This window comes from Enterobacter cloacae complex sp. SHL001 (assembly GCF_049236825.1).
GTDB classification, from domain to species: Bacteria; Pseudomonadota; Gammaproteobacteria; order Enterobacterales; family Enterobacteriaceae; genus Enterobacter; species Enterobacter hormaechei_C.
In genome coordinates this window covers 343,879-805,251 of record NZ_JBMKIP010000002.1, presented here as the reverse complement: position 1 = coordinate 805,251, position 461,373 = coordinate 343,879, and the positions used below count along the sequence as shown (strand labels likewise).

Here is a 461,373-nt window from a genome sequence, read left to right as displayed (position 1 = left end):
CGCAGAGCGGGCTGGAGTACAACGGGCACACGCTGACGTCGCTGTTCGCCCAGCGACGTAATCTGCTCAACCCGGCTTTCTGGACGCTGCTGAAGGAGATCGTGCGCTTTAACCGGCTGGCGAAACAGACGCTCCGGGGCGAAGTCGATGGTTCCGCCACGCTGGAAACGTTCCTGCGCCAGCACCGTTTTACGCCCTTTTTTGCGCGCCACTACATCCTGCCCATGGGGGCGGCTATCTGGTCGTCGTCGCTACAGGAGATGAAACGCTTTCCGCTGCCGCTCTTTTTACGCTTTTTTGAAAACCACGGTCTGCTGGACATTACCCATCGTCCGCAGTGGTACGTGGTGCCAGGCGGCTCCAGGGAGTATATCCGCGCGATGCTGGATACGCTCGGCGATCGCCTGACGCTGCACCTTAACGCGCCGGTGCAGCAGGTTATTCGCCACGATCGTGGGGTTGATATTGCGCGTGAGGGCGTAACAGACACTTTTGATCAGGTGATCTTCGCCTGCCACTCCGCTCAGGCGCTGGCGATGCTCGCCAGCCCAACGCAGGCTGAACGCGAGGTGCTGGGGGATATCGGCTGGCAGCGTAACGAGGTGGTGCTTCACCGCGATCCGCGCTGGCTGCCGGTGCGCGAACGCGCGTGGGCGAGCTGGAACTACCGCCTCAGCGAGCAGGATCGGGCCAGCGCCTGCGTCACCTACAACATGAATATCTTGCAGGGACTGCCGCCGGGTAGCCCGCTGTTTTGCGTCACCCTCAACCCGGAAACGCCGGTGGAGGAACGGTTTGTGCTGCGCCGCTTTGTCTATGAGCATCCGCTTTTTAACCCGCAAAGCTGGCAAGCTCAGGCCCGCCGCGGCGAAATAAACGGTCGCCAGCGGAGCTGGTTCTGCGGCGCGTACTGGTACAACGGCTTCCACGAAGATGGCGTGCGCAGTGCGCTGGACGTGGTCAACGCTATCGCGACCGGGGAGGGCAACTGAGATGAACAGCTGCCTTTACCACGGTACATTGCGCCATCGTCGGCTTGCGCCGAAAGCGCACCACTTTACCTACAGCGTGTTTATGGCCTGGCTCGATCTGGATGAGCTGGACGCGCTGCCCTCTGTCGGCGTGCGTCGTAACCGCGTTGCGCCCGCGGCATTTTATGATGCGGATTACCCGCTGGGCACGCCGCTCAAAGCGCGTGTCCTTGAGCGTCTGGAAAATCTGACCGGCGAACGTCCGGCGGGGCGGGTCATGCTTCTGACTCAGCTGCGCTATTTCGGTTTTCATTTCAACCCGGTCAATTTCTACTACTGCTATGACGGGGAAGACACCCTGCGCTGGGTTCTCGCCGAAGTCCGTAACACGCCGTGGAATGAACGACATTACTACGCGGTAGCGGGGCGGGACGCCCCGCCGACGGAGAAAGCGTTTCACGTCTCGCCCTTTAATCCGATGGATATGATCTACCACTGGCGCTTCAACAGCCCGGACAGCACGCTGCGCATGCATATCGAAAACCATCAGGAGACGAAGGTGTTTGATGCCACCCTTACGCTGCGCCGGGTCCCGCTGACGCGCACGGCGCTGCGTTCGCTGCTGGCGCGGATCCCGTTGATGACCCTCAAAACCGTTTTCGCCATTTACTGGCAGGCGCTCAGGCTGTGGCTGAAGCGCGTACCGCTGCATAACCATCCCCTCAGCAGGAGTGAACGCTCATGACCAATCCCGTCTTTGCGCTTGAACCCGATATCCCGCGCAACGTCCGCGTCGCGCGATGGTTGCTCTTCCGCCTGCTGAATGGCCTGCACGGTGGCTCGCTGACGCTGCTTGAAGGCGCGCAGACGTTCCAGTTCGGCGACGCTTCCGCCGCGCTTCACGCTGAGGTGCAGGTACTTGCTCCGGGCGTCTACTGGCGCATTTTAACCGGGGGCAGCCTCGCCGCGGCACAAGCGTGGATGGATGGCGACTGGGAGACGCCCCACCTGACGCCGCTGCTGGAGCTGATTGCGCGCAATAGCCAAATCCTCGGAAAGCTGGAAAAAGGGTTTCGCCTGCTCGGGAAACCGGTGGAGCGGCTGCGGCACTGGATGCGGCGCAACTCCCGCGCGCAGGCGCGGGAAAATATTGCCGCCCATTACGATCTGGGCAACGCCTTTTACGCCCATTTCCTTGATGAACATCTCCTGTACTCCAGCGCGCTGTTTAGCGGGGACGAGCAGGATCTGACCGCGGCTCAGCAGGCGAAAATGGCGAGGCTGTGTGACCAGCTGGCGCTCACGGCAAACGATCATCTGCTGGAGATTGGCACCGGCTGGGGGGCGATGGCGGAATATGCCGCCCGTCATTACGGCTGCCGGGTGACCACCACCACGCTGTCGCAGGAGCAGTACCACTGGGCCACCGCGCGCATCGCCCGGGCAGGGTTGCAGGATCGCGTTGAGGTGCTGCTCTGCGACTACCGCGATCTGACCGGGGTCTACGACAAGCTGGTGTCGGTTGAGATGATTGAGGCCGTCGGTCAACGCTACCTGCCAACATTTTTCCGCACCTGCCAGGCGCGTCTGCGTCCAGGCGGGCGGATGGCGATTCAGGCCATCACCATTCAGGATCAACGCTATCGCGACTACAGCAAAAGCGTCGATTTTATTCAGCGCTACATCTTCCCCGGCGGCTTTTTGCCCAGCATCACCGCCATGAATGAACTCATGACCCGCCATACCGATTTTGTGGTGCGTAACCTCTTCGATATGGGGCCGGACTACGCCCGCACGCTGGCGCACTGGCGTCAGCGGTTCGTTCACGCCTGGCAGGAGATTGAAAAGCTCGGGTTTGATGACCGTTTCCGCCGGATGTGGCTGTACTACCTCGGCTACTGTGAAGCCGGGTTTAATGCCCGCACCATCAGCGTGGTGCAGCTGACTGCGGAACGCGTATGAAGCGCTACGGGCAGGTATTTCTGTTGGCCATCGGGTTTGATCTCTACTGGACGCGCTCTGGGCGCTGACGGGGCTGATTGCGTTCACGGGCGCGTCCCTGATGCCGCTATGGATGGTGGCGCTGTGGCTAATGTTTGCCACCGTCTGGACGCAACTGACCCGCACGACCACCTTGCCGGGCTGGTTGCTGACGGTACTGGCGACCCTGGGCGGGCCGGTGGCCTACCTGATCGGCGAGCGTCTGGGGGCCGTTTACCGTTTATACCTCTCAGCTTCTGACGCCCGACGGCAGCTATACAGGGTTAGACGGCGATAATGCGCTGATTATCACCTATGCCCGGGACATCGATGGTGACGACCTGGTTGAGGCGACCGGCGACCAGTGTCAGGCGCAGGGCATTTTGCAGCAGGAGCCGCAGAGTGAAGCCTGGCTGAGCGAGTATCCTGAACTGCGTCAGCAGTTAATCGGAGGACCACAATGAAACGTTTCCTGTTAATGGCGCTTGCCCTGACGATGCTGGTGGCCGGATGTAGCACCGAGGTGACAGAGTATCGTCAGCAGCAGCCACGGCTTGATATTTTTACTTACTTCCAGGGGAAAACCGAGGCGTGGGGGATGGTGCAGGATCGCAGCGGTAAGCAGATCCGTCGTTTTCACGTCGAGATCGCCGGGGATGTTATCGGCGATACGCTGGCCCTGAATGAACATTTTGTCTACGATGACGGCGAGAAGCAGCAGCGCGTCTGGCATATCCGCCGCGTTGGGCAGAATCGCTATGAAGGCACGGCGGGTGACATAGAAGGTGTCGCGACAGGCCAGGCGGCGGGCAATGCCCTTAACTGGCGCTACAGCATGAACGTGAAGGCGGACGGTAAAACCTGGCTGCTGCACTTTGATGACTGGATGTATTTGCAGGACAGCACCCGTCTGTTTAATAAAACCGAGATGAAGAAATTTGGCGTCACCGTCGCCACGGTGACGCTGTTCTTTACCCGCAAAGAGGGCGGTTAATCCTCTTCGGGCTGAGGTTTACTGCTTGAGTAGATGAAGAAGAGCGCAATACTCAGGCAGACGACGGCCCCGAAACGGCTCACTGAAAACGGAATGGCTTCATTGTTCAGCCAGCCAAAGTTATCAATCAGCATGCTCATGGCCAGCTGGCCCAGGATAACCGCTACCGTGGCAACGGCGGTCCCGATGCGCTGCACTGCGAGCACCATAATCACGATATAGGGCACGCCGCAGAGGGCCCCCAGAAGCTGCCATTTGGGTACATCCATCAGGCTGACCGCCTGTTTCGGCGCAAAAAAGAAGATCAGCAGGGCGGTCACCAGCGCGCCGACGGAAAACGTCAGAAACGCGCTTTTAAATACCCCCACGCTGCTGCCTAATTGCCCGTTAATGGCAGCCTGAATGCTCAGCGTTGCGCCGCCAATCACCGCCAGAATAATCATAATTACTGTCATAACGTTACCCCTGCGCCACGAGAATGAGCGCGGCGATGATAAATCCCAGCGCAATAATGCGTTTTGTATCGATCCTGCGGTGCGGCGTACCCAGCAGGCCATAGTGGTCAATAATCAGGCTTTTAAAAACCTGGCCTGCCAGAATGCCGATCATCGTCATGGCAATGCCGATCGCAGGCGTGGCAATGGTGAGAATGATGACGTAAACCGGGCCGAGCACGCCGCCCAACAGGTGCCATGAAGTCTGCGCAAAAAATGAGGGACTGTTGCGCGGGCTGAAAAACAGCATCAGCAGAAACGTCAGCCCCGTTCCCACGCTGAATATGCTGAACGCCGCCCACAGGTCGCCCACCTCTGCGCCCAGCGGCCCCAGCAGCCCGGCTTCCACGGACAGCCCCATGCCGCCGGCAATCACCAGTAAAATTAAAATAATGTGCATAACGCTTTTTCTCCTTTTTCCAGGCGGAGAAGATTACGTCTGAACATCATTGAGAAAAATGCCATAATGCAGGAAACACCTTTGCAGGAAATGCATTAATGATGGGTGCCGGACATATCAGCATTCGCGCGCTGCTGATCTTCATCGACGTTTATGAAACGCAGAATTTTTCCGTGGTGGCGAGGCGGGAAGGGATTTCTGCGTCGCAGGTCTCACGCGTGATCCACCAGCTTGAGGACGCCCTCGGGCAACAGCTTTTCTACCGCAACACGCGGGCGATTATGCCCACAGAGAGCGGGCATCTTTTTGTGCGCTATGCCCGGGCGATGGCCGGGAATATGGAGGACGCGCGACGCGAGCTGGATGAACGCGCCCGCGAGCCGTCGGGCACGCTGCGTATCAATGGCCCGGTCTTTTTCGGACAAAGGCACATCGCACCGGGCCTGCCGGGGCTTCTGGCGCGTTACCCTCGTCTCTCCATTGAACTGACCCTCACCGACGATTTTATCGATCCGCACCGTGATGCCGCGGACGTTATCTTCCGCATCGGCGCGCTGACGGACTCCTCGTTTCACGCCCGGGTGTTCGGGCAGCAGTTCTATCATCTGGCGGCCTCGCCGGACTATCTGCAAAAACATGGCGCGCCCGAGGGGCCGGACGATCTCAGCCGTCACCACTGTCTGGTTTACCGCGGCTCGTCCGGGCCTAACCGCTGGCTGATCCGGCAGCCGGGCGAGGCGTGGGTTCACTATCCCATTGTACCGCTGATGACTTCCAATAACGCGGAAACGCTCCTGATTGCGGCGCTGGGCGGCATGGGCGTTGTGCTTTTCCCGGACTGGATGGTGAGCGAACGGCTCAAAAGCGGTGAGCTGGTGGCGCTGCTGCCGGAAATGGAGTGTTCAATTAATACGGAGCCACTGACGATTGCGGCGATTTACCCGAACGCGCGTCATCCGCCCCTGAACGTCAGGGCGGTGATTGATTACTATATTGAGCGGTTCGGTACGCCACTGTACTGGCAAACCTGAAGGTTAGCGGGCAAGCTCGCGACGGATAATGTCAGCCCCGGCGCTTAACGCCCTCAGCTTACCGTTGGCGACCTGGCGGGAAAGGGGGGCCATACCGCAGTTGGTGGACGGATAGAGCTTGTCTGCATCAACAAACTGCAACGCCTTGCGCAGCGTATCGGCCACCTCTTCCGGCGTTTCGATGGTCTGGGTGGCGACGTCAATTGCCCCGACCATCACTTTTTTACCGCGGATAAGCTCCAGCAGATCCATCGGCACGCGCGAGTTGTGGCACTCCAGCGAGATGATATCGATCTTCGAGGTCTGTAACTTTGGAAATGCCTCTTCATACTGGCGCCACTCGGAGCCGAGCGTCTTTTTCCAGTCCGTATTGGCTTTGATGCCGTACCCGTAACAGATATGTACCGCGGTTTCGCATTTCAGCCCTTCAATGGCGCGCTCCAGTGCGGCGATACCCCAGTCATTCACCTCGTCGAAAAAGACGTTAAAGGCAGGTTCGTCGAACTGAATAATGTCGACGCCGGCCGCTTCCAGCTCGCGGGCCTCCTGATTGAGAATTTTAGCGAACTCCCAGGCCAGCTTTTCGCGGCTTTTATAGTGGGCATCGTATAGCGTGTCGATCATGGTCATCGGGCCGGGCAGCGCCCACTTGATCGGCTTGTCAGTCAGCTGGCGCAGGTATTTCGCGTCGTCAACAAACACCGGCTTCTGGCGCGCCACCGCGTCTACCACGGTCGGCACGCTCGCATCGTAACGGTTACGGATGCGTACCGTCTGACGGTTCTCAAAATCCACGCCGCTGAGATGTTCAATAAAGGTGGTGACAAAATGCTGGCGGGTTTGTTCCCCGTCGCTGACGATATCAATCCCGGCGCGAATCTGTTCATCCAGAGACAAACGCAGCGCATCCTGTTTCCCTGCCAGTAATTCCTCGTCCTGGAGTTTCCACGGCGACCAGAGCGTTTCCGGCTGCGCAAGCCAGGTGGGTTTCGGCAGGCTGCCAGCCGTTGATGTCGGGAGCAATGTTTTCATAAAAGAACCTTTTATCCGTATTAAATTAAAGCGTGAAGTGTTGAGACCACTGCTCAAGAAGGGTTTTATAGGGTTTGATAAACCGCTCTTCGGTATATTTACCCTGTTCAATGGCCAGCCGGCTGCGCTCTTCACGGTCATAGACGATTTTGGTTAATGAGTGATCCTGCTGATTCAGGTCGGGCTGATAGCACTGTCCCGCAGCGGAATTGGCATTGTAAATTTCTGGTCGATAGATCTTCTGGAACGTCTCCATGGTGCTGATGGTGCCGATCAGTTCCAGATTGGTGTAATCACGCAGTAAATCGCCGGTGAAGAAGAAGGCAAAAGGCGCGACACTGTTTTCCGGCATGAAATAGCGAACCTTCAGGCCCATCTTCGCGAAGTACTGTTCCGTTAGCGACTCGCCGTCCGGCTGGTACTCATAGCCCAGCACCGGGTGGTGGTTACCGGTACGACGATAGGTGTCTTTGCTGGAGACGCTCAGGCAGATCACCGGCGCTTTTTTAAAGTTCGCCTGATATTCCGCAGAATGAACGAAGCTTTTAAAGATATTGCCGTGCAGCTCGCCAAAATTCTCGGGGAGAGAGAAACGGGCCCGGTCTTTATTATGCTCCAGCAGCAGGACGCTGAAATCATAGTCACGAACATACGATGAGAAGTTATTTCCGACGATGCCTTCGATGCGCTCGTGGGTTTTTTTATCCACGATCGTCGTTTGCAGAATTTCGATGGCCGGGAAAGTAAAATCGCCGCCGATATTCATATCGACTGAAATAATCTCCAGCTCGACGGCATAGCGGTCAGCTTTCGGGTTATCCCAGCTCGCCAGCGCGTTAAAGCGGTTGTTGATCATCACCAGCGTATTGCGCAGGTTCTCCTGACGCTTCTCGCCACGCGCCAGGTTGGCGAAGTTGGTGGTGGTACGCGTGTTTTCTGACGGGTTATAATTTTCATCAAAGCAACTGCGCTTAAGGGTAAATGTGAAAGCCTGACTCATTTGGTTATGCATCCTAAGTTCATGTTGCCGGAACGTTATCAATGCATAATTTATGCCTGAGCCACTGGCGCAGGGGAAGTGACTTAATTTCACTGCAACATGAGGGTTCTTCATGAACTGCGCGATTCAGGTATAATCCCCCGACATTTCCAACCGGTTTAAACGAACATGACAAAACTCACCCTACAAGAGCAGATGCTGAAAGCGGGCTTAGTCAGCAGTAAAAAGATGGCGAAGGTCCAGCGCACGGCGAAAAAATCCCGCGTCCAGGCTCGCGAGGCGAGAGAGGCTGTTGAAGAGAACAAGAAAGCCCAGCTGGAGCGTGATAAGCAGCTGAGCGAACAGCAAAAACAGGCGGTGCTGGCAAAAGAGTTCAGGGCGCAGGTGAAGCAGCTGATTGAGATGAACCGCATCACCGTGGCGAAGGGCAATATTACCTTTAACTTTACCGACGGCAACCTTATCAAAAAAATCGAGGTCGATAAGCAGACGCAAACCCAGCTGATCAACGGCCGTCTGGCGATTGCCCGACTGGTGATTAACGCGAATGGCGACTGTGATTACGCGATTATCCCGGCGGTAGTGGCGGATAAAATTGCCCAGCGCGATGCGGACAGCATTGTGCTAAACAGCGCCCTGAGTCAGGAAGAGCAGGACGAAGACGATCCGTACGCAGACTTCAAAATCCCTGACGATTTAATGTGGTAATCCCCGCTCAGAACGGCGCGGCGTGACGGGCGTTTATCGTTTCGCCGCTCAGCGGATGAATAAAATTCAGAGCGCTTGCATGCAGCATCAGCCGGGGCGTTTCTTCCGCCCCCGGCCATTCCAGACCACCATACAGATCGCACCCCAGAATAGGGTGGCCTAACTGCTGGCAGTGAATGCGCAGCTGGTGGGTGCGCCCGGTCTCCGGGGTAAGCTCAACCCGCGTCAGCGGCATTATCGTATCCTGGTAAATACGTTCCACCACCCGATAGCGCGAGCGAGCGGGCTTACCGGTGCGGGCACAGATCGTCATCAGCGGAAACAGCGCCGGATCTTTGGCAATCGGCGCATCCACGGTCCCTTCGTCCTGTTCCACATGTCCGCACAACAGGGCGGTGTAAACCTTGTTCACGGCGCGCTGACTGAACTGGTGGCAAAGCGCGGCGTTGATCGCTTTGTTACGCGCAATGACCATCAGACCCGAAGTGCCAAAATCAAGACGATGCACCAGCGTGCAGCCGGGAAAGGTTTGAACAAGACGGTGGTGGACGGAATCGAGGTTTTGCGGATTTTTCCCCGACAGGCTGAGCAGACCGGAAGGTTTATTGATCAGCAACAGATGCTCGTCCTGCCAGAGGATCTCAATGTCGTCGTGACAGGGTGGTGCAATAAACGTATCGATAATGACAGACATCAGGCCGCCGGGCTGGAGAGTGGGTGCGGATGATAACGAAATACGGGGGAAAAGAAAAACCCTCCCACCGGGCGGTGAGAGGGGGAAAACTTAGGCAGCGACCAGGCTGTCGATAGCGGCTTTCGCGTCGGTCTGCGCTTTGGTGGCCACTTCCGGGCCGTAAGCGATACCTTCAGCGAACACGAAGTTCACGTCGGTAATGCCGATGAAGCCCAGGAACAGCGTCAGGTACGGTGCGACCAGGTCGGTAGGGGTATCTTTGTGAATACCGCCGCGGCTGGTCAGTACAACCGCACGCTTGCCTTTCACCAGACCTTCCGGGCCGTTCTCGGTGTAACGGAAGGTTACGCCAGCACGCGCCACCAGGTCGAAGTAGTTCTTCAGCTGGGTAGGAATGTTGAAGTTGTACATTGGGGCGTTGATCACGATAACGTCGTGCGCCTGCAACTCAGCAATCAGCTCGTCGGAGAGCGCCAGGGCTTCCTGCTGACGCGGGGTAAGAGGCGCATCGCTCGGACGCAGCGCGCCAACCAGCTCGCCGTCCAGCACAGGAATTGGGTTTGCCGCCAGGTCACGCACGGTGATTTCATCCGCGCTGTGCTGTTCACGCCACTGTTCAACGAAATAGTCAGACAGCTGACCAGACTGTGAATACCCTGCCAGAATACTGGATTTCAACACTAATACTTTGCTCATGGGAAATTCCTGTTTTGTATTTGATTGAGGGGGTTGCCCCGTTGCTTGTTGACACTTTATTCACAATCCTGCCACAGGGATAGCGCAATATATCGAAGCCTATGTTCGAATTTTTTGAATAAGGCGCGAAAAGCGCTGATGTGGTACTCTATACCAATCATTAAAAAGAGATTTTATCCGGCAGTGCACTGCCCGTTAACGCTATGACAGAACACCAAAAATTGACCTTCCCGATGCTGATGCAAAAGCTTGATTCGCTGATGCTGCGCGATAAACAGCGGTTTGCGCGCCGTCTGCACGGCGTTAAGAAGGTTAAAAATCCTGATGCACAACAGGCCATTTACCAGGAGATGGCCAACGAGATTGAACAGGCGGCAGGGAAAGTTGTGCTGCGTGAAGCCGCACGTCCGGAGATTACCTATCCGGAAAATCTGCCCGTCAGCCAGAAGAAACAGGACATTCTTGAGGCCGTACGCGACCACCAGGTGGTGATCGTCGCGGGGGAAACCGGTTCAGGTAAAACCACTCAGCTGCCGAAAATCTGCATGGAGCTGGGCCGCGGGGTGAAAGGGTTGATCGGTCACACCCAGCCGCGTCGTCTGGCGGCGCGCACCGTGGCGAACCGTATTGCGGAAGAGCTGCAAACGGAGCCGGGTGGCTGCATCGGCTACAAGGTGCGATTCAGCGACCACGTCAGCGATAACACCATGGTTAAGCTGATGACCGACGGTATCCTGCTGGCGGAAATCCAGCAGGATCGTCTGCTGATGCAGTACGACACCATCATCATCGATGAAGCGCACGAGCGCAGCCTGAACATCGACTTCCTGCTCGGCTACCTCAAAGAGCTGCTGCCCCGGCGTCCGGATCTGAAAATCATCATCACCTCCGCGACCATCGACCCGGAGCGCTTCTCAAAACATTTCAACAATGCGCCGATTATCGAGGTGTCAGGACGCACGTATCCGGTGGAAGTGCGCTATCGCCCGATTGTGGAAGAGGCGGACGATACCGAGCGCGACCAGCTTCAGGCCATCTTTGATGCCGTCGACGAGCTGGGCAACGAGAGTTCTGGCGACATTCTGATCTTCATGAGCGGCGAGCGCGAGATCCGCGATACCGCCGATGCGCTCAGCAAGCGCGATCTGCGCCATACCGAGATCCTGCCGCTGTACGCGCGCCTGTCGAACAGCGAGCAGAACCGCGTGTTCCAGCCGCACAGCGGGCGCCGCATCGTGCTGGCGACCAACGTGGCCGAAACTTCGCTGACCGTACCGGGCATTAAATACGTGATCGACCCGGGTACGGCGCGCATCAGCCGCTACAGCTACCGCACCAAAGTTCAGCGCCTGCCGATTGAGCCGGTTTCGCAGGCGTCGGCTAATCAGCGTAAGGGCCGCTGCGGCCGCGTGTCGGAAGGGATCTGTATTCGTCTCTATTCGGAAGACGATTTCCTGTCGCGCCCGGAGTTTACCGATCCGGAGATCCTGCGGACCAACCTGGCATCCGTTATCCTGCAAATGACCGCGCTGGGGCTGGGCGATATCGCCGCCTTCCCGTTTGTGGAAGCGCCGGATAAGCGCAATATTCAGGACGGGGTGCGGCTGCTGGAAGAGCTGGGGGCCATCACCACCGACGAACAGGCGACGGCCTACAAGCTAACGCCATTGGGCCGCCAGCTTAGCCAGTTGCCGGTCGACCCGCGTCTGGCGCGCATGGTGCTGGAGGCGCAAAAACACGGCTGCGTGCGCGAGGCGATGATCATCACCTCGGCGCTCTCCATTCAGGATCCGCGCGAGCGTCCGATGGATAAGCAGCAGGCGTCGGATGAAAAACACCGTCGCTTCCACGATAAAGAGTCCGATTTCCTCGCCTTTGTGAACCTGTGGAACTACCTTGGCGAGCAGCAAAAAGCGCTCTCCTCGAACCAGTTCCGCCGTCAGTGCCGGGTGGATTTCCTCAATTATCTGCGCGTACGCGAGTGGCAGGATATCTACACCCAGCTGCGCCAGGTGGTGAAAGAGCTGGGTATACCGGTGAACAGTGAACCGGCGGAGTACCGCGAAATTCATATCGCCATGTTGACTGGCCTGCTGTCTCATATCGGGATGAAGGATGCGGATAAGCAGGAATATACCGGCGCACGCAACGCGCGTTTCTCCATCTTCCCGGGCTCCGGTTTGTTTAAGAAGCCGCCGAAGTGGACCATGGTCGCCGAGCTGGTGGAAACCAGCCGTCTGTGGGGGCGTATCGCCGCGCGTATCGATCCGGAGTGGGTTGAGCCAGTGGCGCAGCACCTGCTGAAACGCTCATACAGCGAGCCGCACTGGGAGCGCGGGCAGGGCGCGGTGATGGCGACGGAAAAAGTCACCGTCTACGGCCTGCCGGTGGTGGCCGCGCGTAAGGTTAACTACAGCCAGATCGATCCGGCGTTGAGTCGCGAGCTGTTTATCCGCCACGCGCTGGTGGAAGGCGACTGGCAGACGCGTCATGCCTTCTTCCGCGAAAACCTGAAGCTGCGCGCCGAGGTGGAAGAGCTTGAGCACAAGTCCCGCCGTCGCGACATTCTGGTGGACGACGAGACGCTGTTTGAGTTTTACGATCAGCGCATCAGTCACGATGTGATCTCGGCGCGCCATTTCGACAGCTGGTGGAAGAAAGCCAGCAAAGAGGCCCCGGACCTGCTCAACTTTGAAAAGAGCATGCTGATCAAAGAGGGCGCGGAGTCGGTCAGCAAGCTCGATTATCCGAACTTCTGGCATCAGGGCAACCTCAAGCTGCGTCTGACCTATCAGTTTGAGCCGGGCGCGGATGCCGATGGTGTGACGGTGCACATTCCGCTGCCGCTGTTAAACCAGGTGGAAGAGAGCGGGTTTGAGTGGCAGATCCCCGGCCTGCGCCGCGAGCTGGTCATTGCGTTAATCAAATCCCTGCCTAAACCGGTGCGGCGTAACTTTGTGCCGGCGCCGAACTACGCCGAAGCGTTTTTAGGCCGCGTCACACCGCTGGAGCTGCCGCTGCTGGACGCCCTGGAGCGTGAGTTCCGCCGCATGACCGGAACCACCATCGACCGCGACAACTGGAACTGGGATCAGGTGCCCGATCACCTGAAAATCACATTCCGCGTGGTGGACGATAAAAACAAAAAGCTGCTCGAAGGCCGTTCTCTGACGGAGCTGAAAGAGGCGCTGAAATGTAAAGTCCAGGAGACGCTCTCTGCGGTGGCCGATGACGGCATTGAGCAGAGCGGGCTGCACATCTGGAGCTTTGGTCAGCTCCCGGAAAGCTACGAGCAGAAGCGCGGGAACTACAAGGTGAAAGCCTGGCCCGCGCTGGTGGATGAGCGCGACAGCGTGGCGATTAAGCTCTTTGACAATCCGCAGGAGCAACAGCAGATGATGTGGCGCGGGCTGCGTCGACTGCTTCTGCTTAACATCCCGTCGCCGATTAAGTATCTGCACGAGAAGCTGCCGAACAAAGCCAAGCTGGGACTCTACTTTAACCCGTACGGTAAGGTGCTGGACCTGATCGACGACTGCATCTCCTGCGGTGTGGATAAGCTGATCCACGAGGCCGGCGGTCCGGTCTGGACGGAAGAGGGCTTTGCTCAGCTTCATGAAAAGGTGCGCGCGGAGCTGAACGACACCGTGGTCGAGATTGCCAAACAGGTCGAGCAGATCCTTACCGCCGTGTTCAATATCAACAAGCGCCTGAAGGGGCGGGTGGATATGACCATGGCCCTGGGGCTGTCGGACGTCAAGGCGCAGATGGCGGGGCTGGTGTATCGCGGCTTTGTCACCGGCAATGGCTTTAAGCGTCTGGGCGATACGCTGCGTTATTTGCAGGCGATAGAGAAGCGTCTGGAGAAAATGGCGGTCGATCCGCATCGCGATCGTGCGCAGATGCTGAAAGTCGAAAACGTGCAGCAGGCGTGGCAGCAGTGGCTCAACAAACTGCCGCCGGCGCGTCGCGATGACGACGACGTGCGGGAGATCCGCTGGATGATCGAGGAGCTGCGCGTCAGCTTCTTCGCTCAGCAGCTGGGAACGCCGTATCCCATTTCGGATAAGCGTATCTTGCAGGCGATGGAGCAGATTTCCGGCTAAAACCGTTGCCCGGTGGCGCTGCGCTTACCGGGCCTACGGGAGAACATGTAGAGCACGTAGGCCGGGTAAGGCGTAGCCGCCACCCGGCTTTTTATCATTTCTCCGGGTATAACCCTTGCCCGGTGGCGCTGCGCTTACCGGGCCTACGGGAGAATATGTAGAACATGTAGGCCGGGTAAGGCGTAGCCGCCACCCGGCTTTTTATCGTTTCTCCGGGTATAATCCTTGCCCGGTGGCGCTGCGCTTACCGGGCCTACGGGAGAATATGTAGAGCATGTAGGCCGGGTAAGGCGTAGCCGCCACCCGGCTTTTTATCATTTCTCCGGGTATAACCCTTGCCCGGTGGCGCTGCGCTTACCGGGCCTACGGGAGAGCATGTAGAGCACGTAGGCCGGGTAAGGCGTAGCCGCCACCCGGCATGTCTTCAGGCACTGACCCAACCGCCGCCCAGCGCTTTATACAAATCAATTTGCGCCAGCAGCAGGTTGTTTTTCACCTGTACCACGCTGGTCTGCACCGAGAACAGCGTGCGCTGCGCATCGAGCTCATCCAGATAAGAAGAGTATCCGTTGCGGTAGCGGTTTTGCGCAATCCGCAGCGTCTCCTGCGCGACCGTCTGCTGTGCCAGCAGCTCGGTAAGCTGTTCCTGATAGCGGGTGATGGCATCAAGGCTGTCATTCACCTCAGCAAACGCGTTACGCACGGTTTTTTCGTAGCTATACAGCGCCTGATTCCGCTGGGACTGAGAGATATCTACCTGCGCATTCAGCGCCTGACGGTTCAGCAGCGGCGCAAGAATACTGCCGCCCACGCTCCAGAGCTGTAGCGGGTTATCCAGCAATCCCGACAGCGTGCGATCCTGCACCGATCCCGTGGCCGTGAGGTTGATCGACGGCAGCAGGCTGGCGCGCGATGCCGCCAGCGTCGCGTCCGCCGCAATCAGCTGACGTTCAGCCTGGACGATATCCGGGCGCCGGTTCAGTAGCGTCGACGGCAGCTGGGAGGGCAGTTTCAGCGGCGTCAGGGCATCAAAGCTTTCACCGCGCGCAACGTCACCCGGGTTGCTGCCCAGCAGCAGGCTAAGCGCATTTTCCTGCTGCGCAATCTGGTGCTGAAGCAGTGGAACCTGGGCGCGGGTGGCGCGCAGCTCAGAATCCGATTGCATCAGCTCAAGGCGAGAGCTGTATCCCGTCTCAAATTGTCGCTTGGCGAGGTTGAACGCCTCTTCACGCGACTTCAGCGTGGACCGGGTAACGCGCAGCTGTTCGTCCAGCGACAGCAGGGTGACGTACCCGGAGGCCACCGAGGATGCGACGGTAAGATCAGCCGCCGCAGCCGCCGCCTTTTGTGCCTCCAGCGACGCTTCAGCGGCACGGGAGGTGCTGCGGTTTACGCCCCAGATATCCACGTCGTAGCTGGCGGTCAGGCTGCCTTTGTACAACGTACCGTATACCGGAAGCCCCGTGGCGGCGGACTGCGAGCGCGCGCGCGTCCCGGTCACGCCCGCGTCAAGCGACGGGGACAGGCTGCCGTCAGCAGCGTACACCCGGGCCTGGTACTCGTTAATCCGCTCGCGGGCAATCAGCACGTCGCTGTTATTCTTCAGCGCCTGATCCACATAGCGATTCAGATTGCTGTCGTGAAAATTTCGCCACCAGAGCTGCTCTGTCGGGCTGGCTGGCCCCGACGTCGCGCGCCACTGGGCCGGTATGTGCAGGGACGATTTGGCGGGCTCAACGTCTACCGACTGGCATCCCGCCAGGATAGTCATTATCAGCAGGCCGGCTATCGGGCGAAGCGTCATTGTTTCGCCTCCCGCGTGTCGATGGTCACCTGCACCGACATGCCAGGACGCAGCAGCCGGTACGCCTCCGGCTCACCGAGTACCTCAATGCGTACCGGGATGCGCTGGGCGATTTTAACAAAGTTGCCCGTGGCGTTGTCCGGGGTGATAGCGCTGAACTCGACCCCTGTGGCCGGGGATATGCTCTCCACGCGGCCCTGATAGGCTTTATCGTTTAAGGCATCGACGGTAAATTTCACCGGCTGTCCGACGCGTAAATTCGCCAGCTGCGTCTCTTTGATATTGGCGATCACCCAGTGCTGCGGCGGGACCAGCGTGGTAAGGTGCGTCCCGGCGGTGACGTACGCCCCCAGACGCACTGCAATCTGCCCGAGCTGACCGTCACGCGGCGCGACAATGCGGGTGTTTTGCAGATCGATCTGCGCCAGCTCCAGCGCGGCTTTCGCGTTCTCAACGTCCGCTTCCAGCGAACCGCGATTGACGATGACCGTTTGTAAATCCTGACGCGACATCTCAAGCGTTGCTTTCGCCTGGTCGATATCGGCGCTCCCCTGGGCGGCACTGGCCAGCGCCGAATCGCGCTCGCGAATGGAGAGGGAGCCGTCCGCGGTCAGCTCTTTCACGCGTTTCAAATCCGCCTGGGTTTTCAGACTTTGGGCACGGGCGTTTTTCAGCGCCGCCTCGTTTTTGGCAATCACCGCTTCCGCGCTTTTGCGCTGTTGCAGGTTGTTATTCAGGGCTGCAATTTTCATTGCCAGCTGCGCCTCGGCCTGATGGACGCGCTGGCGATAGATGCGGTCATCTATCTGCAACAGCAGCTCGCCTTTTTTAACCTGCGCGAAATCCTGAACATGGACCTCGGTAATGTAGCCGTTTACCTGGGGACTGATGAACGTTGTCTGGCCGCGCACGTAGGCGTTATCGGTAAACTGGGCATGACGCGTGAACGGGGGCAGCTGCCAGGCATAAAGGATCACCAGTACCCCGACAATACCGATAGCCGCGGCGGTGAAAATGGAAACGACGCGCACATTTTTGCGGGTGTTGGCCTGCTCTTTGGCGGCATCCTGCTGACTCATAACTTCTCCTGAAAAATAGTCATTACTTGTTGCCAGTGGCGTTCTTAAGGGCCATACGGGCGGTGATGCGCAGACGCAGCAAGCGCCATAAAATCCAGACCAGCGTGGCAGTGGCAATGCTCGCCGTCAGGAGATAAGTATCGTTGTAAGCCAGAATGTTTGCCTCAAGCGTCGTCACCGACTGAAGCTGAGTTATGGCCTGGGTTCCCAGCAGGGAACTGTCGCCTACCAGGCTTTTGTACATCTGGGTGTAAAGCTGTATGCGTTCGTTCACCAGCGGGTTAAGGGTGGTGAGCTGGTCAGCCAGCAGGCTGGAATGGTACTTCTCGCGCCAGGTCTGGAAGGTGCCGAGGATCGCGGAACCCAGCAGGCCCCCAAGGTTCTGACTCATGCCAAACATCACGGAAAAGCTGACCAGATTGCGCGGATCGGCGATCACCCCGCCAATGGCGGCCAGCATCGCAGGCGCAAGGAAGAACGCGCTGCCGAAGCCCAGCAGGAACTGGCTGAATATAAGCTGATCCGGCCGGGTCAGGTTGTTGGACTGGCTGTCCAGCAGCGAGGCAACGATCATCAGCGCCAGCGAGGTGATAATCGGCCAGGCCAGTTTAGTGGGCTTAATCGTCAGACAGCTGGTGACGATACCGCAGACGATCCCGGCGAAAATAGCCCACGCCAGATGGGTCATCTGTTCATTCTGTAAGCCTACATATTGCAGCCAGCCGATGACGCCCGTGTTCTGCTCCGCCAGTACGATGCGAATCAGCAGCATGATCAGCCCCAGGCGTACGATGCTGCCGCTGGAGAGCCAACGGGTATTAAGCAGCGGGTTGTTGCGGTTATGTTCAAACACGATCGCGGAGACAATCAGCACCAGCGAGAGAGCCAGCGCCCAGCCGATCCACGGCGCTTCAAACCACCAGTCCAGACGCCCTAACGACAGAACCGCGCACAGCAGCGCCATGCCGGGCGCAAGCAAAAAGAAGGTGATGAAATCTTTCTTCTCGAAGACTTTGCGCCGATCGCCCGGCGGCAGCTTGAGCACCATCACGCAGGCCAGGGAGATCAGGGCCAGACCCAGCTCGAAGAAGTACAGCCCGCGCCACTCATCAAGCTGTAACAGCTCGGTGGAGAACAGCCGCGCCAGCGGGATCGCCAGCGACGACCCGGTTATGCCGATGGTCAGCGCCTTCAGTCGGTGCTTCGCGGGCCAGGCCTGTATCTGGTAATAAATGCCGAGCGAGCTGAGCGCGGCGGCGACCATCCCGTGTGCCGCCCGTACCATCAGCGCCGAGCTGAGATCGTTCACAAACAGGTGGAAAAAGGTGACCAGCACATACAGCACCAGGAAGCCTTCCGTAAAGGCGCGCAAACCGTACTGCTGGCGAAACTTTACCAGCAGCAGGTTGATGGAGACGTTGGTCATGACATAGACGGCAGGCAACCAGGCGATTTCAGTCGACCAGGCGCCAAAGGTGCCTTGCAGATTTTGCAGATTGGCGGTGACGACCGCGTTACCCAGCGCCCCGGTCAGACACACCAGCAGGCCGACCACGCCATAGGCGATTCGTTTCGACGTCGGATGTTCCGGGGTGGAAGGGGAACCCAACAGGGCGGGTTTCTCGTGTGGCTGCCACTCGCGAGGAGCATAAGGGTCGCGTTGGGGCAGGCGCATAACGGGGTTTACCTTTCAAAAAGTTGAATTGTGAGCGGGCTAATGATTCTAAGGCTGACGCAAATCATAATTCAAGTGAATACGATTTTCTCATGTTAATCAAATGTGAGTGCTTTTTGAGCACATCCCGGCCCGTTTTTTCAGCATTCATGCCATAGCATGACGCGAAGAAAGGGGGATAATCGAAGGCTCTGTATGCTGTAAGGAGGTAACGATGACAATGGCACTTTTTCCCTGTCTGCCTGGCACAACCCTCGACGCCGTGAATACCGTTGGGGCGTGGCTTGCTCAGGACGACTATCAGGACAACCAGCCCGTTGATCTGGTGATTCTGGCGGGTAATGCGGTGATCCCCGCGATTGATGCTGCCTGTAAAATCGCGGCTGAACAGGGTGTTCCTCTGATCATCAGCGGCGGGATCGGTCACTCGACGACCTTCCTCTACGCCGCGATTGCGAAACACCCCCGCTATAACAGGATACCCACCACCGGACGTGCTGAGGCGGCTATTCTGGCCGACATCGCCCGTGAATTCTGGAACATTCCGGCCGAGCATCTTCACGTTGAGGATCAGTCGACCAACTGTGGCGAAAACGCCCGCTTCAGCCGGGCGTTGATGAAACAATCCGGACTGAACGCCGCCCGGGTGCTGGTGGTGCAGGACCCGACAATGCAGCGTCGCACAATGGCTACGTTTGCCCGCGTTTGCCGCGACGAGGCCGCATCGCCCGCATGGGTGAGTCATCCCGGCCTGACGCCCGTGCTGCAAAACAGCGACGACGGTCTGGTGTTTAGCGGCCCGGTCGAGGGGTTATGGCCGGTAGAGCGCTACTTGTCGCTGGTGCTGGGTGAATTTCCGCGACTCAGGGACGACATCAACGGCTACGGTCCGGCGGGACGTGATTTCATTGCCCATGTCGATATCCCTGCCGACGTGGACGCCGCGTGGCAGATCTTGCGAAACGACGTCATTCTCACCGACGCGCTGGTGAGCCGTTCCCTGCTGTGATGCTCTGCCCGTTTGCGCTATCTTTTACGCAAACGGGCATCCTGTGTTGCCGATTTGTGATTTTGGAAACGGGCTGACCCGTTTCTTTTATGAGATATCTCACAAAAACAGACTCATAGAGTAGGCAATTGCCCCGGTAATTATAGTTTTTAACATTAAGTTTACTTGTTAAAAACAGTGTGATTACAGGAGCAGGTTATGACAGTACCCGTACAACATCCTATGTATATTGATGGACAGTTTGTTGCCTGGCAGGGTGATGCATGGATTGACGTGATCAATCCGGCCACGGAAGAGGTCATTTCCCGTATTCCCGACGGCAGCGCCGAGGACGCCCGCAAGGCCATTGACGCGGCAGATCGCGCGCAGGCTGGCTGGGAGGCGCTGCCTGCTATTGAACGCGCCAGCTGGCTACGCAAAATTTCCGCCGGGATCCGCGAGCGCGTCAGTGAAATCAGCGCGCTGATTGTGGCCGAAGGCGGCAAGATCCAGCAGCTGGCGGAAGTGGAAGTGAACTTTACCGCTGACTATATCGACTATATGGCCGAGTGGGCGCGCCGTTATGAAGGGGAAATCATTCAGAGCGACCGTCCGGGCGAAAATATTCTGGTGTTTAAGCGTGCCCTGGGCGTCACCACCGGCATTCTGCCGTGGAACTTCCCCTTCTTCCTGATTGCCCGTAAGCTCGCTCCCGCGCTGCTCACCGGTAACACCATCGTTATCAAGCCGAGCGAATTTACCCCAAACAACGCCATTGCGTTTGCCAAAATCGTCGATGAGATTGGCCTGCCGAAAGGCGTCTTTAACCTGGTGCTGGGCCGGGGTGAAACCGTCGGACAGGAGCTGGCCGGGAACCCGAAAGTGGCGATGGTCAGCATGACCGGCAGCGTCGGGGCAGGTGAAAAGATCATGGCTGCGGCGGCGAAAAACATCACCAAAGTGGGGCTGGAGCTGGGCGGTAAAGCCCCGGCCATCGTGATGGACGATGCCGACCTCGAGCTGGCCGTGAAGGCCATTGTGGATTCACGCGTCATCAATACCGGACAGGTGTGTAACTGTGCGGAACGTGTCTATGTCCAGAAGGGGATCTACGACCGCTTTGTGAATCGTCTGGGCGAGGCAATGAAAGCCGTCCAGTTTGGCAATCCGGCTGAGCGAACGGATATTGCCATGGGGCCGCTGATCAACGCCGCCGCGCTGGAGCGCGTGGAGCAGAAGGTGGCGCGCGCGGTGCAGGAGGGGGCTAAAGTGGTCCTTGGCGGTAAAGCGGCAGAAGGCAAAGGGTATTTTTATCCCCCAACGCTGCTGCTGGACGTACGTCAGGATATGGCCATCATGCACGAAGAGACCTTTGGCCCGGTGCTGCCAGTGGTGGCATTCGACACCCTGGAAGAGGCCCTGAACATGGCCAACGACAGCGACTACGGTTTAACCTCGTCTGTTTATACGCAGGACCTGAACGTCGCCATGAAAGCCATTAAGGGTCTGAAGTTCGGCGAGACCTACATTAACCGTGAAAACTTTGAAGCGATGCAGGGCTTCCATGCAGGCTGGCGTAAATCCGGTATCGGCGGGGCGGATGGCAAACACGGTCTGAATGAGTATTTGCAGACGCAGGTGGTCTATTTGCAGTCGTAATCAGGAGCCCCCTCCATGCGAGGGGGTTCACATTTTCAGGAAAGGTGGTTATGTTGGCGCGATAATGATTCTTTATCGGGAAACAACATGCGCACAAAATATACGGGTCTGCAAATCAGCATTCACTGGCTGGTTTTTCTGTTAGTCATTATGGCCTATTGCGCCATGGAGTTCAGAGGGTGGTTCCCAAGAACCGATCGTCCGCTTATTAATATGATCCACGTTTCCTGCGGGATCAGCATCCTGGTGCTGATGGTGGCGCGCCTGCTTATCCGCCTCAAATTCCCGGCTCCGCCTATTCAACCGAAACCAAAAGCGATGATCACCGGGCTGTCCCATCTCGGGCATCTGGTAATCTACCTGCTGTTCATTGCGCTGCCGCTGATCGGTATGGTGATGATGTATAACCGGGGAAATGACTGGTTTGCGTTTGGCCTGACGATGCCGCATGCGGCGGAGGGGAATTTTGACCTGGTGGATACCCTAAAGGAGTGGCACGTAACGCTGGCGAATCTGGGGTACTTCGTGATTGGTTTGCACGCCTTTGCCGCGCTGATGCATCACTACTTCTGGAAGGACAACACGCTGCTGCGCATGATGCCGAAAAAGCGCCAGTAACCGATAATGCCCTGCGAACCCGCAGGGCATTTTTTTGCGGCTTATTGCAGTTGCGCGCGCTCCTGCGCCGTTAAGTCCAGTTCCTGAGTTGAACCCGTTTCCGAAGATTTTACCGCCGCTTCCAGCACCGCCATCACCGCCAGGGCTTCCACCGGATGGACCGGGTTGTCAATCTTGCCGTTCAGGGCATTGCGCACGTTTATATAGTACTGCCGCTGGTCGCCTTTTGGCGCAGGTATAGCGCTGGCTTCACCCTGGGCATTAAACAGCACCATAGCGTCGCTGTCTTCACCCCAGCTTTCGCTACCCGGAACGACGCCTGCCAGCAGCTGGGCTTCCTGCTGATCGATGTGCGCTTTCACCACGCTGGCCTTATCGCCGTGGACGGTAAAGCGGGCAACGCCACCCGCCACCAGCATGCTGCAATGGAGGACCACTTTGTGTTCCGGATAATTCAGCACCACGTGCGCCCAGTCGTTAATCTCCGCGCCGTCACGCAGGGTGGCGATGTTGCCCTGTACCGACTGCGGCAGACCAAAAAGCTGTAGCGTCTGGTCAATCATATGCGGGCCTAAGTCGAACCACAGGCCGCTGCCGGGCACGTTTTGCTCTCTCCAGCGCACGCGAACCTCCGGACGGAAACGATCGATATGCGACTCAAAATGTTTCACCTTACCGATACGGCCTTGCTCAATCACCTGCTTAATGCCGAGAAAATCGCTATCCCAGCGGCGGTTATGGAAGACCGAGAGCAGGCGCTGTTTTTCTTGCGCAAGCGCAATCAGATCTCGCGCTTCCTGCATATCAAGCGTAAACGGCTTATCCACTACCACATGCTTGCCGGCATTGAGCGCCAGGGTGGCCAGCGGCGCATGGGTCGCGTTAGGGGAGGCGATAACCACCAGGTCGATATCCGGGTGCTGAATGGCCTCTTCCGGCGTGGCAACAACGAGGACGTCCGGCAGATCGCGTTTCACTTTCTCTTCATCCCGGGATGAGACCACCGCCAGCTTCAGGCCTTCGACGGACTGGATCAGCGGGGCATGGAACGTCTTACCTACAAAACCATACCCGATCAGCGCAATATTCATTGTCTTCACTTTATTCATGACCTTCTCCACGTTAATGCGCGCCAACGGTAACCTGCAAGGCGCTATGGTCCCCGAGCTCTGCCCAGGGACGATCTAAAAACAGTTGATGAATCTCGGATAACCCTGACACCAGGTACGGTTCGCACTGGTTGAGTTTTAGATGGTCGGCGACTACCCAGTGCGCCTGGCTTGCGGCCAGCATGGCACGCTTCACTTCGGCATCCGCCTCCTGACTGGCGCTCAATCCGAGTTCGGCATGGATGGCGCATGCGCCAAGGATGGCAATATCCGCCCGGTAGCGAGAGAGCAGGGAAAGGGTGGCGCTTCCGGCAAACAGGCGTTGTTTCTGATCCCACTTTCCACCGAGCAGGATCAGGTCAATATCTTCCCGATCGCTAACCTGCTGGGCGATATCAAGAGAAGGGGTGATGATGGTCAGCGGCCCCTGAATGAAAGAGGCAACGGCCAGCAGTGTGCTTCCGGCGTCCAGAAAAAGCGTCGAGCCCGCAGGCACGCATTGCGCAACCTGTTTACCCAGCCGCTGCTTAATTTCAGGGAGCAAGCTATTCCTGCTTACACGGGTCATCGTCGAGAGATTCAGCGCGATGGCGCCGCCATGGTTTTTTTGTGCCAGTCCCTGTTTTTCCAGGTCGGTCAGATCGCGACGGATGGTGTCCGCCGAAACCTGCAATCGCTCTGCCAGCTCGGTAATGCTGGCCTGGCCTTGCTCAGTAATGATATCAAGCACATATTTCTGTCTGGCGGTTTTATGCATGGGGCAGTATCCTGCAAAATGTCGCAATAAATCGCAGTTTACAGCATTTTGCAGGAAAGGGAATCGCGACAGGTGTGGGATGTTATCCAAAAACAGTTTAATGATGTGATTATTGATATCGCATTAATCAGTCATCAAAAACATGTATGTATCTTTTAGGTATGTTGTTATCGCTATGTTTTACTTGAAAATTTGGCTTAAGCTGCCGGATTATTGGCTCTAACCAGAATGTTTAACTAATTTGTAATTATAAATTAGTGCATATATCTATTAGTTTTTGTTTTTAAAGTAAAATAATTCAATTTTATTCGGTGTATTACTTAAGTTGACATTTCTTTGAAAATCTTTGTGTCTGATTCGGGGTGAAATTAACGCAAAAATGTACACCGGGGCATTTTAGAATTTTCTTTATATTACAGGGGGTTTATTTGTTTCATCTGAAAGGCCTTTTATAACGTTTTGTCCAGAAACCCCATCTTTTTTCTTATTTGTAACACCGCATTAACATTGCGGGTGTGGTTGCTCATATCACATTTTGTTATGCTGCGAATCAATAAATATTTAAGTAAATTCTTAAAAGAAAAAAAGAGATTGAACGGCTCTCATCTCAATTGAAATGGGCTTGGGGAACTATTACCCAAATTAATCGAGAAGAGGTGAGGGATTTCTGAAGAATTATTTGTACCTCTTCCTGGGTATTTATTTGGCTATCACCTGGAGTCGGGGGATATTATGAAGATGAAATGCAATAACAGGTTGCTCAGATTATCTGTCTCCCTGACCTTAATTTCGCTGGTGGTGACTGCGGCTAATGCAAATAACGGCCAGGCGGGGATATCTCCCGTTGCGGCAATGACGATGAAAGAAAGTATTCTTTTCGCTCTCGATCGCGACCCCTCGGTGAGCCAGCAGGCAGCGCAACTGGGGATCGGCCAGGCACAAATAGACGAAGCGCGCAGTGGCTGGATGCCACAAATAGCCCTGAACGGGAGTACGGGTCACAGCCAGACCACCGATTCAAGCGGCTCGTTGCGAAATTCCGCAGCCTGGGGCCTGAGCCTGACGCAGCTGGTGTACGATTTTGGCAAGACCAATAACAGCATCAGCCAGTCTTCAGCTCAGCGTGACAGCTATCGCTACCAGCTGATGAGCACGATGTCTGCCGTCGCGGAAAAAACGGCCCTCAGCTATGTGGAAGTAAAACGCTACAGCGATCTGTTGCAGGCGGCAAAAGAGAACGTGCAGGCGCTTAAAAACGTTGAGCAGCTGGCAAAACTCCGCGCCGATGCTGGCGTAAGCTCCACCTCTGATGAGCTTCAGACCCGCACCCGTATCGCCGGGATGCAGGCGACGGTAGAGCAGTATAATGCGTCTCTGAACAGCGCCCGCGCGCGGCTGGCGGTATTAACTGGCATACAGGCTGAACGCTATTCACCGGTTCCGGGAGGTCTGGCCGTGGAGCCGGATTCTCTCAATCGGATTGATTATTCACTGATCCCAACGGTGATGGCCGCGCAGAACATGGAGCGTTCAGCCCAGTACGGCGTAGAAACCGCCAGGTCTCAGCACTGGCCGACCTTAAGCCTGAAAGGGGGCCGCACCCGCTATGAGTCTGATAATCGCGCGTACTGGGATGATCAGATCCAGCTCAATATTGACGCACCGCTTTATCAGGGCGGCGCGGTCTCGGCGCGCGTCCGTCAGGCCGAGGGCGCAAGGGCAATGGCATCGTCCCAGGTCGATCAGGCCCGTTTTGATGTCCTGCAAAAAGCCTCCGTCGCACAGGCCGACTGGACCGGGGCGCGTGGACGAATGGAAGCCGGGAAGCGTCAGCTGGAAAATGCGTTGCGCGCCCGCGATGTCTACAAAAATGAATATACCCTGAGCAAGCGCAGCATTAACGATCTGCTCAGCGTGGAGCAGGATGTCTGGTCTGCCACCTCAGCGAAAATAATGGCTGAATACGATGGCTGGAGTGCGGCGATTAATTACGCCTCTGCGGTGGATAATCTCTTGCCGCTTATCGGAATAGAGAAAAACGCTGCCGCGAAATTACCTGATTTAAGTTAAAAAAAGGCGCGCCTTTCTGCGCGAAATAAGTCAGACAATAATGGGTGATTTTTCCCAAGGATAGCTACATCCCTCTGGTGGACATATCCACAGGAATACGCGCACCTGCAAGGAGAAGAATATGAGTACCGCAAAAGTTGTTGATGTCATCATTCGCAAAACGGCTGAGAAGACGAAATTAACCGGAGAGGGGAATCTCTCGGTCTCTATTTCCTCACCGAGCGTGATTGAAATTCAGGGTTCTGCTCAGGACGTGGTGCGTTATGTCCGCCAGGGGAATGACCTCCTCATTTATATGAAAGATGGCAGCGTGATCCGCTGCAATAATTATTTTGTCGAAGACACGGAAACCCATAATCATTCCGAGCTGGTATTTAACGATAACCAGGAGCTGACGCATATTTCATTTGCCGATGCCGGGGAAGCATCAGGCGTTGCCGCCACCGAATTAACCGCCCAAGCTGCACCCATTAGCAGCATTGAACCTTTCCTGGAGCAGGGAAGCGTCTTAAGCGATGCGCCGTGGGGCTGGATTGCCGGTGCGGCGTTAGGGGGCGGTGCGATCGGCGCACTGCTGGCTCATGGCGGCGATGGCGAAACCAAAACCAGGGTTATTGATAATACAAAAGAAGTCGAAAGCGCCACGCCGACATTTTTGCTGACGGACAACGCGGGTGACAAGCAGGGCGTGCTGAGTGCAAAAGAGGTCACGGATGACAACACCCCCACCTTTAGCGGTACCGGGCAGCCGGGCGCGACCATTCAGGTTAAAGACGGCAACGGCAGCACCATCGCCAGCACCATGGTTGCGAAGGACGGCACCTGGACGGTAACACTCCCGACCCAGGCGGACGGGGAACATACCTGGTCCGTCGTACAGATCGACGGCAGTAAAACGACCTCTGCGGGCAGTATTACCGTAACCGTTTCTACAGCGGATACCAGCGTGACGCTCGCCACCACAGCGGGCGATAACGTGATCAACGCCAGCGAGCAGTCCGCTGGCTTTACGCTGTCCGGCACCAGCAAAAACCTGGCGCAGGGAACGGCGCTTACCGTCACGCTCAACGGTAAAACCTATACCGCAGAAGTGGGGGCAAACGGCGCATGGAGCGTGAAGGTGCCTGCTGCCGACGCACAGGCGCTGGGCGATGGTACCTGGACGGTCAACGTCAGCGGTAAAGACGCGGCGGGCAACACCGTGTCCGGCAGCCAGACGATTGGCGTCGATACCGCCTCGCCAGTGATCTCTGTCGACACGATCGCCCAGGACAACATCATCAACGCGGCTGAACATAATCAGCCGCTGACGCTGACCGGGAAAACCGATGCGGAAGCGGGCCAGATTGTGACGGTCACGCTGAACGGCAAAAATCACACGGCGACCGTGGGCAGCGACGGCAGCTGGTCCGTTACGCTTCCGGCCAGTGAAGTACAGGCGCTGGCTAACGGCGAGCACACCCTGACGGTAAACGTCAGCGACAAAGCGGGTAACGGGTCTTCCGTCACCGCCGATTTCACGGTCGATACCGCAGCTCCAGTGGTCACTATCAACACCGTCGCGGGCGACGACATTCTGAACACCAGCGAGCAGGGGCAGGCGCAGATTATTTCCGGCCAGGCGAACGGCGCGGCGGAGGGCGACGTTGTCACCGTGACCGTTGGCGGCAAGACCTTTACCGGTGCCGTCCAGGCGGACGGCAGCTGGAGCGTCGGCGTGCCTGCCTCCGTCATTGGCGCGCTGGGGGAAGGTAGCCACAGCATTTCGGTCTCCGTGACCGATGCGGCGGGCAACACCGGCAGCGCGACGCACGGCATTACGCTGAGCGGCAACCCGCCGGAATTTACCCTTGACCCCATCAGCCAGGATAACGTCCTGAATGCGCAGGAGGCCATGCAGCCCCTGAGCCTGAGCGGGACCAGTAATCTGCCGAACGGCAGCGCTGTCACCGTGACGCTGAACAACGTTAACTATCAGGCCACCGTTGAGAACGGTCGCTGGTCCGTTCAGGTGCCGGTTTCCGACGTGCTGGATCTGGCGAATACCCTTTACACCGTCAGCGTCAGCGGCACCGACAGCGTGGGTAACAGCGGCTCCGCCGAGGCGAATCTGCTGGTAGACACCGTGCTGCCGCAGGTGATCGTCAACACCTTTGCCGGGGATAACCTGGTCAATAACGCCGAAGCGGCGGTTGACCAAACCCTCAGTGGACGCGTCACCGGCGCGGCGGCGGGCGATACCGTCTCTGTCACCGTGGGCGGCAAGAGCTACACCGCGACGGTTGGCAGCGACCTCAAATGGAGCGTGACGATCCCATCGGCCGACCTCCAGGCGTTTGGCGACGGCGATTTAACCTTCAGCGCCTCTGTCACCAATGCGCACGGCAATACCGGCACCGGCGAACGTGATATCAACATCAACGCCGAACTGCCGGGCCTGCGCGTGAACACGATCTCTGGCGATGACGTGATTAACGCCATCGAGCAGCAGCAGGATCTGGCCGTAACCGGCTCCAGCACTCATCTGGCCGAAGGCACACAGATCACCGTTACCATCAATAATGTCGAATACGTCACCACGGTTAACGCCAGCGGCAACTGGCAGATTGGCGTGCCGGCGGCGGACCTTCAGGCATGGACGGCGGGAGGCATGACCGTCAGCGTCAGCGCGGAAGATGCCTGGGGCAACACCGTGGCGGCTGAACACCCGATCGAGCTTGACCTGAATGCGGTGGCCGTCACCATCGATACCGTAACCACTGACGATATGCTCAACGCGGCGGAAAAAGGCGCGGATGTCACGCTTTCTGGTCAGACGCAGGGCGTGCAGGCCGGGCAGACCGTGGTGGTGAAATTCGCGGATCAAACCTTTACGGCACAGGTGCAGCAGGACGGCTCCTGGCGCCTGACCGTTCCGGCGAGCGCGATGGAAACGCTGATCGACGGGCGTGCGCAGGTGAGCGTCAGCGTGACTAACGTCAACGGCAACAGCGCGGACGCCTCACGCGTGGTGATCGTCGATACGCAGCCGCCAGCCATTACGCTTGATAACCTGACCGACGACAACATCATTAATGCGGCAGAAGCGCAGCAGGATCTGGTGCTCAGCGGCAGCACAACCGCTGAAGCGGGCCAGACGGTCACCGTGACGCTGAACGGTAAATCTTACCAGACCACGGTACAGGCGGACGGTCGCTGGCAGCTGAACGTGCCTGCCGCCGACGTAGGCGCGCTGACCGATGGCAATGTCACCGTGACGGCCACCGTCAGTGACGTGGCGGGCAACAGCAGCAGCGCGGACCGCGTTGGGCTGGTGGATGCCACCGTGCCGCAGGTAACCATCAACGATTTCGTCACCGACACCAACACCGTTAACCAGCTGGCCCATGCTCAGGCGCAGATCCTGAGCGGCTCCGTCACCGGCGCGGCGGCGGGCGATTTGGTCACCATCACCATCAATAACGTGGACTACACCACCGTGGTGGATGCGGCAGGCAACTGGAGCCTCGGCCTGCCTGCGTCCGTCGTTCAGGGGCTGACGGACGGCACCTGGACCATTAACGTCTCCGTGACCGACCAATCCGGCAACACCGGCAGCAGTTCAGTGGATGTGGTGGTCAATACTGTGACGCCCGTTATCGGTATTAACACGCTGGCCGCGGATGACGTGATCAATGCGGCAGAGAAGGGCGAAGATCTGCTGCTTTCCGGTACCAGCAACCAGCCGGAAGGAACCACCATCACCGTTAATCTGAACGGTATCAACTACACCGCCACCACCGACGCCAGCGGCAACTGGAGCGTTACCGTCCCCGCCTCTGCGGTGAGCGCGCTGGGTGAAGCCAATTACACCGTGACGGCGAGCGTCACCGATAATGTGGGCAACAGCGCCGCTGCCACGCACGATGTGCTGGTGGACAGCTCGCTGCCGGTGGTCACCATCAACACCCTCGCGGGCGACAATATCGTCAACGCGGCGGAAGTGGCCGCAGGGCAAACCCTGACCGGAAAGGTTTCTAACGCGGCATCGGGCGATACCGTCACGATTATCCTCGGCGGGCAGACATACACGGCCACCGTACAGGACGATCTCACCTGGAGCCTGCCGTTAACCCAGAGTCAGTTAACCGCGCTCGGCAACGGCGACCTGACCGTATCGGCCAGCGTGACGAACGCGCACGGCAATACCGGATCGTCTTCCCTGGATGTCACCATTGACGCCCAGCTGCCCGGCCTGCGCATTGATACCGTCGCCGGTGACGACGTCATTAACGTTATTGAACACGCGCAGAACCTGGTTATCTCCGGCACCAGCACCGACCTGGCGGCGGGTAGCACCGTCACCGTGACCATCAACGGCAAGAGTTATTCCGCCTCGGTACTGGCGGATGGCACCTGGCAGGCTGCGGTTCCGGCTGCCGATGTCTCCCGGTGGGCGGACGGGTCGCTCACCATCAGCGCCAGCGCGCAGGATACCTCCGGCAACCCGGTGAATATCGGTACCGTTGTGGATGTCGATCTCGCCCCGGTGGCGATAAGCATCAACAGCGTGACGGACGACAACGTGCTTAACGCGGCAGAAAAAGGCCAGGATCTGGTGCTGTCCGGCTCCTCCTCGAACGTTGAAGCGGGCCAGACCGTTACCATTATCTTTGCGGGTAAAACCTGGACCACGACGGTCGATGCCAACGGCGACTGGACCTGCACCGTACCGGCTGCCGATCTGAGCGGCCTGAAGGACGGCGACGCCAGCGTACAGGTCAGCGTCACCAACGTGAACGGCAACGCGGCCTCTTCCTCGCAGGCATTCAGCGTCGATACCGCCGCGCCAGCGGTCACCATCAACACCATCAGCGGCGACAACATGCTGAATGCGGCAGAGGCGGCGCAGGATCTGACCCTGAGCGGGACGTCTACTGCCGAAGCAGGCCAGACGGTCACCGTGACCTTCAACGGCAATCAGTACACCGCCCAGGTGCAGGCGAACGGCAGCTGGACGCTGGACGTTCCGGCGGCGGATCTGGCGGGGATCGCCGACGGCAGCGCGGCGGTCACGGTGACCGTGTCCGATAAAGCGGGCAACCCGGCCAGCGCGGGGGCGTCCGTGCTGGTCGACACTACCGTGCCGCAGATTATCTTCAACATTGTGGCGGGCGACGACATTGTTAATATTGCCGAGCACGGCCAGGCGCTGATTGTCACCGGCAAGGTGACGGGCGCGCAGGCGGGCGATGTGATTACCCTGACCCTGAACGGGAAAGACTACACCGCGATGCTGGATGCGTCCGGCAACTGGAGCGTGGGCGTTCCGGCGACGGACGTGGGCGCGCTGGCTAACGGCGATCAGACGATCTCCGCGACACTCACCGATAAAGCGGGCAACAGCACCAGCGCGACGCACGCGTTTGACGTCTCCCTGACCGCGCCGGTGATTGCCATCAATACCCTGGCGGTTGACGACGTGATCAACGCGACCGAAAAAGGCCAGGACCTGTTGATCTCCGGCACCAGCAACCAGCCGGACGGGACCCGCATCACCGTAACCCTGAACGGTATCAGTTACGCCGCCACCACCGATGCCAGCGGTAACTGGAGCGTCACCGTTCCGGCGGCAAACGTCTCGGTACTGGGCGAAGCGAGCTACAGCGTGACGGCCAGCGTGACCGATACCGCGGGTAATAGCGCGAATACCAGCCATAGCGTGCTGGTCGACAGTGCGCTGCCGCAGGTCACCATTAATGCGGTTGCCACCGACGACGTGATTAACGCGGCGGAAGTGGCTTCCGGACAAACCCTGAGCGGGAAAGTGAGCGGCGCGGCGAGCGGTGACACTGTCACGATCGGTATCGGGGGCAACACCTATACCGCGACGGTTCAGGACGACCTGAGCTGGTCGGTTAACGTGGCGTCTGACGTCTTAACCGCTATCGGTAACGGCGATCTCACCGTAACAGCGAGCGTGACCAATGGCCACGGCAACACCGGCACCGGCGAACGCGACATCACGATTGATGCCAGCCTGCCGGGCCTGCGCGTGGATACCGTAGCAGGCGACGATGTGATCAACAGCATCGAACATGGTCAAAACCTGATTATCACCGGCTCCAGCGACGGGCTGGCGAGCGGATCGGCGCTGACGGTCACCGTCAACGGCAAAACCTACGCGGCAACCGTGCTGGCGGACGGCACCTGGACGGCGGCTATTCCGGCGGCGGACGTCGGCGCGCTGAGCGCAGGCACAATCAGCGTGACCGTTGACGGCCAGAGCGCGGCGGGTAACCCGGTTTCCATCAGCCACGACGTGAAAGTGGATCTGGCGGCAGTCGCCATCAGCATTAATCCGATTGCCTCTGACGACGTAATCAACGCGGCTGAGAAAGGCGCGGACCTGGTGCTGTCTGGCTCGACCACCAACGTGGAAGAAAACCAGACCGTTACCATCACCTTCGGCGGCAAGTTGTACACCGCGACGGTGGATGCCAGCGGCAACTGGACGGCGACCGTACCGTCTGCCGATTTGGGCGGACTCAAAGACGGCGACGCCAGCGTGCAGGTCAGCGTCACCAACGTGAACGGCAACAGCGCCTCGGCGGGCCGCGAATACAACGTGGACGCCACCGCGCCGACGGTGTCCATCGAGATCGTCAGCGACAACAACATCATCAACGCGGCCGAAGCGCAGCAGGATCTGGTCGTTAACGGTGTCTCCAACGCCGAAGCGGGCCAGACCGTGACCGTGACGCTGAACGGCGTGGACTACACCACCACCGTACAGGCGAACGGCAGCTGGAGCGTCACCGTACCGTCTGCGGATATCGGCGCGATTACCGACGGCGATTACACCATCACGGCAGCCGTCGCGGATAAGGCGGGTAACCCGGCCTCGGCGGACCGCGATGTGCTGGTGGATACCACGGTGCCACAGCTGACCATTAACACCGTTTCCGACGACGACGTGATCAACAGCGCCGAGCACGCGCAGGCGCTGATTGTCACCGGTTCCGTGACCGGTGCGGCGGCGGGCGACGTGGTGACCGTCACCATCAATAACAAAGATTACACCGCGACCCTGGACACTTCCGGCAGGTGGAGCGTGGGCGTGCCTGCGGCGGACGTGAGTGCCCTGGCCGCCGGGGATTACACCATCACCGCGGCGCTGACCGATAAAGCCGGAAACAGCAACAGCACAACGCACGAGGTTGAAGTCAACCTCACCGCGCCGGTGCTGACCATTGACACCGTGTCCGGTGACGATGTGATCAACAGCAGCGAGAAAACGCAGGATCTGACCATCACAGGTACGGCTTCCGGGCTGGCAGCGGGCGCGGTGGTCACCGTGATGCTCAACGGCAAAGCGTACAGCGCCACGGTGGACACCAATGGCCAATGGACCACAACCGTTCCGGCGAGCGAGGTGGGGCAACTGGGTGAAGCGCTTTACACCGTGTCGGCCTCCGCGACGGACAGCGTCGGCAACAGCTCCAGCACCTCGCACACCGTGAACGTGGAATCCGTGCTGCCTGGCGTCATCATCAACACCGTGGCGGGCGACGACGTGATCAACGCAGCGGAGCTGGCAACCGGCCAGACCATTAGCGGCACAGTGGTGAATGCCGAAGCGGGCAACACCGTGACTGTGTCTGTTGGCGGCCACAGCTACACCGCAACGGTACAGGACAATCTCACCTGGTCCGTCAGCGTACCGGATTCTGTGCTCACCGCGCTGGGCAATGGCGATCTGACCGTGACCGCCAGCGTCACGAACGGCGTGGGCAACAGCGGCAGCGGCGAGCGCGATATCACTATCGATGCGAATCTGCCGGGCCTGCGCGTGGACACCGTAGCGGGCGATGACGTGATTAACAGCATCGAACACGGGCAGAATCTGATTATCACGGGTTCAAGCGACGGCCTGACGGCGGGCACAGCGCTGACCGTCACCGTAAACGGTAAAACCTATCCGGCTACCGTGCTGGCAGACGGCACCTGGAGCGCGGCGATCCCTTCTGCGGACGTGAGTGCCCTTGCCGCAGGCACGGTCACCGTGAACGTTGAAGGCCAGAGCAGCGCGGGCAATCCGGTGACTATCAACCATGATGTGACGGTGGATCTGGCAAACGTCGCCATCAGCATTGACGCCATCGCTTCCGATGACGTGATCAACGCCGCCGAGAGGGGGGCGGATCTGGTGCTCTCCGGCACCACCTCGAACGTCGAAGAAAACCAGATCGTCACCATCACCTTCGGCGGCAAGAACTACACCGCCACGGTGGACGCTGAGGGTAAATGGACCGCCACGGTGCCGACTGCGGATCTGACCGGTCTGAAAGACGGCGACGCCAGCGTGCAGGTAAGCGTCACCAACGTGAACGGCAACAGCGCGTCTGCGGGACGCGAGTACAGCGTGGATGCTACCGCGCCGTCCGTGACCATCAACACGATTGCCACCGACGATATCCTGAACGCCTCAGAAGCGCAGTCCGACCTGGCAATCTCTGGCACCAGCACCGCCGAAGCAGGCCAGACGGTGACCGTATCGCTGAACGGCAAAGATTACACCACAACCGTCAGCGCGAACGGCAGCTGGACGCTGAACGTGCCGGCAGCTGACCTTGCAGGATTAACCGACGGCAGCGTCACCGTGACCGCGGCCGTCAGCGACAAGGCGGGTAACCCGGCGTCGGTGGACCACACCCTGACGGTGGACGTCACCGTTCCGGCAGTGACCATCCACACCGTGGCAGGCGACGACGTGATTAACGTGGCTGAACACAATCAGGCGCAGATTATCAGCGGCTCCGCCACCGGCGCGGCGGCGGGCGATAAGGTCACCGTCACGATCGGCGGCCAGACTTATACCACCGTGCTGGATGCGGCGGGTAACTGGAGCGTGGGCGTTCCGGCCAGCGTCATTTCCGGCCTCAGCGACGGCAGCGTGACCGTCACTGCGTCAGTCACCGACGCGGCGGGCAATACCGGCAGCGGCACGCATAATGTGACCGTCGATACCGGTCTGCCGTCGGTCAGCTTCAACGCCATCAGCGATGACAACGTCCTGAACGCCGTTGAAAAAGGCCAGGATCTGAGCGTCAGCGGCACCAGCGCCAACCTGGCGGAAGGCACCGTGGTTACCGTGACCCTGAACGGTAAAAACTACACGGCGACAACTGCGGCAGACGGCACCTGGAGCCTGACCGTTCCGGCAGCGGATCTGGCCGGTCTCGGTCAGGCCAGTTACATCCTGAACGCGACGGCCACCAACGGCGTTGGCAACAGCGTGAGCAGTTCTGCGAACCTGCTTGTCGACACCGCGCTGCCAACCGTTACCATCAACACCGTGGCGGGGGACAACGTCATCAACGCGGCGGAAGTGGCGGCAGGCCAGACACTGAGCGGCACCGTGGCGAATGCCGAAGCGGGCAACACCGTGACCGTGACTATCGGCGGCCACAGCTACACCGCAACGGTGCAGAATAATCTGTCCTGGTCCGTCAACGTGCCGTCTGACGTGCTGACCGCACTCGGCAACGGCAGCCTGAGCGTGACGGCGACCGTCACCAACGGCCACGGCAACACCGGCACCGGCGAACGCGAGATCGCTATCGACGCTAACCTGCCGGGCCTGCGCGTGAATACCGTGGCGGGTGACGACGTGGTCAACACCATCGAGCACGCGCAGAACCTGATTGTTTCAGGCTCCAGCGACGGGCTGGCGCCGGGCACGGCGCTGACGGTTACCGTCAACGGTAAAGATTACGCGGCAACGGTACTGGCAGACGGCACCTGGAGCGCGGCGATCCCGTCCACCGACGTGAGCGCGTGGCCGGAAGGCACCGTGAAAATCAGCGTTACCGGTGACAGCGCGGCGGGTAATCCGATCACCATCAGCCACGACGTGACCGTGGATCTGGCTACCGTTGCCATCAGCATCAATGCGCTTGCCACCGACGACGTGATTAACGCGGCGGAGAAGGGCGCGGATCTGGTGCTGTCCGGTGCGACCACCAACGTGGAAGCCGGGCAGACCGTGACCATCAGTCTGAACGGCAGGATCTACACCACCACCGTGGACGACAGCGGCAACTGGACTTACACCGTGCCGTCAGCGGATCTGGCTGGCCTGAAGGATGGCGACGCCAGCGTGCAGGTGAGCGTCACCAACGTGAACGGCAACAGCGCCTCGGCGGGCCGTGAGTACAGCGTGGATGCTACCGCGCCGTCCGTGACCATCAACACGATTGCCACCGACGATATCCTGAACGCCACGGAAGCTCAGTCAGACCTGGCAATCTCCGGCACCAGTACCGCCGAAGCAGGCCAGACGCTGACCGTATCGCTGAACGGCAAAGATTACACCACAACCGTCAGCGCGAACGGCAGCTGGACGCTGAACGTTCCGGCGGCGGATCTGGCAGGATTAACCGACGGCAGCGTGACGGTCACCGCCTCAGTCAGCGACAAGGCGGGTAACCCGGCGTCGGTTGACCACACCCTGACGGTGGACGTCACCGTACCTGCGGTGACCATCCACACCGTTGCAGGTGACGATGTGATTAACGTGGCTGAACACAATCAGGCGCAAATTATCAGCGGCTCCGCGACCGGCGCGGCGGCGGGCGACACCGTCACCGTCACCATCGGCGGCCAGTCGTACACCACCGTGCTGGATGCGGCGGGTAACTGGAGCGTGGGCGTTCCGGCGAATGTGATTTCAGGCCTCAGCGACGGCAGCGTGACCGTCACTGCGTCAGTCACCGACGCGGCGGGCAATACCGGCAGCGGCACGCATAATGTGACCGTCGATACCGGTCTGCCGTCGGTCAGCTTCAACGCCATCAGCGATGACAACGTCCTGAACGCGGTAGAAAAAGGGCAGGATCTGAGCGTCAACGGCACCAGCGCCAACCTGGCGGAAGGCACCGTGGTGACCGTGACCCTTAACGGTAAAAACTACGCGGCCACGACGGCGTCGGACGGTACCTGGAGCCTGACCGTTCCGGCAGCGGATCTGGCGGGTCTGGGCGAAGCGAACTATACCCTGAGCGCCGCCGCCACCAACGGCGTGGGCAATAGCGTCAGCAATACGGCGAACCTGCTGGTCGACACCGCGCTGCCGACCGTCACCATCAACACCGTGGCGGGCGACAACGTCATCAACGCGGCGGAAGTGGCCGCAGGCCAGACCATCAGCGGCAAAGTGGCGAACGCGGAAGCGGGCAACACGGTAACCGTGACTATCGGCGGCAACAGCTACACCGCAACGGTGCAGAGCGATCTCACATGGTCCGTGAACGTGCCGGAAACGGTCCTCACCGCGCTGGGCAACGGCGAGTTGACCGTGTCGGCGACCGTCACCAACGGCCACGGTAACACCGGCGCGGGCGAGCGCGAAATCGTTATAGACGCCAGCCTGCCGGGCCTGCGCGTGGATACCGTCGCGGGCGACGATGTGATTAACAGCATCGAGCATGGACAGAACCTGATTGTCACCGGCTCCAGCGACGGACTGGCGGCAGGCACTACGCTCACCGTGACCGTCAATGGCAAAACCTATGCGGCCTCCGTGCTGGCAGACGGTACCTGGAGCGCGGCGATCCCGGCAGCAGACGTCGGGGCCCTGGCTGCGGGCACGGTTACCGTGACCGTTGCAGGCCAGAGCGCGGCGGGCAATCCGGTCTCTATCAGCCACGACGTCACCGTCGATCTGGCAGCCGTGGCGATCAGCATTGATGCCATCGCCACCGACGACGTGATTAACGCGGCGGAGAAAGGTGCGGATCTGGTGCTTTCCGGCAGCACCTCCAATGTGGAAGAGAACCAGACCGTGACCATCACCTTTGGCGGCAAGTCTTACACCGCCAAAGTCGATGCCGACGGCAACTGGACGGCCACCGTGCCTTCCTCGGATCTTGCGGGTCTGAAAGACGGCGACGCCAGCGTGCAGGTGAGCGTGACCAATGTGAACGGCAACAGCGTGTCTGCGGGCCGGGAGTACAGCGTCGATGCCACGGCGCCAACCGTGACCATTGACACGGTAGCCGGCGACAACGTGATCAACGGCAGCGAAGCGGCTGCGGGCGTGGCCATTTCCGGCACCACCACGGCTGAAGTCGGTCAGACGGTAACCGTTAACCTCGGTGGAAACAGCTATACCGCACAGGTTCAGCAGGGCGGCGTCTGGAGCATTAACGTGCCGGCCGCCGATCTGTCCACTCTGGCGGATAACGGCTACACCGTGCAGGTGAGCGTGAGTGACGCCGCGGGTAACCCGGGCAGCGCGGGCAAAGCGATTACGCTCGATACCACGCCGCCGACCGTCAGCTTTAACGTCGTGGCGGGCGATGACGTCATCAACAGCGTTGAGCACGGGCAGGCGCAGGTCGTCAGCGGCACCGCAACCGGCGCCAGCGTCGGCGATAAGCTGGTCATCACGATAGGTTCGAACCAGTACACCACCACCGTTGACGCCAGTGGCAAATGGAGCGTGGGCGTTCCTGCCAGCGACATTTCTGCCCTGACCGACGGCACCGTGACCCTCAGCGCGACAATCACCGACAGCGCGGGCAACAGCAGCACCCAGACCCATGACGTGGTGGTAAATACCGCATCGGTCGCGCTGACCGTCAACACCCTCAGCGGCGATGACGTGATCAATGCGGCAGAAGCGGGGGCGTCGCTGGTCATCAACGGCTCCAGCGCGCAGTTCGCCAGCGGTACGCAGGTCACTATCACCCTGAATGGTAAGAGCTATACGGCCACTATCCAGAGCGATGGCTCCTGGACAACCACCGTACCGGCCGCCGACGTGGGCACCCTGGCCGACGGCGCGAGCTACCAGGTTTCTGTTTCGGCGCAGGACAGCGCCGGGAACAGCGCCTCGGCGACGCACACCATCAGCGTGGACACCACCGCGCCGGTGATTAGCGTGAACACGTTGTCGGGCGACGATGTGCTGAATGCGGCGGAAGCCCAGCAGCCGCTCACCGTACACGGCTCTTCCAGCGCGGAAGCAGGCCAGACGGTGACCGTCACGCTGGGCGGGAAAACCTACACTGCGCTTGTGGCAAACGACGGCACCTGGACGCTCGACGTCCCGGCCGCCGATCTTGCCAACCTGAGCGAAGGCGCGCTGACGGTCACCGCGTCGGTGAACGACAAGGCGGGTAATAACGGCCAGACGACGCATACCTTAACGGTCGATACCGTCGCGCCAGCCGTGACCATCAGCACCGTGGCCGATGACGATATCGTCAACAACGCCGAGCAGCTGGCGGGACAGACCATCAGCGGGACCACCACCGCGGAGCAGGGCCAGACGGTGACCGTCTCCTTCAACGGCCACAGCTATCAGGCGACCGTGGCGGCGAATGGCTCCTGGTCCGTCTTCGTGCCGGGACGCGACTTCCTCGGACTGAGCGACGGGGATTACACCATTACGGCTACGGTGAGCGATAAGGCAGGTAACCCGGGCAGCGCAACGCACGACGTGACGCTGAACGGTGACGTGCCGACCATCGCCATTAACACCTTTGCGCAGGATGATATCGTCAACGCCGCCGAGCACGGCACGCCGCTGGTTATCAGCGGCACCACCGATGCGCCAACGGGCCAGACGGTGACCATTACGCTTAACGGTAAAACCTACACGGCTACCGTTCAAAATGACGGCACCTGGAGCTATACGGTCGGCAGCGCAGACGTGACCGCGCTGGCGGACGGCGGTTCGTACGTGATTAACGCGCAGGTGAGCAACGCCATCGGCAACAGCGCCAGCGATAACCATACCGTTACCGTGGATCTCACCGCACCGTCGATGGGGATCAGCATTGATTCCCTGCAAAACGATACCGGCCTCAGCGCGAATGACTTCATCACCAACGACAGCCAGGTGGTGGTGAATGGTTCCCTGACCGCGCAGCTCGGCAATAACGAGAAGGCGCAGATCAGCCTTGACGGCGGTACCACCTGGATTGACCTGACCGTCACCGGCACCACCTGGCGCTACACCGATGGCCGTACCCTGACCGACGGTACGTACCAGTACCAGGTGCGCGTGATCGACAATGCAGGCAACGTTGGGGCAACGGACAGCCAGGACGTGGTAATCGATCTGACGAAGCCTGCGGCGGCGACTATTACCGTGGATTCCGTCTCGCAGGATACCGGCCTGTCCGACAGCGACTTTATTACCAGCGACAACCAGATCAGCCTGAAAGGGACGCTCGGCGCGGCCCTGGGCAGCGGCGACCACGCTCAGATCAGCCTCGACGGTGGCGCAACCTGGACTGACGTGAGCGTCAGCGGCCTGAGCTGGACCTACGTTGACGGCCGCACGCTGGCCGACGGAGACTACAACTATCAGCTGCGGGTGATTGACGACGCGGGGAATATCAGCGCCACTACCAGCCAGGTGGTGACCATTGATACCGTCGCGCCGGACGCCAGCAAAACGATCGCTATCGACAGCATCAGCGACGATACCGGCCTGAGCAGCAGCGACTTTATCACCAATGATACCTCCCTGACACTGCACGGCTCGCTCGGCGCAACGCTGGCCGACGGCGAATATGCCCAGATCAGCATCGACGGCGGGGTCACCTGGCAGAACGTGATCGTCACTGGCAACAGCTGGTACTACGTGGACGGCCGCACGCTGGGTAACCAGACCTATGACTACTACGTTCGCGTAGTGGATGCGGCAGGCAACGTAGGTGCCAGCGCTCATCAGCAGGTGACGGTCGATACGGTCGCGCCGGATGCGGCGATTACGGTGACCGTGGATAACATCACCGTCGATACCGGCTTCGACAATAACGACTTCCTGACCAGTTCGACCTCGTACACGCTCAACGGGACGCTCGGGGCCGAACTCGGGGCGGGTGAATATGTGCAGGTGAGCATGGATGGCGGCACCACCTGGGTTTACGCCACGGTAAGCGGCACCCGGTGGAGTTATAACGACACCCGCACCCTGGCCGACGGCGACTACCGCTATCAGGTGCGGGTTGTCGATCAGGCGGGCAACGTTGGGGCCACCACCACGCAGGACGTGACGGTGGATACCCAGGCGCCGCAGTACGGCATCACCATTGACAGCATCAGCGAAGATACCGGGCAGTCCGGGAGTGATTTCATCACCATGGACACCTCGCTGACGATCAACGGCTCGTTGGGCAGCGCGCTGGCCAGCGACGAGCGCGTACAGATCAGCCTCGACGGCGGTAATACCTGGATTGACACTACCGTCACTAACCAGCGCTGGAGCTATACGGATAGCCGCGATCTGGCAGACGGGGATTACACCTACCAGGTGCGGATCATCGACCAGGCGGGCAACGTCGGCTCAACCTCTTCGCAGGTGGTAACGGTTGATACCACGCCGCCTGACACGGTGGGAACGGTGGTCAGCTATACCGACGGGGAAGGTGAACGTACAGGCACGTACGGAGCATCAGTCGCGACGGACGATACCTCGCCGCTGATCAACGGTACGCTTAACCGCGCTCCGGAAGATGGCGAAATCGTGCAGCTTTACCGGGACGGGATCTTGCTGGGTCAGGTCACGATGAACGGCAGCGCAAGCTGGTCCTATCAGGACAACGGCCTGCTCGACGGGAATCACACCTACATTCTGCGCGTCACCGACAAAGCCGGTAACTACACGGAATCGGATGGCTTTGTGCTGAACGTCGATACCAGCATCCCGACCACCACCGCGGCGATAACTGCCCAGACCACCTCGGATACCACGCCGATTGTCAGCGGTACGGTTTCCGCAGACCTGGTGAACGGTGAATATCTGGTGGTGACGGTGAACGGGAAAACCTACACCTCCCAGACCGGCGGTGCGGTGGTCGTCGACCCGGATCACAATACCTGGTATCTACAGATCCCGGACAGCGATGCCCTGAGTGTGGCGAGTTACGACGTAACCGCGCAGGTGAAGAGTAGCGCGGGCAACGGTAACACCACCGGTACTGCAACCGGTAGCCTGGTGATCGATACCACCTCGGTGAATACCGACTGGGCGACCACTGCGGGGAACAGCAACAACTCAACCATGACTCTCGGCATGAACAGCAGCGGGCTGTGGAATATCATTGCTAATGGACAGTCTTATTCCAGCAGCGATGATTCAACCTATGCCGGGAATACGTTAACTAACACCCGTAGCTACTATGTGGTGAGCCAGACGGCAGCTGACTTTGACCGTAACGGCACCCAGGATATTTTCGCAACTGAGAATACCTACGCGGGCTCTACGCAAGTGATGTGGACCTACGATGGCAGCAGCTACACCGCCAGCCAGCTGGCGATGGGAACCACCATCTGGTACGGCGGCGTAATTGCCTACGACAAAACCGGCGATGGCTATCTTGATCTGGCGTACGGCGATGCCGGTATGGACTCCCTGACCTACCTGGTGAATACCAACGGCGTTCTGTCGCCGGACGGCACCGGCGGGGAAGGTGGATTCTACGGCCAGTTCGATTCCGGGCGTGAAATCTCCGGCGTCGACCTGAACAACGACGGTACCGTGGACATCGTGCAGCACACCAACCGCAGCGGGGCGTACTCGCTCACCGTGATTAACAACAACGGGAACGGTACGCTTTCCATTGGCCAGAACCTGACCAACGTGTTTGTGGCCAACGCCTCGAATACCACCACGGCGGCCTCCATGACGTGGGCGGACTTTAACGGCGATGGCTACATGGATCTGTACCTCGGCAGCAGCTACAACAACAACGGCGGGGTGATTTACTACAACGACGGTACCGGGCAGCTTTCCACGACCAAAAGCGCGGTGGAAGCCTCTAACGCCACGGCGGGCTATCTGTCGGTGGCGGTAGACTGGAACGGTGACGGGCAGATGGACATCATCAAGCTCAGCACCTACGGCAGCTCACAGACGGCGACCCTGTTCACCAACAACGGCTACGGCTCAACCTGGACTTCAAGCCAGCTGGCTTCTGGGCTGGCCAACGTCACCGGCGTCGCCGCGGTGGACTACAACTGGGACGGTGCGCAGGATCTGCTGGTGTCTCAGCAGAACGGTAAGGTGGTGCTGGTGCAGAACAATGCGGAGATCGCTGACGGTACCGCGATGCATCTGCACATTGTCGATAGCGAAGGCATCAACGTGTACTACGGCAATACGGTCAATCTGTATAACGCTGCGGGCGTGCTGGTGGCCTCGCAGATCATCAACGCTCAGTCCGGCATTGGCTCGAACGATACCTCTGCGCTGGTGAGTTTCTACGGGCTGGATCCGAACGAAACCTACTCGGCGGAGATCGTGAAGATCACCAACGGCGTCTCAGATAACGTCACCTGGACCGGCCTGGACGCGGGCAACGGCAAAGAGGGTTATGTTCTCACCGCCGAAGCGGCCACCGGCGGCCACAGCGGAACCATTACCGGTACCGGGTATAACGACACCTTTATCGCAGAGGATGGGACCTATACCTATAACGGCTCCGGCGGCTGGAATACCCATTCCGACTACGACACCTGGAGCAATTCCGGCGGCATGGACGTGGTGGATTATCGTAATGCCACCTCTGGGATAACCGTTGATTTGCGCCTCTCAACGGCGCAGGACACCGGATTCGGTACCACGCGGTTGTTGAATATTGAAGGGATTAACGGCTCCGACTATGACGACGTGATCACCGGCAACAGCGGTGATAACCAGTTCGAAGGCCGGGGCGGGAACGACACCTTCAACATCGGCAGCGGCGGTCACGATACGTTGCTCTATAAGCTGATCAACGCGTCTGACGCGACGGGCGGCAACGGTAGCGATGTGGTGAACGGCTTTACCGTCGGCACCTGGGAAGGGACGGCGGATACGGACCGTATCGATCTGCGCGACCTGCTTTCCGACAGCGGCTATACCGGCACCGGCTCGGCGAGCTACGTGAACGGCGTGGCGACGCTGGACAGCAGCGCGGGCAACATCGCCGACTACATCCGCGTTGTGCAAAACGGCAGCAACACCGAGATCCAGGTTGACCTGGACGGGACGGGCGGTCAGTTCACGCCCACCACGCTGGTAACGCTGAACGGCGTGCAGACGGATCTGGCGACGCTGTTGGCCAATCACCAACTGTTAATTGCGTAAAACAACGCCGCGGGGAGCGATCCTCGCGGCCTTTTGCGTTTCTTTACACGAATAGCCATAACCCTATATTTCACAAGATTATTTTGCGGGCTCGTTTAGACAGTGTTCGATTTCTAATCATCCCGGAAAGGTATCATTTCAGTGCGAAATCATCGCCCTGAACAGGACGTAGCATTATGAAGACACATCCACAGTACGAACCCTGGTTGCAGGGCATGCTCATCATCGCGAAATATTATCGGCTGGATTTTTCGGCGGAGCATGTTCGGGTCACGATTAACCATGAAAGCCAGTCTCCACGCCAGCTGGTGCTGGAGGAGATGGCGCGCCAGCTTGGGCTGGGGATGCGTTGGGTGGCGGCGGGAGCCGTAGCGCTCGATCCGTGGCGTTTACCGCTGCTGGCGGAGTTCACCGGCGGGCAAATTGCGGTCATCAACCGTATGGACAACGAAGGGAACGTCAGCGTGCAGTTTAGCGGCGACGGGGGCCTGGAGACGACGCTGACGCGCGACGAACTCGGTTCGCGGTTAAAGGGGCTGATGGTGCTGCGTCCCCTGGAGTCCACGCCGGATGCGCGCGTGGATGATTACATCAAACCCTATGAGAAAAACTGGTTCTGGCAGCTGGCGCTGAAAGACTGGCGTCGTTACAGCGACATAATGCTGGTGGCGCTGGTCGCCAACGTGCTGGCGCTCTCCGGCATGGTCTTTTCCATGCAGGTGTATGACAGGGTGGTGCCGTCCCAGTCGGAGGCCACGCTGTGGGTGCTGTTTGGCGGTGTGATGATCGCCATCGTGTTTGAATTCATCATGCGCATGCTGCGGGTGCATATTTCGGACGTGGTAGGGAAACGCGCCGACCTGCGTATTTCCGAGCGCGTGTTTGCCCACGCCCTGAGGATTAAAAACGGCGCACGGTCGAAATCGACCGGGTCGTTTATCGCCCAGATCCGCGAGCTGGAGTCGGTGCGGGAGCTGATCACTTCCACCACCATTGCCGCTATCTCCGATCTGCCGTTCTTCCTGCTGTTCGTCTTCATTCTGTGGATGATTGGCGGCCCGCTGGTGCTGGTGGTGCTGCTGGCCGTACCGCTGCTGCTCATTCCCGGCCTGCTGGTGCAGCGCCCGCTGGGAAAACTCTCCAGCGAAGGGATGCGTGAATCGGCGATTCGTAACGCCACGCTGGTGGAAGCGGTGCAGGGGCTTGAGGACATCAAGCTAATGCGCGCCGAGCAGAGGTTCCAGAACCAGTGGAATAACACCAATGACGTTGCCGCGAGCGTCGGCATGAAGCAGCGCTGGCTGACGGGGCTGCTGCTGACCTGGACTCAGGAGGTGCAGTCTATCGTCTACGCCGTGGTGCTGCTGGTGGGGTGTTATCTGGTTATCAGCGGCGACATGACCACCGGTGCGCTGGTGGGCACCTCGATTCTGGCGTCCCGGACCATTGCGCCCCTGTCGCAGATTTCCGGCGTGCTCTCCCGCTGGCAGTCGGCAAAGGTGGCCCGCAAGGGGCTGGATGACCTGATGCAGCGCCCGATTGACGATCCCCTGCACGGCAAAAAAGTGCATAAAGCCCATCTGCGCGGTGATTATCGGCTGGACGACGTCGGGTTTTATTACGACGAAGAAGAGAAGCTTACCGTGCTGAATATCAGCAAACTGCGCATTCGCGCCGGGGAGCGCGTGGCGGTGCTCGGGCGGAATGGTTCGGGGAAAAGCACCTTGCTGCATCTGCTGGCGGGAATGCAGGAGCCACAGCAGGGCAGCATTTTGCTGGACGATATTGCTCTCAATCATCTTGACCCGGCCGACGTGCGCCGCGACATGCAGTTGCTCAGCCAGCAGGCGCGGCTGTTCTTCGGCTCCGTACGCGACAACATCCTGATGGGTAATCCGCTGGCGACAGACGAGGAAATCCATCAGGCGCTGGTCAACAGCGGCGCGCTGGAGTTTGTGCGCAAGCAGAAAATGGGGCTGAACACCATCATCAATGAGGGCGGGACGGGGCTTTCCGGCGGGCAACGTCAGGCGCTGCTGCTGGCGCGCGCGCTGATCACCTCGCCGAATATTCTGCTGCTGGATGAACCCACCGCCTGGCTGGATGAGGTCAGCGAGAAGCAGTTTATCCAGCATCTGCACCAGTGGCTCGGTAAGCGCCGGACGCTGGTGGTGGCGACGCATCGTCTGCCGATTCTGGACCTGGTTGACCGCATCATCGTCCTGGAAAACGGCAAAGTGGTGATGGATGGCCCTCGTGATGCCATTTTACGCCAGCACGGAATGGCCCCGCAGCAGGCGCCGCAGCGCACGGTTAAACTGAAAACGGAGGGCGTGGCATGAATGATATCTCCCGCTTTAACAGCCGGCTCAAGGAGCCGCGCCTGCCGCGTTCGTCGCTGGTGGCATGGTCGCTGTTTGCCCTGCTGGTGGTCTTTATTACCTGGGCCAGCCTGTTCCAGCTGGATGAGGTCACGACGGGTAGCGGCAAGGTGATCCCGTCCTCCCACGAGCAGGTGATCCAGTCCCTGGAAGGGGGGATTATCCACAGTCTGATGGTGCGCGAGGGCGATATCGTCGAGCGTGGTCAACAGCTTGCCCAACTGGACCGGACGAAAACCGAGTCCAGCGTGCTGGAGAGCGAGTCTCGATTAAACGCTGCGATGGCGACGGCCGCGCGTCTGAATGCTGAGGTGAACGACACCGGGCTGACATTCCCGGCAGAGCTGGATGACGACGTTGAGTTGGTCAAACAGGAAACGGCGCTTTATCAGTCACGTCGCGAAAGCCTTGAAAAAGGGCTGGCGGGTTTACGCCAGGGAGCAGATCTCGTGCAGCGTGAACTGGCATTAACGCGCCCGCTGGTGACGCAGGGGGCGGCCAGTAAGGTCGAAGTCTTACGCCTTGAACGTCAAAAAAATGAGCTGGAGAGCAAAATCACCGAAATGAAAAACCAGTACTACGTTCGCGCCCGCGAAGAACTGGCAAAAGCGAACGCGGAAATGGAAGCGCAGCGCTCCGTCATGAAAGGGCGCGAAGATTCACTCACCCGCTTAACGTTTAATGCACCGGTGCGTGGCATCGTGAAGGACATTGACGTGACGACGGTGGGCGGGGTGATCCCGCCGAACGGCAAACTGATGAGCCTGGTACCGCTTGATGACCAGATGGTGATAGAAGCGAAAATCTCGCCGCGCGATGTCGCGTTTATCCATCCCGGGCAAAAAGCGCTGGTGAAAATCACCGCCTATGATTACTCCATCTACGGCGGGCTGGAAGGGGAGGTGACGATGATTTCCCCGGATACCCTTCAGGACGAGGTGAAACGGGATGTTTATTATTATCGCGTTTATATCCGTACGGACAGTAACCATCTGACCAACAGGCAGGGCAAGGAATTCCCGGTGTTCCCGGGCATGATAGCCACGGTTGATATCAAAACCGGCAGTAAATCCGTCATTGATTATCTGCTGAAACCATTGAATAAGGCAAAAGAGGCGCTGCGCGAGCGATAAAAAAGGCGTTCAGCAAACCGAACGCCCGTCAGATCAGAGTGTAGGCGTCATGTTGACAACATGGCGTCGTTCTTTTGGTACCACATTGATGTAATGTGTGACATACGCAAAATATAATCCGGCATAATTTTCGACAAGCTCGATAAAGGCCGGATAAATCGACATCCGGCCATCGCCGCGATCTTTAAGATAACCTGCCTCCTGCGCCGATTTGATAATCCGTTTAACATGAATACGCGAAACGAAAAATTCTTTTGCCAGCGTGCTGGCTGAATACGCTATTATGGCACCATGTGCTGTTTTGTTTTTGATGGCCTGCAAATAGAGATAGAGCATAATCATTCGGCCACCATCCTTATCAATAAATAAACCCACCTCCGGAAGCACTTTCCTGAATGTTAATCCGCGGAAAAGGTACTCTGCGGCGCGCCGGAAAAAGTTGTGCCTCAGAATATCATTGTCCAGAAGGTTAGCATTTATATTGAATGTCGGAAAAAGAATGCTAACAGGCGTAAACGCCCCGGACATATAGCGTTTCAGCTCATCCAGTCCTTTTTCCGTTGGTGCGATTTTTGTTTTTCGGCGATCTTCGGTACAGCGCCAGGTCTTAATTCGCCCGGTGGTCTTAAGTATGGTGATGATCGCGATAACACTGTTAGGGCTGGCGATATTATAGCGGGTACACAGTGCCTTTATCTCTGAAACTGACTCAGCCTGATTACCAAAAACAAAACAACACATGGACAGTATTATGTTGAAGCGTGATTCCTGAAGCATCGTTTTATAGAACAAGGGTTGTTTTTTATAAATGGCATCATTGATTCTGTAGTGCTCTGTTATAGCTTCACCAAATCGCGGGTTGTTTTTAATAACATCCCTTCGATGTAGCAAAGCCCTGGATGAAATGTGATTATCCATAGCATTTTCTCTTTTTGTCTGGGCCGATAAGATGAAGTGTCTGGTCTTCTTTTTCGGAATTTTCATTATACCTTGTGAAGTGCATATTTACTGTCGTTATATGAAAAGAAAGTAATATTTATGCTGCATATGGATGAGTGGGTTGATTAACGCAAAGATGTTCCCGTGCATAACATTGATAACGGTTTATTAACCAAATGGGGTGCGGTAAAATTATTCAATGCGACAAAGAATATTGGCTTTAATCACATTTGGGAATGATATTTACATTCTCAGGAGCAGGTTATGTCTCAAAACTTACCTTTTATGCAAGGTACTTGCTACAAGCAACGATTCGTTATTTCAGCCTGCGGTTTCACCTTCGAGGGGTATAGCCTGCTTCTGAAGTCTCGTGGCGTAAACGCCACGCGGCTCCATTTTGAAGAGGATGAAGTTTGCTCAGGTGATGTGCAAAAAATGATGCAAAATCAACAACCTGAAGTTTCTGTTTTTCTTGGTCGCGACGTGACTGCCTTTCTTGAAAGCCTGAAACGGTTGGTCTCGGTTCTGAATGCACTGCCGGTTATTTGTAGCGTGACCCTGTATGGTGCAATACCAGAAAGGTGGCTTTATGCCACGCTGAAAAGTCTCGTTAATAATACCAGATCGTTGTCGAGGATCAGGGTGGCGAATATTTCAGAGGTAATGAATTGTGTAGAGAATATTTCTGAAGTACATGCCGATTCGTCACGTTTATTGCGTGAAGGACCTGAGAAAGAAGGTAAGGAAAGCCTGCATGGTTTATCAAAACGTGAATTAACCGTATTGCTGAATTTTTATCGAGGTATTTCGATAAAAGAGCAGTCGGCGAGGTTAGGTTTGTCAGATAAAACCATTTATACTCATCGTAAAGTGGGGTTGGGTAAATTATATCTTATCAGAGTGTGGTTTAGCGATGCACGTGTCTTAAGGGATGAGGTCTGTGCAGTAAAGAACAAAGCGCAGGGGTTTTCGGAAGCAGAAATAAATATATTGCAGGCGTTACATAAGCGGGAAATCTTTGCGGCTTATCAAATTATTACCGATGGCGATAAAAAAGGAGTGGGCTTTGAAATTCTGCTGCGCTGGCATAAAAACGGTCAGGTCCTGAAACCAGGCCAATTTCTGGATGGGATAAAAAATGGCGAAATTTGGCTCAAGCTGACGGCGTTAGTCATTCACGCGGCCGTGTCAGGTATCAACAGATACAATGGGAAATATTATTTTTCGGTTAATATTCCTCCTCAACTGGCTGCCGGGAACGCGCTGCCGGGAATGGCGAAAAAAGCCGTTGAAATGTTACTGAAGCCGCAGTGGGCCGGGAAACTTGTCTTTGAATTAGCTGAAACCATTGATGTAACAAAGGATCCAAATATTCCTGTCACTCTCCAGCGTTTACGCGCCGAGGGGTGTCGGCTGTTTCTGGATGATTGCTTTTCCAGACATTACGCTATGTTACCCATCCGACAGATTAATTTTGATGGACTGAAGCTTGACCGCGATATAGTTGAGCACTTTGTTGCTAACGACAATGACAATAGCATTATTAAAGCGATACAGATATACAGCGACATGACGGGAAGGGAATGCGTTGCGGAAGGCGTCGATAGCGAAGAAAAATTTGAAAAACTTGTCGCATTAGGGGTTAAGCGCTTCCAGGGATATTATCTTTCCCGGGCGGTTAAAGAAGAAGAGCTGGATCGAATGGTACGGCTATTTAGTTAATGGCTTCACTATGCTGGTGGTACGACAGACTTAACTCTTCGACCACCAGCAAAACAGTCACTCACCAGGCAATAATCTGTTATCAGATATCATCGCGCGTAAAACCGACAACAATTTCAAGCGTGTTTCGAATGACATCGCAGGCTTCGGGCTCCTCGGTAATTTCGAGGGCGTGAATCAGTTGCAGGATAATCTCTTTATTTGAGAGATTGTCACCGGTCAGCATAATACAGCGTATTGCCGATCCCAACACTTCAACCTCACCACTGAGATGCTTTCCAGCATTAAGAAAATGTTCCGCCAGTCCTTTATCGTGCAGGGCTTCAAAATTATACGTTTGCTGCATAATCGCTTTACTCATGGTGGTCACCGTTTCGGTTAAAATTAGTGTTTCTTGTCTGGGGTCAGAAGCGTGTTGTGAGTAAAGAGAGAGCGCATGCGCCCAATATCATAATCGCCCATCACTCTTCCCCGGTCGTGCGATACGCCGGTTACACGCTGGCGTACTTCATCTTCAGCGGCAATCAATGCATTTTTGCGTTCATCATTTGATTCAACGTTAGCCATCGCCCGCAGGCGACCAGCAAGAGACGCAAAGGTAATAGGTCCGTTCTCTTTCAGTATGGATAATACGGCCTCACCGATAAGGTCATCCTTAAGTCGTTCAAATTTAGTTCTATGCATAGCTTCAATCTCACTCTGCTACACGCAGGAGGCTGTAGCATGGGGTTAGTCATCGCATTCAGGAGCTCTATTCTCACTCAGCATGACTAACTTAGTAAGTTAAAAAAACAGTGTTCAGGTTAACGCTCGAAGAAGAGGGCTATCAGACCGTTATAGTGCGCTTTCTCAACGTCAGACGTTGACTCTTCAATTCTGCGCAACAGCTTTGTACAGATTGTCATTCTGCTCAGTTGTACATTTTCTTTGATGATCTCACTGACGATAGCACCAAGGGTTTCCTGCTGTGTTGGGACGTTATCCTTGTTAAAATACAAGGTGATAGCGCTTTCTGCTGTAGAGGGAGCATGGTTGCGACGCATAATTTTCCACCGTTAACAAACAATTTTGTAACATCAGTGGCATTGAATTTATACTATTCGATCAAATCTGTACATTAAAATTGTACAACTTTTCACGTGGATCGTGTTTTTGTCAGGAAAACTATCAACTATAGGGGGGGAAAGAGCAGGAAAGAGGGGAAAAGGAAAGGCCCCGAAGGGCCTGAAATTATTTACGTCCCAGCAGAAGTCCCAGAACGATACCTACCGCACCCGCAGCGATTAAGCCCGTTAAGGGATTGTTTCTGACGGCTTCAGTGACATCCGAGACGGCATCACTGGCCTGGGCAGCATATTTTTTCGCTGCACCTTTCACCTGGTGTTTAGGGGAATCAACGAATTCACCAAACTGCTGCTGCGCAGAGCCGGATAATTCATCAAGTTTGTTTTTGGCTTTATCGCCAGCGTACTGTGCATTTTTATCAGTGTCGAAATCAGACATTCCAGCCTCCTTTTGTTGGTAGTCTAAGGATAGACGCTGATTGCAGGAGTGAGCGAGAATTCGCTGAAATCGACGGCAGATTGCCCCTTTTTAGGACATGTCTTTCTTACATGACCACCATAAAGTCCAAAAAATGTCGTTCTCTACGCAGCGCGAAGAGACTGTTTCTGCCGTGCGTGAGTGCGAAAGGTAACGTAATAGCCAAGGGATGCGGCCAGGCACAGCATATAGCCGAATGATTCCGAACCTTCCTCCACGGCGTTTTTCACGACACGCATATAGCCATGCTCCAGGATGTCGTGCCACAGCACCTGCATTCCAAAGAGGCGGGAGAAGACCAGTACAGCCAGCAGGCCGCTCAACAGAATGCCGTACCAGGGGGATTGGGTATATTTTGCCAGCTGTTCCAGGGTAGCGCGAAAATGCATAACGGGGCGAATTAACGCCAGCAGAGCGGTAATCAACGCGAACCACACCCAACTCCCATGAGAAATGAGATCAAAAAGCGCGTCCAGTTCACGAATTAGCATTGTCAGGAAAAATCCGCCCACCAGAATATTACAGTAACGCATGGATTCGTCCATTTTCGCCAGACGAAAATGGAGAAAGACAATAGTCGCTAATACCGTTTCCTGCATAATTTCGGTCAGTGATAATTCCGGAATATCATGGCCGACAAACCGCATATCAACCCAAAGACACAGTACGATAAGTGCGCAAGCGGCCGCTGCGCCAACGAAGAATAAAAAGCTCTTTAGTACAATCATTAACACCACCATTTTGTTTGTAGCGAATATGTTAGGTGACGAGAATGTTATTTCTGTTCACATTGTGCCATATAAGTGCGGATTTTTAACATTTTGAGCTAAATAGGGTTGGTCACGACGAGACGAAAGCGTAAATATCGTCAGCCTCGTCTGTGCTGTTTAGGCGGGCGCTGTCATTACGGAGGGTGCCTTCAGGCAACGGGATGTCAGGGTATTGAGGGACCAGCGAGAGGTGGAAAACACAGCTGCGGAACTATCTTGTCGATGTTTTTTTAAGAACGAACTCTGATAGAGAAAGCGTTCAGTTCCACAAAAAATGCTGTTTCTCCACCTTGGCAATTATTTTTCTTCTTTGTACTCACCTTTTGATTTCAGTTTATCTCTAACAAGGTTGGCGCAACTGGTTGCATTCTGTAAACTCTGATCGTTTACAATAGAGGACCGAGATTTTAAAACTTCGTTGTAAGCATCTTTAACTTTCGGACTGACTGTTGCAGCATAACTATCTGGCGGGAAGTCACCCAAAGGTTCTTTGTCACCGCTTAAGGCCTTAGCGCAAGCATTATTAATTTGGTCATCAATGCTTAATTGATTTGCGTTAGCAGATAACGAAAAAGCTAAAACCAAAGAGGCGAGAACAATTCTTTTCATACTTAGTCATTCCTTAATGATGAAGCGTTGTGATCCGAATTCAATTTGTAAAACCCAATTGTGATAGTAATATTTATCAAAGTGTATAGAAATTCTATTAGATAAACCGGATCCGAACCAGTTTCAGCAATGTTTTCTGTCCGAACATGCTGTATCCGACTTATTTTGTTTACTACAGGCTACATGTTATCAAAGATAAATATATCCAACATGTATTAGTCTATTCTTTTTCGTATTCTTATGACACCTACATTCTTTAGTGGGGGGTAGTGTGCTTGCACAAGTCTTTAAAAGTAGGATTTTTAAGGGAGAATGACGTTGTATGACTTCATTTGTACCACACTTGCATTACGCTTAATAACAAGAACAACCAACACGTTAATTTTAAAGGGACAGTGCATGTCTGCCATGGATTTATCCAATCTACTTTTCGCTCATGACGCACCTGATTGCCCACTTCTGGTATATCAGCGAGTCAACAATATTAACTCCAGACGCTGATTTTTCACATTACCTACGGCTCTACTTAAAACCCACACTAAACTTCATGTTTACATAAAATCGTATTAACAGATACAATACCCCCCTATAGTATCAGGAGGGCGTATGCCGCATTCACCCGAAGATAAAAAACGTATTATGACCCGCGTCCGCCGCATTCGGGGCCAGGTTGATGCCCTTGAACGCGCCCTGGAATCGGGCGATCCCTGTCTCGCCATTTTGCAGCAAATTGCCGCCGTGCGCGGCGCTGCCAATGGTCTGATGGGGGAAATGGTCGAAATTCACCTCAAAGATGAGCTGGTGACGGGGGAGACCACCCCGGATCAGCGGGCAGTGCGGATGGCGGAAGTCGGCCATTTACTGCGCTCTTATCTAAAATAAACCCACACACCTCACAACAAGGGAAAGACATCATGAAATCTCGCGCAGCTGTCGCGTTCGGCCCAGGCCAGCCGCTGAAAATCGTTGAAATTGATGTTGCTCCGCCGAAGAAAGGCGAAGTGCTGATCAAAATTACCCACACCGGCGTTTGCCATACCGATGCGTTTACCCTGTCCGGTGACGATCCGGAAGGCGTATTCCCGGCGGTGCTCGGCCACGAAGGGGGCGGTGTGGTGGTGGAAGTGGGTGAAGGCGTCGCCAGCCTGAAGCCCGGCGACCATGTGATCCCGCTCTACACCGCAGAGTGCGGCGAGTGTAAGTTCTGCAAATCCGGCAAAACTAACCTCTGCCAGGCCGTGCGCGCCACGCAGGGCAAAGGACTTATGCCGGACGGCACCACCCGTTTCTCCTATAACGGCGAGCCCATTTATCACTACATGGGTACCAGCACCTTCAGCGAATACACGGTGTGCGCCGAGATCTCACTGGCGAAAGTGAATCCGCAGGCCCCGCTGGATAAAGTCTGTCTGCTCGGCTGCGGTGTCACCACCGGTATCGGCGCGGTCCATAACACGGCGAAAGTGAAAGAGGGGGACACCGTGGCGGTGTTCGGCCTGGGCGGGATCGGTCTGGCGGTTATCCAGGGCGCGGTACAGGCGAAAGCTGGGCGTATCATTGCTGTGGATACCAACCCGGAGAAATTTAAGCTCGCAGGTGAGATGGGGGCGACCGACTTCATCAACCCGAAAGACTACGACAAACCGGTTCAGGACGTGATCGTGGAGCTGACCGATGGCGGCGTGGACTTTAGCTTCGAATGTATCGGCAACGTCAACGTAATGCGCTCAGCGCTGGAGTGCTGCCACAAAGGCTGGGGCGAGAGCATCATTATCGGTGTGGCCGGCGCGGGTCAGGAGATCAAAACCCGTCCCTTCCAGCTGGTGACAGGGCGCGTATGGCGCGGGTCAGCATTTGGCGGCGTGAAAGGCCGTACTCAGCTGCCGGGCATGGTTGAAGATGCGATGGTCGGTAAAATTCAGCTTGATCCGTTCATTACGCACCGCCTGCCGCTGGAGCAGATCAACGAAGCCTTCGATCTGATGCACGAAGGAAAATCCATTCGCACCGTTATCCATTTCGGCGACAACTGATTATTCTGCCAGCGGTTTTTTCCGCTGGCATTTCTTCCCTGATCTTCTCTAAAGTGTGACCTGTCCGGCGCTTTTAGACGTAATTTAATTCCCTGGCGTGCCGATGACTCTTTTACAGGCGTGTTATTACGCATCTTACCTATAAGAGAGTCGACGGTCATGGACAACACAACATCGATGCAGGCGCAGCCTAAGCTGAGTTTCTTGCATCACATCCGGCTGGTTCCGCTGTTTTCCTCCATTCTCGGTGGCATTATTCTCCTGTTTGCATTGAGCTCAGGTCTGGCAGGCTATTTCCTGCTCCAGGCCGATAACGATCAGCAGGATGTCACGGCAGAAATCCAGGTGCGCACCGGTCTGTCAAACAGTTCCAACCATTTACGCACCGCCCGTATCAACATGATCCACGCGGGTGCGGCCAGCCGTATCGCGGAGATGGAGGCGATGAAACAAAACATCGCTGAGGCTGAGATCCGCATCAGGCAGTCGCAGGATGGATTTGCCGCCTATATGAAGCGCACCGTTCGTACCCCGGCTGATGAAGCGCTTGATGGCGATCTGAAAGCCCGCTATGACGCCTACATCGCCGGTATGCAGCCGATGCTGAAATATGCCAAAAACGGCATGTTTGAAGCCATTATTAACCACGAAAATGAGACCGCGCGTCCGCTGGACGATGCCTATAACGCGGTGCTGCTGAAGGCGATAAAAATCCGCACCGAACGCGCCAACGCGCTGACGGCACAGGCTCACACCCGCACCCGGCTGGGGCTGATGTTTATGTTCGGCGCGTTTGGCCTGGCGCTGGCGCTGGCGGTGATCACCTTTGTGGTGCTGCGCCGTACGGTGATAAACCCGCTCCAGCGAGCCGCTACGCGTATCGAAAATATCGCAAAAGGCGATTTGACCATGCCGGACGAACCGACCGGACGCAGCGAAATTGGCCGCCTGACGCGCGATCTGCAAACGATGCAGCACGCGCTGGTGACAACCGTGGGCACCGTGCGGCAAGGGGCGGAGGAGATCTACCGTGGAACCAGCGAGATCTCCGCGGGTAACACCGATCTCTCTTCCCGTACCGAGCAGCAGGCGGCGGCGATTGAACAGACGGCGGCCAGCATGGAGCAGCTCACCGCGACGGTGAAACAGAACGCCGATAACGCGCATCATGCGAGTAAACTGGCAGAAGATGCCTCCGGTAAGGCCAGCCGCGGGGGGCAGATGGTCTCCGGCGTGGTGAAAACCATGGGTAATATTTCCACCAGCTCGAAGAAGATCTCTGAAATTACCGCCGTGATTAACAGTATCGCGTTCCAGACCAATATTCTGGCGCTCAACGCGGCGGTCGAGGCGGCGCGTGCGGGTGAACAGGGACGCGGCTTTGCGGTCGTGGCGAGTGAAGTCCGCACCCTGGCAAGCCGCAGCGCGAATGCGGCGAAAGAGATAGAAAGCCTGATTAATGAATCTGTGTCGCTTATCGATCAGGGTTCCGGGGAAGTGGTTGCGGCGGGCAATACCATGAATGAGATCGTCGAGGCGGTTAAACGCGTCACCGATATTATGCTGGAGATTGCAGCGGCGTCCGATGAGCAGAGCCGCGGCATTGTTCAGGTGAGCCAGGCGATTTCCGAGATGGACAAGGTGACGCAGCAGAATGCCTCGCTGGTGGAAGAAGCTTCTGCGGCGGCGGCCTCGCTGGAAGAGCAGGGCGCACGTCTGACGGAGGCCGTTGGCGCGTTTCGTCTCATCGGGGCAGGGACTGGACGGACTACAGCCCCTGCAACCGCAGCGAAATCCGCGTCTTTAACCCCGGCGGCGGCCGTCTCCGGTGATAACTGGGAAACATTCTGAGTAAGACAGACCCGCCCTCGCGGCGGGTTCTGCGTTTAGGGTCAGAGAGGCATTGATTTACGAATGGCGCTTAACAGCGTTTGGGCGCCTTCAGAGAGCGGGGCATCTACCCGCGTCAGGATCCCAATCGGTTCTCCCGCGCCGGGCGATGTTACCGGCAGCGCCGTAAGCACACCGCGTCGCAGATCGTCCTTCACCGCGCCGGACGGCACAAACCACACGTAGTCGTAATCCACCGTAAGCTGGCGCGACAGCGACGCCGAAAGCGTTTCAATACACCCGGAAGGCAGCGTGCAGCCCTGCATTTGCAGCAACGCCTCCGCATTCTGACGCGGAACGGTTCCTGTTGGTGAGACCACCACCGGCCACTCCATCACGCGGCTCAGGGTCACGGTGTCCTGCAACAGGGGATGATTCGGACGCACGACCAGCTTCAGCGATTCCAGGAACAGCAGCTCGTAATTCAGGCCGCTCATCAGTTCCGGATCGGACATCCGCCCAATGCCCAGATCCAGCTCGCCTGACTTCAGGCCCGCCAGCAGCATGGTATTATTCATGGTCGCGACCTGAAGCGTGGCGTGCTTTTGCTGACGGTGGAACTGGCCGATCGCCGCAGGCAGTATACCCAGCGCCGCCGTTGGCAGCGCGCCCACGCGCACGATGTCGCTGGCCGACTCCTCTTTACGGTTGAGCGCCTGACCGGCGGTATTGAGGGCATCGAGAACTTTAACGGCATGCGTCAGGAACTGTTCACCCACGAGAGTAAGCTGAGCGCCCAGACGGCCGCGATCGAACAGGCGGGTTCCGGTAAGCTGTTCCAGTTCGTTCAGCGTTTTGGATAGTGCAGGCTGACTGAGGTTAAGGGTTTCAGCCGCTCGCCCCAGCGTTCCCTGTTGAGCGACGGCCACAAAAGTATGCAAATGGCGCAAGCGTATGCGCTGACTGAACAGACCATTTTTTTCCATAGGCGATGTTAAAAACAGAGCGACGCGGGTGACAAGTTAAGATGTTTGAATTTGATAACCTGATAGCAAAATATTTTTAACATTTGATCTATTTGAGTTACAACCGTTTTTCGAAAATGCCCACGCTTTGACCACTGGTCTGCCTGGATCACAATTCGTAAATTCTTCCCAACGAAAGGAACGGGCTTCTCTACACTCCAGGTAGTATTCACTGGAGGCATGACATCATGGCGAACACCATCACGGCTGATGATATTCGGGAACACTTTTCGCAGGCTATGTCGGCGATGTACCAGCAGGAAGTTCCGCAGTACGGCACCTTGCTGGAACTGGTGGCGGACGTTAACCTGGCGGTTCTGGAAAATAACCCACTTTTACATGAACAACTGGCAAACGCAGACGAACTGGCGCGCCTGAATGTTGAACGTCACGGTGCGATCCGCGTTGGCACCGCGCAGGAGCTTTCCACCCTGCGCCGGATCTTCGCCATTATGGGCATGTACCCGGTCAGCTATTACGATCTCTCCCAGGCGGGCGTGCCCGTCCACTCGACGGCGTTTCGTCCGACAGACGATGCGGCGCTCTGCCGTAATCCGTTTCGCATTTTTACCTCGTTGCTGCGCCTGGAGTTGATTGAAAACGTTGCGCTGCGCGAAAGGGCGGCGGAGATCCTCTCCCGGCGCAACATCTTTACGCCGCGCTGCCTGGAACTGATCGACCTGCATGATGCGCAGGGACACTTTACTGAGGCACAGGCGCGCGAATTTGTGCAGGAAGCCCTGGAAACCTTCCGCTGGCATCGCCATGCGACGGTCGATCAGGAAACCTATCTGGCGCTGAGCAACGAACATCGCCTGATTGCCGACGTGGTCTGTTTCCCGGGGTGCCATATCAACCATCTCACGCCGCGCACGCTGGATATCGACCGGGTGCAGGAGCTAATGCCGAAGTACGGCATTGAGCCGAAAATTCTGATTGAAGGCCCGCCGCGCCGCGAGGTGCCGATCCTCCTGCGCCAGACCAGCTTTAAGGCGCTGGAGGAGCCGGTGCTTTTCGCGGGAGAACACAAGGGCACCCATACCGCGCGTTTCGGTGAGATTGAGCAGCGCGGCGTGGCCCTTACGCCGAAAGGGCGCGAGCTGTACGACAGTCTGTTAAATCAGGCCGGGACCGGCAAAGACAACCTGACCCACCAGCTTCACCTGCGCGAGATCTTCAGCGCCTTCCCGGACAGTGAAATGTTCCTGCGCCGTCAGCGGCTGGCTTATTTCCGCTACCGTCTGACCCCGACAGGTGAGGCGCATCGCCACGCATTTCGTCCCGGGGACGATCCGCAGCCGCTGATCGAACGGGGCTGGGTTGTGGCACAGCCCATCACCTACGAGGATTTTCTGCCCGTCAGTGCGGCGGGGATCTTCCAGTCGAATCTTGGCAATGAAACGCAGGCGCGCAGCCACGGCAATGCCAGCCGCAATGCCTTCGAAGCCGCGCTCGGCTGTGCGGTGTACGACGAGTTTTCGCTTTACGAGGAGGCGGAAGCGCGCAGCAAACAGCGTTGCGGTTTGCTCTGAAACCGTTACTCTGCAAGGGTGTGATGGAAAAAGAAGGTTGGTATGGAAAATCCCTCCGCCCCTGTGGTTGAAACGCGCCAGGGCGCACTGATTGGTTTTACTGAAGGCGATACCCACGTGTGGTGCGGCATTCCCTATGCAGCACCGCCCGTAGGCCAGTGGCGCTGGCGCTCCCCGCGTCCTCCCGCGCGCTGGGATGGCGTACGTCCGGCGACGGCGTTCTCCGCCTCCAGCTGGCAGAGCAGCGAAAGCTGTCAGGAGCTGGGTGGCGGCGATCCCGGCCAGTTCTCTGAAGACTGCCTGTACCTTAACGTCTGGTCGCCAGTCGCACGCGCCGATCCGCTTCCGGTGATGGTCTGGCTGCACGGCGGAGGATTTACCCTCGGCGCTGGCGGGCTGCCTCCGTATAACGGCAGGGCGCTGGCGAAGCGCGGCACGGTGGTGGTGACGATCAATTACCGTCTCGGACACCTCGGCTTTTTTGCCCATCCGGCGCTGGAGGGGGAAGAAGAGCGCGTGGTGCATAACTTTGCGCTGCTCGATCAGATCCAGGCCCTGGAATGGGTGCGCGATAACATCGCCGCGTTCGGCGGCGATCCTGAGAACATCACCGTATTTGGCGAGTCGGCCGGCGCGCGCAGCGTGCTGTCGCTGATGGCCTCTCCGCTTGCGCGAGGACTGTTCCATAAAGCCATTGTGCAAAGCGGGTACACGCTGCCGGACACGCCACGCGAGCAGGCCATGCATAAAGGCGAAGCGATTGCCGCCCATTTCGGCCTGCAAAATGCCACCGCTGAACAGCTTCGCGCGATCCCGCCTGAGGCGTTCTGGCCGCTGACCTCGCCGCTGAATATCGCCCCTGCGCCCATCGTGGGGGATTGCGTTTTGCCTGAGGCCATGCTCGACGTTTTCTTCGCGGCCCGCCAGCATCCTGTACCGGTGATGATTGGGTCAAACAGCGACGAAGCCAGCGTGATGTCGGTGTTCGGGGTCGATCTGGCCGGGCAGATCCAGAAGCTTCGCCGCGAGCGGCGCTTTGGCCTGGGGCTGATTAAGCTGCTTTATCCTGGCGTGAAGGGCGATGAGGAACTTGGCAGGCAGGTATGCCGCGACATGGCCTTCACCACCATGGGATACGTGGTGATGCAGGCGCAGCAGCGGGCGGGCGGCCTGTGCTGGCGATACTGGTTTGATTATGTGGCCGAAGCGGAGCACGCGACGTACATCAACGGCGCCTGGCACGGCAACGAAGTGCCCTACGTGTTCGATACCCTTGGACAGGTGGAACCCTCGCGGCAGTATGTAAATGAACGCGATCTGGCCTTCGCCGCTCAGGTGGCGGACTACTGGGTGAGCTTCGCCCGGGATGCGGGGGCACGCGATAGTCTGGCAGGGCCCACGCGCTGGCCCGCCTGCCGGAAAGGGCGGGACGTGCTGTTACGTATTGGTGTGAATAAACATGCAGGTTTTCGGCTTGAAAACCGCTTCATGCGTGCCCGAATGAGCCTCTTCAAACGGGTGATGAAACACCACGTCAGCCTCGACTGAGCAAACAGGCGCGAAACGCATCCAGCCCGTTTTCCGGGCCGGGTGCGTCGCGTAATACCAGCCGGTAGCTCGCCCCCGTCTTTATGCTTGTGTCAAAAGGCCGCATCAGCCGTCCGGCGCGCACGTCCTCCTCCACCAGCGTTTCATCCGCGATGGCGATGCCCAGCCCCTGAATGGCGGCGGTAATGGCCAGATCCATGGTTTCGAAGTGTTGATTTTTGAGCATAGCTGGCGGCGGACCCGGCTGTTTCGCCAGCCACAGCGTCCAGTCCGTTTTGTCCCGCGTGGGGTGAAGGAAGGTGAGAGTTTCCAGCGCAGAACCGGCCCGTACCGGGCTCATCACCGGGGTTAAGGCCTCTTCGAACAGCAGATCGCCGGCGCTCATGTGTGTCCCAAACACAATCGCCGCGTCACAGGATTCGGTTTTGAAATTGACGTTATGATCGGTGGTGGTGGTCAGCGCAATCTGGAGTTCCGGCTGTTCGCGCTCCACCTGTAGCAGCCGCGGCACCAGCCAGCGCATCGCGCAGGTAGGCGCTTTCAGACGAATAACGGTCTGGTGCGTTCGTGCCTGTTCAGCAACGTTCAGCAGGTGCTCAAACGCAGATTGCAGCTCCGGCAGCAGGGCGCTTCCCTGAGAGGAGAGACGCAGGCCGCGCGCATGGCGCTCGAACAGCGGGAAGCCGAACCAGCTTTCCAGCGAAGCGATTTTGCGGCTTACCGCCCCCTGCGTCAGACAAAGCTCCCTGGCGGCATGGGTTAGATTCAGGTGACGCGCGGTCACGATAAATGTCTCTACGGCATTGAGCGGAAATGATCGACGCGACATATCTCACCTTAGCTATGCGTTTTTGTCATGGCTATTATGACAACAATTCGATTGTCCCGGCAATGAAGTTGTTGTTTGAATAGTTATGCATTCACCACGAGAAGGGACAGAGGATGACTTTGAAAACGCCGGTGCAGACACGATCCAAATTGCCCGATGTGGGAACCACCATTTTTACCGTTATCGGCCAGCTTTCAGCCCGGCATAACGCCATCAACCTTTCTCAGGGTGCGCCGAATTTTTCCTGCGACCCAAAACTTATCACCGGCGTGACCCGCGCCATGGAGGCAGGGCATAACCAGTACGCCTCCATGACCGGGCTGCAACCGCTCAGGGAGCGCATTGCGGACAAAATTGCCACGCTCTATGGCACACGCTATGACCCCGCGAGTGAGGTGCTGGTGACCGCCAGCGCCAGCGAAGGGCTTTACTCAGCCATCAGCGGGCTGGTTCATCCTGGGGATGAGGTGATCTATTTCGAGCCCTCCTTTGACAGCTATGCGCCGATTGTGCGTCTGCAAGGGGCGACGCCGATCGCCATTAAGCTGACGGTACCGGATTTTGCCGTGAACTGGGATGAAGTACGGGCGGCTATTACCCCGCGCACGCGGATGATCATCGTCAATACGCCGCACAACCCGAGCGGGCAGGTGTTTTCAGCCGCCGATCTGCACCAGCTGGCAGCGCTGACGCGCCACACCGACATCATCATTTTGTCTGACGAAGTGTACGAGCACGTCGTTTTTGATGGCGAACCGCACCACGGAATGGCGACGCACCCGCAGCTGGCGGAGCGCAGCGTGATTATTTCTTCTTTCGGAAAAACCTATCACGTCACCGGCTGGCGCGTGGGTTATTGTGTGGCACCCGCGGAGCTGATGGATGAGATATGTAAAGTCCATCAATTTTTAATGTTCTCGGCCGATACGCCGATGCAGTACGCGTTTGCCGAACACATGACCGATCCGCAAACCTGGCTGTCGCTGGCGGCGTTTTATCAGCGCAAGCGCGATCTGCTGCAAAGTTTGCTCGCCGACTCACCGTTCAGGCTGCTACCAAGTGCCGGTTCGTTCTTCCTGCTGGCGGATTACAGCGGCTTTAGCGACGAGCGCGACAGCGAGATGGTGAAAAGGCTGATTGTCGAGTACGGGGTTGCCACCATTCCGCTGTCGGCGTTTTATGCCGATGGCACGGACAATAAGTTAATCCGTCTCTCTTTTGCGAAAGATGAGGCGACGTTACGGGCAGGTGCCCAGGCCCTTTGTCAGGTTACACCACGTTAAGGAATTTGAGATGAAATTACGCGCGTTAGTTGTCGGCATGGGACTGTTGTGTTCATTCTCGTCGTTTGCCGCTACCGAGTTGCGATACGGGCTGGAAGCGGAATATCCGCCGTTTGAAAGCCGCAATGCGTCAGGGGAGCTGGAAGGGTTTGACGTAGAGCTGGGAAATGCCATCTGTAAAGCCGCCGCGCTGAAGTGCAGCTGGGTTGAAACCTCGTTTGATGCGTTGATCCCCGGTCTGGTGGCGAAAAAGTTCGACGCCATAAACTCGGCGATGAACATTACCGAACAGCGTCGCAAAAGCATTGATTTCACCCAGCCCATCTATCGCATTCCCTCCCAACTGGTGGGCAAAGCCGGTTCTGCGGTAGAGGCTACCCCCGAAGGGCTGAAGGGCAAAACCATCGGCGTTCTTCAGGGTTCAATTCAGGAAACTTACGCCAAAGAGCACTGGGAAAAGCACGGTGTCACCGTGGTGTCTTATAAAGATCAGAATATGGCCTGGGGAGATCTGCTGAATGGCCGCATCGATGCCTCGCTGGTCATGTCAGCGGCCGGGCAGGCAGGTTTCCTCAGTAAGCCGCAGGGTAAAGGGTTTGGCTTTATCGGCAAACCGGTGTCGGACGACACCATCCTCGGCAGTGGGATCGGCTTTGGGCTGCGTAAGGGGGATGAGGCCACCAAAAAGCAGCTTGATGCCGCAATTGATAAAGTACGTGCCGATGGCACGATCGCTAAACTGGCTGATAAGTACTTCCCGGGTATCGATGTCAGCGTAAAATAACCGCCTCGTTGGTCCCGGCTGTTGATGTCCAGCCGGGACTCTTTTATACATAACTTTACCCCTTTTTCAGGCCGTTCTGGTCGACAGAAAATATTTCTCGGTTTGTTCAGATAATCACCCGCCAACAATTGGATTCTTAACCGTTTTTGTTTAGGCTGTGCGTTCTTTCTTGCCGTCATTTCGCTGCGCGCGAAACTCATTCACACGACCATAAGGACGTTTTCTCAGGCATGAATCGCAGACGTTTTCTCAAAGGTTCCCTGGCAATGGCTGCCCTGAGCGGCACTTCTGGCCTTGCTTCTCTGTTTTCCCAGGCGGCGTATGCTGCTGACTCCGACATTGCCGACGGTCAGAGCCGTCGCTTTGACTTCTCTGTTCTGCAATCCATGGCGCACGATCTGGCGAAAACCGCGTGGGGCGGTGCGCCGCGTCCGCTGCCGGAAACGCTGGCCACCATGACGCCGCAGGCGTACAACGCCATCCGTTACGATGAGAAGCAGTCGTTGTGGAATAACATTGAAGGCCGTCAGCTGGACGCCCAGTTCTTCCATATGGGGATGGGGTTCCGCCGCCGCGTGCGCATGTTCTCGCTGGATCAAAGCACCTCTCAGGCGCGTGAGATCCACTTCCGACCTGAGCTGTTCAGCTACGGCGATACGGGCGTGGATACCCGCCAGCTTGAAGGGCAGAGCGACCTCGGCTTCGCCGGATTCCGCGTCTTTAAAGCGCCGGAGCTGGCGCGACGCGATATCGTTTCGTTCCTGGGCGCGAGCTACTTCCGCGCGGTGGATGATACCTACCAGTACGGCCTCTCCGCGCGCGGTCTGGCGGTGGATACCTTTACCGACACCCCGGAAGAGTTCCCGGATTTCACCTCCTTCTGGTTTGAAACCGTGAAGCCGGGTGATACCACCTTTACCGTCTATGCGCTGCTGGACAGCCCGAGCATTACCGGTGCCTATAAGTTTGTGATCCACTGTGAGAAGAGCCAGGTGATCATGGACGTCGAAAACCATCTCTATGCGCGCAAAGACATCAAGCAGCTCGGCATCTCGCCAATGACCAGCATGTTTAGCTGCGGCAACAACGAACGCCGCATGTGCGACACCATTCATCCGCAGATCCACGATTCAGACCGCCTGGCGATGTGGCGCGGTAACGGGGAGTGGATCTGCCGGCCGCTGAACAACCCGCAAAAGCTGCAATTTAACGCCTACCTGGATAAAAACCCGAAGGGCTTTGGTTTGTTGCAGCTTGACCGTGACTTCTCTCATTACCAGGACGTCATGGGCTGGTATAACAAGCGACCAAGCCTGTGGGTCGAGCCGCGCAACAACTGGGGGAAAGGTTCCATTGCCCTGATGGAGATCCCGACAACCGGCGAGACGCTCGATAACGTGGTCTGCTTCTGGCAGCCAGAGAAACCGGTGCAGGCGGGTGATGAGCTGGACTTCAAATACCGTCTCTACTGGAGCGCGCAGCCGCCGGTGCGTTCGCCGCTGGCAAACGTCTACGCCACCCGTACCGGTATGGGCGGCTTCCCGGAGGGCTGGGCGCCGGGTGAAAATTACCCGAAAGTGTGGGCCCGTCGCTTTGCCATTGATTTCGTCGGGGGCGATCTGAAGGCCGCCGCACCGAAGGGCATTGAGCCGGTGATCACCCTGTCCAGCGGTGAAGCGAAGCAGGTGGAGATCCTCTACGTCGAGCCGTTCGACGGATATCGCATTCTGTTTGACTGGTATCCAACCTCTGACTCCACCGAGCCGGTGGATATGCGCCTGTTCCTGCGCTGTCAGGGCGATGCCATCAGCGAGACCTGGCTGTATCAGTACTTCCCGCCCGCGCCGGACAAACGTAACTACGTTGACGACCGGATCATGCGCTAGTCCTTATGGGTTTGTGCCGGGTGGCGATCCGGCCTGCTCCGGACGCATTTGTAGGCCGGGTAAGCGTTAGCGCCACCCGGCAATTAAGAGGCACTATGTCTTCAGAAATCATCCCCGTAACCCAGGAAATCGAGCTTCGCGCCGTCGAAGAGCGCTATACCACCGATCTGCATAACCTCGTAATCAAAAACAAAACCTGGCTGCAAACCGCCTTTGACTGGGCGCAGCATGTCGGCAGCGAAGAGGACACGCGCCGCAACGTGCAGAGCAACCAGATGTTGCACCAGCGCGGTTACGCCAAAATGTTCCTGATTTTTATGAATGACGAATTGGTGGGCGTGCTCTCCTTCAACGCGATCGAGCCTGCGAATAAGGCCGGGTATATCGGCTACTGGCTTGACGAGGCGCATCAGGGGCAGGGTATTCTTTCTCAGGCGCTCCAGGCGTTTATGCGCTATTACGTTGAGCGCGGCGAGATCCGCCGTTTTGTGATCAAGTGTCGCGTGGATAACCAGAGCAGTAACCGGGTGGCGCAGCGCAACGGTTTCACGCTGGAAGGTTGTTTGCGGGAAGCGGAAATGCTCAACGGTCGCTACGATGACGTGAACCTGTACGCCAGAATCTTCCCGCTATAGCGCCCCCAGCAGCGGCGTCCGGGTGATCCGCGTGTCGCCGTTGATCACTTTGGCTCCCCGGACGTGAATGCTTTCACCCTCCAGCGCCTCGATAACCGCATCGTCCGTTATTTCCACCTGATGCTCAATCAGGACATCGCCGCTGATACGCGCCCGCCCCTGAATGACCACTTTGTCATCAATCAGGATCGGCCCGCCGCGTAACCACGCCTCGCCGCCTATTAATACGTGGTGTTTAATGACGCAGTTGCCTTGGACGAGGGCGTTTTCCGCGACCTGTGAACTGTACCGCACGGTCGGGATGGCATCATCCTCCAGACCGGCCAGCAGACGGGCGTTGCCGTACACTTTGGCGCAGTCGCACACCCAGACGTTATTCAGCGCGTTGCCCTCAATAATGGCGCGATCGAACACCTCGGCGCGGTGCTCAACAAAGGCCCAGGTCACCATGGCATCGCCGTAGATTTGCGCCTGATGCACAATACGCGACTGGCTGACCGTGGCTCTGTCATAGATTTGCAGGATCTGCTCACGGTCGGGTGTCAGCCCTTTGGCTGCAATCACCAGGCTGTTATGCAGCACCCGCGCGTCACCCGCGATACGGCATTCCCCGCGTACGGTGGAGTGCTGAATGGTGACGTTGTCACTTATTGCCGCCCCGTGACTCACCTCTGCCGCGTCAAGCCAGCCGTTGCCGCCAACGTGTGCGCGGTGGCTTACGATGCAGGGTTGGGTGAGGCGGGCGTTACCGGATATCCTGGCCCCGGCAAACACCACGCTGTTTTCATCGTAAACCCAGCAATCCCCGTCCTGGGCGAGCGCGTGTTCATCCTCAACCCAACCGCCTTTAGTCCCGCTGGTCACATCGTTAAAATCCTTCACGGCAATAATTTGTCTGAGAGGCGTTGTGCACGGCGTTGATCCGTCCTGCCAGCGCCAGAGACGCGTTTCATTGCTAAGCCGATATTTTGTCATCGTGTTATCCCTGAAAAGCCTTTCAATAAACGTAGCAAAGTTTTGGTTTTTCGAAGTGCTGGCGTCCGCTCAGGAAACCCCTTAAAATGGCATTTAAAATACATTTTAAACTTTAAAAAAAATGCATAACCAAAACCAACGCGTTCTTAACTTGCCCGCCGGGTATTTCGGTATGGTCCTCGGGACCATAGGCATGGGGTTCGCCTGGCGTTACGCCGGCACCATCTGGCCGGTGACGCGCTGGCCGGGCGAGATCCTGGTGGCGCTGGCGGTGGGGATCTGGTTCCTTCTAGGCGTGGCGTTTCTTACCCGTGCGGTACGGTTTCCACATAGCGTGCTGGCCGAGATGCGGCATCCGGTAATGAGCAGTTTTGTCAGCCTGTTTCCTGCCACAACGCTGCTGGTGGCCATCGGCTTTGTGCCGTGGTATCGCCCGCTGGCGCTGGGGTTGTTTAGCGTGGGCGTGGTGATCCAGCTTGGGTATGCCGCCTGGCAAAGCGCCGGGCTGTGGCGCGGCAAGCATCCGGAAGAAGCCACGACGCCGGGACTGTATCTGCCGACGGTAGCGAACAATTTTATCAGCGCGATGGCCTGCGGTGCGCTAGGCTTCCACGACGCGGGGCTGGTGTTCCTTGGTGCCGGGGTCTTTTCCTGGCTGAGCCTGGAGCCGGTCATTTTGCAACGCCTGCGCAGCGCGGGCGAACTGCCCGCTGCCCTTCGTACCTCGCTCGGTATCCAGCTTGCGCCTGCCCTGGTGGCCTGTAGCGCCTGGTTTAGCGTCAACGGCGGCGAAGCGGACACCTTCGCCAAAATGCTTTTCGGCTATGGCCTGTTGCAACTCCTGTTTATGCTGCGTCTGATGCCGTGGTATCTGTCGCAGCCGTTCAACGCGTCGTTCTGGAGCTTCTCGTTCGGGGTGTCGGCGCTGGCGACCACCGGTTTACATCTGGGGCAGAGCAGTCCGTCAGGGTTCTTTCATGCCCTCGCGGTTCCCCTGTTTATTTTCACCAACGTCATCATCGCGATGCTGCTGGTCCGTACTTTTATCTTGCTGATGCAAGGCAAACTTCTGGTGCGCGCTGATAAGGCACTGCTTATGCAATCTGAGGAAAAATAATGACTGTCGATGAAAACTACTTTACTGAGAAATATGGGCTGACCCGCACGCACTCAGAGGTGCTGCTCAGCGCGGACATTGTTAAGCCCGGTAAAACGCTCGATCTGGGTTGCGGAAATGGCCGCAACAGCCTCTACCTCGCGGCTAACGGCTATGACGTGACGGCGTGGGATAAAAACCCGATGAGCATCGATAACATCGAGCGCATTAAGGCGGCGGAAGGAATCGCGAATCTGGAAACGGCGATTAAGGATCTGAACAACCTGACCTTTGACGGCGAATACGACTTTATTCTTTCCACCGTCGTGTTGATGTTCCTCGAAGCGAATACCATCCCTGGTCTTATCGCCAATATGCAGCGTTGCACCAGACCAGGCGGCTATAACCTGATCGTTGCTGCCATGGATACGGAGGATTATCCGTGCACAGTCGGCTTCCCGTTTGCCTTCAAAACCGGTGAACTGAGCAACTACTACGAAGGCTGGGAGCTGATCAAGTACAACGAAGAGGTAGGGGAACTCCACCGTACCGATGCCAACGGGAACCGTATCAAGCTGCGCTTCGCTACCATGCTCGCACGCAAGCCCGCTTAACGCGCGGCCAGCAGACAGAGTTGCAGGGCCGTGCGACAGGAGGCCTCGAACGACGACAGCGGTAAAAACTCAAACTTCGAGTGGAAGTTATGGGCGCCGGTGAAGAAGTTCGGGGTGAGCAGGCCTTTGGCTGACAGGGCCGCTCCATCCGTGCCACCGCGCATGGGGATCGGTTTTGGGGTGATGCCGAGCGATTCCATCGCCTCGAACATCAGGTCGATCGCGCGGCGGTCTTCGCCAATCGCATTGCTGATATTGCTGTAGGTATCCTCAATGCGGTATTCCACGTTTGCCGTGGGATGCTGCGCGGCTATTTGCGCCGCCACATCGGCAATGTGCTGCTTGCGGGCGGCGAAACCATCTTTGTCAAAATCACGAATATTGGCTTTCAGTATCGCTTCGTTCTGCCCGGCCTGGATGCCGTTAAACCAGATATAACCTTCGCGCCCCTCGGTGCATTCCGGGGTTTGCCGGCGATCGAAATGGCTGATGAAATCCGTTGCCATCAGCAGCGGATTGACCAGCACCCCTTTGGCGGACATCGGGTGAGCCGTGACGCCGGTAAAGCGAATTTCAGCCGCCGCCGCGTTAAAGTTCTCGTAAACAATCTCCCCCAGCTCGCAGCAGTCGATGGTCCAGGCAAAATCGACGTCGAAGCGCTTCAAATCCAGCGCTTTCGCGCCACACAGGCCAATCTCTTCATCGGGCACAAACGCCACCACAATATCGCCATGCTTATGTTCAGCGGTGAGGTTTTCCAGCACCGTCATGACCACGGTGACGGCCGCTTTATTATCTGCGCCTAATACGCTGGTTCCGTCGCTGAAAATAATCTCCTCATCAGGATAAGCCAGAATTTCCGGGTGCTCATTTACGCGCAGCCAAATATCTTTCTCTTTATTCAGGCAGAGATCATCCCCCGTAAACGTTAATATTTGTGGATGAATATCCGGGGATAAACCGACGTCGACGGTGTCGATATGGGTAATAAAACCAATCCGCGGCGCGCCGGGAACATTGCCTTTTTTCACGGCGGTAACGGTGGCGAACTCATCTATCACAATATCATCTAACCCCAGCGTTTTCAGCTCCTTCGCCAGCTCCCGCGCCATGTCGTGCTGACCCGGGGTGGAGGGCAGGGTTTTGACTTTCGGGTCGCTCTGGCTGGTGATGGCGAGATAGCGGAAAAAGCGTTGGGTTAATTGTCTGGAGAGTTCTGAGCCCATAGTGTTTCCTTCTGTATTTATTTTTCATGTGTTTGCGCCATCACTTTAATGTTATTTATGAAATGGCAAAAGAAGTAATTAGCCGTCGAATTAAAAAGACAGGAATAAATGATGAAAAGCACATTCACAATGATAACGCTGGCGCTTGCTGCGCTGACGGTCAGTTCCACCGTCGCGGCAAAAACGCTGGTGTATTGCTCCGAAGGATCGCCGGAAAATTTCAATCCTCAGCTCTATACGTCGGGGACCAGCGTGGACGCCAGCGCCGTACCGGTTTATAACCGTCTGGTCGATTTCAAACCGGGCACTACCGAACTGGTGCCGAGCCTGGCGGAAAGCTGGGAGGTAAGCGACGATGGCAAGATCTATACCTTCCACCTGCGCAAGGGGGTGAAATTCCACAGTAATAAGCTGTTCACGCCGACGCGCGACTTCAACGCGGACGACGTGATTTTCTCGTTTATGCGCCAGAAGGATGTGAATCATCCCTACCATAACGTCTCCAACGGCAGTTATTCCAACTTCGAAAGTCTGGAGTTCGGCAGTCTGATTACCGCCATTGATAAAGTTGACGATCGCACCGTGCGCTTCACCCTGGCGCATCCGGAAGCGCCGTTTGTCGCTGATCTGGCGTGGTACTTTGCCTCCATTCTGTCGGCGGAGTATGCCGATGCCATGCTGAAAGCGGGCACGCCAGAAAAGGTCGATATGCAGCCGATTGGCACCGGGCCGTTTAAGCTGGCGCAATATCAGAAGGATTCCCGCATCCTCTTCACCGCTTTCCCTGACTACTGGCAGGGAAAATCGAAGCTGGATCGTCTGGTGTTCACCATCACGCCGGACGCCTCGGTGCGTTTTGCCAAAGTCGAGAAGAATGAGTGCCAGGTGATGCCGTTCCCGAATCCGGCGGACCTGCCGCGTATGAAGGCTAACAAAGACATCAACCTGATGAGCAAGGCCGGTCTGAATACCGGTTTCCTGGCGTTTAACACGCAAAAGCCGCCGCTGGATAACGTAAAAGTGCGCCAGGCGCTGGCGATGGCGATTAACAAACCGGCCATCATTGAGGCGGTGTTCCACGGCACCGGCACGGCGGCGAAAAACCTGCTGCCGCCTGGCGTCTGGAGTGCCGACAGCGAGCTGAAAGACTATGATTACGATCCAGAAAAAGCGAAAGCGCTGCTAAAGGAGGCGGGATTTGCCAACGGCGTAAGCATCGATCTGTGGGCCATGCCCGTGCAGCGGCCGTATAACCCGAACGCGAAGCGTATGGCGGAGATGATCCAGGCGGACTGGGCGAAAGTGGGCGTGCAGACCAAAATCGTGACCTACGAATGGGGCGAATACCTGAAGCGCGTGAAGGGCGGGGAGCATCAGGCCGCACTGATGGGCTGGACAACGGCGACGGGCGATCCGGATAACTTCTTCGGCCCGCTGTTTACCTGTACGTCCGCCAACGGCGGGTCGAACTCGGCCAAATGGTGCTATAAGCCGTTTGATAACCTGATTGCCGAAGCTAAATCGATAACCGATCGCGAAAAACGCGTGGCGCTGTACAAGCAGGCGCAGCAGATGATGCACGATCAAATGCCGGCGGTAATGATTGCCCACTCGACGATTTTTGAGCCAGTCCGTAAAGAGGTCACGGGCTATGAAATCGATCCCTTCGGCAAGCACCTGTTCTGGCAAGTGGACCTGAAGGAGTAATTTTTCACTGCCCGGTTTCGGTCGGGCAGTTTTTTCGCTATTTGTGCTGTCTTCGTCATTTTTTGCCACAACACATCGCCCGGTTTTTTGTTATAACTTCAAGTGCATACTTGCAGATAACATGGAATACCATCATGCGTACTCACACTTTTTTTAAAGTTGCAGTGCTTTCTGGTCTGTTGGCCCTTTCCGGCTGTGCGTCAAAAGTCGCAGCCCCCGATCAATATTCAGGCTTTTTAAAAGATTACTCCGGCTTGCAGGAGATGAAATCTGCAACCGGGAAGCCAACCCTGCGTTGGGTTGACCCGTCCTATAATGAGGCGAATTACGACAGCATTATCTGGACCCCGATAACCTATTATCCGACGCCAAAACCGACCACTCAACTTGGGCAAAAAACGCTTGATGAGCTGTTGAATTATACCAATACCAAACTGAAAACCGCGATTGGCCAGCGTAAGCCGATTGTGACGACGCCGGGCAAACATAGCCTGATCTTCCGCGGCGCCATTACGGGTGTGAGCTCAGACAAAGAAGGTTTGCAGTTCTATGAAGTGGTGCCTGTCGCGCTGCTGGTTGCGGGTACGCAGATGGCAACGGGCCATCGTACCATGGATACGCATCTGTTCTTCGAAGGTGAGCTGATCGACGCGGCCACGAACAAACCGGTGGTTAAAGTTGTTCGTAAAGGTGAAGGGAAAGAGCTGGCGAACGAGAATACGCCGATGGGCTTCGGCACCCTGAAGCAGGTTGTGGATGATATGGCGACGGATGCCACCATGTTTGATGTTCATCAGACAGCAAATTAATAAAAAATGGCCTGCATTTTCGCAGGCCGTTTTTTTATGCTGTCCGCAGGCGGCGGAACCAGGTTTCCGGCTTCGTAAACATCACCATATTCCCGCCCAGTATCAACAGCAGGCCGACGATCCCGTTGAGATGCCACACGTAACCCTCGTACACCGTTGAAATCGACAGCGCCACCAGCGGGAACAGCAGCGTGCTGTACGCGGCTTTACCGGGACCAATGCGGCCTACCAGCGTAAAGTAGGCGCCGAAGGCAATCACCGAGCCAAACAGCGCAAGATAGAGCAGCGCCCCCATATAGCTCACCGTCCATTCCGGCATAAAGCTATCGCCCCTGAAGAGCGCGATAAAGCCCATCACGACGGTGCCGTACAGCATCGCCCAGGCGTTGGTGGTCATGGTTTCCAGCCCGTTTCGCTGATGACGCATGCTGATCATATTCCCCAGCGAGAAGCCGTAGGTGCCGAGGGCGGAAAGCCCGATGCCCGTAAGCAACGACGCGCTCCAGCCGCTGGCGAGCAGATCGTTCCAGAAAAGGGTAATGATCCCGATAAGCCCCAGCGCTGCCGCCGTCCAGAAGCGTGCGGGTGGGCGCTGGCCGAAGAAGATAAAGCTGTTGATGGCGTTATACAGTACGGCCATCGAGAAAATCACCGACTCAAGGCCGGTATTGATATGGGCGGCGGCGGTGTAAAAGCACCAGAAGTTGAAACAGAAAACGCAGCAGCCCTGAAGCATGCAGTAGAGATGATCCCGCAGCGCTAGCCTGCGCAGGCGGCGAAGGGCGACCAGGATGATCATCATCGTGGCGCTGGCCACGGCGAAGCGCCAGAAAATGGAGACCGGCGCTGCAACCGGCCCCTGTTGTAAAAAAATGGCGATCCAGGTCGTGCCCCAGATAACAACGACCAGCCCATAGAGTAATGCGTTCATGGTGTCTCTCTTCTCATACCGCGAAAAACGACAGTGTGGCGAAAGAAGGGAGGGCCGTCTTTCATCGCCTTGCGCCGGACTTGCAAATTCTTGCGCTTTTTTCTCGCACAATGGCTGGTAACAGGCTGCAACACTTCTTAGACTGACAGTCTGATTAATCACCTGTTTACGGCCATGTCTCTCGTTTACGACACCTTTGAAACGTTACGCCAACAAAATGCAGTGCTGCGGGAAACCGTCGCGCTCAATACTGGCATTCAACTGGCGGCGTGGTACAACAAGCACGACACGATCACGGTGAAAAGCAACCATCACACCCTTAGCCTGTACGTGGCGGATGGCTATGAAAGCTATCAAAAAACGCCGGGTGGCTGGAAAAATGGCGGCGGGCCGGACCGTTTTTGTCTGATGCCGGAAGAGAGCGAATCCACGTGGGATATTCGTGACGACCTGTCGTTTGTGCACCTCTACTGCACCGATGAACACCTGCGGGACGTGGGGGAGAAAATCTGGGATAAACGACCGCTATCGCTGACGCTGGAGGAAAAAATCTTCGGCAGCGATCCGAAAATCACCGCCCTTTATCGCCAGTTTTTGCTCGGCTGCGACTGGCAGCAAAACGCCAATCAGCTCACCCTGAGCACCGCGTCGACCTTATTGCTGACGCATTTGGTCCAGCACTACTCCAGCGTACAGTGGAAGCTGCCGGTAGTGACCGGCGGGTTATCACCGTTTGTACTGCGCAACGTGCTGGCCTTTATCGAGGAAAACCTTGCACAACCCTTAACCCTGGCGGAACTGGCGGGCCAGGCCGCACTCAGTGAGTATCACTTTGCGCGGATGTTCCGCCAGTCGATGGGGCTGGCGCCACATCAGTACGTTATGCAGCGCCGCATGGAGAAGGCCAAAGCGCTGGTACAGCACACGACCACGCCGCTCACCGACATCGCGCTGGCCTGTGGATTTAACTCCGCCAGCCATTTCAGTAACCGTTTTCGCAGCATGACCGGCATTACGCCGTCACAGCTACGCGCGGCGAAGGCGTGAGAAGACGGCGTAACAGATCCCTCCCAGCACCAGCCCCCAGAAGGCGGAGCCAATTCCCAGGAGCGTGACGCCGCTGGCGGTCATCAGGAAGGTAACGATCGCCGCGTCGCGTTCTGCTTCATGGTTCAGTGCCTGATACAAACTCCCGCTGATAGTGCCGAGCAGGGCCAGCCCGGCCAGCGTCTGGATGCCGCTCAGCGGCAGTGCGGCCATCAGACCGGAAATCGACCCGCCGAACACCCCCGCCAGCAGATAAAACCCGCCTGCCGCCGCCGCGGCCAGCCAGCGTTTACTGGCATCCGGATGGGCGTCCGGGCTCTGGCAGATGGCGGCAGTGATGGCGGCGATGCATATAGAATAAACGCCGAAGGGGGACAACAGCAGTGCCAGCCCGCCGGTGGCAACGATCAGCGGTGAGACCGCCAGCGGATAGCCCGATGCCTGCATGGTGGCGAAGCCGGGCGCATTCTGCGACGCCATGGTCACCAGGAAGAAGGGTAAGCCGATGCTGAGCAGGCTGGTGATGGTGAACGCAGGGGCAATGAATTCCGGCATGATGACTGATAACGTCATCCTGTTCGTGACAACGTCACCTCCGGCCCATGCCACGAACACGCCCACCAGCAGCGTGGCGACAATGGCGTACCGGGGCGCTACGGCTTTGGTCACCAGCCAGGCGGCCAGCATACTGCCGCAAAGAAAAATGTGTCCCTCAAGATTGCTGAATGCCTTCAGGCCAAACTGTAACAGCACGCCCGCCAGCATAGCGGCGGCAAGCGAGTGCGGGATTAGTTTCATCAACCGGGCAAACAGGCCAGTGACGCCGCACAGCAGAATCAGCGCATTCGCGAATATAAATACCCCGATGGTTTCCGCCAGCGTCACGCCTTGCAGGCTGGTGGCGAGCAGCGCCGCGCCGGGAGTCGACCAGGCGGTCAGCACGGGGGCTTTATACCACCACGACAATGCCAGCGTGCTGATCCCCATCCCGAGCCCCAGCGCGGTCATCCATCCGGCAATTTGCTGTGTACTGGCGCCAGCCGCAGCAGCCGCCTGCCAGATAATGGCGGCAGAGCTGGCATAGCCCACCAGAACGGCAACAAAACCGGCCAGCACGGCAGGAAAGAGAGAGGCAGTCGATCGCATGGATACTCCGTTGTGCGTTATAACGTCCAGGATAAGGTATCACTGTGCGCTATAGCGTACAAGTGGTATGCTTTGCCGCAACGGGAGGAACTATGGATATCACTCAACACCTGGCAACCACACTGAAAGCGCTGCGTCAGGCGCGGGGCTGGAGCCTGTCGAAACTGGCGGAAGAGACGGGCGTGTCGAAAGCGATGCTTGGGCAAATCGAACGCAATGAGTCCAGCCCGACGGTCTCTACTTTGTGGAAAATCGCCACCGGGCTGAACGTACCTTTTTCGGCGTTTATCACTCCAGAAAGCGAACCGCAGGCGGTGTTCGATCCGCAGCAGCAGGCGATGGTGGTGAAACCGCTTTTCCCCTGGGATGAACAGCTTAAGTTCGACCATTTCTCCATCACCCTGTCGCCCGGCGCGCTGAGTGAGTCCACGCCGCACGTAGCCGGGGTGATCGAGCACGTGGTGGTGATAAGCGGTGAGCTGGACATGCAGATTGACGGTGTCTGGCGCACGCTATACGCTGATTCCGGCGTGCGTTTTGCCGGCGATAAACCGCACGCGTACCGCAACAGCAGCGCCCGGACGGTGCATTTTCACTCTCTGATCCATTATCCCCGCTAAAGCGTCGCAAAACGGTTTCACTGGCACAGACTTCTGACTACAATAGCCGCCATTTTGACCATAACGGATAACGACGAAGTATGCGCCTGCACTCCCATCATCTTGAACTGCTAAGCCCGGCCCGCGACGCCGCCATTGCCCGTGAAGCCATTCTTCACGGAGCAGATGCCGTCTACATTGGCGGCCCTGGCTTCGGTGCCCGTCATAACGCCAGCAACAGCCTGCGCGACATTGCCGAGCTGGTCCCGTTCGCCCACCGTTTCGGGGCGAAGGTGTTCGTGACCCTGAACACCATTCTTCATGATGATGAGCTTGAGCCCGCGCAGCGTCTTATTACCGATCTCTACCAGACCGGCGTTGACGCCCTGATCGTTCAGGATATGGGCGTTCTGGAACTGGATATCCCGCCGATTGAGCTGCATGCCAGCACCCAGTGCGATATCCGCACCGTTGAGAAGGCGAAGTTTCTTTCGGACGTCGGGTTTACGCAGATTGTTCTGGCGCGCGAGCTGAACCTGAACCAGATCCGCGATATCCACCAGGCGACCGACGCGACCATTGAATTCTTTATCCACGGTGCGCTGTGTGTGGCGTATTCCGGGCAGTGTAATATCTCTCACGCCCAGACGGGGCGCAGCGCTAACCGGGGCGACTGCTCTCAGGCCTGCCGTCTGCCTTATACCCTGAAAGACGATCAGGGCCGCGTGGTGGCATTCGAAAAACACCTGCTGTCGATGAAAGATAACGATCAGACGGCCAACCTCGGCGCGCTGATCGATGCCGGTGTACGCTCCTTCAAAATTGAAGGGCGCTACAAGGACATGAGCTACGTGAAAAATATCACCGCCCATTATCGTCAGATGCTGGATGCCATCATCGACGATCGCGGTGACCTGGCGCGCGCGTCCGCCGGTCGTACAGAGCATTTCTTTATTCCGTCGACGGACAAGACCTTCCACCGCGGCAGCACGGACTATTTCGTGAATGCCCGTAAAGGGGATATTGGCGCGTTCGATTCACCGAAGTTTATCGGTTTACCGGTGGGTGAAGTGCTGAAAGTGGCGAAAGATCATCTTGACGTTCAGGTTACAGAGCCGCTGGCGAACGGCGATGGTCTCAACGTGATGATCAAACGTGAAGTAGTGGGTTTCCGCGCCAATACGGTGGAGAAAACCGGCGAAAATCGCTATCGCGTCTGGCCGAACGAAATGCCTGCCGATCTCTACAAAGCCCGTCCTAATGCGGCGCTTAACCGTAACCTGGATCACAACTGGCAGCAGGCCTTGCTCAAGACCTCCAGCGAGCGCCGCATTGCGGTGGATATCGCGCTGGGGGGCTGGGAAGAGCAGCTGATCCTGACCATGACCTGCGAAGACGGTATCAGCGTGACGCATACGCTCGACGGCCTGTTCGAGGTGGCGAACAATGCGGAGAAAGCGCTTAGCAACCTCAAGGATGGCGTGGCGAAGCTGGGGCAGACCATTTATTACGCGCGCAATATTGAGGTGAATCTGCCGGACGCGCTGTTCGTTCCGAACAGCCTGCTGAACCAGTTCCGCCGTGAAACGGCAGAGATGCTGGATGAAGCACGGCTGGCAAACTATCCGCGCGGCAGCCGTAAGGCCGAAACGGTGCCTGCGCCGGTCTACCCGGACACGCATCTCTCGTTCCTCGCGAACGTTTACAACCACAAAGCGCGTGCGTTTTACCATCGTCACGGCGTGCAGCTGATTGACGCCGCGTATGAAGCGCATGAAGAGAAGGGCGATGTGCCGGTGATGATCACCAAACACTGCCTGCGGTTTGCCTTTAACCTTTGTCCGAAACAGGCGAAAGGCAATATTAAAAGCTGGAAAGCGACGCCGATGCAGCTGGTGAATGGCGATGAAGTGCTGACGCTGAAGTTTGACTGCCGTCCGTGTGAAATGCACGTTATCGGCAAGATGAAGAATCACATCTTCAAAATGCCGCCGCCGGGAAGCATTGTGGCCTCCGTCAGCCCTGACGATTTGATGAAGACCCTGCCGAAGCGTAAAGGCAGCTAACCCGCAGAGTGGGTATCCGGTTTGCGCGATTTCTGCCAGGCATGGTGCTCGCGCAACCCCTCCGCAGACTCCTCAGCCGCGCTGCGTAACTCGTCGCTGTCAGCTTCATGACGAAGCTGATGGTCGGCGTTTTTCACATACACAAATTCATGCCCTTTGTGCTCCGCCATAATCTGCCCTGAGAACAGGGCGCTAATCACCAGCAGTAGCGAAAATTCTTTTCTGAACATCCTTTATCCCCTGAAAATACGCTACGGTCATCGTAGGGATAATTTCATAGAGTAATTATTCGACTGTTTAAATTTGAGAAAATAGACTGTCAAAAATTGTGGTCGCAATAAAACTCACTTAAGACTATTCTTAAAAGCAATATCGCCGTTGTAAACTCCCATTTCTGGTATGCAAAGAGAAGCTAGATTTATTGGGAAATCATTTACAATAAGATTTTTCTGGCTAAGGATTGGATCGAATAAATGAAAAAAATAATCGTGCTATCACTTCTGGGCGTAGTGGTTGCGGTGGGTGCTGCGGCCAGCATCTATTCAAATGAAGAACCAGAATATATTCAGTCAGCAAAAAGCCGTGTCGGATCGTATTTAACCAGCGATTACGGCCGTGTCGAATGTAATAGCACCCAGGTAAGTGAAGATCGCTGGGAGCTGGGCTGTACCAATAAGGCGAGGGGCAAAACCTTCCAGTTCGCCGTTTACCCATCCGAGCAGGCGCCGTATGGGGTCTCTCGTGCGTTTTATCTCGAAGCGATTAATGATGATGCCCGCCAGAGTGCAGAGCAGGGGCTGATGCGTTATCTGCAAATTAATACCAAAGCGGGTTAATCGATTCGTTTATGCTTCGTTGAGGCTCACAGTGGTAGATTGCAGATGATCCACATCCCGGTATGGAATACCGGAGCGTAGATACCAAAATACAAATCTATCCATGCAAGCATTTACCGCCAGATTATGGCGGTTTTTTTTTGCCCGTTTATCGTACCGGCTGTGAAAATTGTTTGCGATATTGCGCGGGCGAAAGCGCAAATTGCTGCCGGAAGTGGTGGCGCAGCGTGCCGCTTTGTCCAAAACCGGTTTGTTCCGCAATATTGTCGATGCTGAGCCGACTGTTTTCGAGGTAATCTTTTGCCCGCTGCAATCGTGCAGTTAATAACCAGCGCGCGGGCGTTGTTCCGGTCGCGTCCTGGAAACGGCGCAGAAAGGTGCGCTGACTCATACCCACCCGCAGGGCCAGCGATTCGACGGTATGGGAAACGGCCAGATGCTGGTGAAGATAATCAAACAGCTGGCCCAGGCGCTGGCTCTCCCGCAACTGAGCCACCGGTCGGCTAAGCTGCTGGGTTTGCGAGCCGTCCCGATGGGGCGGGATCACCAGCCGACGCGCCACGCGGTTTGCCGCTTCAATACCGTAATTCCGGCGCACCACGTGCAGGCACAGATCAATCCCCGCGGCGCTGCCTGCGGAAGTGAGAATATCGCCTTCGTCCTGGTACAGCACATCCTCAACCACGGTGATAGCGGGATAGCGTGCTTTCAGAGCTTGCGTGTAGCGCCAGTGGGTGGTTGCCTTCCGCCCGTCAAGCAGGCCTGAGGCTGCCAGAACGAAAACGCCAGAACAGATTGAGAGTAGCTGGCAGCCGCGGGCATGCGCCGCACGGAGCGCCTGGCAGAGCGCGTCGGGTACGGGTTCGTCCAGCCCTCGCCAGCCGGGTACGACAACCAGATCCGCCGTCTCCAGCAGACGCAGATCGCCATCGGCCAGAATACGGATCCCGCCCGTTGCCCGGAGCTCACCCTCATCCACGCTCGCCACGGCGAACTGATACCAGTCCTCGCCCATCTCCGGGCGCGGCAAGCCAAAGATCTCTACCGCCACGCCAAACTCAAAGGTACATAAACCGTCATATGCCAGCACGACCGCGCGCGGCGAGGGATGTCTTAAATTTGTCATCTTTTTGCTGTTTTCTGGCATAGGCGGACGCATTCATGGGCTGAATTAAGGGATAAAGTAGTGTTAACACAAACACCACAAATGAGGAAGATTCATGAGCTATGTTACTGAATTTCCGGCTGCTGAGCCGCAGGAAGCCGTGGGGCATTTCCTGCGTCGTCTGAGCGTCGAGACGGACTGCGCCGATGTCCATCACGCGGTATCCAGCGGTGACCAGGACTTTGTTCTGCTGCACGTTGTCGGAAAACCTGAACATTTTGCCCGGCGGCATCTGCCCGGCGCGCTGCATTTACCCTGGAGCCAGATCACCGCCGAGCGGATGAAAGCGTGGCCAGAGGGCACGCTGTTTGTCGTCTATTGTGCAGGCCCGCACTGCAACGGGGCGGACAGGGCGGCGCTAAAGCTGGCGCGTCTGGGTCTGCCGGTCAAGATTATGCTCGGGGGCATCACCGGCTGGGAAGATGAGCGGTTCGCGTTTGCAGGATCTTCATCACCCGCCCTGTGAACATGAATTTATTTCAACACAGATGAAATTTTCTCGTTTGTCGGCGGCGAGCCGGTATGACATCTTTTCAGGACGTTTAGACATCCAGAAGTCTAAAGATTCAAGAGATGAATTATCACTGTGGGCAATTAACGCCGACAGACAGAGGAGATTTCCATGCAGCGACACCACGCCCCGTACCGCGCCGATGTAGTCGGCAGTTTTTTACGCCCGGATTCTGTTAAACAGGCCCGTCTGCAATTTGCCAGCGGTGAGATCGATGCCGGTCAGCTTCGCGCGGTTGAGGACGAGGCCATTCGCCATGTTGTCGAGCAGCAGTGCGCCTGCGGTCTGCATGTGGTAACGGACGGTGAATTCCGCCGCGCCTGGTGGCACTTTGACTTCTTTGACGGGCTACAGGGCGTAGAGCGTTATGATTCGCAGCAGGGCATTCAGTTCAACGGGGTGCAGACCAAAGCCCATGGCGTGCGCGTTACGGGCAAACTGGGCTTCGGCGATCATCCTATGCTGGAAGATTTCCGCTACCTCAAAAGCATCAGCGGTAACGCACAGCCGAAGATGACCATTCCGAGCCCGAGCGTGCTGCACTTCCGCGGTGGCCGCAAGGATATTGATGCCACGGTATACCCGGATCTGAAAGATTACTTTGACGATCTGGCGACCACCTGGCACGATGCCATTCGGGCCTTTTACGATGCAGGCTGCCGCTATCTGCAACTGGATGACACCGTCTGGGCCTACCTTTGTTCAGAAGACCAGCGCCGGCAGATCCGCGAGCGCGGTGATGATGCAGACGAACTTGCCCGAACCTATGCCCGGGTGCTGAATAAGGCGCTGGAGGGCAAACCGGACGATCTGACCATCGGGCTACACGTCTGCCGCGGCAACTTCCGCTCAACCTGGATTTCCGAAGGCGGCTATGAGCCGGTGGCGGAGGTGCTGTTCGGTACGGTGAACGTCGACGCGTTCTTCCTGGAGTACGACAACGACCGTAGCGGCGACTTTGCGCCACTGCGTTTTGTGCGCCCGGGTAAACAGCAGGTGGTTCTGGGGCTAATCACCACCAAGCACGGTGAACTGGAGAACCCGGAAGGGGTGAAAGCGCGTCTGGAAGAGGCCGCGCGCTACGTGGCGAAAGAGCAGATTTGCCTCAGCCCACAGTGCGGATTTGCCTCCACGGAAGAGGGTAACAGCCTGAGCGAAGCCCAGCAGTGGGATAAAGTTCGCCTGGTGACGCAAATCGCCAGCGACGTCTGGTAACATCGTTCACAGCGCTGCATTATTACAGTGCAGCGCTGTACCATTCTGAGTCGTTTCCCGTAGATCCTCTCTTCGAACCCGTTTAAATCCTGCCTCTGCAACCTGGCACCCTTTTTGCTCTCCTGAAACTGACGTTACTTTTTCTGCGTCCGGGCGGTAACGGACGTCTTCGCACAGCTTTCTTTTTCAGGAGTGAAAATATGCACCGTCGTACCTTTATAAAAGCGTTCGCCTTGTCCGCCTCCGTGGTCGCCATGGGGGTCAGTTTTGGCGTCCAGGCCGCAGAGACCATTAAAGTCGGGATCATGCACTCACTCTCCGGCACGATGGCCATTTCAGAAACGCCCCTGAAAGATGTCGCCCTGATGACCATCGACGAAATCAACGCTAAAGGCGGCGTGCTCGGGAAAAAGCTGGAGCCGGTGGTGGTTGACCCGGCATCCAACTGGCCGCTGTTTGCAGAAAAGGCCCGCCAGCTTCTGAGCCAGGATAAGGTCGCCGTGGTGTTTGGCTGCTGGACCTCCGTATCGCGTAAATCAGTTCTGCCGGTTTTTGAGGAGCTGAACGGTTTGCTGTTCTATCCGGTGCAGTATGAAGGTGAAGAGATGTCACCTAACGTCTTCTATACCGGCGCGGCGCCAAACCAGCAGGCGATCCCGGCGGTGGAGTACCTGATGAGCGAGGACGGCGGCAGCGCGAAACGCTTCTTCCTGCTGGGAACGGACTACGTTTACCCGCGCACCACGAACAAGATCCTGCGCGCCTTCCTGCACTCGAAAGGCGTGGAAGATAAAGATATTGAAGAGGTCTACACCCCGTTTGGTCATAGCGATTACCAGACCATCGTCGCCAGTATCAAGAAATTCTCCGCGGGCGGTAAAACGGCGGTGGTCTCAACCATCAACGGTGATTCCAACGTGCCTTTCTATAAAGAGCTGGCGAACCAGGGGCTGAAAGCCACGGACGTGCCGGTGGTGGCGTTCTCGGTGGGCGAGGAAGAACTGCGCGGCATTGATACCAAACCGCTGGTGGGTAACCTGGCGGCGTGGAACTACTTTGAATCCGTCGATAACCCGACCAACCAGACCTTTGTCGCGGCCTACAAAGCCTACGCGAAAGCCCATAAGCTGCCGAATGCCGATACCGTCGTCACCAACGATCCGATGGAAGCGACCTATGTCGGCCTGCATATGTGGGCGCAGGCGGTTGAAAAAGCGGGGACAACCGACGTGGACAAAGTGCGCGCGGCAATGGCGGGCCAGTCGTTCAACGCGCCGTCCGGCTTTACGCTGACCATGGATGCCACCAACCACCACCTGCATAAGCCCGTCATGATTGGTGAAATCGAAGGCAACGGCCAGTTCAATGTCGTCTGGCAAACCGAACAGCCGGTACGCGCTCAGCCGTGGAGCCCGTTTATCGCCGGGAATGACAAAAAACCTGACCAGCCGATGAAAACCGCCAGCAACTAAGCCACCACCAGGGAGAGACGTCATGAACGCCATGCGCATAATTATTGCGATTGTGTGGCTTACCGTACTGCTGCCAGGGATGGTGCAGGCATCGGATGCCGATGATTTCGTTGCCGCTAGCCGCAGCCAGCAGACCGCCATGCTGACCCGCTGGGCAGCCACGCCGGAACCTGCACGTTTGCCGCTGCTTAAAGCGCTGCAACAGGAGAACCTCTACACCGACAGCCAGAAGAAGGCTTTTACCCGCATCGACGGCGAAATGGTTGCCCTGGGCGCGGCAAAGAGCGCCGAAGGAACGACCAAAGCCGTGCGGCTGACCAACCGGCTGCGCGTGTTAACCGTCACGGCGCTGGCGACGCATCAGCTTGTCAGTGACAGTGTCACCGAAAGGCGTCATGCCGCGCGGCAACTTCAGCGTGACGCCCAACCGGATATGCTCGGGTTTCTGCAACAGCGGGCTAACCGCGAAACGGATGACGTCACCCGACAGTCACTGAGGCTGGCGCTGGCAAATCTTCAGCTGGCGAGTTCGCAGGCGGAAACGCGCCTCAACGCGGTTGAACTGTTGGGACAGTCTGACGATCCGGATGTTCAGGCCACGCTGACGCCGTTCACCCGGGCGCAAACCGAGCCGGACGCACGGGTACGTGCCGCCGCCGCTGAGAGCCTGGACCGTATTCAGCACCGGCTGATGTGGGGCGAACTGCTGGGGCAGGCCATCATGGGCCTGTCGTTGGGATCGGTACTCTTGCTGGCCGCGCTCGGGCTGGCTATCACCTATGGTCTGCTGGGGGTGATTAACATGGCCCACGGCGAAATGCTGATGCTCGGGGCGTATGCCACCTGGATGGTGCAGCAGGTGATGGCGCAGTGGATGCCTCAGTGGCTGGCGCTTTATCCGGTGGTGGCGCTGCCGGTGGCGTTTTGCCTGACGGCAGGTATCGGGATGGTGCTGGAGCGCACGGTGATCCGCCATCTGTATGGCCGCCCGCTGGAAACCCTGCTCGCCACCTGGGGGATCAGCCTGATGCTTATCCAACTGGTGCGCATGACCTTTGGCGCCCAGAACCTTGAGGTCGCAAACCCGGCCTGGCTGTCCGGCGGGGTGCAGGTTTTCGCCAACCTGACGCTACCGTGGAACCGCATTGTGGTGCTCGGGTTTGTGCTGATGGTGCTGTTCTTCACCTGGCTCATTCTGAATAAAACGCGTCTGGGGCTGAACGTGCGGGCGGTGACGCAAAACCGCAGCATGGCGGCCTGCTGCGGCGTCCCCACTGGACGGGTAGATATGCTGGCGTTTGGCCTCGGGTCCGGCATTGCCGGGCTGGGCGGCGTGGCATTGTCCCAATTGGGGAACGTGGGACCGGAGCTGGGCCAGGGATACATCATTGATTCGTTCCTGGTGGTGGTGCTCGGCGGCGTCGGCCAACTGGCCGGTAGCGTCGCGGCGGCCTTTGGTCTGGGGATCTTCAATAAAATTCTTGAACCGCAGATGGGCGCCGTGCTGGGCAAAATCCTGATTCTGGTGGCGATCATTCTGTTTATTCAGAAACGTCCGCAGGGGTTATTCGCACTTAAAGGGAGGGTGACAGACTGATGAGCCAGCCATTGACCTTAACACTGGCGCGCAGGGCACCGCGCTCCACGCAAATCTTCGGCAGTCTGCTGGTTGCGGCGCTGCTGGTGCTGCCTTTTCTCGCGCTGTTGCCCGCAACGCATCCGCTGGCCGTTTCTACGTGGATGTTGACGCTCATCGGCAAGATCCTCTGCTACGCAGTTGTCGCCGTGGCCCTCGATCTGGTCTGGGGCTATGCCGGTATGCTCTCACTGGGGCACGGCATATTCTTCGCCCTGGGCGGCTATGCGATGGGCATGTACCTGATGCGCCAGGCGGCCGGGGACGGGCTGCCCGCGTTTATGTCGTTTCTCTCGTGGAGCGAGCTGCCCTGGTTCTGGTGGGGAACGCAGCATTTTGCATGGGCTCTGGTGTTAATTGTGACGATCCCCGGCCTGCTGGCGCTGGTCTTCGGCTGGTTTGCTTTTCGCTCGAAGATCAAAGGGGTCTATTTCTCCATCATGACCCAGGCGCTGACCTACGCGGGCATGCTGCTGTTCTTTCGCAACGAAACCGGCTTTGGCGGCAATAACGGCTTTACCGGCTTTACCACGCTGCTCGGGTTTTCCGTCACGGCGACCACCACGCGGATCGTGCTGTTTCTCGCAACGGTCGTGCTGCTGCTTCTGGCCCTGGGCACAGGCTACGCGCTGGCGAAGAGTAAATTTGGCCGCATTTTAACGGCGGTGCGCGATGCGGAAAACCGTCTCACGTTCTGCGGCTACGATCCGCGCGGTTTCAAGCTGCTGGTCTGGACGCTTTCCGCCGTGCTGTGTGGCCTGGCGGGAGCGCTGTACGTTCCGCAGGTGGGCATTATCAACCCGGGTGAAATGTCGCCGACCAACTCGATTGAAGCGGCCATCTGGGTAGCGCTGGGTGGACGCGGCACTCTGGTGGGCCCGGTGATTGGCGCGGCGCTGGTCAACGGTGCGAAGAGCTTTTTCACCGTGGCGATGCCGGAGTACTGGCAGCTGTTTCTGGGGCTGATTTTCATCGCCGTGACGCTGTTTTTACCGCGCGGCGTGTTCGGTCTGTTTCGTAAGGGAGAGAATTAATGCAGCCCTCTGAAGGACTCTTTACCCGCCAGCTACCGGGCGACCGTTACCGCGAGCAGACCGATCCGGTGTTGCAGCTCGAGGCCATTAACGTCAGTTTCGACGGTTTTCAGGCGTTGACCGATCTCTCGCTGAACATCGGCGTCGGAGAATTGCGCTGCATCATTGGCCCTAATGGCGCCGGTAAAACCACGCTGATGGACGTGATTACCGGCAAAACCCGGCCAAAAAGCGGGAAAGCTATTTACGATCAGTCCATCGATCTGACTGCCCTGGAACCGGCGGCCATCGCCCGTCAGGGCATTGGCCGTAAGTTCCAGAAGCCGACCGTGTTTGAAGCGCTGACCGTAGGGGAAAACCTCGAAATCGCCATGAAAGCCGACAGGGCCGTCTGGGCGAGCCTGCGGGCCACGCTCAGCGGCGAGCAGCGCGACCGCATTGATGAGATGCTGGTTTTGCTGCGGCTTGGCAGCGAGCGCGATCGCCGTGCCGGGCTGCTTTCCCACGGACAGAAGCAGTTTCTGGAGATCGGCATGCTGCTGGTGCAGGACCCGCACCTGTTACTGCTGGACGAACCCGCTGCCGGTATGACTGACGCAGAGACGGAATACACTGCCGAGCTGTTCCGCACCCTGGCAGGCAAGCATTCGCTGATGGTGGTTGAGCACGATATGGGCTTCGTCGAGACCATCGCCGACCACGTCACGGTGCTGCATCAGGGGCGGGTACTGGCGGAAGGTTCGCTTCGCGAGGTACAGGCCAATGAACAGGTAATTGACGTCTATCTGGGACGTTAAGGAGAGGTGATGTTACAGGTTAGCGAACTGAATCAGTACTACGGCGGAAGTCATATTCTGCGCGGGGTGAGCTTTGAGGCGGTCGTCGGGGAAGTTACCTGCCTGCTGGGGCGCAACGGGGTGGGCAAAACCACGCTGCTGAGGTGCCTGATGGGGCTGATCCCGGTGAAAGGCGGGGAGGTGGTCTGGCAGGGAAAGAGCATCACTCACAGTAAACCGCACCAGCGGGTGCAGTCCGGCGTGGCCTATGTTCCGCAGGGGCGGGAGATTTTTCCGCGTCTGACCGTAGAAGAAAACCTGCTGATGGGGCTGTCACGCTTCTCCGCGGGAAACGCAAGGAGCGTACCGGAGGAGATTTGGCAGCTTTTCCCGGTGCTGAAGGAGATGAAGCACCGACGCGGAGGCGATCTTTCCGGTGGTCAGCAGCAGCAGCTGGCGATAGGTCGCGCGCTGGCGAGCCGTCCACGGTTACTGATTCTGGATGAACCCACGGAAGGTATTCAGCCGTCGGTGATTAAAGAGATTGGGCAGGTGATCCGCAGCCTGGCGAACCGGGGGGATATGGCCATCCTGCTGGTGGAGCAGTTTTATGATTTTGCGGCAGAGCTGGCCGACAGCTATCTGGTGATGTCGCGCGGCAGCATCGTCCAGCAGGGGCGCGGGGAGAACATGGAGCAGGAGGGCGTTCGCGGGCTGGTTGCGATCTGAAATGTTATAATATAACATCCTCATTCTTATGAAACGGAATGAGGATTTTGCTGTGGCTGCACAACTTGCAAAAATTGCGCTGACTCTGGGAACGCTGCTGGTAAGCGGCTCGCTTTTTGCCCATTCGCACGGTCATCAGATGACAGAGGCGGAACAGAAGGCGGCAAACGGCGTCTTTGAGGATAAAGACGTCAGGGACAGGAAGCTGTCTGACTGGGACGGGACCTGGCAGTCCGTTTATCCGTTCCTGCTTGATGGTTCGCTGGATCCGGTTTTCGAAAAGAAAGCGCAGAAGGGAGAAAAATCCGCTGCCGAGGTGAAGGCCTACTACCGTAAGGGGTACGCGACGGACGTGGACGCCATCGGCATTGAAAACAACGTGATGGAATTCCACCGAGGCAAAACGGTGAGCAGCTGCCGCTACGACTACAGCGGCTACAAAATTCTGACCTATGCGTCGGGGAAAAAAGGCGTGCGCTACCTGTTTGAATGCAAGGATAACGCGAGCCAGGCGCCTAAGTTTGTGCAGTTCAGCGACCATATCATCGGGCCGAAAGCCTCTTCACACTTCCATATCTTTATGGGCAACACCTCCCACGAGGCGCTGCTGAAAGAGATGGATAACTGGCCGACCTACTACCCGAATGAGATGTACAAAGAGCAGGTAGTGGAGGAGATGTTGCACCACTAGGGTGTTGGTTTTGCCGGGTGACGGCTTCGCCTTACCCGGCTTACGATTAGGGTTTTGTCGGTCGGGTAAGCGCAGCGCCACCCGACACGCTATCTTCACTTTTCACGCGCATCCCGCGCAATATCATCAGCCAGGCCGCAATGATGGCGGCCATCATAATGATAAATAATGACCAGTGCGGCAGATGGGTCAGGATGAGCCCGGTGATCATCGGGTTCGCCGCCGCGCCGAGCCAGCCTAGCGCCTGGGCGGAGAAATAGCTCGCCTTCATGCCCGGCGGGGCGATATTGTCGATCAGCATGTATTCACCCGGTGCATAAATAATTTCACCCAGGGTGAAAATCGCCGCCGCGATCCCCCAGTAAATCAGGTTCTCGCCGGAAAGCATAAACCCGCCCAGCCCGAGGATGAAAAAAAGCGTCGCGGCGGTCATTAACGGACGAATATTGCTGGCGGTGATCTTACGTCCAAGCGCGTATTGCAGGGTGACGACCACCGCCGCGTTGACAGGCAGCACAACTGCCACCACCTTTTCTGCGAAATCACTGTCCGCATGTGCGGCGAGGACATACTGGGAAATGCAGGTGGCGAACGATCCACCCACATACGACGCCAGCAGGCCGGAGAGCGTGTACCAGAACAGCGCCCGGTCTTTCAGCAGCACCGAGGGCTGCCACGGCATTTTCTCCTCAGGGCTGTCTGAGGCTATGCTTTTCTGCACAAAGAAATGGATAAACCCGAGCGGCAGTGCGGCGCAGAAGGCGGCCAGCCAGAACGGCAGTTGCAGGCTGTACATCACCAGCAGGGTGCCGATCGGCGGCCCGATCGTCCAGCCAATGTTCAGGAAACTGTAGTTGAGTGAGAAAACGCGCGCCTTTTCGCTGGAGGTCAGCACGTCGGCAAACCATGCTTTCAGCACCGTTGAGAAGACGGAATAGGCGCAGTTAATCAGGGCAAAGAACAGCACCACCAGCATCACGTTATTCACCAGCGGAATCGCCACAAACCCGGCGATAAAGGCCACGATGGCGATCAGCATATAGCGTTTTTTGTCGAACTTATCCGCCAGGATGCCAAACCCCAGGCTAAACACCACGCCGATGGTCAACGCCACGGTAAGGGCATAGCCAATATTCTCCACGCTCATATCGTACACGCGTGTGAGATATATGGTCATAAAGGGCAGCGTTGCCCCGCGGCCAATTGTTAATAACAATGACGATGCCAGCAGCGCTGCGGTTGAGCGCCTGATTGATGGTTTCATTTTCCTGCCCGACAAATGCTTATGCTTTTTTTGTTGTGTTATTACAGGATTATCATGGGATCGGCAGCTTGTATAGCACCCAATTTATCCGCAGGTGCTTCTCTCCAGTACCAGAATTAATGATCTTCTCGCGGGGCTATTTTTTCTGTTACCTTGAAGTGTTTACAAAATTTTAATAATTCAGGGGCGGAAAATGACGCGGAAAGACGGGCTGTTAGCGTTGCTGGTTGTCGTGGTGTGGGGACTCAATTTTGTGGTCATCAAAATGGGGTTGCACAACATGCCTCCACTGATGCTGGCGGGGCTGCGCTTCCTGCTGGTGGCCTTCCCGGCGCTGCTGTTCGTTGCCCGCCCGAAAATTCCCCTTAAGCTGCTGCTGGGCTACGGCCTTACTATCAGCTTTGGTCAGTTTGCGTTTCTTTTTTGCGCCATCAAATTCGGTATGCCTGCGGGCCTGGCTTCGCTGGTGCTTCAGGTGCAGGCGTTCTTTACCATCATTCTCGGCGCGTTTGTCTTCGGCGAACGCTTGCAGGGCAAGCAGCTGGCGGGCATTAGCCTTGCGGTCTTTGGCGTGCTGGTGCTGATTGAAGGCAGCCTCAACGGTCAGCATGTCGCGCTGCTAGGCTTTATGCTCACCCTGGCGGCGGGGCTGAGCTGGGCGTGCGGCAATATCTTTAACAAACTGATAATGCAGCACGAGACGCGTCCGCCGGTCTTATCGCTGGTGGTCTGGAGCGCATTGATCCCAATCGTGCCGTTTATGGCCGCGTCGTTTATTCTGGATGGTCCGCAGGCGATGTTGAAAAGCCTGGTGGAGATCGACCTGACGACGATTTTGTCGCTGATCTACCTGGCGTTAGTCGCCTCAATCATTGGCTATGGTATCTGGGGATCGCTGCTCGGACGCTATGAAACCTGGCGTGTGGCGCCATTATCGCTGCTGGTACCGGTGGTCGGGCTTGCCAGCGCCGCACTGTTGCTGGATGAAACGCTCAGCGTGCTGCAACTGTGTGGCGCAGGGCTGATTATGGCCGGGCTGTATATCAACGTCTTTGGCTTGCGGGTGCGTCGGGCAACGCAGGTGCGGGGTTAAGGCAGAAAAAAAGCCCCGCATTAGCGGGGCAAAAACGAATTACAGGTCGTGGTTGTAATACGGCACGCCTAATTCGTCGGATTTGTCGCTGCCAGCGCCCATGTGATTGAAGTCCCAGGGCGACTGGTTTTGCGTGGACGGCATAATCATGGTGTCACGATTATTTTGCTGCCCCGCATTGGGGGTTTGCTCCGCGAAGCTCTGGCCGGAAACCAGCACCAGCAAGGTGAGGGCGGCGGAGGCGATAAATTTCATGATTTCCTCGGTTACGTCTTAACAGGCGATGATTAACTGCAATGTTTTAGCGGATACAGATAACGGGATTCACCCGGCATACTGGTAATACGGTACTTATGAGGCGGCACGTCAAAGTAGTTCTTGAACGTACGCGTCAGGGTCTGTTGCGATTCAAATCCGTAGCGTTCCGCCAGATAGAGGATCGGCTCATTGCTTTCTTTCAGTTTTTGGGCAATCTCCGTCAGCTTGCGGCTGCGAATATATTGTCCTAATGAATGGCCGGTCTCTTTTTTAAACATCCGTTGCAGGTGCCATTTTGAGTAACCTGAACGCTCAGACACTTTCTCAAGAGAGAGTGGAGATTCCAGGTTATCTTCGATCCAGTCCAAAATGCTATGAATGGTGATAGCGTCAGTATTGCGTCTGGACATCGTCATACCTCTTTTTCTGTTTACGGCAGGATTTTCTTGAGTAAGAGCTCAAGCGTTGCCACTTCATCTGCCGATAAGTTTTTTGTCAGTTCCTGGTGCAGTGTTTGTCCTACTAATTGATGACATTGCTCACACATGGCCGCGCCATCGCTGGTCAGTTTCACCAGTACGCCACGTTTGTCATTCGGGTTAGGGCTTCGTTCTATCCATCCTTTACAGACGAGACGATCCAGCATGCGGGTTAACGCACCCAGATCGACAGAGAGCACCTTTTTCAGCTCAACCGGCGTGATACACACTTCGCAGCGAATGGAACACAGCACTTTGAACTGTGTTGCGGTGATATCCAGCGGTGACAGATAGTCATTGAGCAGGCGATCTTTTTTCTGGTTAACCATATGAATAAGACGACCCAGTGGGATTATGTCGTTAAAGAGGTCACTGGTGCTTTTCACAATGGTTGCCCTGGCAAGTAGTTTAGTCACGGCAGATATTATTGCTCAGGCAAGTATAAGTCAACTGAATGAATCGGCCGATGCCACGAAATGCTAAAACGCTTCAGGAACTTATTCTGTACGCTTTTAAATCATACAAATAATCTGGGGTTATGAATTACGCGAGACAATTATGGTTACGCTGTCGGATGGCTCCGGACGAGGATTTGCCCCTATAATTGCGATGTTGAATAAGGATAAGGACTGCGGTGCGTTATGTTGGATTTGATTAAAGCAGTGGGGCTTGGACTGGTGGTGTTGCTGCCGCTGGCGAACCCGTTAACGACGGTGGCGCTTTTTCTGGGGCTGGCGGGGAACATGAACAGCGCAGAGCGCAATCAGCAGTCGATGATGGCCTCTGTCTATGTCTTTGCCATAATGATGGTGGCTTATTACGCCGGGCAACTGGTGATGAATACCTTTGGTATTTCGATTCCCGGTCTGCGTATTGCTGGCGGGCTGATTGTGGCCTTTATTGGTTTCCGGATGCTGTTCCCGGCGCACAAAGCGCACGAATCCCCGGAAGCCAAAAGCAAATCGGAGGAGCTTGAAAGCGAACCGAGCGCCAACATCGCGTTTGTGCCGTTAGCCATGCCGAGCACGGCGGGGCCGGGGACGATTGCGATGATCATCAGTTCCGCCTCAACGGTGCGTGATGGGACGACATTCCCGCACTGGGTTATCACCGTTGCGCCGCCGATCATTTTTGCGCTTATCGCTATTATCGTCTGGGGGTCATTGCGCAGCTCCGGGGCGATTATGCGCTGGGTGGGTAAGGGGGGGATTGAAGCTATCTCCCGACTGATGGGTTTTCTGCTGGTCTGTATGGGCGTGCAGTTTATTATTAACGGCGTGCTGGAGATTGTTAAGACGTATCATTGAGAACGTTGCCGGGTGGCGGCTTCGCCTTACCCGGCCTACTCGCAATGGATATAATTCTTATGAATATAAAGCGATGCGTCTTCTGCAACCACTCCTCTGGCAACGAGAATCGGTATCTATGATTGTCAGACCAAAATGACAGATGAAAGATTCCGTTATCTTGGCGGTGATGAAGAACACGGATATTAATGCTTCGTAGGCCGGGTAAGGCGAAGCCGCCACCCGGCATAACAAACGTCAACCGTGGCTGGACTGTTCTTCCATCGCGACCGGCCATTTACGGAAGATAAGCACCGACCAGATCAGCGCGATCAGCGCCGGAATCGCCCCGAGATAACCAATGGCCGACATCGATACATGCAGGCTGATCTGATTTCCCACCAGCGCACCGGCTCCAATCCCCAGATTAAAAATCCCGGAGAAGAGCGACATCGCTACGTCCGTGGCGTCCGGGGCCAGGGCCAGCACTTTGACCTGCATTCCCAGACCAATAATCATGATTGCCACGCCCCAGAACAGACTGAGGATCGCCAGATGACTCTCGCTGCCTGCCGCAGGCATCAGTAACAGCAGGCATGCCAGCAGCAGACCAATCGCACTGCTTACCAGCGCAGACGCGTGCTTATTGCCCAGCTTCCCAAACAGGATGCTGCCGATAATCCCCGCGCCGCCCAGGATCAGCAGCAGAACGGTGGCAAAGTTAGCGCTAAAGCCCGCCACAACCTGAACAAACGGCTCAATATAGCTGTAGGCCGTGTAATGGGCGGTCACCACAATCACGGTCAGCAGATAGATGCTCATCAGCGCCGGTCGACGCATCAGCAGCGGCAGACTTTTCAGCGAGCCGGAGTGTTCGCTGGGCAGTTTTGGCAGCAGTTTGATCAGACACACCAGGGTGATCAGCGCCCCCATGCCGATGGCAAAGAAGGTGGTGCGCCAGCCGAAGTATTGTCCCACAATGCGCCCGATCGGCAGGCCTAACACCATCGCCAGCGCCGTTCCGGTGGCAATCAGGCTCAGCGCCTGGGCGCGTTTTCCCGCCGGAGCCAGACGAATGGCGAGGGACGCGGTGATCGACCAGAAAACGGCATGGGCAAACGCGATGCCGACGCGGCTGATGACCAGCACGGTAAAGTTCCATGCCATAAATGACAGCACATGGCTGGCAATGAACACCACAAACAGCCCAATCAGCAGCTTACGACGTTCCATCTGGCTGGTCAGCAGCATAAACGGCAGCGACATCAGCGCCACCACCCATGCATAGATGGTCAGCATAATGCCAACCTGTGCCGTTTCCATATCGAAGCTGGCGGCGATGTCGGACAACAGCCCAACCGGAACAAATTCCGTGGTGTTGAAAATAAACGCGGCGATGGCGAGCGTGACCACGCGTAGCCACGCGACTCTGCGGGAAACCGTGTGTGTTGTCATAGGGATATCTGGGATTCGTTGCCTGAAAGATGAGGAGACGATCTTAAAGCCTTAAACGGTGAAAACTCAACCGTTATGTGATGTGAATCACAAAATATACCTTCATGCAGCGGTAGCGAACGGGGTTGTTTTCATCGAAGATAAAGAACAACACAACAAAAACAGGCGGTAACACGATGCAGGAGATTGATTTTTATCTGGTAGATGCCTTCAGCGCGTCCTCCTTTGGCGGCAACCCGGCGGTGGTGTGCCCGCTCGACGCATGGCTACCGGATGAGACGTTACTGCGGATGGCACAACAGCATAACCAGTCAGAAACCGCGTTTTTTGTGTGTACCAAAGGGGGGATCGAGTTGCGCTGGTTCACCACGCTCACCGAGGTTAATCTCTGTGGTCACGCGACGCTTGCCGCGGCGTATGTACTTTTTCACGAACTGGATTATCCGGACTCACGCCTTCATTTTGACACCGCCTCTGGTCGCCTGACCGTCAGTCGTGAAGGTGACTGGATGACGCTGGACTTCCCGGCCTGCCCGACGCAGGCACAGACGCCGCCACCGGAGATGCTCACCGCACTCGGTATCAGCCACTACGTCGAGGCGCGCAAAGGCCGCGCCTGGGTGCTAGTACTGGAAAGCCGCGAGCAGGTTGAAGCCCTTAATCCGGATTTCTCAGCCATGACGCCGGGCGAGCATAAAGTAGCCGTCACTGCCCGGGACGAGGGGGAATACGACTTTGTCAGCCGTTTCTTCTCGCCAGGCGTGGCCGTGCCGGAAGATCCTGTCACCGGCTCCGCGCACACCATGCTGATCCCGTACTGGAGTGAACGGCTTGGCAAAACACAGATGTTTGCCCGCCAGGTTTCTGCCCGTGGTGGCGACGTACGCTGCGAACTCAAGGGCGACCGCGTGCGGATGGGCGGGCAGGCGGCACTGTATCTGAAGGGCACAGTATTTCTGCGCTGAACAAATCTAAGAGGAACCACGATGCAGGAAATTGATTTTTATCTGGTAGATGCCTTCAGCGACAGGGCGTTCGGCGGCAATGCGGCGGCGGTGTGTCCGCTGGAAGCGTGGCTGCCGGATGAGACGCTGCTGAAGATGGCGAAGCAGCATAATCAGTCAGAGACGGCGTTCTTTGTCCGAACGGATAACGGGTTTGAACTGCGCTGGTTTACCACGCAGGATGAAATTAACCTCTGCGGCCACGCAACCCTCGCGGCTTCTCACGTTATTTTCGAATACCTGGATTATCCGCATACGGAAATCACCTTCACCACGCGCTTTGTCGGCGATCTGACGGTACAACGCAGCGGCGACTGGCTGACGCTTAATTTCCCGGCGTGGTCAACCGAGGTTGTCGATACTCCACCTGCAGTGCTGTTCAGCGCGCTGGGCATTAACGCAGCAGACGAGGTGCGTGTGGGGCGTGACTACATGGTGGTGCTCGACAGCCAGCGGCAGGTGGAAGCGCTGACGCCGGATATTGCGGCCATGCTCCCGCTCGGGAAAATGGTCTGCGTTACGGCGCCGGGGGATGAGTATGATTTCGTCAGCCGCTTCTTCTGCCCGGGGGAAGGGGTGCCGGAAGATCCGGTGACGGGATCAGCTCACAGCATGCTGATCCCGTACTGGAGCGAAAAGCTTGGTAAAACGCAGATGTCGGCCCGCCAGGTCTCCTTGCGCGGTGGGGATCTGCGCTGCGAGCTGAAAGGCGACCGCGTGCTGATTGGCGGGCAGGCCACGCTGTATATGAAGGGAAAAATTTTCCTTCGACTCCAGGACTACGTTCATCATTAACAACTGGGCGCTGGTGGCTGACGCTCGTTCAACAGCGCGATAAACGCCTCAAGCTGGCGGGTCATCGCCCCGCGTCGCCACACCAGCCAGGTGGTGAGCCAGCGCCAGTTTTCCGCCAGCGGCCACGCCGCCACCTGATGATGGCCCGGCATGCTCTCCAGCATGGAGCGGGGCATCAGCGCAATGCCTGCCCCGGCAATCACGCAGGCGAGCATCCCGTGATAGGACTCCATCTCATGGATCCTTCCCGGCGTGACGCGGTCGGCATGGAACCAGCTCTCCAGATGACGCCGGTAAGAACAGTTGGCGCGAAAGGCATACACGTCGCTGCCGCTCACCTGCGTGGCTTTTGATACTTCTGCGTGACCCGCAGGGGTGACCAGCATCATCTCTTCCCGGTAAACCGGCATCCCTTCCAGTTCCGGGTGCGAGAGCGGCCCGTCGACAAAGGCGGCGCTGAGCGTCCCCTCAAGCACGCCGTCAATCATCGTACCGGAAGGTCCGGTGGACAACGCAAACTGAATGCGCGGATAGCGCTGGTTAAACCGCGCCAGACTTTCCGGAATGCGCACGGCGGCGGTACTTTCCAGCGCGCCGAGCGAGAATAATCCCTGCGGTTCATCCCCGGCGACGACCATTCGCGCTTCGTCAACCAGCGCCAGGATCTGCTTGCTGTAGCGCAAAAAATTGTGCCCGGCGGGGGAAAGCCGCAGGCGCTGATTCTCGCGAATAAACAGTTCCACGCCGAGATCCGCTTCTAGCTGTCGGATGCGGGTGGTGAGGTTTGACGGCACCCGGTGTACCTTCTGCGCCGCCTGGGTAATGCTGCCGGTCAGTGCGACGGCGTTAAACATCTCAAGCTGAGTTAAGTCCATACCATTCTCGATTCGTGAATAAGGTGGTGAGTATTATTCATTTTTAAGAAATAGCAGAGTAGGCCACAATCAATCAACTGTTATTACGTGGAGAACATCATGACCTATTCATCTGCTACCCATGCCCACTCTGTCAACCCGGCTACCGGCGAAACGCTGGCTGCTTACCCGTGGGCAACGTCCGGTGACGTTGAGCGTGCCATTGCGCAGGCGGATACCGGTTTTCGTCAGTGGCGACGCGAAAGCGTGGCGCACCGGGCGCAAAAACTTCGCGATCTGGGTGCGGCGCTGCGTAGTCGTGCGGAAGAGATGGCGCAGACTATCTCCCGGGAGATGGGCAAGCCCATTATGCAGGCGCGTGCGGAGGTGGCTAAGTCCGCCAGTCTTTGCGACTGGTACGCTGAACACGGCCCGGCGATGCTGCACCCGGAATCTACCCAGGTCGAAAATGCGGTGATTGAGTACCGTCCGCTTGGGCCCGTTCTGGCGGTGATGCCGTGGAACTTCCCGCTCTGGCAGGTGCTGCGCGGTGCGGTGCCGATCCTGCTGGCAGGGAACAGCTATCTGCTTAAACATGCGCCTAATGTGCTCGGCTCGGCGGAGCTGATCGGGAAGGTATTCGCGGATGCCGGTTTCCCGGAGGGGGTCTTTGGCTGGGTGAACGCGACGAATGACGGCGTCAGCCAGGCGATTAACGATCGTCGTATCGCGGCGGTGACCGTAACCGGCAGCGTTCGGGCTGGTGCGGCAATTGGCGCGCAGGCGGGCGCGGCGTTGAAGAAATGTGTGCTGGAGCTGGGCGGCTCCGATCCGTTTATCGTTCTGAACGATGCCGATCTGGATCTGGCCGTCAACGCGGCGGTGGCCGGACGTTATCAGAATACCGGGCAGGTTTGTGCGGCGGCAAAACGCTTTATTGTGGAAGCGGGCGTGGCGGACGCCTTTACCCAACGCTTTGTTGACGCGGTCAAGGCGCTGAAGATGGGCGCACCGGATGAGGAAGATAACTATATTGGCCCGATGGCGCGATTTGATCTTCGCGATGAACTGCATCAGCAGGTGCAGGCTACGCTGGCGGAAGGGGCGACCCTGCTGCTGGGCGGAGAGAAGATGTCCGGGACCGGTAACTATTATGCCCCAACCGTACTCGGCGGCGTCACCCCACAGATGACGGCCTTTCGTCAGGAGCTGTTTGGTCCGGTGGCGGCAATTACCATCGCGAACGATGCGGCGCACGCATTGCAGCTGGCTAACGACAGCGATTTTGGCTTATCGGCGACGGTCTTTACCGAGAACGATGCGCTGGCTGAAACCTTTGCGCGCGAGCTGGAGTGCGGCGGGATCTTTATCAACGGCTACAGCGCCAGTGATGCGCGCGTCGCGTTTGGCGGGGTGAAGAAGAGCGGCTTCGGGCGAGAGCTTTCTCATTTCGGTCTGCATGAGTTCTGTAATGTGCAGACGGTGTGGAAGGATCGCGTCTAGTCTTGTTGCCGGGTAAGGCCAGGCCGCTACCCGGCAATTCACGTTTCCTGTCATTTTTGCGTAATGGTTCTGTCATTTTCGTTTCGTAGACTCGCTCGCGTCTAACGTATTGTTACAGAAGAAAATTATGAACCTAACGCAAATTTTTAGTCGTCTTGCGCCGCGCTTTATCCCTCGTCAGTTTGGCCTGCTGACCGGCATCTTTTGTATCATTGGCCTTTTCTCCGCCCTGCAACTCTCTTCCTCCTTCCTGCTCACCGCCTCCCTGAATGAAGCCCAGCGTAACGAACAGCGCAATCAGCTGGCCTGGCAGCAGCAGAGCAGGCTGGATCAGGCCCGTATTTCTCTGCTGGCGGCCAGCGATCTGCTCAACCGCTCCGGCGTGTACTTTATGCAGGACAAGGAGACCGGCTCGGAAGGGAGCTGGCATAGCCTGATGGACGAGGCGCAAAAATCCCTGGCGGCGTCACAGCAGGCATGGCAGGCCTGGCTCGCGCTTAATCCGCCGAAAGACGAGGGGTTGGTTAACAGCTATCAGCTGTTTTTCGACGCCATCCGGGAGCAGGCGGAGGGGCTGGTGAAAACCAACAGCATCGACCTCTTTTTCGCCGTACCCGCCCAGGCGTTTCAGACCGATTTTAATGACAATTTCGCACGCTATCAGCAACGGAGTGAGAAGCAGACGATACAGGGGCGTCAGTCGCTCATGGAACAACTCTCAGGTCTGCAACGGCTGTTCCTGTTTGCGCCGCTGGTGCTACTGGCCATTGCCATAGCCGTCTGGTTCGGAATGGCGAAGTGGGTGATATCCCCGCTACGCCGTCTGATTATCCAGATTAACCAGCTTGCGGCAGGGGATTTGTCAGGCACGCCGCCTGACGTTGTGCGCTTTAACCGTGAAATCAGCCAGCTCAGCGGCAGTATTAGCGCCATGCAGCGCGGGCTCCAGCAACTGGTGACACAGGTCAGCGAGGCCACTACCTCCATGGTTGAAAATATCGGATCGCTTGCGCAGGGGAATCAGAAGCTTTATCAGCAGTCTACGCGACAGGCCAAAGAGCTGGAGGAGGTGACCGCCCACATCGCCGATCTCGAAACCCACGTTGAGGGGAACACGGGTTATGCTAAACTCGCCCGCTCGCGCGCGGATGAAGCCCGACAGGCTGCCGCTGGTGGGGAGCAAATGATGTCAGCGGTGAATGGCTCGATGCAGACGATCGTCGACCGATCCTCAGAGATGCGCGGGATCGTCGCGATGATCGACAGCGTGGCGTTTCAGACCAACATTCTCGCCCTCAATGCTGCCATTGAAGCCGCCCATGCAGGAGAGCAGGGGCGCGGATTTGCGGTGGTTGCCCGGGAAGTGGGGCTGTTGGCCAGAAAAAGCAGTCACTCTACGCAAACCATCCAGGCGCTAATTAACCACTCGCTACAGGGCATTGAAGAAGGTTCTCAGGTGGTAAACCGTCTGGAAGAGAATTTGCAACAGGTCACCGGGCTGGTGGCGAATCTGAGCAGCCTGCTGAATGATATTTCGCTGGCCACCCTGAATCAGGGGGACAGCATTCATCAGATGACCCGTCAGCTTCAGGCGCTGAATCAGGTATCGCGTCGGACAGATGTGCTGGTTAGCGAAGCGTCAAATGCCTCTGAGCGCCTGCATCAGCAGTCCGATCTTTTGTTGCAGGCCGTCTCGCGTTTTCGTCTCCCTGCCTGACGTGACGTATCAGCCTCTGTTATACTCGCAGCCCGTTTTAGCCTGAGGGCAAGGAGCAAAGTGTGGCTGCGGTCATCCATAATGAGATGCTGGACGAGATTCTGGCGCAGGTTCGTCCGTTACTGGGGCAGGGTAAGGTTGCCGATTACATTCCCGCGCTGGCTTCGATCAGCGGTAATAAGCTCGGTATCGCCATTTGTACTGTCGACGGTCAGCGTTTTCAGGCGGGAGACGCGCTTGAGCGCTTTTCGATTCAGTCGATCTCAAAAGTGCTTAGCCTCGTTGCCGCCATGCGCCAGTATGACGAGCAGGAGATCTGGCAGCGGGTGGGCAAAGATCCGTCCGGTCAGCCGTTCAACTCCCTTCTCCAGCTGGAAATCGAACAGGGTAAGCCGCGTAACCCGTTTATTAACGCCGGGGCGCTGGTGGTGTGCGATATGCTGCAAAGCCGGCTGAGCGCGCCGCGCCAGCGGATGCTCCAGATTGTGCGGCAGCTTTCCGGCGTGCAGGACATCGCCTACGATCCGGTGGTAGCGCGCTCTGAGTTTGAACACTCTGCACGTAACGCCGCCATCGCCTGGCTGATGAAGTCCTTCGGCAACTTTCATAATGACGTCGCCACGGTGCTGCAAAACTATTTTCATTACTGCGCGCTGAAGATGAACTGCGTCGAACTGGCGCAGACTTTTCTGTTTCTGGCGCATCAGGGCCATGCCCCGCATCTGGGCGAGGACGTTGTCTCCCCGATGCAGGCCCGGCAGATCAACGCCTTAATGGCAACCAGCGGGATGTATCAGAATGCCGGGGAGTTTGCCTGGCGCGTGGGGCTGCCGGCTAAATCCGGCGTTGGCGGTGGGGTCGTGGCGATTGTCCCTCACGAGATGGCGATTGCCGTCTGGAGCCCGGAACTGGACGAGACCGGAAATTCACTGGCGGGCGTGGCGGCGCTGGAACAGCTGACCAAACGCCTTGGACGGTCCGTATACTGATGTCCACGTTAGATCCTCTGTTCGCGCGCCTGGCTCGCTCCACGTTCCGTTCACGATTTCATTTAGGGACGAAAGAGCGGCAATACTGCTGGGATAAGGGCGCGGAGACTATCGATAAGCATGCCGCCGATTTTGTCGCCGCGCGGCTGGCGCCTGCACACCCGGTGAATGACGGTAAGCAGACGCCGATGCGCGGCCATCCGGTTTTTATCGCCCAGCATGCCACGGCAACCTGCTGTCGGGGCTGTCTGGCTAAGTGGCACGCTATCCCGCAGGGCGTGCCGCTGAGTGCGCAGCAACAACAGTATATCGTCAACGTAATCCATCATTGGCTGGTCATAGAGGTAAATCGTGCCTCCTGAACTGACAATGTCTCTGTTTAAGCTACGCTTTTACTAATGCTCAGCGTCAGGAGACGTTATGAAGGCACCTCAAATTCCCGTGAATGAAGCGGAGCGTATGAATGCTCTGCGCGAGTCCGGTCTGCTTGAGATCGACAATTACCCCGCGTTTGATCGTCTTACGCGGCTGGCAACACGCTTTTTCAGGGTGCCGCTGGCGATGATTACGCTGGTGGATGACCACGCCGCGATCGTGAAGTCTGCCGACGGCCAGGTACCTGCCACCCAGCCTCGCGATCTCTCGTTTTGTGGTCATACGATCCTGGGTGACGCGCCGCTGGTGGTGAGTGACACGCTGCGGGACGAACGCTTTGCGGACAACCCGCAGGTGGCGGGAGAGCCTGGCGTGCGCTTTTATGCCGGTTACCCGCTGCGTTTACGTGACGGGGCGTGCGTAGGCTCGTTGTGTCTCATTGATTACGCACCGCGTGAGTTTTCGGCGGCGGATTCCGCCGTACTGGCCGATCTCAGCGCACTGGCAGAGGATGAGTTTGCAGCCGTTAGCGCGGCCACAACCGATGAACTCACGGGGCTGTTTAACCGTCGCGGGTTTAACCAGTTTGCGCAGTTTGCACTGTCGGTTTCGCAGCGTCGGGCAGAACCCTTAACCCTTGGCTGGCTGGATCTGGACCATTTCAAAACCATTAACGATCGCTTCGGACATCAGGAGGGGGACAAAGCTCTGAAAGCGATGGCCGCCCTGATGCGTTCCTCCTTCCGCGAGGCCGATCTGCTGGTACGTTTCGGGGGAGATGAGTTCGCGGTGCTGTTTGCGGATACCGATGAGCCTGGCGCCTGGATCGCCATGCAGTATCTCGTGGAACAAACGGAAAAGTATAACGCGCGTCAGCTGCATCCCTGGTCGTTACAGTTCTCCTGGGGGCTGAGCGAGTTCGATCATCACCGCAACGATATGCAGGCATGGCTAAAACACGCGGATGCGCAAATGTACGCCATGAAGCGGCAACACCACGGCGAGAAATGACATAACGAAATCCTATGTCATCACTTATTGCGTTACAAAAATGTTAATAGCAAAGTGGAGAGATTCAACCTAAGGACGCACAATGAACTCTCCCATGCTGATTAAACCTCTCTCCCGGCAGGACATCCTCACCCACATCGATGCCCTGAACGATATTCTCGTCAACTGTGTCAACGGAGGCGCCTCCGTCAGCTTTATGCTGCCTTTTTCTGCCGGGAAAGCCCAAACCTTCTGGGCCGGCGTCGCAGACAGCGTCGGGCGCGACGAGCGTACCGTCCTGGGCTGTTTTGATGCGGAGCAGGGGCTGGTTGGCACGGTCCAGCTGATCACCGATCAGCCTGAAAACCAGCCGCACCGTGCAGATGTCGCGAAACTGCTGGTTCATGAGAACGCGCGCCGTAAAGGGGCGGCAATGGCGCTGATGGAAGCCCTGGAGGCGGTTGCACGTGAAAAAGCGCTTACGGTACTGGTGCTTGATACTTCAACCGGCAGCGGCGCGGAGACGTTTTACCAGAGAGCAGGCTGGCAAAAGGCGGGGGAGATCCCACGCTACGCCCTGATGCCGAACGGGGACATGACGGCGACCTCGGTGTTCTATAAATTTCTGTGATTATTTTTCACCATCGCATCCTGAGTTGATCCAGACAGGGGTTATGGTCCTGAAGTTTTGATAAGTTATCACACCAATCTTATCAGGCTGTATGACTAATCATAAAGGACCTCCATTGTGAACACACTCAACCGTCGTGATTTCCCCGGTGCGCGCTATCCTGAACGTATCATCCAGTTTGGCGAAGGTAACTTCCTGCGCGCGTTCGTTGACTGGCAAATCGACCTCTTAAACGAGCATACCAATCTCAATGCCGGTGTGGTGATTGTGCGGCCGATCCAGAGCGATTTTCCGCCGTCCCTGAGCACCCAGGATGGTCTGTATACAACGATTATTCGCGGTCTGAATGAGCAGGGGGAAGCGGTAAGCGATGCGCGTCTTATTCGTTCCGTGAATCGTGAAATCAGCGTCTACAGCCAGTACGATGAATTTCTGAAGCTCGCCCATAACCCGGACATGCGGTTTGTCTTCTCCAATACCACGGAGGCGGGGATCAGCTATCACGCGGGGGATAAGTTTGACGATGCGCCAGCTGTCAGCTATCCGGCCAAACTGACGCGTCTGCTGTTCGAGCGCTTTACCCACTTTAACGGGGCAGCGGATAAAGGCTGGATTATCATTCCTTGCGAACTCATCGACTACAACGGCGATGCCCTGCGTGAACTGGTGCTGCGCTATGCACAGGAGTGGGCGCTGCCGGCGGCATTCATTGCGTGGCTGAATGATGCTAACACTTTCTGTTCGACGCTGGTTGACCGCATTGTTACCGGCTATCCGCGTGATGAGGTGGCAGAGCTGGAAGCCGGGCTGGGCTATCACGACAGCTTCCTCGACACGGCGGAACATTTCTATCTGTTTGTTATTCAGGGGCCGAAATCACTTGCAGCTGAACTGCGCCTGGATAAATACCCACTCAACGTCCTGATTGTTGACGATATCAAACCGTATAAAGAGCGTAAGGTGGCGATCCTCAACGGCGCGCACACGGCGCTGGTTCCGGTCGCTTTTCAGGCCGGCCTGGATACGGTAGGGGAAGCCATGAACGACGCGGAAATTTGCGCGTTCATAGAGAAGGCTATTTATGAGGAGATTATTCCGGTCCTTGATCTGCCGCGCGACGAGCTGCACTCCTTCGCCAGTGCCGTAACGGGGCGTTTCCGTAATCCGTACATTAAGCATCAGCTGCTGTCGATTGCCCTGAACGGGATGACCAAGTACCGCACCCGCATTCTGCCGCAACTGCTGGCAGGGCAGAAGGCGACCGGCAAACTGCCAGCACGCCTGACCTTTGCCCTGGCGGCGCTGATTGCGTTCTACCGCGCCGAACGCAACGGTGAGCCTTATCCGGTGCAGGACGATGCGCACTGGCTTGAACGTTACCAGCAGTTGTGGACGCAACATCACGACAAACAGGTCACTACCCGTGAGCTGGTATCGTCGGTGTTAAGCGTGAGCGAGCACTGGGAGCAGAATCTGACTCAGGTGAACGGACTGGTAGAACAGGTTGCGCAGGATCTGGATGCGATTTTAAGCAAAGGCATGCGCGATGCGGTGAAACCGCTCTGCTAATCATGATGCCCGGCGTTTGCCGGGTTTTTACAGACCCTATTTAGTTACAACATACTATGTGCTCTTTTTTAAAAAGCACATGCAGCACCGTGCGCGTAAAGCTTTGCAGGTCAGAAAATGCAATGAGTTATTAACATGCTTGCAACCGTGAGGGTGATCACGTTTAATAGCCGCGCTCTTTACTTTTCTGAAGCTGATTATGATTGTTCGTCCTCAACAGCACTGGCTGCAACTGATTTTTGTCTGGCATGGTTCGGTACTTCCCAAAATTTATACCCGACTGCTGCTTAACTTCCTGCTTTCCATCGCCGTGATTGTCATGCTGCCGTGGTATACCTCGCTGGGCATTCGGTTTACCGTCGCGCCGTTCAGCATTCTGGGTGTGGCTATTGCCATCTTCCTGGGATTCCGTAATAACGCCTGTTATTCCCGCTACGTTGAGGCACGTCTGCTTTGGGGGCAGTTGATGATAGCGGCGCGCTCGCTGTTTCGCGAGGTAAAAAACACCTTACCGGATGATAAACATCTCGGCGAGTTTGTTCGCCTGCAAATCGCCTTTGCTAACTGTCTACGTATGACCCTGCGCAGAGAAACCAATGCCGATCAGCTGTCTCGCTATCTGGCGCCTGACGATTTACGCAACGTGATGGGCGCCAACTCACCGGCGAACCGTATCCTGCTGATCATGGGGGAATGGCTGGCCGTGCGGCGGCGTAGCGGGCAGCTTTCAGACATCCTGTTTCACAGCCTCAACAACCGCCTGAATGACATGTCCATCGTGCTGGCTGGCTGTGAGCGTATCGCCAATACGCCAGTCCCGTTTGCCTATACGCTGATCCTGCACCGGACGGTGTATCTGTTCTGCATCATGCTGCCGTTTGCGCTGGTTGTGGATCTGCATTACATGACGCCCTTTGTCTCTGCGCTGATTTCGTACACTTTTATCTCGCTGGACACGCTGGCGGAAGAGCTGGAAGATCCGTTTGGGACAGAAGATAACGATCTGCCGCTGGACGCCATCTGCAACATGATGGAGCGCGATCTGTTGCAGATGAACGATGAAGAGAACATCCCTGAAAGACTGATGCCGGATAAGCATTATCAGCTGACCTGACGGGCATTCCACTCATCGCGGGTGATTTCCCACAGCTCCGAATCCAGCAGGCCGCTGACATAGGCTTTCTTCTCCGTCCTGATGAGCCGCATGCCGCTGCTGTCTGAAATACGTCGGGAGCGGCTGTTGGCCGCCGCTTTCGGCGCGCGTAACACCGGTTTATTGAGCGTATTGAACCAGTAATCCGTGGCCGCAATACTCGCCTCGCGCATATATCCCTGGCCCTGAAATTCCGGTGCGAGCCAGAAGCCCCGGTTGTTGTCCTCCACGTCATACAGGCAAATCAACCCCATCAGTTCGTCAGGCGCTTCGCGACGGCGAATCGTCCAGAACCACGCAATCCCTTTGGCCATATCGGGTAGTGCAACGTTGTTAACATAATTTTCTGCACCGTTTTCCGGGTAGGGCCAGGGGACTGAAGCCACCATATAGCGGACAATTTCCCAGCGCGGATAGCGTTGCTGGATCTGGACGGCATCGGCGGCAACAAGGGGTTTAAGTAATAAGCGTTCTGTCGTAAGCGTGGGTATCGTCATCCGGTGATCTCCATATTTGAGCGTTATCATTTGTTTGGGTTCTGATATTTCATCAATATCACATTCCAGTTGGTCGTGCTTTTGTTATTCAGATTTATCCATAAAGGAGTATGTAATGCCAAGAAAAGCCAGCCCGAAGAAGCCGAAACACTCTGGCACGTCCGTAACGAAGCGATGCGCCATGGCTGTAAAATCTGTTACGACGCAGAAGTGATTGCGCGCTGGACGTCAGAAAAGATGCCTGAATCCAGGTCGATTTCGTGTTATAGGCCTGCCCATGCAGGAGCTGAACTGCTCCCAAATGGAGCTACGGTTTACGAAGTTCAATAGCTTATTTACATTTACTTACATAAATACACTTTCTTTACATTAAGTAATGTAAGATATTTTTTTAGCACAAAATGCAAAACTAAATTAAATGGAGATGATTTATGTCGAATATAAGAGCATTAAGCCTTAATGAGATAGCATTAGTAAGTGGCGGCAATGGAAGCGGTAATTATGAAGGTGCCGGTAGTCGTAACACCAGCTCTAAACCTGGTAATTCAAAAGGAAACAATGGCTCTATTTACAAGGGCGTTGACTCATGCGGCGCAGGAATCATCGGTGGTCTAATCGCCGGCTCTCCTGGGGGGCCTGTGGGTATGACCGCTGGGGTAATTGGTGGAGCTATAGCTGGTCAGAGCACAAAAGATAGTTTTTCAGATCGTGGTAGTAAAGATAAAAGTAATAATTACAACGGCCCCGGACAATGCCGTTGGTAAGTAATTTGAGTTGTGTGTGATAATAATTTAAAAGCTCATTATAACTGAATGTTATTCTAGGTGTTTCGATATTTAATGATTATTCGAAGTAGTCATGATGAGTTATTATTTTTGATAAAGTTAATGTAATCGCAAGTATCGGGTTAAGCATGAAACAATTTTTAAATTTCCTAATTTACTTATTTTTTTTCATTATCGCATTTACCCTTTTGAAATACGCTGAAGTTCTTGAGTTTGACGAAGTATCACGGCCAGGGATTATATCAAGGTTTCTTATTGCGTTGATTGTATTAATAGCAGTAACTCGATGGGGCGTTAACTTGATGAATAGGTTTAAAAGTAAATAAAGTACACTCCGATAAAAATTGTTGTGTTGCAGAATGGAATCATTACAAATGTTCACTGAAGTTAAAGTGCATGATATCAAAAAATGATTACGATATCATAGCCATATTTGTTGATTCTTATATAAAATATGAATTAATAATAGGTTGAACATGATAATCTTTAGGCATGTCTATCCATTCATTTATAGTAAGAAAAACGTAATTGTTCTTTTTATTGCGTCTGTTATCTCAATAATAATTACGTTATCGCCATCCATAACCCTCCGCTATCTTACTCTCGATGTGTCATTTTTCTTATTGTTTATTGCGGAATTTTCAATTGCATTTTTCTTGTATATTTTTTACTTAAGGAAGTTGGATGGTTTTAAATTACGCCCAAGTAGAGATTTAACTTCAATAAAATTTTCTATTGTTGTGTTGTTTGTCATTTTGCTGGTTCAGTATAATGTTTATCTTTACAGGGATAATTTATATCATTATGGACCCTCCCATATTAGTTTTATAGCATTTATAATAGCCACCTTCGTAGTCCCATATTATGAGGAGATTATATACAGGGGCTGTATCTTCGGTGTTTTCCACTCAATTTTTAATAAAAAGTATATTATCCCATGTATATTGACTTCATTGTCTTTTTGTCTGATGCATGGACAGTATTATAACATTTTAGATCAATCCATTCTTTTTTTTGGTGTCAATATTGCTCTTAATAGTTAGAATAAGAAGCAGAGGGCTTTTTTATCCTATTATAATTCATTCGTGCATGAATGCTTTTGTTTTGTCGTTAAATTTTTGAAGGGTATTTGGGATATGAATATCTTCAGGGAAGAGGCTTTAAATCATCAAGCAGATTCTGATTATGGTGAGATTGTCTTACCTGCGTCATTCAGTTTATCAGTAAGCGCACTCACAACGTTATTCATATTTCTGTGCCTGATACTCTTTATTCTTTATGGTAGCTATACACATAAGGCTCACCTTTCCGGAATCGTTATGCCCTCATCCGGGCTGGTAAAAATCACTCCTCAATATGCTGGCTACGTAACCAAATTGACCGCCTCAGAAGGTCAACACATTATTGCCGGTGAGACTCTTTATCATATCAGCGGTGAACATTTCAACGAACAGGGGGCAGGTACACTCGCTGCTATAAGACTTTCCCTACAAACTCAGTTTACAATGCTGACTTCTCAACAGACCCTGGAATTGCGTGACAACAGTCAGCAGCAGCATGCCATACAACAGCGAATAGTTTCCCTGAAACCTCAGGTTAAAAGTGCAGAAAAGCGTCTGTCACTTGCCGTGCATCAGGCTGCGCTGGCCGTGTCTGTTATGGAGCGCTATAAGAAACTTGCTGATACGCATTACGTATCAGATATCGAATACCAGCAGAAGCAGATTGACGTTTCAACGTCACAGCAAAACGTTGAGGATCAGCGTCAGGGGCTTCTGCAACTGCACACCGCGATGGAGGCTGCTAAAGACGACCTTGACCATCTCATCGTTCAGGGTGAAAGCCGGAAGGCTGAAATGGACAGGCAGTTGCAGGTGATCAGGCAACAGCAGGACGAACTGGCAGGTAAGGAAAATTTCACGCTGACTTCACCGGTATCCGGAACCGTTGCTGCCGTGCTGGTCAGACAGGGACAGTCTGTCAGGGCATCTGAACCTGTCATGACCCTCATTCCCGACAATGCTCGTTTGCAGATAGAACTCTATGCTACCAGTCAGAATGCTGGCTTTATTCAGGCGGGGCAGCGTGTTGCCCTGCGGTTCTCTGCCTTCCCCTATCAGAAGTTTGGTGTGCAGTACGGGACTATCCGTGAAATAAGCCATACAACGCTGACATCTTCTGATTTACTCTCCGTATCTCCTGTGACCTGGAAGGAGAATGAAGGTCATTACCGCGTCATCGTTGAACCTGAAAATACTTTTATTCTGGCTTATGGGAAACAGGAAGCCCTGCGCCCCGGCATGGTTCTTGAGGGGGATGTCAGCCTGGATACCCGCAATTTGTGGGAGTGGCTGACTGAGCCGCTCTGGAGCCTGAAAGGAAAGCTGTGATGGATACACTTAAATGGACCGGGAGAAAACAGCTTCCTCTCACCCGACAGACAGAGTCAGCGGAATGTGGTCTGGCATGCCTGGTCATGATGGCCTGCTGGCATGGTCTGCAAACAGACTTACCCACACTGCGCGAACGTTTCAGTATCAGCTCACAAGGGATGACCCTGCAGAGACTGACTGAATGTGCGGCCGGTATCGGATTATCCAGCCGGGCAGTTCGGCTGGAGCTTGAGGACCTAAGATCCCTTTCTCTCCCGTGTATTCTCCACTGGAACATGAATCATTTTGTTGTGCTACATAAAGTTCGCGGAAGCAGGCTGGTTATTCATGATCCGGAAAAGGGAAAAGTAACGCTCTCCCTACAGGATGCTGGAAAACATTTCACCGGCGTCGCGCTGGAGCTGATGCCAGCCAGTGATTTTACCGCTCGGGATGAAAGGAAAAAAATCCATCTGCGCCAACTGACAGGTAAAACACCAGGTCTGTTGTCGGCAATGTCGCGAATTATCGTTTTTGCCGTGGCACTCGAAATCCTGACACTGGGAAGCCCGCTTCTCAACCAGCTGGTGATTGATGAAGTCCTGGTGGCTGCCGACCAGAGTTTGTTGACCGTCATTATTATTGCGCTTCTGCTGATGTCACTGACCCAGATGCTGCTGTCACTGGCCCGCCAGTGGGCGAGTATTACACTGTCCGTCAATTTTAACATGCAGTGGACAGCACGGGTTTTCCATCATCTGGTCCATCTTCCTCTGGCCTGGTTTGATGCACGCAGTAAGGGGAGTATTAATGCTCGTTTTGAGGCGGTAGATACCATCCAGCAGGCGCTGACTACGCAAGTGCTGGAAGGTATTCTGGATGTGTTGCTCGTGGTGACTGCGCTTTGCATGATGCTGCTGTACAGTCCTGAAATGACATTGATCGCCGTACTTGCAGCCATTTTCTATGGTGTGTTGAGGGCACTGTGGTATCCGTCCCTTCGACAGTCGGCAGAAGATGCCTGGGATGCAGGTGCCAAGGAGTCCGGGCATTTTCTTGAAACACTCAACGGGATCCTCAGCCTGAGAATTAACGGTGTGACGGCACATCGTGAGGCCGCCTGGCTGAATCTCAACGTTGCCCGCAGAAATACGCAGTTGCGTCAGAGCCGTCTGCTGATGTGCTATGACATTGCTCACACTCTTACCGGCAGCGTGGTATCAGCAATCATTTTGTGGAAAGGCGCCGGGGAGGTATTGAATGGAACCTTCACCGTCGGCATGCTGGTTGCTTATTTATCCTATCAGACGCGTTTTTCTTCCAGTATCAGTAGCATGACTGATAAGTTTTTTTCCTGGCGTATGCTCGATGTTTACAACGAACGACTGGCTGATATTGTACTGACCACGACAGAAGGCCTTCAGCAACAGCCTTTTCGTGAGCATAACAACGCTTCGCACATTCCTTCTGTATCCCGCAGGGAGATGGATGAATATGCTCATGCTCCTCTAGTACTTGAGCACATCATCTCCAGCCACAAGGGAGGGGAAAATCCGATAATCGGCGGGGTGTCGCTGACACTCAATCCCGGAGAAGTCGTTGCCATTACAGGTAAATCCGGATGCGGGAAAACGACACTGGTGAAGCTTATCCTTGGGATCCACATCCCTGATGAGGGCAGGATCAGGGCATTTGGCATATTGCATACGCATCCGGATTATTTTCAGGTTCGTCAGCGTATCGGTACCGTACTGCAGGATGACCATCTTTTCAAAGGTTCTGTAGCAGATAACATTATTTTTTTCAGTGATGACCGAAATTATGAACGAATGATCCAGTGCGCAAGACTAGCACTTATCGACAGCGATGTTATGGCAATGCCGATGGGGTATCAGACGCTGATTGGTGAAACCGGCGGAGGGCTTTCCGGAGGACAAAAACAACGCATTCTGCTGGCAAGGGCGTTGTACAAGAAACCGGGATTCCTGTTACTGGATGAAGCGACCAGCCACCTTGATGTTGAGAGTGAAATCCGGATAAGCCAGACCTTACGTCAACTGGGGCTTCCTGTTCTGCTGATAGCCCATCGCCCGGAAACCATAGCCTCTGCAGACCGGGTTTTGTATCTGGCAGACGGCTACTTAACGGAGCTGAATCTCCAGCATACAGTCAATAATGACGAGTCTGTTTGTGAATATACTAATGACGTGATGGCAAAAAATTAACCTTAACGTACATAATTTTCGATATCCAAACTTACCCCTATCTGGAAGATCTATTTGTTGACGCTGCCGAACGTGGCGCAGGGGCGGGTAAAGCGCTTATCGACGCCCTGATCGATGAGGGTAAGCGGGAAGGGTGGTCAAAACTCTACTGGGTAACCCGCATGCACAATCCGGCGCGTAAGCTGTATGACCACTATGGTGAAGCCGACGATTACGTCCGGTACCGAATCACCCCTTAACCGGGTTTGTATCACACTGTATCTGCGTCTGTGATACATACACAGGTATGCAATAAAGCCGCATCCGCACACATCTCCTATACAAACGCATGGTGATATATCTCCGTCAACTGAACTCACCCGGAGATAACATCATGTTTAATAAACTCGCATACTCAGCCGTCGCCCTGACCGTTTCACTTGGCACCGTGATGTCCTGTCAGGCAGAAGCGACGGGTAAGGATTACGCGTCGGCTTTTAACCAGGTTAAACAGATTAACGCTGGCGATTTGAACGTCGGTTACGTCGATATCGGGCCAAAAGAGGGGCAACCGGTGATCCTGCTGCATGGCTGGCCGTACGACATTCACAGCTACGCTGAAGTGGCCCCCGCGCTGGCCGCGAAAGGGTATCGTGTCATTGTGCCGTCCCTGCGCGGGTACGGCACCACGCGCTTTATTTCTGATAAAACACCGCGAAACGGCCAGCCTTCGGCGATGGCGAAAGATATCGTTAATCTGATGGACGCCCTGAACATCAAACAGGCGGTGTTTGCCGGTCAGACCTATCTGCGTGAACGCGCGCAGATTCTGGCGTCCATTTCTCACGATCTCCAGACGCCCATCACGCGCATGAAGCTGCGGATCGAAATGGCGGATCAGCCCGAACTCCGCGATAAGCTGCTGAGCGACCTGGATAATATGTCGCGCCTGGTACGGGAGGGGATTGCCTATGCCCGGTCATCAGAATCTCTGGAAGAGACCACGCTGAAGCTGGAGCTGAATGCGTGGGTTAACAGCATCGCCAGTGATTATCAGGACATTGGTAAAAACGTGCAGTTTCATGCACGCAATGCGCGTCTGCCGATCGTCACTCGTCCCCAGGCATTGCGCAGGGTAATGACCAATCTGCTCGATAATGCGCTGAAGTTTGGCGAGAGCGCGGTAATAGAGATTGATGAAAATGAAAGGCAGGTAGCGATCCGCATTATGGATAACGGCCCTGGCATCCCGGAGGCAGAACTGGAGGCGGTGTTACAGCCGTTCTACCGGGTTGAAACGTCGCGCAACCGGGAAACGGGCGGCACCGGGTTAGGACTCGCCATTGCCGCGCAGCTCACCGCCCAGCTTGACGGGAAATTGCATCTTGCAAACCGGGCAGAGGGAGGGCTGGCCGTAAGCGTGATCCTTCCGCGCGGTTAATTGTACGCCTGTGTATCTGCACCCCGCGCCGATACGCAGGCAGACAAAATCCAGCTTTTCAAACACGGCCTGAACACATTCGTACGATGAAATGACCTCACTGCATCTTCGCAGCAACCGTATCGTGAGGTCGTTATGTTTATGATAATCGCTTTTTTAGGCGGCATGATTAGTCTGCTCAGTCCGTGCACGCTTCCCGTCATTCCTCTGCTGTTCGCCGGCTTTCAGGGGCAGCGCAAACACATTCTGGCGCTTCTGGCGGGAATGATTGTGATGTTCATGTTGGTGGCGATGGTAGTAACGGTTGCCAGCGAGTGGATCGCTGACGCCACCGTTATCGGTCGCTGGATTGCGCTGCTGGTACTGAGCATTGCCGCCCTGGCCCTGATCTTCCCGCAGTTCGCTCAGCGCATTGCCCGCCCGGCGGTCAGCGCGGGAAACGTTCTCAACACCCACAGCATGCAGCGACGCGGCCTGGTTTCGGCTTTTCTGGCAGGGCTGGCCGTTGGGCTGCTGTGGTCCCCCTGTGCCGGACCGATTCTCGGGGCGATCTTCAGCATTAATATTGCGGGCCACTCGGCCATCGCAACCGGAGCGCTGTTAGCCGCTTACGGCAGTGGGTGCGCGTTGATGCTGGGGCTGCTTGTCGCGGGGGGCCGTAAGCTGATAACCCCTCTGAGGGCCAAATCCGCATTGATGGCGCGTTTGCGTCAGGGAGCGGGAGTGATGATGTTAGCCGCCGTTGCGTTCAACGCCAGCGGGATGACCTCAGCCCTGAAAGGCGCCAACGGTGTTGCCGACCAGCTGGAAAATGCCCTGTTGAGCCTTGCGCAACCAACCTCCACGCAGGTGAAACTGCAACCGGTCGCTGACGCGACGCCGGGCAGCCAGCTACCGTCATTAAGCGGCGGTACGGGTTGGGTAAACGGTGACCCTGTCACGTCTGAGGCCTTGCGCGGGAAAGTTGTGCTTATCGATATCTGGACCTGGGACTGTATCAACTGCCAGCATACCCTTCCGCATGTGCGTGACTGGGCGAAGAAATATCAGTCTGAAGGTCTGGTGGTGATTGGTGTCCACACCCCGGAATACCCCTGGGAAAAGCCGTTATCATCGGTGAAAAACGCGGTCAACAAATGGCAATTGCCGTACCGCGTAGTGACGGATAATAACTACAAAATCTGGAGCGCGTTCGGAAATCAGTACTGGCCCGCACATTACTATTTCGATGCGAAAGGGCAACTGCGTTACACCGCGTTTGGCGAGGGGAGCTATGACAAGCAGGAGGCCGTGATTCAGCAGTTGCTCAAGGAAGCGCGTTCCTGATCCGGCTTACGGAACCCGCTGAGCCACCAAAAACAGGCGCGGAAAAGCCAGCAGTATCTGCCCGTTCTCCTGGAGCGGATACTGCTCTTCCAGCAGCTCAAGATAGCGTTTCAGATAGTTCTTCTGCTCGCTTTCGTTGATTTCCTGTAACCACGGGCGTAACCCTGTAGCGCTGACCCAGTCAATAATCGCCTGATGAGAGCTCATCTGATGGAAGTAAGTGGTGCGCCAGATATCCACGTCGCATCCCGCTTCCGTCAGAATATCGTAGTAGGCATGGATACCCGGCAATGGCTCGCGGCCACGATCGGGGTAGCCCTGTTCCCAGGCAACTTCACGCATCAGGGCGTGCGTCGGCTCAAGCCAGTTGTCAGGCATTTGCACCGCCAGCACGCCGTTTAACTGGAGCAGCGAAACCAGGTGTGGCAGAAGGTGGTAATGGTCCGGGATCCATTGCAGTGAGGCATTGGCGTAGATCAGGCTGAGAGGCTGGTCAGGTTTGTAGTGCCGGATGTCCGCCTCAACAAAGTGGCAGTCTGGCAGGGCCTGTCGGGCTTCCTCCAGCATGGCCGGGGAATTATCCACGCCGGCGATCTGCGCAGAAGGCCAGCGCTGTTTCAGCAGCGCGGTGCTGTTGCCTGGCCCGCAGCCCAAATCCACGCCAGAGGTTATGTCAGCAAGCGGCACCCGGGCGAGTAACTCAGCGGCGGGACGTGTGCGTTCTGCGCTGTACTGTAGATAAAGAGAGGGATCCCAGTCGGCCATTTTCGCATCTCCATGTTGAGGTGTTCAGCAAGAATAGCACAGGCAAATACCTGCGCCGGGGCAGGTATCTGGCTAATGGTGAGATTATAAAATGCCTTTGAGGGCCAGGTGATAGAGCAGCATGATGGTTTTTCCGTCGACAATCTGCCCATTTTCAATGCCCCGAAGCGCGTCGTCCAGCGTCATTTCCAGTACGTCGATATCTTCTCCCTCTGCTTTAACGCCGCCGCCCGCGCTGGTCCGATCCTGCGGATGATATTCCGCCAGATAGAAGTAGAGTTTCTCGGTAACCGAGCCCGGGCTCATATAGGCCTCAAAAATTTTCTCTACGCGCGTCACCTTATACCCGGTTTCTTCTTCCGCTTCGGCCTTAATCCGGCTTTCCGGGTCAAGGTTATCGAGCAACCCGGCGGCCGCCTCAATGAGATCCTCTTCGTGACCATTTATAAACACCGGGAAACGGAACTGACGCGTCAGAATGACGGTTTTGCTGTCGCGATTATAGAGCAGGATCGTCGCGCCATTCCCCCGGTCATACACTTCACGCTCTTGTCGCTGCCAGTCGCCATCGCTGCGCTGGAGGTCAAAAGTGTATTTTTTCAGGTTATACCAGTTGTCGGACAACGTTTCGCTGTTGATAATGCGTATATCTGCACGTTTTGATTGCACGTTTGGCTCTCCTCTCGTAGAGTAAGCATCATAAACAGCACTATCGTGCAAATACAAGGCATATCGTGCAACAACAGGAATAATTCATGCTCACAAGCCAGCGTAAACAGTTGATTCTGGAAAAACTGGAGGCGGAAGGTCAGGTCCAGTCTACTGCGCTCAGCCTCTTTTTCTCGGTGTCTGAGGACACTATCCGCCGGGATTTACGTGAACTGGCGGCAGAAGGGCGTTTGCAGCGTGTTCACGGCGGCGCACTGCCAGCATCGTCAGCGATTGCGCCTTTTGCCGAGCGTCAGTCCGTTAAAATGGATGCAAAAAAACGCGTGGCACGGCGAGGCGCGCAGCTCATTTCACCGGGGCAGGTGGTGATCATTGATGGCGGGACGACCACCTCCGAACTTATTACGTTCTTACCACCCGATTTACGGATAACCGTGGTGACGCACAGCCCGGGTATCGCTTTGGGGCTGGTCGACCATCCATGCATAGAGGTGATCCTGATTGGTGGTCGTTTGTATAAACACTCCATCGTCACGGTCGGCGCGGCCGCTATTGAAGGCATCAATAATATTCATGCGGATCTGTTCTTCATGGGGGTCACCGGCGTCCATCCTGAGGCCGGGCTGACCACCGGAGATTACGAAGAAGCGTGCATCAAACGTGCATTTTCCGGTAGAGCGGCGGAAACGGTGGTATTGGCCTCACCGGAAAAGATCAACACGGCCTCGGCGTTTGTGATTGGCGACCTGTCGCTGGTGAATACGCTGGTTGTTGAAAACACAACGGATGAACGCTGGGTGAGCGCTCTGAAAGAAAAGGGCGTTGCGGTGATCGCAAGCCAGTAAATATCTGCTTTTTTGCCAGCCTGACCGCGTGGCTGTCAAACAGACAAAGGTTATCCTTCACGCGGATTTCTAGACTAAGGCTTTCATCTGTTTAAGGACAAGCCATGAAAGCGGTCTCCATTCTGACGTGCGGCGCGGACCCAACCGCGCAACGCCTGTCAACGTCTGCCATTCAGCAGGCCATAAATAGGGCTCAACAGAACGATGTCATTGTTATTCCGCAAGGCCGTTTTCTGACCGGAGCACTGTTCCTGAAAAGCGGTGTTTCGCTTCGCCTGGACGCTGGCGCACAGCTCGTTGGAAGCCAGGATCTGGCTGATTATCCGTTGATAAACACCCGGGTGGCGGGCATTGATATGCGCTGGCCGGCAGGCATTATTAATATCATCGATTGTGAAAACGTCAGTATTACCGGTACAGGCACGATAGACGGGCAGGGTGTTATCTGGTGGCGACGCTTCTGGGGCGATGACGAGCGCAGCGGCATGGTCGGCGATTACAGCGCCAGAGGATTGCGCTGGGTGGTTGATTACGACTGTCAGCGCCCGCGCAATATTCTGGTCTTTGAAAGCCAGAGCATTCTGCTGCGTGATTTTACCAGTCGGGAGTCCGGATTCTGGAACGTGCACCTTTGTTATTCGCGCCATATCACGGTTGAGGGCGTGAAAATCAGCAATTCTGCGGGGCCGAGCACCGACGGGATTGATATCGATTCCTGTGAACAGGTGCGGGTTGAACGCTGCATTGTTTCCTGTAATGACGACAATATCTGCATAAAATCAGGACGAGGACGCGAAGCGGCGCAAAAAGCACGTACAGCACGGGATATAGTGATTCGCGGTTGTACGCTGAATAAGGGGTCCGGGATCACGCTGGGGAGCGAAACCTCAGGCGGCATTGAACGCGTCCTGATAGAAGATAACGCGTTTAACGGTACGGGCGTCGGGTTTCGCATTAAGTCGGCCCGCAACCGGGGCGGATTTATCCGTGATATCACCGTCCAAAATTTACATCTTACGGACGTACGTTTCCCGGTGCTGATCCAGCTGAACTGGTTTCCGCAGTACAGCTATGGCGACCGGGGAAATTTATCTGATAAACCAGAACACTGGCGCAAGCTGGCTGAAGGTGTTGAGGACGAAGCCGGCCTTACTGCGGTCAGCGGACTGACGATTAAAAATATGTCGGCGCATCGCTCAGACAACAAATATTTCTCGCGTGCATTTTTCATTGAGGGGTATCCGGAGCGTCCTGTGATCGGGTTAACGCTGGACGGAATTTTGATTGACGCGTCAGAGTTCGGGAAAATTTCCGGTGTGGATGGGTTGCGCTTTAAGGATGTGCAGGTGACTGCCGTGGAGAACACGCAAGACCGTAACGACAGTTATGAGCGTTGATGTATTGCACGGTGAAGGCGTTAACGTTACTGTTAGAGAGCTACAAGCAAAGAAATCAGGGGCTTACCGTGAAGAAAGAGATAAAAACACTGGAATCGAGACAGATTTATCGTAACCGCTGGATGTCGCTAAAGGAAGACCGGATTCTGAGAGCCAATGGGAGCGAGGGGCTTTATTCCGTCATTGAAAAAGATGATTTCGTGGTCATCATTCCGGTTGAGAATGATGAAATCTATCTGGTTGAACAATACCGATACCCTCTGGGCCAGAGAACCACAGAACTCCCTCAGGGAAGTTGGGAATGTTCTCGCGACGCTGCACCTGAAGACGTTGCCAGAGGCGAGCTTAAAGAAGAAACCGGGTTAAGCGCCGGGAAAATGGAGTACGTCGGTTATCAAAAGCTCGCACAGGGTTATTCAGCCCAGGGTTATCATATTTACCTTGCCACGGAGCTGACATTTACCGGCCAGCAACTGGAGGAGGAAGAATACGGCCTGACGGTGAAAAAAATTAAAATTAGTGCCTTTGCTCAATTAATACGTGACGGCAAAATCACTGACGCCACCTCAGTTACAGCATTCCTGCTGGCGAGAACAAAAAATATGTTCTCTTAATCATAACGTTTTAGATTAATATTGAGTCTCCACATCATTGTCAAAGCCAAGTTCAGATGCCCGGGGCAGCGCAAAGCTCAAATATTTGATCTGTGCCAGGAGCGGACGTTAATGTCAATATTCTCAGGCGGAGGCACACCAGAAATGGCTGCCTCCTGATAAAATGGTGTTATTGTTTGGATGTTATTTTTCATATCCGTATAAATTAATCCTACCTGACAAGTACTCACCTAAATATACTTCACTGATTTTACTGAAGCCTTTCTTTGTAACTTCAGTTTCTAACCATTCACTGTCTTTATTAAGGATTTCTAGCAGGTCATGGTTGGCCAAACCGTCCACTATAATTGGATAGCGTATATTTTCATCGCCACTTTGTATGATGGTTAATTGCCCATTTTGTTCGAGAACGACGCGTTTTAGTTGTTCTATCTCATAAATTCCATTTGCTCTTAATTTGAACATTAGATCATTTGCAGAAACACCATTCCGTAAACACTCCTTAACATTAACACTGCCATTGTGTACTAAGGTAATCGGTTTCCCATCAATTATCCTTTTAATTAATCGATTGTTTTCCTTCAGGAATTTAAGAGCGAAGACCAAAAGAGTCCATATGATTAGTACCAGAATAAATTGAAGAACCGATATAGATTCGTTGTAAATTACGCCCCCTATAATTCCCCCCAGCACATAGTTTTGAACCTGGTCCATTGCAGATGAGGGGGCCAGATTTCCTTTTCCCATAAGATTTATTTGAACAATTAAACACAGTATCCCCAGGCCCAACTTTATTATGATAGGTAAATAAATTATCATTTCCACACCTCAGTTTGTTATGATTTCTATTTCTGGGTTTACTAACGAAACCTCTACTAAATTGTATGTTTTTTGATCCGGGCTCAAATTGACGCGATAAAAAACATCACTAATTTTAACGATAATGCCATCAGAGAGTTGTACGGAACTGGAAAATATAGCATTTACATTCACATCTTTTTTTTGTGATAGGAGCCTAACAAAATTAACCATTTGCGAGGATTGGGAATGTATATTTTGACTATCAGTATAATCAGCATACTGAACACCAGAAATGAAGAGCAAAAACAAGAAAACTATGATTGTTAAGTCACGATATTTGGTTTGCAGGCGATGACGCATATACAGGCTAAAAACAACGATCAAGATAAATAAAGTACTAAATATAACTATGTATTTTAAATAGTCATTGATATTAGACTGCATTTGTAGATAATCTATGCTATAAAATTTCATATAAGTTCAATCCCTAACCCCTCAAAACCACATTTTATTATAGTAAAACATTTCCATTTATTAGTTATCAGCTGAAATTGATCATTATCCTTAAGCCAACTATGTTGACTTGCTTGTTATGACTCAAGGCATCTCAATGTTAGTAGCATTCAGAACTTCCGTTCTTCGCTCATGTCGGGCATTAATCATTCTTCCATACAGGTCACTCACTACCGGAAAAAGAATTCAGAGTATAAATAATCTTCTAACGTTTGTCCTGAACCAGCTTAATAAACTAAGGAATCTGCCCGAGGCGCTTGTTGTCCACGATAGCAGCCTAATCAATTTCCTGAATACGATTATAAGTGGAGTAGGGAAGGATGACTCCGTTTAGCCTGAGTTCTTTCCGGCCATCCGGGTAATGCCAGACCTCAATGTACTTCCCAATATTTTGACAGGTGAACATCGTGCAGTTCTTCGTGTTCCTCGCTGGCAGCGTAGGCCCAAAGTCAGTATAGCGTTCGCGGATAATATTGAATGCGTACCGGGCAAGACCATCCGGTAGTTGATTATTGCCGGGTTTCCCGCGACGACGGCCAGCCATACCCAGTGGGCCAGATTCATTGTAACGCAACAGAAGGCGTTCTGAAATATCAAGGCGCTGCGCGGCCATCAGTGTGGTCAGAGGCTGGACGACAACGTCCTGAATGATTTTGAGTCGGTTAACTTTGTCCATAGTGAAAAACTCCGCTGCGTGTGCCGTCATCAGAATCCCTCGATGGTGAATCTATGTGATGTACACTTAACTTATCCTTATCCCAGAACGGACATTACAATTTTGCTGTTACAACCTTAGTACGTATAATGTATATTATGTTAAATGAGATATTATGAAGCCTATCCCTCGTCAGATAAGCCCATCGCATCCTACCCCCTCCCTTTGCCTCTACTGAGGAAGCCGGAGAAACAGTGTCCGTTCCTGAGTCTGCGATGCTTTGAAACCATGGTGGATATAAAACGCTTTGGCTTCCTCAGTGAGTGCATGAACCATGATCGCTCGCACCCCGATATTCTCAGCTACCCGATAACAGCGTAAAACCGCATCGTGGAGTAAATCGGCTCCCAACCCGTTTCCACGTAACGAGACATCCACAGCCAGACGGGCAAGTATAATCACGGGAATGGGATCCGGCATGTTACGCCGCAGATTCCCCGTCGCTAGCGTATGGTTAACACTGCCGGTAGCCAGCGAGTAAAATCCCGCGACCTGCTTCGTGCCCGTTTTACAAACGACAAACGTTCGGGCTGCGCCGAGCGCCTGGTTTTTCAGACCTCTTTGTTTTAGCCATTCGTCAAGCACGGCCTCTCCGCTGACGAACTCCGCCAGTTGATGGACGCTGGATAAGGGCTCTGGTGCTGTTACACGTCCCACTGCGGTTTCCTTGCCAGCAGTTTTTCTATGGCAGGATCGTCCGCGACCGGGGCATCGAGCATGTCAATGAACTCTGCGTACTGTTCATCGTTAAAATTGAATACACGTCGATCGAGGATCACATTCTCGGCTGCCTGACAGGCCATCTCCAGAATGAAGTCCGTGCGTGATTTATGGAGGATCTCTGCGGCGGCATCGATAAGCGCCCGCTGGGATTCTTTGGCTCTGAGATTGAGTTGAACATCTGATTTCATAGGTATACCTCTTGTATAGCAATTGCTTTACAAGCATAGCATAAGCGCTGTGTATAGCAATCGCTATACAGAACCCTTAATCATGTCTGACCTCTCCACACCGCATATCGCAAGAATTTGCTCTCTCAGCCAACGGTGACCAGGGTCGCGTTCCATTCTTGGGTGCCACATCTGCGATACCGTAATACGACGGCTTTTGAACGGCAGCTCGAAAACGTGTACCTGGTCCGTTACCTGCTGATTGAGTAAATAGAGCGCGGGTATCATGGTGATAAGATCCGATTCCAGCGCCACGGACAGCGCCGTCGGAAATCCCGGTACGACGCTCGCGATTTTACGTTTTGTCCCCAGCTCGGCCAGCGCATCGTCAACGGAACCGTGCAACGCGCCCTCGGGTGACGCTACCACATGGCCCCAGGCGACATAATCCTTCACGCTTATTTTTGCCTGCTTAGCCAGCGGGTGCCCCTTACGCACGACGCCCACAAACCGATCCTCAAACAACCGTTGCAGCCGTATTTCAGGCCCCATATTGCTCTGGACGCCAATCTCCAGATCAACCAGCCCTTCCCGAAGATAGCGCGACGTTTTTTCCGGCTTAGGCGCGAAGCGTATACAGACGTCCGGCGCGGCGTCGGCCACAGCCGCTATAAGCGCAGGCCCAAACGCCACCACAAAACCATCGTTTGCCCTGATGGTAAAAAGACGCGCCAGACTTTGCGCACTGAATGTTTCAGTTGAGGACTGCAATACCGCCCTCGCCTCGTGCACTGCACGTCTGGCGCGATCCCGGGTCGCTTCGGCCCACGGGGTCAGTACCATGCTACGCCCGGCGCGCACCAGGATCGGGTCGCCTGTAACGTCGCGTAACCTGCTTAATGTCCGGCTCATGGCCGAGGTGCTGAGGTTCAGCCGACGGGCGGCACCTGCGACACTCGCTTCGCTCAGCAATATGTCGAGTGCAATCAGTAAATTAAAATCAGGATCGGTCATAGCGCTCATTCCTGTTCATTCAGATAAGGCGTTTCGTGCAACGATAAAGTGCAAATGGTGCGCCTTCCGCCCTGTAAAAGCCATCTTTATAGTTTTGTCATCCATACACTCTTCTCAGAGGACAACATGATGACGCTCTTTTCCAGTCAACCCGGCGACGAAGGACTTCCCGGCCCGGCGCGCGCACGGGTGATGGCCGCAATTATGACCACCACCTTAATGGGCGTGTTTGATGGCACCATGATCAACATTGCCCTGCCCTCCATGGCTCAGGAGATGCAGGTACCTGCCAGTATTGCCGTCTGGTTCGCCAACGGGTATCTGCTGGCGGCTGCGATGACGCTGGCGATATTCGCGGCGCTTGCGGCCCGCCTGGGTTATCGCCCCGTATTTCTGGCAGGTCTGACGACCTTTACCCTGACATCACTGGGTTGCGCGCTGGCGAATACACCCGAAGTGCTTATCGGTATGCGCGTGCTTCAGGGGATCGGCGGCGCGGCGACGCTGAGTATTGCCCCCGCAATCCTGCGGTCCGTATTTCCCGGGCGATTGCTTGGCCGCATTCTGGGGTTGCACGCCCTGCTCATCGCCTCCAGCTCCGCTATCGGGCCGGTATTGGGCGGGACGATCCTTCACACCCTGAGCTGGCAATGGCTGTTTGCGATAAACGTTGTTCCCGGCACCCTCGCCTTACAGCTGGCGGTCAAAGCGCTGCCGCGGGATGCGGTTCGAAAGCAAGCGCCTTTCGACACCCCGGGCGCGATATTGTCGGCGCTGCTGTTGGGGTCGACGATCATGGCGGCGAACAGCCTCCAGGACTATCATCCCGGTAGCCTTTGCTGGACAATGCTCGCTGCGCTGAGCGGCATGGCGTTTATCTGGCAGATCCGCCGCGCGGATAACCCCTTACTGCCGCCGATGATGTTTAAAAATGAACGTTTTACCCTCGCGGCCTTCACGTCGATGATTGCTTTTGTCAGCCAGGGGATCACCTTTATTGCGCTGCCCTTCCTGTTTCAGAGCGAATACGGCTACAGCCCGGTGTTGTCTGCCCTGCTGTTTACGCCGTGGCCGCTAGGGATCGTACTGATTGCGCCGCATGCAGGCCGGTGGGCAGACACGATTTCAGCCCCGGCGATATCCACCCTGGGGCTGATGATTTTTGTCGTCGGTTTGATCCTGCTGGCAACATTACCCGACCGCCCTTCAGTGTGGGATATCTGCCTGCGGAGTCTGGTGTGCGGAGTGGGGTTTGGCTGCTTTCAGAGTCCCAATAACCGGGAAATGCTCTCCAACGTTATTCGTGAGCATGCGAGCTATGCATCCGGTGTTTTATCCATTATGCGCACGTTCGGGCAGTGTCTGGGCGCCGCCGCCGTGGCCGTTCTGCTGGCCGCAGATGAAAGGTCAATTCATGTTGCGCTGTGGGTCGCCGCCGCAGCTTCTGCGGTAGCGGTCGTCGTCAGCGCGAGCCGGTTGCGTAAAATCACTCATCCTGCGGAAACAGGATGAGCACGAAAATATAACTAAGCGCTACTCCAGCGCCAGCAGCGCAAAACTCGCCAGCCAGTGGCCGCCGCTGTAGTGACTGCCGACAACATGTTCCACGCTTGCCGAGAGATGGCGCGCAACGGCATCCTGTAACGCCTGTTGCGCCGGGTGGTTTTCCGGCAAAGCGCGGGCAATGTGCTTCATACACCACGCGCGGCTGAGGTTAAGCCCGTCCAGATGTGCGATTTTTGGGTCGGTGCGGTCGCTTACCTCAGCCGGGTTCATCAGCGCTGAAACGGCACCCACTTCAGGCAGAAACGCATCGAACCAGGCCGGGAAATTCTCTACCACCTTACTCATCAGTAACGCCTCGGTCAGCGCCCCGGAGATATACTCGTCGCCGCCCGGCTCATAATGCGCCGGATATTGCGTGTCCGTATGATAAAAGCGCGTCGCCGCGTCCAGGATCGCCTGTTCAAGCCCGTCATCCGTCACCGCCCGGGCATAATCCAGCCCCAGCGCGAGCGCAAACGCCGTGTTGTAATGTGTTCCGACGCGGATGGGATAGGTGAGCTTGCTGAGGTAATCCACCAGCCGCTGGCGAATATCCCGCGTTAACGGTTGCAGCGTCTGGTACCAGCGCTCCGCCTGTGGCAGTGACGACTGTTTCAGCTCCTGCGCCAGCGCCAGCAGCCAGCCGTAGCCATAAGGCCGCTCAAACGACGCGCGGAACGGCGCGGTAAAATAGGCCAGCTCCTTCGCCACCTTCTCGTCGATCAGGTGTTCTTCGAACAGAGTGATGATCTCTTCCCGGCACGGCAGTTCGGGCCAGAGACGCAGGCAGCGCAGCAGCAGCCAGTAGCCGTGCACCGCAGAGTGCCAGTCAAAACAGCCGTAAAAGATCGGGTGCAGCTCGCGAGGCGGCAGAACGTCGCCGTCATCGTTGAGCAGATGCATAATGTGGTTCGGGTATTCCTGACGTAAATAGGTCAACGGCATTCTGGCGAAGGCGTCAGCCTGATGTTGCGTTAATTCCATTGCAGCTCCTTAGCGAAACACGAGGAAATACATTAAGAACACGTTCACCACCAGCAGGGTTAACGCGGTCGGGATCTGGATCTTGATAACCTGATATTTGTCTTTTAGCTCCAGCAGCGCGGCGGGCACAATGTTGAAGTTGGCGGCCATCGGCGTCATCAGCGTGCCGCAATAGCCTGCGTACATACCGATAGCCAGCAGCGGCGCCGGGTTACCGTGATGGACGTTAATCAGGAATGGCAGAGCGATACCGGCGCTTAACACCGGGAAGGCTGCGAAGGCATTACCCATGATCATAGTAAACAGCGCCATCCCCACGCAGTAAATGACCACCAGCATGAAGCGGCTGTCTGGGTTCACAAACAGGCTGACCACCTTTTGTACCGATTCGCCGGTATTCGCCACCACAAACACCCCGCCGAGCATGGCCAGCATCTGCGGCAGGATCACCGCCCAGCCAATGGTATCGACCAGACGACGAGACTGACGAACCGCATGCAGCGGCGTACCTTTTGTCAGCCACCAGCCGGTGAGGATAGCCGCCACGCAGGCCACGCACAGCGCCGCCAGCGTAAGCTGTTTCTGATCGAGCAGATAAACGCCGCCAGTCGACACGCCTTTCAGAAACAGCGTCCCGATGACCGTTACCACGGGGATCATCAGTGCCGGTAAAAACAGCCAGTTTTTCAGCCGGTTCGACGAGGCAACACGCTCCTCCTCGGTGGACATTTTATAATGCCCCTTCCCGACCAGCCCGAAACCGGCCAGCAGCGCAATCACGATAACGGCGCCGCCAATAATGCGATACGCCAGCGACTTACCCAGCTCCTGCACCATCAGATCGCCAAACAGGAATATCCCGCCGAACAGAAACCAGAACAGCGCCGTGGTATAGCGTTTCGGGTTAGCGCGGTCGCGAAGGGTCATCACAACCAGCAGCATCACGACGAAGCCGATCAGGTAATACACGCGGTTAATGGTGATGAGGGTCATCATGGTGCGATCTCCTGCGTACCCTGCTCTGCTTTCCAGGCCATCACGTCGCGACGAATGCTGGCGTCGAGGCGCAGCAGACGCGTCATATGGATGATCAGTGCCGCAATAGCGGTCGGAATGGCCCACAGGCCGATATGCAGCGGTTCGATCCCCTCGATCCCGTTCTCTTTCAGGAACGCATCAATCAGCAGTACCGCGCCAAAGGCGATAAAGATATCTTCCCCAAAGAAAACCGCGATATTGTCACACGCGGCGGCATGGGCTTTGATTTTGTCGCGGATAGTCTGCGGCAGTTCGCCGTATTCATTCAGGGCCGCCCCTTCCGCCATCGGCGCCAGCAGCGGACGCACCGTTTGCGCGTGGCCGCCAAGGGACATCAGGCCCAGCGCAGCCGTCCCTTCGCGGGCGACAAAGTAGAGCATCAGGATACGCGCCGAGGTGGCGCTGGCGATCTTCGCGACCCAGGCCTGGGCGCGCTCTTTCAGCCCGTAATACTCCAGCAGGCCAATCACAGGCAGGATCAGAATGAAGGTGGCAAGCGATCGGCTATTCACGAACTTTTCGCCAAAGGTTTCCAGCAGCATACCGAAATCCATGCCAACCAGCAGGCCCGTCGCCAGCCCCGCCACCACGACAACCAGCAGCGGGTTGAAACGCAGTGCAAAACCAATAACCACCACCGGAATCCCGATAAGTGGCAACAGTGTAGAACTGTCCATAAACGTTACCCTATCCAAAGTGAGCGTTGCGCGCCGACGGCTATTTTTTATACTTCGCAGCAGAGCGAAGCCGGTGCATTACGGCGCGCGATGTTGTGTTTTGCGTCAGGCTCCACAGAACCTGCACTAAAAAGCTATATCTGAACGTCAAAAACATGTAAACAATTTATCAATAAAATGTTCTTATTTTATCGACGGGTTTACATTTCGGGGGAAGGATCGTTATGACAGTAAACAAAAAGACGACAGCGTTAAACCACGACGATATTGCGGACGGGCGAATCGTCTCCTCCCGTCATCTCGTCTCAGAGCGGTGTGCTGAATTATCAGAGCTGGAATATGCGCTGATCATGACCAGCAATGCGTTTAACAAATGGATGGTGCGCTGCATGACCGCTGCGGGTGAACCGGATATGGGGGCCTTTGACGTTTCGCTTCTGCACCACGTGAATCACCGCAACCGCAAGAAAAAGCTGGCCGACATCTGCTTTGTGCTGAACGTGGAAGATACCCACGTGGTGACGTATGCGCTGAAAAAGCTGGTCAAGGCGGGATATGTCACCAGCGAGAAAGCCGGAAAAGAGCTTTTTTTCTCCACCACGGAGGAGGGAAAAGCGCTGTGCATGAAGTACCGGGAGGTGCGGGAGGCCTGCCTGATCAACATTCATGCGGAAAGCGGCATTCCGGGTGCATCAATTGGCGAGACCGCGCAGTTACTCCGCGCGATCTCCTCCCTGTATGATACCGCCGCACGCGCGGCGGCCTCGCTTTAAGGACGGCGGAAAAGCGTCATACTCCGCCCGGCCAGTTCATAATCGACGGATTCCGTGATGATTTCCCCTGTGGGGGCCTCATCCGCCGTCGAAAGCTCCAGCACCCAGCCCCCTTCGCCAAACTGCGGGATCTGGAATGGAACCGTGCCTTCAAACGGGTTAAACAGCATCAGCACGTCGTGCCAGACGCCCTCTTCCTGCTTAAGATCCGGGCGGCTGATGGCAAGACCAAGGGTGGAACCCTCGTCCCATTGTTCCGACTGCTGCGGTCCGCCGCCGGCGTTAAACCAGCGGATCTCCAGCCCGTCGCGCCAGTTCTCACGTCGCAGCAGCGGCTGCGTCGCGCGCAGGGCAATCAACCGACGGGTAAAGTCGCGCAGCTTCTCGTCGTTTTCAGAGAGCCCTTTCCAGTTTACCCAGGAGATCTCGCTGTCCTGACAGTAGCCGTTATTATTGCCCTTTTGCGTCCGGCCAAACTCATCCCCTGCCAGCAGCATCGGCGTACCGTGCGAGAAGAAGAGCGTGGTGAGGAAGTTGCGCTTTTGCCGCTCGCGGGTGGCGATGATATCCGGGTTCTCCGTCGGCCCTTCTTCGCCGTAGTTATACGATCGGTTATCGTTATGTCCGTCGTTATTATCTTCCCCGTTATCGGCGTTATGTTTCTCGTTGTACGACACCAGGTCGTTCAGCGTGAAGCCGTCATGCGCGGTAATAAAATTGACGCTGGCCCACGGACGACGCCCGCGCAGATCGTACAAATCACCGGACCCTAACAGACGGGCGGCAAAATCGTTAGAGACGTTATCCCCCTTCCAGTATTCACGTACCGTATCGCGGTATTTGTCGTTCCACTCACCCCAGCCTGGCGGGAAGCCTCCCACCTGATACCCGCCCGGGCCGATATCCCACGGCTCACCGATGAGCTTCAGCTTCGACAGCACCGGATCCTGGGTCACGGCATCGAAGAAGCCGCCGCGCGGATCGAACCCCTCCGGCTCACGTCCGAGAATGGTCCCGAGGTCAAAGCGGAAACCGTCAATCTGCATCGATTCTGCCCAGTAACGCAGGGAGTCCATGACCATCTGCAATACGCGCGGGTGGGAAGTATTAACGGTGTTCCCGGTGCCGGTGTCGTTGATGTAATACCGGTGCTGATCCGGCATGGTGCGGTAATAACAGAAGTTATCAATTCCCTTAAACGACAGGGTTGGCCCCAGCTCGTTGCCCTCCGCCGTGTGGTTATAGACCACGTCGAGGATCACCTCGATGCCCGCGTCATGATAGGCACGCACCATGTCGCGGAAACCCTGGATCCCCGCAGGGCCGTAATAGCGTGACGCTGGCGCAAAGAAACCGAGCGAGTTATAGCCCCAGAAGTTTTTCAGACCGCGATCGAGCAGGTGCTGATCGTCAGGGAACCAGTGAACCGGCAGCAGCTCGACCGAGGTAATCCCGAGGCTTTTGATGTACTGCACCGACGCTTTATGCCCCATCCCCTCAAACGTACCGCGCAGTTCAGGCGGAATAGCCGGGTTAAGCTGGGTAAAGCCTTTTACGTGGCTCTCATAAACCACGGTATGCGGCCACGGGATATCGGGTCGGCGGGAGTCTTGCCAGTCGACGGCATTGGGGTCGATGACCTTACATTTGGGCGTAAACGGCGCGCTGTCTCGCGTATCAAAGCTGAGATCCAGCTCTTCGTGTCCCAGCTCATAACCGAAGTGGGCATCGTTCCACTCAATGTCACCCACCAGTTCACGGGCATAGGGGTCAATAAGCAGCTTATTGGGGTTGAACCGGTGACCGTTCTCCGGATCGTAAGGGCCATATACACGGTAGCCATACAGCACCCCCGGTTTCAGATCCGGCACATAGCCGTGCCAGACCTCATGGGTATATTCCGGCAGTTCCAGGCGGGTGATTTCTGTTTTTCCCGATGGGTCAAACAGACACAGCTCCACCCGCTCCGCATGGGCGGAAAACAGGGCGAAATTCACTCCTTTCCCGTCATAATATGCGCCCAACTGTTGGCCATGACCGGCCCGAATTTCAAACGTTGTATCCTTTGGCATTTTTGTTCTCCTCGATTATTCGCAGGTAAGCAGAACCAACAAACATCCCTTTTCAGACGTTAAATCCAGCGTCTCTGGCAGAAGGCGACGCTCACCGGTAAACAGATCCCGGTAGTGCTTCCCGGCCAGCTCCTGGGGTATGGCCACCGTAGTATTGGCCCACAGCATCGCATTGTCGGTGACGTCAAACACCAGACGCGGCACGGCGACGATCAGCGCCTCGTCATCTTTTATGCGGGCATAAACGATCAGATTCTCTTCCCGCTCGCCGGTCACCTTCAGCGGCAGCCAGTCGCCGTAGCGGAAAAGCGCGGGGTAATGCGGCCGCAGCCGTAACAGCGTGGCGGTGACGTACTGCTTCACGCTGCCGTCTCGCCAGCGTTGCGCATCGTTAAAAATGGTTCCATCCGCTACGCTGAGGTTTTCCGCCAGCGCGGTGAAATCCGGTTCGCGGCGGTTATCCGGGTCGACCAGGCTGAAGTTAAGCCCTTCGCTGCCCTGGTAGATGTCCGGTACGCCTGGCGCAGTCAGCTTGATCACCGTCTGGCTCAGGCTGTTCATTAACCCCGCCCGAATAAACGGCTGGAGTGCGGCACTGAAATCGCGCAGGAACAGGGTGTTGTCCGGGGAAAGCAGATGGCGCACGTAGTCCAGCACCACGCTCTCGTACCCTTCGTTGCTGTCGATCCAGTCGGTACGCTGCTTGGCCTCGCGCAGGGCTTTCTCAATAAAGCCGAGGAAACGCTCTTCCAGTGACTTAAGACCATCACGATCGTCTGGCGACAGCGTGGCTGGCCAGACGCCCGCCAGCGCCTGGAAGATCATCCAGGTGTCGGCGGCGTTCGGCGCGGTGCCGTCGTTGAGGAATCGGACCTGCGTCTGGTTCATCTGCCGCCAGCGCGCCAGGTTTTCTCCCCACAGATCTGGCGCTTCCGTCAGCGTGTATAGTCGCGCTCGCGCATCCTCGCCGCGTTTGGTGTCGTGGGTGGAGGTTCCCAGCAGCGCATCGGGCTGGCGGGCAAGACGAATGCGCATCTCCTGATGAAAACGGGAAAGTGAAAATGCGCGCGGCGTCGGGTCAGCGCCGACTTCGTTCAGGGCCAGCTCCAGGTTATGGCGGAAGAACAGCGTATCCTCTACCGATTTCGCCATCAGCGGCCCGGTCAGTTGCTGAAAACGGGTGCGGAAAAGCGAGGCCAGCGCGTGGTCATCCTCCGGCAGATCGCCGGTAAGAATACGCACGATCAGGCTGAGCGCGGGTTCAGAGCTGTCGACGCTGGCGACCACGCGGCTGAGCAGCGCCACATCCGGTGGCGTCAGCCCCTCTCCGGTGCCGTAGGTGCGATACACCGGAAACGCGATAAGCAGCTCGCGCAGGGCATGGCGGATATCCTCATGCTCCACTTGGGCGCCGTTATGCCCGGCCAGCTCGCTGGCTATTTTGAGCAGCGTGGTAAATTCACCTTCAAAATTACGATCGGTCATCAGCCCTTTGGCTTTGCGAAGTTCCGCCTGCCTGTCCATGGTCGTACCCAGCGTCTCGTCGTAGAGCGTCTCCAGTCGCGAGAGGTTGGTATCATCCACCAGCACTTCCGCCAGCGAGGCAATAAACTCATAGCCCGTAGTACCCGAGACCGGCCACTCCGGAGGAAGCTGTTCCCCTTTGGCGAGGATCTTCTCTACCGTGATGTAGCAATCCGGTCCGGTCGCCGCACGCAGGCGCTGCAAATAGCCCAGCGGATCGGCAAGCCCGTCCACATGGTCAATGCGCAGGCCGTCGACAACCCCGGCGTGAACAAGCTCAAGGATCAGGCGGTGCGTGTCTGCGAAGACCGCCTCATCCTCTACCCGCACGCCGACCAGCCCGGTGATTTCAAAAAAGCGCCGCCATGAAAGCTGTTTCGGCGCTTCCCGCCAGGACATCAGCCGCCAGCTTTGCGCCTCGTGGATCTCAGCGATGCTCTTGCCTTCGGCATACGTGCCGGGATTAAGCGGATAGGCGGTATCATAGTAAACCAGCGCTGCGCTGTTGGTGACACTGTCACGTTTTAAGGTGATAGCCCCCCGCTCCAGCTCGGCTTCAAAGGTGTCGCCAAGAAACGGCAACGTCAGCGGTCGGGACCAGTCGATATCAAAATATGCCGCATAGCGGCTCTGCCTGCCTTGTTCTATAACATCGCGCCACCAGCGGTTTTCCAGCGAGGTCGACATATGGTTAGGAACGATATCCAGAATCAGCCCCATCCCCGCCTGCTTCAGCGCTGCCGCCATGCGGTCAAACCCTTCCCGCCCGCCAATCGCCGGGTCGATTTCGTTGGGGTCGGTCACGTCATAGCCGTGGGTGGAATCCGTGGTTGCGGTGAAAACAGGCGACGCGTAAAGATGGCTAATTCCAAGGTCTTTCATATACGGAATCAGGTCCACCACGCGATCGAAGGTCATGCCGTTGCGAAACTGAATTCGGTAAGTAGAGGAAGGGATCATAGCGCTGCTTCTCCATCAGCTAAGCGAACAACAATGCTGTTTGGCGGCAGGTTATCGACTGCCTCCGGCCAGCTAAAGATCGTTTTTCCGGGCAGGTTCGGTAAGGCGAGCGGCTTTTTGCCGATATTCAGCGCCAGCGACAGCGTACCGGATGGGAAACGCCAGCTCACGGCAACCATGCCGAGCGCCGTTTGCAGGACGTTACCCTCCACGGCGCCCCGCTGTTTCAGTAGCGGGACGATAAAGCGCTGACGCAGCGCAATCAGTTCGCGCGTAGCGTGCAGCCACGCCCTGCCTTCCTCCGTGTCTGCCTTGTTCCAGTCAAGCTTCGACCGCATAAAGGTATTTACGTCATTGGGGTCCGGTACGGTTTCATCGTGCCCGGCATGGCCGGTAAACTCTTTCGCGCGCCCTTCCCGCACGGCTTTCGCCAGGTCGCCGTGGAAGTCGGTGAAAAAGAGGAACGGATGCGTTTCGCCATACTCCTCGCCCATAAACAGCAGCGGAATATGAGGCGACATAAGCAGCGCCGCAAACAGCACACGCGTTTTATCCGCGCCTGCCAGAGAGATAAGCCTCTCCCCCTGGGCACGGTTGCCGACCTGGTCGTGATTCTGAATAAAATCGACAAAAAACTGCGGAGGTTGCTCGCGACACTCTACCCCGCGCGATTTTCCGGTCTGAAGCGAGATTTCCCCCTGGTAGACAAAGCCCTCTGCCAGCGCCCGCGCCAGTTTTTTCTCCGGCTCAAAGGCAAAATCCTGATAATAGGCGTGTGATTCCCCGGTCGCGAAGACATGCGCGGCGTTGTGAAAATCATCATTCCATTCGGCGGTGAAAAGCGGCGTCTGACCATGCTCATCGCGCGGATGCAGGAAAATCACGTTGCGACTGTCTTCGGTGGTCAGATGGATATGCCGATCCGGAAATGCGTCGCGGATCCGTTGCGCTATCTCGGGAAGAATATGGGTCTCAGCGTCGTCATGGATCTGGTCGATGGCGTCGAAGCGCAGACCGTCAAGATGATACTCCGAGAGCCAGAATAACGGCGCCTCGGCGATGTATTGCCGGACGGCCTCAACCTCATAGGCAATACCGTTGCCCCACGGGGTCATACGATCCCGATGGAAAAACGCTGGCGAGAGCAACGGCAGGTAATTACCTTCCGGGCCAAAGTGGTTGAGTACGATATCCAGCACCACGGAAAGCCCGAGCGCGTGGGCGGCATCAATGAAGGCATGAAAATCATCCGGTGTGCCATAAGCCGAGTGCGGGGCATACAGCAGTACGCCGTCATACCCCCATCCGCGCGCGCCCCCGAACTGGGACACGGGCATCACTTCCAGTTGCGTAATACCCAGCCCGGCCAGATAAGGCAGTTTGTCGATGGCCGCCCTGAAGGTTCCTTCCCCGGTGAAGGTGCCGATATGCAGCTCGTAGATCACCGTCTCTTCCCACGATCGTCCTTGCCATTCCCGCTGAGTGGGCAGGCTGCGACGCGGGTCGATCACCACCGACGGGCCGTTGACGTCAGCCTGCTGCGCGCGTGAGGCCGGATCCGGCACCGCCATTCCATCCTGTAAAACAAACTGATAAGTCGTACCGTGCATGACGCCGGGCACGTCAATCTGAAACCAGCCGTCGCCCACCGCCGCCATGGGAATGTCGGTATCGGTTAAACGTAATGTGAGATCTTTCTGCCCTTCTGCCCAGACGCGAAAACGTACAACGTCATCGGAAATAAACTCAGCACCCCAGTGCCTGCGACATGTTCTGAATTCCATTCATTGTCCTCGAATGACCACCTTTTACGCGGAACGAAATACAAGCTTAGACCAGGATCTACAGAGTGTTATGCCAGCAGGGGATGCCGCTTCGTCTATTATCTATTTATAACTCCCACTTAAGGAATACTATGCATATTCGAAAAGGATTAAGTACAGACCTCGCCCGCCTTGAATGTTGTGATTTTTCTTTCAAGGTTGATGAGATTGCCAGAGAGCCATTTCTCAATGGTGATTTGCATATCGAGGCGCTGACCGAACCTTATCTTAAAACCTATGAGCTTGATCTCCAGACACTGGAAAATCATTGCGTTAATCCGGATTCAATATTTCTTATCGCCGAAACGGATGACGGTGAAATCGCCGGTTTTATTACCGCGTCCTGCAACTGGAATAAATTTATTTCGGTGGATTACATTGCCGTGGAGCGTTCAAAACGCCGTACGGGCGCGGCGCACAAGCTGATGTCCGCCACCCACGTCTGGGCGCGAAGCCTCAATGCGCCCGGGTTACGGCTGGAGACGCAGAACGTTAATGTTTCTGCCTGTCAGTTCTATCGTCACTATGGGTTTATTCTCGGCGGTTACGATCGCTACCTTTACAACGCCCTGCCGGAAAAAGATGAGGTGGCCCTTTTCTGGTATTACATGCTGGCTTGAGAAAATATTTTATATCCGCTACCAGAAGATAGATTTGTCTGAATTTGTCAATTTTGCCCGCTTACGTTTAATTAACGACTAATCTTTGAATTCACTATTAAGGAGGCCGGTATGTCTACAGGAAATAATCACACGCTGCATTACCCTCGTCCACCGTTTGCTGAACAACCGCAAAGGGCCCCCGGGCTGGCATCGGAAATGAAGCCAATACCGGATCACGGTGAAACAAGTTATATCGGATCAGGCAAACTGGCAGGAAAAAAAGCGCTGATTACCGGCGGTGATTCCGGAATTGGTCGCGCAGTAGCGATCGCCTATGCCCGTGAAGGTGCAGATGTGGCTATTGGCTATCTCCCGGAAGAGGAGTCCGATGCGGCATCGGTCATTGCGCTGATTCGGGCCGAAGGCCGTAAAGCGGTCGCCATTCCCGGCGACATTCGCGTGGAGTCGTTCTGCGATACGCTGGTAGAAAAAGCCGTCGCAGAACTGGGTGGCCTGGATATCCTGGTGAACAACGCCGGACGCCAGCAGTACTGCGAATCGATCGACGATCTCACCACGGCAGATTTCGACGCGACGTTTAAAACCAACGTCTATGCCCCCTTCTGGATCACTAAAGCTGCGCTGCGCCATTTGCAGGAAGGCGCCGTGATCATCAACACCACTTCCGTTCAGGCGTTTAAACCGAGCGCGATCCTGGTGGACTATGCGCAGACCAAAGCCTGTAACGTGGCCTTTACCAAGTCTCTGGCTCAGCAGCTGGGGCCGCGTGGCATTCGGGTGAATGCCGTCGCGCCAGGTCCATACTGGACGCCTCTTCAGTCCAGCGGCGGTCAGCCGCAGTCCAAAGTTCAGAAATTCGGGGAAGATACGCCCCTGGGCCGACCGGGCCAGCCGGTTGAAATCGCACCGCTGTATGTGCTTTTTGCCTCAGATACCTGCTCATACGCCTCCGGACAAGTATGGTGCTCTGACGGCGGTACCGGCGTGCTGTAAAGCATCCTCTCAGACCTATCCATTTCATGGATAGGTCACATTCACTTCCCTGCTGTTCTCAAAAATCTCAGTTGAACTATGATGAACTTACTATTGAGGAGCCCATCATGTTTACTGTGAAAAAACTTGCGTTATCAACCCTGTTGACCGGTTCGGTTTTATTCTTTCCCGCGATCCACGCGGTGGCCAGCGTTCCGCAGCATGTGGTGAAACAGCAGGCCGGCGGCTACAGCGTTCAGGTTGGCGATACGATTGTCACCGCCTTTACGGACGGCAGCGTGCCGCAGGACCTGCACGCCTTACTGCGCCGGACGACGGCGGAAAATACCGATGCGTTACTGGCCAAAAACTTCCAGGCCAATCCGGTGGAAGCATCGATTAACGCGTTCTATATCGCTATGCCCGGCCACAAAATTCTGGTGGATACCGGCTCCGGTCAGCTCTTTGGCCCCGGCAAAGGCGGGCGGCTGATTGAAAGCCTGGCGACGCAGGGCATCAGGCCGCAGGACATCACCGATATCCTGATCACCCACGCGCACTCCGATCATGCAGGCGGCCTGGTCAAAGACGGTCAGCGCGTATTTACCCGTGCACAGGTGTATGTCGGCAAACCGGATATCGATTTCTTCTTTAACGACGAGAACCAGAAAAAATCTGGCTATGACCAGAACTACTTCGACGTCGCGCACAAGACCTTAAAGCCCTATCTGGATGGCGGGAAAGTGAAGACTTTCTCCGGGACGGAACAGCTTCTGCCGGGCATCAGCGGTACGGTTCACCCGGGCCACACCCCAGGGTCCGCGTTCTACACGCTGGAGAGCAAAGGTGAAAAAATTACCTTTGTCGGCGACATCATTCACGTTGCCGCGGTTCAGTTCCCACAGCCCAACGTGACGATTGCTTACGATGAGGATCAGGACGGAGCCGCCCGGGTACGCAACGCAGCGTTCGCTGAGTTTGTGAAAAACAAAGATCTGATTGCGGCGCCACATCTGCCTTTCCCCGGGATCGGGTATGTGAAGAAAGGTGAGCGGGAAGGCTACGCGTGGGTTCCGGTGACCTATACCAACCGGGACGCGCAATAAGAGAGTCTCTGCGTCCCAGGCTAAATATGTCAGCCTGGGACCGCTATCTCACGCCCAGGGCCCCGCGGCCGGGTATTAACCAGCCGGCGAAATCTGTTCGGCCCTGCGCTCAACCTGTCAGACAGCCAGCCATTTTTTTGCGTTCGCTTTCATATTCGCTTCTAGTTCACTGTCACGCGTGGCAAATACGCGGCCGAGGGGAAAACCGCTTTGTTCCAGCAGATAAGCTAGCGCGGCATATTCCCGCGGATAGTTGGCAGCAATTTTTGAATCAATCTCAACCGGGCCCAGCGGAAAGGTGAAAATACCCATGTCGTAGATGCTCTGACGATGGAACAGCTTCCATACGCCCTCTCTCTTTTCTGCCAGATCGTAGAAACGATTGTGGCATTCGCATCCAATATTAAGTTTTATATTTTCAGCGATGATCATCGCATTGGTTTCAAGAATCGCTTTGTCGCCGCGGTCGTTAAAAGTGACGACGGGCGAGCCAATCATATGTTTTGTGCGCAAATCTGAAGCGCCCATACGCATGGAACCCTCGACAAAATCGCTCGCGAGCCCTTCGAACCACGTAATTTCGATTGTGCCGTCCGGATGAAAAAGATTACGCAGCTGCTCCCATTCGCCCAGGTCGCGGTGCATCCAGCCATTCATGAGGTCGTTAAGATCCTGACGGTCTTGCAGTTGGTGAGTTTGCATTGTTTGGTTCCTGTTTGAGTTGATGCGTTCAGTTTGGCCGTGAAGCGGTTTATACTCAAATATATATATTTTACTAAACAATCATTTTTAATGATGAGTCAGGGTGGCAATGGAACTCCGGCACTTACGCTATTTTTTGGCTGTTGCAGAAGAAGAGCATTTTGGACGCGCGGCTGAGCGACTCCATATTGTTCAGCCTGCGCTTAGCATGCAGATTAAAGCCCTTGAAACCGAGTTAGGCGGTCCGCTGTTTATCCGCACCAGCCGTCGTGTGGAACTTACTGAGGCCGGATCGCTTCTTCTCAGCGAAGCCAGACTGATGCTGGAACAGATGGAACACACGCGTCTGGCAGTCCAGCGTGCGATACGGGGAGAGACAGGGCGTGTACGGGTCGGTTTTGCCGGGAACGCCATTTTTAGTGGCAAAATGATTACCGATGTACGTCGCTTCCGTAAAACCCATCCGGATGCAGAAGTCACCATTCAGGAAATCGCTCCCCAGAAACAGGTAGCTGCGATCCTCGCAGGGCATATTGATGTCGGTTATACACCGGATAACAGTACGACAGCCGATCCGCAGATCAGGGTGCAGAAAACCGGAAACTGGGAGATGATAATCGCAATGTGTGACGATCATCCCTTAGCCATCCATCCGCACCTCTCCGTTGAAATGCTCGCCGGTCATCCCCTGGTCCTGTACGACGCGCATGACGCCAATGAAAATCTGACTGTGCTGCTGGCGCAGCAGCTCGGGGATGGTTTTTGCGTGGCACATCGTTCAAACAGTACGCTAAGCGTTCTGGCATTTGCCGCAGCCGGGCTCGGTCTGGCGCTGGTTCCCGCCCCCCTGCAACAGGTGCAAATACCCGGACTGATTTACCGCAACCTGAATGCTCAGGCGCTGACCGCAAATCTGGTCATGATCAGCCGCATGCAGGAGCCAGGTAATGCAGTGACTGCTTTTCTGGCAATGGCTAACCTTCCCTGTTGAACAACGGCAGCAAGCTATGACGCACAATAAGATGCCCTCCTCCGATATGGATATGGACCTGATCCTGACGCTGGATGCGTTACTCAGGGATCAGAATATCACCCATGCGGCCGCGCGGCTGGGCATCAGCCAGCCGGCGATGTCTGCCCGCCTTGCGCGCCTGCGCGTCCTGTTCGATGAGCCGCTGTTTATCCCTTCCCCACACGGACGTGGGGTGTTACCTACGCCGCGCGCCGAGGGGTTAAGGCCGCAGGTCGCGACGGTTTTGCAGGGTATATCGGCGATGCTTGAACCCACCACGTTCAACGCGCATAACAGCACCCGCACCTTTGTGATTGCCCTGCACGAGAACCCGGCGCTGATGCTGGGGGCAGAGTTGCAGAATCAGATTAGCAGCGCAGCACCAGGCATCCGCCTGCGTTTTGCGCTCCCGGAAACCCCGCTGCTGCCAGCGCAGATGGAAAATGGCGATGTGGATATTTATGTCGGCGTTAACGCGGGGGCGCACGATGCATGGGTCAGACGCAAGCTGTTTGACGATGAATATGCCACCGCCCAGCGTAAAGGCCATCCGCGCGGTACGGGGCCGATGGATCTGGAAAGCTATTGCAGCCTTTCCCACCTGGTGGTTTCATCCGAGGGCGACCCGTTCGCGGGCTTTGTCGATCAGCATCTGGCGGGGCTTGGCCACCAGCGTAACGTGGTGATGTCGACGCAAAGCTATGCGATGGCGCCTGCGATTGTTGCCGGTACCGATTTGCTCTGCACCCTACCCAGACGCATGTTGCTACGGTTCACGCAAACGCTTGATATTTTTCCGCCGCCGCTGGATCTCCCTCCGATCGTCATCGGTATGTACTGGCACCCGAAAAACAGCCAGGATCCGGCTAACCGCTGGCTGCAAGAACAGCTTCTTCAGGCCGCCGGACGTCAGGTATGATCGAGGATGCTCATCAATTTTTTCAGGACCTCAGAGCGAATAATCCGGTGGCAAACCAGCGTCAGCTCGCTCTCCCGGAGTCGGTCAAGAATATCCACAAAGACGACGTTTTGTACGCATATCGCCTTCGCTGAAGCCGGCAGCATGGCGATGCCAAACCCTGCCGAGACGAGACTTATCACCGTGGGGACATCGGTGGCATTTTGCACAACGTCAGGCTGTATGCCCGCGCTGTGGCAGGCATCATAGAAATATTGCTCCAGCCCCATCCCCTCCGGGTCGCGCAGGGCGATCCACTTCTCCTCTTTCACCGACGCAAGCGTCAGCGCGGCGGAGCCCGCCAGGCTATGTTGACGAGGTAAGGCCAGCACGGCCTTTTCCGTTGTAAATGGACGGCTTTGCAGATCGTCAGGCAATAGCGGTAACGGGGCACGAATAATGGCCACATCCAGCTGGTTGCTTTGCACGCCGGTATAAAGGGTTTGCACGTTACCCGTCATCATGGAAAGGCTGATGGCGGGCCATTTCTCATGTAAAAGCCGTAGCGCGGCGGGTAGCTTACTGTCGAATATCGCACTTGAAACACATCCGAGATTCAGCACGCCCTGTTCCCCTCTGGCCGTCTGTCTGGCATCCAGAATCGCCTGATCGGTCATTAAAATCGCGACTCTGGCTTTACTGAGAAATGCCTCACCGGCTGGCGTCAGCGTCAGGCGACGATTCGCCCGGCTAAAGAGCAAGACCCCAAGACGATCTTCAAGCGTTTTTATCTGCTGGCTCAGCGCTGGCTGCGCCATGTTAAGGCGCTCCGCCGCCCGATGCATGTGAAGCTCTTCCGCCACCACGATGAAATTGCGCATCAGTCGAAACTGCATACCATGCCTTTATTATTGATAATAAAATTCATATTAAAATAGCATAAATGATGCAATTGATAGCCCTCTTCGTCCGGTTAAGAATGGAAGCCTTCATCCGAGGAGGGAAATATGAAAAACCACATCAACGATCTCAGAAGTGCTATCGAACTGCTCAAACGCCATGAAGGTCAATACCTTGAAACCAGCCATCCGGTCGATCCTGACGCGGAGCTGGCGGGTGTGTACCGGCATATTGGTGCTGGCGGCACGGTAAAACGTCCGACGCGCATTGGCCCGGCGATGATGTTTAACGCTATTAAGGGATATCCCGACTCCCGTATTCTGGTCGGAATGCACGCCAGCCGCGAGCGGGCGGCGCTCCTGTTGGGCTGCGAGCCCTCTGAACTGGCAAAACATGTCGGCCAGGCCGTGAAAAACCCGATTGCTCCCGTTGTGGTTCCGGCGGCACAGGCGCCGTGTCAGGAACAGGTATTTTATGCCGACGATCCGGACTTCGATCTGCGTAAATTACTTCCGGCACCGACCAACACGCCGATAGATGCCGGTCCGTTCTTCTGTCTGGGGCTGGTGCTGGCAAGCGATCCGGAAGATGCCTCACTGACCGATGTCACTATTCACCGTCTCTGCGTGCAGGAGCGCGATGAGCTCTCCATGTTTCTTGCCGCGGGCCGCCATATTGAAGTGTTCCGTAAGAAAGCCGAGGAGGCGGGCAAACCGTTGCCGGTCACGATCAATATGGGTCTCGATCCCGCTATCTATATTGGCGCCTGTTTCGAAGCCCCTACCACGCCCTTCGGCTACAACGAGTTGGGGGTCGCCGGCGCGTTACGTCAGACCCCCGTAGAGCTGGTGCAGGGTGTGGCCGTAAATGAAAAAGCGATAGCGCGTGCGGAAATTATCATCGAAGGCGAACTGCTGCCGGGCGTGCGTGTAGAAGAAGATCAGCATACCCACACCGGGCACGCGATGCCGGAATTTCCCGGCTACTGTGGGGAGGCTAACCCCTCCTTACCGGTAATCAAAGTGAAGGCCGTCACGATGCGTCATCAGGCGATCCTGCAAACCCTGGTAGGACCGGGCGAGGAGCACACCACGCTGGCCGGTTTGCCAACGGAGGCCAGCATCCGTAATGCGGTGGAAGAAGCCATCCCCGGTTTTCTGCAAAACGTCTATGCGCATACCGCTGGCGGCGGCAAGTTTCTTGGCGTATTGCAGGTGAAAAAACGCCAGCCCTCTGACGAAGGGCGTCAGGGTCAGGCGGCACTCATTGCGTTAGCCACCTATTCCGAGCTTAAAAACATTATTCTCGTCGACGAAGATGTGGATATTTTCGACAGCGACGACATCCTGTGGGCGATGACCACCCGTATGCAGGGCGATGTCAGCATCACCCATCTGCCGGGGATCCGCGGACACCAGCTCGATCCGTCTCAGGCCCCGGACTACAGCCCCTCCATTCGTGGCAACGGGATCACCTGCAAAACGATTTTCGACTGTACGGTGCCCTGGGCGCTTAAGTCCCGCTTTGAGCGTGCGCCCTTTATGGAGGTAGACCCGACGCCATGGGCGCCTGAACTGTTTAAAAAATAGCGTTAACCGGAAAATCTTCTTCACTCTTCACGGGTGAAGAACCTCACGCTGAAATTGCCGCGTCCCCTGCTTTCTTGTAACCTTTGAGCGTTTATCACATCCCCATAAAAAATGAGACTACCGGACGCCTATGACAGCACATATTTCCAACGATCCTTTGCATGGCGTAACGCTCGAAATGCAGGTTAACGCGCTGGTTGCGCGATATGGCTGGAATGAACTGGGCAACCGAATCAAAATCAACTGTTTTCGCAAGGACCCGAGTGTTAAATCGAGTCTGAAGTTCCTGCGCCGCACCCCATGGGCGCGGGCGGAAGTTGAAGCCCTCTACCTCGACTCACTTCACGATGACGGTAACGGGGAACAGGACGAACCGGCGTTTAATCCCTGGACGGATAGCCGGACACCCAGGAGCTAACACGCAAATGATGCGACACGTAAAACGGACTGGCGCGCTGCTTGGCTGCGCGCTTTTACTGGTAAGTTGCACTTCCAAACCACCCAAATCACTCGTTACCCCGCTGCCGCAGGCGAAACCTCTACAGCAGACTAACGAACCCATGCGCGGGATCTGGCTGGCGACCGTCTCCCGTCTCGACTGGCCTCCCGTGTCATCGGTGAATGGCCGTAGCGCGGACCAGCGTATCGCCCAGCAACAGCGGGCGCTGACGGACAAGCTCGATAAGCTGAAAAAACTTGGGATCAACACCGTCTTCTTTCAGGTAAAACCGGACAGTACGGCGCTGTGGGCCTCTAAAATACTGCCCTGGTCAGATACCCTGACGGGGACTATCGGGGAAGATCCCGGTTACGATCCGCTTCAGTTTATGCTGGATAAAGCGCACAAGCGCGGGATGAAGGTTCATGCCTGGTTTAACCCGTACCGCGTTTCCACCAACACGAAGCCGTCGACCATCGCCGCGCTTAACCGCACCTCGTCGCTTCATCCTTCCAGCGTGTACGTCCAGCATCCGGAGTGGATCCGCACCTCGGGGGATCGTTTTGTTCTCGACCCGGGCATTCCCGACGTGCGGGACTGGATAACCCAGGTGGTGATGGAAGTGGTAAATCACTACCCTGTCGACGGCGTTCAGTTCGATGACTATTTTTACACCGAGACGCCGGGGTCCACCCTGAATGATGCCTGGACCTTCAGGCGCTATGGCGAAGGTTTTGCGTCAAAAGCGGACTGGCGTCGACACAATACGCAGCAGTTGATTGTGCAGGTTTCAAGGGCGATCAAGCAGGCTAAACCTGAGGTCGAATTTGGCGTTAGCCCGGCGGGGGTCTGGCGCAATCGCTCCTTCGACCCGGCAGGCTCGGACACGCGCGGTGCCGCAGCCTATGATGAATCCTACGCTGACACGCGCAAATGGGTACAGCAGGGTTTACTGGATTACATTGCGCCGCAGATCTACTGGCCCTTCGCCCGCGACGCGGCACGTTACGATGTGCTGACAAAATGGTGGGCTGACGTGGTGAAACCGACCCATACCCGCCTGTATATCGGGATCGCGTTCTACAAAGTGGGCGCGCCTTCCAGAAACGAACCGGACTGGACGGTGAACGGCGGCGTACCGGAGCTGAAAAAACAGCTCGACCTCAACGATTCACTGCCAGACGTTAAGGGCACCATCCTGTTCCGTGAAGACTATCTTAACCAGCCGCAGACGCAGGAGGCGGTAAATTACCTCCGGGGACGCTGGGGTAATTGACTGAAAAAAGGCAGAAACGTTCTGTTTCTGCCTTTCTTTTACGGCTTCGGCCCGAACATCGCCTCAAGCTGTTTTGCGTCTGGCATACCCACGACCTGTTGCAGTTCGTTTTGCTCATTCAGGTAATAAATAGCCGGTGTGGCATTCGCGCCGAGACTGTCCATTAGCGTCTGGTGATTTTGCAGGATCTCAACGGTTTCCCGGGAAGCCGCAGCTTCAGGTTTCGGCAGCTTTTTCCCGCCGGACAGCTCGTACGTTTTCCAGGCCGACACCGGATCTTTCGCATTCAGGATCGCGGAGGCGTTACGCCCGCTGTTCGGGTTAAGAAATGCAACCAGCAGCGTATTGAGCTGAACCTTGCCAGCCTTCACCCACGGCTGCGCTTCAGCCCAGAACTGCTTGCAGTACGGGCAGAACGGGTCGGCAAAGACGAAGACTTTGCGCGGGGCACTCTCCGCGCCCTCTTTCAGGGGATGCGCCGCATTGAGCTTTTTCCACATCTCGCGGCCCATCGGGGCGTAGATCTCTTTCTGGAAAAAGGCCTCGCTGAGGTTGGTTCCCTTCTCATCATAAAGATAACCAGACACGACGTGCTTTCCGTCAGGGGTCAGAAAGAGCGTCACGCCCATGTCCTGATATTTCCCCAGCCACGCTGGCGCGCCGCCGGGGGCGTCAATTTTCTTGATGATTTTGATGTCCTGCTGTTCACTGAAGTGCTTCACCACATCCGGAAGCGACTCCTCTGCCCTGACCAGCCCTGAAACCATCAGAGCAGAGAGTAACAGCACCTTTTTCTTTGCTAACCGTTGAAGCATAACGACCCCTTTAAAATATTGTTTTTCAGAGTGGTCGAAGTTTATTGTCCTGTCAACGCTTCATAAATATCCTTGAGGCGACTACGCAAAAATCGCACGGCTTTGTGTTTGCGGGATAATAACGCCTGCACACTGTCGCCTGTTTCCTCTGCCAGCATCTTCATGCTGTAGCCCTCAAATTCCGTTTTTTCAAACACCTCGCGCTGAGGTGGCGGCAGTTCCGACAGGGCTTGCCCCAACTCTTCCCATAGCAGCATGTTGAGATACTCTTCCTCCGGCGTTTGCGGTACGCCGAATAACGTTTCTGCAATCTCCTGCTCCGGAAAGTCCTCGTCATCTGCTGTCAGGTACCCCGGCAGTGAAACCTCGTGCTTTTTTCGCGCCCGGTCGATCATCTCATTTCGTGCGGCGCGAAACAGCCAGGCGGCGACGTTCTCGACCGGTTGTTCCACTTTCATCAACTGCCAGGTCACTTCCTGAAGAATATCATCGACATCATCACGAACCGCAGTCCGTCCGCGAATGAAGGCTTTTAGCCGCGCGCGGCAGGCATTGAGTGCCGAGATCAGTAATGATTCCCCCGCCTCACCGGCTTTCATATCGCTCACTCGGCTTCCGGCGCTTTTGCACCGTTATCATCTCGCTTTTCATCCCGGCCATCGTGCCACCGGCAATGACCGTGGCGCCCAAATCCCGCCCGACGCTGCTGAATGAAGGCCTCACGTTGTTCGGGGCTCATATTCATCCATTGTTCGTGCATACGGCGGTGCGCACCGAACATGCCCGGACGGAAACCCAGCCCACCGAAAAGAATGCGGCTCAGCAGCAGGATCCCCAGCGCCTGCCAGAAGCCAATGGCTTTAACCCCCAGGATGGCCGGGAGCAACGCGTTCCACAGGGACATGACCAGCAGGCCAAGCACCACGAACAGGACTGCGCCAATTACGATGCCCTTACCCATACGATGGCGGCCCAAACCACGCCCGTGACCTTTTCCGTGCATATCAAAATTTCTCATGTGTACCTCGTTTATGTTGAATGATTATGGTCTCTGATGAGGTAGACGGATGAGGAACAGAAATATTGCCGGGGAAAGATAAAATTTATGTCATAGCGGCTTTGTACGGATAACAGTAATGGCTGAAGGAGATTGTGCAGCGGCTACATCGTTTTAACAGGAGGAAAAAGGCCGCGAAAGCGGCCATTTCAACGATTATTGAAGTAATTTAATTAATTCTTCCATCGGAATCTTTTTCCTGTGGACTTCATCGTGACAGACGTTACATAGAGTTATCAGGTTAGTAAGTGTATTCTCACCACCATGGGCATGGTGTTCTATATGATGCAACTCAAGGAACGTCCTGGGGTCATTAGCCGTTTTTTTGCTATGCGACCAATGGCAGTTCCTACATGAATGGTTATCTCTCTCTAGAACACTTACACGAACGGGATCAGGAATTTTCCGATCATGAACTTCCGCCTGCCGGTCCTCTTCGAGTAGATAAGCTCCAACCTCTAACTCTGGACGACCAGAGTTTTTAGTAGCAATAGGCCAACCATCTTCTGTTCTTAATTCACGGGTTCTGCGAGCCCATTCTTTACTATCATTTGCAAGATAACGCAGCTCTTCACCGGTAACAGGACGGCCTACATTTTTTCTAAGATAGGAAAGGATTTTATCTTTCGTTGAGATTTTGCTGCGGCGAAGAACGTTTGCTTCATTCCAACGAAGCGCAGCTTCTCTATCCTGATCCGTTGCCACCAAAGCATAAACGTCGGTTTTGAGGCACTTTATAGATGTGATCTGGAGTTCTTGTAGGGTGATTTCCTCCTGTTCGATCATCTCTTTAACTGTCGTTCCACTTAAAACTGACCAGCCAAACTGAACTCGCAACTCACGGATTCTGCGAGCATATTCACTTATACCTGCGACAACCATTAATTCATCACCGTGAATGATGGTTTTGGGGTATTTCAGCAAATATGCCAAGATGCGATCTCGTGCAGAATTGCAATTTTCCTCATTCAATAGAGAACTGCCTAAATCGCGTAACAAGTGGTTTGCTGGAACGAGTGAAAGTACCTGTTCTCTTAGGGAGTTCTCTAGCAACTTATGCTCAAAATCAGCAATTAGTGCTAAAAGTTGTTTACGCAGCGTTTCCGGTTCGCTCTTCTTCGATCTTCTCGCCATCTTTGATTCTGCATTCCATTAGATTAATAACATATGATGCAATTTTTTGAGCAAAAACAGGTGGAACAGCATTACCAATCTGGCGAGCAATTTCTGTTTTCGTGCCCTCAAAAACAAAACTATCCGGAAAACTCATTAAACGCGCAGCTTCACGGTGCGTGATTGGACGGTGTTCTTCTGGGTGGAGATAGCGTCCTTTTTCCGGCTTAAAAAATTCTGTTCGAATAGTTACAGAAGGACGATCCCACCACAGACGGCCAAATAGGTCTGTACCGCCAGATGTTTTCTTTATCCAGCATGCAGGGGTAATATCAGGTCTGTTTTTTTGTAAGTCAAATCTGTTACCTCCTACCGGAACGGCACGGTAGCGCTCTTGCGATAGCGCGGTCGGATTTCTACCAAAATGAAGATCTAATGGAGGTTTCACATCCCGAATTTCTGTGCCTACTGGCTTAGGAAGATCACTGATGAAATCTTTTACCGTTAACCAGGCAGGGAGAACACCCGGTTTTTCCGGATTTTGATGAGACGGTGAAGGTGGGAACGTAGGAATTGTGTCGAGATTAAATCGTTGTTTCTTGATCCCAATGGCAATAGCACGCTTACGGGTCTGGGGAACGCCATAATCAGCAGTATTAAGCACGCAAGGATTCAGCAAAACAAACCCTATACTCTCTGCTCGAGCACAGATATCAGCGAACTCATCGCTCGACAGTAACCCTGGTACGTTTTCCATAACAAATACTGAAGCTGATGACCTTTCAATGATATCCATATAAGGCTCCCATAGTGCACGACGATGGTCGCCTTCGCGGTTTTTATTTAACAAGCTGAACCCCTGGCATGGAGGCCCACCGATGACAATGTCGGCCATTGGGATCGGGTTGTCAGCGATCCATTCGTCTATGTTCGCAACAATCCCATGATTACCAAAGTTTGCGTTATAAGTCTTTATCGCAGCTTTGTCGTTATCAATTGCTAGAATGCTTTCGAAATGAGTGCCATTTGCATCTTTCATGAAGCCGCAGGACAACCCACCAGCACCACAAAACAAATCGATGACCTTTAATTTATTGATTATACTCATTAAAACACATTCCCAATTTTGCCATGGTTTACTATCTTCGAGTGTATCATAAGACATGGCTGTTTTTATGTACAGTATACGATTATATCCTCACATTCGCCCAGCATGGCACTAATGAGAACACGAGACGGCTTGTCCAGAGCCTAAGGTTATTTCTCAACCTTTGGGCGAGCCCATTCACAACTGGAAGATGTACCCTCATCAATCGTACATTTATGATATGTTCAAATTATTCTCGCTTATTTCATTGAATTTAATGAAAAGTGATTAAGCCCGATTTACCGTACAACACCTTTTCGCCCGCACTTTATGATTAATGTAGTCAACTTCATCAAAATGCAGAAGATCTTGGATCATACGAAAATTGCACAAGCGATGGTCTTTGCACACTTCGCTCCTCAATACATGCAGGACGCGATTTCGCTTAACCCGTTTCAGGGTGCTAATGGTGGTAAGAGTATCCACAATGTGCCCACATTAGTCGCTTAATATGGTTTTTGACTGCCAGTAATAATGCGTGAAGCCTTGTCTGGCGCGGGCTTCCAGTTACACCAGACATTAAAAAGGCTCCCTCAGGAGCCTCTCTGAACATCACGCCGTAGCAGGCAAACTAAAGCTCGAGATACTCTGGGACAGCTGCTGCGCCTGCTCCTCCAGCGAGGCCGCAGCGGCGGCGGATTGCTGCACCAGCGCCGCGTTCTGCTGGGTCACACCGTCCATCTCCGTTACGGCCTGCCCAACCTGACCAATCCCGCGGCTCTGCTCTTCTGAGGCAACCGAAATCTGTTCCATCAGCGTATGCACTTTATTCACAGAACTGATAATAGAATCAATCACCTCTCCCGAACGATTCACCAGTTGTGCACCGTTTTTCACGCTGGAAACAGACTGGGCGATAAGGCTTTCGATATCTTTCGCCGCCACCGCGCTTTTTTGTGCCAGGGTGCGCACTTCACTTGCTACCACGGCAAATCCTCGCCCCTGCGCGCCAGCACGCGCCGCTTCAACGGCCGCGTTTAGCGCCAGAATATTAGTCTGGAAAGCAATGCTGTTGATGACGCTGGTGATGTCCTCAATACGCTTCGAATTGGACGCGATAGTATTCATCGTTTCGATGACTTCACGGGTTACCGCTTCACCGGTATGGGCATTTTTCACGGCATCCTGCACCAGCTTACCGGCCTGGAAAACGTTGTCGGTGTTATTCGCCACCGTCGCGCTCAGCTCTTCCATGCTGGCGGCCGTCTGGGTCAGGGCCGAAGCCTGTTGCTCGGTACGGGAGGCCAGGTCGATATTGCCGGAGGCAATTTCCTGCGCCGCATGCGTCACAGTGTGGCTGGCATCGCGCACCTGAGAAATGGTGGAGAGCAGCGCCTGGCGCATCTGCTCCATCGAGGACATCAGGTGATCGATTTCATTCCCGGAATCACGCTTGATCGGTACCGGTACGTCCAGCTTCCCGGCCGCAATCTGGCGACAGTGCTCGCGCGCCAGGTTCACCGGCGCAAAGACCACGCGTTTCATCAGCAGGCTGACGGCGAAGATCACCACCACGAACAGCACCGCAATGCAGGCGATAATAACCAGACCCGACACGAAATTATGGCTCGCATCCTCGTTCAGCGTTTTGGCGTACTTCTGGTGAACGGAGAGAACCTGATCGAGCACAATTTCATATTGGCGATCGAGTCGAGACACCACGGGAATAAGAGCGTTGAACCGCGACACATCGTGAGCGGCGGCAGCGGCGATGAGAGGCGCCAGTCCCTGGTTACGGTAGTTTTGCCACGCCTCCTGGTAGGCAGTGACCAGCGGGGCTTCGTCCGGCAAACGCGGCGAGGCCATAAACGCCGAAAATGCACTATCGGCTTTGGTCAGCGCCTCTTTAACCGAGGCCAGTTTCGCAGACGGGTCGGTAGCGTCCCCCGCTTCCACCATTTTCACATACTCCATAACCCTGACCCGCAGGGTTCGGCTGTGGTTAATGGGATCAATAATGGACAGAACCACCTGAATTTCTTTGTTCACATTATCCAGCGAAGTATTACTTTTAATGATGAGCCCAACGCTGGTGATAGTGCTGGCCACAAAGAAGAAAAGCAGGGAAAACAGGATAATCAGGGATGATTTTTTCAACGACATAACACACCTCAGGGATATAATTTCCCTTTGGTTATCGGCTGAATCCAATCTTTAATTAATTAAAGTTATTGATGTCACCCTCAGACGTTACCCTGTCACTCTACGGCCTTGTATCGCCGTTGCAGGGTGGCATCCAGCTTACGCTGGATCGGCTCCGGCGTTTCCCCTTCAATCAGTTTGCCAATCAGATCAAAGCAGTGCCAGGCGAGCTGGCGGTTATCCTGACGAACGGTATCGACAGGAATGGTCAGAGAATCATAGAGATAGTGATCGTCAAAGCTGGCCAAACGCATATCGCTTTGCAGCAGATTATGTTGCCCCATATAGCGCAACACCCCTTCCAGCAGACCGCAGGCGGCGGTAAAAAGGGCTTTTGGCGGGCGGCCCAGGCGTGCGCAAAGCTCGGCAAACATTTCGTAGCCGGAGCTCGGATGGTAATTACCATGAATGATCCACTCCGGACGTAACTCGACGCCAGCGTCACGCAGCCCCTGCTTAAACCCTTCAAGACGGTCACGCGTCGGGGAAAGCCGCGGCTGACCGCCGAGGAAGTAGAACTCATCCGGATGCTGGCGCGCGATGTCGGCCACCAGTGTGGCGGTTGGGGTAATTGAATCGGTGAGAACCAGCGGCAGAGAACTGTCGTTCATATGGCGGTCAAAGAGCACAACGGGCAACTGTTCGCTCAGCTTTTGATAGTCCGCGTCGTTGAGCATGCTGGAGGCGACAATCAGCCCGTCCACCTGGCGGGCCACCATGTTATTGACCACCACCGTCTCCTGGCCCGGATTTTCATCGCTACAGGAGATCAGCAGCTGAACACCCGCCTCGCGGCAGAGGGTCTCCAGCTCATGAGAAAAAACGGCAAACCCGTAGTTGGTGATTTCCGGCACCACCAGACCAATGGTGTGGCTGCGGTTGTCCCGCAGCGAACGGGCGTGAATGCTGGGCTGATAATGATGTTCTTTGGCAATCGCCAGCACACGCTCGCGTGTCTCCTCCGCCACCCGAAGCTCTTTGCTGCGGCCGTTCAGAACCAGGCTGGCGGTGGCTTTTGATACCCCCGCGAGCTCCGCGATATCTTTAATGGTGACGCGTTTTGTTTTTCTCACAACGACTTAGATCCGGCTGCCAAAACCTCTATTCTATCATGCAGCTGCGCAGCGACCAGTAGCGTAATGTGATATCGGACGCACCTTCGAAGCGTACCTGGGCCGGATGGTCAGGAAAATAGCGGCTGCTCATGACGCCTTCACCGTGATTGATGAAAATTTCGACGCTGGAACAGTCGCACAGCACGCGTAAATGATGAACATTGCCCTGCCAGTAGCGGGTCAGCGTGTCTGTGGTTTTCAGACTGGCGCGTTCCAGACGGATCCCCTCATCATCCACAATCAGCCGCAACGCGCCGGCAAAATCCACGTTCACGCTCGATGCGCTCAGTTCGAACTCAAGACGCGCTCCCGCCAGCACCGGGGCATCGCTGGCGCGTCCCTGCCAGTGATGTTCATCCTCGCGCAGCGTTTCCAGCTCACGAACCGGGGTTTGCCAGAGCTTACCGTCGCGGTAGCGCAGTTCGCGAGGACAGGTCATCTGGTGGATCCAGCCGTGCGCCCGCGTAGGCTGGAGCATCTCTTCGCCGTCCGGCACGCCCATCCAGCCGATGAGGATGCGGCGGCCATCTTCTGCCACCGTGGTTTGCGGCGCGTAAAATTCGAAACCGGCGTCAAGCTCATGCAGCCCGCCGTGCGCAAATGCAGGCGTTTGATAATCAAATGCCCCACTCATCCAGACGGCCGGATAAGTGTTGAGATAGCGATGCGGTTCGCGCGCCAGCCCCTGCGGGCAGCAGATCAAGACGTGTGTGCCATCAAGCTCAAACAGATCCGGGCACTCCCACATATAGCCCGCGTCCGTGAGTCCGTTGACGCCGTGACCGGCGATTTCGCCGCAGGACGCCCAGGTGTGTAAATCGGCTGACGTAAACAGCAGCACCTTGCCGCGCTGCTGTCGATCCTGCGCGCCGAGCACCATGTACCACAGCCCGTCATGCCACCATACTTTCGGATCGCGGACGTGCCCGGTGTACCCGTCCGGCAGGGGCAACACCGGTCCCTGTTTGGCAAACGTGCCATCGTCATTTTGCACCGCCAGACACTGCCAGGCGGTGCGGCCGCCATCGTCAAACTTAACGTTGCCGGTATAGCACAGGGTCAGCACGCCGTTGTTATCCACGGCACTGCCGGAGTAACAGCCATTGCGGTCATACTCTTCGTCAGGCATCAGCGCCATTGGCTCGTGCTGCCAGTGCACCAGATCTGCTGAGCTCCAGTGCCCCCAACACTTGTAGCGATGATCGCAGCCCAGCGGGTTCCACTGATAAAACAGATGGTAGCGCCCGGCAAACCAGATAAACCCGTTCGGATCGTTCATCAGCCCTGTCACCGGTGCGGGATGCCACTGCGGATAGTGGCTGTCCGCCAGCGCACGCGGCTGGCCTTGCATAACGGCCTGCAACACGGCAGGCCAGCGGGAAGATAAGGTCATTATTCAGAGTCCGTTTTATATTTCAGCAGCAGAGAGACGGTGAACGCCACGCCAAAGGCAATCACCATGCCGATTATATAGTTGAGCAGCGAGCTGGCCTGGACAATCGCCATGCCGGGAAGCGCCGTCAGGCCAACGGCGGTCATGTAGACATGCACCGACACCACCCAGGCACCGCCCGCCGCACCACCGATCAGCGCCGCGATAAACGGCTTCACAAAACGCAGGTTGATGCCAAAAATTGCCGCTTCGGTGATGCCCAGCATCGCGGAAAACGCCGACGGTAAGGTAATGGCTTTGATTTTGGCATCGCGGGTTTTGAACCACACCGCCAGACACGCCCCGCCCTGCGCCACGTTCGCCATCGCCCAGATCGGCAGCAGGAAGTTAACGCCAATCGACGGATTACCCAGCAGCCCGGCCTCAATGGCGTGGAAGCTGTGGTGAATGCCGGTAATGACAATCACCGAATAGAGCCCACCAAACAGCAGCCCGGCCAGCCAGCCCGCGTGGGCAATCAGAGTGCTAAGAATGAAGGAGATTCCGTCGCCCAGCGCGCGTCCCGCCGGGCCAATAATCAACAGCGCAATGAAGCCGGAGATAATGACGGTCAGGAACGGCGTCAGGATCAGATCTAACGCATCCGGGATCGCCCGGCGCAGCTGTTTTTCCACAATGCTCATAAACCACACCGCCAGCAGCACCGGGAAGACGGTTCCCTGATAGCCAATCATGGCGATTTCAAGACCGAAGAAGTTCATGGTGTGGAAGCCGGACGCTACGCCCCAGGCGTTGGTCAGCGCCGGATGAGTCAGGATGCCGCCGAGCGTTGCCCCCAGATACGGGTTGCCGCCAAACTCCCGCGCGGCGGTGAAGCCAATCAGGATCGGCAGAATAATAAACGCCGCCGAGCTGCACATATCCAGCATGATATAGAGCGCGTTATCCGGATTAACCCAGCCGTAGGTTTTAACCATCCCCAGCAGGCCCATCAGCAGACCCGAGGCCACGATCGCCGGGATAATCGGCACGAAGATGTTGGAGAGCAGACGCGCGATACGCTGGAACGGGTTCAGCTTGCGGGCCGCAATATCCGCCGCTTCCGATTTACTGGACTCGCTAATCCCTGCCGCCTGAATAAACGCGGCGTAAACCTTATTCACCACCCCGGTGCCGAAGATCACCTGCATCTGCCCGGCGTTTCGAAAACAGCCTTTCACGCCTTCAACCTTGCCGATAGCCTGCTGGTCGGCAAGCGCATCATCGACCAGCACCAGACGAAGGCGCGTGGCGCAATGTGCCGCGCTGGCAATGTTCTCTTTGCCACCGAGCAGCGGAATAAGCTCGCGCGCAATATGATTAAAATCCATAGATACCTCTTCCTGACCTCTTTTTATGGTGTTCGAAACGCCCCCGCGATGCGGGAGCGTGAAGGGTTAAAACCAGGTTTCCATCTGCACCCCAAAGTTCCATTCCCCGCCCGCGTTGAAGCCGCTGCTGCCAAAGGCGTCATCGCTGGCGTAGTTATCCAGCTTGCTGCTCCAGTCCATCCAGGTGGCGAACAGGCGCAGCTCCGGACGGCTGAAGAAATCGCCAATTTTGCCCGCCTTTAACGTCGGGGCGAAGGTCAGCTTGTAGAAGCTACCGTTAACCGCATTGCGATCCTTGTAGCCTTCCGGGCTTAAATCCATGTACTGATAGCTGCCTTCGAACGCGAGGGCGAAATTCTGGGTCACCTCTTTGATCAGACGCGTATTGAGCGTGACCCACTCATAGCTGTCGCCCTTCACGTAGCGGTCCTTACTGCTTTGCGCCAGCACGGCGGGCGCAATGTGCCAGCCACCGCCCAGCGGCGTGACACCGTAACTTGCAAAACGCCAGGTATCGGCTTCTGACAGCAGCGCGCCGTCTGAACCAATGCTTTTCACCTCGGCGCCCAGACCGTGGCCGTAAAGCAGAGCCGTTTTGGCGGAACCTTCCCGCAGGCCGTAGAAGCTCTCGTTATGCAGACCAACCAGCGCATGTACCCCGTTATTGGCCGCGTCGGTTTTAATCGGATCGCCGTTGCTGTCCTTACGGTCGTCATTATCTTTTGCCCGTAAGCCGCTGACCATCATCTGCACCGGCCCGGCGAAGTGATTCATGCTGAGGATGTAGTTCTGAACGTTGTTGTCGATCTCCTCTTCGCTGCCGAAGTTACGGCCATAAAGGGAGAAGTTACTGCGCAGCGTATCGTTCCACTTCACGTCGTAGACGCCGCCGCCGGTCCCGGCGAGAAACACCACGTCGGAATCCAGCCAGTGAATGTCGAAGTTGTCGCGGTCAAAACGCTTACCCGCCCAGAAGGTACTGCCCTTCAGCGCACCGGTAAAGTCTGGCAAATTGCCCAGCTCGGCAAAGGCCTGACGAATGTTCAGGTCGCTGCTGTCTGCCGACCAGTCGTTATAGGTTTTCTGACCGTCGGCCAGCATCGCCTTAAAGCGCGTCGTCGCACCATTCTCCATCGTCTGTTTGTGCTCAACATTCAGCTCAACGTAGGTATCCGCTTCGTTCCCCAGACGCCCGATGGCCCCGCCAGTTTCCCCGGCGGGCGTCAGATAAGGGCCGCTTTTGCTGCTGGAGGCCGCGTCGTTCATCAGCAGGCCGGAACGGGCGTAACCGTGAAATTCAAAACCGCCTGTCCGGTCGGCTTTTTCTTCCAGCACCGTGGTACGTTGCGCCACCGCCTGTGTGGAGGTTTGCGCTTCCTGCTGCGCAGCCACCAGCTGCTGTGTTTTCTGTTCCGCTGCCGTGGCGCGCTTTTCAGCAACCTGCGCGCGGGTTTCCGCCTCCTGCAAACGCTGCTCCAGCGCCGCCAGGCGCGCTTCGATACGTGTCATATCAGTCTGGGCAAAAACAGAGGTACTCCCGGCCAGCATGCCTATCATCACGGCAAGTCTGCGTTTTTTATACATTTTGTCGCATCCCTAATAACTATCGGTGAAAGTGCTAAATTGCTAAACCGGTTTAGGCTGATGATACTAAACCGTTGAATTTTGGATCGGCAACGTTTTTTGCTAAACCGTTTTAGTAAGTGTGATCGAGACGACAATTCAGGCCGCCGACCGGAGGCCTGGAGAGGTGAATTACAGTTCGTGATGATAAGGCAGCGCGGTCATTGCCCCTTTTGCGGTTGTCGCCAGCGCCCCACAGCGCTGCGCCAGCGTGATGACCTCTGAAAGACGGGCCTGGCCATCACGAGCCAGACCGAACAGCAGCCCGGCGACGAAAGCATCCCCCGCGCCGGTGGCATCAATGCATTCCACGGGTGATGCAGGATAGTGCGTCAACGCGCCTTTCTGCCAGGCGGTTACGCCCTCTTTTCCCTGCGTCACCAGCACCAGCCTGGCCGGACAGGTGCGCATCAGCGCCGCCAGCCCCTCATGGACCTGCGCATTTCCGGTTAAGAACGCCAGCTCTTCCACCGAGATTTTCACCACATCTGCACAGGCTAATGCCCGCTCAAGACACTGACGCAGCTCGACTTCATCGTGCCAGAGATCGGCGCGGATATTGGGGTCAAAGCTGACAAATCCCCCCGCCATTCTGATAGCGGACATCGCCTGAAACGTCGCGGAACGGCTGGGTTCGGCGCTGAGCGCGATAGAGCAGACGTGCAGCCACTCCCCGGCGCGGAATGGCGGGAGATCGGCAGAGTCGAGGAATAAATCAGCGCTCGGGCGAACCATAAAGGTAAAGGAACGTTCACCGTCGTTATCGAGATCCACCACCACCGTGGAGGTGCGATGCTGCGGGTCCAGGCGCAGCCATTCTGTATTAACCTGCTCATCCGCAAGCGTTTTTTGCATAAAACGCCCGAAGGGGTCGTCGCCCACCCGGCCTATAAAGGCGCTTCTGCCTCCCAGACGCGCTACCCCTACCGCAACGTTGGCCGGTGCGCCGCCAGGACATTGCAGCAGTTTGCCCTCTCCGTCGGGCAACAGATCCACCACGGCATCGCCAAGTACCCAGATCGTCTCCATATCACCTTCTTAGCTAAATCATGTTAAACCGGTTTAGCTATTTAAGCACAGGCAGGGTGTCGGGGAAATATGGCGAGGGAAAATTTGCTTAACCCACCCGATGGGGCCAGTGGATATCACCTACGCCATTGAGCTGCGGGCGGGCGAACAAAAAGCCCTGGAAGCGGCGAATACCGGCGGATTCAAGCCAGCACCACTCTTCTATCTTCTCAATGCCTTCTGCGACCAGCGTAATCTCCAGATCGGTGCAGCAGCTGATTATCGACTTCACAATCGCCTGCTTGGGCCCGCTCAGGTGGATATCGCTGACGATCTCTCTGTCGATTTTGAGCTTATCCGGTTGAAACCGGGTGAGCAGTGAAAGACCAGCATAGCCGGAACCAAAATCATCTATCGCCAGCCCAACCCCTTCCGCGCGCAGCTGTTTAATGGCGCTGTTAAACTGGTTAAAGCCGGAAATCATCTCGCTCTCAGTGACTTCAATGACCACCTGCTCAGGCTGTAGATTGTACTTTTTGATCTGCGTTACCAGGAACTCTACCGCGCCCGGCACGTTAACCAGCGACATTGGCAGCAGGTTAACCGCCAGTTTGTGGCTGCCGATGCCGAGCTTTTGCGCCAGCGCAAAGGTCCAGGCTTTGGTTTGCAGGTCGACTTCGTAAATCTGTTCACGATCGAGACTACGGAAGAAATGCTCCGGGCTGCCGCCGTCGTTTCCGCGTATAAGCGCTTCGAGAGAACTGATTTTGCCTTCGGACGGCTCGACAATGGGTTGCAGCGCAAACTGGCAGGGCTGTCCCGCCAGCAGACCTAACCCTTTACCAAACGGCGCGCGCTCTCGCGAAAGCGTCCATTTATCAGGCTCATAGTCCGAAGCGGGTGGGATAGCGGTTTTGCCGGTGATAAAGGTCTGAATAAATTTGAAGACCCGATCCTCAGAAGTCAGATAGCTTTCCAGCTTGCTGTAATGCAGAACCGACGCCAGAACCGCTTTCGGGGTCTGAACGTCCAGGTCAAACAGCAGCATTCCCACGTCTTCGAAACGTCTGCGCGGGCCGTAATCGCGCATCAGCTCCACCACGCCGGTATGCCGGTCATCCGCACGGATGGTGTTAAAAAGCGCGACGACGCGCTGTTCCGTGCCTTCGAGAATTTGCAGAACGTCACGTCCACGGGAGAGAAGAATGCCTGAGATGCCCTGCTCCGTATTACGGATCCTGGCCTGTTCAACCAGCGCGCTTAACGCTGCGGAGGTGCAGGTTAAGCTCAGCTGGCTTCGATAAATAAGAGTTGTCAGCACAGAAACGGGGTCCGGTATGGGGTATATGCCTGAACGGTACTGTTTAACACAGTTCCCCGGTGTGACCTAATCTATTCCACGTCGGGCTTAATTCTCCCCGATACGGCTATCGATCCGCGTCTGCATATAATCGTAGAACGGATTCGACGTCACCCGCATCAGCGCATCTTTGCCGACGCTCAGAACCGATGTTTCTCCCCACAGGGCTATCGTCCCCAGGCTGATACCGTAGTGGTTTTTCACCTCAGGATGGCGGCCATACAGATCGTCATCAGGCGGGAACGGAATAGCAACATGCGACAGGGAATAAACCTCCTGCGGATACGCGACCGACAGCGGCATCACCGTTTCCCGGGTGCTACCCGCTGGCGTCGTCTTTGCCACCATATCAAACCTGTCGGGGCTGGCATTGGTCACAATTGTGACACTGTAACGCCTTTTTGACCCGGGCAGCAGGTCAGCCACCGCCGTCCAGGATGATGGCCTGAACAGTGGACGAAAACTCCCGGCCTGGTTGATATCAAAAACTACCAGTTCGCTGCCGTTTGCCGGAAGCTGGTCAAACAGCCCGCTAACCACGGCGCGGGTACTGACCGTTGAATCCATGACCGACTGAAACGCCAGTACCGGCGGAAGCTGCGCCAGTTTGTGATCATGAACATCGCGGTTTATCTGCTCATGCAGCGCCTGGGTAAGCAGCCAGGACTGACGTGCTGCATTCACCGGGAACGAATTATATTTATAAGGATTATATTCCGGCGAAATGTTGAGCCACGCGGCTTTGGCAAACGCCGGTAACATAGCCGGTAGCCCGGCGAATCCGGCAAAGCGCGCAAACGCCGTGACGCCAATCATCGGTGAGAGCAAAACGATCTGCTGAGGTTTACGCAGTTCAGGCGCATCAAGAGCGTCGAGGGCGTATTTCATCGCCAGCGCCCCGCCGTTGGAGTAGCCCACCAGATGCAGGGGGAGATCGTTCCCCGTCAGGCGTGTCGCTTCACGAACCGCAAGGCGCGATGCGGCCAGCCACGCCTCCCAGTCAACGTCTGTCAGGGCACCCGGCGCCGTGCCGTGTCCGGGCAAACGAGGCACTACGGCCACAAAGCCGTGCTGTTGATAATTCTCTGCCAGATGCCTGACGCTGTAGGGCGAGTCCGTCAGACCGTGCAGCAATACCACCGCCCCGCGCGGCTTTCCGGCAGGCATCAGCACGAATGACCGGTTTGCATCCGGGGAAAAGTGTCCTGGCCACACCAGGCTCTGGCGGTAATAACGGTTCAGCGGCGTGCGCTCTGCGGGTGTGACATTCGCCGTCACCTCAGCGTCGAGAGCGGTGAAGATGGCGTTTTCCCGCGCGACATACGCTGCGAAGGTCGCGTTATCCATCTCCTGCACGGACATTTCGTCAGCCCGCCAGGTGTGCCAGTGATGCAAGGCCGGCCCCTGCTGCGAAAGATAAACCCGCACCGCCAGCAGCACGAGCACAATGATCCCGATGACCATCGCTATTTTTTTTGCGAGAGCCATCAGGCGCACGCTGACCCGCCAGGGCAAATTCGCCATGTGAGGCTCCCTCCCTTATCCACAGAGCGTTCATCTTACCAAAAAATGTGAAGAGGCTGACGTATTCACCAAATAGATACCGCTCAGGCCGGACACTGCACCAAAAGTGAACTACGCTGCACAAATGTTGAGCATCTGTTAAACAAATATTGCATTAACTTTGCTGCACAGCGCGTTTTCGCCGCAATGTGAACATGGCACGCGTCCTGCATTGTTAATCCGGTAACAGAAACCCGGCCTTTGACAGCCAGTTAACAGCGAGGCGGTATGACGACCAAACCTGAGGTGTTGAGCCGTATCGAAGCGACCTTTAGCCAGCTCACCCCGAGCGAAAAACGGGTGGCAAGCTGGATGCTGGCGCACGTCGGGCAGATCCCCTTTGAAACGGCAGAGAGCGTGGCGCTGGCCACGGCAACCAGCGGGATCACCGTCGGACGCTTTCTGCGCAAGCTGGGCTATCGCAACCTGGACGACGCCAAAAAAAGCCTGCGCAATCCCCACCAGCCCTGGGGCATTAACGAGCGTCTCGACTCCTGGAAGCAGCAACAGCCGCTGTCGGATCGCCTTCAGCACTCCCTGTCGCTGGAGGTGGACGCCATTGCCCATGTCTACCAGCTGGCGCAAAGCGAAACGTTCAGGCAGGTGGTCCAGCAACTTACCCATGCCGACGCCGTCTTCGTGCTGGGGATCCAGTCCACGCGCGGGATCGCCAATGCGTTCTTCAGCCATCTTGAGTATCTGCGCCCGCGGGTGAGCTATTCCGAAGGGCTCTCCGGTAGCTGGGTGGAGTCGCTTAACTCCGGCTTTTCTAACCCGTATATCGTGCTGACGGATACCCGCGCCTACTCCGCCATTGCCCGCCAGTACTGCCGCGTGGCGAGCGAAAAAGGCCTGGCGATGGCGCTGATCACCGATATCTGGTGCCCGTGGGCGCGGGATTACCCGATTGATTTGCTCCAGGTGAAGACCGATACCGGCCATTTCTGGGATTCGCTGGCACCGGTGAGCTGTCTCTTCAACCTGCTGCTGTCGGGCGTTGTGGAGGCGCTGGGCGATGCGCTGCCGGAACGTCTGGCAATCAACCGACAACTACAGCAAGAGTTTGGTCAATTTGAACGCTAAAGGAGCGGAGCTATGCCTGAAGAGAGTCAACTGATTGATGTGGCGAAAACCTTTCCCACGCTGCATATCGATCTGAAATACGCGACCGCCGATAACATCACTGGCCGCCCGATCTACCAGCACGCCGCGTGCCTGTTGCATACGGATGCCGCCACCGCGCTGGCGAAAGCGATCAGCATCGCCGCGCTGGCCGGTCTGAAGCTGGTGGTTTACGACGCCTACCGCCCCCAGCAGGCGCAGTCGCAACTCTGGGATGCCTGCCCCAATCCGGAATACGTGGTGGATGTCGCAATTGGCTCTAACCACAGCCGGGGCACCGCCATTGACGTCACGCTGATGGATGAACACGACAACGTGCTGGATATGGGCGCCGGGTTTGACGAAATGCACGACCGTTCTCATGCCTGGCACCCTTCCGTTCCGCCCGAGGCGCAGCGAAATCGTCTGCTCCTGAACGCCGTGATGTACGGCGGCGGTTTTGTGGGCATCAGCAGCGAGTGGTGGCATTTCGAACTGCCGAACGCCGCCAGCTACCCGCTGTTAGATGACCAGTTCGCCTGTTATCCGACCACATACTCACTCTAATTCTGGAGCCCGGCCATGAAAACTACGCTGCTTACAACCCTGATTGCCGCTACGCTCGCCCTGAGCGCCCCTCTCGCGCTGGCGGCGGTGCCAAAAGATATGCTGGTGATTGGGAAAGCTGCCGATCCGCAAACGCTGGATCCGGCGGTCACTATCGATAACAACGACTGGACGGTGACCTACCCCTCGTACCAGCGTCTGGTGAAATACAAGCCTGGCACCACGGAGGTGGAAGGCGATCTGTCGACGGGCTGGAAGGCGTCTGACGACCAGAAAGAGTGGACGTTCACCCTGGCAGATAATGCAAAATTTTCGGACGGCACGCCGGTGACCGCCGAAGCGGTCAAGCTGTCGTTTGAACGTCTGCTGAAAATTAATCAGGGACCTTCCGAAGCGTTCCCGAAAGATTTGAAAGTGGACGCGGTGGATGAGCATACGGTGAAATTCACCCTCAGCCAGCCGTTCGCCCCGTTCCTCTACACGCTGGCCAATGACGGCGCGTCGATCGTCAACCCGGCGGTCCTGAAAGCCAATGCCGCCGACGACGCGCGCGGTTTCCTGGCGCAAAACACCGCGGGTTCCGGACCGTTTATGCTGAAAAGCTGGCGGAAAGGTCAGCAGCTGGTGATGGTGCCCAACCCACACTGGCCGGGTGAAAAGCCGCACTTCAAGCGCGTCTCGGTGAAGATTATCGGTGAAAGCGCCTCGCGTCGCCTGCAACTTTCCCGTGGCGATCTGGATATCGCCGACGCCCTGCCGGTGGATCAGCTTGCCGCTCTGAAGCAGGAAGGCAAAGTGGCCGTGGCGGAATACCCGTCCCTGCGGGTGACCTACCTCTATCTGAACAACAGTAAGCCTCCGATGAATCAGGTGGATTTGCGCCGCGCGGTCTCCTGGGCCACCGATTATCAGGGGATGGTGAAAGGCATTCTCAGCGGGAACGGCAAGCAGATGCGCGGCCCGATCCCGGAGGGCATGTGGGGCTTCGATACGAACGCCATGCAGTACAGCTTTGACGAGGCTAAGGCCAAAGCGGCGCTGGAGAAAGTCAACGATAAACCGGCCAGCCTGACGTTCCTCTACTCCGATAACGACCCGAACTGGGAGCCTATCGCCCTCTCCACGCAGGCGAGCCTGGGCAAGCTGGGGATTAACGTCAAGCTCGAGAAACTGGCGAACGCCACCATGCGCGACCGCGTCGGCAAAGGTGATTATGACATTGCGATTGGTAACTGGAGCCCGGACTTCGCTGACCCGTACATGTTCATGAACTACTGGTTCGAATCGGACAAAAAAGGGCTGCCGGGTAACCGCTCATTCTATGAGAACAAAGAGGTCGATGCATTGTTGCAGGCGGCACTGAAAACCACCGATCAGGCGGAACGCACCAAAGATTACCAGCAGGCGCAGAAAGTGGTGATTGACGAGGCGGCTTACGTTTATCTGTTCCAGAAGAACTACCAGCTGGCGATGAACAAAGAGGTCAAAGGCTTCACCTTTAATCCGATGCTTGAGCAGGTCTTTAACATCGCCACCATGAGTAAGTAACGGCCCACGCCGGGGGGAAGTGTATGACGTTCTGGAGCATCGTGCGCCAGCGCTGCTGGGGGTTAATCCTGGTGGTGGCCGGTGTCTGTATTATTACTTTTATTATTTCACACCTGATCCCCGGCGATCCGGCCCGCCTGCTGGCCGGTGACCGCGCCAGCGATGAAATCGTGCAGGGCATCCGCCAGCAGCTGGGGCTGGATCAACCACTCTATATTCAGTTTGGCCGCTATGTAGAGGCGCTGGCGCACGGCGATCTGGGCACCTCCATTCGCACCGGTCGCCCCGTTGCGGAAGATTTGAAAGCCTTTTTCCCCGCCACGCTGGAGCTGGCCTTCTGCTCTTTGCTGCTGGCGCTGGTGATTGGCGTACCGCTGGGCATTTTATCGGCGGTGTACCGTAACCGCTGGCTGGATCACCTGGTGCGACTGATGGCGATGACGGGCATCTCGACGCCTGCCTTCTGGCTGGGACTGGGGGTAATCGTTCTGTTCTACGGGCAACTGCAAATTCTGCCCGGCGGCGGCAGGCTGGACGACTGGCTCGATCCGCCTGCCCACGTTACCGGCTTTTATCTGCTGGACGCCCTGCTGGAAGGCAACGGCGAGGTGTTTTTCAACGCCCTACAGCACCTGATTCTACCCTCCCTGACCCTGGCCTTTGTGCATCTGGGTATTGTGGCGCGTCAGGTGCGTTCCGCGATGCTGGAGCAGCTGAGCGAGGATTATATTCGTACCGCCCGCGCGAGCGGGTTGCCGGGCTGGTACATCGTGCTGCGATACGCCTTACCCAACGCCATGATCCCCTCCATTACCGTGCTCGGGCTGGCGCTGGGCGATCTGCTGTATGGGGCAGTCCTTACCGAAACCGTGTTTGCCTGGCCGGGAATGGGAGCCTGGGTGGTGACCTCCATTCAGGCGCTGGACTTCCCTGCCGTCATGGGCTTCGCGGTCGTGGTATCGCTGGCCTATGTCTTCGTCAATCTGGTGGTGGATCTGCTGTATCTGTGGATCGACCCGCGAATCGGGCGCGGAGGTGCCGAATGATGTTAACTCAGGAAACGCCCGTCCCCGTCAGCACCGCCAAACAGCGCATCAACTGGGCAAAGCTGTTCTGGATGTTACGCAAAAGCCCGCTCACGCTGATCGGCGGGGTGATTATGATCGTGATGCTGCTGATGATGGTGGTCTCGCCGTGGATAGTCCCGCACGATCCGAACGCGCTGGATCTGACCGCGCGATTGCAGGCGCCATCAGCCCAGCACTGGTTTGGCACCGATGAGGTGGGCCGGGATCTGTTCAGCCGCGTGCTGGTGGGCAGCCAGCAGTCCATCACGGCGGGGCTGGCGGTGGTGGTGATTGCGGGCGGCATCGGTTCTCTGCTCGGCTGTTTGTCCGGCGTACTCGGCGGACGCGGCGACGCCATCATTATGCGTATCATGGACATTATGCTCTCCATCCCCTCGCTGGTGCTGACGATGGCGCTGGCCGCCGCGCTCGGCCCAAGCCTGTTTAACGCGATGCTGGCGATTGCGATTGTACGCATTCCGTTTTACGTGCGGCTGGCACGCGGGCAAACGCTGGTGGTGCGCCAGTTCACCTACGTGCAGGCCGCCCGCACCTTTGGCGCGTCGCGCTGGCACCTGATCAGCTGGCATATCCTGCGTAACGCCCTGCCGCCGCTGATCGTACAGGCGTCGCTGGATATCGGCAGCGCCATTCTGATGGCCGCCACGCTGGGCTTTATTGGATTAGGCGCGCAGCAACCCACCGCCGAATGGGGCGCGATGGTGGCCGTGGGGCGTAACTACGTGCTTGACCAGTGGTGGTACTGCGCGTTTCCGGGGGCGGCAATTCTGATCACGGCAGTTGGGTTTAATCTGTTTGGCGATGGTCTTCGCGACCTGCTGGATCCCAAATCAGGAGGGAAGCAGTCATGAGTGATTCCGTATTATCAATTGAAGATTTGCACCTGAGCTTCCCCATTTTTCGCGGTGACGTCCACGCGCTCAACCACGTTTCGCTGGAGATTGGCCGGGGTGAAATTGTCGGCGTGGTGGGCGAATCCGGCTCGGGAAAATCGGTCACCGCGATGCTGGCGATGCGCCTGCTGCCGGAAGGCAGTTACCATGTTCACCATGGCCGGGTCACGCTGCTCGGGGAAGATGTCCTGAATGCGTCGGAAAAACAGCTTCGTCAGTGGCGCGGCGCCAGGGTGGCGATGATTTTTCAGGAACCGATGACGGCGCTCAACCCCACGCGCCGGATTGGCAGGCAGATGGTGGAGGTGATCCGCCAGCATCAGTCGCTTTCCCGTCGCGACGCGCAGCAGAAGGCGATCGCCCTGCTGGGCGAGATGCAAATCCCGGATGCGGCGCAGGTGATGGATCGCTATCCGTTTGAGCTTTCTGGCGGCATGCGCCAGCGGGTGATGATCGCCCTTGCCTTCTCCTGCGAGCCGGAGCTGATCATTGCCGATGAGCCGACCACCGCGCTGGACGTGACCGTTCAGCGTCAGGTGCTGCGTCTGCTGAAACACAAAGCGCGCGCCAGCGGGACGTCGGTGCTGTTTATCAGTCACGATATGGCGGTGGTATCGCAGCTTTGTGACCGGATGTACGTTATGTACGCGGGCAGCGTGATCGAAAGCGGCATCACGCAGACTTTGATCCACCATCCTGTACACCCCTATTCGATTGGCCTGCTGCGGTGTGCCCCGGAAAATGGTGAACCGCGCGAGATCCTTCCGGCCATTCCCGGCACGGTGCCTAACCTCAGCCACCTCCCGCGCGGATGTGCTTTTCGCGAGCGCTGTTTTGCTGCCGGAGCGAAATGCAGCGAAACGCCGCGCTTAATTTCCACGGGCGCAGAAGGCCAGCAGGCTGCCTGCTGGTACCCACAACAGGAGACACGCCATGTCTGAGGTACTGCTGGGACTGGATAGCGTGCATGTGAATTTTCCTGCGCGCAAAAACTGGCTGGGGCGTGTGACGGAGCAGGTACACGCCCTCAACGGCATGGATCTCCGGATCCATCGCGGCGAAACGCTGGGCGTTGTGGGGGAATCTGGTTGCGGAAAGAGCACGCTGGCGCAGCTGCTGATGGGCATGCTCAAACCGAGTACCGGTGCCTGTCAGCGCGCGAATGCGGCAGGTGGTATGCAGATGGTATTTCAGGACCCACTCTCGTCCCTCGATCCGCGTTTACCCGTCTGGCGCATCATCACCGAGCCGGTGTGGATACAGCAACGCCGCAGCGAACGGGAGCGTCGTCAGCTGGCTGAGACGCTGGCGCAGCAGGTGGGCATTCGGGCGGAATATCTTGACCGCCTGCCGCATGCGTTTTCGGGTGGACAGCGCCAGCGCATCGCTATTGCCCGGGCGCTCTCTTCGGATCCGGACATCATCGTGCTGGATGAACCCACCAGCGCGCTGGATATTTCCGTCCAGGCGCAGATCCTCAATTTGCTGGTTGCCCTGCAACAGCAGCGAAATCTGACCTACGTGCTGATCTCGCACAACGTCTCGGTGGTCCGGCACATGAGCGACCGGGTGGCGGTAATGTATCTGGGGCAGATCGTGGAGCTGGGTCCGGCGGACCAGGTGCTGGGCAAGCCACGGCATCCGTATACGCAGCTGCTGCTTGACTCCGTTCCCCGTACCGGAGAACCGCTGGACGAAGATCTGGCATTACGCAAAACCGATCTCCCCGGTAATCGCCGCCTGCCCGATGGCTGCTACTTCCGCGACCGCTGCCCGCTGGCAGCTGAAGGATGCGAACGGCCGCAGCCGCTTCAGCCCGCAGCCGGAGACCGAAGCGTACGCTGCTGGCGTAACCGCTAGATTTGCGCCATCCCGCCATCGACAAACAGCTCCGTGGCGTTTATAAAGCTGGCGGCATCGGACGCCAGAAACGCCACGGCTTTTCCGACTTCGCCCGGCGCGCCCAGGCGACCCAGCGGCACCTGGGCCGCCAGCGCATCGTATAATCCCTGACGCTGTTCTTCGGGAACCAGATCGCCAAGACCGGGCGTTTTCACGGGGCCAGGGCTGACGACGTTGACGCGTATCCCGCGGCCCTGTAAGTCCAGCGCCCAGGAGCGGGCAAAGTTACGCACGGCGGCTTTACTGGCGCTGTAGACGCTAAAATTCGCCGTCCCCTTAATTGAAACCGTCGATCCGGTGAGGATAATGGATGAACCAGAGGAGAGCAGCGGCAGCGCTTTCTGGACGGTAAACAGCACGCCGCGCACGTTGGTGGCAAAAATCCGGTCAAACTGCTCCTCGGTGATGGCGCCCAGCGGCAGCATGTCGCCGCCCCCGGCGTTGGCGAACAGAATATCGAGTTGTCCCTCTTCTTTAGCAATCTGCGCGTAAACCGCATCCAGATCGGCCATTCTGGAGACGTCCGCGCGGATAGCTACCGCCGCGGCGCCAATGTCTGCCCGCGCAGCATCCAGTTCGGCCTGACGACGTCCGGTGATATAGACCTTCGCTCCCTGCGCCGCCAGCTCCTGTGCCGTTGCGAGACCAATACCGGTGCTGCCGCCGGTCACCAGAGCGATTTTTCCTGCAAGCGTTGTATTCATACTCATAACCTTCTGTTGTGATGTAAAAGAGGAGCGTTTGCCCGCGTCAGGCAGACTTTAGATCTTGCGGGATTCGTGATAAACGGGCAAAAATGAAAATGAATTTTCACAGCAGGAAATAATCAGAGGAGATCTGTGTGGATCAGCTAATGGCAATGCGCGCCTTTACGCGGGTGGTTGAATCCGGAAGCTTTACCCGAGCGGCAGACTCCCTGAACATGCCGATAGCTACGCTGAGTAAGCTGGTAAAATCACTTGAAGCGCACCTGGAAACACGGCTGCTGCATCGTACTACGCGCCGGGTGGTCACGACGGCAGAAGGCATGGAATACTACGAGAAAGCGCTGCGGGTATTAATCGATATAGAGGACATTGATACCGCCTTTCGCGCATCGTGCTGCACGCCTAAAGGCCATTTGCGTATCGACGTGGGGGGGTCAACCGCCCGGGACGTGTTGATCCCCCTGCTGCCGGATTTTTTTCAGCGCTACCCGGACCTGCGCATCAACCTGGGGGTAGCCGACCGTCCGGTAGACTTAATCAGTGGAAACGTAGACTGCGTGATCCGCGGCGGCCCGCTGGATGACTCTTCGCTTATCGCCCGGCATATCGGTGACGCCCGGATGATAGCCTGCGCGACGCCGGGCTATCTTAAGACTCACGGCATCCCTGCCTATCCGCAGGAGCTGCGCAACGGCCATAAGCTGATTAGCTACCTTTCCCCCGTTACCGGACGCGCATTCCCGTTTCGGTTCCTCGATCGGGGTGAACCGCTGGAGATCAGCGTTCCGCACCATCTTGGAGTCAATGAAAGCAACGCACACCTGGCCGCGGCGCTGGCGGGTTTAGGGATTATTCAGACGTTTGGCTATGCTGCGAGAACGCATCTGGAAACGGGCGCGCTGGTAGAGGTCCTGAGCGACTGGCGTCCTAAGGCGTATCCTTTTCACGTAGTCTATCCACAGAGTCGGCATTTAACACATCGCCTGAGAGTGTTTATTGCGTGGCTTGCCGAGGTCTTCCCTGCGGCGGTGAAAGGTTAGCCGGGCATTTGCCCGGCCAGATATCAGTTCAGTTTGTAATCCAGCGTGATTTCGGCTTTCAACAGCTGCGACACCGGACAACCCGCCTTCGCTTTCTGAATAATGCCGTCAAACTGCTGCGGATCGATACCCGGGACCGTCACCTTGCTTTGCAGCGCCACTTTGCTGATGGCAAAACCACTGTCGGTTTTATCCAGCGAGACATCCGCCGTGGTATCGATGGAATCGGCGGTATAACCCGCTTCGCCCAACATTAGCGACAGGGCCATAGAGAAACAGGCCGCGTGCGCTGCGCCAATCAGCTCTTCCGGGTTGGTCCCTTTTTCGCCCTCGAAGCGGGTGTTAAAGCCGTAAGGTTGCTGGTTTAGGACGCCACTTTCTGTTGAGACCGTCCCTTTGCCGCGTTTGATGTCGCCAGACCAGTGTGCTGAACCGTGCTTATGAATCGTCATTCTTGCTCTCCTTTTGGCTTACAAAGGGATAAGTATAGGACGCATAATCCATTTTGCAGGGAAGACAGATTAGTCCGAGCGCGTGGCAAGGTGGTTTGCCAGCGCGTCGAGGAACACACGCTGCGCCGCAGGCTGATAGTCTCGCGACTGATAAATACCAAAAATACCGATCGGTTTTGGCGTAAAGGCGCTGAGCACCGGCACCAGGCTGCCCTGCCTTAGCGCCGCGTCGGCCTCGCGCTCGGGCAGCATGGCAATACCACAGTGGTTTATCGCCGCCTCCATCAGCAGTGACGAGATGCTGGCGCTGAGATTGCCGCCGACCGCCGTCGTGATCGGCTCCCCTTCGGGCGTCAAAAAACGCCACGACTGACCGGCAAAAAAGCTGTAATGCAGGCAGTTGTGCCGTGCTAAGTCCTCCAGCTGCTCTGGAACGCCCCGGCTGGCAAGGTAGTGCGGCGAAGCGCAAAGTACGGACCGACACTCTCCCAGTCGGCGGGCGATCATGCCCGGTTCGGGGTTATCGGTGATGCGGATCGCCACGTCAATTCGCTCGCCCACCAGGCTTACCGGATGGTTATTAACATCCAGCTCAATGCGCAGCTGAGGGTAACGCTGCAACAGATCGGGCAGCACCGGAGCGATAATCTGCATCGCAGTGAAATGCGCGCAGGCGACGCGAAGCGTGCCTGAGGGTAAATCCTTCACTGACTGATCTTCAATTTCCTGAGAAATTTGCGAGAGCGTACGCGTCTTTTGCAGGACCTTCTCTCCCGCCGCCGTCAGCGTCAGCTTGCGGGTGGAGCGGTTCACCAGCCGCGCCCCGGCCCACTTCTCCATCTGCTCCAGATAACGGCTCACCATCGGACGGGAGATCCCCAGCGCCCGCGCCGCCGCGCTTAAACTCCCCAGCTCACAGATGCGGTTGTACACCTGGGCAGCAATAACGCGATCCATTTTGACCTCCATTTGCTCGATTTATGAAACTAAGCATCTCCTGTTTCAGGAATTCTGGCAAATGAAGAGATCCGTATAATAGAGACTTTCCTGAAGAACAGAGAGATGACCATGACCATCGCCCGCCTTGCTTTGCTGACAACCCTTTTCACTCCGGCCGTCTTTGCCGCGCCGTTGACCGTTGATACGTACAACCCGCAGGAAAAAGGCATTTTTGCCGTTTCTTCCACCCTGGTGTCTGGCCCGAAAGAGGCGGTACTGTTTGACGCCCAGTTCAGCGTGAAAGATGGCGAAGCGCTGGTAGAAAAAATTCGCCACAGCGGTAAAACGCTGAACAAAATCGTGATCACTTCCGGCGATCCGGATTTCTATTTCGGCCTGCAACCGCTGGTGAAAGCCTTCCCTAATGCCAAAGTTGTCGCCACGCAACAGGTGGTGGACCATATCAAGGCCACAAAAGACGCGAAGCTCGCCTTCTGGGGGCCACAGATGAAAGACGGCGCGCCGACGCAGCTCTACGTGCCGCAAGTGCTTGCCTCAACCACCTTTATGATTGACGGTGAGAGAGTGAATATTGAAGAGCCTGAGAGCTATGCGGCGTATGTCTGGATCCCATCCGCAAAAACCATCCTCGGCGGCACGGGCGTCTCATGGGGCATTCACGTCTGGACGGCAGATACCCAAACGCCGGAAAGCCGCAAACACTGGCAGCAGACGCTGGATAGCATGGCAGCCCTTAAGCCCGAACACGTTATTCCTGGCCACTACCTGGGGACACCGCCAGCAGGTACCGGCGCTATCGACTTTACCCGTCGCTATCTACAGCAGTTTGAACAGGCCCTCACGGCAGATAAAGCGTCAACCGGCGTCATCAACACAATGAAAAAACAGTGGCCGAATCTGGCGGAAGCCAGTTCGCTGGAACTGAGTGCCAAAGTGAATACCGGCGAAATGAAGTGGTAATAGCCTGATTATCTCCTGCTATATTTAAATTTTTTATAGCAGGAGTTAACTATGCCATCTTCAGTAAGGGGCATCGACCATATCGGTATTACGGTGCCCGACATTGAAAAAGCCACCCTATTTTTTGAACGCGCTTTCGACGCCCAGGTTTTATATCATTCTGTCGATGCGCAAACCGATAATATTGATCAGCCCGCCCAGCAGCACACCTTAAAATTATTTCCCGGCACAAAAATTCACGCCATTCGCATGCTCGTCATGCCCCACGGACCCGGCATAGAACTTTTCGAAATGCATGGCCCTGAACAGGGAATGCCCGCCCGCGCCAGCGACTTTGGCCTCCAGCATTTTGCTGTTTATGTTGATGATTTTGATAAGGCGATAGCCGCTTTCACCGCTGCTGGCGGGGAGATGTTTACCGCGCCAAAGCCGCTCACGTTTCCGGATGAGCAAGGTGAAGGTAATGCTTTCTGCTATGGGCAAACCCCCTGGGGCAGCATTGTAGAATTGATTTCCTGGCCAACGCCCATGCCTTATGAAAAAACGACAAATTTACGCCGCTGGAAACCCTGAATTTTATTTCTGTGCTACGGGAGATGATATTTTTATTTCCAGGACGAATCTGAACCACAACGGCGAAAATATTTGCCAATCTGAATGCGAATTACGATTTTGCACGCCGTAACATTAAACAGACAACGACACGGAGGCAGCATGTTTACTTATTACCCGGCACATACCACAGCAGCACAACCCGAACTCGTTAACGCGATTGCGCAGGGTCTTCAGGCGGAGCTCGGTGTTGTTACCGAAGATGACATTTTGATGGAACTGACCAGGTGGGTGGAAGCCACAGACAATGACATCCTCAGTGACATCTACCAGCAAACCATCAACTATGTCGTTAGCGGGCAAAATGCACCTTTGTAAAAACCTGCTAAGCTGGATCTGCAACCTAAGGGGTTACATTTCGTTTGCGTGAGCAAACTTGTCCTTAAAACTATCAACGGGATTGAGGAGTTAATATGAAATCGAACCGTCAGGCACGCCACATTCTGGGACTGAACTACAAGCTCTCTAACCAGCGCAAAGTGGTTATTGAAGAGGGGAGCGAAACGCAAGTGACCCACGCCACCGGCAGGAAACGTCAGGCAGGCAAGTAAGTTCCAGTACGAAATCCACAACACCATCGGTTACCCCGGTGGTGTTTTTGTTTATGTGTTGCGGTAATTAATATTTAGCTCCTTTATAATACCCCCCGACCGCACCCCGTAGCACAGGCCAGAAAGATGACAAACAGCAGTGTCAGGGACGGATCTTCTTAAAAAGAGTGAGTGACATGGACAACAAACTGAAAAAACATCGTTCCCTTTATATTCCTTACGCCGGTCCGGTTTTACTGGAGTTTCCCCTTCTGAACAAAGGCAGCGCCTTTAGCATGGAAGAGCGCAGCAGCTTTAACCTGCTGGGTCTGCTGCCTGAAGTGGTTGAAACCATTGAAGAACAGGCGGAACGCGCCTGGATCCAGTATCAGGGCTTTAAAACCGAAATCGATAAGCACATCTACCTGCGTAATATCCAGGACACCAACGAAACCCTCTTCTACCGCCTGGTGCAGAACCATCTCGAAGAGATGATGCCCGTCATTTATACCCCAACCGTCGGCGCGGCGTGTGAACGCTTCTCAGAGATCTACCGTCGTTCCCGCGGCGTGTTCATCTCCTATCAGAACCGTCACAACATGGACGACATTCTGCAAAACGTGCCTAATCACAACATCAAGGTGATCGTGGTAACCGATGGCGAACGTATTCTGGGCCTTGGCGACCAGGGCATTGGTGGGATGGGGATCCCCATCGGTAAGCTCTCGCTGTATACCGCCTGCGGCGGGATCAGCCCGGCCTACACCCTGCCGGTTGTGCTGGACGTGGGGACCAACAACCAGCAACTGCTGAACGATCCGCTGTACATGGGCTGGCGTCACCCGCGCATTACCGACGACGAGTACTATCAGTTTGTTGATGATTTCATCCAGGCCGTGAAGCACCGCTGGCCGGACGTGCTGTTACAGTTCGAAGACTTCGCACAGAAAAACGCCATGCCGCTGCTGAACCGCTACCGCGATGAGATCTGCTCGTTCAACGATGACATTCAGGGCACTGCGGCAGTGACCGTGGGGACGCTGATTGCCGCGAGCCGTGCGGCAGGCAGCCAGCTCAGCTATCAGAAAATTGTCTTCCTGGGTGCAGGCTCCGCGGGCTGCGGCATCGCCGAGCAAATTATTGCCCAGACCCAGCGCGAAGGCTTAAGCGAAGAGCTGGCTCGCTCCCGCGTCTTTATGGTGGACCGTTTTGGCCTGCTGACCGACGGTATGCCAAACCTGCTCCCGTTCCAGACCAAACTGGTGCAGAAGCGTGAAAACCTGAAAAACTGGGATACGGATAACGAAGTGCTCTCGCTTCTTGACGTGGTGCGCAACGTGAAGCCGGACATTCTGATCGGCGTATCCGGGCAGACCGGCCTCTTCACGGAAGAGATTATTCGCGAGATGCACAAGCACTGCGAACGCCCTATCGTGATGCCGCTGTCTAACCCGACTTCACGCGTGGAGGCAACGCCGCAGGATATCATCGCCTGGACAGAAGGTAAGGCACTGGTCGCGACCGGCAGCCCGTTTGATCCGGTGCTGTGGAAGGACAAACTCTATCCCATCGCACAGTGCAATAACTCCTATATCTTCCCGGGTATTGGTCTGGGGGTTATCGCCTCCGGTGCGTCACGCATCACCGACGAAATGCTGATGTCCGCGAGCGAAACGCTGGCAGGTCACTCACCGCTGGTGAATAACGGTGAAGGCCTGGTACTGCCGGAGCTGAAAGACATTCATAAAGTGTCCCGCGCAATTGCCTTCGCGGTAGGCAAAATGGCGCAGCAGCAAGGCGTCGCGGTGAAAACCTCTGCCGATGCGTTGCAGCAGGCGATTGACGATAACTTCTGGATGCCAGAATACCGTAGCTATCGTCGTACTTCTATTTAAGCATTGCCCCTCACCCAGCCCTCTCCCCAAAGGGGAGAGGGCTGGGTGAGGGGAATATACGGCACCTCCCACTAGCCAAACCCATTTTCCCCCGCTACACTCCCTTCATCCATTAACCTACTGAATATATAAGGAGGCCAATTATGCTGTACTGTGAAATTTTCAATGTTTCACATACATTTGGTGATCGCACCAGCTCAAGCGTTATCGGTATCGTGCTGCGATAACTTCCGCTTGAGCGAAGACACCAACCCCTGAAATCCCTTCTCTCGGGCTTACTGAGTTATCGTCAGCGATGTTTGACGAGGCATAAACATGCCTGTAACTCCTGGGTAAGCAACAATGAGCACTTTACTCACTGCACATTCTTTACGCGTTGATACGGCGTTCGGTACGCTCTTCGACTCTCTCTCCTTTACGTTGAAAAAAGGCGATCGCATCGGCCTGCTGGGTGATAACGGCTGCGGAAAAAGTACGCTGCTGAAAATCCTCGACGGGACGCAGTCCCCTGCTGCCGGAACCGTTTCACTGGCGGGGCATTGCCTGCTGGCGCGCGTGGAACAACATCTGCCGGAGGCCCTTTATCCCCTGACCATGCTGGATGCGGTGCTGGCGCAGCTGCCGATCGGTGAGCGCGACAGTTTGCGCTGGAAAGCCGAGTCGCTGCTGGCCGGAATGGGCTTCACGACGCAGGAAACGGCGTTAACCTCCGCCACGCTGAGCGGCGGCCAGCATACGCGGTTGCTGCTGGCACGAGCGTTGATAAGCGATCCGGATCTGCTGCTTTTGGACGAACCGAGCAACCACCTTGACCTGCCGACCCTGCTGTGGCTGGAGCAGTTTCTACAAAACTGGTCCGGCAGCTTTGTGCTGGTCTCACACGACAGGCAACTGCTGGACGCGGTAACCAACGGCAGCTGGATCCTGCGCGATAAAACGCTGCACGCCTTTGCCCTTCCCTGCACTGCCGCCCGTCTGGCGCTCGACGCAAAAGACGAAAGCGATGCGTTGCGCCATAAGGCAGAGCAAAAAGAGATCGACCGCGTCACGGCCAGCGCACGGCGTCTCGCGACCTGGGGCAAGGTCTATGACAACGAAGATCTCTCCCGTAGGGCTAAGCAGATGGAAAAACAGGTCGAACGCCTGAAAGAGACCCAGACGGAACTGACGGCGGGAAGCCCGTGGACCTTAACCCTGCGCGGGGACGCGCTTCGCGCCGACCGCCTGCTGGAAATGACTCACCTCGGCGTACCCCCGGCGCCGGGTCTGCCAGACCTGTTTACTCTCGACAGCGCGCGGCTGAAGAGCGGCGATCGCGTGGCGATTGTGGGTCGTAACGGCTGCGGAAAATCGTCGCTGCTGAAGCTTATCTGGCGACATTTTCGCGACGAGATCGCGGACGAGCGGCTTAAGCGTCATCCGCGCGTCTCACCCGGCTACTACGACCAGACGCTGCACCAGTTGCCAGATGATGCGGCGCTGCTTGATGCGCTGGAGCCTTTCGCGCCAGATCCGCAGACCCGTAAAATGGCGCTCATCAGTGCCGGGTTCCCGTGGGCGCGTCACGGGCAAAAAGTCAGTACGCTGAGCGGCGGGGAACGTTCGCGCCTGCTGTTCATCGGCCTGACGCTTGCCCGTTATAGCCTGCTGATGCTGGATGAACCGACCAACCACCTGGACATGGAAGGCAAAGAGGCGCTGGCGGAAACGCTGCAACAGTTTGAAGGCGGAGTGCTGCTGGTGAGCCACGATCGTCAGTTAATTAGCCAGAGCTGTAACCGCTTCTGGCTGATTGAGGACGGCAGGCTGAGCGAATGGCACGATGCGGAGGCGGTGTTTGAGCGCCTGCGTGAGGACACCGCTCCGGTTGTACCTGAGGCATCGAATAACGCATTGAAGGCACCCTCTTCAGCGTCTGACGATCTGCTCGAACGCCTGGTTGCCCTGGAAACGCTGCTGGAAGAAGATTTGGCGCGCAAGCCAAAACATCAAAAACCGCAGTTACAGGCGCAATGGCGAAAAGAGATTGAGGTAATAGAAGCGCAACTGTAAATCTGAGCCCGGCGGTGGCGTCGCCGGGCCAGTGTTTTTCACCCCAATTTATGAGGGGTACAGCCTTTTCTTAATCCGAAAATGCATCAAATAATGACATTATGTTGCGGTTACCTTGCATTACAGCGCCAAAGTATTAATCCTTAATGGGTAATCAGACCTGCTATGCAGATACTCATCATGAAAGGAGAAACACATGAAGGCTGCTGTTGTCACTCAGGATCATCAGGTTAATGTCACAGAAAAAACCTTACGCGCGCTCAAACATGGTGAAGCGCTGCTGAAGATGGAGTGCTGTGGCGTTTGCCATACCGATCTCCATGTTAAGAATGGCGATTTTGGCGACAAAACCGGGGTGATCCTCGGCCACGAAGGGATTGGTATCGTCAAAGAGATTGGTCCTGGCGTCACGTCGCTAAAAGTAGGCGATCGTGCAAGCGTGGCGTGGTTCTTCGAAGGCTGTGGCCACTGTGAATATTGTAATACCGGCAACGAAACGCTGTGCCGTGACGTGAAAAACGCGGGTTACTCCGTTGACGGCGGCATGGCGGAAGAGTGCATCGTAACCGCGGATTACGCGGTTAAAGTTCCGGACGGACTGGACTCTGCGGCGGCCAGCAGCATCACCTGCGCCGGGGTCACCACCTACAAAGCGGTAAAAGTCTCTGACATCAAACCCGGCCAGTGGATTGCGATCTATGGCCTGGGCGGTCTGGGCAACCTCGCGCTGCAATACGCCAAAAATGTCTTCAATGCGAAAGTTATCGCCATTGACGTGAATGACGAGCAGTTGAAGCTCGCTGCCAGCATGGGCGCAGACTTAACCGTGAACTCCCGCAGTGAAGATGCGGCAAAAGTGATTCAGGAGAAAACCGGCGGTGCACATGCGGCGGTGGTGACGGCGGTAGCGAAAGCGGCCTTCAACTCTGCCGTTGACGCAGTTCGCGCCGGTGGCCGCGTGGTGGCTGTTGGCCTGCCGCCGGAAGCGATGAGCCTGGATATTCCACGTCTGGTCCTGGATGGGATTCAGGTAGTGGGTTCCCTGGTGGGTACCCGTCAGGATCTGCTCGAAGCCTTCCAGTTTGCGGCTGAAGGTAAGGTGAAACCGAAAGTTACAATGCGCCCACTGGAAGATATCAACGCCATCTTCAAAGAGATGGAACAGGGCCAGATCCGTGGCCGTATGGTGATTGATTTACGTTCTTAACCGCGGTGGCCGGGTAGCGGCTCTGCCCTGCCCGGCTTTTCACGTGGACGAACGGCGATCGGAAATCCATTCCTGAACCTCGATCTGGAACGTGTCCGGCGCTTTTCGATACATCTTCCGCGCCAGATCCAGGATGGTATGGCGCCCTAACTCCTCTTCCATCCGCTGCTGCGCGCTGTCCATGACCGAGCGCACCCCACACGGGCCGTCACAGACCCAGGCAGGTGGCGTTTCATCAAACACCGCCAGGCGCTGACGCACTTCCCGACACTCAAACATATTCTTCTCGCCGTCGATGGCATGCGCCACGTCCAGCACGCTGATCAGCTCGGCCGGACGCGCCAGCCGGAAGCCTCCCCCTTTACCCTCGGTGCTGATAACCAGCCCCGCGCGTGATAAACGGGTGAAGATTTTTCCAAGATAGTCGTACGGCACGCCCTGCAAGGCCGCCATCTCCCGGACGCTCATCTCACGTTCATTGCCTTTTGCATCCACCATACACATCAGGCTATGAATGCCATATTCCACACCAGAACTGTAAAACGCCATGGCTCACTCCGGGTCATTGTTCGCTGCATTATAACGATTTTTAACTCAGAAAGAAGTTGTCGCAGTTAACTCCGACAAGTATAGTGGCAGTTATGTCAGACATACAGCCTGACGCACTAAAGGATCGAGTATGAAAAAGCAGATTTTAATTGTGGGTAGTGGGTTTTCCGGTATGTGGGCTGCGGTCAGCGCCGCGCGCCTTTCTGCTCTGGCGGGTAACAATAGCCTCAGCATTGCCGTGCTGGCCCCTGTTGCGGAACTGCGCGTTCGCCCACGCTTTTATGAAGAGAACGTGTCGACGATGGTCGCGCCGCTGACCGAACTGTTTGCTGAGCTGGGCATCGCCTTTATTGCGGGCGAAGTACAACGTATTGATACCTCGTCTAAAACCGTTTTATATCGCGATTCAAACGGCGCGATTGCTGACGTCGCCTGGGAACGTCTGATCCTCGCAACCGGTAGCCAGACTAAACGCCCTCCTGTTGCCGGTCTGGCTGAATACGCCTTTGATATCGACCAACTCGACTCCGCCAGATTATTCGAGCAGCATCTTGATTCGCTGGTTTCGCGCCCCTCCACCCCGGAGCGTAATACCGTGGTCGTGTGTGGCGGCGGCTTTACCGGCATCGAACTGGCAACGGAACTCCCTGCCCGACTCCGTACTCGCTTCTCCGCTGATACAAAGACTAAAGTAATCGTAGTTGAAAGAGGTGCAACCATCGGCGGGCGTTACAGCGAGGCGCTGAGAAACACAATTGAAGAAGCAAGCAACGCGCTGGGCGTTGAATGGCGTTTAAACAGTGAAATTGAAGCCATCGATGCCAGCGGCGTAACGCTGAAAAACGGAGAGCGCATTGCCAGCGCCACTGTAGTGTGGACGGCAGGGGTAGAAGCTAACCCTCTCAGCCTGCAAATTGACGGGGAACGCGATACTCAGGGACGGCTGATCGTCAACGACACGTTGCAGGTTCCTGCGCATCCTGAGGTTTACGCGACGGGTGATATGGCGCACGCCAAAACGGACGATGCGGGCAACACGGCGCTGATGACCTGCCAGCACGCGATCCAGCTTGGGAAATTCGCCGGACACAACGCGGCGGCCAGCCTGTTAAATCTGGAGCCGTACCCTTACCGTCAGGTGAACTACGTCACCTGTCTGGATTTGGGTGGCTGGGGCGCGGTGTACACCGAGGGCTGGGAACAGCGCGTTAAATCCGTGCGTGAGGAAGGCAAAAAGATCAAAGTCGCCATCACCAACGAACTGATTTATCCCCCAGCAGCAGACAAAGCGGTTGCCTTTGCCGCCGCTGATCCGCTGGCGAAATTTGTTTAGTCCACTCCTGCGCCCGCGACCAGCGGGCAATGTGTGGGATCAGGCCAGCGCACCTGCGTTGGCCTGACGCTTTTTGGCACATAAATAACCATACATCAGCAGAGAGGTCATCGCAGAGAAGGATAAAATCGCGGCCGGCAGCGTGACATAACTCCAGCCAAAGCCGAGCGTAATCATCATTCCACCGAAATAGGCGCCAATTGCGCTGCCGAGGTTAAACGCCATTTGCCCGCCTGCGGCCCCCAGCATCTCGCCGCCTTTCGCATTTTGCAGCAGCAGAATTTGCAGCGGCGCAGAGAGCGCAAACAGCCCGGCGCAGCAGACAAATCCCATTACCAGTGAAGCTGTTTTAAGCTCGCCAAAGGCAAACAACGCCAGCAGCGAAGCCACAATCACCAGGTCGGTGGTGGCAGCAATGCGCAGCGGGCTAAAGCGTGACGACAGCTTGCCGCTGAAGACATTTCCCAGCACCATGCCCAGCCCCATCAGCATCATGATCGCGGTCATGACGCCCTCAGAAAAGCCTGACACGTTGACCATAAACGGCTTCACGAAGCTAAACCAGGCAAACACCCCGGCATTGCCAAACATCGTAGCGGCAAAAATCAGCCACGGTTCCGGTTTCTTCAGGAAGTGGAATTGTTCTGCCAGCCGGGTGGTTGTCGTGTCGTGAATGTCAGGCACCCACAGCAGAACAGACAGGATCACCAGCGCGTCAAAGACCGCAATCAAAAAGAAGGTGTAACGCCAGTTAAATTCATGTCCCAGCCACGTCCCGAGCGGCACGCCAAGCAGGTTGGCAACGGTCATCCCGGCAATCATCCCGGCCACAGCGACCGTCACTTTACCCGGCGGCGCGATTTTTGACAGGATTATCGCCCCCACTCCGAAAATCGCGCCATGCGGGAAACCAGAGATTAAGCGCCCCGCCGCCAGCCCCACGTATGAGTCAGAGAAGGTAAAGAGCGCGTTACCGGCGACGCACATCGCCACCAGAAACAGCAGCGTTGTTTTCAGCGAAAATTTGCTGGAGAACAGCGCCACAATCGGCGCGCCGATCACCACGCCAAAAGCGTAAAACGAAATCATATTTCCGGCGGAGGGAATCGAAATGCCCGTATCATGAGCCAGCTCGGTCAGCACGCCCATAATGCCAAACTCAGCCATCCCCAGGCCAAAGGTACCCAGTGCTAACGAAAAAATTGTCTTTTTCATACCGCGACCACTGTTAAAAAATATGCAGCGTGCATTATTGATTAAACTTGTATGGTGAACCAGTTCAAATCAGATTTCTGACACATTAATCCATTCATTCAGGCCGATTACACTCTTAGTACGGCCTCGATCCCGCGACCGGATGCAAAGGGAGACCCACCATGGTCAGTAAGAAGAAAACCCGTGTTGTTAATGATGTCGTTAAAAACGCGCCGCTCAAAACCAAAGCGTACGAGCAAGAGCTTCGCCGCCTCCATGTTGAACTGGTTAAGCTCCAGCAATGGGTGGTCGCTAAAGGGTTAAAGGTCTGTATTGTTTTTGAAGGGCGAGACGGCGCAGGTAAAGGCGGCGCTATCAAAGCCATCACCGAACGCGTCAGCCCTCGGGTGTTTCGCGTTGTTGCGTTACCGGCCCCCACCGATAAAGAGAAAAGTCAGCTCTATTTTCAGCGTTACGTTCCCCATCTGCCCTCTGCCGGGGAAATCGTTATTTTTGACCGCAGCTGGTACAACCGTGCGGGCGTGGAAAGAGTCATGGGTTTCTGTACCGAAGAGCAGGCCGAAAAATTTCTTGATGGAACGCCGGTAATGGAAAAAGCGATGGTCGATGCCGGGATCATATTGTTGAAATACTGGCTTGAAGTAACGCCAAAAGAGCAGGAGCGCCGCCTGCGCGATCGCATTAATGATGGTCGCAAGATCTGGAAGCTGTCTCCAATGGACATTAAATCTTTCAATCTGTGGGATGAATATACCCTCGCCCGCGACGCGATGTTTAAAGCGACCGACACCGCCTGGGCGCCGTGGTTTGTGGCGCGCTCAGAAGATAAAAAAAGGGTGCGGCTGAATATTATTTCGCATCTGCTTTCCCAGATCCCCTATAAAGAAATTCACGTAGACAAGGTGGATTTACCGAAACGCAAGATCGGCAAAGTGAAGCCTACAAAATATCCCTTCCGGTATATTGCAGAGCAATTTTGATATTACTGGAAGACGGCTCGCATAATGTAGATTACCAGGGGAAACAGTATTGTTTTTTGTTGGCTGCGGTTGATAATGACCGCACCAACAAAGGAGAAACCGATGAAACGCACGGCAGAATCGACCCCTTCCAGACCTAAAGCAGCAACAAAGCCTACAACACATGCTAAGCCAGGCTCGACACCATCACATCAGCTATCAGAAGCGGATCGTGCATTTATACGAGCAATGAATGAGTTTGTGGAGAAACATGGAACTATCACTGATGATGAGTTTTTCAGGGTGCTTTAATGCTGAGACAATTTAATGTTTATCGTAATACGTCTGCGGCAACGCGGGACCAGCTTCCTTATTATATGCTTATCCAGGATGATTATTATGACGATCTCCCCACTCGCGTCATTGTACCCCTCGCGAGAAATAACAGGCTACCGCTATGGCAGAGCCAGCTGGCTCCAGGAATAAATATTGAATTTGAAACCTTTCTGATTTATTCGCCAATGATAACCAATATTAATAACCAGAAAATTAATCCAAAAGACTTTGTTTGTAATTTACGTAACGCTCGTCAGGATGTTATAGCAGCAATTGATCGCTTATTGACTAACACATGACGCCAGCCTGCCAGGCAGTTATTCCTGCCCGCGCAAGTGCAGCGCCGCCGGACAATGCCGACGGCGCGAGGTTTACTTCAACCCTTCCGAACTCTCTTTTTGCGCTTCAAGACGCTCGACGTCCCGATACCAGCGCGGATGGTGTTTTTGCGCCCAGCGGCGGCTCACCTTCCCTTCAATCATGCCTTTAATCGATCCTTTCACCCAGAAGGCCATATACATATGGATCAGGATGGCGTGGATCAGAATAATGGCCGAGGTCGCGTGGATCAGCAGTGCGTAGCGCACCACCTGGATCGGGAAATATTGGGCAAAATACGGACGCCAGATAATCACTCCGGTCACCAGCAGCACGAAAATCATGCTCATGATGGTCCAGAACATCATCTTCTGCCCGGCGTTGTATTTGCCCACCTTCGCGACTTTATGCTCGTTGCCTTTCAGAACCTCAACAATCCCTTTAATCCAGGGAATATCCTGCTTGTCAGGGATGTTGTGATGAACGAAACGCACGAACATAAACATCAGCACCACGAAAATCAGCACGCCGAAGAACGGATGCAGAATGCGTCCCATCTGCGGTGTCCCGAAGGTTTCCGTGAGCCACTGTAGCGTCGGGAAGAAGAACGAAATGCCGGATACTGCCACCAGGAAGAAGCAGATGACCACCGTCCAGTGACAGGCGCGATCGACAAATTTTGTGCGCACTATCATTTTCGACTTATTCATGATGCTCCTCCTCGTCGTCATCCACCTCTTTATTCGGCCCGATACCGATGTAGTGATAAATCAGCCCGGCAAAGGTGGCGATAAAGCCCGCCGCTGAGAGCGGCTTAAGCGCCCCTTTCCAGAGGTTGATCGAGGTATCGATCGCCGGATCTTTCGGCAGATTGTGATACAGCTCCGGCTGGTCATTGTGGTGCAGAACATACATGACGTGCGTACCGCCCACGCCCTGCGGGTTATAAATCCCGGCCTTGTCATAGCCGCGCGCTTTGAGCTTATCCACCCGCTGCTGCGCCACTTCCAGCATCTCTTTTTTGGTGCCGAAGTGGATCGCCCCGGTAGGACAGGTCTTCACGCAGGCAGGCTCCTGGCCGACGCTGACGCGATCGACGCACAGCGTGCATTTATAAACCCGGTTATCCTCTTTATTGAGGCGCGGGATATTAAACGGACAACCTGCAATACAGTAACCGCAGCCGATGCAGTTATCCTGCTGGAAGTCGACGATCCCGTTGGCGTACTGAATGATTGCCCCGGCAGACGGGCATGCCTTCAGGCAGCCCGGATCTTCACAGTGCATACAGCCGTCTTTACGGATCAGCCACTCCAGCTTGCCATTCTGGTCGGTTTCGCTAAAGCGCATCACCGTCCAGGACTTGGCGCTCAGATCAGCAGGATTGTCATAGACACCAACGCAGTGCCCCACCTCGTCGCGAATATCGTTCCACTCCGAGCAGGCCACCTGGCAGGCCTTACAGCCCACGCAGGAGGAGACATCGATCAGCTTGGCGACTTCTGCCTTGTAATCCCGCGCACGAGGCGCGGGCGTTATCGGGTTGGTCGCGGAGCGTTTAATAATGTCTTGTGTTTCCATCGCCATTTAATCGCTCCTTACGCTTTCTCGATGTTGACCAGAAACGCTTTATACTCCGGCGTTTGCGAGTTGGAATCGCCGACGTTTGGCGTCAGGGTATTGGCGATGTAGCCCTTCTGCGCTACCCCTTCAAAGCCCCAGTGCAGCGGTATACCGACGGTTTCCACCTGCTGGCCATGCACGTTCAGCGTTTGCAGACGACGGGTGACCACCGCCACCGCGCGAATAAAGCCGCGCTTGCTGCTGACCTTCACGCGATCGCCATTGGCAATGCCTTTCGCCTTCGCCAGGGTTTCGCTTATCTCCACAAACTGTTCCGGCTGCGCGATGGCGTTAAGCCGCGCGTGCTTGGTCCAGGTATGGAAATGCTCGGTCAGGCGGTAGGTGGTGCCGACATACGGGAACTTGTCCTTTTTACCTAAACGCAGCACGTCGTCTTCATAGATGCGTACCACCGGACTGGAGACCACATTCGGGTGCAGCGGGTTAGTGCCGAGCGGCGTTTCCATCGGCTCGTAGTGTTCCGGGAACGGCCCTTCCGCCAGTTTGTCGATAGCAAACAGACGTCCCAGCCCTTCCGGCTGCATGATAAACGGCCCGGTGTTGCTGCCCGGCGCGGCGGTGTTGAAGTCCGGGATATCGTTCCCCGTCCACTTCGTGCCGTTCCACTCGATCAGCATGCGTTTCGGATCCCACGGCTTACCGTTCACGTCTGCGGAGGCACGGTTGTACAGTACGCGGCGGTTTAACGGCCACGCCCATGCCCAGCCCAGGGTATTGCCCAGGCCTGACGGATCGGCGTTATCGCGATTGGCCATCTGGTTACCCTGCTCCGTCCAGCTGCCGGTGTAGATCCAGCAGGAAGAGGCCGTGGTACCGTCGTCACGCAACAGCGCGAAGCTATTGAGCAGCTGTCCTTTCTTCGCCACCAGATTACCGTTGGCATCGTACAGGTCGGCCAGCGCCACGCCGTTGTTCTCTTTTGCCACCTCTTCGGACTCAGGATGATCCGGCTGCTTGTAGTTCCAGCTCATATTCAGCAGCGGCTCAGCGCCTTTGCCGCCTTCGGCGCGGTACATCTCGCGCAGACGATGGTAAATCCCGGCCAGAATTTCGCCGTCATTACGCGCTTCGCCGGGCGCATCCTGACCTTTCCAGTGCCACTGTAGCCAGCGGCCAGAGTTGGCAATTGAACCGTCCTCTTCCGCAAAGCAGGTCGACGGCAGGCGGAACACCTCGGTCTGAATCGCTGCCGGATCGACATCGTTTGATTCACCGTGGTTCTGCCAGAACGTAGACGTTTCGGTGACCAGCGGATCGATAACCACCATGTACTTCAGCTTGCTCAGGCTGCGAACGACTTTGTTTTTATCCGGGAATGACGCCACCGGGTTAAAGCCCTGGCAGATGTAACCCGTGACGTCGCCCTTATCCATCATGTTGAAATACTTGATGACATCGTAAGCCTGGTCCCATTTCGGCAACCACTCAAAGCCCCAGTCATTCTCTTTCTGCGCCGCGTCGCCGTAGAACGATTTCATCAGACTGACGGCAAACTTCGGATAGTTACTCCAGTAGTTCACCTGGTCCGGACGCGTCGCTTTTGGCGTGTTGGCGTCAAGCCAGCTTTGCCAGTCGGTCTGCTTCTCGGACGGCAGGGTCAGGTAACCCGGCAGGCTGGTCGACAGCAGGCCGAGGTCGGTTAAGCCCTGAATGTTAGAGTGCCCGCGCAGGGCGTTCACGCCGCCACCGGCCATCCCCATGTTGCCGAGCAGCAGCTGGATCATCGCCATGGTACGGATGTTCTGCGCGCCCACGGTATGCTGCGTCCAGCCCAGCGCGTACAGGAATGTAGTGGTTCTGTCGGCGGCACTGGTGGAAGCCAGCACTTCACATACTTTCAGGAAGTCCGCTTTCGGCGTACCGCAGATGTTTTCCACCACGTCCGGCGTATAGCGGGAAACGTGCTGTTTCAGCAAGTTCCACACGCAGCGCGGATCGCTCAGGGTCTCATCGCGTTTCGCGTAGCCGTTTTCGTCGAACTGATAGTTCCAGGACGATTTATCGTACTGACGTTTCCCGGCGTCATAGCCGCTGAAGAGGCCATCTTCGAAGGCGAAATCTTCCCGTACCAGCAGGCCGGCATTGGTGTAATGCTTAACGTATTCCGCGTTAATCTTATTGTTTTCGATCAGGTACAACAGCACGCCGGACAGGAACGTGATGTCCGTACCGGAGCGGATCGGCGCATAGATATCAGCCACCGATGCCGTACGCGTAAAGCGTGGGTCGACGACGATCAGCGTCGCATCGTTGTTGTTTTTTGCTTCCATCGCCCAGCGGAATCCCACCGGATGGGCTTCAGCGGCGTTACCGCCCATTACCACCACGACGTTAGCGTTTTTGATATCAACCCAGTGGTTGGTCATCGCACCGCGACCAAATGTTGGAGCAAGACTTGCTACCGTTGGTCCGTGTCAGACGCGCGCCTGGTTATCAACCGCCAGCATGCCGAGGGAGCGCACAAATTTTTGCGTCAGCATGCCGGTCTCATTACTTGCCGCAGAGGCACACAGCATCCCGGTGGAGGTCCAGCGGTTTACCGTGATGCCCTGCTCGTTCTTCTCAATAAAGTTGGCGTCGCGATCCGCTTTCATCAGTTTTGCAATTCGGGAGAAGGCTTCGTCCCAGGAGATACGCTGCCATTTGTCAGAGCCCGGCGCACGATATTCCGGGTAGCGCAGACGGTTTTCACTGTGGACGTAGTCCAGCAGCCCCGCCCCTTTCGGGCAAAGCGCCCCGCGGCTCACCGGATGGTCCGGGTCCCCTTCAATATGATAAATCGCTTCTTTGGCGTTCTTTGCGCCATCACCCAGGCTATACATTAATAGCCCACAACCCACGGAGCAGTATGTGCAGGTGTTACGGATCTCTTTCGCGCGCAGCAGTTTATAGTTGCGTGCCTGAGCCAGCGCCATTTTGGGAGCGAATCCCAGCATTGCGGCTGTTGTTCCGGCCATACCGCCCGCGCAGATTTTAAAAAATTGTCTGCGGCTGACGTCCATTGCTGTCCTCGTTATCTGATAAGACTTCGCGCCGCAAACTAACAGCAAAGCCCCTGTTTTTTTTGCGTCAAATCAAGGTCGCCAGACTTCGCCCCCTTAATAGTCACTGCCGGTACGATTTGCTAATCCTTTCGGGTTAACAGGCTCTTTGAAAATTCGCCAGGTGTAGCAAATAGATGCTATAAGTTTTCCCTTTGATTTTTAGAAGACTGGCAGGGTAATGGACAGAAAAAGAGCAACGCTGACAGGCCTGGCGGCCATATTGTTGTGGAGCACCATGGTGGGTCTCATCCGCAGCGTCAGTGAAGGACTGGGCCCGGTGGGCGGCGCGGCGATGATTTACACCGTCAGCGGGTTGTTGTGTCTGGTGACGGTGGGTTTTCCCGATCTTCGGCGTTTTTCCACGCGCTATCTCATTGCGGGCAGCATCCTGTTTGTCAGCTATGAGATGTGCCTGGCCCTGTCGCTGGGGTATGCCGCGACGCGCTCACAGGCGATTGAAGTCGGTATGGTCAATTATCTGTGGCCAAGCCTGACGATTGCGTTCGCGATTTTGTTCAACGGGCAAAAAACCACCCTGTGGGTGATCCCTGGGCTTCTCATCTCGCTGTTGGGTGTGTGCTGGGTTTTAGGTGGCGAAAACGGTCTGCAACTGAATGACATCATGCAGAACGTCGTTTCCAGTCCGCTAAGTTATGGGCTGGCGTTTGCTGGCGCTTTTATCTGGGCCGCCTACTGCACCGTCACCAGCAAGTATGCCAAAGGGCAAAATGGCATTACCCTTTTCGTCCTGCTGACCGCCCTGAGCCTGTGGGTCAAATATGCCGTCAGCGATCAGCCCGAAATGGTGTTCAGCGTCCCGGTTGTGGTGAAGCTATTGATGTGTGGGGTTGCGCTTGGCTTTGGCTACGCCGCCTGGAATATCGGTATTCTTCACGGTAACGTCACGGTGCTTGCGGCTGTCTCTTATTTCACGCCAGTTCTTTCCGCCGCACTGGCGGCTATTCTGTTGAGTTCTCCGCTTTCACTCTCATTCTGGCAAGGGGCATTGATGGTGTGCGCCGGATCGTTATTGTGCTGGTATGCCACCCGCAAATAGCATTTTTATTTTTGCCGGGTACCGAATATGCCCGGCAAAATATTAACAATATTTTAATATGTGATCACACCCTCGAATATAATTCGTAACATTAGAGAGTAATTAAATTTCTGTATAGAGTGCTGTCAGAAAGCCAGAGTTGTTGTGGAAATTGACATAAACTGACAACGCAGGTAATTAATTCAGCGCCAATATTCCCGCGCTATATAGCACAAAGTGCAATAGTTTATTTCTGAATATTTCTCTTAAAAAACAGGTTCTGGTTTCCCGAGAAATTTATAATCAACTGTTTTAAAAAAGGTTATCCTGCCACATGCTTTGACATTCCCTGCCAAAACCTTTTAATCCCACCAAAAAACTAAAACGTCCGACAACTATTCACAGCCATATTATCTTGATTAGTTAATAATCACTTTATGTCTATATATTAACCTGATTGGCCGATTTAAGGGCAATTTATCCGATCAGGATCACACTAATTGAAATTATCTTTAATATTTTGAAACTTATTATTGAAAGCAGTCTACGGAATTTTAAAAATAGTCTGCCATTGACGATAAGCCTCGTTTAAAAATCGCTCAGGTGGCTTAGGAAATACCTAAATAAAATTATAAGGATTATTTAAGATGAAACTTAAATTAGTTGCAGTGGCAGTGACTTCCATGTTGGCAGCTGGCGTTGTTAACGCGGCTGAAGTTTTTAACAAAGACGGTAACAAACTGGATCTGTACGGCAAAGTTACTGGTCTGCACTATTTTTCTGATGATGCTGGTAGCGACGGCGACAAAACGTATGTTCGTCTGGGCTTCAAAGGTGAAACTCAGATCAACGATCAGCTGACCGGATACGGCCAGTGGGAATATGAGTTCAAGGGCAATCGCTCTGAAGCTCAAGGTTCCGACGGCAACAAAACCCGTCTGGCGTACGCTGGTCTGAAATTCGATGAATTCGGTTCCTTCGACTACGGTCGTAACTACGGTGTGGCTTATGACATCGGCGCGTGGACTGACGTTCTGCCAGAGTTCGGTGGCGATACCTGGACGCAGACTGACGGCTTCATGACCGGCCGTACCACTGGCGTTGCAACCTACCGTAACACCGACTTCTTTGGTCTGGTTGACGGCCTGAACGTGGCTGCTCAGTACCAGGGTAAAAACGACCGTGACGATATCACCGAATCCAACGGTGACGGCTGGGGTCTGTCTTCTACCTATGAATTCGACGGCTTCGGTGTGGGTGCGACCTACGCGAAATCTGACCGTACCGACCGTCAGGTTCGTGCTGCAAGCAACCTGAACGCCGGTGGCGAAAACGCAGAAGTCTGGGCTGCTGGCCTGAAGTACGATGCGAACAACATCTACCTGGCAACCACCTACTCTGAAACCCGCAACATGACGGCGTTCGGTAACGGTCACGTTGCCAACAAAGCGCAGAACTTCGAAGTTGTGGCTCAGTACCAGTTCGACTTCGGTCTGCGTCCGTCCATCGCTTACCTGAAATCCAAAGGTAAAGACATCGGTTCTTATGGCGACCAGGACCTGGTTGAATACGTTGACGTTGGCGCGAGCTACTACTTCAACAAAAACATGTCCACCTATGTTGATTACAAAATCAACCTCGTGGATGACAGCCAGTTCACCAAAGATGCCAAAGTGGCTACCGACAACATCGTAGCTGTAGGTCTGACCTACCAGTTCTAAGATCTGTTAGTTCAAAAGGCCAGCCCTCGCGGCTGGCCTTTTTTATTACTGCTGCCCTCCGACCTTCGCCAGACTAAACCAGATCCCGACCGCCAGAATCAGCAGCATGCCTCCCGCACTGCCCAGGGCCACGCTGTGCGAGGTGATGAACGCGGTTTTCGCCGCCGTCATCACCGGCTCGGCCAGCGACGGCGTCAGCTCCTGCGCCACCTTCATCGCTTCACCGATGGACGACGAGGCTTTATCGGTCAGCGACGCGCTCAGCCCCTGCGGCAGTACAATAGACGCCGAAAAGCTGCGGGTTAACAGCAGACCGAAAATGGCGATCCCCAGACCAGCACCCAGCTCGTAGGACATGGTTTCGATCGCGCCTGCGGCGGCCGCTTTCTCTTTCGGCGCGGCAGCCATGATCGCTGACGTCGATGCCAGCAGTGCGCTGGCGGCACTGAAGCCCAGCAGCACCATCAGGCTCCACGCCTGCCACTGTTGGGTGCTGAAATCGAGCGTCGACAGGCCGATAAAACTGACCGCGCTAAGCCCCATGCCTCCGGCCGCGACAATGCGCAGCCCCAGACGTCCGACCAGCACACCCGCGATCGGCCCGCTAAATCCGCTCGCCACCATCACCGGCAGCATAAATATCCCTGCTTCAAACGGCGTAAAACCATGCACGAACTGCAACTCCTGCGCCATCAGCAGTTCAAAGCCCACCAGCGCAATCATGGCGGTCATCGCCATGACCACGCCGCTTAAAATAATGCGATGGCAAAACAGGCGCATGTCGATCATCGGCACGCGCGCGCGTAGCTGGATACGGACGAAGATAAACAGCATTACCGCTCCGGTAAGCAGCGTACAGGCCACCATCCACGGCGACAGCACCCCTTTCAGGGCGGTTTTGGCGCTATAGACCAGCAGTAAAATCGCCACAATCAGCATAATGGCATGGCTGATATTGAGCGGCTGTTCGGGCCGCCCCTGCTGAGCAGGCACCAGGCGCGCAGCAAGCGAAACCACGATCAGCACGATCGGCACGTTAATCAGGAACACCGACCCCCAGTAAAAGTGCTCCAGCAGCATGCCGCCAATCAGCGGGCCAAACGCCGCGCCACCCGACCCAACGGCAGCCCAGACGCCGAGGGCGATATTACGGTGCCGCACGTCAATAAACAGGGTGCGGATCCCTGCAAGCGTAGCCGGAATGATCATCGCCGCGCCAATCGCCAGCGACGCGCGGGCGGCAATCAGCCAGCCCGCGGACGGCGCAAAAGCCGCCGCTAACGATGACAGGCCAAACAGCACGCTGCCGATCATCAGCAGGCGCTTAAAACCTATGCGATCGCCCAGCGCGCCCATCGGCAGCACCATTCCCGCCATCACCAGCGAGTAAATATCAATAATCCACAGCAATTCGTTGCCGCTGGCACCCAGCGTCATGCTCAATGTTGGCGCCGCCACGTGCAGCACCGTCGCGTCAATCGCCACCGGGATATACACCAGCACGATAATCACTAACGCTAACCACTGACGAAACATAAATTTCCTTTTCAGTTAAAAACTGGACACATGTCCAGAATGCGATCCTACGTAAAGTTGAACACTTGTCCAGCTCTTTGTTACACTCGTTTCGTTGCCATTGAGAGTGAGAAATTATGCGTTATCTGAGCAAGGACGAGCGGCGGGAAGAGATCCTCCAGGCCGCGATGCGCGTGGCGCTGACCGAAGGATTCGCTGCGATGACAGTGCGCCGCATCGCCACCGAAGCGGGCGTCGCCACCGGGCAGGTGCATCACCACTTTGCGTCGGCGGGCGAGCTTAAGTCGCTGGCGTTTGTCCGGCTGATCCGCGATTTGCTGGATGCTGAAATCGTTGGCGAAAACGCCGGCTGGCGTGAGCGCCTGCATGCCATGCTCGGCAGCGATGACGGCGGGTTTGAGCCCTACATTCGACTGTGGCGGGAGGCGCAAATTCTCGCCAGCCGGGATAGCGATATCAAAGGCGCCTACGTTTTGACCATGGAGATGTGGCACCAGGAAACGGTCGCGATTATCCGCGCCGGGGCGGAGGCCAACGCCTTTACGCTTGCAGACCAGCCGGAAAATATCGCCTGGCGTTTAATTGGTCTGGTATGTGGCCTGGATGGCATATACGTATTAAATATGCCTGAAATGGACGACGCGGCATTTAATAAGCATCTGGATAAGCTTATTTCCCTCGAATTGTTTTAATACTCCCATCGGGGTATTAATTTCCGCAAATAGTTACAATTAGTAACACATAAAGCGAACCCTGATTCCCATTCCAAACTCAGGGATTCGCTTTTTTATCTATCCTTTCAGATGTATCCCATAACATCCAAAAATTTCTACAAACTGCCGAAAGGTATCTTTCTGTTTTCACTTCTTTTTTCTCTCCATTTGGGTAAGCAAGAGGGTGATATGTCACATCAAAGCGAGAAGAGTAATCAGCATCTGTTGAGTAACTGGAAACCGGAAAACGCGCAATTTTGGGAGAATAAAGGGAAACATATCGCACGTAGAAACCTGTGGATTTCCGTGGCGTGTTTGCTTCTCGCGTTTTGTGTATGGATGTTGTTTAGCGCTATTGCGGTAAATCTTAATAAGGTCGGATTTAATTTCAGCACCGATCAGCTTTTTATGCTAACGGCATTACCTTCTCTTTCCGGCGCGATATTGCGTGTCCCCTACTCTTTTATGGTGCCGATATTTGGCGGACGTTACTGGACCGTGTTAAGTACCATTATCCTGGTCGTACCCTGTGTCTGGCTTGGGATCGCCATCCAGAATACCGCTACGCCTTACTGGGTCTTTATCATCATCGCACTGCTGTGCGGTTTTGCCGGGGCCAACTTCGCTTCCAGCATGGGAAACATCAGTTTCTTCTTCCCGAAAGCCAGACAGGGCAGCGCGCTGGGCATTAACGGCGGGCTGGGTAACCTGGGCGTGAGCGTGATGCAGCTGGTTGCGCCGCTGGTGATTTTCCTGCCGATGTTTACCTTTCTCGGCGTTCACGGCGTCCCCCAGGAGGATGGCTCGACGATGTGGCTGGCGAACGCGGCGTGGATCTGGGCCCCGCTGCTGATTCTTGCTACCCTTGCGGCGTTTTTTGGCATGAACGACATCGCCAGCTCGAAAGCGTCCATTGCCAGCCAGCTTCCGGTGCTTAAGCGCTTTCACCTCTGGCTGCTGAGCCTGCTTTATCTGGCAACCTTCGGCTCGTTTATCGGTTTCTCGGCAGGCTTTGCTATGCTGTCGAAAACCCAGTTTCCGGACGTAAATATCCTCCACCTCGCCTTCTTTGGCCCGCTGATCGGCGCTCTGGCGCGTTCGGCTGGCGGAATGATTTCAGACAGGCTGGGCGGCGTACAGGTGACGCTGATCAACTTCGTCTTTATGGCCATCTTTAGCGCCCTGATTTTCCTGACGCTCCCCGGGTCTGGTTCAGGCAGTTTTATCGCCTTCTATCTGGTCTTTATGGGCCTGTTCCTCACCGCAGGCCTGGGCAGCGGCTCGACCTTCCAGATGATCGCGATTATCTTTCGCCAAATCACCCTCGACCGCGTGAAAAAACAGGGCGGGAGCGACGAACAGGCACAGCATGAAGCGGTGACCGAAACGGCTGCCGCGCTGGGCTTTATCTCTGCCATCGGTGCGGTAGGCGGGTTCTTTATTCCCAAAGCCTTTGGCACATCCCTGGCGATGACCGGTTCCCCGGTGGGCGCCATGAAAGTCTTCCTCGTGTTTTACATCGTCTGCGTGCTCGTCACCTGGCTGGTGTACGGCCGCAAATCCTCACAAAAATAATAACTACCTCTTCGCCGGAGCGTGATGTCTCACCCTCCGGCCATGCTATCGAAGCAGGAGAAATGTCATGAGCAAACTGTTGGACCGCTTCCGTTACTTCAAAACAAAAGGCGACAGTTTCGCCGATGGGCACGGGCAGGTGTACCACACCAACCGCGACTGGGAGGACAGCTACCGTCAGCGCTGGCAGTTCGATAAAATTGTGCGATCCACCCACGGCGTTAACTGCACCGGCTCCTGTAGCTGGAAGATTTATGTCAAAAATGGCCTGGTGACCTGGGAAACCCAGCAGACCGACTACCCGCGCACCCGCCCTGACCTGCCTAACCACGAACCGCGCGGCTGCCCGCGTGGCGCAAGCTACTCCTGGTATCTCTACAGCGCCAACCGTCTCAAGTACCCGCTGGTACGCCGCAGGCTGATCGAACTCTGGCGAGAGGCGCTGGCGCAGCATACCGATCCGGTGCTGGCCTGGGATGCCATTCAAAACGATCCGCAGAAAGCGCAGAGCTACAGAAAAGCGCGCGGAAAAGGCGGTTTTATCCGCTCAAACTGGAAAGAGCTTAACCAGCTGATTGCTGCCGCCAACGTCTGGACCATCAAAAACTACGGCCCGGATCGGGTAGCCGGTTTTTCCCCCATCCCGGCCATGTCGATGGTCTCTTATGCCGCCGGTACGCGCTATCTCTCCCTGCTCGGCGGCACCTGCCTGAGCTTCTATGACTGGTACTGCGATCTGCCTCCGGCGTCGCCGATGACCTGGGGCGAACAGACCGACGTGCCGGAATCGGCGGACTGGTACAACTCCAGCTATATCATTGCCTGGGGCTCGAACGTGCCGCAGACGCGCACCCCGGACGCCCACTTCTTTACCGAAGTGCGTTATAAGGGCACCAAGACCGTCGCCATTACGCCGGACTTCTCGGAGGTGGCGAAGCTCAGCGACCAGTGGCTGGCCCCCAAACAGGGTACCGACAGCGCCCTTGCCATGGCGATGGGCCATGTGATCCTTAAAGAGTTCCACCTCGATAACCCGAGCGAGTACTTCCTCAACTATTGCCGCCGCTACACCGACATGCCGATGCTGGTCCTGCTGGATGAACAGGCTGACGGTCGCGTGGTGCCGGGCCGCATGCTGCGCGCGTCGGATCTGGCCGACGGGCTGGGTGAAACCAATAATCCGGAGTGGAAAACCATCGCCTTTGACGTGGCCGGAAATCTGGTGGCGCCGAATGGTTCCATCGGCTTCCGCTGGGGTGAAAAAGGCAAATGGAACCTGGAGTCGCTGGCAGCAGGACAGGAAACCGAGCTGACGCTTTCCCTGCTCATCACCCACGACAGCGTGGCAGACGTGGCCTTCCCTTACTTCGGGGGCAACGAGAACCCGCATTTCCGCAGCGTGAAGCAGGAGCCGGTGCTGACGCGCCGAGTACCGAGTAAAACCCTGACGCTGGCCGACGGCAGCCAGAGACGCGTGGTGAGCGTGTACGATCTGGTGCTGGCAAACTACGGCCTCGATCGCGGTCTGGAAGACAGTAACGCGGCGACAAACTACGCCGAGATAAAAGCCTACACCCCGGCCTGGGGCGAACAAATTACCGGCGTCCCCGCTTATCTGATAGAAAAAATCGCCCGTGAATTTGCCGACACGGCGCACAAAACTCACGGTCGTTCGATGATCATTCTCGGGGCCGGTGTGAACCACTGGTACCACATGGACATGAACTACCGCGGGATGATCAACATGCTGGTCTTCTGCGGCTGCGTCGGGCAGAGCGGCGGCGGCTGGTCGCACTATGTCGGCCAGGAAAAGCTGCGCCCGCAAACCGGCTGGCTGCCGCTGGCCTTCGCGCTGGACTGGAACCGTCCGCCGCGCCAGATGAACAGCACATCGTACTTCTACAACCACGCCAGCCAGTGGCGCTATGAGAAGCTCACCGCACAGGAACTGCTTTCTCCCCTTGCAGACGCATCGAAGTTTACCGGTCACCTGATTGATTTCAATGTCCGCGCCGAGCGCATGGGCTGGCTCCCTTCCGCGCCGCAGCTCAACCTCAACCCGCTGCACGTGAAAGCTCGCGCCGACGCCGCCGGGATGTCGCCACAGGACTATACCGTGCAGGCGTTAAAATCAGGTGATATTCGCTTCGCCTGTGAACAGCCCGACAACGGCAAGAACCACCCGCGCAATCTGTTCGTCTGGCGCTCGAACCTGCTCGGCTCGTCCGGGAAAGGCCATGAGTACATGCTGAAATACCTGCTTGGCACCGAAAGCGGTATTCAGGGTGAGGATTTAGGCTCAACGGACGACGTGAAACCTGAAGAGGTGGAATGGCAAACCGCCGCCATTGAGGGCAAGCTGGATCTGCTGGTGACGCTCGATTTCCGTATGTCCAGCACCTGCCTGTTCTCGGATATCGTCCTGCCCACCGCCACCTGGTATGAAAAAGACGATATGAATACCTCGGACATGCATCCGTTTATTCACCCGCTTTCCGCAGCCGTTGACCCGGCGTGGGAGTCCCGCAGCGACTGGGAGATTTACAAGGGCATCGCCAAAGTCTTCTCTGAAGTGTGCGTCGGACATCTCGGCACCGAAACTGACGTGGTGCTACAGCCGCTTCAGCATGACTCCCCGGGGGAGCTGTCGCAGCCTTTTGATATTCTGGACTGGCGCAAAGGCGAGTGCGATCTGATCCCCGGCAAAACGGCACCGAACATCGCCGTGGTCGAGCGTAACTACCCGGAAACCTACGAGCGCTTTACGGCCCTTGGGCCGCTGCTGGACAAGCTCGGTAACGGCGGAAAAGGCATATCGTGGAACACCCAGAACGAGGTCGATTTCCTCGGCAAGCTCAACTACGTCAAGCCTGACGGCCCGGCGAAAGGTCGTCCGCGCATCGAGACCGCCATTGACGCTTCAGAGGTGATCCTCGCCCTTGCGCCGGAAACCAACGGTCAGGTCGCGGTCAAAGCCTGGGAAGCCCTCGGCGAACTGACCGGGCGCGATCACACTCATCTGGCGCTGAACAAAGAAGATGAGAAAATCCGCTTCCGCGATATTCAGGCGCAGCCGCGTAAAATCATCTCCAGCCCGACGTGGTCCGGCCTTGAGAGCGAGCACGTCTCCTATAACGCAGGCTATACCAACGTTCACGAGCTGATCCCGTGGCGCACGATTTCGGGCCGCCAGCAGCTGTATCAGGATCATGCCTGGATGCGCGCCTTCGGGGAGAGTCTGGTGGCTTATCGTCCACCGATTGACACCCGCAGCGTTACCCATATGCGCGAAATCCCGCCGAACGGATTCCCGGAAAAAGCGCTTAACTTCCTGACGCCGCACCAGAAATGGGGCATTCACTCCACCTACAGCGAAAACCTGCTGATGCAGACCCTGTCGCGCGGAGGGCCAATCGTCTGGATCAGCGAAACCGACGCGCGCGAGCTGGGCATAGAGGACAACGACTGGATCGAAGCTTTTAACGCAAACGGCGCCCTCACCGCCCGCGCGGTGGTCAGCCAGCGCGTGCCGCCGGGCATGACCATGATGTACCACGCTCAGGAGCGCATCCTCAACATTCCGGGGTCAGAAGTAACCGGACGGCGCGGCGGGATCCACAACTCGGTCACCCGTGTCTGCCCGAAACCGACCCACATGATCGGCGGCTACGCGCAGCTGGCGTACAGCTTCAACTATTACGGCACCGTCGGCTCGAACCGCGACGAGTTCATCATGATCCGTAAAATGAAAAACATTAACTGGCTGGACGGCGAAGGTCGGGATCAGGTACAGGAGGCGAAAAAATGAAAATACGCTCACAGGTTGGCATGGTTCTGAATCTCGATAAATGCATTGGCTGCCACACCTGCTCGGTCACCTGTAAGAACGTCTGGACCGGGCGCGAAGGGATGGAATATGCATGGTTTAACAACGTCGAAACCAAACCGGGCATCGGCTATCCGAAAAACTGGGAAGATCAGGATGAGTGGCAAGGCGGCTGGATCCGCGGTATTCACGGCAAGCTGACCCCGCGCCTCGGCGGCAAAATGGGCGTGCTGTCGAAGATTTTCGCTAACCCCGTCCTGCCGCAGATTGACGATTACTATGAACCCTTCACCTTCGATTACCAGGATCTACACCGCGCGCCAGAGGGCGATCACCTCCCTACCGCCCGCCCGCGCTCGCTGATTGACGGCAAGCGAATGGATAAAATCGAATGGGGGCCCAACTGGGAAGAGCTGCTGGGCGGCGAGTTCGAAAAACGCGCCCGCGACCGCAATTTCCAGAAGATCCAGAAGGAGATGTACGGCCAGTTTGAAAACACCTTCATGATGTACCTGCCGCGCCTGTGCGAGCACTGTCTGAACCCCAGTTGCGTCGCCACCTGCCCGAGCGGCGCGATTTACAAGCGTGAAGAGGACGGCATTGTGCTGATCGACCAGGACAAATGCCGCGGCTGGCGTCTGTGCATCAGCGGCTGCCCGTACAAGAAAATCTACTTCAACTGGAAGAGCGGCAAGTCAGAGAAGTGCATCTTCTGCTACCCGCGCATTGAGTCCGGTCAGCCGACCGTCTGTTCGGAAACCTGCGTCGGGCGCATCCGCTACCTTGGCGTGCTGCTGTATGACGCGGACCGTATCGAGGAGGCCGCCAGCACCGAGCATGAGACCGACCTGTACGAGCGCCAGTGCGACGTGTTCCTTAACCCGAACGATCCGGCGGTGATTGAGGAAGCGCTGAAACAGGGTATTCCGCAGAACGTCATCGACGCGGCACAGCGTTCCCCGGTTTACAAAATGGCGATGGACTGGAAGCTTGCCCTGCCGCTGCATCCGGAATACCGCACCCTGCCGATGGTCTGGTATGTGCCGCCGCTGTCACCGATTCAGTCCTACGCGGACGCGGGTGGTTTGCCGCAGAGCGACGGCGTGCTGCCTGCTGTCGAAAGCCTGCGCATTCCGGTGCAGTACCTGGCAAACATGCTCAGCGCGGGCGATACCGGTCCGGTGCTGCGTGCCCTGAAGCGCATGATGGCGATGCGCCACTACAAGCGTTCCCAGACCGTGGAAGGCGTGACCGACACCCGCGCCATCGAAGAGGTCGGCCTGACGGAAGAACAAGTAGAAGAGATGTATCGCTACCTGGCGATTGCCAACTACGAAGACCGCTTCGTGATCCCGACCAGCCACCGCGAAATGGCGCGCGACGCCTTCCCGGAGAAAAACGGCTGCGGCTTCACCTTTGGCGACGGCTGCCACGGTTCCGACACCAAATTCAACCTCTTCAACAGCAGCCGCATCGACGCGATCAACATCACCGAGGTGCGTGAACACGGGGAGGGAGAATAATGCAAATCCTCAAAATCATCGCGCTACTCATTGAGTATCCCGATGAGCTGCTGTGGGAAAACCGTGACGAAGCGCTTTCCCTGGTGGAACAGGACGCGCCCATGCTGCTGCCGTTTGCGCAGCAGCACCTGAGCGCCACGCTGCTGGATAAGCAGGCCGAATGGTGTGAAGTCTTCGAGCGGGGGCGCGCAACCTCGCTACTGCTGTTCGAACACGTTCACGCCGAGTCCCGCGATCGCGGTCAGGCGATGGTCGACCTGATGAGCCAGTATGAGAAAGCCGGGCTCCAGCTGGACTGCCGCGAGCTGCCGGACTATCTGCCGCTCTATCTGGAATATCTCAGTATCGTCAGCGATGACGAGGCGCGTGAAGGGCTGCAAAACGTCGCGCCGATTCTGGCGCTGATTGGCGGCCGGCTGAAACAGCGCGAGGTGGCGCATTACCAGCTGTTTGACGCCCTGCTGACGATGGCCGGAACGCGGCTTTCCAGCGACAGCGTGGCGAAGCAGGTGTCTGGTGAAAAACGGGATGATACCCGTCAGGCGCTGGACGCCGTGTGGGAAGAGGAACAGGTGAAGTTTATCGAAGACAACGCCACATCGTGCGACAGCTCGCCGATGCAGCAATATCAACGACGCTTTAGCCAGGACGTCGCGCCGCAGTACGTGGACGTCAGCGCCGGAGGCCCAAAATGACACATTACCTGAACGTGTTTTTTTATGACATTTATCCGTACATCTGCGCCACCGTGTTTTTCCTTGGCAGCTGGTTGCGCTACGACTACGGGCAGTACACCTGGCGCGCCTCGTCGAGCCAGATGCTCAGCAAGCGCGGTATGAACTGGGGCTCTAACCTGTTTCATATCGGGATTTTGGGGATCTTCTTCGGGCATTTATTCGGCATGTTAACCCCGCACTGGATGTACGCCTGGTTTTTACCCGTCGCGGTTAAACAGCAGCTGGCGATGATGGCGGGTGGTGTGTGCGGCGTATTGACGCTGGTTGGCGGGTCGATGCTGCTTTACCGCCGCTTGTTCAACCAGCGGGTGCGTGCCACGTCCACCACGCCGGATATTATCATCATGAGTATCCTGCTGCTTCAGTGCATCCTTGGGCTGTCGACCATTCCTTTCTCCGCCCAGTATCCTGACGGAAGCGAGATGATGAAGCTGGTCGGCTGGGCGCAGGGGATCGTGACGTTTAAGGGAGGCTCGTCAGAAATGCTGAGCGGCGTCGCGCCGATCTTCCGCGTGCATCTGGTGCTGGGGATGACGATCTTCCTTATCTTCCCGTTCACCCGTCTGGTGCACGTGTGGAGCGCGCCGTTTGAGTACTTCACCCGTCGCTATCAGGTAGTGAGATCGCGCCGTTGATTTTGTCGGGTGGCGGCTTCGCCTTACCCGACCTACGTTTCAAGCCGCTGTAGGCCCGGTAAGGCGTAGCCGCCACCGGGCTATTTACCTGCCTGTGGATGCGTATCAAACCCCGCCATCACGGCCGTCAGCTCGGCCAGGGTAAAGCCGTGCTTCGGGTCATCAACGCCCAGGCCAAACCGCGCCTGCATCAGCTCATACAGCGCCTCCGCATCCGGCAAATGGATCTGCTCCTCCACATGCCCGTTCTGCCAGTGGGTAAAATTAAAGTTGGTCAGCGTCAGCTTGCCCCCGTCCGGCAGGTGGCGACACATCAGCAGGTGATGACGGAAATGGGACTGCGGCCAGTGCGCCGACCAGAAGTTTCCCATCACGTAATCGTTGAAGTACTGGGTCGCCAGGTCGAAGTGGTACATCGACTGCCAGTGCTCGTGATGGCGGAATTGCAGTACCCAGTCGTTACCCTCGCTCAGCAAACGATAACTGCCGTGTGGGGTTTCCTGTTCCTCGTTGGCGATCAAACGAATCGGCGCCGTCAGCGTTTGTCCGCCAAATCCCACATCGGCGATCCAGCGCTCGCCGTTCAGCTCAACCAGCAGCAACCGGTGCGTACGTGGCGGCATCTGCGACGGATTAGCCAGCACAACCCGCCCCAGCACGCTGCGCACCGTAAACCCGACTTCGCGCAACACCCGCTCAAACAGGCCGTTTTGCTCGAAGCAATACCCCCCCCGACGCGCGGTAACCAGTTTATCCACCAGACACCCGTCGTCCAGATGGATTTCACGCGGCAAAACGACATCAATATTTTCGAAAGGGATCGCGCAGTTATGGTGTAAATGCAGCCCCCGCAGGGTATCGATATCAACCTGTACGGGCTGCTGCCAGCCCGTGCGGGCGAAATAAGCACTCAGAAATGGGGACATGATTTGCTCCAGGATGTGATATCCCCTGTTTATAAACTATTTTCCCTTATGCATATGCGCAAAAGTGCTTTTTCGTCATACTCATCGTGTACATGAGGAGATCCTATGAACCACTTTCGCCCTGTTGAATTACGCCATGCCAGCCGTCTTCTGAATCACGGTCCAACTGTGCTCATCACCAGCCGGGATGAGACCATCGATCGTCGCAACGTCATGGCCGCCGCATGGTCTATGCCGGTGGAATTTGAGCCCCCGCGTATCGCGATTGTGGTAGACAAAAGCGCGTGGTCACGGGAGTTGATCGAACGCAGCGGGAAATTCGGCATTGTGATCCCCGGCGTGGCGGCAGCCAACTGGACCTGGGCGGTCGGCAGCGTCAGCGGGCGCGACGAGGATAAATTCAACTGCTACGGGATCCCGGTTATTTATGGCCCTGAGCTTGGCCTGCCGGTTATAGAAGAGAAATGTCTGGCGTGGATGGAGTGCCGGTTATTACCTGTAACCTCTGCGGCAGAGAAATATGACACTCTGTTTGGCGAAGTGGTTTCCGCCGCGGCGGATGAACGCGCATTTGTCGCCGGACGCTGGCAGTTTGACGGGGATAAGCTGAATACGCTGCATCATCTGGGTGCGGGTACGTTTGTCGCGAGCGGGAAAATGGTGAAGGCGCTGGAATGATTTTTTAATTATACCCATCTGAATTATATAAAATTTCTATGGCATTTTATGTTTACCACTGCGTTGTAGAACGGAGGATATTTCTTGAGTTGCTGAGTTAGCAATTCCCCGTTAAGGAAATATTAATGTCCTGGATAGATATGGCGAAATTTTATATTCCAAATAAAATGCTCAAGCAAAAAGCATCGGTAATTGGGCACATTATGTCATCGAAGCCACTCTTCTTTTTACTTTTCATCCTGTCTTCCTTAGCGGGCGCGGAAACCACCTATGCACCGGGGCTAGTGGCGCTTAAATTCAATCAATGGTATATAGCGCAGTTAGATCAGAACAAACCACCCGTACTCAATCCAGACATTATGAACGAGTACGTAGCCTCAGGGACCATTGCAGCAATTAAAGAAATGTACTCTGGCGACAGTAACGACAAAGATATGCCCGATGCGGATATGTTTATCAAAGCGCAGGACTGGGATGATGACTGGAATCAGATAACCGTCTTACATTCTGATTTTGACGCCGTTTGCACAAACGTCTATGTCGCATTTGGTAAGAAGCAAGATCATGTTATTGCAGATTGTCTCGTTGAAGAGCAAGGAAAATGGAAAGTGCGATCGGCGACGCTAATTAAGTAACAGGCATAAACTCCCTGTCGTAATAATAAAGGCACATGGTAGCCAAATGACTACCATGTGCAATTAATTAACTCTTCACACGCTTCGCAATAATCTCATCCGCCACATTCCGCGGAGCTTCCGCAAAATGATGGAATTCCATCGTATACGTCGCGCGCCCCTGGGACATCGAGCGCAGCGTGGTGGCGTAGCCAAACATCTCAGCCAGCGGGACGTCAGCGCGAATAATCTGGCTGCCGTACTGCTCTGCCATCCCCTGCACCAGGCCGCGACGGGAGGAGAGATCGCCCATAATGTTCCCGGCGTACTCTTCCGGCGTTTCCACCTCAACGTGCATCACCGGCTCAAGAATAACCGGATCCGCCCGCCGTGCGCCCTCTTTGAAGCCGAGGATCGCCGCCATGCGGAAGGCCATCTCCGAGGAGTCAACGTCATGGTAGGAACCAAACGTCAGGGTCGCTTTCACATCCACCACCGGATAGCCCGCCAGCACTCCCGTATTCATGGCTTCTCGCAAGCCTTTTTCCACCGACGGGATGTACTCCCGCGGCACCACCCCGCCTTTGGTGGCATCTTCAAACACAAAACCACTCCCGGCGGCTAACGGCTCAAGGCTCAGGACCACATGACCGTACTGCCCTTTCCCGCCGGACTGTCGGACAAATTTACCTTCAATATCCTTCACCGCTTTACGCAGAGTTTCACGGTAGGTGACCTGCGGACGACCAATGTTCGCCTCAACGCCAAACTCACGCTTCATGCGGTCAACGATGATCTCCAGATGCAACTCGCCCATCCCGGAGATAATGGTCTGTCCGGACTCTTCGTCCGTGTGCAGGCGAAACGACGGATCCTCCGCCGCCAGGCGCTGTAGGGCGATCCCCATTTTCTCCTGATCGGCCTTGGTTTTCGGCTCAATCGCCAGCGAAATAACCGGGTCCGGGAACTCCATCCGTTCAAGGGTGATCACCGCATTCGGGTCGGTCAGCGTGTCACCGGTGGTGACGTCTTTCAGCCCGACACAGGCTGCGATATCCCCTGCACGCAGCTCGTCCACCTCATGGCGATCGTTGGCATGCATCAGCACGATGCGCCCGATACGCTCTTTCTTACCCTTCACCGGGTTGTACACCGCGTCGCCTTTACGCAGTATGCCGGAATAGACGCGGATGAAGGTCAGCTGGCCGACGTACGGATCGCTCATCAGCTTGAAGGCCAGCGCCGAGAACGGTTCATCATCGCTTGGGTGGCGCTCGGCGTGCTGTCCGTCTTCGTCTACCCCATCAATAGCGGGCACGTCCAGTGGAGAAGGCATCAATTCAATCACCGCGTCGAGCATGCGCTGCACGCCCTTGTTCTTGAAGGCGCTGCCGCACAGCATGGGCTGTATTTCGCCGGAGATAGTCCGGATCCGCAGCCCTTTGATGATTTCCGCTTCATCCAGTTCGCCCGTCTCAAGGTACTTATCCATAAGCTCATCGCTGGCTTCTGCCGCAGCCGAAACCATTTTTTCTCGCCACGCCTGGGCGGTGCTCAGCAGATCGTCAGGCACTGGCGCATAGCTAAACGCCATGCCCTGCGTCGCATCATCCCACAGAATGGTTCGCATCCTGATGAGATCCACCACGCCGGTGAAGTGCTCTTCTGCCCCCACGGGGATCACAATCGGGACCGGATTGGCTTTCAGCCGCTCCTGCATCATCCGCACCACGCGGAAGAAATCCGCACCCGGGCGGTCCATTTTGTTGACGAATGCCAGGCGCGGGACGTGATATTTATTCGCCTGACGCCAGACGGTTTCCGACTGCGGCTGCACGCCACCGACGGAGTCATAGACCATCACCGCGCCGTCGAGCACACGCATGGAACGTTCCACCTCAATGGTGAAATCCACGTGCCCGGGGGTGTCGATAATATTGATGCGGTGCGGTTCAAAGCCTCTGTCCATACCGGGCCAGAAACAGCTTACCGCCGCCGACGTAATGGTGATCCCGCGCTCCTGCTCCTGCGCCATCCAGTCGGTGGTTGCCGCGCCATCGTGTACTTCACCCAGCTTGTGGCTCATCCCGGTGTAAAACAGGATGCGCTCAGTGGTGGTTGTTTTGCCCGCATCGATATGCGCGGAGATACCGATGTTGCGATAACGTTCGAGTGGAATGGGTCGGGGCATGATATTTCCTTAAGTCTTCATGACTGGTTTGTGACGACCGGGATGGTCGCGGGTTCGTTCGTTTGTTATAATAGTCCTATTGTACGAGTATTATCGAACTATTTTTTAACGGTTGACCTATTGTTGATATAGCTCAATCTCACGCGAGACGCAGGAAAACGATGATCCCAAACCACCCGGAACCTGAACAAATAGTGTTGGAAAATGTGCTGTTCGCCCTCGGCAATCCGCTGCGATTAGCGATTATCCGCAGGCTGGCCGACGGCAGCGAACTGAGCTGTAACGCGCTGCGCCCGGAAGAGGTGGTGAAATCCACTATGACTCACCACTGGCGCGTGCTGCGCGACAGCGGCGTGATCTGGCAGCGCCCGCAGGGGCGCGAGAATATGATCTCACTGAGAAGAGAGGATCTGGACGCCCGCTTTCCTGGGCTGCTGGCGATCCTGCTCCAGGCTAAGTAGCGGCAGCGTTCTCAAGATGATAAACCGGAATGCGCCGTGTTGTTCCGGTAAGGGTGTCGAACACCTCCGTATCGGACGTCACTATTCTCATCCCGGTCTTCCTTAACCGCTGCACCTCGGCGGCTATGCGCTGGAGGCCAAACCAGAAAAGCCCGTCAAGCGCGGTGACCGCAAGCCCCTGTTCCAGCGCCAGCTGGAGGCGCTCGCGGGGGGCTTTCACCTGCTGAGCGATTTGCCGGTAAGGCACTTCCGAACCGCCGGACGCATCGATCCGCTGAATACGGGTCTTCAGGTGGTAGGTAAATTCATCGGGAATGCCGTTCAAATCCCGTTTAAGGCTGTAGACGCAGCCAAACCGCTTCCCGTTGAACAGGACATTTTTTTGACTGAGCTGAAACTCATTTCTGATGCTATCAATCAGCTGCGGTGCACGGGTAAGAAGTAACCGGAAGGGAAGCTCAAAGCTGGTCACATAATCCACATTCAGCAGCGCGAGACGCAGCCGCTCTTCTGCCCCGGATTTCTGGTCATGACATTCGCGCATCACCTCGGCCCACTGGCGCGTCAGACGTTCCGGCTCGCCGGCTTCGGTGAGGACGTATTTTTCTAGATGATAATCGACTCTTCCGGTCATGTGGGGCATCCCGTCAATATGGATGCGGTAATTCTATCCAGCGCGGCAGGATTTATAAAGGGCGGAGCGCACCGGCATCCGCCCTGCCGGGCTACTGCTGGATACTCGACCGGTCCGAAATATCGCTGGCAGAAAAGGTTCTTGCAGTAGACGCGACCTGTTTTTTGCGTTTATACCGGTCCGGCTGGCCTTCAGGGCGGGTTTTGAACCGGCGATGCAGCCACATATATTGCTCAGGCGCCATCATCACGGCGCGCTCAATTGCTCTGTTCATTTGCGTGGCCACCGACGCTTTATCGCCTCCCTGCAAGGTATCGCTGATATCCTCCAGAATAATCAGCTCATACCCTGTGCCGTCTGCTTTTCTGCGCGGTACAAACGGGATCACGGCCGGTCTGGCACTTTTCACCAGCATGTAGCTCCCGGCAGTTGTCGCGGCGTCCGGGACGGCAAAAAACGGCACAAACACGCTATTCGTTTTGCCATAGTCGTGGTCCGGGGCATACCACAGGATCTCGTTTTGCTTCAGCGCGCGGATCATGCCCTTCAGGTCATAGCGGTCAAGCATGGTTTTATTGGAACGCAGACGACCGCGCGTTTGCAGCCAGTCGAGCAACGCATTATTGTTGGGACGATACACACCAATACCCGCGTTGAGCATGCCAAAGATGCGTGCGCCTAATTCCAGCGTGAGAAAATGCATGCCAATGAGCACCACGCCCCTTCCTTGCGCCCGCGCCTGTTCCATATGTTCGTAGCCGGTCACGCTAAAGTGTTTCCGTACGCGCCAGTCTGGCCAGAACCACGCTATCCCGGTTTCGATGACGCCCATTCCAACCGATTCAAAATTACGCTCAAGTAAACGCTCGCGCTCGTCCTCTTTCATATCAGGGAAGCAAAGCTCAAGATTTCGTCTGGCGATCTCCACGCGGCGTGGAAGCAGGCGCATAGCCAGACGCCCAAGCCCGTGACCTGTTTTCAACAGCAGCGGGTACGGAAGCTGAACCGTGCACCAGAGCGCGGCAATGCCTGCCCAGCTGAGCCAGTAACGAGGATGAATAAAGGCGAGTGAAAACTGAGGTAATTTTGTCATGGAAAAATTATCCTTTTACTAATTTGTACTTAATCTGGTGCAGTTGCAGTGCTTACCTGCTGATTCAACGAATATTGTTCGGAAGGATGAATTGTAGCGGAATCGTTATGGTTTTTATTATCGATTTTTGCGAAAGGGAATAAAAGCGAGGAGCGCCGGGTGATATTGCACCACCCGGCAGGCAAGTTACATCGAATAACCGGGCTTCTTAATCAGTTCATCCAGTTTCGGGCCGATCTCGGTATCCCAGACCTGCGCCTTCCAGTCAGCTTCCTGAACCTCCTGAAGCGCCACGGAGATTGAGCGATCTTTGCTGTTCAGATGACGGGCGATCGCTTCGGCGATATCCGCCGCCAGGGCCGTTTTTTGTTCGTCAGTCAGATCGCGTGGAAAACATTTGATATCAACGTGTGGCATGGGCAGGGCTCCTTTTATAGGTGAGCGTTCCACGTTATCAGATTATATCGTTAGCTTTTAGCACCTTGTGCAGTTCCGGCAGCGCGCAGACGGCATCCGCGACGGCGGTAATATTAGGCGTGTTAGTGGCAAACCACTCATGACGTGGCCCCCAGGTACGCGCAACGGCAATATAGACGTCAAGCAGCGTCAGCTGTTTGCCAAACGCAAACGGCGAGGCGCTGAGCTGGCTGTCGAACCACAGATAGAGCGATTTTCGGTACTCAATGCAATTTTTCTTCAGCTGTTCCGGGGCATCAGGCACACAGCGTTCCGGGTAATCTGCATACGTAAAGGTGGGATAGACGTTCGCCACAAACCAGATGAGCAGGCGCTGAAACTGCTGGCGCTCGGCCTGCCCTACGGGCGGCGCGAGGTCGGGACGTCTGTCGAGCACCATCAGGGCGATCGCTGCGGTTTCCGTCACGATCGCCCCGTTTTCCAGCTCCAGCGTCGGCACCTGGCACAGCGGGTTCAGTTTCAACAGCAATTCGCGCTGCGGGCCGGGCTGGTCAAACCCGTCCACGTTGACGAACTGATACGGGATGTCTGCCAGAGTCAGCATCACTTCACTGATTGCCGATCCCCAGCCGGGTACGCCATAGAGTTTGATCATGTTGCCCCCTCAGGGATGAAAACCCTAAGTGTAGAGCACCATTAGTAGGTTATCCCGGGCGGGTTAACGTCAGAAGACGTCACCGCTTCGCCCGCCTCCCCCCAGCGCGCCAGCACCTTTTGATACTCCCCGCGCTTAATCGCACCGTCCAGCGCAGCCTGCAACGCATACACCAGCCCATTACCTTTTTTGGTTGTGGTGGCGACATAGGCTTTCTTCGGCCCTAATCCCACGACGCGGGTTTTGCCGGTTAAGGCGGCTTTGTAGGCCGAAACGGACTGCGGTCCAAAGAAAACATCCGCCCTGCCGGACTGAATATAAAGATTGCCTGAGGCGTCGTCGGTCAGATAAACCGGCAACGCAGGCTCGCGCCCGGCCTTTTTATTCTCTTCGTTCCAGCCCAGCAGAATACGTTCCTGATTGGTGCCTGACCCGACAATCACCTTTTTACCGGCCAGATCTTTCGCACGGGTGATCGACTGTACGTTGCTGGTGGATTTCACCGAGAAGGCGAGGGAATCGACGCGATAGGTCGCAAAATCGAACTTCGCCTTACGTTGCTCGGTGACGGCGATATTCACCAACGCCACGTCATAACGCCCGGAAGTGATCCCCAGCGGCCAGTCTTCCCACGCCGTTGGCACCAGCTTCAGCTTCAGCCCCAGACTGCCCGCCAGCAACCGGGCGATATCCGGGTCGCTGCCAATACGGGTGCGGTTATCACTGGCCAGCAGCGCCAGCGGCGGAGAATTCAGGGCTGAAATCGCCACCGTGAGGGTACCCGGCTCAACAAATTTATAGTTCGCCGGGATTTTCGCCACTGCCTGTTGATCAACCGTCACCGGCAGCGGCTGTTCGTTGGCCTTTAAATCAATGCTGGCGTAGCTCGCCGTCGTGAAGACCAGCCCCGCCAGGAGTCCATATTTCATCTGCGCTCCTTACAGCACTTTTGAGAGGAACTGGCGCGTTCGCGGATGCGACGGTCGGTTTAACACGTCGTCGCTGCTGCCCTGCTCCACAATTTTACCGTCGACCATAAATACCACCTGGTCCGCCACTTCCCGGGCAAAGCCGATCTCATGGGTGACCACCACCAGCGTAGTGCCGGAACGGGCGAGCTTTTTAATCACGTCCAGCACTTCGCCAACCAGTTCCGGATCCAGCGCCGAGGTGGGTTCATCAAACAGCATCACGCGCGGGCGCAGCGCCAGCGCGCGGGCAATGGCAATACGCTGCTGTTGGCCGCCGGAGAGGTGACGCGACCAGGCATCGGCTTTATCGCGCAGACCTACCACATCCAGAAGGCTGTAGGCGTTTTCAACAGCCTCTTTTTTACTGAACTTTTTATGCGCGATGGGTGCTTCAATCAGGTTTTCCAGCACCGTGAGATGCGGAAAAAGATTGAAGTTCTGAAACACGTACCCAACGTTGACGCGCTGTTTGAGGATCTCTTTCTCTTTGAGCTCGTAGAGTTTGTCACCCTGACGGCGATAGCCGATGTAATCCCCGTCAATTTGAATAAAGCCTTCGTCTACGCGCTCAAGATGGTTAATGGTGCGCAGCAGCGTCGATTTTCCCGATCCTGAGGGGCCGAGGATCACCGTCACGGAGCCCGGCGGGATCTCAAGCGTGACGTTATCGAGCGCTTTATGTCGGCCAAAAAACTTACTGACGCCGGTAATGGAAATATGTCCTTCAGGAGAGGCTTGCATGAACAGGCTCCTGTGCTGGCGAAGTGGTGACGGAACGCGCGCGACTGGCCGCCCGGTTCTGGTTTACGGCGGAGCGGCGCTCGCTGCGGGCGAGTCCACGCTCAATAACATGCTGAATGGCAGACAGTACGGTGGTGATCACCAGATACCAGACGGCCCCCACCATCAACAGCGGGATCACCTCCTGGGTGCGGTTGTAGATCATCTGGATCGTGTAGAACAGTTCCGGCATCGCCAGCACGTAAACCATCGCCGTCCCTTTGGCGAGGCTGATGATTTCGTTAAACCCGGACGGCAGGATGGTGCGCAGCGCCTGCGGGAGAATTATGCGCACCGTGCGACGCCATGCCGGCAGACCTAGCGCAGCGGCCGCCTCATACTGACCGTGGTCGACCCCAAGGAAACCCCCGCGAATGATCTCCGCAGTATAGGCGCTCTGCACCAGCGTCAGCCCCACGATGGCGGTAGAAAACTGCCCGAGAACATTGATGGTTTCAAAGCTGCCCCAGGTAATGCCGGTAAAAGGCACGCCGAGAGAGAGCGTGTTGTAGAGATAGGAGAAGTTATAGAGGATAATCAGCACCACGATCAGCGGCAGGGAACGGAACAGCCAGATGTACCCCCACGCCAGGCTGCTCAACAGCCATGATGACGAGAGCCGCGCCAGCGCCAGCATGCCGCCAATCACCACGCTCAGTACGGTGCTTATCAACGTCAGCAGCAGCGTCTGGCCGACGCCTTCGAGGATCACCGGGTCGAAGAACCAGCGGGCAAATACCGCCCATTCCCAGCGCGGATTAAAGGCCACGGACTGGATCACGACCGCCAGCACAAACAGCGCCACCACGGCGCCAGCAGCGCGCAGCGGATAACGTGCCGGGACCACTTTTATGGTTTCAACGTTGCTCATCGTCGCTCCTTATGCGGTTTTGCTGAGCGCTTCGCGGATCAGCGTCTTGGTGAAACGCAGCCGACCGTCGAACGGCGGCTGGCTATACTCTTCCGGATCGCGGTTAAGATCGAACTGCGGCTGATACCCCTGACTGAGATAGAGCCGCACCGCCTCCGGCTGGCGAAACCCCGTGGTCAGGTAGATGCGGCTGTAGCCCGCCAGCACCGCCCGGCGCTCCAGCTCCTGTACCACGCGCGCGGCCAGCCCCTGCTGGCGCAGCGTTTTATTCGTCCAGATGCGTTTGATCTCTGCGGTATGTTCGTCGAAGGGCTTGTACGCACCGGTGGCGATGATCTCGCCATCGCGCTCCAGGACGATAAACAGCCCCTGCGGCGCCAGGTACCACTCTGTCAGCTCGACTTCCGCATCCTTTGAAAAGTAGTCGCCGTAACGAGCGGCGTACTCACCGAAAAGCCCCTCGATAATGGGCTGAAGATCGGCATCTTCCGGCGAAACGTCACGAAATTGTTCGCGCATAGCGCCTCCTTAATCGCCCAGACCCGCCGGGTTAACTTCGGAACTGGGGATACGCTCCACGCCTTCCCCCCAGCGGTTCAGCACCTTGTCGTAATCTCCGTTCTTGATCGCGCCGTTCAGCGCGGTTTGAACCGGCTCGACCAGGCCGCTGCCTTTTTTCAGCGTCACCGCGATATGCGCCGCCTTCGGCCAGCCACCGTCGACGCTGCCGACAAGTTTGGTTTTACCGTTAAGCGCCGCTTTCCAGGCACCGATCACGTTCGGGCCAAAGTAGGCGTCCGCGCGTCCGGACTGAAGCGCCAGCGTTTGGGCCGCGTCGTCTTTGGTGTAGATCGGCGTAAAGGGTTTAAGCCCTTTTTTGAGGTTCTCTTCGTTCCATGCCAGAAGGATGGCCTCCTGGTTGGTGCCGGAACCCACGATGATGCGCAGCCCGGCGATATCCTCTGCCTTCACAAGCGAGTTAATCGGACTGGTGGATTTCACGTAGAAGCCAAGTGAATCCTTGCGGTAGGTGGCGAAGTCGAACTTCTCTTTGCGCGCTTTAGTGACTGTGATGTTGCTGATAGCCGCGTCGTATTTCCCGGAGGCAACCCCCAGCGGCCAGTCCTCCCAGGAGGTGGGCACCACGTTCAGCTCCAGTCCGAGGCTGTCCGCTACCAGACGCGCGATGTCGACCTCACTTCCCAGCAGAGTTTTGTTGTCGTCGGAAAAGACCGTCAGTGGCGGTTGATTCAGTCCCGCCACCGCCACGGTAAATTTCCCCGGCACGGCAAAACGATAGTCTTTCGGCAGTTGCGCGATCGCATCGCTGTTTTTGGCGGTATTGATCGGCGTTTTATTGGCCTCAATGCTCACGCCGGTGCCGTTAATATTGACGTTCTCTGCCCAGACGGCAGGGGTAAAGGCCAGCGCAAGCGCCAGAATAAGCGATGATTTCTGCATAGCGTTTTTCTCTTTTATTGTTGTGTGAACTGATTTTTGGGCTCGTCTAAGCCCAGACTTTCGCGCAGCGTGGTGCCGGGATAGTCGGTGCGGAACAGGCCGCGCGCCTGTAAAACGGGCACCACCTGGTCAACAAAGCGCGGGAAGGTGTCCGGCGTGCCGCCCTGAATGATGAAGCCATCCGCCGCCTTCTCTTCGAACCAGGCCTGTAAACCATCGGCCACCTGCTCCGGTGTGCCGGAAAAACGCGGGCGCGGCGATGCGGCTTCCAGCGCGACCTGACGCAGAGTTAAGTTGCGCTCACGGGCGTTACGCTTGATTTCATCGGTGGTGCTGCGGAAGCTGTTTTTGCCCAAATCGCCAATATCCGGGAACGGCGCGTCGAGGGGATACTGGCTGAAGTCGTGATGCTCGAAATATCGTCCGAGGTAATTCAGCGCATCATTAATGGAGACCAGTGCCGCCGTAGTTTGATACTGGTTTTCTACGTCATCGGCGTCGTTTCCAACAATCACGCTGACGCCCTGGAATATATGTAAATCCTCTGCGCGGCGGCCGTGACTTTCCAGCTGCTGTTTAACATCGCGGTAAAAAGCCTGGGCTTCTTCCCGCGTGTCATGGTGGGTAAAGATGGCGTCAGCGTGTTTTGCCGCCAGCTTTTTACCGTCGTCGGACGCGCCAGCCTGAAAGACAATCGGACGTCCCTGCGGCGTGCGGCCAATATTCAGCGGGCCGGAAACCTGGAAGAAATCACCGTGGTGATCAAGAGTATGCAGTTTCGACGCATCAAAGAACTGTCCGCTCTCTTTATTGCGGATAAAGGCATCCCCTTCCCAGGAATCCCACAGCCCCTTCACCACGTCGAGATACTCATCGGCAATGCGGTAGCGCAGCGCATGCTCCGGGTGTTTTTCGCGGGAGAAGTTCCTGGCTGACCCTTCCAGCGGTGACGTCACCACGTTCCAGCCCACGCGTCCGTTGCTCAGGTGATCGAGGCTGGCGAACTGGCGTGCAACGGTGAAAGGCTCGCTGTACGAGGTGGATAACGTGCCGACCAGCCCCAGGCGCGAGGTGATACTCGCCAGCGCGGACAACACCGTCAGCGGCTCAAAGCGGTTTAAAAAATGCGGAATGGATTTCTCGTTAATATAAAGGCCGTCGGCCACAAATATAAAGTCGAGCTTGCCCTCTTCTGCTTTTAAAGCCGTTTCTTTAACGAAATCAAAATTAATGCTGGCATCCGCGACCGCCGCCGGATGGCGCCAGGCAGACATATTTCCGGATGCACCATGCAAAATGGTCCCCAGCCGCAATTGACGATGTGCAGACATATTCACCTCAAATTAATTAAACGTGTTGCAGGGCTTTTTCCGCGAGCTGAGCAAAATAGCGGGCAGCGGGTTCGATTAATGCTTCGTCCGGGTTAAATGCCGGGTGATGTAACCCAAACGGACTGTTGCTGCCAATGCTGACAAACGCGCCGGGTATTTTTTGCAGATAGACCGCGAAATCCTCCCCGCCCATGTGCAGTTCCGCATGCCGGGTTTCATATCCCGCTTCGCGCGCGATCGAGGTGGCAAACCCGGCCCAGTGCTCATCGTTCACCAGCGCGGTGGGCCCGGCGTACCAGGTGATGTTGATTTGCGCGCTAAAGGCGCTGGCAAATCCGGCGGCGATTTCACCGACGCGCGCTTTCACGTTCTGCTGCACTTCCGTGCGGTGCGTGCGCAGCGTGCCCTCCAGCTCAACGCTTTCCGGCAGCACGTTCCAGGTATTCCCCCCGGCGATGCGCGTCACGCTCAGAACAACCGAATCCAGCGTATTGACGTTACGGCTGGCTACGCTTTGCAGCGCGGTTACCAGCTGGCTTGCCAGCACGATGGCGTCGTTGCCTTCATGGGGACGTGCGGCATGCGCGCCTTTGCCGGTCACGTGAATAACGAAGCGATCAACGTTGGCATAGAACGGGCCGCCGCGCGTGGCAAACTCGCCGACCGGCAGTGACGGCTCGTTATGCATCCCAAAAATCGCGCGTACGTCGCGTAACGCCCCGGCCCGCACCATGCTTTTCGCTCCGCCGAAATTCTCTTCCGCTGGCTGGAACAGGATCCGCACGCGACCGTTGAGCGAGGCTTCCCGCTCTTTCAGCTTTAGCGCGGCGCCGAGGATCACGCTGGTGTGAATGTCGTGTCCGCAGGCATGCATCACCCCGGCGCGCCGGGAGCTAAACGGCAACCCGCTGCGCTCGTCGATGGGTAACGCGTCGATATCGGCGCGCAGCGCAACCAGTGCGTTGCCCGTGCCGATCTCCGCAACCAGCCCGGTCTGGAGATCGTAAGGCAGCGGGGCAATCCCGGCTGCCGTCAGCCACTCGCGCAGGCGCGCCGTTGTTTCGACCTCCTGACCAGAGAGTTCAGGGTTCTGGTGCAGCTCACGGCGCCAGGCAATCAGTTGTTCGCTAAAGCTCATACGGTAACCTCCCTGTTAAGACGCGCCTCGGCCAGCAGTCGCAGGGACTGTACGCGCGTTGCGCCATCAGCGACCGGCGTGTCGATGATAAATTCGTCAATCCCCCACTGCTGATGCAACGCGTTGAGCTGTTCAAGCACCGACGCCGCCGTTCCGGCCAGCAGAGACTGCGCCCGACGCGCGATGCGCACCGGTTCACTCCCCGCCTGCCGCGCAAAGGCGTAGGCCTGTTCTTCGCTGGCGACGGTGACGCGCTGTCCGTTTGCCAGCTCCACGCCCCACACTTCAACCTTCTGCGCCAGCGCATCGGCCTCAGCCTGGGTTGGGGCAACAATGGCCTGCACGGCCACAATCACCTCCCGGACGCTGTGTTGACGCCAGGCTGTGACGACCTCGCGCAGCAGCTCAGGATCACCGTTCAGATGGGCGGCAAAGACAAAATGCCAGTCGAGGGAGGCCGCCAGCAGCGCGCTTTCTGTGCTGGCGCCCAGCAGAAACCCCCGGGCAGGCACCGGCGGCAGCGGCGTGGCGCGAACGTCCTCCTCCGCCGACTGATTTTCAGGGCGGATCCAGCGATCGAGCTGCGTCAGTTGTTCAGCAAAGCTGCCTTTTTCCTGCGGATTAAGGCCGTGCTGCAAGGCGCGGGTAGAGAGCGGCAGACCGCCGGGCGCTTTGCCAACGCCCAGATCAACCCGGCCCGGCGCAATGGCGGCCAGTACGTTAAAATTTTCGGCGACTTTATAGGGGCTGTAATGTTGCAGCATGACGCCGCCTGAGCCCACGCGAATACGTTTTGTTTGCCCGAGGATCCAGGCAATCAGCAGCTCCGGCGAGGGGCTGGCAAGCTGCGGGGTATTGTGGTGTTCGGCAATCCAGAAGCGGTGATAACCCAGCGTTTCTGCCTGTTGCGCCAGTGCTAAGGTTCGCGCCAGCGCATCGGCGGCTGTTTCGTGTTCTGCGACGGGGCTTTTATCCAGAATGCTGATTCGCCATGACATGTTGCGTTCTCGTTTGACTTAACATGTCGTCATTATTAAAGGTGGATTTCACCTCTGAGAAACAATTAATTTACATTTGGATTGCCGGAAAACGGCAATAGAGAGTCTGTCATCGGCGTGATTTGAGCGATGTAATGAGTCTTTCCGCATCCTGCTGTCGGGTAATGCGGAGAAAGCGAATGTGTGCGTACTGCGGGTTTTGCATATCCGCCTCATATCGTTTGCGGTTGCTGCGCCAGGTTTTGATCGTCCAGATGATAATAGAGTCCTTGCTAAGGAACGACCGACGAAAGCTTTCGCGGTTCCCCGTGCCGGGCCAGAGCTCCTGTTTGTGCCAGGCGCGTCTGGAGGCCCGCGTCACCGCCTGCCAGAGCGTGCGGATAAACCCACGATCTATCCACACCACCAGATCGACGTCGCGCCACTTAACGTCGCGTGTGCGGTTGTAATTCCCGTCCAGGACCCAGTCAGGCGAGGCGGCGAGCGCTTTTTCCAGGGTTGCAAGAAACTCATCATCCGGTGTTCCCTGCCAGTTCGCTCGCCAGTAAAGCCTGTCCATCTCAATGTAAGGGATAGCCAGCGCCTCCGCGATTCGCCTGCCAAACGTGCTTTTCCCACTTCCGCTGGTGCCTATGATATTGATTTTCACCGTTCCGCCTGCACATGCTGAAGAAAACGGATCGAATCATAACGTTAATAATTTGTTTACGAAACGCCAGACTACTCGTTCGGATACTGCTCGTCGGTGACCTTCTCCAGCCATGCCACCGGGCTCCCGTCGACAGCTTCTGCGATGGCGATATGGGTCATGGCCGTCTGCGCGCTTGCGCCGTGCCAGTGCTTCACGCCGGGTGGGATCCAGGCGATATCACCCTGATTCAGCGGTTCCGCCTCTTTCCCCCACTCCTGTAACCAGCCGCGCCCCTGCGTCACGATCAGCGTTTGTCCAAGAGGATGCGTATGCCAGGCGGTACGTGCGCCGGGTTCAAAGGTGACGGTCGCGCCGCCGACTTTTGCCGGTTCAGTCGCCTGGAAAGGCGCGTCAATGCGCACGCAGCCGGTAAACCAGGCCTCTGGCCCCTGAACGGAAGGTAACGAACCGCTACGGATAATTTTCATGATTAACTCCTCGTTTGCTGTTGCGTTAACAGTAGCGTAAAGCCATGGGGAGCATTAGAGTGCATAATCAGAAAGGAACCATGAATTCATTTCATAAATCGAGTAAACCACCATGTTAAAAGACAACTTCAACGATCTGCTTTCCTTTATGGTCGTCGCCCGGGAGCGCAGCTTTACCCGCGCCGCGGCGCAGCTTGGGGTATCTCAGTCGGCGCTCAGCCACGCAATGCGCAATCTGGAAACGAGGCTGGAAGTCCGTCTGTTAACCCGCACCACCCGTAGCGTGGCCCCTACCGAGGCCGGCGAGCAACTCTTCATGCGCTTAAGCCCCCATCTGCTGGAGATCGAGCAGGAACTCACCGCGCTGCGTGATACCCGCGACAGACCTGCCGGGAATATTCGCCTTACCGCCGGGGAGCACGCCATGTCTGCGGTGCTGTGGCCTGTGCTTAAACCCTTTATGGCGCAGTATCCTGATATCAACGTTGAAGTCACGGTGGACAATGGGCTGACTGATATTGTCGATGGCCGCTTTGACGCGGGGGTGCGTCTGGGTGAGCAGGTGGCGAAAGATATGATTGCCGTTCGTATTGCGCCGGACATGCGCATGGCGGTCGTCGGGTCGGCAGAGTATTTGCAACGTTTCGGCGTACCGGAAACGCCGGAGCAGCTTGATCAGCACCGCTGCATTAATATGCGCCTGCCCACACGCGGCGGATTATATGCCTGGGAATTTGAACGGGACGGACGTGAGCTGCGCGTGCGGGTTGACGGCCAGCTGATCCTCAACAGCCTGCCGCAACGCATCGATGCCGCCGAAAACGGTCTGGGGCTGGCGTACGTCCCGGAAGATGCGGTTCAGGACGCCCTTGCTGAGAGCCGGTTAGTGCGTGTGCTTGAAGCCTGGTGCCCGGCTTTTACGGGATACCATCTGTACTATCCGAGCCGCCGCCAGCACACTACCGCGTTTGCATTACTTATTGCAGCCCTGCGGCATTCATAATGCTCTACCTATAAGTAACTATTAAGTAAACCTGATGATTAAATCAGCATTCGCAGACCTTTTTGCCTAAAAAAACGTCACGATTCAGCGCGTTGTGATCGCCGTCTGCTCTGACCACACGATTTCCTTCGACGAGCATCACTTTCGACACGGTTATATTTTGCGTCGCTTAACAATTGCGGGTAGGATGCCTCGCCATGTTTTGCCTTATCCATACACAGAATGACTGGAAAGGCAGCATGTGTCTGCGCAGAAGCAATCGTTTGTTTCGGCATCTGCCAGGCAGGACTATCACGTTAATGGTTCAGACAGGCAAACAGGTAACTCAATGAAAACAAGCAATAAAAGCGCAGCCGATCATCATGCTGCGAAACGTCGCTGGTTGAACTCTCATGAAGAGGGCTATCACAAGGCGATGGGCAACCGTCAGGTGCAGATGATCGCCATCGGCGGCGCTATCGGTACAGGTCTGTTTTTAGGTGCAGGCGCACGTCTGCAAATGGCTGGCCCCGCTCTCGCCCTGGTCTATCTGGTGTGCGGGATCTTCTCTTTCTTCATCCTTCGCGCCCTCGGCGAACTGGTACTCCACCGCCCTTCCAGCGGCAGCTTTGTCTCTTACGCCCGCGAGTTTCTTGGTGAAAAAGCCGCGTATGTCGCGGGCTGGATGTACTTCGTTAACTGGGCGATGACCGGTATCGTCGATATCACCGCCGTTGCGCTGTACATGCACTACTGGGGCGCGTTTGGCGATGTGCCGCAGTGGATGTTCGCCCTTGGGGCGCTGGCAATTGTCGGGACCATGAACATGATCGGCGTGAAATGGTTCGCCGAGATGGAGTTCTGGTTCGCACTGGTGAAGGTGCTGGCCATTGTGATCTTCCTGGTGGTCGGAACCGTATTCCTCGGTACCGGTAAACCACTGGACGGTAACGCAACCGGCTTCCACCTGATTACCGATAACGGTGGTTTCTTCCCGCACGGCCTGCTGCCTGCGCTGGTGCTGGTGCAGGGGGTGGTGTTCGCCTTTGCTTCCATCGAGCTGGTCGGTACGGCGGCAGGCGAATGTAAAGATCCGCAGACGATGGTGCCAAAAGCCATCAACAGCGTGATCTGGCGTATCGGTCTGTTCTATGTGGGTTCCGTGGTGCTGCTGGTGCTGCTGCTGCCGTGGAATGCATACCAGGCGGGGCAAAGCCCGTTTGTAACCTTCTTCTCTAAGCTGGGCGTGCCGTACGTGGGCAGCATCATGAACATCGTGGTACTGACCGCCGCGCTCTCCAGCCTGAACTCCGGGCTCTATTCGACGGGCCGTATCCTGCGCTCCATGTCGATGGGAGGCTCTGCGCCGAAGTTTATGTCGAAGATGAGCAGGCAGCAGGTTCCTTATGCGGGGATTCTGGCCACGCTGGTGGTTTACGTCTTTGGCGTGTTCCTGAACTATCTGGTGCCGTCCCGCGTATTTGAGATCGTTCTGAACGTGGCTGCACTGGGGATTATCGCCTCCTGGGCCTTTATTGTGGTCTGCCAGATGCGTCTGCGCAAAGCGATCAAAGAAGGCAAAGCGGCTGATGTGTGCTTCAAGATGCCGGGCGCACCGGTGACCTCCTGGCTCACCCTGCTGTTCCTGTTCAGCGTGCTGGTACTGATGGCGTTTGACTACCCGAACGGTACTTACACCATCGCGACGATCCCACTGCTGGCGGTTCTGCTGATTGCTGGCTGGTTCGGCGTGCGTAAGCGCGTTCACGAGATCCACAGCACCGCGCCGCTTCATCACGACGATGAAAAGCACGACGCACCGCTGGTAGAAGAAACCTCGCGTTAATAAAAAAGCCGGGTGGCGGCTTCGCCTTACCCGGCCTACATCTCATGGTTTTGTAGGCCCGGTAAGCGCAGCGCCACCGGGCAATTCCACCATCACAGCGCGATACGAATCACATCGTCAGGCTGGGTCGCTTCCTGCTGACGGGTTGATTTCTGTTTCACCGTTACGTACAGCGTTTTACCGTCCGCAGACAGCGCCAGGCTGTTCGGGTAAACCGGGGTATCGTAGGTCCTGGTCACTTTGTAGGTTTTGGCGTCAATCACGCTCACCTTGCCCGCCTCGCGGTGCGTCACATAGGCTTCGTTACGCGCCGGGTTAAACAGTACGGCCAGCGATGCTGGCGCGGCGATTTTCTGCATCACGCTGCCATCTTTCAGATTCACCACCAGCACTTCTGGCTGTTTTGAATCCGTCACAAACGCACGCTGGCCGGCAGTGTCCAGGCTCAGGTTCAGGTAGAAGTGCTCTTTTCCGTCATCCTGCACTTTTTTACGACTGAGGATTTTGTTGGTTGCCGTATCAATGGTCACCAGCTCGCCGTCCGCATTGGTGGTATACAGGCGTTTTGCCTTCGCATCCAGCGCCAGACCGGTGCTGAACGTGCCAGTGTTGGTGATGGTGTCCTTCAGCTTCAGCGTTGCGCCATCAACAACCCAGATCACGCTCTCCTTGCCGATACCGGTAATGTACACCGTATTGGTCGTGTCATCGGCCACCAGCTGGCGCGGCTGAAGCGGCTTCACCGTGTCGCTACGCTTGCGATCGTCCAGCACCAGGCGCCCTTTCACCTCGCTCGTTTTGGCGTCAATCGCCGTCACGGTGCTGTTGACGGTGTTACCGAACCACAGCGTCTGGGTGGCGTTATCGATCGTGGCGCCAAACGGCTTGAGATCGTTATGAATCGCCTGCGTCACTTCCAGCGTGACCGGATCCAGACGATAGACCACGCCGCCCTTATCGGTTTTGCGGCTTTGTGACGTCGCAACCCACAGCGCGTTTTCCTGCTGGCTGACGGCCATTTCATACGCGCCCTTGCCGACCGCTTTGCGCAGAATCTCTTCAGCGGCATGAACCTGGAACGTACCGGCAAACAGTAAAGAGCCCAACAGCAGAGACCCACGCAGGCGCGGCGAGCACAGATGACGTAAAGACATAACAATTCCTTTTTAAATGAGGAGATTTACCGCTGACATCACTTCCGGTGGGCAAAGTCATCGCTTTGCCGTTATTTTAATGAGAATAGTAATCATTAATGAGTTGAATGTGGAGTATTTCTTTCCTTCAAAACCTTACATTCACGAAATGTGCGGTTATAGTTTTCATAACATTTACAAAGGATTTAACATATATACACAGGTTCCAGTTGATTTGGTTCGATTTTTCTTAACCGGTTTACTCCATGAAAATTATTACTGCCCGTAAGGCATCACTACCACTGCTCTTCGTTCCCGTCATTTTTAGCCCGCTGAGTGCGATGGCCGCGGATGAACAGACCCTGATCGTCAGCGCCACGCCGCAAACCGTCTCCGAACTGGACACCCCGGCCGCAGTCAGCGTGGTGAGCGGCGAGGATATGCGACATGCCACACCGCGCATCAACCTTTCTGAATCCCTTGGGAGCGTACCAGGCCTGCAAATCCAGAACCGCCAGAACTATGCTCAGGATCTGCAACTTTCCGTTCGCGGATTCGGCGCGCGTTCGACCTTCGGCGTACGCGGGATCCGCATGTACGTGGACGGCATTCCGGCAACCATGCCCGACGGCCAGGGGCAGACGTCTAACATTGACCTCAACAGCATTGAGAGCGTCGACGTGCTGCGCGGCCCCTTCTCTGCCCTGTACGGCAATGCCTCCGGCGGCGTGATCAACATCAACACCCAGACCGGACAACAGCCAGCCACAATTGAAGCCAGCAGCTATTACGGCAGCTACGGCACCTGGCGTTACGGCATGAAGGCCACCGGTGCGGTGGGCGACGGGACTCAGGCGGGGGATGTGGACTATGCGGTATCCACCACCCGTTTCACCACCCATGGCTATCGCGACCACAGCGGCGCACGGAAAAACCTCGCCAACGCGAAACTGGGCGTGCGCATTGATGATGTCAGCAAGCTAACGCTGATTTTTAACAGCGTGGACATGAAAGCCAACGATCCGGGCGGACTGAGTTATCAGGAGTGGCAGAACAACCCGCGCCAGTCACCCCGTGGCGATCAGTACAATACGCGTAAAACCATTAAGCAGACCCAGGCCGGGATCCGCTACGACCGTCAGTTGAGCGAACAGGACGACCTCAGCGTGATGATGTATGCCGGTGAGCGTGAAATGACCCAGTACCAGTCCATTCCGGCGTCCACTCAGCGTGACAATCCTGCGCATTCGGGCGGCGTAATTGATATGCAGCGCCATTATCAGGGTATTGATACCCGCTGGACCCACCGCGGCGAGCTGCTGGTGCCGGTAACGTTTACCACCGGCCTTAACTACGAAAATATGAGTGAAAATCGCCGCGGGTATGAAAACTTCGTGATGAACAACGGCGTGCCGGATTTTGGCGTGAAGGGTAACAAACGCCGTGACGAACGTAACCTGATGTGGAACCTTGATCCCTACCTGCAAACCCAGTGGCAGCTCACGCAAAAGCTGTCCGTTGAGGCGGGCGTGCGTTACAGCTCCGTCTGGTTTGACTCCAACGATCATTACATTACCCCGCAAAACGGCGATGACAGCGGTGACGCCAGCTACCATAAATGGCTCCCGGCTGGTGCGGTGAAATACGCCGTGACCGACGCCTGGAACCTGTATGCCGCGGCGGGACGGGGATTTGAGACCCCGACCATCAACGAACTCTCCTACCGTTCTGATGGCAAAGGCGGCCTCAATATTAATCTGCAACCGTCAACCAACAACACCTATGAGATTGGCAGCAAAACCCGCATCGGCAATGGCATCCTGACGGCGGCGCTGTTCCGCACGGATACCGACAACGAGATCGTGGTGGACGAAAACAAAGATGGTCGCACTACCTACAAAAATGCGGGGAAAACGCGCCGTCAGGGTGTGGAAATTGCGCTCGACCAGCAGTTTGCCGAAAACTGGAAGCTGAAAATGGCGTGGACCTATCTCGATGCGACCTACCGTACCAACGTCTGTAGCAATGCAGACTGTAGCGGCAACCGGATGCCGGGGATTGCCCGTAACATGGGGTATGCGTCGTTTGGCTGGGAGCCTGAGGAAGGCTGGTACGCGGGGGCAGATGCCCGCTACATGAGCGACGTGATGGCAAACGACACCAATACCGCCAAAGCGCCCTCTTATACCGTGGTCGGTCTGAATACCGGGTATAAACTCAATTACGGCAAATGGGGAATGGACATCTTTGGTCGCGTCGATAACCTGTTTGATAAAGAGTACGTCGGTTCAGAGATTGTAAACGCCGGCTACAATCGCTATTACGAACCCGCCCCTGGCCGTAACTATGGCGTGGGCCTGTCGGTCTCTTATCGCTTTGAGTAAAACATTTTCCGGCAGCGCACGTTGCCGGTAAAAAATAACATCATTCCCGGTAGCCTTAAGCGCCGGGAATATACTCAGGGAAGTTTAAAACGAATAAAAAAATAAGTGCGCCAGTGCGATCCTTAACTGTAGTATTGCCGTTGCAGGAGGATATTAGCTTCATCAATGGCTCGGTCGATCGCTTCCCGACTGGCCGTCACGTCCCTTTGCTCAAGCGCAGAAAGCAGATCGGCATAATGGTAAGTCGTTGCAGGGATATCTTTCATCTCTTCGTGCAGGTAGTTGATACACGGACCAATCCGTACCCAGAGCTGCTCAATCAGCGAGTTCAGGGTCGGCATTTCGGCATACTGATAAAGCGTAAAACGGAACACGCGGTTGGCATGGATCGCCTTCTGCACGTCGCCCTGATGCATGGCGGTGCTGAAGTTATCTGACAGCGCGCGTAATGCATCCAGTTTGGTCTCGGTCATATTCTGACACGCCGCCGCAACGGCCATCGGCTCAAGCTGTTTTCGAATGGCGTTAATTTCGTTATAACGCTCCAGCGTAACCTCTGGCACCAAAAACGCCTGAGCAGGCGTGGCCTGTAATGCGCCTGCCGACACCAGGCGCAGCAGGGCTTCGCGCACCGGTGTGATGCTGGTGCCTAATTTATCCGCAATCTCTTTCGTGATGAGTCGAGCCCCAGGTTTTAATGAGCCCGTAATTAACGCTCCCTTTAAACTGTTCTCAACTTGCATCGTCAGACTGATTCTTTGTGCTTTTTCCAGATTTTCCAAATCAAGCATGTTTAATTCCCGTAGCCAAAACAAAATGCCATTTTCAGCGACTGTTTAAAAAAACATCGCCGGTTTGATATATCCTGTATCGTCATGCCTGGTATGAAGGGCGCGCGTTAAAATAAAAATTGTTCAATTAATATTACGTTTACCACTTCTGGCTCAGCTGGGCCGATGGCGCGCAATGCTTATGGATTAATTAAAGACAATATATCGTATCTTCACAAATAATTATGGCGGACTTTGCCCGCCATAACCGATGCTCTGTTTAGTCCGCCGCCACGCGGATCACGACCTTGCCGAAGTTTTTCCCTTCCAGCAGCCCAATCAGCGCCTCCGGCGCCGCGTCCAGCCCTTCGGTGACCTGCTCGCGATAGTGAATTTTGCCTTCCTTCACCCAGCGTCCCATTTCCTGCTGGAACTCGTCGATACGATGACCATAGTCCTGAGCGATGATAAAGCCCTGCATGCGGATGCGTTTTTTGAGGATGGTCCCCATCAGCAGCGGCAAGCGATCCGGACCATCCGGCAGGTTGGTCGCGTTGTAGCCGCTGACCAGTCCGCAAACCGGCACGCGCGCGGAGGTATTCAGGAGCGGCAGTACGGCGTCAAAGACTTTACCGCCGACGTTTTCATAATATACGTCAATGCCCTGCGGGCAGGCTTTCGCCAGCTGTTCGGCAAAATCATCCGCATGGTGATCCAGGCAGGCGTCGAAACCGAGCACGTCGACCGCATGACGGCATTTCTCCTCCCCGCCGGCCACGCCGATAACCCGGCACCCCTTGATTTTACCGATCTGCCCCACCGTTGCGCCGACCGGCCCCGTGGCTGCCGCCACGACAAGCGTTTCCCCCGCCTGAGGCTGGCCGATATCAAGCAGCCCCATATACGCGGTGAAGCCCGGCATTCCCAGCACGCCGAGTGCCCATGAAGGGTGCGACGGGTTTTCGCCCAGCCTGACCAGCCCTTTCCCGTCGGAAAGTTCATACTCCTGCCAGCCGCTGTAGCCCAGAACCCACTCGCCCTCTTTATAATCCGGATGGCGGGAGGTCTCGACGCGGCTTACCGTGCCGCCCACCATCACCGCGCCAATCTCGACAGGAGGTGAATAGGATGGGGCATCGCTCATACGGCCACGCATGTACGGATCAAGCGAGAGCCATACGGTGCGTAATAACACCTGCCCCTCTGCGGGCGTGGGGATCGGCTGCTCTTCCAGGCGGAAATTTTCGGCAACCGGTGCGCCGTGTGGACGGGAAGCCAGTACCCAGCGTCGGTTTTGCGTAGTTGATTGACTCATTCATCGCTCCTTACAGCTGAAAATGTCATTCAAGTCTGGCACGTTATCCTGCGGATCGCCTTTGCATTATGAGCCGGACTGATTAAGCCGCACGACCAGATAAAGGCACGATTCATCCGTTTCGTTAATAAACCGGCAGTCGTTCGGCGGCCCGAGTTCCAGACAATCTCCGGCCTTCATTTCATGGCGGGTGTCCCCCTCCAGAAAGACCAGTTCACCTGCCTGCAACCAAATCAGCTGTCGCGCCAGCGCATAAGAGGAGGCGGGCATCGGCACATCGCTGCCCGCGGGCAGCTCCACCTGGACGAGGTCAATAGGCATATCGCTGCGCGGCGACACATGACGACGTAAATAGTGGGTTTGCGGATCGCGCCAGACGGGCTGGTTCGCCAGACGTAACAGTTTGCCCTCCTGCATTTCCGCGCGCGCAATGAGCGTAGACATGCTAATACCGAAGGCACCGGATAACCGGGCAAGCAGCGTCGCCGTTGGGCTACTGTCCCCCCGTTCAATCTTATGGATCATGGCGCGTGAAATACCTGCCCGTTCGGCCAGTTCGCTTAATGACCAGCCCCGCGACTCGCGTTCAAGGCGTATGCGGGCGCTAATGCGTTGATTCATATTGTCTGTCATTGTGTTCATGACGTCATACTATAGTGTACGGATGGTTTTTCGGGGCAGTTTGGTGACAAAAAAATAGGGATTTTGTCGTAGCGATGCAACACAAGAACTGTGTAATATTGTGAGTGAATCGTACTACTATAGTAAACAACACAGCCAGAGGTTAACCATGATCGTTCGTCATGCCTGCAAAGAAGATTGTGCCGCTATCGGTGAAATTTATAACCATGCGGTGCTGCACACCGCCGCCATCTGGAACGATACAACTGTCGACACCGATAACCGTATTGCATGGTTTGAGGCGCGCACGCTGTTGGGTTATCCGGTGCTGGTCAGTGAAGAAGAAGGTGTTGTGACGGGATACGCCTCATTTGGCGACTGGCGAGCGTTCGACGGTTTTCGCCATACGGTGGAGCACTCGGTTTACGTTCATCCCGATCATCAGGGCAAAGGCATCGGTCGGCTGCTGATGACGGAATTAATCAAGGAAGCCCGCCAGATTGGTAAACATGTGATGGTTGCCGGTATCGAGGCGCAGAACCAGGCGTCGATTCATCTGCACGAAACCCTGGGCTTTGTTACCACCGGTAATATGCCGCAGGTGGGAACCAAATTCGGTCGCTGGCTGGATTTAACCTTTATGCAACTCCAGCTCGATGAGCGCAGCGATCCGGATGCTCTGCCATGAATCAATCGTTGACGTTAGCGTTTCTGGTGGCCGCCGGGATTGGGCTGGTGGTGCAAAACACCCTGATGGTGCGCATTACGCAATCCTCTTCCACCATTCTTATCGCCATGCTGCTGAACTCGCTGGTGGGGATTGTGCTGTTTGTCAGCATTTTGCTGGTGAAAAATGGCCTGGCGGGGTTTAGCGAACTGGCGTCGACGGTGCGCTGGTGGACGTTGATCCCCGGCCTGCTGGGGTCATTTTTTGTCTTTGCCAGTATTAGCGGGTATCAAAATGTGGGCGCGGCAACGACCATTGCCGTGCTGGTAGCAAGCCAGCTGATTGGCGGCCTGGTGATGGACATCCTCAAGAGCAACGGTGTCCCCCTGAGGGCGCTGGTTGGCCCGGTCTGCGGCGCAGCGATGCTGGTGGTCGGCGCCTGGCTGGTGGCACGGCGCCAGTTTTAACCCTTACAGGATAGTCCCACCCTGCGTGAGGTGGGCATGGCGCGCCTCCGCCTCTTCTTTATGCTGCTTACCATGATGCGCAATCGCGGTACGCAGGCGCTGCTGCTGGGTATAGCGATCTTCACGGCTGAGCTCTGCATCGTCGCTTAATTCGATCAGCAGTTCGTTCATGTGGGTAATTATGCTCTCTTCGATGGCGGCATCGACGCGGGCGATAACATCGTTTAAATGTGACATTGTCACTCCTTTTCACGTGCCCGGTGGCGCTACGCTTACCGGGCCTACGGGTGGTAACTGTAGGCCGGGTAAGGCATAGCCGCCACCCGGCAAGAATACGATCAGTTCAGCTTCGCTTTCGAGAAGTCACTGCCCATCAGACTCACGCTGTACCCGGTCACGTTGCTGCGGGTCGCGTAGAACGTTTTGCCGTTAGCTAACGCAATCCACGGTGCCTGCTGGTAGAAAATCTCCTGTGCCTGGCCATACAGCTTCGCACGTTCGTCCGGGTTGCTGGTCAGTTTGGCCTTTTGCACCAGCTCATCATACCCCTTATCACACCAGCGCGCGGCGTTAGATCCGGTTTTGATGCTGTTACAACCCAGCAGCACATCGGCGAAGTTGTCCGGATCGCCGTTATCAGACATCCAGCCGAACAGCGCGGAATCATGCTCGCCTTTACGCATGCCGGAGAGATATTCCCCCCACTCGTATGAGACGATTTTCGCCTTCACGCCCACTTTCGCCCAGTCAGCCTGGATCATCTCCGCAATGCGTCGCGAGTTCGGGTTGTACGGACGCTGAACCGGCATGGACCAGAGGGTCACTTCCGCGCCCTTATCCAGACCCGCCTGCTTCAGCAGCGCTTTCGCTTTTTCCGGATCGTAGCCGTAATCCTTCAGGTCTTTGTTAAAGCCGAGCATGTTCGGCGGGATCGGCGATTTAGCGACCGTACCAGACCCCATAAAGACCGCGTTAACAATGGCCTTTTTGTCCGTTGCGTAATTCAGAGCCTGGCGCACCAGCACGTTATCAAACGGTTTTTTCTCCGTGTTGAACGCCAGGTACCCCACGTTCAGCGCATCCACCGAGTGCAGGGTCAGGTCTTTGTTTTTCTTGATCGCTTCAAACTGCACCGGCGACGGCGCAGGAATGATCTGACACTCGTTCGTTTGCAGCTTAGCCAGACGCGTCTCAACATTTGGCGTGATGGAGAAGATCAGGTGTTTGGTCGGCACCTCTCCCTCCCAGTAGTTCGGATTGGCGACGTAGCGGATCAGCGAATCCACCTTGTACTGCTGAAGCACATACGGGCCGGTGCCGATTGGCCAGGTATCCACATTTTCAGGCGTACCCTTTTTCAGCATCGCGTCCGCGTACTCGGCAGAGAGGATCGAGGCGAAGTCCATTCCCCAGTCGGCCAGGAACGCCGCGTTGGGTTCACTCAGCGTGAACTGAACGTGATAATCGTCGATCTTTTTCACATCCTGAATGAGCTTGTCGAGGCCCACGTCATTAAAGTATTCGTAATTACCCTGGGAAACATTGTGATAGGGATGCTTAGGGTCTTTCTGACGCATAACGGAGAAAATAACGTCATCAGCGTTAAAATCACGGGTCGGTTTGAAGTATTTATTGCTGTTGAACTTTACCCCTTTACGCAGGGTAAACGTGTATGTTTTGCCGTCTGGCGAAATGGTCCACGACTCGGCCAGAGAAGGCACCGGCGTGTTTTTTACCGGGTCGAAGTTAATCAGACGGTTATACAGCGTTTGCGAGCTGGCGACAAATGAGGGCCCAGAGCTGGCGATCTGCGGGTTAAACGACTCCGGCGACGCCTCGGAGCAGTAGATAATGGTGTCTTTGTTTGCCGCCCATGCGGCGCTTGCCGGTAGCAGCGCGCTCAGCGCGAGGGCGAGCACAGTTTTCCCTGTAGACATGGTTATTACCCTTTCGGTTTTATTATAGTGAACAGTAATAACAGCACAGACGTTTTGGCCTGACAAATAACGAATCACTATCAGGTTATTCTAAAGCCGTACATTTCGCTGGTTTTAGCATCAGCCCGCAGAAACCGATTTGCCTTAAGGTCCATTATTCGTCAAGCACAACCGTCACGATCAATGCCGCAAGAAATCGTCCCTTTTGCCGTCTCCTCAGCCGTTTGCTTGCTTACCTGATTCGCTAAAGTAATGGCGTGAAAAAGTCTACAGGACCAAATCGTGGCAAAAACACTTTTACGCAGCGGTAATCTGGATGATTTTCAGGCCGTTGGCGGCGGCGGACAGGCCGTTTTTGAATCAGCGCTGCAAATCCGCGAAGCGCTTCGGTTGCGCAAACAACAGGCTATCGTTGATTGCCTGGCCATCCCCCAGGTCAACGACGGCGGCGATCGCGTTGACTGGTACTCCCCGGTTGAGGGAACCGTCTCCAGCTGGAAGGCGGCGGCTGAAGATGATCGTTATCGCGCCCTGCGCTATCTGGAAAACACGCTCACCAGCGTGGAGTCGCTGAGTAAAAAATGCCTTCAGTCACCGAAAACGGCGCAGCAACTGTTTGGCTCTCTGCTCTCAAAAGCCTTTCAGTTTCCCGGTGAAAACTTTGTTTTCCTGGTGGATGGCAAACCGGTGCTCTGCTTCTGGGGTTTCGTCAACCTTAACGAAAACGCGCGCGACGACGTGCTGGACTGCCTGCGCGAATCGTTGGTCACTGAACCTGAGCCAGTGGTGATTAACGAGCCTGAACCTGAACCGGAGCCAGAACCGGCCCCGGTGGTGACCTTTGAGCAGGCCGACGCGCCGCTTATCACGCCTGTGACTACCGTCCGTATCACCGACGATGAACTGTATACGCCAGAGCCGGTGCGCATGAACGCCGCGCCGCCAGAGCCCGCACCGGCGGCCATACAGAAAAAACGTCGCTCCCCCCTGTGGTTGCTGCCGGTTGCCGCCGTCATTATTGCAGCCATCGCCACCCCGCTGCTCTGGCCAAAACAGGCCCCGATCGCAGCGCCTGTTGCCACACCAGCGCCAGTACCCGTCGCCATTGCTCCGGCCCCCATAAAGACGGTTGAGCCGCTTGAACTGAAACTCCCGCTGCACCAGGCCGAAGTGGTAGAGCCGAAGGTGAAAACGCCTGCCCCGGCAGCCGAACCGGTGGTCATTACCGCGATACCGAAAGATGCGATGGTGATGGAGGCAAACCAGGTCAAAGCGGGGTTAACGCGCTTCCTGAACGGCACCTGGCGCGCGTTTCTCGATGTGCAGGATCCGCTCACCGGCAAACCGCCGTCGCTGCGCTACCAGATCCAGAACAATAAAGGTTTCGCCCGGGTCGTGCATGGCGACAACATTGTCTGCCGGGTAGACGTCTTTTCCGGATTACACAGCAACGGCGAGCTGTTGATCAAAACGCGCGGAAACGCGCGTTGCACCGACGGTTCACGCTATCCGATGCCGGAAGTGACCTGTAAGGCAGGTGCCAGCGATGTGGCGGAATGCACCGCACGTTACGATGCCAACACCGTCGTTCCTCTGACGTTCAAGAAAGCAGGTGTCTGATCCTATGCTGGTTAATCTTTGCGACTATAAACAGAGCGTGACGCTGATTGCTAACAGCGGCGTGCAGTTTCTCGATTTTGGCCTGACTCCGCAGGACACCGCCAGCAACGGGCGTTTCGTGCGTAAAACGGCAAATGGCCCGCTGCTGCGTCTGGATTTTGACCTGGTTAACGGCCGGTACACGCTCCCTGCCACCGATGGCGGGCAGCCGGAAGTGGTCAAGCCTGAAAGCACCATTCCACTGCATGACTCCCTGACCGTGCTGGACGGCGTCTGGCTGCCGATCCCTTTCCTGCGCTTTAACCCGCCGCGGACGTTTGTTGAAGGCCCGGATAACTGGGCGCGCGTCCAGGTACGAAAGCTTTCCACGCCCGACGCAGCTGGCAATACGCACCGGGTCACCGTCGCGCTCGACAGCCAGATTGCAGAGCATGCGACGTCTGCCCTGTCGCCGGTTGAAAACGATATCCTGAACGGCACGCGTTTCGCGCTCGCCTGGCGCGACAGTGAGGTTGAGAGTTTCCTCGACCAGACCTGGATTGACGGCTGGCTGCGCGAAGCCTTCACGCAGTTTGCCGACGGGGTTGAAAAACGCTCCGAGCGCGAGCTGCATCAGGCCATGCGCAGCTTTGAATATCAGGCGCACTGGCTCAACCTGCTCTCCATGCTCGGTGAACAACTCACCGTGCCGGAAGTGAAGTTTGTCACCCATACCCTGAGCACCCCTGCTATTCCTGTCGATTTGATCCTTGACGTAGGCAACACCCATACCTGCGGCGTGATTATTGAAGATCATGGTGATGCCAACGACGGCCTGCGCCAGACGGCTGAACTTCAGGTACGATCTCTGAGTGAGCCGCAGTTCCTGAATGAGCCGCTGTTTACCAGCCGACTTGAGTTTTCTGAAGCGCGTTTTGGCAAACAGCACTTCTCCGTGGAAAGCGGCCGGGAGGATGCGTTCGTCTGGCCGTCGATTGTCCGCGTGGGTGATGAAGCGCGTAAGCTGGCGATGCAGCGTCTGGGCACGGAAGGCAACAGCGGCATCTCCAGCCCGCGTCGCTATCTGTGGGACGAGACGCCGGTGGTGCAGGACTGGCGCTTTAGCCAGATGAACAGCAAAACCCAGCGCGAACCGCTGGCAACTGCGTTTCCGCTGATGAACCTGATGAACGACGACGGGGAACCGCTCTTTACGCTGCCGCAGGATGAGCGCCTGCCGGTGTTCTCTCCGCAGTACAGCCGCAGCACCCTGATGACGCACATGCTCTGCGAGCTGCTGGCTCAGGCGCTTGGCCAGATTAACAGCGTGGCCACCCGCCTGCGGCTCGGCTTCCCGGCCTCTCCCCGCCAGCTGCGGACGCTGATCCTTACCCTGCCGTCGGCAATGCCGAAACAGGAGCGCGAGATTTTCCGTCGCCGCATGTTCGAAGCCATCGCCATCGTCTGGAAGGCGATGGGCTGGCACCCGCAGGATGAAGATTTTGCCAGCCGCAAGCAGCAGGAAAAAAGCGTGGTGCCGGTCCCTGAGATCCAGATGGAGTGGGACGAGGCCAGCTGCGGCCAGCTGGTGTGGCTGTATAACGAAGCCATTTCCCATTTTGGTGGCCAGACCGAGGCCTTTTTCGCCTCCCTCGCCCGTCCGGATCGCGCGCCTGAGCCTGGCGTCCAGCCGGGGCGTGCGCTGCGCGTGGCATCTATCGATATCGGCGGCGGCACGACGGATATGGCCATCACGCACTATCAGTTAGATGATGGTTCCGGGAATAACGTCAAAATCACCCCGCAGCTGCTGTTCCGCGAAGGGTTCAAGGTCGCTGGTGACGACACGCTGCTGGACGTGATCCAGCGCTACGTTCTGCCCGCCCTGCAAACCCAGCTTCAGAAATCCGGCATAGCCGATGCCTCCCAGCTGATGGCATCCCTGTTCGGTGACTCCGGGCGGATCGATACCCAGGCGATCCTGCGCCAGCAGACGGCGCTTCAGCTCTTTATGCCGATCGGTCACGCGATCCTGGCGGCGTGGGAATCGAGCGATGTTGACGATCCGCTGGCCGGGCTGCATGCCACCTTTGGCGATCTGCTTGCGCAAAAACCGACGCGCAACGTGATGAATTATCTCCAGCAGGCGATCGACCATGCGTTGCCTGCCGGCTCAGAACACTTTGATCTGTTCAGCGTACCGCTGCACGTCAGCTTCCGGGAGATGCGGGACGCCATGCTGGCGGGTCAGTTCACGCTTGCCGCCCCGCTTCATGCGGTATGTGAGGCGATCTCTCACTACAGCTGCGATATTCTGCTGATCACCGGACGGCCGGGCTGTCTGCCGGGCGTTCAGGCCTTGATTCGCCACCTGCAACCGGTGCCCGTCAACCGCATCGTCTGGCTGGATAAATACCAGGTTCATGAATGGTATCCGTTCAGCCAGCAGGGACGGATCGGCAACCCGAAATCCACCGCTGCGGTGGGAGCGATGCTCTGTAGCCTGGCGCTGGATCTTCGTCTGCCGCGCTTTAACTTTAAAGCAGCGGATATCGGCGCGTACTCTACGGTGCGCTATCTGGGCGTGCTGGATAACACGATCAATACCCTGCGGGACGAGAACGTCTGGTATCACGATATCGACCTCGATAAACCCGGCGCGAAACTGGACGCCCGTCTGCACTTCCCGCTGCGCGGCAACGTTACGCTCGGCTTCCGGCAGTTGGCCAATGCCCGCTGGCCCGCTACGCCGCTCTATACCCTGAGCATCAACTCAGCCGAGCTGGCGAAAGCCATTGCGGGCGACGGCGTACTGAACGTGCGCCTGAAGCTGCGTGGCGGCACTAAGCAGGAAGGCCCGGAATCTTTCGAGCTGAGTGATGCCTGGCTACAGGACGGCACGCCAGTGCCGCCGGATGCCCTGACCTTTAAACTGAATACTCTGGCCGATCGCCGACACAGCGGCAGCCACTACTGGATCGACAGCGGGAGCGTATACCTCAAATGACTGCGACGACTGCCACCACTCAGGCCTTAATCGGGTGGATCAACGAGACGCGACAGCACGCCCCGATGCTGGATAACGAAGCCGACGCCCTGCTTGCCCGCCTTAACGCAGTAAGCGCGCGTGAAGAGGCGCTCGATCGCGCCCTTGTCAGCCAGGGCAGTATCGGCTTATACGGCCACTCGCAGGCCGCGAAAGCGCACCTGCTGGCTGCACTTTGCGGCAGCGGGGACGAACGGCTGAACGTTACGCCGGGTCAACGCACGTTTGATTACTTCTCGCATATTAACCCCGGGCATGCACCGACCAACATGGCCGTGCGTTTCAGCAGAGCGTCCCGCGAGGTCGCAGACGACGCGTTTCCCTTACGCCTGCGCCTGGTAACGGAGGCCGAGCTGGTGCAGCTGTTTATCGCGCGCACCACGCTGGATCCGCAGATCCGCGCGGTGGATAAATCGGTGATTGAAACCCGGCTTGAAAAGTGGCGGGCGCTGCGTCAACCGCAGAGCGTGCCGGGAATGACGGCGCGGGAAGTCGCGACCATTGCCCGGTTCTGGCAAAGCGTAGTACCCGGCGCTAAGCAGCATATTGATGATGCCCTGTGGCACCAGTTTGCCCTGCTGGTTCCGTCGCTTGATCTCAGCACCCGCGCCAGCGTCTGGTCTCTGCTGTGGGGGGAGCAGCAGGAGTTAACCCAGCAGTGGCTTAAATTCGCCCAGGTGCTGCATCAAACCAGCCATGCCAGCGCGCTTGCGGCGCCGTTGAGTCTGCTGGTTGACAGCTTTGGTCTGCCCTGCGAAGGCTTCCTTACTCACGGGGCGTTTACCGTGCCGGAAGCACAGGAAACACTGCTTCATCCGGTAAAAAACGGCGAGCTGCTTAACGCCATTAGCCTGCCCGTCGATGTACTGGCATCTCTGACCCGCGAAGTGGAGCTGCCCGTTGAGAACTGCGTGCTGGATAACGTTGACGTCATTGATATTCCGGCCATTTCTGAGGAAAACACGCCGCTGATGATGCAGGCAAAATGCCTGTGGTTGCTGGAGCATTATCGTCAGCACATTCAGCCGGATGTCCTGGTTATCTGCAATGCGACGGCGCACCACCAGCAGACCGCGAAAACGGCAAGGCTCCTGCAAAACTGGGTCAAAGAGACGCAGCCGGTTGAAGAATCCGCATTGCCGGGGCTGGTCTGGGCCATTACCCCTCATGATGCGCGGTTTATCACAAAGCAGAATCTGGACGAAGCGGTGCAGCAATTGCTGGGCCAGCCGGGTCTGCGCTGGGGCACGCTCCAGGCGCTCGATACCCACAGCATGCAGCGGGTGATTGAGTGGCTGTCGCAGGCTACCCTGCCGGCACAGCGCCAGAAGCGTCTCCGCGCGCTGAAAAGGCTGTTACAAGAGTCGCTGTCGACGCTGATTCGCCCATATGTCGCGCCTCTCACTCAGGAGCCAGGCGCAGGGCGGGCACAGGCCGAAAAAATGGTCCGAACGCTGCAAGGCAGTGCCGCTCGTCATGGTGAACTGCTTGAGGGACTTCTGCCGCCGTTAAACGCGTTTGAGACGCTGCTGACCGTTCACCAGCCTCGTGAGGAACAGGTCAACGGCCTGTTTAACGATGTTATCGATCTGTTTGCGGAAGAGACGCAGGAAAATCCAGGCGCGTTGCAGACCAAAGACAAGGCGCGGCTGGCCCATAACGTGTGGGTTAACCATCTTCGTCAGTGGAGTCGCAACGACGCGGCGGCTGCCCGTCTGGGCCTGGACGCAGAGGTATTACAGCAGATTGCGGATGTGCTGATCGTTACCAGCTACCGGCTGGATCTGCCGCTGCAACTGCAACGCATTGCAGAAAAAGATAAAAGCAGTGCCGCGCAGCTGCATGCCGCGACAGGCAATTTCATTAGCTGGCTTGGCTATGAAATGACGCCCGTTTCTGAACGGCCTGCAAGCCGGATCCGCAAAGGTCAGCCAATTTTTGTGACGCCAGTTGTGAGCAGCGCTTCTCCCCGTCTTACCCGACTTGGCGAGCAGCCTGTCCATGCGGCGACAGCCTATGTTTATGACTGGCTGGTTGCGCTCTACACCCGCGCGATTGAAAACGTGGATTATCAGTGCCCGTATGACGTTCAGCCTGCTGCGCGGAAAGCCTTGTCTGCCCTGCTGTCTTAATCATTGCAGCCCGCAGCAATGCGGGCTACCCCTTCATGAGCCGTTTATGAAGCCAGATAAAGCCTGAGCCAACGCTGACGGGTTTTCCCAGGACATTGAATGGCCCGCATCAGGGATAATTTTTACAGCAACGCCGTTTTGTTGCAGGCGATTAAAATCGTCATCAGGCAGGGATCGCTCACCAAAAACTAACATTACCGGGCAGCTCAATGACAAGAACAGGTGTGCCCAGTCAGGTTTAACGCCCTCGACCAGGCTTGTTGCGCCGCGCCAGACGGCCCAGGGGGCATTGCTTTGAAGGCTTCCAGCCCACGGCGACGTTTCCGCCCGCAGCATGTCATCATAGCCCTGTTCCAGAAAATGTTGTTCCGTTTGGGCCGCAATTGCTCGGCTGAACATCCCGCCACCCGCATGAAAATTGGGTTCAGATACTATCAGGCCCTTAACGCGCGACGTTAACAGTGCTGCCGTTTCGATCGCGATACTCCCCCCCATGCTATGACCATACAGCCATAGACTATCCAGGGCGAGATGGTTTAACAGTTCAACCACCACCTGCGCCTGTTCGCTCGTGCGATAACGGTAGTTGTCAGGTTTGTCACTGTAACCGCTACCGGGAAGATCGATCAGAATGGCTCTGCGCCCCCCGAAACGGGTATCACAGACAATACGAGTATATTCATACGACGATGCACAGCCCAACCCGTGGATAAACACAACCGGGTCACCGAAACCGGGAAGATCCTGCCAGCGCACAGTGCAGCCTGCTTGCTGCGAATAGAAACTGTTCATAAGCACTCCATATATGACGGACTGTATATTTATACAGCCTCAATGTATGGAATGCTATGTCTGGATGCCGATTCTGGAAGCGTGCTTCAGAAAAGAGAGATCAACAGGGCAACAGGAAAGCTCATCGGCCAGGTGGAACCCACCAGGAATGCGCTCAACAGGCGAATACGTTTACGATCTTTAGACAGGAACCAGGTGATTAATGCGCAGATGGAGGCCATGATTGCGTAGAACACCAACATCTTTTGATACAACGTCATTCTGTTTACCTGAGCCGAAAAATAACCGCACGCAATATGCGTCATATGTTGACACAGATCAAGTTTTTTCGTTACATCATAACCACTTAAATACTAAGGATAATAACAACTGAGTACCTTGTGTAACAACGCCGGGTAAAGCAAAACGGTTATTATTGATAAGATGCATATTAAATGCACTTTTTGATAAATCCATCCTCTCAGAAAGCAGTTTAATACCAGCAGGCTTTTAAGGGAGGAAACATGCTACGCATTCCGCAGAGTTGCATTCACACCCGTTCCACGCCTTTCTGGAACAAAGAAACGGCCCCCGCCGGCATTTTTAAACGTCACCTTGATACGGGCACGCGTCCGGGCGTTTACCCTCGCCTGTCGGTGATGCGTGGCGCAGTGCGTTATCTGGGCTATGCTGATGAATTTACACCTGAGCCTGACAGCGAGCTCGTCATTGAAGCGGGTCGTTTCGGCGTTTTCCCGCCAGAGAGATGGCACCACATTGAGGTGATGACCGACGACACCCTGTTCAATATTGAATTCTTTGTTGAACCTGAGGTGCTTAAGTCCCTTTAAGCGCCCGCCAACATGAAGGAAACTATGATGTTACGTATTCCTGAAAACTTTGTTCATACCCGCTCGACGCCGTTCTGGAATAAAGAGACCGCCCCAAAAGCGCTTTTTACCCATCACAACACCAAAGCCGGCGTGTACGGTCGGTTGTCCGTCATGCAGGGTGCGGTGCGTTACTTTGGCTTTGCCGATGGCGACGCCACCGAGCCCGATCTGGAAGTGGTCATTGAGGCCGGTTCTTTTGGCATCTCCCCACCACAAAAATGGCACCGCATTGAGCTACTGACCGACGACACCTATTTTAATATCGACTTTTTCGCGGATCCTGCCGTCACGCTCAGCGGTGCGGGCATCGGTAAAGTGGTCAACACGCATAAGGAGTAAATAATGGGTAAGGCTACCTATACCGTGACCGTCACCAACAACAGCAACGGCGTGTCGGTGGATTATGAAACAGAAGCGCCAATGGAGCTGTTGATCCCGGACGTCGCGGCAGATGTCGTGAAGGATCTGGTGAACACCGTTCGCGCCTACGATACGGAAAATGAACACGAGGTCTGTGGCTGGTAAGCTGAATCGCCCGGCACTGCGCCGGGCATGAGGGTTTAGTGTTTGATCATTACATGCCGGACTACCGTGTAATCCTCAAGTCCGTAGACCGACATATCTTTGCCATAACCGGATAACTTCATCCCGCCGTGCGGCATTTCGCTCACCAGCATAAAATGGGTATTGACCCAGGTGCAGCCATACTGCAACCGTGCGCTGAGGCGATGGGCGCGTCCGACGTCTTTTGTCCAGACGGACGAGGCCAGGCCGTATTGCGAATCGTTGGCCCAGTTCAGCACCTGCGCTTCATCCTCAAATTCTGTCACGCTGACCACCGGGCCAAACACTTCTCGCTGGACGATCGCATCTTCCTGCTTCGCCCCGGCCAGCAGCGTTGGCTGGAAGTAATATCCTGCCCCCTCTCTTTTACTGCCACCGGTGACGACGCGGATATGTCCAAGGGTTTTGGCTTCGTCCACGGCAGCACAAACGCGGGAAAGATGCGCTGCGGAGCTGAGCGGGCCCAGCTCGGTTGACGCATCGTCCGGCGCGCCCATTTTCAGGCTGGCAACGGCTGCGCCCAGCTTTTCGACCAGCGCGGGGTAAATCCCCTTCTGGGCATAGATACGACAGGCTGCGGTACAATCCTGACCAGCATTGTAGAAACCAAACGTACGCACGCCTTCAACCACGGCATCCAAATCTGCATCGTCAAAGACAATGACCGGGGCTTTTCCGCCCAATTCCATATGGGTACGTTTAACTGAAGATGCGGTATGCCCGATAATATGTTCTCCGGTAGCAATAGAGCCGGTGAGAGAAACCATACGGACTTTTTCGTGGCCGGTCAGCGGATCTCCTACGGTTTTTCCGCGACCAAACAGCACGTTCAGCACGCCTGGCGGGAAGATATCTTTCGCCAGTTCCGCCAGCTTCAGCGCCGTCAACGGGGTGATTTCAGACGGCTTGATGACGACACAGTTTCCCGCCGCCAGCGCGGGCGCCAGCTTCCACGCCGCCATCATCAGAGGGTAGTTCCAGGGCGCAATAGAGGCGACAACGCCAACCGGGTCGCGGCGGATCATTGAGGTATGTCCTTCGAGGTATTCTCCGGCAGCCAGCCCGTTCAGGCAGCGGGCGGCCCCGGCAAAGAAGCGAAACACATCGACCACGGCCGGGATCTCATCCCCCTGAACACAGTGCAGCGGTTTCCCGCAGTTAAGGGACTCCACTTTTGCGAACGCGTCAGCGTTGGCTTCTATCACATCAGCCAGTTTCAACAGACAATCGGCGCGCGTTTTCGGCGTCGTTTGTCCCCACTCTGTGAACGCGCGATCGGCAGCCTGGACGGCAGCGTCCACCTGTGCTGCCGACGCTTCAGCAATCTCCAGCAGCACTTCACCCGTGGCAGGATTATAAACCGCCTGCTTCTCACCTTCGCCGGTCACCAGTTCACCATTAATCAGCAATTGATTTTGCATAGCATCGTCCTGTTGAAATCGACATTGTTTTCGCTGTCAGCACACGTTCTGGCGGGCAGAAACGTGACAACGTCACGTTACCAATCCGCGCTCCCTTACTAAAGGTAGACCGCGCGTCATGTCGCTTCAGAAATTTTCATCAAGGTGTGACTGGGTGCAGCATCATTTCGCGGATTAACCCCGCCAGCTGGACGACCGCCTGCTCCTCCCGCTCGCCCCAGCCCCATGAGGTATTGAAACGGAAAAACGGTGTCCAGATATTGGAGGTGGAAAACATCTTGCCGGGCGCAATGCTGATTTGATGGGTTAACGCCTTCTCACTCAACCGCCCCGCATCCAGCTGTTCAGGCAGTTCAAGCCATAAAAAGTAGCCGCTGTCGTTATGATGGATTTTGACGCCGGCAGGCATATGACGCAAAAGCGATTGCCAGGCCTGCTGTTTGCGTTCAGCAAGCGTGCGTCGCAGACGGCGAAGGTGGGCGTCGTAACGTTTGGTCGCCAGGTAATCCACCAGCGCCAGCTGCATGGGAGAGCTGGTGGACAACGTACTCATCAGCTGCAACTGCTGAATACGGCGCGCATGTTTTCCCGCCGCCACCCAGCCAATACGGAAACCGGCCACCAGACACTTGGAGAATGAGGAGCAGTGCAACGTCATATCCTGCTTATCCCAGGCCTTTGCCGGAAGCGGCTTTTCACGGCCAAAGTAGAGTTCGCTGTAAACATCGTCTTCAATCAGCGTGACGTTATGCCGGGTGAGTAAGGCCACCAGCTGAGCTTTCTTCTCTGCACTCAGCGTGAAGCCGAGCGGGTTCTGACTGTTGGTCATCAGCCAGCAGGCTTTCACCGGATAATCATTTAACGCCTGCTCAAGGGCACTGAGATCGATGCCCTCACGCACGTCAGTGGCAACCGACAGCGCTTTCAGTTTCAGACGTTCAAGCGCCTGGAGTGCACCATAAAAACAGGGGTTTTCAACGATAACCCAGTCCCCTGGTTCAGTCACAGCCTGCAAACTGAGGTTAAGCGCCTCAAGCGCGCCCGCGGTGATCACAATTTCATCCGGGGAGATATTCATTCCCTGCTGAGCGTAGCGGCGGGCAATGGCATGACGTAAGTCGACGTTACCCGGCGGCAGGTTTTCGATCACGCTCATGGCGGTAGCCGTTTTGCTGACGTTAGCCAGCGATCGGTTGAGTTGCTGAAGCGGGAAAAGGCGCGGATCGGGAAACGCCGAGGCAAAAGGGACAACGGAGGGGTCGCGGCTGGCCTGTAGCACGTCGAAAATATAGGTGTTGATGTCGACCACTTCATCGCGCATCACCTGCGCGGGCGGTGCAGGCTGGTGTGTGGTCGGGCGGGCGGCAACGTAATAGCCTGACTGCGGTCTGGCAACAATGCGCCCCTGACTTTCCAGCATCTGATACGCGTGGCCCACGGTCATAAAACTCATGCCGCTGCTTGCCACCTGCTCTCGCAGAGAAGGCAGCTTATCGCCCGGCAACCATACGCCAAGCTCAATCTGCGAGATAATTTGTTGCGCCAGACGCTGGTATTTTTTCATCAGATTCTCCTTATTGCTGACAGTGTATATCAGCAGGAGAAAAAGAGAAGATTTTGCTAACTGTTATAGGAAACGCGGCAGATTACTTGCGGTACTCTGTAATGTGATTCTGAGCAGAACGCGCTGCGGCCAGGTGGTCGAGCGTGATCATCGACGATTTGCAGAAAATGCATTTCGCGCCGAACGGATTTTTGTCAGACACATCAAAAGCTGAGGTGCGGTACTGCGAGCCATGACAGCATGGGCAGCGGAAATGGATATAAGAAGTCATAGGATTCTCCTGTAAACGTAAAAACGTAAATTACTCATGAGCCGATCAGGCAATAAATGGTTCGATACAAAACTAATCGGAATGTAGATAAAGACCCAAGAGAGGCTGCGGAGAGGCACAACGTGATGAGAACTGCTTTATAAAACTACGTCAGATATTTATTTGGATTCAAAACCAGAAATCCATTAACGCATGTTGCTGGCGACAAAGCAAGCTGTTTAATGCGTAAAAATCATAAAAAGAAATTTTTTATTCTTCCTTGTTACCTATATCAGCCAGATAAAGTTCAGCTTTTCCCACAACTGTTATAGATAAATTATCGATTTCTGCTTCTGATATCTCACTTGCCGCCTCTCTATCATAACAGTACACCGTTTAACATTGAGGCAGTGCATGTTTGGTCCAGATGCGTTTCATCTTGCGCGAATACAGTTCGCCTTTACCGTATCCTTTCATATTATTTTTCCGGCGATAACCATTGGCCTGGCGAGCTATCTCGCCGTGCTGGAAGGGCTGTGGTTGAAAACAAAAAATCCCGTCTGGCGCTCGCTGTACCATTTCTGGTCGAAGATCTTCGCCGTCAACTTTGGGATGGGCGTGGTCTCCGGCCTGGTGATGGCTTATCAGTTTGGCACTAACTGGAGTGGGTTTTCCCAGTTCGCGGGCAGTATTACCGGCCCCCTGCTGACCTATGAAGTGCTTACCGCGTTCTTCCTTGAGGCGGGGTTCCTCGGGGTAATGTTGTTTGGCTGGAATAAGGTCGGGCCGGGGCTGCACTTCTTTTCGACCTGCATGGTCGCACTGGGGACCCTCATGTCTACGTTCTGGATCCTCTCGTCAAACAGCTGGATGCAGACACCGCAAGGGTATGAAATCATCAACGGTCAGGTCGTTCCGGTGGACTGGTTTGCCGTGGTGTTTAACCCCTCCTTCCCTTACCGCCTGCTGCACATGTCGATAGCGGCATTTCTCAGCAGCGCGCTGTTTGTCGGTGCTTCCGCGGCCTGGCATTTGCTGCGCGGAAACAATACGCCCGCTATTCGCACCATGTTTTCCATGGCGTTGTGGATGACGTTGATCGTGGCCCCAGTCCAGGCGCTGGTGGGGGATATGCACGGGCTTAACACCTTAAAACACCAGCCAGCGAAAATAGCCGCCATAGAAGGCCACTGGGAGAATCCGCCGGGTGAGCCTACCCCACTGCTGCTATTTGGCTGGCCGGATATGGAGCAGGAACGGACCCGTTTTGGCCTGGAAATTCCCGCTCTCGGCAGCCTGATCCTGACCCACAGTCTCGATAAACAGGTTACGGCATTGAAGGAGTTCCCAAAAGAAGATCGCCCGAACGCCACCATTGTCTTCTGGTCTTTCCGCATCATGGCCGGCCTGGGAATGTTGATGCTGCTCCTGGGCGTGACGACAATCTGGCTGCGTTATAAACAGCGCCTTTATACCTCACGTTCCTTCCTGTGGTTTGCCCTGCTGATGGGGCCGTCCGGGCTGATCGCGATCCTCGCCGGATGGGTAACAACGGAGGTCGGCCGCCAGCCCTGGGTCGTCTATGGTCTACAGCGTACAAAGGATGCGGTTTCCGCGCATGGCGATCTGCACATGAGCGTCAGTTTGCTGGCCTTCTTCGTGGTTTATACCGCTGTATTCGGCGTGGGTTACAGCTATATGGTGCGTCTGATTAAAAAAGGGCCGCAGCCCCATGAATCCTTCGCGACTGAATCCGATGGCCGCCCTGCTCGTCCGCTTTCTGCCGTCACCACTGAATTTAAGGAGTAACCGTAATGGGTATCGATCTTTCCATTATCTGGTTCGTGATTATCGTTTTCGCCACGTTGATGTATATCGTGATGGACGGTTTTGATCTGGGGATAGGCATCCTGTTTCCGGCAACGCCGAATGCGGACGACCGCGACGTGATGGTCAATAGCGTGGCTCCCGTCTGGGATGGCAACGAAACCTGGCTGGTGCTTGGCGGTGCGGCCCTGTTTGGCGCCTTTCCTCTCGCCTATGCGGTTATCATCGACGCGCTAACCATTCCACTGACAATAATGCTGATCGGGCTTATATTTCGTGGCGTCGCCTTCGAATTTCGCTTCAAGGCCACTCCGGCGCACCGCCCGTTCTGGGATAAGGCCTTTATTAGCGGATCAATTGTGGCGACCTTCAGCCAGGGCATCACCGTCGGCGCGGTCATCCATGGGTTCAGCGTCACTGGTCGCGCTTACAGCGGTGGTCCGTTTGACTGGTTTACCGCGTTCAATTTTTTCTGCGGTGCGGGTCTTGTAGTGGCTTACGCGCTGCTAGGTTCAACGTGGCTGGTAATGAAAAGCGAAAATGCCCTGCAACAGCGGATGCGTCAGGTATCGAAAGTGCTTCTGCTCCTGCTTCTGGTATTCATTGCAGTAATCAGTATCTGGACCCCTCTCGCCCAACCAGCTATTGCTGCGCGCTGGTTTACGCTGCCGAATCTGTTTTATCTGCTGCCCGTGCCTGCGCTGGTTGCGATCCTGAGTCTGTGCCAGTGGCGCTGCCTGAATGATCCTGCGAGCCATACTCTGCCGTTTATTATGACATTAGGGCTGGTTTTTCTTGGCTTTAGCGGGCTTGGGATCAGCATCTGGCCGCATATTATCCCGCCGGACATTACCCTGTGGCAGGCCGCTGCGCCAGTCCAAAGCCAGGGCTTTATGTTAGTGGGTGCACTGTTGATCATTCCCGTGATTCTGGTCTACACCTTCTGGAGTTATTACGTTTTTCGCGGAAAAGTACAGCATGGGGAGGGTTATCACTGATGCAACAACCTGTATGGAAACGTTTGATGTGGCTTGCCATCATCTGGGGCGGCAGCGTTCTGGCGCTGGCCTGCGTAAGTATGCTCTTTAAAATGCTGATGGCCGCAGCCGGATTTAAATCGCACTAACTCACTGACCGGGTGCGCCGCCGCCCGGTCCCTTCCCGCACTTTCAGATAAACCCCATTAACACCCAGGAGGGTATGGTTACACTGAAAAAATATTTACGGTATTGATAGTTTGAGAAAAAAAATGAAAAAGCTCGCGGCAGTAAGTTTAATCAGCCTCGCACTGGCTGGATGCGTTAATCCTGGTAAAGCCTCCGTTCAGACCGAACAGCTAGAGAATCATCGTTTCGTTCTGGAAAATGTGGATGGCAAAGCGGTTAAAGGCGGGAAAACCCAGCCTGAAATTCGCTTCAGTGCGCAACCCAATATCAGCCTGATTAACAACATTGTCGTCTCCGGCACAATGTGCAACGGCTTCAACGGCCAGGGGAAACTGTCCGAAGGAGAGTTGACGGTCAAAACGCTGGCAATGACGCGGAAACTCTGCACCGAGCCGCAGCTAAATGAACTGGATCAGACCATCGCCGATATGCTACGCACAGGCGCACAGGTAGACCTGACCGAAGACCAGTTAACCCTGGCGACAGCCAATAAAACATTGATGTTTAAGCGAGTTGAATAACTCAGTAGCTTCCGCACGAACCTACGGCAAGCGACTGCTCACTACAGCGTTTGCCATTTGGCAATGCGCACATGCCGATAGCGGAGCCATCGAGCTGACGGGCAACGGAGAGTGAACCGCCGATCATTGCGCAGTTGGCCTGACCTGAACTGGACATCGCCGCCCGCATACCTGGCGTAACGTGTGCCGCTGTCGCCTGCTGTACAGGTTCATTGCTGCATGCCGACAACAGTAACGCGGCACATCCGACCCAAAATGCTGAACGCATACCTTCCTCCCCATAATTAACGCGAAACCTATGCATAATAGGCATCACGCGCCGCATCGTCGAGAGCGGATGTGCGTATTTATGCGCCCTGGTAACAATTTCTCGCAATTTTTTAACGCGAGTAGCCATCGAGTCATTGATACAGCGCATACCAAGGACACAAAAGCGAAAATCGTAAAACCTGAGCTTTGCTAAAATACACAGATAATATTCAGGGTCTGTCGTCGTTTTTCAGGCCCCTCTTTTTGCGCAATGTAAGGGTGTTGTCCTATGCAAACTATTGACGGCAATGGTGCAGTCGCGTCTGTTGCGTTTCGTACCAGCGAAGTGATCCCCATCTACCCCATCACTCCCAGCTCCACGATGGCTGAACAGGCTGACGCCTGGGCTGGTAATGGGATAAAAAACGTCTGGGGCGATGTCCCGCGAGTTGTAGAGATGCAGTCCGAAGCCGGTGCCATTGCCACCGTGCATGGTGCGTTGCAGACCGGTGCCCTGTCGACCTCGTTCACGTCGTCTCAGGGGCTGCTGTTGATGATCCCCACGCTTTACAAGCTGGCAGGGCAATTAACGCCGTTTGTGTTGCACGTTGCCGCACGCACCGTAGCCACTCACGCTCTCTCTATTTTTGGCGACCACTCAGATGTGATGGCCGTGCGTCAGACCGGCTGCGCTATGCTCTGCGCCAGCAGCGTGCAGGAAGCGCAGGACTTCGCGCTGATTTCGCATATCGCCACGCTGAAAAGCCGAGTGCCATTTATTCATTTCTTCGATGGTTTCCGTACGTCCCACGAGATCAATAAAATCGTTCCGCTACCGGACGACACTATTCTTAATCTGCTGCCGCAGGCTGACATCGATGCGCATCGCGCTCGCGCCCTCAATCCGGAACATCCGGTGATCCGGGGTACCTCTGCGAACCCGGATACCTATTTCCAGTCCCGCGAGGCGACGAACCCGTGGTACAACGCGGTCTATGAGCACGTTGAACAGGCGATGGACGATTTTGCCGCTGCGACGGGCCGCAAATATAAGCCGTTTGAATATTACGGTCATCCGCAGGCCGAGCGCGTGATCGTCCTGATGGGCTCCGCCATTGGCACCTGTGAAGAGGTGGTTGATGAGCTATTGACGCGTGGTGAAAAAGTTGGCGTGCTCAAAGTTCGCCTCTACCGTCCCTTCTCAGCGAAACACCTGCTCGCAGCCCTGCCGGATAGCGCGCGTGCAGTGGCGGTACTGGACCGCACCAAAGAGCCTGGCGCACAGGCTGAGCCACTTTATCTGGATGTGATGACCGCTCTGGCTGAGGCGTTTAACCGCGGTGAGCGCGAAACGCTGCCGAGCGTCATTGGCGGGCGTTATGGATTGTCTTCCAAAGAGTTCGGACCGGAGTGCGTCCTGGCGGTATTTGCTGAACTCCGCGAGGCAAAACCGAAGCCGCGCTTTACGGTCGGCATTTATGATGACGTGACTAACCTTTCTCTGCCCTTGCCGGAAAACACCCTGCCCTCGAATGCGAAACTGGAAGCGCTGTTCTACGGTCTGGGTAGCGACGGCAGCGTCTCGGCGACCAAGAACAACATCAAAATTATCGGCAACTCTACGCCGTGGTATGCGCAAGGATATTTCGTCTACGACTCCAAAAAAGCGGGCGGACTGACCGTCTCCCACCTGCGCGTCAGCGAACACCCGATCCGCTCGGCATACCTGATTTCTCAGGCCGATTTTGTTGGCTGTCACCAGCTCCAGTTCATTGATAAATATCAGATGGCCGAGCGCCTGAAGCCCGGCGGTATTTTCCTGATCAACACCCCTTACAGCGCCGACGAGGTCTGGGCACGCCTGCCCCAGGAAGTGCAGGCGGTGCTTAACCAGAAACAGGCGCGCCTGTATGTCATTAACGCCGCGAAGATCGCCCGCGAATGCGGCCTGGCGGCGCGCATCAATACGGTTATGCAGATGGCGTTCTTCCACCTGACCAATATTCTGCCGGGCGACAGCGCGCTGATGGAGCTTCAGGGTGCAATCGCCAAAAGCTACAGCAGCAAAGGTCAGGAACTGGTTGAGCGCAACTGGCAGGCGCTGGCGCTGGCCCGCGAATCGCTGTTCGCGGTGCCGTTGCAGCCGGTCAATGCCAGCAGTTCGAACCGGCCGCCAGTGGTGTCTGACGCCGCCCCGGATTTCGTCAAAACCGTCACGGCGGCGATGCTTGCCGGACTGGGCGACACCCTTCCCGTCTCTGCGCTTCCGCCTGACGGAACCTGGCCGATGGGCACGACCCGCTGGGAAAAACGCAACATTGCCGAAGCGATTCCCATCTGGAAAGAAGAGCTGTGCACCCAGTGCAACCACTGCGTGGCGGCCTGCCCGCACTCGGCCATTCGCGCCAAAGTGGTGTCGCCAGAAGCGTTAGATGGCGCGCCGGAAAGTTTGCACTCGCTGGATGTAAAATCCCGCGATATGCGTGGTCAGAAATATGTCCTACAGGTGGCGCCGGAAGACTGTACCGGCTGTAACCTGTGCGTCGAGGTGTGCCCGGCGAAAGATCGTCAGGACCCGTCAATCAAAGCCATCAATATGATGTCGCGTCTTGAACATGTTGAAGAAGAGAAAGTGAATTATGATTTCTTCCTCGACCTGCCCGAAATCGATCGCAACAAGCTGGAACGCATTGACATTCGTACCTCGCAGCTCATCACCCCGCTCTTCGAGTACTCCGGGGCGTGCTCCGGCTGCGGCGAAACACCGTATATCAAACTGCTCACTCAGCTTTACGGTGACCGAATGCTGATTGCCAACGCGACGGGCTGCTCGTCAATCTATGGGGGTAACCTGCCGTCTACGCCATACACCACCGACGCGAACGGTCGCGGCCCGGCGTGGGCAAACTCGCTTTTCGAGGACAACGCAGAATTTGGTCTGGGATTCCGTCTGACGGTCGATCAGCACCGCGCCCGCGTAATGCGTCTGCTGGCACAATTTGCCGATAAGATCCCGGCAGAACTGAATGATGCCCTGCATGCGGAGGCCACACCTGACGTTCGTCGCGCGCAGGTTGCTGAACTGCGCAACGCGCTTCAGGGTGTTGAAGGGGCTGAACAACTCCTCACTGATGCTGACGCGCTGGTTGAAAAATCTGTCTGGCTGATCGGCGGCGACGGGTGGGCCTACGATATTGGTTTCGGTGGTCTTGACCATGTCCTGAGCCTGACCGAAAACGTCAATATTTTGGTGCTCGATACTCAGTGCTATTCCAACACCGGCGGACAGGCCTCGAAAGCAACGCCATTGGGGGCGGTCACGAAATTTGGTGAGCACGGCAAGCGCAAGGCGCGTAAAGATTTGGGCGTCAGCATGATGATGTATGGACACGTCTACGTCGCGCAGATTTCGCTGGGGGCGCAGCTCAACCAGACGGTGAAAGCCATTCAGGAAGCGGAAGCGTATCCAGGGCCGTCGCTGATTATCGCCTACAGTCCGTGTGAGGAGCATGGCTACGATCTGGCGCTCAGCCACGACCAGATGCGTCAGCTCACCGCAACCGGCTTCTGGCCACTGTACCGCTTCGACCCGCGCCGTGCCGATGAAGGGAAATTGCCGCTGGCGCTGGATTCGCGTCCGCCGTCAGACGCCCTTGCCGAAACCTTACTTCAGGAGCAGCGTTTCCGCAGGCTGAACGCTCAACAGCCAGAAGTGGCAGAGCAGCTATGGAAGGATGCGGCAGCGGATCTACAGAAGCGTTATGACTTCCTGGCGCAACTGGCGGGGAAAGCCGAAAAATCGACCAGTGAATAACTTTATGCCCGGCTTGTCCGGGCATTTTTTTGCCAAAAAAAGCCCGATGCACGTGCACCGGGCGAATCCAGAAGATCGGTGAAAATTGCCTCAATGTTCTGAACAATATTCACGTGAATTATGGATGAAAAAATCTTAAAGGCATATAACGGCGTGGAGGTTACCTTGTTTTCCACGTAATTAATAATTTTTATTTTGTATTGATTATAATAATTCATTCATGACATCTATCGTTATTTCAACCGCATCATTTAGTTTAGATTTTACTTAACCCGTAACAATTATATTTTATTCATCCGCCGTCAGAGTGATTTAGCATGGGACAGCTTTCCAGCCCGGAAAGTTCACGAAGTAATAAAAAAATAACTGCAAAGGAATAATCAAAATGCAAAGAAAAGTACTGGCACTGATGATCCCCGCTTTGTTAATGGCTGGCGCCGCTCACGCAGCTGAAATTTATAATAAAGACGGCAATAAACTGGATCTGTATGGCAAAGTAGATGGTCTGCATTATTTCTCTGACGACGCGTCTAAAGATGGCGATCAAACCTATATGCGACTGGGCTTCAAAGGTGAAACCCAAATCAACGACATGATGACCGGCTTCGCACAATGGGAATACAACATTCAGGCAAACAACACCGAAGGTTCTGACAATCAGTCCTGGACGCGTCTGGCCTTCGCGGGTGTGAAGGTGGGCGATTACGGCTCCTTCGATTACGGCCGTAACTATGGCGTCCTGTACGACGTTGAAGGCTGGACCGATATGCTGCCAGAATTTGGTGGCGACTCTTATACTTATGCCGATAACTTTATGACCGGTCGTGCAAACGGCGTGGCTACCTACCGTAACACCGACTTCTTTGGTCTGGTGCAGGGTCTGAACTTCGCGGTGCAGTATCAGGGTAATAATGAAGATGCCAGCAACAATCAGGAAGGCACCAATAACGGCCGCGATGTACGTCATGAGAATGGCGACGGTTATGGTCTGTCCGCGACTTATGATTTTGGCATGGGCTTCAGCGCGGGCGCGGCATATGCGTCATCTGACCGTACCAACGATCAGGAAATGCATACCACTGCGGGTGGTGATAAAGCGGATGCATGGACTGCTGGCCTGAAATACGATGCAAACAACATCTATCTGGCGGCGATGTATTCCGAAACACGTAATATGACGCCTTACGGTGATGCTCATGACGAAAACACCGTGGCAAACAAAACCCAGAACTTCGAAGTCACCGCACAATATCAATTCGATTTCGGTCTGCGTCCGGCTATTTCCTATTTACAGTCCAAAGGTAAAGACCTGGGCAATGGCCAGGACGATAAAGATCTGGTGAAATACGCTGACGTCGGTGCTACCTACTATTTCAACAAAAACATGTCCACCTATGTTGATTATAAAATCAACCTGCTGGATGAAGATGATTCGTTCTACAAAAACAATGGCATCGGTACGGATGACATTGTAGCGTTAGGTCTGGTTTACCAGTTCTAATCCCGTTAGCCCGCAGCGATCTGCGGGCTAATTTTTATCGCTGTTTCGCCTGTTCTTTGCGGAAAGAGAGATAGCCAAATACTCCGCTGTCGCCATCCATAGGGTGATTAACTCCATCCATTACCACCACTTCCGGGAAGTCGAATGGCGTGACATTTTCCAGACAGGCAACATTCACACCATATTCATTGGGATTGGAACGTCGTTGATGGAACGTGTAAATACCGCAAATCGAACAGAAGAAATGGCGCGCCGTGCCGGTGTTGAAACGGTACTCTGTGAGCGTGTCCGCGCCCTGCGTCACCTTAATGCCCGTCAAAGGCGCTGAAACCACTACCGCCCCACGCATCCTGCAAAACGAGCAGCTACATCGACGTGCGGTATTCAGGCCGTCCGTCAGCTCAACCGTAAATTTCACCGCCCCACAATGACACTGTGCATGACGAATATCAGCCATTGTTATACTCCTTTTCTCACTAACTCAGCCGCTTTTAAAAAGACCTCATCTTCGACACCATCCCCCTTCTGCCTGCCGAGCCTTACCAGCTCAGCGACAATACTTTCACGGTTGATGATCTTCTGGGATGAAACCAGCCCGATAACGGCGGCACCAATCGCCAGCCCAACTAATCCTGTCTGCTCGTCTTTATTTTTCATAGAAGCGCTCCCTTGTCCCCCTCAAAAGCGTAGCAGGAGAAATGTAAAACGCGCTGGTACGCGGGAATGAGATCCGTGCTTTATCTCAGCTGTTCGCCAGGCAAAACAGTAGGGGTTCTGAGCGGTTATCAGACAACGTTGAAGAGGACAACATGAATAGCGGTGCGCATAGAGAGGCCGAATGGGTGTTAAAACCGCCTTCGAAAAGGCGGCAGGTCATTACTCTGGATCTTTATCGCCTGATTCAGGCGCTGAGCCAGGATCATCTTTCGGTTTTTTTCCATCCTTGTCCGGGTTATCCGGGCTGGGATTATAATCAGGATGGTCACCATTAACGGGACGGTCAGTCATTTTCACCTCCGTTTTTACTGCGTAAGCTGTAAGTGTAGACAACCCTTCAGTCTTAACCAAACTTCTCCTGTGGAGCTCATTTGTAAATCGTGCTGGCATTCGGCGCTGCAATCCGTACCATACACGACACACTTTCGCATGCTGGTTTTTACCGGTAGCCGCAAACCCGTCTTTTATCGCTAACCAGATGGGGCACGTAAATGCGCAGATGGTGTATGAAATCTATGCTACATGGATAGAAGAGATGAACACGAAGCTGACGCTTTGAAATCGTTTTCCTCACCCTGTGCCCCATTTGAGATCTGAGTAACGAATAGATGCAACAAAATCAAGAAATTAACAAGAAAGAACAGTACAACCTGAATAAACTGCAAAAGCGACTGCGCCGTAACGTGGGCGAAGCCATTGCAGACTTCAACATGATTGAAGAAGGCGATCGCATCATGGTCTGCCTGTCGGGCGGTAAAGACAGCTACACCATGCTGGAGATCCTGCGCAATCTACAGCAAAGCGCACCGGTGAACTTTTCCCTGGTCGCGGTTAACCTCGATCAGAAACAGCCGGGCTTCCCGGAGCATATCCTGCCGGAGTACCTTGAGAACCTGGGCGTTGAGTACAAAATCGTAGAAGAGAATACCTACGGCATTGTTAAAGAGAAGATCCCAGAGGGCAAAACGACCTGCTCGCTCTGCTCACGTTTGCGTCGCGGCATTCTGTACCGCACCGCAACCGAACTGGGCGCCACCAAGATTGCGCTTGGTCATCACCGGGACGACATTCTGCAAACGCTGTTTCTGAATATGTTCTATGGCGGCAAAATGAAGGGAATGCCACCGAAGCTGATAAGCGACGACGGCAAACACATCGTGATCCGCCCACTCGCCTACTGCCGCGAGAAAGACATTGAGCGTTTCTCCCAGGCCAAAGCCTTCCCTATCATTCCGTGCAATCTGTGCGGCTCACAGCCGAACCTGCAACGTCAGGTCATTGGCGACATGCTGCGTGACTGGGATAAACGCTATCCGGGCCGCATCGAAACCATGTTCAGCGCCATGCAGAACGTGGTGCCTTCGCACCTGGCCGACGTTGAACTGTTCGATTTCAAAGGGATTAACCACGGTTCAGAGGTGGTGAATGGCGGGGATCTGGCGTTTGACCGCGAAGAGATCCCGATGCAGCCTGCTGGCTGGCAGCCAGAGGAAGAGGATGCGCAATTCGATGAACTGCGCCTGAACGTGGTAGAAGTCAAGTAACCTGGCAGCGTCTCAGATATCGTTTCTGAGACGCGTTTTAAGCTTATTTCAGCAGTCGAACGCGGCAGGTCTTCCCTTTAATCTTCCCGCCCTGCAACTGCTTCCAGGCCTTATGCGCAACCGACTGGCGAACCGCTACGTAGACATGCGCAGGATGGACCGTGATCTTGCCAATATCTGCCCCGTCGAGACCGATATCCCCAGTTAACGCCCCCAGAACGTCACCGGGACGCATTTTGGCCTTTTTACCGCCGTCGATGCACAGGGTGGCCATCTCCGCCGCCAGCGGAGCGATGCTGATATTACCAGGGGTATTCACCCAGTTGAGTTTCAGTTGCAGCATTTCCGCAAGAATATTGGCGCGCTGCGCCTCTTCAGGTGCGCAGAAGCTGATGGCGAGACCACTGTTACCTGCACGCGCGGTACGCCCGATGCGGTGGACATGCACTTCCGGATCCCATGCCAGTTCGAAATTCACCACCAGCTCAAGCGATTTAATATCCAGGCCACGGGCCGCCACATCCGTTGCAACCAGCACGCGAGCGCTGCCGTTAGCGAAACGCACCAGCGTCTGATCGCGATCGCGCTGTTCCAGATCGCCATGCAGCGATAATGCGCTCTGTCCGGCATCATTCAGGGCATCGCACACCGCCTGACAATCTTTTTTGGTATTACAGAACACCACGCAGGACGCTGGCTGGTGTTGGCTCAGCAATTTTTGTAGCAGTGGAATTTTGCCCTGCTGCGATGTCTCGAAGAACTGCTGCTCAATCGCCGGTAACGCATCGACAGTATCGATTTCAATGGTCAGCGGGTTCTTCTGCACGCGCCCGCTGATCGCTGCAATCGCCTCGGGCCAGGTGGCAGAAAAGAGCAGCGTCTGGCGTGTGGCTGGGGCAAAGCGGATCACTTCGTCAATCGCATCGCTGAAGCCCATATCCAGCATGCGGTCAGCTTCATCCATCACCAGCGTTTGCAGTGCATCGAGTGAAACAGTGCCTTTTTGCAGGTGATCGAGCAGACGGCCCGGCGTTGCCACAATGATATGCGGCGCGTGCTGAAGGGAATCGCGCTGCGCACCGAACGGTTGCCCGCCGCAGAGCGTTAAAATTTTAGTGTTAGGCAAAAAACGCGCCAGACGACGCAGCTCACCCGCGACCTGGTCGGCCAGCTCGCGCGTCGGGCAGAGTATCAGGGACTGAGTCTGAAACAGGGTTGCATCAATGTGTTGTAACAGGCCTAGCCCAAATGCAGCCGTTTTACCACTGCCGGTTTTCGCCTGCACGCGCACGTCACGGCCTTCAAGGATAGCCGGCAGCGCGGCGGCCTGGACAGGGGTCATAGTGAGGTAGCCCAACTCATTCAGGTTAGTCAGTTGGGCTTCAGGCAGAACGTTCAGCGTGGAAAAAGCGGTCACAATATACTCTCGTGGTAATGATTGCAGTCAGATGGCGCGTATCCTCGCAGATCTGCGCTAACGATGCGACAATTTAATCGGTTCTTCATCGGGTGGCGGATCCGGCATCGGCTGCGGACGTGGGACAGGATCGGGTATCGGCGTCGGATCGGTGGGCACCGGATCGGACTGCCAGGTGTTGGGGCGTTGCAGGGCAAGTAGCATACTCATCTTTTCCTCCAGATTAGGGTGCTGACTCCTAAAGGGTAGACGCAGATAAACAGGAGGCAAAAAAAAGCCGACTATGAAGTCGGCGTCGTACGAATCAATTGTGCTATGCAGTAATTCAAAAAAAGGAAGTAAGACAATATGGAGCGCAACGCCCATCGCTTGACGTTGCATTCACCTGCGGGAGTAATATTGCACCTAACATGGTCGGAGTTTATTGACTTCGCTCAATTAAAATGTCGTTTTGAAGCCGACTCTGCCTCAGAAAAGCGTAAATTTACAGCCATTTACTACGATGCAACCACCATGCAACACCCCCAATCAAAACCACTAACATGACGCAAAACGTGGTGAAGCCATAGTGATATTCACCGCCGGGGATCCCTCCGAGGTTTACGCCAAACAACCCCGTCAGGAAGGTACTCGGTAAAAAGACCATCGCCATCAGCGACATGGTGTACGTTCTCCTGGCTAACGACTCCTGCATCACCTGGGCTATCTCATCCGCCATGACTGCCGTTCTGGCAATACATGAGTCAATCTCGTCCAGTCCACGTCCGAGCCGGTCAGCGATATCCTGCATTCTGCGGCGCTGATCGTCGTTCATCCAGCTCATGCGCTCGCTGGCCAGCCGCGCATAAACGTCGCGCTGAGGGGTCATATAGCGGCGCATCACGATGAGCTGCTTACGCAGCAGCGCCAGAAAACCACGTGGGGGGATTTGCTGATCGAGCAGGTTATCTTCCAGATCGATGATTTTATCGTGAAGTTCTTCTATAAACTCGCTGGCATGATCGGTCAGCGCATCACACACATCCACCAGCCAGCTGCCGCAATCCGTAGGCCCCGTGCCCTCTTTCAGATCGTTAATGACGTCATCCAGCGCCAGCACTTTTCTCTGGCGGGTGGAAACAATCAGCCGTTCATCCATATAAACACGCATTGCCACCAACTGATCCGGACGCTCATCCGTACTGCCGTTTATACAACGCAGCGTAATTAACGTCCCCTCACCCATGCGGCTGACGCGGGGTCTGAGACTTTCTCCCGCCAGCGCATCCCGAACGTTGTTGGGCAGTAGCGGCGTGGACGCGAGCCACTCGGCGCTGTCCGGGTGCGTGTAGTTGAGGTGCAGCCAGCATGGATGTTCGCTGTCGATGTGATCCTGATCTTCAAGCGGCCTTGCGCCGCCTTGTCCATCAAACACCCATGCAAAAACTGCGTCAGGTACGTTAACCTCAGACCCTTTAATGCTCTCCACAGCGCCTCCACCGTTTTATCTCTTTCGGTGTCAGTCTAGCTTTCGCCGAGGGTTAAGCAATAATTATGTGAGGCATCGTCCTGAATACGTTCAGGAATTCACCGCCCATTCGCGGCTTCTTAACGCATTGTCAGTCTGGAACTCATTTTCCAGACGGAAATTACGTGTTCGTGTCTGGAGCTCAATCACCTGATTGCGCAGCACATCTGACGACCCATTGAGTTCCTCAACCATCGACACGTTGCTCTGCGTTACGCGTTCAAGCTCTGACAATGCCTGCGTAATTTGTGAAATACCTTTTTCCTGTTCTGATGTTGAGGCGGATATTTCATCCATCAGTCTGCTCACATTGCCCGAACCGGTAACAATGTCATGCATGTTTTTTTCGGCTTCAGAGACCACGTTAACGCCCTGCGTCACGTTATGGCTGGTAACTTCAATCAGTGACTTAATATTTTTTGCCGCTTCGGCGCTACGATGCGCCAGGCTTCTCACCTCACCCGCGACCACAGAAAACCCTTTACCATGGTCGCCCGCTCTTGCCGCTTCAACGGCGGCGTTAAGCGCCAGAATATTGGTCTGAAAAGCGATACCGTCAATCAGCGAGATAATCTCTGTCATTTGCTGGGCGCAGTCGGTAATCGACTGCATATTGTTCGCGACCTGCCCCATTAATTCTCCGCCTTTACGCGCCTGTAACGTCGCGATATTCGCCTGCTCGCTGGCTAAACGGGTATTGTCGGCATTATTTTTTGTACTTGCAGCCATCTCTTCCATGCTGGCTGCCGTTTGCACCAGCGAAGCTGACTGCTGTTCTGTTTTGACGGAAAGCTGCGCGCTGCGTGAAGAGAGTTGATCTGACAGGGTCATCGCGGTTTGCGAGGAGGCGCGGATCTCACGGACCAGGGTTGCAATGTTGCTGGAGAGACTATTAATCCCCGGGATCAGGCGTCCCGCACAATTGTTGCCAAATTCAGGTATCGACACGCCAAGTTTGCCTGACGTCACTTCTTCAATACTTTTTTTCACCGTATTGATCGGCGTCACAAGATATTTTGTCATGTACGCCCAAAGCAAAAATAAGGCGATGAATTGTACAATTATGACTGCAATAAAAAGCGAAGAATTTCGTGAAAATAGCGCTATAACTCCATCACTTACCAAAAATACACATAAAAGGAAATAGACAATGAACGTTCTGACACTAATATTTCTTAGCATACGTTTTCCTGGGACATTATATTTTGGTTGGCATTAAGGGTTATAGCATTGCCATACGAATTTGTCCTCACGTTCGTCGCTGGTTTGTTGTTTTGCAGTTTGATTTGCTCAGTTTTACTTAAGGCGGATAAAAAGCATGTTTTACGCTAAATATCTGGCTTGTCGTTGGGTTACTGATACCCCTTCAAAAATGTTAATTATATATTTAAGGAGGGGTACTGTAGGCCGCCGGTGTGTAGTGGTGCTTAATAAGTTAACGTAGTTAATATATATTAACTACGTTAATGCGCGCTCCTTCCGTTAGGGTGACTTACGTTCAGGCCAGACAGTCGATAGCCTGGAAAAAATAGTCCTCAGTCATGAGAATATTCTCTTTTGCACTTTGATGCCCGCGACGAATATACCAGCCTGTATCAGGCGCCATGCTTAAATGGAATATCCTCGCCCCCGACAGACTATCGGGGACATTAATACTCATCGTCACACACCCCTTCTCCGGCCCGCTGATCACCTGTTCTGGCATAATGGTGACGCTGCGATCCCCATTTTGCAAAATGATCGTCGTAATGGCATAACGACATATACCGCTACTGAGGCTGTAGCCAACCGTACTTAAATCGGTGATATGTTTTTTAGATAAAAATATTTCAATACCAGAACCTTCAAACCATGTAATGATTTGCTGCGCAAGATCCTCCATCCGCTCACAAAACGCCCTGACTTCGGCCTCAGCCGTATTAACATAGATCGGTTTGTCCCCGATGCTCTGCTGCACTTTCTTAAAAAAACGCTCTCTTGCTGACATGTCAACTCCGTGTTTTTCGCCAGTCTCATTATTCTTTTTAGTGCTTCAGCAGGGCATAGCTGGCAATCAACTGCTGAAGATGCTGTTCGGCTTGGTTTAGCTGCGCTGCTGACACGGGTTGCCCGGCAGGTAAAATGGAAAGCAGACGAAGCTGCTCCTCAAGCGGAACGGTATGGCTGAAGGACTGCGACATGGCAAACACGGCTGATTTCAGTTCGCTGACCGTCATGTACTTCCCCTTCTGTTCATCCAGCGCGTTTAGCCTGTTCGTCAACTGCTGTAACTGCGTCATTCCCTGATGCCAGCCATTCAGCTCTGACTCTGCAAGTCCGGCAACGCTAATCTGCTTGTGCCACTGTTGCGCCAGGGGTTTGGCCTCTTCAGGCCACAGCGTCAGCGCCTGCTGCACCAGACGGTCGCCGTAGCTTACTGCCCAGTCTGGTTTCAGGTGTAAAAGCTGCGCTAACAGCTGCTGTGTCTTGCTGATCCCCGGTTCAGGTGGCGGTGACGTTTGTTGCAGCGCCTGCAACTGTGCTGTAGAGAGTCCATCAGGTAAAGGAGTCAGGGACGCGGCCAGCTGAGTTTGTACTGAATCTGGCGCATGCATCGTCTGCCATCCCACTGCGACAATGCTGGCTGCCACCAGCATGAACAACATACCCGCAGCAAATGGCTTCCACTGCTTCACGGGTACAGGAGGCTCTTTATTCGGCAACGGCTCGGGCTGAACCACATAAACCCATTTACAACGCTCTGTCGGTTCTGTGAGGTGGAGTTCAGCGGCCCCCACCGCGTTACCCGGCAGACTTACGCCCGTATTTTCGCTGTTTTCCAGACGCACTGCTGCGTTCTGCATCATCGTGCGCAGAGCATCAAGCTGAGCAGCATGCTTAAGTTCGAGGCGCTGCAACATGTCACTCAGAGCCTTCAGATTCTCCTCAGCCTGATAAAGCTGCCCTAAATCGGCATACGTCAACGTCAGCGTTCTCACCACCTGTTGCAGGCGTTTGCTCAGTGCATTGAGGATTTCAACTCGCGCATGGACAGGCTGTGGCCAGAGGCTACCCCACTGACGGACGACCAGTGCAGCCAGTAGCGCCAGCCCTTCATTCATACCATAGAGGCCGGCAAGATGCGTGCGGGCGAGCGTATACCAGGCAGCCGTTTGTAGCTCCACACCGTTATGCTCGAACAGTGACAGACAGAGCGTTTCCGCGTGTTGCCAGTTAACATCCGGGCGTGCCGGATGGGTGAGCTTGTTCATTTCGTCGCGCAAGGCAGCGTAATCCGCAAGCGTGCGCGGATCCCCGCCGGTTTTAAGTTGGCGTTCAGAATTTATTGTCATAACTGTTTTAACCTGAGTAATAACTAGATGGCGGCTCGTGCATCGAGGTATTGCTGTTGTTTCAGATGACGGATTAATACCCTGCCCTCGGGCATAAATTCCGTGCCGTAGCGCACCAGCCCCACCCCCTTCAGCTCCGCATCAATGGCGTAGCGGAGTTCACCGGGCTGCATCTGTTCCTGCATAACCACGTTAATCCGGCTCAGGCGCGGCTCATATTTCAGCAACACGGCCGACAGTGTGGTGATCAGCTGGTGGGCGGTCCCGGGCATTCCCTGGAGGATTTTTGTCATATCCGGCAGGCCGTAGTCCGGCAGGTGGGCCAGCGTACCGGCGCGGCAGTTGAGGATGCGCTGCATGTTATCGAGTACTGATAAAATCACCTGATTCTGTTCGCTGACCTGGTTGAGGCTCAGGCCACCTGAGAAATTGCCGCTCAGCATTTCATACAGCGATGGCGTATTATGTCCCTTAGGCATCAGTCATCCTTCAATGGCTGTAACGTCAGGTGGTTATTCCCGGCCTCCAGAATGCGCGGCTTATCCGGATCGAGATCTTCACGTTTTAGAACCTGCTTCCAGGTATTGTTTACCAGGTCCGGGTGACGAAACAGGCCGACTACCGCGACAAACTGCGTTTCTTCTTCCATTGGCATATCAAGATTTGTACCACCGCCCGGTTTTACGACCACATCGCGGGTCGCCATCAGGTCGGTTTTCAGAATAGTTTCGCCATCGTTCAGTAGTTGCTGGTAAACCGTTTTATCGAAGATTTTACGGTCTTTCAGCTGATAGACACGAACTACCACCGGCTCGGAGAGTGAGTTACTTTCGCGGGAATCGGTGTTTAGCGCTTCACGCGCCGTGAAATCCAGGTGCAGCATCTTAATTTTTTTGTAGAACACGGCGTTAAATGCCGATTTGGTGCCATCGGTGATACCCTGCGTCATCCCGCACCCCGTCAGGCTGAACACCAGCAGTGCAGGCAACCAGCCTGCGGATTTAATCAAACTTGTACGTAACACGTCGGTTTCCTTGTTGTGGTATTGCCGGCTTCAGGCCAGTGTAATAGCCCAGTTCCGTCGTAAAGGTCGGTGGGATATCGTCTTTAAGTTCCCCCTCATCAGCACCCAGCACGCCGTTCATCCCGAGCCAGAAAGGGCCTTCGCCAAGCGGCGGAACGGCCAGCAGTCGGGTCCGTGTGGTCAGGGTGATCTTCGCCTTAAAACGCCAGCCGAGCCAGACACGAAGCATCACCAGAAAGTCCTGATACAGCAGACCGTCCGGCTTCCAGCCCTGTGCCTCCTGTTCATTATCCGTTGTAAGCGCAACCAGCAGTTGGCTACCCGCATCCATCGCTTCGTCACCCAGTGGCGTGTTGCCGTCCAGCAGAAAATCGTCATCACCGTAAAAGCCCAGCGGCTGACCCATTTCCACCGGCCGCAGGAAGTATGGACTGACCTTCACGGTGGTATCCGGGGCCAGCAACGTCACCAGCGCCTGCATTCCCTCCTGAGTTTTGCCCGGTTGCTGTAGAACACCCAGCAGAGCCAGAAAACGGGATACCGGTGTGGCGATGTGGTCTGCGGTGCCGGGAATACCCAATCCCACCAGGCCCAGCAGTGACTGCGAGATGCTGTCCGTACCACCGGGTTCAAAGGTGGCCGGATAAGAGTATTTACGCCAGATACGGTAAAACTGCGTCAGAATGCGATGGCTGAAAATATCCAGAAAACCCTGTAGTGCGTCATGCCCTTCCCGATGCTGAGCGATGTCATCGAGATACGCCATCGGCAGGGGTGAGTCGACACCGTACATTCCCATAAAGGTCGTGCGGATAAGTGGTGGCCGGCTGTCATCATCCTCATCATACTCCACGGCCTTCAGCTCACTGGCCGGAAATCCCATCCCCGGATGCGGGGCAAAGCGTACCGGGTCATCGCCCGGGTGACTGGTCGAACCCATCAGCGGCCTGCCTGGGTTACGCTTCTCCAGCAACTGGCATAAACGGTAAAAGTTAATACGATGCAGGTCGGCTTCCAGCCGTGGGCTCAGCCGGGAATGCGGCGGTTGTGCTTCTCTTCCCATTCCAGGCGTTCTCCGGTCGGTTGCAGAATGATAATCAGGCGGTTAAACAAATAGATGTCAGTGTATAGCGCAAAGAATCGGCTCATCATCTCGCCAAATAAGCAGATGTCGCCGCGTCCGGCAAAGCCATTGCTGTCCAGCGTGACTTCAATCTGCACGCCACGGACCAGGTAGCCCTGTTCAAAGCGCTCCGTTTCACTGTGCTTCACCTCGAGGATGGCTTCCAGACGGCGACGGTTCATCTCGCTGTCGGTCCATTCATACAGCGCCAGGGTACCGCGCAGCACGTCGGCATTATCCATCATCGACAGAAATCCGCTGCCAAGGTGACTCAGTACGCGCCAGTGAAAACGGTCCTGCGCAGGTGGGTAACAAGGCAGCGTCGGCGCACACAGGTTGCGCACGGCAATGCTGACCGAAGTGGTTTTCATCACCGTATCAAGCACGGTGCTTTGCAGCGCACGTCGTGGCAGTTGACCATTGGTGCCGGTGAGCGTCAGCGACAGGCTTTCGTCTTCCGGGACGGTATGATTATCAAATGCTTCGCCGCCAAGGATGAGCCAGGTGTTATGCAGGCCGGACGGACCGCGACGCACGCGGGTGTGGTAGTAATATTCCGGTGCTTCATGACGCATCATTCCTCCCTTATGACGGAAGCTCGAAAACGGCACGTAGGTGTGCTGGCTCGATGACATCACCGAATCCACGGTATATATCTCGGTATGGCCATCCTGCACGCGCATCGGGCGCAGCATGTATTCGGTTTGCAGAGAATTGAGCGTCAGCGGATCGGATTCCAGCGGGAACAGGTTAATGACCGGCACGCAATTCAGGCGCAGGTGCTTTTCGGTAAAGCTGAAGTCATGCTCCCAGCGTTCCGCCAGCACCACGTCGATTTCAAACCACGGGATCTCAGCCGGAAAGACCACGCTCTCCAGCCCGCGCAGCCCCGTAAACATGAATTTCTCGCGAAAGGTGAAGTACTCCAGCAGCAACTGGTAACCGCTGAAACTGCTGTCCCCCTTCGGCCACAGCCTGTCATCATCACCAAACCCCAGTGCGATGAAATACCCGTCCATCGGCCTTCTGTCCGTGTCACCCGGCATGCGTAGCCACAGGCGCGCAGTATTCATGGTAAAAGCTTCATGCATAGCGCAGGCCAGCGGCGCGTCAGCATTGAAATAGAACGGGATCTGGCTGAGATCGACACGGCTCCAGTCAGCAAGATGGCTACAACTGAAGCGCAGGCTGATGACAGAGCGCCCGTCAGGATCAGTCGACAGGCGGGCATGCTCCAACGCCAGTGGCTGAAGGGTTATCTCTTTAGTTGTGGTGTAGCGACAACGGGTGCCTTTTTCACCGATCGGCCGCGAATTGACCTCGAAACCTCTAGCAATACGCATCGGTTCTTTCATCTCACGCCAGACAGGAGTGAACTCCACCACCGACATCGAGGGAATAGTGCGCAGGTAATGCGGCCACAGCAGACTGACCAGCCCTTCAGTCAGTTCAGGCAGGTCGTCATCAAGCTTCTCACGCAGGCGGCCCATCAGAAAGGCAAAGCCCTCGAACAGTCGCTCCACGTACGGGTCGCGCGCGCCCGCTTTATCGAGATTGAGCATTGCCGCCTGTTCAGGGTGAGCGCGGGCAAATTCTTCGCCGGCTTCCAGCAGGTAGCGCATTTCAGCGTCGTAATAACGCAGGGTTAAGTCGTCCATAAGAACCTGAATATGTGTGTTTTAAAGGTATGTCAGTCGCTTTACCCGCAAAGTACCGCACAGCCTGCCGGGTCAAGGGCAATCAGGCCCGCCAGAAGCTGGTCCATCTCTGGCTGAAGCCGTGACTTATCGGTTTCACTGCGGGCGGCTTTCATACGCAGCAGCCTGAGGCGGCGCGATTTCACTTCAAACAACAGCGCTGGCGTCCACTGAGTGAGGGTGATGGCCTGTGCTGCACCGTCAAGCTCACCCAGCAGATGCAGCGCCAGTTCATTCTTACCCTTCTGCTCAGCCACACGTGCCATCAGCAGACGCACCAACCATTTGTCTTTGGTGGTGTCGGTACCCGGGCGCGTTTGCAGCCAGTGGAGTGTGGCATCCAGACCATCCGTGTCAGCTTTCTCCAAAGCTTCCGGTTCAAGGGCCAGAATATCGTTGCCAGTTTCACTCAAGGCACTGACAGGTTCATCCCGCCAGTTGGACATCTCGTCGAGCACGCTCTGGTTTATCCAGTTCAGCGTGACCTCATCAGCAAAGGGTGTGCCGTCATTGAAGGCCAGCGTTTCAAGTCCGGGAAGGCGCCGCAGCAGCCCTTTCAGGTCAGCGGTAATGATATCGGCCAGCACATCCTGGCCTGATTTAATCAGGGCCTGATGGATGTACCACTGCAAATCCAGCCAGAGATGATTGGCGCCACGCGAGAAAGTGCTGTCCGCTTGTTCCAGTATCTCCAGCCAGCTCTGTTGCAAATACAGCCGTTTAAGCATTGCACGCTGGTCAGCCCGCGGCGGTTCGATGCGCGTTTTCCCTTCGGCATCCGGTGCCGGGATTGCTCTTAGCGTGTCGTGACGCAGACTTTTCATCAGCCGGTGTGCGGCAAGCCAGCCATCAGGTTGCTCACGCAAATATCCCGTCAGGGTTCGGGCCTGAGCCAGCAAATCCTGACCGGATGTGATGCGGCTCAGCACTGGCGCGTCCTGTTCTGCCGTGTGAGATGCCGACTGCGGGCGTGTCTGACTGCTGGCGTTCTGGGGTATTACCGCATCCACGCCACCGGCTTTCATCAGGCGGGCTCCCAGCGCGCTGTACAGGGCACTCAGATCTGGACGTGACGCTTCAGGCTCAGTTTCAAGACTGTCTCGGATGAGCAGCAACGCACCGGTCGTACGCTGGGCATCGTCGCGTACCACTTCTGGCCAGAGTAACAGGCTGTCAAGTAGACGAGAGCCTGCGAGCCACTCCAGCGCCGGTTTACGGCTTCGCTCGCGCTGTGGATGGAGCTGTGTTCCATACTGGGTTAGTAATCCCGCCAGTAACTCAAGCCCTTCAGCAAACCCGGTTTCACCGTCCTGGTGCAAGCGCGCCCAACAATAGTAAGTAGCAACCCGGACATCTTTGGCCTCTGTGGTCAGCACCTTTTCAGCCAGCTGGCAAATCAGCCCGGTATCAATGCCGGAAAGTTTATTGACCTCCTCCCGGATACGCTGGAAATCATCGTCATAACCCGGGTCTTCTCCTGTAGGATTGATCTCACTGATAGGGGTAAGCCAGCGCTGCCAGCTTTCCATACGTGACTGCGCCTGCTGTCGCAGCAAGGTTTCATCCGCCTGGCAGGCAACAACCAGATTCTGCAAAGCGTCCATTATTCGACTCCGTCCATGTCACTGTTTTCTGTGTTGGTCATCAGCGCCTGCGCCATAGCCGCGCTGTCGACGCTGAATATTTGATCTGGCAGCGTAAAACCCCGCAGTGCCAGTAACGCCAGCGGCCCACTGCCCAGTTGTGAACGCAGTACCCACTGTAGGGTCCGACCATCCGGGGCGGTAAAACTCATCATCCACTGACTGCGGTCTAGCTGCTCTCTCTTACTTTCATCCAGCCAACGAATAAAGCCCCAGGTTCCGCTGTAATCACCAAACAGACGTGCGCCCGCATTGACGGTGGTCCATGTCAGCATGGCTCCGGGCTTGTAGGTGTCACCAGGCCAGCGGAAGCTCTGCCAGTCTGCCATCTGGTTGAAGTAGTGCAGCTTTTGTCCATCGATAGTCAGTTGCGTTTCTACCACCTGCGGTACTGGACGCGCCTGTAGCTCAAAGCTGATGCCCTGACTGCCGTCGGTAAATAAGATATCCGATAGCTGGCTGAGCTGATTAATCGCCCGCAGGAAGGCTGGATTAAAGCTCAGCCCCTGGCTATTAACCTTATCTGGCACCCACTGGCTGCCCTCCTTATGCAGCACACCGCCGAGTTCCGCGGTCAGGAAGCGCTCAATGCGTCCGCTGTCCTTACGCACAAACTCAGCCAGCATTGGCAGAGAGGAATCACTCTTGCTGATCGCGAATGGGAAACGTCCGTCAAATGCCGTATGCCAGTTCGCCACCACGGAGCGACCCCATTTGTCATTCAGGCTCGCTGCCGATGGCTGAAGCACAGTTTCCCAGGCCTGGGTCAGTGGCTGCACAAACATGGTGCTGCCAAAACCACTCCACTCTTCGCCCAGGCTTGCAGCAATTAGGCTGCCGTACTGCTGCGTGTCGGTCAGATCCACGCTTTTACCCTGGAACACGGTCTGCGCCAGGCTCTGCATCATTTCCTGAGGGTCAGAGGCGCTGGCGACCTGTTGCAGACGCAGACGCACACGGGTGATACGGGTAAGATACGTTTGCAGGCTCAGTGAGTTGTCAGCCGACATAACATTGCTGCCTTTGTTTTTACCCATAAGTGCCAGCAACGGTCCAAAGGTTTCATCCAGTGGGCCCTGCGGGCCTGAGGCTGACTGGTCAATTACCGGTTTGTCCTTCCCGCCTACCAGGTCTTTAGCCGATTTGATGATGGAGTCCGACAGGCCTTCACTCTTCTGGCCGGTCTGCCCCTGCCAGGCGAGGGTGTTCATCAGGGCAATCAGCGGTGACTGGCGAACATCACTCATCAGCGTCAGCTGGTCAGTGACGTCAGCAATATTGTTTGCCGAATTAAGTTGCAGGCTGTTGAGGAAGCTCAGCCAGCTACCGGCAAAGTCGGTGAAGTAGCGTTCCGTCAGTCGTGCTTTCAGTGCTTCCGGCGACAGGTCTGAGGAGACGGCTTTCCGGCTGTCGCTCAGCACCCAGTCAATTTCATCGCGGCGGGAGTTTGCCGCTTTCTCAATGGCCTGCTGGATACCTCCCTCCCAGGCCTGACGGGTGAACATGCCCGGCACCACCTCATCAGTGGTAAACAGGCGACGGGCATCGGTACCGCCGGTCATGTCCTCCAGAGACACATCGGCGAAGTTACGACGCACGGATTTGAGCATGTTCTCGTACAGCGTACTTTCCGCGTTGCGCCGTCCAATTTGCTGCAACAGCACCTGGCGGCTCTGGCTGACCAGTTGCTCATCCGGTGTGGTTTTCCACTGTGACTGCGCTGGCAGTTCGTTGATGTAGAAAGCCCACAAATCCGGTGACAGGCTTTGCCACAGGCCAGCTGAGATGCCTAAACGCGTCGGCTGCACGGTTTTCATGGTTTGCGCGTAGAATGCACCATCAGCTTTATCCGGCCGGGTCATCATCAGCCAGGCTTTCAGCTGGTCATAACCCGGTTTCGCCATCTGTGTCCGCTGGTCGCTGTTGGGTGCCGAATTGACCAGCGCAATGAGCTTCTGCTTAAGCGCTTCATTTGCCGGGTCACGTATCAGACGGTTGTTCGCCACCCCGTACCAGGGCAGCATTGCGTCAAGCAACTGCTGATCATGGTTCAGACCAAAGCGCTGATACCATGGCGTGCCGTCCTGAATATGGTGCAGCAGGCGACCGGCATCATTACGCAAAGCATGCAGGGCAGTCAGTTGGTAATCCGATACAGAAGGGTGGTCCACCAGAGCATGAGCCTGCTGTGCAACAGAAACGATTTGTGACCGGTTGACCGCAAACGACAGCAGCGTCCCTACCCCCCAGACACTGATGATGGCCATCAGTGCCCAGGCCAGCGCTCGTTCCCACGGCATACCGACACGACGGCCACGTATGCGGGTGCAGTCGTCAACAATACCCTGCCAGGTTGCTGGCAGAGTCAGGGCATGACGCTGTGATCCATAATTCTCAGCGTCGGCTGTTTCCGCTGACATTCCGGCAGGTTTCTTCTCCGACAGGCTGAACATCAGACAACGCAGCGGGACGCGCTGCTGAGAAACAAAGAGCCATGGCTGCAACTGCTGAGCCCAGCGGGCAATAGCACCGTCGTTCAGGTGCTGGCTCAGGCGCAGCAGGAAGTCGTGGCTGCTGTTTTCCGCGACCTGACTCATCCCCTGCGTCCGCAGGGCCGGCAGCATCAGTTCCAGCTGGCGGATCACATCGTCTTCTTTTGCGCGTGGTGGAAAGCTTGCGCCTACCGCCTGCTCAGGACGCGTACCCTGCGACCAGTGACTGCTGCACAGTTGCCACAGCCAGACCGGAGCGGAATAACGCAGCAGTTCGCTGATTTTTTCCAGGCCGCGTAAATCGCTATCGCTGATATGTGGGGTAAGATTAAGCGACTCGGGCAGTACACGGATAATCCCGTCCAGCGGGCGTCCACGGCGTAGTTTACGCAGCGCGGTGTATTTTTCGCGGTCAGGCTCCGATGCCAGGCTGCCGCCGTAAATCAGCACGGTGCGGTTGCCTTCAAGCCACTGCTGCTGTTGCAGGCCGGGTACCAGTTGCTCAATCGCGCCTTCATCGCCGGTGATCAGCAGCAGGCGGACTTTACGCCGCCAGAAGAACGAGTGCCGCCTTCTGAGATTCCTGCTCAGTGCTGAAAAATCATATTGATCCGACGCGCTTTCTTCGTTGGGATTGTTTTCACCATCAGGCGTAACGGGAGAGGGATTTTGTTGCCTGGACAACGTAAAGAACACCAGGGTGCATAATGTGGCGGTCAGAATGATGCAACCTGCCAGCACATACCAGAAATTATCGTCACCGCTACCGGACGGTAACTGCGCTGTCTGTGCAAAAATAAAGAGTATCATCAGCAGAACTGCCACGATAAGTAGTCCTGCTCCCAGTGGCTTTGAAACCTTTTTCATGCCGGTTATTCCTTTCCGGAGTGTCGTGCAACCCTGATAAATTCCGGGCGCTGAAGACGGGCTGTAATTCGTCTCAGCAAAATGGCCAGCCCAGGCAATGTCACAATCATTGACAGCAGAAGAAGAGAGATCCCTGCCCAGGAGAATGCAGTTGAAGGGAAATAGCGGATCATCAGACTGTACAGCCCAGCATTAAGCAGTAATGCCATAAGAACAGATCCCCCGGGAAAGGGAGGCTGAATCACGAAATGATCATGCCCGACTGCAGGAGCGGCGTTTCCGAGCGACACAGCCCAGGCATCGTCTTCACCTTCGAGAAGAAGCCACTGGCTGGTGGGGCCATAAGCAGCCATCTCAGCCGCAGCGCCAGTCATTGCCCAGCCAGCAAGACCGCCATACCGGACACTGGCGGTGTCATAGTCAATGACACCGCCAGTGCCAATGCTATCGTACAAAGGAACCGACAGATCATTCAGCACCATGCTCACTGACTGTCTTGGCGCATCTGTGAGCCCACTGTGCCAGACAAGGTGTTTCTTGCTGGCAGACGTGAGGGCCATATCCCGTAATTCAGTGAGTTCCGTTGCAAGCATACGGGTGTTGAGCGGCATCGCCCGGAAAAGCCGTAATGCATTTTTTTGCTCACCCGGATTCAGCATCGATGGTGGCATCAAAAATAACGCGCTGGCAAATTCCGGCAGAACATCATTGGGCAAACGATAGTGCATTGCCAGTACCAGTACGGGCCGCTTTGTTGACGCCACAAACTGATTCCAGTCATCAAAGGATGAGTCTACGTCCTGAAAATGAATCTCAGCTTTCCAGGGAGGGGAACCTGCTGACCAGATACGATAGAAAGACTGAGATTCACGGTCTTTGTCGCTACCGTTGGTCTGAACAATAATCTGGAGTGGGCCGGAAGAATATCGCCGCCGAATCGAGGGCATTATCTGAGCAATGAGATGACGAAGCAGCTGCTCAAAACGTGAAATACCGGGTGTAAGCGGTTCGTCTGGCAACATCGTGAGAGGCGATGTGTCTGCACTTTCCTCTTCCTGCGTATGTGCGAGACGATCTAACAGTCCCGTATCGGCAGTAATGAAAACATGGCTGAGAATGACAAGATGCTGTTGTGCACGTAAGCGCCACTTCAGACGCATGTTCCGGCACCACTCATTCCAGTTCCAGACACGAACTGCCAGCATTTCCTGCCTGAAAGTGTAAACCGCGATGGCTGCCGAAATGCCCGCAAATGTCCAGGCCGTCAGTGGCAACCAGGCCCCACTGCTCAATGAAAGTAACCCTGTCGCCGGAGATTTCAGTACAGCAACAAGCAGCCCGGTGAAAAGTCCGAGAATAATAATCAACAGACAGTTCCACGGTGACCAGGATGGTGCCTGCTCTTTTTCAGGCACTTCCGGAAGAGACCATCCCATCAGCCAACCTCCATATCCGGCATACTTGCGATGACACTCGAACCACACTGCGTCTTGCAGCCATGCAATACAATTCCACGCCCGTTTTCTTCATACGCAGAAACATCGCATTCAATAATTTTATTCATACCGTGTTCCGGGCAACTGACGGTATCATTCAAAAGTGCGGCATTTTTACCGGATATATCGAAACTGGATGAGGCTGATGTGACTTTGCCACCATGCGTAGTGGCATCCCCTAAAACGACGACAAATTTCCCCATTTGCTAATCCTTTAATTCGAAGAAAACAACTGACTATATAGCGTTGAATTTTAGCAAACCCACTGAACAACAACCTACCGAAGTGTGTTTATGCTTTATTTACAGCTCTATATGCTGGCAGCTTACTTTGCTCTTTATAAAATTCATCAACAACAGTGTCCTGACTAATTAAATCAAGTTCAGGTACTTTGTCTGGCTCTCCACTGGAGAGATAAGGATCCTCTCCCTGCGTCCAGTCCGCTTTTCGCCGTAAATCTGCCATAAATTCTTTATCCCAGGTTGCATCGCAATACCCAATCGGTAAATCATATGCCACCACCTGAGACATGAAATCAGCACGCATAGGAAGAGTACTATGATCCGTGGGCTGAGAAACATAGGTTCTTATACGAAGATCCTTTTCTTCAAATGTCTCCTTACGGGTCACAGGCACCATTCGGGGCTCAGATTCAGTTCCCACATTTTTAAATCCAATCACAATATCCTGATTGGGGTATAAATTGATGTAATTGTCATAGGTATTGTCGTTTTTTAGATTTTTATCCGGATTAATTTCCCCCCAGCCATCTATCTGTCTGTCATCGTGTTCAGCTCCAACACGTGATACATCAAAATTAGCTAATTTTGCAGCATCTATAGGTTCAGGTACCTTTTCGGCATTAATAAAAACCGTTTGCCATTCCGGAGGATCTGGATAGGTGAAACTACTGCTTTGATACTTGTCGCCTTTATCATCCCAGAACGGTTTACCATCCGGCAATTTTGCAAAAGGTGTTGCGGGATTTGGCGCTTCGCCACATGGAGTACTGCGAGCCAGCATGCGCTGAAATAAATTTCCCTGATGCTTTTTCAGCAGAGGATGAGGCTGCCCCTGAGAATTATTGGGTAATCCCTGCCAGCCAATTGAGCGTAGCGGACGTGACCCCATAACTCGATCATGAGGACAGAAGTAAATATAAGTGCGTCCGTGGTTATCTCGTTCGGCAAGACTGCTGCCACTTTCACTGGCAAGAGCGACATCTGGTCGCCAGTTCTTTTTATCTACCGTCTGTCCGACACAAAGCCCTTCATAGCCCAGTGATGATAAATGATTTTTTCTGGAAGCCACCTTATCAATGATGGCAGATAACGTATTCTGCCGCCCTTCTGGCGAAATGCACTCATCTGCCGGAAGTGACGCCCCATTAAGATCGTTATGATCCAGTGCATAAGGAGAATTAAGTACAAATAATGCATCAGGTACATTCCTGGCTATCGCTACCGCAGCCATTGCAACCATGGTTCCCTGGCTGTGAGAAATAATGGTTACTGTATCTTTGGGATATTTATTACGAATACTGTCAACCAGGTCTGCAAGGCGTTTTGCAGCATGCGCGTAGTATTTTCGCGGTGGCGCATTGGTTAACAGGCGATCTTTGTCTTCATTAAACCACTGGACTTTGATACCTGCTACTCTCTCTTTAAACCCTGTCTCACTCCATAAAGAGTGCAGATTATTTGTACCGTTCTGGAATGGCCCGCCGCCCCAGAAAAATGGCCCCTGAGCAATAATATTTTCATGAGGCATGCCTTGCCTTTTTAAGTGATGGTAATCAACGTCTTTCCTATTGGCTAACGGTATAACATATTTATCTTCATTACCTTTAGGTGAAGCATACCCCCAGTAAAAGCGAATGACTGGAGAGGTTTCCTTCTTAGGCGCAGGCAAATCTCTTTCTATAAGAGGTTCAATCTCTATTTTTTCATCAGAAAAATATTTATTAGCCACCAGTTTATAATCAGTCCCTTTTAATCCAAGTCTCTTATTCAGGCCATCACAAATTTTGTCCTCAGCAATTGAAATTCATTCTCCTGTCGAGTTAACACCATGTACAAGAATAATAATTCCAGGCAAATGTGGAGGTAAATCACACCCACCTCTGATTTGGCAATTTTTATGAGAGGGAAATGAACGCCAGGAAGGATGCCCATTATCATCAAACTTACATTCAAGTTCCCGAACAGGTTCATAATTATTGTTCATTTTTCACCACCTCCTTTTTCCCATTTGACTCATTAGTATATGTGATGGCTTTAGCTTTAATATTTTTATTACATTGATATTTAACATCAATACTTGACGTTGAAAGCTTCGGAAATTTAATTCCATCTTTATAAACTTCATCTTCAATCCTAATCTGGATTTCAGACAATTCGTTTGCCATTAAATTCCTTTCCTCATGTGTTTTCGGTGGCGTTAATGTTCTGAGATAGTCGAATATATGAAATCTAGGTCCATACTCGTTTGCATAGGGCATTTTTTTTCTTATTAGTTCTTCTTTCACTAACTCATCAATTTTTTTCTGCCAGTCATCATAAACACTGATTAAATTGCCGTCAGAAAACCTTAATTTATTCACTGAGCTAAGGTCATTGAGACCTGTAGGGCGAGAATAGCTATCCTCCGTTTTAGACTCATCCCTTAGATAAACACCATCATTAGCCACTACTACTTTAAGCTGACTAAAACGTTCTGGGGTGCTGTATTCCATAGCTACAATTTTATATATAAATGTGTTCCCATGATCTGCTGAAAAGAAGAAAAACACAGGGCAACCTGTTTCTGACCTTCCACTACCACAATATTGTCTGGTAGATGCGCCAGGGAATGCCAGATAACCATTATCCGCCCCATTAATAATAGAGCCTTGATAAGCCGCAATATTATTTCCCCGGCGATATGAGAAATCATAAAAATCGTTATCCCATCCCAGGTGTGTTTTTATTCCCCGCAGAGAGTCATTGTAATAAACCTGTCCACCCTTATCACAGGATATGTAGTTTTCCAGCGTCAGGTATCGATTTTTATCTATGCGATAAATAATTTGAGCCGGAGCATCTGTTTCAACTTTTCGTGACTCTTCTACCTTCTGAGAACCGCTCATTCCTCCCAGACCCACCCCAAAACTGGCTCCCATACTGGCTCCTGCCAGGAACTGTAAGCCTTTATAAATGGCATACAGGAGTACACCAATAATGGCTATAATTGTGAGGACTTTCCTGTCTGACTGATTCCATCTCATCTTAATTCGCCTTAACTAAGCTGATAATCATATTGTCGATAACATCAGAAGAATTGAGTGACGTTGCTCCAGAAGCATCTGTAATACCGGAAACAACAGAACCATCTGGCATGGTGATTTTGTACGCTTTACCTGGTATAGGTTCTTTTGTCAGCGCATTTCTGATGACAAATTTCTCATCAAACGTAGAAGGTTCAAACGACTTCATCACCCCCTGCATACTGCCCGTGCCCGCTTTCCTGATGCCCGTGTTCTTAATCAGCAGTTTACCCGGACCACCAATCTCAACATTTCCGCCGTTGATTTTGATGTAGCCACCACCACAAATCAGCGTCAGCTCGTCCTGTGCCGTGACAACCATTTTCCTGCCGCTTGAAACATGCGTATCCTGCGTGGACCATGTGGTGATGTTTCCGCCCTGCGCCTGAATATCAATATCGTTTTGCGAGCTGAACAGTTTTGCCCCTTCACGGCTGTACAGGCTGAGTTGTTTACCGGCCGCCAGCGTAAAGTCCTTCTGCGCACCAACATCCAGTTGTTTACCCGCTGTCAGCGTAAGATTATCACTGACTGATAGCTGCATAACTTGCAATGACACTCGCACCACACTGCGTCTTGCAGCCATGCAATATAATTCCACGCCCGTTTTCTTCATACGCAGAAACATCGCATTCAATAATTTTATTCATACCGTGTTCCGGGCAACTGACGGTATCATTCAAAAGTGCGGCATTTTTACCGGCTATATCGAAACTGGATGAGGCTGATGTAACTTTACCATCATGCGTAGTGGTATCCCCTAAAACAACGACGTATCTACTCATTTAATAACCATACTCCTTTGCCTTTTCTCGAATAATTTCCTCGATACCCGTTTCCCGACTTATCATTGAAGGTTCATTAATTCTTTCAACAACCCCAGTGTTCATATAAGGGTCTGCGCCAGTGGTCCAATCAGCAAGATATCGGAGCGTTGAAAGAAATTCTTTATCCCATGTAGCATCGCAGTAACCTATCGGTAAATCATAAGCTACTACTCTGGTCATAAATTCCTTGTTTCCGGGCAGTGTGCTGTGATCTGTTGGTTGAGAAACATAAGTTCGTAACCTTTTATCTTTTTCTTCGAAAGTTTCCTTCCTTGTTATCTCTTGCACATAACCACTTGGAAGTTCCTTATAGCCGATTACAACATCTTGGTTTGGATATAAATTGACATAGTTATTATATGTATTGTCATTTTTCTTTCCAGTTTTAGGGGCTATCTCACCCCACCCATCCTGTTGTTTTGAGCCATGCTCTTTACCTACTCTGGTTTCGTCAAATTCGGCCAGCTCACTGGGATTAATAGGCTCAGGGACTTTCTCTGCATTTACAAACACTGTTTGCCATTTTGGAGGGTCAGGATATGTAATGCTACTACTTTGATATTTATCACCATCATCATCCCAAAATGGTTTTCCATCAGGTAAAGTACCAAATGGTGTCTGCTTATCAGGATAAGAACCGCATGGCGTATTCCTGGCCAACATCCTCTGGTACAAATTATTTTTAAATTTCACAATTAATGGATGTGGATTACCATTTTTATCATTAGGTAGCCCTTGCCACCCTATCGAGCGAAGCGGTAATGACCCCATAACTCGGTCATGAGGGCAAAAATAAATATACGTTCTGCCATGATTATCACGCTCTTGTATTTTTCCAGCCCGTATTACATTCTCACCTTCAGGCTTCCAATTCGTTTTATCAGTAAACTTGCCTACACATAACCCTTTATAACCCACAGAAGACAGATGCGTGGATTGCTTTGCAATTTTTTCAATTATTGATGATAATGTATTTTCGCGTCCGCTTGGAGAAATTCTCTCTTTCTGAGGAATTGAAAGCTCATTAAGCTGGCTATTATGCATTGCATAAGGGGAGTTTAATATAAAAAGAGTATCTGGCCCTTTTTTTGCTAATGCGACTGCGGCTAGCGAAATCATTGTCCCTTGGCTATGAGAGATAATACTAACCGTATCATTTGGATATTTATCCCGGATAAGGTCTAAAAGATCTGCTAATCTCTTAGCTGCATGTGAATAGTATTTTCTTGGTGGAGCATTTGTTAAAAGTCTATCTTTATCTTCATTGAGATACTGAAGTTTTGCTCCAGAGATTCCCGCCAGATTCTCATCGAATCCATAGTCACTCCAAAGCGAGTGTAAGTTATTCGTGCCATTTTGGAATGGGCCACCTCCCCATATATATGGCCCTTTTTTTTGAATGTCATCTTGTTTTATACCTGTTCTTTTCATTTCATGATAATCTTCACCATCCGCATTAGCTAACGGGATAATATATTTATCCTCTTCCCCCCTCACAGAAGAATACCCCCAATAGAATCGAATGATTGGAGAGCGCTCAGAATTTTCAATAAGTTTTCTACGAGCTAAAGGTGAAGGTGACGAGTTACTTTTCCCTTCCTCCTTCTCACAATCTGTACTATATTTGTTCGACTTCAATTCAAATTGAGAACCATTGAGCCCTAACCTGTCATTTAATCCTTTGCAGAGAGACTCTTCCGCATTTTGATACCATTCACCTGTTGAGTTAACCCCATGGACGAGTATTATCAAACCAGGGAGATGAGGAGGTAAATCACATCCTCCGCGGACCTTTATATTTTTATGAGAAGGGCATGAACGCCATGAAGGTTTTCCATTGTCGTCATACTTTAACTCTAAAGCCCTGGTTGTATCTGTTTTTTCACTCATTAGAAGCATCCTTTTTTATCTATTAGACAAGCCGCCACTTATCTTATTACTGGGACACCATGTGATTGGAGGATATATATAATTAAATATGATAAAACCACACACATACACCACTTGCCTGCTTTTTTCCACCCACCATCAATAGGTTTATGCAAAAAGCCAATAAAAATATATAAGATGCTACCAATTACAAGAGAATATAAACACATTATAAAGAGTATTAATCCTAACATATGTATTCCATTAATATTATTTAACGACCAGTAAGTGTTATTATCATATCATCTATCAAATCCGAAGAATTAAGCGTCGTTGCCCCCTGCGCGTCTGTTATACCAGTGACAACTGACCCGTTTGGCATAGTTATTTTATAGGCTTTTCCTGGAAGCGGCTCTTGGGTTAATGCATTTCTGATAACAAATTTCTCATCAAACGTAGAAGGTTCAAACGACTTCATCACCCCCTGCATACTGCCCGTGCCCGCTTTCCTGACGCCCGTGTTCTTAATCAGCAGTTTACCCGGACCACCAATCTCAACATTCCCACCGCTGATTTTGATGTAGCCGCCTCCGCATATCAGCGTCAGCTCGTCCTGTGCTGTAATGACCATTTTCCTGCCGCTTGAAACATGCGTATCCTGCGTGGACCACGTGGTGATGTTTCCGCCCTGCGCCTGAATATCAATGTCGTTTTGCGAGCTGAACAGTTTTGCCCCTTCACGGCTGTACAGGCTGAGTTGCTTACCGGCCGCCAGCGTAAAGTCATTCTGCGCACCAACATCCAGCTGTTTACCCGCTGTCAGTGTCATATTATCACTGGCTGATAGCTGCATATCTTCGCCGCTCACCAGTGCCATGCCTTTTGGCGCACTGCCCAGAATCACCTCTTCATGCAGTTGTTCAATTTTCTGCTTCAGGAGTTTTTGCTGACGGCCAACATCGGCAGCCAGAGCCTGAGCCTGCTGTGCGCAGGCAGCAAGGGATTCCATTTCCACTAATGCTGCTGAAAGCCGTGCGAGTGCAGGCTCCATATCAAGGACCTGGCCCTGCGCCTTCGCCTGGCCGTCAGCACTAATAAAAATCCCTTTCTGCGCCCGGATGGCGCCCCAGTTGTCGGTTCTGAGCTCAAACCCCTCACCGCGCTTCTGCCTGTCGCTGTCGACCAGATGGCCGAGATTCAGCTGGCTCTTGCCGCCGTACTCCGTGCTGACCTTGATATGCTCTTTCCCGCGCTCGTCGTCGAGGCGGATTTTGTTGTTCGCCGGCGTGCGCAGCACGTTGCGTCTGTAGTTGCGGATGGTGACGTGGTCGCCATGCGCCGAGTCGTGCAGCACACCGGCAATGTACGGCCGGTCCGGGTTGCCGTCCTCAAAACCAATCGCCACCTCGGTGCCTGCCAGCAGCGGCAGGTGCAGGCCGTAGGTGTCACCCGCATACGGGCGGGACTGACGGACCCACAGGCTCTCGAACCCGGTCTCCCAGTTCTCACGGTCAAACAGCATATTGACGCGGTAGCGGCCGTCTTTATCGATATGCCCGTAGGTGTCATTTTCAGTGGTACTGGTGACGCGGGCCGGTAAGGTACCGGCCATCACCGGACGTGAACCAGGCTCAGGGCGGAAACTGAAATCAGTGCTGTCCGGGATACCGTCAAACCTGACGCAAAAGTCCGCATCACGCTGCGCATGGCTGTGCATCGCCGTGACAACCACGCCCTGCGCAAACACTTCTGCCACTTCGTACCCGCCGGTGACTTTCAGCAGCATACCCGGAGAGAGCTCCGGACAACTGGTGAAGGCAACGGTCTGCGTCTGGTCATTCAGGTAGCGCTCATGACGGATGCGGGCGTAAAACGCCCCGGACTCCGCAGCCGGGTTGCGGTCATACGCGCTGCCCGGCGTCAGGTAGTTATCCGCCCAGTGATAGGCCTCACCGTACGTGGTGACATCCCCGCGGGTCGCATCAACCAGGGTGTTCATGTCCTCCGTGGCCTGACGGTAGTTGTAATCGCGGGTGCTGACCTCCTTCTGGACCACCTTATGACGGCTCTCCATCTCCCACACCGAGTCCACACCCTGCGAGTGCTGCCCTGACGGCGGCACCGACGGCAGCGTCAGGCCTTTCTCATATCCCTGCCGGCTGTCGTAAAACTCCACCACGTCAATGTTGAGGCGCGTGTCGGTGGTGAAGCGGAACCAGATACCGACCTCACCCAGCAGGCGGGTGATAAAGTGCAGGTCGTCCTCAGCGTACTGCATCACCTGCTCACGGCGCGGATACTCTTTACTCAGTGAGAACAGGAAGTCCTGGCCGCGCATGCCGTGGCGCTCGCGCAGGATTTTCTCCACAATCTGCGGGACGGACATGTCCTGGTAGACGGCGTTCTGGTGCGAACGGCTGAGCAGGGCCAGACGCGGCTCAAGCGTCACTGCGTAACGGGTTTCATCCTTTGAGGTACCCAGACGTTCAAAACCCGTGACCACGCCCTGAATCACCCGCACCGGCTGCTGTATTTTGATGCCGTACCCCTGATCTACCGGGGCCTGAAGCGTCAGGGAAGCCGCTTTCATCAGCATCATCTCTTTGCTGATGGCATGGTCCGTACTGGTGAATTCAGTACGGTAGCTGAACGGCGTGCTCAGGGCTTCATCACCCTCAAACGCCAGTACATCAAGCCCTGCATCGCAGCCCTTCACCGACAGCAGGTGATGGCTGTGGCTGAATCGTAAGGGAAGATTACTGCTCATGCATGCTCACCTTCTGTCCGGTCAAACTCGAGCACTATGCCCTCTCCCTCATCCCAGCCCAGCGTCAGGGTATGCGGCTTCTGCCCCGCTGCCATATGGCTCAGCAGCTGCTGGCTCAGCACCGGCAGAATCTGCTGGTTCAGCAGGCTGTCGACATTACGGGCCCCGGTGTCCGGCAGCAGGCAGGCATCGGTCAGCGCGTCGTACAGGCTTTCGTGGATATCGGTCTTCATACCGTAGTGACGGTTGAGGCGTCTGCTCACCTGATTCAGCTTCATCTCCACAATGGTACGCATGGCTTCTGCATTCAGCGGACGGTAAATCACCGTCTGGAAGCGCGCCAGCAGCGCGGGCTGGAAGTGGTCCCGCAGGACAGGACGCAGCAGTTCATGCAGATCCGGCTCTGTCGCCTCCGGCTGTTCCTCCAGCATCTGCATGATGAGGTCGCTGCCGAGATTGGAGGTCATCAGAATCACCGTGTTGCGGAAGTCAATTTCCCGCCCCTCGCCGTCGCGCATGACGCCCCGGTCAAACACCTGGTAGAACAGGTTCATCACGTCCCGGTGCGCCTTTTCCACTTCATCCAGCAGCACCACGCTGTACGGGCGCTTACGGACGGCTTCGGTCAGAATGCCGCCCTGACCGTAACCCACGTAGCCCGGAGGTGAGCCCTTGAGCTGCGAGACGGTGTGTGGCTCCTGGTATTCCGAGAGGTTGATGGTGATAAGGGACTTCTCGCCGCCGAACAGTTCATCGGCCAGCGCCAGGGCGGTTTCGGTCTTGCCGGTGCCGCTCGGCCCCACAAGCAGGAACACGCCCTGCGGGCCGTTCTCCGGCGCCAGACCGGTTTTGCTGGCGCGCAGGCGCTGCGCAATGGCATTCAGCGCACTGTCCTGACCGACAACGCGTTTCGCCAGACTGTGCTCAAGGCTCAGCAGTTCCGTCTGCTCGTCCTTCATCAGGGAAGAGAGCGGTACGCCCGTCCAGTCGGCGATAACGGTGGCGACGGTACGCGCATCCACATCCAGCCCCAGCAGCGGGGTATTCTGCTGCACGGCAGTAAGCTGCCTCTGAAGGTCCGCAATCTCCCCCTGACGGGAGATATCCGTGCGGCAGGCAAGCAGTTCTCCCGTCAGTTTCAGCTCCTGGCCGTACTGGGCTTCCCGTTCGTCGAGCTGCAAAATGATGGCGACCTCTTCCTCTCCGATGGCGGCCAGACGTTCGCCGTGAGCGGTATTACCCACTACGATATCCTCCAGCAGCGCCTGCTTCTCCATAGCAAGGGCCGTGAGCTGCGCCTTCATGCGGATCAGCGGCTCCGGAATAGTGTCGAGGCTCATACGGATACGGGCAGAGGCGGTATCCAGCAAATCAACCGCCTTGTCCGGAAGCTGGCGTCCGGTCAGATAGCGTCTGGAGAGCGTGACGGCGGCTTTAACCGCTTCATCGGTAATATGCACGCCATGGTGCTCCGCGTAGCGTGACTTGAGTCCGCGCAGCATCAGGCAGGCGGTGTCGTCGTCCGGTTCGTCCACCTTCACCATCTGGAAACGACGCTCCAGCGCGGCGTCGCGCTCAAAGTACTGTTTGTACTCACTCCAGGTGGTGGCGGCGATGGTTCTGAGCTCACCGCGGGCGAGCGCCGGTTTCAGCAGGTTGGCCGCATCGGCGCCGCCCGCCTGGTTGCCGGCGCCGATAATGGTGTGCGCCTCGTCTATAAAGAGCAGAACCGGCAGGGGTGACTGCTGCACCGCATCGATGATGTTTTTCAGACGCTGCTCGAATTCCCCCTTCACACCCGCCCCGGCCTGTAACAGGCCGAGGTCAAGGGTGCGCACGGAGACCGGCTTCAGCGCGTCCGGCACATTGCCCTCATGAATGCGCAGCGCCAGTCCCTCCACGAGCGCGGTCTTGCCCACCCCCGGTTCGCCGACCAGAATCGGGTTGTTCTTGCGGCGCCGGGAAAGAATATCCACCATCTGGCGGATTTCATTGTCGCGGCCATAGACCGGGTCGATTCTGCCCTCACGGGCGCGGGCGGTGACGTCGAGGGTGAACCTGTCCAGCGCATTCTGCAACGCCGGATTCAGCTCTCCTGTTATATCCGCATTCACCGGACGGCCGACAAACTCCACCTCATCCCTCTGCGTAAGCTCCGCTTCCTGCTGCACCTCCGGGCGTTCATCCGACTGCGCATCCAGAAGTCCACGCAGGCGCTCAAGCTGGCTCTGCGCCAGCGTCAGCAGCGGCCACAGGCCGTCGCAGCGCAGCAGTTTCGGTTTTTCCACCAGAGCCATCAGGAGGTGAATGCTGCGGATATGCTCTTCCTCCGCCAGCGAGGCGTGCAGCCAGGCATCCTGCATCAGTGACTGCACGCCCTCCGAAAGCTGCGGACGGCTGCGCACTGACCGTGGCAGGCTGTCCAGAAAACCCAGCATATCCTGCCATATCGTATCCATATCCCATTCGTAGCGCCGCGCCAGCACCGTCAGGTCGCCCTCACCCTGTTCCAGCAGTTTCAGCAGCCAGTGCTCAGGCAGGATTTCCGCATGGGCGCGGGTCTGGCACAGGGAAGCGGCCCCCTCCATCGCGCGGGCACAGTAAGGGTTAAGACGGCGTAACAGGATGGCTGGATTTTCCATGAGACTCTCTCTTTATCAGTTCCGGACACGCTACCGCCCGTCGCTGTTCCCTGTTATTCAGGAACCCAAAGCGCATCAGGTCGGGCAGGCAGATTGTGTTTTTCTTTGCTGACCACCCGTCAGTGCAGGCGCTCAGCAAAAAAAGCAGACGGCTGACCGTCTGCTCAGGGCTCTTACGCAGTGGCGCGTTCGTTCCAGGAATCGGAATGAATGATGTTGCCGTCCTTGTAGGTCCAGGTGATTTTTTCGTAGCGCAGTTCAATCTGCTCGAGGTGGTTGTGCTTCTCGAAAGCAGGATCCTTGATGTCATGCATCTTCGGATTCACTTTCACCAGCTTCACGTTCTCAAGCTTCGTGTTGAAGTACTCCACTTCCTGGCCCGCGTCGTTGATTCTGTACCATTTGAACTCAGCCGATTTCAGGGTCTGGCCGGTCGTCACCGCCTTGTACAGGTACGGGCTGGAGGAGTCGATTTCCTTGGTGAACAGGAAAGGCGTGTGGATACGGGTGCCGGTCAGCTTGCCGGTATTGTTATCGGTCGGGATGTACAGGTTGTGCTCCTGGGCCACCACTTCGATACTGCCTTCACGATCCTGAACGTCCACGGACCCTTTGATGTCCGCGCCGCCGTCGTCCTTCAGCCACAGATAGACTGGAATTGCCATGTTAATTACTCCGTTACATTGTTATCAGCGCCATCATCCTGCGATGACGCATGGGTCTTGCCCGGCGCCTGACAGGCATTCGCCTGCGGTACCAGACTGATTTCGACACGGCGGTTCAGCGCCCGGCCTTCAGCCGTGTCGTTGGTGGCGACAGGACGGCTTTCACCATAGCCCTGCACCGCAAAACAGCTTTCCGGCACGTCGCCGGTATCCCGCATCCAGTCGCGCACCGACTCCGCGCGCTTAAGCGACAGCACCTGGTTGGACTGGTCATCCCCGGTGCTGTCGGTATGGCCCGCCACCACAATCAGCCAGCCGGGCTTCGCCTTGATCCCCACCAGTGAGTTCACCAGCAGCTTTGTTGAGGCGGGTTTAAGCGCCCACTTTCCGGTATCGAACAGCGACATGCTGTCGAGGCGGACAATTTTCGGTGCCGGTTTGAGTTCCGGTTCAGGCGGCGGAGGCGGAGGCACATAAGAGCGAATCGCATTCAGCACTGGCATACGCAGACGTCCGCCCTGATACAGACCCAGACTCAGCCGGGCCGGTACGCCGTTACGTGCATGGTCGTCCAGCAATGCCGCATCCTCGCGCAGCACGGCAACGGCGTCAGCTTTCGGCCCGGAGTCATTCATCGGTATACGTTCATAGCGTGCAATATCAAAGCTCACACGTTGCAACAGCTGGCGATTATTCCAGCCACTGCTGAGTAGCGCAGCAATGGTCGCCAGCGTTAAGATTCCGAGCGCACCGCGCCAGGTTCGACCATGCGGTGTCAGGCCTCGTCCTTCTGGCAGTAACGGGAGGACAAAATTCGGGAACAGGGAAATAACCGTACTGTCCGTTCCCGCCGGCTGCCAGCCAGACACCTGCTGCATCGCAGTATGGCGGGACAACCACGCTTTCCAGACAGAGGTGACCATGCTTCCGGTCAGGATCGGACCCAATCCCCACAGAACCGCAACAGGTTCAATAACAGGAATATCGGGGTTTTCATCCATAAGGACAGCCTGGACGTGCTGTTGGAACCAGCTCATCAGGCTGTTCATCAGCACCTGTTGCTGCATCGCAGGCGTTCCGCCAGAATTAACCCATTCAGCAACTGAGCCAGGCGCTGAAGTTCCACTCCAGACCTTTACCCCTTCCCCCAGGATCGCCGTCTGCCAGAGCATGTCATTCATCATCGCACTGCCGACCTGTCCATTCAGAACCAGTGGCACAGAATGGCCGGTTGCTTTACGCAATCGACTAATCTGCCAGCGCAGGGCAAGCAAACGACTGGTAAGGCGCTCACTATCAGGGTGCTGCTGCGGACAAACATTGATCATCACTGACAGCTGACGTCCCCAGTCGGGGCGCAACCACAGTACCTGACGGGCGGCCTGCTCCAGTTCCAGATGATCCTCCACACGGATCCAGCAGCCCTGCGTGACAGTAAGTACAGGTGACTGATGCGGCCAGGCAAGCGGCAGATCGCCACAGACCAGTACCACGGGCTGACAATAATTGGCTTCAGGCAGGTCCTCCAGACACAGGGTGAAATCGTGCTGCACGCGACGGCAGGCGACAGCCCAGAACGCCATGATTAGCCCCAGTAACGCCAGCAGGACGAGAACGGAAACCAGCCGGGATGCTGGCAGAAACCACAGGCAGACCACTGCACTCAGCAGGGCAGCCCAGAGCGCAAGCCCGCGCTGTTGTGCAGGGCTCATTTCACAGCTCCCGGCAGCAGGTTAAGCAGTGTCTTATCCAGCCAGCAATCCAGTCCCCACCATAATGCGGTGACCACCACCACACTCAGGCCAATGCGCACGGGCCATGATGCCAGCCAACCCCCTATCCCCTGTCCGGCATGGCTTTCCGCCAGAACGGGATGGGGTTGTGAATAGCTAAACGGCGCAACATATTCATTCAGTGCATTCATGAGTTTCTGCCGCTCAGGATCGTTCAGGGAGCGGAAGTTGCCGAGGAATCCGAGCATCATGACTCGCTGGAAGCAGGTCACAACGGCGTGGTCAGGAGCCGGTTCACGCAGCACATCACGCATCCGATCGCATAACGTGTCACCGGCGTCCATGGTGCCAAGGAAATATCCCTGTAGGGGAATGTCATACCACTGTATACAGGCGTCATCCTCCACACCGCGACCTTTGACTGCCTCATCAAGCAGCGCACACTGTGCCGTAAGAATATGCTGGCAGCTGGCCTCATCGAGTTCGCTCGCTTTTAGTTCTCGCTGCACACGCCCGACATCGTCGATGCAGCGCTCCCAAAGCGTACGCCCTTCCCCGTCCTGGAATGTCGGGCCGTGACGCAGACTGATCACCTGTAGCCAGGTGTCCTGTAACAGGGCATCAATATCAATGAACGCGGCAGTAGCGCGTTTACGATCATTCATGTTCTCAGTACCGCAAAGAGTTCAAGTTCAGGCTCGGCGAGCATTCCCGGAACGTAAAACATACAGGTGCCGCTCTGGAACATTTCGATGGCCAGGGGATGAGAGACATCAAGGCTGAAATACTGATTTTCCAGGCGTAGTGGAATGGCTGCCGGCACATGGCGCAGCGGCATCAGAGGGACGCCCACCCGCGATGAATTGACGATACTCCTGACATGATCGGGACTGCCGACCTTGCACTGGCGCGGGAACTGCTCCTGCAATTGTGCCACCGGCATCGGTGAACGCACGGAGAGGTAATAATCAGCCCCTTCGCGCAGACGTGGATCATGCAGACGGGCCTGCCAGAAGTGAAGCCGGTCATCATGCTCAAGCTCAATTGCCACCACCCGCGACGGCAGGCTGGCTTCCAGAAGATCGCCAAGTAAATCAAACAGCGGCGGGAAGACGTTATTCAGCTGCTCATGCTGCCATGCCGGGATCGCACTGACCTGATGCTCCAGCGAGAATGTCAACAGGCTGCCTGCAAGCCTTGCCAGCTCCGGATAGAGACGCTCAGGCGGGCTTTGCGGGTGGCGCTGAAACTGACCCAGCACGGGCTCAGCACTGTTCAGGGCATTGAGCAGCCAGAACAATGAAACATCGGCTACGGCAAAATCCGCCATGCGCTCATTACTTTCCCGGCGCATGTCCATCAGGCGGCCCAGACGGGCGCGCAGTTGCGTCAACAGTTGCTCCAGCTGGGTCATCAGCCAGCGACTGCCCAGTAACGCCAACAGCGGCGGAAGGTATGTCTCATCAAGTGCCCAGTTCCCCTGCGAATCTTGTTGCAGGCGGGCAACCGGACAGGTCAGGTAATCGCTGTTGTTCTGATGGGCAAATCGCAACGTCAGCTCTGGCCGCATCACTGCAATCTGGCGGGTATCATCGCCAAAAAGGTTGCGGACATCCCGCCAGCGCTGGCGATAGCGAACAGGACGCGCGGCCACCTCATCGGGCTTAAGGCAGTTGCCACCATTCGCGCGCAGCAGCGGAAGAGCCAGAACCACCACCACGTCCTGTGTTTCACTCTCAAGCGCCAGCACCGGTGGCAGGTCGTCAGCATTATCCGTATCGATTAATGTCCCGTCAGGGAACCGGAGGTGCAGATGACGGGCCTGTAGACGGCCCAACTTCAGTACATCCGGTTCGAAAGAGGCATTAATCACCCCCCAGGGATGGGAAAGACCCAGTCGGGCGATACATTCCGCAGACCAGGTCGCATAGGCGGCCTGTTGCTGGAAGTGCTGGGGAGAGACCATCTGGCCCCTGCCCCATAACGGTTGTTCCGTTCTCATGCTTCCTGCCTTACGTTACGCTTTCGCTTTAGGCATCTGGCTCACCAGAGACAGGTTCACATCCATGCCTTCCACCTGGAAGTGCGGCACCGCAAACAGCTTCACGCGGAAGAAACCCGGGTTGTCTTCGATATCTTCCACCACCACCTTCGCGTCACGCAGCGGATGAGAAGCCTGCAACTCATCGCCCGGATCGGTCATTTCCGTCACCAGACTACGCACCCAGGTATTCAGCTCCAGCTCCAGCAGACGGCGGTCCTTGGTGGTGCCGATGTTCTCGCGCTGGATGAGCTTCAGATAGTGCGCAATACGCGACAGCAGGAAGATGTACGGCAGACGGGCGTTGATGCGGCTGTTGGCCGTGGCATCCGCGGTGTCGTACAGCGCCGGTTTCTGCGCGGAGTTCGCCGAGAAGAAGCAGGCATAGTCGCGGTTTTTGTAATACGAGAGCGGAATAAAGCCGAGGTTGGCAAACTCAAACTCGCGGGTCTCCGGGATCATCACCTCAGACGGGATTTTCACCTGGTTGCCGGTACCCAGATCGTACAGATGAATAGGCAGGTCTTTCACCGCCCCGCCCGCCTGCGGGCCACGGATCTGCACGCACCAGCCGTTATTGATGAAGCTCTTCACCATGTTTGACGCGAAGGAGAACGAGGCGCTGGTCCACAGGTATTTCTCGTGATCCGGGCCTTTCACCTGCTCAACGTAGTTAAAGCTGCGTACAGGTACGGTGTCCGGGCCATACGGCAGACGCCCCAGCACGCGCGGCATCACGAGGCCGATGTAGCGGGCGTCGTCGGTGTCGCGGAAAGATTTCCACTTGATGTACTCCGCGCGGTCGAAGTAGTTGCCGATATCCTTAATTGCAGCGACCTCTTCCATGGAGTCTTTCAGGAAGAATTTCGGCCCGACAGAGCCAATAAACGGCATATGTGCGGCAGCTGACACTTTAGAGATGTTGCGCAGCAGCGCCACATCCTGCGGGCTGGCGTCAAATTCATAGGATGAAATCACGGAACCAATCGGCTCTCCGCCCGGGGTGTCATATTCGGCGGTATAGGTGTGCCAGTAGAGGCCGCTCTGGATAAGTTCTGGCGCGTCTTCAAAGTCCTGACGCAGATCTTCTTTCGACACATCCAGAATTTCGGTTTTCACGTTCTGGCGGTAGTCGGTGCTGTCCACCAGCTGCTTCAGGCCGCGCCACAGGGACTCCACCTTCTGGAACTCCTGGTGATGCATTACGGCATCCAGCTGACGACTAATCTGGAAATCCAGCTCAGCGATATGGTGGTCAATCAGCGTTTTGTCGAGCTTCTCCACCGGCTGACCGGATTTGCGGATGCAGTCCATAAACACCTGCATCGCCGCCGTCAGGCGTTCACCCGCCGGAGCGTCAGAAAGCGCGGCGTCATCCAGAAACGCATTGATATCCCCCAGGCTGGAGGCCGGGGTCAGGTTGATTTTTTCAAACAGGGAGGCGTAAACGCCCTCTTTTTCCAGTACGGTGGTCTGCCCCTGCGCGGAGGCGGTTTCAGTATTCACAGACATCAGCATATTCCCGGTTAATCCATTAAATTACACATGCCGCTTATTTCGGGGCCAGTGCACTCATTTCGTCGCGTAATTCCTGAGACAGCGCCGGGTCTTTAAGAATTTTCTCGAGTTCTTTTCTGAAAGTGGCGTTATCAAGGAGATTGGATTTGAGGTCGCGTAATAAATTACGCATGGCCAGCATGGCGCGGAGCTGGGGGATCTGGCGGGCAACCTGTTCAGGTTCGAAATCCTTAATATCGGAGAAATTCAGATTTATGCTTTCTTCCGAACCATCCCCGGCCATTGTGTTAGGAACCGTCAGATTCACTTCCGGGTTAAATTCCGAAAGTACGCTGTTGAAGTTATTTTTGTTGACGTTAATTTTCTCCCTTTCCGATAATGGGCGATTCTCTTTTCCATTACTGAAATCACCGACGGTGAGGAGTTTAAGCGGCAGTTCGATTTTCTTCTGCGCGCCACCTGTATGCAGAGCCAGCTTTAAGTTTATGCGTGCCTTGGGCACCTCATTCTGGAATGAATCGGCCATAGCAGTCCCTTTCTTTAAAAGAAATAAATGTTAAGTGAGTGACGTTTCTTTACAAAACCATATTAGAGCAAAAGCCCATTTAAAATCAACTTATCAGATCAAAGATCTACCATTAGACTTTTCTTAAGAATATTCCACTAAATTATTGTATTCATAAATGCCATAGATACATGACACACAGTAAAAATTAACTATTTATTCACATTAATTTGGCAGAAATGACTGCTTTGATTGGAAATATTGAACTTATTGTTCCATGAGGTTGAATAATTGATTTACATCAATGCATTTATTAACGCATCCCTTAACAGTGCAGAGAAATAAGGTTTTAATTCAATAAATGGCCTGAATATGAAAAATCCTGTATCGGACAAATTTAATCTTAAAAAAAGTAATGACTACACTGCTACTGGAATGGCGAATAAATGACTACGCGTTTTTCGATAAACGGGAGGAAGAATCTCTCTGAAGATATTCATCATGACAATGAGTGATGGGCTGATATGAAGGGAATATTCGGAAATAACCAGGCTGTAAAACAATCAACCCTGAGAGCGGGCGCTTATGCGGTTAATGGATGTTAACCATAATCACGTAGCGCCCTGAGCTCTTTTTAGTGCTTTTCAATATACATTGTACGGCTGTACGCAACATCCTCTGGGTTATTTATCGGATAACCTTTAACCCATGGCTTGATGAGACGGCCATTGGTGTACTGATAAATAGGGGCAATCGGTGCTTTCTCGGTGAGGATCTTCTCGGCCATGTTGTAGTCGGCATTACGCGCTTTTTCAGTAGTTTCGAGCGTCGCCTGATGAATAATCTTATCGTAAGCAGGATCGTTGAATCGTGAGATATTCCCGCTGTGGGAGGAGGTCAGCAGCGACAGGAATGTCGACGGCTCGTTGTAGTCCCCTACCCACGATGCACGGATGACGTCAAAATTCCCGGTATTGCGGCTGTCGATGTAGGTTTTCCACTCCTGATTCTGCAACTTAACGTCAACACCCAGATTTTTCTTCCACATGGATGCAACGGCAATCGCAATTTTCTGATGGTTTTCAGACGTGTTGTACAGCAGCGTTAATTTAAGCGGGCGCTGAGGGCCATAGCCTGCCGCCTGCAACAACGTTTTCGCCTGCGCATTCAGCTCCTGCTGCGACATCTGCTCAAATGGTGAGGTTTCCGGCGTAAAACCCGCAGTGACATCGGGAGTAAAATGCCAGGCCGGTTTCTCGCCGGTCCCCAGGACTTTTTCCGCCATAATACGTCTGTCGATAGTCATGCTGAGCGCGAGACGTACGCGGGCATCCGCGGTTGGGCCTTTTTGGGTGTTAAACGCGTAGTAATAGGTCCCAAGCTGTGGCGGTGTATATACCTGTCCCGGAATATCTTTAAGCAGCTTCTGGTACATGTTTTTCGGAAACGATTCTGTAATATCGATATCGCCCGCCAGATAGCGTTTGGTCGCTGAGGACTCCTGGTTGATCGGCACAAAGGTGACTTTTTTAAGCACCGTCCTGGCGTTATCCCAGTAATGAGAGTTCGGCTCAACCACCAGTTTTTCATTCACCACGCGATCTTTCAGCACATAAGCACCGTTGCCAATGAGCGCGCCAGGGCGCGTCCATTCCTTACCGCTTTCCACATTGGCCTTTTGAACAGGATAAAACGCGAAGTTAGCCGTCAGATTGCTGAACCAGGGCAGCGGTTTGTCCAGCTGCACGCGCAGCGTTTTAGCATCCACCGCCATCACGCCGAGCGTATCCGGAGCAGCTTTGCCATCGATAATGGCCTGGGCATTGTTAATGCCCGCCAGCGCCGCAAACCAGGCGAAAGGTGACGTTGTTTTAGGATCAACCAGACGACGCCAGCTATAGACAAAATCTTGTGCCGTCACCGGAGTACCGTCGGACCACTTAGCGTTATCCCGCAGCGTGAATGTCCAGACGCGGTTATCATTGCTCTGCCAGCGCGTCGCCACGCCGGGAACTAACTCCCCTTTTTCGTTCTGATTCACCAGCCCTTCATAGAGGTCGCGGATCACCTGTATCTCGGGCAACCCCACCGCTTTTGCCGGATCGAGCGAGGCGGGCTCATCTTTGATATGTCGAACCAGCTCCTGCTTTTGCGCCAGAACCGTTCCTTCGGGAACCTCCGCGGCATATGAAAGTGAAGAAAGCCCGCACAGCCACAGCGCAGTACAAAGAAGCGAAACAGGATGCTTCATACGATCCCCTTAATGATGTCAGGTAACAGGCAGATGCGTAATTATTTGTTTCGAAACGGAGAAATGCAAATGCTTCCTCCGGAAAGTTGATGTCAGGCAATTTTACACACACACGGAAACTATTTGATTAAGCGCGGCTTTTGCACAACACTGCCAGAAGTGACTTTATCATCAGGGTTTACTATGGCAACTACCCGACCAAGAACGGAACGCGGCGCCTTCCCGCCCGGGACTGAACATTATGGACGCTCGTTTTTAGGCGCGCCGCTGATCTGGTTTCCGGCACCCGAGGCCGATCGCAATAGCGGCTTAATCATTGCGGGCACGCATGGCGATGAAAACTCGTCTGTCGTGACGCTCTCGTGCGCGCTACGTACGCTGGCCCCCGATTTACGACGACATCATGTGATTTTGACCGTCAACCCGGACGGTTGTCAGCTTGGATTACGGGCGAATGCACGCGGCGTTGACCTGAACAGGAACTTCCCGGCGGCAAACTGGCGCGCCGGTGAAACGGTGTATCGCTGGAACAGTTCAGCGCAGGAGCGAGATGTTGTCCTGCTCACGGGAGAAAAACCCGGTTCCGAACCGGAGACTCAGGCCTTGTGCCGGCTTATTCATAAGATCCACCCGGCCTGGGTTGTCTCTTTCCACGATCCCCTCGCCTGTATTGAAGATCCTCGTAATACGGCGCTCGGGCAGTGGCTGGCGGATGCGTTTGCTCTACCTATGGTGAGCAGCGTTGGCTATGAAACACCCGGGTCGTTTGGCAGCTGGTGCGCGGACCTTAGCCTTCACTGTATCACCGCAGAGTTTCCGCCCATCTCCTCAGATGAAGCGAGCGAAAAATACCTGCGGGCGATGACAGATCTCCTGCGCTGGCAGCCTCAAAGATGAAGTACACCGGAGGTAAAATTCAGGGCGGGTGATACGTCAACCGCCAGCCAGGTTGGGCCGTCAAGATCGGCAAAACGCACGCTGTTCACCAGCGGGAGCGCAGCGCCGATCGCTCTTGACGTGCACAACATGCAGCCCAGCATCAGAGCAAAGCCTTGCGCCTGCGCATCTTGTGCCAGTGCCAGGGCTTCGGTTAATCCACCTGTTTTATCCAGCTTAATGTTCACCATTTCGTAGCGTCCCTCGAGAGCTGACAGGCTCTCACGGGTATGACAGCTTTCATCTGCACAGACGGGAAGCGGATGAATAAAATTCGCCAGCGCGGCATCGTCTTCTGCCGGGAGGGGTTGCTCCAGCATGGCAACGCCCAGATCGGCAAGCAGCTGACAACGGGCTGCCAGCCCTTCGCTATGCCATGATTCGTTCGCATCGACGATAAGAGTGGCATCAGGCACCGCCGCACGAATGGCGACCATGCGTTCGCTAATCAGACGATCGTCGAGCTTCACCTTTAATAATGTTGCACCGGTGGCATACAACGCCTGAGCGCTGGCGGCCATTTGCTCTGGTTCACCGATGACCACCGTTTGCGCGGTGACGATCGATTGCGGCAGCGTAACGTCCAGCAGCGCAGGCAGCGGTTTTTGTTGTTTCGACGCTTCCAGACTCCAGAGTGCGCAGTCAATCGCGTTGCGTGCCGCGCCGGCCGGCAACCGAAGCTGAAGAGCCTCGCGCGTCAGACCCGCCTGCAACTCGGGCACCACCGTCATAATTTGCGCCATGACTGACGCCAGGCTTTCTCCGTAGCGAGGATAAGGGGTACATTCCCCGACGCCTTTTACGCCGTCCTCTTCACATTCAACCACGACCACACAGGCCTCATTACGGCTGCCGCGCGAGATCACAAACGGGGTGTGCAATGGCCAGGCTTCTTCATAGACCTTAACGCTTCTCATCACTAACTCCTTGCAGGCCGGAAAGGCAGAAAATTGGTTTGCCGTGCTAACTGCGGATGACATACACTAGCCACGACGTTAACTATTTGTAAACAGGAAGATATCTATGTCACAACTCGTTCATTTCCAGGGCAACCCGGTTGCTGTTGCAGGTTCCATCCCACAGTCTGGCAGCAAAGCACAGCCTTTTACTCTGGTGGCTAAAGATCTGTCTGACGTCACGCTGAGCCAGTTTGCTGGCAAACGTAAAGTCCTGAACATTTTCCCAAGCATCGATACTGGCGTTTGTGCTGCATCAGTGCGTAAATTCAACCAGCTGGCGACCGAAATGGACAACACCGTAGTGCTGTGCATTTCTGCTGACCTGCCGTTTGCCCAGTCCCGCTTCTGCGGCGCTGAAGGCCTGAGCAACGTCATCACCCTTTCCACTCTGCGCAGCCCGGATTTCCTGGAAAAATACGGTGTTGCCATTTCCGAAGGCGCGCTGAAAGGTCTGGCTGCTCGTGCGGTGCTGGTGATCGACGAAAACGACAACGTTGTTTTCAGTGAGCTGGTTAACGAAATCACTACCGAACCGGATTACACCGCTGCACTTGAGGCGCTTAAAGCCTAAACGTAAAAAAGCCTCTGCAAAGAGGCTTTTTTATTTATTCGTCACCCTTCTTCTGATTTAACCCATACTCGCGCAGCTTATTCGCAATTGCGGTATGTGACACCCCAAGACGTTTAGCCAGCTTGCGCGTGCTCGGATAGCTGCGATAAAGCTGCGTTAACACCGAACGCTCGAAACGGCTGGTGATGTCATCCAGCGAGCCTTCCATTGCCTCTTCGCCTACCGAGACCGTCCCGGCATCGTAATCCGGCAACAGAATATCCTGAGGGCGCAGTTCATACCCTTCAAGCTGAGTTAATGCGCGATAGACCGCATTTTTAAGCTGACGAATATTGCCCGGCCAGCCGTAACGCGTCAGCACGGTGCCCAGGTCGGCAGAGAGCTTCGGACGCGGCACGCCCTGCTCGTCGGCAAAACGGGCCACGAACAGTTCTGTCAACGGCATGATGTCCTGCGGGCAATCACGCAGCGGCGGTATATTGAGCGTCAGAACGTTGAGACGATAGTAGAGATCTTCGCGGAATACCCCTTTCTGCACCAGCTCCACCAGGTTTTTCTGGGTGGCGCAGATGACGCGCACGTCCACGTGCACTTCATGATCTTCCCCCACGCGGCGAAACGTGCCGTCATTGAGAAAACGAAGCAGTTTCGCCTGCATGCGTGGCGACATTTCGCCAATCTCGTCCAGCAGCACCGAGCCGCCGTTCGCCTGTTCAAAGAAGCCTTTTTTACCTTCCGGCGCATGCCCGAACAGCTCACTTTCCACCGCATCTTCAGGAATAGACGCGCAGTTCAGCGCCAGATACGGTTTTGCCGCACGCGGGCTGGCCATGTGCACAGCATGCGCCAGCAGATCTTTCCCCGTACCGGTATCCCCGGTAATCAGCAGCGGTGCCGTAAGATTTGCCAGCTTGCGCGCCTGGTCGATTACATGACGCATCTTCGGGCTCACCGCAATAATCTGGCTGAATGCGCCGACGTCCTGGCTGGAAAGATTCTGTAACTGGCGTCCCATGCGCACCGTGGAGCGCAGCATGATCACCGCGCCGGTGAGCACCCGCGCGGCATTTTCCCCTTTCAGGTAGACCGGCGTGATCTCCATCAGGAAATTCTGTCCGTTGATAACGACATGCTCGCTATGGGTATTTTGCGGGTTGCTGTCCAGCCAGCGCTGGAAATTAAAACCGGTAATCAGTTGCGTGGCGTGGTGCCCGATAAGTTTTTCCTGAGTCTGCGCAAACAGCTGGCAGCTGGCCTGGTTAACGCGCTCGACTTTATTTTTCAGATCGAGAGAGAGAAACGGCTCCGGCATTGCTTCCAGCAGCGCGCTCAGCGCAAGATGTTCCCGCTCGGACGGCATCCAGGGGATGGTGCGTACATCCGTAACGCCATCGATACGGCGGATTTCCGCCATCAGGCTACTGAAGGTATTAAATTCAATTTCGGCAAAATTGAGGTAAATTCGCCCGACAGGGTCGATCTCTATGCCACGTAAATCAATGCTACGTAAAACAAGAAGATCGAGTAACTCGCGGGTCAGACCGAGACGGTCCTCACAAAAGACTTCCAGACGCATGGGAAATTCACCGTTTAAGCCAATAACAGTAAAATGATATGTCAGATCACGGTATTCGGGAAGGTGGCTGTCAACAAATATTGACAGCCCGCACGATTAGTAAACAAAACCTCACTGAGCAGGTTTTTTATTAAGCGTCTCTTTAAGCTGGCCAATCAATTCGCGACGGAAATCCCCCAGCCGCGGCTTATCGCCATCGATCCAGGGGAGTGGACGACAAACCTCCATCGCTTTGATACCCAGGCGTGCCGTCAGCAGACCGGCACCAATCCCCTGCGCCGCCCGGGCAGAGAGACGCGCCGCAAGATCCTGCGACATCCAGTCCATCCCGACCTCCCGTACCAGTTCGCTTGCCCCGGCGAAGGCGATATTCAGCAATACCAGTTTGAACAGGCGCAGCCGGCTGTAATAGCCAAGCTCGATGCCATACAGTCTGGCGATGCGGTTGATCAGGCGCAGGTTGCGCCAGGCGATAAAGGCCATGTCCACCATCGCCAGCGGACTGACGGCGATCATCAGGGTAGATTCCGCCGCCGAGCGGCTGATCTCACGACGAGCCTGCGCATCCAGCACCGGCTGAACAATGTGGGCATAGAGCGTGACCACTTCCTGGTCATTCTGGGTTTCGTGGATCGCCGCATACCAGCGCTGAAGCGCCGGGTGAGAGTGATCAATCCCGGCCTGAGCCGCAAGCTTTTCACAAAAAGCACGCCCTTTTCCTGTGCCGTGACTGTGCAGCAGATCCCGCGCTTCATCGCGTTCGTGGGCACGCTGACGCAAACGCCAGAGGCGACGCCACTCGGTGACGACTGAGCCAACGCCCGCACCAACAATCAACGCCCCGGCGGCGCATCCCCCCAGCGCCACCCAGTCCTGCGTTTGCCAGGCATTGACGCCCCACTGCACGCCCTGACCGATTACGCTCACCCCAAAAAGGGCTAACCCGGCGGTCACCATCTTGCGCCACAGGCTGCGTTTCGGGCGCAGTGCCGCATCAACAACCGCTTCCGCCTGCCCCTCTTCAACCATCGGTTCGTCTGCCAGCACGGGAGCAAAGTTGTCGGCCTGCGGCCCGCTGAAGGTTTGCGCCGTTTTAAACGCCTCATGCGGGGACTGCTCAAGCTGGCCGGTAAAATCAATGCGTGGTTTTAACGGTTCCGTCATCGCAATTTATCTCCAATTAAAAACTCCAGCGCGGCATCCAGACGGATATGCGGCAATGGCTGGTCAACGTTCATACTCTGCGGACGGAAGGCTTCGAACTGAAAACCCTGGCTTTGCCAGAAAGCCTGGCCCGGCAGACGCGCCGGAACTTCCCCCGGATAGACCGTGAGCGGCGCACCGTCGCTGAGACGGTTGCCCCGCAGGGCCGGAATTTTCTCGCCATTCAGGTCAATCAACCCACTCTGCGTAGCCTGTACGGACGCCAGCCCCAGACAATCCATACTGATCCCTTCGAAGGCCGCATTCTGCCAGGCATCCTGCACCAGCTGTTGCAGCAGGGATACCATGTTGGCGTGCTGATCGACCGTCACATGGTCAGCTTTTGTGGCGGCAAACAGCAGCTTGTCGATGACCGGCGAGAACAAACGGCGAAACAGCGTACGCTGGCCATAATGAAAGCTTTGCATCAGCTGCGTCAGCGCCAGCCGCATATCATTGAACGCCTGCGGCCCGCTGTTGAGCGGTTGCAGGCAGTCCACCAGTACGATCTGGCGGTCAAAGCGTAAAAAGTGATTTTTATAAAAGCCCTTAACCACCTTCTCACAGTAATAATTGTATCGCTCGCGGAGCATACCGGCGTTGGTGGTCTTGTCCGCCTGCGCCAGTTTCGATTCACCGATGCTGTCAACGTCCGGCCACGGGAAAAACTGTAGCGCGGGAGCACCGGCTAAATCACCCGGCAGAACAAAGCGGCCCGGCTGAATAAAATGCAACCCCTCCTGCTTGCACTGATGCAGGTAATCCGTCCAGGCTTCGGCTAGGACGGCCAGACGGTTTTCATCCGCCAGTGCCAGCGGATCCAGCCCTTCGCAAAGCTGGCGCCATTTGGTCGACCACTCTGCCCGCTGCCCCTGCAACAGACCGGTCATCTGTCGGGACCAGCTCAGGTAATCCTGCGCCAGCATCGGTAAATCAAGCAGCCATTCTCCCGGGTAATCCACAATTTCGAGATAGAGCGTGGACGTTTCTTTGAAGTGACGCATCAGGGATTCATTCGAGCGGAAACGAAGCGCAAGACGGATTTCGCTCACGCCACGCGTCGGGGTGGGCCAGGCGGGAGGCTCCCCGTATAACTGCGCCAGACCTTCATCATAGGTGAAACGGGGTATGCCAAAATCACGTTGCGGTACGCGTTTCACCCCAAGCAACCGCTCCTCGCGCACTGCGCTAAGCAGTGGCAGGCGCGCCCCTGCATGCAGGTTCAACAGCTGATTGACCATCGCCGTAATGAATGCTGTCTTACCGCTGCGGCTCAGCCCCGTCACGGCAAGACGCAGATGGCGATCAACGCCACGGTTCACCAGAGAATTGAATTCGTTTTTAAGTCGCTTCATCGCCGTCCTTCATTGCCTGGAACCCTGAAAAAAGTCACTTCAGAATACAGTAAATTGGGGCAGATCGTTGATTATCAATTCTTAATTATTGCTATTGCCGTTTTCTCTCCAGTAAGATGGGCGCAATTGCTGTCCGTCTGGAGTGAGTAAGGTGTATGTCACCCACCATCTATGATATTGCCCGCGTTGCTGGCGTTTCGAAATCAACCGTGTCGCGCGTTCTGAATAAACAAACGAATATTTCTCCTGAAGCGCGCGAAAAGGTGTTGAAGGCGATAGAAGAATTAAATTATCAACCGAATAAACTTGCCCGCGCACTCACCTCTTCTGGCTTCGACGCCATTATGGTTATTTCGACCCGTTCAACCAAAACCACCGCAGGCAATCCGTTTTTCTCTGATGTACTACATGCCATTACGGCAAAAGCAGAAGAAGAGGGTTTTGATGTTATTTTACAAACGTCCAAAAGCAGCGAAGATGATCTGCAAAAATGCGTAGGTAAAATAAAGCAGAAGATGATCAAGGGGATCATCATGCTAAGCTCGCCGGCGAACGAGTCTTTTTTCGCGACGCTGGACGAATATGGCGTGCCCGTGGTCGTTATTGGTAAAGTGGAAGGCAATTACCAGAATATCTATTCTGTCGACACGGATAATTTCCGCGACAGCGCCATATTAACCGACTCATTTATCAAACATGGTCGCACTAAAATTGCCTGCCTGCATGCCCCGCTCGATTATCACGTTTCTATCGATCGCCTGGCGGGCTATAAATCGAGCCTTGAGAAGCAGGGTATTGCGATTAACCCGGACTGGGTTATTGATGGCGGGTATACCCATGAAAGCGCGCTTCAGGCGGCCTGTCAGCTACTCTCTTCAGACAACCCGCCCGATGCGGTTTTTGCGACAGACAGTATGAAATTGCTGAGTCTTTATCGTGCCGCGGATGCGCTAAACCTGACGATCCCGGAACAGGTCGCAATGGCAGGATACAGCGACCCAATGCTATCTCTCATTTTAACCCCTGCGCCTGGCGGCTTTGATATCCCCACCAGAAAGCTGGGCGAAGAGAGCTGCGATGTGTTGTTCAGGTGCATAGCGGGTAAACCTGCCCCGCATAAGATATTGGTTGAAACGCATTTTTCAGATGCGGCTTCATTACGCTAAAAACCAGGGGCAAACGCCCCTGGTGAAGTGTTATCAAAACGCGTAATTCACGCCGATACCGGCATAGTGGAAGCGGTCACTTTCCCCTTCGTCATGGTTTTCCCATTCGTAGGCATATTCCAGCGTCATGGATAAACCATTGTTAAAATCATAGGCGTACAGCATACCCAAACGGTTGAAATCATGTCCTTCACGCTCAGGATCGTCTTGCCAGTCCCAGTTTGACCAGCGATCGAGTCCCAGACGGGTATAAGGCGTTAGCGTCGTCTGACCCAATGAAATCGGCAGATAGGCGCGAATTTCCTGAGTGGAGAATTCACCGTTATTACGTGAACCGTCCATATTAAAACCGCGCTCTAAATAGTAATTAACTTTTGCCGAGACCGTTTCGTTAATTGTCCAGGTAAAACCGGTTTCGGTCTCGACGCGGCTGTCAGAATAGCCGGTTTTTTCCAGATCGTTGGCAAACTGATACATGGCAAACCAGCCGCCAAAACGCCAGTCGTCGGTTAGTTTAATATCCCAGTCAGGCTGAACTTTATAGCGCTGCATATTAGCACTACCGTCTTTAGCACCATGCTCATCCTTAAAGTGATAGCCATAATTACGGAAGCCACCGGTCAGGCCGAACGTAAAATCATCGGTGCCGATAAAACGATAGCGTAATTCTACTTCAGGTCGATCGAAATAGGTGCCGCGCGTCATGCTACTGTAATCAACCGGCCCTTCCTGATACATAGCCAGCGAAATGGTCCATGCATCCCATGTGGCATTAAACCACACGGAGGGTTCATATAATCCATCTTTATCGTCAGCCTGACCTTCTACGTTTTCAATTTCATACATGGCGCCAATATTAAATTCCCACTGTTTGGCTGATTCTGTTGCTTGCGCGCAGCTCACCCCTGCGCACAGGACGAGCGCAGCACTTCTTAGTAGAGTACTCATTAAAATATTCCTTTATAATTAACACACAAAAAACCGGAAACTTTCATTTCCGGCGAACACCTTTCTTATCTAATAGCTGTTTCAGTATCAGCATCGAAGAAATGGCACTTATTCATATCGAACTGGATGCCGATATTCTCTCCGGCAACGTAATCATCCGCCGCTCCCGCACGGACAACCAGTTCATGCCCACCCACGGTGGCATAAAGCATAAATTCAGCCCCGGTCAGCTCAGCAACGCTGATCTTCGCCGTGATGTTTTCACCGCTTCGCTGTGCGGTGAGAATGTCTTCCGGACGGATCCCAAAGACAACCGCTTTACGCTGGTAACCTTGCGCATTAAGCACGGCCAGCTTGTCCTCCGGGATCTCCAGATGCAGCGTTTCCGTCACAAAGTAGCGGTCGTCGATTGCGCCACGAATGAAGTTCATCGCCGGTGAGCCAATAAACCCTGCAACGAACATATTCGCCGGCTCGTTGTATACCTGCTTCGGCGCGCCCACCTGCTGAATGATGCCGTCCTTTAAAATCACGATGCGGGTCGCCATCGTCATGGCTTCCGTCTGATCGTGCGTCACGTAAATCATGGTGGTATTAAGCTTCTGGTGCAGCTTGCTGATTTCAGCGCGCATCTGCACACGAAGTTTGGCATCGAGATTGGATAAAGGCTCATCCATCAGGAAGACCCCCGCTTCGCGCACTATCGCCCTGCCTAACGCCACGCGCTGGCGCTGACCGCCGGACAACGCACCAGGTTTACGCTGGAGATAGTCGCGCAAGCCCAGGATCTGTGCCGCCCAGGTAACGCGTTCTTCAATGACGGAGGGCGCAATTTTTTGCATTTTCAGGCCAAACGCCATGTTGTCGTAGACTGTCATATGCGGATAGAGCGCATAGTTCTGGAAGACCATCGCGATATCACGGGACTTGGCGGGAACATCATTCATGCAAACCCCGTCAATAATCAGTTCACCCGCGCTGATCTCCTCAAGGCCGGCAATCATTCGCAGCGTCGTGGATTTCCCACAGCCCGATGGACCGACGAAGACAATAAATTCTTTGTCTTCAATTTCGAGGTTGAAATCTTTAACCACGTGGACCTGGTTATCATAGATTTTCTGAATGTGTTTCAGAGACAGTTGAGCCATTATTAATTCCTTATCAATACGCCCGGGATGCCCAGAACGCCGTGAGGCGTTCCCAGGTCAGTTCCTGCGTTGAATGAAGTTGTAATCCCGCATGGTTCAGGCCAGGCCCAATCCCGACCGACAGCATGCCTGCGGCGTTGATCGCATCTACCCCTGCGGCGGCATCTTCGATACCAATGGCCTCTTCAGGACGCACGTTCAGTCCTTTACAGGCCGCAAGGAAGATTTCCGGGTCCGGCTTTGAGCGGCAAATGCGCGAAGCATCGGCGCAAAAATCGAAAGCCTGATGAATACCCAACGCGTGCAAAATCCCAGGGGCATTAAGCGATACGGATGCCAGTCCAATTTTGACCTTCGCGGCGCGAATATCCGCCAGCACGTCGCGAATACCCGGCAGCAGCGAATCCTGCGTCAGTGATGCCAGCGACTGGACGTAAAGCGCGTTTTTTTTCGTCGCCAGCGCCAGGCGCTGCTCGTCACTGAACATCCCCTCTTTCCCGCCATGTATCAGAATGCGCTGGAGGGAGTCCATACGGCTTATTCCCTTCAGCTGTTCGTTAAATACTTCGTCGAAGGTGATACCAATCTCCTCCGCCACGGCGCGCCAGGCCAGAAAGTGAAGATGCGCGGTATCGGTGATCACCCCGTCCAGATCGAATACAACAGCGTTAAGCGTCATGGCGCCCCTCCGTGGTAGCGGTCCCATTAACAGATGCAAGAAAGTCCTTACGCGCGCAGACCTTTCGCCCTGATACGTGCAGCGTTTTACCCCACAGCGTCAACGTGACAGGTGCGGTGGTTTCAATGGTTAACTGGTCATCTTCACAGGTAACGTGCATTGTTGCGTCCCGCCACCGCAGCGGGAAGGCGAGTTTCTGCCAGTGAACAGGCAGCTTCGGCGCAAGATGCAGCTCCCCTTCGCTAATGTGCAGGCCAGCAAATCCCTGAATGGCGCCCAACCAGATCGCACCGGTGGCGGCGGCATGAATACCATCATCGCTGCTGTGCGGGTCGTCTCCCAGGTCAATGGCGATACCATCGCGCCAGAAGGCATACGCCCCGTCAGTGTCACCGCAGCGTGCGAGCACAATGCCGTGAATGGCTTTACTCAGGGATGAATCATGGATCGTGCGTGGCTCGTAGAACGCCAGATTGGCGGCACATTGCTGCGGCGTAAACCGTTCCGGCAGCAGGTAGTTAAGCATCACCACGTCGGCCTGCTTCAGGATCTGCATCTCGTTCACTTCCGCGCGAGAGTAATCAAGCAGAATGGTTTGCTTACCCGCTTTGGCTTTATAGCGGCTCAGATCGATGGCAGGTTTTGCCATGAAGGTATCATCCTGCGGGATCACACCCTCTGCGTCGGCCTCTGGTAGCCACAGGCGCGCCAGAAACGTCCCGGCATTCTCCGTAAAACGCGCATCTTCACGCCCAAACATCGCCATAAACTGACGCGCGCAGGCAACGTTGTGCCAGGCCAGATAGTTGGTGTAGGCGTTGTTGTTGACATGCTCGGTGTATTCATCCGGTCCGATCACGTCATGGATCTCAAGACGACCATTAATTTCCGTCGCGCGTCCCATCCAGAACGAAGCGGTTTCCATCAGCAGCGTCAGGCCCTCATTGCGCATAAAGGCATCGTCGTGTGTTGCCTGCCAGTAAGCGACAACGGCCCAGGCAATATCTGCCACGATGTGGTGTTCAGCGAGTGCGGAGGCGATCTTCTGGCGAACCCCGGTGCGGATGTTCATGGCCGCGAATTCTGGCGTCTCTTCCTGTCCGCTGGCGGCGCTTTCCCACGGGAACAACGCGCCCGGCCAACCGTTACGGCGTGCTTTTTCACGCGCGCCCGAAAGATTGAGCCAGCGATAGCGCAGCAGACTGCGGGCAATCTGTGGACGGGTAAACAGATGGAACGGCAGCAGGAAAATTTCGGTATCCCAGAAGACGTGTCCCTTATACCCCTCACCCGTCAGCCCTTTAGCCGCAATACTGCTTCGCTCATCATGAGCAGGCGTCATTGTCGTCAGATGCCAGACGGCGTAATCCAGCGCCAGCTGATCCTGCTGTTCTGCACAAGTCACTTCCACCCGAGCATCACGCCAGACCGCTTCCCAGGCGTACGCTGAGCTCTCAAGCAACGTATCGTAGCCTCTTGCCGCGCAGACTTTGAGATCGGCCAGCGCGTTGCGGGCGAAAGACTCCTGCGAGAGCGATTTATCGCAGCGATGCGTCAGCCAGACGATTTTTTCAAGCGTGACAGTGTCACCTTGCGAGATAGTCAGAGAATGATGAACGCTGAGGCGACGATTTTTGGCAGTGAAACAGCTATCGCTCTTAGCAGAGAGCTGACAAAACGCCGAAACAACAACTTCAGACGCCCGGTCCTGCGTTTCATACACACCCTGCATGTAGTGCTGGTCAAAGACCCTTACCGAGATTTCATCCAGATGCTGCCTGCCGCTGTTCGTTTGTGTCGCATCTATGCCGGTTTTCAGCACGGCCTGAGCGGCGCCGTCAAGCGGTGTGATCGAGAGCTGCATTGCCACTAAGGGCAACTGGTCCAGCGAAACAAAACGACGGCTCTCGAGGCGATAGCGTTTTCCGTCCGGCGAACGCCAGACAACGTTACGATGCAGTTCGCCGTTAGCAAAGGCCAGCTCGCGTTGCCACTCAAGAATTTCGCCTGAAAGGAGCGTGAAATTGACGCCGTCCAGCTCAACTTCAACCCCGGTGACATCCGGCAGATTGATCAGCTCAGTGGTTTCGTTGCGTCCCGCGCGATGATACAGCCCCGCGAGATACATGCCTCTGGTCTGCTGGGTGTAATCTTCTTCATGCGTGGCGCGAATGCCCACGTAGCCATTGCCGCAGGCCATAATGGACGCGTACTTATTCAGGCTATGCGGGCAAAAGCCCGGATCGGTTAATACAGACTGGTTCAGCATAACGTCACGCTTTCCCCTGTTTCCGCGGCTACATATAACGCCGCGACTAATTGCTGGATCACCAGCCCCTGCTCCGCATCGGCAATCATGACCGGCTCGCCCAATACGTGGCGAACAAACGCGTCCATACTGCGCAGATGTCTCCGATCGTCAGCTTCTTCACGCTGGGTCAGCGTCTGCAAAACACCAGCTTCGTCGTTATAAATGTGTGCAGGGAACAGCGTTGCACCCGCCTTCTCACCGCAGAAAGAGACATTCATGATCGACTGCTCGCGGATATTAAGCGCAAAAGAGGTGTCCAGACGCAGAATGCCACCGTTGCAGAACTCAATCGTGCCAAACAGGGCATCCTCCACGGTAAACTGCGCAGGATCCCATTCGCCAAACTGGCCGGTGTGTTTCCGGTTCCCCAGTCTCTGGAAGCTGTGCGCGGTTACCCGCTTCACGGCCGGGAAACCCAGCACGTACATCGCGGCATCCAGCATATGAATGCCGATATCGATCAGCGGCCCGCCGCCCTGGAGCGATTTATTGGTGAAAACGCCCCACCCCGGCACACCGCAGCGACGCAGCGCCTGCGCGGAGGTGAAGTAAATTTCACCGAGCGTTCCGTTCATAACCGCATCGCGCAGGAGCTGGGTATCCAGGGCAAAGCGATGGTGAAAATCGTACGCGAGGACTTTTCCGGCCTTGCGCGCCGCCAAACGCATCTCATCTGCCTGGTGCGGCGACATCGCCGGCGGCTTTTCACACATCACATGACAGCCTGCTTCGAGAGCCGCCATCACATGCTCAAAATGGAACCGGTTAGGCGAACAGACGCTCACCACATCCGGTTTTACTTCCTGCAACATCTCGTGAGCGTCCTGCCATGCCGATGGAATAGCATAACGTTCCGCAAACGCCTGTGCCTGCTCAAGGCGGCTGTCCATGACAGCCACCATTTGAACATCACTGCGCGTGGCGTAATACGAGGCATGCACTTTGTCTGCAACCTGCCCGGCGCCAATGATGGCGACGCGCAGAGGCAAAGGTGTAGAAGCACTCATCACGCTCGTCATCCTTAGCATTCACGCAAGTAAGTGAGAGAGTCCTTATAGGCCTGAGCCGGATCGTCGGCACGCACCCGGCACTCGTACACGACATAACCCTGATAGTTATCGGCACGCAGCTGATCGAACAGGCTGGCGAAATCGAGGCTGCCGCTGCCCGGCTGATAGCGGTGGTTATCAGCAATGTGCACATGACCCAGCAGGTCGCGGTTGTGATGCAGCGCTTCCGTCAGGGAGTCTTCTTCAATATTCATGTGGTAGAAATCACCGATGATCTGCACGTGCTTCAGGCCGTTCTCTTCGATATAACGACGCGCATCGGCCAGGGTGTTGATCATATGATCCTGATAGCGGTTCAGCGGCTCCAGGTAGACGGTAGTACCGGTGCGCGCTGCCACCGCATCCAGCCAGCGCAGGGAAGCGCTGACCGCTTTGCGATCGCCGTCCAGGCTACGTGGCGAAGTCATTGGCGGCAGACGGAAGGTAAACATCCCCCAGGCAGCCGGAACGATAATCCCCTTGCCGCCCACTTCTGCCAGCGCTTCAAGAATGCGTTCAATCTGCTGTAGACCGTTCAGGCGGCGTTCTTCGATAAAATCCCCGATCCAGCCATCGTATCCGCCACAGGCCGTCGTGACCGGCAGGCCGGTGGCTTTGATAGCCGCTTTTACTTCGTCGAGGTTTTCCACCAGCAGCCGGCCATCAATTTCGTAGCCATCAAATCCCATCGCTTTGATGTATTCGAATTTTTCCATGATAGCGGTCGGGAAAAAGGCCTGGTTTTGTGTTGCGAGTTTCATGATTTGCTGTCCTTAGCTTAAAAAGTGACGCCCATTTTGATACTGAGTTCCGGGTGCTGATCGACATACTTCATATAGCTTTCCGGGCTGGTGGTGAAGGTGACGACCGGGTCGATCAGATCTTCGCAATTGAGATAACCGTTCATCAGCAATTCCCAGCAGGTCTCTTCAATACGCTTGCGGCTCCAGCGCGGATAATCCGGGTTGGGTTCACTGCATGCGCGGGAGAAGACAATTTTGGCGTTGTTGAAGTGTGCCTCGCGACCAAGGTTGAAGCCCGCCGCAAACGGCTTGGCGAAGGCCACGTAGGAGATTGTTCCTCCGTAGGCGAGACCGCGCAGCGCAGATTGCAGCGCATCTGCAAATCCACTGGTTTCGATGATCACATCCGCGCCCTGCTTGCCGGTCAGTTTCTTAATTTCCAGACCAACATCGGTACCGATTGGGTTCAGGCAGTGGTCTGCACCGTGACGGCGGGCGATCTCACAGCGATGTTCGATAGGATCGACACCAATAACCACTGACGCGCCGGCTTTTTTCGCCAGCTGAATCGCAATCTGACCAATCGCTCCCAGCCCCACAACCACGACGAAATCCCCTACGCGGACGTTAGCATCACGCACGCCGCTCATGGCGAACTGCGCCGGATCGTAACAAACGGCATTTTTCCAGGATGCACCCTGCGGCATTTTGCGCAGCTTATAGTTGTTCACCGCGTTAACAATGACCGTTTCCTGCAACGGGCCGTAGCAGCAGACGCTGTCGCCGATCTGGTATTCGGTCACGTCCGCACCACATTCGATGATGTCGCCGACGATCATGTTCCCCAGCTGGAATTTACCAAATTCGATGCCGCGCGCTGCACCTTCTTCACGCGGGGTAAACATCTGCCACTCCGCGTTGAACTCTTCATCGATGAACGGGCTTGCCGCGCGGAAATCCACGACTTCAGTACCGTGTTTCGGGGCGCCATAACGGGCACGAATCTTCACCTCGTGTGCTGCAACAGGACGATCTTCGTATTCCACCAGCGCCGCTACACGAGGCGCTGTCGCAACTAATTTTTTCATGACTGACTCCTTGTTAAAATCGGCCGCCTCAGCCCTTCACGCCGCCGGCGGTCAAACCACTTTTAATGAAACGTTCAGACAGGGCATACATAATGACGACCGGAAGTGCCGTTACCAGCGATGCAGCCATCATGCGACCCCAGATGTAATCTGGCGTACTGAAGAGCGTGTTCAGCCCGACCGGCAACGTGAAGTTGCTGGCGCTGGACAGGAAAATGGAGGCGAACAGATAGTCATTCCACGCCACCATGAAGCAGTAGACAAAGACCGACACCAGACCCGAGATCGCCAGCGGCACGGTGATGCGGAAGATGATTTGCAGGCGGTTCAGGCCGTCCATCATCGCGGCTTCTTCGATTTCGTCCGGGATCGTGTCGAAATAGCTGCGCAGCATAAAGACCGCGGTAGGCAATGTCTGCGTCACCATGGTGATGATCAGCGCCAGTTCGGTGTCATAAATGCCGAGCGCGGTGATGATTTTGAACAGCGGCACCACCAGCAGGATCCCGGAGAACATATAGACGGTGTAGAAGCTCGCATTGATCGTCGTGCGCCCTTTAAAGCGCAGTTTGGATAACGCATACGCGCCCAGCGTGCCGAGAAACACCGCAATGACCGAGGAGGTCAGCGACACCACCATGCTGTTACGAAAGTAATCCACAAACGGGAAAATCAGCGGGTTAAAGATGTCGATGTAGTGCTGTAGCGTCCACTCCTGCGGCAGAATGGTCGGGTGCAGCGAGATCGCCTCTTTCGCGCTTTTGAACGACGTCATCAACATCACAAAAAATGGAAACAGCGTGATAATCAGAAATAGCGCCAGTCCCAGATAAAAACCGATACGGCCCAGAACGCGTTTATTTGTTGCCATTGAGGTTTACCCTTTTTCTGGTCAGCAGAATGACAGCGAAGATGATCACAAACAGCACAACGGAAATGGCGGCTGCTTTACCCAGGTCATTGAACGCAAAGGCGGTTTTGTAGAGATATACGCCCAGAATGTCGACCTTGGTGGTGAGCAGATACACATCCGCAAACATGTAGAACATCCAGATGGTTCGCAGCGTGACCACCGTGGCCAGCACCGGCATGATGGCGGGCAACGTCACGATACGAAAACGCTGCCAGGCATTTGCTCCGTCCATCTCTGCCGCTTCGTACAATGATTTATCAATGGTCTGCAAAATCGCGAGGAACGAGATAAAGGCGTACGGGAAGTAACGCCAGATGGCGAACAGCACAACCAGCACAAAACTGCTGCCAGGATTATCGAACCACAGCGGCGCCTGATCGTAGAGATGCAGCAGATCAACGCCCAGGTAGTTCACAATCCCGTAGCCGTTGTTGAACATGTATTTCCAGGCAAATACCAGTGAAATAGACGGCGTCACGTAGGACAGAATCACCAGTGAACGTGCCGTTTTCCGCATGCGGAATTCACGGTTAAAGAAGATCGCTACGGCCAGTCCCAGCCCGGTGCTGCCGAGCACGACCAGCGCCGTATACCAGAACGTCATCCACAGGGAGTGCCAGAACGCAGCATCGCCCAGAATGCGAATGTAGTTATCCAGGCCGACGAACACCGCATCAATACGCGGGTTCAGCGGTAAACGTAAAAAACTGATTTCAATGTTGGAAATCATTGGCCAGGCCACCAGGCCCCCCAGCAAAATCAGGCTGGGGGCCAACAGCAGCATGGCGAAAGGCATATCTGAACGACCAGAAAACAACGTCTTCATAATTCCCTTCGCAAAGCGCTCCTATCGTTGTGATATCAGGTCAGTCAGTTTCTTCTGGCTGTTGCTTAACGTCGCACTGAGATCTTTTTGTCCCACCGTCACGTTATGCACCATGGAACTGATAATGCCGGACCCGGTAACATCTCCCATGCGGGTAAAGTTTTTGTCGCCTACGGCGCCAAATACCTGGACGTTCGGGAACTGCGCAATCAGCTCGTAAGGCAGCTGACCAAAGGCTTTGATCACGTCGTTGTTTTTCCAGCTCTCAGTGCCCACCACGAGTTTGTTCACCGGCAGCGCCGCGCCAGGGGACATCATCACCCAGTCAGACGCGTTTTGAGCCTGCTCCATCCAGGTCACAAACTTTTCTGCCGCCTGCGTTTCCTCTTCGGTCTGGCCGGTAGTGATCGTCAACGAGGTGATCATGCCGTACACGGCTGATGATTTTTCAGTCGGGACCACGAACCCCAGGTTGGCCGGATTGCCATCTTTGTAGACCGCGGGCAGGATATAGGTGGAGTAAACGGCCATAGGCGCAGAGCCGTTCATGAAGGCGTCTTTGATCTCCATGACATCATTGGAGCCCGGCATGGTGTTCGCGGCCAGTGCCCGATAAAACGCCAGCGCTTTCGACATTTCAGGGGTATCGATTTTCACGTTGCCGTTTGCATCAAAGACGTTGGCTCCGCCTGACAACGCAAACTGCGAGAAGGCCTGCTCCGTCATGACGCTTTCTGCGGTTGGAAGCGCGATACCGTAATGTTTTTTCGCCGGTTCGTTGAGCGCCTGACTGGCTTTCAGCAGTTGCTCCCAGTTGTGCGGTTCTTCGATTCCCGCTGCCGCGAGCGCATCTTTGTGATACCAGACGCCGGACAGCCACGCGCTAACCGGCACCCCCGTCCATGCCTTGCCGTCCTCGGTGCGAACAACGCGTAAAATACCGTCGTAAAAGGTATCTTCACCGACGGCTTTAATCGCGTTGCCGATCGCGTCACGGTCCAGCAGTTGCTCTTTATCCATGACTTTGGCGTAGTCATGGCTGACTTCAATCACTTCCGGCAGCGCGCCGGTACGGGCCAACGTAATGACCTTGGTGTTATAGGCATCTTCCTCAACGGGGACCTGTTTCACCGTAATAGTCGGGTTTTCTTTCTCGAATTTTTCGATCAGTTTCGTAATAACTGCCTGACGCTCCTGTTCTACCGACGAGTGCATAAACTCAATGGTGACCTGAGATGCTTTATCGTCCTTACAGCCTGATAACAGGGCGCACGAAACCAGTGCTGATAACAGCACAATTTTGGGCATTTTCATTTTAGGGTCCTTTTTAGTTTTCTTTAATCCACATTACCTGCCATGGATTGAGGGTCAGTTCCGTACCGCTAATATCTTGTCCTGAGAGTAATTCCCTACCAAAGAGCGTTTGTCCATAAACGGTCTGCATTTTATTGCTAAAATTAAATAATGCTGTCATTCGCCCACCATTTTCAGCAACACGAACAATTTTAAGAATATGTTCACCGATTGCGTCAAAAATAGCCTGACTATCCGGATGGAACGCACGCTCGCCGCGACGAATAGCAATAAGCTCACTCAAACGAGAATAAATTTGATAACGAATACTCTTATTATTATTAAGCTCCCGATCAACCTGACCTGCGGTGTATTTCTTCCTGTTTATCGCGCGATTATATCCGAGACGTTCGACACCTTCATAATCGTTACGCGAACCAAGAATGCTTTGAATATATACAGCCGGTACGCCAGGAAAACTTAACAACACAGCATGCGCCAGGATGAACCGCGCAATGCGCTCATCATCTGAGCTGTCTCGCAAACTCAACGCATCAAGATAGGTGACATTAATTTCATAGGGGCTTCGCGTTCCGTCAGGATTATTTTTCCAGTTGACCAGCGCGCCTTCCTGCTGAAGCTTTTCGACCAGCGAGAGGATCTCTGATTCCGGAAGGATGCCGCGTAATGGGTTCAATCCGATACCATCATGTGAAGCCAGGAAATTAAACCAGGTGGTGTAAGTTGAAGGCAGCGCCAGCGAGCCCGCCCACCGGCACAGGGCTTTAACATCCTGACGATGAACGGCGTGCAGCACCAGCGGTGGTAAGGAAAACTGATAGACCATCTGGGCTTCATTTTCACCATCACCGAAGTAAGAGATATTGTCTTTGTGGGGAACATTTGTCTCAGTGATGATCACCGTGCCAGGCGCCACGGCGTCCGTAATGGCGCGGAACAGCTGGATAAGGCAATGGGTTTGTTCCAGATGGATACAGGTGGTTCCCGGGATCTTCCACATAAACCCGACCGCATCCAGACGGATATAACGCGCGCCTTCCATGAGGTAATGGAGCAGAACGTCAACCATGGCAATCAGCACCTGCGGCGAGGCGAAATTGAGATCGATCTGGTCATCGCTGAATGTGGTCCACAGATGACGAACGCTGCCATCATTAAGCGTGAACGGCGTCAGCAGCGGTAATGCGCGGGGACGCGTCACCGCCGATAAATCGGTTTCGGGATCGACAGAAATAAAGAAATCTTCGTAGCCCGGCTTCTGCGCCAGATAATTAGCAAACCATTCGCTTTTCGCTGACATATGGTTGCAAACGAAGTCAAACATTAAGCTGGCAGACTGTTTTAATTCCGCGATATCTCGCCAGGTTCCGGTTTCAGGTGCAACTTCGTGATAATCAATAACGGAAAATCCATCATCCGACGACCACGGATAAAACGGTAACAGATGGACATGAGAAAACGTGCGAGAAAGCCATTCATTATAGAACCGGGTAAATACCGGCAACGCTTTCTCCCCTTTCGCGGAGAACTGATCGGCATAGGTAATCAGCACAACGTCTTTTTCATCCCAGCCTGACTTACGCTTTTCCGTAATATTAACCGCCGCCTTTTCAAGCTTGGTTAATAACACGTTAAGGTGTGCATCTGAAAATGATTCACCGTAAATATGATTGATAAGTTTTTTAATTTTTGCGTTCACATTATTTTCCATGGTAGCGGTCCCACGGATTGGCAATCTACTCCCATGAAAAATATCTGTCAACGGACCCGGGGGCAGAAAGCGGCAATCTCAGCGCAGCGCAACGCATTATTGTGAGCTGCCGCAAAGAAAGCAGAAAAGCATAAGAAACGCAGAAGGGAAAGTCATGCCCCTTCTCTGGGCGAGAAAGGGCTTATGCGGGAGGAACTAGCGTGACAGGTAGCGCCGGGAAACGCGTTTTGCCAGCTTCTGTAACAGCGGCTCCAGAGCGACCGCCAGCAACATTCTGACCGGCTTGCGGGCAACAGACTTGATCGCCCAACCCGCCACACCCGCCGGGCCATAACGTAACGCCGTCATCAGAACCAGTTTACCTGCGATTTTCAGGCCGGGTTTTACCTTCTGACCGGCCTGTTGCCAGTTTTGTTTCATGTAAGTTCTCTCTTAAAGCTGACGAAAACGACTTCTCAGCGTAAAGGTATCGGAGGTGACATAACGTTCCATCTCGCGCAATCGCTTCTCCCCTGCGCTCAGCTGTTCATCCACCGCGTTCAGGAGATCGCTGCTGGTTGGCGTGTTCTCCGCATCCAGCTCACCTTCCGGCATAGGATCGAGTACAAACGACAGAATGATGTATGCCACAAGCGTAATAAAGGCCAGGCCGAAGAAAATCGACAATACAGTGACCACACGCACCAGTTTTACCGGAACATCCAGATAGTGCGCCAGCCCGGCGCAAACGCCCCGAACCATGCCCTGCTGTGGGATCCGCCACAGTTTTTTATTCAGATTCAGTCCAGCCATTACCGTTCCCTCCAGTTCGGGTGTTCCGCGTCCAGGATCGCTTCCAGCGACTGAATACGTTCGCGCATTTTATTTGCCTCGGCAGAGAGCTGCGCCAGCCGCTGTTGTTCACTCTGCGACAGCTCACCGCGTGAAGAGCGGTTGCTGTAGTGCAGCCATAACCAGATGGGCAGAACAAACAGCACGAAAATGGTCAGGGGTATAGCCAGAAAAAGCGCGCTCATGTGTACTCCTTGTCTTACGATGCGGCACGCTCAGGTGCCGCAGGAATTATTATTGGTTGTCTTGTTTCATTTTGGCTTTCAGCGCAGCCAGTTGCTCGCTAATTTCATCATCGGCTTTCAGGTCAGCAAACTGCTGATCCAGGGTTTTCTGCTTACCGATGCTGTGGCTTTCGGCTTCCGCTTCCATGTGGTCGATACGGCGTTCAAACGATTCGAAACGGGCCATCGCTTCATCCAGTTTCCCGCTGTCCAGCTGGCGACGCACGTCGCGGGACGAGCTTGCAGCCTGGTGGCGCAGCGCCAGCGCCTGTTGACGTGCACGGGTTTCGCTGAGTTTGTTTTCAAGCTCACCAATCTCTTTCTTCATACGCGTCAGAGTATCATCCACCAGCGTCACTTCGTGTTCCAGCGTGGCAACCATGTCGGTCAGCTTCTGCTTCTCAATCAGCGCAGCGCGAGCCAGATCTTCTTTATCTTTACGCAGCGCCAGTTCCGCTTTTTCCTGCCATTCGTTAAGCTGGGCAGTTGCCTGCTCGATACGACGCGTTAACTGCTTTTTCTCTGCCAGCGCGCGGGCGGAGGTGGAGCGTACTTCAACCAGCGTGTCTTCCATCTCCTGAATCATCAGGCGCACCAGCTTCTGCGGATCTTCCGCTTTCTCCAGCAGCGAGTTGATGTTGGCGTTCACGATGTCGGCAAAACGAGAAAAAATACCCATAATTCAATCCTCATAGTTCTGTTATCGGGCGATGCCCTGCTGAGTAGTTAATACAAATCCCATGCCAACTTTTTATCTTATTGATTTTACTGAGTGTGATTGATATTTATCCAGCCAGCGGCTATTCTCACCTGGTGAATATCACTAAGGAGTGGTTAATTTCATCATGGCTGAATATAAAGATAATTTGCTTGGCGAGGCCAACAGCTTCCTGGAAGTGCTTGAACAGGTATCGCGCCTCGCGCCGCTGAATAAACCGGTGCTGATTATCGGTGAGCGCGGAACGGGTAAAGAACTTATCGCTAACCGCCTGCACTTTCTGTCTGGCCGCTGGGACGGCCCTTTTATTTCGCTTAACTGCGCGGCGCTGAATGAAAACCTGCTCGACACCGAGCTGTTTGGTCATGAAGCTGGCGCCTTCACCGGCGCACAAAAACGCCATCCCGGACGCTTTGAGCGCGCCGATGGCGGAACGCTCTTTCTCGACGAGCTGGCGACCGCGCCGATGCTGGTGCAGGAAAAGCTGCTGCGCGTCATTGAGTACGGTGAACTGGAACGCGTTGGCGGCAGTCAGCCGCTCCAGGTCAACGTTCGCCTGGTGTGCGCCACCAACGCCGACCTGCCCGCGATGGTGGCTGAGGACAAATTCCGCGCTGACCTGCTGGACAGGCTGGCTTTCGATGTTGTACAGCTGCCGCCGCTGCGGGAGCGGCGCAGCGATATCATGCTGCTGGCCGATCAGTTTGCCATTCAGATGTGCCGGGAACTGGGTCTGCCTCTCTTTCCGGGCTTCAGTGAACGGGCCACCGGGACCCTGCTCGGTTACCACTGGCCGGGCAATATTCGTGAACTGAAAAACGTGGTGGAACGGTCCGTTTACCGGCATGGCAGCAGCGAGACCGAACTGGACAACATTATTCTCGATCCGTTTCGGCGCGAGGATAAACAGCTCCCTGCTCCGGCGACGCGCCAGCAGGCTCCGGCGTTGCCGCTCGATTTACGCCAGTTCCAGCATCAGCAGGAGCAACAGCTGCTTGAGCAGAGCCTGAAAGAGGCGAAATATAATCAGAAACGGGCAGCTGAACTGCTGGGCCTGACCTACCATCAGTTAAGGGCATTGCTCAAAAAACATCAAATGCGCTGACATTATCAGCACTTACCCCCAGACATTTTTACGAAGCAGGCGTAAGTGCGATACACTTTGCAGATCGAATCTAAAAACCTTAAAAACTATGCGCCTGGTTTTATCGTCCCTGTTTGCACTCGGTTTGTTCAGCAATCTGGCCTTTGCTGCGCCCGATCGCGCTGTGCCTCCTGATATCCGTGATAGTGGTTTCGTCTACTGCGTCAGCGGTCAAGTTGATATTTTTAATCCGCAAAAAGCGGGGAGCGGCCTGATTGTCGATACGCTGGCCGCACAGCTCTACGATCGCCTGCTCGACGTCGATCCTTATACCTATCGGCTGGTTCCGGAGCTTGCTGAAAGTTGGGAAGTGCTTGATAACGGCGCCACATACCGCTTTCGTCTACGCGATGATGTCGCATTTCAGCACACCCCGTGGTTTACCCCAACCCGTAAGCTCAACGCGGATGACGTGGTTTTCACCTTCCAGCGCATATTCAACCGCAATCATCCGTGGCATAACGTTAATGGCGGGAACTTCCCCTATTTCGACAGTCTGCAATTCGCGGACTCGGTCAAAAGCGTTCGCAAACTGGATAACCGTACGGTTGAGTTTCGTCTGAATCGCCCGGATGCCTCCTTCCTCTGGCATCTGGCGACGCACTACGCCTCGGTCATGTCAGCCGAATACGCGGATCAGCTGACGAAAAAAGATCGTCAGGAACGTCTCGATCGTGAGCCTGTGGGCACCGGTCCGTTCCAGTTAGCAGAGTACCGCGCCGGACAATACATTCGCCTGCAACGTCACGATCGTTTTTGGCGCGGCAAACCGCTGATGCCGCAGGTGATTGTCGATCTGGGTTCAGGTGGCACAGGCCGACTCTCCAAACTGCTGACCGGCGAGTGCGACGTGCTTGCCTGGCCTGCGGCCAGCCAGTTGACCATTTTGCGCGACGACCCACGCCTTCGCCTGACCCTGCGCCCGGGAATGAACATCGCTTATCTGGCGTTTAACACCGATAAGCCGCCGCTGAATAATCCGGCCGTGCGCCATGCGCTGGCGTTAGCGATCAACAATCAGCGTCTGATGCAGTCGATTTACTACGGTACCGCGGAAACCGCCGCCTCTATTCTTCCGCGCGCCTCCTGGGCCTATGACGGCGAGGCGAAGATTACGGAATATAATCCGGCGAAAGCGCGCGAACAGCTTAAAGCGCTGGGGGCAGAAAACCTGACGCTACAGCTGTGGGTGCCCACCAGCTCTCAGGCGTGGAACCCCAGCCCGCTGAAAACGGCTGAACTGTTGCAGGCTGATATGGCGCAGGTGGGCGTTAAGGTGATCATCGTGCCTGTCGAAGGCCGTTTCCAGGAGGCGCGTCTGATGGACATGAATCACGACTTAACGCTGGCTGGCTGGTCCACCGACAGTGACGACCCGGACAGCTTTTTCCGTCCGCTGCTGAGCTGTGCGGCAATCAACTCCCAGACCAACTACGCCCACTGGTGTAACCGGGAATTTGATGCCGTGCTGCAAAAAGCGCTGGCGTCTCAACAGCTTGCCTCACGCATTGAGGCCTACGATGAAGCGCAAAATATTCTGGCCAGAGAACTTCCCGTGTTGCCACTTGCCTCTTCCCTGCGCCTCCAGGCCTACCGTTACGATATTAAAGGGCTGGTACTCAGCCCGTTTGGTAACGCCTCCTTCGCGGGCGTGACCCGTGAGAAAGAACAAGAGGTGAAGAAACCATGATTATATTTACCTTGCGTCGGCTGCTGTTACTGCTGGTGACCCTGTTCTTCCTGACCTTTGTCGGCTTTAGCCTGAGCTACTTTACGCCGCACGCCCCGCTTCAGGGCTCATCTCTCTGGGACGCCTGGCTGTTCTGGTTTAATGGCCTGCTGCACTGGGATTTTGGCGTGTCCAGCATCAACGGACAGCTCATCTCCGAACAGCTGAAAGTGGTTTTCCCGGCCACCATGGAGCTGTGTATACTCGCCTTTGGCTTTGCCCTCATGGTGGGGATCCCGGTGGGAATGCTGGCGGGAATTTATCGTAATAAATGGCAGGATAAATTTATTAGCGCGCTTGCCTTAATTGGCTTTTCCATCCCTGTTTTCTGGCTGGCGCTGCTGCTTACCCTCTTCTTCTCACTGACGTTAGGCTGGCTGCCGGTATCTGGCCGTTTTGACCTGCTGTATAACGTGCAAACGGTGAGCGGCTTCGCCATCGTTGACGCCTGGCTTTCTGATTCAGTCTGGCGCGACGAAATGATCGTGAGTGCGCTGCGCCACATGGTGCTGCCGGTGCTTACGCTGGCCGTCGCGCCGACGACCGAGGTGATCCGCCTGATGCGCATCAGCACTATCGACGTCTTCGATCAAAACTATGTGAAAGCCGCCGCCACGCGCGGACTGTCTCGCCTGACGATTTTACGTCGCCATGTGCTGCACAATGCGTTGCCCCCCGTAATCCCACGTCTTGGGCTGCAATTCTCAACCATGCTGACGCTGGCAATGATCACCGAGATGGTTTTCAGCTGGCCGGGCCTTGGGCGCTGGATGATCAACGCCATTCGCCAGCAGGATTACGCGGCGATCTCCGCCGGCGTGATGGTGATTGGCTCGCTGGTCATTATTGTTAACGTTATTTCCGATATTTTGGGTGCCATGGCCAACCCATTGAAGCATAAGGAATGGTATGCCTTACGATAACGTCTACAGCGAAAAGCGCACGCCCGGTGCGCTACGTACCGTGTGGCGTAATTTTTACGGCGACACCACGGCGATGATCGGCTTTTACGGCTGCATTGGCCTCGTGTTGCTGTGCGTTTTGGGTTCGTGGTTTGCACCGTATGGCATCGATCAGCAGTTCCTGGGTTATCAGCTTTTACCGCCGTCGTGGTCGCGTTACGGGGAGGTTTCGTTCTTCCTGGGGACTGACGATCTCGGACGCGACGTGCTAAGTCGTTTGCTGAGCGGCGCCGCACCGACGGTAGGCGGCGCGTTCGTGGTCACCCTGGCTGCCGCAATCTGCGGCCTGGCGCTGGGCATTTTTGCCGGCTCAACCCACGGGCTGCGGTCGGCCGTGCTTAACCATATTCTTGATACCCTGCTCTCTATTCCTTCGCTGCTGCTGGCGATTATCGTCGTGGCCTTCGCGGGGCCGCACCTCACCCATGCGATGTTCGCCGTCTGGCTGGCCATTCTGCCGCGCATGGTGCGCTCGGTTTACAGCCTGGTTCACGACGAGCTGGAGAAAGAGTATGTCGTTGCCGCCCGCCTGGATGGCGCCACCACGTTTAATATTTTGTGGTTTGCCGTGCTGCCTAACATTGCCGCCGGGCTGGTGACGGAGATCACCCGCGCCCTGTCGATGGCGATTCTGGATATCGCAGCGCTGGGCTTCCTGGACCTTGGCGCGCAGCTCCCCTCCCCGGAATGGGGCGCTATGCTTGGCGATGCGCTGGAGCTGATTTACGTTGCGCCGTGGACGGTCATGCTGCCGGGCGCGGCCATCATGGTGAGCGTGCTGCTCGTTAACCTGCTGGGCGACGGGATCCGCCGCGCAATCAATGCGGGGGTGCAATAATGCCGTTACTCGATATCCGCAACCTCACGATCGAAATTAAAACGGGCGAAGGCTGGGTCAAGGCCGTGGATCGCATCAGTATTACGCTTGCAGAGGGCGAAATCCGCGGGCTGGTGGGCGAATCGGGTTCAGGGAAAAGTCTGATCGCCAAGGCCATTTGCGGCGTGGCGAAGGACAACTGGCGGGTGACCGCCGATCGTATGCGCTTCGACGACATCGATCTGTTGCGTCTCTCCCCGCGCGAACGCCGTAAACTGGTGGGCCATAACGTCTCGATGATTTTCCAGGAGCCGCAATCCTGTCTCGATCCGTCCGAGCGCGTCGGGAAACAGCTGATGCAGAACATCCCCGGGTGGACCTATAAAGGCCGCTGGTGGCAGCGTTTCGGCTGGCGTAAACGCCGTGCCATTGAGCTGTTGCACCGTGTCGGGATCAAAGACCATAAAGACGCGATGCGCAGTTTCCCCTACGAACTGACCGACGGTGAATGCCAGAAAGTGATGATTGCCATCGCCCTGGCGAATCAGCCGCGTCTGCTGATTGCGGACGAACCAACGAACGCGATGGAGCCAACCACCCAGGCCCAGATTTTCCGCCTGCTCACGCGTCTGAACCAGAATAACAACACCACCATTTTGCTGATCAGCCACGACCTGCAAATGCTGAGCAAGTGGGCGGATAAAATTGACGTAATGTATTGCGGCCAGACGGTAGAAACCGCGCCAAGCGAAGACCTGGTGACGACGCCGCATCATCCCTACACGCAGGCGCTGATCAGGGCGATCCCGGACTTTGGCAGCGCGATGCCGCACAAAAGCCGTCTGAATACGCTGCCTGGCGCGATACCGCTGCTGGAATCGCTGCCCATTGGCTGCCGTCTGGGTCCGCGTTGCCCGTATGCTCAGCGCAAATGCATCGAAACACCGCGCCTGACAGGGCCGAAAAATCATCTGTTTGCCTGTCATTTCCCGCTGAACATGGAGAGAGAGTGAAATGGTCGAAACCTTACTGGAAGTACGTAACCTGAGTAAGACCTTTCGCTATCGCACCGGCCTGTTTCACCGTCAGACCGTCGAGGCTGTTAAACCGCTGAGCTTTACGCTGCGCGAAAAGCAGACGCTGGCGATTATCGGTGAAAACGGCTCGGGCAAATCGACCCTGGCAAAAATGCTCGCGGGTATGGTCGAGCCGAGCGGCGGTGAAATACTGATTGACGATCATCCTCTGGAATTTGGGGACTACTCTTTTCGCAGTCAGCGCATCCGGATGATTTTTCAGGATCCGTCGACGTCCCTGAACCCGCGTCAGCGTATTTCCCAGATTCTGGATTTCCCGCTGCGGTTGAATACCGACCTGGAGCCGGAAGCGCGTCGCAAACGGATTGTCGAAACCCTGCGTCTGGTAGGCCTCCTGCCCGACCATGTCAGCTATTACCCGCACATGCTGGCCCCGGGCCAAAAACAGCGTCTCGGTCTGGCCCGCGCGCTGATCCTGCGCCCGAAGGTCATCATCGCCGACGAAGCGCTGGCGTCGCTGGATATGTCGATGCGTTCGCAGCTCATTAACCTGATGCTGGAGTTACAGGAAAAACAGGGGATCTCGTATATTTACGTGACTCAGCACCTGGGCATGATGAAGCACATCAGCGACCAGGTGCTGGTGATGCACCAGGGAGAAGTTGTCGAGCGCGGCAGTACCGCTGACGTACTGGCCTCCCCGCTCCATGACCTGACGAAACGCCTGATTGCCGGACACTTTGGTGAAGCGTTGACGGCGGACGCGTGGCGTAAAGATCGTTAGCCGCTGCGTAACCCGCTTGCCAGCAGAGTAAACACCTCTATGGCATGCGGGAGGGTCTTCTGCGGTTCTTCACTCGCGGCAATCAGCAGAGCCGCATTCAGAGCAGCGCCATTCAGCAGATGGGCTGCGACTCTGGCATCCATCTTTTTGATTACGTTGCACTCCATCATTTTTTCGATGGTCTGACGGGTCGACTCAAGGCAGCTGTTCTGGCTGGGCCATTGCGCCGGGTCGCCCAGAACAGCCGGGCCGTCAAGGAGGACGATACGCTGAACTTCCGGAACGAGCGCCATTTTGATATAGGCGATGCCCTCCGCCAGCAGTCGCTCCCAGTCATCTTCGGCGGCGGCGGCAATCGCTTTTGCGTTTGCTGCCATTTCGCTGTCTATCTGCGCGACCACCGCCGCCAGTAGTCCCTTCTTGTCGTTGAAATTATGATATAGCGCGCCGCGTGTTAACCCCACGCTTGCCGTGAGTTCATCCATTGACGCTGCGGCATAGCCTTTTTCAGCAAATGCCTTTCGCGCCGCCTGAATCATTTTCTCGCGATTTTCCTGGGCCGTTTCAGCGCGACGTTTTGTAGCCATGGGACTTCCTTAATTAAGCGATAACTATAATTTGACATACGCGACGTATGTGAATTACATTTTTCACATACGTCGCGTATGTTACTTCTACCGCGTAAGCACAACAATACCTCTGACAGAAAAGGAAAAGCCATGCCTTCACGTGATCCCGTCTTCCCGGCTAACCGACATGCCCTCTATGAAGAGCATGGCTATTCAGCTGCAATTCGCTCTGGCGATCTGTTATTTGCTTCCGGTCAGGTTGGCAGCCGCAGCGATGGCACACCTGAACCCGACTTCCCCGCTCAGGTGCAGCTGGCGTTCGATAATTTACGGGCGATCCTGGCAGCCGCGGGATGTACTTTTGACGATCTGATTGATGTCACGACGTTTCATACCGATCCTGAAAACCAGTTCCCCGTTATCATGGAGGCGAAAAAACTGGCATTTCCCCACGCTCCTTACCCAAACTGGACAGCAATAGGCGTTAACTGGCTTGCGGGTTTTGATTTCGAAATTAAGGTTATCGCCAGAATCCCCTCGTCAGCGAATTAAGATCCGGCTGTATAAGCGTGAAGCTCCGGGCAGTCTCTGGTTGGATGAGGCGAACCCCGCGTGCGGTGATATACTGCTGGGATACACACGAAACAGCCTGATGAAGAGACAGTTCGACCTCTTCCGTGAGCCCATTCACGGCGCAGGAGCGAGAAATATCGTGACACAAGGGGCTGTGAGTGGGCTATAATTTCGAGCTAATTTCGAATGATTTTGAAATACTGCCTGTAACGCTATGAATTACAAGGCAAAATAAGCAATGAATATAAGGATTAAAGCTATGGGTTTTCTTTCCGGTAAGCGCATTCTGGTGACTGGCGTTGCCAGCAAACTGTCCATCGCATACGGCATCGCACAGGCAATGCATCGCGAAGGCGCTGAGCTGGCGTTCACCTACCAGAACGACAAGCTGAAAGGCCGTGTTGAAGAATTTGCCGCGCAGCTGGGTTCCAGCATTGTTCTGGAATGTGACGTTGCACAAGACGAAAGCATTGATGGCATGTTTGCTGAACTGGCAAAAGCATGGCCGAAATTCGACGGTTTTGTTCACTCCATCGGCTTCGCTCCTGGCGACCAGCTGGACGGCGACTACGTGAACGCGGTTACCCGTGATGGCTTCAAAATCGCCCACGACATCAGCTCCTACAGCTTCGTTGCAATGGCAAAATCCTGCCGCGCGATGCTGAACCCGGGCGCAGCCCTGCTGACTCTGTCCTACCTCGGCGCAGAACGTGCTATCCCTAACTACAACGTTATGGGTCTGGCGAAAGCATCTCTGGAAGCCAACGTGCGCTACATGGCGAACGCGATGGGTCCTGAAGGCGTGCGTGTTAACGCTATTTCTGCGGGTCCAATCCGTACCCTGGCCGCTTCCGGTATCAAAGATTTCCGTAAAATGCTGGCACACTGCGAAGCGGTTACCCCGATTCGTCGTACCGTTACCATCGAAGATGTGGGTAACTCTGCGGCATTCCTGTGCTCTGACCTTTCCGCGGGCATCTCCGGCGAAGTGGTTCACGTTGACGGCGGCTTCAACATAGCTGCAATGAACGAGCTGGAAATCAAATAAGCTTGTCACTCTCTTCCCGCCAGGGAAGAGAGTTTCCTCCCGCCCCGCCCCTCGTTATTCCGTTCAGCTATTTGTTATCACCTAACAATATTTTTCCCCTCATCCGCCTTACGCCAGGATATTGATCGCCATTTTGAGATCAAGGAACGCCCATGGAACAACGCCGTTTTTCCGGCAAAGGCCACTGGTATCATGAAACCCAGTCGAATCATTCGCAGACGGACGTTCTGCCGCTGGTGCCCGAAGCCGCTAACGTCGACGACCGTTTTTTGCTCGATCTAGCCCTGCCCGATGACATTCTCGCAAGCTGTGCTGGTTGGCTTACGCATGCCCGAACCCTCTGTCATCTTTTGTTCCCACTTGATACTCCCGTGAACCGTCTGCATACGCTCAGCGCCTACGACAGGCTGAGCACGGCATTAACGGTTGCCCAGGCGTGTGGCGTTCAGCGGCTCTGTAACCACTACGCTGCTCTGCTCGCCCCTCTTCCGGGGCCGGACTCCTCCCGGGAAAGCAATCGACGCCTTGCAGAAATTACCCAGTATGCCCGCCAGTTAGCCAGCTCACCCGATGTCATCGATGATAAAGCCCAAAACCAGCTTGATGAGGTTGGACTCACAACGTATGACATTGTGCTCATCAACCAGATCATCGGCTTTGTCGGTTTTCAGGCGCGAGTGGTCGCGGTATTTCAGGCATTGCTTGGCCATCCGGTACGCTGGCTGCCCGGGCATCACATTCAGCCCCATACGCTGCCGGTCAGCTTCAGCAGATGGACCGCCACGCTACCCCCGGTTGAGCTAAAATATGCCAGTGCGCTTCAGCTTGAGGCGCTCTCACGCTGGCAGGCGGAACCGGCGCTTGAAGCGCTTACTCCTGTGCTGTGTCATGAGCCGATGCTGCTTGATCTGACGGGCGAAATTCTGCTTAACCATCCGCGAAGTGAAGGCCCCGCGTCTTCGATGCTCTCAGCCGCTCGTGCGCTGCTTGTCGCCTCTCCGGATCGCTTTAGCGCCGCCCAGTTAACGCCCCTGACCGGGTCAGGTCTCTCGCCAGAGAAGGCCATCAACCTGCTTACCCGAGATGCATTTTATGGCTGGCTGGACCGTCTGCGCGTGGCGCTCGGCAAAGAGGAATAACCATACTCTTTACCTAAAGAGCGCTTGCTGTAGCAGTGAGATTCGCGTAAAACTGTCAGCCGCTCAATGGCTACGAAAATAGAACATTATGTTTCAGGACAACCCGCTGCTAGCGCAGCTTAAACAGCAACTGCATTCCCAGACGCCGCGTGCAGAAGGGGTCGTAAAAGCCACGGAAAAGGGCTTTGGCTTTCTTGAAGTTGACGGGCAGAAGAGCTACTTCATTCCGCCTCCTCAGATGAAGAAAGTGATGCATGGCGACCGCATTTCGGCCGTTATTCATACCGAAAAGGAACGAGAGTCTGCCGAGCCGGAAGCACTGATCGAACCTTTCCTGACCCGCTTTGTCGGGAAAGTGCATAAAAAAGACGATCGTCTTTCTGTCGTGCCGGACCATCCTCTCCTGAAAGATGCTATTCCGTGCCGCGCCGCGCGTGGCGTTGAGCATGATTTTGTTGAGGGTGACTGGGCGGTTGCTGAGATGCGCCGTCATCCTTTAAAAGGCGATCGCGGTTTCTACGCCGAGCTTACCCAATACATTACCTTCGGCGACGACCATTTCGTCCCATGGTGGGTGACGCTGGCGCGCCACAACCTCGAAAAAGAAGCGCCTGAGGGCGTGGCGACTGAAATGCAGGACGAAGGTCTGGAACGTCGCGATCTGACGGCACTGGACTTTGTCACCATCGACAGCGCCAGCACCGAGGATATGGACGATGCGCTGTATGCCGAAGAGACAGCCGATGGCAAACTGCATCTGACCGTCGCAATTGCCGACCCTACCGCATGGATTGTCGAAGGCAGCAAGCTGGACGAGATGGCCAAAGTGCGCTCGTTCACCAACTACCTGCCGGGTTTTAACATTCCGATGTTGCCGCGTGAACTCTCCGACGATCTTTGCTCGCTGCGTGCGCACAAAGTACGTCCGGTGCTGGCCTGTCGGATGACCATTGCGGCTGACGGTACCATTGAAGAAGATATTGAATTCTTCGCCGCCACCATCGAATCCAAAGCCAAGCTGGCCTATGACGACGTGTCCGACTGGCTGGAGAACACGGGCAGCTGGAAACCCGAGTCCGACAACATTGCCGCACAAATTCGTCTGCTGCACCGCGTCTGCCTGAGCCGCAGCGAATGGCGTCAAACTCACGCGCTGGTCTTCAAAGATCGTCCGGACTACCGTTTTGTGCTGGGTGAAAAAGGTGAAGTGCTGAATATCGTCGCTGAGCCGCGCCGTATTGCCAACCGCATCGTTGAAGAAGCGATGATATCCGCCAACATTTGTGCCGCCCGCGTGCTGCGCGACAAATTAGGCTTTGGCATTTACAACGTGCACACCGGGTTTGATCCGGCGAACACCGAAGCGCTGGCTGCCCTGCTGAAAACCCATGACGTACACGTCGATCCTGAGGAAGTGCTGACCCTGCAAGGTTTCTGCAAACTGCGCCGCGAGCTGGACGCGCAGCCTTCAGGGTTCCTTGACAGCCGTATTCGCCGCTTCCAGTCCTTTGCGGAAATCAGCACCGAGCCAGGCCCGCACTTCGGCCTTGGCCTTGAGGCTTACGCGACCTGGACCTCCCCGATCCGTAAGTACGGCGACATGGTTAACCATCGTCTGCTGAAAGCGATCATCAAAGGGGAATCTGTTGCCCGCCCACAGGATGATACGACGTTGCAGATGGCAGAACGTCGCCGTCTCAACCGTATGGCGGAGCGTGATGTCGGCGACTGGTTATACGCGCGCTTCCTGAATGATAAGGCAGGGACTGACACCCGTTTCCCGGCTGAAATCATTGACATCAGCCGCGGCGGTATGCGCGTTCGTCTGGTGGATAATGGCGCCGTTGCCTTTATTCCTGCCCCGTTCCTGCATGCCGTTCGCGACGAACTGGTTTGTAGCCAGGAAAACGGGACCGTGCAAATTAAAGGCGAAACGGTTTACAAGGTCACTGACGTGATTGATGTCACCATCGCTGAAGTGCGCATGGAAACCCGCAGTATTATCGCGCGCCCTGTCGCCTGATAACCGCGTAAACTTCCGGCCGTTCCGTTAAGGGGTGGCCGGGAGTTCTCTTCTGTATTATCTCCCGCAAAATCATCGTGTTTTCTCACACTTTTCTGTTTCCCATCGCCACATTTCGCCAGAATTATCTACAGTAAAAGAGAGCCGTCATTGTCGACTGCAAATGAATAATTTGTGCGCTACTCAGCAGCCGCGGGAGAAAACGTGATGGACGATCTGGAGCAGAATTTGCTGTTTCGTTACATGGGTACGCATAGCCCCTGGTGGCGACTGACAGCAGACAGCAATGCTCTTCATCTTGCTGCCAGTGAAAGCGCTGACATCATTCAGGTGGTGGCGCTGAATGATGAGCAGGCCGCGCTAATCCGCCAGCTCACCGTGATAACCTCCAGCATTGCCATGACCCTGCCCTTGTACGGTGTGGACGTTCCCGTTCATCTTGTCGGCCGTAAAATTAACAAAAATGAGTGGGCAGGAACGGCATCAGCCTGGAACGATACTCCTTCCGTGGCGCGGGACCTGGCGCAGGGGCTCTCCTTCGCCGAACAGGTAGTGTCCGAGGCTAACTCCGTGATTGTGATCCTCGACCAGAACGGGAATATTCAGCGCTTCAACCGTTTAAGTGAAGAATATACGGGCCTGAAGGAACAGGAAGTTATCGGGCAAAACGTGTTCAAACTGTTTATGAGCCGTAGCGAAGCCGCGGCCTCCAAACGCAACATCACCGGTTTTTTTCGTAACGGCAGCTCGTACGAAGTTGAACGCTGGATCAAGACCCGCAAAGGGCAGCGCCTGTTTCTCTTCAGAAATAAATTTGTTCACAGCGGCAGCGGGAAAAATGAAATTTTCCTCATCTGTTCAGGTACCGACATAACCGAAGAGCGTCGGGCCCAGGAGCGCCTGCGCGTACTCGCCAATACGGATACGATTACCGGTTTGCCTAACCGAAACGCCATCCATGAGCTGATCTCTGATGCCATCACCGCTCGGGGTGACACCCAGGTAGGCGTGGTTTATCTCGATCTGGATAACTTTAAAAAAGTGAACGATGCCTATGGGCATATGTTTGGCGACCAGCTGCTACAGGCCGTTGCGCTGGCGATCCTGAGCTGCCTGGACGAAGGACAAACCCTGGCGCGCCTGGGTGGGGATGAATTTATCGTGCTAGCCACCGATACCTCGCAGGGCGCGCTGGAAGCCATGGCATCGCGCATACTGACCCGACTTCGTCAGCCTTTCCGCATCGGGCTGATAGAGGTTTACACCGGCTGCTCGCTGGGCATCGCGCTTGCGCCCCAGCACGGTAACGATCGCGAAAGCGTCATTCGTAATGCCGACACCGCCATGTACACCGCCAAAGAAAATGGCCGGGGCAAATTCTGCGTCTTCTCGCCAGAGATGAACCAGCGCGTATTTGAATACCTGTGGCTGGATACCAACCTGCGTAAAGCGCTGGATAACGATCAGCTGTTAATCCACTACCAGCCCAAAATAACCTGGCGCGGCGAAGTCAGAAGTCTGGAGGCGCTGGTGCGCTGGCAGTCCCCAGAGCGTGGCCTGATCCCGCCGATGGAGTTTATCTCCTATGCTGAGGAGTCAGGGCTGATTGTGCCCCTGGGCCGCTGGGTTATGCTTGATGTGGTGCGCCAGGTGGCAAAATGGCGCGACAAGGGGATCAACCTTCGCGTCGCGGTCAACGTCTCCGCCCGTCAGCTGGCGGACCAGACCATCTTCAGCGACCTGAAGCAGGCGCTGAAAGACCTGAGTTTTGAATACTGCCCGATTGACGTGGAATTGACCGAAAGCTGTCTCATTGAAAATGAAGAGCTGGCCCTGTCAGTGATCCAGCAATTTAGCCGCCTGGGAGCGCAAATTCACCTGGATGACTTTGGTACGGGGTACTCTTCCCTGTCGCAGCTGGCGCGCTTCCCTATCGATGCCATTAAGCTTGACCAGGCTTTCGTGCGGGACATCCATAAGCAGTCCATTTCACAGTCGCTGGTGCGTGCGATAGTCGCCGTGGCGCAGGCGTTAAATTTGCAGGTCATTGCTGAAGGGGTGGAAAGTGCAAAAGAAGACGCCTTTCTGACGAAGAATGGCGTCAACGAACGGCAGGGTTATCTTTTTGCTAAGCCCATGCCCGCTGCCGCATTCGAGCGATGGCTAAAGCGCTATCAGGCCAGAAATGTCCGTTAGCTGGCTTTGCGTAAGCCCGTCGCCTGATGGCGATTTTGCAGCATAACCAGCCGCTCCATGTAGGCGATATCCTTCGGTTCAAGGCAGAAGGCGGCATCAACCCAATCCTCAGTAATGTCCATCAGCTCGCTTCGCGGAAGTGGCAGCACGCGCGTACGCGCACGCAGCATGGCCCTTACGCCGTTGAGCTTCGGCTGTAGCGTGTCGATAAACGTCCGCACCGAAACATAGCTCTGTAACGGCTCGAATAAGAGATCCACAAGACCATACTGCTCATACCATTCCGCCGTATGCGTCTCACCTTTGTAGATCAGCGCCTCCGCCATTTTCATGCCGGCGCGACGCGCCACCAGTGAATAGCCGCCCATGCCCGGGAACAGATTGAACGCGATTTCCGGAAAGCCTAATCGGGCATCGCGCTGGGCCAGAATGAAATGATGCGCCAGCGCGGCTTCAAACCCGCCCCCTAACGCGCTTCCTTCCACCATAGCCAGCGTGACAGCTCCGGTATCAAACCCTCGCGAGGCGGCATGAACGCAGTCCACACAGGCCCGGGCATAGGCGCGTAACGCTTCGCGTCGGTTGTTTTTGATGCACTCAACGAAGAACTGTAAATCACCGCCGGTATTGTAGATGTCGGGGACCAGCGATCCGGTGACCCAAAAATCAACGACAAATCCGGACTGTCGAACCAGCCAGGAGAGATTCATGATCTCCTCGATCAGCGCATGATTGAAGCAAGGCCGTGGCGTGGCACGTAACATCATCCACACCGTACGCCGTTCGGCCTCATAATAAGCCGCCAGTTGAGTGAATCGTTCAGCATCAGTAAACAATGTGCAGGTTGTCTGGTTGATAACTGTCATAGTCGAATTCCTCTTATAAAAAAAGCGCGTTGCGCGCAGTTTTAGACTAATCCACCCCTACAACCCGCAGCATACGGGGGCCAAATTTATCACTTTCATTTATGAACTTTGGTTATTGCATTTTTTACCTTCTCTTTTGAATCAATTTTCTGCATCATTGATAATATTAACTTTTCGCTTCAGGGTGAGCTTATGTCTAACATTGATGCAACAGCCGTGGCACAGCGTATTGATACTGTGCTGGATATTCTTGTCGCAGGCGATTATCACTCTGCTATCCGTAACCTTGAAATCCTCAAGTCTGAACTGCTGGCTGAGAACGGCGCTGATGACGCTCCAGAATCCACTCAACCTAAAGCCCCGTGGGAAGTGTAGCCACGTCGTTTCCGCCCTTGCCTTTTAAATGGATGCTATGAATTCCCGACAACAAATCATTTTGCAGATGGTGATCGATCAGGGACGCGTAAGCGTGGTCGATCTCGCTAAAGCCACCGGCGTTTCTGAAGTCACCATTCGTCAGGATCTGAATCTGCTGGAAAAACAGAGCTACCTGCGGCGTGCGCACGGATATGCCGTTCCACTGGACAGCGACGACGTCGAAACCCGCATGATGAACAATTATGCGCTCAAGCGGGAGCTGGCGGAGTTTGCTGCATCCTTAGTGAATAGCGGTGAGACCGTCTTTATTGAAAATGGCAGCAGTAACGCCCTTCTGGCGCGCACGCTCGCCGATCAAAAAGACGTTACCATCATCACCGTAAGCAGCTATATCGCCCATCTGTTGAAGGAAACTCAGTGCGAGGTGATACTGCTGGGCGGCATTTACCAGAAGAAAAGCGAAAGCATGGTGGGGCCATTAACGCGTCAATATGTTCAGCAGGTTCACTTCAGTAAAGCATTCATTGGTATTGACGGCTGGCAGCCCGACACCGGCTTTACTGGTCGCGACATGATGCGTTCAGACGTGGTTAACGCAGTACTCGCCAAAGAGTGTGAAGCGATAGTGCTGACCGACAGCTCTAAGTTTGGCGCCGTACACCCTTATACGATGGGTCCGGCTTCGCGCTTCAGCCGCGTGATCACGGATGAGCGTTTGCGCGATGAATATCGCCAGCAATTAGAACAAGACGGCCTGACTGTCGATATTGTGAAAAAAACGGCCTGATTATCCTGCTGCGCCCGAATAATGGGCGCACTTAAACCTTTCTCTGAGAGTATTCTGACCCTGCCTTTAAGAGTTTTTACCTGTTGAAACCGTTCTAAACACGTAAAATTAATATTAGCGATATAACAGGAAGTGACTATCACCTGCGTGATGATGAAACACCTGCGCGACCAGCTTTCACGGGAACAGAATTTAAGTATGGATATTGTCTATACTTAAAGTGCATTCCTTTCCGTGAATCGATAATTCAGGAGAAAGTATTATGACCTTTACCAGCAAAAAATTAGCCGCCGCTGTTCTGGCAATCACTGTAGCAATGTCCCTGAGCGCTTGCTCTAACTGGTCTAAACGTGACCGTAACACCGCGATTGGTGCCGGTGCTGGTGCGCTTGGTGGTGCAGTATTAACGGATGGTAGTACGCTGGGTACATTAGGTGGTGCTGCCGTAGGTGGTGTTATCGGTCACCAGGTGGGCAAATAATCACCATAACGGCTCTCACCGGTATAATAATATATTTTGTATTTTCAGGTCTGACTTACGCACGTAAAAAAAAGAGCCACGGCAATGTCCGTGGCTCATTTATTTTAGCCGCCCGCCAGTTTAACTTTCATTCCTTTGGCTTCCAGCAGCGTTTTAATTAAATCCCGTTTATCACCCTGAATCTCAATAATGCCGTCTTTTACTGCCCCACCGCATCCGCACTTCTTTTTAAGTTCAGCGGCGAGCTTTACCAGGTCTGCATCATCCAGATCAATGCCAGTGACAAGGCAAACCCCTTTACCTTTCCTGCCGCTGGTCTGCCGCTGAATTCGCACGATACCATCGCCTTTCGGACGTTCAGCTTTCTCTTTTGGCTCTTCAATGCGCCCGGTATCCGTTGAATAGACCAGACGACTGTTGGCGTCACGCATTATGCCCCCTTTTTCAGTGATGCATTAATCGCTTTCAGGGTCTCTGCCGGATGAGCGGATTGCGTCACCGGGCGACCAATCACCATATAGTCTACACCCGCGCTCAGCGCCTGCTCTGGCGTCATGATGCGTCGCTGATCCCCAGACTCGCTGCCTGCCGGACGGATGCCTGGCGTTACCAGTTTAAAGTCGCGGCCTAGCTCAGCTTTGAAGCGAACCGCCTCCTGAGCCGAACAGACCACGCCATCGAGACCACACTGTTGCGTGAGGCGCGCCAGACGCTCCGCGTGTTCGGCAGGTGACAACGTCACACCCAGGTCGCGCAGGTCGGATTCATCCATACTGGTCAGCACGGTGACGGCGATCAGAAGCGGAGCGTCATTGCCAAACGGCACCAGCGCTTCGCGCGCAGCCGTCATCATGCGTGCCCCGCCGGATGCATGAACGTTAACCATCCACACGCCCAGTTCAGCCGCCGCAGCTACGGCGTGCGCAGTGGTATTTGGAATATCATGGAATTTCAGGTCGAGGAAAACGTCGAAGCCACGCTGGTGCAGATCGCGGACGATTTGTGGGCCGAACAGCGTAAACATCTCTTTGCCTACTTTCAGACGGCAATCGCGGGGATCAATGCCATCAACAAAGGCCAGTGCGGCGTCACGGTTATTGTAATCCAGAGCAACAACTACGGGAGAATCGGTAACTACGCGGGAAGTGGAGGATGTAACAGACGTCATGACCAGCCCTTTTCGTCTATGGGCGCGCAGCGGCGCGGAACAGATAAACGGCGTGCATTCTACCTGCCCTCGGGGTAAATGAACAGAATCGAATGATTTTCCTGCCGAACCCCAGACCGCACGGTGCTGACGAAATTACCACAACAATTAGTATGTTGTAACTAAAAGGCGGTGTTTTAAAAAATCACTGCCCGTCCAGACCTCGGATTGGCTTAATGGTTGACCACGCCCGGCAGGAAGGGCAATGCCAGTAAAGCGAATAGGCGGTGAAGCCGCATTTCTGGCAGCGATAGCGCGGTTTGCTCCGCACCTGTTCACCCACCATGTCTCGCAGCACCATCAGGCTCTCTTTAGCGCGCCCTTCTTCTGCGTCATTAAGGTGGTAATCCATCAGCTTATGAAATACCCGCATGGTAGGATGACGCTGCAACTGACGGGTAATGTATACCTGGGCGGTATCACTCCCTTCGTGCTCTTCAACGACGTCGGACAGCATCAGTTCGGCTGTGGCACCGGTGTTTTCTTCAACGCAGCGACGCAGAAACGCAACCCACTCGTCCTGCTTACCTAACTGCTGATAGCAGGTTTGCAGCATTTCCAGCGTTTCGCTGACCAGCTCTTTGTCCTGATCGATAACGCGAAGCAGGCTCTCCACGGCTTTGGCGTAATCACCGTTAGCCATAAAGACCCGCCCCATCATGATCGAGATGCGCGCGCTGTTGCGATCGGCCGCAGCGCCTTTCTTTAACAATGCCATGGCTTTATCCATGTCATCGCTACCCATCTGCTGGAGAGCCAGCTCGCAATAGAAGTGGGCAATTTCGACGCGTTGTTTGTCTTTACCGAGTTTGACCAGCCGTTCGGCGGTATCAATCGCTTTTTGCCAGTCGCTGGTGGCCTGATAGATTTGCAGAAGCTGCTGAAGCGCACCGATACGGAAGTCCGTCTCATCCACCAGCTGAGAGAACATATCCTCGGCGCGATCGTAAAGCCCCGCGGCCATGTAATCCCGCCCAAGCTGCTGCACGGCCAGCAACCGTTGCTCATAGGTCAACGAAGCGCTTTCCATCAGGGTCTGGTGGATACGAATGGCACGGTCAACCTCTCCGCGCGAGCGGAACAGGTTTCCCAGGGTGAGATGCGCCTCAACGGTGCCGGTATCCTCTTTAAGCATGTCGAGGAACAGATCCACCGCTTTGTCCTGCTGATTGCTCAGCAGGAAGTTCACCCCCGCTACGTAGTCACGGGAGAGTCGGTTTGCTTCATCCTGTTTTGTTTGTTGCGCGCTTCTGCGGCCCATATACCAGCCATAGGCTGCGGCGACAGGCAAAAGCAGAAACAACAACTCCAGCATATTCGATTATTCCTTGACTACCGGCACACCAGAGCTCGCCGGAATGTCAGACGCAGGCGTAAGTTGATGTTCAAGTCGTTTAATTTTACGTTCAGCGCGAACAAGAGAAACACGAACTTTAAGCCAGAACAGGCCGCATACAAGCCAGCCGATGACAAAACCCGCCGCGAATAACACCGCCAGCAGGCTCGACACCCGGTACTCGCCCTGCGCCAGCAGATAGTTAAAACTCACCTGTTGATCGTTTTGCGCGCCCAATGTGACTGAAATGACAAAAATCGCCAACACCAGTAAGAAAATGAGTAAATATTTCACATGACTTCCCGTTATGTGGTTCGAGCGTATAAAGCGTGTTCAACTCACTGCAATCAGCCTTATAAGCTACCATTTTAGTGGCGGGCGCGAAATGGAAAAAGTAACGCGCCCTACATGGATTTATGGTCAAAATGCGGAATATCAACCTTCAGGTTCCGCCAGACTCCCTTTCGGCTATTTCTTCCTTCTCTTCCGGCGGCGGCGTCAATGGTCCGCAAAAACGTTGTGCAAGCCAGGTCGCCAGCGTCACCAGTACCCACGAGATCAGCGTTGCCACCACCAAATCACGCGGCCAGTGCATCCCCAACAGCATCCGGCTGCCCATTACGCCTGTCGCCCAGACCAGCAAAATCGCAATCGTGAGGGTACGCCGACGCGGCCACAGCAGTCCCACGCCAAGTAGCGCCCAGCTGGCAGCAAACATCGTATGCCCGGAAGGAAACGCAAAGCCGGTCTCTTTTTGCCAGTGTTTGCGTAAAAAGGTCGGGATATCCTGCTGTTCTGCAAGCTGCTCCTTTACCAACGCACCGCGATCTTTACGCTTTAAATTGTAGAACTCATCCACCGGAACATGATGCGTTTTTTCCAGCCAGACGACGAAAGGACGGGGTTCCTGCACGCGATCCTTGACCCACGACTTCACCCCTTGCCCGATAAGTATGGCGCCGCCGAGAATAGCGAACAGTACCAGCGCCGCGCGAAGGCGAAAGCGCAGGCACCACAGGAACCAACCACAGAGCAACACGTGCGTAATAATCCCCCACGGCTGGGTGACCGTCTCGGTTATCCAGTATAAGGCTTTCAGCCACGTCTCGTTTTGTCCGGGCTGCCACATCCAGCCGGAGAACCAAACGACCAGGGGTATAACGAGCAATACGGCGGCTCCTGCGGCCGTTCGTCTGGCAATTGAAAGCATGTCCTCTCCTTTTTCACTAAGCACCACAATCATAACTGAATTTCATCATTCTGGTGGATATGTCGGATTGTGCGTTTAACGTTTGTAAAGCGTGGTGGTGATTAGGTGAAGTTGCCGGGCTTGTGGCAAAATAGTCCGATACAGAAAGCATAATGGGGCAAAGGCACGAAACGTGTCAGCCTGGTCTGGAGAATCACATGCAGCTTAAACGTGTGGCAGAAGCCAAACTGCCAACCCCATGGGGCGATTTCCTGATGGTGGGTTTTGAAGAACTGGCAACCGGGCAAGATCACGTCGCCCTGGTGTTCGGCGACATTTCGGGGCAAACGCCGGTGCTGTCCCGCGTTCATTCAGAGTGTCTGACCGGTGACGCGCTGTTCAGCCTGCGGTGCGACTGCGGTTTTCAGCTTGAAGCCGCCCTTTCTCATATCGCAGAGGAAGGACGTGGCGTTCTGCTGTATCACCGTCAGGAAGGACGCAATATTGGCCTGCTGAATAAAATCCGCGCCTACGCGTTGCAGGATCAGGGCTACGATACCGTCGAAGCGAACCATCAGCTCGGCTTTGCTGCTGACGAGCGCGATTTCACCCTGTGCGCGGATATGTTCAAGCTGCTGGGCGTGGACGAAGTGCGTCTGTTGACCAATAACCCGAAAAAAGTGGAAATCCTCACTGAAGCGGGCATCAATATTGTGGAACGCGTACCGCTGATTGTCGGCCGCAACCCGAAAAACGCGCACTACCTCGATACCAAAGCTGCCAAAATGGGGCATCTGCTGAGCGAGTAAACGCAAAACGCCCGGCACATGTGCCGGGCGAGTTTGATCAGTCCAGCATCTTACGAATCACATAATGTAAAATGCCGTCGTTCTGGTAATAGGTCAGCTCTGTTGCCGTATCAATACGACACCGGCAATCCAGCACTTCTGTCGTTCCATCTGCGCGCGTTAACTTAACCGGAACGGTTTTACCCGGTTGCAGATTTTGCAGACCGCTGATATCAATCTGCTCTTCCCCGGTCAAACCCAGCGTTTTACGCGTTACGCCCTGCGGAAACTCCAGCGGCAGGATCCCCATCCCGATCAGGTTTGAGCGGTGGATACGTTCAAAGGATTCGGCAATCACCACGCGAACCCCGAGCAGACGCGGACCTTTTGCCGCCCAGTCGCGACTGGAACCGGAGCCGTACTCTTTACCGGCAATAACGGCCAGCGGCGTACCCTGCTGCTGATACTTCATGGCTGCGTCATAAATTGAAATGACCTCTGTATCCGGCAGGTGGCGCGTCATACCCCCTTCCACACCTGGGACCATTTCATTGCGAATGCGGATGTTGGCAAAGGTCCCGCGCATCATCACTTCGTGGTTACCGCGGCGCGAACCGTAGGAGTTGAAATCGCGACGTTCCACGCCACGACTTTGCAGATACCGACCTGCCGGACTGTCCGCCTTGATGCTACCCGCAGGGGAGATATGGTCGGTGGTGACGGAATCGCCCAGCATCGCCAGAATGCGCGCGCCGTGAATATCTTTCAGCGGTGCAGGCTCCGCCAGCATTTCGTCGAAGAATGGCGACAGGCGAATATAGGTGGAATCATCCTGCCAGTCATAGGTATCGGAACCCACCACGTCGATCGTTTTCCATTCCGCTGTGCCTTCGAACACTTCCGCATACTCTTTGCGGAACATCTCGGTGGAAACTTTCTCTACCGCGCGCGCAATTTCGCGCGATGATGGCCAGATGTCTTTCAGATAGACCGGTTCATTTTTGCGATCGTGACCAATCGGATCGGTCGCCAGGTTAATGTTCATGTTTCCGGCCAGCGCATAGGCTACAACCAGCGGCGGCGAGGCCAGCCAGTTGGTTTTCACTAGCGGATGAATACGCCCTTCAAAGTTTCGGTTACCGGAAAGTACCGCGCCAACGGTCAAATCCCCCTGCTTGATCGCCATTTCAATAGGTTCAGGCAGTGGACCAGAGTTACCGATGCAGGTCGTACAGCCGTAGCCCACCAGGTTAAAGCCCAGCTCGTCGAGGTAAGGCGTGAGTCTGGCCTGTGCCAGGTAATCGGATACCACTTTCGAACCAGGCGCCAGGGAGGCTTTAACCCAAGGCTGTGGCTTGAGCCCCAGCTCTACCGCTTTTTTTGCCAGCAGCCCGGCAGCCATTAACACACTCGGGTTGGACGTGTTGGTACAGGAAGTGATAGCGGCGATCACCACGGCGCCGTCAGGGAGCTGATACTGATGCCCGTTCAGAACATAGTCCACCGGACGGTGATCTTTTTGTGCGGCGTTAACTTCCAGCTCATTGCTTGCGGCAAAGGCTTTCGGAACGTTGCTCAGGGCGACGCGGTCCTGCGGACGTTTTGGCCCTGCGAGGCTTGCCTCAACGGTGCCCATATCCAGCTCCAGCGTACTGGTAAATACCGGCTCGTCACCCGGGTTACGCCACATGCCCTGCGCTTTGGTGTAGGCCTCAACGAGAGCCACCTGCTCCTCGCTGCGACCACTGAGGCGCATATACTCCAGCGTAACGCTATCAATCGGGAAAAAGCCGCAGGTCGCGCCATATTCCGGCGCCATGTTGGCGATGGTGGCCCTGTCCGCCAGCGGCAGTGAATCCAGACCATCGCCATAAAATTCAACGAATTTACCCACCACGCCATGCTTACGCAGCATCTGGGTGACCGTCAGAACCAGATCCGTGGCGGTAATGCCTTCGGACAACTTACCGGTCAGCTTAAAGCCCACCACATCGGGAATGAGCATTGATACCGGCTGGCCGAGCATGGCCGCTTCCGCTTCAATACCACCGACGCCCCAGCCCAGAACGCCAAGGCCGTTAATCATGGTGGTGTGTGAATCGGTGCCCACCAGCGTATCAGGGTAAGCCACCCACTCTTTATCCTGCAATTCACTCCAGACGGCTTTGCCAAGATATTCCAGGTTGACCTGGTGACAAATGCCGGTGCCCGGTGGAACAACGCTGAAGCGGCTGAATGCCTGCTGACCCCATTTCAGAAATACGTAGCGTTCATGGTTACGTTCCATCTCCAGACGGACGTTTTCGCCGAAAGCATCGTCGTCACCAAAGTGATCGACGGTGACGGAGTGGTCAATGACGAGGTCTACCGGGGACAAGGGGTTAACCTTAGCTGTATCGCCCCCGAGACGCTTAACGGCTTCACGCATAGCAGCTAAATCCACCACCGCTGGCACGCCGGTGAAATCCTGCATCAGCACTCTGGCCGGGCGATAGGCTATTTCTCTGTCTGCATGAGCATTTTTCAGCCACCCTGCCAGAGCCTGGATATCCTCCTCGGTAACCGAGTCGCCATCCTGCCAGCGCAAGAGGTTTTCCAGTAAGACTTTCAACGACTTGGGTAACCGCGAAATGTCCCCAAGCGTTCTGGCAGCCAGCGGTAAGCTGTAGTAGCGCCAGGTTTTATTTTCCGCCTGTAATGTGTCCTTACTGGCTTCGCGTAGGGTTAACGACATAAGCTCCTCCTTAAAAACAGGGATGTCCTGACAATCATCAGGGCTGTAATTAAAGATAACACAAAGATGTCGTAACGTTTTGATAACAACCCAAATTGATAAATTTAGGAATGGTCCAACGCGAGGGATAAAACAAAAAACCCCGCCGTGGCGAGGTTTTACGATTTAGTGCAAGGCCAGCCAGAGGAGCTGACACCAGAAGAGGATCGACGCTGAGAATACGCCGAGCCATGACCAGTATTTTACGGTTGTCATGTTATTCATCATAGGGACACCAGACTTTAATTATTTAAGGTTGCGAGGTCTGCCCTCGTTCTATATTGCTGAATTGCTGATGTGTATTTATTAAGGAGTACAAAAGTGCACGGTCTATATTCAGACTATTTGCATCATTACGCAAAAATCAAAATTATTGTTTTTTGGGTTCGTCTTCCGCGAACACATCAATAAAGGCCTGCTGCTGCGGCGTCAGTTTCCAGGAAGCTGGCACGCTGGTTGCTGGCGCCTTACGGGCTTTGTGAGCATTGTCACGAAGCTGACACATCTCTTTTCTCGCTTCTGTACGCACCGTCATGACCATAATCAACCCCAGTAATTCCAGACAAGAAGAGCAACCACCACCCAGAACAGGGCAGAGCCAAGAAAGACCGCCAGCCAGGCTTTACGCTTAAGCGCGGGATCCCTTTGCGGTTCTTCACTTCCTGACGGCATTGCTAACCTCATACAATCGATATCGCTTATCATTTAGAGACCAAACAATTGGCACAAGTAATCATCTGATGAGATAAATCCTAAAGAAAGTTTAGCCGAAAAGCCAGTGAATTTACGTATCCGAGCCCGGGAAAATTCAATCTTTTGACCCGAAATAAATAATTGAAAAGAATAATTTGCACAGCTGTAAATTAGTTTCTACTTTTGTCGCAAATTTGCGACAGTAAAACCATAGTCATCAAATGGGTTATGACGATATATGACAGTGGGCGTAGATGATGATAATTCTAATTCAGGTTTAAAGCGGAATGACGGTATCTTTCCGCAAGAGAAAGATACCGGGAGTGATTATTTGGCGGGAAGTTTAATGTCTTTAAACATCTCTTCGATGTCTTCATTGGAGCGTAACGCCACAGCTGTATCCACCACATCGCGCGTTAAATGTGGCGCAAAGCGTTGAATAAAATCATACATATAGCTGCGCAGGAACGTGCTGCGACGAAAACCTATCTTGGTGGTGCTGTGGCTGAAAATATCATGCGCATCCAGACGCACCAGATCCGGGTCTGAGACAGGATCCACCGCCATGCTGGCAATAACCCCAACGCCCAGGCCCAGACGTACATACGTTTTTATGACGTCCGCATCCGTCGCCGTAAAGACAATCCGTGGCGTTAATCCGGCGCGGTTAAACGCGGTGTCCAGTTCAGACCGGCCCGTAAAGCCGAACGTATAGGTCACCAGCGGGTATTGCGCCAGTTCTTCGATTGTCACTTCGCCCTTCCCCGCCAGCGGGTGATCCGGGGTCACGACAATAGAGCGGTTCCAGTGGTAGCACGGGAGCATGACCAGATCATCGTACAGATGGAGCGCTTCCGTCGCGATAGCGAAGTCTGCATTGCCTTTAGACACGGCCTCTGCGATTTGCGTCGGTGATCCCTGATGCATATGCAGGGAAACGCGGGGATAGCGTTCTATGAAGCCTTTGATCACCCCGGGAAGCGCATAACGCGCCTGTGTATGCGTGGTGGCAATATACAGAGAGCCTTTATCCGGCCAGGTATGTTCCCCGGCGACGGATTTAATGGCGTCGACTTTGGAGAGCACTTCCCGTGCGATGCGTATGATTTCCTGTCCTGCCGGGGTGACCTGAGTCAGGTGCTTACCGCTGCGGGCAAATATCTGAATACCTAACTCATCCTCCAGCATACGCACCTGCTTACTGATGCCGGGCTGAGAGGTATAAAGACCTTCTGCGGTGGAAGAGACATTGAGGTTATGATTGACGACCTCAACGATATAGCGAAGCTGCTGTAATTTCATGCCAGACCATCCGATTTAGCGCATGCGTCAATCGCTTAAGACGATTTGATAATAAGAAACGGGTTAACTATAACCACTATATCATTTATAGCCAGGCTGTATAGTACGGAACAAAAAATAATAACTACGTAATAAAAAAGGGCCGGAAGACCGGCCCTTTTACAGGTAAGTTACGGTAAGGGAAGATTATTTCTTGCCTTCAACCCATTTCCCGTCGACAAAGAAGGCTGACCATCCGGTCGCTTTGCCCTCTTTCTCTGCCGCCACGTACTGCTGCTTCGTTTTACGGCTGAAGCGCACCACGGTTTTGTTGCCTTCCGGATCCTGCTGTGGCGCATCGGCCAGGTAACGCAGTTTCTCCGGCAGACGGTCGCGGAAGCGGTACAGCTCTTCTACCAGCGGCGCACGGGTTTCGCGCGATTTCGGGAAGGTGTTGGCCGCCAGGAATACCCCAGCAGCACCGTCACGCAGCACGAAATACGCGTCTGACTTCTCGCACGGCAGCTCAGGAAGCGGAACCGGATCTTCCTTCGGCGGCGCAACTTCACCGTTACGCAGGATCTTACGCGTGTTTTTACAGTCGTCGTTGGTGCATGCCATGTACTTACCGAAGCGTCCCATTTTCAGGTGCATTTCGGAACCACATTTCTCACACTCAACGATTGGACCGTCATAGCCCTTAATACGGAACTCACCTTCTTCGATCTCATAACCATCGCAGGTCGGGTTATTGCCACAAACGTGCAGTTTGCGTTTTGGATCGATCAGGTAGCTGTCCATCGCCGTGCCGCATTTCTTACAGCGGCGTTTGGCGCGCAGTGCGTTGGTCTCCGCATCGTCACCTTCCAGCACGTTGAGAACTTCGTTCTCCGGCACGAGGTTGATGGTGGTTTTGCAACGCTCTTTCGGCGACAGCGCATAGCCAGAGCAACCGAGGAACACGCCCGTGGTCGCGGTACGGATCCCCATTTTACGGCCGCAGGTTGGGCAGTCGATGCTCGTCAGTACCATCTGGTTAGGCAGCATGCCGCCCTCTTCAGGATCTTTCTCGGCTTTCTCAAGCTGATTGGTAAAATCGCTGAAGAAGCTGTCGAGAACTTTCTTCCACTCTGCCTTATGGCTGGCAACCTCATCGAGGCTGTCTTCCATCTGCGCGGTGAAGTCATAGTTCATCAACTCGCGGAAGTTCGCTTCCAGACGGTCGGTGACAATCTCACCCATTTTTTCAGCATAGAAACGACGGTTCTCGACGCGAACGTATCCACGATCCTGAATGGTCGAAATGATTGACGCATAGGTGGACGGGCGACCGATGCCGCGTTTTTCCAGCTCTTTCACCAGCGATGCTTCGCTGAAGCGCGCAGGTGGCTTGGTGAAGTGCTGAGCCGGGACCAGATCAACCAGCGACAGCTCGTCACCTTTGTTGACTGAAGGCAGCGTTCTGTCTTCATCGCCTTTACGCAGCGCTGGCATCACTTTTGTCCAGCCGTCGAAGCGCAGAATGCGGCCGCGCGCTTTCAGGCGGAAATCACCCGCGCCGACCGTCAGCGTGGTGGAGTCGTATTTCGCTGGCGTCATCTGGCAAGCTACGAACTGGCGCCAGATCAGCTGATACAGCTTCTGGGCGTCCGCTTCCATATCTTTCAGCGATTCAGCCAGAACAGAAACGTCAGAAGGACGAATCGCTTCGTGCGCTTCCTGAGAATTCTCTTTGCTGGCGTACTGATTAGGCCCGTCCGGCAGGTATTTCTTACCGAAGTTGTCCTCGATATAGCCACGCACCATGTTGACAGCGTCCTGGCTCAGGTTGGTGGAGTCAGTACGCATGTAGGTGATGTAACCCGCTTCATACAAGCGCTGGGCCATCATCATGGTTTTCTTCACGCCGTAACCCAGACGGGTACTTGCCGCCTGCTGGAGAGTTGACGTGATAAACGGTGCGCCAGGCTTGCTGCTGGTTGGTTTATCTTCACGATCCAGAACCTGATAACGCGCTTTTTCCAGCAGCGCCACGGCGGCCATGGTCTGATCGCGATTTTCAGGACGGAACGGTTTGTCGTTGTGATGGCTCACCTGCAACGGCAGCGCATCGCCGCCCGGCGTGGTGACATTCGCATCCACTTCCCAGAACTCTTCCGGGACGAACGCTTTGATCTCGCGTTCACGCTCAACAACAAGACGAACAGCCACAGACTGCACACGCCCCGCAGACAGGCCGCGAGCGACCTTTTTCCACAGCAACGGCGAGACCATGTAGCCTACAACGCGGTCCATAAAGCGACGCGCCTGCTGAGCGTTAACACGGTCGATATTCAGTTCACCCGGCTTTTCAAACGCCTGACGAATCGCATTCTTTGTAATTTCGTTGAACACTACACGGCTGTAGCGTTTGTCATCACCCCCGATCACTTCCCGCAGGTGCCATGCAATGGCCTCCCCTTCGCGGTCAAGGTCGGTTGCGAGATAAATGTGGTCTGCTTTTTCAGCAAGCTGTTTCAGCTCGTTAACGACTTTTTCTTTGCCTGGCAGCACTTCGTAATGTGCATCCCAGTTGTGCCATGGGTTAACACCCATGCGGTTGACAAGCGCGCTACGTTCATCCTTTTTAGGCTTTTTAGCCCCTTTGGTGGAGGTAGAGTCTGCGCTCTTTTTGCTGGCTGAGCCACTGGTCGGCAAATCGCGAATGTGACCAACGCTGGACTTAACCACGTAGTCATTGCCCAGATATTTATTGATCGTTTTGGCTTTTGCCGGGGACTCAACGATGACGAGAGCTTTACCCATATTCACCTTTACCTAATTTAATTCTTCCAGGAATACGCCGCACGTTGATTTCCCTTCCGCTGACGACGAGCCATTGATATTGCGACATCGTCAGGGGATATCAACCCCTATGTGTTACCGAACGTCAGAATGGCGACATCCAGGTCATTGAGTTTTCGGGTATTTTTCTCACATCAAAGTTCATTCGTGACGAATTCCCGGTCGAATGTCAAGCAATTCTGTTGCCAGAATGACGAAAGCGCACACTGTACCTGATAAAATTCGTTACGCAACTTTATTAGCATGCAAAAGCAAATCCCGCCAGCCAGCCCCTGTTTCTTATCCCCTCGGATAACAGGGAAAATTTGCCCCCGAAGCGACCCAGGCGTAGACTATTGTCACTGTTTAAGGAGTGGAATATGCAGAATACGACCCAACCCATTGACCGAACTTCATTGCTTATCGAAGCAAACAAACTCATTCGCGACCATGAAGACACCCTGGCGGGAATTGAAGCGACTGGCGTGGAACAACGTAATGGCGTGCTGGTGTTCAGCGGTGAATACTTCCTTGATGAACAAGGGCTACCCACCCCGAAAAGCACCGCCGTGTTTAACATGTTTAAATACCTGGCGCATACCCTCTCAGAGAAGTACCACCTGGTCGATTAAAACGAAAACGCGAGGCATCTGCCTCGCGTTTTTCTTTACAGCAGCGGCTTTTGTCCGCGCTGCAACCAGCGTAGCAGCAGGCGATCCGCGCTTTCTGCCGCGCTATTGGTAAAACGGTCGAGCAGGCGCTTACGTCGGGTGAAGCGCACCCCCACCAGCTCACGGCCTTCCATCAGGTTGAGCAGGAGGTCGTCGCTGGTACCCACCTCATCCACCAGCCCTTTCTCCTGCGCCTGCGTGCCGTACCAGTGCTCGCCCGTAGCCACCTGCTCAATGTCCAGCGTTGGGCGCATGCGGTGCACGAAATCTTTGAACAGATGGTGGGTTTCGTTCAGATCTTCCCGGAATTTCTGCCGTCCCTCTTCGGTATTTTCGCCGAGCAGCGTCAGCGTACGTTTGTACTGACCCGCCGTATGCAGTTCGATGTCGATCTCTTTATTTTTCAGGAAACGATTGAAGTTAGGGATCTGCGCGACCACCCCAATCGAGCCGATAATGGAGAACGGTGCCGCGACGATTTTATCCGCCACGCACGCCATCATATAGCCGCCACTCGCCGCGACCTTATCTACCGCAACGGTGAGTGGGATCTGTTTGTCCCGCAGACGTTGTAACTGCGAAGCCGCCAGTCCATACCCATGCACAACGCCGCCCGGGCTTTCAAGGCGTACCACCACCTGATCCTGGGCTGTCGCCACGGCCAGCACCGCCGTCACTTCTTCACGCAGAGAGGAGACTTCATGCGCATCCATGCTACCTTTAAAATCGAGCACATAGACGCGCGGTTTTGCGTCAGCCTGTGGCGTGGCGAGCTTAGCTTTCGCCTTCGCGGCTTTGGCGTCCTGCTTATGTTTTTTCTTCTGGGCTTTTAGCCACAGCTTCTGTTGATGATCGTCAAGCAGCGCCAGAGACATCTCCTCCTGCATCTCTTTATACTGCTCGCTCAGGCGGGTAATGCGTAACTCACCACGCTGACGCTTACGCTGCGTCAGGTTGACAATCAGGACGGCAATCACCGCGACAGCAATAACCACCGTCGCGATTTTGGCCAAAAACAACCCATACTGAGAAAGTAATTCCACGCGTTCCACCTTGATTTAACCACGAATCTTTCACGCCAGTGTACAACAGCCCTGCGCAGGCGTCTCGCTCTGGACATTACCTCTGCGAGGCGGCTTCAGGAATCCCCCGCTTCTGGTTTAAATCTTTGCAAATTGTTAATTTCCCAGCGTTCTGTCCTGTAGACTGATTGAATTCTGACGCTGTTTCGGGCATAAAGCCGAAAAGTCATAAATAAAGGTGCAAGTCACGCCCAATGCGCCTGAGGAGCCACCGTGCATTATCAGCCACAAAAAAACCTTCTACAGAACCGCATCATTCTGGTTACCGGTGCCAGCGACGGGATTGGTCGCGAAGCGGCGCTGACCTATTCTGAATACGGTGCGAGCCTTATTCTGCTGGGACGTAATGAAGAAAAGCTCAAGGCCGTCGCCCGTGAAATCGAAAACGCCGGCGGTACCCCCACGCCCTGGTATACGCTCGATCTGCTGACCTGCACGCCAGCGTCATGTCAGGCCCTTGCCCAGCGGATCAGCACACATTATCCGCGTCTGGACGGCGTACTGCACAACGCGGGGTTACTGGGCGAAGTGCGCCCGATGGATGAACAGGATCCGGAAATTTGGCAGCAGGTGATGCAGGTTAACGTCAACGGGACGTTTTTCCTGACCCAGGCCTTGCTTCCTTTATTACTCAACTCCGATTCCGGCTCGCTGGTATTTACCTCCTCCAGCGTGGGGCGTCAGGGGCGTGCGAACTGGGGGGCTTACGCCGTCTCAAAATTTGCCACCGAAGGAATGATGCAGGTGCTGGCCGAAGAGTACCAAAGCCGCCACCTGCGGGTTAACTGTATTAATCCAGGCGGTACGCGCACCAAAATGCGCGCCAGCGCCTTCCCGACAGAAGATCCGCAGAAGCTTAAAACCCCGGCCGATATCATGCCCCTTTACCTGTGGCTGATGGGTGACGACAGCCGTCGCAAAACCGGAATGACCTTCGATGCCCAGCCAGGCCGCAAACCGGGGATATCGCAATGAGTGATGATCGTCATCAGCAGCGCCAGCAGCGTCTGAAAGAACAGGTTGATGCACGCGTGGCGGCCGCTCAGGACGAGCGCGGTATCCTCATCGTGTTCACCGGCAACGGCAAAGGCAAAACCACCGCCGCATTTGGGACCGCCACCCGCGCAGTCGGGCATGGGCAGAAAGTGGGCGTGATCCAGTTTATCAAGGGTGAATGGCCCAACGGCGAGCGTAATCTGCTCGAGCCGCATGGCGTTGAGTTTCAGGTAATGGCAACCGGTTTTACCTGGGATACCCAGAACCGGGAAACCGATACCGCAGCCTGCCTCGCCGTCTGGGAGCATGCAAAAAGAATGCTTTCAGACCCGTCGCTGAACATGGTGTTGCTGGATGAGATCACCTATATGGTGGCGTATGACTACCTGCCGCTGCAAGCCGTGCTGGAGGCCCTCAGGAACCGCCCTGCACACCAGACGGCGATCGTCACGGGGCGCGGGTGTCATCGGGACATTCTGGAGCTGGCCGATACCGTCAGCGAGCTGCGTCCGGTTAAGCATGCGTTCGATGCGGGTATCAAAGCGCAAATTGGGATTGATTACTGAAAAAAAAGCCCGGTATATTCACCGGGCTTTTCAATTAACCGTTGTTATTACGGCTGCCAGAGCGGCGATTGCTGCTGACCTGGCTGTGACGTTTCACCGCACGGCGGATTTGATTCGCCTTCATGCGACGACGATCTTTCTCTACCGCCACTTTCGACGTGGTTTCTGGCGTCAGGCCAACCAGATCGCGCAGGTAGTTGGTTTGCGTCAGATCCAGTTCGGTATAGCCGCCACGTGGCAGGCCTTTCGGCAGCAGAATGTCGCCATAGCGGACGCGAATCAAGCGACTCACCTGGACACCGACCGCTTCCCACAGTCGACGCACCTCGCGGTTACGTCCCTCTGTCAGGGTAACGTTGTACCACTGGTTAATGCCTTCACCACCGGTAAACTTGATGGTTTTGAACGCCGCAGGGCCGTCCTCCAGCTGAACACCACGCGACAGGTCGCGCAGTTTGTTCTCATCAACCTGGCCGAAAACACGAACGGCGTATTCACGTTCCACTTCACGACTCGGGTGCATCAGACGGTTTGCCAGTTCACCATCGGTGGTGAACAGCAGCAGGCCACAGGTGTTCACGTCCAGACGGCCTACGGCAATCCAGCGGGCGCCACGCAATTTTGGCAGACGGTCAAACACCGTCGGGCGACCTTCCGGGTCGTTGCGGGTACACAGTTCGCCTTCCGGCTTGTAGTAAGCCAGTACGCGGCAGATCTGTTCAGCAGACTCTTTCACGGAGATAAGATGGCCGTCAATGCGGATCTTCAGCCCCGGTACGATTTCAACGCGGTCACCGAGCGTGGCGATTTTACCGTCCACACTCACGCGGCCTGCTTCAATAATGGCTTCGATTTCACGGCGCGAACCGTGGCCGGCGCGCGCCAGCACTTTCTGTAACTTCTCGCTCATTGAGCTTCCTCAGGTGTCGCCTTCACAGGCGTCGAATCAGGTCAAAAACAGGGCGGCGCCCTGCTTTGATGGCCGCGTAGTATATCTGCTTACACCCTTACAAGAAAGGCTTAACATCGCCCACGCCTTCACGAATCACTTCTGGCGCGTCTTCGGTGAGATCCACCACGGTGGTCGGCTGCTGGCCAAGATAGCCGCCATGAATAATCAGCTCCACCACCTTCTCCAGACGATCTTTGATCTCTTCCGGGTCGGACTCGGTAAACTCACTGCCCGGCAGCATCAGCGATGTGGAGAGCATCGGCTCGCCGAGGGTTTCCAGTAGCGCCTGGGCAATCGGGTTCGACGGCACGCGCATGCCGATGGTTTTACGTTTTTCCTGCAACAGACGACGCGGCACCTCTTTTGTCCCCTTCAGAATGAAGGTGTAGTTACCCGGCGTGTTGTTTTTAATCAGACGAAAGGCCACGTTATCAACATAAGCATAGGTCGACAGCTCAGAGAGATCGCGACACATCAGGGTGAAGTTGTGGCCGTCCGGCAGCTGGCGGATGCGACAGATGCGCTCCATCGCCCCTTTATCCTCAATTTTACAGCCCAGCGCGTAGCCAGAATCGGTTGGGTAGACAATAACGCCGCCTTTGCGGACGATCTCCACGGCCTGATTAATCAGACGTGGCTGGGGGTTATCCGGATGGATATAGAAAAACTGACTCATACTTCCCTCTCTTCAATTTGCTGTGGCTGTTCCCAGAGCTGCCAGACAGGCTCAACGCCCGCGGGTAACCAGAGCTTGCGCCCCAGTTCAATCCACGCGCAGGGCTGATGGAAATCTGAACCCTGTGACCCAAGCAGACCAAACTGACGGGCGTAGGTCGCGAGCTGCGAACGCTCATTGGGTGCCTGCTGACACTGGGCAACTTCCATCGCCTCACCGCCGCAGTCGGCAAAGTGTGCCAGCAGTCTTTTCAGCCATTTAGCAGAAAGATTATACCGCCCCGGATGGGCCAGCACGGCCTTACCGCCAGAATGATGAATCACATCAATAGCTTGTTTTATTGTACACCACTGTGGGGGAACGTATCCGGTTTTCCCGCGCGCCAGATACTTTTTAAAGACATTCGCCATGGTCGTCGCCTTACCGGCATCCACAAGAAAACGGGCGAAATGGCCGCGCGTCACCGCCCCACCGTTCGCCAGCGTTCGCGCGCCTTCCAGCGCACCGGGAATATGCGCTTTTTCCAGACGTTCGCCAATCATCTCCGCGCGTTGATTGCGGCGTGTTTTTTGTTCTTGCAAAAAAGCACGCATGGCCGGATGTTCCGTATCGATGTTCAGGCCAACGATATGAATTTCGTGGTTTTCCCAGACCGTCGAGATCTCAACCCCGGCCACCAGATCCAGCGCCAGTCCGCTGCGGGCAATCTCGGCGCGCGCGGCGGGAATGCCGTCAGTGGTATCGTGATCGGTTATTGCCAGCGTGCCGACACGCATTTCAACGGCGCGATGGACCAAAGCTTCGGGTGTCAGCAGGCCATCTGAAGCCTGCGTATGGCTATGTAAATCATAAATTACGGCGTAGGTGGTATCGCTCAAAGCACTTCCCATAACAGGTTGGAGACATCCGAAGCCCCTATGATACCGACTAACCGTGAAATACTGAAATCAGGGGTTGACAACACGCCATCGAACTAGTTAACTAGTACGCAAGTTCACACGAGAAAGGTATCTGAAAATGACAGCACATTTCGCTCTGCACGGTTGGTGGCGTACTTCCTGATCTTCGGGCAGTGTCACACGTCTGCGATAAGCAAACAGATACCCGGCCCGCTCCCAAGCGGGCTTTTTTTTGAACAGAATATGAGAACAACAACATGCAAACAGCCAAACCCCACCTCGAACTGCTGACCTGCGAGGCGGCCTATCGCCATAACCCTACCGCGCTGTTTCATCAGGTGTGCGGCGCACGTCCCGCGACGCTGCTGCTGGAGTCAGCTGATATCGACAGTAAGGACGACCTCAAAAGCCTGCTGCTGGTTGACAGCGCGCTGCGCATTACCGCGTTAGGTGACACCGTCACTATCAGGGCGTTGTCTGACAATGGCGCGTCGCTCCTGCCGCTGCTGGATGCGGCGCTGCCTTCAGGCATTGAAAATGAACGCCACCCGGACCTGCGTATTCTGCATTTCCCGCCGGTGAGCCAGCTGCTGGATGAGGATGCCCGCCTCTGCTCGCTCTCCGTTTTTGACGCCTTTCGCCTGCTGCAAAATCTGGTGGCCGTGCCGGAAGTTGAGCGCGAAGCAATGTTTTTTGGCGGGCTGTTTGCTTACGACCTGGTTGCTGGCTTTGAAGATTTACCGGAAACCGAGCAGGGAAACCGCTGCCCGGACTACTGTTTCTACCTGGCCGAAACCCTGCTGGTGATCGACCATCAGAAAAAATATACCCGCATCCAGGCCAGCCTTTTCACTCCGTCTGAGTCTGAGAAAAATCGCCTCGCGCAGCGCATCGCCCAACTGCAACAGCAGATGTCAGAAGCACCGCCCGCGCTCCCGGTGCAGCGTGTTGAAAAGATGACCTGCGAGGTGAGTCAGACCGACGATCAGTACGGCGCGGTGGTACGTCAGATGCAAAAAGCGATTCGTGCCGGGGAGATTTTCCAGGTAGTGCCGTCCCGTCGCTTCACACTGCCCTGCCCGTCGCCGCTGGCGGCTTACGATGTGCTGAAAAAGAGCAACCCAAGCCCGTACATGTTCTTTATGCAGGACAATGATTTCACCCTGTTTGGCGCGTCGCCGGAAAGCTCCCTCAAGTACGACGCCACCAGCCGCCAGATTGAGATCTACCCGATAGCGGGAACCCGTCCACGCGGCCGTCGTGCCGATGGCTCCCTGGACCGCGATCTCGACAGCCGCATCGAACTTGAAATGCGTACCGACCATAAAGAGCTCTCCGAACACCTGATGCTGGTTGACCTGGCGCGTAACGATCTGGCACGTATTTGCACCCCAGGCAGCCGCTACGTGGCGGACCTGACCAAAGTCGACCGCTACTCCTTCGTCATGCACCTGGTATCCCGCGTGGTGGGTGAACTGCGCCACGACCTCGACGTTCTGCATGCCTACCGCGCCTGCATGAACATGGGCACCCTGAGCGGCGCGCCGAAAGTCCGCGCCATGCAGCTGATCGCCGAAGCGGAAGGACGCCGTCGCGGCACCTACGGTGGTGCCGTGGGCTATTTCACCGCTCACGGTGACCTTGATACCTGCATCGTGATCCGCTCCGCCTACGTTGAGGACGGCATTGCCACCGTCCAGGCCGGGGCCGGGATTGTGCTGGATTCTGTTCCGCAGTCGGAAGCCGACGAAACCCGCAGTAAGGCGCGCGCGGTACTGCGCGCCATTGCTACCGCACACCATGCACAGGAGATTTTCTGATGGCTGACATTCTGCTGCTCGATAATATCGACTCCTTTACCTACAACCTGGCAGATCAGCTGCGTGCGAATGGTCACAATGTCGTTATCTATCGCAACCACGTTCCGGCCCAGACGCTAATTGACCGTCTGGCGACCATGCAAAACCCGGTGCTGATGCTCTCCCCGGGCCCAGGCGCACCGAGCGAAGCAGGCTGTATGCCTGAGCTGTTGACCCGTATGCGCGGCAAGCTGCCGATTATCGGCATCTGCCTCGGCCACCAGGCGATTGTCGAAGCCTACGGCGGTTACGTGGGTCAGGCGGGGGAGATCCTCCATGGTAAAGCGTCAAGTATTGAACATGACGGTCAGGCGATGTTTGCCGGTCTGCCGAACCCGCTTCCGGTAGCGCGTTACCACTCGCTGGTCGGCAGCAACATTCCGGCCGGGCTGACCATTAACGCCTCGTTTGAAGGGATGGTGATGGCGGTGCGTCACGATGCGGATCGCGTCTGCGGGATGCAGTTCCACCCGGAATCTATCCTGACGTCCAACGGCGCGCGCCTGCTGGAGCAAACGCTCGACTGGGCGCTACAAAAGCTGGAGCAGACCAACACCCTGCAACCGATTCTGGAAAAACTGTATCAGGCTCAGACCCTGAGCCAGCAGGAGAGCCATCAGCTGTTCTCCGCCGTCGTGCGCGGCGAGCTGAAGCCTGAGCAGCTGGCCGCTGCGCTGGTGAGCATGAAGGTACGTGGCGAAAGCCCGCAGGAGATCGCCGGCGCGGCAACCGCGCTGCTGGAAAATGCCGCCCCGTTCCCGCGCCCGGACTATCCGTTTGCCGATATTGTCGGGACCGGTGGCGACGGCAGTAACAGTATCAATATTTCCACCGCCAGCGCCTTTGTGGCCGCGGCATGCGGTCTGAAGGTGGCGAAACACGGCAACCGCAGCGTGTCCAGCCGTTCCGGATCGTCCGACCTGCTGGCGGCTTTCGGTATCAACCTGGACATGAACGCCGAGCGTTCCCGTGAAGCGTTGGATGACCTGGGCGTCTGTTTCCTGTTTGCGCCGAAGTATCACACCGGTTTCCGCCACGCGATGCCGGTTCGCCAGCAGCTCAAAACCCGCACGCTGTTTAACGTGCTCGGTCCACTCATTAACCCGGCGCACCCGCCGCTGGCGCTGATTGGCGTTTACAGCCCGGAACTGGTCCTGCCGATTGCGGAGACGCTGCGCGTCCTCGGTTACCAACGCGCCGCCGTGGTACACAGCGGCGGGATGGATGAAGTTTCCCTGCATGCGCCCACGCTGGTGGCGGAACTGAATAACGGCGAAGTGCTGAACTATCAGCTTGAGGCCGCTGACTTCGGGTTGACCCCGTACCATCAGGACGCCCTGGCGGGCGGCACGCCGGAAGAAAACCGTGACATTCTCACGCGCTTATTACAAGGTAAAGGTGAGGCCGCCCATGAGGCCGCCGTGGCGGCCAACGTAGCCATGCTGATGCGTTTACATGGCGAGGAAGATCTGAAAGCCAACGCCCAAAAAGTTCTGGACGTACTGCGCTCCGGTGCAGCTTACGATCGCGTTACCGCACTTGCGGCAAGAGGGTAAATAATGCAGACCGTTTTAGCGAAAATCGTCGCCGATAAGGCCATCTGGGTGGAAGCCCGTAAGCAACAGCAGCCGCTCGCCAGTTTTCAGAATGACGTCGTTCCGAGCAGCCGTCGTTTTTATGATGCGCTCCAGGGCGCGCGTACCGCGTTTATTCTGGAGTGTAAAAAAGCGTCTCCGTCCAAAGGCGTGATCCGCGACGATTTCGACCCGGCGCGTATTGCCGGTATCTACAAGCATCATGCGTCTGCCATTTCTGTGCTGACGGATGAGAAATATTTCCAGGGCAGCTTCGATTTTCTGCCCGTTGTCAGCGGCATCGCGCCGCAGCCGATTCTGTGCAAAGACTTTATTATCGACCCGTATCAGATCTGGCTGGCGCGCTTTTACCAGGCAGATGCCTGCCTGCTGATGCTCTCCGTTCTGGATGACGAGCAGTATCGCCAGCTCTCCGCCGTCGCGCACAGCCTGAATATGGGCGTGCTGACCGAAGTGAGCAACGAAGAGGAGCTGGAGCGCGCCATCGCGCTGGAAGTCAAAGTGGTCGGCATTAACAACCGCGACCTGCGCGACCTGTCGATTGACCTCAACCGTACGCGCCAGCTTGCGCCGCGTCTGGGCGCGGGCGTCACGGTGATCAGCGAATCCGGGATTAACAGCTACGCTCAGGTGCGCGAACTCAGCCACTTTGCCAACGGTTTCCTGATCGGCTCCGCGATGATGGAACACGACGATCTTAATGCGGCCGTGCGCCGCGTGCTGTTGGGTGAGAACAAAGTCTGCGGCCTGACCCGTGAACAGGATGCGCAGGCCGTATATGAAGCGGGCGCAATCTATGGTGGTCTAATCTTTGTCGAGTCCTCTCCTCGCGCAGTAAATGAAGAACAGGCGCGCAAGGTGATCGCGGCTGCGCCACTGAGCTACGTGGGCGTGTTCCGCAATGCGGATATTAACGACGTTGCGGCAAAAGCGGACGCGTTATCCCTGAGAGCGGTCCAGCTGCACGGCGATGAAGATCAGGCGTACATCGATGCTCTGCGACATGTTCTGGCGCCTCAGGTTCAGATCTGGAAAGCGCAAAGCGTTGGCGCCACCCTGCCCGCGCGTAACCTGAAGCATGTTGATAAATACGTGCTCGACAACGGCCAGGGCGGCACGGGGCAGCGTTTTGACTGGTCACTGCTGCGTGGCGAAGTGCTGGACAATGTCCTGCTGGCAGGGGGATTAAGCCCCGATAACTGTGTGGAAGCGGCCAAAACCGGCTGCGCCGGCCTCGATTTCAATTCAGGCGTAGAGTCCCAACCGGGCATTAAAGACGCCAGCAAGCTGGCATCGGTATTTAAAACTCTGCGTGCATATTAAGGAAGAGAAGATGACGACATTACTTAACCCGTATTTTGGTGAGTTCGGTGGGATGTATGTCCCACAAATCCTGATGCCCGCGCTGCGCCAGCTGGAAGAAGCGTTCGTGAGCGCACAGAAAGATCCGGCGTTTCAGGCGGAGTTTACTGACCTGCTGAAAAACTACGCCGGTCGTCCGACGGCGCTGACAAAGTGCCGCAACCTGACCGAAGGCACTAAAACTACGCTGTATCTTAAGCGTGAAGATCTGCTGCACGGTGGCGCGCATAAAACTAACCAGGTGCTTGGCCAGGCGCTGCTCGCGAAGCGGATGGGTAAAACCGAAATCATCGCCGAAACCGGCGCGGGGCAGCACGGTGTGGCCTCAGCGCTCGCCAGCGCCCTGCTCGGTCTGAAATGCCGCATTTACATGGGGGCGAAGGACGTTGAGCGCCAGTCGCCAAACGTGTTCCGTATGCGTCTGATGGGGGCGGAAGTGATCCCGGTGCACAGCGGTTCTGCCACGCTGAAAGATGCCTGTAATGAAGCGCTGCGCGACTGGTCTGGCAGCTACGAAACCGCCCACTACATGCTCGGTACCGCCGCGGGCCCGCACCCGTTCCCGACCATCGTGCGTGAATTCCAGCGCATGATCGGCGAAGAGACTAAAGCGCAGATCCTCGAAAAAGAGGGTCGCCTGCCGGATGCGGTGATCGCCTGCGTTGGCGGCGGATCTAACGCCATCGGCATGTTTGCCGATTTTATCGACGAAACCAGCGTTGGGCTGATTGGCGTTGAGCCTGCCGGCCACGGCATTGAAACGGGCGAGCATGGTGCGCCGCTGAAGCATGGCCGCGTGGGGATCTACTTCGGCATGAAGGCCCCGATGATGCAGACCGATGAAGGGCAGATTGAAGAGTCTTACTCAATCTCTGCCGGGCTGGATTTTCCGTCCGTAGGGCCGCAGCACGCGTTCCTGAACAGCACCGGCCGCGCGGATTATGTCTCCATCACCGATGACGAAGCGCTGGAGGCCTTCAAAACGCTGTGCCGCAATGAAGGGATCATCCCGGCGCTGGAGTCTTCCCACGCGCTGGCGCACGCGCTGAAAATGATGAAGGAAAACCCGGAAAAAGAGCAGCTGCTGGTGGTAAACCTTTCCGGTCGCGGTGACAAAGATATCTTCACCGTTCACGATATTCTGAAAGCACGAGGGGAAATCTGATGGAACGCTACGACAACGCATTTGCACAACTGAAAGCTCGCCAGGAAGGCGCCTTCGTTCCCTTCGTGACGCTGGGCGACCCCGGCCCGAAGCAGTCGCTGAAGATTATCGACACCCTGATTGATGCCGGTGCCGACGCGCTGGAGCTCGGTATTCCGTTCTCCGATCCGCTGGCGGATGGCCCGACCATTCAGAACGCAACGCTACGCGCGTTTGCCGCGGGCGTGACGCCGAGCCAGTGCTTTGAAATGCTGGCGGCGATCCGTCAGAAGCACCCGACCATTCCGATCGGCCTGCTGATGTACGCCAACCTGGTGTTCAGCCGCGGTATTGATGCGTTTTACGCAGAGTGCGCCCGCGTGGGCGTTGACTCCGTGCTGGTGGCTGACGTGCCCGTTGAAGAGTCTGCGCCATTCCGTCAGGCGGCAATGCGCCACAACGTCGCGCCGATTTTCATCTGTCCACCGAATGCCGATGACGATCTGTTGCGCCAGATTGCCTCTTACGGACGAGGTTACACCTACCTGCTCTCCCGTGCGGGCGTCACCGGTGCGGAAAACAAAGCCGCGCTGCCGCTGCATCATCTGGTGGAGAAGCTGGCAGAATACCATGCTGCACCGCCGCTTCAGGGCTTTGGCATTTCCTCACCGGATCAGGTTACTGCGGCGATTGACGCGAAAGCCGCCGGAGCCATTTCCGGTTCGGCTATCGTGAAAATTATCGAGAAGAACGTGGATAAGCCAGAGCAGATGCTGGCTGAGTTACACGCATTCGTCACATCCATGAAAGCGGCCACGCGCAAGGCGTAACCGTTAACACCGTCTGGCCCCGGCGTCAGGCGGTTTTCCCTTCTCTCTTCCTGAAAGAAGCAGGTCAAAATTGATCCTGTCGATATTTTCGGTGTGAATGACTTTCCAAACTTTCGCGTAAGCGTATGATCTGGGCTCTTTTTAGCGTTACCCTTCTGAGTTCAGAGGTTATTCATGTCATGGCATTCCTTCAAACAGACTTACCTGGTTAAGTTCTGGTCACCTGTTCCGGCCGTTATCGCGGCAGGCATTCTCTCTACTTATTATTTCGGTATTACCGGCACCTTCTGGGCTGTTACGGGCGAGTTTACCCGCTGGGGTGGGCAGCTATTACAGCTGGCAGGTGTCCATGCCGAAGAGTGGGGCTACTTCAAACTGATCCATCTTGAGGGCACACCGCTGACCCGCATCGACGGGATGATGATCATTGGCATGTTCGGCGGCTGTTTTGCGGCCGCGCTGTGGGCCAACAACGTTAAGTTGCGCATGCCGAAAAGCCGCATCCGCATTATGCAGGCCGTGGTCGGCGGCATCATTGCCGGGTTTGGCGCCCGCCTTGCGATGGGCTGTAATCTGGCCGCGTTCTTTACCGGTATTCCGCAGTTCTCGCTGCATGCCTGGTTCTTTGCCGTCGCCACCGCCATCGGCTCCTACTTCGGTGCTAAATTCACCCTGCTGCCACTGTTCCGCATTCCGGTGAAAATGACGAAAGTTAGCGCTGCCTCTCCGTTAACGCAAAAACCCGATCAGGCGCGTCGTCGCTTCCGCCTCGGTATGCTGGTCTTTTTTGCCATGGTTGCCTGGGCGATTTGCACGGCGATGAATCAGCCAAAACTCGGCCTGGCCATGCTGTTCGGCGTCGGTTTTGGTCTGCTGATTGAACGCGCGCAGATCTGCTTTACCTCCGCGTTTCGCGATATGTGGATCACCGGACGAACCATGATGGCGAAGGCGATCATTGCCGGTATGGCCGTGAGCGCGATCGGCATCTTCAGCTACGTTCAGCTCGGCGTGGAACCGAAAATCATGTGGGCGGGCCCAAATGCCGTCATTGGCGGGCTGCTGTTTGGTTTTGGCATCGTGCTGGCGGGCGGGTGTGAAACCGGCTGGATGTATCGCGCTGTGGAAGGCCAGGTGCATTACTGGTGGGTGGGTCTGGGTAACGTGATTGGCTCTACCATTCTGGCCTACTACTGGGATGACGTCTCTCCGGTACTGGCAACAAACTGGGACAAGGTCAACCTGCTGAATACCTTTGGTCCACTCGGGGGGCTCCTGGTGACCTATGCCCTGCTGCTTATCGCCTTCTTACTGGTTGTTGCACAAGAGAAGCGCTTCTTCCGACGCGCCACCGCCAAAACTGAAACTCAGGAGAATGCCGCATGAAAGAGATCGTGCCTGATTATCGTCTCGATATGGTGGGTGAACCTTGCCCTTACCCGGCCGTCGCCACGCTTGAAGCGCTACCGCAGCTAAAGAAAGGTGAAATTCTGGAAGTGGTGAGCGATTGCCCCCAGTCGATCAATAACATTCCTCTTGATGCCAAAAATCACGGCTATACCGTGCTGGATATCCAGCAGGACGGACCAACCATTCGTTATTTAATTCAGAAGTGACTTCACGATCTAAAAAGGCCTCTCAGAGGCCTTTTCTAGTTTACTGGCTTTGGCCACCGTCGTCGTCTGAGCTTCGGCAGGCATGAATGAATGGTGAGACGTGTTCCGCAAACGGAACAGATAGCACCGTGAGGTAGGCTATGTGCTGGGCTGAACGTCGTGAACTGAAACTGTTTACCTGCACAAACCGGACACTCAAATTTGATGTTGGGGATATCCCCTCCAGCCAGGTGTATGGAACAACCACCATACAGCAATCACCGGCTGACAGGGGATATATCTTCTGTCAGAAACGATAGCCTGCTGAGAACATAAATACCCACGGATCCAGTCGGGTATTGATACTTTGCTGCTGCCCGCCAGCTTTAAAGCGCACGTCCGTATCAATGTCCATATACCAGACCGAGGCGTTGATCAGCCAGTCACGGTTAATCAGATAATCCAGACCAACCTGCCCCGCCATACCCCACGAGTCTTTCAGGCTGAGATCGGAGAGCCCGGCCTTTTTACCGGTATCGTTAAATTTCTCATCAAAGAAGGTGGTGTAGTTAACGCCTGCACCAATATAAGGGCGCACCTTGCTGCTGGAATCGCCGAAGTACCACTGCGCCATCAGCGTTGGTGGCAAATGGTGAACCGTGGCAATGTCCCCGGTCGGTCCTAAACCGACGCGGTGACGGAATGGCGTGGCGGCTAAAAGCTCGACGCCAACGTTATCCGTTGCCATATACGTAAACGTCAGGCCTAACTGGGTGTTATTGCTGACGTTAAACCCGCCCATACCCAGTACATTATCGGACCCTTCCGTTGGACGCACCGTTGCCGAACCGGCACGAATAAAGAATTCGCCTGCTTCATGCGCGTACGCGCCGCCAGAGAGACTGCTTAAGATAAGGGCTGCCACCGCTAATTTTTTCATATCCGCTCCATCGTTGTGGTTTTAATTGCGGAGGAGAATATACTCACAAATGAGTAATAAGTGATCTAACACAGATCACATTAAAACCAGTAAGTTAACATTCATTGATCTAGGTTAATTTTTGGTGACGCCTCATAAAGCAATAAGTTGTTACCGCGTCAATTTTTGGCATTTCATGGTTACAAAATTTTCTGTTTTCCCTCTCTTGCGCTTCCTGTAGCGGCTGGATAATTTATCGCTCTCACAATGTGATTTGATGCGTTCTACTTTTGCAGGTGTGCCATGAGTGATCATAACTCGTGCATGACGTGCGGAGCCTGTTGTGCGTATTTTCGAGTCTCGTTCTACTGGGCTGAAGCCAGCGATGGCGGCGGCACCGTTCCGGTTGATCTCACTGAACCCTTAACCCCTTTTCTGCGCTGTATGCGCGGCACCAACCAAAAACAGAGCCGCTGTGTGGCACTGCAAGGTGAGCCTGGGGTATCCACCCGCTGTTCCATTTACGCGGATCGCCCCAGCCCGTGTCGCACTTTCGCGATGTCGGGAGAGGATGGGCAGGTCAATGAGGCATGCAATCGCGCCCGCGCCCGCTATGGATTACCGCCGCTTTACAAAGATATGCTTTTCCATACAAGCCTTGATGCTGCCACCAGCGTGTTATCCGGTGTACAATTGCCGGCTAATTAACACCTGCAATACTCAAGGAGAGTGCATGTCTATCACGGCGAAGTCTGTCTACCGTGACACGGGAAATTTTTTCCGCAATCAGTTCATTACCTTTTTACTGATCGCGTTGTTGTGCGCCTTTATTACGGTGGTGCTGGGTCATGCGTTCTCACCCAGTGATGAACAGATTGCCACGCTGAGCCAGGGGGAAAATCTTGCAGGCAGCGCAGGGTTGTTTGACCTTGTGCAGAATATGACGCCAGAGCAACAGCAAATCTTGCTGCGCGCATCTGCGGCATCTACCTTCTCGGGCCTGATTGGCAACGCCATTCTGGCGGGTGGCGTGTTGCTGATGATCCAGCTGGTGTCTGCCGGCCAACGCGTCAGCGCGTTACGTGCAATCGGGGCCAGCGCTCCGGTGCTGCCAAAACTGTTTATCCTCATCTTCCTGACCACGCTGCTGGTCCAGATGGGGATAATGTTGGTTGTCGTTCCGGGCGTGCTGCTGGCTATCGTGCTTTCATTCGCGCCAGTAATGGTTGTGCAGGACAAAATGGGCATTTTCACCGCCATGCGCAGCAGCATCAGGCTCGCATGGGCCAATATGCGACTGGTCGCCCCGGCCGTTATCAGCTGGCTGCTGGCCAAAACTCTGCTGTTGCTGTTTGCGCCGAATTTTGCGGTGTTAACGCCAAACGTCGGAGCGGTTGTCGCCAATACGCTGAGCAATCTGATTTCAGCCGTGCTGCTGGTCTATTTGTTCCGCCTGTACATGTTAATTCGTCAGTAACTGGGATCGCAGAATGAAGCAGTTTCTTGATTTTTTACCGCTGATCGTATTTTTCGCTTTTTATAAGCTGTACGACATTTATGCCGGCACGCTGGCGCTGATTGTGGCAACGGCTGTGGTGCTGATTTACAGCTGGGTTCGCTATCGCAAAGTTGAAAAGATGGCGCTCATCACCTTCCTGATGGTGGCGGTGTTTGGAGGTCTGACGTTGTTCTTCCACAATGATGAATTTATCAAATGGAAGGTCACGGTGATTTACGGCCTGTTTGCGGGCGCACTCCTCATCAGCCAGTGGGTGATGAAGAAGCCGCTGATCCAGCGCATGCTGGGGAAAGAACTGACCCTGCCACAGGCTGTGTGGGGGCGTCTAAATATCGCCTGGGCGCTATTTTTTATTCTGTGTGGTCTGGCGAATATCTATATCGCATTCTGGCTGCCGCAGAATATCTGGGTCAACTTCAAGGTGTTTGGCCTGACGGCGCTGACTCTTATCTTCACCCTGCTCAGCGGCGTTTATATTTATCGCCACATGCCGCAGGATGACAAGCACTGATCCTTCTGGCCAGATCGCCACGCGGTCTGGCCTCTTTTCCCGCCTTCTCTTTTCTCTACACCCTTCCTGCGAAAATGTCTGAATCATGAAGATTTTATGGAGTTTGCTGTCACTTTATTGTAATGAGAATGACTATCATTAATATTCGTCATCGCATTTTTAACAAATGGAAATGAGTTGATGAATAACATAATAAGATTTGCCCCGGCTACACTTACGCTCGCCATTCTTTCAACGCTTTATCAGAGCGCACACGCAGCGGAAGATCCTCTCGCCGATGGTGAAACAATGGTTGTTCAGGCCACCGCTGAAGAGGCGCTGAAGCAACAGCCGGGGGTTTCCATCATCACGGCAAAGGACATAGAAAAGGATCCACCGGTTAACGATCTTTCAGAAATTATTCGCAAAATGCCCGGGGTTAACCTCACCGGAAACAGCGCGACAGGCAGCCGCGGTAACAACCGCCAGATCGACATCCGCGGTATGGGGCCGGAGAACACGCTGATTCTGATTGACGGTGTGCCGGTGACGTCACGTAACTCGGTGCGCTACAGCTGGCGCGGGGAGCGCGACACCCGCGGGGATACCAACTGGGTTCCGCCAGAGATGGTTGAGCGCATTGAAGTGCTCCGGGGACCTGCTGCCGCCCGCTATGGTTCGGGGGCGGCCGGCGGCGTCGTCAACATCATTACCAAACGCCCGACCAACGACTGGCACGGCTCGCTCTCCCTGTACACTAACCAGCCTGAAAATGATAAAGAGGGAGCGACGAAACGCGCTAATTTTGATCTGAGCGGCCCCCTTGCGGGCGATGCGTTAACGATGCGTCTGTACGGGAATATCAACAAAACTGACGCAGATGCTCAGGACATCAACACCGCGCAAAACGGCTCTTACGCCGCCGGACGTGAAGGCGTGCGCAACAAGGACATTAATGCCCTGCTCTCCTGGAAACTCACGCCACAGCAGATTATCGATTTCGACTACAGCTACAGCCGCCAGGGCAATATGTACGCGGGTGATACTCAATACAGCAACAGCAACGTCAGCCCTGACGGTCTGGTGTCGTCCCTGTATGGACACGAAACGAACCGAATGTACCGCCAGTCTTATGGCATTACGCACAACGGCATCTGGGACTGGGGTCAGTCAAAGTTCGGTGTTTATTATGAAAAGACCAACAACACCCGCCTGGAAGAAGGCTCTACGGGCAAAGTTGAGGGGATGATCAATAGCGATAAATACGATACCAGCCGGCTGGAGTCATACCGTTCAACGGGTGAACTGAACATGCCTTTCTTCTGGCTGGTCGAACAGACGCTAACCGTGGGTGCAGAATGGAACCGTGATGAACTGAACGATCCGGCCTCAATGCAGGCGACAAATGTGTCGGGAGAAGTGATTAACGGCGTTCCCGGTACGGCTTCTGAGCGCAACAGCAAAAACAGCGCTGACCTCACTGGCATCTATCTTGAGGACAATATTGAAGCGCGCCAGGGCACCAACCTGATCCCAGGGCTCCGCTTTGATTATCACAATCAGTTTGGCAGCAACTGGAGTCCTAGCCTGAACCTCTCTCAGGATTTGGGTGACATGTTCAAGGTTAAAGCGGGTATCGCTCGGGTATTTAAAGCGCCAAACCTGTATCAATCCAGCGAAGGCTATCTGCTTTCCACGCGCGGCAATGGCTGCCCGAATAACGTTTCCGAAGGAAGCTGTTACCTGTTAGGTAACCCGGATCTGGATCCTGAAATCAGCGTGAACAAAGAGATTGGCCTGGCCTTTGCGCTGGAAGGCTACGAGGCTGGCATAACCTGGTTCCGCAACGATTACAAAAACAAGATTGTTTCGGGAACGGACGTGCTGGGCCAGACAAGCAGCGGCGCAAATATCCTTCAGTGGCAGAACGGAGGAAAGGCTGTTGTTGAGGGGCTGGAAGGCAACCTCACCGTCCCGGTTATCCGCGACACGCTAACCTGGCGCACCAATGCGACGTATATGATTCAGTCTGAAAGTAAGGACACCGGCAACCCTCTGTCGATTATCCCAAAATATACCGTCAACACGATGCTCGACTGGCAGGTTAACAGCAAACTTTCAGCGAACCTTAACTGGACGATGTATGGCCGCCAGAAGCCAAGAGAAAATGCTGAAATCCGCAAAGAGCAGAATGCGATGTCAGATAAAGAGATTGGCGCCTATTCCATCGTTGGGATCGGTAGTAACTATCAACTGACAAAAGATCTCCGACTGAATGCCGGGATCAGCAACCTCTTTGATAAGCAGATTTATCGAGAAAATGACGGTGCATCGACCTATAACGAACCAGGCCGTGCGTATTACGCCGGCGTGACCCTGTCCTTCTGACCCTCTGGCGCCTGCTCTGCGGGCGCTAACCCTATTCTCTCCAGCCAGAAATCATAGTAGCATCCCGCCTGAAGTCTTCAGTTACGAGTTTAAAACAATGACAACAAATGACGCCCCACAGGGCGAACTGGTTTTACGCACACTGGCAATGCCTGCGGATACGAATGCCAATGGCGATATTTTTGGTGGCTGGTTGATGTCGCAGATGGATATGGGCGGTGCAATCCTGGCAAAAGAGATTGCACACGGGCGCGTGGTGACAGTCCGGGTCGATGGCATGACCTTCCTGCGCCCTGTCGCGGTGGGGGACGTGGTGTGCTGTTACGCACGCTGCGTAAAACGCGGCAATACGTCTGTCTCCATCAACATTGAAGTATGGGTGAAAAAAGTCTCTTCTGAGCCGATTGGTCAGCGCTATAAGGCGACGGAGGCATTATTTATCTATGTGGCGGTGGATAGCGACGGTAAGCCCCGCCAGCTCCCACGGAGCTGATCCTCAGGTAAAAAAAAGCCTCCTTGCGGAGGCTTCTTTTATTCCATCTGTGCCCCGCCGTTCAGGCGGAAGACAATGTTCACAATCAACCCATTGCCGGGTTTACCGGCTTCATAGCGCCACCTGCGCATGGCCGATTTAACTTCGCGTTCAAACATATTCGCCGGCTGTGCGGACAGGATTTCCACGTTATCGACACGTCCATCGGCCGTAACGTCGAATTTCACCCGTACACGCCCTTCAATACGTAACGCCTGAGCACGTGCCGGGTACTGCGGCTGGTTACGGCTCAGCGCGCGCGGGCCCGCGGGCGCCGTTACCGTCGGTTTTGTCGCGGTCGTGGTGTTATTCATCAGCGGACGTGACGGGGCGGCATTTTCAACCGGCTGCGTGGCGCGTGGCTCAACCGGACGCACTTCGCGTTTCGGACGCTCTTCCACCTTTTTGACCGGCTTGGGTTTTGGCTTCGGCTTAGGTTTCGGCTCCGGCTTATGGATCACTACCGGTGCTTCTTTCGGCGGTTCAGGAACCGGCTCGGGCTCTGGCTCCGGCTCGGGTTCAACAACGGGCTGTGGCGGCGGCGGCGCAACCTGCGGCGGCTCAAGATCCGCAGGCGATACCATGGTCACAGAAATTGGCTGCGCTGGCGCCGGCATTTCAATAACCTGATGAACCGAGGTATAGAGCAGACCCGCCACGACAGCACCGTGAATAACGACGGAAAGCAGCGTCGGCCATGGAAAGCGGCGAGGTAAATCAAGGGTCATCGAAGTCATAATCATCAACGTTAAAAAACCGAACCTCGATTTTAAATGCAAATAGCAATCATATTCAATAAGACACTTTGTCCTGGCGCAATTTAAGCGTACATGAGGGCAAAAAAGGGGCATCCAGATCAGGGTTTTAACATTGTTATTATCTTTACATTGCAGTCATTTGTGCTTTCACATAACGTAATTGTCACTTTTACCGGTTAAGGAGCTTTGCCGTGCTTTACGTGATTTACGCTGAAGATGTACCTGATTCTCTGGAAAAACGTCTTTCCGTTCGCCCTGCTCATCTGGCGCGTTTACAGTTGCTACAGGATGAAGGTCGGTTGCTGACCGCAGGCCCGATGCCTGCCGTTGACAGCAACGATCCGGGCGCGGCGGGTTTTACCGGCTCCACGGTGATTGCCGAGTTTGAATCTCTGGAAGCCGCGCAGGCCTGGGCAGAAGCAGACCCGTACGTCGCAGCCGGCGTGTACGAGAAAGTCACGGTTCGTCCGTATAAAAAAGTATTCTGAAACGAAAGGCTCCCTCGGGAGCCTTTTCTTCATTCAGTGCAGCGACGCCAGCCTCGCCGCAAATCCGACAAACAGCAGACCTATCAGCCCGTTCCCCAGCTTCGCCAGTTTCTTTTTGGTTTTGAGGTAACGCGTGACAAACGCGCCTGAGAAAATCAGGAAGCTCATGTACATGAAGCTGATCAGCTCAAGCGTTGTGGCGAGGATCAGGAACGACGTGCCGGTATTCTTCGCATTGACATCAATGAACTGCACGAAGAACGACACGTAAAAGAGAATCGCTTTCGGGTTCGTCAGGCTCAGCACCAGCGAACGCTTAAGGATTGCGCTTGCCGGTTCGGCGCTACTTTCGTGCGCATTTTTTTGACGCGTCATAACGGACCAGAGCATTTTTCCGCCCAGCCACAGCAGATAAAACGCGCCCAGATAGCGGACAATATTAAATAAAACCGGAGTGGTCTGGATCAACGCGGCGACGCCCGCCCAGGCCAGAAACATCAGCACGGCATCACCAATAAACACACCGGTGGCTGCCAGATAGCCTTTCTTAACGCCGTGGCCAATCCCTGTTTTCAGCACAAACAAGGTGTTCGGTCCTGGAACCAGCACGATAAAAAATGCGCCGACAACATAGGTCCAGAAATTCAGTACACCAAACTCCGCAAACACGTCTCACTCCTTTCGCTCAAAAACAGCGGGGATACCGGTAATTACGGTATCCCCTGAATCAGTTGCGCTATTGTACGCCGTTATAGCCATCAAGATAAGTCGCGGCCAGTTCGTTACCAAATAATAGGGCGTCTTTACTGTCCATGTCCGAAGACCATTTATCCTTCGCGTTGCCTGCGAACAGTTCCTGCGACTTCGCATTTTCTTTTAGCTGATCGCGAATGCTTTGCGCGTATTCACTGGCTTCAGCCTCAGTCCGCCCTTCCGCGCGGTCAGCTTTGCCACGGGCATAAAGCTCGCGGAACTGCGCCACGTTCAGCTGATAATTTTTCTGCACGCTGGAGGTGTAGTTGCCGCCAGTAAAGCTGGACTGATGCGACACGAAATAAAACGCGTGCCGTTCGGGTGAGGTTTTGCTGCTGGCACAACCGCTTAATATCGCAATCCCAAAGAGTGCTGCCATTACTTTTCCGTTCATCCTTTTTTCCTTTAATAAAAATGTATTCCCCATGCGAAAACATAATCTGCCAATGAGGAAAATGACGAAAGTCCTAAATCTTCCCTGAGCGCATCCAGCGCCAAAAGTACAATAAAAATCCAGAGATAAGGATTCATCTTTTAATATCATGACGTTATTGGAAGTTAGTATATCGCGGAAAGCAGATGGGAAGAGACTGCAAAAATTGATAGCCTGGATGTTTAATGGGCACCTTTACGGTGCCCTTCATGCTTTTCAGATGTCCTGGACCGCGAACAACAGCGCGTTACGGTGTCTGTTCAGGCCACATTTTCTGATGGCGTGGATACGCATATTGCGGCGGGATTGTGCTTCCAGCCAACGAGCCTTACGACGACTCACCTGTCGCAACATGCGCCAGCGCCCAACTTCAGTTCTACTGCGCTTCATGTCTACAACTCTTTCTCTAACAGAGATGCCATTATATGCCTAAGCAGGCGGCAAACCAGCGCTTTTATCTGCCGTTTTTATTTGCCAGATGAATCCTGATGCGTAAACTCATAACAATACGCTTTCAAAAGGATTTTTTATTTATGACAACCTTCTACACCGTGGTGAGTTGGCTGGTCATTTTAGGATACTGGCTGTTAATTGCCGGGGTGACGTTGCGCATTCTGATGAAACGCAGAGCGGTACCTTCCGCCATGGCCTGGCTTCTGATTATCTATATTCTGCCGCTGGTGGGCATCATCGCCTATCTCTCTTTCGGTGAACTTCATCTGGGTAAACGCCGCGCCGAACGCGCCCGCGCCATGTGGCCCTCCACGGCGAAATGGCTTGCCGACCTTAAAGCCTGCAAGCATATCTTCGCTGAAGAGAACAGTAGCGTGGCCGCATCTCTGTTCAAGCTGTGCGAACGCCGCCAGGGGATTGCTGGGGTAAAAGGCAATCAGCTGCAACTGATGACCTCTTCTGATGATGTGATGCAGGCGCTGATCCGTGATATCCAGCTCGCCCGGCATAATATCGAGATGGTGTTTTATATCTGGCAGCCGGGCGGCATGGCGGACCAGGTCGCCGAATCGCTAATGGCCGCTGCACGTCGCGGTATCCACTGCCGCCTGATGCTGGACTCCGCCGGCAGCGTGGCCTTTTTCCGTAGCCCGTGGGCAGGCATGATGCGCAACGCCGGTATAGAGGTGGTCGAGGCGCTAAAAGTGAATCTTTTCCGCGTCTTTCTGCGCCGCATGGATCTCCGCCAGCACCGGAAAATGGTTCTGATCGATAACTACATCGCCTACACCGGCAGCATGAACATGGTTGACCCCCGCTTCTTCAAGCAGGATTCCGGCGTGGGGCAATGGATCGATTTGATGGCACGGATGGAGGGACCGATCGCGACCTCAATGGGCATCGTCTACTCCTGCGACTGGGAAATTGAAACCGGTAAACGCATTCTTCCCCCGCCGCCGGATGGCAATATCATGCCGTTTGAGGAAGCCAGCGGGCACACTATCCACACTATCGCCTCCGGTCCTGGCTTCCCGGAAGATCTGATCCATCAGGCACTGCTGACCGCCGCGTACTCCGCGCGGGAATATCTGATCATGACCACGCCCTATTTCGTTCCCAGCGACGACCTTCTGCATGCCATCTGTACAGCGGCACAGCGCGGAGTGGATGTGAGCATTATTATGCCGCGCAAGAACGATTCGCTTCTGGTGGGATGGGCAAGCCGCGCGTTCTTTAGTGAGCTGCTGGCCGCAGGCGTTAAAATTTATCAGTTCGAAGGCGGGCTGTTACACACCAAGAGCGTGCTGGTGGACGGAGAGCTGAGCCTGGTGGGTACCGTCAACCTCGATATGCGCAGTCTGTGGCTGAATTTTGAAATTACGCTGGTCATTGATGACGCCGGGTTCGGTGGCGATCTGGCAGCGGTTCAGGACGATTATATCTCCCGCTCACGCCTGCTGGACGCCAGACTGTGGGCGAAACGTCCGCTGTGGCAGCGAATTGCCGAACGACTGTTTTACTTCTTTAGTCCGTTGCTGTAAAACGTGCCCAACGATGTTTAACAGGTAGTCATCATGGAAATGGATCTGAACAATCGCCTGACCGAAGACGAAACGCTCGAACAGGCCTACGATATTTTTCTCGAGCTGGCGGTCGATAATCTCGACCCTGCTGACGTCATTCTTTTCAACCTGCAATTTGAAGAGCGTGGCGGTGCTGAGCTGTTCGATCCGGCTGAAGACTGGGCCGAACATGTCGATTTTGATCTCAACCCGGACTTCTTCGCCGAGGTGGTGATTGGCCTGGCAGATGAAGACGGCGGAGAAATTAACGACATCTTTGCCCGCGTCCTGCTGTGCCGCGAGAAAGATCACAAACTGTGCCATATCCTCTGGCGCGAATAATAAAAAAGGCTGCCCGCGCAGCCTTTTTTATTTAATCCGGTAAGGCATTTCCACAGCGGTGACAAAACCGCGCGCCGGGTTCATGATTCCCCTGCTGACAATTCGGACATTTGCGTTGCTGCTTGCTGTTCTGGAAGGCGCTGCTCATATGGGTGGTAATTAACCCCGTCGGAATCGCTATCACAGAATAGCCGATCAGGATAAGAACCGATGCCACAATACGTCCGAGCGGCGTATGCGGGGTAATATCGCCATAGCCCACGGTGGTCACCGTGACGATAGCCCAGTAAACAGACGCATTAAGCGTGGTAAACCCGTATTTCGGCCCTTCGATTAAATACATCAGGGAGCCAAAAACGATCATCACGATAGCAATAAACGAATAGAAGAGAATCAGCTGGTGGCGGGCGCTGACAATGGCAACCCAAAAAACCCGCAGCGACGGCATAAAGCGCAGCAGTTTGAGAATCCGTAACACACGAATCGCCCGCATTGCACGCCAGGCAAACACATAATTCAGGCTGATCTCAGGCCACAGCCACATGACATACAGCGGCAGGATGGTGGCTAAATCAATAAATCCCCAGAAGCTGAAAACGTATTTCGCCGGATTTGGCCAGCTAATGACCCTCAGCACATATTCCGCAGTAAACACCAGCGTGACAATCAATTCCAGCCAGACGAAAACGTGCCACTCCTCATACGTCATGTGGTACTGCGTTCCGGCGCCGGATTCGATAAAGATAATAATGACGCTAATCAGCGCAAATAAACCACACAGACCTTCGAAGCGGCGACCGGAAACCGTTTCAGGATCAAATAAAAGGTGATACAGCCGCTGACGGGCCGACGTGAATAATCGCGACACATTAACCTCGAAAAATAAGGGCTGACATCATGTCAGCCCTTGCGATTATAACGGGTCTACTTTCAGGCAGGAAACCGCATGTCGGAAACTGCCCTCCAGAACCGGCCGTGTTTTTGCACATTCTGGCCCGGCTATTGGGCATCGAGTACGGAATACGCAGCCTGAAGGCGGGTTGATTGGCGAAGGCAGTTCACCTTCCAGAAGCTGAATGGTTTTATTTTTTTCCAGATCGGGGTCCGGAACGGGAACCGCAGACATCAGCGCTTTGGTATAAGGGTGCAGAGGATTGTGGTACACCTCATCATACGTGCCCAGCTCCACGGCGTGGCCCAGATACATGACCAGCACACGGTCCGAAATGTGTTTTACCACCGCCAGATCGTGGGCGATGAAGATCAGCGACAGCCCCATTTCCCGTTGCAGTTTTTGTAGCAGGTTAACCACCTGGGCCTGGATGGAAACGTCCAGCGCCGAAACCGGCTCATCACAGATAATCAGTTTTGGTTCAAGGATCAACGCGCGTGCGATACCGATACGCTGGCACTGACCGCCGGAAAACTCGTGTGGGTAGCGGTTGATGAGGTTAGGCAGCAGACCCACCTTGAGCATCATCGCTTTCACCCGATCGCGAATTTCCTGGCGCGGCATCTTCGGATGATAGGTGCGCAGCGGCTCGGCAATGATTTCGCCAATGGTCATACGCGGGTTCAGGGACGCAAGTGGATCCTGGAAAATCATCTGGATGTCGCTGCGCACGTCGCGCCATTCATCCGGCTTCATCCCCAGCAGATCTTTGCCAAGCCAGGCCACTTTCCCGTCGGTGGCCTTCACCAGGCCGATGATCGCACGCGCAAACGTCGATTTGCCGCAGCCGGATTCGCCTACCACGCCCAGGGTCTCGCCTTCGTACAGGCGTAGCGTGACGCCATCCACCGCTTTCAGGGTTTTGGCAGGCTGCCAGAACCACTGTTTACCGTCTTTGATATCGAAATGGACCTTCAGGTCAGCGATTTCGAGCAGCACATTTCTTTTTTCGTCGATCGCGTTCATACCAGCTCCTCCAGCGGCTTAAAGCAGGCACGCAGACGGCCTGGGGCAAACGCTTCCAGCGGCGGTGCGCTGTTACAGATTTCCATCGCATGCGGACAACGCGGCTGGAACGGGCAGCCTTTTGGCAGACGCAGCAGGTTAGGCGGGTTACCCGGGATAGTCAGCAGCGACTCCCCTTCCGCATCAAGACGCGGAACGGCATTCAGCAGCCCGATAGAGTACGGATGGGCTGGCTGGTAGAACACATCGCGGGCATTACCGTATTCCATCGTGCGGCCTGCATACATGACTAACACTTTGTCGCAGATCCCGGCAACGACGCCTAAATCGTGGGTGATCATGATGATGGCGGTGTTGAACTCGCGCTTCAGCTCGTTCAGCAACGTCATGATCTGCGCCTGGACGGTTACATCCAGGGCGGTGGTTGGTTCATCAGCGATCAGCAGTTTTGGCCGGCAAAGCAATGCCATCGCGATCATAACGCGCTGGCGCATACCGCCGGAGAACTCGTGCGGATACATGCGCATGCGCTTGCGTGCTTCAGGCATTTTCACCGCATCCAGCATTTTGACGGACTCTTCAAACGCTTCGGCTTTACCCAGCCCCTTGTGGAGCATCAGCACTTCCATCAGCTGTTCACCCACCCGCATATAGGGGTTCAGGGACGTCATCGGATCCTGGAAAATCATTGAAATCTGCTCGGCGCGCAGCTTGTTCAGCTCATGTTCCGGCAAATTCAGGATCTCTTTCCCGTTAAACGTCGCCGAACCGCCGATCACGCCGTTTGACGCCAGCAGGCCCATCAGCGCGAATGCGGTCTGGGATTTACCGGAACCGGATTCGCCCACAATGCCCAGCGTTTCACCGGCACGCAGGTCGAAGTTGAGATCGTTAACGGCAGTAACATCACCGTCGGGGGTTTTAAACGTCACGCGGAGGTCTTTAACGTCCAGCAGTGCGCTGGTCCGCTGTTGCGCCTGTGGCGCGGTTGCCGTTTCAATAATGGTCATGACGGCGCTCCTTAACGGTCTTTCGGGTCGAGGGCATCACGCAGGCCATCGCCGATAAAGTTGAAACAGAACAGGGTGACGACCAGGAAGCCCGCCGGATACAGCAGTAACCACGGTGACACTTCCATGGAGTTTGCGCCATCACTTAACAGAGCGCCCCAGCTACTCAACGGCTCCTGCGTACCTAATCCCAGGAAGCTCAGGAAAGATTCAAACAGGATCATACTTGGCACCAGCAGAGAGGCGTATACCACCACCACGCCCAGCACGTTAGGAACGATATGACGCACCACAATATTGGCGGTAGAAACGCCGCCAACCTGTGCGGCTTCGATAAACTCCTTACGTTTGAGGCTCAGCGTCTGGCCGCGCACAATACGCGCCATATCCAGCCAGGACACCATCCCGATCGCCACGAAGATTAGCAGGATATTTTGACCAAAGAAGGTCACCAGCAGAATGACGAAGAACATGAACGGGAAGGAGTTCAGGATTTCTAGCAGACGCATCATCACGGAGTCCACTTTCCCGCCGAGGTAACCGGAAAGCGAGCCGTAAAGCGTGCCGACAATCACCGCCACCAGCGCCGCCGCGATGCCAACCATCAGGGAGATACGGCCGCCAATCGCCACACGCACCAGCAAATCACGCCCGGAGGAGTCGGTGCCGAAATAGTGCCCGGATTCCATATCCGGCGCGCTGGACATCATGCCCCAGTCCGTATCGAAATAGGTGAACTGAGAGAGCATTGGTGCCAGGGTTACGAACAGCGCGATAAGCACCAGCACGACCAGGCTGGCAACGGCGGCACGGTTATGCATAAAACGACGGCGGGCGTCCTGCCAAAGGCTACGACCTTCGACCTCCAGCTTTTCGCTGAAGTTTTCCAGCGCCTCGCTGTTTTTCTTACTCAACATCATGGCGTGCTCCAGTTAGTAACGGATTTTCGGGTCGATAACGGCATATAGCACATCGACAACGGCATTAAACAGAATGGTCAGCGCGCCCACGAGGATCGTCAGGCTCAGCACCAGCGAATAGTCACGGTTAAGCGCCCCGTTAACAAACAGCTGCCCGATGCCCGGCAGACCATAAATGGTTTCAATCACCATTGAACCCGTGATAATGCCGACGAAAGCCGGACCCATATAGGAGAGTACCGGTAACAGTGCAGGCTTGAGGGCATGACGGAAAATAATCCGGCGCATCGGCAGCCCTTTCGCACGGGCGGTACGGATGAAGTTCGAGTGCAGGACTTCAATCATTGAACCGCGGGTAATACGGGCGATGCTGGCGATGTAGGCCAGAGATAATGCCACCATCGGCAATATCATGAACTTCAGCGCCCCGCCGTTCCAGCCGCCCCCGGGAAGCCATTTCAGGGTTATGGCGAATATCATGACCAGCAACGGCGCGACAACGAAGCTGGGGATAACCACCCCGGTCATTGCGACCCCCATTACGGCGTAATCCCATCGGGTATTTTGTTTTAGCGCAGCGATAACGCCCGCAGTGACACCGAGAACAACGGCCAGGATAAATGCAGCAGCCCCTAATTTAGCCGATACCGGGAAGCTGGACGCCACCAGGTCGTTAACGGAATAGTCTTTATATTTAAATGACGGACCAAAATCACCGTGTGCAAGCTGCTTCAGATAGTTGAAGTACTGCGTGGTGATAGGATCGTTTAAATGGTATTTCGCTTCGATGTTGGCCATAACTTCTGGCGGAAGCGTGCGTTCACCGGTAAAAGGACTGCCCGGTGCAAGACGCATCATGAAGAAGGAAATTGTAATTAGAATAAATAACGTTGGAATCGCTTCAAGACAGCGACGCAGGATAAATTTCAACATTGCCCGTACCTTCTGGCGTGTGCCTGATGAATGTTACAAAATAGACACAGTGGGGCAAGCTCGCTCGCCCCACGTATTGCCATTAATGCTTGATAATATAAAGATTCTTAACGGAAATATTATCCAACGGGTCTTTACCGGTATAACCCCCTACCCATGGTTTCACCAGGCGGGCGTTAACGTAGTAGTAAACCGGAACGATCGCAGAGTCTTTATCGAGCTGTTGTTCTGATTTCGCGTACAGATCGGCGCGCTGGGCGTCATCTGCCACCTTCAGGGTTTCGCCAATCAGCTTATCAAACGCCGGGCTCTTATAGTGTGCGGTATTGTTCGAACTGTCGCTCAGCATGGTGTTCAGGAATGAGGTCGGTTCGTTATAGTCCGCACACCATCCTGCACGAGCCACGTCAAAGGTTCCCTGGTGGCGCGTATCGAGGAAGGTTTTCCATTCCTGGTTTTCCAGCTTCACGTTCACGCCGAGGTTTTTCTTCCAGATTGACGCGACGGCAATAGCCAGCTTTTTATGCAGATCGGAGGTGTTGTACAACAGGCTAAAGGTCAGCGGCTTGTCGGCGGTATAGCCAGCTTCAGCCAGCAGTTTTTTCGCTTCTTCGTTACGTTTTTCCTGGGACCATTTGAACCATTCAGGTTCAACCAGCTTCATACCGTCGGTGTAAGGCGGGGTGTAGCTGTAAGCCGGCAGGTCGCCCTGATTCTTCACTTTATTCACGATAATGTCGCGATCCAGAGCCAGCTTCAGTGCGGTACGAACACGTACGTCGGTGAACGGTGCTTTCTGGTTGTTAATTTCGTAATAGTAGGTGCACAGATACGGATCGACGTGAACTTCTTTAGGGATCTCTTTTTTCAGCTTCTGGAACAGTTCAATCGGCATATTGTTATAGGTCATGTCGATTTCACCGCTGCGGTAGCGGTTTACGTCCGTCACTTCAGAAGAGATTGGCAGGTAGGTGACCTGATTGATAACGGTCTTCGCATTATCCCAATACTGCGGGTTGCGCTCCAGCACCATACGTTCGTTAACGACCCAGTCCTTCAGCTTATATGCACCGTTGGTCACGATATTCGCAGGCTGCGTCCATTTTTCACCAAATTTTTCTACTGCGGATTTTGGTACCGGGGAGACGGACGGGTGAACCAGCAGCTTATAGAAGTACGGAACAGGTTCGCTCAACGTCACTTCAAAGGTGTTGGCATCGATGGCTTTTACGCCCAGGTCGGTAACTGGCTTTTTACCCGTGATGATGTCATCGATATTGGCAATATGGCCATACTGGAGGTAACTCGCATACGGGGAGGCGGTATTCGGATCCGCCAGACGCTGCCAGCTATAGACGAAATCTTCGGCGGTAACCGGCGTACCGTCAGACCATTTCGCATCTTTACGCAGATGGAAGGTCCAGACTTTAAAATCTTTGTTGTCCCATTTTTCCGCCACGCCCGGAGCCGGGTGGCCGTCTACGTCAGTCACCAGCAGACCTTCAAACAGATCGCGGTTAACGTTAGACTCTGGAACACCTTCAATTTTGTGCGGATCAAGAGACTGCACTTCCGCACCGTTATTACGTACCAGCGTTTGCTTCTCAGCCAGTTGAACACCAGCAGGAACGTCCGCAGCCATTGCAGCGTTGCCCGCGATTAGCGCAGTTAAAATCCCCGCCGCTACCAGATTTTTTTTTGTGATGATGGACATTGTGTTGATACTCCACTCATTATAATGACCGGCCTTCGCCAGTTGTGTAATCCCCTGTTGGGGCCTGTACAGCGCAGGAGTTTTTTTTGCTACTGTCAGGTTCTTTTTTTTACTTCTTGCTATCACCGACTTCATTATTACTGACCGCTCATACGGCGGTCTTGCGTCGATTCTTTACACCTCTCCCCTGTCAGAGAGATGCGTTGGATATCTTATGTGAGGGCTATATGAAAATAGTTCTCATCAACTTGTTTAATGCTGCAAAATATAAGGCCGGAAAGTACCAAATGGTGCCAACTCTCGCCAATACATTTTGCAAATTTGTTAAGCATTTCTCTTTTACGATGGCTGGCATAACTGTGGTGCCAACCCTGGCTTACGCCGAAATCAACAAAAATAGATGTAATTCATACAGATAAGAAATTTTGTTGCTACAAACGCGACGACAAAGCTTGGCTGAACGATTTTTCACGATAATTTAACAATTGATTATTATTTAGCACATTCGTCTGAGTCAGCGTCGAAATTACTAATATCATTTCGGTTATCTGTCAGCAAGCCCCAGAGTATCATGTGAGTAAAATAACAAAGGGTTTGAGGGATTTATGCGCGGCAAGGGGAAATGAAAATAAACAACCCCTTGAAAAACAACAGAAGAGGATTATTAGTAGAACTTATTATGACTGGCGCCTATTTCAACTTTATTTATATGATTTGCAGATAATCACGTAAAAACAACGGAGCCGCTGGCTCCGCTCTTTCAAATGAAAGTCAGTGTACTAACCCGGGGAATATACTTTTTAGACCGGTAACGATAAATTCGATGCCCAACGCCATTAACAACAGACCCATGATACGGGTAATCACGTTGATGCCCGTTTGTCCCAGCAAGCGAACCAGCCATGGCGCCATACGAAATACGCCCCAGCAGCACAGCGCGAACAGCGCAATGGCAACAGAAAAGCCAATGAGGTGCATCAGGCTGTGGTAGCGCGTTCCCCAGACAATGGTGGAACTGATCGCCCCCGGGCCCGCCATCAGCGGCAGCGCCAGTGGCACAACCCCGATGCTCTCGCGGATAGCTGTCTCTGATTTTTCCTGCTTGTTCTGTTTATCCTCCCCCAGCTTGCCGCTGATCATCGACATGGCAATCGTCACCACCAGGATCCCGCCTGCTATACGGAACGAATCAATCGAGATGCCGAAGACCTGAAGAATGGCGTCCCCGAGATAAAGAGACGTAAGTAGGATGATCGCCACCGACAGGTTTGCCGTCAGGTTGGTTTTATTTCGTGCCGCAGCCGTCTGATAGCTGGTCATACTAATGAAGACAGGGATGATCCCTACCGGGTTAACCAGAGCAAACAAGCCGATAAAAAACTTGAAATATGTAGGGAAATCAAAGAGCGTTTGAATCACATTAAGCTCCGCAATTGAGCATGGCCAGGGATAAACTGCGTGTCATGATAAATCCGCGCTGAAGATACGCTTTTTAGCCGCATACTTCACCAGAAATCTGTTCTTAAACGTTATCAATTCATGATGTTAAACATTTGTGTAATCAATGATATCGCTGCTTCCAATAGTTACTTAATTATTTAACAGTAGAATAATTAGCACAAAATAACCCTGCTGAAAGGTATCAGCTTAGGACAAAATTGATCTCGATCATAATTTTCGTACTCAGAAGTGAGTAATCTTGGTTACGCCGCCAGGGAGATCACCTATCAAAAAGGTATGATGCTAAGGTAAGGCTCTTTTAGTAAATTAGTGAGCTGGAGCAGTGAGTAATCCTTTGTTTTACTGTGTGTTACGCAAGTGGGATCGGCTCTGACTATACTGTCAGACGTATCGAGCGCTGGTTTACTAAAAGAGTTTAAACATTATCAGGAGAGCATTATGGCTGTTACCAATATCGCTGAACTGAACGCCCTCGTCGAGCGCGTAAAAAAAGCCCAGCGTGAATATGCCAATTTCACCCAAGAACAGGTTGATAAAATCTTCCGCGCGGCCGCTCTGGCTGCTGCTGATGCTCGAATCCCTCTCGCTAAAATGGCCGTTGCCGAATCCGGCATGGGTATCGTTGAAGATAAAGTGATCAAAAACCACTTTGCTTCAGAGTATATCTACAACGCCTATAAAGATGAGAAAACCTGCGGTGTGCTGTCAGAGGACGATACTTTCGGCACCATCACCATCGCAGAACCGATCGGCATCATTTGCGGTATCGTTCCAACCACTAACCCAACCTCTACCGCCATCTTCAAATCTCTCATCAGTCTGAAGACACGTAACGCAATCATTTTCTCCCCGCATCCACGTGCGAAGGATGCCACCAACAAAGCAGCAGATATCGTGCTTCAGGCTGCCATTGCGGCGGGTGCGCCAAAAGATCTCATCGGCTGGATCGACCAACCTTCTGTTGAACTGTCCAACGCACTGATGCATCACCCGGACATTAACCTGATTCTGGCGACCGGTGGTCCTGGTATGGTTAAAGCTGCGTACAGCTCCGGTAAACCAGCCATCGGCGTAGGCGCAGGTAATACCCCTGTGGTGATCGACGAAACGGCTGATATCAAGCGTGCTGTTGCCTCTGTGCTGATGTCTAAAACCTTCGATAACGGCGTTATCTGTGCATCTGAACAGTCTGTTGTCGTGGTTGATTCGGTATACGACGCCGTTCGTGAACGTTTCGCCAGCCACGGCGGCTACCTGTTGCAAGGTAAAGAACTGAAAGCCGTTCAGGACGTGATTCTGAAAAATGGTGCGCTGAACGCGGCTATCGTAGGTCAGCCTGCGTATAAAATCGCTGAGCTCGCTGGCTTTAGCGTCCCTGCTACCACCAAGATTCTGATTGGTGAAGTGAAAGTCGTTGATGAAAGTGAGCCGTTTGCTCACGAGAAACTCTCCCCGACGCTGGCAATGTACCGTGCGAAAGATTTCGATGACGCGGTAGATAAAGCAGAGAAGCTGGTGGCGATGGGCGGTATCGGCCACACCTCTTGCCTGTACACCGACCAGGATAACCAGCCTGAGCGTGTTGCTTACTTCGGTCAGAAGATGAAGACGGCACGTATCCTGATCAACACTCCTGCTTCTCAGGGTGGTATCGGTGACCTGTACAACTTCAAACTCGCACCTTCCCTGACTCTGGGTTGTGGTTCCTGGGGTGGTAACTCCATCTCTGAAAACGTTGGTCCAAAACACCTGATCAACAAGAAAACCGTTGCTAAGCGAGCTGAAAACATGTTGTGGCACAAACTTCCGAAATCTATCTACTTCCGCCGCGGCTCTCTGCCAATCGCGCTGGATGAAGTGATTACTGATGGCCACAAACGTGCGCTCATCGTGACCGACCGTTTCCTGTTCAACAATGGCTATGCAGACCAGATCACCTCTGTTCTGAAAGCGGCTGGCGTCGAAACTGAAGTCTTCTTTGAAGTTGAAGCTGACCCAACCCTGAGCGTTGTACGTAAAGGCGCTGAACTGGCGAACTCCTTCAAACCTGATGTGATCATCGCACTGGGTGGCGGTTCCCCAATGGACGCCGCGAAAATTATGTGGGTGATGTACGAACATCCGGAAACTCACTTCGAAGAACTGGCGCTGCGCTTTATGGATATCCGTAAACGTATCTACAAGTTCCCGAAAATGGGCGTGAAAGCGAAAATGATCGCCGTCACCACCACTTCCGGTACCGGTTCAGAAGTGACGCCATTTGCCGTTGTGACTGATGACGCAACCGGTCAGAAATACCCGCTGGCTGACTACGCACTGACGCCAGATATGGCTATCGTTGACGCCAACCTGGTCATGGAAATGCCGAAATCACTGTGTGCGTTCGGTGGTCTGGATGCGGTAACTCACGCTCTGGAAGCTTACGTTTCCGTACTGGCTTCTGAGTTCTCTGACGGTCAGGCTTTGCAGGCGCTGAAACTGCTGAAAGAAAACCTGCCAGCTTCTTACAACGAAGGTTCGAAAAACCCTGTTGCGCGTGAACGTGTACACAGTGCGGCAACCATCGCGGGCATTGCGTTTGCTAACGCCTTCCTGGGTGTCTGTCACTCCATGGCGCACAAGCTGGGTTCACAGTTCCACATTCCTCACGGTCTGGCGAACGCCCTGTTGATCAGCAACGTTATCCGCTATAACGCCAACGACAACCCGACCAAGCAGACTGCATTCAGCCAGTACGACCGCCCACAGGCGCGCCGTCGTTATGCTGAAATCGCAGATCACCTGGGTCTGAGCGCACCGGGCGACCGTACTGCCGCGAAGATCGAGAAACTGCTGGCATGGCTGGAGAGCCTGAAGGCTGAACTGGGTATTCCTAAATCTATCCGCGAAGCAGGCGTTCAGGAAGCTGACTTCCTCGCTCACGTAGATAAGCTGTCTGAAGATGCATTCGATGACCAGTGTACTGGTGCTAACCCGCGCTACCCACTGATTTCCGAACTGAAACAGATCCTGCTGGATACTTATTACGGTCGTAACTTCACTGAAAGCGATGTCGCTGCCGTAAAAGTTGAAATCCCCGCAGTTGTAAAGGCTGACAAGAAAGCGAAGAAAAATGCTTGATTGACAGTATGATAAAAAAACCCGCCGCTGGCGGGTTTTTTTATATCTGAGGATCCGTAAAACATTCTTATTATTTTCGATTGTCGCCCTGTAACGCCGTCAGCGAGCCTACAGCCAGCGCCTCTTTATAATGCTTGCGGCAGACCGAGACATAACGTTCATTGCCTCCTATCACCACCTGCTCGCCATCAGCATAGGGTTTACCCGACTGGTCCAGGCGAAGAACCATACTTGCCTTGCGGCCACAAAAGCAGATTGTTTTCAGCTCAACCAGCTTATCCGACCAGGCGAGCAGATACTGACTGCCGGCAAATAACTCCCCACGAAAATCGGTACGTAATCCATAGCAAAGAACGGGAATATCCAGCTCATCAACGACCTCTGAAAGCGCATGGACCTGCTCTCGGGTCAGGAACTGGCTTTCATCTACCAAAACGCAATGGACAGGCTTGAAGGCATGCTCGGCACGAATGTCCTCCAGCAGGTCCGTTTCAGGGTTAAACAGCCTTGCAGGCGACGAGAGCCCTATTCTTGAGCTCACCTTCCCTGCCCCAAAGCGATCGTCGATTTCGGCGGTATAAACTACGGTACGCATCCCCCGCTCCTGATAATTGTATGAGGATTGCAGTAACGCCGTCGATTTCCCTGCATTCATTGCCGAATAGTAGAAATAAAGTTGTGCCATTGGCCGAAGAACCCTAATCAATGTGTAATATTCCCGATGGATCATTGTACCATATTTTGTACCGTCATCAGCGGCGGGCTGCGCTCTCCAGCCTGCCATGCATCAGTAAATCCTTCGCGAGTGGCGCAAAATAATGCGTTAAAACAGGCAGTAAAGGCATTAAACACTGACAATAAGGTGAGTCCGCAACCAGAGATAACACTTCTTTTTATAGTGTCTTCTTCGTTCATTAAAATTCACTATTTATTAACTATTCTTGTCTTCGCTGCGCTTACTCGGGGTAATACAAAAGGCTGATATTTATCAACCGCAACTATAATTCCTGAGGTAAAAGTCACAAAACATACACGCAAATGACGCGCTTTTGCCGTTTGAAACGATATCTCACAGACCCAACAAACAATGAAATTTAAGTTAGCGTAATTAATAATAGCGTCGTTTATTTTGTATTTTTTGAATTCCTTACATTCCCACCTATTGCACAAGTGAAATTAAGGCTCTATTATTAGGACAACAAACCCACCCCCATTATAAGTTTGAGATTACTACAATGAGCGAAGCACTTAAAATTCTGAACAACATCCGTACTCTTCGTGCGCAGGCAAGAGAATGTACCCTTGAGACGCTTGAAGAAATGCTCGAAAAATTAGAAGTTGTAGTTAACGAACGTCGTGAAGAAGAAAGCGCTGCTGCGGCTGAAATCGAGGAACGTACACGTAAACTGCAACAGTATCGTGAAATGCTGATTGCCGATGGTATCGATCCAAACGAATTGCTGAACAGCATGGCTGCGGCTAAAACCGGTACCAAAGCAAAACGCGCGGCACGTCCTGCTAAATATAGCTACATCGATGAGAACGGCGAAGAGAAAACCTGGACCGGCCAGGGCCGTACTCCTGCTGTAATCAAGAAAGCAATGGACGAACAAGGTAAACAACTGGATGACTTCCTGATCAAGGATTAATCTGGAAAGATTCTGAAAAATCCCGCTTAATGCGGGATTTTTTATGCCTGTAATATTCGCCCGAACATCTCCTTACATTCTGTCATATTGTGAGGCTCCCTATTTAACGTCCTTGACAATCCCCCGCCAATTACGGAGCGACAGGCATAAAAAAACCGGTGGACATCGCTCCACCGGTCTTGTTCACTGGGCTGTGAGTTTATTACTTAATACCCACGCTACCTTTGAGCCAGGCTTTAAATTCTTCACCCAGGCTGTTATGGCGAATACCATATTCGACGAATGCCTGCATATAACCGAGCTTATTCCCGCAGTCATGGCTCTTACCTTTCATATGGTAGGCTTCCACGGTCTCTTTCTCGATCAGCATATCGATAGCATCCGTCAGCTGGATTTCATCGCCCGCACCCGGAGGCGTTTTCGCCAGCAGAGCCCAAATTTCAGCACTGAGGACGTAACGACCAACGACAGCAAGGTTAGACGGCGCGACGTCCGCTTTAGGTTTTTCAACAACGCCAACCATCGGTACGCTTTCGCCAGGTTGCAGGTCAACGCCTTTGCAGTCAACCACGCCGTAAGCGGTCACGTCGTCGACTGGCTCAACCATAATCTGGCTGCTGCCGGTTTCGTCGAAGCGTTTAATCATTTCCGCCAGGTTTTCCTGAGAAAGATCGGACTCGTACTCATCAAGAATCACGTCAGGCAGAATAACCGCGACCGGCTCATCACCCACTACCGGGTGTGCACACAATACTGCGTGCCCCAGGCCTTTCGCCAGGCCCTGACGAACCTGCATAATGGTAACGTGTGGAGGGCAAATAGACTGCACTTCCTCCAGCAGCTGGCGCTTAACGCGTTTTTCCAGCATTGCTTCGAGTTCGAAACTGGTATCGAAATGGTTTTCGATAGAGTTTTTAGATGAATGCGTCACCAGCACAATTTCGGTGATACCTGCTGCAATACATTCATTCACGACATACTGGATTAATGGCTTATCAACCAGAGGCAGCATCTCTTTTGGGATTGCCTTCGTCGCTGGCAACATCCTGGTACCCAATCCCGCCACCGGGATAACGGCCTTTCTGACTTTCGAATTAAGGGCAGCCATTGAAATTCTCCTGAACTGTTCAAGTTTTGAACTTTTATGCATTGAATAACGCGTTGAGTATACAGTCTCAGCCACTAATACGGGTCTGAAAAGAACGCGTTGCCGATCAATTAAGACAAATACGCATGAAACTTGCAGCGATAGTAGCACTGCCAGCAAAAACACAGGTAAAGCAATCTGAAAAATAAAATCTGACTGCTTACTCCGTGGACAACATTAAGCGTAACCGCCCTCCGGCACCCCAAATTTGGCACTGCCAGGAGGTGCAGCGATGGCTAATTTGATTAAAGTAAGTATTTCCCAGCGTACCCAACGGCACGCCGTTACTCACCTGAATATGGTGTTCGCCAGTATTCAGTGTGGCATTTAAACCCGCAGAGACCAGAATAAGGTTATTCAACCCGCTGTGATAATAGCCAACCAGAAGCGGGAACTGCCCCGGCAAATTGGCCTGGCGAAAAAGTTGGTTGACCTGTTTTAGTAAACTGCCTAACTCAGGAAGTCGTTGCCCCTGATGGGATAATTGTTCCTGTAGCAATCCATTAAACAGCGCACGGAGTAATAAGGCCGCCAGAACGCCGTTATCTCCCGCCCGGGTAACATCCAGGCAATAAAAAGCGAGGTCAGAATCTGATAACGGCGCAATATCCAGCACCAGCCCAGGCTGGTCAGCCGCTACCAGCTGGCGATAATTTACTCTGCAATGAGAGATATTTTGCTGCACCGGCGGCTGAAGTTCCTGAAGCAGCTTCGCGGCCGCGAGCGGATTACTGACTAAAGCATCCCAGTCCTGGAAAAGACGTTCTTCTTCTTCCACCCGGGAATTAAACATATTGGGATACAGGCAGGCCAACACCGTTTCACGCAGACGGTTCAAATCTTTAACCGGTTTGAGCAGAATATCCTGCACACCTAAACGCAACGCCTTAGCAATATCCGCCATATTTTCGGTGGCCGAGATCACCAGTATCGGTGTCTGATAACCTTCATTACGCAGGTTTTCCACCAGCATTAATCCGTCCATGCGCGGCATCTCAAGGTCGCAGATCATCAGATCAGGCGCCATGCTGGCCATTTTTTCCAGTGCCTCGACGCCATCTTCGGCAAGGGACGTGGTTGCACCCAGTGAGGATAACCACGAATCCAGTAGCGATCGGAAAACGGGCTCGTCTTCAACTATCAAAATATGTTTTCCGGCCAATGGCTGTGTCATGGTTCCTCCCCTGGCTGACAGTTACTCAATAGTGGCATGCTATTGGTACTATCGCCTGTCAGATTTTGCTGAAGTAATCAAAAAAGTGCTCAACGTGCTGTACGCACAAAAGGCAACAGTTCATCTATTTTCTTTTCGACGGCTAACGAGCCCGCTGCTATGGCGGCCTCAGCCCGGTGGAAATCAAGGGTAGAGATTTGTGGACAATAGGGTTGAATAAGAATATCCGGAGGATCGCCAGCCATACGGTTTCGCTTCAGGCGATTCTCAAGGATTTGAATAGAGGTCGTCATGATTTCAATGGCGTTCGGCGCGGTCACCGCGCGACGGGCGGTCAGGCGCCCTATTCTGCCGCGTAATCGTGCATGCCAGGCAAGTTTCTCTTCTTCCGCGTCATCGCTCTGAAGATTAACCGGCATCAAATCTTGCTGCATAAGGTGTGCGTCGTGCTGTAAATCCACGGCAATAACGATATCCGCCCCCATGGCGCGGGTCAGAGAGATGGGTACAGGATTCACTACGCCCCCATCAACGAGCCAGTAGCCGTTGTGAGGCACAGGCGCCATTAACCCCGGCATGCTACAGGATGCGCGAACGGCGAGATGAATATCCCCTTCAGTGAGCCATAACTCCCTGCCCGTACTGAGGTTGGTTGCAACGGCACCGAAAGGCATTTGGCAGTGGCTGAAGTCAGCGAGGGGCATTATCTTACGAAACTGATTGAACACGCGTTCGCCGCGCAGCAGGCCGCCACGCTGCCAGGAGAGATCCATCAGGCGCAGCACATCCCAGTATCTGAAGGAGCGCACCCAGCTTTCAAGCTCCGGGAGCTTACCGCAGGCGTACGCGGATCCGACCAGCGACCCGATAGAACATCCTGCGACAATATCAACGTCAATCCCCATCTGGTTTAAGGTATTGATAACGCCAATATGTGACCAACCCCGGGCTGCACCTGAGCCCAACGCCAGTCCAATTTTTACCTTTCTCATTAGCCCTGTTTTACTTCCCCTGGATTCCTGACATAGCGTCAACGCACCTGCTCAGTTAACATATTGCTACCTTAAGCGTTTAACGCCTTATTTTTTGTTCCAGGAAGAGAATCGTGTCTCAACTCTGCCCCTGTGGTAGCGCTCTGGAGTATAGCCTATGTTGCCAGCGATATCTTTCTGGCGAGCAGGTTGCACCAGAGCCGTCACACCTTATGCGCTCGCGGTATACTGCTTTTGTGATCAAAAACGCAGACTACCTGATTAAAACCTGGCATCCGTCCTGCCATGCTGCCGATTTTCGCCAAGAGATTGAAGCCGGATTTGCCAACACCGTCTGGCTGGGCCTCACCGTCTTTGAAGCCGCTCCCGGCCGCGATGCCAACGAGGGCTATGTCAGTTTTGTCGCCCGCTTTAGCGAACAAAACAAACCCGGCGCCATCATTGAGCGCTCACGGTTCTTAAAGGACAGCGGGCAATGGTATTATATTGACGGCACACGTCCGCAATTCGGTCGTAACGATCCCTGCCCCTGTGGTTCAGGAAAAAAATTTAAAAAGTGTTGCGGCAGTAATGCCTGACAACTCAGACTTCGCAAATACATAAACAGGATTTCCCGGCGATGCAATCATTACAACGTAAAGTTCTGCGCACTATCTGTCCCGATCAAAAAGGGCTGATCGCACGAATTACCAACATTTGCTACAAGCATGAACTGAATATCGTGCAGAACAACGAGTTCGTTGACCACCGTACCGGTCGCTTCTTTATGCGTACCGAACTGGAAGGCATTTTCAACGACACAACCCTGCTTGCCGATCTGGACAGCGCCCTGCCGGAAGGCTCGGTGCGCGAGCTGAACCCGGCGGGCCGTCGCCGCATTGTCATTCTGGTCACCAAAGAGGCGCACTGCCTGGGCGATCTGCTGATGAAAGCCAACTACGGTGGCCTGGACGTAGAAATTGCCGCCGTCATTGGCAACCACGAAACGCTGCGTACGCTGGTAGAACGTTTCGACATTCCGTTTGAACTGGTCAGTCACGAAGGCCATACCCGTGAAGAGCACGACAACCTGATGGCAGCTGCGATTGAAGCGCATAACCCGGACTACGTGGTGCTGGCGAAATATATGCGCGTGCTGACGCCATCCTTTGTGGCACGCTTCCCGAACAAAATTATCAACATCCACCACTCCTTCTTGCCAGCCTTTATTGGCGCGCGTCCTTATCACCAGGCATACGAGCGTGGGGTGAAGATCATTGGCGCAACCGCGCACTACGTGAATGACAATCTGGACGAAGGTCCAATCATCATGCAGGACGTGATCCACGTGGATCACACCTATACGGCAGAAGATATGATGCGTGCTGGCCGTGACGTTGAGAAGAACGTACTGAGCCGTGCGCTGTATCAGGTACTTGCTCAGCGCGTCTTTGTGTACGGCAACAGAACGATTATTCTTTAATCCCTCGGAAAATGAATTGATTAGCTTTACGCCTTTACGGATAAAAAGCAGGCAAACAGCTTCATTTTCCTAAAGGAATGCTTTACAGGGGCGTCTCATTTGATATGATGCGCCCCGCTTCCAACAGGAAGCAGGCCAGTTAAAAGTATTACCCCGTGGTGGGGTTCCCGAGCGGCCAAAGGGAGCAGACTGTAAATCTGCCGTCATCGACTTCGAAGGTTCGAATCCTTCCCCCACCACCATCTCCAGCTTTACCTCAAAATATGAATTACCCCTGGTGGGGTTCCCGAGCGGCCAAAGGGAGCAGACTGTAAATCTGCCGTCATCGACTTCGAAGGTTCGAATCCTTCCCCCACCACCATCACTTCCAGATTCTTAAGCACTCACTCAAGCACAATGCTCCATATTTCTCGATGCCGGGAGTAATCCTTCCCTGCCTGTTTTCCCCGGTGGCGCTTCGCTTACCGGGGCTACGAATAGGGTCTGTAGGCCGGGTAAGGCGCAGCCGCCACCCGGCATCCGCACGCCCCCCTGGATCGGGGACAAAAAAAACCCCGCAAATGCGGGGTTGTATTAATACAGCGAATCAGCGACGAGCACGCACAACCTGATATTTACGCGTCAGGTACTCCACCGGCGCACTCCAGATGTGCACCAGGCGAGAGAACGGGAACAGCACAAACAGGGTCATACCCAGCACCAGGTGAACGCGGAAGATAAACGCCACGCCGTCCAGATGCTCAGAAGCGCCCCCGCGGAAGGTCACGACAGACTGCGCCCATCCAACCAGCTTCATCATCTCGCTGCCGTCCATATGCTGCGCAGAGAATGGAATGGTCAGCAGACCAAGCGCACACTGCACCATCAGCAGGGAGAGGATCAGGATGTCCGCTCCGGTCGTGGTAGCCCGCACGCGTGGGCTGAACAGACGTCGTTTCAGCAGCAGCAGACCACCCACCAGGGTCATCACGCCACAGGCGCCGCCGGCAATCATCGCCATCTTCTGCTTCACGTCAATCGGCAGCCACGCTTCGTACATCCAGTGCGGGGTCAGCATCCCCAGGAAGTGGCCGGCGAAAATTCCCAAAATCCCGATGTGGAACAGGTTTGACGCCAGGTTCATCCCTTTACGATCCAGCATCTGGCTGGAGGCAGCACGCCAGGTGTACTGGCCATAGTCATAACGCAGCCAGCTTCCCACCAGGAACACGGTGCCCGCGATATACGGGTAAATGTCAAAGAAGAACATATTCAGGAAGTGCATTAGTGCTGTCCTCCGTTAGAGATATTCAAATATTGCGGAGCCACCGCTCCGGCAAAACGACGCTGATGCGCGGAGATTTCAGATTCGCCACAGCTCTGGTCAGCAAAGAATTTCACCTGCTCCTCTTCCCAGACGGCATCCAGTGCTTGTGGGGTATCGTCACGGGCTTCATCCGCAATTTTTTCCGCCACTTTTTGACTGTCAACCGAGGCGTTAGCCAGTTTCACCAGCAGGTCGAACAGGACTGCATAGCTGCTCTCACGTTGCTGGAGACGCGCGCCGAGTAACGCCAGAATAGGAGCAATGTCCTGCAACCCGCCCAGCGCTTCCTCTTTCGGCAACTGCGCCAGATATTCCAGATACAGCGGCAGGTGATCCGGCAGCTCGCGGCTGTCGAGTTGCAAACCGTGCTGCTCGTACTGGGCCATCAGATCCACCATCGCCTGACCACGGTCGCGGGATTCACCGTGAACGTGTTCGAACAGCAGCAGAGACGTGGCACGGCCCCGGTCAAACAGCTGGCTGTAGTCCGCCTGCGCATCAAGAAGATCGCGTGCCAGCAGATCGCGGAGGAAAACGCCCAGCTTCTGGGCATCCTCTTTATCCAGGTTTTCAGATGACGCGAGTGCATCAAAGAGTTCCTGTTGATGCTGCACAAGCGCAGCATCAGGGTACTCGAGCAGACGCGAAACAATGACGAGTTCAATCATTGGTGCGGCTCCGTTTTGCTGGTCACATCCATCGCGTCAATGCGGCGGCTGTTGAACAGGTTGAATTTGCTGTCTGACCCGTGGCAACCGTCGCCAAAGGTAAAGCCACACCCACTTTTCTCCGGGAAGGCCTCGCGAGCCAGTTCACGGTGGCTGCTCGGCACCACGAAACGATCTTCGTAGTTAGCGATTGCCAGATAGCGGTACATCTCCTGCGCCTGCGCTTCGGTCAGACCAACCTCCTCCAGCGCGCGGGTATCGTTAACGCCGTCAACGGTTTCGGCACGTTTGAAGTGACGCATCGCCAGCATACGTTTCAGCGCCAGCAGTACCGGCTGGGTATCCCCTGCGGTGAGCAGGTTGGCCAGATACTGAACCGGGATACGCAGGCTTTCCACGTCCGGCAGAATGCCGTTGCTGCCCAGCTCACCCGCGTCCGCCGCAGACTGAATCGGCGACAGCGGCGGCACGTACCAGACCATCGGCAGCGTGCGGTATTCCGGATGCAGCGGCAGGGCCAGCTTCCAGTCCATCGCCATTTTGTACACCGGAGACTGCTGCGCGGCGTCGATTACGCTCTGCGGAATACCGTCTTTCAGCGCCTGCTCAATAACCTTTGGATCGTTTGGATCGAGGAAGACGTCCAGCTGACGCTGATACAGATCTTTCTCGTTCTCGGTGCTTGCGGCATTTTCAATCGCGTCCGCGTCGTACAGCAGCACGCCGAGGTAGCGGATACGACCTACGCAGCTTTCTGAGCAGACTGTCGGCATACCGGCTTCGATACGCGGGTAGCAGAAGATGCACTTCTCAGACTTACCGCTCTTCCAGTTGAAGTAGATTTTTTTGTACGGGCAGCCGGTGATGCACATACGCCAGCCGCGGCACTTGTCCTGGTCGATCAGCACAATGCCATCTTCTTCACGCTTGTAGATGGCGCCGCTTGGGCAGGTCGCCACACACGCCGGGTTAAGGCAGTGTTCGCACAGGCGCGGCAGGTACATCATGAAGGTGTTTTCGAACTGGCCGTACATCGCCTTCTGCATGTTCTCGAAGTTCTGGTCTTTGGCGCGTTTTTCAAACTCGCCGCCCAGAATCTCTTCCCAGTTTGGACCGCTGGTAATTTTGTCCATGCGCTGGCCGGTGATCAGCGAGCGAGGACGGGCGATCGGCTGGTGTTTGCTTTCCGGCGCGTTGTGCAGGTTCTGGTAGTCGTAATCAAACGGCTCGTAGTAATCATCAATGCCCGGCAGATGCGGGTTAGCGAAGATTTTTCCCAGCAACATGGCACGGTTACCCATGCGCGGTTGCAGTTTGCCGTTGATTTTACGGATCCAGCCGCCCTTCCACTTCTCCTGGTTTTCCCAGTCGGTCGGGAAGCCGGTGCCCGGCTTACTTTCCACGTTGTTGAACCAGGCGTACTCCATACCTTCACGGCTGGTCCAGACGTTTTTACAGGTGACTGAGCAGGTATGACAGCCGATGCATTTATCCAGATTCAGCACCATGCCGACTTGTGAACGAATTTTCATTTTACGCTCTCCTGTACCTGGTCATTACCTTCGCCATCTAACCAGTTAATATTCTTCATCTTACGTACCACCACGAACTCATCGCGGTTCGATCCTACGGTGCCGTAGTAGTTAAAGCCGTAGGCCAGCTGGGCATAACCACCGATCATGTGGGTCGGCTTCGGCGTAATACGGGTCACGGAGTTGTGAATACCGCCGCGCTGCTCGGTGATCTCAGACCCCGGCAGGTTAACGATACGTTCCTGCGCGTGGTACATCATGGTCATCCCGGCCGGTACACGCTGGCTCACCACCGCTCGTGCCGTCAGGGCGCCGTTGCTGTTGAACACTTCGATCCAGTCGTTATCTTCGATACCCAGATCTTTGGCGTCCGCTTCGCTCATCCAGACGATTGGCCCCCCGCGCGACAGGGTCAGCATCAGCAGGTTGTCGCTGTAGGTGGAGTGGATACCCCACTTCTGGTGCGGCGTCAGGAAGTTCAGCGCCTTCTCAGGGTTACCGTTCGATTTCGCGCCCATCACCGCTTTCACGGAGCGGGTGTCGATTGGCGGACGGTAAACCAGCAGGCTTTCACCGAAGTCACGCATCCACTGGTGATCCTGATACAGAGACTGACGGCCAGAAAGCGTGCGCCATGGGATCAGCTCGTGAACGTTGGTGTATCCGGCGTTATAGGACACATGTTCATCTTCGAGGCCAGACCAGGTCGGGCTGGAGATAATCTTGCGCGGCTGGGCCTGAATATCGCGGAAGCGGATTTTCTCTTCCTCTTTATTCTTCGCCAGGTGCGTGTGGTCACGACCGGTAAACTCGCTCAGGGCCGCCCACGCTTTCACCGCCACGTGGCCGTTGGTTTCCGGGGCCAGGGTCAGGATCATCTCTGCCGCATCAATTGCCGTGTTCAGCATCGGCTGGCCTTTCGCCGGGCCGTCTGCTTTGGTGTAATTGAGCTTGCGCAGCAAATCCATTTCGCTCTGGGTGTTCCAGGCGATGCCTTTACCGCCGTTACCGATCTTCTCCATCAGCGGGCCGATAGAGGTAAAGCGTTCGTAAGTTGCCGGGTAATCACGTTCAACCGGAATAATGTGCGGCGCGGTTACGCCCGGGATCAGATCGCACTCGCCTTTTTTCCAGTCCTTCACGTCCAGCGGCTGAGCCAGTTCGGCAGCGGAGTCGTGCTGGATTGGCAGCGTCACCACGTCGGTCTCTTTGCCCAGGTGCCCTACACAGACTTCAGAGAATTTCTTCGCGATGTCTTTGTAAATTTCCCAGTCGCTTTTTGATTCCCACGCCGGGTCAACGGCCGCAGACAGCGGATGAATAAACGGATGCATATCCGACGTATTCATGTCGTCTTTTTCGTACCAGGTGGCAGTAGGCAGCACGATGTCGGAGTACAGGCAGGTACTGGACAGACGGAAGTCCAGCGTCACCACCAGATCCAGCTTGCCGTCGAGACCGTTGTCTTTCCACTCCACTTCTTCCGGCTTCACGCCGCCCTGCTTGCCGAGATCTTTACCCTGAATACCGTTTTCGGTACCGAGCAGGTATTTCAGCATGTACTCGTGGCCTTTACCGGACGAACCCAGCAGGTTTGAGCGCCAGATGAACAGGTTACGCGGATGGTTTTTACCGTTCTCCGGCTGTTCTGCCGCGAAGCGGATTGAGCCGTCTTTGAGGGATTTAACGGTGTAGTCCACCGGTGACATGCCCGCCTGCTTCGCCGCTTCCGCAATACGCAGCGGGTTCGTACCCAGCTGCGGCGCAGACGGCAGCCAGCCCATACGCTCAGCGCGCACGTTGAAGTCAATCAGGTGGCCGCTGTAGCGGGATTTATCCGCCATCGGCGACAGCAGTTCCTGGGCGGTAACCGTCTCGTAGCGCCACTGGCTGGAGTGGTTATAGAAGTAGGAGGTGCTGTTCATGTGACGGGCCGGACGCTGCCAGTCAAGGGCAAACGCCAGCGGTTGCCAGCCGGTCTGCGGACGCAGTTTTTCCTGGCCCACGTAGTGCGCCCAGCCGCCGCCGCTCTGCCCGACGCAGCCGCAGAAGATCAGCATGTTGATCAGGCCACGATAGTTCATATCGAGGTGATACCAGTGGTTCAGACCGGCACCGACGATGATCATGGAGCGACCGTGGGTTTTGTCGGCGTTTTCCGCAAATTCGCGGGCGATACGGGTGATCTGGGCGCGTGGCACACCGGTGATCTGCTCCGCCCAGGCTGGGGTATAAGCCTTCACGTCATCATAGCTGGTCGCGCAGTTTTCGTCGTTCAGGCCGCGCTCCAGGCCGTAGTTCGCCATGGTCAGATCGTAGACGGTAGTGACCAGAGCAGTAGAACCGTCCGCCAGTTGCAGGCGCTTCACCGGCAGCTTGTGCATCAGAACGTTTTGCAACTCAACCTTGTTGAAGTGCTCGGAACCTTCACCACCAAAGTACGGGAAGCCGACATCGGCGATCTCATCCTGGCTGCCCAGCATGCTGAGACGCAGCTCCGTCTCTTCACCCGTGGTGCCGTTACGCTGCTCCAGGTTCCATTTGCCTTTTTCGCCCCAGCGGAAGCCGATAGAACCGTTTGGCGCCACCAGCTCGCCGTTGCTGTTGCAGGCGACCGTTTTCCACTCCGGGTTGTTTTCCTGACCCAGCGCGTCCACCAGATCCGCGGCACGCAGCATACGGCCTGCGGCGTAATAGCCGTCACGCTCTTCGAGCATCACCAGCATTGGCATGTCGGTGTAGCGACGCACGTAATCGGTGAAATACTGGCTTGGCTTGTCGAGGTGGAATTCACGCAGCATGACGTGGCCCATCGCCAGCGCCATTGCGGCATCGGTACCCTGTTTCGGCGCCAGCCACAGGTCGCACAGTTTGGCGATTTCGGCGTAGTCCGGGGTCACGGCGACGGTTTTGGTCCCTTTGTAACGTACTTCGGTAAAGAAGTGCGCATCCGGGGTACGGGTCTGCGGAACGTTAGAGCCCCAGGCGATGATGTAGCTGGAGTTATACCAGTCGGCGGACTCCGGCACGTCGGTCTGCTCACCCCAGGTCTGTGGTGACGCTGGCGGCAGGTCGCAGTACCAGTCGTAGAAGCTCAGGCAGGTACCACCGATGAGTGACAGGTAGCGCGCGCCGGAGGCGTAAGAGACCATCGACATCGCCGGGATTGGCGAGAAGCCTGCCACACGGTCAGGACCGTAGGTTTTCACGGTGTAGACGTTGGAAGCCGCAATCAGCTCGTTCACCTCTTTCCAGGAAGAGCGAACGAAACCACCGCGACCACGCGCCTGCTTGAAGCTTTTCGCTTTGTCGGCATCTTCAATGATGGAGGCCCAGGCATCAACCGGATCGCTGTGCTGCACTTTCGCTTCACGCCACATTTTCATCAGGCGTTTACGCATCAGCGGGTATTTCAGACGGTTGGCGCTGTAGAGATACCAGGAGTAGCTGGCCCCACGCGGGCAGCCGCGCGGCTCGTGGTTCGGCATATCCGGACGGGTACGCGGATAATCGGTCTGCTGCATTTCCCAGGTCACCAGACCGTTTTTAACGAAAATCTTCCAGCTACATGAGCCAGTGCAGTTTACGCCGTGGGTAGAACGGACAACTTTGTCATGCTGCCAGCGTTGACGGTAACCGTCTTCCCAGTCCCGGTTGGTATCCAGAACCTGGCCGTGCCCATCGGCAAAAGTTTCACCCTTCTGTTTGAAGTAGCGAAACCGGTCCAAAAATTTGCTCATCGGGTATCTCCTGTGTGGAGCCTGTGGCTCTCTAAATCGACATTGCTGATTTGCAGCGAAGGTAACGCTATGAAAGATGGTGAGAATTGATAACGATCAAGACGAAGGGGGACTCTGAGGGGGGGTATTAGATCAAATACCACCAAAGCGGTAGCCGTTAATATTTTTTAACTTTATGATTTATATAGATATATTTTATTTATCGTACAATAAGCGAGGCAAAATTTAACATCTTAGGTATTAAGGGGTAGAAACACCTGTAAAGCGATGGCGATCACAGCGTTACCTGCGTATGACCACAGGAAAAGCTATTAGTATGTTGTAACTATTTAGCGATTAAAAAAAGCGCGGCACTCAGGCCGCGCAAACGGATAATCAAGCTTACTTGTTTTTCTTGGTATTACGGCCATATACCAGCCAGGTGATGACCACGCAGGCGATATAGAAGACGAGGAATATTTTCATCGCACCCGCCGGAGAGCCGGTCAGATCCAGTGAGATGCCGAACGCTTTTGGAATAAAGAAGCCGCCAATCGCGCCAATCGCAGAGATAAACCCAAGCGCCGCAGCGGTATCGGTGGCGGCTTCACGCATTGCCTGCTCGTCGCTCCCACCCTGCGCTTTGACGCGGTCCATGGTCAGCTTGCGGAAGATGACAGAGATCATCTGGAAAGTAGACGCACTGCCCAGCCCGGCGGTCAGGAACAGCACCATGAATACGCCGAAGAAGGCAAAGAAGTTACCCCCCTCACCACCCGCAGGCAGCGTCAGGAACAGCAGCGCACAGAAGATGGCCATCACAACAAAGTTCACCAGCGTAACGCGCGTTCCCCCCAGACGGTCGGAGATCATCCCGCCCAGCGAACGTGCCAGCGCGCCGATAAACGGACCGAAGAAGGCAAACTGAAGGATCTGCACGTCCGGGAACTGGGTTTTAGACAGCATGGCAAAGCCTGCTGAGAAACCGATGAACGAGCCGAAGGTCGCCAGATACAGCAGCGCCATCACCCACAGGTGGCCACGCTTCAGCACTGGCAGCTGCTCGCTCAGTGACGCTTTGGACGCGGACAGATCGTTCATGAAGAACCACGCCGCCAGGGTAAAGACCACCAGGAACGGTACCCAAATCCAGGAGGCGTTTTGCAGGAACAGCACGGAACCGTCGGGCTGCGTCACACCGCCGCCGCCAAAGGCCGCAAAGATGGAGACAGAGATCGCCAGCGGGGCAATCAGCTGCATCACGCTCACGCCCATATTACCGAGGCCGCCGTTAATGCCCAGCGCACCACCCTGCTTCGCTTTCGGGAAGAAGAAGCTGATGTTTGCCATACTGGACGCAAAGTTCGCCCCCGCAAAACCGCACAGCAGAGAGATAATCACGAATACGCTAAACGGTGTGGAGGTATCCTGCACCGCAAAACCGAGCCACACGCACGGTACGATCATGATCCCGGTACTGAAAGCCGTCCAGCGACGACCACCAAAGACCGGCACCATAAACGCGTAAGGAACGCGCAGCAGTGCGCCTGAAAGCGACGGCAACGCGGTCAACATAAACAGCTGATCGGTGGTAAAGGTAAAGCCCACTTTTGGCAGGTTAACCGCAACCGCACTAAACAACATCCAGACGCAAAACGCCAGTAACAGACATGGAACGGAAATCCACAGATTACGACTTGCTACACGATGGCCGCGCTGTTGCCAGAACGCCGGATCCTCTGGACGCCAGTCTGTAATAACGGCACCAGTTTCCCTTTCGGGAGCGGAAGAGTGACTCATAGACACCTCTGATTCTCGAATGATGCTGCAAACATTAGGGCTTTAGGGCGGCGGTAAGTTGATATAAATCAAAGGAAAAGTGGGAGGTTTTGCGGCGAAAAAAAAGCCATCACTCTTAATGAGTAGATGCAAAACGTAAAAAAGGTGTGGTTTTTCACGGTGCTGACGCATCCCTGCTTCGTCCACCCACTAACCGTTACCCCTCTGGCAATTTAGAGGTAATCCTTTATTGGTATGGGTATACTCCAGGGTATGCACCAGAATAGCGCCATTCCTGCAATCAGGTCACGTCAGGAGCCCGGCAACTCTATGTTAAAAAGATGTTTATCTCCGCTGACGCTGGTTAACCAGCTGGCGCTTATTGTTCTGCTGTCCACCGCTATCGGCGTGACCGGCATGGCTATTTCTGGCTGGCTGGTACAGGGTGTACAGGGTAACGCGCATGCCATCAACGAGGCAGGCTCGCTACGTATGCAGAGTTACCGGCTGCTGGCGTCGGTGCCGCTGACGCAGGCTGACCAACCGCTTATCGACGAAATGGAGCGTACCGCATTCAGCCCTGAACTGGAAAGAGCCGCCATCCGTGACGGCCAGCAATCTCAGCTTAAGGCGCTTCAGGGCTACTGGCATACCCAGCTGGAGCCTGGGTTAAAGCGGGCGGAAGACCGGGAAACGGTCGCCCGGGACGTCGCCGGGTTTGTGTCACGCATCGATCATCTTGTCTCCTCATTCGATCGCACCACTGAGTTACGCATTGACCGTGTGGTGATGGTTCACCGCGCAATGGCGCTGTTTATGGGTTTGCTGCTGATTTTCACGGTTATCTGGCTACGCGCGCGGTTGCTTAATCCCTGGAAACAGCTCCTGGCGATGGCCCGCGCCGTCACACAGCGCGATTTTACCCAGCGCACGCACATCAGCGGGCGCAACGAAATGGCGATGCTCGGCGAGGCGCTCAACACCATGTCGGCAGAGCTATCAGAAAGCTACGCGGTACTGGAACAACGCGTCCAGGAGAAAACCGCCGGGCTTGAGCAGAAAAACGAGATCCTCTCTTTCCTCTGGCAGGCGAACCGTCGCCTGCATATGCAGGTCCCGCTTTGCGAACGTCTCTCGCCGGTACTGAACGGCCTGCAAAATCTGACTCTGCTCCGCGATCTTGAGCTTCGGGTTTACGACGTTGAAGATGAGGAAAACCATCAGGAATTTACCTGTCAGTCGGACATCTCCTGCGACGATAAAGGGTGTCATCTGTGCCCGCGCGGCTTGCCGCCGCTTACCACCAGCGGCACGACCCTCAAGTGGCGGCTGATGGACAGCCATACCCAGTACGGTATTTTGCTGGCCACCCTGCCCGCCGGACGTCACCTGAGCCACGACCAGCAGCAACTGGTCGATACGCTTGTTGAGCAGCTCACGGCCACGCTGGCGCTCGACCGCCACCAGGAGAAACAGCAGCAGCTGATCGTGATGGAGGAGCGTGCCACCATCGCCCGCGAGCTGCACGACTCCATCGCCCAGTCCCTCTCCTGCATGAAGATGCAGGTGAGCTGCCTGCAAATGCAGGATGAAGGCATGCCCGAGAGCAGCAAACAGCTGCTCAGCCAGATCCGCAACGAGCTTAACACCTCGTGGATTCAGCTTCGCGAGCTGCTGACCACCTTCCGTTTGCAGCTCACAGAGCCGGGGCTGCGTCCTGCGCTGGAATCCAGCTGTCAGGAGTTTAGCGCCCGGCTGGGCTTCCCGGTGAAGCTGGATTACCAGCTGCCACCGCGTTTTGTCCCCTCTCACCAGGCGATCCACTTGCTGCAAATTGCCCGCGAAGCCCTGAGCAACGTGCTCAAGCATGCCGAGGCGACGGCCGTCACGGTCACCGTCAGCTGCCAGGATAATCAGGTGAAGCTCAGGGTTCAGGATAACGGCCGCGGCGTGCCGGAAAATGCCGAACGAACGAACCACTATGGTTTAATTATTATGCGAGACCGCGCGCAAAGCCTGCGCGGTGATTGCCAGGTTCGCCGGGGAGAGTCAGGTGGCACCGAAGTTGTGGTCACCTTTATACCCGAAAAGCCCCTCATAACTGCTCAAGGAGAAAACCATGACTAATCAGGAACCGGCATCTATCCTGTTGATTGACGATCATCCGATGCTGCGCACTGGCGTTAAACAGCTTGTCAGCATGGCGCCAGATATCACCGTCGTCGGGGAAGCCAGCAACGGCGAACAGGGTATTGAACTTGCCGAATCGCTCGATCCTGATTTGATCTTGCTCGATCTCAACATGCCGGGCATGAATGGCCTGGAAACCCTCGACAAGCTGCGGGAGAAATCCCTCTCTGGCCGGGTGGTGGTCTTCAGCGTCTCAAACCATGAAGAAGACGTGGTCACCGCCCTCAAGCGAGGGGCAGACGGCTATCTGCTGAAAGATATGGAGCCGGAAGATCTGCTCAAGGCGCTGCAACAGGCTGCCGCAGGCGAGATGGTGCTGAGTGAAGCGTTAACGCCGGTACTGGCCGCCAGCCTGCGTGCGAACCGCGCCACGTCTGACCGCGACGTCAGCCAGTTGACCCCGCGCGAGCGTGACATTCTGAAGCTGATTGCCCAGGGGCTGCCGAACAAAATGATCGCCCGCCGTCTGGACATCACCGAGAGCACGGTCAAAGTGCATGTCAAACACATGCTGAAAAAAATGAAGTTAAAATCCCGCGTCGAAGCCGCCGTCTGGGTGCATCAGGAGCGCATTTTTTAACTTACTCATCCGGCAGCAACTTCCACCGTGGATCGTCGGCAGGCGTTGCGACGAGCGGTTGCACCACGGAAAGCGTGATCTCATTGGAGGAGACACGCTGCCCATCCTTATCTTCCACCACGGCCGTAAGCCGCCATGTATTTTTCGCCCCTTCCGAATCATCCCATGCAGGCATGATCACACTCCAGCCATCGCTGCTGTTGCCGTTTGCCGGTGAGGTCAGGCTGAGCGCCTGGGTATCACCCAGCCAGTGGATCTGCCGGATACCGTGCGTGCTGCGAATTTGCAGCTTCAGCATCACCGTTTCGCCTGGCTTAAGATCCCACGGCGGCGTGGCCAGATATACCGAGAGGGTTTTGCGCTGACGGAATTCCATCACGGGCAGATTATCGCGATCGGGTGAATCATAGCGGCTGCCCCGCAGCGAGCGCGTCGCCGCCACTTCCCCGGCGGAAAGCTGTTTCGCCAGCGGCACGCCAAAACGATAGTTGAGCTTCAGCCCGAGGTTATTCTGGCTAACGCCGCTCTCCCCCTGTTTATGGGCAGCCGTCAGGGTGACCAGCGGTACGGGGGTATAGTTCAGCCCCAGGTTGACCGCAACCGGGTTGTGATACCCCGTACCGCTGTTAAACAGATCGACGTTATCGCCAAAATACTGTTCAAAGCTGACGCTGGTGTTCAGGTGGTGAAACCAGGGAAGCCAGGCTTTGGCCGTTACGTCGTACCCGCGCGCCATGCGCTGCTCGCGGATGTCGGAACGCGGCTGCCAGCCAGCGAACGGCTGGTAGTAATTGGCCGACAGGCGCAGGTTTTCACCCCACGCCTCTGCGCCCAGTCCGGCACGTTGCAGGTTGTCTTCCAGCAGGTTGTCGTAAAAAGTGTTGTAGCCCAGCAGCCAGTTTCCGGCAACCCAGCGCTGACCTGCCCCGACGTTACTCACCAGCCCGTCTGTCTGCTGCGTCAGCCCAAGCTGGCTCCAGCTCAGATAGCGGGTGTTGTCGTTCCAGGGGATAAACCAGCTTCCGCTGCTGCCGTTAAAGTTGCCGTCGTCATCCACCAGCACATTGACGTTGGCGTTTCCCCAGGGTGAAAGCCAGGATTCAATCTGCTCGTTGACTTCCCCGCTCACGGCATCCCGCACCTTGCCAAACGCGAACTGTCGCGCCTGCTGCCCGGCCGTCAGGCCGTTATCGGTCATACTGGCTTCACCGAATGCCTTAGCCATTTCAGCCAGATGCTTTTCGCCTTCGCTGGTCGGTTGCGCCATGCCGAGATCCGGCAGACTATCGCCGTTGTTATCAAACGGATTTTGCGCCTGCTGCACGAAGGATTTCGGCGCACCATGAACGGCTCCAGCCGTAAAAAGGGGGAGTAACAGCAAAAAACGGATGCGGGACGATACAGCCTTCAACGTCGTCAATCAGAACCTGTGTTTATGAACAAACACTTATTATGTTAACGCCATAAGTCCTGAAAACCAGTCTTAAGAGAAATTTCAGGAATATCCTGAAAAGATTTGTCGGGTGGCGTCTTCGCCTTACCCGACCTACAAATTCGTACCGGTGCGAAGCCGCCACCCGACGCCCTTACACTATTATCCCAACAGCGCTTTCAGCTCCGGCACGCAGGAACCACAGTTCGTGCCGCAGCGCAGCTTCACGCCCAGCGCTGGGGCAGAATCACAGCCTCCGGCTATTGCCTTACGTATCGTATTTTCACCCACGCTGAAGCAGCTACAGATAATTCGCCCGGGATCGGCATCTTCGTCCGGCCGTTGCCCGTGCAGCAGCGCATGGCGTTCAGCAAGTTGGACGGGCGCAGCAGCAAAGGCTTCTTCAATAAACGCATGCGCCAGCGCCGGCAGCGTATGGCCCTCCCAGTAGCCCAGCATCAGCTCACCGTGATGCCAGGCGAGCACGCTGCTGCGTTCTCCCGTCTGTGCCACCTGTAACTGCCAGCCCCGACCGCTGGCGTACGCCATGATCCACGACAGCAACGGCTGCTCCCCCGCCACCGTCAGACGTGAGGCTTTACGCCACCAGCAGACCGACGGCGGCAGCGCTGGCAGCTCGCGGGCATACAGTTCACCCTGCCAGGCGGGTAGCCAGGGCAGGATCCTCACCGCGGTTTGTTTACTCTCCGGCTGGCCGGACCCGGCATCAACCCGCCCTTCCACCAGCGCATTGACCTTACCCTGGCGGGCAAATTGCGCGTTCCAGTGCATCGGCGCAAACAGCTCGCCTGCACGCTGCGCGGTGGAGATACGTACTCTGGCAACCATCACTCCGCGCGGGGAGCTTACCCGCGCCAGCTGGCCGTCAGTCAGCCCGGCGCGCGCCGCATCGGTTGCGTTCATCTCAACAAAAGGCTCATCGATATGCTGCATCAGACGCGGAACATACCCCGTGCGCGTCATGGTGTGCCACTGATCGCGGATCCGCCCGGTATTCAGTATCAAGGGGTACAATTCGTCGACGCCTGCCCCATGCGGGGAGGGGTCAACCGGAACAAGCGTTCTTTGCGGGAAATCACCGGCATGCCACTGATACGGCGCCAGCTCGTCCCACGCCTCTCGTGACAGCGACGCCAGTTCGCGCAGGTTTAGCGCCCGTTCGCCGTTATTTTCAAACGCCGTTAGCGCCGCATGTTCACAAAATATCTCCTGAGGGTGTTCCCAGGCGAAGGCATCGCCATAACCGAGCTGGTCTGCGATCCGGGCGATGATCCACCAGTCCGGTCTGGCCTCGCCCGGCGCAGGCAGAAAGGCGCGCTGGCGGGAGATACGGCGTTCTGAATTGGTCACCGTGCCGTTTTTCTCGCCCCAGCCCAGGGCGGGAAAACGGATATGGGCAAACCGGCTGGTGTCCGTCTCCTGCATCACCTCAGATACCATGACCAGCGGGCAGGCCGCCAGCGCCTGGCACACCGCGTGGCTGTCGGGAAGTGACACGGCAGGGTTGGTACCCATGATCCACACCGCCTTCACCTCGCCGCGGGCAATAGCGTCAAACAGTTCCACCGCCATCAGGCCCGGGGTCTGCGCCAGCCGTTCCGTTCCCCAGAAACGCGCCACGCGCGAGAGATCGTCCGGCTCGAAGTTCATGTGCGCCGCCAGCTGGTTCGCCAGTCCCCCCACTTCCCGCCCGCCCATGGCATTTGGCTGTCCGGTCAGCGAAAACGGGCCGCAGCCAGGACGGTTGAACTTCCCGCTGACAAGATGCACGTTAATGATGGCGTTGCACTTGTCGCTGCCGCTGGAGGACTGGTTGATCCCCATGGTGTAGAGCGTGATCGCGCGTGGCGCGGTGACAAACCAGTCGTAGAAGGTGCCAATCTCGTCTGAAGGCAGATCGCAAAACGCCGCCACGCGAGGGATCGGCCACTCGCCGCGCCCCTGAATCAGATTGAGCAACCCCACAAACAGCCCGGCGTCACTGCCGGGTCTGAGCGCGAGGTGGAGATCGGCGATATCGCAGGTGGCGGTTTTACGCGGATCGATCACGACCACTTTCATCTGCGGATTGTTGTGTTTTGCCTGCACCAGCCGCTGATACAGCACCGGATGCGTCCAGGCCGCGTTCGAGCCAACGAGTACCACCAGATCGCTGTTTTCCACGTCCTCGTAGCTGCACGGCACCACGTCTTCACCGAAGGCGCGTTTGTAGCCCACCACCGCCGATGACATGCACAGCCGCGAGTTGGTATCAATGTTCGCCGCCCCGATAAAGCCTTTCATCAGCTTGTTGGCGGCATAGTAATCCTCGGTCAACAGCTGGCCGGAGGCATAAAACGCCACCGCCTGCGGCCCCCATTCGTTGATAATGTTCCGCAGCCGCTCGCCCGCTTCGCCCAGCGCCTGCGGCCATGCCACCTCCCGGCCATCGACAACCGGGCGCAGCAGGCGTCCCTGTAGCCCCGTGGTTTCCCCAAGGGCAGATCCTTTTACGCACAGACGACCGAAATTCGCCGGATGAGTTTCATCCCCCCGAATGCTCACCTTTTCACCGTCTGCGCTGGCGACCACGCCGCAGCCCACCCCGCAGTAAGGGCACGTTGTCCGGGTTTCCGTCATGAGGCCTCCGCGCGCATCACCAGCTCTTCATTTCCAACCCACACCTTGCCGTTTTCGATTTTTACCGGCCAGGCACGCACCGCAGGCGCCCCGCTCTCAGCCTGACACCCGTCGCGCAGACGAATACGTTGCTTGTAGAGCGGCGAGATCACCACCGGTTCCCCCGCCGCATCGCCGAGGATGCCGCGTGAAAGCACGTTCGCGCGGCTGCCCGGCTCCTGATCGTCGAGGGCATAAACGGTTTTGCCAAAGCGGAACAGCGCAATCGGTTTGCGCCCAAGATGCGCGCCAATGCCCGCCTGCTCCGGGATCTCGTCGATATTACAAATTTCCTGCCAGCGCTTGTTCTCCTCCGCGGCGGGGACGTTCACCGCGGTGCGGAACAGCGCCAGGCGGTCAGGATCGTTAAGGGTGGTTTGCCATTCGCACTGGTAGGTCTCCACCACCCGGGCCATCTCCTGCTCCAGCTCGTGGGCGATCCCCAGGCTGTCGTTGAGGATCACCTCGCGTAGATAGTCGAGGCCGCCTTCCAGGTTATCCATCCAGGTACTGGTGCGTTGCAGACGATCTGCCGTGCGAATGTAGAACATCAGGAAACGGTCAACGGTGCGGATCAGCGTTTCGTCGTCCAGATCGCTGGCGAAGAGATCCGCGTGGCGCGGCTTCATCCCGCCGTTGCCGCACAGATAGAGGTTCCAGCCTTTGTCCGTGGCAATCACCCCTACGTCTTTGCTCTGCGCCTCTGCGCACTCACGGGTACAGCCGGAGACCGCCATTTTGATTTTGTGCGGCGCGCGCAGCCCCTTGTAGCGGTGCTCCAGCCTGACCGCGAGGCCGGTGGAATCCTGCACGCCGTAGCGGCACCAGGTCGACCCGACGCATGATTTCACCGTGCGCAGGGATTTCCCGTAAGCATGTCCGGTCTCAAACCCGGCCTCTACCAGCGCCTGCCAGATTTCCGGCAACTGTTCGAGCGTGGCGCCAAACAGGTCAATACGCTGCCCGCCGGTAATTTTGCTGTAAAGTCTATAGCGTTTCGCGATCTGGCCGATGGCGATCAGCCCGTCGGCGGTCACTTCACCCGCAGGCATCCGCGGGACGATGGAGTAGGTTCCGTCCTTCTGAATATTGGCGAAATAGCGGTCGTTGGTGTCCTGCAACGGCAGATGCGCCGGTTTCAGCAGATACTCGTTCCAGCAGGAAGCCAATACCGATCCCACCAGCGGCTTACAGATCTCGCACCCGTGCCCCTGACCGTAGCGGCTGATAAGCTGGTCGAAGGTGCGGATATGGTTGACGCGCACCAGGTGGTAAATCTCCTGACGCGAGTACGGGAAGTGTTCGCAGATATCCTTTTTCACCTCCACGCCCTGCGCTGCAAGCTGGAACTCCATCACCTGCTTCACCAGCGCGCTACAGCCTCCGCAGCCGGTCGCGGCTTTGGTGCACTGCTTAATGGCGCCGATATCCGTCGCACCCGCGCTTACCGCCTGGCAGATATCCCCTTTGCTGACGTTATGACACGAACAGATCTGCGCGCTTTCCGGCAGCGCCGCCACGCCCAGCGCTTTCGGCGCGCTGCCTGACGATACGGGTAAGATCAGCGTTTCCGGCTCTTTTGGCAGGCTGATGCCGTTGAGCATCATCTGCACCAGCGTGGCGTATTCGCTGGCATCGCCCACCAGCACGCCACCCAGCAGGGTTTTGCTGTCGTGGCTGACCACAATCTTTTTGTAGATTTGCTGCGGCCCGTGCGTCCACTGGTAGCTCAGCGCGCCCGGCGTGCGCCCGTGGGCATCGCCAAACGACGCCACATCCACGCCCAGCAACTTGAGTTTGGTACTCATATCTGCGCCGGTGAAGCGCTTCTCCTCACCCGCCAGCACAGCGGCGGCCACGCGCGCCATCTGGTAGCCCGGTGCCACCAGGCCAAAGATTTTCCCCTCCCACAGCGCGCATTCACCGATGGCAAGCACATCCGGATCGGAGGTCCGGCAGCCGTCGTCAATGCAGATCCCGCCGCGCTCGCCGACAGCCAGCCCGCTGCTGCGCGCCAGCGCGTCCTGCGGCCGAATACCAGCAGAGAAGACCACCATGTCCGTTTCCAGCTGTTCACCATCGGCAAAGCGCAGCACCAGCCCGTCGTCTGCGGTGGCAATCTCCGTCGTCGATTTACTGGTGTGTACCCCTACGCCCAGCGCCTCAATTTTCTTACGCAGCATTGCCGCGCCGTCGCTGTCGAGCTGCACCGCCATCAGGTTAGGCGCAAACTCCACCACGTGGGTTTCCAGCCCGAGCTGCTTAAGCGCATTCGCCGCCTCCAGCCCCAGCAGGCCGCCGCCAATCACCACACCGCGGCGAGAGCCTGCCGCATGGGCCGCAATGTTGTCCAGATCGTCGAGGGTGCGGTAGACAAAACAACCCGGCAGATCGTTGCCCGGAACGGGGGGTACGAACGGGTACGAGCCGGTCGCCAGCACCAGCTTGTCCCAGTGAGTCTCATGGCCACTGGCGGTACGCACTACGTGTGCATCACGATCGATAGCGACGATCTGCTGCGAGAGGCGCAGCTCAATGCCGTTATCGGCAAAGAACGCCCCCGCCACCAGCGAGAGCGAGTCCGCGCTGCGTCCGCCAAAATATTCCGACAGATGCACGCGGTCATAGGCCGCATAGCGCTCTTCGCCAAAAACAATAATCTGATATTGCTGATGCAAATTGCGGTTAACGCAGTCTTCGAGGAAATGATGGCCGACCATACCGTGCCCAACCACCACCAGAGTAGGTTTTGTCATAGCGTTCTGTCCTGCAACCTGCGGTTGCGTTGTGAAACGATCGAACAGCCAGTCCGCGTGGGCGGGCGCAGCCGTTGCCAGTAAATCGGTAAAGGTTGCCGCGCTGCGGCAGTCACCCATCAGCAGCACGCCAGCCAGCGCCCCCTGATGGATCAGTAAACGTCGATAGTGACGGGTCAGCGGGTCCCATGAACTCCAGACCACATCGTCCGCCTGCGCCGTCGCGCGTCCGAGGCTGAACAGCGCCACGCCGGTCACCTTAAGGCGCACGCCGTTGTCGGTCAGGGTAAACGGCGCGGTGACCTCCCCGGCCAGCCGCGCGGCAAGAATATCCGCCTGCGCCAGACAGGGGGCCACCAGGCCAAACGTCTGGCCGTCAATTTCGCAGCACTCGCCGATGGCGTAGATATCCGGCACGGAGGTTTGCATCTGCTGATCCACCACGATGCCGCGCGCGCAGCGAATGCCGCTGGCTTTTGCCAGCGCGACGTTGGGCTGCACGCCCGTGGCCAGCACCACGCGCGTGGCGGCGATGCGGCGTCCGTCGAGCAACGTCACGGCATCGTCAGCGATGGCCGTGATGCCGGAGGCGAGTTCACAGCGTACGCCCCGCTTCGCCAGCGCCTCGTCAAGCAGCAGTCCCGCCTGCTGATCCAGCTGCTGTTCCATCAGCCACGTGCCGCGATGGATAATCGTGACGTTGTCACCGTTTCGCGCCAGCGCTGCCGCTGCCTCCACGCCGAGTACGCCGCCGCCCAGCACTACCGCCGGCCCGGAGATATTCTGGATGGCGCGGGTCTCTGCCAGGGTGCGAAAGGTGAACACATGCGGTGCATCGCCGCCGGGGATCGGCGGCACTACAGGGGTAGACCCGGTGGCAAACACCAGCGCATCCCAGCCCAGCGTGCGAGCAGAGGTATGCACTTCACGCGCGTTGACGTCTACTGCGAGCGCCTTTTCTCCTCGCAGCACCGTCACGCCTCGTGCCGTGTACCAGTCTTCATCGTGCAGACAGATGTGCTCCGCCTGCTTTTCACCACCCAGCACCGGTGAAAGCTGGATGCGGTTGTACGCCTGCTCAGGCTCGTCACCGATGACGGTGACAGCGAAACGACCGGGAACACGCCCGGTGAGCGACGCAATCAGCCGGGTTGCCGCCATACCATTACCGATAATGACCAGTCGCATCGTGCCCCCTCATTACGCCGCTTTCGGCTGTTTTTCGTAGAGGAAATGGAGGATCTGCTGGCGCATGTGGTGATAGCGGCTGTCATCCGCCAGCTGCACCCTGTTGCGCGGGCGCGGCAGATCGACGCGCAGGATCTCACCCACGGTGGCCGCCGGGCCGTTGGTCATCATCAGTACGCGGTCAGAGAGCAGTACCGCCTCGTCCACGTCGTGGGTGATGAGCACGATGGTGGTGTTCAACGCCTGCTGGATCTGCATCACCGAGTCCTGAAGATGGGCACGCGTCAGCGCATCGAGCGCGCCAAACGGCTCATCCATCAGCAGCACTTTCGGCTTCATTGCCAGCGCCCGGGCAATCCCGACGCGCTGCTTCATACCGCCGGAGATCTCCCCGGGGCGCTTATGCAGCGCGTGGCCCATCTGCACCCGGTCGAGGTTGTGCTCAATCCACGCTTTGCGCTCGGCCTTACTCATGGTGTGACGGAAGACCTGATCCACCGCCAGCGCCACGTTGTCGAAGCAGGTCAGCCACGGCAGCAGCGAATGGTTCTGGAACACCACCGCGCGCTCGGGCCCCGGCCCGGCGATTTCGCGGTTGTCGCAAATCAGCCCGCCTTCCGTCGGCAGCGTGATCCCGGCGATCAGGTTTAACAGCGTCGACTTGCCGCAGCCGGAGTGACCAATCAGACTGACGGTTTCGCCCTCGTGGATATCAAAAGAGACGTTTTGCAGCGCCAGAAACTCGCCGCTGGCGGTGGAAAAACGCTGGCTCACGGCCTGGACCTGAATTAACGGTTTCATCTTCACTCCTTATTTTTCCTGCCAGCTAAAGCGACGGGCGATCAGCATCAGCCCCTGCTCCAGCAGCAACCCGACCACGCCAATGATGACGATGGCGATGAGAATGTTTTCGACGTTGAGGTTGTTCCACTCATTCCAGATCCAGAATCCAATGCCTAAACCTCCGGTGAGCATCTCGGCGGCGACAATCACCAGCCAGGCAATGCCAATGGAAAGACGTACCCCGGTCAGCACCGCAGGCAGCACGGCGGGGAAAAGAATGCGGCGCATGATGGTCCACTCTGAGAGTTGCAACACCCGGGCCACGTTGAGGTAGTCCTGCGGAATACGGCGTACCCCTTCAGCGGTGTTGATCACCATCGGCCAGATGGAGCAGATAAAAATGGTCCAGCTCGATGCAGGCTCCGCTTTCTGGAACAGCAGCAGGCCGATAGGCAGCCAGGCCAGCGGGCTGACCGGACGCAGGAGCGCGATCAGCGGGTTGAACATGCGGGAGAAAAAGGTGAAGCGGCCAATCAAAAAGCCCAGCGGAATGCCCGCCAGCGCCGCCAGACCGAAGCCGATGGCAACGCGCTGCAACGACGCCAGCACGTTCCAGCCAATGCCCATATCGTTTGGCCCGTCGCGATAAAACGGATCGGCAAACAGGGTCATGGCCGAATCGAGCGTGCTGAGCGGCGTCGGAAAGCCTTTACTGTTTATCGCTGCCAGCTGCCAGAGCACCACCAGCAGGCCGAGACCGAGCAGCGCCGGGATGACGCGCTGTAAAAAATCATTCATCCGACGCGTAAACGCTGGCGCACGACGGCGAACCTGTAGCGGAGGCAGGACAATCACTTCCCCGCTCTCTGACGTCTCTTGTGGTTTTGTATTTTGCAGATGCTGCATACTCAGGCCCCTTTACGGTGAATGGCGAAGCGGTTGGCGTACCCTTCCGGATCGGTGCCGTTCCAGACGGTGCCGTCCATCAGGGTGCTGCTGCGATACGGTGATGACGGTGTGGACATGCCGCCCACGGCGGTCGCGGCATCCTGCCAGACCGCGGTCTGGTTAATGCGCTGTGCAATGCCCGCGTAATCCGGCGCGGCGTTGAGCAAGCCCCAGCGGCGGAACTGGGTTAAGAACCACATCCCGTCTGAGAGATACGGGTAGCTCACGGCACCCTCGTTGAAGAAACGGATCGGGTGCGCATCCTGCCAGCGCTGACCGACCCCGTTGTCGTACTCGCCCAGCATACGTCCGGTGAGATACTGTTCCTTGCAGTTGAGCCAGGCGCGGCGCGAGAGGATCTGCGCGGTTTCGCGTTTGTTTTCCGCTGACGCCTCGATCCAGCGCGCGGCTTCCATCACGGCGCTCACCAGCGCCCGTGCGGTGTGCGGATTTTTCGCCACCCAGTCGCGTCGGGTGCCGAGGATCTTTTCCGGGTGATCGGCCCAGATGGACTGCGACGTGGCGGCGGTAAACCCGATTCGGTCGTTAATCGCCCGCGCGTTCCACGGCTCGCCGACGCAAAACCCGACCATGTTGCCAATGCGCATGTTCATCACCATCTGCGGCGGCGGCACCACCACGGTGCGCACGTCGTCAAACGGGTTAATCCCCGCGCTGGCCAGCCAGTAGTAGAGCCACATGGCGTGCGTTCCCGTCGGGAAGGTATGCGCGAAGGTGTAGGTTCCCGGCGCCTGCTGCGCAATCAGCTTTTTCAGCCCGTCGAGGTCACGAACGCCCTTCTCCGCCAGATCGCTGGAGAGCGTAATGGCCTGTCCGTTCTGGTTGAGGGTCATCAGGTTCGCCATCTGCTGCGGCTTGCCCGCGATACCCAGCTCCAGACCGTACAGCAGGCCGTAAAGAATGTGCGCAGCGTCCAGCTCGCCCGCCACCAGCTTGTCGCGCACCGCCGCCCAGCTCGCCTCTTTGGTCGGCACAATAGTAATGCCGTGTTTTTTATCGAACCCCTTCAGGGCCGCGATAACCACGGGCGCGCAGTCGGTCAGGGGGATAAACCCGATACGCACGGTATCCTGCTCCGGCTTATCTGACCCCGCCGCCCATGCGGCCTGCATGACACCCGGCAACAGCATCGCACCACTCGCCAGCATGCTGGCCTGCAATAACCGCCGTCTCGACAAATCCGCCATAATTGCTCCTGAAAAAAGGCAAAAAAAAGCGCCCGACGGTGCTGAAGCACCGCTGGACGCCTTTATCCCGAAGACGCATGCACCGCCGTTGGCGCATCGTCGAAAATGGTTAATCTGTTAATGCAAAGGTAATGCCAGCTTTTCATCCCCGGCGTTAAGGGGTTTATGCAAGAAGAGCGCTGTATTACGCACCTCAATCAGGCACAAAATGCCCACTGACTGTGCAACTACTCCCCAGGGGGTATCTTCCACAAATTTTTCACCGTAAGCAGCGCACGGGCGATATCCACCATGCGTTGGTTTTTATCCATAGCCATTTTGCGCAGGGCGGTCCACGCCTGCTCCTCGCTCATGTTCTGGTGCGTAATCAGCACGCTTTTGGCTTTGTCGATGGTCTTACGCTCCTCCAGCGTGTCGCGCAGGGAAGCAAGCTGACGGGAGAGTTGCTCAATTTCACGCGCCTGCTGGCGCACCAACGGCAGCAGCGGTCTGTCAGGAAATCGCGCCAGGATATCGTCGTGCTCATCGTCTGCGTGCAGGTTTTCGCTATAGCGGCGCTCCTCAACTGCCGTCATCAGATCGGCAATTGCCACCTCCTCCAGCGTGCGCAGGTGCTCAAGGCGCGCGGTTTGCAGGGCAAACCATTTGAGGGCGGTATCGCCGTTATCTGCCGGAGGCTGGCGGGTGCACGCTTCACGCCTGAGTTTTTCAGTCTCCAGACCCGGCTGGCAGTTGAGGATAAACGTCTCCTGCACGTCTGGAGTGCAATGGGAGATAAAAACCTCAAAGCAGGCCTGCTGGCCATCAATGCGATCCACCAGCCGCTGGCGGGTTTCATCGTCAAAGAATCCCTGGGTGAAACCAATAGCCCCCAGCGCCCGCTCTTGTCCCACAAGTTCTTTGCCCTGCATCAGGCTGTAAAGGGCCACAAATCGGCCCGCGATGTGCGGATCGTCAATGCTGTCGCTGAGTTGGGGTACGATACTGAGCAAATGTCGCAGTATGCGGCTGTAATGTTCCATCGCCTGCGGCGCGGTGACGCATTGACCTGTAACGCCATCACGCAGCGCCGTTAGCGTCTCAAGGCCGTGCAGTGCGCTGGCAATACGTTCGCACAGGGCGCTGCCCGGCAGCGGTTCGTTAAACTGAAGGTGCAATACGGCGAGGTTTTCATCCACCAGGGCCCTGCTGGCCTTGCATTCAGGCGCGTACAATTTGCCCTGCGAGCAGAGCCAGACATTTGACGCACCGCGCTCGCACTGTAGCATATGCACCAGTCGACTGATGCCGTTCACCAGTGCGCCCAGCTGCGCCAGTCTGCCGAGCTGTTCCTCGCGCAACATTCTCGCACGCTGGAACCATTCGGTTGCGCCAGGGGAACTGCCAGCCACTATCGTCATCGTTTCTCTCCCCGATACGTATTCTTCGGTACGAGAAGCAATATTCGTGCCTTTTCAAAGAACAGGAGTCAACATGCAGAAGATTGTGATCGTCGCCAACGGTGCGGCCTACGGCAGTGAATCCCTTTTTAACAGCCTGCGCCTGGCAATCGCGCTGCGCGATAAGGAGAGTGAGCTGGAGCTGCGCCTCTTTTTGATGTCCGATGCCGTCACGGCCGGGCTGAAGGGGCAGAAACCCGCAGAGGGCTACAACATTCAACAAATGCTGGAGATCCTGACCGCGCAAAACGTTCCGGTCAAACTGTGCAAAACCTGTACCGACGGGCGCGGCATTACCGGGCTGCCGCTGATTGATGGCGTGGAAATTGGTACGCTGGTGGAGCTGGCTGAATGGACGCTTTCCGCCGATAAAGTATTAACTTTTTAATAATAACTCGCTAAAAATATTATTTTCTTATGGACGCGGTTTCAGCATCAAGTTTACCTGCACCGTTGCCGATAGGCATGGAAACAACACAGCAGGTATTACACTTATGTTCAGATCCATTCGCGCCCGCATCATTGCCGCGACGACAGGCTGTATGGTCGTCGCCCTTCTTCTTAATACCATTATTAACTTTCAGGTCACGCGCCAGGATAATCAGCAGTCGCAGCGCGATATTCTGACCAGCACCAGCGCCAGCCACAACATGGCAATTGCCGACTGGGTGAACAGCAAAATGACCGTCATCACCTCGGCGCAGCCAGTCGCGCTCAGCGACGATCCGGTTCCGGTGTTTAAACAGCTTGCGCTGGCGGGTGGATTCACCAACGTCTACGTGGGTTATGCCAGCAAAACGGCTAAATTTTCTGACCCAACCGGGGTACCCGCTGATTACGATCCCACCCTTCGCCCGTGGTATCAGCAGGCCGTCAGCGCTGATGGTCCGGTAGTGACTGCACCCTATGTGGACGCGGGCACCGGGAAACTGGTGGTGACGTTCGCGGTACCCGTTAAAGAGCAAGGTGCCCTGAAAGCGGTGGTGGCGGGCGATGTGGCAATGGACAGCGTGGTAGCTAATGTGCGTGGTATTCACCCGACCACGGCCAGCAGCGGACTGCTTCTGGACAGCAACGGCACCGTTATTGCCGGCAGCGATCCTGCGCTGACGCTTAAGCCTTTTACGGAGACGATTAAAGGGACCGATTTTGCCACCCTGAAAAGCGGCAGCCTGGTTGACGGAACGTTTAACGGACGCGAAAAAACGTTCCTGGCCACCGCCGTACCGGGGACGCACTGGCTGCTGGTTGTGGCGCTCGATAACGGCGATGCCACCGCCGGGATGCGGTCATTGCTAAAAGCATCTGCACTGTCTCTGGCGATCCTCGCCCTGCTGAGCGGAGCCCTCATGCACCTCCTGATTGCCCGCCTGCTTAAGCGGCTGTCCGGTATCCGTGACGCGATGAACAGCATTGCCAACGGTACTAACGATCTGTCGCAGCGTCTGCCGGATAAGGGGGGCGATGAAGTGGCGCAAATCGCGCAGGCGTTTAACGCTTTCAGCGATAAGCTTTCTGTGGTGATGGTCCAGCTGCGTGATGCCAGCGCCTCAGTGAAAAACGCCGCGCATGAGATTGCGGCAGGTAATCAGGATCTTTCCGGGCGTACCGAGCAGGCGGCATCAAGCCTTCGCGAAACCGCCAGCGCCGTGGAAGAGATCACGGCCTCCGTTACGCAGTCAAACGAGTCGGCAGCAGAAGCGAACGAACAGGCGAGCAAGGCCTCTGCCGCCGCATCCCGCGGAGGCGACGTCGTCGCTCAGGCCATCAGCACCATGCAGTCCATCGAACTGGCTTCCGCGAAAATCGGCGATATCACCAGCGTCATTGACGGCATCGCCTTCCAGACCAATATTCTGGCGCTTAACGCCTCGGTGGAAGCGGCGCGTGCCGGGGAGCAAGGCCGTGGCTTCGCGGTCGTTGCGGGGGAAGTACGTAACCTGGCCAGCCGCAGCGCTCAGGCGGCGAAGGAGATCAAATCCCTTATTGACTCCACCACCGAAAGCGTTGCAACCGGCTCCCGATTTGTGCACCTTGCGGGCGACAGCATGGATGAGATCCGCGCCAGCGTCGGGAGCGTGTCAGGCATTATGCGTGAAATATCCATTGCCACCCGCGAGCAGATGAAAGGGATCCATGAGATTAACCACGCAGTGACTCACCTGGATCGCATGGTGCAGCAGAACGCCGAACTTGTTGTACAGTCTGCTGCGGCGGCCAGCGCGCTGCAAAGCCAGGCGGGCGACCTTGCTGAGACCGCTGGCCATTTCCGCATATAATTTTTCCCGGGCGCGCGTTAAGCAGGGTAAATGCGCGTCCGCTGAAAGGTTTCAGGGATTTTGTCATTTTTGTTTAATCGTTGCGCCATTTTTTGATCGAAATCAGCATCCCATCCCTGCCCCTTTGGTGTTATGCAATGAGTAAATTGTGAACAACATCACGCTCGGGATGGGCAAAAACGACGGGGTATAAAATGGCACGAGTTAAAACGAGTCTGAAACTGTTTGGCGGGGATACGGTAGTGGTACGTTGCTCAGAGCGTTGCCGCATCCATCTGATGAGTACAAAAGGACAGAAGCAATCGCAGGCAGATATCCTTACCGTCCAGGACGATAAGGCCTGGCTGACGGTGCCTTACACCGGCACCTGGGATGTGCTGATCGACAGCCACAGCCAGTCGCTCGAACATTCCGTGAGTTACGTGGCGGCATAACAGTAAACGCCCGGCCAGCCGGGCGTATTATCAGGCAAAACCCGGCCGCAGCGTATTGCTGAGCGGGTTCCCTTCCAGCAGCGCTTTCACCTTCACCACCAGCTCACTCAGACAGTCGTCCTGCATGCCGAGACGCGTCAGCTCCTGATCGAGCGAGAAAAGGTACTGGGCGTTAGTGCCCAGCGGTCCGCTGGCGGCGGCAATCAGCGGGGCAATCACCTGGGTTCGGGTGTCGGCTTCATACAGCGGGTGGCGCGGATCCATAATGAACACCAGCGCGTTGACGGTGCGCCCGTCATCCAGTTCCAGCTTGCACCAGCTGGGCATATAGCAGCCGGTAATCATCTCGCGCTTCCACAGCAGCGTCAGCTCATCTTCCAGCGTGGTATCCGGCAGCCGGTATGCCACGCCCGTGGTGCGCCCGCCCTCTTTTAGTGCAAGCATGCGTCCTGGCTGGCACGCGCTGCCGCGTCCGGCGGTCAGGCGCAAACAGAAGGCGCGGTGCCAGCCAGGCAGCGTTCCGGTTGCTGATTCAACAAATTCGAGCGCCGGGTTCCACATCAGCGAGCCGTAACCAAAAATCCAGACCGGGCCATCATCCGGGCGGCAGGCCAGCGTTGCCGCAAGCGACGCCGCACGTTGTTCAGCCGACCACAGAAGCGATTCCTCAATAGCACCAAATGCCGTCTTACAATCTGCCTTCATCAAGAAATCACGCGTTAACACATTCCACCTCCGCCACTGCATGCTTCCTTGCGACATCTGTAATTCGCCTTCCCGGCATTCTGTGCTGTTCATTTTAACAGCAGTTGAGCAACGATAAGCAATTCGCGGGCCAGATGCAATACAGCGGCAGGTCAACCGCCTGAAATGTCAAAATGGAGGCAGCGTGTTATTTGGCGGCTATTTCTTTTTGTGCCATTTATCATCGTCCCCTTTCTCATAGTCATTTTTCACGGCGGCCCAGGCCACCTTATGCGCCGTCTCTTCACGGCTGGCATCGTCCCGGCGATCTTCTTTATCTTTGTACTGATCCCAGGCGCTGTTAAAGGCTTCTTTGTAGATATCCTGGGCGTGGGCAGGCAATACGTTTTGCACGTTATCGGGTAATTCGCTTTTCGATTTGTATGGCATCGTTAACCTCTCTTTTGGCTAAAAGATAAGTGTGGACGACGATACGCGAGGGTGCCACCCGACAGAAAGAAATGAACAATATAAAAATGCAATTCATTGTTATTAAACCAATATTTAATAGAGATAAAGCATTATAAGCCTCAGGCATAAAAATTATAATAAAGGGTAAAATTAAGTAAAAAATACAGGGTATTTAACAGATTTCTGTTAATTTAATACCTTTAAAATCTATCTATAATTACAAGCACCTGCATTGTTGGAGAAACACATGACAGCAACACACGAGGCGGTAAAAACCCGCCACAAGGAGACCTCTCTCATTTTCCCGGTTCTGGCACTGGCTGTGCTGCTCTTCTGGGGAAGCAGTCAGTCATTGCCAGTGGTTGTGGGGATCAATATTCTGGCTCTGGTGGGTATTTTAACCAGTGCATTTAGCGTGGTACGCCATGCGGATGTTTTAGCCCACCGTCTTGGAGAGCCGTATGGGTCATTAATTTTAAGCCTTTCGGTTGTGATTCTTGAAGTCAGTTTAATTTCCGCATTAATGGCCACCGGCGACGCCGCGCCAACGCTAATGCGCGATACGCTCTACTCCATCATTATGATTGTTACCGGCGGCCTGGTCGGTTTTTCACTTTTATTAGGTGGTCGCAAATTTGCCACCCAGTACATGAACCTCTTTGGCATTAAACAGTACCTGATCGCCCTGTTCCCGCTGGCGATTATTGTGCTGGTGTTCCCGATGGCGCTGCCGGGTGCAAATTTCACCACCGGCCAGGCGCTGCTGGTGGCGCTGATTTCCGCGGCGATGTACGGCGTGTTCCTGCTGATCCAGACCAAAACGCACCAGAGCCTGTTTGTTTACGAGCATGAAGACGACGGCGACGACGATGACCCGCATCACGGTAAGCCGTCGGCGCACAGCAGCGCGTGGCATACGGTTTGGCTGATCGTGCATCTGATTGCCGTTATTGCGGTCACCAAGATGAATGCGAACCCGCTGGAGGCGCTATTAACTGAACTGAACGCGCCGGTCGCCTTTACCGGTTTCCTGGTGGCCCTGTTGATCCTGTCGCCAGAAGGCCTGGGAGCGCTGAAAGCGGTGCTCAATAATCAGGTGCAGCGGGCGATGAATCTGTTCTTCGGCTCCGTTCTGGCGACCATCTCCCTTACCGTTCCGGTGGTGACGTTGATTGCCTTTATGACGGGAAATGAATTGCAGTTTGCGCTGGGTGCGCCAGAGATGATTGTGATGGTGGCATCATTGCTGCTGTGCCAGATATCCTTCTCCACCGGCCGCACCAATGTGCTGAACGGCGCGGCGCATATGGCGCTGTTTATTGCGTATCTGATGACGATATTTGCGTAATTTTTTTTGCCGGGTGCGCTGCGCTTACCCGGCCTACGAAACCCGTAGGCCCGCGCAAGCGTAGCGCCGCCGGGCAAAGAAAAACCCGCCGAAGCGGGTTTTTTTATTAGTTGCTGGTATCCAGCTCGTCGAAGCTCTTCACCAGATCGTCAATCGCTTTGATCTGTTTCAGGAACGGCTCTAGCTTATCCAGCGGCAGCGCGGATGGACCGTCGCATTTCGCGTTAGCCGGATCCGGGTGCGCTTCAATGAACAGACCCGCCAGGCCGGTTGCCATACCGGCGCGCGCCAGTTCGGTCACCTGCGCACGACGCCCGCCAGACGCGGCGCCAAACGGGTCGCGGCATTGCAGGGAGTGGGTCACGTCGAAAATCACCGGGGACTGGTTAGAGACGTTCTTCATCACGCTGAAGCCCAGCATATCCACAACCAGGTTGTCATAACCGAAGTTTGAACCACGGTCGCAGAGGATCACCTGGTCGTTACCGCCTTCGATAAACTTGTCGACGATGTTACCCATCTGGCCAGGGCTCACGAACTGCGGTTTTTTCACGTTAATCACGGCACCGGTTTTCGCCATCGCTTCTACCAGGTCAGTCTGGCGAGCGAGGAACGCCGGAAGCTGAATCACGTCTACCACATCAGCCACGGGCTGTGCCTGAGACGCTTCGTGCACGTCGGTGATCACTTTCACGCCAAACGTCTGTTTCAGCTCCTGGAAAATCTTCATCCCCTCTTCCAGGCCCGGGCCACGGTAGGAGTGAATGGAGGAGCGGTTGGCTTTGTCAAAAGAGGCTTTAAACACGTACGGGATGCCCAGCTTTTGGGTCACGGTCACGTAGTGTTCGCAGATGCGCATAGCGAGATCGCGGGATTCCAGAACGTTCATACCGCCAAACAGCACGAACGGCAGGTCGTTTGCCACGTTGATATCACCAATGCTAACCACTTTTTGTTTCATAGGATCGCCTTATTCAGGTGTGAATCGGAATTAAGATTAATGCAGTGTAATGTGTTTATGCGCGATCGCGTTAATCTGCGCGCGGATCATCTCGCTGATCGGGTCTTCCGGACATTGCTCGACGAAATAATTCAAATCATTCAGCGCCACGTGCTCGCAGTCGAGCTGCGCATAAATCAGGCCGCGGTCGCGGATTTCGTACGGATCTTCCGGATTGAACTGCAACAGCACTTCGCTTGCGCGCAGAGCCAGCTCCATCTGACGCTCTTCCATCAGCGCAGACTTCAGCGTATCCAGGAGCTTGCGGATCACTTCGGCGTTATCGGCTTCATCGAGATCTTCATTGAACAGCTCAGCTATCGGGCTGATGTTGCCTTTCAGCCAGACGTCCAGCGTATGCTCATCCAGCGTGTCGCCGTTAAACGGATTGATTAACCACATCTCACCGTCCAGCCACTCCGCCCGCAAAATCATCTGCGTCGGGAAAATGACCGGCACCAGTGGAATATCCAGCTCGTGCGCAACCCACAGTAAAATGGCGCCCAACGCGACGGCACTGCCCTGACGATTTTTCAACACCTGGTCCAGCCACAGTGCGTCAGACAGGCGGTACACGCCTCGCGTGTCGCAGAAACCCCATTCGCCGTAGAAAAGCTCAATCAGCTTCTCTAATTGCCAGTCCTGCGGACGTGCCTGATTGATCTCTTCGCGCGCCAGGCTGACCAGATTCTCCAGTTCAGCGTAAACGTACTGTGACGTAAAATCGTCGCGGATCATCTCTGAAATCAGGATCATACCATCGCAGAGCGGCGCTTTGTTAAATTCGAAATCGGCTAAGGACCTCATGACTTACCCCAGTAACGGTATTCTTGTGGTGGCGAGTTTAATGATGATGTACAGCACCACCAGACCCAGCAAAAAGGCGATAAACCCTGTCTGCTGGCTGCGCGGACGATGACGCCCAAGCGCGATAAAACCCAAAACGATGTAGATGATAACGCCAAACAGCTTTTCAGTCAGCCATGCGCCTTTATCAGTAAATGGCAGATAGCCGGTTTTCCACATTAACCCGGCTCCGGAAAGGAACAGCACCGTGTCGATACAGTGCGGGGCAATGCGTACACAGCGGGCGTTAATTAGCGGATTGTTGCTGTAGCGCCACCAGTAGCGGGCAATGAAAAAGCCGATGGTCAGGGCAACGGAAATCAGGTGAACGGAGATCAGCAGCGTAAACAGGCTCATGACCACTGCCCCAGCGTCAGACGTTCATTGCCGCCGTAATCCCGGCAGGTTTCCACGGCAGCGTATCCGGCACGCGTAAACAGCGCTCGCACCGCCTCTCCCTGCGTCCAGCCATGTTCCACCAGCAGCCAGCCACCGGGAAGCAAATATTGTCGTGACGTTGTCACAATGTGATCGAGATCCGCAAGTCCCTGATTCGCAGCGACCAGCGCGGTCAACGGTTCAAAACGCACGTCGCCCTGCGCGAGATGCGGATCGTCTTCGTCGATGTAGGGCGGATTGCTGACAATCATTTCGAACATGCGGCTTTCAAGCGCGGCAAACCAGCTGCTTTGCAGAACGGAAACATTGTTCAGCCCCAGCCGTTCAACGTTGCGCCGCGCGAGGGCGACCGCATCAGGCATCACGTCTACCGCCGTCACGGTGCAGTCCGGTCGCTCGCTGGCAAGCGCCAGCGCAATCGCGCCGGTGCCAGTACCGAGATCGAGGATCTGACACGGCTGCGCCGGTAACCGCGCCAGCGCCTGCTCCACCAGACACTCGGTGTCCGGGCGCGGGATCAGCGTGGCCGCTGAAACGTACAGCGGAAGTGACCAGAACTCGCGTTCGCCAACCAGATGCGCCACCGGCTCGCCGGTTTTACGGCGGGCAAGCAGCGCCTCCAGCTGCGATTGCTGTTCAGCGGTCAGCGCGGTTTCGCCGAAAGCCAGCAGATACGTGCGGGCTTTACCCGTCACATGCTCAAGCAGAATTTCGGCGTCGCGCTTCGGGCTTTCACTTGCAGAAAGCTCACTGGCGGCATGGCGTAACCAGCGCTGAAAATCCATTAATCCTGCTCGGACAGTGCCGCCAGCTGGTCGGCCTGGTATTCCTGCACGATAGGCTCAATCAGCATATCGAGCTTGCCTTCCATCGCCTCATCCAGACGGTAGAGCGTCAGGTTGATGCGATGGTCGGTTACGCGACCCTGCGGGAAGTTATAGGTACGGTTACGGTCGCTACGATCGCCGCTGCCCAGCAGGTTACGGCGGGTAGAGGCTTCCGCCTGCTGGCGTTTCGCCATTTCCGCCGCGTGGATACGGGCGCCCAGCACGGATAACGCTTTAGCTTTGTTCTTGTGCTGGGAACGTTCATCCTGACACTCAACCACAATCCCGGTGGGCAGGTGAGTAATACGGATAGCGGAGTCGGTGGTGTTAACGTGCTGACCACCTGCCCCTGAAGAGCGGAAGGTGTCGATGCGCAGATCCGCCGGGTTGATATCCGGCAGTTCCGCTTCCGGCAGCTCCGGCATCACCGCCACCGTACAGGCTGACGTATGAATGCGTCCCTGAGATTCTGTCGCAGGCACGCGCTGCACGCGGTGACCACCGGATTCAAACTTGAGACGACCGTACACGCCGTCGCCGCTGATCTTGGCGATAACCTCTTTGTAGCCGCCATGCTCGCCTTCGTTGGCGCTCATGATCTCCACGCGCCAGCGACGGGATTCGGCATACCGGCTGTACATACGGAACAGATCCCCGGCGAACAGCGCCGCTTCGTCGCCACCGGTACCGGCGCGGACTTCCACAAAGGCGTTACGCTCATCATCCGGATCTTTCGGCAGCAGAAGCACCTGAAGCTGCTGCTCCATCTCTTCTGAACGCGCTTTCGCATCCTGTAACTCTTCCTGCGCCATCTCGCGCATCTCAGGATCGTCGAGCATCATCTGCGCGGTTTCGATATCTTCCTGGACCTGTCGCCAGTCGGTAAAGCATTTTGAAACATCACTTAACTGCGCGTATTCACGCGACAGCGCGCGAAAACGTTCCTGGTCGGCAATGGTCCCGGCATCACCGAGCAGCGCCTGGACTTCTTCATGGCGCTCGTGCAGAGCTTCCAGTTTAGCGACGATAGAAGGCTTCATAGGCGTAAATGCACCTTGTCTTAGAAAATGGGTATAGGGCGCTATTCCAGCCCGAGGCTGTTGCGCAGAATAGTCAGGCGTTCATCGTCCCCGTCACGGGCAGCCTGCTGAAGAGATTTGGTTGGGGCATGGATCAGGCGGTTGGTCAGTTTCCAGGCCAGATCCTGCATAATCGCCTGCGCGTCGCCGCCCTGTTCAAGGGCCGCTAACGCTTTGGCCGTCAGGTCATCACGCACCTGCTCCGCCTGACCGCGGTATTCGCGGATGGTCTCGCTGACGCTTTGTGCGCGCAGCCAGGCCATAAATTCGCTGGTTTCCTGTTCAACGATGGTTTCCGCCTGCACTGCCGCCGCCTTACGCTGGGCAAGGTTGTGCGAAATGATGCTTTGCAGGTCATCCACGCTGTACAGGTAGGCGTTCGCCAGTTTGCCCACTTCCGGTTCGACATCACGCGGAACGGCGATATCCACCAGCAGCATCGGCTGATTGCGGCGGGATTTCAGCGCACGCTCGACCATCCCTTTCCCGATAATCGGCAGCGGGCTGGCGGTAGAACTGATAATAATGTCCGCCTCTTTCAGACGTTCATCGATGTCGCTCAGCGCAATCACCTCAGCGCCCACTTCGTCCGCCAGCACCTGCGCACGTTCGCGGGTGCGGTTGGCGATGATCATCTTCTTCACCTTGTGTTCGCGAAGATGGCGCGCCACCAGCTCGATGGTTTCGCCCGCTCCCACCAGCAGTACGGTGACGGTCGACAGGGATTCAAAAATTTGACGGGCAAGGGTACAGGCCGCGAAAGCAACCGAAACCGCACTGGCGCCAATGTCGGTTTCGGTTCGCACACGCTTCGCCACGGAGAATGACTTCTGGAACATTCGCTCCAGTTCGCTGGCTTTCAGATGCCCTTTCTGGGAATCCGCGAAGGCTTTTTTCACCTGGCCGAGGATCTGCGGCTCGCCCAGCACCAGCGAATCCAGACCGCTGGCCACGCGCATCAGATGGCTGACCGCATCGTTATCCTGATGCCAGTACAGGCTGTTGCGCAGCTCTTCTTCGTTGAGGTTGTGGTAGTCACACAGCCAGCGGATCAGCGCCTCGTGCAGGTTGTCCTGCTCTTCTACGCTCAAATACAGCTCGGTACGGTTGCACGTCGACAGCACCACGCCACCCTGCACCATCGGCTGTGCAAGCAGGCTGTCCAGCGCCAGGTCGAGCGTATCCGGCGAAAACGTAACGCGTTCTCGCAGTGAAACCGGGGCCGTTTTGTGGTTAATACCGAGTGCTAATAGGGTCATGTTGAGCGGGAGTAGTACCAGCGTTAATAAGGTTAGCAGGACGCATCATACAGGATGCGCGAGATCAATAAAAGAGACTGCCCCCTTTCGGAGTAATAGCTTACGCCACGCTTTGAGATAATTTGAACGTAGACGGTGGCACCCTTCAACGCTAGCATTAACAGTTATAACTGCAACGTATCTCAAGGATTTGTCATCATTATGACCCGAATGATTCGCCTGCTGCCTCTGGCGGCCCTGGTTCTGACCGCCTGTTCCGTTCATCAGCCGAAAGGCCCGGGCAAAAGCCCTGACTCACCGCAGTGGCGCCAGCACCAGCAGGACGTGCTGAAATTAAGCCAGTACCAGACCCGCGGTGCATTTGCTTATCTCTCTGACGAACAAAAAGTTTACGCTCGCTTCTTCTGGCAGCAAACGGGTCAGGACAACTATCGCCTGCTGCTGCTGAACCCGCTGGGCAGCACCGAGCTGGAGCTTAACGCGAAGCCTGGCGAAGCGCAGATCACCGATAACAAAGGCCAGCACTACACGGCAACCGACGCCGAAGAGATGATTGGCAAGCTGACCGGAATGCCGATTCCGCTCAATAGTCTGCGCCAGTGGATCCTCGGCCTGCCGGGTGACGCAACCGACTATATGCTCGACGATCAATACCGTCTGAGCCAGGTGAACTACACCCAGGGCGGTAAAACCTGGAAAGTGGTGTACAGCGCGTATGACAGCAAGACGCAACCGTCGCTGCCGTCCAATATGGAGCTGACGCAGGGTAGCCAGCGTATCAAGCTGAAAATGGACAACTGGATCGTTAAATGATGACCCACTGGCCCTCTCCCGCAAAACTGAACCTGTTTCTCTACATTACCGGGCAGCGCGCTGACGGCTATCACACCCTGCAAACGCTGTTTCAGTTTGTCGATTACGGCGACACCATCTCCATCGAACCGCGTCAGGACGGGCAGATTTGCCTGCTGACGCCGGTCGACGGCGTGGCGCATGACGATAACCTGATCGTGCGCGCTGCCCGCCTGCTAATGAAAACGGCGTCGACGTCGGGTCGTCTGCCGGCGGGAAGCGGTGCGGATATCCGTATCGACAAACGCCTGCCGATGGGCGGCGGTCTTGGCGGCGGCTCATCAAACGCCGCGACCGTACTGGTGGCGCTTAACCACCTCTGGGGCTGCGGTCTGACGACGGACGAACTGGCAGCGTTAGGGTTGACGCTGGGCGCCGATGTACCGGTGTTTGTGCGCGGCCACGCGGCGTTCGCTGAAGGTGTCGGTGAAATCCTCACGCCGGTCGATCCGCCGGAAAAATGGTATCTGATCGTTCACCCCGGCGTGAGCATTCCTACCCCGGTCATCTTTAAAGATCCTGACCTGAAAAGAAATACCCCGGCACGGTCAATAAAAACGTTATTAAATTGTGAATTCAGCAACGATTGCGAGGATATCGCAAGAAAACGTTTTCGCGAGGTTGATGCGGTGCTTTCCTGGCTGTTAGAATACGCGCCGTCGCGCCTGACCGGTACAGGGGCCTGTGTCTTTGCTGAATTTGACACCGAAACCGCCGCCCGTCAGGTGCTTGAGCAAGCGCCGGTTTGGCTGCATGGTTTTGTAGCACGCGGGATGAACACCTCCCCCCTACAGCAGGCCATTCTGGCGCAGACTGAGTTTCGGTGACAACGTCACCCTGTTCCAGACGTTGCATCGCGCTCTTTAATACACCGCCTGGATAGCGTTTGCTTAGGCCCCGCAGTTTGCGGCGAACGCTATCCACCACTGGACGCATGCCTGAGGTTCTTCTCGTGCCTGATATGAAGCTTTTTGCTGGTAACGCCACCCCGGAACTAGCACAACGTATTGCCAACCGCCTGTACACTTCCCTCGGCGACGCCGCTGTAGGTCGCTTTAGCGACGGCGAAGTCAGCGTACAAATTAACGAAAATGTACGCGGTGGTGATATTTTCATCATCCAGTCCACCTGTGCTCCAACGAATGACAACCTGATGGAATTGGTTGTTATGGTCGACGCGCTGCGTCGTGCTTCTGCTGGCCGTATCACTGCTGTTATTCCTTACTTTGGCTATGCACGTCAGGACCGTCGCGTCCGTTCCGCGCGTGTGCCAATCACCGCTAAAGTTGTCGCTGACTTCCTGTCCAGCGTCGGCGTTGACCGCGTACTGACGGTTGACCTGCACGCAGAGCAGATCCAGGGCTTCTTCGACGTGCCGGTTGATAACGTATTCGGCAGCCCAATCCTGCTGGAAGACATGCTGCAACTGAATCTGGACAACCCGATTGTGGTTTCTCCGGACATCGGCGGCGTGGTACGTGCTCGTGCTATCGCGAAGCTGCTGAACGATACCGACATGGCGATCATCGACAAACGCCGTCCGCGCGCTAACGTTTCTCAGGTGATGCACATCATCGGTGACGTGGCTGGCCGCGACTGCGTGTTGGTGGACGACATGATCGATACCGGCGGTACGCTGTGTAAAGCCGCTGAAGCGCTGAAAGAGCGTGGTGCGAAACGCGTATTCGCTTACGCCACTCACCCGATCTTCTCCGGCAATGCGGTAAACAACCTCCGTAACTCCGTCATTGACGAAGTTGTGGTCTGCGATACTATTCCACTGAGCGACGAGATCAAAGCGCTGCCAAACGTGCGTACGTTGACTCTGTCCGGGATGCTGGCCGAAGCGATTCGTCGTATCAGCAACGAAGAATCGATCTCTGCAATGTTCGAACACTGATCGAACACGGCCAAAAAACCCGCTACGGCGGGTTTTTTTGTTTATAGTATTTATTTGTATGACTTATGCCTCCTTCACCTGCCATTCACATGACAGATGATGCGCACACGGATGATAGATAATTGTGAAAAACGTAACCTCCTCACATGTTCTGCCCTTTCGCGCCCTCATCGACGCCTGCTGGAAAGAGAAATACACATCGTCACGCTTTGTTCGTGACCTGATAGCCGGGATCACCGTCGGGATTATTGCCATCCCGCTGGCGATGGCGCTGGCGATTGGTAGCGGCGTCGCGCCGCAGTACGGGCTGTACACCTCGGCCGTTGCGGGGATTGTGATTGCGCTGACGGGCGGATCTCGCTTCAGCGTCTCCGGCCCGACTGCCGCCTTTGTGGTGATCCTCTACCCGGTTTCCCAACAGTTTGGTCTGGCAGGTCTGCTGGTTGCCACCCTGATGTCCGGCATCTTTTTAATTCTGTTTGGTCTGGCCCGCTTTGGTCGCCTGATTGAATATATTCCCCTTTCCGTAACGCTGGGGTTCACCTCGGGGATTGGGATTACCATCGGGACCATGCAGATTAAGGATTTCCTCGGCCTGCAAATGGCCCATGTTCCGGAGCACTATTTACAGAAAGTGGGCGCGCTGTTTATGGCGTTGCCGACGGCCAACCTGGGCGATGCAGCCATTGGCATCGTTACCCTCGGCACACTTATCGTCTGGCCTCGCTTAGGCATTCGTCTCCCGGGGCATCTGCCCGCTCTGCTGCTGGGCTGCGCGGTGATGGGCGTTGTCAACCTGCTCGGTGGACAGGTCGCCACCATTGGCTCCCAGTTCCACTATGTTCTGGCGGACGGCTCACAGGGCAGCGGCATTCCGCAGCTGCTGCCGCAGCTGGTTCTGCCGTGGGACATGCCGGGCTCAAGCTTCACCCTAAGCTGGGATTCCCTTCGCGCTCTGCTGCCTGCCGCGTTCTCCATGGCAATGCTGGGCGCGATTGAATCCCTGCTCTGCGCCGTCGTGCTCGACGGCATGACCGGCACTAAGCACAAAGCCAACAGCGAACTGGTCGGCCAGGGCTTAGGGAACATCGTTGCACCGTTCTTCGGCGGTATTACCGCTACGGCTGCGATTGCCCGTTCCGCCGCGAACGTACGTGCGGGCGCGACATCACCGGTTTCGGCGGTCATTCACTCCCTGCTGGTGATCATGGCGCTGCTGATCCTTGCCCCGCTGCTTTCATGGCTTCCACTCTCTGCCATGGCTGCGTTGCTGCTGATGGTGGCCTGGAACATGAGTGAGGCGCATAAGGTGGTTAACCTGCTGCGCCGTGCGCCGAAAGACGACATTATCGTGATGCTGATCTGCATGTCGTTGACCGTACTGTTCGATATGGTTATCGCCATCAGCGTCGGCATTGTGCTGGCCTCGCTGCTGTTTATGCGCCGCATCGCGCAGATGACGCGTCTCTCCCCGGTTAACGTTGAGGTGCCTGACGATGTGCTGGTGCTGCGCGTGATTGGCCCGCTGTTCTTCGCCGCGGCGGAAGGTCTGTTCAGCGATCTGGAATCCCGCATCGCGGGCAAACGGATTGTGGTGCTGAAATGGGATGCCGTCCCGGTGCTGGATGCCGGCGGTCTGGATGCCTTCCAGCGCTTTGTTGCCCGCCTGCCGGAAGGCTGCGAGCTGCGGATAAGTAACCTTGAATTCCAGCCCCTGCGCACCATGGCGCGCGCGGGCGTGCAGCCGATCCCTGGCCGATTGTCCTTCTACCCTAACCGTGAAGCTGCGTTAGCGGATCTGTGAGTCATCTGATGCAGAGACGCGTCTTTGCATCATCACCCCGATCGCCTGCTGGAGCCATTCAAGCACGGCAGGCGTCATCCACGTGCCCTTCATCAGATGCGGCTCCTGCTGCATGGCGAGGCGAAATTTTTGCTGCGTCTGCGGGTTTGTTCCCGCATAGGACTGGAATAAAACCAGCCAGTTTTCTGCCAGCTTTTGCGCATCGTCAGAAGCGGGACTGAGATTATCCCGCTGCGCCTGATGCAGCTTCGCCATCAGCGGCGGCCACTCCATCATCCGCTCAAAGTAGTGCGCCCGGGTAAAGGCCATCTCTTCGGCAGTGAGATATTTCTCCCAGATGCTGAGCTTTGATTCGGCAAACGCCCGCGTGATGTAATCAGTTATCTCCGGCGTAATGCCGGTTTGCTCCTGCATCTGCGGCTCCACGCTGTGCATCTCGTTCAGACGGGTCAAAAATTCCGGTTTGCCTGCGGTATCCTGCTCCAGGCGTTCCATCCACCGTGAAGCCAAATCGGTCGCCCGCGCGTCCGTGACGCTGACGTTCTGTTCCAGCAAGTGTTTAACTTCCGTCACCAGACCCGACCAGATATCCGCCAGCGCCTCTTTCTCTACCGCAAACGGCAGTTGCTGCAACTCTTCTTTGCTAAACCAGCGATCGTACATATTCATTAACTCCAGAGTCTGTAGCCAGGATTCCAGATCCGGCGTCGCATCGTCGGTCAGCCCGGTACGCAACTCCACCAGCCGGTTGCGCAGCGTATGGATGCTACGCAGTTGCTTGTCCAGCAGAGTGATTTGCCCGTCGAGTAATTCGGCTAATGACAGCGAACGCTGTTCCAGAAAATCCCTGATTTCGGCAAGCTCCAGTCCGGCTTTTGCCAGCGCCTGGATCATATGCAGACGCTGCACATCCGCCAGGTTATAAAGCCGGTAGCCTGCCGCGCTTCTGGCAGAAGGTAACAACAGCCCTGTTTGCTCGTAGTGATGCAAAGTCCGCACGGTGATCCCGGCACGTTTCGCCAGTTCACCCACCTGTATCAACATAACGGCTCCTTTTGTTCTGCCAGTGTCGTTACTCTGAAGCCTTACGTTACGTGAGGGTCAATGCGTCATGCAAAAAAAAACGACTTCAGATGAAGTCGTTTCGGTGTTCTTTATGGGGCACTAGCTATGCTTGCGCTGGTCGCGGCGGCATCGTTTATCGTAATGGCGCACCCACCAGTATTTATCGCAGACTTCCTCATGTCCGCTCACGCGCGCCCCGGCGAGCCACAATACCGCACCTAGGAAGATACTCAGCACCGCGCCATGCGCAAAGTATTGTGGGAGGTCAAGCTGCGGTAATTGGTTTAAGATTGAATAACCGACACCGGCGACCATCACGAACAGTCCCAACCCCATTAGCACGTTACCGAGCATTGAAGCGTTTTTGCGTTTCATATGTCACCTCCGGAACTTTGGGTTGTCAGGGGAAAAGCCCCTTCTCCTTGTGTGTAAAGTATAGACAACGCCTCTTATATGAGTTGCGTGAATGATCACATTTACTGATAACTCACGGACAAAAATTTACAAATAAGACATTGAACAGCTTGAAATTCTAATTGTTCAAAGAGGAAATTATTCGCATTTCGGTGTACAGCAGGCAGAACTTTGTCAAGCGGCGCGCCAGACAGTAAACTACGCGCCAGATCTGGAACCCATTAGGAAGTAAATCGTGACGATTAAACTGATTGTCGGCCTCGCCAATCCGGGCGCAGAGTATGCCGCTACCCGCCATAACGCCGGCGCCTGGTATGTTGATCTGCTGGCGGAGCGTTTGCGCGCTCCCCTGCGTGAAGAACCCAAGTTTTACGGGTATACCTCACGCATCAATCTTGCGGGTGCTGACGTGCGGTTGCTGGTGCCAACCACCTTTATGAACCTGAGCGGCAAAGCCGTGGCGGCCATGGCAACGTTTTATCGCATCAATCCGGATGAGATTCTGGTGGCCCACGACGAACTGGACCTGCCGCCAGGCGTGGCGAAGTTCAAACTGGGCGGCGGTCATGGCGGCCACAATGGTCTGAAAGACATCATCAGCAAACTGGGTAATAACCCTAATTTCCACCGTTTGCGCGTGGGAATCGGCCATCCGGGCGATAAAAACAAAGTTGTTGGTTTCGTACTGGGTAAACCACCGGTTTCTGAGCAGAAGTTGATTGACGAAGCGGTGGACGAAGCGGCCCGCTGCACCGAGATATGGCTTCAGGATGGCCTGACAAAAGCCACCAATCGACTGCACGCTTTCAAAGCGCAATAATCGGCGCCCTGGGGCTTTTTTACCGCGCGTCGCGCGGGTTACGTGTATAATAGGCGTAGTTATTTACTTTTCTTCAATCGGTTATCGTTAACGGATTGATTATCAAGATATTAAGGTGATTTAGAAATGGGATTCAAATGCGGTATCGTCGGTCTGCCAAACGTGGGCAAATCCACCCTGTTCAACGCGCTCACCAAAGCAGGTATTGAAGCGGCGAACTTCCCGTTCTGTACCATCGAGCCGAACACCGGTGTTGTTCCTATGCCCGATCCGCGTCTGGACCAGCTCGCGGAAATCGTGAAGCCGCAGCGCATTCTGCCAACCACCATGGAGTTCGTGGACATCGCGGGCCTGGTAAAAGGCGCATCCAAAGGTGAAGGCCTGGGCAACCAGTTCCTGACCAACATCCGTGAAACCGAAGCGATCGGCCACGTTGTGCGCTGCTTCGAGAACGACAACATTATCCACGTTAACAACAAAGTGGATCCAGCTGACGACATCGACGTCATCAACACCGAGCTGGCCCTCTCTGACCTCGACACCTGCGAGCGCGCCATTCACCGCGTGCAGAAGAAAGCCAAAGGCGGCGACAAAGACGCGAAAGCGGAACTGGCTGCGCTGGAAAAATGTCTGCCACAGCTGGAAAACGCGGGCATGCTGCGCGCGCTGAAAAACCTGACTGACGAAGACAAAGCGGCGATCAAATACCTGAGCTTCCTGACCCTGAAGCCTACCATGTACATCGCCAACGTTAACGAAGACGGTTTCGAGAACAACCCGTATCTGGACAAAGTGCGTGAAATCGCTGCGGCTGAAGGCTCTGTAGTGGTAGCGGTTTGCGCTGCCGTTGAATCTGATATTGCAGAGCTGGACGACGCCGACCGCGAAGAGTTCATGGCCGAGCTGGGTCTGGAAGAGCCGGGCCTGAACCGCGTGATCCGCGCGGGCTATGAGCTGCTGAACCTGCAAACCTACTTCACCGCTGGTGTAAAAGAAGTGCGTGCGTGGACCATCCCTGTCGGTGCGACCGCGCCTCAGGCGGCCGGTAAGATCCACACCGACTTCGAGAAAGGCTTCATTCGTGCGCAGACTATCGCGTTTGAAGACTTCATAACCTACAAGGGTGAGCAAGGCGCGAAAGAAGCAGGCAAGATGCGTGCGGAAGGGAAAGATTACATCGTTAAAGATGGCGACGTGATGAACTTTTTGTTTAACGTTTGATTTGTTTTGAATGAAAAAAATCCACGCTTTGGCGTGGATTTTTTTATAGAGTAACGAACTTATCCCCTTTTGCGCAGATAGAACTCTAGATATTTTTTGGGTCTATCCTGAAACGCACGCTCTTTGCCGTAGTTATAAGCATCGTTAAAATATTTATACGCTTCCTCGAATTGATTCAACTCATAACAGACCATGCCGAGATCGATTAAGGGTGCAGTGTCTATATCCGATCCACGTGTCCGTAATGTCGTCTCTCCCCATTTCTTTGCCTCAGCGTAATCCGCGAGATCAAAACATGCGCTGTACATGCAGGCAGCGATCCAGTTGGCGAGTTCCCATTCGAACTTTGGCTCAGGAAGAGCTTGCCAGGCTTTTTGGTATTGCTCTAAAGCCTCGACGTATTTTTTATCATCGTGAAACTCGTTTCCTTGTTCAACAAAGGAGTTAATTTCAGATTCAATTTTTGGGTTTTCAAGGTCTTTCATGGAACAATGCTCCTTCATTGGAAATATTGTGATTTTTCCTGTGGGCCAATATAACTTTTATTATTAATAGCGAATTTAGTACGCAGGTCCTGATCGAGACAACGTGTTATGAACCATATCAAAGGAATAAAACCAATCATACCAGCCATTTTGTTGAACTGCGAAACTACAGATAACAACCACTTCCTTCGACAAATTTAATGTTAAGTAATAGAAATAAGCCTTTTCAGGCGGTGCAGACAATAATAGCTCTCCGCCCTCTGCATTGAAGATTTTAAAACGGTTGGTAATAGTTCTGGTTCGCTTATCGCAAAGACTAATTGGCGTGCAGGATCGACCATGGCGGCATATAAGCGAGGTGTGTTTAGACTTATAGTTCTTGAAGAGAAGATCCATTCGAGCATGTTTTTTCTCTGGAAAACCTGAAGTCAGCGATCATGTTCGCTCTCAATAAAAATGTTTTTTATACATGGATGATGTTGAATTTTTTGATATTGATGCTTGCTTCACTTTTTAAAACGGCCTCGAGACTCCATTGATGTTTGAGGAATTTTTTATTAAGAAAACAACCTTGAATTTAGTTTTGGATTGAATATTTTATCTGAGAAATAATAAAAATATCATCTGTTTGATTATTGATAACTTTCCTGTCTCTGTAATTATAGTATTTTAAAAGAAAAGAATTGATATATCTCATCACGGACCATAAAAATGCATCAATGTACTAAGGTCATCTCTATCTTGTGCGGTGAGTTCATTTCTCTCCATTTTATCATATTTAAACATTATGCCTTTCATAGGAGGGCCGGACTCATGTTTAATTGCCATGCTCATTAACTCATCGATATCAGATTCTTTTATTAAAGTTCTCTTTAAGAATTCAAAGAGCATTTTCTCTGCATCTTTTCTTTCTAAAAAATACATTTAGATTACTCTACTATTTTTATGTAAAAATCACCAATATAATTAGATGCGCCTTCTTTGTCGCTGACCTATAGTTGCTCATTAAAAATGAAGTCTATACTTTATTTTTTCTATTTTCGATAGAAATTAAAACCTCACAAGCATCTTTTTCACTCACTTGAACTTTTTTAGCCGCATCAATACTCACTTCTTCCTCCTCCTCTTTCATAACCATTCCCCCTGAATAAAACCTAATAAATAAACGCCCTTCTCTCTCGATAAGGATCACTCCATAATTATTAAATATTATTTTATCCATATTACTTCCATCTTTTATTTTTCAATAGTGTGATTTTTAAATAATTTAGCAAAGACTGCGTCAGGGGGTTGTGCGGGATATTCTCAGCAAAATCTTCGAGCGGTGAATATTCTGTAGTGGTGGCGGTTTGCGCCGCGGTTGAATCTGATATCACTGAAATGAACGACGCCGATCGTGAAGATTTCATGCCCGAACCGGGTCTGAACCGCGTGATCCGCGCGGGCCATGAGATGTTCAGCCTGCAAACCTACTTCACCGCGGGCGGAAAGAAGTGCGCGCGTGAACCAACCCTGTCGGTGCGACTGTGCCTCAGGCGGCTGGTAAGATCCACTCCGACTTCGAGAAAGGCTTCATTCGTGCGCAGACTATCGCGTTTGAAGACTTTATCACCTACAAGGGTGAGCAAGGTGCGAAAGAAGCAGGCAAGATGCGTGCGGAAGGGAAAGATTACATCGTTAAAGATGGCGACGTGATGAACTTCTTGTTTAACGTTTGATTTTTTTATTGCGTGGCTAAAACACATTGTTTAAGAGTTCTGTTTTCATGCTGGGTTCAAAAGGAATGATATCGGCAGTCACAAGCTTTAACGCCTGAAAAAGATCCTCGCCTAAGCGCTCTTCAAAAGAGTCAAGAATCTCATATTTAGCGAGAATGACACTGCCGTTTCTTGGGATCCGTCTTCCGGAGGCCAGGATAATTCCCCTTTACGCACACCTTTTTAAACCACTTGTTGGAATTATTTATATAGTATCTCTTTTGCCACCGGCTATTGTTATCATTTTTTGGGCTCATTTGATATTAATACGCAGGGCCTGATCGAGACAATGCGTTACGCTTCATATCATAGGAATAAAACCAATCATGCCAGCCATTTTGTTTTACTGGATAACTACAGACAACGACCACTTCATTTGACAGGTTGAATGTTAAGTAATAAAAAGTCGCGCCTTCAGGAGGTGCAGACCAAAATAGTTTTTCGCCATGAGCATTGAAGATGGTCAAAACGGTTGGTAATGATTTTGGTTCGCTTAATGCAAAGACTAACTGGCGTGTAGGATCGACCATAGCGATATCTAAGCGAGGTATGTTTAGACTTATATTTCTTGAACAGTGAATCCATTCGAGCGCGTTGTTTTCTCTAATGAATCTTAAGTAAGCAATCATACATGTCCTAACTGCATAAAATTATCAACCCTTCTAAATATAAATTATATAAGACCCATGTTGAATGATGCTTGATATAATCGAACAATTTATTACGGGAGTGATGATATTTTTATCCCATCCAAAGATTACTCTCAGGTTGTTACCGAAAACCCTAAAATCTGGAGCCTCATCCCAAAGGCATTTTAAATCACATTTAATATAGCAGAATACTAAACATCATTACTATTAAAAACACCTATTAAATAAGATTCAAAACGAGCGGGTTGTATCTCTTTATAAGTAAAGATGACAAAAATATCATGGATTCCTTTTGAACATTTTTTTTCTGATATCCTTAGTGGGCTTTCTTTGTATCTATAGCCCGGGATTAAACCATCTGATAACTTTACGCCTCGCATCTTACTTACCATTTTTGTTTTTTTGCAGTCCTCAAGCTTATCAAAACTTTTAGAGTTATATAAACCGAAACGAACGACAGCATCACAACATGGACAGGATATTTCTTTTTCGTTCCTTAAGAAGTCATCTTCAAGCCCATCATGGATAAGTTCTTTTCTTTTCTGAAAATTAATTAAAGTCATATTTTCCTCAAAAAACCATTTTCAATTAGTGCTTCGATCGCTTCGGATGTTTCGTATTGGGTTCCTCTGCCCGGTTGCCCAAACCATGGTATAGCAGGACCACTATCTACCGGCAACGGTTTTAGAACTTCATAAACCGAATATGGTTTGTTTAAAGTATTTTGTTGGAGGGCTCTCCCCTCGAAAGATGATCCCGCAGGGGATATAAACGTACCACTATCGCGGAAACCATCTGCATCGGTCCAACCACCGTAGCGGTCAACTTTTGTACCAGGTTTTAGAGTCGTTTTCGTTGCAGTAATAAATCCACGATTAGGAGGCCAGGCACCATCGCCCATAAATTTCTCTAATGCCGCCCAGTCTTGTTTCTTCCATAACGCGTAGGCCTTAGATGCTTGTGTTCTCGAAGAGAACTGACGCTTATTAGATTTTTTCTGAAACTCATTCCAGTCATTTTTACAACGACTCAACCCCCACGGATCCACCCACCCCAGCGCATTTGGCGCATACTGGTAAAGGTTAATCCCTCCCGCCAGCCCTATCGGGTCCTGCTGCGTAAATCGTCCGCAGTCCGGGTCATAATACCGGAACAGATTGTAGTGCAGCCCTGTCTCACGGTCCAGGTATTGCCCCTGCATACGCAGGTTCTGGGAATATCCTGATACCTGCGTCTCGCTTTCCCGCAGCAGTTTGCCCCAGGCGCTGTTCACGCCTTCCCAGCGCACCTGCCCTTCGATATCCGTCATCCGCTCCGGCGTGCCGTTGGGCTGGCAGTGGAACCAGAAGATTTCCGGGGCATCAACGCCGTCAATACGCGCCAGCGGATCGTAGCTGTCCTGATCGCTGTAGACGTAGGTCAGCGGCACATCACCGTGCACTTCCTGCAACAGCCGGAACCCTTCCCATACAAACCGGGTGGTGACTGGCTTGCCGGTCGGCTGCCCAAACAGCATCTGGCGGCGCGTTTTGCTGATGCGGCGCCCGAGCGGGTCATAGCGGAAGCTGACCTGCGTCTGCGGCCTGTTGCGGTCCCGCGGCTGGCTGATGACCTCCGTCAGGTGGTGCTCGCCGCCATAGCGGTAGTGCCAGCGGGTCTGGCCGTTATCCTTCTCCACGGTACGACCGTGGATGTCATAGCGCCAGCGAATGCCGTTGAGCTGCGTCAGGCGGTTGTGCGTGACCTTCTCAGCAGACTCTTCAAGCGATAAAGGTTCTGTAGTGGTAGCGTTTTGGAACGCGGTTGAATCCGATATCGCTGAAATGAACGACGCCGATCGTGAAGATTTCATGGCCGAGCAGGATCTGAACCGCGTGATCCGCGCGGGCCATGAGATGCTCAGCCTGCAAACCTACTTCACCGCGGGCGTAAAAGAAGTGCGTGGACCATCCCTGTGGGTGTGGGTGCGACTGCGCCTCAGGCGGCCGATAAAATCCACACCGATTTCGAGATAGGCTTTATTCGTACACAGACTATCGTGTTTGAAGACTTTATCACCTACAAGGGAGAGCAAGGCGCGAAAGAAACAGGCAAGATGCGTGCGGAAGGCAAAGATTACATCGTTAAAGATGGCGATGTGATGAACTTCTTGTTTAACCTTTGAGTTGTTTTTAATGGGAAAAAAACCCGCTTGGGCGTGGATTTTTTTTTACATGGTAAAGAGAATGATGTCGGCAGTCGCAAATTTTAACGTCTGAAAAGGGTGCTGGTGTAAACGCTCTGCTGGTCAGGCAAGTCTCTCACCTTTAGCAGGTATACCCCTTTGCGTACGCCAGTTTCAGGCACTCTTGTCGCTGTAATTTTAATGTTAAATGTGAATTTAGTACGAAGGTCCTGATCTAGACAACGCGTTACGCTTCATATCCCAAGAATAAAACCAATTATGCCAGCCATTTAGTATTACTGTAAAATTACATACATCAACCACTTCCTTTGACTGGTTTAATGTTAAGTAATAGAAAATAGCACCTTCAGGAGATGCAGACCAAAATAGTTTTTCACCCTGAGCGTTGAAGATGGTCAAAACGGTTGGTAACGGCTTTGTCTCGCTTAATACAAACACAAATTGGCGTATTGAATCGACCATTGCATTGTCTAAAAATGGTTTGCCGAAAATATATTTTATCATTTAGCGATCAAAACGCTTCTATGATCAGTTTCATTTTTTATCCAGAAAATTTCATCTTGAGGTAACGATCCATTACTGCAAAAATCAACAAGTTCACCTTGCCAACCATCAGGAACATATTCTTGATAATACATAGTCTCAACATATTCCGAATATAATCTTTTATTATCAAAGTCTATAAATAAATCCGGCATAAGTTCATATATATCCCACCAAATTGTTTTTTGCGAAAGCCTTTTATAAAACTTCTCAGCAATGTCATCCTTATCGTATGAATAGCCATCTTTAATTAAATCATCAATGAATATCTGCGCGTTTTCTTCATTTACAACTGGTATGTCATATCTTTCCTTATGGGTATTCTGTAGGTTTATTTTCACCCCACTTTTCACAAAATCCTCTACCCATTTTACTCTGTCTAAGACCCACATTTCCTTGAACGCAACGAACCAATAAAATCTTCCTTCATACTTAACTATCACAAGGAGTTCGTCATCTTTATTGATATTCATATAGTAACCTATCTTACATTCCCGGAGCCTGGAATCGCTACTTCTTCAAGCCATTCTGCCCATATTGATGGTAATTCATACGACCTACCTGGCGTAGTCGGATCCACGCGTAATGTTTGATTTTTTTATAGAGTAACGAACTTATCCCTTTTGCGCAGATAAAACTCTAGATATTTTTTAGGTCTATCCTGAAACGCACGCTCTTTGCCGTAGTTATAAGCATCGTTAAAATATTTATACGCTTCCTCGAATTGATTGTACTCCTAAAAGACCATGCCGTGATCGATTAAGGATGCCGTTACTATACCCGATCCACTGGTCCGCATTGTCGTCTTCCCCCATTTCTTTGCCTCAGCATAGTAGTGAGAACAAAATAAACACTATACATGCAGGCAGAAAACCGGTTTGGCTCCCATTCGAACTTTCGCTCAGGGAGAGCTTGCCAGTTTTTTTGGTATTGCTCTAAAGTCACGGCATATTTTTTATCATCGTGAAACTTCAACAAAGGAGATAATTTCAGATTCAATTTTAGGGTTTGCAAGGCCTTTCATGGAACAATGTTTCTTGATTGGGAATTCTGGCATTGTTCATACGCAAGCCTTGTTGGAGTCTGCTGCGCTACCCTATAATTCTCCATTTATACTAAATTTTAATCTTTCCATTCTATGTATATACCGCAATCAAAGGATCTTTCATTTGATTGCACTGTTAGCTCACCCCATTCAAAGTTCCATGTAACTCCATAAGGGGGGGTACTTATCTTTACCATTTTCTCTTTGGAAAGTTTATTTTGAATCCAGTCTGTCAGTCTTCTTTCTTCATCTTTAAGGTTTTTTAACGATGCTCTAAGTTCCCAATCTTTAAGTGTTTGATAGAAGTCCCCATCTTTACTTGTAAGAAAAAGAGATGAATTAAATGAAAAAACAGCTGGTCTAAACTCCACAATAAAGTTCTGCCCTTCCCATTCAATATCATCTTTCGCAAAATAAAATTTACCTATCCTAGTGAATTCAGAATGGGCTTTGTAAAATTCAGAAGAAGTAAAATTTTCAAAAGAACTAAGTTCAATCGAGTAGCCATCAATTTTAATGCTTCCATCTTTAAAATTTAATGTCATTTTTTTCATATATCTATCACCTTGCCAGGAATTAATTTACTACGTGCTTCTTCAGGTATATAGAATTGCATCCCTCCACCTTTTCCGTATTGCGGATTCGCATTAGCACGACCACTAGCAACAAATATATCCTCAGAAACATAATATGCCCTAACCTTTGTTCGCAATGGGAAATCTGGATTAAGTTTCACCTGTAACGCTTCATGATATCCTAATGAATCACCTTTATATTGCCTAACTGTAGGATGAGTTACGGTATATGAAGGTAACTGATCACCATTTGGATGTAATGCATAAAGGACTGTTCCTTTTTTAAGCGTTCTGTTCGAGTAACTATCGATTCCTTTATAGTCTTTATTATGAGGGCCTTGCCATTGAGTCGCTTCTTTAGAAGGATCCTTACATTTTCGGCTCAACCCCCACGGATCCACCCACCCCAGCGCGTTCGGCGCATACTGGTAAAGGTTTATCCCTCCCGCCAGCCCTATCGGGTCCTGCTGCGTAAACCTTCCGCAGTCCGGGTCATAATACCGGAACAGATTGTAGTGCAGCCCTGTCTCACGATCCAGGTATTGCCCCTGCATACGCAGGTTCTGAGAATATCCTGATACCTGCGTCTCGCTTTCCCGCAGCAGCTTGCCCCAGGCGCTGCTCACCCCTTCCCAGCGTACCTGCCCTTCGATATCCGTCATCCGCTCCGGCGTGCCGTTGGGCTGGCAGTGGAACCAGAAGATCTCCGGGGCATCAACGCCGTCAATACGTGCCAGCGGATCGTAGCTGTCCTGATCGCTATAGACGTAGGTCAGCGGCACATCCCCGTGCACCTCCTGCAACAGCCGGAACCCTTCCCAGACAAACCGGGTGGTGACTGGGTTACCGGTTGGCTGTCCGCCCACCATCTGGCGACGCGTTTTGCTGATGCGTCGTCCGAGTGGGTCATAGCGGAAGCTGACCTGCGTCTGCGGCCTGTTGCGGTCCCTCGGCTGGCTGATGACCTCCGTCAGGCGGTGCTCGCCGTCGTAGCGGTAGTGCCAGCGGGTCTGGCCGTTATCCTTCTCCACGGTGCGGCCGTGGATGTCATAGCGCCAGCGAATGCCGTTGAGGTGCGTCAGACGGTTGTGCGTGACCTTCTCAGCAGAGCCTTCGAGCGGGTTACCGGCAGCATCCCAGCGCCACTGCTCCTGGCCGGGCAGCGTGCCGTCCTGAACCAGCAGACGTCCGGCGCTGTCGTACTGCCAGCGGTACCAGCTGAACGGGTTATCGTCCCGCTCTTCGCGGACCAGGTTATTGCGATAGTCGTAATCCCAGCGGCGGGACCAGCGGCGCGGCGACGGGCGCTGGGCATTGCCGGTAAAAACGTCCCGGCGATGCAGTCGGCCAAGGCGGTCGTATTCGCTGCGGGTGGTTAGCAGCCCCTGCGTACGGCTGGTTTCACGGTGAAGTTCGTCGCGGGTAAAGTCGGAGACCGACAGTTTATCAAGGGCAATGCTGAGCAGATGCCCGCTGCCGTAGTAGAACTGTTTCAGCTCCCGACCATCGGGCAGCGTGACGGAGGTGCGGTTACCCAGCGCGTCATACTCCCACGCCAGCTCCCCGTGCTCGCCCGTTTCGCGCGTGACGCGCCCGAGCGCGTCATACTCAAACACAAGCTCCTGCTCGGCCTCGGCACTCCAGGCATCGGCTGAAAGCGCGGGATGCAGCCCAATCCGGCTCAGAAGGCCGGACGGGGTGTAGTGGTAGCGGGTCTGCCCCTCCGGCGTGGTGCGGGCGACCAGCTGGCCGCTCGCGCTCCAGGCGAAGGCATGGGTAATGGCCTCCGGATGTCCGGCGGCAAAGGTGCGCGCTATCGTACGCCCGCAGGCATCGTAGCGATACTGCGAGGCCACGCCATCCAGCCCCACCTCTTCCAGCAGCAGCGAGTCTGCGCCCCAGCGGAACTGATACGCTTCGCCGTTTTCGTTTTCCAGGGCAATCAGACGCCCGCGGCTGTCCCAGCGGCGGCGCACCTCTTCACCCTGCGTATTACGGGTGGCGGTTAAGCGCCCTGCCTCGTCGTATCTGAACTCGCTCTCTTTCCCGTCGGCGCCCGCATGCTTCACCGGCAGGCCACGTTCGTTCCATTTGAGCGACTCGGTCCAGCCTTCTGGTCGGTCGAGCTGCACCGGACGCCCCGCGGCGTCGTAGCGGTAACGCGTCTCTTCGCCGTCGGCGCTTATCTCAGCCACCAGCCAGCCCAGCGGATGATAACGGTATTGTGTCACTCGGCCCGAACAGTCCGTCGCACGCACCATCTGCCCGGCCTCGTTGTACTCCTGGTAACGGCTGTTCCCGGCGGCATCGACTTCTTCCACAACCTGACCAAACTCGTCCCGACGCAGCAGCGTGGTCTGCCCCATCGGATCCACCACGCGTTTTAGTCCGTGATGTTCGTCATACCGGAAACGGGTGGCGCTACCGTCAGCTTCGATGATGGACGCCGGAAGCGCACGGTGCTCCAGCCAGGTGGTGGTGCGGGTATTGCCGTCGGCGTCGATCTCCTGCACCCGGTTGCCCATGTCGTCATAGACGAAGGTAGCGGCATTACCCAACGGATCGATGCGACGCGTGAGGAGTTCGTTGTCATCCCACTCGTAGCGCCAGTTCTCACCGCGCTCGTCAACGTAGCGAACAATCAGGTTTTGCGCGTTCCAGTAATGCTTTCGCGTCTGACCGTCGTAGTGATCGACGGTCGTCAGCCCGGCGGCTAAATCGTAGCTAAAGCGACAGCCATCGCCAGTGCTGGTGCGGTTTTCCACCACGCGCCAGTGGTCGAATTTTTGCCAGCGGTATTCGCTCTCCAGCCCGCCCGGCAGACGGTGCCAGACCATCAGGCCGTGGTCGTTATAGCGGTATTCACGGGTTACCACGCCGGAGGCATCCGTTGCGCTGGCCAGCTGGCCGCGCGCATCGTAGCCCCACTGCATCAGCGGCCATGTCTGGTTGCCGTCGAAATGGCTGGCAGCGGTGACGCGCTGCGGGAAACGTTCATCGTCATAGCGCAGGGTGACATCGATCGCCCGCGGCTCATCATGGATACCAATCAGCCTGCCGTGTTCATCCCACTCCGTCAGCAACGCGTTGCCGTATTCGTCGCTGAGGGAGGCCAGACGCAGGATGGAGGGGTTAGCGCGGGTCGGTTTATACAGACGCCACACCGCGCCGTCATCGTCAGCTATCGCCACGTCGCCGCTCTCATTGCGGCGGATAATGATGCCTTCGCTGATGCTGTAAAACGCGCGGTCGACCGGCGGCAGTTCAAAGCTCAGCTCGCGCCCGGTTTCATCGAACCAGGTGGCATTGTTTTCTTCCAGCGTCAGATAGCTGTCAAAGGTGGTAGCCCAGCCCAGACCGAAAAGCCCTTCGCGGGTGGTCAGGCTGTTGTAGCTGCGCTGCCAGCGCAGCGGAAAGCGCCCTGGCAGCGAGAAATCGAGTTCGTCGTCGTCATTCAGCACCTTCACGCCGGTAGCGGCGTGAACCGGGTGCGAGGAGCCGAACACGGCGTTGACAGCCATATCCGCCAGCATCCCGCCACCGGCAGCAGCCAGCGCGCAGGGCATGTTTTTCAGGATCTTGCCTGGCCGCCCGCGCAGCAGGGAGAGCGCAATCATCCCCAGCGCCAGACCCGGCGTTTTACCGCTTTTGATATCGCGGACCGTGAGCGTGTCGCCGCCTATGATCACGTTCGGGGAGACGTCGTCGGAAACGGTGCCCTCGCAGGTGGTGCGATCTTTTGCGCGCACCGCAGGCTGTCCGTTGATGAAGACGCTTTTCGAGCCTTCCGCCAGATACTGCGGCCCGGAGTGTTTATCACACGCCACCTTGTCTTCTTCCAGCGGCGAGGTCCCCGCGGCGGCAGAGGCGACGCTGGGCTGCCACATCTCGCTGCCGAACTGTCCGGCAGCGGAGAGCAGCATGCCCGCATAGTCGGCAAAGCTGCCCGGCGACTGAGGCTCCGGGGACGGGGTATCGGCAGGCGTTAACGTCCCGGCTGCGCGTGCAGCGGGAAGTTTATTTGTCAGAACGTTGCTCGAACCGGTGGTGATTTTGCCCGCGGGCGACGGCGGGAAAAGCGCGTTACCCAGCCCTTCAGCGGCGTTGCTGATATCGTCGGTGATCCCGGCGACGTTCGCCAGAACCCCGCCGATAATGCCGCTCAACAGACAGCTGGATCCAATTGCCGCCACGCCTGCTGCTGCGGCCCCGGCTCCCAGCAGTGGGGCCGCGACGGTCGCTGCCGCGCCCACCGCCGCGCCAATCACCGCATAGGCAGCGCCTTCCGCCACAATGCTGGTAATATCAGCAAAAATGCTGGAGTGAATAATCTCGTCGCCCTTACGGGCCGCGTTGTTATCGCTCATGCCTTACACATTCCGGTTGTCGTTTAGCGTCAGACTCTGCTTCAGTGCGCTCCAGCGCGCCTCGTCCTCTTCCGTAAAGGCTTTTAAGGCCGAGAGGGTAAAAATCATCAGTACCGGTTTGCCTGGCGTCTGCACGGCCAGCTGTTTTTGCCACAGGCGCTGGCCGTTACGGTCAAAGGTGGTCTCAACTTCAACCCCATCAATGTTGCTGGCAGACCCGGCTTTTACGTGCTGAAATTCGCTCTGGGCGATCTCACCCATCTGAGGACGCAGCACGTCCCACTGGCGGTGAAACTCTTGTTCGTAGTCGCTGCCATCCGGGATAACGCCGCGGCTGACCACCACGGACAGCCCGCTTTCGTCATCGCGAATGATGTTCATGCTGTTGTCCTGCCAGGCGGCAGGAAAAAGGGTAAAGGAACCTTCCTGGAGGGTGTATTTCATCGGTGAACTCGCGTCTAAAATTGCTAAAGGGTTTTACGTGCCGCCACGGACAACCCGGCGGCAGACAGAAAGCGGTTACTCTTCCGGGGGCGTAAATTTCTCCTGCACCGCCGCATCAATATCCCCTTTATGCCCTGACCCCGGCGCCGTTGTGCCCGGTTGGGTGCCCGACGTATTCAGGTGCAGCTTGCCGCCCGTGGTGATATAGCCGTCCCCTTCAACGAAGAAGTTGAACTCTTTGCCGATCAGGTTAATTTTGCCGTTAGCGTTAAGCTCAATAGCGCTCTCGCCCGAGACCAGCCGCAGCTTCGTCCCGGAAGCAATAACATACTGCTCTACCGCCGCATCCAGCTTGCCTTTACCCGTCAGGATCTCGGTTCCGCCTTTCACGGCCTGGATCTGATTAGCCTCCACGCGATGCAGCTCATTTTTCTTCACGTAATGGCTGCGCGCGCCGCCAACGCTGTGCGTTTCATCATTCTTGACGCTGGTGTCCATGTTGCGCTCAGCCTGGATCCACACCTGCTCTGCACCCGCCTTGTCCTCAAAGCGCAGGGCGTTGGCGTTGTCCACTGAACCGTCTTTCGTGCGGCTCATAAAGCCCATCTGCGTCGCGGCAGCCGGCAGCGCCCACGGCGGCATGCTTGCTTCGTTATAGACACGACCAGTGATAATCGGACGGTCCGGGTCGCCGTTGATAAAGTCCACCACCACCTCATCGCCGACGCGCGGGATTTGCACCCCGCCGTAGCCCTGGCCCGCCCAGGCGCTCGACACGCGCACCCAGCAGGAGCTGGTGTCATCGCCCTTCGCCAGACGGTCCCAGTGGAACTTCACCTTCACGCGGCCATATTTGTCCGTCCAGATACTCTCCCCCTGCGGTCCCACGACTTTCGCCGTCTGCGGGCCGTAGGTGCGCGGCCACGCCGTGCTCTGCGCCGGACGGTAGGACACCGACGCCGGGATAACGGTGAAATCGGTGCGGTGAATGGTTTCCCCCTCACCGCTCGCGTAGCGGTTCTCCTCGAAGTGGTAACCCGCCGCCGTCACCAGATACTCGCCGTTGTCACTGAAGAACGGCGCGTTGGTCAGGGTAAAGATGTGGCCCGGCGCAATGCCCGCCGCCGTGGCCGTCGCCTGAATCTGCTGATGCTCCACCTGCCAGCGCTCCTGACGGATTCGGGCGTAGAACTCCGCATGCCCTGTCTCCACAAAGCGGCCCGGCCAGTCGTACACGTCGATGCTGCCCGGTTTCGGTGACGCCGGGTTCTGCTGCGCCTGGAAAAGCCACGCGTTCGGCTTGCGGAAGTCATAGTCGTCGAGGCTGTAAATCCCCGGCGTGACGCTGTCCTCCAGCGCCCACTGGCTGATGCCCTCTTCATCCGTACTGCCGCCGGACGGCGTCTGATGGTAAGGAATGACCTCATAGCCGCTGAACGGCTGGTGCTGCGTCGCGGCGTCGGTCAGTACCAGGGTATGCTTGTCCGCCTCGTGGCTGAAGTAGTACGCAATCCCCTCCAGCTCCATCAGACGGCTGATGAAATCGAGGCTCGACTCCTGATACTGCACGCAGTAGTCCCACACCCGGTAGCTGCCGGTGAGTTTGTCTTCGAGGTTGACCTGATGCTCACCCAGCAGGGTTTTGACAATCTGCGGTACCGTCTGGCCCTGGAAGATACGCAGGTTACGGTCGCGCTTCATCGGCCACAGGTCCGGCTCCACCGTCAGCTGGTACACCGCGTAGCGGGTGCCCGTCAGCTCCACGGCGCTCACCGCCACGCGCGTCACCTTGCCGTTGATATAGCGGGGGGTGAGCAGGTTCTGCGTGGGGATGGTCACCGTGACCGGCTGGCCCAGCAGCTTGCTGCGGTCAATGCGCGCGTCCGTACCAAGCAGGGTCAGCGTCAGCGCGAACGACTCGGACATCGCTTCGCGGCCGGAGAGTTTCCAGAAAAGCAGCCCCTCAACCGGGAGCTGGACGGTAATTCGGTTGAGCATAATCTTTATTCCGTAATGGTTTATGCTGGGAACGTTTATGAACGTAAAGCTAATTTCGACGAGATGGATTTGGATTGATGCAATGCTGGGTTGATTTGTCTGAAGGTACGAACTTTCGTATTTATAAATCCAAAGAGTGCAGGCTTATGGAAACTCCGGAAAAAACCTTATCTCTGGCTTTCATGAAAGTTGAGCAATCACTTAACCGGCGCAGGTGGCCACACGCCCCCTTTCTGAATAAGTTTCTCTTTTATTTCGTTTAACTTCTCGTATTGCTCGCTGCCTCGATCAAGTCCACTCAGCGCGTCCGCAAGCGCATTGCTCATTGACCAGCCATTTTTAGCCTTAACTGACGGGTCCGCTCCACGATCGAGCAGTAACAAGACATGATCGTAAGCCTGGTTATCCAGCGCATCAAACACCAGCGTTTTACCCAGTGAATTGGTTGCATTGACGTCAGCTCCGCTATCGAGCATGGCTTCCAGCGTCTCTGTATTTTTCGCTTTTAGCGACTGGAAGATGATGGGTTCGTGGAAGACCTTATCTTTCACATTGGGCGAAAGGCCACCGTCCAGCATAGCGTTGATCCAGTCTGCGCTATCCCCCTTCAGGGCAAATTCGGCAGGGCTGCTTTTTCCCTGCGGTCGAGGCTGGAGCGGATCTGCGCCGGCCTTAACAAGCAACGTAATCACCTTTAAATGGGGCGATGTTTTTTTATCATTAATCGCGTTGCCGATGGCCCAAAAAAGCAGGGTCATATCCTGCTTTCCCGGTTTATTAAGATCGCTTTCTGGTGCAAGCGTCTTCACCGCGTCGACATCGCCTTCTTCAATCGCTTTCGCCAGTTCAAGCTGCTGACCGCTGAAGTAGTCCTGTGGATTAAGGTCCATATCCTGCTTACACCCCTGAATCATGAATAAAAAACATAACGCGACAAAAGCCATCAACCGTTTTTTCACAATCGACTCCCGATTATCGAAATATCCTCGTCCTTCTGTTGCTCTATGCAATCAATCGCCTGATTAATCCCGTGGCGGTCCAGCGCGCTTCCGGTTCCACCGGGAAGATCGTGGGGTATTCCGGCAGCATTAGGGCTCAGCGCAGAGATTTCCTCTTTGAGGATCCACGAAGGGACATGCCCTTTCATCGTTTTCAGATCCTCCCAGGGGTTAACTTCCTGAATCTTCGTCAGCAGCTCACCTTCAACCCGATACGCCTGGATATTATCCGTACTGCCTAATATCTTACCGCCGTATTTTTCTACGGTTCCGGCATTCAGGCCGGCGGCGTTGAACGTCCACCCCGCTCTCCCGCTGCCCATAGAGGTTGCAGAGGCGAGGCCACCGCCAAGGGAATGACCGGCAATATCAATATTCTGGCCTGACCTTGCCAGCTCCTTACCGATACTCACGGCCTTTTTATAATAATCTGAAGCCATACCCATGCCCTGTGAGAAGTTATTCGACCAGTCAGCCCCGTTTACCACCGGCGCCAGCTCCCCTTTGGTCAGTAAAGAGGAGACATTCTCAGACAGAGAGGCGAAACCAGGCTCGCGCGATCCCCTGAATACCAGCGTGGGGTTCATATCTGTACCAAACACTTCCGGCTTTGGTTGATAGACGCGCGCCAGAAAATTGGGGGACGTATCATCGTCAAAGAGCATTGATTTGTTCAGCCCGAACTTTCCTAACAGCGCATCGTCATTACTGATATCCGTCCACCCCTCCGGCACGCCCGGTGTGGTTTCCAGCGGGTTCACGGTCTTATAAATATTTTCCGCAAGCTTCGCTTTTTCCACCGCGATATTATTCGCCGCCAGACGCTTAGCGGCGATCTGGGCATCCGGATAAAGGCTATTGCTCCCCTTCGCAATCAGATCTTTACGCGCCTGCCAGCGCTCTGCTTTGGTCATCTTCTGAAGCTGCCCGGCATAGGTTTTACCGTCCTTGCCCGGAGTAGGTTCATCCGGCACCTGTGCCGTTTTAGATTTCACCACCTGTTTTGGCAGTACCGTTGGCGCAGGGCGAGATCCGTACGTTCTCACCATGGTTTCGTAGCGGTCGACAATCGTACTCACCGGATACCAGCCCAGGCCGACCAGCGAGGCAGCCTGGAGTTGCCCTTTGGCATTGATATAAAAAATTTCCGTTACTGATGACCAGTCACGAAAACTTTCGTCAATGGCAACCACTCTGCCCATCTCTAAATCCTGCGCGATCAGCGTGCGGGTATCGCGCCCGGACTGATAAGGATTCGCACCGGTGATCGTGCGCAGCAGATCGTAGCGCGTGAAGAGCGAGCGCAGCGAATGGTCGGGAACCGACATAATCCACTGTACGGCAACGGACGGGCGGATTATTTTCGCAAACAGCGCTGGCGAGACGTTCTCGTGGAACAGATAGACAAACTTGATGTTATACATTCGCTCCGTCCTGTTACCCGCAGGCTTACGGATTCACCAGCCAGGTGCCTGGCTTCGCAATATCCAGCGTCTGGGTACGCGTTCTTCCATTGCCTTCCAGTTCAATGCGGGTCTCGCCCGCAGGCAATTTCAGCGATGCGTAACCGTTATTGCCCGGACGCAGCGCTTTAGACTCGCCGTTCACCTTCAGCGTCTCGCCATCAAGCATGCGGATGTAGACCAGCGCGACCGGGCTGGCGTCGACAGGCGGCGCACTCTGCTGCGCCGTAGCCGGTGGCGCGACCGGCTCGCTCACGTCTGCCGTTGCCGGTCTGGTTTCCGCCTGGGAGGAGGTCTCAGCCGGAGGGCTTACGGCAGGGGTTTGCGCCGTCTGCTCTGGCGTTTCCTGACTGCCGCCGCCGAACAGCATCGCACCGGCAACCACCCCAACCAGCACGCCCGCGGCCACCAGCCCCGGAAGCTTGTAACGTCGCCAGTCCAGCGCGGAAGCAGATGTCTCCTCTTCCACCGGCACCAGCATCGTGCCGGTCTTCTTCGCGGTCAGCACCTCGTCGATACCGGCGACGGGCATCTCGATCAGCGCCGCGAACTCCTCAATGGATTGCGGACGGTCTTCCATATGCAGCGCCAGCGCCTTGTCGATGGCCTGTAGCAGCGGGATGGAATAGCCCTGCGGCATCAGCTCCACCAGCGGTTTGCAGGTGTCCTGAATCGAGCGCACCACGCTGACCGGTGGCGGAGAGCCTACGATGAGGGTGCGCAATACGGCGCCGAGCGCGTAGATATCCGTCCACGGCCCCTGCTCGCTTTCATTGTCGTCGGTATACTGCTCGATAGGCGCGAAGCCCGGACGCAGCATGGTTTCCGTCTCATCCGAGAGATTACCGATGGTGCGGCGCGCCGATCCGAAATCGAGCAGCACCGGCAGGCCGTTATCCTGAATCTGAATGTTATCCAGCGAGATGTCGCGGTGCAGATAACCCTCGTCGTGGATCGTTTTGATGGCGCCGAAGAGCATTGGCAGCATGCGGCGGATCCACGCCTCGTTAATCAGCTCCGGTTTCTCTTCGCGCAGACGCGACAGCGTGGTACCGCTGTAAAACAGCGTCCCCATATAGGCCGTGTCGTTTTGCACCCAGAAACGCAGTACGTGCAGCAGGTTCGGGTGGTTAAAGCGCGCCAGCAGGCGGGCTTCCTGGATGAAGCTGTTCAGACCGGCAGAAAACGCTTTGCCGAAGCGCTCGCTGCGCAGCACCAGCGTCATATCCTCGCCGCGCACGGCGAGGGAGGAAGGCATAAATTCTTTGATAGCGATAGTGCGTTCGAGCTGGTGATCCCAGGCGCGATAGACGATGCCGAATCCGCCGCCGCCAATCACCTCTTTTATCTCAAACTCATTGAAACGGTACCCGACCGGGAGCGCGTTTGGGACAGTCCGATTGTTATCATTATCCGTCATCTTTTACAGTTCTCTTGATGATTATTACGCGGCAAACTGACAGTGGAACTCGCCCTGCTCGCAGGTGACATGCAGACGTCGGTACTGCTCGTCGCTGCGGCTGGCGGTAAGTAAAATCTGGCTCATCTGAGGCAGCAACGTATTGGTCAGAATCGCATCCACCATACGCCCGCCCGACTCAACCTCGGTACAGCGCTGAACAATCTGTTCGACCACGCTGTCGTCAAATTCAGAAATAATGTTGTGATTCTCTTCCAGACGACGCTGAATGCGCCTGAGCTGAAGACGCACAATCTGCCCCAGCATCTCGTCGCTCAGCGGGTAATACGGCACCACCAGCAGGCGGCCCAGCAGCGCAGGCGGGAACACCTCCAGCAGCGGCTGGCGCAGGGCGCCGCTTAACGCGTCAGGCTCCGGCATCAGTTCCGGGTCGGCGCACATGGCTGCGATCAGGTCGGTGCCGACGTTAGAGGTCAGAATAATAATGGTGTTACGGAAATCAATGTGACGCCCTTCGCCGTCCTCCATCCAGCCCTTGTCGAAGACCTGGAAGAAGATCTCGTGCACGTCCGGGTGCGCTTTTTCAATTTCATCCAGCAGCACCACGCTGTAGGGACGGCGGCGCACGGCCTCGGTTAAGACGCCGCCTTCACCATAGCCCACATAGCCCGGAGGCGCACCTTTTAACGTCGAAACGGTGTGCGCTTCCTGGAATTCACTCATGTTGATGGTAATGACGTTCTGCTCGCCGCCGTAAAGGGACTCCGCCAGCGCCAGCGCGGTTTCGGTTTTACCCACGCCGGATGGCCCGCAGAGCATGAATACGCCGACCGGTTTGTTCGGATCGTCAAGCTTCGCCCGCGAGGTTTTTACCCGACGGGCAATCAGATCCAGACCGTGACGCTGACCAATAACCCGCTGGTTCAGCGTGTCGGCCAGGTTCAGCACCGCGTCAATCTCATTTTTCACCATCCGGCCCAGCGGGATCCCGGTCCAGTCTGAGACCACCGCAGCCACCACGTTCTCATCCACCGCGGCAAACAGCAGCGGTTCGTCACCCTGTAAGGTCTTTAGCGCCTGCTGCTGTTCTGCCAGCTGGCCGCGCAGTTCAGCCGTATCCTCATCACCCGCCGCAAACAGCGCGGCACGCAGACGGATAATCTCCTGCACCCGCGTGCGCTCTTCTTCCCAGCGACGGGCCAGAGCTTCGCGCTGGGTTTCGAACGCGTCACGTTCGGCGGTTAAGGCCGCCACACGCGCCGGATCGCCCGCCCCCACGCGCACTTCGCGTTCAGCAATCTCCAGCTCCACGTCCAGGGCCGCCAGGTGACGCAGACAGTCTTCCAGCTGGGCAGGCGGCGCGCTCTGGCTGACGGCCACGCGCGCGCAGGCAGTGTCCAGCAGCGCCACCGCTTTATCCGGCAGCTGACGCGCAGGAATATAGCGATGCGACAGTTTCACCGCCGCGCTGACCGCTTCGTCGAGAAGTAAAACCTGATGATGAGTTTCCAGCGGCGACACGGTGCTGCGCAGCATCAGCACGGCTTTGGCTTCGTCCGGCTCGTGAACCTGTACGGTCTGGAAACGGCGGGTCAGCGCCGGATCTTTCTCAATGTATTTTTTGTATTCCGCCCAGGTGGTCGCGCCGATGGTGCGCAGTTGCCCGCGCGCCAGGGCAGGTTTGAGCAGGTTAGCGGCATCGCCGGTGCCCTGCTGACCGCCAGCGCCAATCAGGGTGTGGATCTCATCGATAAACAGAATAATTGGCGTGGCGCTGGACTGCACCTCGTTAATCAGCGCCTGGAGGCGCGCCTCAAATTCCCCTTTCATGCCCGCGCCGGCCTGAAGCATGCCGATATCCAGCAGCCACAGCTGAACGTTTTGCAGCGGCTCCGGCACGTCGCCGTCAGCGATACGCAGCGCCAGCCCTTCCACCACCGCCGTTTTCCCGACGCCGGCTTCCCCGGTCAGCAGGGGGTTGTTCTGGCGACGACGCATCAGAATATCGACCATCTGGCGGATCTCTTCATCGCGCCCCACCACCGGGTCAATTTTCCCTTCCCGGGCGCGCGCCGTCAGATCCTGACCATACTGCGCCAGCGTACCCTGCGCAGCCGGTACGGCCCCGGCAGGCGCGTCCGCAGCGGCGGCGGCCTGCTGGCTCTCTTTGCTGCTGGCGCAAATGGCGTCGAACTGCTCGATCAGCACCTCGACGTTAAGACGGGTGAACTGCGCCGAAATGCTTTTCAGCACGTTAGCCAGATTCCACGTTTTCAGTATGCCGATCAGCAAATGGCCGCCGCGGATGCGGCTGACGCCAAACTTCAGCGAGCCGTAGACCCAGGCGCGCTCGACGGCGCTGTCGATATGCTCGGAAAGATCAGACACGGAACTCGCGCCACGCGGCAGGGCATCCAGCGCCGCCACGATATCGCGCGTCAGCTGCTGTTCATCAAGGGCAAAGTGACGAATGACCTGTTGCAGATCGCCATCCTGCTGCTGCATCAGCTGATGCAGCCAGTGCACCAGCTCAACGTACGGGTTGCCGCGCAGCTTACAGAAGGCAGTCGCGCTTTCCAGAGAGGTAAATAACAGCGTATCCAGTTTGCCGAAAAGCACGGCACGGCTAATTTCTGACATGTTAGTTTCCATTAACAATGATTCGGTATACGGAAGGATTATCGCTCTGCGCGATACACCAGATCGCCACGCGGAACAGGCTGAGGCTGAAGGCCGAGCCAGGTGTTGTACCCTAATCGCCCGGCGCTGCCGAGCGTGGCGCCCTGCACCGCATCGGCGCGCAGGATCACCCGTGTTTCCCATTCAAATTCCACCCCGGCGTACTGTCGCACCCAGTCGCGCAGCTCGGTCACCCACCCTTCGCCCGGCAGAAAACGGTTGTAGTCGTCTGCGCTCAACGGGCCAATCTCAAGCCGAAATTTATGCTGCACGTCGCGTACCGCAATGCCGAGAAAAGCGGACTCTCCCATGCGCGGCATACGACGCCCCTCGCCCAGCTGTGCCTGCTCCCGCGTTGAGAGCGGCATCCACTGCGGGACGTTGGCCACCAGCCTCACCGGCACGTTGAAATAGTTGCGCAGGATCTTCTCCAGCCCTTCAGGGTCCCGCCCGTGGCGGGTCAGGTGCCCGGCGTGAGTAAAGCGGGCATGCGCGCTCAGGCTGCCTTTCGACATCTGGGCAGGCTGTCCCATGCCAATCAGCGATGCCAGATACCCTTCGAAGCGCCTGTTGTCGTCGCGATCCAGTGAAACGGCAGGCTGCGCGTCCGCCCAGGCGCGGTAGAACAGCAGCGTCAGGCGGTGGTGAAAGAGGTCGGCAAACGCGCTGAGGCTGTGATCCTGATGATGATGAATACGCTCGCGGGCATACTCAGTCATGTGCACCGGAAGCGGGCCGTTAGGACCAAACAGGCCGAAGCTCAGGATGGAAACGTCATGCAGTCCGTTCTCTTCCCGCTGCCGGACCTCAGCAACCGTTGACGGCGCAAAGCCCATTGAAGGCTGCTGACCAATACGCAGCGGCTCAAATTTAGGCAGCGGCGCGCGCCCCAGCGGGTAACGTTCACCGCCCTGGGCATCAATGCGTCTTAACAGCTGGAACAGATCATAGCGCCACGGCGTCTCGCGCACCCCGCGCCAGAACGCATCGGGCAACGGCGTCAGGCGATGCACGCGCAGCGTTGCAGGGGCAACTTCACTCATACCAGCGCCCTTTTACCCATGCGCGGCGCCCAGTAGCCGATTTCACCACGCTGCTGGCTCTTGAGCGTGAACTCCGTAAAACTGTTGATGGAGACCAGGCGGGCAAAAAGGCGTTCCAGCACGCTGCCGAAAAGCCATGGGCTGGCGCCGGAAAAGGCGCGTTCGTCCACCGTCAGGGTGATGCCGATCCCGCGGGCGAACACCACCGGGCCGGGTTCAGGCACGCGACGGTGCACCGGCTCCAGCACGCAGTGACGAACGCCATCCACTTGACGGGCAACCGGCGTCTCGGCCAGGTTGGCGTACAGCCCTAACAGCTGACGCAGCGCGGCAGCGCCCTCTTCGTTTTCGCTGTCCATCAGGCTGAGGTAGTTCATTTGCAGCTGGCTGATGAGCCGCCAGGTGCTGAACCCTTCCGCCAGCGCCGGACGCGGCGGCGTCGGGCCTTTACGCAGGGTTAACGCCTTCACCGGCATGGAGTCGGCCATAATAAACTGCCCAAGCTCCTGCTGGAGCATCAGCGGCAGGTCACGGCTGGTGCACAGCACCTCGGCGGAAATGTAGCGCAAATTCTCCTGCCACGGCGCGTGCTGCGCATCCACCAGCGAGACGAAGACCTCCGAGCCGATATAGCCCGTGCGGGTGCCATAGCGCAGCGCGTGTTCGGAGAGAACGCGCTGCTCACGGCGCAGGGAAAAATAGGCGCCGTAGTTGCCCGCGTCTCCGCTCCAGGTACTCCAGAAAGGACGAAACGTCTGGTCGTCCCGCTGACCATCCGCGCTGGCATAGATTTTTTTCACGGCATAAATTTCATAATCCAGCGGGCGGATGTTATCCACCACCAGGTGGTATTCATGCTGGCTTTCGCTCAGCTTCTGCCGGGCCGCCACTTTCGGGAACAGGTTGATCACCGGCGTGCAGTGCAGCGCCAGGTGGCTGGCATCCACCACGCGCTCCAGTTGATCGTCGCTCTTGTCGAGCAGAATGAAGATATCAAACGCTTTTTCGTCTTCGCAGCGCTGGATCAGCTTGCCCAGCCCGCTCAGGCTGATGAAACGAAAACGCGCCGGGAACGCAAAGTACTCCTGCAACAGGCGATAGCCGTCGAAGTTGCGCAGATCGTCCGGAAGCAGCGCCTGGTCCGCATCAAAGCCTTCCTGACGCAGGGCGTCAGACGACAGCAGCTGGCGCTGGGGCTGCTTGCTGACCGTCTGGCAGACAATACCCGCGTGGTGCTCCATCACCAGCTCCAGCAGCTTCAGCGCCTCGATGTCCGGGCCGCTTAAGAAGAACTCCAGGCGGTCAAAGTCCAGGTGCCCGAGATGCTGCGGGCCATCGCAGGCAATGCGGATCCGTAAGGCGCTGCTGATCCCCCGCTGGCTCAGGCCGAGCTGGGCCAGCGGCAGATCGGCGGGAACGCCGCCCAGCTCGATCCGCTCAATTTTTAACGGCAGCAGGTTGACCTCATGTGCCGTGGTATAGCTGCACGTAACGCCGGTCTTTTTCAGCGCCAGGCTGTCCATCATGGTGCCGCGCGGCACAATAAAGCCTTTGCTCAGGTCGCCGCGGCTGCTGTCGGGCTGAATTTCAGCGATCGCCATCGACGGCGTAGGCGCCAGATAATTTGGCGCAATCATCTCCAGCATACGCTGTGAAAAGCGCGGAAATTCGGCGTCCATTTTCATCTGCACGCGGGAGGTCAGGAAGGCGAAACCTTCCATCAGGCGCTCAATGTACGGGTCCGCCACTTCGATGCCGCGCATGCCGAGCCGCCCCGCCACTTTGGGGTAGCGCTCGGCGAACTCTGCGCCCATCTCGCGCAGATAGGCCAGTTCACGGTTGTAATATTCGAGCAGTTTGCTTTCCATAATTACCCCGCATCCTTCAGTTCAAAATGGCCGTTCTCAAGATCGACGTCGGTGCGAAAGAGAAATTCCAGCGGATACGGCACGCACCACAGGCGACCTTTGATTTCGATAGACAGAACGTTGTGCAGATCTAACGAGGAGGTATCGGACACGCAGCGAACCTGAAGCCCCTGCGGCAGGATCCGCGGTTCAAAGTTAATAATCGCTTCGGTGAGCTTGCGCTGAATGTCGTGCCATTCAATATCGGACATTCTTTTCCCCGCCAGCGGCGCCACGCCAAAGTTAACGACGGAACGGCTCACCTGCGTCAGCCCGCTCAGATCGCTGGAGGCATCGTGGTTAATGGTATTAAACAACCACTGTAAATCCCGCAGGACGTTACGACGCAGCGCGGCGTGGGTGATCAGATTGCTGTTGGCGGACTCGCGTTTTTTTTCCGGATCGTTATCCGTCAGGCGATCCAGCAGTGAAGGCTGCATTTTGTCGCGCGCCCCCACTTTCTCCTGCCTGCTGCGGGCCTGCCAGCCGCTGCGCAGCAGATCGCCTTCGCCTGCGGGATTACTCATCCGCACCATCCGAGGTAAATGTCACCAGGCTCAGGGTAAGCAGCGGGCTTTCGCTTTGCTCGCTCAGCCAGGCTTTCTGTCCCATGCCTTCATACAGGACGCCGTCATCGTCCAGCGGGAGCCATTCGGTGGTGCGCCCCAGCTTAACGCTGTCTGGCGCCCCGTCAGCAAACGGATAACGCGCCGGGATCTGACACACCTGCTCGGTGCCGTCCGTGAGGCGGACCAGCGCATGACGCCACACCAGATCGGTCACGCTGGCCGGAGCCTGAAAACGGATCGCGTCGATGGCGCAGAACGGCACCCAGAAATAACGGCCATTGACCAGGGTTTCACACACCGGCCCCAGACGGGCATCGCCGTCCATCAGCCATTCAAAGGTGTGGCTCTCTTCATTCTCCAGCGTGACCTGCCCGCGGCTTGCCGGGGCCTGTTCGAGTGCCGCCAGGCGCAGCGTTTGCGCTTGCCCTGCGCTTTCGGTCAGCGCCTGGGCTAACGTCGTCAGCCACGGCCACTGCGCCTCGGGCATTGCCGGTCGTACCTCTCCCGCGAACACGCGCGCACGCTGCTGTTCACCCTGAATGGCCTGCTCCAGCAGCGTTACGGTCGGTTTTGCCTGCGGCTTCAGCGCCAGCCAGCTTTTCAACTGGGTCAGGGCGCGCGCCCAGTTGCCGCTGAGGATCAGAAACTGCACAAACGCGGCGCGCAGATCGGCATCCGCCGGACGGGCTTTGATATCGGCTTCCAGGCGAAGCAGCGCGTCGCTAATCGACTCGCCCGCCAGACGTTGATAAAGCGTATTCATAGCCCCTCCTTAATTCGCCGCGCGCCAGGCGCCCACTGCCGGATCGCGCAACTGCGGGCGCAGCGTGTCAATCAGAACAACGTTCAGCTCCGCGCCCGGTGCAACCCATGCGCTCCAGATTTTCTTCACCTCTGCGATACGCGCCTGGAGTCTGGCGTCGTCGCTGGCGATCTCACGGGTGATTTCCACCGCCACCGTGCCGTTGCTCTTCCAGCCGTTCAGGGTGCTGTCGTACGGCAGGATCATCCAGCTCTGGTCGCTGTTCTGGGTGCTGAAGACCATGCGCTCTTTGTTGACGGAGGTGATCAGCGCCTTTTCAGGATCGACCGCGTTGTTCAGCCCCATCACCGGGAAGCCGTGAATGTAGGTGACCGGAATCGCTTTCTGCGTCCCGTTACGGTTCTGCGTCACCACGGTGTGGCCGCTGAGCCAGCTGCCGTTGCCGCAGCGGGTGGTGTCGGAATCCGGAATAAACAGCGCTGGCGCGGAGGAACCGCCCTCCCAGAAGGTGCGCAGGTGGCAACCGTCCTGAAGGGTGAACTCCTGCCATGGCGTACGATCTGCCGCCACGGTGTGCGTCTCCGGATTCTGGTCAGGCGGCAGCAGCGCGCCTGAGGTGGCGGTCGTTGCCGCCGCCGTTTCCTGCTGCTTCACCACCAGCGCCCAGTCCTGCGCTTTAGCCGCTGTGCCCCGGGCAAGCGTCGTGCCTTCCGGATCGTTAAGCGTCCAGTTCAGGGTATTCAGCTTGCTGCACTGGTGCTCCAGCAGCGAGCCAAGGCGCGGCACGAAGTTTTCCAGCACCGAAACCTCTTTCTTGCCGTTCGCCACGATACGCAGCGCCACGTCCGCCTTACACCAGCTTTGCGGCGTATTGTCTTTAATGTTGTCGATCCAGATATCCAGCTTCTGCGCAGGAGACTGCACGATGCGGAAGTTTTCAGCCTGTGCGGTGGTCGCCACCGTCAGAAGAGCCAAACCCGATAGCCAAAGTTTCATATCAATCCTTGTGTGTCTAATCAGTTCCGCAGGGAAGAAATTGTGCTGCGTCAGAGAGCGTATGCAGCAAAGTGGTGTCCTGAGGGTTGCCCATCCACACCGCCACGGCGGTATAGTTATCCTGAGCATTGCCCTCCTGTTCGGCATTCTTTTGAATGATTTGGTTCATTAAGGTCAGCCACTCCTGTGGCGTATTGACCATGTGCAGCGACTGCTTCATCTGCTCTTCGCTGACGCCGTGCCAGAAACCGTCGGTGCAGAGCAGGAAGGCATCACCGTCCTCAACCTGCACGACATCGCTGTAGCTCGCTTCCGGTCCGCCATTCTCAATACCCAGCGCCAGATACAGCAGGTTGCTGTTGAGATCGTCGGTCTGATGCCCGGCATCTTTCATCTGCTGGACGAGGCTGTGATCGGTGGTGACATGCCACAGCCAGCCGCGGCGAAACAGGTACAGGCGGCTGTCTCCGGCGTGCGCCCAGTAAGCCAGACGGTAATCCCTGTCGATAAACAGGCTGACCAGCGTGGTGCCCATCCGGCGATAGTCCTGCACGGCCTGTTGTTCGCTGAGAATGGTGCGGTTCGCCGTTTGGACGTAGTCACGAATATGCTGCGCATTCAGGTGCTTGTCGCCATCAAAGCGGGAAATAATGCTGTTGCGGGCCAGCTCAGCGGCCACCTCGCCGCCCGGCAGGCCTGCGATGCCGTCACAGACGACAAAGCAGGCTGAACGTTCCCCGATGGTTTCTCCCGTCTGATCCTGGTTGCTGGCGCGCGTCCCCTGGCGGGAGAGAGAAGCCGTTGCGATATTCATTTTTCTTCCGATCCGCTTTGTGAGTCTTTGTACTGATTGACCTCCATGTCATAGGCATGGAGGAAGGCTTCGCCAAACAGGGTATGGAAGTCGTCCTCGATCTCGCCCGCCGTCTCGCCATAGCTGCGAACGAAATAATCCCACAGCGCGGCTTTACGGCTGCCCGGCAGCGCCAGGCGTGACGTCATCCCGTTCTGCTTCGCCTGCTCTTCCAGTTGTTCCGGGTTAAAGGATTGCAGCATGGCGGCGATAATGGCGCGGATACCAGAGATCATCCCTAGCTGGTGTGCCTGGAGATCGATCAGCGCATCACGCACCGATTTGGTCGGCGGCATAAAGCCCGGCATCGGCGTGCCGAACATCTGGATCAGCACCGTTTTCCCGGTCGGCAACAGTTTGAACGGGTTGTTCGCATCGTCGAGCACCATGGTCATATCGGCTTTCACCCCACGCTTGAGGATGGAGCGCGAGGAGAGCAGCGCCACGGTCCCCTGCGAGAACATGCCCAGGATCTGCCCCAGCTGACGCATATTTTCCCGGTCGAATTGCGGTACCGGCTGCATTTCGCTCAGGCCCATGCCCTCCAGCAGCGCCTCCAGCAGTTCGCCCTGAAGCACCTCGCCCCGCTCGCCGGTCTGCGCGGAGGCAGCAGGCGATGCAGCGTTTTTAACCGGGTCGATACGCAGGCGGCCTTTAGGCGCCTGCGCGTTGCTGCGCGCCACGGCCTGCGGTGTTGGCATGGTGAAGCCAGCGTAATCAGGGCGCGCGGGCTCCTCTTCCGCGCGCGGCGCATCCTGTGGTTCAGTCGGTTCCGGATCGAACAGCGGTGAGCTGGCCAGCGCATCCTCTTCCTGTGCGGCTTGCGGTTCAGGCTTTGGCTCCGGCTTATCGGCCACGATTTCATCCGGATGGGTTAACGGCGCGCCGCCCATCAGGCCGAGAGGGTCATCGTGACGCGCGGCAGGTGCGCTCGCCGACCCGCCAAACAGGGCTAACGGATCGAGTTCGTCCGACGCCTCTTCCTTTGGCTGGGCAGGTTTGCTTTCGTCCGGCTGTACCAGCGTTGAAGGGGTGACATCGTCAAAGATGCTCTCTTTTTTAAACAACGCTTCATCGCTAAACAGCGTGTCCGGGTCAACGTTTTTACGTTCAAGCGACGGTTCGGCGTCGTTAAACATTGCCAGCGGATCTTCGGCATTCCGCTCCGGGGCCGCAGGCTGAGAGAACGGATCGTGGGATGCGGCGGGCTGTGGTTTTGCCCGGTTGCTGGAGATGCTGTCGGAGATGGAAAACTCCTGCATCAGGCTGTCCCAGATTTCCGACGGCACGGCCGTAGGTTCAGCTTTTCCACGAGGCGCGGCGCTGGCCGGTTTCGGTTGCGGCGCTGGTGCAGGTGTCGCCACTGGGCGCGCCTGCTGCATGCTGGCCGCCATGCGGCTTACGGGCTGGGTGTCATGAATGAGTTCGCTGACTTCAATGCGATAATCATCAATACCGAGAATATCCCCATCCTGAAGCTCAACCTGACGCCCACGCTCCAGCGGGATATCATTCAGTACCACGCGGGTAACGCTGCCGCGGTTCGTGACGCGGCATTCGCCACTGGCGTCGACGTGAACGATGGCCTGCAAACGCGAGATGGTGCGGTCATTGTCCGGCAGCACCAGATTGTTATCCGTACCGCGCCCAATGGTGCCGCCCGGGGCATAAAAATCACAGCTGCTTTGCGGCGGCTGATGACCGGGTTTCGTAGAAATAATCGTGAATCGCATGGCGTATTCCTGCTGGTATGATTAGCGCTCAAACGCTGCCGCTCTCGGGGGTGAGAACGGCGGGGTTTGGGGGTTAAGGGCTGATTAAAGCTATTTGACTACATTCAGGAAAATAATGCCGATAAGCAGCCATAGCGTAAAAAGTAAGGCCTGAGCTTTATAGCGTCGATGCAGTTTTAATATCCAGCCGATTCTCTCTTCCGGTAAAGCCTGAACGAATTTATAGGCATCGTCCTGAACATTTCTGTCTTTGGTAAATTTCATCTTCACGCCTTTGCGAAGACGAACAAACCAGATTATTTTTTGATAGTTCGCCAGCGAACCAAAAAATGATGCGTAATTTGTCACCAGATCGAGATCGTAGCCTTTTTGCCTATATTCTGAAAGAAGCTGATTATATTCGGCCTCGTGTTTTTTAAAATAACGGGAACTGATGAAGTCCATAATTACGACAAGTAAAAATAAAACAACAATCAGAAATAAAAGAATATTTTCTAAATTCACCATAGCTTATCCATGACATATTCAGTTGCTCCACCGGCAACTTCGCCACCAATGTATCCACCCGCAGCGGCGCCTACCACAGAACACGCGAGCAACCCTACACCACCTGTTGCCACGCCCAATGCAACACATACGCCAGCCCCAGCCATGGCGCCATATTTTCCGCCATAAATCCCGCCCGCAAGACTGGCGCCAAATTGACTGTACTTCTTAACGGCGACTTTGGAACAACTCTGCTCTCTACCTACTGTACAGGCATCGTAAACTTCATTGGTTGTGTTTGCACCAGCGAAGCCGATAGCAAGCCATCCTCCCATTTTCAGAAAACGGGCAGCTTTTGAAGCATTGTCTACATATGTTGAATACCCTCGTATCGAGGCAACACCCGCAGTACTCCATTCGTGGACAATTGACCTGCTTGATAAACCTAAAGCGTGCTTGATTTCTTCATAAGGTTTCAGTTTCAGCGTTAGTCTGGACAGCTTATTTAATAAAACGTCCAGCTCAGAAAAAAGTTTTTGCCTTTCAACAAAAAACTGCTGCCCGATCAATGTGCCTTGCGTTCTGTATTGATTTTGATAAGCCAGTTCGATAGCTTTTAATTTCTTTTCTATTTCGCTAAAGTACCTTTCACCTGCATCAGCAACCACCCCGAGAGATTTATCCATAAAATTAGTTAATGCTGCGATGGTACTAAAATGCTTGTTAAAGAAATTAGCTTCATCTGTATTCAGTTCTGCCAATGCTCCATTAACCTTTTGCTTTGCATTTTGTAATTGTTTTAGCTGAACCGCATTTTCAGCACCCGGAGCATTAAGGATCAATATTTGCCCGGGTTTTAACCACCGTGTGTCCCTGTTCACTTGCATAAAATAACGTGCCGCTTCACTGTCTGGTTTATTGAACAGTAGTCTTGCCTGGAAATCTAACGTACCAGCCTGCTGAACAACACAATAACCAGGAGCAACCGTTGATTTTACGCTCATATTGACATCCCTTTGCAAACGAAATTAAGTCTCTGTAAATAATGACCGGGGAAAACTCCCCGGTCACGCGCGCAATTACGCTTCTTTATTTTCTTTGATGTTCCAGCCAGCGCTGCTTTCAGCACCTTTACCACCGGCAGTGGTCTGCTCCCAGTACTGCTGTTTCACTTTCGCAGCCTGGAATGCATAGGTCACGCCAACGGTATCGCCGTTGTCTGCACCCGTGTACTGAACGGAAGTCACGAGAACGTCTTCCAGGGTGATGCGGGTGTATTCAACCTGCTGACCACCCGCTTTGCAGACGGACAGTTCAACTTTGGTCAGGTGTTTACCGCTTGCGCAGTGTTTCAGGATTGCTGTAGTGGATTTGTCGATCAGAGCGTTAACGTGCAGATCGTTAAAGTTCACTTTACCGGCACCGCCGCCACCGCCAACGCTCATATTACCTGGCTGGGACGCGCCCCAGGAGAAGGAGGTAATATCAGTCCAGCCGGTGTGGTTAGAATCTTTAGATTCGCCCGTAACACCCTCGACCTTCAGAAACATATCAATAGCCATAATATCTACTCTTCGTGGATGAACAATATTGCTTTCGAAAAAGCCCTTATATGGCAAACAGGAAAGCATGGGGCTGAATAAAACCGTCCATATTTTACCTCTGCCTCATATCAAACGACCCGTGTCATTTGACAGTCTTACATTCCCCCTGAACGAAAGGAAAGAATGTGAAGTCTTATACTATTGTGGATTATCCTGAATCCAGGTGCGGTCAGGATCGCCAATGATGAGCTGCGGAACCAGTTTATTCAGTTCGTCGCTATGATAAAGACGTAGACAATTTAAGGTTACGCCTTTTACATCAGGTTTGCGCTCCGAGTGGAAACCATTAATTTGGTTTTTATACTTCCCAATAATGGCGTTAACTTTGTCAGTACCGTTTTCAGCATCAAACGGTATCCATTCAATAAATGCACTCGCACTGCGGGCCGCATCAGCAGAAAATTGACTGCCTTTATCTGCCACCTGCGCAAGGCAGCGCGCCAGGACAAAATCTTTTACCACCTGCCGGTATGTTTGCTGCTGATAAAAATCAACGTAAGGGTTGTCACCGCGAGCAGAAAAAGATAAGCAAGTGAGCAAAAGAAATACGGACTTTAGACACCTGAATATAATTATTTTAATTCCCAAAACCAGATTTCCTGACAGTACGGAAAGCAATCGGAGTTACATATAAACGAATTATTACTCAGAGGCTCGATAAGGTCGATATGACCACCGCCATACCCATCAATTTTATTGAAGAAAACAACACCTTTTCGGCCCAACATTGAGCGTGCACCAGCCTCGCGGTCTTTAAAGATTTCTGCCTTGCCAAACACATGGGATTTATAAAGCTGATCGGCAAGTAATTTTGCGCCAGGCTCGATTGTTTTTCCCTTATAGGGACCGGTCTTTATGGGTAAACGCCCTGTAAATTCAACATTGCATTTTAACAATGCCAGGCTCATTCTTACCGCACAGGTATTTTCGTATGCCGGTTGTTGCTTGATAATCGTCGAATAATCGTAGCCAATTTCTGAAAAAACCTGTTCACCCGAGGCAAAACCCGCGCGTGTGTGATTTGAAGAGTAATGCTGACGTTTAAGTTGTTCGTATAATGGTCTCATTTGTCACTCTCCTTTCTGCACGGGCGTAATTCTTTCATGCCGTCAATGATGATTTTTGAAGCGCGCTCCTCGCCTTGCTGTTTCGATAAGTTCGCAAAACGAGAATAGAGAAACTCATGTATTGTATTTGGCAAAAAAGGCTTGCCCTTGCACCATGCAGTGCCCTCAGACGCGTCGACTACGCCGAGAAGATACATATTTGCCTTAATGCGTTCACGTTCATTCGTTTTCGACAGCCAGGCTTTAGCAAAACGCTCTGCACTCAGATCTAAATCGTACCCTGTTAACAGCGTCGGATCGCGTTGGAAGTTTGATGTGTCATCCTGAGGCAATGCTTCCGCTTGAGGGTATTTGTAATTTCCAGCGTCCGCGCTTGCGAGAGTAGAAACTGCCAGCAAACTGGTCGCGATCAAAAGTATATGTTTCACCGTCTATCCTTATTCACTGACAGAAATAAGCTAAGCTCTTCCGCTCAGATGGCCGGCCCCTTCGGGCCGGCAATCGTCATTACGCGTCCTTCGTCTTCAGCGACGGCAGTTTAGATACCAGACGCAGGGAAACGGTCAGACCTTCCAGCTGGTAGTGCGGACGCAGGAAGAACTTCGCGGCGTAGTAGCCCGGGTTGTCTTCGATTTCCTGCACCTGCACTTCCGCCGCCGCCAGTGGTTTGCGGGACTTAGTTTCCTGGGAGGAGTTAGCCGGGTCGCCGTCCACGTAGTTCATCACCCAGTCGTTCAGCCAGCGTTCCATCTCTTCGCGCTCGCGGAAGGAGCCGATTTTGTCGCGCACGATGCACTTCAGGTAGTGAGCAAAACGGCAGCAGGCGAACAGGTACGGCAGACGGGAGGCCAGGCGCGCGTTAGCGGTGGCATCCGGGTCGTGGTACTCGGCCGGTTTTTGCAGGGACTGCGCGCCGATGAAGGCGGCGAAGTCGGAGTTTTTGCGGTGCACCAGCGGCATAAAGCCGTTTTTCGCCAGTTCCGCTTCACGACGGTCGCTGATGGCGATCTCGGTCGGGCACTTCATGTCCACGCCGCCGTCATCGCTTGGGAAGGTGTGGCACGGCAGGTTTTCCACCGCCCCGCCGGATTCCACGCCGCGAATCGAGGTGCACCAACCGTACTCTTTGAAGGAGCGGTTGATGTTGGCCGCCATCGCATAGGCAGCGTTTGCCCACGAGTAGCTGTTGTGGTTCGCGCCGTCGGTCTGCTCTTCAAAATCAAAGCTGTCGACCGGGTTGGTGCGAATGCCGTACGGCAGACGCGACAGGAAGCGCGGCATCACCAGGCCCAGATAGCGGGCATCTTCTGATTCACGCAGTGAACGCCAGGCAGCGTATTCGGTGTTCTGGAAGATTTTGGTCAGGTCGCGCGGGTTAGCCAGCTCCTGCCAGGACTCCATCTGCATCACGCCCGGCGCGGTGCCGGTGATGAACGGACAGTGGGCCGCAGAGCCGATGCGCGCCATCTCGCCCAGCAGCTCAACGTCCTGCGGGCTGTGGTCGAAGTAGTAGTCGCCCACGATGCAGCCAAACGGCTCGCCACCGAACTGGCCGTACTCCTGCTCGTAGATTTTTTTGAAGATCGGGCTCTGGTCCCAGCCCACGCCCTTGTAGCGCTTCAGGGTGCGGCCCAGCTCCTGCTTGGAGATGCTCATAAAACGGATCTTCAGCATCTCGTCGGTTTCGGTATTGTTCACCAGGTAGCTCAGCCCGCGCCAGGCGCTCTCCAGCTTCTGGAACTCCTCGTGGTGAATAATCTGGTTCACCTGCTGTGAAAGCTGCTCGTCAATACCGGCAATCAGGTTCTGAATGGTGCGGTAGGTATCGTTTGAGAAGGTCACGGTGTTTTCCAGCGCCTGCTGCGCCAGGGTTTTAACCGCGCTTTCTACGGCAGAGCGCGCCTGATCGGTTTTCGGGCGGAACTCTTTATTCAGCAGCGCGCTGAACTCGTCCTGGCTGAACGCCTGGCCCGCCTGCTGATCGTGTTGTTGAGTCTGGTTGCTCATCGATTATTCCTCGCTACCTTTCGCACTTTCGTCATTTTTTGGCAACTGGCTCAGGGATTTGAGCAGCGTCGGATCCTGGAGAATTTTCGCGATCAGCTCTTCCGCACCGTTTTTACCGTCCATGTAGGTCAGCAGGTTGGAGAGCTGGGTACGGGCTTCCAGCAGCTTGTTCAGCGGCTCTACTTTGCGGGCCACCGCGTCCGGCAGGAAGTCGTCCATGCTGTCGAAGGTCAGATCGACATTGAGCTTACCTTCGCCGGTCAGGGTGTTATCCACCTGGAACGCCACGCGCGGCTTCAGCGCCTTCATGCGTTCGTCGAAGTTGTCGATGTCGATTTCCAGGAACTTACGCTCGTCGACGGCTGGCAGATTTTCCACCGGCTTGCCAACCAGATCGGCCATAACGCCCATCACAAACGGCAGCTGAATTTTGCGTTCTGCGCCGTAGATCTCTACGTCGTACTCGATCTGCACGCGGGGAGCACGGTTGCGTGCGATGAATTTCTGTCCACTGTTACTCATTGCCATGATGTTCTCCATCAAAGATGCGCGGTGAAGGTGAAACGGCAGACTCCATGCCTGTCGTCATAATGCCAGGACGCGTCATTCGCGGCGTCCAAAGATGTTTTCCAGTTGGTTAACGCCGTCTGGCGCCAGGTCGCGAATAATGTCCATAAAGTTGAGTTCAGACAGCCGCTGCACCCGTTCAATCATCAGCGGTGCGGGATGGCTGGGTTCGTACTGCGCAAAATACTGTTTCGCTTTTTCCAGCATCAGCTGGGCGTCGGCGCGGCTGGTCACCTGCACGCTGCGCCAGTCCGTCACCTGCTGAACGGGCGACGCGGCCACCGGCTGCGGCTCGGCGTGCTGTTCAGCCTGCGCGTCACGGTTCGGCAGCAGCTTGCTGATATCGGTCACCTGACAGGCGCTGGAAACCAGTCCGACAGTTTTCAGCAGCTGTTCCATCTCCGGGACGCCACTTTCCCCGAGATAGCCGGTAAGCAGTTCGCGGATGGCCAGCAGGCGTTCGTTGATCACGATTACCGCTTCGGTGCCGGGCTGATCGCCCCGGGCCAGCTCATCGATCAGTCGTGGACGACCGCCCGGATAATCCGGACACTCGGTTTTACTGCCGTCAAGCAGCGCCTGGGCGTCACGGAGCGAAATCTCATCGCCGTTTGAGCGGAGCAGTGAGGCGTTACGCACCGCGACCGTCAGGTCAGATTTATCACTCAGCCCGGCGAGGGCGTTGATACGGTAGAACGGATCGGTTTCGCCATACTCTTCCAGCAGCGGGTAAAGTTGCTCCCAGTAACGGGACAGGGCTTCCTGCACCAGCAGTAGCCCGTCGGCGTAACCTGCCAGCCCGCGACGACGCGTCCAGGCATGGGTTAACGCCAGCATGACGCGAAGATCTTTGGTGCGACCCAGCAGGCTGGTGGCGAGTTTTTCCACCTTGTTCCAGTCGGCAGGCTCTGCCGGAATGATGGTGTCGCCAAACTGCTGCTCGGCTTTGCCCTGACTGGCCTGACCCATGGCCTGGAAATCGGCGTCGTACTCCAGATTTTCACCGCAGGGGTTATCGGGGCTTATCGGCGCGAGAAATTCATCGATATTCATAAGATCCCTGCTTATTCAAACATAGGCGGGTAAAGACCGTGGCGGCCCGGACGGGCGCCGCCTGCCGGATCGAACAGCAGCGTAAAGAGCTGCCCGGTGAAGTTTCCGCTGTGGACGTGGGTGTACAGCGGATAGCCGTCGCAGCGGTTTGTCCACCAGTAGCTGGTCTGGCGCAGCGGATCAAAACACTCCGCCGCCTGCGGCCAGCCCAGCGTGCTCTGACCATCGTCGTCATAGCCAATCACGTCGAGAATGTCGGAACGCTTTTGCGGCTCAACCGGCTGGGGCGCCGGGATGGTCATCAGCATTTCATCCAGCTGGGAGGCAGAATAGCTGTTACGCACCGCGTGCAGCCCCAGACGGCCAAGCTGCTGGTACCAGCTTTCAGCCTGCCCGAGCAGGCGGGATGACCATTCGGCGGGGGTGAAGCTCAGTTGCAGGCATACCGGATAGTGGCGGCCTACGCTGTCACGGCCCGGCAGCAGGCAGCCCATCTGAATCATCTGGCTACCGAGCATCGGCGGGACGACAAAGTTCCACACCGGGGCTTTTGAAAACGGGCGCTCGCCGCTGCGCTGCTCTTCCTGTTGCCAGGACAGCAGGCCGACCTGGAACCAGTGCGACCACTGGCGTTGCAGGGTATCCGGAAAGCGACGCTGCAAAAAATCTCCGGCGCTGGGTAATTTGCCATACCAGCTATAACGGTTCATCGCAGGGGTATTCGTCATACGGCTGTCCTTGCGGTTATGGGCATGTGAAACGGGGAAGCTGGAACGGGTTGCGGATGCTGTTCGGGGCAAACTCCAGCGTGACCTGATGTCCGTCGACGTTGAAGGTCGCCTGACGGCTCAGGCTACCCGCGCCAGGGCTGGTGCGCGCCTTGTCGAAAAAGCGGTTGAGCGCCCAGGAACCGTTAGTTACCAGCGTTGCGGTGCTGCCATTGGTCAGACCGAGCTGCATACGCACCTGGTTCGTCCCGCCCGGCCCCGGCCAGTTCATGATCTGCACCGCCTGCGGACCGTGGCTGTAGCGCAGCAGCTGGCCGTCCACGTCCAGCGTCAGGTTCAGAATGGTGTTGTCCATCCGCACGGTGCGCACCGTGACCTTAAAGGATGGCGTGGTCGCGCCGTTGGCAAAGAAGGCATCGCGGACAGACTGCGCCTGCTGGAACGGACGCAACAACCCTTCGCTGCCCGGCAGCGTTTTACCGTCGATGCCCGGCATAAAGCGCCAGTTCGCCTGGGTGGTGTCCACCTTGTTGGTCAGGTTGTCGCGGAAAAAGGTGTCCATCAGTCCGGTGCCCGGCGCGAACATGCGGGCGAGATCGTCGGGCGTCACCTCG

407 protein-coding genes, 2 tRNA genes, 11 pseudogenes and 1 other annotated feature (2 of these 421 cut by a window edge) are annotated in these 461,373 nt (G+C 55.4%); of the genes and pseudogenes, 181 read left to right on the top strand and 239 right to left on the bottom strand.

What is annotated here, in order from left to right:
• The 6 genes and pseudogenes from ACOTYH_RS09230 to ACOTYH_RS09205 all read left to right on the top strand — a co-directional run.
• Positions 1-992: the 3' portion of an NAD(P)/FAD-dependent oxidoreductase gene (locus ACOTYH_RS09230; protein WP_128771651.1), read on the top strand. It extends 268 nt beyond the left edge of the window; the window shows 992 of its 1,260 coding nt (coding positions 269-1,260); its start codon lies beyond the left edge, outside the window; its stop codon occupies positions 990-992.
• Position 993: 1 nt separating this feature from the next.
• Entirely contained in the window at positions 994-1,716 is a 723-nt protein-coding gene (locus tag ACOTYH_RS09225) for a DUF1365 domain-containing protein (protein ID WP_023296566.1), read from the top strand.
• Positions 1,713-2,933, top strand: coding sequence for an SAM-dependent methyltransferase (locus ACOTYH_RS09220; RefSeq protein WP_033486779.1), 1,221 nt, complete (start codon positions 1,713-1,715; stop codon positions 2,931-2,933). The genes ACOTYH_RS09225 and ACOTYH_RS09220 overlap by 4 nt, the downstream gene beginning before the upstream one ends.
• A 40-nt stretch (positions 2,934-2,973) precedes the next feature.
• Positions 2,974-3,186, top strand: a pseudogene (locus ACOTYH_RS09215) (DUF2878 family protein); the annotation flags it as partial.
• Positions 3,176-3,388: pseudogene (locus tag ACOTYH_RS09210) on the top strand (hypothetical protein); the annotation flags it as partial. The pseudogenes ACOTYH_RS09215 and ACOTYH_RS09210, both read left to right, overlap by 11 nt.
• Before the next feature lie 23 nt (positions 3,389-3,411).
• Complete coding sequence (locus ACOTYH_RS09205) at positions 3,412-3,945, top strand: DUF3833 domain-containing protein (RefSeq protein ID WP_369701882.1); 534 nt, start codon at positions 3,412-3,414, stop codon at positions 3,943-3,945.
• On the opposite strand, the gene ACOTYH_RS09200 is transcribed toward ACOTYH_RS09205, so the two are convergent.
• Together ACOTYH_RS09200 and ACOTYH_RS09195 are read right to left on the bottom strand one after the other, a co-directional pair.
• The gene (locus ACOTYH_RS09200) at positions 3,942-4,400 is read right to left on the bottom strand and encodes a DMT family transporter (RefSeq protein WP_421637705.1); all 459 of its coding nucleotides are present in this window, start codon (positions 4,398-4,400) and stop codon (positions 3,942-3,944) included. The genes ACOTYH_RS09205 and ACOTYH_RS09200 overlap by 4 nt on opposite strands.
• A 4-nt stretch (positions 4,401-4,404) precedes the next feature.
• Positions 4,405-4,839 (bottom strand): DMT family transporter, encoded by a 435-nt coding sequence (locus ACOTYH_RS09195; RefSeq protein ID WP_421637704.1) that lies wholly within the window; start codon positions 4,837-4,839, stop codon positions 4,405-4,407.
• Between the two features lie 98 nt (positions 4,840-4,937).
• On the opposite strand from ACOTYH_RS09195, the gene ACOTYH_RS09190 reads away from it, so the two are divergent.
• A complete protein-coding gene (locus ACOTYH_RS09190; protein ID WP_126495757.1) occupies positions 4,938-5,870 on the top strand; it encodes a LysR family transcriptional regulator in 933 nt (310 codons plus the stop codon).
• A 3-nt stretch (positions 5,871-5,873) separates the two neighbouring features.
• Here ACOTYH_RS09190 and ACOTYH_RS09185 read toward each other — a convergent pair whose 3' ends face one another.
• Positions 5,874-6,902 carry a methionine synthase gene (locus tag ACOTYH_RS09185; RefSeq protein ID WP_045334823.1) on the bottom strand — a complete coding sequence of 343 codons (1,029 nt, stop codon included), beginning with the start codon at positions 6,900-6,902 and terminating at the stop codon, positions 5,874-5,876.
• A gap of 25 nt (positions 6,903-6,927) precedes the next feature.
• Positions 6,928-7,902 (bottom strand): DUF1852 domain-containing protein, encoded by a 975-nt coding sequence (locus ACOTYH_RS09180; protein ID WP_023296571.1) that lies wholly within the window; start codon positions 7,900-7,902, stop codon positions 6,928-6,930.
• A 168-nt stretch (positions 7,903-8,070) separates the two neighbouring features.
• Here ACOTYH_RS09180 and ACOTYH_RS09175 point away from each other — a divergent pair, with 168 nt between their 5' ends.
• The gene (locus tag ACOTYH_RS09175) at positions 8,071-8,610 is read left to right on the top strand and encodes a DUF2058 domain-containing protein (protein ID WP_017384500.1); all 540 of its coding nucleotides are present in this window, start codon (positions 8,071-8,073) and stop codon (positions 8,608-8,610) included.
• Between the two features lie 7 nt (positions 8,611-8,617).
• On the opposite strand, the gene ACOTYH_RS09170 is transcribed toward ACOTYH_RS09175, so the two are convergent.
• Positions 8,618-9,304 (bottom strand): RluA family pseudouridine synthase, encoded by a 687-nt coding sequence (locus ACOTYH_RS09170; protein ID WP_017384499.1) that lies wholly within the window; start codon positions 9,302-9,304, stop codon positions 8,618-8,620.
• 90 nt (positions 9,305-9,394) lie between these two features.
• On the bottom strand, positions 9,395-10,000 hold the full coding sequence (gene azoR, locus ACOTYH_RS09165) for an FMN-dependent NADH-azoreductase (protein WP_015570577.1): 606 nt from the start codon (positions 9,998-10,000) through the stop codon (positions 9,395-9,397).
• Positions 10,001-10,203: 203 nt separating this feature from the next.
• Between azoR and hrpA the strand changes: the two genes are divergently transcribed.
• On the top strand, positions 10,204-14,106 hold the full coding sequence (gene hrpA, locus ACOTYH_RS09160; RefSeq protein ID WP_421637703.1) for an ATP-dependent RNA helicase HrpA: 3,903 nt from the start codon (positions 10,204-10,206) through the stop codon (positions 14,104-14,106).
• A gap of 424 nt (positions 14,107-14,530) precedes the next feature.
• Here the strand turns inward: hrpA and ACOTYH_RS09155 are convergent, their stop codons facing one another.
• The 3 genes from ACOTYH_RS09155 to ACOTYH_RS09145 are packed head-to-tail and all read right to left on the bottom strand — an operon-like array spanning position 14,531 to position 18,664.
• Positions 14,531-15,910, bottom strand: coding sequence for an efflux transporter outer membrane subunit (locus ACOTYH_RS09155; protein WP_421637702.1), 1,380 nt, complete (start codon positions 15,908-15,910; stop codon positions 14,531-14,533).
• Complete coding sequence (locus ACOTYH_RS09150) at positions 15,907-16,989, bottom strand: HlyD family secretion protein (protein WP_017693458.1); 1,083 nt, start codon at positions 16,987-16,989, stop codon at positions 15,907-15,909. The genes ACOTYH_RS09155 and ACOTYH_RS09150 overlap by 4 nt, the downstream gene beginning before the upstream one ends.
• A 22-nt stretch (positions 16,990-17,011) precedes the next feature.
• Positions 17,012-18,664 carry an MFS transporter gene (locus ACOTYH_RS09145; protein WP_045348297.1) on the bottom strand — a complete coding sequence of 551 codons (1,653 nt, stop codon included), beginning with the start codon at positions 18,662-18,664 and terminating at the stop codon, positions 17,012-17,014.
• A gap of 214 nt (positions 18,665-18,878) precedes the next feature.
• On the opposite strand from ACOTYH_RS09145, the gene ACOTYH_RS09140 reads away from it, so the two are divergent.
• The 3 genes from ACOTYH_RS09140 to cybB all read left to right on the top strand — a co-directional run bounded on the left by ACOTYH_RS09140 (position 18,879) and on the right by cybB (position 21,929).
• Positions 18,879-19,673, top strand: coding sequence for a YdcF family protein (locus tag ACOTYH_RS09140; RefSeq protein ID WP_017384495.1), 795 nt, complete (start codon positions 18,879-18,881; stop codon positions 19,671-19,673).
• A 198-nt stretch (positions 19,674-19,871) separates the two neighbouring features.
• Entirely contained in the window at positions 19,872-21,311 is a 1,440-nt protein-coding gene (aldA, locus tag ACOTYH_RS09135) for an aldehyde dehydrogenase (protein ID WP_023296575.1), read from the top strand.
• A gap of 87 nt (positions 21,312-21,398) precedes the next feature.
• Entirely contained in the window at positions 21,399-21,929 is a 531-nt protein-coding gene (cybB, locus tag ACOTYH_RS09130; RefSeq protein ID WP_015570570.1) for a cytochrome b561, read from the top strand.
• Between the two features lie 41 nt (positions 21,930-21,970).
• Here the strand turns inward: cybB and ACOTYH_RS09125 are convergent, their stop codons facing one another.
• Positions 21,971-23,038 (bottom strand): oxidoreductase, encoded by a 1,068-nt coding sequence (locus ACOTYH_RS09125; protein ID WP_214586213.1) that lies wholly within the window; start codon positions 23,036-23,038, stop codon positions 21,971-21,973.
• A gap of 13 nt (positions 23,039-23,051) precedes the next feature.
• Positions 23,052-23,795 (bottom strand): DeoR/GlpR family DNA-binding transcription regulator, encoded by a 744-nt coding sequence (locus tag ACOTYH_RS09120; RefSeq protein WP_047733387.1) that lies wholly within the window; start codon positions 23,793-23,795, stop codon positions 23,052-23,054.
• A 732-nt stretch (positions 23,796-24,527) separates the two neighbouring features.
• On the opposite strand from ACOTYH_RS09120, the gene ACOTYH_RS09115 reads away from it, so the two are divergent.
• From ACOTYH_RS09115 to ACOTYH_RS09095, 5 genes and pseudogenes are all read left to right on the top strand, one after another.
• Positions 24,528-25,865 carry a TolC family outer membrane protein gene (locus ACOTYH_RS09115; RefSeq protein ID WP_023303703.1) on the top strand — a complete coding sequence of 446 codons (1,338 nt, stop codon included), beginning with the start codon at positions 24,528-24,530 and terminating at the stop codon, positions 25,863-25,865.
• 121 nt (positions 25,866-25,986) lie between these two features.
• Positions 25,987-41,904 (top strand): annotated as a pseudogene (locus tag ACOTYH_RS09110) (Ig-like domain-containing protein); the annotation flags it as partial.
• A gap of 21 nt (positions 41,905-41,925) precedes the next feature.
• Positions 41,926-43,992, top strand: a complete 2,067-nt coding sequence (locus tag ACOTYH_RS09105; protein ID WP_421637710.1) for an FG-GAP-like repeat-containing protein — start codon at positions 41,926-41,928, stop codon at positions 43,990-43,992.
• A 176-nt stretch (positions 43,993-44,168) separates the two neighbouring features.
• The gene (locus ACOTYH_RS09100) at positions 44,169-46,334 is read left to right on the top strand and encodes a type I secretion system permease/ATPase (RefSeq protein WP_421637701.1); all 2,166 of its coding nucleotides are present in this window, start codon (positions 44,169-44,171) and stop codon (positions 46,332-46,334) included.
• A complete protein-coding gene (locus tag ACOTYH_RS09095; RefSeq protein WP_421637700.1) occupies positions 46,331-47,506 on the top strand; it encodes an HlyD family type I secretion periplasmic adaptor subunit in 1,176 nt (391 codons plus the stop codon). The genes ACOTYH_RS09100 and ACOTYH_RS09095 overlap by 4 nt, the downstream gene beginning before the upstream one ends.
• A 33-nt stretch (positions 47,507-47,539) precedes the next feature.
• Here ACOTYH_RS09095 and ACOTYH_RS09090 read toward each other — a convergent pair whose 3' ends face one another.
• Positions 47,540-48,424 (bottom strand): hypothetical protein, encoded by an 885-nt coding sequence (locus ACOTYH_RS09090; RefSeq protein WP_032655601.1) that lies wholly within the window; start codon positions 48,422-48,424, stop codon positions 47,540-47,542.
• A gap of 285 nt (positions 48,425-48,709) precedes the next feature.
• Between ACOTYH_RS09090 and ACOTYH_RS09085 the strand changes: the two genes are divergently transcribed.
• The gene (locus ACOTYH_RS09085) at positions 48,710-50,167 is read left to right on the top strand and encodes an EAL domain-containing protein (RefSeq protein WP_421637699.1); all 1,458 of its coding nucleotides are present in this window, start codon (positions 48,710-48,712) and stop codon (positions 50,165-50,167) included.
• 82 nt (positions 50,168-50,249) lie between these two features.
• Here the strand turns inward: ACOTYH_RS09085 and ACOTYH_RS09080 are convergent, their stop codons facing one another.
• The 6 genes from ACOTYH_RS09080 to ACOTYH_RS09055 form a co-directional block, all read right to left on the bottom strand.
• Positions 50,250-50,528 (bottom strand): biofilm development regulator YmgB/AriR family protein, encoded by a 279-nt coding sequence (locus ACOTYH_RS09080; protein WP_044596271.1) that lies wholly within the window; start codon positions 50,526-50,528, stop codon positions 50,250-50,252.
• 23 nt (positions 50,529-50,551) lie between these two features.
• A complete protein-coding gene (locus ACOTYH_RS09075; protein ID WP_032669919.1) occupies positions 50,552-50,851 on the bottom strand; it encodes a hypothetical protein in 300 nt (99 codons plus the stop codon).
• Positions 50,852-50,970: 119 nt separating this feature from the next.
• Complete coding sequence (ycgZ, locus tag ACOTYH_RS09070) at positions 50,971-51,210, bottom strand: regulatory protein YcgZ (RefSeq protein WP_003857265.1); 240 nt, start codon at positions 51,208-51,210, stop codon at positions 50,971-50,973.
• A 187-nt stretch (positions 51,211-51,397) separates the two neighbouring features.
• Positions 51,398-51,670: a DUF883 family protein gene (locus tag ACOTYH_RS09065; RefSeq protein ID WP_003857263.1), complete on the bottom strand. Its 273-nt coding sequence runs from the start codon at positions 51,668-51,670 to the stop codon at positions 51,398-51,400.
• Between the two features lie 143 nt (positions 51,671-51,813).
• Positions 51,814-52,437, bottom strand: a complete 624-nt coding sequence (locus ACOTYH_RS09060; RefSeq protein WP_032104107.1) for a hypothetical protein — start codon at positions 52,435-52,437, stop codon at positions 51,814-51,816.
• Positions 52,438-52,776: 339 nt separating this feature from the next.
• Positions 52,777-53,088, bottom strand: coding sequence for a hypothetical protein (locus tag ACOTYH_RS09055; RefSeq protein WP_047637360.1), 312 nt, complete (start codon positions 53,086-53,088; stop codon positions 52,777-52,779).
• 606 nt (positions 53,089-53,694) lie between these two features.
• Between ACOTYH_RS09055 and ACOTYH_RS09050 the strand changes: the two genes are divergently transcribed.
• From ACOTYH_RS09050 to ACOTYH_RS09040, 3 genes are all read left to right on the top strand, one after another.
• Positions 53,695-53,970 carry a metal/formaldehyde-sensitive transcriptional repressor gene (locus ACOTYH_RS09050; RefSeq protein ID WP_032104106.1) on the top strand — a complete coding sequence of 92 codons (276 nt, stop codon included), beginning with the start codon at positions 53,695-53,697 and terminating at the stop codon, positions 53,968-53,970.
• Positions 53,971-54,002: 32 nt separating this feature from the next.
• The gene (locus ACOTYH_RS09045; RefSeq protein WP_421637698.1) at positions 54,003-55,121 is read left to right on the top strand and encodes an S-(hydroxymethyl)glutathione dehydrogenase/class III alcohol dehydrogenase; all 1,119 of its coding nucleotides are present in this window, start codon (positions 54,003-54,005) and stop codon (positions 55,119-55,121) included.
• Between the two features lie 159 nt (positions 55,122-55,280).
• Positions 55,281-56,972, top strand: coding sequence for a methyl-accepting chemotaxis protein (locus ACOTYH_RS09040; RefSeq protein WP_421637697.1), 1,692 nt, complete (start codon positions 55,281-55,283; stop codon positions 56,970-56,972).
• A 41-nt stretch (positions 56,973-57,013) separates the two neighbouring features.
• On the opposite strand, the gene ACOTYH_RS09035 is transcribed toward ACOTYH_RS09040, so the two are convergent.
• The gene (locus ACOTYH_RS09035) at positions 57,014-57,937 is read right to left on the bottom strand and encodes a LysR substrate-binding domain-containing protein (RefSeq protein ID WP_045329778.1); all 924 of its coding nucleotides are present in this window, start codon (positions 57,935-57,937) and stop codon (positions 57,014-57,016) included.
• Positions 57,938-58,164: 227 nt separating this feature from the next.
• Here ACOTYH_RS09035 and hglS point away from each other — a divergent pair, with 227 nt between their 5' ends.
• Positions 58,165-59,508, top strand: coding sequence for a 2-oxoadipate dioxygenase/decarboxylase HglS (gene hglS, locus ACOTYH_RS09030; RefSeq protein ID WP_017384005.1), 1,344 nt, complete (start codon positions 58,165-58,167; stop codon positions 59,506-59,508).
• 42 nt (positions 59,509-59,550) lie between these two features.
• Positions 59,551-61,056 carry a carboxylesterase/lipase family protein gene (locus ACOTYH_RS09025; protein WP_032634400.1) on the top strand — a complete coding sequence of 502 codons (1,506 nt, stop codon included), beginning with the start codon at positions 59,551-59,553 and terminating at the stop codon, positions 61,054-61,056.
• Here ACOTYH_RS09025 and ACOTYH_RS09020 read toward each other — a convergent pair.
• Positions 61,043-61,885 carry a LysR family transcriptional regulator gene (locus tag ACOTYH_RS09020; protein WP_015570561.1) on the bottom strand — a complete coding sequence of 281 codons (843 nt, stop codon included), beginning with the start codon at positions 61,883-61,885 and terminating at the stop codon, positions 61,043-61,045. The two genes, ACOTYH_RS09025 and ACOTYH_RS09020, sit on opposite strands and share 14 nt — an antisense overlap.
• Before the next feature lie 113 nt (positions 61,886-61,998).
• Here ACOTYH_RS09020 and ACOTYH_RS09015 point away from each other — a divergent pair, with 113 nt between their 5' ends.
• The 4 genes from ACOTYH_RS09015 (at position 61,999) to rimL (ending at position 66,473) form a co-directional block, all read left to right on the top strand.
• Entirely contained in the window at positions 61,999-63,168 is a 1,170-nt protein-coding gene (locus ACOTYH_RS09015; RefSeq protein WP_111962063.1) for a pyridoxal phosphate-dependent aminotransferase, read from the top strand.
• A gap of 10 nt (positions 63,169-63,178) precedes the next feature.
• Positions 63,179-63,952, top strand: a complete 774-nt coding sequence (locus ACOTYH_RS09010; protein WP_003857237.1) for an ABC transporter substrate-binding protein — start codon at positions 63,179-63,181, stop codon at positions 63,950-63,952.
• Positions 63,953-64,182: 230 nt separating this feature from the next.
• Positions 64,183-65,838, top strand: coding sequence for a glucan biosynthesis protein (locus tag ACOTYH_RS09005; protein WP_310865241.1), 1,656 nt, complete (start codon positions 64,183-64,185; stop codon positions 65,836-65,838).
• Between the two features lie 95 nt (positions 65,839-65,933).
• The gene (gene rimL / locus ACOTYH_RS09000; protein ID WP_090278321.1) at positions 65,934-66,473 is read left to right on the top strand and encodes a 50S ribosomal protein L7/L12-serine acetyltransferase; all 540 of its coding nucleotides are present in this window, start codon (positions 65,934-65,936) and stop codon (positions 66,471-66,473) included.
• On the opposite strand, the gene ydcK is transcribed toward rimL, so the two are convergent.
• Positions 66,468-67,448 carry a YdcK family protein gene (gene ydcK, locus ACOTYH_RS08995; RefSeq protein ID WP_421637696.1) on the bottom strand — a complete coding sequence of 327 codons (981 nt, stop codon included), beginning with the start codon at positions 67,446-67,448 and terminating at the stop codon, positions 66,468-66,470. The genes rimL and ydcK overlap by 6 nt on opposite strands.
• Positions 67,449-67,569: 121 nt before the next feature.
• On the opposite strand from ydcK, the gene tehA reads away from it, so the two are divergent.
• A complete protein-coding gene (gene tehA / locus ACOTYH_RS08990; protein ID WP_111962066.1) occupies positions 67,570-68,565 on the top strand; it encodes a dicarboxylate transporter/tellurite-resistance protein TehA in 996 nt (331 codons plus the stop codon).
• Complete coding sequence (gene tehB / locus ACOTYH_RS08985; protein ID WP_015570555.1) at positions 68,565-69,158, top strand: tellurite resistance methyltransferase TehB; 594 nt, start codon at positions 68,565-68,567, stop codon at positions 69,156-69,158. Before tehA ends, tehB begins: the two co-directional genes overlap by 1 nt.
• Here the strand turns inward: tehB and pepT are convergent.
• Entirely contained in the window at positions 69,155-70,384 is a 1,230-nt protein-coding gene (gene pepT, locus ACOTYH_RS08980) for a peptidase T (protein ID WP_017693444.1), read from the bottom strand. The genes tehB and pepT overlap by 4 nt on opposite strands.
• 111 nt (positions 70,385-70,495) lie before the next feature.
• On the opposite strand from pepT, the gene ACOTYH_RS08975 reads away from it, so the two are divergent.
• Positions 70,496-72,091 (top strand): ABC transporter substrate-binding protein, encoded by a 1,596-nt coding sequence (locus ACOTYH_RS08975; protein WP_045348280.1) that lies wholly within the window; start codon positions 70,496-70,498, stop codon positions 72,089-72,091.
• A gap of 134 nt (positions 72,092-72,225) precedes the next feature.
• Positions 72,226-72,900, top strand: a complete 675-nt coding sequence (locus ACOTYH_RS08970) for a DUF3313 domain-containing protein (RefSeq protein WP_111962067.1) — start codon at positions 72,226-72,228, stop codon at positions 72,898-72,900.
• A gap of 34 nt (positions 72,901-72,934) precedes the next feature.
• Here the strand turns inward: ACOTYH_RS08970 and ACOTYH_RS08965 are convergent, their stop codons facing one another.
• On the bottom strand, positions 72,935-73,831 hold the full coding sequence (locus tag ACOTYH_RS08965; RefSeq protein WP_421637695.1) for a DMT family transporter: 897 nt from the start codon (positions 73,829-73,831) through the stop codon (positions 72,935-72,937).
• 174 nt (positions 73,832-74,005) lie between these two features.
• Between ACOTYH_RS08965 and ACOTYH_RS08960 the strand changes: the two genes are divergently transcribed.
• Positions 74,006-74,878 carry a helix-turn-helix domain-containing protein gene (locus tag ACOTYH_RS08960; RefSeq protein WP_006810606.1) on the top strand — a complete coding sequence of 291 codons (873 nt, stop codon included), beginning with the start codon at positions 74,006-74,008 and terminating at the stop codon, positions 74,876-74,878.
• Here ACOTYH_RS08960 and ACOTYH_RS08955 read toward each other — a convergent pair.
• Positions 74,858-76,045, bottom strand: coding sequence for a benzoate/H(+) symporter BenE family transporter (locus ACOTYH_RS08955; protein WP_368766763.1), 1,188 nt, complete (start codon positions 76,043-76,045; stop codon positions 74,858-74,860). The two genes, ACOTYH_RS08960 and ACOTYH_RS08955, sit on opposite strands and share 21 nt — an antisense overlap.
• Before the next feature lie 71 nt (positions 76,046-76,116).
• On the opposite strand from ACOTYH_RS08955, the gene ACOTYH_RS08950 reads away from it, so the two are divergent.
• Positions 76,117-76,644, top strand: a complete 528-nt coding sequence (locus tag ACOTYH_RS08950) for a helix-turn-helix domain-containing protein (protein ID WP_421637694.1) — start codon at positions 76,117-76,119, stop codon at positions 76,642-76,644.
• A gap of 80 nt (positions 76,645-76,724) precedes the next feature.
• Complete coding sequence (locus ACOTYH_RS08945) at positions 76,725-78,689, top strand: peptidase U32 family protein (RefSeq protein WP_015570549.1); 1,965 nt, start codon at positions 76,725-76,727, stop codon at positions 78,687-78,689.
• On the opposite strand, the gene ACOTYH_RS08940 is transcribed toward ACOTYH_RS08945, so the two are convergent.
• A complete protein-coding gene (locus ACOTYH_RS08940) occupies positions 78,686-78,919 on the bottom strand; it encodes a DUF2554 family protein (RefSeq protein ID WP_015570548.1) in 234 nt (77 codons plus the stop codon). The genes ACOTYH_RS08945 and ACOTYH_RS08940 overlap by 4 nt on opposite strands.
• A gap of 243 nt (positions 78,920-79,162) precedes the next feature.
• Here ACOTYH_RS08940 and ACOTYH_RS08935 point away from each other — a divergent pair, with 243 nt between their 5' ends.
• The gene (locus ACOTYH_RS08935) at positions 79,163-79,525 is read left to right on the top strand and encodes a hypothetical protein (RefSeq protein WP_015570547.1); all 363 of its coding nucleotides are present in this window, start codon (positions 79,163-79,165) and stop codon (positions 79,523-79,525) included.
• 148 nt (positions 79,526-79,673) lie between these two features.
• Here the strand turns inward: ACOTYH_RS08935 and ftrA are convergent, their stop codons facing one another.
• Complete coding sequence (gene ftrA, locus ACOTYH_RS08930; RefSeq protein ID WP_033487939.1) at positions 79,674-80,672, bottom strand: transcriptional regulator FtrA; 999 nt, start codon at positions 80,670-80,672, stop codon at positions 79,674-79,676.
• A 73-nt stretch (positions 80,673-80,745) separates the two neighbouring features.
• Between ftrA and ACOTYH_RS08925 the strand changes: the two genes are divergently transcribed.
• The 8 genes from ACOTYH_RS08925 to zinT all read left to right on the top strand — a co-directional run bounded on the left by ACOTYH_RS08925 (position 80,746) and on the right by zinT (position 88,754).
• The gene (locus ACOTYH_RS08925) at positions 80,746-81,156 is read left to right on the top strand and encodes a rhodanese-like domain-containing protein (RefSeq protein ID WP_047741290.1); all 411 of its coding nucleotides are present in this window, start codon (positions 80,746-80,748) and stop codon (positions 81,154-81,156) included.
• Positions 81,157-81,312: 156 nt separating this feature from the next.
• Positions 81,313-82,416 carry a cobalamin-independent methionine synthase II family protein gene (locus ACOTYH_RS08920; protein WP_058689373.1) on the top strand — a complete coding sequence of 368 codons (1,104 nt, stop codon included), beginning with the start codon at positions 81,313-81,315 and terminating at the stop codon, positions 82,414-82,416.
• 200 nt (positions 82,417-82,616) lie between these two features.
• Positions 82,617-83,888: an urea ABC transporter substrate-binding protein gene (urtA, locus tag ACOTYH_RS08915; protein WP_015570544.1), complete on the top strand. Its 1,272-nt coding sequence runs from the start codon at positions 82,617-82,619 to the stop codon at positions 83,886-83,888.
• A 22-nt stretch (positions 83,889-83,910) separates the two neighbouring features.
• The gene (gene urtB / locus ACOTYH_RS08910) at positions 83,911-85,485 is read left to right on the top strand and encodes an urea ABC transporter permease subunit UrtB (protein WP_421637693.1); all 1,575 of its coding nucleotides are present in this window, start codon (positions 83,911-83,913) and stop codon (positions 85,483-85,485) included.
• Positions 85,485-86,558 (top strand): urea ABC transporter permease subunit UrtC, encoded by a 1,074-nt coding sequence (gene urtC / locus ACOTYH_RS08905; RefSeq protein ID WP_058689374.1) that lies wholly within the window; start codon positions 85,485-85,487, stop codon positions 86,556-86,558. Before urtB ends, urtC begins: the two co-directional genes overlap by 1 nt.
• Positions 86,558-87,355 (top strand): urea ABC transporter ATP-binding protein UrtD, encoded by a 798-nt coding sequence (gene urtD / locus ACOTYH_RS08900; RefSeq protein WP_058689375.1) that lies wholly within the window; start codon positions 86,558-86,560, stop codon positions 87,353-87,355. The genes urtC and urtD overlap by 1 nt, the downstream gene beginning before the upstream one ends.
• A 9-nt stretch (positions 87,356-87,364) precedes the next feature.
• The gene (urtE, locus tag ACOTYH_RS08895) at positions 87,365-88,063 is read left to right on the top strand and encodes an urea ABC transporter ATP-binding subunit UrtE (RefSeq protein WP_032103021.1); all 699 of its coding nucleotides are present in this window, start codon (positions 87,365-87,367) and stop codon (positions 88,061-88,063) included.
• 52 nt (positions 88,064-88,115) lie between these two features.
• A complete protein-coding gene (zinT, locus tag ACOTYH_RS08890; RefSeq protein ID WP_017693437.1) occupies positions 88,116-88,754 on the top strand; it encodes a metal-binding protein ZinT in 639 nt (212 codons plus the stop codon).
• Between the two features lie 46 nt (positions 88,755-88,800).
• Here the strand turns inward: zinT and ydeE are convergent, their stop codons facing one another.
• Positions 88,801-90,018 (bottom strand): efflux MFS transporter YdeE, encoded by a 1,218-nt coding sequence (gene ydeE / locus ACOTYH_RS08885; protein WP_045141511.1) that lies wholly within the window; start codon positions 90,016-90,018, stop codon positions 88,801-88,803.
• A gap of 193 nt (positions 90,019-90,211) precedes the next feature.
• Between ydeE and eamA the strand changes: the two genes are divergently transcribed.
• Positions 90,212-91,111, top strand: coding sequence for an O-acetylserine/cysteine exporter (eamA, locus tag ACOTYH_RS08880; protein WP_017383984.1), 900 nt, complete (start codon positions 90,212-90,214; stop codon positions 91,109-91,111).
• A 39-nt stretch (positions 91,112-91,150) separates the two neighbouring features.
• Here eamA and marB read toward each other — a convergent pair whose 3' ends face one another.
• The 3 genes from marB to marR are packed head-to-tail and all read right to left on the bottom strand — an operon-like array spanning position 91,151 to position 92,234.
• Positions 91,151-91,366, bottom strand: coding sequence for a multiple antibiotic resistance protein MarB (gene marB / locus ACOTYH_RS08875; RefSeq protein WP_015570538.1), 216 nt, complete (start codon positions 91,364-91,366; stop codon positions 91,151-91,153).
• Between the two features lie 32 nt (positions 91,367-91,398).
• Complete coding sequence (marA, locus tag ACOTYH_RS08870) at positions 91,399-91,779, bottom strand: MDR efflux pump AcrAB transcriptional activator MarA (RefSeq protein ID WP_001303241.1); 381 nt, start codon at positions 91,777-91,779, stop codon at positions 91,399-91,401.
• 20 nt (positions 91,780-91,799) lie between these two features.
• Positions 91,800-92,234, bottom strand: coding sequence for a multiple antibiotic resistance transcriptional regulator MarR (marR, locus tag ACOTYH_RS08865; RefSeq protein WP_017383983.1), 435 nt, complete (start codon positions 92,232-92,234; stop codon positions 91,800-91,802).
• A gap of 255 nt (positions 92,235-92,489) precedes the next feature.
• Between marR and ACOTYH_RS08860 the strand changes: the two genes are divergently transcribed.
• Positions 92,490-93,155 (top strand): MarC family NAAT transporter, encoded by a 666-nt coding sequence (locus ACOTYH_RS08860; protein ID WP_017693435.1) that lies wholly within the window; start codon positions 92,490-92,492, stop codon positions 93,153-93,155.
• A gap of 237 nt (positions 93,156-93,392) precedes the next feature.
• Here ACOTYH_RS08860 and ACOTYH_RS08855 read toward each other — a convergent pair whose 3' ends face one another.
• The gene (locus ACOTYH_RS08855; RefSeq protein WP_033487941.1) at positions 93,393-94,589 is read right to left on the bottom strand and encodes a sugar transporter; all 1,197 of its coding nucleotides are present in this window, start codon (positions 94,587-94,589) and stop codon (positions 93,393-93,395) included.
• 176 nt (positions 94,590-94,765) lie between these two features.
• Between ACOTYH_RS08855 and ACOTYH_RS08850 the strand changes: the two genes are divergently transcribed.
• Both ACOTYH_RS08850 and ACOTYH_RS08845 read left to right on the top strand, forming a co-directional pair.
• Positions 94,766-95,554 carry a PhzF family phenazine biosynthesis protein gene (locus ACOTYH_RS08850; RefSeq protein WP_017693433.1) on the top strand — a complete coding sequence of 263 codons (789 nt, stop codon included), beginning with the start codon at positions 94,766-94,768 and terminating at the stop codon, positions 95,552-95,554.
• 21 nt (positions 95,555-95,575) lie between these two features.
• Complete coding sequence (locus ACOTYH_RS08845; RefSeq protein WP_032619672.1) at positions 95,576-96,388, top strand: PhzF family phenazine biosynthesis protein; 813 nt, start codon at positions 95,576-95,578, stop codon at positions 96,386-96,388.
• Here the strand turns inward: ACOTYH_RS08845 and ptrR are convergent.
• Positions 96,385-97,263: a putrescine utilization regulator PtrR gene (gene ptrR, locus ACOTYH_RS08840; RefSeq protein WP_017382364.1), complete on the bottom strand. Its 879-nt coding sequence runs from the start codon at positions 97,261-97,263 to the stop codon at positions 96,385-96,387. The two genes, ACOTYH_RS08845 and ptrR, sit on opposite strands and share 4 nt — an antisense overlap.
• Before the next feature lie 99 nt (positions 97,264-97,362).
• Here ptrR and sad point away from each other — a divergent pair, with 99 nt between their 5' ends.
• From sad to ACOTYH_RS08800, 8 genes are all read left to right on the top strand, one after another.
• A complete protein-coding gene (gene sad / locus ACOTYH_RS08835; RefSeq protein ID WP_058689378.1) occupies positions 97,363-98,745 on the top strand; it encodes a succinate-semialdehyde dehydrogenase in 1,383 nt (460 codons plus the stop codon).
• Positions 98,746-98,872: 127 nt separating this feature from the next.
• Positions 98,873-100,462 carry a methyl-accepting chemotaxis protein gene (locus ACOTYH_RS08830; protein WP_077580127.1) on the top strand — a complete coding sequence of 530 codons (1,590 nt, stop codon included), beginning with the start codon at positions 98,873-98,875 and terminating at the stop codon, positions 100,460-100,462.
• A gap of 62 nt (positions 100,463-100,524) precedes the next feature.
• Positions 100,525-101,451 carry a glutaminase B gene (gene glsB, locus ACOTYH_RS08825; RefSeq protein WP_003857165.1) on the top strand — a complete coding sequence of 309 codons (927 nt, stop codon included), beginning with the start codon at positions 100,525-100,527 and terminating at the stop codon, positions 101,449-101,451.
• Positions 101,451-101,813, top strand: coding sequence for a DUF4186 domain-containing protein (locus ACOTYH_RS08820; protein WP_003857163.1), 363 nt, complete (start codon positions 101,451-101,453; stop codon positions 101,811-101,813). Before glsB ends, ACOTYH_RS08820 begins: the two co-directional genes overlap by 1 nt.
• 58 nt (positions 101,814-101,871) lie before the next feature.
• Complete coding sequence (locus tag ACOTYH_RS08815; RefSeq protein WP_421637692.1) at positions 101,872-102,837, top strand: sensor domain-containing diguanylate cyclase; 966 nt, start codon at positions 101,872-101,874, stop codon at positions 102,835-102,837.
• Between the two features lie 82 nt (positions 102,838-102,919).
• A complete protein-coding gene (locus ACOTYH_RS08810) occupies positions 102,920-103,447 on the top strand; it encodes a GNAT family N-acetyltransferase (protein ID WP_032648309.1) in 528 nt (175 codons plus the stop codon).
• A gap of 117 nt (positions 103,448-103,564) precedes the next feature.
• Positions 103,565-105,016 carry a tagaturonate reductase gene (locus tag ACOTYH_RS08805; RefSeq protein WP_421637691.1) on the top strand — a complete coding sequence of 484 codons (1,452 nt, stop codon included), beginning with the start codon at positions 103,565-103,567 and terminating at the stop codon, positions 105,014-105,016.
• A 199-nt stretch (positions 105,017-105,215) separates the two neighbouring features.
• On the top strand, positions 105,216-106,130 hold the full coding sequence (locus tag ACOTYH_RS08800; protein WP_017693427.1) for a bestrophin family protein: 915 nt from the start codon (positions 105,216-105,218) through the stop codon (positions 106,128-106,130).
• Here the strand turns inward: ACOTYH_RS08800 and ACOTYH_RS08795 are convergent.
• Positions 106,118-106,666 carry a GNAT family N-acetyltransferase gene (locus ACOTYH_RS08795; protein ID WP_023303733.1) on the bottom strand — a complete coding sequence of 183 codons (549 nt, stop codon included), beginning with the start codon at positions 106,664-106,666 and terminating at the stop codon, positions 106,118-106,120. The genes ACOTYH_RS08800 and ACOTYH_RS08795 overlap by 13 nt on opposite strands.
• A gap of 431 nt (positions 106,667-107,097) precedes the next feature.
• Between ACOTYH_RS08795 and ACOTYH_RS08790 the strand changes: the two genes are divergently transcribed.
• The 7 genes from ACOTYH_RS08790 (at position 107,098) to ACOTYH_RS08760 (ending at position 114,794) form a co-directional block, all read left to right on the top strand.
• Positions 107,098-107,430: a hypothetical protein gene (locus ACOTYH_RS08790; RefSeq protein WP_421637690.1), complete on the top strand. Its 333-nt coding sequence runs from the start codon at positions 107,098-107,100 to the stop codon at positions 107,428-107,430.
• A 497-nt stretch (positions 107,431-107,927) separates the two neighbouring features.
• Positions 107,928-108,494: a type II CAAX prenyl endopeptidase Rce1 family protein gene (locus ACOTYH_RS08785; protein ID WP_421637689.1), complete on the top strand. Its 567-nt coding sequence runs from the start codon at positions 107,928-107,930 to the stop codon at positions 108,492-108,494.
• Between the two features lie 93 nt (positions 108,495-108,587).
• Positions 108,588-109,841, top strand: a complete 1,254-nt coding sequence (locus ACOTYH_RS08780; protein ID WP_421637688.1) for an HlyD family secretion protein — start codon at positions 108,588-108,590, stop codon at positions 109,839-109,841.
• A complete protein-coding gene (locus ACOTYH_RS08775; RefSeq protein ID WP_421637687.1) occupies positions 109,841-112,048 on the top strand; it encodes a peptidase domain-containing ABC transporter in 2,208 nt (735 codons plus the stop codon). Before ACOTYH_RS08780 ends, ACOTYH_RS08775 begins: the two co-directional genes overlap by 1 nt.
• A gap of 11 nt (positions 112,049-112,059) precedes the next feature.
• Complete coding sequence (locus ACOTYH_RS08770) at positions 112,060-112,287, top strand: GNAT family N-acetyltransferase (protein ID WP_254909581.1); 228 nt, start codon at positions 112,060-112,062, stop codon at positions 112,285-112,287.
• 134 nt (positions 112,288-112,421) lie between these two features.
• The gene (locus ACOTYH_RS08765) at positions 112,422-113,468 is read left to right on the top strand and encodes an alpha/beta fold hydrolase (RefSeq protein ID WP_413386325.1); all 1,047 of its coding nucleotides are present in this window, start codon (positions 112,422-112,424) and stop codon (positions 113,466-113,468) included.
• A 135-nt stretch (positions 113,469-113,603) separates the two neighbouring features.
• The gene (locus tag ACOTYH_RS08760) at positions 113,604-114,794 is read left to right on the top strand and encodes a cytochrome c biogenesis protein/redoxin (protein WP_421637686.1); all 1,191 of its coding nucleotides are present in this window, start codon (positions 113,604-113,606) and stop codon (positions 114,792-114,794) included.
• A gap of 6 nt (positions 114,795-114,800) precedes the next feature.
• Here ACOTYH_RS08760 and tam read toward each other — a convergent pair whose 3' ends face one another.
• On the bottom strand, positions 114,801-115,559 hold the full coding sequence (gene tam, locus ACOTYH_RS08755) for a trans-aconitate 2-methyltransferase (RefSeq protein ID WP_421637685.1): 759 nt from the start codon (positions 115,557-115,559) through the stop codon (positions 114,801-114,803).
• Between the two features lie 84 nt (positions 115,560-115,643).
• Positions 115,644-116,228 carry an NUDIX domain-containing protein gene (locus tag ACOTYH_RS08750; RefSeq protein WP_017382349.1) on the bottom strand — a complete coding sequence of 195 codons (585 nt, stop codon included), beginning with the start codon at positions 116,226-116,228 and terminating at the stop codon, positions 115,644-115,646.
• A gap of 86 nt (positions 116,229-116,314) precedes the next feature.
• Between ACOTYH_RS08750 and ACOTYH_RS08745 the strand changes: the two genes are divergently transcribed.
• The 3 genes from ACOTYH_RS08745 to ACOTYH_RS08735 all read left to right on the top strand — a co-directional run bounded on the left by ACOTYH_RS08745 (position 116,315) and on the right by ACOTYH_RS08735 (position 119,084).
• Positions 116,315-117,073: a DeoR/GlpR family DNA-binding transcription regulator gene (locus ACOTYH_RS08745; protein ID WP_015570520.1), complete on the top strand. Its 759-nt coding sequence runs from the start codon at positions 116,315-116,317 to the stop codon at positions 117,071-117,073.
• Positions 117,074-117,177: 104 nt separating this feature from the next.
• On the top strand, positions 117,178-118,470 hold the full coding sequence (locus tag ACOTYH_RS08740) for a glycoside hydrolase family 28 protein (RefSeq protein ID WP_058689388.1): 1,293 nt from the start codon (positions 117,178-117,180) through the stop codon (positions 118,468-118,470).
• A complete protein-coding gene (locus ACOTYH_RS08735; RefSeq protein ID WP_080337332.1) occupies positions 118,470-119,084 on the top strand; it encodes an NUDIX domain-containing protein in 615 nt (204 codons plus the stop codon). The genes ACOTYH_RS08740 and ACOTYH_RS08735 overlap by 1 nt, the downstream gene beginning before the upstream one ends.
• A gap of 183 nt (positions 119,085-119,267) precedes the next feature.
• Here ACOTYH_RS08735 and ACOTYH_RS08730 read toward each other — a convergent pair whose 3' ends face one another.
• The 7 genes and pseudogenes from ACOTYH_RS08730 to ACOTYH_RS08700 all read right to left on the bottom strand — a co-directional run bounded on the left by ACOTYH_RS08730 (position 119,268) and on the right by ACOTYH_RS08700 (position 123,017).
• Positions 119,268-119,903, bottom strand: a complete 636-nt coding sequence (locus ACOTYH_RS08730; protein ID WP_015570517.1) for a DUF421 domain-containing protein — start codon at positions 119,901-119,903, stop codon at positions 119,268-119,270.
• 9 nt (positions 119,904-119,912) lie between these two features.
• Positions 119,913-120,359 carry a DUF3290 domain-containing protein gene (locus tag ACOTYH_RS08725; protein WP_014069654.1) on the bottom strand — a complete coding sequence of 149 codons (447 nt, stop codon included), beginning with the start codon at positions 120,357-120,359 and terminating at the stop codon, positions 119,913-119,915.
• A 277-nt stretch (positions 120,360-120,636) separates the two neighbouring features.
• A pseudogene (locus tag ACOTYH_RS08720) lies at positions 120,637-120,786 on the bottom strand (ISNCY family transposase); the annotation flags it as partial.
• A 1-nt stretch (position 120,787) separates the two neighbouring features.
• Positions 120,788-121,104: pseudogene (locus ACOTYH_RS08715) on the bottom strand (ISNCY family transposase); the annotation flags it as partial.
• A gap of 180 nt (positions 121,105-121,284) precedes the next feature.
• The gene (locus ACOTYH_RS08710) at positions 121,285-121,770 is read right to left on the bottom strand and encodes a GNAT family N-acetyltransferase (RefSeq protein WP_058689392.1); all 486 of its coding nucleotides are present in this window, start codon (positions 121,768-121,770) and stop codon (positions 121,285-121,287) included.
• Positions 121,758-122,024: a DUF1778 domain-containing protein gene (locus ACOTYH_RS08705; protein WP_003857131.1), complete on the bottom strand. Its 267-nt coding sequence runs from the start codon at positions 122,022-122,024 to the stop codon at positions 121,758-121,760. Before ACOTYH_RS08705 ends, ACOTYH_RS08710 begins: the two co-directional genes overlap by 13 nt.
• A 63-nt stretch (positions 122,025-122,087) precedes the next feature.
• A complete protein-coding gene (locus ACOTYH_RS08700; protein ID WP_421637684.1) occupies positions 122,088-123,017 on the bottom strand; it encodes a LysR family transcriptional regulator in 930 nt (309 codons plus the stop codon).
• A 129-nt stretch (positions 123,018-123,146) separates the two neighbouring features.
• On the opposite strand from ACOTYH_RS08700, the gene ACOTYH_RS08695 reads away from it, so the two are divergent.
• Positions 123,147-124,529, top strand: coding sequence for an MFS transporter (locus ACOTYH_RS08695; RefSeq protein WP_032648336.1), 1,383 nt, complete (start codon positions 123,147-123,149; stop codon positions 124,527-124,529).
• A 21-nt stretch (positions 124,530-124,550) separates the two neighbouring features.
• Here ACOTYH_RS08695 and ACOTYH_RS08690 read toward each other — a convergent pair whose 3' ends face one another.
• From ACOTYH_RS08690 to ACOTYH_RS08680, 3 genes are read right to left on the bottom strand one after another with little or no spacing between them, the layout of a single operon-like run.
• Positions 124,551-125,546, bottom strand: coding sequence for a DUF2891 domain-containing protein (locus ACOTYH_RS08690; RefSeq protein WP_017382342.1), 996 nt, complete (start codon positions 125,544-125,546; stop codon positions 124,551-124,553).
• A 9-nt stretch (positions 125,547-125,555) separates the two neighbouring features.
• Positions 125,556-126,542: a DUF979 domain-containing protein gene (locus ACOTYH_RS08685; protein WP_128771619.1), complete on the bottom strand. Its 987-nt coding sequence runs from the start codon at positions 126,540-126,542 to the stop codon at positions 125,556-125,558.
• Positions 126,539-127,261, bottom strand: a complete 723-nt coding sequence (locus ACOTYH_RS08680; RefSeq protein WP_003857121.1) for a DUF969 domain-containing protein — start codon at positions 127,259-127,261, stop codon at positions 126,539-126,541. The genes ACOTYH_RS08685 and ACOTYH_RS08680 overlap by 4 nt, the downstream gene beginning before the upstream one ends.
• Positions 127,262-127,485: 224 nt before the next feature.
• Here ACOTYH_RS08680 and ACOTYH_RS08675 point away from each other — a divergent pair, with 224 nt between their 5' ends.
• Positions 127,486-128,034, top strand: coding sequence for a winged helix DNA-binding protein (locus ACOTYH_RS08675; protein ID WP_017382340.1), 549 nt, complete (start codon positions 127,486-127,488; stop codon positions 128,032-128,034).
• On the opposite strand, the gene glgX is transcribed toward ACOTYH_RS08675, so the two are convergent.
• From glgX to treZ, 3 genes are read right to left on the bottom strand one after another with little or no spacing between them, the layout of a single operon-like run.
• The gene (gene glgX, locus ACOTYH_RS08670) at positions 128,031-130,106 is read right to left on the bottom strand and encodes a glycogen debranching protein GlgX (RefSeq protein WP_421637683.1); all 2,076 of its coding nucleotides are present in this window, start codon (positions 130,104-130,106) and stop codon (positions 128,031-128,033) included. The genes ACOTYH_RS08675 and glgX overlap by 4 nt on opposite strands.
• 15 nt (positions 130,107-130,121) lie before the next feature.
• The gene (gene treY / locus ACOTYH_RS08665; protein WP_421637682.1) at positions 130,122-132,590 is read right to left on the bottom strand and encodes a malto-oligosyltrehalose synthase; all 2,469 of its coding nucleotides are present in this window, start codon (positions 132,588-132,590) and stop codon (positions 130,122-130,124) included.
• A complete protein-coding gene (gene treZ / locus ACOTYH_RS08660) occupies positions 132,587-134,374 on the bottom strand; it encodes a malto-oligosyltrehalose trehalohydrolase (protein WP_332944988.1) in 1,788 nt (595 codons plus the stop codon). Before treZ ends, treY begins: the two co-directional genes overlap by 4 nt.
• Before the next feature lie 131 nt (positions 134,375-134,505).
• On the opposite strand from treZ, the gene ACOTYH_RS08655 reads away from it, so the two are divergent.
• The 3 genes from ACOTYH_RS08655 to ACOTYH_RS08645 all read left to right on the top strand — a co-directional run bounded on the left by ACOTYH_RS08655 (position 134,506) and on the right by ACOTYH_RS08645 (position 137,114).
• Complete coding sequence (locus ACOTYH_RS08655) at positions 134,506-135,033, top strand: GNAT family N-acetyltransferase (protein WP_032653615.1); 528 nt, start codon at positions 134,506-134,508, stop codon at positions 135,031-135,033.
• A 111-nt stretch (positions 135,034-135,144) separates the two neighbouring features.
• Positions 135,145-136,029, top strand: coding sequence for an SDR family oxidoreductase (locus ACOTYH_RS08650; protein WP_017382335.1), 885 nt, complete (start codon positions 135,145-135,147; stop codon positions 136,027-136,029).
• 107 nt (positions 136,030-136,136) lie between these two features.
• Positions 136,137-137,114 (top strand): MBL fold metallo-hydrolase, encoded by a 978-nt coding sequence (locus tag ACOTYH_RS08645; RefSeq protein WP_015570508.1) that lies wholly within the window; start codon positions 136,137-136,139, stop codon positions 137,112-137,114.
• A gap of 117 nt (positions 137,115-137,231) precedes the next feature.
• Here ACOTYH_RS08645 and ACOTYH_RS08640 read toward each other — a convergent pair whose 3' ends face one another.
• The gene (locus ACOTYH_RS08640) at positions 137,232-137,816 is read right to left on the bottom strand and encodes a nuclear transport factor 2 family protein (protein ID WP_015570507.1); all 585 of its coding nucleotides are present in this window, start codon (positions 137,814-137,816) and stop codon (positions 137,232-137,234) included.
• Between the two features lie 109 nt (positions 137,817-137,925).
• On the opposite strand from ACOTYH_RS08640, the gene ACOTYH_RS08635 reads away from it, so the two are divergent.
• Together ACOTYH_RS08635 and ACOTYH_RS08630 are read left to right on the top strand one after the other, a co-directional pair.
• On the top strand, positions 137,926-138,807 hold the full coding sequence (locus tag ACOTYH_RS08635) for a LysR substrate-binding domain-containing protein (RefSeq protein ID WP_015570506.1): 882 nt from the start codon (positions 137,926-137,928) through the stop codon (positions 138,805-138,807).
• 16 nt (positions 138,808-138,823) lie between these two features.
• Positions 138,824-139,747 (top strand): LysR family transcriptional regulator, encoded by a 924-nt coding sequence (locus tag ACOTYH_RS08630; protein WP_234095248.1) that lies wholly within the window; start codon positions 138,824-138,826, stop codon positions 139,745-139,747.
• Here ACOTYH_RS08630 and ACOTYH_RS08625 read toward each other — a convergent pair.
• On the bottom strand, positions 139,738-140,622 hold the full coding sequence (locus ACOTYH_RS08625) for a LysR substrate-binding domain-containing protein (protein WP_017382331.1): 885 nt from the start codon (positions 140,620-140,622) through the stop codon (positions 139,738-139,740). The two genes, ACOTYH_RS08630 and ACOTYH_RS08625, sit on opposite strands and share 10 nt — an antisense overlap.
• 111 nt (positions 140,623-140,733) lie before the next feature.
• Between ACOTYH_RS08625 and ACOTYH_RS08620 the strand changes: the two genes are divergently transcribed.
• The 3 genes from ACOTYH_RS08620 (at position 140,734) to ACOTYH_RS08610 (ending at position 143,930) form a co-directional block, all read left to right on the top strand.
• Positions 140,734-142,215, top strand: coding sequence for a UbiD family decarboxylase (locus ACOTYH_RS08620; protein ID WP_017382330.1), 1,482 nt, complete (start codon positions 140,734-140,736; stop codon positions 142,213-142,215).
• 130 nt (positions 142,216-142,345) lie between these two features.
• The gene (locus tag ACOTYH_RS08615) at positions 142,346-142,633 is read left to right on the top strand and encodes a VF530 family DNA-binding protein (RefSeq protein ID WP_000123965.1); all 288 of its coding nucleotides are present in this window, start codon (positions 142,346-142,348) and stop codon (positions 142,631-142,633) included.
• A gap of 7 nt (positions 142,634-142,640) precedes the next feature.
• Entirely contained in the window at positions 142,641-143,930 is a 1,290-nt protein-coding gene (locus ACOTYH_RS08610) for a glycoside hydrolase family 10 protein (protein ID WP_421637681.1), read from the top strand.
• 38 nt (positions 143,931-143,968) lie between these two features.
• Here ACOTYH_RS08610 and dsbG read toward each other — a convergent pair whose 3' ends face one another.
• From dsbG to ACOTYH_RS08545, 13 genes are all read right to left on the bottom strand, one after another.
• Positions 143,969-144,745, bottom strand: a complete 777-nt coding sequence (gene dsbG / locus ACOTYH_RS08605; RefSeq protein WP_015570501.1) for a thiol:disulfide interchange protein DsbG — start codon at positions 144,743-144,745, stop codon at positions 143,969-143,971.
• A gap of 41 nt (positions 144,746-144,786) precedes the next feature.
• Positions 144,787-145,344: an RNA polymerase sigma factor gene (locus ACOTYH_RS08600; protein WP_023296645.1), complete on the bottom strand. Its 558-nt coding sequence runs from the start codon at positions 145,342-145,344 to the stop codon at positions 144,787-144,789.
• Positions 145,345-145,349: 5 nt separating this feature from the next.
• Positions 145,350-145,763, bottom strand: coding sequence for a hypothetical protein (locus ACOTYH_RS08595; protein WP_015570500.1), 414 nt, complete (start codon positions 145,761-145,763; stop codon positions 145,350-145,352).
• A 195-nt stretch (positions 145,764-145,958) separates the two neighbouring features.
• The gene (locus tag ACOTYH_RS08590; protein WP_039270738.1) at positions 145,959-146,936 is read right to left on the bottom strand and encodes an HNH endonuclease; all 978 of its coding nucleotides are present in this window, start codon (positions 146,934-146,936) and stop codon (positions 145,959-145,961) included.
• Positions 146,893-148,080: a DNA cytosine methyltransferase gene (locus ACOTYH_RS08585; protein WP_225986318.1), complete on the bottom strand. Its 1,188-nt coding sequence runs from the start codon at positions 148,078-148,080 to the stop codon at positions 146,893-146,895. The genes ACOTYH_RS08590 and ACOTYH_RS08585 overlap by 44 nt, the downstream gene beginning before the upstream one ends.
• A 534-nt stretch (positions 148,081-148,614) precedes the next feature.
• Positions 148,615-150,165 carry a methyl-accepting chemotaxis protein gene (locus ACOTYH_RS08580; protein WP_032671157.1) on the bottom strand — a complete coding sequence of 517 codons (1,551 nt, stop codon included), beginning with the start codon at positions 150,163-150,165 and terminating at the stop codon, positions 148,615-148,617.
• A 95-nt stretch (positions 150,166-150,260) separates the two neighbouring features.
• The gene (locus tag ACOTYH_RS08575; RefSeq protein WP_017693400.1) at positions 150,261-151,277 is read right to left on the bottom strand and encodes a LacI family DNA-binding transcriptional regulator; all 1,017 of its coding nucleotides are present in this window, start codon (positions 151,275-151,277) and stop codon (positions 150,261-150,263) included.
• A gap of 28 nt (positions 151,278-151,305) precedes the next feature.
• A complete protein-coding gene (locus ACOTYH_RS08570; protein WP_047637333.1) occupies positions 151,306-152,712 on the bottom strand; it encodes a sucrose-6-phosphate hydrolase in 1,407 nt (468 codons plus the stop codon).
• On the bottom strand, positions 152,712-154,082 hold the full coding sequence (locus ACOTYH_RS08565) for a sucrose-specific PTS transporter subunit IIBC (RefSeq protein ID WP_003857085.1): 1,371 nt from the start codon (positions 154,080-154,082) through the stop codon (positions 152,712-152,714). Before ACOTYH_RS08565 ends, ACOTYH_RS08570 begins: the two co-directional genes overlap by 1 nt.
• A 66-nt stretch (positions 154,083-154,148) precedes the next feature.
• On the bottom strand, positions 154,149-155,666 hold the full coding sequence (locus tag ACOTYH_RS08560; protein WP_421637680.1) for a carbohydrate porin: 1,518 nt from the start codon (positions 155,664-155,666) through the stop codon (positions 154,149-154,151).
• Positions 155,667-155,837: 171 nt separating this feature from the next.
• Positions 155,838-156,734 (bottom strand): aminoimidazole riboside kinase, encoded by an 897-nt coding sequence (locus ACOTYH_RS08555; protein ID WP_421637679.1) that lies wholly within the window; start codon positions 156,732-156,734, stop codon positions 155,838-155,840.
• Between the two features lie 88 nt (positions 156,735-156,822).
• Positions 156,823-158,034 carry a diguanylate phosphodiesterase gene (locus tag ACOTYH_RS08550; protein WP_032669855.1) on the bottom strand — a complete coding sequence of 404 codons (1,212 nt, stop codon included), beginning with the start codon at positions 158,032-158,034 and terminating at the stop codon, positions 156,823-156,825.
• Between the two features lie 87 nt (positions 158,035-158,121).
• On the bottom strand, positions 158,122-159,597 hold the full coding sequence (locus ACOTYH_RS08545) for an alpha/beta hydrolase (RefSeq protein ID WP_368745101.1): 1,476 nt from the start codon (positions 159,595-159,597) through the stop codon (positions 158,122-158,124).
• 267 nt (positions 159,598-159,864) lie between these two features.
• Between ACOTYH_RS08545 and ACOTYH_RS08540 the strand changes: the two genes are divergently transcribed.
• From ACOTYH_RS08540 to ACOTYH_RS08510, 7 genes are read left to right on the top strand one after another with little or no spacing between them, the layout of a single operon-like run.
• The gene (locus ACOTYH_RS08540) at positions 159,865-160,719 is read left to right on the top strand and encodes a MurR/RpiR family transcriptional regulator (protein WP_015570496.1); all 855 of its coding nucleotides are present in this window, start codon (positions 159,865-159,867) and stop codon (positions 160,717-160,719) included.
• Between the two features lie 12 nt (positions 160,720-160,731).
• Complete coding sequence (gene ddpX / locus ACOTYH_RS08535; RefSeq protein ID WP_015570495.1) at positions 160,732-161,304, top strand: D-alanyl-D-alanine dipeptidase; 573 nt, start codon at positions 160,732-160,734, stop codon at positions 161,302-161,304.
• Between the two features lie 15 nt (positions 161,305-161,319).
• Positions 161,320-162,852, top strand: a complete 1,533-nt coding sequence (locus ACOTYH_RS08530) for an ABC transporter substrate-binding protein (RefSeq protein WP_015570494.1) — start codon at positions 161,320-161,322, stop codon at positions 162,850-162,852.
• A 23-nt stretch (positions 162,853-162,875) separates the two neighbouring features.
• The gene (locus ACOTYH_RS08525) at positions 162,876-163,898 is read left to right on the top strand and encodes an ABC transporter permease (protein WP_003857077.1); all 1,023 of its coding nucleotides are present in this window, start codon (positions 162,876-162,878) and stop codon (positions 163,896-163,898) included.
• Positions 163,895-164,791, top strand: coding sequence for a D,D-dipeptide ABC transporter permease (gene ddpC, locus ACOTYH_RS08520; RefSeq protein WP_006810694.1), 897 nt, complete (start codon positions 163,895-163,897; stop codon positions 164,789-164,791). The genes ACOTYH_RS08525 and ddpC overlap by 4 nt, the downstream gene beginning before the upstream one ends.
• Positions 164,788-165,774, top strand: coding sequence for an ABC transporter ATP-binding protein (locus ACOTYH_RS08515; protein ID WP_015570492.1), 987 nt, complete (start codon positions 164,788-164,790; stop codon positions 165,772-165,774). Before ddpC ends, ACOTYH_RS08515 begins: the two co-directional genes overlap by 4 nt.
• Positions 165,767-166,693 carry an oligopeptide/dipeptide ABC transporter ATP-binding protein gene (locus ACOTYH_RS08510; RefSeq protein ID WP_252031435.1) on the top strand — a complete coding sequence of 309 codons (927 nt, stop codon included), beginning with the start codon at positions 165,767-165,769 and terminating at the stop codon, positions 166,691-166,693. The genes ACOTYH_RS08515 and ACOTYH_RS08510 overlap by 8 nt, the downstream gene beginning before the upstream one ends.
• On the opposite strand, the gene ACOTYH_RS08505 is transcribed toward ACOTYH_RS08510, so the two are convergent.
• Entirely contained in the window at positions 166,690-167,439 is a 750-nt protein-coding gene (locus tag ACOTYH_RS08505) for an SDR family oxidoreductase (RefSeq protein WP_032102988.1), read from the bottom strand. The genes ACOTYH_RS08510 and ACOTYH_RS08505 overlap by 4 nt on opposite strands.
• Positions 167,440-167,576: 137 nt before the next feature.
• Here ACOTYH_RS08505 and ACOTYH_RS08500 point away from each other — a divergent pair, with 137 nt between their 5' ends.
• Positions 167,577-168,482, top strand: a complete 906-nt coding sequence (locus tag ACOTYH_RS08500) for a LysR family transcriptional regulator (protein WP_023296658.1) — start codon at positions 167,577-167,579, stop codon at positions 168,480-168,482.
• A gap of 23 nt (positions 168,483-168,505) precedes the next feature.
• On the opposite strand, the gene ACOTYH_RS08495 is transcribed toward ACOTYH_RS08500, so the two are convergent.
• Complete coding sequence (locus ACOTYH_RS08495) at positions 168,506-168,934, bottom strand: OsmC family protein (protein ID WP_003857069.1); 429 nt, start codon at positions 168,932-168,934, stop codon at positions 168,506-168,508.
• A 69-nt stretch (positions 168,935-169,003) separates the two neighbouring features.
• Positions 169,004-169,891: a LysR family transcriptional regulator gene (locus ACOTYH_RS08490; RefSeq protein WP_072208216.1), complete on the bottom strand. Its 888-nt coding sequence runs from the start codon at positions 169,889-169,891 to the stop codon at positions 169,004-169,006.
• A gap of 111 nt (positions 169,892-170,002) precedes the next feature.
• Between ACOTYH_RS08490 and ACOTYH_RS08485 the strand changes: the two genes are divergently transcribed.
• From ACOTYH_RS08485 to adhP, 7 genes are all read left to right on the top strand, one after another.
• Positions 170,003-170,854, top strand: a complete 852-nt coding sequence (locus tag ACOTYH_RS08485) for a Vmh family MBL fold metallo-hydrolase (protein WP_421637709.1) — start codon at positions 170,003-170,005, stop codon at positions 170,852-170,854.
• A gap of 51 nt (positions 170,855-170,905) precedes the next feature.
• Positions 170,906-171,427 carry a VOC family protein gene (locus ACOTYH_RS08480; protein ID WP_017693390.1) on the top strand — a complete coding sequence of 174 codons (522 nt, stop codon included), beginning with the start codon at positions 170,906-170,908 and terminating at the stop codon, positions 171,425-171,427.
• A 141-nt stretch (positions 171,428-171,568) separates the two neighbouring features.
• Complete coding sequence (gene bdm, locus ACOTYH_RS08475; protein ID WP_421637678.1) at positions 171,569-171,784, top strand: biofilm-dependent modulation protein; 216 nt, start codon at positions 171,569-171,571, stop codon at positions 171,782-171,784.
• Positions 171,785-171,879: 95 nt separating this feature from the next.
• A complete protein-coding gene (gene sra / locus ACOTYH_RS08470) occupies positions 171,880-172,017 on the top strand; it encodes a stationary-phase-induced ribosome-associated protein (RefSeq protein ID WP_000841561.1) in 138 nt (45 codons plus the stop codon).
• A gap of 176 nt (positions 172,018-172,193) precedes the next feature.
• On the top strand, positions 172,194-173,891 hold the full coding sequence (locus tag ACOTYH_RS08465; protein ID WP_006810704.1) for an NAD-dependent malic enzyme: 1,698 nt from the start codon (positions 172,194-172,196) through the stop codon (positions 173,889-173,891).
• A gap of 342 nt (positions 173,892-174,233) precedes the next feature.
• Positions 174,234-175,943 (top strand): ABC-F family ATP-binding cassette domain-containing protein, encoded by a 1,710-nt coding sequence (locus ACOTYH_RS08460; protein WP_421637677.1) that lies wholly within the window; start codon positions 174,234-174,236, stop codon positions 175,941-175,943.
• A gap of 196 nt (positions 175,944-176,139) precedes the next feature.
• Entirely contained in the window at positions 176,140-177,150 is a 1,011-nt protein-coding gene (adhP, locus tag ACOTYH_RS08455; protein WP_006810706.1) for an alcohol dehydrogenase AdhP, read from the top strand.
• Positions 177,151-177,189: 39 nt separating this feature from the next.
• Here adhP and ACOTYH_RS08450 read toward each other — a convergent pair whose 3' ends face one another.
• Positions 177,190-177,699: an RrF2 family transcriptional regulator gene (locus ACOTYH_RS08450; RefSeq protein WP_015570482.1), complete on the bottom strand. Its 510-nt coding sequence runs from the start codon at positions 177,697-177,699 to the stop codon at positions 177,190-177,192.
• 130 nt (positions 177,700-177,829) lie between these two features.
• Between ACOTYH_RS08450 and ACOTYH_RS08445 the strand changes: the two genes are divergently transcribed.
• Positions 177,830-179,032, top strand: coding sequence for an NAD(P)/FAD-dependent oxidoreductase (locus ACOTYH_RS08445; protein WP_421637676.1), 1,203 nt, complete (start codon positions 177,830-177,832; stop codon positions 179,030-179,032).
• A gap of 39 nt (positions 179,033-179,071) precedes the next feature.
• Here the strand turns inward: ACOTYH_RS08445 and araJ are convergent, their stop codons facing one another.
• Complete coding sequence (gene araJ, locus ACOTYH_RS08440) at positions 179,072-180,247, bottom strand: MFS transporter AraJ (protein ID WP_421637675.1); 1,176 nt, start codon at positions 180,245-180,247, stop codon at positions 179,072-179,074.
• A gap of 161 nt (positions 180,248-180,408) precedes the next feature.
• Here araJ and ppk2 point away from each other — a divergent pair, with 161 nt between their 5' ends.
• From ppk2 to ACOTYH_RS08425, 3 genes are all read left to right on the top strand, one after another.
• A complete protein-coding gene (gene ppk2, locus ACOTYH_RS08435) occupies positions 180,409-181,227 on the top strand; it encodes a polyphosphate kinase 2 (RefSeq protein WP_063863954.1) in 819 nt (272 codons plus the stop codon).
• A gap of 102 nt (positions 181,228-181,329) precedes the next feature.
• On the top strand, positions 181,330-181,518 hold the full coding sequence (locus ACOTYH_RS08430) for a hypothetical protein (RefSeq protein ID WP_049017617.1): 189 nt from the start codon (positions 181,330-181,332) through the stop codon (positions 181,516-181,518).
• Positions 181,518-181,841: a CcdB family protein gene (locus ACOTYH_RS08425; RefSeq protein WP_045142160.1), complete on the top strand. Its 324-nt coding sequence runs from the start codon at positions 181,518-181,520 to the stop codon at positions 181,839-181,841. The genes ACOTYH_RS08430 and ACOTYH_RS08425 overlap by 1 nt, the downstream gene beginning before the upstream one ends.
• Before the next feature lie 72 nt (positions 181,842-181,913).
• On the opposite strand, the gene fdnI is transcribed toward ACOTYH_RS08425, so the two are convergent.
• Genes fdnI through fdnG form a run of 3 tightly spaced genes read right to left on the bottom strand, consistent with a single transcriptional unit; the run spans position 181,914 to position 186,506 of the window.
• On the bottom strand, positions 181,914-182,570 hold the full coding sequence (gene fdnI / locus ACOTYH_RS08420; protein WP_032102982.1) for a formate dehydrogenase-N subunit gamma: 657 nt from the start codon (positions 182,568-182,570) through the stop codon (positions 181,914-181,916).
• Positions 182,563-183,447, bottom strand: coding sequence for a formate dehydrogenase subunit beta (fdxH, locus tag ACOTYH_RS08415; RefSeq protein ID WP_003857048.1), 885 nt, complete (start codon positions 183,445-183,447; stop codon positions 182,563-182,565). The genes fdnI and fdxH overlap by 8 nt, the downstream gene beginning before the upstream one ends.
• A gap of 11 nt (positions 183,448-183,458) precedes the next feature.
• Positions 183,459-186,506 (bottom strand): formate dehydrogenase-N subunit alpha, encoded by a 3,048-nt coding sequence (gene fdnG / locus ACOTYH_RS08410; RefSeq protein ID WP_421637674.1) that lies wholly within the window; start codon positions 186,504-186,506, stop codon positions 183,459-183,461.
• Between the two features lie 220 nt (positions 186,507-186,726).
• Between fdnG and yddG the strand changes: the two genes are divergently transcribed.
• On the top strand, positions 186,727-187,605 hold the full coding sequence (yddG, locus tag ACOTYH_RS08405; protein WP_032102980.1) for an aromatic amino acid DMT transporter YddG: 879 nt from the start codon (positions 186,727-186,729) through the stop codon (positions 187,603-187,605).
• Between the two features lie 626 nt (positions 187,606-188,231).
• The gene (ompC, locus tag ACOTYH_RS08400) at positions 188,232-189,305 is read left to right on the top strand and encodes a porin OmpC (protein ID WP_017382300.1); all 1,074 of its coding nucleotides are present in this window, start codon (positions 188,232-188,234) and stop codon (positions 189,303-189,305) included.
• 45 nt (positions 189,306-189,350) lie between these two features.
• Here the strand turns inward: ompC (ACOTYH_RS08400) and ACOTYH_RS08395 are convergent, their stop codons facing one another.
• On the bottom strand, positions 189,351-190,841 hold the full coding sequence (locus tag ACOTYH_RS08395) for an MFS transporter (protein WP_032648391.1): 1,491 nt from the start codon (positions 190,839-190,841) through the stop codon (positions 189,351-189,353).
• Positions 190,842-190,957: 116 nt separating this feature from the next.
• Between ACOTYH_RS08395 and ACOTYH_RS08390 the strand changes: the two genes are divergently transcribed.
• The 6 genes from ACOTYH_RS08390 to narI (ACOTYH_RS08365) all read left to right on the top strand — a co-directional run bounded on the left by ACOTYH_RS08390 (position 190,958) and on the right by narI (ACOTYH_RS08365) (position 199,850).
• Complete coding sequence (locus ACOTYH_RS08390; RefSeq protein WP_015570471.1) at positions 190,958-191,533, top strand: TetR family transcriptional regulator; 576 nt, start codon at positions 190,958-190,960, stop codon at positions 191,531-191,533.
• A 210-nt stretch (positions 191,534-191,743) separates the two neighbouring features.
• Complete coding sequence (locus tag ACOTYH_RS08385) at positions 191,744-193,129, top strand: NarK family nitrate/nitrite MFS transporter (protein WP_421637673.1); 1,386 nt, start codon at positions 191,744-191,746, stop codon at positions 193,127-193,129.
• A gap of 67 nt (positions 193,130-193,196) precedes the next feature.
• Complete coding sequence (locus ACOTYH_RS08380) at positions 193,197-196,937, top strand: nitrate reductase subunit alpha (RefSeq protein WP_017693382.1); 3,741 nt, start codon at positions 193,197-193,199, stop codon at positions 196,935-196,937.
• Positions 196,934-198,478 carry a nitrate reductase subunit beta gene (narH, locus tag ACOTYH_RS08375; protein WP_015570469.1) on the top strand — a complete coding sequence of 515 codons (1,545 nt, stop codon included), beginning with the start codon at positions 196,934-196,936 and terminating at the stop codon, positions 198,476-198,478. The genes ACOTYH_RS08380 and narH (ACOTYH_RS08375) overlap by 4 nt, the downstream gene beginning before the upstream one ends.
• Complete coding sequence (narW, locus tag ACOTYH_RS08370) at positions 198,478-199,173, top strand: nitrate reductase molybdenum cofactor assembly chaperone (protein WP_045329890.1); 696 nt, start codon at positions 198,478-198,480, stop codon at positions 199,171-199,173. The genes narH (ACOTYH_RS08375) and narW overlap by 1 nt, the downstream gene beginning before the upstream one ends.
• The gene (gene narI / locus ACOTYH_RS08365; protein ID WP_023303778.1) at positions 199,170-199,850 is read left to right on the top strand and encodes a respiratory nitrate reductase subunit gamma; all 681 of its coding nucleotides are present in this window, start codon (positions 199,170-199,172) and stop codon (positions 199,848-199,850) included. Before narW ends, narI (ACOTYH_RS08365) begins: the two co-directional genes overlap by 4 nt.
• A gap of 80 nt (positions 199,851-199,930) precedes the next feature.
• Here the strand turns inward: narI (ACOTYH_RS08365) and nhoA are convergent, their stop codons facing one another.
• Positions 199,931-200,776 (bottom strand): N-hydroxyarylamine O-acetyltransferase, encoded by an 846-nt coding sequence (gene nhoA / locus ACOTYH_RS08360; protein ID WP_032671177.1) that lies wholly within the window; start codon positions 200,774-200,776, stop codon positions 199,931-199,933.
• Between the two features lie 105 nt (positions 200,777-200,881).
• Between nhoA and ACOTYH_RS08355 the strand changes: the two genes are divergently transcribed.
• Together ACOTYH_RS08355 and ACOTYH_RS08350 are read left to right on the top strand one after the other, a co-directional pair.
• The gene (locus ACOTYH_RS08355) at positions 200,882-201,454 is read left to right on the top strand and encodes a flavin reductase family protein (protein WP_039270701.1); all 573 of its coding nucleotides are present in this window, start codon (positions 200,882-200,884) and stop codon (positions 201,452-201,454) included.
• Positions 201,455-201,657: 203 nt separating this feature from the next.
• Positions 201,658-202,089 (top strand): DUF3828 domain-containing protein, encoded by a 432-nt coding sequence (locus ACOTYH_RS08350; RefSeq protein WP_032620331.1) that lies wholly within the window; start codon positions 201,658-201,660, stop codon positions 202,087-202,089.
• A 67-nt stretch (positions 202,090-202,156) separates the two neighbouring features.
• Here the strand turns inward: ACOTYH_RS08350 and fusA are convergent, their stop codons facing one another.
• Positions 202,157-204,259 (bottom strand): elongation factor G, encoded by a 2,103-nt coding sequence (gene fusA, locus ACOTYH_RS08345; protein ID WP_045911766.1) that lies wholly within the window; start codon positions 204,257-204,259, stop codon positions 202,157-202,159.
• A gap of 161 nt (positions 204,260-204,420) precedes the next feature.
• Between fusA and ACOTYH_RS08340 the strand changes: the two genes are divergently transcribed.
• Positions 204,421-204,720: an ArsR/SmtB family transcription factor gene (locus ACOTYH_RS08340; RefSeq protein WP_000612740.1), complete on the top strand. Its 300-nt coding sequence runs from the start codon at positions 204,421-204,423 to the stop codon at positions 204,718-204,720.
• Here ACOTYH_RS08340 and ACOTYH_RS08335 read toward each other — a convergent pair.
• The 13 genes and pseudogenes from ACOTYH_RS08335 to ACOTYH_RS08275 form a co-directional block, all read right to left on the bottom strand.
• The gene (locus tag ACOTYH_RS08335) at positions 204,713-205,354 is read right to left on the bottom strand and encodes a DNA-binding protein (protein ID WP_063413188.1); all 642 of its coding nucleotides are present in this window, start codon (positions 205,352-205,354) and stop codon (positions 204,713-204,715) included. The two genes, ACOTYH_RS08340 and ACOTYH_RS08335, sit on opposite strands and share 8 nt — an antisense overlap.
• 91 nt (positions 205,355-205,445) lie before the next feature.
• Positions 205,446-206,447: a Kdo(2)-lipid IV(A) acyltransferase gene (locus tag ACOTYH_RS08330; RefSeq protein WP_032648397.1), complete on the bottom strand. Its 1,002-nt coding sequence runs from the start codon at positions 206,445-206,447 to the stop codon at positions 205,446-205,448.
• 186 nt (positions 206,448-206,633) lie between these two features.
• On the bottom strand, positions 206,634-206,864 hold the full coding sequence (gene pptA, locus ACOTYH_RS08325; RefSeq protein WP_003857012.1) for a tautomerase PptA: 231 nt from the start codon (positions 206,862-206,864) through the stop codon (positions 206,634-206,636).
• Positions 206,865-206,901: 37 nt separating this feature from the next.
• Positions 206,902-207,519: a glutathione S-transferase family protein gene (locus ACOTYH_RS08320; protein WP_421637672.1), complete on the bottom strand. Its 618-nt coding sequence runs from the start codon at positions 207,517-207,519 to the stop codon at positions 206,902-206,904.
• Positions 207,520-207,560: 41 nt separating this feature from the next.
• On the bottom strand, positions 207,561-208,448 hold the full coding sequence (locus ACOTYH_RS08315) for a transporter substrate-binding domain-containing protein (RefSeq protein WP_017382289.1): 888 nt from the start codon (positions 208,446-208,448) through the stop codon (positions 207,561-207,563).
• Between the two features lie 9 nt (positions 208,449-208,457).
• Entirely contained in the window at positions 208,458-209,231 is a 774-nt protein-coding gene (locus ACOTYH_RS08310) for an amino acid ABC transporter ATP-binding protein (RefSeq protein WP_017693375.1), read from the bottom strand.
• Positions 209,215-210,141: an amino acid ABC transporter permease gene (locus tag ACOTYH_RS08305; RefSeq protein WP_421637671.1), complete on the bottom strand. Its 927-nt coding sequence runs from the start codon at positions 210,139-210,141 to the stop codon at positions 209,215-209,217. The genes ACOTYH_RS08310 and ACOTYH_RS08305 overlap by 17 nt, the downstream gene beginning before the upstream one ends.
• 9 nt (positions 210,142-210,150) lie before the next feature.
• A complete protein-coding gene (locus tag ACOTYH_RS08300) occupies positions 210,151-210,660 on the bottom strand; it encodes a GNAT family N-acetyltransferase (RefSeq protein WP_015570459.1) in 510 nt (169 codons plus the stop codon).
• Between the two features lie 9 nt (positions 210,661-210,669).
• Positions 210,670-212,933, bottom strand: a pseudogene (locus tag ACOTYH_RS08295) (NtaA/DmoA family FMN-dependent monooxygenase).
• A gap of 16 nt (positions 212,934-212,949) precedes the next feature.
• Positions 212,950-214,071, bottom strand: coding sequence for an amidohydrolase (locus ACOTYH_RS08290; RefSeq protein WP_421637670.1), 1,122 nt, complete (start codon positions 214,069-214,071; stop codon positions 212,950-212,952).
• A complete protein-coding gene (locus ACOTYH_RS08285) occupies positions 214,068-215,069 on the bottom strand; it encodes an LLM class flavin-dependent oxidoreductase (RefSeq protein ID WP_032653686.1) in 1,002 nt (333 codons plus the stop codon). The genes ACOTYH_RS08290 and ACOTYH_RS08285 overlap by 4 nt, the downstream gene beginning before the upstream one ends.
• A gap of 109 nt (positions 215,070-215,178) precedes the next feature.
• Positions 215,179-215,718: a shikimate kinase gene (locus ACOTYH_RS08280; RefSeq protein ID WP_421637669.1), complete on the bottom strand. Its 540-nt coding sequence runs from the start codon at positions 215,716-215,718 to the stop codon at positions 215,179-215,181.
• A gap of 71 nt (positions 215,719-215,789) precedes the next feature.
• On the bottom strand, positions 215,790-216,188 hold the full coding sequence (locus tag ACOTYH_RS08275) for a (R)-mandelonitrile lyase (protein WP_015570456.1): 399 nt from the start codon (positions 216,186-216,188) through the stop codon (positions 215,790-215,792).
• Between the two features lie 112 nt (positions 216,189-216,300).
• On the opposite strand from ACOTYH_RS08275, the gene ACOTYH_RS08270 reads away from it, so the two are divergent.
• Complete coding sequence (locus ACOTYH_RS08270; protein ID WP_015570455.1) at positions 216,301-217,191, top strand: LysR family transcriptional regulator; 891 nt, start codon at positions 216,301-216,303, stop codon at positions 217,189-217,191.
• A 328-nt stretch (positions 217,192-217,519) separates the two neighbouring features.
• On the top strand, positions 217,520-219,016 hold the full coding sequence (gene ansP, locus ACOTYH_RS08265) for an L-asparagine permease (RefSeq protein ID WP_421637668.1): 1,497 nt from the start codon (positions 217,520-217,522) through the stop codon (positions 219,014-219,016).
• A gap of 92 nt (positions 219,017-219,108) precedes the next feature.
• Here the strand turns inward: ansP and ACOTYH_RS08260 are convergent, their stop codons facing one another.
• On the bottom strand, positions 219,109-220,170 hold the full coding sequence (locus ACOTYH_RS08260) for a YncE family protein (RefSeq protein ID WP_063413182.1): 1,062 nt from the start codon (positions 220,168-220,170) through the stop codon (positions 219,109-219,111).
• 245 nt (positions 220,171-220,415) lie between these two features.
• On the opposite strand from ACOTYH_RS08260, the gene pqqU reads away from it, so the two are divergent.
• Entirely contained in the window at positions 220,416-222,533 is a 2,118-nt protein-coding gene (gene pqqU, locus ACOTYH_RS08255; RefSeq protein ID WP_252064842.1) for a TonB-dependent receptor PqqU, read from the top strand.
• A 122-nt stretch (positions 222,534-222,655) separates the two neighbouring features.
• Here pqqU and ACOTYH_RS08250 read toward each other — a convergent pair whose 3' ends face one another.
• The 3 genes from ACOTYH_RS08250 to ACOTYH_RS08240 form a co-directional block, all read right to left on the bottom strand.
• Positions 222,656-223,324: a GntR family transcriptional regulator gene (locus ACOTYH_RS08250; RefSeq protein WP_003856981.1), complete on the bottom strand. Its 669-nt coding sequence runs from the start codon at positions 223,322-223,324 to the stop codon at positions 222,656-222,658.
• A gap of 259 nt (positions 223,325-223,583) precedes the next feature.
• Positions 223,584-224,618 carry an NADP-dependent oxidoreductase gene (locus ACOTYH_RS08245; RefSeq protein ID WP_063138331.1) on the bottom strand — a complete coding sequence of 345 codons (1,035 nt, stop codon included), beginning with the start codon at positions 224,616-224,618 and terminating at the stop codon, positions 223,584-223,586.
• Between the two features lie 66 nt (positions 224,619-224,684).
• Positions 224,685-225,260: a helix-turn-helix domain-containing protein gene (locus ACOTYH_RS08240; protein ID WP_017382277.1), complete on the bottom strand. Its 576-nt coding sequence runs from the start codon at positions 225,258-225,260 to the stop codon at positions 224,685-224,687.
• Positions 225,261-225,408: 148 nt separating this feature from the next.
• Between ACOTYH_RS08240 and ACOTYH_RS08235 the strand changes: the two genes are divergently transcribed.
• Together ACOTYH_RS08235 and ACOTYH_RS08230 are read left to right on the top strand one after the other, a co-directional pair.
• On the top strand, positions 225,409-225,927 hold the full coding sequence (locus ACOTYH_RS08235; protein WP_015570449.1) for a GNAT family N-acetyltransferase: 519 nt from the start codon (positions 225,409-225,411) through the stop codon (positions 225,925-225,927).
• Positions 225,924-226,373 (top strand): DMT family transporter, encoded by a 450-nt coding sequence (locus ACOTYH_RS08230; RefSeq protein WP_032103594.1) that lies wholly within the window; start codon positions 225,924-225,926, stop codon positions 226,371-226,373. Before ACOTYH_RS08235 ends, ACOTYH_RS08230 begins: the two co-directional genes overlap by 4 nt.
• 3 nt (positions 226,374-226,376) lie before the next feature.
• On the opposite strand, the gene ACOTYH_RS08225 is transcribed toward ACOTYH_RS08230, so the two are convergent.
• Together ACOTYH_RS08225 and ACOTYH_RS08220 are read right to left on the bottom strand one after the other, a co-directional pair.
• The gene (locus ACOTYH_RS08225; protein WP_017382275.1) at positions 226,377-226,610 is read right to left on the bottom strand and encodes a YdcY family protein; all 234 of its coding nucleotides are present in this window, start codon (positions 226,608-226,610) and stop codon (positions 226,377-226,379) included.
• Between the two features lie 101 nt (positions 226,611-226,711).
• Positions 226,712-228,310 carry an ABC transporter substrate-binding protein gene (locus ACOTYH_RS08220; RefSeq protein ID WP_017382274.1) on the bottom strand — a complete coding sequence of 533 codons (1,599 nt, stop codon included), beginning with the start codon at positions 228,308-228,310 and terminating at the stop codon, positions 226,712-226,714.
• Positions 228,311-228,592: 282 nt separating this feature from the next.
• Between ACOTYH_RS08220 and ACOTYH_RS08215 the strand changes: the two genes are divergently transcribed.
• The 3 genes from ACOTYH_RS08215 to ACOTYH_RS08205 are packed head-to-tail and all read left to right on the top strand — an operon-like array spanning position 228,593 to position 235,087.
• Positions 228,593-229,930: an SrfA family protein gene (locus ACOTYH_RS08215; RefSeq protein WP_047637310.1), complete on the top strand. Its 1,338-nt coding sequence runs from the start codon at positions 228,593-228,595 to the stop codon at positions 229,928-229,930.
• A gap of 4 nt (positions 229,931-229,934) precedes the next feature.
• Positions 229,935-232,916 (top strand): virulence factor SrfB, encoded by a 2,982-nt coding sequence (locus ACOTYH_RS08210; RefSeq protein WP_032653703.1) that lies wholly within the window; start codon positions 229,935-229,937, stop codon positions 232,914-232,916.
• Positions 232,913-235,087 (top strand): virulence factor SrfC family protein, encoded by a 2,175-nt coding sequence (locus ACOTYH_RS08205; RefSeq protein WP_421637667.1) that lies wholly within the window; start codon positions 232,913-232,915, stop codon positions 235,085-235,087. Before ACOTYH_RS08210 ends, ACOTYH_RS08205 begins: the two co-directional genes overlap by 4 nt.
• Before the next feature lie 33 nt (positions 235,088-235,120).
• Here ACOTYH_RS08205 and ACOTYH_RS08200 read toward each other — a convergent pair whose 3' ends face one another.
• Together ACOTYH_RS08200 and ACOTYH_RS08195 are read right to left on the bottom strand one after the other, a co-directional pair.
• Positions 235,121-235,879, bottom strand: coding sequence for an alpha/beta fold hydrolase (locus ACOTYH_RS08200; protein ID WP_421637666.1), 759 nt, complete (start codon positions 235,877-235,879; stop codon positions 235,121-235,123).
• Between the two features lie 86 nt (positions 235,880-235,965).
• Positions 235,966-236,139: a GhoT/OrtT family toxin gene (locus ACOTYH_RS08195; RefSeq protein ID WP_003856960.1), complete on the bottom strand. Its 174-nt coding sequence runs from the start codon at positions 236,137-236,139 to the stop codon at positions 235,966-235,968.
• Positions 236,140-236,382: 243 nt separating this feature from the next.
• On the opposite strand from ACOTYH_RS08195, the gene ACOTYH_RS08190 reads away from it, so the two are divergent.
• Genes ACOTYH_RS08190 through ACOTYH_RS08180 form a run of 3 tightly spaced genes read left to right on the top strand, consistent with a single transcriptional unit; the run spans position 236,383 to position 237,276 of the window.
• Entirely contained in the window at positions 236,383-236,709 is a 327-nt protein-coding gene (locus tag ACOTYH_RS08190; RefSeq protein WP_015570441.1) for a DUF1971 domain-containing protein, read from the top strand.
• Between the two features lie 27 nt (positions 236,710-236,736).
• Positions 236,737-237,090, top strand: a complete 354-nt coding sequence (locus ACOTYH_RS08185; protein WP_003856958.1) for a DUF1971 domain-containing protein — start codon at positions 236,737-236,739, stop codon at positions 237,088-237,090.
• A 3-nt stretch (positions 237,091-237,093) separates the two neighbouring features.
• Positions 237,094-237,276, top strand: coding sequence for a DUF1869 domain-containing protein (locus ACOTYH_RS08180; RefSeq protein WP_003856955.1), 183 nt, complete (start codon positions 237,094-237,096; stop codon positions 237,274-237,276).
• Positions 237,277-237,311: 35 nt separating this feature from the next.
• Here the strand turns inward: ACOTYH_RS08180 and patD are convergent, their stop codons facing one another.
• The 3 genes from patD to ACOTYH_RS08165 form a co-directional block, all read right to left on the bottom strand.
• Complete coding sequence (gene patD, locus ACOTYH_RS08175; RefSeq protein ID WP_033487823.1) at positions 237,312-238,736, bottom strand: aminobutyraldehyde dehydrogenase; 1,425 nt, start codon at positions 238,734-238,736, stop codon at positions 237,312-237,314.
• Between the two features lie 139 nt (positions 238,737-238,875).
• Positions 238,876-240,300, bottom strand: a complete 1,425-nt coding sequence (locus tag ACOTYH_RS08170; RefSeq protein ID WP_017693361.1) for a PLP-dependent aminotransferase family protein — start codon at positions 240,298-240,300, stop codon at positions 238,876-238,878.
• An 82-nt stretch (positions 240,301-240,382) separates the two neighbouring features.
• Complete coding sequence (locus tag ACOTYH_RS08165; RefSeq protein ID WP_017693360.1) at positions 240,383-240,571, bottom strand: hypothetical protein; 189 nt, start codon at positions 240,569-240,571, stop codon at positions 240,383-240,385.
• 393 nt (positions 240,572-240,964) lie between these two features.
• Between ACOTYH_RS08165 and ACOTYH_RS08160 the strand changes: the two genes are divergently transcribed.
• The 4 genes from ACOTYH_RS08160 to hslJ all read left to right on the top strand — a co-directional run bounded on the left by ACOTYH_RS08160 (position 240,965) and on the right by hslJ (position 244,064).
• A complete protein-coding gene (locus ACOTYH_RS08160) occupies positions 240,965-242,359 on the top strand; it encodes a cytochrome ubiquinol oxidase subunit I (RefSeq protein WP_421637665.1) in 1,395 nt (464 codons plus the stop codon).
• A 5-nt stretch (positions 242,360-242,364) separates the two neighbouring features.
• The gene (cydB, locus tag ACOTYH_RS08155) at positions 242,365-243,375 is read left to right on the top strand and encodes a cytochrome d ubiquinol oxidase subunit II (protein ID WP_047733286.1); all 1,011 of its coding nucleotides are present in this window, start codon (positions 242,365-242,367) and stop codon (positions 243,373-243,375) included.
• Positions 243,375-243,503 (top strand): DUF2474 domain-containing protein, encoded by a 129-nt coding sequence (locus ACOTYH_RS08150; RefSeq protein WP_017693358.1) that lies wholly within the window; start codon positions 243,375-243,377, stop codon positions 243,501-243,503. Before cydB ends, ACOTYH_RS08150 begins: the two co-directional genes overlap by 1 nt.
• Before the next feature lie 123 nt (positions 243,504-243,626).
• On the top strand, positions 243,627-244,064 hold the full coding sequence (hslJ, locus tag ACOTYH_RS08145; RefSeq protein WP_015570436.1) for a heat shock protein HslJ: 438 nt from the start codon (positions 243,627-243,629) through the stop codon (positions 244,062-244,064).
• A 1-nt stretch (position 244,065) separates the two neighbouring features.
• Here hslJ and ACOTYH_RS08140 read toward each other — a convergent pair whose 3' ends face one another.
• Positions 244,066-244,332 (bottom strand): DUF333 domain-containing protein, encoded by a 267-nt coding sequence (locus ACOTYH_RS08140; RefSeq protein ID WP_003856935.1) that lies wholly within the window; start codon positions 244,330-244,332, stop codon positions 244,066-244,068.
• Between the two features lie 270 nt (positions 244,333-244,602).
• Here ACOTYH_RS08140 and nifJ point away from each other — a divergent pair, with 270 nt between their 5' ends.
• Both nifJ and ompC (ACOTYH_RS08130) read left to right on the top strand, forming a co-directional pair.
• The gene (nifJ, locus tag ACOTYH_RS08135; RefSeq protein ID WP_421637664.1) at positions 244,603-248,127 is read left to right on the top strand and encodes a pyruvate:ferredoxin (flavodoxin) oxidoreductase; all 3,525 of its coding nucleotides are present in this window, start codon (positions 244,603-244,605) and stop codon (positions 248,125-248,127) included.
• Positions 248,128-248,512: 385 nt separating this feature from the next.
• Complete coding sequence (gene ompC, locus ACOTYH_RS08130; protein ID WP_045339863.1) at positions 248,513-249,628, top strand: porin OmpC; 1,116 nt, start codon at positions 248,513-248,515, stop codon at positions 249,626-249,628.
• 34 nt (positions 249,629-249,662) lie between these two features.
• Here the strand turns inward: ompC (ACOTYH_RS08130) and ACOTYH_RS08125 are convergent, their stop codons facing one another.
• The 3 genes from ACOTYH_RS08125 to ACOTYH_RS08115 form a co-directional block, all read right to left on the bottom strand.
• A complete protein-coding gene (locus ACOTYH_RS08125) occupies positions 249,663-250,085 on the bottom strand; it encodes a GFA family protein (protein WP_032648425.1) in 423 nt (140 codons plus the stop codon).
• 2 nt (positions 250,086-250,087) lie between these two features.
• Positions 250,088-250,285: a hypothetical protein gene (locus tag ACOTYH_RS08120; protein WP_000790642.1), complete on the bottom strand. Its 198-nt coding sequence runs from the start codon at positions 250,283-250,285 to the stop codon at positions 250,088-250,090.
• A gap of 219 nt (positions 250,286-250,504) precedes the next feature.
• Complete coding sequence (locus ACOTYH_RS08115; protein ID WP_017693355.1) at positions 250,505-250,636, bottom strand: hypothetical protein; 132 nt, start codon at positions 250,634-250,636, stop codon at positions 250,505-250,507.
• A 70-nt stretch (positions 250,637-250,706) separates the two neighbouring features.
• Between ACOTYH_RS08115 and ACOTYH_RS08110 the strand changes: the two are divergent.
• Positions 250,707-250,904: pseudogene (locus tag ACOTYH_RS08110) on the top strand (tyrosine-type recombinase/integrase); the annotation flags it as partial.
• 49 nt (positions 250,905-250,953) lie between these two features.
• Positions 250,954-251,889, top strand: a complete 936-nt coding sequence (gene ttcA, locus ACOTYH_RS08105; RefSeq protein ID WP_045907293.1) for a tRNA 2-thiocytidine(32) synthetase TtcA — start codon at positions 250,954-250,956, stop codon at positions 251,887-251,889.
• Between the two features lie 43 nt (positions 251,890-251,932).
• On the opposite strand, the gene dbpA is transcribed toward ttcA, so the two are convergent.
• The 28 genes and pseudogenes from dbpA to ACOTYH_RS07965 form a co-directional block, all read right to left on the bottom strand.
• Positions 251,933-253,306 carry an ATP-dependent RNA helicase DbpA gene (gene dbpA, locus ACOTYH_RS08100; protein ID WP_047717456.1) on the bottom strand — a complete coding sequence of 458 codons (1,374 nt, stop codon included), beginning with the start codon at positions 253,304-253,306 and terminating at the stop codon, positions 251,933-251,935.
• A 57-nt stretch (positions 253,307-253,363) separates the two neighbouring features.
• Positions 253,364-253,516 (bottom strand): hypothetical protein, encoded by a 153-nt coding sequence (locus ACOTYH_RS08095; RefSeq protein ID WP_154606610.1) that lies wholly within the window; start codon positions 253,514-253,516, stop codon positions 253,364-253,366.
• Between the two features lie 274 nt (positions 253,517-253,790).
• Positions 253,791-254,774, bottom strand: a complete 984-nt coding sequence (gene zntB, locus ACOTYH_RS08090) for a zinc transporter ZntB (RefSeq protein ID WP_017382256.1) — start codon at positions 254,772-254,774, stop codon at positions 253,791-253,793.
• 90 nt (positions 254,775-254,864) lie between these two features.
• Positions 254,865-255,995 carry a methyl-accepting chemotaxis protein gene (locus tag ACOTYH_RS08085; protein WP_080276444.1) on the bottom strand — a complete coding sequence of 377 codons (1,131 nt, stop codon included), beginning with the start codon at positions 255,993-255,995 and terminating at the stop codon, positions 254,865-254,867.
• Positions 255,996-256,311: 316 nt separating this feature from the next.
• A complete protein-coding gene (locus tag ACOTYH_RS08080; protein ID WP_058688803.1) occupies positions 256,312-256,800 on the bottom strand; it encodes a hypothetical protein in 489 nt (162 codons plus the stop codon).
• A 37-nt stretch (positions 256,801-256,837) separates the two neighbouring features.
• Complete coding sequence (locus tag ACOTYH_RS08075) at positions 256,838-258,145, bottom strand: VasL domain-containing protein (protein ID WP_058688802.1); 1,308 nt, start codon at positions 258,143-258,145, stop codon at positions 256,838-256,840.
• Positions 258,146-258,168: 23 nt separating this feature from the next.
• Positions 258,169-258,624 carry a type VI secretion system baseplate subunit TssE gene (gene tssE / locus ACOTYH_RS08070; RefSeq protein WP_058688801.1) on the bottom strand — a complete coding sequence of 152 codons (456 nt, stop codon included), beginning with the start codon at positions 258,622-258,624 and terminating at the stop codon, positions 258,169-258,171.
• Positions 258,624-259,169, bottom strand: coding sequence for a type VI secretion system lipoprotein TssJ (gene tssJ / locus ACOTYH_RS08065; RefSeq protein WP_058688800.1), 546 nt, complete (start codon positions 259,167-259,169; stop codon positions 258,624-258,626). The genes tssE (ACOTYH_RS08070) and tssJ overlap by 1 nt, the downstream gene beginning before the upstream one ends.
• Positions 259,147-260,232, bottom strand: coding sequence for a type VI secretion system baseplate subunit TssG (gene tssG, locus ACOTYH_RS08060; protein WP_421637663.1), 1,086 nt, complete (start codon positions 260,230-260,232; stop codon positions 259,147-259,149). Before tssG (ACOTYH_RS08060) ends, tssJ begins: the two co-directional genes overlap by 23 nt.
• A complete protein-coding gene (gene tssF, locus ACOTYH_RS08055) occupies positions 260,196-261,950 on the bottom strand; it encodes a type VI secretion system baseplate subunit TssF (protein WP_058688798.1) in 1,755 nt (584 codons plus the stop codon). Before tssF (ACOTYH_RS08055) ends, tssG (ACOTYH_RS08060) begins: the two co-directional genes overlap by 37 nt.
• A gap of 41 nt (positions 261,951-261,991) precedes the next feature.
• Positions 261,992-263,593 carry a type VI secretion system protein TssA gene (gene tssA, locus ACOTYH_RS08050; RefSeq protein ID WP_058688797.1) on the bottom strand — a complete coding sequence of 534 codons (1,602 nt, stop codon included), beginning with the start codon at positions 263,591-263,593 and terminating at the stop codon, positions 261,992-261,994.
• A complete protein-coding gene (locus tag ACOTYH_RS08045) occupies positions 263,593-266,991 on the bottom strand; it encodes an ImcF-related family protein (RefSeq protein ID WP_058688796.1) in 3,399 nt (1,132 codons plus the stop codon). Before ACOTYH_RS08045 ends, tssA (ACOTYH_RS08050) begins: the two co-directional genes overlap by 1 nt.
• A gap of 5 nt (positions 266,992-266,996) precedes the next feature.
• Complete coding sequence (locus ACOTYH_RS08040; RefSeq protein WP_058688795.1) at positions 266,997-268,427, bottom strand: hypothetical protein; 1,431 nt, start codon at positions 268,425-268,427, stop codon at positions 266,997-266,999.
• Positions 268,427-268,690 carry a PAAR domain-containing protein gene (locus ACOTYH_RS08035; RefSeq protein WP_032648447.1) on the bottom strand — a complete coding sequence of 88 codons (264 nt, stop codon included), beginning with the start codon at positions 268,688-268,690 and terminating at the stop codon, positions 268,427-268,429. The genes ACOTYH_RS08040 and ACOTYH_RS08035 overlap by 1 nt, the downstream gene beginning before the upstream one ends.
• 88 nt (positions 268,691-268,778) lie before the next feature.
• On the bottom strand, positions 268,779-270,500 hold the full coding sequence (locus ACOTYH_RS08030; RefSeq protein WP_421637708.1) for a T6SS effector phospholipase Tle3 domain-containing protein: 1,722 nt from the start codon (positions 270,498-270,500) through the stop codon (positions 268,779-268,781).
• Between the two features lie 202 nt (positions 270,501-270,702).
• Positions 270,703-271,752: a T6SS immunity protein Tli3 family protein gene (locus tag ACOTYH_RS08025; protein ID WP_047735455.1), complete on the bottom strand. Its 1,050-nt coding sequence runs from the start codon at positions 271,750-271,752 to the stop codon at positions 270,703-270,705.
• Between the two features lies 1 nt (position 271,753).
• Positions 271,754-272,350 (bottom strand): annotated as a pseudogene (locus tag ACOTYH_RS08020) (DUF2345 domain-containing protein); the annotation flags it as partial.
• Positions 272,316-272,576: a PAAR domain-containing protein gene (locus tag ACOTYH_RS08015; RefSeq protein ID WP_421637662.1), complete on the bottom strand. Its 261-nt coding sequence runs from the start codon at positions 272,574-272,576 to the stop codon at positions 272,316-272,318. The gene ACOTYH_RS08015 and the pseudogene ACOTYH_RS08020, both read right to left, overlap by 35 nt.
• Entirely contained in the window at positions 272,577-274,508 is a 1,932-nt protein-coding gene (locus ACOTYH_RS08010; RefSeq protein ID WP_063413165.1) for a T6SS effector phospholipase Tle3 domain-containing protein, read from the bottom strand.
• 253 nt (positions 274,509-274,761) lie between these two features.
• The gene (locus ACOTYH_RS08005) at positions 274,762-277,254 is read right to left on the bottom strand and encodes a type VI secretion system Vgr family protein (RefSeq protein ID WP_063932760.1); all 2,493 of its coding nucleotides are present in this window, start codon (positions 277,252-277,254) and stop codon (positions 274,762-274,764) included.
• On the bottom strand, positions 277,251-279,896 hold the full coding sequence (tssH, locus tag ACOTYH_RS08000) for a type VI secretion system ATPase TssH (RefSeq protein ID WP_421637661.1): 2,646 nt from the start codon (positions 279,894-279,896) through the stop codon (positions 277,251-277,253). Before tssH (ACOTYH_RS08000) ends, ACOTYH_RS08005 begins: the two co-directional genes overlap by 4 nt.
• Before the next feature lie 173 nt (positions 279,897-280,069).
• Entirely contained in the window at positions 280,070-280,561 is a 492-nt protein-coding gene (gene hcp / locus ACOTYH_RS07995) for a type VI secretion system effector Hcp (protein WP_009653685.1), read from the bottom strand.
• Between the two features lie 5 nt (positions 280,562-280,566).
• Positions 280,567-282,273: an OmpA family protein gene (locus ACOTYH_RS07990; protein ID WP_421637660.1), complete on the bottom strand. Its 1,707-nt coding sequence runs from the start codon at positions 282,271-282,273 to the stop codon at positions 280,567-280,569.
• Positions 282,270-282,959 (bottom strand): type VI secretion system protein TssL, short form, encoded by a 690-nt coding sequence (gene tssL / locus ACOTYH_RS07985; RefSeq protein ID WP_045338101.1) that lies wholly within the window; start codon positions 282,957-282,959, stop codon positions 282,270-282,272. Before tssL ends, ACOTYH_RS07990 begins: the two co-directional genes overlap by 4 nt.
• Positions 282,956-284,296 (bottom strand): type VI secretion system baseplate subunit TssK, encoded by a 1,341-nt coding sequence (tssK, locus tag ACOTYH_RS07980; RefSeq protein WP_045338102.1) that lies wholly within the window; start codon positions 284,294-284,296, stop codon positions 282,956-282,958. The genes tssL and tssK overlap by 4 nt, the downstream gene beginning before the upstream one ends.
• A 15-nt stretch (positions 284,297-284,311) precedes the next feature.
• Positions 284,312-285,847, bottom strand: coding sequence for a type VI secretion system contractile sheath large subunit (tssC, locus tag ACOTYH_RS07975; RefSeq protein ID WP_023324775.1), 1,536 nt, complete (start codon positions 285,845-285,847; stop codon positions 284,312-284,314).
• A gap of 40 nt (positions 285,848-285,887) precedes the next feature.
• On the bottom strand, positions 285,888-286,379 hold the full coding sequence (gene tssB / locus ACOTYH_RS07970; protein WP_033486877.1) for a type VI secretion system contractile sheath small subunit: 492 nt from the start codon (positions 286,377-286,379) through the stop codon (positions 285,888-285,890).
• Between the two features lie 613 nt (positions 286,380-286,992).
• The gene (locus ACOTYH_RS07965) at positions 286,993-288,609 is read right to left on the bottom strand and encodes a peptide ABC transporter substrate-binding protein (protein WP_058688691.1); all 1,617 of its coding nucleotides are present in this window, start codon (positions 288,607-288,609) and stop codon (positions 286,993-286,995) included.
• A gap of 183 nt (positions 288,610-288,792) precedes the next feature.
• Here ACOTYH_RS07965 and mpaA point away from each other — a divergent pair, with 183 nt between their 5' ends.
• The gene (gene mpaA, locus ACOTYH_RS07960) at positions 288,793-289,506 is read left to right on the top strand and encodes a murein tripeptide amidase MpaA (RefSeq protein ID WP_058688690.1); all 714 of its coding nucleotides are present in this window, start codon (positions 288,793-288,795) and stop codon (positions 289,504-289,506) included.
• Here the strand turns inward: mpaA and ycjG are convergent.
• Positions 289,497-290,462, bottom strand: a complete 966-nt coding sequence (gene ycjG, locus ACOTYH_RS07955; protein WP_421637659.1) for an L-Ala-D/L-Glu epimerase — start codon at positions 290,460-290,462, stop codon at positions 289,497-289,499. The two genes, mpaA and ycjG, sit on opposite strands and share 10 nt — an antisense overlap.
• Before the next feature lie 106 nt (positions 290,463-290,568).
• On the opposite strand from ycjG, the gene tpx reads away from it, so the two are divergent.
• Entirely contained in the window at positions 290,569-291,075 is a 507-nt protein-coding gene (gene tpx, locus ACOTYH_RS07950; protein ID WP_003856889.1) for a thiol peroxidase, read from the top strand.
• Positions 291,076-291,109: 34 nt separating this feature from the next.
• On the opposite strand, the gene tyrR is transcribed toward tpx, so the two are convergent.
• The 3 genes from tyrR to ACOTYH_RS07935 form a co-directional block, all read right to left on the bottom strand.
• Entirely contained in the window at positions 291,110-292,651 is a 1,542-nt protein-coding gene (gene tyrR / locus ACOTYH_RS07945) for a transcriptional regulator TyrR (protein WP_023303818.1), read from the bottom strand.
• 111 nt (positions 292,652-292,762) lie between these two features.
• Positions 292,763-293,815, bottom strand: coding sequence for a YcjF family protein (locus ACOTYH_RS07940; RefSeq protein WP_032669702.1), 1,053 nt, complete (start codon positions 293,813-293,815; stop codon positions 292,763-292,765).
• Complete coding sequence (locus ACOTYH_RS07935) at positions 293,812-295,209, bottom strand: YcjX family protein (RefSeq protein WP_150391110.1); 1,398 nt, start codon at positions 295,207-295,209, stop codon at positions 293,812-293,814. The genes ACOTYH_RS07940 and ACOTYH_RS07935 overlap by 4 nt, the downstream gene beginning before the upstream one ends.
• 155 nt (positions 295,210-295,364) lie before the next feature.
• Between ACOTYH_RS07935 and ACOTYH_RS07930 the strand changes: the two genes are divergently transcribed.
• Positions 295,365-296,375 (top strand): LacI family DNA-binding transcriptional regulator, encoded by a 1,011-nt coding sequence (locus tag ACOTYH_RS07930; protein WP_023296696.1) that lies wholly within the window; start codon positions 295,365-295,367, stop codon positions 296,373-296,375.
• Positions 296,376-296,408: 33 nt separating this feature from the next.
• Here ACOTYH_RS07930 and ACOTYH_RS07925 read toward each other — a convergent pair whose 3' ends face one another.
• From ACOTYH_RS07925 to pspA, 15 genes are all read right to left on the bottom strand, one after another.
• Complete coding sequence (locus ACOTYH_RS07925) at positions 296,409-297,323, bottom strand: OmpG family monomeric porin (protein WP_023303821.1); 915 nt, start codon at positions 297,321-297,323, stop codon at positions 296,409-296,411.
• A gap of 65 nt (positions 297,324-297,388) precedes the next feature.
• Entirely contained in the window at positions 297,389-298,471 is a 1,083-nt protein-coding gene (locus ACOTYH_RS07920; protein WP_045349641.1) for an ABC transporter ATP-binding protein, read from the bottom strand.
• 13 nt (positions 298,472-298,484) lie between these two features.
• On the bottom strand, positions 298,485-299,150 hold the full coding sequence (gene pgmB, locus ACOTYH_RS07915) for a beta-phosphoglucomutase (protein WP_026080595.1): 666 nt from the start codon (positions 299,148-299,150) through the stop codon (positions 298,485-298,487).
• Positions 299,140-301,419, bottom strand: coding sequence for a glycoside hydrolase family 65 protein (locus tag ACOTYH_RS07910; protein ID WP_421637658.1), 2,280 nt, complete (start codon positions 301,417-301,419; stop codon positions 299,140-299,142). Before ACOTYH_RS07910 ends, pgmB begins: the two co-directional genes overlap by 11 nt.
• Positions 301,413-302,471, bottom strand: a complete 1,059-nt coding sequence (locus ACOTYH_RS07905; RefSeq protein ID WP_421637657.1) for a Gfo/Idh/MocA family protein — start codon at positions 302,469-302,471, stop codon at positions 301,413-301,415. The genes ACOTYH_RS07910 and ACOTYH_RS07905 overlap by 7 nt, the downstream gene beginning before the upstream one ends.
• Before the next feature lie 11 nt (positions 302,472-302,482).
• Entirely contained in the window at positions 302,483-303,271 is a 789-nt protein-coding gene (locus tag ACOTYH_RS07900; RefSeq protein WP_126765187.1) for a sugar phosphate isomerase/epimerase family protein, read from the bottom strand.
• A gap of 17 nt (positions 303,272-303,288) precedes the next feature.
• Positions 303,289-304,341: a zinc-dependent alcohol dehydrogenase gene (locus ACOTYH_RS07895; RefSeq protein WP_015570403.1), complete on the bottom strand. Its 1,053-nt coding sequence runs from the start codon at positions 304,339-304,341 to the stop codon at positions 303,289-303,291.
• 28 nt (positions 304,342-304,369) lie between these two features.
• Positions 304,370-305,212: a carbohydrate ABC transporter permease gene (locus ACOTYH_RS07890; protein ID WP_015570402.1), complete on the bottom strand. Its 843-nt coding sequence runs from the start codon at positions 305,210-305,212 to the stop codon at positions 304,370-304,372.
• Complete coding sequence (locus ACOTYH_RS07885; RefSeq protein WP_003856862.1) at positions 305,199-306,080, bottom strand: carbohydrate ABC transporter permease; 882 nt, start codon at positions 306,078-306,080, stop codon at positions 305,199-305,201. Before ACOTYH_RS07885 ends, ACOTYH_RS07890 begins: the two co-directional genes overlap by 14 nt.
• A 21-nt stretch (positions 306,081-306,101) precedes the next feature.
• Positions 306,102-307,394, bottom strand: coding sequence for an ABC transporter substrate-binding protein (locus ACOTYH_RS07880; protein WP_126765190.1), 1,293 nt, complete (start codon positions 307,392-307,394; stop codon positions 306,102-306,104).
• A gap of 13 nt (positions 307,395-307,407) precedes the next feature.
• Positions 307,408-309,105, bottom strand: a complete 1,698-nt coding sequence (locus ACOTYH_RS07875; RefSeq protein ID WP_421637656.1) for a sugar phosphorylase — start codon at positions 309,103-309,105, stop codon at positions 307,408-307,410.
• Positions 309,106-309,300: 195 nt separating this feature from the next.
• A complete protein-coding gene (gene pspD, locus ACOTYH_RS07870) occupies positions 309,301-309,525 on the bottom strand; it encodes a phage shock protein PspD (protein ID WP_033486864.1) in 225 nt (74 codons plus the stop codon).
• Between the two features lie 12 nt (positions 309,526-309,537).
• Positions 309,538-309,897, bottom strand: a complete 360-nt coding sequence (gene pspC / locus ACOTYH_RS07865) for an envelope stress response membrane protein PspC (protein ID WP_006810819.1) — start codon at positions 309,895-309,897, stop codon at positions 309,538-309,540.
• Complete coding sequence (pspB, locus tag ACOTYH_RS07860) at positions 309,897-310,121, bottom strand: envelope stress response membrane protein PspB (protein ID WP_421637655.1); 225 nt, start codon at positions 310,119-310,121, stop codon at positions 309,897-309,899. Before pspB ends, pspC begins: the two co-directional genes overlap by 1 nt.
• A 49-nt stretch (positions 310,122-310,170) precedes the next feature.
• Entirely contained in the window at positions 310,171-310,839 is a 669-nt protein-coding gene (gene pspA / locus ACOTYH_RS07855; RefSeq protein ID WP_022651342.1) for a phage shock protein PspA, read from the bottom strand.
• A gap of 151 nt (positions 310,840-310,990) precedes the next feature.
• Between pspA and pspF the strand changes: the two genes are divergently transcribed.
• From pspF to sapF, 6 genes are all read left to right on the top strand, one after another.
• Complete coding sequence (gene pspF / locus ACOTYH_RS07850) at positions 310,991-311,983, top strand: phage shock protein operon transcriptional activator (protein WP_163358567.1); 993 nt, start codon at positions 310,991-310,993, stop codon at positions 311,981-311,983.
• 88 nt (positions 311,984-312,071) lie between these two features.
• Positions 312,072-313,712, top strand: a complete 1,641-nt coding sequence (gene sapA, locus ACOTYH_RS07845; RefSeq protein ID WP_421637654.1) for an ABC transporter substrate-binding protein SapA — start codon at positions 312,072-312,074, stop codon at positions 313,710-313,712.
• Positions 313,709-314,674: a putrescine export ABC transporter permease SapB gene (gene sapB, locus ACOTYH_RS07840; RefSeq protein ID WP_017383081.1), complete on the top strand. Its 966-nt coding sequence runs from the start codon at positions 313,709-313,711 to the stop codon at positions 314,672-314,674. Before sapA ends, sapB begins: the two co-directional genes overlap by 4 nt.
• Positions 314,661-315,551, top strand: coding sequence for a putrescine export ABC transporter permease SapC (sapC, locus tag ACOTYH_RS07835; protein WP_003856843.1), 891 nt, complete (start codon positions 314,661-314,663; stop codon positions 315,549-315,551). Before sapB ends, sapC begins: the two co-directional genes overlap by 14 nt.
• Positions 315,551-316,543 carry a putrescine export ABC transporter ATP-binding protein SapD gene (gene sapD, locus ACOTYH_RS07830; RefSeq protein ID WP_003856840.1) on the top strand — a complete coding sequence of 331 codons (993 nt, stop codon included), beginning with the start codon at positions 315,551-315,553 and terminating at the stop codon, positions 316,541-316,543. The genes sapC and sapD overlap by 1 nt, the downstream gene beginning before the upstream one ends.
• A gap of 1 nt (position 316,544) precedes the next feature.
• Entirely contained in the window at positions 316,545-317,351 is an 807-nt protein-coding gene (sapF, locus tag ACOTYH_RS07825) for a putrescine export ABC transporter ATP-binding protein SapF (RefSeq protein WP_003856838.1), read from the top strand.
• Here sapF and ACOTYH_RS07820 read toward each other — a convergent pair.
• Positions 317,348-317,938: a TetR/AcrR family transcriptional regulator gene (locus ACOTYH_RS07820; RefSeq protein ID WP_023296707.1), complete on the bottom strand. Its 591-nt coding sequence runs from the start codon at positions 317,936-317,938 to the stop codon at positions 317,348-317,350. The genes sapF and ACOTYH_RS07820 overlap by 4 nt on opposite strands.
• Positions 317,939-318,070: 132 nt before the next feature.
• Between ACOTYH_RS07820 and ACOTYH_RS07815 the strand changes: the two genes are divergently transcribed.
• The 5 genes from ACOTYH_RS07815 to pdeR all read left to right on the top strand — a co-directional run bounded on the left by ACOTYH_RS07815 (position 318,071) and on the right by pdeR (position 324,899).
• Complete coding sequence (locus tag ACOTYH_RS07815) at positions 318,071-318,472, top strand: RidA family protein (RefSeq protein WP_126765198.1); 402 nt, start codon at positions 318,071-318,073, stop codon at positions 318,470-318,472.
• Positions 318,473-318,752: 280 nt separating this feature from the next.
• Positions 318,753-319,541 (top strand): enoyl-ACP reductase FabI, encoded by a 789-nt coding sequence (gene fabI / locus ACOTYH_RS07810; protein WP_003856831.1) that lies wholly within the window; start codon positions 318,753-318,755, stop codon positions 319,539-319,541.
• A gap of 152 nt (positions 319,542-319,693) precedes the next feature.
• Positions 319,694-320,680: a CMD domain-containing protein gene (locus ACOTYH_RS07805; RefSeq protein ID WP_033486860.1), complete on the top strand. Its 987-nt coding sequence runs from the start codon at positions 319,694-319,696 to the stop codon at positions 320,678-320,680.
• 88 nt (positions 320,681-320,768) lie between these two features.
• Positions 320,769-322,703 (top strand): exoribonuclease II, encoded by a 1,935-nt coding sequence (locus tag ACOTYH_RS07800; protein WP_047725973.1) that lies wholly within the window; start codon positions 320,769-320,771, stop codon positions 322,701-322,703.
• Between the two features lie 204 nt (positions 322,704-322,907).
• Complete coding sequence (pdeR, locus tag ACOTYH_RS07795; protein WP_047638229.1) at positions 322,908-324,899, top strand: cyclic di-GMP phosphodiesterase; 1,992 nt, start codon at positions 322,908-322,910, stop codon at positions 324,897-324,899.
• Here the strand turns inward: pdeR and ACOTYH_RS07790 are convergent.
• Positions 324,896-325,765, bottom strand: a complete 870-nt coding sequence (locus tag ACOTYH_RS07790) for a crotonase/enoyl-CoA hydratase family protein (RefSeq protein ID WP_017384209.1) — start codon at positions 325,763-325,765, stop codon at positions 324,896-324,898. The genes pdeR and ACOTYH_RS07790 overlap by 4 nt on opposite strands.
• Before the next feature lie 192 nt (positions 325,766-325,957).
• On the opposite strand from ACOTYH_RS07790, the gene ACOTYH_RS07785 reads away from it, so the two are divergent.
• The 3 genes from ACOTYH_RS07785 to osmB all read left to right on the top strand — a co-directional run bounded on the left by ACOTYH_RS07785 (position 325,958) and on the right by osmB (position 327,411).
• A complete protein-coding gene (locus ACOTYH_RS07785; RefSeq protein WP_032672073.1) occupies positions 325,958-326,140 on the top strand; it encodes a hypothetical protein in 183 nt (60 codons plus the stop codon).
• Positions 326,141-326,177: 37 nt separating this feature from the next.
• The gene (locus ACOTYH_RS07780; RefSeq protein ID WP_023296713.1) at positions 326,178-326,930 is read left to right on the top strand and encodes a DNA-binding transcriptional regulator YciT; all 753 of its coding nucleotides are present in this window, start codon (positions 326,178-326,180) and stop codon (positions 326,928-326,930) included.
• A gap of 262 nt (positions 326,931-327,192) precedes the next feature.
• Positions 327,193-327,411, top strand: coding sequence for an osmotically-inducible lipoprotein OsmB (gene osmB, locus ACOTYH_RS07775; RefSeq protein ID WP_017384212.1), 219 nt, complete (start codon positions 327,193-327,195; stop codon positions 327,409-327,411).
• Between the two features lie 104 nt (positions 327,412-327,515).
• On the opposite strand, the gene yciH is transcribed toward osmB, so the two are convergent.
• The 5 genes from yciH to pgpB form a co-directional block, all read right to left on the bottom strand.
• The gene (gene yciH / locus ACOTYH_RS07770) at positions 327,516-327,842 is read right to left on the bottom strand and encodes a stress response translation initiation inhibitor YciH (protein ID WP_003856822.1); all 327 of its coding nucleotides are present in this window, start codon (positions 327,840-327,842) and stop codon (positions 327,516-327,518) included.
• Positions 327,842-328,579: an orotidine-5'-phosphate decarboxylase gene (gene pyrF / locus ACOTYH_RS07765; RefSeq protein ID WP_058700665.1), complete on the bottom strand. Its 738-nt coding sequence runs from the start codon at positions 328,577-328,579 to the stop codon at positions 327,842-327,844. Before pyrF ends, yciH begins: the two co-directional genes overlap by 1 nt.
• A gap of 184 nt (positions 328,580-328,763) precedes the next feature.
• On the bottom strand, positions 328,764-329,933 hold the full coding sequence (gene lapB, locus ACOTYH_RS07760) for a lipopolysaccharide assembly protein LapB (RefSeq protein ID WP_003856819.1): 1,170 nt from the start codon (positions 329,931-329,933) through the stop codon (positions 328,764-328,766).
• 6 nt (positions 329,934-329,939) lie between these two features.
• Positions 329,940-330,248, bottom strand: a complete 309-nt coding sequence (locus tag ACOTYH_RS07755; RefSeq protein ID WP_003856817.1) for a LapA family protein — start codon at positions 330,246-330,248, stop codon at positions 329,940-329,942.
• A 148-nt stretch (positions 330,249-330,396) separates the two neighbouring features.
• A complete protein-coding gene (pgpB, locus tag ACOTYH_RS07750; RefSeq protein ID WP_003856815.1) occupies positions 330,397-331,164 on the bottom strand; it encodes a phosphatidylglycerophosphatase B in 768 nt (255 codons plus the stop codon).
• A 197-nt stretch (positions 331,165-331,361) separates the two neighbouring features.
• Here pgpB and ribA point away from each other — a divergent pair, with 197 nt between their 5' ends.
• Positions 331,362-331,952 carry a GTP cyclohydrolase II gene (ribA, locus tag ACOTYH_RS07745; protein ID WP_003856813.1) on the top strand — a complete coding sequence of 197 codons (591 nt, stop codon included), beginning with the start codon at positions 331,362-331,364 and terminating at the stop codon, positions 331,950-331,952.
• Between the two features lie 37 nt (positions 331,953-331,989).
• Here the strand turns inward: ribA and acnA are convergent, their stop codons facing one another.
• From acnA to topA, 6 genes are all read right to left on the bottom strand, one after another.
• Positions 331,990-334,665 (bottom strand): aconitate hydratase AcnA, encoded by a 2,676-nt coding sequence (acnA, locus tag ACOTYH_RS07740; protein ID WP_257438065.1) that lies wholly within the window; start codon positions 334,663-334,665, stop codon positions 331,990-331,992.
• A gap of 165 nt (positions 334,666-334,830) precedes the next feature.
• A complete protein-coding gene (ymiC, locus tag ACOTYH_RS07735; RefSeq protein WP_032103392.1) occupies positions 334,831-334,929 on the bottom strand; it encodes a small membrane protein YmiC in 99 nt (32 codons plus the stop codon).
• 145 nt (positions 334,930-335,074) lie between these two features.
• Positions 335,075-335,239 carry a hypothetical protein gene (locus ACOTYH_RS07730; RefSeq protein ID WP_162183706.1) on the bottom strand — a complete coding sequence of 55 codons (165 nt, stop codon included), beginning with the start codon at positions 335,237-335,239 and terminating at the stop codon, positions 335,075-335,077.
• Positions 335,240-335,247: 8 nt separating this feature from the next.
• Positions 335,248-335,388 (bottom strand): YmiA family putative membrane protein, encoded by a 141-nt coding sequence (locus ACOTYH_RS07725; protein WP_213083754.1) that lies wholly within the window; start codon positions 335,386-335,388, stop codon positions 335,248-335,250.
• A gap of 336 nt (positions 335,389-335,724) precedes the next feature.
• Positions 335,725-336,699 carry an HTH-type transcriptional regulator CysB gene (gene cysB, locus ACOTYH_RS07720; RefSeq protein ID WP_006810844.1) on the bottom strand — a complete coding sequence of 325 codons (975 nt, stop codon included), beginning with the start codon at positions 336,697-336,699 and terminating at the stop codon, positions 335,725-335,727.
• 186 nt (positions 336,700-336,885) lie between these two features.
• Positions 336,886-339,483, bottom strand: coding sequence for a type I DNA topoisomerase (gene topA / locus ACOTYH_RS07715; RefSeq protein WP_017384217.1), 2,598 nt, complete (start codon positions 339,481-339,483; stop codon positions 336,886-336,888).
• Between the two features lie 398 nt (positions 339,484-339,881).
• Here topA and ACOTYH_RS07710 point away from each other — a divergent pair, with 398 nt between their 5' ends.
• Positions 339,882-340,133 (top strand): YciN family protein, encoded by a 252-nt coding sequence (locus ACOTYH_RS07710; RefSeq protein WP_421637653.1) that lies wholly within the window; start codon positions 339,882-339,884, stop codon positions 340,131-340,133.
• Positions 340,134-340,168: 35 nt separating this feature from the next.
• Here the strand turns inward: ACOTYH_RS07710 and sohB are convergent, their stop codons facing one another.
• The gene (sohB, locus tag ACOTYH_RS07705) at positions 340,169-341,215 is read right to left on the bottom strand and encodes a protease SohB (RefSeq protein WP_023296716.1); all 1,047 of its coding nucleotides are present in this window, start codon (positions 341,213-341,215) and stop codon (positions 340,169-340,171) included.
• A gap of 252 nt (positions 341,216-341,467) precedes the next feature.
• On the opposite strand from sohB, the gene ACOTYH_RS07700 reads away from it, so the two are divergent.
• Both ACOTYH_RS07700 and cobO read left to right on the top strand, forming a co-directional pair.
• A complete protein-coding gene (locus ACOTYH_RS07700; RefSeq protein ID WP_017384219.1) occupies positions 341,468-342,229 on the top strand; it encodes a YciK family oxidoreductase in 762 nt (253 codons plus the stop codon).
• Positions 342,226-342,816, top strand: coding sequence for a cob(I)yrinic acid a,c-diamide adenosyltransferase (gene cobO / locus ACOTYH_RS07695; RefSeq protein ID WP_032619581.1), 591 nt, complete (start codon positions 342,226-342,228; stop codon positions 342,814-342,816). Before ACOTYH_RS07700 ends, cobO begins: the two co-directional genes overlap by 4 nt.
• 34 nt (positions 342,817-342,850) lie before the next feature.
• Here the strand turns inward: cobO and rluB are convergent, their stop codons facing one another.
• The 3 genes from rluB to rnm form a co-directional block, all read right to left on the bottom strand.
• A complete protein-coding gene (gene rluB, locus ACOTYH_RS07690; protein WP_003856794.1) occupies positions 342,851-343,726 on the bottom strand; it encodes a 23S rRNA pseudouridine(2605) synthase RluB in 876 nt (291 codons plus the stop codon).
• A 97-nt stretch (positions 343,727-343,823) separates the two neighbouring features.
• Entirely contained in the window at positions 343,824-344,444 is a 621-nt protein-coding gene (locus ACOTYH_RS07685) for an L-threonylcarbamoyladenylate synthase (RefSeq protein WP_003856793.1), read from the bottom strand.
• A complete protein-coding gene (rnm, locus tag ACOTYH_RS07680) occupies positions 344,441-345,334 on the bottom strand; it encodes an RNase RNM (RefSeq protein WP_023296717.1) in 894 nt (297 codons plus the stop codon). Before rnm ends, ACOTYH_RS07685 begins: the two co-directional genes overlap by 4 nt.
• A 127-nt stretch (positions 345,335-345,461) precedes the next feature.
• On the opposite strand from rnm, the gene trpL reads away from it, so the two are divergent.
• The 8 genes from trpL to yedF all read left to right on the top strand — a co-directional run bounded on the left by trpL (position 345,462) and on the right by yedF (position 353,749).
• The gene (gene trpL / locus ACOTYH_RS07675; protein ID WP_071524153.1) at positions 345,462-345,506 is read left to right on the top strand and encodes a trp operon leader peptide; all 45 of its coding nucleotides are present in this window, start codon (positions 345,462-345,464) and stop codon (positions 345,504-345,506) included.
• Positions 345,483-345,577 (top strand) — a sequence feature (Trp leader region). (Overlaps the previous gene by 24 nt.)
• A 23-nt stretch (positions 345,578-345,600) precedes the next feature.
• Positions 345,601-347,163: an anthranilate synthase component 1 gene (locus ACOTYH_RS07670; protein WP_033486856.1), complete on the top strand. Its 1,563-nt coding sequence runs from the start codon at positions 345,601-345,603 to the stop codon at positions 347,161-347,163.
• Positions 347,163-348,758 carry a bifunctional anthranilate synthase glutamate amidotransferase component TrpG/anthranilate phosphoribosyltransferase TrpD gene (trpD, locus tag ACOTYH_RS07665; protein WP_017384223.1) on the top strand — a complete coding sequence of 532 codons (1,596 nt, stop codon included), beginning with the start codon at positions 347,163-347,165 and terminating at the stop codon, positions 348,756-348,758. The genes ACOTYH_RS07670 and trpD overlap by 1 nt, the downstream gene beginning before the upstream one ends.
• 3 nt (positions 348,759-348,761) lie before the next feature.
• Positions 348,762-350,120: a bifunctional indole-3-glycerol-phosphate synthase TrpC/phosphoribosylanthranilate isomerase TrpF gene (gene trpCF / locus ACOTYH_RS07660; RefSeq protein WP_368536511.1), complete on the top strand. Its 1,359-nt coding sequence runs from the start codon at positions 348,762-348,764 to the stop codon at positions 350,118-350,120.
• A 10-nt stretch (positions 350,121-350,130) separates the two neighbouring features.
• On the top strand, positions 350,131-351,324 hold the full coding sequence (trpB, locus tag ACOTYH_RS07655; RefSeq protein WP_003856780.1) for a tryptophan synthase subunit beta: 1,194 nt from the start codon (positions 350,131-350,133) through the stop codon (positions 351,322-351,324).
• On the top strand, positions 351,324-352,133 hold the full coding sequence (gene trpA / locus ACOTYH_RS07650) for a tryptophan synthase subunit alpha (protein WP_047062925.1): 810 nt from the start codon (positions 351,324-351,326) through the stop codon (positions 352,131-352,133). Before trpB ends, trpA begins: the two co-directional genes overlap by 1 nt.
• A 174-nt stretch (positions 352,134-352,307) precedes the next feature.
• Entirely contained in the window at positions 352,308-353,519 is a 1,212-nt protein-coding gene (yedE, locus tag ACOTYH_RS07645) for a selenium metabolism membrane protein YedE/FdhT (protein WP_023296721.1), read from the top strand.
• On the top strand, positions 353,516-353,749 hold the full coding sequence (gene yedF, locus ACOTYH_RS07640) for a sulfurtransferase-like selenium metabolism protein YedF (RefSeq protein ID WP_003856774.1): 234 nt from the start codon (positions 353,516-353,518) through the stop codon (positions 353,747-353,749). Before yedE ends, yedF begins: the two co-directional genes overlap by 4 nt.
• 286 nt (positions 353,750-354,035) lie before the next feature.
• Here yedF and ompW read toward each other — a convergent pair whose 3' ends face one another.
• Positions 354,036-354,668, bottom strand: coding sequence for an outer membrane protein OmpW (ompW, locus tag ACOTYH_RS07635; protein ID WP_023303840.1), 633 nt, complete (start codon positions 354,666-354,668; stop codon positions 354,036-354,038).
• Positions 354,669-354,950: 282 nt separating this feature from the next.
• Between ompW and ACOTYH_RS07630 the strand changes: the two genes are divergently transcribed.
• The 5 genes from ACOTYH_RS07630 to yciA all read left to right on the top strand — a co-directional run bounded on the left by ACOTYH_RS07630 (position 354,951) and on the right by yciA (position 359,537).
• On the top strand, positions 354,951-355,355 hold the full coding sequence (locus ACOTYH_RS07630) for a YkgJ family cysteine cluster protein (RefSeq protein WP_421637652.1): 405 nt from the start codon (positions 354,951-354,953) through the stop codon (positions 355,353-355,355).
• A gap of 25 nt (positions 355,356-355,380) precedes the next feature.
• Positions 355,381-356,124 (top strand): YciC family protein, encoded by a 744-nt coding sequence (locus tag ACOTYH_RS07625; RefSeq protein ID WP_015570376.1) that lies wholly within the window; start codon positions 355,381-355,383, stop codon positions 356,122-356,124.
• A 13-nt stretch (positions 356,125-356,137) separates the two neighbouring features.
• Positions 356,138-356,677, top strand: coding sequence for a septation protein A (locus ACOTYH_RS07620; RefSeq protein ID WP_003856762.1), 540 nt, complete (start codon positions 356,138-356,140; stop codon positions 356,675-356,677).
• Positions 356,678-356,857: 180 nt separating this feature from the next.
• Positions 356,858-359,044 carry a TonB-dependent siderophore receptor gene (locus ACOTYH_RS07615; RefSeq protein ID WP_421637651.1) on the top strand — a complete coding sequence of 729 codons (2,187 nt, stop codon included), beginning with the start codon at positions 356,858-356,860 and terminating at the stop codon, positions 359,042-359,044.
• A gap of 97 nt (positions 359,045-359,141) precedes the next feature.
• Positions 359,142-359,537 (top strand): acyl-CoA thioester hydrolase YciA, encoded by a 396-nt coding sequence (gene yciA, locus ACOTYH_RS07610; protein ID WP_003856759.1) that lies wholly within the window; start codon positions 359,142-359,144, stop codon positions 359,535-359,537.
• Between the two features lie 38 nt (positions 359,538-359,575).
• On the opposite strand, the gene tonB is transcribed toward yciA, so the two are convergent.
• Positions 359,576-360,304, bottom strand: a complete 729-nt coding sequence (gene tonB / locus ACOTYH_RS07605) for a TonB system transport protein TonB (protein ID WP_017384230.1) — start codon at positions 360,302-360,304, stop codon at positions 359,576-359,578.
• A 221-nt stretch (positions 360,305-360,525) separates the two neighbouring features.
• Here tonB and ACOTYH_RS07600 point away from each other — a divergent pair, with 221 nt between their 5' ends.
• Positions 360,526-360,822 carry a YciI family protein gene (locus ACOTYH_RS07600; RefSeq protein ID WP_003856755.1) on the top strand — a complete coding sequence of 99 codons (297 nt, stop codon included), beginning with the start codon at positions 360,526-360,528 and terminating at the stop codon, positions 360,820-360,822.
• Positions 360,823-360,855: 33 nt separating this feature from the next.
• Here the strand turns inward: ACOTYH_RS07600 and leuE are convergent, their stop codons facing one another.
• From leuE to ACOTYH_RS07580, 4 genes are all read right to left on the bottom strand, one after another.
• Positions 360,856-361,491, bottom strand: coding sequence for a leucine efflux protein LeuE (gene leuE / locus ACOTYH_RS07595; RefSeq protein ID WP_006810877.1), 636 nt, complete (start codon positions 361,489-361,491; stop codon positions 360,856-360,858).
• 67 nt (positions 361,492-361,558) lie between these two features.
• Positions 361,559-361,969: an Exc2 family lipoprotein gene (locus tag ACOTYH_RS07590; protein ID WP_015570374.1), complete on the bottom strand. Its 411-nt coding sequence runs from the start codon at positions 361,967-361,969 to the stop codon at positions 361,559-361,561.
• Positions 361,970-361,980: 11 nt separating this feature from the next.
• Entirely contained in the window at positions 361,981-362,106 is a 126-nt protein-coding gene (locus ACOTYH_RS07585) for a KPN_01571 family protein (protein WP_208971014.1), read from the bottom strand.
• A gap of 118 nt (positions 362,107-362,224) precedes the next feature.
• Positions 362,225-362,398 carry a YciY family protein gene (locus ACOTYH_RS07580; protein ID WP_017384232.1) on the bottom strand — a complete coding sequence of 58 codons (174 nt, stop codon included), beginning with the start codon at positions 362,396-362,398 and terminating at the stop codon, positions 362,225-362,227.
• Positions 362,399-362,541: 143 nt separating this feature from the next.
• Here ACOTYH_RS07580 and cls point away from each other — a divergent pair, with 143 nt between their 5' ends.
• Both cls and ACOTYH_RS07570 read left to right on the top strand, forming a co-directional pair.
• Positions 362,542-364,002 (top strand): cardiolipin synthase, encoded by a 1,461-nt coding sequence (cls, locus tag ACOTYH_RS07575; protein WP_003856750.1) that lies wholly within the window; start codon positions 362,542-362,544, stop codon positions 364,000-364,002.
• A 33-nt stretch (positions 364,003-364,035) separates the two neighbouring features.
• Positions 364,036-364,365 carry an HI1450 family dsDNA-mimic protein gene (locus tag ACOTYH_RS07570; protein ID WP_003856748.1) on the top strand — a complete coding sequence of 110 codons (330 nt, stop codon included), beginning with the start codon at positions 364,036-364,038 and terminating at the stop codon, positions 364,363-364,365.
• Between the two features lie 31 nt (positions 364,366-364,396).
• Here the strand turns inward: ACOTYH_RS07570 and ACOTYH_RS07565 are convergent, their stop codons facing one another.
• From ACOTYH_RS07565 to ACOTYH_RS07535, 7 genes are all read right to left on the bottom strand, one after another.
• Positions 364,397-365,233, bottom strand: a complete 837-nt coding sequence (locus ACOTYH_RS07565; protein ID WP_003856745.1) for an ion transporter — start codon at positions 365,231-365,233, stop codon at positions 364,397-364,399.
• 45 nt (positions 365,234-365,278) lie between these two features.
• On the bottom strand, positions 365,279-366,283 hold the full coding sequence (oppF, locus tag ACOTYH_RS07560) for a murein tripeptide/oligopeptide ABC transporter ATP-binding protein OppF (RefSeq protein ID WP_017384233.1): 1,005 nt from the start codon (positions 366,281-366,283) through the stop codon (positions 365,279-365,281).
• Positions 366,280-367,293, bottom strand: coding sequence for an ABC transporter ATP-binding protein (locus tag ACOTYH_RS07555; RefSeq protein WP_017384234.1), 1,014 nt, complete (start codon positions 367,291-367,293; stop codon positions 366,280-366,282). Before ACOTYH_RS07555 ends, oppF begins: the two co-directional genes overlap by 4 nt.
• An 11-nt stretch (positions 367,294-367,304) precedes the next feature.
• Entirely contained in the window at positions 367,305-368,213 is a 909-nt protein-coding gene (gene oppC / locus ACOTYH_RS07550) for an oligopeptide ABC transporter permease OppC (RefSeq protein WP_003856740.1), read from the bottom strand.
• A 12-nt stretch (positions 368,214-368,225) separates the two neighbouring features.
• A complete protein-coding gene (gene oppB, locus ACOTYH_RS07545) occupies positions 368,226-369,146 on the bottom strand; it encodes an oligopeptide ABC transporter permease OppB (RefSeq protein WP_003856738.1) in 921 nt (306 codons plus the stop codon).
• An 82-nt stretch (positions 369,147-369,228) separates the two neighbouring features.
• Positions 369,229-370,860 carry an oligopeptide ABC transporter substrate-binding protein OppA gene (oppA, locus tag ACOTYH_RS07540; RefSeq protein WP_017693312.1) on the bottom strand — a complete coding sequence of 544 codons (1,632 nt, stop codon included), beginning with the start codon at positions 370,858-370,860 and terminating at the stop codon, positions 369,229-369,231.
• 771 nt (positions 370,861-371,631) lie between these two features.
• The gene (locus tag ACOTYH_RS07535) at positions 371,632-372,279 is read right to left on the bottom strand and encodes a YchE family NAAT transporter (RefSeq protein WP_421637650.1); all 648 of its coding nucleotides are present in this window, start codon (positions 372,277-372,279) and stop codon (positions 371,632-371,634) included.
• A gap of 480 nt (positions 372,280-372,759) precedes the next feature.
• Between ACOTYH_RS07535 and adhE the strand changes: the two genes are divergently transcribed.
• Entirely contained in the window at positions 372,760-375,441 is a 2,682-nt protein-coding gene (gene adhE, locus ACOTYH_RS07530; protein WP_032103375.1) for a bifunctional acetaldehyde-CoA/alcohol dehydrogenase, read from the top strand.
• 70 nt (positions 375,442-375,511) lie between these two features.
• Here the strand turns inward: adhE and tdk are convergent, their stop codons facing one another.
• Both tdk and ACOTYH_RS07520 read right to left on the bottom strand, forming a co-directional pair.
• Complete coding sequence (gene tdk / locus ACOTYH_RS07525) at positions 375,512-376,126, bottom strand: thymidine kinase (protein ID WP_026080678.1); 615 nt, start codon at positions 376,124-376,126, stop codon at positions 375,512-375,514.
• 41 nt (positions 376,127-376,167) lie between these two features.
• On the bottom strand, positions 376,168-376,356 hold the full coding sequence (locus ACOTYH_RS07520) for a hypothetical protein (protein WP_123906382.1): 189 nt from the start codon (positions 376,354-376,356) through the stop codon (positions 376,168-376,170).
• Between the two features lie 320 nt (positions 376,357-376,676).
• Here ACOTYH_RS07520 and hns point away from each other — a divergent pair, with 320 nt between their 5' ends.
• The gene (hns, locus tag ACOTYH_RS07515; protein ID WP_003856724.1) at positions 376,677-377,090 is read left to right on the top strand and encodes a histone-like nucleoid-structuring protein H-NS; all 414 of its coding nucleotides are present in this window, start codon (positions 376,677-376,679) and stop codon (positions 377,088-377,090) included.
• Between the two features lie 202 nt (positions 377,091-377,292).
• On the opposite strand, the gene galU is transcribed toward hns, so the two are convergent.
• The 3 genes from galU to rssA form a co-directional block, all read right to left on the bottom strand.
• Positions 377,293-378,198 carry a UTP--glucose-1-phosphate uridylyltransferase GalU gene (gene galU, locus ACOTYH_RS07510; RefSeq protein ID WP_003856723.1) on the bottom strand — a complete coding sequence of 302 codons (906 nt, stop codon included), beginning with the start codon at positions 378,196-378,198 and terminating at the stop codon, positions 377,293-377,295.
• A gap of 199 nt (positions 378,199-378,397) precedes the next feature.
• Entirely contained in the window at positions 378,398-379,411 is a 1,014-nt protein-coding gene (gene rssB, locus ACOTYH_RS07505; RefSeq protein WP_421637649.1) for a two-component system response regulator RssB, read from the bottom strand.
• A gap of 89 nt (positions 379,412-379,500) precedes the next feature.
• Positions 379,501-380,403: a patatin-like phospholipase RssA gene (gene rssA / locus ACOTYH_RS07500; RefSeq protein ID WP_032653830.1), complete on the bottom strand. Its 903-nt coding sequence runs from the start codon at positions 380,401-380,403 to the stop codon at positions 379,501-379,503.
• 113 nt (positions 380,404-380,516) lie between these two features.
• Here rssA and ACOTYH_RS07495 point away from each other — a divergent pair, with 113 nt between their 5' ends.
• The 4 genes from ACOTYH_RS07495 to ACOTYH_RS07480 all read left to right on the top strand — a co-directional run bounded on the left by ACOTYH_RS07495 (position 380,517) and on the right by ACOTYH_RS07480 (position 382,226).
• Positions 380,517-380,981 (top strand): YchJ family protein, encoded by a 465-nt coding sequence (locus ACOTYH_RS07495; protein ID WP_026094296.1) that lies wholly within the window; start codon positions 380,517-380,519, stop codon positions 380,979-380,981.
• 41 nt (positions 380,982-381,022) lie between these two features.
• A complete protein-coding gene (purU, locus tag ACOTYH_RS07490; RefSeq protein WP_003856715.1) occupies positions 381,023-381,865 on the top strand; it encodes a formyltetrahydrofolate deformylase in 843 nt (280 codons plus the stop codon).
• A 157-nt stretch (positions 381,866-382,022) separates the two neighbouring features.
• A tRNA-Tyr gene (locus tag ACOTYH_RS07485) sits at positions 382,023-382,107 on the top strand.
• A 34-nt stretch (positions 382,108-382,141) separates the two neighbouring features.
• Positions 382,142-382,226, top strand: a tRNA-Tyr gene (locus ACOTYH_RS07480).
• A gap of 225 nt (positions 382,227-382,451) precedes the next feature.
• Here the strand turns inward: ACOTYH_RS07480 and narI (ACOTYH_RS07475) are convergent.
• The 5 genes from narI (ACOTYH_RS07475) to ACOTYH_RS07455 form a co-directional block, all read right to left on the bottom strand.
• A complete protein-coding gene (narI, locus tag ACOTYH_RS07475) occupies positions 382,452-383,129 on the bottom strand; it encodes a respiratory nitrate reductase subunit gamma (RefSeq protein WP_017384241.1) in 678 nt (225 codons plus the stop codon).
• A complete protein-coding gene (narJ, locus tag ACOTYH_RS07470; RefSeq protein ID WP_022651366.1) occupies positions 383,129-383,839 on the bottom strand; it encodes a nitrate reductase molybdenum cofactor assembly chaperone in 711 nt (236 codons plus the stop codon). Before narJ ends, narI (ACOTYH_RS07475) begins: the two co-directional genes overlap by 1 nt.
• Positions 383,836-385,371: a nitrate reductase subunit beta gene (narH, locus tag ACOTYH_RS07465; protein WP_017384243.1), complete on the bottom strand. Its 1,536-nt coding sequence runs from the start codon at positions 385,369-385,371 to the stop codon at positions 383,836-383,838. Before narH (ACOTYH_RS07465) ends, narJ begins: the two co-directional genes overlap by 4 nt.
• Positions 385,368-389,111, bottom strand: a complete 3,744-nt coding sequence (locus ACOTYH_RS07460; protein WP_032669675.1) for a nitrate reductase subunit alpha — start codon at positions 389,109-389,111, stop codon at positions 385,368-385,370. The genes narH (ACOTYH_RS07465) and ACOTYH_RS07460 overlap by 4 nt, the downstream gene beginning before the upstream one ends.
• A 381-nt stretch (positions 389,112-389,492) precedes the next feature.
• Positions 389,493-390,890, bottom strand: coding sequence for a NarK family nitrate/nitrite MFS transporter (locus tag ACOTYH_RS07455; protein ID WP_017693303.1), 1,398 nt, complete (start codon positions 390,888-390,890; stop codon positions 389,493-389,495).
• 309 nt (positions 390,891-391,199) lie between these two features.
• On the opposite strand from ACOTYH_RS07455, the gene narX reads away from it, so the two are divergent.
• Both narX and narL read left to right on the top strand, forming a co-directional pair.
• Positions 391,200-392,996, top strand: coding sequence for a nitrate/nitrite two-component system sensor histidine kinase NarX (narX, locus tag ACOTYH_RS07450; protein ID WP_032669674.1), 1,797 nt, complete (start codon positions 391,200-391,202; stop codon positions 392,994-392,996).
• The gene (gene narL, locus ACOTYH_RS07445; RefSeq protein ID WP_003856701.1) at positions 392,989-393,639 is read left to right on the top strand and encodes a two-component system response regulator NarL; all 651 of its coding nucleotides are present in this window, start codon (positions 392,989-392,991) and stop codon (positions 393,637-393,639) included. The genes narX and narL overlap by 8 nt, the downstream gene beginning before the upstream one ends.
• 1 nt (position 393,640) lies before the next feature.
• Here narL and ACOTYH_RS07440 read toward each other — a convergent pair whose 3' ends face one another.
• The 7 genes from ACOTYH_RS07440 to nasR form a co-directional block, all read right to left on the bottom strand.
• Entirely contained in the window at positions 393,641-395,059 is a 1,419-nt protein-coding gene (locus tag ACOTYH_RS07440; protein ID WP_421637648.1) for a YchO/YchP family invasin, read from the bottom strand.
• 174 nt (positions 395,060-395,233) lie between these two features.
• On the bottom strand, positions 395,234-397,711 hold the full coding sequence (locus tag ACOTYH_RS07435; protein ID WP_421637647.1) for a molybdopterin-dependent oxidoreductase: 2,478 nt from the start codon (positions 397,709-397,711) through the stop codon (positions 395,234-395,236).
• Entirely contained in the window at positions 397,708-401,694 is a 3,987-nt protein-coding gene (nirB, locus tag ACOTYH_RS07430; protein WP_421637646.1) for a nitrite reductase large subunit NirB, read from the bottom strand. Before nirB ends, ACOTYH_RS07435 begins: the two co-directional genes overlap by 4 nt.
• 12 nt (positions 401,695-401,706) lie before the next feature.
• Positions 401,707-402,495: an ABC transporter ATP-binding protein gene (locus tag ACOTYH_RS07425; protein ID WP_015570359.1), complete on the bottom strand. Its 789-nt coding sequence runs from the start codon at positions 402,493-402,495 to the stop codon at positions 401,707-401,709.
• Positions 402,496-402,504: 9 nt separating this feature from the next.
• Positions 402,505-403,383 carry a nitrate ABC transporter permease gene (gene ntrB / locus ACOTYH_RS07420; protein WP_032671624.1) on the bottom strand — a complete coding sequence of 293 codons (879 nt, stop codon included), beginning with the start codon at positions 403,381-403,383 and terminating at the stop codon, positions 402,505-402,507.
• A gap of 2 nt (positions 403,384-403,385) precedes the next feature.
• Complete coding sequence (locus ACOTYH_RS07415; RefSeq protein ID WP_023296759.1) at positions 403,386-404,633, bottom strand: CmpA/NrtA family ABC transporter substrate-binding protein; 1,248 nt, start codon at positions 404,631-404,633, stop codon at positions 403,386-403,388.
• Positions 404,634-404,860: 227 nt separating this feature from the next.
• Positions 404,861-406,033: a nitrate regulatory protein NasR gene (nasR, locus tag ACOTYH_RS07410; protein ID WP_421637645.1), complete on the bottom strand. Its 1,173-nt coding sequence runs from the start codon at positions 406,031-406,033 to the stop codon at positions 404,861-404,863.
• 73 nt (positions 406,034-406,106) lie between these two features.
• Here nasR and ACOTYH_RS07405 point away from each other — a divergent pair, with 73 nt between their 5' ends.
• The 3 genes from ACOTYH_RS07405 (at position 406,107) to ACOTYH_RS07395 (ending at position 408,785) form a co-directional block, all read left to right on the top strand.
• The gene (locus ACOTYH_RS07405; RefSeq protein ID WP_015570354.1) at positions 406,107-406,460 is read left to right on the top strand and encodes a DsrE/DsrF/TusD sulfur relay family protein; all 354 of its coding nucleotides are present in this window, start codon (positions 406,107-406,109) and stop codon (positions 406,458-406,460) included.
• A 106-nt stretch (positions 406,461-406,566) separates the two neighbouring features.
• The gene (locus ACOTYH_RS07400; RefSeq protein WP_058688664.1) at positions 406,567-408,351 is read left to right on the top strand and encodes a methyl-accepting chemotaxis protein; all 1,785 of its coding nucleotides are present in this window, start codon (positions 406,567-406,569) and stop codon (positions 408,349-408,351) included.
• A gap of 194 nt (positions 408,352-408,545) precedes the next feature.
• Complete coding sequence (locus ACOTYH_RS07395; protein WP_015570352.1) at positions 408,546-408,785, top strand: hypothetical protein; 240 nt, start codon at positions 408,546-408,548, stop codon at positions 408,783-408,785.
• Between the two features lie 30 nt (positions 408,786-408,815).
• Here the strand turns inward: ACOTYH_RS07395 and ACOTYH_RS07390 are convergent, their stop codons facing one another.
• A complete protein-coding gene (locus ACOTYH_RS07390; protein WP_017384255.1) occupies positions 408,816-409,511 on the bottom strand; it encodes a gamma-glutamylcyclotransferase in 696 nt (231 codons plus the stop codon).
• Between the two features lie 177 nt (positions 409,512-409,688).
• Positions 409,689-409,919, bottom strand: a complete 231-nt coding sequence (gene chaB, locus ACOTYH_RS07385; RefSeq protein WP_003856674.1) for a putative cation transport regulator ChaB — start codon at positions 409,917-409,919, stop codon at positions 409,689-409,691.
• A 268-nt stretch (positions 409,920-410,187) separates the two neighbouring features.
• On the opposite strand from chaB, the gene chaA reads away from it, so the two are divergent.
• Entirely contained in the window at positions 410,188-411,288 is a 1,101-nt protein-coding gene (gene chaA / locus ACOTYH_RS07380) for a sodium-potassium/proton antiporter ChaA (RefSeq protein WP_003856672.1), read from the top strand.
• A 106-nt stretch (positions 411,289-411,394) separates the two neighbouring features.
• Here chaA and kdsA read toward each other — a convergent pair whose 3' ends face one another.
• The 6 genes from kdsA to hemA are packed head-to-tail and all read right to left on the bottom strand — an operon-like array spanning position 411,395 to position 416,698.
• The gene (gene kdsA / locus ACOTYH_RS07375; RefSeq protein WP_003856671.1) at positions 411,395-412,249 is read right to left on the bottom strand and encodes a 3-deoxy-8-phosphooctulonate synthase; all 855 of its coding nucleotides are present in this window, start codon (positions 412,247-412,249) and stop codon (positions 411,395-411,397) included.
• Positions 412,250-412,285: 36 nt separating this feature from the next.
• A complete protein-coding gene (sirB1, locus tag ACOTYH_RS07370; RefSeq protein WP_063134669.1) occupies positions 412,286-413,095 on the bottom strand; it encodes an invasion regulator SirB1 in 810 nt (269 codons plus the stop codon).
• Between the two features lie 3 nt (positions 413,096-413,098).
• A complete protein-coding gene (gene sirB2 / locus ACOTYH_RS07365) occupies positions 413,099-413,491 on the bottom strand; it encodes an invasion regulator SirB2 (RefSeq protein ID WP_047731102.1) in 393 nt (130 codons plus the stop codon).
• Positions 413,488-414,318: a peptide chain release factor N(5)-glutamine methyltransferase gene (gene prmC, locus ACOTYH_RS07360; RefSeq protein WP_063134670.1), complete on the bottom strand. Its 831-nt coding sequence runs from the start codon at positions 414,316-414,318 to the stop codon at positions 413,488-413,490. The genes sirB2 and prmC overlap by 4 nt, the downstream gene beginning before the upstream one ends.
• A complete protein-coding gene (prfA, locus tag ACOTYH_RS07355) occupies positions 414,318-415,400 on the bottom strand; it encodes a peptide chain release factor 1 (RefSeq protein WP_003856667.1) in 1,083 nt (360 codons plus the stop codon). The genes prmC and prfA overlap by 1 nt, the downstream gene beginning before the upstream one ends.
• Before the next feature lie 41 nt (positions 415,401-415,441).
• Positions 415,442-416,698: a glutamyl-tRNA reductase gene (hemA, locus tag ACOTYH_RS07350; RefSeq protein WP_003856666.1), complete on the bottom strand. Its 1,257-nt coding sequence runs from the start codon at positions 416,696-416,698 to the stop codon at positions 415,442-415,444.
• 201 nt (positions 416,699-416,899) lie between these two features.
• Between hemA and lolB the strand changes: the two genes are divergently transcribed.
• The 4 genes from lolB (at position 416,900) to dauA (ending at position 421,254) form a co-directional block, all read left to right on the top strand.
• A complete protein-coding gene (lolB, locus tag ACOTYH_RS07345; RefSeq protein WP_032669666.1) occupies positions 416,900-417,511 on the top strand; it encodes a lipoprotein insertase outer membrane protein LolB in 612 nt (203 codons plus the stop codon).
• Positions 417,508-418,377, top strand: a complete 870-nt coding sequence (ispE, locus tag ACOTYH_RS07340; protein WP_017693293.1) for a 4-(cytidine 5'-diphospho)-2-C-methyl-D-erythritol kinase — start codon at positions 417,508-417,510, stop codon at positions 418,375-418,377. Before lolB ends, ispE begins: the two co-directional genes overlap by 4 nt.
• 125 nt (positions 418,378-418,502) lie before the next feature.
• Positions 418,503-419,450 carry a ribose-phosphate diphosphokinase gene (prs, locus tag ACOTYH_RS07335; protein WP_003856663.1) on the top strand — a complete coding sequence of 316 codons (948 nt, stop codon included), beginning with the start codon at positions 418,503-418,505 and terminating at the stop codon, positions 419,448-419,450.
• A gap of 124 nt (positions 419,451-419,574) precedes the next feature.
• Complete coding sequence (dauA, locus tag ACOTYH_RS07330) at positions 419,575-421,254, top strand: C4-dicarboxylic acid transporter DauA (protein ID WP_023296766.1); 1,680 nt, start codon at positions 419,575-419,577, stop codon at positions 421,252-421,254.
• On the opposite strand, the gene ACOTYH_RS07325 is transcribed toward dauA, so the two are convergent.
• Both ACOTYH_RS07325 and ychH read right to left on the bottom strand, forming a co-directional pair.
• The gene (locus ACOTYH_RS07325) at positions 421,240-422,298 is read right to left on the bottom strand and encodes a MerR family transcriptional regulator (protein ID WP_421637644.1); all 1,059 of its coding nucleotides are present in this window, start codon (positions 422,296-422,298) and stop codon (positions 421,240-421,242) included. The genes dauA and ACOTYH_RS07325 overlap by 15 nt on opposite strands.
• Before the next feature lie 120 nt (positions 422,299-422,418).
• A complete protein-coding gene (gene ychH, locus ACOTYH_RS07320) occupies positions 422,419-422,694 on the bottom strand; it encodes a stress-induced protein YchH (protein WP_003856655.1) in 276 nt (91 codons plus the stop codon).
• A gap of 274 nt (positions 422,695-422,968) precedes the next feature.
• Between ychH and pth the strand changes: the two genes are divergently transcribed.
• Together pth and ychF are read left to right on the top strand one after the other, a co-directional pair.
• Positions 422,969-423,553: an aminoacyl-tRNA hydrolase gene (pth, locus tag ACOTYH_RS07315; protein ID WP_006810922.1), complete on the top strand. Its 585-nt coding sequence runs from the start codon at positions 422,969-422,971 to the stop codon at positions 423,551-423,553.
• A 126-nt stretch (positions 423,554-423,679) separates the two neighbouring features.
• On the top strand, positions 423,680-424,774 hold the full coding sequence (ychF, locus tag ACOTYH_RS07310) for a redox-regulated ATPase YchF (protein WP_003856650.1): 1,095 nt from the start codon (positions 423,680-423,682) through the stop codon (positions 424,772-424,774).
• 59 nt (positions 424,775-424,833) lie between these two features.
• Here the strand turns inward: ychF and ACOTYH_RS07305 are convergent, their stop codons facing one another.
• The 3 genes from ACOTYH_RS07305 to ACOTYH_RS07295 form a co-directional block, all read right to left on the bottom strand.
• Positions 424,834-425,259, bottom strand: coding sequence for a tetratricopeptide repeat protein (locus ACOTYH_RS07305; protein ID WP_047735509.1), 426 nt, complete (start codon positions 425,257-425,259; stop codon positions 424,834-424,836).
• 696 nt (positions 425,260-425,955) lie between these two features.
• Positions 425,956-426,183, bottom strand: coding sequence for a hypothetical protein (locus ACOTYH_RS07300; protein WP_006812592.1), 228 nt, complete (start codon positions 426,181-426,183; stop codon positions 425,956-425,958).
• Positions 426,184-426,277: 94 nt separating this feature from the next.
• Positions 426,278-426,481, bottom strand: a complete 204-nt coding sequence (locus tag ACOTYH_RS07295; RefSeq protein ID WP_032653883.1) for a hypothetical protein — start codon at positions 426,479-426,481, stop codon at positions 426,278-426,280.
• 104 nt (positions 426,482-426,585) lie between these two features.
• On the opposite strand from ACOTYH_RS07295, the pseudogene ACOTYH_RS07290 reads away from it, so the two are divergent.
• A pseudogene (locus tag ACOTYH_RS07290) lies at positions 426,586-426,977 on the top strand (DUF933 domain-containing protein); the annotation flags it as partial.
• A gap of 302 nt (positions 426,978-427,279) precedes the next feature.
• Here the strand turns inward: ACOTYH_RS07290 and ACOTYH_RS07285 are convergent.
• The 3 genes and pseudogenes from ACOTYH_RS07285 to ACOTYH_RS07275 all read right to left on the bottom strand — a co-directional run.
• Complete coding sequence (locus ACOTYH_RS07285) at positions 427,280-427,645, bottom strand: hypothetical protein (protein WP_071992880.1); 366 nt, start codon at positions 427,643-427,645, stop codon at positions 427,280-427,282.
• Between the two features lie 212 nt (positions 427,646-427,857).
• The gene (locus ACOTYH_RS07280; RefSeq protein ID WP_421637643.1) at positions 427,858-428,229 is read right to left on the bottom strand and encodes a hypothetical protein; all 372 of its coding nucleotides are present in this window, start codon (positions 428,227-428,229) and stop codon (positions 427,858-427,860) included.
• Positions 428,226-429,431, bottom strand: a pseudogene (locus ACOTYH_RS07275) (glycohydrolase toxin TNT-related protein); the annotation flags it as partial. The pseudogene ACOTYH_RS07275 and the gene ACOTYH_RS07280, both read right to left, overlap by 4 nt.
• Here ACOTYH_RS07275 and ACOTYH_RS07270 point away from each other — a divergent pair.
• Positions 429,427-429,830: pseudogene (locus tag ACOTYH_RS07270) on the top strand (DUF933 domain-containing protein); the annotation flags it as partial. The pseudogenes ACOTYH_RS07275 and ACOTYH_RS07270 overlap by 5 nt on opposite strands.
• Positions 429,831-430,351: 521 nt before the next feature.
• Here the strand turns inward: ACOTYH_RS07270 and ACOTYH_RS07265 are convergent.
• The 27 genes from ACOTYH_RS07265 to tssM all read right to left on the bottom strand — a co-directional run.
• Positions 430,352-430,867, bottom strand: a complete 516-nt coding sequence (locus tag ACOTYH_RS07265; protein ID WP_058688658.1) for a hypothetical protein — start codon at positions 430,865-430,867, stop codon at positions 430,352-430,354.
• 649 nt (positions 430,868-431,516) lie between these two features.
• Positions 431,517-431,993 carry a hypothetical protein gene (locus ACOTYH_RS07260; protein WP_015570344.1) on the bottom strand — a complete coding sequence of 159 codons (477 nt, stop codon included), beginning with the start codon at positions 431,991-431,993 and terminating at the stop codon, positions 431,517-431,519.
• Positions 431,990-436,381: an RHS repeat-associated core domain-containing protein gene (locus ACOTYH_RS07255; protein ID WP_421637642.1), complete on the bottom strand. Its 4,392-nt coding sequence runs from the start codon at positions 436,379-436,381 to the stop codon at positions 431,990-431,992. The genes ACOTYH_RS07260 and ACOTYH_RS07255 overlap by 4 nt, the downstream gene beginning before the upstream one ends.
• Positions 436,382-436,384: 3 nt before the next feature.
• On the bottom strand, positions 436,385-436,825 hold the full coding sequence (locus ACOTYH_RS07250; protein WP_421637641.1) for a DcrB-related protein: 441 nt from the start codon (positions 436,823-436,825) through the stop codon (positions 436,385-436,387).
• Positions 436,826-436,900: 75 nt separating this feature from the next.
• Positions 436,901-438,823 (bottom strand): type VI secretion system Vgr family protein, encoded by a 1,923-nt coding sequence (locus ACOTYH_RS07245; RefSeq protein WP_017693289.1) that lies wholly within the window; start codon positions 438,821-438,823, stop codon positions 436,901-436,903.
• A gap of 197 nt (positions 438,824-439,020) precedes the next feature.
• Complete coding sequence (locus tag ACOTYH_RS07240) at positions 439,021-439,767, bottom strand: ankyrin repeat domain-containing protein (RefSeq protein WP_032103586.1); 747 nt, start codon at positions 439,765-439,767, stop codon at positions 439,021-439,023.
• Positions 439,768-439,778: 11 nt separating this feature from the next.
• Positions 439,779-441,245 carry a hypothetical protein gene (locus ACOTYH_RS07235; RefSeq protein WP_047733755.1) on the bottom strand — a complete coding sequence of 489 codons (1,467 nt, stop codon included), beginning with the start codon at positions 441,243-441,245 and terminating at the stop codon, positions 439,779-439,781.
• 25 nt (positions 441,246-441,270) lie between these two features.
• Positions 441,271-442,704 carry a serine/threonine protein kinase gene (locus ACOTYH_RS07230; RefSeq protein ID WP_058700647.1) on the bottom strand — a complete coding sequence of 478 codons (1,434 nt, stop codon included), beginning with the start codon at positions 442,702-442,704 and terminating at the stop codon, positions 441,271-441,273.
• Between the two features lie 24 nt (positions 442,705-442,728).
• On the bottom strand, positions 442,729-445,344 hold the full coding sequence (tssH, locus tag ACOTYH_RS07225) for a type VI secretion system ATPase TssH (RefSeq protein ID WP_045341250.1): 2,616 nt from the start codon (positions 445,342-445,344) through the stop codon (positions 442,729-442,731).
• 38 nt (positions 445,345-445,382) lie between these two features.
• A complete protein-coding gene (gene tssG, locus ACOTYH_RS07220; protein ID WP_047733758.1) occupies positions 445,383-446,426 on the bottom strand; it encodes a type VI secretion system baseplate subunit TssG in 1,044 nt (347 codons plus the stop codon).
• A complete protein-coding gene (tssF, locus tag ACOTYH_RS07215; protein WP_040117760.1) occupies positions 446,423-448,294 on the bottom strand; it encodes a type VI secretion system baseplate subunit TssF in 1,872 nt (623 codons plus the stop codon). Before tssF (ACOTYH_RS07215) ends, tssG (ACOTYH_RS07220) begins: the two co-directional genes overlap by 4 nt.
• A 2-nt stretch (positions 448,295-448,296) precedes the next feature.
• Positions 448,297-448,860 carry a type VI secretion system baseplate subunit TssE gene (gene tssE, locus ACOTYH_RS07210; protein ID WP_015570336.1) on the bottom strand — a complete coding sequence of 188 codons (564 nt, stop codon included), beginning with the start codon at positions 448,858-448,860 and terminating at the stop codon, positions 448,297-448,299.
• Positions 448,853-449,665 carry a type VI secretion system accessory protein TagJ gene (locus tag ACOTYH_RS07205; RefSeq protein WP_045142094.1) on the bottom strand — a complete coding sequence of 271 codons (813 nt, stop codon included), beginning with the start codon at positions 449,663-449,665 and terminating at the stop codon, positions 448,853-448,855. Before ACOTYH_RS07205 ends, tssE (ACOTYH_RS07210) begins: the two co-directional genes overlap by 8 nt.
• Before the next feature lie 9 nt (positions 449,666-449,674).
• Positions 449,675-450,661 (bottom strand): hypothetical protein, encoded by a 987-nt coding sequence (locus ACOTYH_RS07200; protein WP_033486830.1) that lies wholly within the window; start codon positions 450,659-450,661, stop codon positions 449,675-449,677.
• A 16-nt stretch (positions 450,662-450,677) separates the two neighbouring features.
• Entirely contained in the window at positions 450,678-451,475 is a 798-nt protein-coding gene (locus ACOTYH_RS07195; RefSeq protein WP_003859969.1) for a PP2C family protein-serine/threonine phosphatase, read from the bottom strand.
• Positions 451,472-453,247: a type VI secretion system-associated FHA domain protein TagH gene (gene tagH, locus ACOTYH_RS07190; protein ID WP_015570335.1), complete on the bottom strand. Its 1,776-nt coding sequence runs from the start codon at positions 453,245-453,247 to the stop codon at positions 451,472-451,474. Before tagH ends, ACOTYH_RS07195 begins: the two co-directional genes overlap by 4 nt.
• A gap of 90 nt (positions 453,248-453,337) precedes the next feature.
• Positions 453,338-453,754, bottom strand: coding sequence for a hypothetical protein (locus ACOTYH_RS07185; RefSeq protein WP_015570334.1), 417 nt, complete (start codon positions 453,752-453,754; stop codon positions 453,338-453,340).
• On the bottom strand, positions 453,748-454,737 hold the full coding sequence (locus tag ACOTYH_RS07180; RefSeq protein ID WP_015570333.1) for a hypothetical protein: 990 nt from the start codon (positions 454,735-454,737) through the stop codon (positions 453,748-453,750). Before ACOTYH_RS07180 ends, ACOTYH_RS07185 begins: the two co-directional genes overlap by 7 nt.
• A gap of 75 nt (positions 454,738-454,812) precedes the next feature.
• Positions 454,813-455,295 carry an Hcp family type VI secretion system effector gene (locus ACOTYH_RS07175; protein WP_014884229.1) on the bottom strand — a complete coding sequence of 161 codons (483 nt, stop codon included), beginning with the start codon at positions 455,293-455,295 and terminating at the stop codon, positions 454,813-454,815.
• A gap of 180 nt (positions 455,296-455,475) precedes the next feature.
• Positions 455,476-455,925, bottom strand: a complete 450-nt coding sequence (locus ACOTYH_RS07170) for a T6SS amidase immunity protein Tai4 family protein (RefSeq protein WP_223230143.1) — start codon at positions 455,923-455,925, stop codon at positions 455,476-455,478.
• Positions 455,910-456,404, bottom strand: a complete 495-nt coding sequence (locus ACOTYH_RS07165; protein ID WP_022648411.1) for a T6SS effector amidase Tae4 family protein — start codon at positions 456,402-456,404, stop codon at positions 455,910-455,912. The genes ACOTYH_RS07170 and ACOTYH_RS07165 overlap by 16 nt, the downstream gene beginning before the upstream one ends.
• Positions 456,401-456,832, bottom strand: a complete 432-nt coding sequence (locus ACOTYH_RS07160; RefSeq protein ID WP_033486829.1) for a Rap1a/Tai family immunity protein — start codon at positions 456,830-456,832, stop codon at positions 456,401-456,403. The genes ACOTYH_RS07165 and ACOTYH_RS07160 overlap by 4 nt, the downstream gene beginning before the upstream one ends.
• Before the next feature lie 79 nt (positions 456,833-456,911).
• The gene (gene tssC, locus ACOTYH_RS07155) at positions 456,912-458,411 is read right to left on the bottom strand and encodes a type VI secretion system contractile sheath large subunit (RefSeq protein ID WP_006810956.1); all 1,500 of its coding nucleotides are present in this window, start codon (positions 458,409-458,411) and stop codon (positions 456,912-456,914) included.
• A gap of 3 nt (positions 458,412-458,414) precedes the next feature.
• A complete protein-coding gene (gene tssB, locus ACOTYH_RS07150; protein ID WP_008502644.1) occupies positions 458,415-458,939 on the bottom strand; it encodes a type VI secretion system contractile sheath small subunit in 525 nt (174 codons plus the stop codon).
• A gap of 75 nt (positions 458,940-459,014) precedes the next feature.
• Entirely contained in the window at positions 459,015-460,031 is a 1,017-nt protein-coding gene (gene tssA, locus ACOTYH_RS07145; RefSeq protein WP_421637640.1) for a type VI secretion system protein TssA, read from the bottom strand.
• Between the two features lie 11 nt (positions 460,032-460,042).
• Positions 460,043-460,759 carry a type VI secretion system-associated protein TagF gene (gene tagF / locus ACOTYH_RS07140; protein WP_047740709.1) on the bottom strand — a complete coding sequence of 239 codons (717 nt, stop codon included), beginning with the start codon at positions 460,757-460,759 and terminating at the stop codon, positions 460,043-460,045.
• Positions 460,760-460,775: 16 nt separating this feature from the next.
• Positions 460,776-461,373, bottom strand: the final stretch of a protein-coding gene (gene tssM, locus ACOTYH_RS07135; RefSeq protein WP_047057139.1) for a type VI secretion system membrane subunit TssM. 3,023 nt of this gene lie beyond the right edge of the window; 598 of the gene's 3,621 nt are visible here — the last part of the coding sequence; the start codon falls outside the window, past its right edge; its stop codon occupies positions 460,776-460,778.

What these genes read in the sequence shown, in the direction of transcription:
- tssE (WP_058688801.1), bottom strand. Translation starts at nt 258,624, where the DNA reads ATGCCTAAGGGACATAATACGCCATCGCTGTATGAAATGCTGAGCGGC.
- ACOTYH_RS08270 (WP_015570455.1), top strand. Translation starts at nt 216,301, where the DNA reads ATGTTAAAAGACAACTTCAACGATCTGCTTTCCTTTATGGTCGTCGCC.
- ACOTYH_RS09225 (WP_023296566.1), top strand. Translation starts at nt 994, where the DNA reads ATGAACAGCTGCCTTTACCACGGTACATTGCGCCATCGTCGGCTTGCG.
- ACOTYH_RS08515 (WP_015570492.1), top strand. Translation starts at nt 164,788, where the DNA reads ATGAGTGATTCCGTATTATCAATTGAAGATTTGCACCTGAGCTTCCCC.
- ACOTYH_RS07520 (WP_123906382.1), bottom strand. Translation starts at nt 376,356, where the DNA reads ATGAACGAAGAAGACACTATAAAAAGAAGTGTTATCTCTGGTTGCGGA.
- trpD (WP_017384223.1), top strand. Translation starts at nt 347,163, where the DNA reads ATGGCTGACATTCTGCTGCTCGATAATATCGACTCCTTTACCTACAAC.
- tssK (WP_045338102.1), bottom strand. Translation starts at nt 284,296, where the DNA reads ATGAGAACGGAACAACCGTTATGGGGCAGGGGCCAGATGGTCTCTCCC.
- ACOTYH_RS08285 (WP_032653686.1), bottom strand. Translation starts at nt 215,069, where the DNA reads ATGTCATGGCGAATCAGCATTCTGGATAAAAGCCCCGTCGCAGAACAC.
- ACOTYH_RS08200 (WP_421637666.1), bottom strand. Translation starts at nt 235,879, where the DNA reads ATGAACAGTTTCTATTCGCAGCAAGCAGGCTGCACTGTGCGCTGGCAG.
- trpA (WP_047062925.1), top strand. Translation starts at nt 351,324, where the DNA reads ATGGAACGCTACGACAACGCATTTGCACAACTGAAAGCTCGCCAGGAA.
- ACOTYH_RS07185 (WP_015570334.1), bottom strand. Translation starts at nt 453,754, where the DNA reads ATGGTGAATTTAGAAAATATTCTTTTATTTCTGATTGTTGTTTTATTT.
- trpCF (WP_368536511.1), top strand. Translation starts at nt 348,762, where the DNA reads ATGCAGACCGTTTTAGCGAAAATCGTCGCCGATAAGGCCATCTGGGTG.
- acnA (WP_257438065.1), bottom strand. Translation starts at nt 334,665, where the DNA reads ATGTCGTTAACCCTACGCGAAGCCAGTAAGGACACATTACAGGCGGAA.
- ACOTYH_RS08260 (WP_063413182.1), bottom strand. Translation starts at nt 220,170, where the DNA reads ATGTCTTTACGTCATCTGTGCTCGCCGCGCCTGCGTGGGTCTCTGCTG.
- oppF (WP_017384233.1), bottom strand. Translation starts at nt 366,283, where the DNA reads ATGAACGCGATCGACGAAAAAAGAAATGTGCTGCTCGAAATCGCTGAC.
- ACOTYH_RS08635 (WP_015570506.1), top strand. Translation starts at nt 137,926, where the DNA reads ATGGAACTCCGGCACTTACGCTATTTTTTGGCTGTTGCAGAAGAAGAG.
- tssH (WP_045341250.1), bottom strand. Translation starts at nt 445,344, where the DNA reads ATGTCAGAAATTAGCCGTGCCGTGCTTTTCGGCAAACTGGATACGCTG.
- ACOTYH_RS08160 (WP_421637665.1), top strand. Translation starts at nt 240,965, where the DNA reads ATGTTTGGTCCAGATGCGTTTCATCTTGCGCGAATACAGTTCGCCTTT.
- ACOTYH_RS08380 (WP_017693382.1), top strand. Translation starts at nt 193,197, where the DNA reads ATGAGCAAACTGTTGGACCGCTTCCGTTACTTCAAAACAAAAGGCGAC.
- topA (WP_017384217.1), bottom strand. Translation starts at nt 339,483, where the DNA reads ATGGGTAAAGCTCTCGTCATCGTTGAGTCCCCGGCAAAAGCCAAAACG.
- ACOTYH_RS08545 (WP_368745101.1), bottom strand. Translation starts at nt 159,597, where the DNA reads ATGGCGAATTTGCCCTGGCGGGTCAGCGTGCGCCTGATGGCTCTCGCA.
- ACOTYH_RS07965 (WP_058688691.1), bottom strand. Translation starts at nt 288,609, where the DNA reads ATGAAGCATCCTGTTTCGCTTCTTTGTACTGCGCTGTGGCTGTGCGGG.
- ACOTYH_RS08150 (WP_017693358.1), top strand. Translation starts at nt 243,375, where the DNA reads ATGCAACAACCTGTATGGAAACGTTTGATGTGGCTTGCCATCATCTGG.
- ACOTYH_RS08505 (WP_032102988.1), bottom strand. Translation starts at nt 167,439, where the DNA reads ATGAATACAACGCTTGCAGGAAAAATCGCTCTGGTGACCGGCGGCAGC.
- lolB (WP_032669666.1), top strand. Translation starts at nt 416,900, where the DNA reads ATGACCCGAATGATTCGCCTGCTGCCTCTGGCGGCCCTGGTTCTGACC.
- ACOTYH_RS07200 (WP_033486830.1), bottom strand. Translation starts at nt 450,661, where the DNA reads ATGAAACTTTGGCTATCGGGTTTGGCTCTTCTGACGGTGGCGACCACC.
- ACOTYH_RS07175 (WP_014884229.1), bottom strand. Translation starts at nt 455,295, where the DNA reads ATGGCTATTGATATGTTTCTGAAGGTCGAGGGTGTTACGGGCGAATCT.
- hslJ (WP_015570436.1), top strand. Translation starts at nt 243,627, where the DNA reads ATGAAAAAGCTCGCGGCAGTAAGTTTAATCAGCCTCGCACTGGCTGGA.
- nifJ (WP_421637664.1), top strand. Translation starts at nt 244,603, where the DNA reads ATGCAAACTATTGACGGCAATGGTGCAGTCGCGTCTGTTGCGTTTCGT.
- ACOTYH_RS07295 (WP_032653883.1), bottom strand. Translation starts at nt 426,481, where the DNA reads ATGGATAAAATAATATTTAATAATTATGGAGTGATCCTTATCGAGAGA.
- narX (WP_032669674.1), top strand. Translation starts at nt 391,200, where the DNA reads ATGTTAAAAAGATGTTTATCTCCGCTGACGCTGGTTAACCAGCTGGCG.
- ACOTYH_RS07670 (WP_033486856.1), top strand. Translation starts at nt 345,601, where the DNA reads ATGCAAACAGCCAAACCCCACCTCGAACTGCTGACCTGCGAGGCGGCC.
- ACOTYH_RS07925 (WP_023303821.1), bottom strand. Translation starts at nt 297,323, where the DNA reads ATGAGTACTCTACTAAGAAGTGCTGCGCTCGTCCTGTGCGCAGGGGTG.
- ACOTYH_RS08960 (WP_006810606.1), top strand. Translation starts at nt 74,006, where the DNA reads ATGTCTCTCGTTTACGACACCTTTGAAACGTTACGCCAACAAAATGCA.
- ACOTYH_RS09020 (WP_015570561.1), bottom strand. Translation starts at nt 61,885, where the DNA reads ATGTCGCGTCGATCATTTCCGCTCAATGCCGTAGAGACATTTATCGTG.
- ACOTYH_RS07260 (WP_015570344.1), bottom strand. Translation starts at nt 431,993, where the DNA reads ATGAAAAAAATGACATTAAATTTTAAAGATGGAAGCATTAAAATTGAT.
- ACOTYH_RS08625 (WP_017382331.1), bottom strand. Translation starts at nt 140,622, where the DNA reads ATGCAGTTTCGACTGATGCGCAATTTCATCGTGGTGGCGGAAGAGCTT.
- ACOTYH_RS08795 (WP_023303733.1), bottom strand. Translation starts at nt 106,666, where the DNA reads ATGACGATACCCACGCTTACGACAGAACGCTTATTACTTAAACCCCTT.
- patD (WP_033487823.1), bottom strand. Translation starts at nt 238,736, where the DNA reads ATGCAAAATCAATTGCTGATTAATGGTGAACTGGTGACCGGCGAAGGT.
- dsbG (WP_015570501.1), bottom strand. Translation starts at nt 144,745, where the DNA reads ATGCTTCAACGGTTAGCAAAGAAAAAGGTGCTGTTACTCTCTGCTCTG.
- prmC (WP_063134670.1), bottom strand. Translation starts at nt 414,318, where the DNA reads ATGGATTTTCAGCGCTGGTTACGCCATGCCGCCAGTGAGCTTTCTGCA.
- ACOTYH_RS08305 (WP_421637671.1), bottom strand. Translation starts at nt 210,141, where the DNA reads ATGAGCAACGTTGAAACCATAAAAGTGGTCCCGGCACGTTATCCGCTG.
- araJ (WP_421637675.1), bottom strand. Translation starts at nt 180,247, where the DNA reads ATGAAAAAGACAATTTTTTCGTTAGCACTGGGTACCTTTGGCCTGGGG.
- ydeE (WP_045141511.1), bottom strand. Translation starts at nt 90,018, where the DNA reads ATGAAACCATCAATCAGGCGCTCAACCGCAGCGCTGCTGGCATCGTCA.
- ACOTYH_RS08645 (WP_015570508.1), top strand. Translation starts at nt 136,137, where the DNA reads ATGTTTACTGTGAAAAAACTTGCGTTATCAACCCTGTTGACCGGTTCG.
- ACOTYH_RS07285 (WP_071992880.1), bottom strand. Translation starts at nt 427,645, where the DNA reads ATGATTGCTTACTTAAGATTCATTAGAGAAAACAACGCGCTCGAATGG.
- eamA (WP_017383984.1), top strand. Translation starts at nt 90,212, where the DNA reads ATGACGCGGAAAGACGGGCTGTTAGCGTTGCTGGTTGTCGTGGTGTGG.
- ACOTYH_RS07880 (WP_126765190.1), bottom strand. Translation starts at nt 307,394, where the DNA reads ATGAAAATGCCCAAAATTGTGCTGTTATCAGCACTGGTTTCGTGCGCC.
- prfA (WP_003856667.1), bottom strand. Translation starts at nt 415,400, where the DNA reads ATGAAGCCTTCTATCGTCGCTAAACTGGAAGCTCTGCACGAGCGCCAT.
- ACOTYH_RS08170 (WP_017693361.1), bottom strand. Translation starts at nt 240,300, where the DNA reads ATGAAAAAATACCAGCGTCTGGCGCAACAAATTATCTCGCAGATTGAG.
- ACOTYH_RS08855 (WP_033487941.1), bottom strand. Translation starts at nt 94,589, where the DNA reads ATGACAACACACACGGTTTCCCGCAGAGTCGCGTGGCTACGCGTGGTC.
- ACOTYH_RS09145 (WP_045348297.1), bottom strand. Translation starts at nt 18,664, where the DNA reads ATGCGCCTGCCCCAACGCGACCCTTATGCTCCTCGCGAGTGGCAGCCA.
- ACOTYH_RS07265 (WP_058688658.1), bottom strand. Translation starts at nt 430,867, where the DNA reads ATGAATATCAATAAAGATGACGAACTCCTTGTGATAGTTAAGTATGAA.
- narL (WP_003856701.1), top strand. Translation starts at nt 392,989, where the DNA reads ATGACTAATCAGGAACCGGCATCTATCCTGTTGATTGACGATCATCCG.
- chaB (WP_003856674.1), bottom strand. Translation starts at nt 409,919, where the DNA reads ATGCCATACAAATCGAAAAGCGAATTACCCGATAACGTGCAAAACGTA.
- cybB (WP_015570570.1), top strand. Translation starts at nt 21,399, where the DNA reads ATGCGCACAAAATATACGGGTCTGCAAATCAGCATTCACTGGCTGGTT.
- ACOTYH_RS08115 (WP_017693355.1), bottom strand. Translation starts at nt 250,636, where the DNA reads ATGACTGACCGTCCCGTTAATGGTGACCATCCTGATTATAATCCCAGC.
- ACOTYH_RS08205 (WP_421637667.1), top strand. Translation starts at nt 232,913, where the DNA reads ATGACTGCGACGACTGCCACCACTCAGGCCTTAATCGGGTGGATCAAC.
- ptrR (WP_017382364.1), bottom strand. Translation starts at nt 97,263, where the DNA reads ATGGACTTAACTCAGCTTGAGATGTTTAACGCCGTCGCACTGACCGGC.
- nirB (WP_421637646.1), bottom strand. Translation starts at nt 401,694, where the DNA reads ATGCGACTGGTCATTATCGGTAATGGTATGGCGGCAACCCGGCTGATT.
- ACOTYH_RS08570 (WP_047637333.1), bottom strand. Translation starts at nt 152,712, where the DNA reads ATGACCTTATCTTCCCGCTGGCCTGCCGTGTTGCAGGCCGTTATGCAA.
- ACOTYH_RS08015 (WP_421637662.1), bottom strand. Translation starts at nt 272,576, where the DNA reads ATGAGTAGATACGTCGTTGTTTTAGGGGATACCACTACGCATGATGGT.
- ycjG (WP_421637659.1), bottom strand. Translation starts at nt 290,462, where the DNA reads ATGAGAAGCGTTAAGGTCTATGAAGAAGCCTGGCCATTGCACACCCCG.
- sapD (WP_003856840.1), top strand. Translation starts at nt 315,551, where the DNA reads ATGCCGTTACTCGATATCCGCAACCTCACGATCGAAATTAAAACGGGC.
- marB (WP_015570538.1), bottom strand. Translation starts at nt 91,366, where the DNA reads ATGAAATTTATCGCCTCCGCCGCCCTCACCTTGCTGGTGCTGGTTTCC.
- ACOTYH_RS07300 (WP_006812592.1), bottom strand. Translation starts at nt 426,183, where the DNA reads ATGTATTTTTTAGAAAGAAAAGATGCAGAGAAAATGCTCTTTGAATTC.
- ACOTYH_RS08690 (WP_017382342.1), bottom strand. Translation starts at nt 125,546, where the DNA reads ATGGAATTAACGCAACATCAGGCTGACGCCTTCGCCAGAATGCCGTTG.
- ompC (WP_017382300.1), top strand. Translation starts at nt 188,232, where the DNA reads ATGAAACTTAAATTAGTTGCAGTGGCAGTGACTTCCATGTTGGCAGCT.
- sapB (WP_017383081.1), top strand. Translation starts at nt 313,709, where the DNA reads ATGATTATATTTACCTTGCGTCGGCTGCTGTTACTGCTGGTGACCCTG.
- tpx (WP_003856889.1), top strand. Translation starts at nt 290,569, where the DNA reads ATGTCACAACTCGTTCATTTCCAGGGCAACCCGGTTGCTGTTGCAGGT.
- ACOTYH_RS09205 (WP_369701882.1), top strand. Translation starts at nt 3,412, where the DNA reads ATGAAACGTTTCCTGTTAATGGCGCTTGCCCTGACGATGCTGGTGGCC.
- rssB (WP_421637649.1), bottom strand. Translation starts at nt 379,411, where the DNA reads ATGACACAGCCATTGGCCGGAAAACATATTTTGATAGTTGAAGACGAG.
- ACOTYH_RS08430 (WP_049017617.1), top strand. Translation starts at nt 181,330, where the DNA reads ATGAAACGCACGGCAGAATCGACCCCTTCCAGACCTAAAGCAGCAACA.
- fdnI (WP_032102982.1), bottom strand. Translation starts at nt 182,570, where the DNA reads ATGAATAAGTCGAAAATGATAGTGCGCACAAAATTTGTCGATCGCGCC.
- ACOTYH_RS07895 (WP_015570403.1), bottom strand. Translation starts at nt 304,341, where the DNA reads ATGAAAAAATTAGTTGCGACAGCGCCTCGTGTAGCGGCGCTGGTGGAA.
- ACOTYH_RS08340 (WP_000612740.1), top strand. Translation starts at nt 204,421, where the DNA reads ATGATCCCAAACCACCCGGAACCTGAACAAATAGTGTTGGAAAATGTG.
- ACOTYH_RS09185 (WP_045334823.1), bottom strand. Translation starts at nt 6,902, where the DNA reads ATGAAAACATTGCTCCCGACATCAACGGCTGGCAGCCTGCCGAAACCC.
- ACOTYH_RS07395 (WP_015570352.1), top strand. Translation starts at nt 408,546, where the DNA reads ATGGCACGAGTTAAAACGAGTCTGAAACTGTTTGGCGGGGATACGGTA.
- ACOTYH_RS08510 (WP_252031435.1), top strand. Translation starts at nt 165,767, where the DNA reads ATGTCTGAGGTACTGCTGGGACTGGATAGCGTGCATGTGAATTTTCCT.
- ACOTYH_RS08685 (WP_128771619.1), bottom strand. Translation starts at nt 126,542, where the DNA reads ATGATGACCCTCATCACCATTAACCGCGTGTATTACCTGATCGGCTTC.
- ACOTYH_RS08235 (WP_015570449.1), top strand. Translation starts at nt 225,409, where the DNA reads ATGATCGTTCGTCATGCCTGCAAAGAAGATTGTGCCGCTATCGGTGAA.
- yciA (WP_003856759.1), top strand. Translation starts at nt 359,142, where the DNA reads ATGACAACAAATGACGCCCCACAGGGCGAACTGGTTTTACGCACACTG.
- tssC (WP_023324775.1), bottom strand. Translation starts at nt 285,847, where the DNA reads ATGTCTGTGAATACTGAAACCGCCTCCGCGCAGGGGCAGACCACCGTA.
- tyrR (WP_023303818.1), bottom strand. Translation starts at nt 292,651, where the DNA reads ATGCGTCTGGAAGTCTTTTGTGAGGACCGTCTCGGTCTGACCCGCGAG.
- ACOTYH_RS08035 (WP_032648447.1), bottom strand. Translation starts at nt 268,690, where the DNA reads ATGGGGAAATTTGTCGTCGTTTTAGGGGATGCCACTACGCATGGTGGC.
- ftrA (WP_033487939.1), bottom strand. Translation starts at nt 80,672, where the DNA reads ATGCCAGAAAACAGCAAAAAGATGACAAATTTAAGACATCCCTCGCCG.
- ACOTYH_RS08925 (WP_047741290.1), top strand. Translation starts at nt 80,746, where the DNA reads ATGAGCTATGTTACTGAATTTCCGGCTGCTGAGCCGCAGGAAGCCGTG.
- ACOTYH_RS08450 (WP_015570482.1), bottom strand. Translation starts at nt 177,699, where the DNA reads ATGGCGTTTTACAGTTCTGGTGTGGAATATGGCATTCATAGCCTGATG.
- ACOTYH_RS07400 (WP_058688664.1), top strand. Translation starts at nt 406,567, where the DNA reads ATGTTCAGATCCATTCGCGCCCGCATCATTGCCGCGACGACAGGCTGT.
- ACOTYH_RS08230 (WP_032103594.1), top strand. Translation starts at nt 225,924, where the DNA reads ATGAATCAATCGTTGACGTTAGCGTTTCTGGTGGCCGCCGGGATTGGG.
- ACOTYH_RS09055 (WP_047637360.1), bottom strand. Translation starts at nt 53,088, where the DNA reads ATGAAAAGAATTGTTCTCGCCTCTTTGGTTTTAGCTTTTTCGTTATCT.
- ACOTYH_RS07615 (WP_421637651.1), top strand. Translation starts at nt 356,858, where the DNA reads ATGAATAACATAATAAGATTTGCCCCGGCTACACTTACGCTCGCCATT.
- pyrF (WP_058700665.1), bottom strand. Translation starts at nt 328,579, where the DNA reads ATGACGTCTGTTACATCCTCCACTTCCCGCGTAGTTACCGATTCTCCC.
- ACOTYH_RS08250 (WP_003856981.1), bottom strand. Translation starts at nt 223,324, where the DNA reads ATGCTTGATTTGGAAAATCTGGAAAAAGCACAAAGAATCAGTCTGACG.
- hcp (WP_009653685.1), bottom strand. Translation starts at nt 280,561, where the DNA reads ATGGCAATTCCAGTCTATCTGTGGCTGAAGGACGACGGCGGCGCGGAC.
- ACOTYH_RS08140 (WP_003856935.1), bottom strand. Translation starts at nt 244,332, where the DNA reads ATGCGTTCAGCATTTTGGGTCGGATGTGCCGCGTTACTGTTGTCGGCA.
- ACOTYH_RS09050 (WP_032104106.1), top strand. Translation starts at nt 53,695, where the DNA reads ATGCCGCATTCACCCGAAGATAAAAAACGTATTATGACCCGCGTCCGC.
- ACOTYH_RS08700 (WP_421637684.1), bottom strand. Translation starts at nt 123,017, where the DNA reads ATGACCGATCCTGATTTTAATTTACTGATTGCACTCGACATATTGCTG.
- oppC (WP_003856740.1), bottom strand. Translation starts at nt 368,213, where the DNA reads ATGATGTTGAGTAAGAAAAACAGCGAGGCGCTGGAAAACTTCAGCGAA.
- sad (WP_058689378.1), top strand. Translation starts at nt 97,363, where the DNA reads ATGACCTATTCATCTGCTACCCATGCCCACTCTGTCAACCCGGCTACC.
- ACOTYH_RS09005 (WP_310865241.1), top strand. Translation starts at nt 64,183, where the DNA reads ATGAATCGCAGACGTTTTCTCAAAGGTTCCCTGGCAATGGCTGCCCTG.
- ACOTYH_RS08075 (WP_058688802.1), bottom strand. Translation starts at nt 258,145, where the DNA reads ATGACAATAAATTCTGAACGCCAACTTAAAACCGGCGGGGATCCGCGC.
- ACOTYH_RS07625 (WP_015570376.1), top strand. Translation starts at nt 355,381, where the DNA reads ATGTCTATCACGGCGAAGTCTGTCTACCGTGACACGGGAAATTTTTTC.
- ansP (WP_421637668.1), top strand. Translation starts at nt 217,520, where the DNA reads ATGAAAACAAGCAATAAAAGCGCAGCCGATCATCATGCTGCGAAACGT.
- ACOTYH_RS08650 (WP_017382335.1), top strand. Translation starts at nt 135,145, where the DNA reads ATGTCTACAGGAAATAATCACACGCTGCATTACCCTCGTCCACCGTTT.
- cobO (WP_032619581.1), top strand. Translation starts at nt 342,226, where the DNA reads ATGAGTGATGATCGTCATCAGCAGCGCCAGCAGCGTCTGAAAGAACAG.
- ispE (WP_017693293.1), top strand. Translation starts at nt 417,508, where the DNA reads ATGATGACCCACTGGCCCTCTCCCGCAAAACTGAACCTGTTTCTCTAC.
- ACOTYH_RS08540 (WP_015570496.1), top strand. Translation starts at nt 159,865, where the DNA reads ATGACGACCAAACCTGAGGTGTTGAGCCGTATCGAAGCGACCTTTAGC.
- ACOTYH_RS09035 (WP_045329778.1), bottom strand. Translation starts at nt 57,937, where the DNA reads ATGGAAAAAAATGGTCTGTTCAGTCAGCGCATACGCTTGCGCCATTTG.
- yciH (WP_003856822.1), bottom strand. Translation starts at nt 327,842, where the DNA reads ATGCGTGACGCCAACAGTCGTCTGGTCTATTCAACGGATACCGGGCGC.
- ACOTYH_RS08525 (WP_003857077.1), top strand. Translation starts at nt 162,876, where the DNA reads ATGACGTTCTGGAGCATCGTGCGCCAGCGCTGCTGGGGGTTAATCCTG.
- ACOTYH_RS08940 (WP_015570548.1), bottom strand. Translation starts at nt 78,919, where the DNA reads ATGTTCAGAAAAGAATTTTCGCTACTGCTGGTGATTAGCGCCCTGTTC.
- ACOTYH_RS08655 (WP_032653615.1), top strand. Translation starts at nt 134,506, where the DNA reads ATGCATATTCGAAAAGGATTAAGTACAGACCTCGCCCGCCTTGAATGT.
- osmB (WP_017384212.1), top strand. Translation starts at nt 327,193, where the DNA reads ATGACCTTTACCAGCAAAAAATTAGCCGCCGCTGTTCTGGCAATCACT.
- ACOTYH_RS07280 (WP_421637643.1), bottom strand. Translation starts at nt 428,229, where the DNA reads ATGACTTTAATTAATTTTCAGAAAAGAAAAGAACTTATCCATGATGGG.
- ACOTYH_RS08460 (WP_421637677.1), top strand. Translation starts at nt 174,234, where the DNA reads ATGAGCACTTTACTCACTGCACATTCTTTACGCGTTGATACGGCGTTC.
- ACOTYH_RS08970 (WP_111962067.1), top strand. Translation starts at nt 72,226, where the DNA reads ATGCGTACTCACACTTTTTTTAAAGTTGCAGTGCTTTCTGGTCTGTTG.
- ACOTYH_RS08125 (WP_032648425.1), bottom strand. Translation starts at nt 250,085, where the DNA reads ATGGCTGATATTCGTCATGCACAGTGTCATTGTGGGGCGGTGAAATTT.
- ACOTYH_RS08630 (WP_234095248.1), top strand. Translation starts at nt 138,824, where the DNA reads ATGACGCACAATAAGATGCCCTCCTCCGATATGGATATGGACCTGATC.
- ACOTYH_RS07790 (WP_017384209.1), bottom strand. Translation starts at nt 325,765, where the DNA reads ATGACAGTTATCAACCAGACAACCTGCACATTGTTTACTGATGCTGAA.
- ACOTYH_RS08705 (WP_003857131.1), bottom strand. Translation starts at nt 122,024, where the DNA reads ATGAAATCAGATGTTCAACTCAATCTCAGAGCCAAAGAATCCCAGCGG.
- ntrB (WP_032671624.1), bottom strand. Translation starts at nt 403,383, where the DNA reads ATGCAGCATCTGCAAAATACAAAACCACAAGAGACGTCAGAGAGCGGG.
- ACOTYH_RS08920 (WP_058689373.1), top strand. Translation starts at nt 81,313, where the DNA reads ATGCAGCGACACCACGCCCCGTACCGCGCCGATGTAGTCGGCAGTTTT.
- ACOTYH_RS09105 (WP_421637710.1), top strand. Translation starts at nt 41,926, where the DNA reads ATGACTCTCGGCATGAACAGCAGCGGGCTGTGGAATATCATTGCTAAT.
- ppk2 (WP_063863954.1), top strand. Translation starts at nt 180,409, where the DNA reads ATGGTCAGTAAGAAGAAAACCCGTGTTGTTAATGATGTCGTTAAAAAC.
- ddpC (WP_006810694.1), top strand. Translation starts at nt 163,895, where the DNA reads ATGATGTTAACTCAGGAAACGCCCGTCCCCGTCAGCACCGCCAAACAG.
- rssA (WP_032653830.1), bottom strand. Translation starts at nt 380,403, where the DNA reads ATGAGAAAGGTAAAAATTGGACTGGCGTTGGGCTCAGGTGCAGCCCGG.
- pgpB (WP_003856815.1), bottom strand. Translation starts at nt 331,164, where the DNA reads ATGCTTTCAATTGCCAGACGAACGGCCGCAGGAGCCGCCGTATTGCTC.
- narH (WP_017384243.1), bottom strand. Translation starts at nt 385,371, where the DNA reads ATGAAAATTCGTTCACAAGTCGGCATGGTGCTGAATCTGGATAAATGC.
- ACOTYH_RS08350 (WP_032620331.1), top strand. Translation starts at nt 201,658, where the DNA reads ATGTCATCGAAGCCACTCTTCTTTTTACTTTTCATCCTGTCTTCCTTA.
- rimL (WP_090278321.1), top strand. Translation starts at nt 65,934, where the DNA reads ATGTCTTCAGAAATCATCCCCGTAACCCAGGAAATCGAGCTTCGCGCC.
- ACOTYH_RS07555 (WP_017384234.1), bottom strand. Translation starts at nt 367,293, where the DNA reads ATGACCATTATTGAAACGGCAACCGCGCCACAGGCGCAACAGCGGACC.
- ymiC (WP_032103392.1), bottom strand. Translation starts at nt 334,929, where the DNA reads ATGAATAACATGACAACCGTAAAATACTGGTCATGGCTCGGCGTATTC.
- ACOTYH_RS08740 (WP_058689388.1), top strand. Translation starts at nt 117,178, where the DNA reads ATGAAAGCGGTCTCCATTCTGACGTGCGGCGCGGACCCAACCGCGCAA.
- ACOTYH_RS08185 (WP_003856958.1), top strand. Translation starts at nt 236,737, where the DNA reads ATGTTACGTATTCCTGAAAACTTTGTTCATACCCGCTCGACGCCGTTC.
- ACOTYH_RS08600 (WP_023296645.1), bottom strand. Translation starts at nt 145,344, where the DNA reads ATGAAAGCCGGTGAGGCGGGGGAATCATTACTGATCTCGGCACTCAAT.
- ACOTYH_RS09155 (WP_421637702.1), bottom strand. Translation starts at nt 15,910, where the DNA reads ATGACGCTTCGCCCGATAGCCGGCCTGCTGATAATGACTATCCTGGCG.
- hns (WP_003856724.1), top strand. Translation starts at nt 376,677, where the DNA reads ATGAGCGAAGCACTTAAAATTCTGAACAACATCCGTACTCTTCGTGCG.
- tehA (WP_111962066.1), top strand. Translation starts at nt 67,570, where the DNA reads ATGCATAACCAAAACCAACGCGTTCTTAACTTGCCCGCCGGGTATTTC.
- ACOTYH_RS08965 (WP_421637695.1), bottom strand. Translation starts at nt 73,831, where the DNA reads ATGAACGCATTACTCTATGGGCTGGTCGTTGTTATCTGGGGCACGACC.
- urtB (WP_421637693.1), top strand. Translation starts at nt 83,911, where the DNA reads ATGAACGCCATGCGCATAATTATTGCGATTGTGTGGCTTACCGTACTG.
- ACOTYH_RS09090 (WP_032655601.1), bottom strand. Translation starts at nt 48,424, where the DNA reads ATGGATAATCACATTTCATCCAGGGCTTTGCTACATCGAAGGGATGTT.
- oppB (WP_003856738.1), bottom strand. Translation starts at nt 369,146, where the DNA reads ATGTTGAAATTTATCCTGCGTCGCTGTCTTGAAGCGATTCCAACGTTA.
- ACOTYH_RS07205 (WP_045142094.1), bottom strand. Translation starts at nt 449,665, where the DNA reads ATGAATACGCTTTATCAACGTCTGGCGGGCGAGTCGATTAGCGACGCG.
- ACOTYH_RS07415 (WP_023296759.1), bottom strand. Translation starts at nt 404,633, where the DNA reads ATGGCGGATTTGTCGAGACGGCGGTTATTGCAGGCCAGCATGCTGGCG.
- ACOTYH_RS08790 (WP_421637690.1), top strand. Translation starts at nt 107,098, where the DNA reads ATGTCGAATATAAGAGCATTAAGCCTTAATGAGATAGCATTAGTAAGT.
- urtC (WP_058689374.1), top strand. Translation starts at nt 85,485, where the DNA reads ATGAGCCAGCCATTGACCTTAACACTGGCGCGCAGGGCACCGCGCTCC.
- ACOTYH_RS09045 (WP_421637698.1), top strand. Translation starts at nt 54,003, where the DNA reads ATGAAATCTCGCGCAGCTGTCGCGTTCGGCCCAGGCCAGCCGCTGAAA.
- yddG (WP_032102980.1), top strand. Translation starts at nt 186,727, where the DNA reads ATGGACAGAAAAAGAGCAACGCTGACAGGCCTGGCGGCCATATTGTTG.
- ACOTYH_RS08765 (WP_413386325.1), top strand. Translation starts at nt 112,422, where the DNA reads ATGTTTAATAAACTCGCATACTCAGCCGTCGCCCTGACCGTTTCACTT.
- ACOTYH_RS07900 (WP_126765187.1), bottom strand. Translation starts at nt 303,271, where the DNA reads ATGAAACTCGCAACACAAAACCAGGCCTTTTTCCCGACCGCTATCATG.
- ydcK (WP_421637696.1), bottom strand. Translation starts at nt 67,448, where the DNA reads ATGACAAAATATCGGCTTAGCAATGAAACGCGTCTCTGGCGCTGGCAG.
- ACOTYH_RS07425 (WP_015570359.1), bottom strand. Translation starts at nt 402,495, where the DNA reads ATGAAACCGTTAATTCAGGTCCAGGCCGTGAGCCAGCGTTTTTCCACC.
- tssL (WP_045338101.1), bottom strand. Translation starts at nt 282,959, where the DNA reads ATGAATGATCGTAAACGCGCTACTGCCGCGTTCATTGATATTGATGCC.
- rluB (WP_003856794.1), bottom strand. Translation starts at nt 343,726, where the DNA reads ATGAGCGAGAAGTTACAGAAAGTGCTGGCGCGCGCCGGCCACGGTTCG.
- ACOTYH_RS08040 (WP_058688795.1), bottom strand. Translation starts at nt 268,427, where the DNA reads ATGGGATGGTCTCTTCCGGAAGTGCCTGAAAAAGAGCAGGCACCATCC.
- ACOTYH_RS08085 (WP_080276444.1), bottom strand. Translation starts at nt 255,995, where the DNA reads ATGCTAAGAAATATTAGTGTCAGAACGTTCATTGTCTATTTCCTTTTA.
- pqqU (WP_252064842.1), top strand. Translation starts at nt 220,416, where the DNA reads ATGAAAATTATTACTGCCCGTAAGGCATCACTACCACTGCTCTTCGTT.
- ychH (WP_003856655.1), bottom strand. Translation starts at nt 422,694, where the DNA reads ATGAAACGCAAAAACGCTTCAATGCTCGGTAACGTGCTAATGGGGTTG.
- nasR (WP_421637645.1), bottom strand. Translation starts at nt 406,033, where the DNA reads ATGACGATAGTGGCTGGCAGTTCCCCTGGCGCAACCGAATGGTTCCAG.
- ACOTYH_RS08945 (WP_015570549.1), top strand. Translation starts at nt 76,725, where the DNA reads ATGCGCCTGCACTCCCATCATCTTGAACTGCTAAGCCCGGCCCGCGAC.
- ACOTYH_RS07325 (WP_421637644.1), bottom strand. Translation starts at nt 422,298, where the DNA reads ATGTTGATACAGGTGGGTGAACTGGCGAAACGTGCCGGGATCACCGTG.
- ACOTYH_RS08480 (WP_017693390.1), top strand. Translation starts at nt 170,906, where the DNA reads ATGCCATCTTCAGTAAGGGGCATCGACCATATCGGTATTACGGTGCCC.
- ACOTYH_RS07685 (WP_003856793.1), bottom strand. Translation starts at nt 344,444, where the DNA reads ATGAGTCAGTTTTTCTATATCCATCCGGATAACCCCCAGCCACGTCTG.
- ACOTYH_RS08730 (WP_015570517.1), bottom strand. Translation starts at nt 119,903, where the DNA reads ATGATAATTTATTTACCTATCATAATAAAGTTGGGCCTGGGGATACTG.
- hemA (WP_003856666.1), bottom strand. Translation starts at nt 416,698, where the DNA reads ATGACCCTATTAGCACTCGGTATTAACCACAAAACGGCCCCGGTTTCA.
- ACOTYH_RS08245 (WP_063138331.1), bottom strand. Translation starts at nt 224,618, where the DNA reads ATGAGTCAATCAACTACGCAAAACCGACGCTGGGTACTGGCTTCCCGT.
- cysB (WP_006810844.1), bottom strand. Translation starts at nt 336,699, where the DNA reads ATGAAATTACAGCAGCTTCGCTATATCGTTGAGGTCGTCAATCATAAC.
- ACOTYH_RS08425 (WP_045142160.1), top strand. Translation starts at nt 181,518, where the DNA reads ATGCTGAGACAATTTAATGTTTATCGTAATACGTCTGCGGCAACGCGG.
- ACOTYH_RS07245 (WP_017693289.1), bottom strand. Translation starts at nt 438,823, where the DNA reads ATGCTCAACCGAATTACCGTCCAGCTCCCGGTTGAGGGGCTGCTTTTC.
- ACOTYH_RS08225 (WP_017382275.1), bottom strand. Translation starts at nt 226,610, where the DNA reads ATGTCACATTTAAACGATGTTATCGCCCGCGTCGATGCCGCCATCGAA.
- nhoA (WP_032671177.1), bottom strand. Translation starts at nt 200,776, where the DNA reads ATGTCCCCATTTCTGAGTGCTTATTTCGCCCGCACGGGCTGGCAGCAG.
- pepT (WP_017693444.1), bottom strand. Translation starts at nt 70,384, where the DNA reads ATGGGCTCAGAACTCTCCAGACAATTAACCCAACGCTTTTTCCGCTAT.
- galU (WP_003856723.1), bottom strand. Translation starts at nt 378,198, where the DNA reads ATGGCTGCCCTTAATTCGAAAGTCAGAAAGGCCGTTATCCCGGTGGCG.
- tssC (WP_006810956.1), bottom strand. Translation starts at nt 458,411, where the DNA reads ATGAGCAACCAGACTCAACAACACGATCAGCAGGCGGGCCAGGCGTTC.
- ttcA (WP_045907293.1), top strand. Translation starts at nt 250,954, where the DNA reads ATGCAACAAAATCAAGAAATTAACAAGAAAGAACAGTACAACCTGAAT.
- ACOTYH_RS08210 (WP_032653703.1), top strand. Translation starts at nt 229,935, where the DNA reads ATGCTGGTTAATCTTTGCGACTATAAACAGAGCGTGACGCTGATTGCT.
- ACOTYH_RS07910 (WP_421637658.1), bottom strand. Translation starts at nt 301,419, where the DNA reads ATGCTGAACCAGTCTGTATTAACCGATCCGGGCTTTTGCCCGCATAGC.
- ACOTYH_RS07570 (WP_003856748.1), top strand. Translation starts at nt 364,036, where the DNA reads ATGGAAATGGATCTGAACAATCGCCTGACCGAAGACGAAACGCTCGAA.
- ACOTYH_RS08760 (WP_421637686.1), top strand. Translation starts at nt 113,604, where the DNA reads ATGTTTATGATAATCGCTTTTTTAGGCGGCATGATTAGTCTGCTCAGT.
- ACOTYH_RS07805 (WP_033486860.1), top strand. Translation starts at nt 319,694, where the DNA reads ATGGAACAACGCCGTTTTTCCGGCAAAGGCCACTGGTATCATGAAACC.
- tssH (WP_421637661.1), bottom strand. Translation starts at nt 279,896, where the DNA reads ATGGAAAATCCAGCCATCCTGTTACGCCGTCTTAACCCTTACTGTGCC.
- ACOTYH_RS09150 (WP_017693458.1), bottom strand. Translation starts at nt 16,989, where the DNA reads ATGAGTCAGCAGGATGCCGCCAAAGAGCAGGCCAACACCCGCAAAAAT.
- adhP (WP_006810706.1), top strand. Translation starts at nt 176,140, where the DNA reads ATGAAGGCTGCTGTTGTCACTCAGGATCATCAGGTTAATGTCACAGAA.
- cls (WP_003856750.1), top strand. Translation starts at nt 362,542, where the DNA reads ATGACAACCTTCTACACCGTGGTGAGTTGGCTGGTCATTTTAGGATAC.
- tssF (WP_040117760.1), bottom strand. Translation starts at nt 448,294, where the DNA reads ATGGAAAGCAAACTGCTCGAATATTACAACCGTGAACTGGCCTATCTG.
- ACOTYH_RS09200 (WP_421637705.1), bottom strand. Translation starts at nt 4,400, where the DNA reads ATGACAGTAATTATGATTATTCTGGCGGTGATTGGCGGCGCAACGCTG.
- ACOTYH_RS07920 (WP_045349641.1), bottom strand. Translation starts at nt 298,471, where the DNA reads ATGGCTCAACTGTCTCTGAAACACATTCAGAAAATCTATGATAACCAG.
- ACOTYH_RS07620 (WP_003856762.1), top strand. Translation starts at nt 356,138, where the DNA reads ATGAAGCAGTTTCTTGATTTTTTACCGCTGATCGTATTTTTCGCTTTT.
- ACOTYH_RS07580 (WP_017384232.1), bottom strand. Translation starts at nt 362,398, where the DNA reads ATGAAGCGCAGTAGAACTGAAGTTGGGCGCTGGCGCATGTTGCGACAG.
- ACOTYH_RS08565 (WP_003857085.1), bottom strand. Translation starts at nt 154,082, where the DNA reads ATGGATTTTAATCATATTGCGCGCGAGCTTATTCCGCTGCTCGGTGGC.
- tagH (WP_015570335.1), bottom strand. Translation starts at nt 453,247, where the DNA reads ATGCGATTCACGATTATTTCTACGAAACCCGGTCATCAGCCGCCGCAA.
- ACOTYH_RS09015 (WP_111962063.1), top strand. Translation starts at nt 61,999, where the DNA reads ATGACTTTGAAAACGCCGGTGCAGACACGATCCAAATTGCCCGATGTG.
- ACOTYH_RS08390 (WP_015570471.1), top strand. Translation starts at nt 190,958, where the DNA reads ATGCGTTATCTGAGCAAGGACGAGCGGCGGGAAGAGATCCTCCAGGCC.
- ACOTYH_RS08745 (WP_015570520.1), top strand. Translation starts at nt 116,315, where the DNA reads ATGCTCACAAGCCAGCGTAAACAGTTGATTCTGGAAAAACTGGAGGCG.
- urtE (WP_032103021.1), top strand. Translation starts at nt 87,365, where the DNA reads ATGTTACAGGTTAGCGAACTGAATCAGTACTACGGCGGAAGTCATATT.
- sapF (WP_003856838.1), top strand. Translation starts at nt 316,545, where the DNA reads ATGGTCGAAACCTTACTGGAAGTACGTAACCTGAGTAAGACCTTTCGC.
- treY (WP_421637682.1), bottom strand. Translation starts at nt 132,590, where the DNA reads ATGATCCCTTCCTCTACTTACCGAATTCAGTTTCGCAACGGCATGACC.
- ACOTYH_RS08590 (WP_039270738.1), bottom strand. Translation starts at nt 146,936, where the DNA reads ATGGCGAGAAGATCGAAGAAGAGCGAACCGGAAACGCTGCGTAAACAA.
- ACOTYH_RS07800 (WP_047725973.1), top strand. Translation starts at nt 320,769, where the DNA reads ATGTTTCAGGACAACCCGCTGCTAGCGCAGCTTAAACAGCAACTGCAT.
- ACOTYH_RS08810 (WP_032648309.1), top strand. Translation starts at nt 102,920, where the DNA reads ATGAACTCTCCCATGCTGATTAAACCTCTCTCCCGGCAGGACATCCTC.
- ACOTYH_RS07230 (WP_058700647.1), bottom strand. Translation starts at nt 442,704, where the DNA reads ATGACGGATAATGATAACAATCGGACTGTCCCAAACGCGCTCCCGGTC.
- fusA (WP_045911766.1), bottom strand. Translation starts at nt 204,259, where the DNA reads ATGCCCCGACCCATTCCACTCGAACGTTATCGCAACATCGGTATCTCC.
- ACOTYH_RS07940 (WP_032669702.1), bottom strand. Translation starts at nt 293,815, where the DNA reads ATGACGGAACCGTTAAAACCACGCATTGATTTTACCGGCCAGCTTGAG.
- ACOTYH_RS07820 (WP_023296707.1), bottom strand. Translation starts at nt 317,938, where the DNA reads ATGGCTACAAAACGTCGCGCTGAAACGGCCCAGGAAAATCGCGAGAAA.
- bdm (WP_421637678.1), top strand. Translation starts at nt 171,569, where the DNA reads ATGTTTACTTATTACCCGGCACATACCACAGCAGCACAACCCGAACTC.
- ACOTYH_RS09115 (WP_023303703.1), top strand. Translation starts at nt 24,528, where the DNA reads ATGAAGATGAAATGCAATAACAGGTTGCTCAGATTATCTGTCTCCCTG.
- ACOTYH_RS09120 (WP_047733387.1), bottom strand. Translation starts at nt 23,795, where the DNA reads ATGCATAAAACCGCCAGACAGAAATATGTGCTTGATATCATTACTGAG.
- ACOTYH_RS08010 (WP_063413165.1), bottom strand. Translation starts at nt 274,508, where the DNA reads ATGAGTGAAAAAACAGATACAACCAGGGCTTTAGAGTTAAAGTATGAC.
- yedE (WP_023296721.1), top strand. Translation starts at nt 352,308, where the DNA reads ATGTCATGGCATTCCTTCAAACAGACTTACCTGGTTAAGTTCTGGTCA.
- trpB (WP_003856780.1), top strand. Translation starts at nt 350,131, where the DNA reads ATGACGACATTACTTAACCCGTATTTTGGTGAGTTCGGTGGGATGTAT.
- ycgZ (WP_003857265.1), bottom strand. Translation starts at nt 51,210, where the DNA reads ATGCGTCGCAACCATGCTCCCTCTACAGCAGAAAGCGCTATCACCTTG.
- ACOTYH_RS07885 (WP_003856862.1), bottom strand. Translation starts at nt 306,080, where the DNA reads ATGAAGACGTTGTTTTCTGGTCGTTCAGATATGCCTTTCGCCATGCTG.
- ACOTYH_RS08725 (WP_014069654.1), bottom strand. Translation starts at nt 120,359, where the DNA reads ATGAAATTTTATAGCATAGATTATCTACAAATGCAGTCTAATATCAAT.
- ompC (WP_045339863.1), top strand. Translation starts at nt 248,513, where the DNA reads ATGCAAAGAAAAGTACTGGCACTGATGATCCCCGCTTTGTTAATGGCT.
- ACOTYH_RS08845 (WP_032619672.1), top strand. Translation starts at nt 95,576, where the DNA reads ATGCAGGAAATTGATTTTTATCTGGTAGATGCCTTCAGCGACAGGGCG.
- glgX (WP_421637683.1), bottom strand. Translation starts at nt 130,106, where the DNA reads ATGCCAAAGGATACAACGTTTGAAATTCGGGCCGGTCATGGCCAACAG.
- ACOTYH_RS09190 (WP_126495757.1), top strand. Translation starts at nt 4,938, where the DNA reads ATGATGGGTGCCGGACATATCAGCATTCGCGCGCTGCTGATCTTCATC.
- ACOTYH_RS09095 (WP_421637700.1), top strand. Translation starts at nt 46,331, where the DNA reads ATGAATGATATCTCCCGCTTTAACAGCCGGCTCAAGGAGCCGCGCCTG.
- ACOTYH_RS08290 (WP_421637670.1), bottom strand. Translation starts at nt 214,071, where the DNA reads ATGAGCTTTAGCGAACAACTGATTGCCTGGCGCCGTGAGCTGCACCAG.
- ACOTYH_RS07780 (WP_023296713.1), top strand. Translation starts at nt 326,178, where the DNA reads ATGAATTCCCGACAACAAATCATTTTGCAGATGGTGATCGATCAGGGA.
- ACOTYH_RS08860 (WP_017693435.1), top strand. Translation starts at nt 92,490, where the DNA reads ATGTTGGATTTGATTAAAGCAGTGGGGCTTGGACTGGTGGTGTTGCTG.
- ACOTYH_RS08820 (WP_003857163.1), top strand. Translation starts at nt 101,451, where the DNA reads ATGTCCACGTTAGATCCTCTGTTCGCGCGCCTGGCTCGCTCCACGTTC.
- ACOTYH_RS08680 (WP_003857121.1), bottom strand. Translation starts at nt 127,261, where the DNA reads ATGGACAGTTCTACACTGTTGCCACTTATCGGGATTCCGGTGGTGGTT.
- narI (WP_017384241.1), bottom strand. Translation starts at nt 383,129, where the DNA reads ATGCACTTCCTGAATATGTTCTTCTTTGACATTTACCCGTATATCGCG.
- narH (WP_015570469.1), top strand. Translation starts at nt 196,934, where the DNA reads ATGAAAATACGCTCACAGGTTGGCATGGTTCTGAATCTCGATAAATGC.
- tssA (WP_058688797.1), bottom strand. Translation starts at nt 263,593, where the DNA reads ATGGACGCTTTGCAGAATCTGGTTGTTGCCTGCCAGGCGGATGAAACC.
- ACOTYH_RS08320 (WP_421637672.1), bottom strand. Translation starts at nt 207,519, where the DNA reads ATGATCAAACTCTATGGCGTACCCGGCTGGGGATCGGCAATCAGTGAA.
- ACOTYH_RS08300 (WP_015570459.1), bottom strand. Translation starts at nt 210,660, where the DNA reads ATGCGCGAACAATTTCGTGACGTTTCGCCGGAAGATGCCGATCTTCAG.
- sapA (WP_421637654.1), top strand. Translation starts at nt 312,072, where the DNA reads ATGCGCCTGGTTTTATCGTCCCTGTTTGCACTCGGTTTGTTCAGCAAT.
- ACOTYH_RS08240 (WP_017382277.1), bottom strand. Translation starts at nt 225,260, where the DNA reads ATGAACACAATGACAGACAATATGAATCAACGCATTAGCGCCCGCATA.
- narJ (WP_022651366.1), bottom strand. Translation starts at nt 383,839, where the DNA reads ATGATTGAACTCGTCATTGTTTCGCGTCTGCTCGAGTACCCTGATGCT.
- ACOTYH_RS08530 (WP_015570494.1), top strand. Translation starts at nt 161,320, where the DNA reads ATGAAAACTACGCTGCTTACAACCCTGATTGCCGCTACGCTCGCCCTG.
- ACOTYH_RS08315 (WP_017382289.1), bottom strand. Translation starts at nt 208,448, where the DNA reads ATGAAATATGGACTCCTGGCGGGGCTGGTCTTCACGACGGCGAGCTAC.
- ACOTYH_RS07725 (WP_213083754.1), bottom strand. Translation starts at nt 335,388, where the DNA reads ATGAGGTTAGCAATGCCGTCAGGAAGTGAAGAACCGCAAAGGGATCCC.
- ACOTYH_RS09195 (WP_421637704.1), bottom strand. Translation starts at nt 4,839, where the DNA reads ATGCACATTATTTTAATTTTACTGGTGATTGCCGGCGGCATGGGGCTG.
- ACOTYH_RS08165 (WP_017693360.1), bottom strand. Translation starts at nt 240,571, where the DNA reads ATGACTTCTTATATCCATTTCCGCTGCCCATGCTGTCATGGCTCGCAG.
- ACOTYH_RS07585 (WP_208971014.1), bottom strand. Translation starts at nt 362,106, where the DNA reads ATGAATCCTTATCTCTGGATTTTTATTGTACTTTTGGCGCTGGATGCG.
- ACOTYH_RS08815 (WP_421637692.1), top strand. Translation starts at nt 101,872, where the DNA reads ATGAAGGCACCTCAAATTCCCGTGAATGAAGCGGAGCGTATGAATGCT.
- tehB (WP_015570555.1), top strand. Translation starts at nt 68,565, where the DNA reads ATGACTGTCGATGAAAACTACTTTACTGAGAAATATGGGCTGACCCGC.
- ACOTYH_RS08005 (WP_063932760.1), bottom strand. Translation starts at nt 277,254, where the DNA reads ATGAGCAGTAATCTTCCCTTACGATTCAGCCACAGCCATCACCTGCTG.
- pspB (WP_421637655.1), bottom strand. Translation starts at nt 310,121, where the DNA reads ATGAGCGCGCTTTTTCTGGCTATACCCCTGACCATTTTCGTGCTGTTT.
- ACOTYH_RS09075 (WP_032669919.1), bottom strand. Translation starts at nt 50,851, where the DNA reads ATGCATAGAACTAAATTTGAACGACTTAAGGATGACCTTATCGGTGAG.
- kdsA (WP_003856671.1), bottom strand. Translation starts at nt 412,249, where the DNA reads ATGAAACAAAAAGTGGTTAGCATTGGTGATATCAACGTGGCAAACGAC.
- ychF (WP_003856650.1), top strand. Translation starts at nt 423,680, where the DNA reads ATGGGATTCAAATGCGGTATCGTCGGTCTGCCAAACGTGGGCAAATCC.
- ACOTYH_RS07180 (WP_015570333.1), bottom strand. Translation starts at nt 454,737, where the DNA reads ATGAGCGTAAAATCAACGGTTGCTCCTGGTTATTGTGTTGTTCAGCAG.
- tam (WP_421637685.1), bottom strand. Translation starts at nt 115,559, where the DNA reads ATGGCCGACTGGGATCCCTCTCTTTATCTACAGTACAGCGCAGAACGC.
- ACOTYH_RS08585 (WP_225986318.1), bottom strand. Translation starts at nt 148,080, where the DNA reads ATGTCTTATGATACACTCGAAGATAGTAAACCATGGCAAAATTGGGAA.
- ACOTYH_RS08220 (WP_017382274.1), bottom strand. Translation starts at nt 228,310, where the DNA reads ATGTCTACAGGGAAAACTGTGCTCGCCCTCGCGCTGAGCGCGCTGCTA.
- hrpA (WP_421637703.1), top strand. Translation starts at nt 10,204, where the DNA reads ATGACAGAACACCAAAAATTGACCTTCCCGATGCTGATGCAAAAGCTT.
- ACOTYH_RS08735 (WP_080337332.1), top strand. Translation starts at nt 118,470, where the DNA reads ATGTATTGCACGGTGAAGGCGTTAACGTTACTGTTAGAGAGCTACAAG.
- narI (WP_023303778.1), top strand. Translation starts at nt 199,170, where the DNA reads ATGACACATTACCTGAACGTGTTTTTTTATGACATTTATCCGTACATC.
- ACOTYH_RS08780 (WP_421637688.1), top strand. Translation starts at nt 108,588, where the DNA reads ATGAATATCTTCAGGGAAGAGGCTTTAAATCATCAAGCAGATTCTGAT.
- ACOTYH_RS09080 (WP_044596271.1), bottom strand. Translation starts at nt 50,528, where the DNA reads ATGAGTAAAGCGATTATGCAGCAAACGTATAATTTTGAAGCCCTGCAC.
- ACOTYH_RS08045 (WP_058688796.1), bottom strand. Translation starts at nt 266,991, where the DNA reads ATGAAAAAGGTTTCAAAGCCACTGGGAGCAGGACTACTTATCGTGGCA.
- sirB2 (WP_047731102.1), bottom strand. Translation starts at nt 413,491, where the DNA reads ATGAGCCTGTTTACGCTGCTGATCTCCGTTCACCTGATTTCCGTTGCC.
- ACOTYH_RS07165 (WP_022648411.1), bottom strand. Translation starts at nt 456,404, where the DNA reads ATGAGACCATTATACGAACAACTTAAACGTCAGCATTACTCTTCAAAT.
- ACOTYH_RS08025 (WP_047735455.1), bottom strand. Translation starts at nt 271,752, where the DNA reads ATGAGATGGAATCAGTCAGACAGGAAAGTCCTCACAATTATAGCCATT.
- ACOTYH_RS08935 (WP_015570547.1), top strand. Translation starts at nt 79,163, where the DNA reads ATGAAAAAAATAATCGTGCTATCACTTCTGGGCGTAGTGGTTGCGGTG.
- tssA (WP_421637640.1), bottom strand. Translation starts at nt 460,031, where the DNA reads ATGAATATCGATGAATTTCTCGCGCCGATAAGCCCCGATAACCCCTGC.
- adhE (WP_032103375.1), top strand. Translation starts at nt 372,760, where the DNA reads ATGGCTGTTACCAATATCGCTGAACTGAACGCCCTCGTCGAGCGCGTA.
- ACOTYH_RS09100 (WP_421637701.1), top strand. Translation starts at nt 44,169, where the DNA reads ATGAAGACACATCCACAGTACGAACCCTGGTTGCAGGGCATGCTCATC.
- ACOTYH_RS08675 (WP_017382340.1), top strand. Translation starts at nt 127,486, where the DNA reads ATGACAGTAAACAAAAAGACGACAGCGTTAAACCACGACGATATTGCG.
- ACOTYH_RS08120 (WP_000790642.1), bottom strand. Translation starts at nt 250,285, where the DNA reads ATGAAAAATAAAGACGAGCAGACAGGATTAGTTGGGCTGGCGATTGGT.
- ACOTYH_RS08975 (WP_045348280.1), top strand. Translation starts at nt 70,496, where the DNA reads ATGAAAAGCACATTCACAATGATAACGCTGGCGCTTGCTGCGCTGACG.
- ddpX (WP_015570495.1), top strand. Translation starts at nt 160,732, where the DNA reads ATGCCTGAAGAGAGTCAACTGATTGATGTGGCGAAAACCTTTCCCACG.
- tssG (WP_421637663.1), bottom strand. Translation starts at nt 260,232, where the DNA reads ATGGGAAGAGAAGCACAACCGCCGCATTCCCGGCTGAGCCCACGGCTG.
- tssG (WP_047733758.1), bottom strand. Translation starts at nt 446,426, where the DNA reads ATGAGTGAAGTTGCCCCTGCAACGCTGCGCGTGCATCGCCTGACGCCG.
- tdk (WP_026080678.1), bottom strand. Translation starts at nt 376,126, where the DNA reads ATGGCACAACTTTATTTCTACTATTCGGCAATGAATGCAGGGAAATCG.
- ACOTYH_RS08465 (WP_006810704.1), top strand. Translation starts at nt 172,194, where the DNA reads ATGGACAACAAACTGAAAAAACATCGTTCCCTTTATATTCCTTACGCC.
- ACOTYH_RS08310 (WP_017693375.1), bottom strand. Translation starts at nt 209,231, where the DNA reads ATGCAAGCCTCTCCTGAAGGACATATTTCCATTACCGGCGTCAGTAAG.
- ACOTYH_RS07890 (WP_015570402.1), bottom strand. Translation starts at nt 305,212, where the DNA reads ATGGCAACAAATAAACGCGTTCTGGGCCGTATCGGTTTTTATCTGGGA.
- ACOTYH_RS07710 (WP_421637653.1), top strand. Translation starts at nt 339,882, where the DNA reads ATGCAGAATACGACCCAACCCATTGACCGAACTTCATTGCTTATCGAA.
- ACOTYH_RS08640 (WP_015570507.1), bottom strand. Translation starts at nt 137,816, where the DNA reads ATGCAAACTCACCAACTGCAAGACCGTCAGGATCTTAACGACCTCATG.
- sirB1 (WP_063134669.1), bottom strand. Translation starts at nt 413,095, where the DNA reads ATGAGGTCCTTAGCCGATTTCGAATTTAACAAAGCGCCGCTCTGCGAT.
- hglS (WP_017384005.1), top strand. Translation starts at nt 58,165, where the DNA reads ATGGCGAACACCATCACGGCTGATGATATTCGGGAACACTTTTCGCAG.
- ACOTYH_RS07460 (WP_032669675.1), bottom strand. Translation starts at nt 389,111, where the DNA reads ATGAGCAAATTTTTGGACCGGTTTCGCTACTTCAAACAGAAGGGTGAA.
- fdxH (WP_003857048.1), bottom strand. Translation starts at nt 183,447, where the DNA reads ATGGCGATGGAAACACAAGACATTATTAAACGCTCCGCGACCAACCCG.
- tssB (WP_033486877.1), bottom strand. Translation starts at nt 286,379, where the DNA reads ATGGCCGATTCATTCCAGAATGAGGTGCCCAAGGCACGCATAAACTTA.
- aldA (WP_023296575.1), top strand. Translation starts at nt 19,872, where the DNA reads ATGACAGTACCCGTACAACATCCTATGTATATTGATGGACAGTTTGTT.
- chaA (WP_003856672.1), top strand. Translation starts at nt 410,188, where the DNA reads ATGACAGCAACACACGAGGCGGTAAAAACCCGCCACAAGGAGACCTCT.
- ACOTYH_RS08180 (WP_003856955.1), top strand. Translation starts at nt 237,094, where the DNA reads ATGGGTAAGGCTACCTATACCGTGACCGTCACCAACAACAGCAACGGC.
- lapB (WP_003856819.1), bottom strand. Translation starts at nt 329,933, where the DNA reads ATGCTGGAGTTGTTGTTTCTGCTTTTGCCTGTCGCCGCAGCCTATGGC.
- ACOTYH_RS08495 (WP_003857069.1), bottom strand. Translation starts at nt 168,934, where the DNA reads ATGACGATTCATAAGCACGGTTCAGCACACTGGTCTGGCGACATCAAA.
- ACOTYH_RS08190 (WP_015570441.1), top strand. Translation starts at nt 236,383, where the DNA reads ATGCTACGCATTCCGCAGAGTTGCATTCACACCCGTTCCACGCCTTTC.
- ACOTYH_RS07785 (WP_032672073.1), top strand. Translation starts at nt 325,958, where the DNA reads ATGTCTAACATTGATGCAACAGCCGTGGCACAGCGTATTGATACTGTG.
- cydB (WP_047733286.1), top strand. Translation starts at nt 242,365, where the DNA reads ATGGGTATCGATCTTTCCATTATCTGGTTCGTGATTATCGTTTTCGCC.
- ACOTYH_RS09220 (WP_033486779.1), top strand. Translation starts at nt 1,713, where the DNA reads ATGACCAATCCCGTCTTTGCGCTTGAACCCGATATCCCGCGCAACGTC.
- mpaA (WP_058688690.1), top strand. Translation starts at nt 288,793, where the DNA reads ATGGCAACTACCCGACCAAGAACGGAACGCGGCGCCTTCCCGCCCGGG.
- ACOTYH_RS08490 (WP_072208216.1), bottom strand. Translation starts at nt 169,891, where the DNA reads ATGGATCGCGTTATTGCTGCCCAGGTGTACAACCGCATCTGTGAGCTG.
- ACOTYH_RS08080 (WP_058688803.1), bottom strand. Translation starts at nt 256,800, where the DNA reads ATGTCAGCAAGAGAGCGTTTTTTTAAGAAAGTGCAGCAGAGCATCGGG.
- narW (WP_045329890.1), top strand. Translation starts at nt 198,478, where the DNA reads ATGCAAATCCTCAAAATCATCGCGCTACTCATTGAGTATCCCGATGAG.
- ompW (WP_023303840.1), bottom strand. Translation starts at nt 354,668, where the DNA reads ATGAAAAAATTAGCGGTGGCAGCCCTTATCTTAAGCAGTCTCTCTGGC.
- ACOTYH_RS08610 (WP_421637681.1), top strand. Translation starts at nt 142,641, where the DNA reads ATGATGCGACACGTAAAACGGACTGGCGCGCTGCTTGGCTGCGCGCTT.
- tssE (WP_015570336.1), bottom strand. Translation starts at nt 448,860, where the DNA reads ATGAGTAATCCCGCAGGCGAAGGCGATCTGCTGCGCAGCGGCTGGCAG.
- ACOTYH_RS08275 (WP_015570456.1), bottom strand. Translation starts at nt 216,188, where the DNA reads ATGAAAATTATCCGTAGCGGTTCGTTACCTTCCGTTCAGGGGCCAGAG.
- ACOTYH_RS08330 (WP_032648397.1), bottom strand. Translation starts at nt 206,447, where the DNA reads ATGACAAAATTACCTCAGTTTTCACTCGCCTTTATTCATCCTCGTTAC.
- ACOTYH_RS07730 (WP_162183706.1), bottom strand. Translation starts at nt 335,239, where the DNA reads ATGACGGTGCGTACAGAAGCGAGAAAAGAGATGTGTCAGCTTCGTGAC.
- ACOTYH_RS08335 (WP_063413188.1), bottom strand. Translation starts at nt 205,354, where the DNA reads ATGACCGGAAGAGTCGATTATCATCTAGAAAAATACGTCCTCACCGAA.
- ACOTYH_RS07875 (WP_421637656.1), bottom strand. Translation starts at nt 309,105, where the DNA reads ATGGAAAATAATGTGAACGCAAAAATTAAAAAACTTATCAATCATATT.
- ACOTYH_RS07305 (WP_047735509.1), bottom strand. Translation starts at nt 425,259, where the DNA reads ATGAAAGACCTTGAAAACCCAAAAATTGAATCTGAAATTAACTCCTTT.
- sra (WP_000841561.1), top strand. Translation starts at nt 171,880, where the DNA reads ATGAAATCGAACCGTCAGGCACGCCACATTCTGGGACTGAACTACAAG.
- ACOTYH_RS07990 (WP_421637660.1), bottom strand. Translation starts at nt 282,273, where the DNA reads ATGAGCCCTGCACAACAGCGCGGGCTTGCGCTCTGGGCTGCCCTGCTG.
- ACOTYH_RS08560 (WP_421637680.1), bottom strand. Translation starts at nt 155,666, where the DNA reads ATGTATAAAAAACGCAGACTTGCCGTGATGATAGGCATGCTGGCCGGG.
- ACOTYH_RS07255 (WP_421637642.1), bottom strand. Translation starts at nt 436,381, where the DNA reads ATGAGCGATAACAACGCGGCCCGTAAGGGCGACGAGATTATTCACTCC.
- ACOTYH_RS08775 (WP_421637687.1), top strand. Translation starts at nt 109,841, where the DNA reads ATGGATACACTTAAATGGACCGGGAGAAAACAGCTTCCTCTCACCCGA.
- ACOTYH_RS08615 (WP_000123965.1), top strand. Translation starts at nt 142,346, where the DNA reads ATGACAGCACATATTTCCAACGATCCTTTGCATGGCGTAACGCTCGAA.
- ACOTYH_RS08595 (WP_015570500.1), bottom strand. Translation starts at nt 145,763, where the DNA reads ATGAGAAATTTTGATATGCACGGAAAAGGTCACGGGCGTGGTTTGGGC.
- treZ (WP_332944988.1), bottom strand. Translation starts at nt 134,374, where the DNA reads ATGGAATTCAGAACATGTCGCAGGCACTGGGGTGCTGAGTTTATTTCC.
- ACOTYH_RS08785 (WP_421637689.1), top strand. Translation starts at nt 107,928, where the DNA reads ATGATAATCTTTAGGCATGTCTATCCATTCATTTATAGTAAGAAAAAC.
- ACOTYH_RS08695 (WP_032648336.1), top strand. Translation starts at nt 123,147, where the DNA reads ATGACGCTCTTTTCCAGTCAACCCGGCGACGAAGGACTTCCCGGCCCG.
- ACOTYH_RS08485 (WP_421637709.1), top strand. Translation starts at nt 170,003, where the DNA reads ATGACCATCGCCCGCCTTGCTTTGCTGACAACCCTTTTCACTCCGGCC.
- pspD (WP_033486864.1), bottom strand. Translation starts at nt 309,525, where the DNA reads ATGAAACAAAACTGGCAACAGGCCGGTCAGAAGGTAAAACCCGGCCTG.
- ACOTYH_RS08830 (WP_077580127.1), top strand. Translation starts at nt 98,873, where the DNA reads ATGAACCTAACGCAAATTTTTAGTCGTCTTGCGCCGCGCTTTATCCCT.
- ACOTYH_RS08800 (WP_017693427.1), top strand. Translation starts at nt 105,216, where the DNA reads ATGATTGTTCGTCCTCAACAGCACTGGCTGCAACTGATTTTTGTCTGG.
- urtD (WP_058689375.1), top strand. Translation starts at nt 86,558, where the DNA reads ATGCAGCCCTCTGAAGGACTCTTTACCCGCCAGCTACCGGGCGACCGT.
- pspC (WP_006810819.1), bottom strand. Translation starts at nt 309,897, where the DNA reads ATGGCTGGACTGAATCTGAATAAAAAACTGTGGCGGATCCCACAGCAG.
- ACOTYH_RS08580 (WP_032671157.1), bottom strand. Translation starts at nt 150,165, where the DNA reads ATGTCGTTGAAAAAATCATCCCTGATTATCCTGTTTTCCCTGCTTTTC.
- yedF (WP_003856774.1), top strand. Translation starts at nt 353,516, where the DNA reads ATGAAAGAGATCGTGCCTGATTATCGTCTCGATATGGTGGGTGAACCT.
- purU (WP_003856715.1), top strand. Translation starts at nt 381,023, where the DNA reads ATGCAATCATTACAACGTAAAGTTCTGCGCACTATCTGTCCCGATCAA.
- ACOTYH_RS09040 (WP_421637697.1), top strand. Translation starts at nt 55,281, where the DNA reads ATGGACAACACAACATCGATGCAGGCGCAGCCTAAGCTGAGTTTCTTG.
- azoR (WP_015570577.1), bottom strand. Translation starts at nt 10,000, where the DNA reads ATGAGCAAAGTATTAGTGTTGAAATCCAGTATTCTGGCAGGGTATTCA.
- ACOTYH_RS08395 (WP_032648391.1), bottom strand. Translation starts at nt 190,841, where the DNA reads ATGTTTCGTCAGTGGTTAGCGTTAGTGATTATCGTGCTGGTGTATATC.
- ACOTYH_RS09010 (WP_003857237.1), top strand. Translation starts at nt 63,179, where the DNA reads ATGAAATTACGCGCGTTAGTTGTCGGCATGGGACTGTTGTGTTCATTC.
- ACOTYH_RS09065 (WP_003857263.1), bottom strand. Translation starts at nt 51,670, where the DNA reads ATGTCTGATTTCGACACTGATAAAAATGCACAGTACGCTGGCGATAAA.
- fabI (WP_003856831.1), top strand. Translation starts at nt 318,753, where the DNA reads ATGGGTTTTCTTTCCGGTAAGCGCATTCTGGTGACTGGCGTTGCCAGC.
- ACOTYH_RS08950 (WP_421637694.1), top strand. Translation starts at nt 76,117, where the DNA reads ATGGATATCACTCAACACCTGGCAACCACACTGAAAGCGCTGCGTCAG.
- marA (WP_001303241.1), bottom strand. Translation starts at nt 91,779, where the DNA reads ATGTCCAGACGCAATACTGACGCTATCACCATTCATAGCATTTTGGAC.
- ACOTYH_RS09170 (WP_017384499.1), bottom strand. Translation starts at nt 9,304, where the DNA reads ATGTCTGTCATTATCGATACGTTTATTGCACCACCCTGTCACGACGAC.
- rnm (WP_023296717.1), bottom strand. Translation starts at nt 345,334, where the DNA reads ATGGGAAGTGCTTTGAGCGATACCACCTACGCCGTAATTTATGATTTA.
- ACOTYH_RS07240 (WP_032103586.1), bottom strand. Translation starts at nt 439,767, where the DNA reads ATGGCTTTTGTCGCGTTATGTTTTTTATTCATGATTCAGGGGTGTAAG.
- ACOTYH_RS09180 (WP_023296571.1), bottom strand. Translation starts at nt 7,902, where the DNA reads ATGAGTCAGGCTTTCACATTTACCCTTAAGCGCAGTTGCTTTGATGAA.
- ACOTYH_RS07930 (WP_023296696.1), top strand. Translation starts at nt 295,365, where the DNA reads ATGTCACCCACCATCTATGATATTGCCCGCGTTGCTGGCGTTTCGAAA.
- ACOTYH_RS08355 (WP_039270701.1), top strand. Translation starts at nt 200,882, where the DNA reads ATGAACCACTTTCGCCCTGTTGAATTACGCCATGCCAGCCGTCTTCTG.
- ACOTYH_RS08555 (WP_421637679.1), bottom strand. Translation starts at nt 156,734, where the DNA reads ATGGAGACGATCTGGGTACTTGGCGATGCCGTGGTGGATCTGTTGCCC.
- ACOTYH_RS08445 (WP_421637676.1), top strand. Translation starts at nt 177,830, where the DNA reads ATGAAAAAGCAGATTTTAATTGTGGGTAGTGGGTTTTCCGGTATGTGG.
- ACOTYH_RS07250 (WP_421637641.1), bottom strand. Translation starts at nt 436,825, where the DNA reads ATGAAATACACCCTCCAGGAAGGTTCCTTTACCCTTTTTCCTGCCGCC.
- ACOTYH_RS09060 (WP_032104107.1), bottom strand. Translation starts at nt 52,437, where the DNA reads ATGATTGTACTAAAGAGCTTTTTATTCTTCGTTGGCGCAGCGGCCGCT.
- ACOTYH_RS08195 (WP_003856960.1), bottom strand. Translation starts at nt 236,139, where the DNA reads ATGACGTTGTATCAAAAGATGTTGGTGTTCTACGCAATCATGGCCTCC.
- ACOTYH_RS07815 (WP_126765198.1), top strand. Translation starts at nt 318,071, where the DNA reads ATGCCTTCACGTGATCCCGTCTTCCCGGCTAACCGACATGCCCTCTAT.
- ACOTYH_RS07935 (WP_150391110.1), bottom strand. Translation starts at nt 295,209, where the DNA reads ATGAAGCGACTTAAAAACGAATTCAATTCTCTGGTGAACCGTGGCGTT.
- urtA (WP_015570544.1), top strand. Translation starts at nt 82,617, where the DNA reads ATGCACCGTCGTACCTTTATAAAAGCGTTCGCCTTGTCCGCCTCCGTG.
- ACOTYH_RS08850 (WP_017693433.1), top strand. Translation starts at nt 94,766, where the DNA reads ATGCAGGAGATTGATTTTTATCTGGTAGATGCCTTCAGCGCGTCCTCC.
- ACOTYH_RS07405 (WP_015570354.1), top strand. Translation starts at nt 406,107, where the DNA reads ATGCAGAAGATTGTGATCGTCGCCAACGGTGCGGCCTACGGCAGTGAA.
- ACOTYH_RS07435 (WP_421637647.1), bottom strand. Translation starts at nt 397,711, where the DNA reads ATGACGGAAACCCGGACAACGTGCCCTTACTGCGGGGTGGGCTGCGGC.
- ACOTYH_RS07195 (WP_003859969.1), bottom strand. Translation starts at nt 451,475, where the DNA reads ATGAATATCGCAACGGCTTCTCTCTCCCGCCAGGGGACGCGCGCCAGC.
- tssB (WP_008502644.1), bottom strand. Translation starts at nt 458,939, where the DNA reads ATGGCAATGAGTAACAGTGGACAGAAATTCATCGCACGCAACCGTGCT.
- ACOTYH_RS07455 (WP_017693303.1), bottom strand. Translation starts at nt 390,890, where the DNA reads ATGAGTCACTCTTCCGCTCCCGAAAGGGAAACTGGTGCCGTTATTACA.
- ACOTYH_RS09175 (WP_017384500.1), top strand. Translation starts at nt 8,071, where the DNA reads ATGACAAAACTCACCCTACAAGAGCAGATGCTGAAAGCGGGCTTAGTC.
- pspA (WP_022651342.1), bottom strand. Translation starts at nt 310,839, where the DNA reads ATGGGTATTTTTTCTCGTTTTGCCGACATCGTGAACGCCAACATCAAC.
- ACOTYH_RS09025 (WP_032634400.1), top strand. Translation starts at nt 59,551, where the DNA reads ATGGAAAATCCCTCCGCCCCTGTGGTTGAAACGCGCCAGGGCGCACTG.
- oppA (WP_017693312.1), bottom strand. Translation starts at nt 370,860, where the DNA reads ATGTCCATCATCACAAAAAAAAATCTGGTAGCGGCGGGGATTTTAACT.
- ACOTYH_RS07630 (WP_421637652.1), top strand. Translation starts at nt 354,951, where the DNA reads ATGAGTGATCATAACTCGTGCATGACGTGCGGAGCCTGTTGTGCGTAT.
- ACOTYH_RS08095 (WP_154606610.1), bottom strand. Translation starts at nt 253,516, where the DNA reads ATGAGTATGCTACTTGCCCTGCAACGCCCCAACACCTGGCAGTCCGAT.
- ACOTYH_RS09085 (WP_421637699.1), top strand. Translation starts at nt 48,710, where the DNA reads ATGTCTCAAAACTTACCTTTTATGCAAGGTACTTGCTACAAGCAACGA.
- tssF (WP_058688798.1), bottom strand. Translation starts at nt 261,950, where the DNA reads ATGGACGACTTAACCCTGCGTTATTACGACGCTGAAATGCGCTACCTG.
- pptA (WP_003857012.1), bottom strand. Translation starts at nt 206,864, where the DNA reads ATGCCACACGTTGATATCAAATGTTTTCCACGCGATCTGACTGACGAA.
- ACOTYH_RS08385 (WP_421637673.1), top strand. Translation starts at nt 191,744, where the DNA reads ATGTCACATCAAAGCGAGAAGAGTAATCAGCATCTGTTGAGTAACTGG.
- ACOTYH_RS09125 (WP_214586213.1), bottom strand. Translation starts at nt 23,038, where the DNA reads ATGAATAAAGTGAAGACAATGAATATTGCGCTGATCGGGTATGGTTTT.
- pgmB (WP_026080595.1), bottom strand. Translation starts at nt 299,150, where the DNA reads ATGACGCTTAACGCTGTTGTATTCGATCTGGACGGGGTGATCACCGAT.
- ribA (WP_003856813.1), top strand. Translation starts at nt 331,362, where the DNA reads ATGCAGCTTAAACGTGTGGCAGAAGCCAAACTGCCAACCCCATGGGGC.
- ACOTYH_RS07235 (WP_047733755.1), bottom strand. Translation starts at nt 441,245, where the DNA reads ATGTATAACATCAAGTTTGTCTATCTGTTCCACGAGAACGTCTCGCCA.
- tonB (WP_017384230.1), bottom strand. Translation starts at nt 360,304, where the DNA reads ATGACCCTTGATTTACCTCGCCGCTTTCCATGGCCGACGCTGCTTTCC.
- ACOTYH_RS08620 (WP_017382330.1), top strand. Translation starts at nt 140,734, where the DNA reads ATGAAAAACCACATCAACGATCTCAGAAGTGCTATCGAACTGCTCAAA.
- tagF (WP_047740709.1), bottom strand. Translation starts at nt 460,759, where the DNA reads ATGACGAATACCCCTGCGATGAACCGTTATAGCTGGTATGGCAAATTA.
- ACOTYH_RS09140 (WP_017384495.1), top strand. Translation starts at nt 18,879, where the DNA reads ATGACAATGGCACTTTTTCCCTGTCTGCCTGGCACAACCCTCGACGCC.
- sapC (WP_003856843.1), top strand. Translation starts at nt 314,661, where the DNA reads ATGCCTTACGATAACGTCTACAGCGAAAAGCGCACGCCCGGTGCGCTA.
- ACOTYH_RS07590 (WP_015570374.1), bottom strand. Translation starts at nt 361,969, where the DNA reads ATGAACGGAAAAGTAATGGCAGCACTCTTTGGGATTGCGATATTAAGC.